This is a genomic window from Klebsiella sp. H-Nf2 (assembly GCF_002806645.1).
GTDB lineage: Bacteria > Pseudomonadota > Gammaproteobacteria > Enterobacterales > Enterobacteriaceae > Klebsiella > Klebsiella variicola.
This window is the reverse complement of record NZ_PIBL01000003.1, coordinates 1-387235: the sequence shown is the minus strand read 5'-3', so window position 1 is coordinate 387235 and position 387235 is coordinate 1. Positions and strand designations below refer to the sequence as shown.

Annotated in this window: 345 protein-coding genes, 2 tRNA genes, 2 other RNA genes, 2 pseudogenes and 1 riboswitch; of the genes and pseudogenes, 190 read left to right on the top strand and 161 right to left on the bottom strand. The window is 58.0% G+C overall.

Going from position 1 to position 387235, the window contains the following annotated elements; all coding sequences use genetic code 11:
• The 4 genes from CWM58_RS12205 to CWM58_RS12190 all read right to left on the bottom strand — a co-directional run.
• Positions 1 to 577: carbohydrate porin (locus CWM58_RS12205; protein WP_165785774.1), on the bottom strand; the 577-nt coding region annotated here is incomplete at its 3' end.
• Positions 578 to 721: 144 nt separating this feature from the next.
• Positions 722 to 1024: a PTS lactose/cellobiose transporter subunit IIA gene (locus CWM58_RS12200; RefSeq protein WP_004205145.1), complete on the bottom strand. Its 303-nt coding sequence runs from the start codon at positions 1022 to 1024 to the stop codon at positions 722 to 724.
• A gap of 97 nt (positions 1025 to 1121) precedes the next feature.
• Positions 1122 to 2444 (bottom strand): PTS cellobiose transporter subunit IIC, encoded by a 1323-nt coding sequence (locus tag CWM58_RS12195; RefSeq protein ID WP_008806769.1) that lies wholly within the window; start codon positions 2442 to 2444, stop codon positions 1122 to 1124.
• 11 nt (positions 2445 to 2455) lie between these two features.
• Complete coding sequence (locus tag CWM58_RS12190; protein ID WP_004145041.1) at positions 2456 to 2770, bottom strand: PTS sugar transporter subunit IIB; 315 nt, start codon at positions 2768 to 2770, stop codon at positions 2456 to 2458.
• 293 nt (positions 2771 to 3063) lie between these two features.
• Here CWM58_RS12190 and CWM58_RS12185 point away from each other — a divergent pair, with 293 nt between their 5' ends.
• Positions 3064 to 4005 carry a LacI family DNA-binding transcriptional regulator gene (locus CWM58_RS12185; protein WP_020324162.1) on the top strand — a complete coding sequence of 314 codons (942 nt, stop codon included), beginning with the start codon at positions 3064 to 3066 and terminating at the stop codon, positions 4003 to 4005.
• 64 nt (positions 4006 to 4069) lie between these two features.
• Here the strand turns inward: CWM58_RS12185 and CWM58_RS12180 are convergent, their stop codons facing one another.
• From CWM58_RS12180 to eefA, 8 genes are all read right to left on the bottom strand, one after another.
• Positions 4070 to 4360, bottom strand: a complete 291-nt coding sequence (locus CWM58_RS12180) for a YicS family protein (protein WP_023298372.1) — start codon at positions 4358 to 4360, stop codon at positions 4070 to 4072.
• Between the two features lie 106 nt (positions 4361 to 4466).
• Positions 4467 to 5369, bottom strand: a complete 903-nt coding sequence (locus CWM58_RS12175) for a DMT family transporter (RefSeq protein WP_002923118.1) — start codon at positions 5367 to 5369, stop codon at positions 4467 to 4469.
• A gap of 155 nt (positions 5370 to 5524) precedes the next feature.
• Positions 5525 to 6955, bottom strand: coding sequence for a PTS N-acetylmuramic acid transporter subunit IIBC (gene murP / locus CWM58_RS12170; RefSeq protein WP_100681008.1), 1431 nt, complete (start codon positions 6953 to 6955; stop codon positions 5525 to 5527).
• A gap of 24 nt (positions 6956 to 6979) precedes the next feature.
• A complete protein-coding gene (gene murQ / locus CWM58_RS12165; protein ID WP_012967024.1) occupies positions 6980 to 7882 on the bottom strand; it encodes an N-acetylmuramic acid 6-phosphate etherase in 903 nt (300 codons plus the stop codon).
• Between the two features lie 162 nt (positions 7883 to 8044).
• Complete coding sequence (locus tag CWM58_RS12160) at positions 8045 to 9208, bottom strand: multidrug effflux MFS transporter (protein ID WP_100681007.1); 1164 nt, start codon at positions 9206 to 9208, stop codon at positions 8045 to 8047.
• A 45-nt stretch (positions 9209 to 9253) separates the two neighbouring features.
• A complete protein-coding gene (gene eefC, locus CWM58_RS12155; RefSeq protein WP_012967026.1) occupies positions 9254 to 10618 on the bottom strand; it encodes a multidrug efflux RND transporter outer membrane subunit EefC in 1365 nt (454 codons plus the stop codon).
• Between the two features lie 3 nt (positions 10619 to 10621).
• Positions 10622 to 13729 (bottom strand): multidrug efflux RND transporter permease subunit EefB, encoded by a 3108-nt coding sequence (eefB, locus tag CWM58_RS12150; RefSeq protein ID WP_100681006.1) that lies wholly within the window; start codon positions 13727 to 13729, stop codon positions 10622 to 10624.
• Positions 13729 to 14853: a multidrug efflux RND transporter periplasmic adaptor subunit EefA gene (eefA, locus tag CWM58_RS12145; protein WP_100681005.1), complete on the bottom strand. Its 1125-nt coding sequence runs from the start codon at positions 14851 to 14853 to the stop codon at positions 13729 to 13731. The genes eefB and eefA overlap by 1 nt, the downstream gene beginning before the upstream one ends.
• Before the next feature lie 206 nt (positions 14854 to 15059).
• Here eefA and CWM58_RS28555 point away from each other — a divergent pair, with 206 nt between their 5' ends.
• The gene (locus tag CWM58_RS28555; RefSeq protein ID WP_046620780.1) at positions 15060 to 15182 is read left to right on the top strand and encodes a hypothetical protein; all 123 of its coding nucleotides are present in this window, start codon (positions 15060 to 15062) and stop codon (positions 15180 to 15182) included.
• Here CWM58_RS28555 and CWM58_RS28550 read toward each other — a convergent pair.
• Positions 15142 to 15258: a hypothetical protein gene (locus CWM58_RS28550; protein ID WP_046620779.1), complete on the bottom strand. Its 117-nt coding sequence runs from the start codon at positions 15256 to 15258 to the stop codon at positions 15142 to 15144. The two genes, CWM58_RS28555 and CWM58_RS28550, sit on opposite strands and share 41 nt — an antisense overlap.
• Here CWM58_RS28550 and CWM58_RS12135 point away from each other — a divergent pair.
• Positions 15233 to 15649, top strand: coding sequence for a GNAT family N-acetyltransferase (locus tag CWM58_RS12135; protein ID WP_046620763.1), 417 nt, complete (start codon positions 15233 to 15235; stop codon positions 15647 to 15649). The genes CWM58_RS28550 and CWM58_RS12135 overlap by 26 nt on opposite strands.
• A gap of 699 nt (positions 15650 to 16348) precedes the next feature.
• Here the strand turns inward: CWM58_RS12135 and CWM58_RS12125 are convergent.
• The gene (locus CWM58_RS12125) at positions 16349 to 16996 is read right to left on the bottom strand and encodes a TetR/AcrR family transcriptional regulator (RefSeq protein ID WP_061152911.1); all 648 of its coding nucleotides are present in this window, start codon (positions 16994 to 16996) and stop codon (positions 16349 to 16351) included.
• A gap of 80 nt (positions 16997 to 17076) precedes the next feature.
• On the opposite strand from CWM58_RS12125, the gene CWM58_RS12120 reads away from it, so the two are divergent.
• Entirely contained in the window at positions 17077 to 18570 is a 1494-nt protein-coding gene (locus CWM58_RS12120) for an MDR family MFS transporter (protein ID WP_061152912.1), read from the top strand.
• Here the strand turns inward: CWM58_RS12120 and CWM58_RS12115 are convergent.
• A complete protein-coding gene (locus tag CWM58_RS12115; RefSeq protein WP_100681003.1) occupies positions 18567 to 19481 on the bottom strand; it encodes a LysR family transcriptional regulator in 915 nt (304 codons plus the stop codon). The two genes, CWM58_RS12120 and CWM58_RS12115, sit on opposite strands and share 4 nt — an antisense overlap.
• A 95-nt stretch (positions 19482 to 19576) precedes the next feature.
• Here CWM58_RS12115 and CWM58_RS12110 point away from each other — a divergent pair, with 95 nt between their 5' ends.
• Both CWM58_RS12110 and CWM58_RS12105 read left to right on the top strand, forming a co-directional pair.
• Positions 19577 to 20206, top strand: coding sequence for a pyridoxamine 5'-phosphate oxidase family protein (locus CWM58_RS12110; RefSeq protein ID WP_100681002.1), 630 nt, complete (start codon positions 19577 to 19579; stop codon positions 20204 to 20206).
• Positions 20206 to 20676: a DUF1348 family protein gene (locus tag CWM58_RS12105; RefSeq protein ID WP_016946126.1), complete on the top strand. Its 471-nt coding sequence runs from the start codon at positions 20206 to 20208 to the stop codon at positions 20674 to 20676. Before CWM58_RS12110 ends, CWM58_RS12105 begins: the two co-directional genes overlap by 1 nt.
• A 20-nt stretch (positions 20677 to 20696) precedes the next feature.
• Here the strand turns inward: CWM58_RS12105 and CWM58_RS12100 are convergent, their stop codons facing one another.
• Positions 20697 to 21233 carry a carboxymuconolactone decarboxylase family protein gene (locus CWM58_RS12100; protein WP_100681001.1) on the bottom strand — a complete coding sequence of 179 codons (537 nt, stop codon included), beginning with the start codon at positions 21231 to 21233 and terminating at the stop codon, positions 20697 to 20699.
• Positions 21234 to 21349: 116 nt separating this feature from the next.
• Between CWM58_RS12100 and CWM58_RS12095 the strand changes: the two genes are divergently transcribed.
• The 3 genes from CWM58_RS12095 to CWM58_RS12085 all read left to right on the top strand — a co-directional run bounded on the left by CWM58_RS12095 (position 21350) and on the right by CWM58_RS12085 (position 24072).
• On the top strand, positions 21350 to 22255 hold the full coding sequence (locus CWM58_RS12095) for an AraC family transcriptional regulator (protein ID WP_100681000.1): 906 nt from the start codon (positions 21350 to 21352) through the stop codon (positions 22253 to 22255).
• A 127-nt stretch (positions 22256 to 22382) separates the two neighbouring features.
• Positions 22383 to 23192: a lipoprotein NlpA gene (gene nlpA / locus CWM58_RS12090; protein WP_100680999.1), complete on the top strand. Its 810-nt coding sequence runs from the start codon at positions 22383 to 22385 to the stop codon at positions 23190 to 23192.
• Between the two features lie 25 nt (positions 23193 to 23217).
• The gene (locus tag CWM58_RS12085) at positions 23218 to 24072 is read left to right on the top strand and encodes a DMT family transporter (protein WP_002922972.1); all 855 of its coding nucleotides are present in this window, start codon (positions 23218 to 23220) and stop codon (positions 24070 to 24072) included.
• Here CWM58_RS12085 and CWM58_RS12080 read toward each other — a convergent pair.
• The gene (locus tag CWM58_RS12080) at positions 24062 to 24622 is read right to left on the bottom strand and encodes an NUDIX hydrolase (protein WP_100680998.1); all 561 of its coding nucleotides are present in this window, start codon (positions 24620 to 24622) and stop codon (positions 24062 to 24064) included. The genes CWM58_RS12085 and CWM58_RS12080 overlap by 11 nt on opposite strands.
• A gap of 167 nt (positions 24623 to 24789) precedes the next feature.
• Between CWM58_RS12080 and CWM58_RS12075 the strand changes: the two genes are divergently transcribed.
• Positions 24790 to 25569, top strand: a complete 780-nt coding sequence (locus CWM58_RS12075; protein WP_100680997.1) for an MBL fold metallo-hydrolase — start codon at positions 24790 to 24792, stop codon at positions 25567 to 25569.
• Between the two features lie 21 nt (positions 25570 to 25590).
• Positions 25591 to 26544 (top strand): GlxA family transcriptional regulator, encoded by a 954-nt coding sequence (locus tag CWM58_RS12070; RefSeq protein WP_061152920.1) that lies wholly within the window; start codon positions 25591 to 25593, stop codon positions 26542 to 26544.
• On the opposite strand, the gene CWM58_RS12065 is transcribed toward CWM58_RS12070, so the two are convergent.
• A complete protein-coding gene (locus CWM58_RS12065; RefSeq protein WP_100680996.1) occupies positions 26541 to 27590 on the bottom strand; it encodes an NAD(P)-dependent alcohol dehydrogenase in 1050 nt (349 codons plus the stop codon). The two genes, CWM58_RS12070 and CWM58_RS12065, sit on opposite strands and share 4 nt — an antisense overlap.
• 382 nt (positions 27591 to 27972) lie before the next feature.
• Between CWM58_RS12065 and CWM58_RS12060 the strand changes: the two genes are divergently transcribed.
• Positions 27973 to 28671: a winged helix-turn-helix transcriptional regulator gene (locus CWM58_RS12060; RefSeq protein ID WP_100680995.1), complete on the top strand. Its 699-nt coding sequence runs from the start codon at positions 27973 to 27975 to the stop codon at positions 28669 to 28671.
• A 49-nt stretch (positions 28672 to 28720) separates the two neighbouring features.
• On the opposite strand, the gene CWM58_RS12055 is transcribed toward CWM58_RS12060, so the two are convergent.
• The 4 genes from CWM58_RS12055 to CWM58_RS12040 all read right to left on the bottom strand — a co-directional run bounded on the left by CWM58_RS12055 (position 28721) and on the right by CWM58_RS12040 (position 30862).
• Positions 28721 to 29011, bottom strand: coding sequence for a putative quinol monooxygenase (locus CWM58_RS12055; protein ID WP_100680994.1), 291 nt, complete (start codon positions 29009 to 29011; stop codon positions 28721 to 28723).
• Position 29012: 1 nt separating this feature from the next.
• Positions 29013 to 30020: a zinc-binding alcohol dehydrogenase family protein gene (locus tag CWM58_RS12050; protein ID WP_100680993.1), complete on the bottom strand. Its 1008-nt coding sequence runs from the start codon at positions 30018 to 30020 to the stop codon at positions 29013 to 29015.
• 112 nt (positions 30021 to 30132) lie between these two features.
• Positions 30133 to 30600: a DUF3237 domain-containing protein gene (locus tag CWM58_RS12045; RefSeq protein WP_100680992.1), complete on the bottom strand. Its 468-nt coding sequence runs from the start codon at positions 30598 to 30600 to the stop codon at positions 30133 to 30135.
• 167 nt (positions 30601 to 30767) lie between these two features.
• Positions 30768 to 30862: transfer RNA gene (locus CWM58_RS12040), tRNA-Sec, on the bottom strand.
• A gap of 292 nt (positions 30863 to 31154) precedes the next feature.
• On the opposite strand from CWM58_RS12040, the gene CWM58_RS12035 reads away from it, so the two are divergent.
• The 3 genes from CWM58_RS12035 (at position 31155) to CWM58_RS12025 (ending at position 35762) form a co-directional block, all read left to right on the top strand.
• Complete coding sequence (locus CWM58_RS12035; RefSeq protein WP_061152926.1) at positions 31155 to 32549, top strand: glycoside-pentoside-hexuronide family transporter; 1395 nt, start codon at positions 31155 to 31157, stop codon at positions 32547 to 32549.
• A 12-nt stretch (positions 32550 to 32561) separates the two neighbouring features.
• Positions 32562 to 34880: an alpha-xylosidase gene (yicI, locus tag CWM58_RS12030; RefSeq protein ID WP_100680991.1), complete on the top strand. Its 2319-nt coding sequence runs from the start codon at positions 32562 to 32564 to the stop codon at positions 34878 to 34880.
• A gap of 159 nt (positions 34881 to 35039) precedes the next feature.
• On the top strand, positions 35040 to 35762 hold the full coding sequence (locus CWM58_RS12025) for a MurR/RpiR family transcriptional regulator (protein ID WP_061152928.1): 723 nt from the start codon (positions 35040 to 35042) through the stop codon (positions 35760 to 35762).
• Between the two features lie 336 nt (positions 35763 to 36098).
• On the opposite strand, the gene CWM58_RS12020 is transcribed toward CWM58_RS12025, so the two are convergent.
• The 4 genes from CWM58_RS12020 to CWM58_RS12005 all read right to left on the bottom strand — a co-directional run bounded on the left by CWM58_RS12020 (position 36099) and on the right by CWM58_RS12005 (position 42533).
• The gene (locus CWM58_RS12020) at positions 36099 to 37478 is read right to left on the bottom strand and encodes a glycoside hydrolase (protein ID WP_100680990.1); all 1380 of its coding nucleotides are present in this window, start codon (positions 37476 to 37478) and stop codon (positions 36099 to 36101) included.
• 12 nt (positions 37479 to 37490) lie between these two features.
• Positions 37491 to 39050, bottom strand: coding sequence for a PTS transporter subunit EIIC (locus CWM58_RS12015; protein ID WP_100680989.1), 1560 nt, complete (start codon positions 39048 to 39050; stop codon positions 37491 to 37493).
• A gap of 253 nt (positions 39051 to 39303) precedes the next feature.
• Positions 39304 to 41001 (bottom strand): AsmA family protein, encoded by a 1698-nt coding sequence (locus CWM58_RS12010; protein WP_100680988.1) that lies wholly within the window; start codon positions 40999 to 41001, stop codon positions 39304 to 39306.
• A gap of 140 nt (positions 41002 to 41141) precedes the next feature.
• Entirely contained in the window at positions 41142 to 42533 is a 1392-nt protein-coding gene (locus CWM58_RS12005) for a nucleobase:cation symporter-2 family protein (RefSeq protein WP_008806808.1), read from the bottom strand.
• A gap of 284 nt (positions 42534 to 42817) precedes the next feature.
• On the opposite strand from CWM58_RS12005, the gene gltS reads away from it, so the two are divergent.
• Entirely contained in the window at positions 42818 to 44020 is a 1203-nt protein-coding gene (gene gltS, locus CWM58_RS12000) for a sodium/glutamate symporter (protein WP_100680987.1), read from the top strand.
• Positions 44021 to 44134: 114 nt separating this feature from the next.
• Here gltS and glpK read toward each other — a convergent pair whose 3' ends face one another.
• Entirely contained in the window at positions 44135 to 45646 is a 1512-nt protein-coding gene (glpK, locus tag CWM58_RS11995) for a glycerol kinase GlpK (protein WP_061152933.1), read from the bottom strand.
• Positions 45647 to 45667: 21 nt separating this feature from the next.
• On the bottom strand, positions 45668 to 46519 hold the full coding sequence (locus tag CWM58_RS11990; protein WP_100680986.1) for an MIP/aquaporin family protein: 852 nt from the start codon (positions 46517 to 46519) through the stop codon (positions 45668 to 45670).
• Between the two features lie 442 nt (positions 46520 to 46961).
• On the opposite strand from CWM58_RS11990, the gene zapB reads away from it, so the two are divergent.
• The 4 genes from zapB (at position 46962) to CWM58_RS11970 (ending at position 50731) form a co-directional block, all read left to right on the top strand.
• A complete protein-coding gene (zapB, locus tag CWM58_RS11985; RefSeq protein WP_008806812.1) occupies positions 46962 to 47207 on the top strand; it encodes a septal ring assembly protein ZapB in 246 nt (81 codons plus the stop codon).
• A 151-nt stretch (positions 47208 to 47358) separates the two neighbouring features.
• Positions 47359 to 48348 (top strand): sulfate ABC transporter substrate-binding protein, encoded by a 990-nt coding sequence (locus CWM58_RS11980; RefSeq protein ID WP_061152934.1) that lies wholly within the window; start codon positions 47359 to 47361, stop codon positions 48346 to 48348.
• 249 nt (positions 48349 to 48597) lie between these two features.
• On the top strand, positions 48598 to 49362 hold the full coding sequence (locus CWM58_RS11975) for a CDP-diacylglycerol diphosphatase (RefSeq protein WP_061152935.1): 765 nt from the start codon (positions 48598 to 48600) through the stop codon (positions 49360 to 49362).
• Between the two features lie 64 nt (positions 49363 to 49426).
• Positions 49427 to 50731, top strand: a complete 1305-nt coding sequence (locus tag CWM58_RS11970; RefSeq protein WP_100680985.1) for an SLC13 family permease — start codon at positions 49427 to 49429, stop codon at positions 50729 to 50731.
• A 92-nt stretch (positions 50732 to 50823) separates the two neighbouring features.
• Here the strand turns inward: CWM58_RS11970 and tpiA are convergent, their stop codons facing one another.
• A complete protein-coding gene (tpiA, locus tag CWM58_RS11965) occupies positions 50824 to 51591 on the bottom strand; it encodes a triose-phosphate isomerase (protein WP_002922909.1) in 768 nt (255 codons plus the stop codon).
• A 109-nt stretch (positions 51592 to 51700) separates the two neighbouring features.
• A complete protein-coding gene (locus CWM58_RS11960; protein ID WP_100680984.1) occupies positions 51701 to 52300 on the bottom strand; it encodes a YiiQ family protein in 600 nt (199 codons plus the stop codon).
• 112 nt (positions 52301 to 52412) lie between these two features.
• Here CWM58_RS11960 and CWM58_RS11955 point away from each other — a divergent pair, with 112 nt between their 5' ends.
• Positions 52413 to 52841 (top strand): DUF805 domain-containing protein, encoded by a 429-nt coding sequence (locus tag CWM58_RS11955; protein WP_061152937.1) that lies wholly within the window; start codon positions 52413 to 52415, stop codon positions 52839 to 52841.
• On the opposite strand, the gene fpr is transcribed toward CWM58_RS11955, so the two are convergent.
• From fpr to gmk, 7 genes are all read right to left on the bottom strand, one after another.
• On the bottom strand, positions 52842 to 53588 hold the full coding sequence (gene fpr, locus CWM58_RS11950; protein WP_100680983.1) for a ferredoxin--NADP(+) reductase: 747 nt from the start codon (positions 53586 to 53588) through the stop codon (positions 52842 to 52844).
• A gap of 150 nt (positions 53589 to 53738) precedes the next feature.
• Entirely contained in the window at positions 53739 to 54749 is a 1011-nt protein-coding gene (gene glpX, locus CWM58_RS11945) for a class II fructose-bisphosphatase (protein ID WP_002922903.1), read from the bottom strand.
• A gap of 50 nt (positions 54750 to 54799) precedes the next feature.
• The gene (gene recG / locus CWM58_RS11940) at positions 54800 to 56881 is read right to left on the bottom strand and encodes an ATP-dependent DNA helicase RecG (protein ID WP_100680982.1); all 2082 of its coding nucleotides are present in this window, start codon (positions 56879 to 56881) and stop codon (positions 54800 to 54802) included.
• A 5-nt stretch (positions 56882 to 56886) separates the two neighbouring features.
• A complete protein-coding gene (trmH, locus tag CWM58_RS11935) occupies positions 56887 to 57576 on the bottom strand; it encodes a tRNA (guanosine(18)-2'-O)-methyltransferase TrmH (protein WP_100680981.1) in 690 nt (229 codons plus the stop codon).
• 4 nt (positions 57577 to 57580) lie between these two features.
• Positions 57581 to 59701, bottom strand: a complete 2121-nt coding sequence (gene spoT, locus CWM58_RS11930) for a bifunctional GTP diphosphokinase/guanosine-3',5'-bis pyrophosphate 3'-pyrophosphohydrolase (protein ID WP_100680980.1) — start codon at positions 59699 to 59701, stop codon at positions 57581 to 57583.
• An 18-nt stretch (positions 59702 to 59719) separates the two neighbouring features.
• Positions 59720 to 59995 carry a DNA-directed RNA polymerase subunit omega gene (rpoZ, locus tag CWM58_RS11925; RefSeq protein ID WP_000135058.1) on the bottom strand — a complete coding sequence of 92 codons (276 nt, stop codon included), beginning with the start codon at positions 59993 to 59995 and terminating at the stop codon, positions 59720 to 59722.
• A gap of 54 nt (positions 59996 to 60049) precedes the next feature.
• Positions 60050 to 60673 (bottom strand): guanylate kinase, encoded by a 624-nt coding sequence (gene gmk / locus CWM58_RS11920; protein ID WP_002922664.1) that lies wholly within the window; start codon positions 60671 to 60673, stop codon positions 60050 to 60052.
• Positions 60674 to 60930: 257 nt separating this feature from the next.
• Between gmk and ligB the strand changes: the two genes are divergently transcribed.
• Positions 60931 to 62607, top strand: coding sequence for an NAD-dependent DNA ligase LigB (gene ligB, locus CWM58_RS11915; RefSeq protein ID WP_100680979.1), 1677 nt, complete (start codon positions 60931 to 60933; stop codon positions 62605 to 62607).
• A gap of 5 nt (positions 62608 to 62612) precedes the next feature.
• On the opposite strand, the gene CWM58_RS11910 is transcribed toward ligB, so the two are convergent.
• Positions 62613 to 63230, bottom strand: a complete 618-nt coding sequence (locus tag CWM58_RS11910; RefSeq protein ID WP_012540300.1) for a trimeric intracellular cation channel family protein — start codon at positions 63228 to 63230, stop codon at positions 62613 to 62615.
• Positions 63231 to 63504: 274 nt separating this feature from the next.
• On the opposite strand from CWM58_RS11910, the gene CWM58_RS11905 reads away from it, so the two are divergent.
• Positions 63505 to 64764 carry a chloride channel protein gene (locus tag CWM58_RS11905; RefSeq protein ID WP_061152942.1) on the top strand — a complete coding sequence of 420 codons (1260 nt, stop codon included), beginning with the start codon at positions 63505 to 63507 and terminating at the stop codon, positions 64762 to 64764.
• Between the two features lie 49 nt (positions 64765 to 64813).
• Here CWM58_RS11905 and CWM58_RS11900 read toward each other — a convergent pair whose 3' ends face one another.
• Positions 64814 to 65677 carry a YicC/YloC family endoribonuclease gene (locus tag CWM58_RS11900; protein WP_061152943.1) on the bottom strand — a complete coding sequence of 288 codons (864 nt, stop codon included), beginning with the start codon at positions 65675 to 65677 and terminating at the stop codon, positions 64814 to 64816.
• A gap of 643 nt (positions 65678 to 66320) precedes the next feature.
• Here CWM58_RS11900 and CWM58_RS11895 point away from each other — a divergent pair.
• From CWM58_RS11895 to pyrE, 6 genes are all read left to right on the top strand, one after another.
• Entirely contained in the window at positions 66321 to 68021 is a 1701-nt protein-coding gene (locus tag CWM58_RS11895; RefSeq protein ID WP_100680978.1) for a lysophospholipid acyltransferase family protein, read from the top strand.
• A gap of 86 nt (positions 68022 to 68107) precedes the next feature.
• Positions 68108 to 69073, top strand: a complete 966-nt coding sequence (locus tag CWM58_RS11890) for an HlyD family secretion protein (RefSeq protein ID WP_100680977.1) — start codon at positions 68108 to 68110, stop codon at positions 69071 to 69073.
• Entirely contained in the window at positions 69066 to 69983 is a 918-nt protein-coding gene (locus CWM58_RS11885; RefSeq protein WP_100680976.1) for an ABC transporter ATP-binding protein, read from the top strand. Before CWM58_RS11890 ends, CWM58_RS11885 begins: the two co-directional genes overlap by 8 nt.
• Positions 69970 to 71109, top strand: a complete 1140-nt coding sequence (locus tag CWM58_RS11880; RefSeq protein WP_061152947.1) for an ABC transporter permease — start codon at positions 69970 to 69972, stop codon at positions 71107 to 71109. Before CWM58_RS11885 ends, CWM58_RS11880 begins: the two co-directional genes overlap by 14 nt.
• A 95-nt stretch (positions 71110 to 71204) precedes the next feature.
• Positions 71205 to 71921 carry a ribonuclease PH gene (gene rph, locus CWM58_RS11875; RefSeq protein WP_002922602.1) on the top strand — a complete coding sequence of 239 codons (717 nt, stop codon included), beginning with the start codon at positions 71205 to 71207 and terminating at the stop codon, positions 71919 to 71921.
• A gap of 111 nt (positions 71922 to 72032) precedes the next feature.
• Positions 72033 to 72674, top strand: a complete 642-nt coding sequence (gene pyrE / locus CWM58_RS11870; RefSeq protein WP_008806829.1) for an orotate phosphoribosyltransferase — start codon at positions 72033 to 72035, stop codon at positions 72672 to 72674.
• Positions 72675 to 72721: 47 nt separating this feature from the next.
• Here the strand turns inward: pyrE and slmA are convergent, their stop codons facing one another.
• The 3 genes from slmA to coaBC form a co-directional block, all read right to left on the bottom strand.
• The gene (gene slmA / locus CWM58_RS11865) at positions 72722 to 73318 is read right to left on the bottom strand and encodes a nucleoid occlusion factor SlmA (RefSeq protein WP_008806831.1); all 597 of its coding nucleotides are present in this window, start codon (positions 73316 to 73318) and stop codon (positions 72722 to 72724) included.
• Positions 73319 to 73442: 124 nt separating this feature from the next.
• Complete coding sequence (gene dut, locus CWM58_RS11860; protein WP_012540306.1) at positions 73443 to 73901, bottom strand: dUTP diphosphatase; 459 nt, start codon at positions 73899 to 73901, stop codon at positions 73443 to 73445.
• Positions 73879 to 75093, bottom strand: coding sequence for a bifunctional phosphopantothenoylcysteine decarboxylase/phosphopantothenate--cysteine ligase CoaBC (gene coaBC, locus CWM58_RS11855; protein ID WP_074387093.1), 1215 nt, complete (start codon positions 75091 to 75093; stop codon positions 73879 to 73881). The genes dut and coaBC overlap by 23 nt, the downstream gene beginning before the upstream one ends.
• A 172-nt stretch (positions 75094 to 75265) precedes the next feature.
• On the opposite strand from coaBC, the gene radC reads away from it, so the two are divergent.
• The 8 genes from radC (at position 75266) to mutM (ending at position 82756) form a co-directional block, all read left to right on the top strand.
• Positions 75266 to 75931, top strand: a complete 666-nt coding sequence (radC, locus tag CWM58_RS11850; protein WP_061152949.1) for a RadC family protein — start codon at positions 75266 to 75268, stop codon at positions 75929 to 75931.
• Between the two features lie 216 nt (positions 75932 to 76147).
• Positions 76148 to 76384, top strand: a complete 237-nt coding sequence (gene rpmB / locus CWM58_RS11845; RefSeq protein WP_002436699.1) for a 50S ribosomal protein L28 — start codon at positions 76148 to 76150, stop codon at positions 76382 to 76384.
• Positions 76385 to 76404: 20 nt separating this feature from the next.
• Positions 76405 to 76572, top strand: coding sequence for a 50S ribosomal protein L33 (gene rpmG / locus CWM58_RS11840; RefSeq protein WP_002922510.1), 168 nt, complete (start codon positions 76405 to 76407; stop codon positions 76570 to 76572).
• A gap of 206 nt (positions 76573 to 76778) precedes the next feature.
• Positions 76779 to 77456 (top strand): vWA domain-containing protein, encoded by a 678-nt coding sequence (locus CWM58_RS11835; RefSeq protein WP_061152950.1) that lies wholly within the window; start codon positions 76779 to 76781, stop codon positions 77454 to 77456.
• 4 nt (positions 77457 to 77460) lie between these two features.
• Positions 77461 to 78186 carry a PP2C family serine/threonine-protein phosphatase gene (locus tag CWM58_RS11830; protein WP_100680975.1) on the top strand — a complete coding sequence of 242 codons (726 nt, stop codon included), beginning with the start codon at positions 77461 to 77463 and terminating at the stop codon, positions 78184 to 78186.
• Entirely contained in the window at positions 78176 to 79549 is a 1374-nt protein-coding gene (locus tag CWM58_RS11825) for a DNA-binding protein (protein WP_100680974.1), read from the top strand. The genes CWM58_RS11830 and CWM58_RS11825 overlap by 11 nt, the downstream gene beginning before the upstream one ends.
• Positions 79550 to 81883 (top strand): TonB family protein, encoded by a 2334-nt coding sequence (locus CWM58_RS11820; RefSeq protein WP_100680973.1) that lies wholly within the window; start codon positions 79550 to 79552, stop codon positions 81881 to 81883.
• A 63-nt stretch (positions 81884 to 81946) separates the two neighbouring features.
• The gene (gene mutM / locus CWM58_RS11815; protein WP_039102646.1) at positions 81947 to 82756 is read left to right on the top strand and encodes a bifunctional DNA-formamidopyrimidine glycosylase/DNA-(apurinic or apyrimidinic site) lyase; all 810 of its coding nucleotides are present in this window, start codon (positions 81947 to 81949) and stop codon (positions 82754 to 82756) included.
• Positions 82757 to 82937: 181 nt separating this feature from the next.
• Here the strand turns inward: mutM and coaD are convergent, their stop codons facing one another.
• The 7 genes from coaD to rfaQ form a co-directional block, all read right to left on the bottom strand.
• Positions 82938 to 83417 (bottom strand): pantetheine-phosphate adenylyltransferase, encoded by a 480-nt coding sequence (gene coaD, locus CWM58_RS11810; RefSeq protein ID WP_008806836.1) that lies wholly within the window; start codon positions 83415 to 83417, stop codon positions 82938 to 82940.
• Between the two features lie 2 nt (positions 83418 to 83419).
• Positions 83420 to 84190: a glycosyltransferase family 2 protein gene (locus CWM58_RS11805; RefSeq protein ID WP_008806837.1), complete on the bottom strand. Its 771-nt coding sequence runs from the start codon at positions 84188 to 84190 to the stop codon at positions 83420 to 83422.
• The gene (gene waaA / locus CWM58_RS11800; RefSeq protein ID WP_008806838.1) at positions 84190 to 85464 is read right to left on the bottom strand and encodes a lipid IV(A) 3-deoxy-D-manno-octulosonic acid transferase; all 1275 of its coding nucleotides are present in this window, start codon (positions 85462 to 85464) and stop codon (positions 84190 to 84192) included. Before waaA ends, CWM58_RS11805 begins: the two co-directional genes overlap by 1 nt.
• 91 nt (positions 85465 to 85555) lie before the next feature.
• A complete protein-coding gene (locus tag CWM58_RS11795; protein WP_008806839.1) occupies positions 85556 to 86545 on the bottom strand; it encodes a glycosyltransferase in 990 nt (329 codons plus the stop codon).
• Positions 86546 to 86574: 29 nt separating this feature from the next.
• A complete protein-coding gene (locus CWM58_RS11790) occupies positions 86575 to 87669 on the bottom strand; it encodes a glycosyltransferase (RefSeq protein ID WP_012967059.1) in 1095 nt (364 codons plus the stop codon).
• Positions 87670 to 87671: 2 nt separating this feature from the next.
• Complete coding sequence (locus tag CWM58_RS11785) at positions 87672 to 88799, bottom strand: glycosyltransferase family 4 protein (protein WP_100680972.1); 1128 nt, start codon at positions 88797 to 88799, stop codon at positions 87672 to 87674.
• Positions 88796 to 89872: a putative lipopolysaccharide heptosyltransferase III gene (rfaQ, locus tag CWM58_RS11780; RefSeq protein WP_080929110.1), complete on the bottom strand. Its 1077-nt coding sequence runs from the start codon at positions 89870 to 89872 to the stop codon at positions 88796 to 88798. The genes CWM58_RS11785 and rfaQ overlap by 4 nt, the downstream gene beginning before the upstream one ends.
• A gap of 111 nt (positions 89873 to 89983) precedes the next feature.
• On the opposite strand from rfaQ, the gene CWM58_RS11775 reads away from it, so the two are divergent.
• Both CWM58_RS11775 and CWM58_RS11770 read left to right on the top strand, forming a co-directional pair.
• Positions 89984 to 90946, top strand: a complete 963-nt coding sequence (locus tag CWM58_RS11775; protein WP_012540311.1) for a polysaccharide deacetylase family protein — start codon at positions 89984 to 89986, stop codon at positions 90944 to 90946.
• A gap of 18 nt (positions 90947 to 90964) precedes the next feature.
• Positions 90965 to 92044 carry a glycosyltransferase family 9 protein gene (locus CWM58_RS11770; protein WP_061152958.1) on the top strand — a complete coding sequence of 360 codons (1080 nt, stop codon included), beginning with the start codon at positions 90965 to 90967 and terminating at the stop codon, positions 92042 to 92044.
• A 44-nt stretch (positions 92045 to 92088) separates the two neighbouring features.
• On the opposite strand, the gene CWM58_RS11765 is transcribed toward CWM58_RS11770, so the two are convergent.
• Genes CWM58_RS11765 through rfaD form a run of 5 tightly spaced genes read right to left on the bottom strand, consistent with a single transcriptional unit; the run spans position 92089 to position 97119 of the window.
• On the bottom strand, positions 92089 to 93258 hold the full coding sequence (locus tag CWM58_RS11765) for an O-antigen ligase family protein (protein ID WP_165785772.1): 1170 nt from the start codon (positions 93256 to 93258) through the stop codon (positions 92089 to 92091).
• Positions 93236 to 94144, bottom strand: coding sequence for a sugar glycosyltransferase (locus CWM58_RS11760; RefSeq protein ID WP_100680971.1), 909 nt, complete (start codon positions 94142 to 94144; stop codon positions 93236 to 93238). Before CWM58_RS11760 ends, CWM58_RS11765 begins: the two co-directional genes overlap by 23 nt.
• Positions 94144 to 95115, bottom strand: a complete 972-nt coding sequence (rfaC, locus tag CWM58_RS11755; RefSeq protein ID WP_100680970.1) for a lipopolysaccharide heptosyltransferase RfaC — start codon at positions 95113 to 95115, stop codon at positions 94144 to 94146. The genes CWM58_RS11760 and rfaC overlap by 1 nt, the downstream gene beginning before the upstream one ends.
• 3 nt (positions 95116 to 95118) lie before the next feature.
• Complete coding sequence (gene rfaF, locus CWM58_RS11750; RefSeq protein WP_061152962.1) at positions 95119 to 96177, bottom strand: ADP-heptose--LPS heptosyltransferase RfaF; 1059 nt, start codon at positions 96175 to 96177, stop codon at positions 95119 to 95121.
• Between the two features lie 9 nt (positions 96178 to 96186).
• A complete protein-coding gene (gene rfaD / locus CWM58_RS11745) occupies positions 96187 to 97119 on the bottom strand; it encodes an ADP-glyceromanno-heptose 6-epimerase (RefSeq protein ID WP_061152963.1) in 933 nt (310 codons plus the stop codon).
• A gap of 213 nt (positions 97120 to 97332) precedes the next feature.
• Between rfaD and kbl the strand changes: the two genes are divergently transcribed.
• The 3 genes from kbl to CWM58_RS11730 all read left to right on the top strand — a co-directional run bounded on the left by kbl (position 97333) and on the right by CWM58_RS11730 (position 100522).
• Positions 97333 to 98526, top strand: coding sequence for a glycine C-acetyltransferase (gene kbl, locus CWM58_RS11740; RefSeq protein WP_100680969.1), 1194 nt, complete (start codon positions 97333 to 97335; stop codon positions 98524 to 98526).
• Positions 98527 to 98538: 12 nt separating this feature from the next.
• Complete coding sequence (tdh, locus tag CWM58_RS11735) at positions 98539 to 99564, top strand: L-threonine 3-dehydrogenase (protein ID WP_004205051.1); 1026 nt, start codon at positions 98539 to 98541, stop codon at positions 99562 to 99564.
• 169 nt (positions 99565 to 99733) lie between these two features.
• A complete protein-coding gene (locus CWM58_RS11730) occupies positions 99734 to 100522 on the top strand; it encodes a glycosyltransferase family 2 protein (RefSeq protein ID WP_061152965.1) in 789 nt (262 codons plus the stop codon).
• Positions 100523 to 100527: 5 nt separating this feature from the next.
• Here CWM58_RS11730 and CWM58_RS11725 read toward each other — a convergent pair whose 3' ends face one another.
• Genes CWM58_RS11725 through gpmM form a run of 3 tightly spaced genes read right to left on the bottom strand, consistent with a single transcriptional unit; the run spans position 100528 to position 104313 of the window.
• Positions 100528 to 101484 (bottom strand): divergent polysaccharide deacetylase family protein, encoded by a 957-nt coding sequence (locus CWM58_RS11725; protein WP_061152966.1) that lies wholly within the window; start codon positions 101482 to 101484, stop codon positions 100528 to 100530.
• A gap of 3 nt (positions 101485 to 101487) precedes the next feature.
• Positions 101488 to 102759, bottom strand: a complete 1272-nt coding sequence (envC, locus tag CWM58_RS11720; protein WP_061152967.1) for a murein hydrolase activator EnvC — start codon at positions 102757 to 102759, stop codon at positions 101488 to 101490.
• A gap of 9 nt (positions 102760 to 102768) precedes the next feature.
• Positions 102769 to 104313: a 2,3-bisphosphoglycerate-independent phosphoglycerate mutase gene (gene gpmM / locus CWM58_RS11715; RefSeq protein ID WP_100680968.1), complete on the bottom strand. Its 1545-nt coding sequence runs from the start codon at positions 104311 to 104313 to the stop codon at positions 102769 to 102771.
• 245 nt (positions 104314 to 104558) lie between these two features.
• On the opposite strand from gpmM, the gene CWM58_RS11710 reads away from it, so the two are divergent.
• The 5 genes from CWM58_RS11710 to cysE all read left to right on the top strand — a co-directional run bounded on the left by CWM58_RS11710 (position 104559) and on the right by cysE (position 107789).
• Positions 104559 to 104990 carry a rhodanese-like domain-containing protein gene (locus CWM58_RS11710; RefSeq protein ID WP_008806855.1) on the top strand — a complete coding sequence of 144 codons (432 nt, stop codon included), beginning with the start codon at positions 104559 to 104561 and terminating at the stop codon, positions 104988 to 104990.
• Between the two features lie 105 nt (positions 104991 to 105095).
• Positions 105096 to 105347 carry a glutaredoxin 3 gene (gene grxC / locus CWM58_RS11705; RefSeq protein ID WP_008806856.1) on the top strand — a complete coding sequence of 84 codons (252 nt, stop codon included), beginning with the start codon at positions 105096 to 105098 and terminating at the stop codon, positions 105345 to 105347.
• 60 nt (positions 105348 to 105407) lie between these two features.
• The gene (gene secB / locus CWM58_RS11700; protein ID WP_040226392.1) at positions 105408 to 105875 is read left to right on the top strand and encodes a protein-export chaperone SecB; all 468 of its coding nucleotides are present in this window, start codon (positions 105408 to 105410) and stop codon (positions 105873 to 105875) included.
• Positions 105875 to 106894 carry an NAD(P)H-dependent glycerol-3-phosphate dehydrogenase gene (gene gpsA / locus CWM58_RS11695; protein ID WP_008806857.1) on the top strand — a complete coding sequence of 340 codons (1020 nt, stop codon included), beginning with the start codon at positions 105875 to 105877 and terminating at the stop codon, positions 106892 to 106894. Before secB ends, gpsA begins: the two co-directional genes overlap by 1 nt.
• A 73-nt stretch (positions 106895 to 106967) precedes the next feature.
• The gene (cysE, locus tag CWM58_RS11690) at positions 106968 to 107789 is read left to right on the top strand and encodes a serine O-acetyltransferase (protein WP_061152969.1); all 822 of its coding nucleotides are present in this window, start codon (positions 106968 to 106970) and stop codon (positions 107787 to 107789) included.
• A gap of 81 nt (positions 107790 to 107870) precedes the next feature.
• On the opposite strand, the gene trmL is transcribed toward cysE, so the two are convergent.
• The 5 genes from trmL to CWM58_RS11665 form a co-directional block, all read right to left on the bottom strand.
• Positions 107871 to 108344 (bottom strand): tRNA (uridine(34)/cytosine(34)/5-carboxymethylaminomethyluridine(34)-2'-O)-methyltransferase TrmL, encoded by a 474-nt coding sequence (gene trmL / locus CWM58_RS11685; protein WP_100680967.1) that lies wholly within the window; start codon positions 108342 to 108344, stop codon positions 107871 to 107873.
• 252 nt (positions 108345 to 108596) lie between these two features.
• Positions 108597 to 109781 (bottom strand): FMN-dependent L-lactate dehydrogenase LldD, encoded by a 1185-nt coding sequence (lldD, locus tag CWM58_RS11680; protein WP_008806858.1) that lies wholly within the window; start codon positions 109779 to 109781, stop codon positions 108597 to 108599.
• Positions 109781 to 110554, bottom strand: coding sequence for a transcriptional regulator LldR (gene lldR, locus CWM58_RS11675; protein WP_100680966.1), 774 nt, complete (start codon positions 110552 to 110554; stop codon positions 109781 to 109783). Before lldR ends, lldD begins: the two co-directional genes overlap by 1 nt.
• The gene (lldP, locus tag CWM58_RS11670; protein ID WP_061152972.1) at positions 110551 to 112206 is read right to left on the bottom strand and encodes an L-lactate permease; all 1656 of its coding nucleotides are present in this window, start codon (positions 112204 to 112206) and stop codon (positions 110551 to 110553) included. Before lldP ends, lldR begins: the two co-directional genes overlap by 4 nt.
• Positions 112207 to 112490: 284 nt before the next feature.
• Positions 112491 to 112853 (bottom strand): YibL family ribosome-associated protein, encoded by a 363-nt coding sequence (locus CWM58_RS11665; protein WP_100680965.1) that lies wholly within the window; start codon positions 112851 to 112853, stop codon positions 112491 to 112493.
• Positions 112854 to 113125: 272 nt separating this feature from the next.
• Between CWM58_RS11665 and CWM58_RS11660 the strand changes: the two genes are divergently transcribed.
• The gene (locus CWM58_RS11660) at positions 113126 to 113350 is read left to right on the top strand and encodes a hypothetical protein (RefSeq protein ID WP_012540317.1); all 225 of its coding nucleotides are present in this window, start codon (positions 113126 to 113128) and stop codon (positions 113348 to 113350) included.
• Here the strand turns inward: CWM58_RS11660 and mtlR are convergent.
• The 3 genes from mtlR to mtlA all read right to left on the bottom strand — a co-directional run bounded on the left by mtlR (position 113339) and on the right by mtlA (position 117093).
• Positions 113339 to 113935, bottom strand: coding sequence for a mannitol operon repressor MtlR (gene mtlR, locus CWM58_RS11655; RefSeq protein ID WP_002922401.1), 597 nt, complete (start codon positions 113933 to 113935; stop codon positions 113339 to 113341). The genes CWM58_RS11660 and mtlR overlap by 12 nt on opposite strands.
• Positions 113935 to 115083 (bottom strand): mannitol-1-phosphate 5-dehydrogenase, encoded by a 1149-nt coding sequence (gene mtlD, locus CWM58_RS11650; RefSeq protein ID WP_100680964.1) that lies wholly within the window; start codon positions 115081 to 115083, stop codon positions 113935 to 113937. The genes mtlR and mtlD overlap by 1 nt, the downstream gene beginning before the upstream one ends.
• Positions 115084 to 115185: 102 nt before the next feature.
• Complete coding sequence (mtlA, locus tag CWM58_RS11645) at positions 115186 to 117093, bottom strand: PTS mannitol transporter subunit IICBA (RefSeq protein WP_061152975.1); 1908 nt, start codon at positions 117091 to 117093, stop codon at positions 115186 to 115188.
• 538 nt (positions 117094 to 117631) lie between these two features.
• Here mtlA and CWM58_RS11640 point away from each other — a divergent pair.
• The 5 genes from CWM58_RS11640 (at position 117632) to selB (ending at position 123187) form a co-directional block, all read left to right on the top strand.
• Positions 117632 to 118000 carry a DUF3302 domain-containing protein gene (locus CWM58_RS11640; protein WP_004152044.1) on the top strand — a complete coding sequence of 123 codons (369 nt, stop codon included), beginning with the start codon at positions 117632 to 117634 and terminating at the stop codon, positions 117998 to 118000.
• Positions 118001 to 118003: 3 nt separating this feature from the next.
• Positions 118004 to 119140: an HlyD family secretion protein gene (locus tag CWM58_RS11635; protein ID WP_100676484.1), complete on the top strand. Its 1137-nt coding sequence runs from the start codon at positions 118004 to 118006 to the stop codon at positions 119138 to 119140.
• A 106-nt stretch (positions 119141 to 119246) separates the two neighbouring features.
• A complete protein-coding gene (locus CWM58_RS11630) occupies positions 119247 to 119855 on the top strand; it encodes a glutathione S-transferase (protein WP_004145238.1) in 609 nt (202 codons plus the stop codon).
• A 105-nt stretch (positions 119856 to 119960) separates the two neighbouring features.
• Positions 119961 to 121349, top strand: a complete 1389-nt coding sequence (gene selA / locus CWM58_RS11625; RefSeq protein WP_100680963.1) for an L-seryl-tRNA(Sec) selenium transferase — start codon at positions 119961 to 119963, stop codon at positions 121347 to 121349.
• A complete protein-coding gene (gene selB, locus CWM58_RS11620) occupies positions 121346 to 123187 on the top strand; it encodes a selenocysteine-specific translation elongation factor (protein ID WP_100680962.1) in 1842 nt (613 codons plus the stop codon). Before selA ends, selB begins: the two co-directional genes overlap by 4 nt.
• A gap of 51 nt (positions 123188 to 123238) precedes the next feature.
• Here the strand turns inward: selB and araD are convergent, their stop codons facing one another.
• The 8 genes from araD to yiaK form a co-directional block, all read right to left on the bottom strand.
• Positions 123239 to 123937 carry an L-ribulose-5-phosphate 4-epimerase gene (gene araD, locus CWM58_RS11615; RefSeq protein WP_100680961.1) on the bottom strand — a complete coding sequence of 233 codons (699 nt, stop codon included), beginning with the start codon at positions 123935 to 123937 and terminating at the stop codon, positions 123239 to 123241.
• Positions 123931 to 124791, bottom strand: a complete 861-nt coding sequence (locus tag CWM58_RS11610) for an L-ribulose-5-phosphate 3-epimerase (protein ID WP_100680960.1) — start codon at positions 124789 to 124791, stop codon at positions 123931 to 123933. Before CWM58_RS11610 ends, araD begins: the two co-directional genes overlap by 7 nt.
• Positions 124784 to 125446, bottom strand: coding sequence for a 3-keto-L-gulonate-6-phosphate decarboxylase UlaD (gene ulaD / locus CWM58_RS11605; RefSeq protein WP_100680959.1), 663 nt, complete (start codon positions 125444 to 125446; stop codon positions 124784 to 124786). Before ulaD ends, CWM58_RS11610 begins: the two co-directional genes overlap by 8 nt.
• Positions 125443 to 126948 carry an FGGY-family carbohydrate kinase gene (locus CWM58_RS11600; protein ID WP_100680958.1) on the bottom strand — a complete coding sequence of 502 codons (1506 nt, stop codon included), beginning with the start codon at positions 126946 to 126948 and terminating at the stop codon, positions 125443 to 125445. The genes ulaD and CWM58_RS11600 overlap by 4 nt, the downstream gene beginning before the upstream one ends.
• A 78-nt stretch (positions 126949 to 127026) precedes the next feature.
• The gene (locus CWM58_RS11595; protein ID WP_039102638.1) at positions 127027 to 128346 is read right to left on the bottom strand and encodes an MFS transporter; all 1320 of its coding nucleotides are present in this window, start codon (positions 128344 to 128346) and stop codon (positions 127027 to 127029) included.
• A gap of 36 nt (positions 128347 to 128382) precedes the next feature.
• Entirely contained in the window at positions 128383 to 129312 is a 930-nt protein-coding gene (locus CWM58_RS11590) for a DUF4862 family protein (RefSeq protein ID WP_061152983.1), read from the bottom strand.
• A 24-nt stretch (positions 129313 to 129336) separates the two neighbouring features.
• Positions 129337 to 129801, bottom strand: a complete 465-nt coding sequence (locus CWM58_RS11585) for a YhcH/YjgK/YiaL family protein (protein WP_100680957.1) — start codon at positions 129799 to 129801, stop codon at positions 129337 to 129339.
• A gap of 11 nt (positions 129802 to 129812) precedes the next feature.
• Entirely contained in the window at positions 129813 to 130811 is a 999-nt protein-coding gene (gene yiaK / locus CWM58_RS11580) for a 3-dehydro-L-gulonate 2-dehydrogenase (RefSeq protein ID WP_100680956.1), read from the bottom strand.
• Positions 130812 to 131027: 216 nt separating this feature from the next.
• Between yiaK and yiaJ the strand changes: the two genes are divergently transcribed.
• Both yiaJ and CWM58_RS11570 read left to right on the top strand, forming a co-directional pair.
• On the top strand, positions 131028 to 131855 hold the full coding sequence (yiaJ, locus tag CWM58_RS11575; RefSeq protein WP_012540327.1) for an IclR family transcriptional regulator YiaJ: 828 nt from the start codon (positions 131028 to 131030) through the stop codon (positions 131853 to 131855).
• A gap of 109 nt (positions 131856 to 131964) precedes the next feature.
• Positions 131965 to 132450, top strand: a complete 486-nt coding sequence (locus tag CWM58_RS11570; RefSeq protein ID WP_100680955.1) for a 4Fe-4S dicluster domain-containing protein — start codon at positions 131965 to 131967, stop codon at positions 132448 to 132450.
• A gap of 42 nt (positions 132451 to 132492) precedes the next feature.
• Here CWM58_RS11570 and avtA read toward each other — a convergent pair whose 3' ends face one another.
• Positions 132493 to 133749, bottom strand: a complete 1257-nt coding sequence (gene avtA, locus CWM58_RS11565; RefSeq protein ID WP_100680954.1) for a valine--pyruvate transaminase — start codon at positions 133747 to 133749, stop codon at positions 132493 to 132495.
• A gap of 168 nt (positions 133750 to 133917) precedes the next feature.
• Positions 133918 to 135951, bottom strand: a complete 2034-nt coding sequence (locus CWM58_RS11560; protein ID WP_100680953.1) for an alpha-amylase — start codon at positions 135949 to 135951, stop codon at positions 133918 to 133920.
• Positions 135952 to 136265: 314 nt separating this feature from the next.
• Here CWM58_RS11560 and CWM58_RS11550 point away from each other — a divergent pair, with 314 nt between their 5' ends.
• Positions 136266 to 137084, top strand: a complete 819-nt coding sequence (locus CWM58_RS11550; protein ID WP_008806871.1) for a protein bax — start codon at positions 136266 to 136268, stop codon at positions 137082 to 137084.
• A gap of 38 nt (positions 137085 to 137122) precedes the next feature.
• On the opposite strand, the gene xylR is transcribed toward CWM58_RS11550, so the two are convergent.
• The 4 genes from xylR to xylF all read right to left on the bottom strand — a co-directional run bounded on the left by xylR (position 137123) and on the right by xylF (position 142283).
• Positions 137123 to 138301 (bottom strand): D-xylose utilization transcriptional activator XylR, encoded by a 1179-nt coding sequence (xylR, locus tag CWM58_RS11545; RefSeq protein WP_004145231.1) that lies wholly within the window; start codon positions 138299 to 138301, stop codon positions 137123 to 137125.
• Positions 138302 to 138522: 221 nt separating this feature from the next.
• Entirely contained in the window at positions 138523 to 139704 is a 1182-nt protein-coding gene (gene xylH, locus CWM58_RS11540) for a xylose ABC transporter permease XylH (protein WP_008806873.1), read from the bottom strand.
• Positions 139682 to 141223, bottom strand: coding sequence for a xylose ABC transporter ATP-binding protein (locus CWM58_RS11535; protein WP_100676491.1), 1542 nt, complete (start codon positions 141221 to 141223; stop codon positions 139682 to 139684). Before CWM58_RS11535 ends, xylH begins: the two co-directional genes overlap by 23 nt.
• Before the next feature lie 64 nt (positions 141224 to 141287).
• On the bottom strand, positions 141288 to 142283 hold the full coding sequence (gene xylF / locus CWM58_RS11530) for a D-xylose ABC transporter substrate-binding protein (protein WP_061152988.1): 996 nt from the start codon (positions 142281 to 142283) through the stop codon (positions 141288 to 141290).
• 506 nt (positions 142284 to 142789) lie between these two features.
• Between xylF and xylA the strand changes: the two genes are divergently transcribed.
• From xylA to yiaA, 4 genes are all read left to right on the top strand, one after another.
• Positions 142790 to 144112, top strand: coding sequence for a xylose isomerase (xylA, locus tag CWM58_RS11520; RefSeq protein ID WP_008806876.1), 1323 nt, complete (start codon positions 142790 to 142792; stop codon positions 144110 to 144112).
• A gap of 92 nt (positions 144113 to 144204) precedes the next feature.
• Positions 144205 to 145659, top strand: a complete 1455-nt coding sequence (xylB, locus tag CWM58_RS11515) for a xylulokinase (protein ID WP_061152989.1) — start codon at positions 144205 to 144207, stop codon at positions 145657 to 145659.
• 168 nt (positions 145660 to 145827) lie between these two features.
• Positions 145828 to 146199 (top strand): inner membrane protein YiaB, encoded by a 372-nt coding sequence (gene yiaB / locus CWM58_RS11510; protein ID WP_008806878.1) that lies wholly within the window; start codon positions 145828 to 145830, stop codon positions 146197 to 146199.
• A gap of 34 nt (positions 146200 to 146233) precedes the next feature.
• Positions 146234 to 146677: an inner membrane protein YiaA gene (gene yiaA / locus CWM58_RS11505; RefSeq protein WP_012540331.1), complete on the top strand. Its 444-nt coding sequence runs from the start codon at positions 146234 to 146236 to the stop codon at positions 146675 to 146677.
• A gap of 26 nt (positions 146678 to 146703) precedes the next feature.
• Here the strand turns inward: yiaA and CWM58_RS11500 are convergent, their stop codons facing one another.
• Positions 146704 to 147699 carry an acyltransferase gene (locus CWM58_RS11500; RefSeq protein WP_074386976.1) on the bottom strand — a complete coding sequence of 332 codons (996 nt, stop codon included), beginning with the start codon at positions 147697 to 147699 and terminating at the stop codon, positions 146704 to 146706.
• 179 nt (positions 147700 to 147878) lie between these two features.
• On the opposite strand from CWM58_RS11500, the gene CWM58_RS11495 reads away from it, so the two are divergent.
• The 5 genes from CWM58_RS11495 (at position 147879) to CWM58_RS11470 (ending at position 153696) form a co-directional block, all read left to right on the top strand.
• Positions 147879 to 148178, top strand: a complete 300-nt coding sequence (locus tag CWM58_RS11495; protein WP_077598891.1) for a YsaB family lipoprotein — start codon at positions 147879 to 147881, stop codon at positions 148176 to 148178.
• A 127-nt stretch (positions 148179 to 148305) separates the two neighbouring features.
• Positions 148306 to 149217 (top strand): glycine--tRNA ligase subunit alpha, encoded by a 912-nt coding sequence (glyQ, locus tag CWM58_RS11485; protein WP_004205014.1) that lies wholly within the window; start codon positions 148306 to 148308, stop codon positions 149215 to 149217.
• A gap of 9 nt (positions 149218 to 149226) precedes the next feature.
• Positions 149227 to 151296, top strand: a complete 2070-nt coding sequence (glyS, locus tag CWM58_RS11480; RefSeq protein ID WP_074386978.1) for a glycine--tRNA ligase subunit beta — start codon at positions 149227 to 149229, stop codon at positions 151294 to 151296.
• Between the two features lie 326 nt (positions 151297 to 151622).
• Positions 151623 to 151775: a type I toxin-antitoxin system toxin HokA gene (hokA, locus tag CWM58_RS11475; protein WP_012967075.1), complete on the top strand. Its 153-nt coding sequence runs from the start codon at positions 151623 to 151625 to the stop codon at positions 151773 to 151775.
• Between the two features lie 301 nt (positions 151776 to 152076).
• Entirely contained in the window at positions 152077 to 153696 is a 1620-nt protein-coding gene (locus CWM58_RS11470) for an ATP-binding cassette domain-containing protein (protein WP_100680952.1), read from the top strand.
• Between the two features lie 98 nt (positions 153697 to 153794).
• Here CWM58_RS11470 and cspA read toward each other — a convergent pair whose 3' ends face one another.
• The 3 genes from cspA to CWM58_RS11455 form a co-directional block, all read right to left on the bottom strand.
• On the bottom strand, positions 153795 to 154007 hold the full coding sequence (gene cspA / locus CWM58_RS11465) for an RNA chaperone/antiterminator CspA (protein WP_004126446.1): 213 nt from the start codon (positions 154005 to 154007) through the stop codon (positions 153795 to 153797).
• Positions 154008 to 154259: 252 nt separating this feature from the next.
• Entirely contained in the window at positions 154260 to 154550 is a 291-nt protein-coding gene (locus tag CWM58_RS11460) for an HTH-type transcriptional regulator (protein ID WP_061152993.1), read from the bottom strand.
• Positions 154551 to 154795: 245 nt separating this feature from the next.
• Positions 154796 to 156151, bottom strand: a complete 1356-nt coding sequence (locus CWM58_RS11455) for an MFS transporter (protein ID WP_061152994.1) — start codon at positions 156149 to 156151, stop codon at positions 154796 to 154798.
• A gap of 441 nt (positions 156152 to 156592) precedes the next feature.
• On the opposite strand from CWM58_RS11455, the gene CWM58_RS11445 reads away from it, so the two are divergent.
• Positions 156593 to 157303: a DUF3053 domain-containing protein gene (locus CWM58_RS11445; RefSeq protein WP_061152995.1), complete on the top strand. Its 711-nt coding sequence runs from the start codon at positions 156593 to 156595 to the stop codon at positions 157301 to 157303.
• A gap of 108 nt (positions 157304 to 157411) precedes the next feature.
• Here CWM58_RS11445 and ghrB read toward each other — a convergent pair whose 3' ends face one another.
• The 6 genes from ghrB to CWM58_RS11415 all read right to left on the bottom strand — a co-directional run bounded on the left by ghrB (position 157412) and on the right by CWM58_RS11415 (position 163375).
• The gene (gene ghrB / locus CWM58_RS11440) at positions 157412 to 158383 is read right to left on the bottom strand and encodes a glyoxylate/hydroxypyruvate reductase GhrB (protein WP_061152996.1); all 972 of its coding nucleotides are present in this window, start codon (positions 158381 to 158383) and stop codon (positions 157412 to 157414) included.
• 24 nt (positions 158384 to 158407) lie between these two features.
• On the bottom strand, positions 158408 to 159688 hold the full coding sequence (locus tag CWM58_RS11435) for an MFS transporter (RefSeq protein WP_061152997.1): 1281 nt from the start codon (positions 159686 to 159688) through the stop codon (positions 158408 to 158410).
• A gap of 104 nt (positions 159689 to 159792) precedes the next feature.
• Positions 159793 to 160728 carry a sugar kinase gene (locus CWM58_RS11430; protein WP_002921921.1) on the bottom strand — a complete coding sequence of 312 codons (936 nt, stop codon included), beginning with the start codon at positions 160726 to 160728 and terminating at the stop codon, positions 159793 to 159795.
• Between the two features lie 3 nt (positions 160729 to 160731).
• Complete coding sequence (locus tag CWM58_RS11425; RefSeq protein ID WP_100680951.1) at positions 160732 to 161481, bottom strand: sugar phosphate isomerase/epimerase family protein; 750 nt, start codon at positions 161479 to 161481, stop codon at positions 160732 to 160734.
• A 111-nt stretch (positions 161482 to 161592) separates the two neighbouring features.
• Positions 161593 to 162609, bottom strand: coding sequence for a LacI family DNA-binding transcriptional regulator (locus tag CWM58_RS11420; protein ID WP_100680950.1), 1017 nt, complete (start codon positions 162607 to 162609; stop codon positions 161593 to 161595).
• Between the two features lie 103 nt (positions 162610 to 162712).
• Positions 162713 to 163375: an OmpA family lipoprotein gene (locus tag CWM58_RS11415; protein WP_100680949.1), complete on the bottom strand. Its 663-nt coding sequence runs from the start codon at positions 163373 to 163375 to the stop codon at positions 162713 to 162715.
• A gap of 167 nt (positions 163376 to 163542) precedes the next feature.
• On the opposite strand from CWM58_RS11415, the gene CWM58_RS11410 reads away from it, so the two are divergent.
• Positions 163543 to 165873: a molybdopterin guanine dinucleotide-containing S/N-oxide reductase gene (locus tag CWM58_RS11410; RefSeq protein WP_061153001.1), complete on the top strand. Its 2331-nt coding sequence runs from the start codon at positions 163543 to 163545 to the stop codon at positions 165871 to 165873.
• Here the strand turns inward: CWM58_RS11410 and CWM58_RS11405 are convergent.
• Positions 165842 to 166282: an N-acetyltransferase gene (locus CWM58_RS11405; protein WP_061153002.1), complete on the bottom strand. Its 441-nt coding sequence runs from the start codon at positions 166280 to 166282 to the stop codon at positions 165842 to 165844. The genes CWM58_RS11410 and CWM58_RS11405 overlap by 32 nt on opposite strands.
• Entirely contained in the window at positions 166260 to 166841 is a 582-nt protein-coding gene (gene tag, locus CWM58_RS11400; protein ID WP_061153003.1) for a DNA-3-methyladenine glycosylase I, read from the bottom strand. Before tag ends, CWM58_RS11405 begins: the two co-directional genes overlap by 23 nt.
• A gap of 205 nt (positions 166842 to 167046) precedes the next feature.
• Between tag and CWM58_RS11395 the strand changes: the two genes are divergently transcribed.
• The 19 genes and pseudogenes from CWM58_RS11395 to CWM58_RS11295 all read left to right on the top strand — a co-directional run bounded on the left by CWM58_RS11395 (position 167047) and on the right by CWM58_RS11295 (position 191580).
• Entirely contained in the window at positions 167047 to 167628 is a 582-nt protein-coding gene (locus CWM58_RS11395) for an autotransporter outer membrane beta-barrel domain-containing protein (protein ID WP_162678233.1), read from the top strand.
• 241 nt (positions 167629 to 167869) lie between these two features.
• Positions 167870 to 169075 (top strand): MFS transporter, encoded by a 1206-nt coding sequence (locus CWM58_RS11385; RefSeq protein WP_100676319.1) that lies wholly within the window; start codon positions 167870 to 167872, stop codon positions 169073 to 169075.
• A gap of 242 nt (positions 169076 to 169317) precedes the next feature.
• A complete protein-coding gene (gene eptB, locus CWM58_RS11380; RefSeq protein ID WP_061153006.1) occupies positions 169318 to 170991 on the top strand; it encodes a kdo(2)-lipid A phosphoethanolamine 7''-transferase in 1674 nt (557 codons plus the stop codon).
• A gap of 196 nt (positions 170992 to 171187) precedes the next feature.
• On the top strand, positions 171188 to 172582 hold the full coding sequence (locus CWM58_RS11375; protein ID WP_100680948.1) for an ankyrin repeat domain-containing protein: 1395 nt from the start codon (positions 171188 to 171190) through the stop codon (positions 172580 to 172582).
• A 119-nt stretch (positions 172583 to 172701) separates the two neighbouring features.
• A tRNA-Pro gene (locus CWM58_RS11370) sits at positions 172702 to 172778 on the top strand.
• Between the two features lie 34 nt (positions 172779 to 172812).
• A non-coding RNA gene (locus CWM58_RS11365) (RtT sRNA) lies at positions 172813 to 172944 on the top strand.
• A 34-nt stretch (positions 172945 to 172978) separates the two neighbouring features.
• Positions 172979 to 173109: non-coding RNA, RtT sRNA (locus tag CWM58_RS11360), on the top strand.
• An 837-nt stretch (positions 173110 to 173946) separates the two neighbouring features.
• A complete protein-coding gene (dppA, locus tag CWM58_RS11350; RefSeq protein WP_061153008.1) occupies positions 173947 to 175554 on the top strand; it encodes a dipeptide ABC transporter periplasmic-binding protein DppA in 1608 nt (535 codons plus the stop codon).
• Between the two features lie 134 nt (positions 175555 to 175688).
• Positions 175689 to 176708, top strand: a complete 1020-nt coding sequence (dppB, locus tag CWM58_RS11345) for a dipeptide ABC transporter permease DppB (RefSeq protein WP_008806900.1) — start codon at positions 175689 to 175691, stop codon at positions 176706 to 176708.
• A 9-nt stretch (positions 176709 to 176717) separates the two neighbouring features.
• Positions 176718 to 177620 carry a dipeptide ABC transporter permease DppC gene (dppC, locus tag CWM58_RS11340; protein ID WP_061153009.1) on the top strand — a complete coding sequence of 301 codons (903 nt, stop codon included), beginning with the start codon at positions 176718 to 176720 and terminating at the stop codon, positions 177618 to 177620.
• A 10-nt stretch (positions 177621 to 177630) separates the two neighbouring features.
• Entirely contained in the window at positions 177631 to 178614 is a 984-nt protein-coding gene (gene dppD / locus CWM58_RS11335; protein ID WP_061153010.1) for a dipeptide ABC transporter ATP-binding protein, read from the top strand.
• Positions 178611 to 179624, top strand: coding sequence for a dipeptide ABC transporter ATP-binding subunit DppF (gene dppF / locus CWM58_RS11330; protein WP_061153011.1), 1014 nt, complete (start codon positions 178611 to 178613; stop codon positions 179622 to 179624). Before dppD ends, dppF begins: the two co-directional genes overlap by 4 nt.
• A 524-nt stretch (positions 179625 to 180148) precedes the next feature.
• Complete coding sequence (bcsO, locus tag CWM58_RS11325) at positions 180149 to 180685, top strand: cellulose biosynthesis protein BcsO (protein ID WP_061153012.1); 537 nt, start codon at positions 180149 to 180151, stop codon at positions 180683 to 180685.
• 1 nt (position 180686) lies between these two features.
• Positions 180687 to 181479, top strand: a pseudogene (locus CWM58_RS11320) (cellulose synthase operon protein YhjQ/BcsQ).
• Between the two features lie 19 nt (positions 181480 to 181498).
• The gene (gene bcsA, locus CWM58_RS11315) at positions 181499 to 183610 is read left to right on the top strand and encodes a UDP-forming cellulose synthase catalytic subunit (protein WP_100680947.1); all 2112 of its coding nucleotides are present in this window, start codon (positions 181499 to 181501) and stop codon (positions 183608 to 183610) included.
• Positions 183607 to 186039 (top strand): cellulose biosynthesis cyclic di-GMP-binding regulatory protein BcsB, encoded by a 2433-nt coding sequence (bcsB, locus tag CWM58_RS11310; RefSeq protein WP_100680946.1) that lies wholly within the window; start codon positions 183607 to 183609, stop codon positions 186037 to 186039. The genes bcsA (CWM58_RS11315) and bcsB (CWM58_RS11310) overlap by 4 nt, the downstream gene beginning before the upstream one ends.
• Positions 186039 to 190091 carry a cellulose biosynthesis protein BcsC gene (locus CWM58_RS11305; RefSeq protein WP_100680945.1) on the top strand — a complete coding sequence of 1351 codons (4053 nt, stop codon included), beginning with the start codon at positions 186039 to 186041 and terminating at the stop codon, positions 190089 to 190091. Before bcsB (CWM58_RS11310) ends, CWM58_RS11305 begins: the two co-directional genes overlap by 1 nt.
• On the top strand, positions 190091 to 190567 hold the full coding sequence (bcsD, locus tag CWM58_RS11300) for a cellulose biosynthesis protein BcsD (protein WP_061153017.1): 477 nt from the start codon (positions 190091 to 190093) through the stop codon (positions 190565 to 190567). Before CWM58_RS11305 ends, bcsD begins: the two co-directional genes overlap by 1 nt.
• A gap of 11 nt (positions 190568 to 190578) precedes the next feature.
• The gene (locus CWM58_RS11295; protein ID WP_100680944.1) at positions 190579 to 191580 is read left to right on the top strand and encodes a glycosyl hydrolase family 8; all 1002 of its coding nucleotides are present in this window, start codon (positions 190579 to 190581) and stop codon (positions 191578 to 191580) included.
• A 106-nt stretch (positions 191581 to 191686) separates the two neighbouring features.
• Here the strand turns inward: CWM58_RS11295 and bcsG are convergent, their stop codons facing one another.
• The 3 genes from bcsG to bcsE are packed head-to-tail and all read right to left on the bottom strand — an operon-like array spanning position 191687 to position 195113.
• Complete coding sequence (gene bcsG, locus CWM58_RS11290) at positions 191687 to 193366, bottom strand: cellulose biosynthesis protein BcsG (protein WP_074386996.1); 1680 nt, start codon at positions 193364 to 193366, stop codon at positions 191687 to 191689.
• Positions 193363 to 193560: a cellulose biosynthesis protein BcsF gene (bcsF, locus tag CWM58_RS11285; protein WP_004204976.1), complete on the bottom strand. Its 198-nt coding sequence runs from the start codon at positions 193558 to 193560 to the stop codon at positions 193363 to 193365. The genes bcsG and bcsF overlap by 4 nt, the downstream gene beginning before the upstream one ends.
• A complete protein-coding gene (bcsE, locus tag CWM58_RS11280) occupies positions 193560 to 195113 on the bottom strand; it encodes a cellulose biosynthesis protein BcsE (protein ID WP_100680943.1) in 1554 nt (517 codons plus the stop codon). Before bcsE ends, bcsF begins: the two co-directional genes overlap by 1 nt.
• Before the next feature lie 168 nt (positions 195114 to 195281).
• On the opposite strand from bcsE, the gene bcsR reads away from it, so the two are divergent.
• The 9 genes from bcsR (at position 195282) to CWM58_RS11230 (ending at position 211173) form a co-directional block, all read left to right on the top strand.
• Positions 195282 to 195470 carry a cellulose biosynthesis protein BcsR gene (gene bcsR, locus CWM58_RS11275; protein ID WP_002921513.1) on the top strand — a complete coding sequence of 63 codons (189 nt, stop codon included), beginning with the start codon at positions 195282 to 195284 and terminating at the stop codon, positions 195468 to 195470.
• Between the two features lie 11 nt (positions 195471 to 195481).
• Positions 195482 to 196213, top strand: coding sequence for a cellulose biosynthesis protein BcsQ (gene bcsQ, locus CWM58_RS11270; RefSeq protein ID WP_100680942.1), 732 nt, complete (start codon positions 195482 to 195484; stop codon positions 196211 to 196213).
• Positions 196210 to 198828: a UDP-forming cellulose synthase catalytic subunit gene (gene bcsA / locus CWM58_RS11265; protein ID WP_100680941.1), complete on the top strand. Its 2619-nt coding sequence runs from the start codon at positions 196210 to 196212 to the stop codon at positions 198826 to 198828. The genes bcsQ and bcsA (CWM58_RS11265) overlap by 4 nt, the downstream gene beginning before the upstream one ends.
• A 10-nt stretch (positions 198829 to 198838) precedes the next feature.
• Positions 198839 to 201184: a cellulose biosynthesis cyclic di-GMP-binding regulatory protein BcsB gene (gene bcsB / locus CWM58_RS11260; protein ID WP_100681010.1), complete on the top strand. Its 2346-nt coding sequence runs from the start codon at positions 198839 to 198841 to the stop codon at positions 201182 to 201184.
• A gap of 3 nt (positions 201185 to 201187) precedes the next feature.
• Positions 201188 to 202297: a cellulose synthase complex periplasmic endoglucanase BcsZ gene (gene bcsZ / locus CWM58_RS11255; RefSeq protein WP_100631004.1), complete on the top strand. Its 1110-nt coding sequence runs from the start codon at positions 201188 to 201190 to the stop codon at positions 202295 to 202297.
• A complete protein-coding gene (bcsC, locus tag CWM58_RS11250) occupies positions 202279 to 205758 on the top strand; it encodes a cellulose synthase complex outer membrane protein BcsC (RefSeq protein ID WP_100680940.1) in 3480 nt (1159 codons plus the stop codon). The genes bcsZ and bcsC overlap by 19 nt, the downstream gene beginning before the upstream one ends.
• Positions 205759 to 206001: 243 nt before the next feature.
• The gene (gene hmsP / locus CWM58_RS11245) at positions 206002 to 208008 is read left to right on the top strand and encodes a biofilm formation regulator HmsP (protein WP_206053090.1); all 2007 of its coding nucleotides are present in this window, start codon (positions 206002 to 206004) and stop codon (positions 208006 to 208008) included.
• A 156-nt stretch (positions 208009 to 208164) separates the two neighbouring features.
• Complete coding sequence (locus CWM58_RS11235; protein ID WP_061153027.1) at positions 208165 to 209451, top strand: dicarboxylate/amino acid:cation symporter; 1287 nt, start codon at positions 208165 to 208167, stop codon at positions 209449 to 209451.
• Between the two features lie 219 nt (positions 209452 to 209670).
• Entirely contained in the window at positions 209671 to 211173 is a 1503-nt protein-coding gene (locus tag CWM58_RS11230) for a M16 family metallopeptidase (RefSeq protein WP_061153028.1), read from the top strand.
• A gap of 54 nt (positions 211174 to 211227) precedes the next feature.
• On the opposite strand, the gene CWM58_RS11225 is transcribed toward CWM58_RS11230, so the two are convergent.
• The gene (locus CWM58_RS11225) at positions 211228 to 212157 is read right to left on the bottom strand and encodes a sugar kinase (RefSeq protein WP_100680939.1); all 930 of its coding nucleotides are present in this window, start codon (positions 212155 to 212157) and stop codon (positions 211228 to 211230) included.
• Between the two features lie 194 nt (positions 212158 to 212351).
• Between CWM58_RS11225 and CWM58_RS11220 the strand changes: the two genes are divergently transcribed.
• Positions 212352 to 214403 (top strand): AsmA family protein, encoded by a 2052-nt coding sequence (locus CWM58_RS11220; RefSeq protein WP_100680938.1) that lies wholly within the window; start codon positions 212352 to 212354, stop codon positions 214401 to 214403.
• A gap of 37 nt (positions 214404 to 214440) precedes the next feature.
• On the opposite strand, the gene CWM58_RS11215 is transcribed toward CWM58_RS11220, so the two are convergent.
• The 3 genes from CWM58_RS11215 to CWM58_RS11205 all read right to left on the bottom strand — a co-directional run bounded on the left by CWM58_RS11215 (position 214441) and on the right by CWM58_RS11205 (position 218072).
• Positions 214441 to 215763 carry an MFS transporter gene (locus CWM58_RS11215; RefSeq protein WP_100631007.1) on the bottom strand — a complete coding sequence of 441 codons (1323 nt, stop codon included), beginning with the start codon at positions 215761 to 215763 and terminating at the stop codon, positions 214441 to 214443.
• Between the two features lie 271 nt (positions 215764 to 216034).
• Complete coding sequence (gene yhjD, locus CWM58_RS11210; RefSeq protein WP_100680937.1) at positions 216035 to 217066, bottom strand: inner membrane protein YhjD; 1032 nt, start codon at positions 217064 to 217066, stop codon at positions 216035 to 216037.
• 106 nt (positions 217067 to 217172) lie between these two features.
• The gene (locus CWM58_RS11205) at positions 217173 to 218072 is read right to left on the bottom strand and encodes a LysR family transcriptional regulator (RefSeq protein WP_061153033.1); all 900 of its coding nucleotides are present in this window, start codon (positions 218070 to 218072) and stop codon (positions 217173 to 217175) included.
• Positions 218073 to 218191: 119 nt separating this feature from the next.
• On the opposite strand from CWM58_RS11205, the gene CWM58_RS11200 reads away from it, so the two are divergent.
• The gene (locus CWM58_RS11200; RefSeq protein WP_100680936.1) at positions 218192 to 218950 is read left to right on the top strand and encodes an SDR family NAD(P)-dependent oxidoreductase; all 759 of its coding nucleotides are present in this window, start codon (positions 218192 to 218194) and stop codon (positions 218948 to 218950) included.
• 34 nt (positions 218951 to 218984) lie between these two features.
• Here the strand turns inward: CWM58_RS11200 and CWM58_RS11195 are convergent, their stop codons facing one another.
• From CWM58_RS11195 to CWM58_RS11185, 3 genes are all read right to left on the bottom strand, one after another.
• The gene (locus CWM58_RS11195; protein ID WP_100680935.1) at positions 218985 to 219518 is read right to left on the bottom strand and encodes a GNAT family N-acetyltransferase; all 534 of its coding nucleotides are present in this window, start codon (positions 219516 to 219518) and stop codon (positions 218985 to 218987) included.
• A gap of 66 nt (positions 219519 to 219584) precedes the next feature.
• Positions 219585 to 221237 carry an alpha,alpha-trehalase gene (locus tag CWM58_RS11190; RefSeq protein ID WP_100680934.1) on the bottom strand — a complete coding sequence of 551 codons (1653 nt, stop codon included), beginning with the start codon at positions 221235 to 221237 and terminating at the stop codon, positions 219585 to 219587.
• A 239-nt stretch (positions 221238 to 221476) separates the two neighbouring features.
• Entirely contained in the window at positions 221477 to 222625 is a 1149-nt protein-coding gene (locus tag CWM58_RS11185; RefSeq protein ID WP_100680933.1) for an iron-containing alcohol dehydrogenase, read from the bottom strand.
• Positions 222626 to 222760: 135 nt separating this feature from the next.
• Between CWM58_RS11185 and CWM58_RS11180 the strand changes: the two genes are divergently transcribed.
• Positions 222761 to 223384 carry a glutathione S-transferase family protein gene (locus tag CWM58_RS11180; protein ID WP_074387008.1) on the top strand — a complete coding sequence of 208 codons (624 nt, stop codon included), beginning with the start codon at positions 222761 to 222763 and terminating at the stop codon, positions 223382 to 223384.
• Between the two features lie 52 nt (positions 223385 to 223436).
• Here the strand turns inward: CWM58_RS11180 and gorA are convergent, their stop codons facing one another.
• Positions 223437 to 224789: a glutathione-disulfide reductase gene (gorA, locus tag CWM58_RS11175; protein ID WP_100680932.1), complete on the bottom strand. Its 1353-nt coding sequence runs from the start codon at positions 224787 to 224789 to the stop codon at positions 223437 to 223439.
• 72 nt (positions 224790 to 224861) lie between these two features.
• Positions 224862 to 225704, bottom strand: a complete 843-nt coding sequence (locus tag CWM58_RS11170) for a 23S rRNA (adenine(2030)-N(6))-methyltransferase RlmJ (RefSeq protein ID WP_008806933.1) — start codon at positions 225702 to 225704, stop codon at positions 224862 to 224864.
• 193 nt (positions 225705 to 225897) lie between these two features.
• Here CWM58_RS11170 and CWM58_RS11165 point away from each other — a divergent pair, with 193 nt between their 5' ends.
• From CWM58_RS11165 to rsmJ, 3 genes are all read left to right on the top strand, one after another.
• Positions 225898 to 227169: an acid phosphatase gene (locus CWM58_RS11165; protein ID WP_100680931.1), complete on the top strand. Its 1272-nt coding sequence runs from the start codon at positions 225898 to 225900 to the stop codon at positions 227167 to 227169.
• Positions 227170 to 227351: 182 nt separating this feature from the next.
• Positions 227352 to 229394: an oligopeptidase A gene (gene prlC, locus CWM58_RS11160; RefSeq protein WP_044612950.1), complete on the top strand. Its 2043-nt coding sequence runs from the start codon at positions 227352 to 227354 to the stop codon at positions 229392 to 229394.
• Between the two features lie 7 nt (positions 229395 to 229401).
• The gene (gene rsmJ, locus CWM58_RS11155; RefSeq protein WP_100680930.1) at positions 229402 to 230154 is read left to right on the top strand and encodes a 16S rRNA (guanine(1516)-N(2))-methyltransferase RsmJ; all 753 of its coding nucleotides are present in this window, start codon (positions 229402 to 229404) and stop codon (positions 230152 to 230154) included.
• 145 nt (positions 230155 to 230299) lie between these two features.
• Here rsmJ and dtpB read toward each other — a convergent pair whose 3' ends face one another.
• Both dtpB and uspA read right to left on the bottom strand, forming a co-directional pair.
• Entirely contained in the window at positions 230300 to 231772 is a 1473-nt protein-coding gene (dtpB, locus tag CWM58_RS11150; RefSeq protein WP_100680929.1) for a dipeptide/tripeptide permease DtpB, read from the bottom strand.
• A gap of 255 nt (positions 231773 to 232027) precedes the next feature.
• Complete coding sequence (gene uspA / locus CWM58_RS11145) at positions 232028 to 232465, bottom strand: universal stress protein UspA (RefSeq protein WP_004145166.1); 438 nt, start codon at positions 232463 to 232465, stop codon at positions 232028 to 232030.
• Between the two features lie 382 nt (positions 232466 to 232847).
• Between uspA and uspB the strand changes: the two genes are divergently transcribed.
• The gene (gene uspB, locus CWM58_RS11140) at positions 232848 to 233183 is read left to right on the top strand and encodes a universal stress protein UspB (RefSeq protein WP_061153044.1); all 336 of its coding nucleotides are present in this window, start codon (positions 232848 to 232850) and stop codon (positions 233181 to 233183) included.
• A gap of 60 nt (positions 233184 to 233243) precedes the next feature.
• Here the strand turns inward: uspB and pitA are convergent, their stop codons facing one another.
• Positions 233244 to 234740 carry an inorganic phosphate transporter PitA gene (pitA, locus tag CWM58_RS11135; RefSeq protein ID WP_061153045.1) on the bottom strand — a complete coding sequence of 499 codons (1497 nt, stop codon included), beginning with the start codon at positions 234738 to 234740 and terminating at the stop codon, positions 233244 to 233246.
• A 230-nt stretch (positions 234741 to 234970) separates the two neighbouring features.
• Between pitA and CWM58_RS11130 the strand changes: the two genes are divergently transcribed.
• The gene (locus tag CWM58_RS11130; RefSeq protein ID WP_100680928.1) at positions 234971 to 236164 is read left to right on the top strand and encodes an NAD(P)/FAD-dependent oxidoreductase; all 1194 of its coding nucleotides are present in this window, start codon (positions 234971 to 234973) and stop codon (positions 236162 to 236164) included.
• A 32-nt stretch (positions 236165 to 236196) separates the two neighbouring features.
• On the opposite strand, the gene CWM58_RS11125 is transcribed toward CWM58_RS11130, so the two are convergent.
• From CWM58_RS11125 to CWM58_RS11105, 5 genes are all read right to left on the bottom strand, one after another.
• The gene (locus CWM58_RS11125; RefSeq protein WP_100680927.1) at positions 236197 to 238080 is read right to left on the bottom strand and encodes a sigma 54-interacting transcriptional regulator; all 1884 of its coding nucleotides are present in this window, start codon (positions 238078 to 238080) and stop codon (positions 236197 to 236199) included.
• Between the two features lie 141 nt (positions 238081 to 238221).
• Positions 238222 to 239385, bottom strand: coding sequence for a metallo-dependent hydrolase (locus tag CWM58_RS11120; protein WP_100680926.1), 1164 nt, complete (start codon positions 239383 to 239385; stop codon positions 238222 to 238224).
• 12 nt (positions 239386 to 239397) lie between these two features.
• A complete protein-coding gene (locus CWM58_RS11115) occupies positions 239398 to 240792 on the bottom strand; it encodes a DASS family sodium-coupled anion symporter (protein WP_100680925.1) in 1395 nt (464 codons plus the stop codon).
• Between the two features lie 64 nt (positions 240793 to 240856).
• A complete protein-coding gene (locus CWM58_RS11110; RefSeq protein WP_100680924.1) occupies positions 240857 to 241555 on the bottom strand; it encodes a methyltransferase in 699 nt (232 codons plus the stop codon).
• 10 nt (positions 241556 to 241565) lie between these two features.
• Complete coding sequence (locus tag CWM58_RS11105; protein WP_004204934.1) at positions 241566 to 242519, bottom strand: hydroxyacid dehydrogenase; 954 nt, start codon at positions 242517 to 242519, stop codon at positions 241566 to 241568.
• A gap of 336 nt (positions 242520 to 242855) precedes the next feature.
• Here CWM58_RS11105 and CWM58_RS11100 point away from each other — a divergent pair, with 336 nt between their 5' ends.
• On the top strand, positions 242856 to 243131 hold the full coding sequence (locus tag CWM58_RS11100) for a LysR family transcriptional regulator (RefSeq protein WP_100680923.1): 276 nt from the start codon (positions 242856 to 242858) through the stop codon (positions 243129 to 243131).
• A 34-nt stretch (positions 243132 to 243165) separates the two neighbouring features.
• On the opposite strand, the gene CWM58_RS11095 is transcribed toward CWM58_RS11100, so the two are convergent.
• Positions 243166 to 244179, bottom strand: coding sequence for a magnesium transporter (locus tag CWM58_RS11095; RefSeq protein ID WP_100680922.1), 1014 nt, complete (start codon positions 244177 to 244179; stop codon positions 243166 to 243168).
• Between the two features lie 55 nt (positions 244180 to 244234).
• A riboswitch (M-box (ykoK) riboswitch) is annotated at positions 244235 to 244416 on the bottom strand.
• Positions 244417 to 244574: 158 nt separating this feature from the next.
• Between CWM58_RS11095 and CWM58_RS11090 the strand changes: the two genes are divergently transcribed.
• Positions 244575 to 244850 (top strand): type II toxin-antitoxin system HicA family toxin, encoded by a 276-nt coding sequence (locus CWM58_RS11090; protein ID WP_061153048.1) that lies wholly within the window; start codon positions 244575 to 244577, stop codon positions 244848 to 244850.
• On the top strand, positions 244847 to 245206 hold the full coding sequence (locus CWM58_RS11085; protein ID WP_022066422.1) for a type II toxin-antitoxin system HicB family antitoxin: 360 nt from the start codon (positions 244847 to 244849) through the stop codon (positions 245204 to 245206). The genes CWM58_RS11090 and CWM58_RS11085 overlap by 4 nt, the downstream gene beginning before the upstream one ends.
• Positions 245207 to 245233: 27 nt before the next feature.
• Here the strand turns inward: CWM58_RS11085 and nikR are convergent, their stop codons facing one another.
• The 7 genes from nikR to CWM58_RS11050 form a co-directional block, all read right to left on the bottom strand.
• On the bottom strand, positions 245234 to 245635 hold the full coding sequence (gene nikR / locus CWM58_RS11080) for a nickel-responsive transcriptional regulator NikR (RefSeq protein ID WP_048330886.1): 402 nt from the start codon (positions 245633 to 245635) through the stop codon (positions 245234 to 245236).
• Positions 245623 to 246414, bottom strand: coding sequence for a nickel import ATP-binding protein NikE (gene nikE / locus CWM58_RS11075; RefSeq protein WP_100680921.1), 792 nt, complete (start codon positions 246412 to 246414; stop codon positions 245623 to 245625). Before nikE ends, nikR begins: the two co-directional genes overlap by 13 nt.
• The gene (locus tag CWM58_RS11070) at positions 246411 to 247175 is read right to left on the bottom strand and encodes a nickel import ATP-binding protein NikD (protein WP_100680920.1); all 765 of its coding nucleotides are present in this window, start codon (positions 247173 to 247175) and stop codon (positions 246411 to 246413) included. The genes nikE and CWM58_RS11070 overlap by 4 nt, the downstream gene beginning before the upstream one ends.
• A complete protein-coding gene (gene nikC, locus CWM58_RS11065) occupies positions 247175 to 248008 on the bottom strand; it encodes a nickel ABC transporter permease subunit NikC (protein WP_061153051.1) in 834 nt (277 codons plus the stop codon). The genes CWM58_RS11070 and nikC overlap by 1 nt, the downstream gene beginning before the upstream one ends.
• Complete coding sequence (nikB, locus tag CWM58_RS11060) at positions 248005 to 248949, bottom strand: nickel ABC transporter permease subunit NikB (protein WP_100680919.1); 945 nt, start codon at positions 248947 to 248949, stop codon at positions 248005 to 248007. Before nikB ends, nikC begins: the two co-directional genes overlap by 4 nt.
• Positions 248949 to 250517, bottom strand: a complete 1569-nt coding sequence (nikA, locus tag CWM58_RS11055; RefSeq protein ID WP_100680918.1) for a nickel ABC transporter substrate-binding protein — start codon at positions 250515 to 250517, stop codon at positions 248949 to 248951. The genes nikB and nikA overlap by 1 nt, the downstream gene beginning before the upstream one ends.
• 139 nt (positions 250518 to 250656) lie before the next feature.
• A complete protein-coding gene (locus CWM58_RS11050) occupies positions 250657 to 251517 on the bottom strand; it encodes a LysR family transcriptional regulator (RefSeq protein ID WP_100680917.1) in 861 nt (286 codons plus the stop codon).
• A gap of 97 nt (positions 251518 to 251614) precedes the next feature.
• On the opposite strand from CWM58_RS11050, the gene CWM58_RS11045 reads away from it, so the two are divergent.
• The 8 genes from CWM58_RS11045 (at position 251615) to arnF (ending at position 259892) form a co-directional block, all read left to right on the top strand.
• Positions 251615 to 252121, top strand: coding sequence for a phenolic acid decarboxylase (locus CWM58_RS11045; protein ID WP_012540376.1), 507 nt, complete (start codon positions 251615 to 251617; stop codon positions 252119 to 252121).
• Positions 252122 to 252516: 395 nt separating this feature from the next.
• Positions 252517 to 253656, top strand: a complete 1140-nt coding sequence (gene arnB, locus CWM58_RS11040) for a UDP-4-amino-4-deoxy-L-arabinose aminotransferase (RefSeq protein ID WP_100680916.1) — start codon at positions 252517 to 252519, stop codon at positions 253654 to 253656.
• A 1-nt stretch (position 253657) separates the two neighbouring features.
• Positions 253658 to 254641 (top strand): undecaprenyl-phosphate 4-deoxy-4-formamido-L-arabinose transferase, encoded by a 984-nt coding sequence (gene arnC, locus CWM58_RS11035; RefSeq protein WP_008806952.1) that lies wholly within the window; start codon positions 253658 to 253660, stop codon positions 254639 to 254641.
• On the top strand, positions 254638 to 256623 hold the full coding sequence (gene arnA / locus CWM58_RS11030; protein ID WP_074387020.1) for a bifunctional UDP-4-amino-4-deoxy-L-arabinose formyltransferase/UDP-glucuronic acid oxidase ArnA: 1986 nt from the start codon (positions 254638 to 254640) through the stop codon (positions 256621 to 256623). The genes arnC and arnA overlap by 4 nt, the downstream gene beginning before the upstream one ends.
• Positions 256620 to 257522, top strand: coding sequence for a 4-deoxy-4-formamido-L-arabinose-phosphoundecaprenol deformylase (gene arnD / locus CWM58_RS11025; RefSeq protein WP_061153057.1), 903 nt, complete (start codon positions 256620 to 256622; stop codon positions 257520 to 257522). Before arnA ends, arnD begins: the two co-directional genes overlap by 4 nt.
• A complete protein-coding gene (gene arnT / locus CWM58_RS11020) occupies positions 257522 to 259177 on the top strand; it encodes a lipid IV(A) 4-amino-4-deoxy-L-arabinosyltransferase (protein WP_100680915.1) in 1656 nt (551 codons plus the stop codon). Before arnD ends, arnT begins: the two co-directional genes overlap by 1 nt.
• Positions 259174 to 259512: a 4-amino-4-deoxy-L-arabinose-phosphoundecaprenol flippase subunit ArnE gene (gene arnE, locus CWM58_RS11015; protein WP_004202083.1), complete on the top strand. Its 339-nt coding sequence runs from the start codon at positions 259174 to 259176 to the stop codon at positions 259510 to 259512. The genes arnT and arnE overlap by 4 nt, the downstream gene beginning before the upstream one ends.
• A complete protein-coding gene (gene arnF / locus CWM58_RS11010) occupies positions 259512 to 259892 on the top strand; it encodes a 4-amino-4-deoxy-L-arabinose-phosphoundecaprenol flippase subunit ArnF (RefSeq protein ID WP_061153059.1) in 381 nt (126 codons plus the stop codon). Before arnE ends, arnF begins: the two co-directional genes overlap by 1 nt.
• Here the strand turns inward: arnF and CWM58_RS11005 are convergent.
• Positions 259889 to 260938 carry an AI-2E family transporter gene (locus CWM58_RS11005; protein WP_061153060.1) on the bottom strand — a complete coding sequence of 350 codons (1050 nt, stop codon included), beginning with the start codon at positions 260936 to 260938 and terminating at the stop codon, positions 259889 to 259891. The genes arnF and CWM58_RS11005 overlap by 4 nt on opposite strands.
• A gap of 133 nt (positions 260939 to 261071) precedes the next feature.
• Between CWM58_RS11005 and CWM58_RS11000 the strand changes: the two genes are divergently transcribed.
• On the top strand, positions 261072 to 262292 hold the full coding sequence (locus CWM58_RS11000; protein WP_100631019.1) for an MFS transporter: 1221 nt from the start codon (positions 261072 to 261074) through the stop codon (positions 262290 to 262292).
• Here the strand turns inward: CWM58_RS11000 and CWM58_RS10995 are convergent, their stop codons facing one another.
• Positions 262293 to 262850, bottom strand: coding sequence for a DcrB family lipoprotein (locus tag CWM58_RS10995; protein WP_100680914.1), 558 nt, complete (start codon positions 262848 to 262850; stop codon positions 262293 to 262295).
• Between the two features lie 73 nt (positions 262851 to 262923).
• Positions 262924 to 263589, bottom strand: coding sequence for a 7-cyano-7-deazaguanine/7-aminomethyl-7-deazaguanine transporter (locus tag CWM58_RS10990; RefSeq protein ID WP_025710747.1), 666 nt, complete (start codon positions 263587 to 263589; stop codon positions 262924 to 262926).
• A gap of 206 nt (positions 263590 to 263795) precedes the next feature.
• On the opposite strand from CWM58_RS10990, the gene tusA reads away from it, so the two are divergent.
• Entirely contained in the window at positions 263796 to 264041 is a 246-nt protein-coding gene (gene tusA / locus CWM58_RS10985) for a sulfurtransferase TusA (protein WP_002920858.1), read from the top strand.
• Between the two features lie 277 nt (positions 264042 to 264318).
• On the opposite strand, the gene zntA is transcribed toward tusA, so the two are convergent.
• Both zntA and CWM58_RS10970 read right to left on the bottom strand, forming a co-directional pair.
• On the bottom strand, positions 264319 to 266529 hold the full coding sequence (gene zntA, locus CWM58_RS10975) for a Zn(II)/Cd(II)/Pb(II) translocating P-type ATPase ZntA (RefSeq protein WP_100680912.1): 2211 nt from the start codon (positions 266527 to 266529) through the stop codon (positions 264319 to 264321).
• A 78-nt stretch (positions 266530 to 266607) separates the two neighbouring features.
• Positions 266608 to 267234, bottom strand: coding sequence for a lysoplasmalogenase (locus tag CWM58_RS10970; RefSeq protein WP_004173987.1), 627 nt, complete (start codon positions 267232 to 267234; stop codon positions 266608 to 266610).
• 150 nt (positions 267235 to 267384) lie between these two features.
• Here CWM58_RS10970 and CWM58_RS10965 point away from each other — a divergent pair, with 150 nt between their 5' ends.
• Entirely contained in the window at positions 267385 to 267735 is a 351-nt protein-coding gene (locus tag CWM58_RS10965) for a DUF2500 domain-containing protein (protein WP_165784227.1), read from the top strand.
• 13 nt (positions 267736 to 267748) lie between these two features.
• Here CWM58_RS10965 and CWM58_RS10960 read toward each other — a convergent pair whose 3' ends face one another.
• Positions 267749 to 268024, bottom strand: coding sequence for a DUF1145 family protein (locus tag CWM58_RS10960; protein ID WP_002920822.1), 276 nt, complete (start codon positions 268022 to 268024; stop codon positions 267749 to 267751).
• A complete protein-coding gene (rsmD, locus tag CWM58_RS10955; RefSeq protein WP_002920820.1) occupies positions 268014 to 268610 on the bottom strand; it encodes a 16S rRNA (guanine(966)-N(2))-methyltransferase in 597 nt (198 codons plus the stop codon). The genes CWM58_RS10960 and rsmD overlap by 11 nt, the downstream gene beginning before the upstream one ends.
• Positions 268611 to 268793: 183 nt before the next feature.
• Between rsmD and ftsY the strand changes: the two genes are divergently transcribed.
• From ftsY to rpoH, 4 genes are all read left to right on the top strand, one after another.
• Entirely contained in the window at positions 268794 to 270317 is a 1524-nt protein-coding gene (gene ftsY / locus CWM58_RS10950) for a signal recognition particle-docking protein FtsY (RefSeq protein ID WP_100680911.1), read from the top strand.
• Positions 270318 to 270319: 2 nt separating this feature from the next.
• Positions 270320 to 270988 carry a cell division ATP-binding protein FtsE gene (gene ftsE, locus CWM58_RS10945; protein ID WP_008806964.1) on the top strand — a complete coding sequence of 223 codons (669 nt, stop codon included), beginning with the start codon at positions 270320 to 270322 and terminating at the stop codon, positions 270986 to 270988.
• Positions 270981 to 272036, top strand: a complete 1056-nt coding sequence (gene ftsX / locus CWM58_RS10940) for a permease-like cell division protein FtsX (protein WP_008806965.1) — start codon at positions 270981 to 270983, stop codon at positions 272034 to 272036. Before ftsE ends, ftsX begins: the two co-directional genes overlap by 8 nt.
• Positions 272037 to 272305: 269 nt before the next feature.
• Complete coding sequence (rpoH, locus tag CWM58_RS10935; protein WP_002920815.1) at positions 272306 to 273160, top strand: RNA polymerase sigma factor RpoH; 855 nt, start codon at positions 272306 to 272308, stop codon at positions 273158 to 273160.
• A 52-nt stretch (positions 273161 to 273212) separates the two neighbouring features.
• Here rpoH and CWM58_RS10930 read toward each other — a convergent pair whose 3' ends face one another.
• On the bottom strand, positions 273213 to 274736 hold the full coding sequence (locus CWM58_RS10930) for a PLP-dependent aminotransferase family protein (protein WP_100680910.1): 1524 nt from the start codon (positions 274734 to 274736) through the stop codon (positions 273213 to 273215).
• A gap of 118 nt (positions 274737 to 274854) precedes the next feature.
• On the opposite strand from CWM58_RS10930, the gene CWM58_RS10925 reads away from it, so the two are divergent.
• From CWM58_RS10925 to livJ, 3 genes are all read left to right on the top strand, one after another.
• Positions 274855 to 276120, top strand: a complete 1266-nt coding sequence (locus tag CWM58_RS10925; protein WP_100680909.1) for a 4-aminobutyrate--2-oxoglutarate transaminase — start codon at positions 274855 to 274857, stop codon at positions 276118 to 276120.
• A 147-nt stretch (positions 276121 to 276267) separates the two neighbouring features.
• Positions 276268 to 277512: an aromatic amino acid transport family protein gene (locus tag CWM58_RS10920; RefSeq protein ID WP_100680908.1), complete on the top strand. Its 1245-nt coding sequence runs from the start codon at positions 276268 to 276270 to the stop codon at positions 277510 to 277512.
• Between the two features lie 278 nt (positions 277513 to 277790).
• A complete protein-coding gene (livJ, locus tag CWM58_RS10915; RefSeq protein WP_074387034.1) occupies positions 277791 to 278894 on the top strand; it encodes a branched chain amino acid ABC transporter substrate-binding protein LivJ in 1104 nt (367 codons plus the stop codon).
• Positions 278895 to 279166: 272 nt separating this feature from the next.
• Here the strand turns inward: livJ and CWM58_RS10910 are convergent, their stop codons facing one another.
• The 3 genes from CWM58_RS10910 to panM form a co-directional block, all read right to left on the bottom strand.
• Entirely contained in the window at positions 279167 to 281212 is a 2046-nt protein-coding gene (locus tag CWM58_RS10910) for a DUF2207 domain-containing protein (protein WP_100680907.1), read from the bottom strand.
• A gap of 3 nt (positions 281213 to 281215) precedes the next feature.
• Entirely contained in the window at positions 281216 to 281758 is a 543-nt protein-coding gene (locus CWM58_RS10905) for a LemA family protein (RefSeq protein ID WP_100680906.1), read from the bottom strand.
• Between the two features lie 312 nt (positions 281759 to 282070).
• Entirely contained in the window at positions 282071 to 282454 is a 384-nt protein-coding gene (gene panM, locus CWM58_RS10900) for an aspartate 1-decarboxylase autocleavage activator PanM (protein WP_100680905.1), read from the bottom strand.
• A gap of 423 nt (positions 282455 to 282877) precedes the next feature.
• Between panM and livK the strand changes: the two genes are divergently transcribed.
• From livK to ugpQ, 10 genes are all read left to right on the top strand, one after another.
• Complete coding sequence (gene livK, locus CWM58_RS10885; RefSeq protein ID WP_002920808.1) at positions 282878 to 283987, top strand: high-affinity branched-chain amino acid ABC transporter substrate-binding protein LivK; 1110 nt, start codon at positions 282878 to 282880, stop codon at positions 283985 to 283987.
• A gap of 61 nt (positions 283988 to 284048) precedes the next feature.
• Entirely contained in the window at positions 284049 to 284975 is a 927-nt protein-coding gene (gene livH, locus CWM58_RS10880; protein ID WP_002920807.1) for a high-affinity branched-chain amino acid ABC transporter permease LivH, read from the top strand.
• Entirely contained in the window at positions 284972 to 286249 is a 1278-nt protein-coding gene (livM, locus tag CWM58_RS10875; RefSeq protein WP_008806971.1) for a branched chain amino acid ABC transporter permease LivM, read from the top strand. The genes livH and livM overlap by 4 nt, the downstream gene beginning before the upstream one ends.
• The gene (gene livG / locus CWM58_RS10870; RefSeq protein WP_008806972.1) at positions 286246 to 287013 is read left to right on the top strand and encodes a high-affinity branched-chain amino acid ABC transporter ATP-binding protein LivG; all 768 of its coding nucleotides are present in this window, start codon (positions 286246 to 286248) and stop codon (positions 287011 to 287013) included. The genes livM and livG overlap by 4 nt, the downstream gene beginning before the upstream one ends.
• Before the next feature lies 1 nt (position 287014).
• A complete protein-coding gene (gene livF / locus CWM58_RS10865; protein WP_100631027.1) occupies positions 287015 to 287728 on the top strand; it encodes a high-affinity branched-chain amino acid ABC transporter ATP-binding protein LivF in 714 nt (237 codons plus the stop codon).
• 284 nt (positions 287729 to 288012) lie between these two features.
• On the top strand, positions 288013 to 289329 hold the full coding sequence (gene ugpB, locus CWM58_RS10860) for a sn-glycerol-3-phosphate ABC transporter substrate-binding protein UgpB (RefSeq protein WP_061153075.1): 1317 nt from the start codon (positions 288013 to 288015) through the stop codon (positions 289327 to 289329).
• Between the two features lie 106 nt (positions 289330 to 289435).
• Entirely contained in the window at positions 289436 to 290323 is an 888-nt protein-coding gene (gene ugpA / locus CWM58_RS10855) for a sn-glycerol-3-phosphate ABC transporter permease UgpA (protein WP_074387038.1), read from the top strand.
• Positions 290320 to 291165 (top strand): sn-glycerol-3-phosphate ABC transporter permease UgpE, encoded by an 846-nt coding sequence (ugpE, locus tag CWM58_RS10850; protein WP_064323935.1) that lies wholly within the window; start codon positions 290320 to 290322, stop codon positions 291163 to 291165. The genes ugpA and ugpE overlap by 4 nt, the downstream gene beginning before the upstream one ends.
• Before the next feature lies 1 nt (position 291166).
• On the top strand, positions 291167 to 292237 hold the full coding sequence (locus tag CWM58_RS10845; RefSeq protein WP_100680904.1) for a sn-glycerol-3-phosphate import ATP-binding protein UgpC: 1071 nt from the start codon (positions 291167 to 291169) through the stop codon (positions 292235 to 292237).
• The gene (ugpQ, locus tag CWM58_RS10840) at positions 292234 to 292974 is read left to right on the top strand and encodes a glycerophosphodiester phosphodiesterase (protein ID WP_100680903.1); all 741 of its coding nucleotides are present in this window, start codon (positions 292234 to 292236) and stop codon (positions 292972 to 292974) included. The genes CWM58_RS10845 and ugpQ overlap by 4 nt, the downstream gene beginning before the upstream one ends.
• 23 nt (positions 292975 to 292997) lie before the next feature.
• On the opposite strand, the gene CWM58_RS10835 is transcribed toward ugpQ, so the two are convergent.
• The gene (locus CWM58_RS10835) at positions 292998 to 293318 is read right to left on the bottom strand and encodes a DUF2756 family protein (protein WP_061153080.1); all 321 of its coding nucleotides are present in this window, start codon (positions 293316 to 293318) and stop codon (positions 292998 to 293000) included.
• Between the two features lie 123 nt (positions 293319 to 293441).
• Here CWM58_RS10835 and ggt point away from each other — a divergent pair, with 123 nt between their 5' ends.
• A complete protein-coding gene (gene ggt / locus CWM58_RS10830; RefSeq protein WP_061153081.1) occupies positions 293442 to 295187 on the top strand; it encodes a gamma-glutamyltransferase in 1746 nt (581 codons plus the stop codon).
• A gap of 93 nt (positions 295188 to 295280) precedes the next feature.
• On the opposite strand, the gene yhhY is transcribed toward ggt, so the two are convergent.
• On the bottom strand, positions 295281 to 295769 hold the full coding sequence (gene yhhY / locus CWM58_RS10825) for an N-acetyltransferase (RefSeq protein ID WP_100680902.1): 489 nt from the start codon (positions 295767 to 295769) through the stop codon (positions 295281 to 295283).
• Positions 295770 to 295996: 227 nt separating this feature from the next.
• Entirely contained in the window at positions 295997 to 296650 is a 654-nt protein-coding gene (locus tag CWM58_RS10820; protein ID WP_100680901.1) for a bactofilin family protein, read from the bottom strand.
• A gap of 264 nt (positions 296651 to 296914) precedes the next feature.
• Here CWM58_RS10820 and CWM58_RS10815 point away from each other — a divergent pair, with 264 nt between their 5' ends.
• The 5 genes from CWM58_RS10815 (at position 296915) to gntU (ending at position 301930) form a co-directional block, all read left to right on the top strand.
• Positions 296915 to 297952, top strand: a complete 1038-nt coding sequence (locus CWM58_RS10815; RefSeq protein ID WP_074387041.1) for an oxidoreductase — start codon at positions 296915 to 296917, stop codon at positions 297950 to 297952.
• 121 nt (positions 297953 to 298073) lie between these two features.
• On the top strand, positions 298074 to 298769 hold the full coding sequence (locus CWM58_RS10810; protein WP_061153085.1) for a pirin family protein: 696 nt from the start codon (positions 298074 to 298076) through the stop codon (positions 298767 to 298769).
• Positions 298770 to 298883: 114 nt separating this feature from the next.
• A complete protein-coding gene (gntR, locus tag CWM58_RS10805) occupies positions 298884 to 299879 on the top strand; it encodes a gluconate operon transcriptional repressor GntR (RefSeq protein ID WP_100680900.1) in 996 nt (331 codons plus the stop codon).
• Positions 299880 to 300059: 180 nt separating this feature from the next.
• On the top strand, positions 300060 to 300590 hold the full coding sequence (gene gntK / locus CWM58_RS10800) for a gluconokinase (protein ID WP_012540395.1): 531 nt from the start codon (positions 300060 to 300062) through the stop codon (positions 300588 to 300590).
• Positions 300590 to 301930 carry a gluconate transporter gene (gene gntU, locus CWM58_RS10795; RefSeq protein WP_061153086.1) on the top strand — a complete coding sequence of 447 codons (1341 nt, stop codon included), beginning with the start codon at positions 300590 to 300592 and terminating at the stop codon, positions 301928 to 301930. Before gntK ends, gntU begins: the two co-directional genes overlap by 1 nt.
• On the opposite strand, the pseudogene CWM58_RS29255 reads toward gntU, so the two are convergent.
• A pseudogene (locus CWM58_RS29255) lies at positions 301927 to 302288 on the bottom strand (hypothetical protein). The gene gntU and the pseudogene CWM58_RS29255 overlap by 4 nt on opposite strands.
• Before the next feature lie 103 nt (positions 302289 to 302391).
• Between CWM58_RS29255 and asd the strand changes: the two are divergent.
• From asd to CWM58_RS10750, 8 genes are all read left to right on the top strand, one after another.
• Entirely contained in the window at positions 302392 to 303498 is a 1107-nt protein-coding gene (asd, locus tag CWM58_RS10785) for an aspartate-semialdehyde dehydrogenase (RefSeq protein ID WP_100680899.1), read from the top strand.
• A gap of 237 nt (positions 303499 to 303735) precedes the next feature.
• The gene (gene glgB, locus CWM58_RS10780; RefSeq protein ID WP_100680898.1) at positions 303736 to 305922 is read left to right on the top strand and encodes a 1,4-alpha-glucan branching enzyme; all 2187 of its coding nucleotides are present in this window, start codon (positions 303736 to 303738) and stop codon (positions 305920 to 305922) included.
• Positions 305919 to 307895, top strand: a complete 1977-nt coding sequence (gene glgX, locus CWM58_RS10775; RefSeq protein ID WP_100680897.1) for a glycogen debranching protein GlgX — start codon at positions 305919 to 305921, stop codon at positions 307893 to 307895. Before glgB ends, glgX begins: the two co-directional genes overlap by 4 nt.
• 80 nt (positions 307896 to 307975) lie before the next feature.
• Complete coding sequence (gene glgC, locus CWM58_RS10770; RefSeq protein ID WP_008806989.1) at positions 307976 to 309271, top strand: glucose-1-phosphate adenylyltransferase; 1296 nt, start codon at positions 307976 to 307978, stop codon at positions 309269 to 309271.
• Positions 309271 to 310704 (top strand): glycogen synthase GlgA, encoded by a 1434-nt coding sequence (gene glgA / locus CWM58_RS10765; protein ID WP_061153091.1) that lies wholly within the window; start codon positions 309271 to 309273, stop codon positions 310702 to 310704. The genes glgC and glgA overlap by 1 nt, the downstream gene beginning before the upstream one ends.
• 17 nt (positions 310705 to 310721) lie before the next feature.
• On the top strand, positions 310722 to 313169 hold the full coding sequence (glgP, locus tag CWM58_RS10760; protein WP_100680896.1) for a glycogen phosphorylase: 2448 nt from the start codon (positions 310722 to 310724) through the stop codon (positions 313167 to 313169).
• A gap of 214 nt (positions 313170 to 313383) precedes the next feature.
• The gene (locus CWM58_RS10755; RefSeq protein ID WP_008806991.1) at positions 313384 to 313731 is read left to right on the top strand and encodes a type II toxin-antitoxin system RelE/ParE family toxin; all 348 of its coding nucleotides are present in this window, start codon (positions 313384 to 313386) and stop codon (positions 313729 to 313731) included.
• On the top strand, positions 313731 to 314030 hold the full coding sequence (locus tag CWM58_RS10750) for a helix-turn-helix domain-containing protein (protein WP_004174017.1): 300 nt from the start codon (positions 313731 to 313733) through the stop codon (positions 314028 to 314030). Before CWM58_RS10755 ends, CWM58_RS10750 begins: the two co-directional genes overlap by 1 nt.
• Before the next feature lie 62 nt (positions 314031 to 314092).
• On the opposite strand, the gene glpD is transcribed toward CWM58_RS10750, so the two are convergent.
• Entirely contained in the window at positions 314093 to 315601 is a 1509-nt protein-coding gene (gene glpD, locus CWM58_RS10745) for a glycerol-3-phosphate dehydrogenase (RefSeq protein ID WP_100680895.1), read from the bottom strand.
• Between the two features lie 203 nt (positions 315602 to 315804).
• Here glpD and glpE point away from each other — a divergent pair, with 203 nt between their 5' ends.
• From glpE to CWM58_RS10730, 3 genes are read left to right on the top strand one after another with little or no spacing between them, the layout of a single operon-like run.
• A complete protein-coding gene (glpE, locus tag CWM58_RS10740) occupies positions 315805 to 316134 on the top strand; it encodes a thiosulfate sulfurtransferase GlpE (RefSeq protein ID WP_032733885.1) in 330 nt (109 codons plus the stop codon).
• 50 nt (positions 316135 to 316184) lie between these two features.
• Positions 316185 to 317015, top strand: a complete 831-nt coding sequence (glpG, locus tag CWM58_RS10735; RefSeq protein WP_008806994.1) for a rhomboid family intramembrane serine protease GlpG — start codon at positions 316185 to 316187, stop codon at positions 317013 to 317015.
• Positions 317016 to 317064: 49 nt separating this feature from the next.
• Positions 317065 to 317823, top strand: coding sequence for a DeoR/GlpR family transcriptional regulator (locus tag CWM58_RS10730; protein WP_002920548.1), 759 nt, complete (start codon positions 317065 to 317067; stop codon positions 317821 to 317823).
• A 15-nt stretch (positions 317824 to 317838) separates the two neighbouring features.
• Here CWM58_RS10730 and malT read toward each other — a convergent pair whose 3' ends face one another.
• The gene (malT, locus tag CWM58_RS10725; protein WP_061153094.1) at positions 317839 to 320544 is read right to left on the bottom strand and encodes an HTH-type transcriptional regulator MalT; all 2706 of its coding nucleotides are present in this window, start codon (positions 320542 to 320544) and stop codon (positions 317839 to 317841) included.
• A gap of 624 nt (positions 320545 to 321168) precedes the next feature.
• Between malT and malP the strand changes: the two genes are divergently transcribed.
• Both malP and malQ read left to right on the top strand, forming a co-directional pair.
• Positions 321169 to 323559, top strand: coding sequence for a maltodextrin phosphorylase (gene malP / locus CWM58_RS10720; protein WP_061153095.1), 2391 nt, complete (start codon positions 321169 to 321171; stop codon positions 323557 to 323559).
• 10 nt (positions 323560 to 323569) lie between these two features.
• On the top strand, positions 323570 to 325663 hold the full coding sequence (gene malQ / locus CWM58_RS10715; RefSeq protein WP_100680894.1) for a 4-alpha-glucanotransferase: 2094 nt from the start codon (positions 323570 to 323572) through the stop codon (positions 325661 to 325663).
• Between the two features lie 101 nt (positions 325664 to 325764).
• Here malQ and gntT read toward each other — a convergent pair whose 3' ends face one another.
• The 3 genes from gntT to gntX form a co-directional block, all read right to left on the bottom strand.
• Positions 325765 to 327081 carry a gluconate transporter gene (gntT, locus tag CWM58_RS10710; protein WP_008806999.1) on the bottom strand — a complete coding sequence of 439 codons (1317 nt, stop codon included), beginning with the start codon at positions 327079 to 327081 and terminating at the stop codon, positions 325765 to 325767.
• A 336-nt stretch (positions 327082 to 327417) separates the two neighbouring features.
• Positions 327418 to 327993, bottom strand: a complete 576-nt coding sequence (gene nfuA / locus CWM58_RS10705) for a Fe-S biogenesis protein NfuA (RefSeq protein WP_061153097.1) — start codon at positions 327991 to 327993, stop codon at positions 327418 to 327420.
• A 58-nt stretch (positions 327994 to 328051) separates the two neighbouring features.
• Positions 328052 to 328726 carry a DNA utilization protein GntX gene (gene gntX, locus CWM58_RS10700; protein ID WP_100680893.1) on the bottom strand — a complete coding sequence of 225 codons (675 nt, stop codon included), beginning with the start codon at positions 328724 to 328726 and terminating at the stop codon, positions 328052 to 328054.
• A 39-nt stretch (positions 328727 to 328765) separates the two neighbouring features.
• On the opposite strand from gntX, the gene bioH reads away from it, so the two are divergent.
• On the top strand, positions 328766 to 329539 hold the full coding sequence (gene bioH / locus CWM58_RS10695) for a pimeloyl-ACP methyl ester esterase BioH (RefSeq protein ID WP_100680892.1): 774 nt from the start codon (positions 328766 to 328768) through the stop codon (positions 329537 to 329539).
• 120 nt (positions 329540 to 329659) lie between these two features.
• On the top strand, positions 329660 to 329929 hold the full coding sequence (locus CWM58_RS10690) for a YdgH/BhsA/McbA-like domain containing protein (protein WP_002920510.1): 270 nt from the start codon (positions 329660 to 329662) through the stop codon (positions 329927 to 329929).
• A gap of 86 nt (positions 329930 to 330015) precedes the next feature.
• Here CWM58_RS10690 and feoC read toward each other — a convergent pair whose 3' ends face one another.
• The 5 genes from feoC to greB form a co-directional block, all read right to left on the bottom strand.
• The gene (feoC, locus tag CWM58_RS10685) at positions 330016 to 330255 is read right to left on the bottom strand and encodes a [Fe-S]-dependent transcriptional repressor FeoC (RefSeq protein ID WP_061153100.1); all 240 of its coding nucleotides are present in this window, start codon (positions 330253 to 330255) and stop codon (positions 330016 to 330018) included.
• Positions 330256 to 330264: 9 nt separating this feature from the next.
• Positions 330265 to 332583 carry a Fe(2+) transporter permease subunit FeoB gene (gene feoB, locus CWM58_RS10680; RefSeq protein ID WP_100680891.1) on the bottom strand — a complete coding sequence of 773 codons (2319 nt, stop codon included), beginning with the start codon at positions 332581 to 332583 and terminating at the stop codon, positions 330265 to 330267.
• A gap of 27 nt (positions 332584 to 332610) precedes the next feature.
• Entirely contained in the window at positions 332611 to 332838 is a 228-nt protein-coding gene (feoA, locus tag CWM58_RS10675) for a ferrous iron transporter A (protein WP_002920506.1), read from the bottom strand.
• A gap of 418 nt (positions 332839 to 333256) precedes the next feature.
• Complete coding sequence (locus CWM58_RS10670) at positions 333257 to 335587, bottom strand: Tex family protein (protein WP_100680890.1); 2331 nt, start codon at positions 335585 to 335587, stop codon at positions 333257 to 333259.
• 100 nt (positions 335588 to 335687) lie between these two features.
• A complete protein-coding gene (gene greB / locus CWM58_RS10665; RefSeq protein WP_008807004.1) occupies positions 335688 to 336161 on the bottom strand; it encodes a transcription elongation factor GreB in 474 nt (157 codons plus the stop codon).
• A 227-nt stretch (positions 336162 to 336388) separates the two neighbouring features.
• Between greB and ompR the strand changes: the two genes are divergently transcribed.
• Together ompR and envZ are read left to right on the top strand one after the other, a co-directional pair.
• A complete protein-coding gene (gene ompR, locus CWM58_RS10660) occupies positions 336389 to 337108 on the top strand; it encodes a two-component system response regulator OmpR (RefSeq protein ID WP_001157751.1) in 720 nt (239 codons plus the stop codon).
• Complete coding sequence (gene envZ / locus CWM58_RS10655) at positions 337105 to 338460, top strand: two-component system sensor histidine kinase EnvZ (RefSeq protein WP_008807005.1); 1356 nt, start codon at positions 337105 to 337107, stop codon at positions 338458 to 338460. Before ompR ends, envZ begins: the two co-directional genes overlap by 4 nt.
• A gap of 77 nt (positions 338461 to 338537) precedes the next feature.
• Here the strand turns inward: envZ and pckA are convergent, their stop codons facing one another.
• From pckA to CWM58_RS10630, 5 genes are all read right to left on the bottom strand, one after another.
• Positions 338538 to 340160 carry a phosphoenolpyruvate carboxykinase (ATP) gene (gene pckA, locus CWM58_RS10650; RefSeq protein ID WP_061153104.1) on the bottom strand — a complete coding sequence of 541 codons (1623 nt, stop codon included), beginning with the start codon at positions 340158 to 340160 and terminating at the stop codon, positions 338538 to 338540.
• Between the two features lie 359 nt (positions 340161 to 340519).
• On the bottom strand, positions 340520 to 341404 hold the full coding sequence (gene hslO, locus CWM58_RS10645) for an Hsp33 family molecular chaperone HslO (protein WP_165785768.1): 885 nt from the start codon (positions 341402 to 341404) through the stop codon (positions 340520 to 340522).
• Between the two features lie 18 nt (positions 341405 to 341422).
• Positions 341423 to 341824 (bottom strand): ribosome-associated heat shock protein Hsp15, encoded by a 402-nt coding sequence (hslR, locus tag CWM58_RS10640; protein WP_008807008.1) that lies wholly within the window; start codon positions 341822 to 341824, stop codon positions 341423 to 341425.
• Positions 341821 to 342504: a GMP/IMP nucleotidase gene (gene yrfG, locus CWM58_RS10635; RefSeq protein WP_074387058.1), complete on the bottom strand. Its 684-nt coding sequence runs from the start codon at positions 342502 to 342504 to the stop codon at positions 341821 to 341823. Before yrfG ends, hslR begins: the two co-directional genes overlap by 4 nt.
• A gap of 60 nt (positions 342505 to 342564) precedes the next feature.
• Positions 342565 to 344694: an intracellular growth attenuator family protein gene (locus CWM58_RS10630; RefSeq protein WP_061153106.1), complete on the bottom strand. Its 2130-nt coding sequence runs from the start codon at positions 344692 to 344694 to the stop codon at positions 342565 to 342567.
• 320 nt (positions 344695 to 345014) lie between these two features.
• Here CWM58_RS10630 and nudE point away from each other — a divergent pair, with 320 nt between their 5' ends.
• On the top strand, positions 345015 to 345575 hold the full coding sequence (nudE, locus tag CWM58_RS10625) for an ADP compounds hydrolase NudE (RefSeq protein WP_012967138.1): 561 nt from the start codon (positions 345015 to 345017) through the stop codon (positions 345573 to 345575).
• Positions 345576 to 345628: 53 nt separating this feature from the next.
• Here the strand turns inward: nudE and mrcA are convergent, their stop codons facing one another.
• Positions 345629 to 348187, bottom strand: coding sequence for a peptidoglycan glycosyltransferase/peptidoglycan DD-transpeptidase MrcA (gene mrcA / locus CWM58_RS10620; protein ID WP_100676291.1), 2559 nt, complete (start codon positions 348185 to 348187; stop codon positions 345629 to 345631).
• A 118-nt stretch (positions 348188 to 348305) separates the two neighbouring features.
• Here mrcA and CWM58_RS10615 point away from each other — a divergent pair, with 118 nt between their 5' ends.
• From CWM58_RS10615 to trpS, 12 genes are all read left to right on the top strand, one after another.
• Positions 348306 to 349106 carry a hypothetical protein gene (locus tag CWM58_RS10615; RefSeq protein ID WP_061153108.1) on the top strand — a complete coding sequence of 267 codons (801 nt, stop codon included), beginning with the start codon at positions 348306 to 348308 and terminating at the stop codon, positions 349104 to 349106.
• Complete coding sequence (locus CWM58_RS10610; protein ID WP_100680889.1) at positions 349090 to 349623, top strand: PilN domain-containing protein; 534 nt, start codon at positions 349090 to 349092, stop codon at positions 349621 to 349623. Before CWM58_RS10615 ends, CWM58_RS10610 begins: the two co-directional genes overlap by 17 nt.
• Positions 349613 to 350041, top strand: coding sequence for a pilus assembly protein PilO (locus CWM58_RS10605; RefSeq protein ID WP_100680888.1), 429 nt, complete (start codon positions 349613 to 349615; stop codon positions 350039 to 350041). The genes CWM58_RS10610 and CWM58_RS10605 overlap by 11 nt, the downstream gene beginning before the upstream one ends.
• The gene (locus tag CWM58_RS10600) at positions 350031 to 350411 is read left to right on the top strand and encodes a HofP DNA utilization family protein (RefSeq protein ID WP_100680887.1); all 381 of its coding nucleotides are present in this window, start codon (positions 350031 to 350033) and stop codon (positions 350409 to 350411) included. The genes CWM58_RS10605 and CWM58_RS10600 overlap by 11 nt, the downstream gene beginning before the upstream one ends.
• Positions 350347 to 351588 (top strand): DNA uptake porin HofQ, encoded by a 1242-nt coding sequence (hofQ, locus tag CWM58_RS10595; RefSeq protein ID WP_100680886.1) that lies wholly within the window; start codon positions 350347 to 350349, stop codon positions 351586 to 351588. The genes CWM58_RS10600 and hofQ overlap by 65 nt, the downstream gene beginning before the upstream one ends.
• Positions 351589 to 351858: 270 nt before the next feature.
• Complete coding sequence (gene aroK, locus CWM58_RS10585) at positions 351859 to 352380, top strand: shikimate kinase AroK (protein ID WP_004106441.1); 522 nt, start codon at positions 351859 to 351861, stop codon at positions 352378 to 352380.
• Positions 352381 to 352435: 55 nt separating this feature from the next.
• Positions 352436 to 353530 carry a 3-dehydroquinate synthase gene (aroB, locus tag CWM58_RS10580; protein WP_061153111.1) on the top strand — a complete coding sequence of 365 codons (1095 nt, stop codon included), beginning with the start codon at positions 352436 to 352438 and terminating at the stop codon, positions 353528 to 353530.
• 84 nt (positions 353531 to 353614) lie between these two features.
• Positions 353615 to 354916 (top strand): cell division protein DamX, encoded by a 1302-nt coding sequence (gene damX / locus CWM58_RS10575; protein ID WP_100680885.1) that lies wholly within the window; start codon positions 353615 to 353617, stop codon positions 354914 to 354916.
• 78 nt (positions 354917 to 354994) lie between these two features.
• Positions 354995 to 355822, top strand: coding sequence for an adenine-specific DNA-methyltransferase (dam, locus tag CWM58_RS10570; protein ID WP_074387066.1), 828 nt, complete (start codon positions 354995 to 354997; stop codon positions 355820 to 355822).
• A gap of 17 nt (positions 355823 to 355839) precedes the next feature.
• Complete coding sequence (gene rpe, locus CWM58_RS10565; protein ID WP_004202179.1) at positions 355840 to 356517, top strand: ribulose-phosphate 3-epimerase; 678 nt, start codon at positions 355840 to 355842, stop codon at positions 356515 to 356517.
• Positions 356510 to 357271, top strand: a complete 762-nt coding sequence (gene gph / locus CWM58_RS10560; RefSeq protein WP_012540418.1) for a phosphoglycolate phosphatase — start codon at positions 356510 to 356512, stop codon at positions 357269 to 357271. Before rpe ends, gph begins: the two co-directional genes overlap by 8 nt.
• Positions 357264 to 358268: a tryptophan--tRNA ligase gene (trpS, locus tag CWM58_RS10555; protein ID WP_008807022.1), complete on the top strand. Its 1005-nt coding sequence runs from the start codon at positions 357264 to 357266 to the stop codon at positions 358266 to 358268. Before gph ends, trpS begins: the two co-directional genes overlap by 8 nt.
• Before the next feature lie 74 nt (positions 358269 to 358342).
• Here the strand turns inward: trpS and cysG are convergent, their stop codons facing one another.
• The 3 genes from cysG to nirB all read right to left on the bottom strand — a co-directional run bounded on the left by cysG (position 358343) and on the right by nirB (position 362735).
• Positions 358343 to 359716: a siroheme synthase CysG gene (gene cysG / locus CWM58_RS10550; protein WP_012967144.1), complete on the bottom strand. Its 1374-nt coding sequence runs from the start codon at positions 359714 to 359716 to the stop codon at positions 358343 to 358345.
• Between the two features lie 152 nt (positions 359717 to 359868).
• A complete protein-coding gene (nirD, locus tag CWM58_RS10545) occupies positions 359869 to 360195 on the bottom strand; it encodes a nitrite reductase small subunit NirD (protein ID WP_012540420.1) in 327 nt (108 codons plus the stop codon).
• Positions 360192 to 362735, bottom strand: a complete 2544-nt coding sequence (nirB, locus tag CWM58_RS10540; RefSeq protein WP_100680884.1) for a nitrite reductase large subunit NirB — start codon at positions 362733 to 362735, stop codon at positions 360192 to 360194. Before nirB ends, nirD begins: the two co-directional genes overlap by 4 nt.
• A gap of 238 nt (positions 362736 to 362973) precedes the next feature.
• Between nirB and CWM58_RS10535 the strand changes: the two genes are divergently transcribed.
• Complete coding sequence (locus CWM58_RS10535; RefSeq protein WP_061153117.1) at positions 362974 to 364296, top strand: cytosine deaminase; 1323 nt, start codon at positions 362974 to 362976, stop codon at positions 364294 to 364296.
• On the opposite strand, the gene tsgA is transcribed toward CWM58_RS10535, so the two are convergent.
• Entirely contained in the window at positions 364293 to 365480 is a 1188-nt protein-coding gene (gene tsgA, locus CWM58_RS10530) for an MFS transporter TsgA (RefSeq protein WP_061153118.1), read from the bottom strand. The two genes, CWM58_RS10535 and tsgA, sit on opposite strands and share 4 nt — an antisense overlap.
• A 277-nt stretch (positions 365481 to 365757) precedes the next feature.
• Between tsgA and ppiA the strand changes: the two genes are divergently transcribed.
• The 5 genes from ppiA to argD all read left to right on the top strand — a co-directional run bounded on the left by ppiA (position 365758) and on the right by argD (position 369100).
• Positions 365758 to 366327 carry a peptidylprolyl isomerase A gene (ppiA, locus tag CWM58_RS10525; RefSeq protein WP_002920238.1) on the top strand — a complete coding sequence of 190 codons (570 nt, stop codon included), beginning with the start codon at positions 365758 to 365760 and terminating at the stop codon, positions 366325 to 366327.
• Positions 366328 to 366433: 106 nt separating this feature from the next.
• Complete coding sequence (locus CWM58_RS10520) at positions 366434 to 366601, top strand: YhfG family protein (RefSeq protein ID WP_012540423.1); 168 nt, start codon at positions 366434 to 366436, stop codon at positions 366599 to 366601.
• Complete coding sequence (locus CWM58_RS10515; protein ID WP_008807028.1) at positions 366591 to 367193, top strand: putative adenosine monophosphate-protein transferase Fic; 603 nt, start codon at positions 366591 to 366593, stop codon at positions 367191 to 367193. Before CWM58_RS10520 ends, CWM58_RS10515 begins: the two co-directional genes overlap by 11 nt.
• Positions 367194 to 367225: 32 nt before the next feature.
• On the top strand, positions 367226 to 367789 hold the full coding sequence (gene pabA / locus CWM58_RS10510; protein ID WP_100680883.1) for an aminodeoxychorismate synthase component 2: 564 nt from the start codon (positions 367226 to 367228) through the stop codon (positions 367787 to 367789).
• A gap of 90 nt (positions 367790 to 367879) precedes the next feature.
• Positions 367880 to 369100 (top strand): bifunctional acetylornithine/succinyldiaminopimelate transaminase, encoded by a 1221-nt coding sequence (argD, locus tag CWM58_RS10505; protein WP_100680882.1) that lies wholly within the window; start codon positions 367880 to 367882, stop codon positions 369098 to 369100.
• Here the strand turns inward: argD and CWM58_RS10500 are convergent.
• Positions 369090 to 371168 carry a YccS/YhfK family putative transporter gene (locus tag CWM58_RS10500; protein WP_012540426.1) on the bottom strand — a complete coding sequence of 693 codons (2079 nt, stop codon included), beginning with the start codon at positions 371166 to 371168 and terminating at the stop codon, positions 369090 to 369092. The two genes, argD and CWM58_RS10500, sit on opposite strands and share 11 nt — an antisense overlap.
• Positions 371169 to 371219: 51 nt before the next feature.
• Positions 371220 to 371852, bottom strand: a complete 633-nt coding sequence (gene crp / locus CWM58_RS10495; protein ID WP_000242758.1) for a cAMP-activated global transcriptional regulator CRP — start codon at positions 371850 to 371852, stop codon at positions 371220 to 371222.
• Between the two features lie 306 nt (positions 371853 to 372158).
• Between crp and CWM58_RS10485 the strand changes: the two genes are divergently transcribed.
• A complete protein-coding gene (locus CWM58_RS10485) occupies positions 372159 to 372563 on the top strand; it encodes an OsmC family protein (RefSeq protein ID WP_004202200.1) in 405 nt (134 codons plus the stop codon).
• Positions 372564 to 372618: 55 nt separating this feature from the next.
• Here the strand turns inward: CWM58_RS10485 and CWM58_RS10480 are convergent, their stop codons facing one another.
• From CWM58_RS10480 to CWM58_RS10460, 4 genes are all read right to left on the bottom strand, one after another.
• Positions 372619 to 373488 carry a phosphoribulokinase gene (locus tag CWM58_RS10480; protein ID WP_100680881.1) on the bottom strand — a complete coding sequence of 290 codons (870 nt, stop codon included), beginning with the start codon at positions 373486 to 373488 and terminating at the stop codon, positions 372619 to 372621.
• Between the two features lie 36 nt (positions 373489 to 373524).
• Entirely contained in the window at positions 373525 to 373743 is a 219-nt protein-coding gene (locus CWM58_RS10475) for a YheU family protein (protein WP_061153124.1), read from the bottom strand.
• Positions 373740 to 374738: a hydrolase gene (locus tag CWM58_RS10470; RefSeq protein WP_162493231.1), complete on the bottom strand. Its 999-nt coding sequence runs from the start codon at positions 374736 to 374738 to the stop codon at positions 373740 to 373742. Before CWM58_RS10470 ends, CWM58_RS10475 begins: the two co-directional genes overlap by 4 nt.
• Before the next feature lie 225 nt (positions 374739 to 374963).
• A complete protein-coding gene (locus CWM58_RS10460) occupies positions 374964 to 376868 on the bottom strand; it encodes an ABC transporter ATP-binding protein (RefSeq protein ID WP_074387075.1) in 1905 nt (634 codons plus the stop codon).
• 173 nt (positions 376869 to 377041) lie between these two features.
• Between CWM58_RS10460 and kefG the strand changes: the two genes are divergently transcribed.
• The 4 genes from kefG to slyD all read left to right on the top strand — a co-directional run bounded on the left by kefG (position 377042) and on the right by slyD (position 380293).
• Positions 377042 to 377605: a glutathione-regulated potassium-efflux system ancillary protein KefG gene (kefG, locus tag CWM58_RS10450; RefSeq protein ID WP_100680880.1), complete on the top strand. Its 564-nt coding sequence runs from the start codon at positions 377042 to 377044 to the stop codon at positions 377603 to 377605.
• The gene (gene kefB / locus CWM58_RS10445) at positions 377592 to 379397 is read left to right on the top strand and encodes a glutathione-regulated potassium-efflux system protein KefB (protein WP_074387077.1); all 1806 of its coding nucleotides are present in this window, start codon (positions 377592 to 377594) and stop codon (positions 379395 to 379397) included. The genes kefG and kefB overlap by 14 nt, the downstream gene beginning before the upstream one ends.
• An 11-nt stretch (positions 379398 to 379408) precedes the next feature.
• Positions 379409 to 379609: a YheV family putative zinc ribbon protein gene (locus CWM58_RS10440; RefSeq protein ID WP_002920143.1), complete on the top strand. Its 201-nt coding sequence runs from the start codon at positions 379409 to 379411 to the stop codon at positions 379607 to 379609.
• Positions 379610 to 379702: 93 nt separating this feature from the next.
• On the top strand, positions 379703 to 380293 hold the full coding sequence (slyD, locus tag CWM58_RS10435; protein ID WP_008807039.1) for a peptidylprolyl isomerase: 591 nt from the start codon (positions 379703 to 379705) through the stop codon (positions 380291 to 380293).
• A 58-nt stretch (positions 380294 to 380351) separates the two neighbouring features.
• On the opposite strand, the gene CWM58_RS10430 is transcribed toward slyD, so the two are convergent.
• Positions 380352 to 380570, bottom strand: a complete 219-nt coding sequence (locus tag CWM58_RS10430; protein ID WP_002920136.1) for a protein SlyX — start codon at positions 380568 to 380570, stop codon at positions 380352 to 380354.
• Positions 380571 to 380792: 222 nt separating this feature from the next.
• On the opposite strand from CWM58_RS10430, the gene fkpA reads away from it, so the two are divergent.
• The 9 genes from fkpA to CWM58_RS10380 all read left to right on the top strand — a co-directional run.
• On the top strand, positions 380793 to 381623 hold the full coding sequence (fkpA, locus tag CWM58_RS10425) for an FKBP-type peptidyl-prolyl cis-trans isomerase (protein ID WP_008807040.1): 831 nt from the start codon (positions 380793 to 380795) through the stop codon (positions 381621 to 381623).
• Positions 381624 to 381791: 168 nt separating this feature from the next.
• Entirely contained in the window at positions 381792 to 382514 is a 723-nt protein-coding gene (locus CWM58_RS10415) for a transcriptional regulator (RefSeq protein ID WP_002920130.1), read from the top strand.
• On the top strand, positions 382514 to 382900 hold the full coding sequence (gene tusD, locus CWM58_RS10410; RefSeq protein ID WP_074387078.1) for a sulfurtransferase complex subunit TusD: 387 nt from the start codon (positions 382514 to 382516) through the stop codon (positions 382898 to 382900). The genes CWM58_RS10415 and tusD overlap by 1 nt, the downstream gene beginning before the upstream one ends.
• Positions 382900 to 383259 (top strand): sulfurtransferase complex subunit TusC, encoded by a 360-nt coding sequence (gene tusC, locus CWM58_RS10405; protein WP_100680879.1) that lies wholly within the window; start codon positions 382900 to 382902, stop codon positions 383257 to 383259. Before tusD ends, tusC begins: the two co-directional genes overlap by 1 nt.
• Positions 383260 to 383266: 7 nt before the next feature.
• A complete protein-coding gene (tusB, locus tag CWM58_RS10400) occupies positions 383267 to 383554 on the top strand; it encodes a sulfurtransferase complex subunit TusB (protein WP_061153131.1) in 288 nt (95 codons plus the stop codon).
• 124 nt (positions 383555 to 383678) lie between these two features.
• Complete coding sequence (gene rpsL, locus CWM58_RS10395) at positions 383679 to 384053, top strand: 30S ribosomal protein S12 (protein WP_002920115.1); 375 nt, start codon at positions 383679 to 383681, stop codon at positions 384051 to 384053.
• 96 nt (positions 384054 to 384149) lie between these two features.
• Complete coding sequence (rpsG, locus tag CWM58_RS10390; RefSeq protein ID WP_008807044.1) at positions 384150 to 384620, top strand: 30S ribosomal protein S7; 471 nt, start codon at positions 384150 to 384152, stop codon at positions 384618 to 384620.
• A gap of 96 nt (positions 384621 to 384716) precedes the next feature.
• A complete protein-coding gene (gene fusA / locus CWM58_RS10385) occupies positions 384717 to 386831 on the top strand; it encodes an elongation factor G (RefSeq protein ID WP_061153132.1) in 2115 nt (704 codons plus the stop codon).
• Between the two features lie 67 nt (positions 386832 to 386898).
• Positions 386899 to 387235: GTP-binding protein (locus CWM58_RS10380; RefSeq protein WP_000031698.1), on the top strand; the 337-nt coding region annotated here is incomplete at its 3' end.

The following is a 387235-nucleotide window of genomic DNA, read 5'->3' as shown; positions in this document are numbered from 1 at the left end:
TCATCCAGAAGTAGTCGTTGATCCCCTGTTGCGGACGCTGGTGGAAGTCGCGCCCGGCCCAGATATAGGCGTTGGGGTTGGAGTCGAGGACGTTGGTGACGCCGACGTAGGCCTTCTTCAGGTTAACTTCGTCGCTCCAGTGGTCGAACATCACGTTGAGATCCCAGATGGCCCCCTGCGCGCTTTTGAAGGCCTTGCTGATCTGGAATTCGCCGCCGTTGCTTTCGTTGCCCAGACGGCCGATCGCCGAGGCGCCGTTATAGGAGCCGTCGACGCCGACATATTTCTGGTCGCCGGTCTGGAAGTGGGCGCCATAGCGGGCATAGCCGCTGAACTTGAGGCCGAACGGAATGGCCATATCCGGCGAGGCGGCGGTGGTCTGCGGGTTGGTGATCACGTCGACCTTTTTGTTGGCCGCGGCGTCGATTTTCGCCTGGCGGTCGGCCAGCGCTTTATCAACGGCTTTGGCGACGATGGCGTCGATCTGTTCCTGCGTAAATTCTTGCGCCATGACAGAAATTGGGCACAGCGCGGCGACAACCGCCATGGCTAAAGGCAGTTTTTTCACAGTATTCATGGTTATCTCGCTTTAATAATTAATATATTTCAGATAATAACCATCCCATTCTGGCTAAAATAAATAACCAAAATAAGCTGATTTGTTTTTTAGGGTACAGCGACGCCGGAGAATAATATTCTCGCTGACGTTATTCCATATTAATTAACGCTGGTACAGATGGATTAATTCTTCTGAGAACTCGCGGGCCAGCAGCGAGTTCATCAGATGATCCTGGGCATGTACCATAATCAGCGTCATGGGTTGACGCGCTTCACCGGCGTCCTGCTCGATGAGCTGGGTCTGCATCTGATGCGCCCGACGGGCGTAGCCGTCGGCCTCATTTAAGAGTAAGCGCGCTTCGTCGATATTTCCGGTTCGGGCCGCATGCAACGCTTCAAAACATAATGAGCGTGACTGTCCCGCATTAACGATAATTTCCATTACCGCATCTTCTAATTCAATCATGTGTATTCCTGAGGTATTTATTATTTAATAATGCAGTGAAAGTCCTTTTTCTGCATTATTACGCTGTCATCTTATTATCGCTCCAGGCGGAGAGGTATTAGCTAACGGTTTCTGCCACCGGAACGCTATTTTTGGCTTTCTCAACTTCGGTTTTCATTAAGGAACGTTCATAGGCGCGCAGGAACGGCAGGTAAATGACCGCCGACATCACCATGCAGATAACGCACATCACCACCGGACTCAGGGTCCAGTTAGCCGCCCACGACGCGCCAATCGGTGCCGGCGTGGTCCACGGCGTCAGCGACACCACCTGGCTCAGCCAGCCAAGACGCGTCGCGCCGTAAGCCAGCACCGCGTTGACCATCGGCACGCAGACGAAGGGGATAAACATCATCGGGTTCATGATGATTGGCGCCCCGAACAGAATCGGCTCGTTGATATTAAAGAAGCTCGGCACAATGCCCATCTTGCCGATGGTGCGCAGATGCGTGGCCCGGCTACGCAGCAGCAGGAAGGCCAGCGGCAGGGTCGAACCGACGCCGCCAATCAGCAGATAGTGATCCCAGAAGCCCTGCAGATAGACGTGCGGCAGCACCGTACCCGCCGCCAGCGCCGCCTGGTTTGCCGACAGGTTGGCCATCCAGAACGGGTTCATAATGCCGGTAACAATCAGTGAGCCGTGGATCCCAGCGAACCAGAAAATCTGGCACATCAGAACGGAGAGCAAAATCGCCGGCAGCGAGTCGGAGGCGGAAACCAGCGGCTCCAGCAGATGCATGATCGCCTGCGGCAGGATCATCCCGGTCTGCGCTTCGATAAACAGGTTCAGCGGATGCAGAGTCGCAATGACCACCAGCACCGGGATCAGGATTTCAAACGAACGGGCGACGCCGGTGGGGACCTCTTTCGGCAGACGAATAGTAATGTTGTTTTGCTTCAGCCACGCATAAACGCGGGTGGAGTAGATGGCGGTGATCAGCGCGGTGAAAATGCCCTGACCGGACAGATACTGAGTGGAAATTTTGCCATCGGCATAGGGCGCGGCGACCAGCAGGAAGGCCATAAACGCCAGCAGACCGGACATCACCGGATCGAGCTGAAACTGACGACCGAGGCTGGCGCCAATGCCGACCGAGATAAAGAAGGTCATCACGCCCATGCTGAGGTTAAACGGCAGCATCAGCTGTTCGCGGTAGTGCTGGGAGAAATCAAGCCAGCCGCGGGCAAAGCCGTTGGTGGTATCGGGTGAAAACGGCGGAAAGATAAATACCAGCATGAAAGAGCCGATGATCATAAACGGCAAGGCGGCAGTGAAGCCATCGCGGATAGCGATAACATATTTCTGCTGCCCAAGGCGTCCTGCCAGCGGAGTAATAGATTGCTCGATCACGGCAATCATGGACTGATACAGAGAACTCATTTCAACACCTCTCAGTGCGCCGCTGGGATCAGCGACAGAGCATAATTCAGGACGTTGTCTCCCCGCTGCATACCGTAGTCCATCGTATCGATGGGCTGAACGGGAATGTTCAGGGAAGCCGCTTTGTCAGACAGGGTTTTCAACATGTATTTCACCTGGGGGCCAAGCAACACCACCTGATACTGCGGAAACTGCATGTCAAATTCGGAAACACCATAGGCATCAATCTGCACCGGCAGATCACGTTCATTCGCCGCCTCCACCATCTTTCTGACCAGCAGACTGGTGGACATCCCGGCAGAGCAGCACAGCATAATCTTGTACATCGACGACCATCCTCAAAATGTAAAAAGTTATTGCGTGGATGATTTGATATCAGACGGAAACCGGTTTCCATTCATAAAAAGCAGAACTGTGATAGTGGTCAAGATCTCCTGCTTATGGGGCGGATTTATTGGATTTCGCTCACATTATTCTGTCGATTTGGCGATGTTTTGCGCTGAAATGGAAAATCGGTTTCCAAACAAATGACGAAATGGATATACTGCGCTGGTCACAATTGAAGCGATTCAGGTTTACAAGATTTTGGCGGGACGCGGCGCCCGCGCAGGGGAAAATGATGTCGACAATCAATGATGTTTCACGACTTGCCGGGGTTTCCAAAGCCACGGTGTCGCGAGTGTTGAGCGGCTCACGTGGCGTGAAGGAAGCCAGTCGTCAGGCGGTGCTGCAGGCGGCGGAAGCGCTCAATTACCGGCCAAACATGATAGCCCAGTCGTTGCTCAGCCAGTCCACCGGCTGCATCGGCGTCATCTGCGCCCAGGACAACATCAATCAAACCACCAGCTATCTCTACGCCCTGGAAAAACAGCTCAGCCAGCACCAGAAGCACCTGCTGCTGCGCTTCGCCAACACCAGCAACGGCGTGATGAACTCGCTGGAGGAGTTGACCTGCGGGCTGTGCGATAACGTGCTGATCATCGGCGCGCGTTTTCCCCTGAATATTAACCGCCCGGACGTGGTGCTGGTGGACTGCCTCGACAGCGAGGGCGACAACAGCATTCAGTTCGATCATGCTTTCGCTGCCGAAACCGCCTGTCACTATCTGATTAGCCAGGGCAGACGGCAGATTGCGCTGATTCATCCGCAGAGCAGCGGCTTTGCCGATCAGGTGCTGCTGGGCTACAAGCACGCGCTGGAAAAAAACTTTTTGCCGTTTAATCGCAACCTGGTGTTTCTGGATAACACCTCGCCGTCGGTGGCGGTGCAGGAGCTGGTCAATAACGCCACGACGCTGAACTTTAACGCGCTGCTGGTGAGCGATGAACAGCAGGCGCAGCGCGTGGTGCCGCAGCTGCAGGCGTTTAACCGCGCCGTTCCGCAAAATGTGATGGTGTTTAGCCTCGCCGGATCGTTACAGCTGCCCGGTATCCCTACCATTCCGGCCATTGAATATTCCATGGACGCGATGGCGTCGCGGATCGTCAACTGGCTGACCGAGAAAACGGACAACCCGGGCGGCAGCCCGCTGCGCGGCGATTTAATTATTCCGAAGCACTGAACACCGCTCTTGCCCTGACCCGCCGCCGTCTGTTCACCACGGGACGGCGGTTATTCAGCGGTCGCTATTTGGCCGGACAGACGATTTTGTCGATTGCGGCCTGGTAGCTTTTCTGGTTATTGCGCTCTTTCGCCAGCGTTGCTTCGCGGACCGCGTTCTTGTTACCGTCGGTCGCCAGCACTTTATTGGCAAAATCGTTATCGCTGAGGTGGCTTGCTGGCGCGCATTTTTCCTTCACCGCTTTGAGCACCAGCTGTTTTTGCTGTTCGAACTGCAGGCTTTGCAGCGGTGATTCGGCCCACGCCGACGTGGCGCTCAGGGCGGTGACCAGGCATACCATCCAACATGCTTTCATCAGGTTTCTCCTTCCGTAATCGCTTCCGTCAACTATATGCGCAGGCGTGAAAACACGCAAATAGTGGTCAGTTTAACTTGTTGAAAATGCGCTTTTTATCGCCTTCTCAGGCGGCTCTCACCCGCCGCCGCGAGTCGATGGCGATCAGCACCACCGACGCGAGGATCAGCAGAGTGCCCAGCCAGTCCGGCAGCGTGAAGGTGATCCCCAGCAGCAGGAGCGACAGCAGGGCGCTGCTCAGCGGTTCGGCGCAGCTGAGGATCCCGGCCTTCGCGCCGCCAATTTTCTGCGCGCCGTTGAGATAAAGGCTGAAGGTCAGCGAGGTACCGATCACCACCAGATAGAAAAAAGCTAACAGCAGGCTGCCGTTAACCACAAAATCGGTGCCCTGGCCGCCGTAAAACGGCAACAGCATCGCGCCGCCGAACAGCATACTCCAGCCGACGATCGGCAGCGTCCCGTAGCGGGCAATCAGCGTCGAGGGATAGGTGGTATAAAAGGCGGCGGCAAATGCCGAGGCGATCCCCCAGAACAGCGCCGCCGGCGAAATCGACAGCGTCGTTGGGTTGCCGTGGGTCACCAGCAGAAAGGTGCCCGCCAGCGAGGTGCAGATAGCTCCCAGCACCAGCGGAGTGGGACGCGCTTTGCGGGCGAGGGCGAACCAGGCGACGATGATCGTCGGGGACAGGAACTGCAGCACCGTGGCCGTGGCGGCATTGGATTTTTCAATGGTCATCAGAAAGGTGAACTGCACGGTTAGCGCGCCAAACAGCGAGAAAAACAGCAGGCTGAGGGCGTCGCGGCGGTTTTGCAGCACGCGGAAAATGCGGTCGCCGTGAACAAAGCCGAGCATCAGCAGGATCAGCCCGGCGAACAGCAGACGCGTCATGGTCAGAAACGGCGACGACATCTGGCTTTCCTGCATAATAAACTGCGCGCATACCCCGGAACTGCCCCACAGCACGGCGGCAATCAGTACGTTCAGCATCCCTTTTTTGCTGGAGCCCATCTTTTCCTCAAGCGAAATATGACAAAGGGGAATCATAGCATGCGCGCGCCCGGGCGGCGGGGCAGGAAATGGTAGTCGGGCGCGGCGGCGGGTCCGGCAGACGTGTAGGCCCGATAAGGCGAAGCCGCCACCGGGCACTACCCGACAGTCGCGTTCTAGCTTAAATCGACATTTTTACTGCCGAACAGCCAGGTGAGAACAAAGCCGCACAGGTAGGAGACCACCAGTCCGCCGGCATAGACCGCCATCCCGGCGTAAATTCCGCTGCCGGAGGTCATCAGCGGCAGCGCCACCAGCCCCGACGGTCCGAACACCGTGTTCAGGCCGACCGGCAGTCCCAGCCAGGCGATCAGTCCGACGAAGAACCCGCCGCAGGCGCCGCCGAGGCAGGCGGTGACAAACGGTTTCATCCGCGGCAGGGTGACGCCGTAGATCAGCGGCTCGCCAATCCCGAGGAAGCCCGGAATAATCGCCCCTTTAATCTGGGTTCGCAGCAGCGAATCGCGCTTCGCCCGCCAGAACAGCGCCAGCGCCGCCCCCACCTGCCCGGCCCCGGCCATCGCCAGGATCGGGAACAGCGAGTTGAAGCCCTGGGCGTCCACCAGCGCAAAATAGACCGGCACAAACCCCTGATGGACGCCAAACATCACTGCCAGCAGGAACAGGCCGGCCAGCACCGCCGAGCCAAACGGGTTGCCGTTAAGATGCAGGAACAGCCACGACATGCCGGTAAACAACCAGCCGCCAATCGGCATGATCACCGTAAAGGTCACCGCGCCCATGATCAGCAGCGTCACCGCCGAAGTGAGGATCATATCGAGGTTGGCCGGCATTACCCGCCGCACCTGGCGTTCAACCCACGCCCCAAGGATAGCGGCGATCAATACGCCGATGATATTGCCGCGCGGATCGATGCCGTGGCCGAAGAAGGTGGAAATGCCAGCGTAGAAGCCGCTGGTTGCCTCCGGGTTGTAGCCCAGCACGAACAGCGAGGCGATAATCGCGCCGTTCACGCCGGAGCCGCCGAACGCCTTCTGCGCGTTATAGCCAATCAGGATACTCAGGAAGGTGAACATCCCTTTGCTGAAGACCTTCATATAGCCAATCAGCGCTACCAGGCTGGCGTTCGGATGGGCGTTCTCCAGCACGAAGACCTGTTCCGCCAGGGTAGCAAAGCCCAGCAGCAGCCCGACGGCGATAAAGCCGGGGATCAGCGGCGTAAAGATGGTGGCGAATTTGGCGAGAAACTTCTGCACCGCGCTGGTCTGCTTGCCCTTCAGCGCCTGCTTTTTCTCCGCTGCGACGTCGGCCAGCGTCGGCGCGGCGGGCGCCTCCTCCAGCAGGACGTTCATCATCTCGGCGGCGGTTTGCGCCTTGCCGGGGCCGAGCACCACCTGGAACTGCTCGTCGCTGACGATCACCCCCATTACGCCGTCAATCTGGCGGATGGCGGCGCTGTCGGCCAGACTTTCATCGCGCAGGGTCAAGCGCAGGCGCGTCATGCAGTTGCCCGCCTGCGCGACGTTTGCGGCGCCGCCTACGTGGGCGAGGATCCGCGCTATCATTTCTTTCGTTATTTTTGCCATTGCCCGTTACCTGTCTGTCGGTGCTCAGGTGTTGCTGAGCGCCTTGCGGATATAGCCGTTGTTTTTTGCCAGCAGCGACTGCGCGTCTTCGGCACTTAAGTCCGCCAGCACCATCACGATCGCCGTTTTACAGTGGCGGCCGCAGGCCTCCAGCGCCTTCCGGGCAGTGGGACGATCGCAGTCGGTCGCCTCCATCACGATAGAGACCTGGCGCTCAATCAGCTTGGCGTTGGTCGCTTCGACGTCGACCATCAGGTTGCTGTACACCTTGCCGACGCGGATCATCGCCCCGGTGGAGATCATGTTCAGCACCAGCTTCTGCGCGGTACCGGCTTTCAGACGGGTAGAGCCAGTGACCACTTCCGGGCCGACCACCGGGGTGATCGCCACATCCGCCAGCTGGGCCATTTCGCCATGCGGGTTACAGCTGACGATGGCGACAAAGGCATTCTGACTATGGGCGTATTCCATGGCGCCAATGACGTACGGCGTGCGTCCGCTGGCCGCCAGTCCCACCAGCACATCGCGGTGGCTGAAGTTCAGGTTCTGCAGATCCATCGCCCCCTGCGCTTTGTTGTCTTCCACGTTTTCCACGGCGCTGAGAATCGCTTTATGTCCGCCGGCGATGATCCCCACCACCTGCTCCGGGCGGGTGCCGAAGGTTGGCGGGCATTCGCTGGCATCGAGGATCCCCAGACGCCCTGAGGTACCCGCGCCGATATAAATCAAGCGGCCACCGGCCTGCAGCGCCGTCGCGACCTTATCCACCACCTCGGCAATCTGCGGCAGATAGGGCGTAATCGCCTGGGCTACCTGCTGGTCTTCCTGGTTTATCACCGTCAGCATGTCGAGGGTGGAGAGGGTGTCAATGTTGGCGCTGTTGGCGTTGCGTCGCTCGGTCAGCAGTTTGCTCAGGTCGATACTCATAGAAACCTCGTTATTCTCAGTGGCGCGCAGTATAAGGAATTATTTATTCCTTGCCTGTGAAGAGTATCACGATTAGTACGCGGAGAATAATAGGAGAATGGTAGGTATGGCGGGAAATAGTGCGGTAATAAATCTGGAATATTTTATTACCGCACCTGGCGTTTAGCGCGCGCTGCGCGGTTTGCTGAGGCCCAGCAGCAGCGCCAGCAGGTAGCAGATGGCCATTGCGAGGCTCATTTTCAGCATCGTTTCACCGCCGAGGCCCGCCAGCGGCGCGGCGATGCCGCCGAAGACAAACATCAGGGTGCCCATCAGCGCGGACGCGGTCCCGGACTGCGCGGCGTCGACGGCGCTCATCGCCTCCGCGCCGGCGACGGTGCTGATGCCGCTCATCAACGACACGGTAAAGAACAGGCCGACCAGCGCCAGCACCGGCAGCTGCAGCCAGGCAAACAGCAGCATGATCGCCGCACAGCTTACGGCCAGCGTCAGGCCGCCGCGCAGCAGGCTTTCGGCGCTAAAGCGGCGCGCCAGGCGGGAAAAGATCATCGCCGCGATAATCAGCCCGATACCGTTCAGACCGAACAGCAGGCTGAACTGCATGGCGCTCATGCCGTATTCGCTTTGCATCACGAAGGAAGAGGAGCCGATGTAAGAGAACAGCCCGGCCATCATAAAGGCCTGAATCAGGCAGAAGCGCAGAAAGCGGCGATTTTTCAACACCGGCTGGCCGGGCTGTTGGCGGGCGGCATGCGTTGCTGTGGCCGGGCGCGTTTCCCGCAGGATCGTCAGGCTCATCACCAGCAGCACGCCGCCGATGGCGGCCATCGTCCAGAAGAGAATTCGCCAGTCGAAGGCGGTGATAACGTAGCCGCCCAGCACCGGGGACAGCACCGGCGCAATGCCGTTCACGGTCATCAGCAAGGCGAAAAACTGGGTCAGCAGGGTGCCCTGGTATTTATCGCGGGCGATGGATCGCGACTGCACCGAGCCGCCGGCGCCGGCGAAGCCCTGTAAAAAGCGCCAGACAATCAGCATGTTGATATCCCGGGTCAGGGCGCACATCGCCGAAGCAAAGATAAACAGCAGCAGAGACAGCGCCAGCGGTTTCAGGCGGCCAATGCGATCGCTCAGCGGGCCGAAAAACAGCTGACCCAGGCCGAGGCCAATCAGCGCGGCGGTCAGCGACAGCTGGGTCTGGGTGCTGGTGGCCTGCAGCTGCTGAGTGATCTCCGGCAGCGCCGGCAGATAAAAATCCGTGCACAGCGGGCCGATACCCGACAGCAGGCCGAGGATCAGCGCCCAGGAGAGGGAAACACGTGGCATAACGATTCCTTACAGAAGCCGGGCGCGGCCGCCCGGCGGGTGAAATTAACTGGCGCCGCCGCCCAGCGACTGCCAGAGGGTGATCCGGTTATTGAGGTCGGTCTGCTGCAGCGACAGCAGCGTCGTCTTCGCCGACCACAGCGTGCGCTGAGCGGTGAGCACCGACAGATAATCGCCGACCCCGGCCTGATAGCTCTTCATGGCGATATCCAGCGATGTCTGCTCGGCGGCGACGTACTGCCGCTGGGCATCGAGCTCTTCGCTCAGCGTTTCCCGGCGCGCCAGCGCATCGGCAACGTCCTTAAAGGCGCTCTGAATCGATTTCTCGTAGGTGGCGATCAGCCCCTTTTTCTCCGCTTCCGCATAGCGCAGCTGCGCCAGGTTGCTGCCGCCGGTGAACAGCGGCAGGCTGATGGAGGGGGCGAACGACCACACCTGCATCCCGTGGCTGAACAGCGACGACAGCGAGTCGCTGCCGACCCCGGCGCTGGCGGTCAGAGAAATCGACGGGAAGAAGTTCGCCCGCGCCGCGCCGATATCGGCATTGGCGCTCTTCAGATTGTGCTCCGCTTCCTGAATGTCCGGCCGGCGCAGCAGCACCGACGATGACACGCCCGCCGGCACCAGCGCAATACTATTATCCCCGAGGCTCTCGAGGGTGCCGGGCAGCAGGCTCTCCGGCACGGTTTCCCCCGCCAGCAGGTTAATGGCGTTTTTATCCTGCGCCACCAGCGTGCGATAGCTGGCGACGCTGGCGCGGGCCTGCTGATAGACGCTTTCCGCCGAGCTTACATCGCCGGCGGAAGCGGTACCCACCGCCATCTGGCGGGCGACGATGTTGCGCGAGTTTGCTGCGCTGTCCATGGTCTGCTGCGCCAGCGCCAGATTGCTGTTATCCGTCGCCAGCGTTACCCAGGCGGTGGTCAAATCGGCAATCATCGTCAGCCGGGTATTCTGCGCGGTGAATTCGCTGGCAAGCCAGGTTTCGCGCGCCGCGCGCGACAGGCTCTGGTTCTTGCCGAACAAGTCCAGTTCGAAGCTGGAGACCGCGCCGTCGGCCTGTGAAGCGGAGCTCAGGCCGCTGGCTACCGTTTTGCTGCGGGTATGGCTCAGCTCGGCATCAACGGTGGGAAACAGCGACGCCCGCGTCTCGCCGTACTGGGCGCGCGCGGCCTCGATATCAGCCAGCGCCTTTTGCACATCGCGGTTGCTGTTCAGCGCGAGACTGACCACTTTTTTCAGCCGCGCGTCATTGACCACTTTCTGCCAGTCGCCGACCACCGCCGTCGATTCGCCGTGCGCCCCGGGCAGGGTGGCTGGCACCGGCGCGGCCGGGCGATCATAATGCGGGTCAAGCGAGACGCAGCCCGCGGTCAGGAGCGCGATAAACATAAAACTCAAACGAAACATACCTTACTCCTGAGAAGGACGTTGGCGGGTGAAGAGACGTTTCACCAGCACGAAGAACAGCGGTACGAAGAACACCGCCAGCAGGGTGGCTGTCAGGGTGCCGCCGATGATGCCGGTGCCGATCGCCACGCGGCTGTTGGCTCCGGCGCCGGTGGCGATGGCCAGCGGCAGCACCCCGGCGATAAACGCCAGCGAGGTCATAACAATCGGGCGCAGACGAGTCTGCGCGGCGCGGATCGCCGCCCGGGAGAGCGAATACCCCTCATCCACGGCGGATTCAGCGAACTCCACGATCAGGATGGCGTTTTTCGACGACAGGCCGATGGTGGTCAGCAGCGCCACCTGGAAGTAGACGTCGTTGCTTAAACTGCGCAGTGTCGCCGCCAGCGCCGCGCCGAGCAGGCCGAGCGGGATGACCATGATCACCGAGAACGGCACCGACCAGCTCTCATACAGCGCCGCCAGGCACAGGAACACCACCAGAATCGAGATGGCGTACAGGCTCATCGCCTGGCCGCTGGCGAGCTTTTCCTGCAGCGAAATGCCGCTCCACGCCCAGGCGGAGCCCGCCGGCAGGCTGTCGGCCAGCTTTTCCATCTTGTCCATCGCCGCGCCGGAGCTGAAGCCGGCGGCGTTTTCGCCCTGGATCTCAAAGGCGGCGGAGCCGTTGTAGCGCACCAGGCTTTCCGGGCCGTATTGCCAGTGGGTGGTGGCGAAGGCGGAGAACGGCGTCATGCTGTTATCGCTGCCGCGAACGAACCATTTGCCGAGGTCCGACGGCACCGCGCGCGCGTCGCTTTCGCCCTGGATATAGACCTTTTTCACCCGGCCGCGATCGATAAAGTCATTCACGTAGGTACCGCCCCAGGCGCTGGAGAGCGTATCGGTCACGTCGCTCAGCGACAGCCCCAGCGAGACGGCTTTGTTGTTATCGATATCCACCTGCAGCTGCGGCATCTGCGGCAGATCGTTAGCGCGCACCGACTGCAGCTCGCTGCTCTGGTTGGCCGCCGCCAGCAGCTGGCTGCGCAGCTTCATCAGGCTGTCGCGGTCGGTACCGCCGCTGGCCATCAGCTCGAAGGTGAAGCCGTTGCTCTGCCCGAGACCGTCCACCGACGGCGGGGTCATGGCGAACAGGGTGGCGTCGCGGATTGTCCCCAGCGCTTTGGTGGCCCGCAGGGCGATGGCCTGTGCGGTATTGTCGTCCCCTTTGCGTTGCGACCAGTTTTTCAGCGATACGAAGGCCATCCCGGCGTTTTGGCCGCTACCGCTAAAGCTGAAGCCGTCGACGGTGAAAATGACGTCGGTATTGGCTTTCTCTTTGGTGAGGAACCAGTCGGTCACCTGGCGGCGCACCTCGGCGGTACGCACCGCGGTGGCCCCGGCGGGCAGAGTGTACTGGACCATGATCTCCCCCTGGTCCTCCACCGGCAGGAAGCTGCCCGGCAGCTTCCACATCGCCAGCGCCATCGCCCCGCAAATCAGCGCGTAAGCGCCCATCATCACTACGCCCCGGCGCAGGCCGCCGAGCACCCGACGCTGATAGCCCTCCTCCGTGCGTCCCCACAGGCGGTTAAAGGCGCCAAAGAACCCTTTGGTGTGCGGTTTGGAGTGGCTGAGCAGCGCGCCGCACAGCGCCGGGGTGAGGGTCAGCGCCACCACCACCGACAGCATCATCGCCGAGATAATGGTTACCGAGAACTGGCGATAGATGACCCCGGTCGAACCGCCGAAGAAAGCCATCGGCAGGAACACCGCCGACAGCACCAGGGCGATCGCCACCAGCGCGCCGGAGATTTCGCCCATCGATTTTTCGGTGGCTTCGCGGGCGGGTAGCCCTTCGTCGCGCATAATGCGCTCGACGTTCTCCACCACCACAATGGCGTCATCCACTAGCAGGCCGATCGCCAGCACCATGGCGAACAGCGTCAGGGTGTTAATCGAGTAGCCGAACAGTGCCAGCACGCCGAAGGTGCCAAGCAGCACCACCGGCACAGCCACCGCTGGAATGAGCGTCGCGCGGAAGTTCTGCAGGAACAGATACATCACGCAGACTACGAGAATGATCGCTTCGAACAGGGTCTGAATCACATCCTCGACCGAGATTTTGATGAACTCGGTGCTGTCCTTCGGATAGGCGATATCATAGCCCTGCGGCATCTGACGCTGGAATTCGGCGATTTTGCTTTTCACCAGGGTCGCGGTATCCAGCGCGTTGGCGCCGGGGGCCATCATCACCGCGATCCCGGCGGCCGGATGGCCGTTCAGATTGGCGGTAGCGGTGTAATCCTCGCTGCCCATCTCCACCCGCGCGACATCGCTCAGGCGCACTACCGAGCCGTCGGCCTGGCTTTTCACGATGATCGCTTTGAACTGGTCAGGGGTTTGCAGCCGGGATTGCGCCCGCACGGTGGCGGTCAGCTGCTGGGTGTTAGATGACGGCAGGGCGCCGATTTTACCGGCGGAAACCTGCACGTTCTGCGCCTCAATCGCCGACTGGACATCGGAAGGCATCAGCGAGTAGGAGGCGAGTTTGGTCGGGTCCATCCAGACGCGCATCGCGTATTCGGCGCCGAACACCCGCAGGCTGCCGACGCCCTCCACGCGCGCCAGCGGGTCCTGCATATTGCTGACCAGCCAGTCGGAGATATCGGAGCTGGTGGCGCGGTTGGTTTTGTCATACACCGCAAGGATCAGCAGGAAGCTGCTCTGCGATTTTTCCACCGTTACGCCGGACTGCTGGACTTCGCTTGGCAGCCGCGATTCCGCCTGCTGGACTTTGTTTTGCACCTGCACCTGGGCGGTGTCCGGGTCGGTCCCTTGCTCAAAGGTGACGGTGATGCTGACCGAGCCGTCGGAGCTGCTGGTGGAGCTGAAGTAGAGCAGATGGTCGAGGCCGGTAAGCTGCTGCTCGATCACCTGGGTGACGCTGTTCTCCAGGGTTTCGGCGGACGCGCCGGTATAGGTGGCGGAGATTTTTACCGCCGGCGGGGCGACGTCCGGGTACTGGCCTACCGGCAGGGTGCGGATCGCCAGCACCCCAGCGAGCATAATCAGAATGGCGATCACCCAGGCAAAGACCGGGCGACGCACGAAGAAACGGGAGAACATCAGGCATTGCCTCCGTTATTGTTGACGGCAACGGCCTTCACTGTCTGTCCGGGGGCCACTTTACTGGTGCCTTCGACAATCAGCTTATCGCCTGCTTTCAGGCCGCTCAGCACCAGCCATTTATCGCCAAAGGTGTCGCCGGTTTCCACGGTACGCTGCTCAACTTTGTTGGCGGCATCGACCACCAGCGCCGTGGCGTCGCCTTTGGCATCGCGGGTGATCCCCTGCTGTGGGGCGAGGATCGCGTCGTTCATGATGCCTTCATCGATGCGCGCGCGGACGAACATCCCCGGCAGCAGGACGTGCTGCGGGTTGGGGAAGATAGCGCGCAGGGTCACCGAGCCGGTGGATTCATCGACGGCGACTTCGGTGAGCGCCAGACGCCCTTTTTCCTGGTAGGTACTGCCATCTTCCAGGGTTAATGTCACGCTGAGAGTGTCGCTGTTGCTGGCCAGGCTTTGTTTGCGTAAACGCAGGAGATCGACGCTGGATCGCGTCAGATCAACATACATGGTGTCGAGCCCGCGGATCGTCGCCAGCGCGGTATCCTGATCGGCGGAGACCAGCGCCCCCGGCGTAACCGACGAGATGCCGATGCGCCCGGCAATCGGCGCGGTGACGGTGGTCCAGTTCAGGTTGATGCGCGCGCTCTCCAGCGCCGCTTTTTTCGATTCCACGCTGGCCTTGTCCTGGGCGCAGGTGGAGGCGGCGTCGTCGGCATCCTGGCGGGAAACGCCGTTATCCCTGACCAGCGACGCGTAGCGCTGGGCCTTCTGGCAATCGGAGACCACCAGCGCCTGGGCCTGTTTCAGCGCGGCCGCCGCTTCGTTCCAGGTCGCGCGATAGCTGGAGGGATCGATCTGGTAAAGGGCCTGCCCGGCCTTCACCATATCGCCTTCGGTAAACAGGCGCTTCTGGATGATGCCACCCACCTGCGGGCGTACTTCGGCGCTGAGCGAGGCGGTGGTGCGGCCGGTGAGCTGGCTGACTACCTGCACCGGCTGGCTTTGCAGGGTGACCACGCCCACTTCCGGCGTGGGTTGCTGCGGGGCAGATGTCTGCGCATTATCGCATCCGCTAAGGAGAAATAATGCTGTCGCGATGGGAGCTATGATGTATTTCATTATATTTTCTCAAGATATAAGACGTCCGCCCCGTTTATTAAAAAACGAGGGAATAGGTTGGGCGCTGAGGCATTTTCGGGTGAGCGAAAATGATAAAAAAGGAACACAGATGTTCCTGAACCTGATTGTTATTGTGTCTCCGTTGAAGCCAACCTCTTCGGTCTTCAGGAGGTGAAAAGCGCATCTCCTCTGGTTTTGTGGTGAGAATGATCATTCTCATTTTTCTCCATTATACGATCCGCCGCGATAATGGAAAGGTTTTTTTGCTTACTTTTAGAACGCAAAAAATTAAGGCAAATAATCATGGAGAAAATAAGAATATTTTGTGAAAGTGGAGAGGGAAAATAACCATTCGGCATCGCAATACTGGAGATAGTTAATGACACTAATCATTACAAAAAGCATTAATCCCGACGATCAACAAGAATTGCTTGCCGGTCTGCGGCACTATAATCAGCAGTATCTCGATGCGGCACAGTTTGGCGATCTGGGGGTTTACTCCCGCGATGCGCAAGGGGTGATGCAGGGCGGGCTGATTGCCAAACGCAAGGGCAACTGGCTGTGCATTGAGTATCTGTGGGTCAGCGAGACGACGCGCGGGCGCGGGCTGGGGAGCGAGCTGATGCAGGAGGCGGAACAGCAGGCGCAGGCGCTAGGCTGCAGCCATCTGCTGGTGGATACCTTTAGCTTCCAGGCGCTGCCGTTTTATCAGAAATTAGGCTATCAGCTGCAGATGTCGCTGCCCGACTTCCCCCACGCAGGCATGCAGCGCCACTATTTGTCGAAGGCGCTGTAACGGTAGTGGTATCCCCGGGCGGGCAGGTACCGTACCTGTGGTTGTGCCGGATGGCGGCATAAATGCCTTATCCGGCCTACACAGTCCTCCCGTCGTTTCGTCCCACCCAGGACCGGCAAGCGCAGCGCCGCCGGGCAGGATATCAGGCACGGCACCTGTATTCTTGCCGGGTGGCGGCTGTCGCCTTACCCGGCCTACGGTTCGTGCTGTGCCCGCCATGATGCCGAGCGGCCTGTTGTTGATATACCCACTTGCGCGACTGAAACTGCCGGTGCTGGCGGCCTCAACATCGCTGAGACGTTCCCGGAAGGCCGGGGCAGCCCGCATGGATGCGGGCTGAGGGCCGTGTTTTGCATGGACGCTGCCTCGGCCCGACCCGAAGCCTGCAGGGATAAGTCGAAGGGACCGCGTAGCGGCGATTTTGCTGGCCGGAGCCCGGGGGTACAGGGGGCGGCGGCGACTGGCCGCCCCCTGTGCGCTCCCTGCGCCATAAGAGACATAGCGCAGAAGAAATATCGGGAGCGCAATCTGCCCGGACATAACACGGGAGTGGTAGCCCTGCTAAGCGCAGTGCGAGCAGGGAAATTTACGGTTGTGCCGTTATTTCTGTAGCCCTGCTAAGCGTAGCGCGAGCAGGGAAAATCCCGGATGGCGGCGCGTGGCGCCTTATCCGGGCTACAAAAGCGTCAAAACCACGCCTTAACCCCCGATGCCGTGGCCCATTAACGCCAGCGCGTGGCTGATGATGGTCTGGCGGTTGACCGCCTGTAAACGCGGATCGCTGTGAATGCGTGAAAATGGCACCAGCACCAGGCTAATCACCGTGGTAAACAGCAGCTCCGGCGACAGCGCCGGATTGATCTTGCCCTCCAGCTGCCAGCGATGCACCGTCTCCAGCATCACTTGAAAACGCTCCTCGCCGAAGCGGGCATCCATATGCTGACGCAGGATCGGCATCTCGCCGATGATCTCCTGCATCCACAGCGGCGCGAACCAGGCGTTTTTCTCCGCCATATGCGCCAGCGTCTCGACCATCATCGTCAGCGCCAACACCGGGTCCTGCGGATGATCGACAAAAATGCGGCTGATGTGATTGCGTAGCGGCATAAAGCGCTCCTCAATCAGCTGGGTCACCAGCGCTTCCCGGGAGCTGAAATAGTAATGCAGCATCGCCGGCGTCACCCCGGCTTCTTTGGCGATGGCGTTCAACGACACGCGAGCCGTCCCGTCGCGGGCAAACAGCGTCAGGGCAATGTCCATCAGCTGTTCGCGGTTGGCGGTACCCGGTTTTTTACCGCGCGGCCGACCCGGGCGGCGGGGTGCATCCTGATCCTTTTGTGCTGTCATGGTATGGCGATCTCTTGACCCGACTCATTCTTTCACTAAATATTAATTATGCATTTAATTAATTTCAAGCGAGCGTTGTAATGACTTCTGAAGTCGCTAACCCACCGGTGCAGTCGATACGCCTGCTGTTCAGCGCATTGCTGTTGGTGATGTTGCTCTCGGCGTTGGATCAGACCATTGTCTCCACCGCGCTGCCGACGATTGTCGGCGAACTGGGCGGGCTGGACAAGCTTTCCTGGGTGGTCACGGCCTATATTCTCAGCTCCACCATCGCGGTGCCGCTGTACGGGAAATTCGGCGATCTGTTCGGTCGCAAAATTGTGCTGCAGGTGGCGATTGGGCTGTTTCTCGTCGGCTCCGCGCTCTGCGGGCTGGCGCAGAATATGACCCAACTGGTGCTGATGCGCGGCCTGCAGGGGCTCGGCGGCGGCGGCCTGATGGTGATCAGTATGGCGGCGGTCGCCGACGTCATCCCGCCCGCCAACCGTGGCCGCTATCAGGGGCTGTTCGGCGGCGTCTTCGGCCTCGCGACGGTGATCGGCCCGCTGATCGGCGGTTTTCTGGTACAGCATGCCTCCTGGCGCTGGATCTTCTATATCAACCTGCCGCTCGGCCTGTTCGCGCTGCTGGTGATCGGCGCGGTATTCCACAGCAGCAATAAACGCAGCCAGCATCAGATTGACTGGCTGGGGGCGATTTACCTCAGCATGGCGCTGTTGTGCATCATCCTGTTTACCTCGGAAGGGGGCAGCGTCCATGCGTGGAATGACCCGCAGCTGTGGTGCATTCTGGCCTTCGGCATCGTGGGGATCATCGGCTTTATTTACGAAGAGCGGATCGCCATCGAACCGATTATTCCGCTGGCGCTGTTCCGCAACCGCAGCTTCCTGCTGTGCAGCTTGATTGGCTTCGTCATCGGCATGTCGCTGTTCGGGTCAGTCACCTTCCTGCCGCTCTATCTGCAGGTGGTGAAGGAGGCGACGCCCACCGAGGCCGGGCTGCAGCTGATCCCCCTGATGGGCGGCCTGCTGCTGACCTCGATTATCAGCGGGCGGATTATCAGCCGTACCGGTAAATATCGCCTGTTTCCGATCCTCGGCACCCTGCTCGGCGTGACCGGCATGGTACTGCTGACCCGCATCACCATTCATTCGCCGATGTGGCAGCTGTACCTGTTTACCGGTGTGCTGGGGGCGGGTCTGGGACTGGTGATGCAGGTGCTGGTGCTGGCGGTGCAGAATGCGATGCCGGCGCAGATGTACGGCGTCGCCACCTCCGGTGTGACCCTGTTCCGCTCGATTGGCGGCTCCATCGGCGTGGCGCTGTTTGGCGCGGTGTTCACGCACGTGCTGCAGAGCAACCTGCAAAAGCTGTTGCCGGAAGGCGCGGTGCTGCCGCCGGGAATGAATCCAGTGGCGGTTCAGCACCTGCCCGCGGATATCCGCCTCGACTATCTCGACGCCTTCGGCGCGGCGATCCACGCGGCGTTCCTGATGGCGGCCGGCATTATGGCGGTGGCGTTTGTCCTCTCCTGGCTGTTAAAGGAGGCACCGCTGAAGACCGCGGTGCATTAAGCGGCGCCGGCGATGCGCAGCAGTGCCTGACGCAGCGCCGGTGCGGCAAAATCGATAAATGTCCTCAGCTTAAGTGGCGCCAGATCCCGTGCGGTATACAGCAAATGGACCGGCGCGGGGGCGGGCTCGACGCTTTCCAGCAGCAGACGGAGCTCCCCGTGGCGCAGACCATCCAGCGCCTGATAGTGCAGTAAGCGGGCCACCCCCACCCCCAGCCGCGCAGCATCGGCGGCGCTCTCCGGCGTGGTGACGGATAGCACCGGCGGCAGGTTAATCAGCTGGTCCTCGCGCTCAGCGGCGCGAAAGCGCCAGCCGCGATAGGGCATCGGCGATTCAATGCGGATGATCGGCAGCGCCGCCAGATCGCGCGGCCGCTGCGGCTCGCCGTATTTCGCCAGCAGCGCCGGATGGGCGCAGGCCACAATCCGCATGGTGCCAAGGCGGGTGGCCACCATGCTGCTGTCCGCCAGTTCGCCAATCCGCACCGCCAGATCGACATGGTCGCTCACCAGGTCAGCATTGCGATCGCTGAGCAGCAAACGGACGCGAATTTGCGGGTAGCGGGCGATAAATTCACCGATCACCGGGAGAACGTGCTGACGGCCAAACATCGTTGGCGCGGAGATCACCAGCTCGCCCTTCGGTTCCTGATATTCGCCCGTCGCCTGGCGTTCGGCGTTTTCCACCTCCTCAAGGATCCGCCGCGCGGCGGCGACATAATCGACCCCGGCGTCGGTGAGCGTCAGTTTGCGGGTGGTTCGCGCCAGCAGGCGCACGCCCAGCGCGCTCTCCAGCTCACCGATATGGCGGCTGACGGTGGTCAACGGCATATTCAGCGCCCGCGCCGCCGCCGACATGCTCCCCAGCTCGGTCACTTTCACCAGCAGCGCCATCGCGCTTAATCGATCCATTATTCTCCCGTTTTCCGGAAAGATGATTGCCACTTAGCCCGTATTATCATTCTTCACAGTACAGTCCATGATGGCGCCAGACAACAGGAGGCGCTATGGCAGCAACCTTTCTCGATATCGCCATCACCCCGGACGTGATGGATGTGCAGCATGAAATGGGCAGCGACACGCTGTGGCAAACGCCGCACAGTCGCCGCCAGGCCGACCGCTTCGGCGACAGCGAAGCGGGGATGATCGCCACCCGCGACAGCTTTTATCTGGCGACGGTGTCACAGAGCGGCTGGCCCTACATTCAGCATCGCGGCGGCCCGGTGGGGTTTCTGCATCTGCTGGATGACACCACCCTGGCGATGGCCGATTTCGGCGGCAACCGCCAGTACATCACCACCGGCAACCTGCGCGGCAGCGACCGGGCCTGCCTGTTTTTGATGGATTATCCGCGCCGTGCCAGGCTGAAAATCTACGCCACCGTCGAGGTCCTGGCGGCAGAGGACCATCCGCAGCTGCTGGCGCAGGTGGCGCCGGCCAACTATCGCGCCCGCATTGAACGTCTGTTTCTTTTTCATTTGCAGGCGTTTGACTGGAACTGCCCGCAGCACATTACGCCGCGCTACAGCGCGCAGCAGGTGGCGGAGTACAGCCAGAACCTGCAGCAACGTATTCATGACCTGGAGCAGGAGAATCAGCGCCTGCAGCAGCAATTAGCCTCAAAAGGAGACTCCTGATGAATGAGCAACGTCCCCCGTTACCGCCGTTTACCCGCGACAGCGCTATCCAGAAGGTCCGCGCCGCGGAAGATGGCTGGAACAGTCGCGATGCCGAAAAAGTCGCTCTGGCCTACACCGTGGATAGCGAATGGCGCAACCGCAGCGAATTTGTCCACGGCAGGGGGCAAATTGTTGAGTTCCTGCAGCGAAAATGGCGCAAGGAGCAGCAATACCGGCTGATTAAGGAGCTGTGGGCATGGCAGGAGAATCGCATTGCCGTGCGCTTCGCCTACGAGTGGTGCGACGACAGCGGCAACTGGTTTCGCTCGTATGGCAATGAGAACTGGGAGTTTGATAAGCACGGACTGATGCAGACGCGCTACGCCTGCATCAACGATCTGCCGATCGCCGAAAGCGAGCGCCTGTTCCACTGGCCCCAGGGGCGCCGCCCGGACGATCATCCGGGGCTCAGCGATCTGGGGCTATAAAACCGACGCGGCGCGACGGATTAATCGGCTTTCGGGAAGTCGACGACCGTGTCGTTAACCCGGTTCACCATGTTGGTGAACAGGATCGCGCTGATGGCGCTGATAATCTCAATCACCTGCTGGTCGCTAAAACCGGCGTTGCGCAGCGCGGCGACGTCGGTTGCCGGCAGGGTACCGGTGGTGGTCACCAGAGTCTGCGCAAATTTCACCAGCGCATCAAGCTGCACCTCTGCCGCATACTCCCCGCGGCGCAGGGCGTGGATCTGCTCGCTGCTGAAGCCGGCTTTTTTCGCCATCAGGCTGTGCGCGGCCAGGCAGTAGTCACAGCCGGTGGCTTCGCTGACCGACAAATTAATCGCTTCCAGCTGTTGGGCGCTGAGGCTGCCTTTATGGAGCATCGCATTGTGCGCCAGCGCCTGCTGCAGCGCCGCCGGCGAGTGGCCGCCGATGGTGAGATAGGCGTTCGGCACTTTGCCCATCGCTTTTTTGATCCCGGCGAAAATATCGGCGGCTTTGCCGGTGGCGTCTTGTTCACGGATATCTGTTAAACGGCTCATGGTTAACTCCTGTTGTTATCGAGGGTGTGTTGGCAATGGGGTCATCTTAGGCGCTTGCCGCATGCTAGACTGGCGGTCTTCGTCTCACCTTTTTGTCTTATCGTCTCAGGAGAAGCATGGACAGTCTCAGTCATCTGCTGGCGCTGCTGGCGCCGCGCTGCGAAGTGAACCTGCACTGTCGCTTCGGCGGCCGCTGGCAGGCCGGGCACCAGCAAATGCGCAGCGGTGTGGTGCCCTGGCACGTGGTGCTGCGCGGCGAGGGGCAGCTCAACGTCGGCGGCCAGACCCACCACCTGCGCGCGGGAGATGTCGTCCTCCTGCCCCACGGTTCGCCACACCTGATGGAGAGCCTGGTGGAGTGGGGCCAGGTGCTGCCGGTGGCGCACCGGTTTAACGGCACGGTGACGGAAATGCGCGCCGGCCCGACGGAGGGGGCGCTGGAGATGCTGTGCGGCGAATTCTATTTTGGTCCGCACGTCAGCTGGCTGTTCAGTGAAGCATCGACGCTGATCCATCTCCATACCGATGCGCGTGAAGACTGCCCGGAGCTGGACGCGCTGCTTAATATACTGGTGCGCGAGAGCCTGGCGCAGCGTCCCGGCGGGAGCGCTATCGTGCGCAGCCTCGGCGATACGCTGTTGGTGCTCCTGCTGCGCATGCTGCTTGGCGAGCAACAGCCGCCCGGCGGACTGCTGCGCTTGATGAGCGATGAACGCCTGATGCCGGCGGTGCTGGCGGTGATGGCGACCCCGGAGCAGCCGTGGACGCTGGAAACCATGGCCGCCCGTGCGTTTCTGTCGCGGGCCACCTTTGCCCGTCATTTTGCCCGCGTCTATCACCTGACGCCGCAGGCGTGGCTGTCGCAGTTGCGAATGGCGCTGGCCGCCCGGCTGCTGCGCCTGGAGCGTCAGACCAACCTCGAGGTCATTGCCGAACGCTGCGGCTTTCAGTCGCTGGCGTCATTCTCGAAGCGCTTCAAAATGCGCTATGGCGTGACGCCGGGCGAGTGGCGACGGGGCTAGCGCGTCGCGTTCCGTGAAGATGATTTTATTTCCAGTTGCGTGGTTTGCTGTTTATTACCCGACCCGAAAGTCGCTATAGTTTTGCACGAAAAAAACAATGACAGTCAGGACAGACAGGGTGAAGAGGATGAGATTACGTTTACGGGCCGCCGCCGCAGTGATGCTGGCGGGTCTGGTACTGGTCGGCTGCGACCAAAAGGGGAATGACGCAAAACACATTAAGGTCGGTGTGATTAACGGCGCCGAGCAGGATGTGGCGGAAGTGGCGAAGAAGGTGGCCAAAGAGAAGTACGGTCTGGACGTCGAGCTGGTGGGATTCAGCGGCTCGCTGCTGCCTAACGAATCGACCAACGCCGGCGATCTGGACGCCAACGTCTTCCAGCATCGGCCTTTCCTTGAGCAGGACAACAAAGCGCATAACTATCATCTGGTGGCGGTCGGTAATACCTTCGTCTTCCCGATGGCCGGCTATTCCCGCAAGATCAAGTCAGTCGCCGAACTGAAAGACGGCGCGACGATCGCCATCCCCAACGACCCGACCAATCTCGGGCGGGCGCTGCTGCTGCTGCAAAAAGAGAAGTTGATTACCCTCAAAGCCGGCACCGGCCTGCTGCCGACGGCGGTGGATATCACCGACAACCCGCATAACCTGAAAATTATGGAGCTGGAAGGGGCGCAACTGCCGCGCGTGCTCGACGATCCCAAAGTCGACGTGGCTATCATCAGCACCACCTACCTGCAGCAAACCGGGCTGTCGCCGGTTCGCGATGGCATCTTTATCGAAGATAAAAACTCGCCCTACGTGAACATCATCGTGACCCGGGAAGACAATAAAGACGCGGAAAACGTGAAGGAGTTTATGCAGTCGTATCAGTCGCCGGAGGTGGCGAAGGCGGCAGAGACTATCTTCAACGGCGGCGCGGTGCCGGGCTGGTAAGCCAATCTCACAGGGAGAGGCGCGTATGGTACGCCAACGGCAGGCTGATCTGCTGCTGATTGCCGCGACGGTGATTGCCGCCTGCGGCTGGATATTTTCCCGTGAAGCGATCGCCGGCATGCCGGTATTCGCGTTTCTTGGGCTGCGCTTTTTCTTCGCCGCGCTGCTGCTGCTGCCGTTCTGCCGCGGTTTTCGCCCGCAAAAGCAGCACTGGCCAAAGCTCATCATCAGCGGACTCTGGTTTGCCCTCAACCTCTGCCTGTGGATCTATTCGGTTTCCACGACGGCGTCGCTCGGCGAAGGGGCGTTTATCATGAGCCTGTCGATGATGTTCGTCCCGCTGACCGCGTGGGTGATGATGAAGGTACGCCCGCCGCGCGCCTGGTGGGAGTGCCTGCCGATCGCGGTGGTGGGCCTGGGGCTGCTCAGTCTGCATATGCCGATAGCCTTCCACCCCAGCCAGGGCTGGTTTTTGCTGACGGCGCTGGTGCAGTCGATCTGGTTCTGTTACACCAGCCGCTGCGCGCGTGAAGTACCGCTGATCCCCCTGACCACCGTGCAGCTGGCGATCACTGGTATCGTCGGGTTGACCATCTCCGCTGCCGTTGAACGCTGGGACCAGCCGATGACCCTGCCGACTCTCGGCTGGCTGGTGGCCAGCATTGTCATCGCCACCAGCCTGCGCTTCGGTCTGCAGATGAAGGGGCAGAAGTACGCGGCGGTGGCCAGCGCGGCGATCATCATGGTGCTCGAACCGCTGCTGACGGTCATTGCCGCCGCGCTGTGGTACGGCGAACAGCTGCCGCTGCAGAAGATTATCGGCGGCGTGCTGATCCTGGTGGCCCAGCTGTGGTTCCGCTGGCGGATGCTTAAGCCGTAAGCGGGCCGCTTCGCTGCTGCGCCATCAGCTGCAGCAGCGGCACCAGCGACAACCCGTCCGGCATTTCGCCGCGGGCGATCAGCTGGTTTATCTCCTCAAAGGTAAACCAGCCGGTTTCCATCACCTCATCCTGATCCGCGTCCATGCCGACCCAGCGTAAATCGGTAGCCAGCCAGGTAATAAACAGCTGATCGCTGCTGCCGTAGGAGGGGTTGAAGCGAATGATCTCCTCGACGTGTTGCGCCTGCCAGCCGGTCTCTTCCCGCAGTTCGCGCAGCGCGGCGACCGCCGGGTCTTCCCCTTCATCGACGCCGCCAGAGGGGATCGCCCACACCACCTTATCGATCAGGTAGCGGTAGTGGCGAATCAGCAGTACTTTCTCATCCTGAATGGCCACAATCCCCACTGCCGGGCGCGGATAGTGAATGGCGTAAAAGTCGCGGCGCTCGCCGGGGGCGACATCAATACCCACCTTACGCATGCTGAACCACGGCGTCTCGGCGATGACCTGCGGGTCGTGCATATCGGCGGCGGTCAGTTTCTTTTTCATCGTGCCACTCCTGTCAAAAATTGAGCCTTAAGAACAACATAGCCGGAGGCGGATGGCAACTGCCGCAGGTTGGCCCGATTTCATCGATCATTGCCCAAATGCCCCTGTTGAGCCAGGCTGGTACTCAGTACGATGTTCGTCAGATGACCCCACAGAGGAACGCCAACATGAACATCACCCATATCCGGAATGCGACCCAGATGATTGACTACGCCGGGAAAAGATTTCTCATCGACCCGATGCTGGCGGACAAGGGCGCCTGGCCAGGTTTTCCCGGCACCGCGCGTAGCGAGCTGCGCAATCCGCTGGTTGAGCTGCCTTTTTCCCGCGATAAAATTATCGATGTTGATGCGGTGATCGTCACCCATACCCATGACGATCACTGGGACGCGGCGGCGATCGCCGCGATCCCGAAAACCCTGCCGGTGTTCGTCCAGCATGAGGTCGACGCCGCGCTGCTGCGCAGCCAGGGATTTCAGGATCTGCGCCTGCTGTCGGCAGACAGCGAATTTGCCGGCGTGCGCCTGCAGAAAACCACCTCCGGCCAACACGGCAGCGACCGGACCTACGCGGTGCCGGCGATGGCTGAACGCCTGGGCGAGGCCTGCGGCGTGGTGTTTCGCCATCCGCAGGAGAAGACGCTGTGGCTGATGGGGGATACCATCTGGCGTGATGAAATTGAAGCTGACCTGCTGAAGCTGCGCCCGGACGTGGTGGTGCTGAACGCCGGCTACGCCCACGTCATCGGCTTTGGCCCGATAATCATGGGCAAGGAAGATCTCCTGAACGTGCACTTCACCCTGCCGGAAGCGAAAATCATGGCTATCCACCTCGAGGCGGTCAACCACTGTCTGGTGAGCCGGGAAGAGATGCGCCAGTATGCGGTGGATAATCAGATTGCCGATGTGGTGAGTATCCCGCAGGATGGGGAAACCGTCGTTTATTAACATGCGCAAGGGGAAAGGACGATGAAACTCACCGACGTGGCGATTGTCGCTGTAGAGGGCTTTAGCCCGTTTCACTACGCCGTCCCCTGCATGCTGTTTGGCGATTCGGTCTCTGAAATCAAACGCTTTAACCTGCACATTTGCGCCGAGCGGCCGGGGCTGCTGCGCGCCCGCGATGGTTTTGCGCTGTACGCCACCGGCGATTTCGCCGCGCTGGAACAGGCGGATATCGTGGTGGTGCCTTACTGGGGTGAGGTCGATCGGCGTCCGCCGCAGGCGCTGCTTGATAGCCTGGTGCGGGCGCGGGATAACGGCGCGGAAATCGTCGGCCTGTGTCTCGGCGCGTTCGTCCTCGGCTACGCCGGGCTGCTGGACGGCAGGCGAGCGGCGACTCACTGGGAGTTCGAGCAGGATTTTCAGCGCCTGTTTCCGCAGGTGCAGCTGGATATCAACGCCTTGTATGTGGATGACCAGCGGGTGATCACCTCGGCGGGCACCGCAGCGGCGCTGGACTGCTGCCTGTATCTCATCCGCCAGCGTTTCGGCAGCCTCGCGGCCAATCAGATCGCCCGGCGGATGATTGTTTCGCCGCACCGCGAAGGCGGCCAGGCGCAGTTTATCGCCCAGCCGGTGCCGAAAAATACCCGCGATGCGCGGATTAACTGCCTGCTGGATTATCTGCAGCAGCATATTGCCGAGCCGCATAGTCTCGATTCGCTGGCCCGGGTGGTGGCGATGAGCCGCCGTACCCTGACCCGCCACTTCGCCCGGGCGACCGGGATGAGCATTACCGACTGGCTGACCGCCGAACGTCTGCGCCGCAGCCAGAGTCTGCTTGAGGCGGGCGATCTGCCGGTCGAACAGGTGGCGGAGGCGGTGGGTTATCTTTCAGCGGTCACCTGGCGCCAGCAGTTTAAAGCGCGCTTTGGCGTCAGCCCGGCGGAGTGGCGGCGTACCTTTCGCCGCGGCGCTTAGCCGGCGAGGGTCGCACTGTCGATCACGAAGCGGTATTTTACGTCACCCTTGACCATTCTTTCCCAGGCTTCGTTGATCTCATCGCCGCGAATAAGCTCGATATCGGCGACGATACCGTGTTCGGCGCAGAAGTCGAGCATCTCCTGAGTTTCCGGAATACCGCCGATCATCGAGCCGGCAATTGACCGGCGGCGGAAGATCAGATTGAACACTTCTGGCGACGGATGCGGCGTGGCCGGAGCGCCCACGAGGGTCATGGTGCCATCACGTTTCAGCAGCGTGGTGAAGGCATCGAGATTGTGCGGCGCCGCCACGGTATTAAGGATGAAGTCGAAGCTTTTGACGTGGGCCGCCATTTCGTCGTCGTTGCGCGACACCACCACGTCATCAGCACCCAGCGCTCTGGCCGCCTCGCGTTTGGATTCGGAGGTGGTAAAGGCCACCACGTGGGCCCCCATGGCGTGGGCCAACTTGATCCCCATATGCCCGAGGCCGCCAATGCCGACCACACCGACTTTTTTACCCGGTCCGGCGTGCCAGTGGCGCAGCGGCGAGTAAGTGGTGATCCCGGCGCACAGCAGCGGCGCGACGGCGGCCAGCTGCGCTTCGGGATGGGTTATCCGCAGCACGTAGTGTTCTTTGACCACAATCTGCTGGGAATAGCCGCCCAGCGTGTGGCCCGGTGCATCCTGGGTCGGGCCGTTATAGGTCAGCACCATGTGGTCGCAGTAGTTTTCCAGCCCCTCAGCGCACTCTTCGCACTGTTGACAGCTATCGACCATACAGCCGACGCCGACCAGATCGCCGACGGCGTAGCGCGAGACGGCGTTGCCGACCGCGGTCACCCGGCCCACAATTTCATGCCCCGGCACGCAGGGATAGTGCGTTCCCGCCCACTCCGATCGCGCCTGGTGGAGATCGGAGTGGCAGACGCCGCAGTAGGCGATGGCGATCTGTACATCCTGTGGCCCCGGCTCGCGGCGGGTGATGGCCATTGATTCCAGCGGCTGGCTGGCGGAGTAGGTACCAATAGCGTTGATCTGCATAGCGAAACCTCTACTTGATGAATTGTTTGCGTGGAACGGAAGATGGACGCGGCTGGTGAGTGGCATCGATAAGCGTAGCCTGGAGTGGGCGAGATGCGAGAAGAGAACGTACCGCGGGAAATATCAGGCACGCTGTTTGCGGGCAACGATCAGGCCTGTAAATAATGCCGTGGAGTAAGCATTAAATCGACTAAGCTTTATTAGTATTTACGAAAATATTATTGTTTTATCGTATATGATAGCGAAGAGACGCTATTGCTGATAATGATGTTTACACTCTTTTTATTATGGTAACGACTTGTTTTTCATTGATTGTCGCGCCCGTTGATACTATGCGTGACTGAAAATGATCTTCTTCAACCTGACTTGATGACTCAACACGATGTCGAAACCTGATGCCAACAGCCAGAATTCTCCGTCATTACCTTCTTTTTTTTATGGACGACGGACAAAACCCTTATTCGCCGTGGAATCCTTAGTATCTGCGTTTCGGCCTGCCAGCATTCCTTTTGAACTGGCGCAGTCGACCTATTACCATTTCCCCACAACCCAGGGCGAAGCCGGATTAATTCTCCTCGAAGAAGGGGTGGCTTCACTTTGTTATGCGGAAAAAAAAATGGTGATATCGACGATCCTTCCGCCTTCAATATTGGGATTAATTGATGGTTATGGCGTGTTTAACGGTCTTCCGAATAAGCGCCACTGTTCCCTGTTTGCCGAGACGGATTTGCGCGGGCGCTGGATAAGACACCAGGCGGCGGTCGATATTCTGAATGAGAAAAACCTGTGGCAGGACCTTGCCCATATTCTGGCACAGCGGTTGATGGTATTAAGCATGCGTGAGCAGGAACTACTGGGCGTGGACTCTTACCAGATGGTGCGAACCCTATTAATGGAGCTGGCGGTCTATCCGGACACGTATCGTAGCCCAATCAATGTGTTAAGTTTTATACAACGCCGTACCAACCTGTCGCGTAGCCGCATTATGTCGATTCTGTCGGAGCTGCGCAAAGGCGATTATATTATCATCCACCGTGGAGTGCTGGAGACCATCGCCCACCCGCTTCCCGCCAATTTTTGAGCCTGGCAGGCGAAGAACGTCATTTCTCGCCCCTCGCCTGCAGGTCCGCTTAGGGCTCAATCGGCGTCAGATAGTCCAGCCGCAGCGGCTCAGCCAGCAGACTCTCCATCCGGGCGATGAATCCCTGAAAATAGGGCATCGCGACATGCGCATCGAGGGCGTCCTGTCCCTGCCACGCCTCGCGCATATAGAAGGTGTCCGGCGCGTCGCGCAGCTGATACAGGGCGTAGTCGAGGTTGCCCGGCTCCTGTCTCGTCGGCAGGAGCAGCGCCTGCAAAGCCTGGCGCAGCGCCGCCGTCTGGCCTGGTTTCGCCCTGAGCACGGCGATAAGCGAGATCATCTTAAAATCCCTCCAGCACAATCTTGCCGACGGCGCGTCCGGTTTCCAGCTGACGATGCGCTTTCTGCAGATTGGCGGCGGTAATGGCGCCGTAGTGTTCACCGAGCGTGGTTTTGATGGTGTGGCTGTCAATCAGCGCCGCCACACGGGTGAGCAGCTGATGCTGGGCGATCATATCATCCGTCTCAAACATTGAACGGGTGAACATAAATTCCCAGTGCAGGGACAGGCTTTTCGCTTTCAGCGGCACCACGTCCAGGGTCTCCGGGTCATCAATCAGCGCCAGCTTGCCCTGCGGGGCGAGGGCGTCGATCAGCGCGTTGAAGTGCTGCTCGGTGTTGGTCAGGCTGGCGACATGGGTCACCGAGGTGATGCCAATGCGCGCCAGCTCGTTGGCGAGCGGCTTGCTGTGATCGATCACATGGTGCGCGCCCGCCTCGCGGACCCACTGCTGGCTCTCCGGACGCGAGGCGGTGCCGATCACCGTCATGGCGGTCAGTTTGCTGGCCAGCTGGGTCAGGATAGACCCCACGCCGCCCGCCGCGCCGACGATCAGCAGCGTGTCGCCCGCATTGCCGCCTTCCTTAACGCCGAGACGGTGAAACAGCAGCTCCCAGGCGGTGATCGCCGTCAGCGGCAGCGCGGCGGCAGCGGCGTTATCGAGGGTGCGCGGTTTGTGCGCCACCAGGCGCTCGTCCACCAGCTGATATTCACTGTTGCTGCCGGCCCGGCCCAGCGCGCCGGCGTACCAGACCTCATCGCCCGGGGCGAATAACGTCACCTCCTCACCAACGGACTGCACCACGCCAACGGCGTCCCAGCCCAGCACCCGCGGCGTGTCGCCCTGGAAGCCGGCGCGCACTTTGGTGTCTACCGGGTTGACCGAGATGGCTTTCACGGCGACCAGCAGGTCACGCCCGTGGGCGGTGGGGACCGGCAGGTCGATCTCGGTTAAAGAAGGGATGTTGTTGCCGTCAGCGGCGGCTTGAGTAATAGCGATAGCTTTCATAACTGCTCCGGTCTGCGATTCGGGTAAAGGAAGAGAGGACGCCATCGTAGACCGCTGCCGGAAGGGGAAAAACGGGCTAACGGCAATAACAGTTATACACAGAAAGTGAAAATCAGCCCACCTGATAGAAATCGAGCATCACCCCATCCTGGGTTCGTCCGCCGGAGCAGATAAACAGCGAGGTGGTTAGCCAGCTGAGCGCGGGGGTATCCACCTCGAAGGAGGGAACGGTGCGAAAATAGATGGTTTCTGGCGGAATATCGCTAAAAAAGCGCATATCGTCGGCGAACAGCTGGTCATAATACTGGGCCGGCACCCGGCGGATGCCGTTGTTTTCCACATAGACTGTCCCTTCCGCCACCTGCAGGGCATAGCGGGCGGACAGCCTGCAGGTGCCGTCGGGTTCGATTATCTGGCTGTCGACGCCGCCCGGTAATACGTGGCCGCGAAGTTGACCCGAGACGCTGCCGCCGATAATCGGGATCAGCTGGCGCTTACCGGTCTGCGGGCTGCGGGAGACAATTATCGGTTTATCAACCTGGATGGTAATGGAAAAACAGTGTCTGAGTTCGGGGGTCATTATGGCTCTCCTGTTTCGGTTGGCAACGGCACGCGGCCACCGCGCCAGTGTAACGGGTTTGCGAGAGACAAAATAACGCAGGGTTTGGATGAAAATGATTGGCTGGGATGATGAGTTTGGGGGGGCTCAGGTTGGTATAGCGTGGCTGTGGGGGAGCAGAGGCAAACTGGCGGAAGATCACAGGAGTTGAACCTGCCCGGGACCGCTGGCGGCCCCAACTGGATTTGAAGTCCAGCCACCTCACCGGAGATGACGATCTTCCGCGCCTCGATTGCTACATGGAGGCGGGGCGCATTATAGCTACTTTCAGCCGTTTACCACATACCTAAACGCACTTTTTTACTGTTAAAACTGGACTTTACAGAACAGTCCTGGACAAATCCTCACAAAATCCGTGAGTTACACTTTTTCACTCCCTGAATCCCTACCACGATCACAGAAAACAAGAAACGTAATCTGATAACGAGATATCGCAATTCCTCTTACTGCGGCAAAGGTTTACAAAAATCGTAACCGGTACCAATCCGCGGTGCCGCTAAGGGAATAGTGTGCATATGAAAGATCACATTTTGTCCGTCAAAGAGAAAATTGGCTACGGCATGGGTGACGCCGCCAGCCACATCATTTTTGATAACGTCATGTTGTACATGATGTTTTTCTACACCGATATTTTTGGTATCCCCGCCGGCTTTGTCGGCACCATGTTCCTGCTGGCGCGCGCGCTGGACGCGATTTCCGACCCGTGCATGGGCCTTCTTGCCGACCGCACCCGTAGCCGCTGGGGTAAGTTCCGCCCATGGATCCTCTTCGGCGCCATCCCGTTCGGCCTCGTCTGCGTGCTGGCCTACAGCTCACCGGATTTAAGCCACAACGGTAAGCTGATCTACGCCGCCGTGACCTACACGCTGCTGACCCTGCTCTACACTGTGGTGAATATCCCCTACTGCGCGCTGGGCGGCGTGATCACCGACAACCCGACGCAGCGCATCTCGCTGCAGTCCTGGCGCTTCGTGCTGGCGACGGCGGGGGGCATGCTCTCCACCGTGCTGATGATGCCGCTGGTCAACTTTATCGGCGGCGAAGACAAAGCGCTCGGCTTCCAGGGGGGCATCGCGGTGCTGTCGGTGATTGCCTTCCTGATGCTGGCTTTCTGTTTTTTCACCACCAAAGAGCGTGTCGAAGCGCCGCCGAGCAGCACCTCGATGCGTGAAGACTTGCGCGATATCTGGCGCAATGACCAGTGGCGGGTGGTTGGCGTGCTCACCATCCTCAATATCCTCGCGGTCTGCGTTCGCGGCGGCGCGATGATGTACTACACCACCTGGATCATGGGTTCGGCGGCGCTGTTCACCGTCTTCCTCACCACCTACTGCGTCGGCAACCTGATTGGCTCGGCGCTGGCGAAACCGCTGACCGACTGGAAATGCAAAGTCAGCGTCTTCTGGTGGACCAACGCCCTCCTGGCGGTGCTTAGCGTGGCGATGTTCTTCATACCGATGGACGCCGAAATCACCATGTTCGCCTTTATCTTCGTCATTGGCGTACTGCACCAGCTGGTGACGCCAATCCAGTGGGTGATGATGTCCGATACCGTCGACTACGGCGAATGGTGCAACGGCAAACGCCTGACCGGCATCAGCTTTGCCGGCACCCTGTTTGTGCTCAAGCTGGGGCTGGCGCTGGGCGGCGCGCTGATCGGCTGGATGCTGGCCGGCGGCGGCTATGACGCCGCCGCTAAAACCCAGAACAGCGCCACCCTCACCATCATTATCGCCTTGTTCACCCTCGTTCCGGCGGTGTGCTACCTGCTGAGCGCGGTAATCGCCAAACGCTACTACACGCTGAAAACGCCGTTCCTGAAAAAAATGATGGCCGAGCTGGCCGAGGGCGCGCGTCGCAACGAACAAGAATTCACGGCAGCCCCGATCGACAAAGAATGGCAAAACTAAGAGGACGTTTTAATGAAAATCAGTGATGGAAACTGGCTCATTCAACCAGGGCTCAACCTGATCCAACCCGTACAGGTTTACGAGGTGGAGCAGCAGGGGAATGAAATGGTGGTCTATGCCGCGCCGCGCGATGTCCGCGAACGCGCCTGGCAGCTGGATACGCCATTGTTCACCCTGCGCTTTTTCTCGCCTCAGGAAGGGATAATCGGCGTGCGCATGGAGCACTTCCAGGGCGCGCTGGATAACGGCCCGCACTATCCGCTGAACGTGCAGAAAGACGTCCATGTCGAAATAGAAAATACGGCCGAGTTCGCCGAGCTGAAAAGCGGCAGCCTCAGCGTGCGCGTGACTAAAGGTGAATTCTGGGCGCTGGATTTTCTGCGCGACGGCGTGCGTATCACCGGTAGCCAGCTGAAAAACAACGGCTACGTGCAGGATAGTAAGACCCAGCGCAACTATATGTTTGAGCGCCTCGACCTCGGCGTCGGCGAAACCGTCTATGGCCTCGGCGAGCGCTTTACCGCGCTGGTGCGCAACGGCCAGACCGTAGAAACCTGGAACGAAGACGGCGGCACCAGCACTGAGCAATCCTACAAAAATATTCCGTTCTACCTGACCAACCGCGGCTACGGCGTGCTGGTGAATCATCCGCAGCGCGTCTCTTTCGAGGTGGGCTCGGAGAAAGTCTCTAAAGTCCAGTTCAGCGTTGAAGGCGAACACCTCGAGTACTTCGTGATCGACGGCCCGACGCCGAAAGCGGTGCTTAACCGCTATACGCAATTCACCGGCCGCCCGGCGCTGCCGCCGGCATGGTCGTTCGGTCTGTGGCTGACGACCTCGTTCACCACCAACTATGACGAAGCGACGGTGAATAGCTTTATCGACGGTATGGCCGAGCGCCATCTGCCGCTGCACGTCTTCCACTTCGACTGCTTCTGGATGAAGGCCTTCCAGTGGTGCGATTTTGAATGGGATCCGCTAACTTTCCCGGACCCGGAAGGGATGATCAAGCGTCTGAAGGCGAAAGGGCTGAAGGTCTGCGTGTGGATCAACCCGTACATCGGCCAGCGCTCGCCGGTGTTCAAGGAGCTGAAAGAGAAGGGCTATCTGCTGAAGCGCCCGGACGGTTCGCTGTGGCAGTGGGATAAGTGGCAGCCGGGGCTGGCGATTTATGACTTCACCAACCCGGAAGCCTGCCAGTGGTACGCTGACAAACTAAAAGGCCTGGTGGCGATGGGGGTCGATTGCTTCAAGACTGACTTCGGCGAGCGTATCCCGACCGATGTGCAGTGGTTTGACGGTTCCGATCCGCAGAAAATGCACAACCACTACGCCTTCATTTATAACGAACTGGTGTGGAAGGTGCTGAAAGAGACCGTCGGCGAGCAGGAGGCGGTGCTGTTCGCCCGCTCCGCTTCGGTGGGCGCGCAGCAGTTCCCGGTGCACTGGGGCGGCGACTGCTACGCCAACTACGAATCGATGGCGGAAAGCCTGCGCGGCGGGCTGTCGATCGGCATGTCCGGCTTTGGTTTCTGGAGTCACGATATCGGCGGTTTCGAAAACACCGCGCCGGCCCACGTCTACAAGCGCTGGTGCGCCTTCGGCCTGCTCTCCAGCCACAGCCGGCTGCACGGCAGCAAATCCTATCGGGTGCCATGGGCCTACGACGAAGAGTCCTGTGACGTGGTGCGCCACTTCACGCAGTTGAAATGCCGCATGATGCCGTATCTCTATCGTCAGGCGGCGCTGGCCAACGAGTTCGGTACGCCGATGCTGCGCGCGATGATGCTCGAGTTCCCGGACGATCCGGCCTGCGACTATCTCGACCGTCAGTATATGCTCGGCGATTCTGTCCTGGTGGCGCCGGTGTTCTCCGAAGCGGGCGAGGTGCAGTTTTATCTGCCGGAAGGGCGCTGGACGCACCTGTGGCATAACGATGAATTGCCGGGTAGCCGCTGGTATAAGCAGCATCACGATGCGCTGAGCCTGCCGGTCTACGTTCGCGACAACACCCTGCTGGCGCTGGGCAACAACGACCTGAAACCCGATTATGCCTGGCATGAGGGCACCGCCTTCCAGCTGTTCCACCTCGAGGATGGACGTGAGGCACGCTGTGACGTTCCGGCGGCAGACGGATCGACGATCTTCACCCTGAAGGCCAGGCGACAGGGCAACACCATCGCCGTGAGCGGCGAAGGCGAGGCCCTCGGCTGGACGTTGTGCCTGCGTAATATCCCGCAGGTCGCGGGCGTGCAGGGCGGGACTCAGGCCGGCAGCGAATGGGGTGTGGTAGTGAGCGCCGAGGGCAATACGCTGACGATTACCCTGTAAAACACCATCTTAACGGCTGCAGCCCTCTTCGCCCGGCGGAGAGGGTTTTTTTATTCCATTTTTGTACAAAAAGTAACGTTCATTTCATAGTGGTGACTCAGGCCGCAGACGCTGTCGCCCAACGGTGTTAGCGTATTCTGCCGTTGAGAGGAGCCCGCCATGGACTTAGAAAATATCTTTCGTGACGTGAAGCTAAGCAAAACGGAAATGACCGTGCTGCGCTTTATTCAGAACGACCCGGAGCAGTGTATCCGCCAGGGAGTCCGCGCTGTGGCCGAACAGTGCTACAGCAATCCCTCTTCGCTGGTCCGGCTGGCGAAGAAACTGAAGTTCAGCGGCTGGCTGGAGCTGGTCTATTTCATCAAGTTCAATATCACCATGCCGAAGCTCGATGTCACCAACGATATCGACTACATGAGCGTTCAGCCGGAAGAAGCACTGACGCCGCTGCTGGCAAGCCTTGCGCAGCAGCGCGTCCTGATCCACGGCAGCGGCTTTTCGCAGCTCATTGCCCAGTATATTTATAACAAGTTCCTCGTCACCGGCGTCAACGCCAGCCTGGCGCTGTGGCCCGATTACGAAATCCTCGAACAGAAAAACGCCGCCCGCTTCGACTCCATCTGGATAATTTCTAAATCCGGGCGCAGCAGCTCGGCGCTCAACTGGGTGAAGGCCCTGGAGGGGAAAGAGATTAATCTGGTCTGTTTTACCGGCGATTATCAAAGCCCGCTGGCGCAGGCTGCGGATACGGCGTTTATTATTCACGACCCGCAGAAGTTCGATGATGATATTTACTGGAGCAATCCGTTTTTCGGCTACTGCATCTTAGGCTTTGAGCGACTATTGAAGATGTGGTTTACCAGCGTACGCAGCAATAGTTAGCCCCCGCTAAGCGCGGCGCGAGCGGGGGGAGTTCCCGGATGGCGGCTGGCGCCTTATCCGGGCTACCGGGTGATGCGGCTATTTTGTCGGGTGGCGGCTTACGCCTGACCCGACCTACATAAAACACAAACCGCTCCGTTCGTAGCCCCGCTAAGCGCGGCGCGAGCGGGGGGAGTTCCCGGATGGCGGCTTGCGCCTTATCCGGGCTACCGGGTGATGCGGCTATTTTGTCGGGTGGCGGCTTACGCCTGACCCGACCTACATAAAATAAAAACCGCTCCGTTCGTAGCCCCGCTAAGCGCAGCGCGAGCGGGGGGATCCCATCGACAATGCGGGTTACTGCCAGGCGGCGAATTGCTCATCGTCGAGGTAGGCCTCGACCAGGGTTTTCGCCAGCGAATATGAACCGATCAGCGGGTGCGCCATCAGCGCCCGCACCGCCAGCGATTTATCCTGCTGCAGGATTGCCGCCACCGCCAGCCGCTCATACTCCTTCACGCAGGAAATCATATTCTTCTGCGCCGCCGGCACCTTCACCGGCGTCACCGGCTTGAGGCCATCCCGGCTCAGGTCGCAGCTGATCTCAATCACGTCGTCAGGGCGCAAAAAGTCGAGCGTGTCGTTATTCTGGATCGATACCACGATACGCTTGGTGGTGGTGCTGTTCACCGCTTCCAGAATATCCAGCGCCACCCCGGCATAGCCGCCGGTGTCCGGCTCTTCGATAAACTGGCGCAGCGTCAGCGGTTCGCGGGTGTGGAATTTTTCCTGTTGCGACTCATTCTGCATATAGCTGTTTTCCCGGCGCAGGTAATGCTGCATCCAGATGGTGAAAGCGGCTTCCGGTTGCGTTCTGGCATCCACGGTGCGCAGCGCTTCGCGCATCTCATGATTGATACGGGCGATCTGCTCTCCGCGCGTCTCGCCGGCCTCCTGAATCGCCTTCAGCGCCACCTCTCGATAGTAGTAATAATAGAGATATTCATTGAGTAGCTGATTATCGCAAAGCCGCACCAGCTCCGGGGAGAAGTACTGCATCGCCGTCTTCTGGTACAGTTCCGGGCTGGCGATCAGCCGTTCGGTCACCTCTTCCCCGCGTACGGTGAAGTGGGTAAACCATGAGAAATGGTTCAGCCCATAGCATTCCACGCTGAGGTCGCGTTCCTCACAGCCAAGGATCGCTGGCAGTTCACGAATCAGCTCGGAGGGAGCATCGCAGATCCCATAGACCCGGCGCTTAAAACCGGACTTGATGATCGCTTCCGTCACCAGGCCTGACGGGTTGGTAAAGTTAAACAGAATGGCGTCTTCGGCGGCATGTTCTTCGATCAGCCGGCAATAGCGAAGGATCGCCGGGATCGAGCGCATGGCCATCGCGAAGCCGCCGGCGCCGGTGGTCTCCTGGCCGAGGGTGTTATGCTGTAGCGCAATGCGTTCGTCGCGAATGCGGCTTTCGTCACCGCCAACCCGCAGGGTGGTAATGATATAGTTGGCATCCTGCAGCGCCGCGACCGGGTCGGTAGTGGTACTAAACTGAATATCCGGGCGAATAGTATTAAATACATAGCGGGCAATTTCGCCAAATATCGCCAGATTATCAGCAGAGTTATCGAGAAAAACCACTTCTGTTAAACCAATGCGGTGAGCGTTATAGGCCAGAGATTTCGCTAAAAATGCAGAGCGAACGCCGCCCCCGCCTAATACGGTTAATTTCATACAAACTCCTCATTAATTTTCTGCTAACCAGTTATCAACCCGGGAACGTACCTGTCCCACTTTGACGCCATAAATAACCTGAACTTCATTTCGATTTCGTACGACGCCGTTGGCGCCAGTATTTTTTAATTGCGTGTCATCAACCCGCGCCATATCGCGCACGGCCACGCGCAGGCGAGTAAAACAATTATCGACGGAGAGAATATTCGCCTTGCCCCCGAGGCCGCGGATAATGTCATCGGTGACCGACTGTGGTTGCGCGACTTTCTGGCGGTACTCTGCTTTGCTGTAAAGCTTCACGTTCTCGTCATCTTCCCGGCCCGGCGTTTTCAGGTTCAGCTTCACCACCAGGGTGCGGAAAATCACGTAGTAAACGGCGAACTGGCCGATACCAATAAGGACATAGCCCGGCCAGCGCGTTAAGGAGACCGGCAGCGGCAGGTTATAGATCAGAAACTCGATCAGGCCCGATGCTCCCCAGGGACGTACGGTGAAGATGTCGCAAATGGCCTGCGAGGCGGCGGTTAACGTCGCGTGGATCACCCACAGCAGCGGCGAGACAAATAAGAAGGTGAACTCAATCGGTTCGGTGATACCGGTCAGCATCGAGGTGATAATCGCTGGCAGCAGAATCGCCTTCGCCATCACTTTCTTCTCCGGCTTCGCGGTGTGGTAGAACGCCAGCGAGGCGCCCGCCAGGCCAAAGATAGTGGTCATCCCTTGCTGCGAAAAACGTAATGCGTCGTTCATGACCGGCGTCAGGTCGGGATGGCGCATATAAGCGAGGAAAATGGCCTGGGTCCCGGAGACCACCTGACCGTCCACGTTCAGGGTGCCGCCAATCTGGGTGAGCTGGAAGGGGGACCAGACGAAATGATGCAGGCCGGTCGGGATAAGAAATTTTTCAAAGAAACCATAGACGAAGACCCCGGCGACCCCGGCATTTTTCATAAAACCGGTGAGGGCGGAGATGCCGTGGGTCATAAAGGGCCAAATCCAGGTAAAGGCGATGGCGTAGAAGATAACCACCGGCGTCATCGCCACCAGCGTCAGCTTAGCGCCGCCGTACATCGACAGCGCGCCAGGCAGCTCAATGGCAGAGACTTTATTGTGCACCCACGCAATCGTGCAGCCGAGAATAATGCCCAGGAAAACGCCCATATCCACCACCACAAAGCCCAGCAGCTGGGTTTGTCCGGTGCCATAATATTCACCGTTAATTTTTTCGGCGAGTCCGTGGGTGTGTTCCAGCCAGGAGTGGTTGGCGCCAAGGAACATAATGAAGCACATCACTGAAACCAGCGCGACTTCGGTTTTTTTATCTTTTGCCAGACCATAGCTAATGCCGACGCAAAATAATAAGCCGAGGTTGCCAAATAAAGGCCAAAAGGTGTCGCCGAGCATTTGCCCAAGCTGGTGTAAGAAACTGGTTTCAGCAATTAATGTCGGATTAGTTAATACTGAACTGAGGGCCAGAATTAAGCCAATGACCGGCAAGAACAATACGGCGCCGATCATGGCCCGGGAGAATTTTTGCATATTCTCCAGAATACGCTGACGTATTTCAGGCATGATTGATCCTTTTATATTTTTGTAGGTACAGGGAGCGGTTTTTTATCGACTTCCAGTGATTTGGTTATAGCAATTCTGATATTTGAAAGGAACCTGTTGCGCTAAATAGGTACAGATAGCCGCTTATTGCACACAGGTTTCAGGACCCTCACCCCAACCCTCTCCCTGAAAGGGAAAGGGAGTGGCCAGAGCTGAGTTTTGCCGGGAAGTGTTCCCTCTCCCCGTGGGGGAGAGGGCCAGGGTGAGGAGGAGTTTACTGCGGCGCGGCGGGCGCGGTGTTGACCTCGCCGTTGCGCATCGTTTGCGCCACCTGCTGTTTCTCCATATTTACCGCACTGAGCTGCCCGTTAACCGTCGGTTTGAGCGGGACATCGGCCCGCACGCTGCCGCTGGCGGTCAGCTGGAGATTGCCGTCCCCGTTAATGGGAAGCGAAGGCCAGCCCCAGGCCTGCAGAATACCCAGCGGTACGCCGCGGCCTTTCAGGCTGAGATTAACCTGGCGCTGGGGTAGCTGCGATACCGCGGCGGTGGCCTGCAGAATGCCGCGCTCGGTGAAGGCGCTAAGCTCAGTGATATTGACCGTCGACGCCGTTGCGCTCAGCTTGAGTGACGGGCGGCGCACGTCTATCCGGTTAAAAGTCGCGGCCGCGGCGTTCAGCGTCGCGCTGCCGTTCCATACCCCCCAGCTGCCGTTTTTCACCAGCTGTAGCTCGCCGCCATAGCCATCGAGGGCGGTAATTTGCCACGGGAAGGCAGGGTCCACATCAATGATCAGGTTACGGCTGGCGCTGAATTTTTTCAGCGTCAGGCTTTGCAGCCAGGCCGGCATTGGCTCCATCCACAGCTGTTTCCAGTTCGCCGGCAGCGTGTACTCCAGTCCGGCGAAGGCGGTGTCGTCGAGCACCAGGGCGTTACCGGCGCGCAGCCAGTTGCCAGAGGTGCGCACCATGCCGCCCTCCCAGCGTGAGGTAAACTGGCGCAGCGCAATGCCCTGGGGAGAAAATTCAGCATTCAGGATCGGGTCGAAGAAGTGTAGCGAGCCGTAGATAAATTCGCTGGCGTTCATCGACAGCGTGCCGTCCTCGCTCTGCCAGCCGCCGTGGCTGAGCGTCAGGTTGCGCAGGCTCAGGTCGAGGTCGGTTACCGCCCAGTCCGGCCCCTGCAGGCGGGCGTCGGTGATATCCAGGCGGCCAATCTGCAGGGAGGGGACGGTGGTCAGCGGGGCGAAAAAGTCGGCCAGCGATGAGGCGCTTTGCAGTCGAATCTCATTGAGCTGGAGGTTATCCACCAGCCAGCTGCCGTCAGCACTGCGTTTTGCATTGCCGGTTAAGGTGCCGCGGGCGACATCGGCGCCGAGGGTGGAGAGGGTGACCTCGCCATGATCAATCTTACCCTGAATCAGGACGTTGCTGGCTTCGACGCCATTGAGGGTCATCGAGCCCGCACTCATCTGGATCTGCGCTGTGTTCCCCAGCACATTGCCTGCCTCCGGCGCCCATGGGCTGACGCCGCCGGTGACGCGCTGCGCGCTAAGCGCCCAGCCGGTTTCCGGACTGTTGAAGGCCATATTGCGCAACATCAGCCGGTCGGCAGCGAACGGCAGGGCCGCGGAGTGGGGAGACAGATTCAGGGTGCCGTCGTTAAGGACTATCTCATCCGCATGCAGCGGATCGCTAAACTGGCGGGTGCTGAAGCCAATATCGACCGTTTTTGCCACCAGGGTGGCCGGCTTGCCTTCACGGCCAAAGGTGACGTTTTGCAACTGCACATGAAGAGGGGAGGAGAAATCGTGTTCCATCGCATCGAAGGAGACCTGCCAGCCGGTGCCATTGCTGAGCCAGGCGCTGGCCTGGCGGGCGCCCCAGTGGGTTTGCAGCAGGAACCATGCGCCAACAATGACGAGCAGCAGAGCGACTAGCAGCCAGAGAATCAGCTTTCCAAGAAATTTCATGGTCTTCCATTCTGTGAGATGCACATAACCGTGTTATGCCCGATTTAGGCGCACTTCTCAAGGCGGGCGTGGTTTATTTCCGTGATGAGGCAGGTCGTGGAGAGCGTCCCGGCCGATAGTACGACCGGGAGCGCGTCAGATCAGGCTTTTTCTGGCGGGAAAATTAAATTCAGAACAATCGCTGTGATACCACCGGCGGCAATCCCCGAAGAGAGCAGGTTTTTCAGCCAGTCCGGAGCGAACTGCAGGATCAACGGCTGCTGCGACACGCCGAGGCCCACCGCCAGCGACAGGGCGATAATCAGGATCGCCCGACGGTTCAGCGGCTCACGGGAGACGATGCGCACGCCGGACGCGGCAATGGTGCCGAACATCACCAGCGTAGCGCCGCCGAGCACCGGCTCAGGGATGTGTTGCACGAAGCCGCTCACCGCCGGGAACAGGCCGAGGACGATCAGCATCAGGGCGACCACAAAGCCGACGTAGCGGCTGGCAACGCCGGTCAGCTGGATCACGCCGTTGTTCTGGCCGAAGCAGGAGTTCGGGAAGGTGTTGAAGACCGCGGAAACAAAGGAGTTGAGGCCGTTAGCCAGCACACCGCCTTTCAGGCGTTTCATATACAGCGGACCGGAAACCGGCTGTTCGGAGACATCGGAGGTGGCGGTGATATCGCCGATGGTTTCCAGGGAGGTGATCATAAACACCAGCATCAGGGGCAGCAGCAGGCTCCAGTCGATGCCGAGACCATAGTAGAGCGGCGTCGGAACGGTGATGAGGCTGCTGTTGGTCGGGGCGGTATTGGCTGGCAGCATATCGAGGAACCATGCCGCCAGATAACCGGCAGCCATGGCAATCACCAGCGAAGCGATGCGCAAATAGGGATTACGCTGGCGGTTGAGAATAATGATCAGCGCCAGCACGATGCCCGCCAACAGCAGGTTCTTCGGCGCGCCGAAGGTGTGGTCGGCCATCGCCGCGTAGCCGCCGCCGATGGAAGTCAGTCCGACCTGAATCAGCGACAGGCCGATAATCATCACCACCACGCCGGAGACCAGCGGGGTAATGATGCGGCGCGCCAGGTGCAGGACGCGGGAGAGGACCATTTCCGTGCAGCTGGCCAGCATCAGGGTACCGAACAGAGCGGCCATCATGGTGGGGACGTCGGCGCCGCCGGTTTTCAGCGCGGTACCGCCCATGATCAGCGGGGCGACAAAGTTGAAGCTGGTGCCCTGAATGGAAAGCAATCCGGAGCCGACGGGGCCCCAGGCTTTAATCTGAATAATGGAAGCGACGCCGGAGGCGAACAGCGACATGCTGATGATATGTTGGGTATCTTGTGCCGGGAGACCGAGAGCCTGGCAGATTAACAGCGCTGGAGTGATCACCGCGACAAACATCGCCAGCAGGTGCTGGAAGGCGGCGAACAGGGTTTGCGGTAGCGGTGGGCGATCTTCGAGGCGGTAGATTAATTCGCTAGCTGATTTATGCGCAACCGGTTGCGCATTTTCTGACTCTGCGGTGTTAACGGACATCACAAGCAATCCCAAGGTGGCAAAGCGGGAATTTTATCGGACTGTAGACCAAAAGCAAACGTTTGCCAGCATTTGGTCATAAAAATTTATGCCGTGAATATGCGCAACGAGGTTATTAACATTTTGTATGCTAAATCGCATCATTGGTGATACAAAATATCTTTTTCTGTCATTTTTTCCGCCGTTCTGCGTAAAATCCCCCTCTGACTCCTCATGATGAGAAGCTAAAGACACCAGGAATATCGTCGCGTGTGAATGGATCATGCGCCCATAAGGAGCTTTTTATGTTTCACCTCGATACCTTATCGACGCTCGTTGCCGCAACGCTTGTGCTATTGCTCGGCAGAAAACTCGTGCAAACCGTTCCCTTCCTCAAGAAATACACCATTCCTGAACCTGTTGCCGGCGGTTTGCTGGTGGCGCTGGCGCTGCTGGTGCTGAAGAAAAGCATGGATATCGAAATTGATTTCGATATGAGTTTGAAAGACCCGCTCATGCTGGCGTTCTTCGCCACCATCGGTCTTAACGCCAACCTCGCCAGCCTGCGGGCCGGCGGCAAGGTGCTGGGCACTTTTCTGATCGTGGTGGTTGGCCTGCTGCTGCTGCAGAATGCCCTCGGTATCGGCATGGCGACGCTGCTGGGGCTGGATCCGTTGATGGGCCTGCTGGCCGGGTCGATTACCTTATCCGGCGGCCACGGCACCGGGGCGGCGTGGAGCAAGCTGTTCGTTGAGCGCTACGGTTTTGCCAACGCCACCGAAGTGGCGATGGCCTGCGCGACTTTCGGCCTGGTGCTGGGCGGCCTGATCGGCGGTCCGGTGGCACGCTATCTGGTGAAGCACTCTTCCTCTCCGGACGGCACACCGGACGATCAGGTGGCGCCAACCGCCTTTGAAAAACCGGACGTGGGGCGGGTGATCACCTCGCTGGTGCTGATCGAAAGTATCGCCCTGATCGCCATCTGTCTGACGGTGGGCAAGGTGGTTGCGCAACTGCTGGCGGGCAGCATCTTCGAGCTGCCGACTTTCGTCTGCGTGCTGTTTATCGGTGTGATCCTTAGCAACAGCCTGGCGCTGGCGGGGTTGTATCGGGTGTTCGATAGGGCGGTATCGGTGCTGGGCAACGTCAGCCTGTCGCTGTTCCTCGCCATGGCCCTGATGAGCCTCAAGCTGTGGGAACTGGCCTCGCTGGCGCTGCCGATGATTATTATCCTGGCGGTGCAATCGCTGGCGATGGCGCTGTATGCGGTGTTCGTCACCTATCGGATGATGGGTAAGAATTACGATGCCGCGGTGCTGGCGGCGGGCCACTGTGGCTTCGGTCTGGGCGCAACGCCGACGGCGATTGCTAATATGCAGGCGATCACCGACCGTTTTGGCCCGTCACATATGGCCTTCCTGGTGGTGCCGATGGTGGGAGCGTTCTTTATCGACATCGTTAACGCGCTGGTGATTAAGCTATACCTGCTGCTGCCGATGTTTGGCTGATAAAAAACCCGGAGGCGGTGCTGCGCACCTGTCCGGGCTACAAGATCGTGCTGTTTGGGGTTTTGTAGCCCGGCTAAGGCGTTTACGCCGCAAGCCGGGAATACCTCCACAATCTTACGCTTCGTCGTGCTCTTCCCACGCTAACGCGCGTTTCACCGCTTTCTTCCAGCCGCTGTAGCGGAAGTTGCGCTCGGTGGTTTCAATACCCGGGCGGAACTCGCGCTCAATGACCGCTTTTTCCTGCAGCTCATCCAGATTTTGCCAGAAGCCCACCGCCAGACCCGCCAGATAGGCCGCGCCCAGCGCCGTCACTTCGCGTACTTCCGGACGCTCCACGCGGGTGCCGAGGATATCGGACTGGAACTGCATCAGGAAGTTGTTGGCCACCGCGCCCCCGTCCACGCGCAGGGCGTGCAGACGAATACCGGAGTCAGCCTGCATCGCCTCCAGCACATCGCGGGTCTGATAGGCGATGGACTCCAGCGTCGCACGGATAATGTGGTTCGAGTTCACGCCGCGGGTGAGGCCGAAAATCGCGCCGCGGGCATACGGGTCCCAGTATGGTGCGCCAAGACCAGTGAACGCGGGTACCACGTATACGCCGTTGGTATCCTTCACTTTGGTGGCGAAGTACTCGGAGTCGAACGCATCGCTGATGAGCTTCATCTCGTCACGCAGCCACTGAATAGACGCGCCGGCCATAAACACCGCCCCTTCCAGGGCATAGTTCACCTCGCCGCGCGGGCCGCAGGCAATGGTAGTCAGCAGGCCATGTGTTGAGGCTACCGCTTTTTCACCGGTGTTCATCAGCATAAAGCAGCCGGTGCCATAGGTGTTTTTCGCCATCCCTTCTTTGACGCACAGCTGGCCGAACAGGGCCGCCTGCTGGTCACCGGCGATCCCGGCGATAGGGATACGGGTCCCGCCTTTACCACCGATGTTGGTCTGGCCGTACACTTCGGATGACTTACGCACTTCCGGCAGCATCGCGCGCGGAATGTCCAGCGCGTCGAGCATTTTGTCGTCCCAGTCCAGTTCGTGGATGTTGAACAGCATGGTACGTGAGGCGTTGGTGTAGTCGGTAACGTGCACGCGGCCCTGGGTCATCTTCCAGATAAGCCAGGTGTCAACGGTGCCGAACAGCAGCTCGCCGCGTTTCGCACGTTCACGGGAACCTTCGACATGGTCGAGGATCCATTTCACCTTGGTGCCGGAGAAGTAGGGGTCCACCACCAGGCCTGTGGCCTTGCGGATATACTCTTCCATCCCGTCACGCTTGAGCTGCTCGCAGATCTCCGCGGTACGGCGGCACTGCCAGACGATGGCGTTGTAGATTGGCTTACCGGTCTCACGCTCCCATACGATGGCGGTTTCACGCTGGTTAGTGATGCCGATGGCGGCAATTTCGTCGGAGTTGATGTCAGCTTTCGCCAGCACTTCTACCAGCGTAGAGCTTTGCGAAGCCCAAATCTCCATCGGGTCGTGCTCAACCCAGCCTGGCTTAGGATAAATTTGTTCAAATTCTCGCTGGGAGACGCTGACGATATTGGCATCATGATCCATCACAACGGCCCGGGAGCTGGTAGTGCCCTGGTCAAGCGCAACGATATATTTTTTGTCGGTCATAGTCGGTGTCCCGTAGTCAGATTACAGCGAAGCTTTATGTTGAGTGGTCGAAGAGGAAGGGCTCTGTTGCTCTTCGTCCACGCAGGTGTCGCAAGGCAGATGGCGGCCAATCAGCTTACGATAGCTGAACGCGCCCAGTGCCGCGCCGACCACCGGTGCGCACAGCGGCACCAGGAAATAAGGAATATCTTTGCCGCCGGTGAAGGCGACGTCACCCCAGCCAGCCAGCCAGGCGAAGGCTTTCGGGCCGATATCACGCGCCGGGTTCATGGCGAAGCCGGTCAGCGGTCCCATGGAGGCGCCAATCACCGCAATCAGCAGGCCGATCAGCAGCGGAGCAAGCGGGCCGCGCGGTACGCCATTGCCATCGTCGGTCAGCGCCAGGATGACGCCCATCAGGATAGCGGTAATCACCATCTCTACCGCGAAGGCCTGCACAAAATTGATATGCGGGTTCGGATAGGTGGAGAAGATGCCGGCCAGATCGAGGCTTTCTACGCTGCCGCGGACTATATGGTGGGTGGTTTCATAATCGAGGAAAAGATTGTAATAAAGCCCGTAAACTAATGCCGCAGCGCAAAAGGCGCCAGCGAATTGCGAAATAATAAAAGGGACCACTTTGCGGCCATCGAAGCAGGCGAACAGCCAGAGTGCGATAGTCACCGCAGGGTTAAGGTGCGCACCGGAGACCCCAGCGGTCAGGTAGATCGCCATGGCGACGCCCAGACCCCAGATGATGCTGATTTCCCATTGCCCGAAGCTGGCTCCCGCGACCTTGAGCGCAGCCACGCACCCAACGCCGAAAAAGATCAACAACCCGGTACCGAGGAACTCTGCGATGCACTGGCCTTTTAAGGTTGATGTTTGGCTCATAATCGAATCCTGAAGCGTTGTGATGATTATTGTATGTAGGGTGGTCACAGACGACCATATTGCCATGTAGGCATAGTGTTAATTTATCGTTAACGAGCAAAAACGAGAAATATCGAACTTCAAATGTGTGTACCACGTCAAGAAAATGAGCGTTTTCGCGCCATCTGCGCGCATTGAGACCGGTGCCGGAGCGTTTCACCTCGCATTTTGTTAACCATAAAATTAACAATGACCCATGAAGTACGAGCGAACTGCGCTGAAAGCACCAGGTAAAGGCTGAAAAGTGTTGCAAACCGCAATCTGCGCGGCTTGCCGCTGGACAGGGGCGGCGGGGATTCATACAATCGACGATAACACCGCTATGTGCGCTAATTTTCGTTAAGGCGGGACCGCGTATACGAAACACGAGTTTCTATCAACGCCTTGCAAGTTCAGGAGAGGTATGACGATGTCATTAGAAGTGTTTGAGAAATTAGAATCTAAAGTGCAGCAGGCGATTGATACCATCACTCTGTTGCAGATGGAAATCGAAGAGCTGAAAGAAAAGAACAACACCCTGGTTCAGGAAGTTCAAAGCGCGCAGCATGGTCGTGAAGAGCTGGAGCGCGAAAACAGCCAGCTGAAAGAGCAACAGCAGGGCTGGCAGGATCGCCTGCAGGCGCTGCTGGGCCGCATGGAAGAAGTCTAATCGCTTCGCGCCCTCTCCCGTCCGGGAGGGGGCTATCCTTACTCATTTCTTTATATCCGCAAGTTATAGCCAATCTTTTTTTATTCTTTAATCATTGAATCGCTTTCTGGCACGCTTAGCCCATCACAACACACATAAAGAGAGCGGTGCGATGAATAAGTGGGGCGTAGGGTTAACTCTGTTGCTGGCATCCGCCAGCGTTCTGGCAAAAGACATTCAACTATTAAACGTATCTTATGATCCAACGCGCGAGCTGTACGAACAGTACAACAAAGCGTTTAGCGCGCACTGGAAGCAGGAGACCGGCGACAACGTGGTGATCCGCCAGTCGCACGGTGGCTCTGGCAAACAGGCGACCTCGGTGATTAACGGTATTGAAGCGGATGTGGTCACTCTGGCGCTGGCCTACGATGTAGACGCCATTGCTGAACGCGGCCGTATCGATAAAAACTGGCTGAAACGCCTGCCGGATAACTCCGCACCGTATACCTCAACCATCGTGTTCCTCGTCCGCAAGGGCAACCCGAAACAGATCCATGACTGGAACGACCTGATCAAACCGGGCGTGTCGGTCATTACCCCGAACCCGAAAAGCTCCGGTGGCGCCCGCTGGAACTACCTGGCTGCCTGGGGCTATGCCCTGCATCAGAATCACGGCGACCAGGCCAAAGCCCAGGAATTCGTCAAGGCACTGTATAAAAACGTTGAAGTGCTGGACTCCGGCGCGCGCGGTTCGACCAATACCTTCGTAGAACGCGGCATCGGCGACGTGCTGATCGCCTGGGAAAACGAAGCGCTGCTGGCGACCAACGAACTGGGCAAAGACAAGTTTGAAATCGTGACCCCGAGTGAGTCGATTCTGGCTGAGCCGACCGTCTCTGTGGTCGATAAAGTGGTGGATAAGAAAGGCACGCGCCAGGTGGCGGAAGCGTACCTGAAGTATCTCTACTCGCCGGAAGGCCAGGAGATTGCGGCGAAGAATTTCTACCGTCCTCGCGATCCTGATGTAGCGAAAAAATACGCCAATGAGTTCCCGAAACTGAAGCTGTTTACCATCGATCAGGAGTTTGGTGGTTGGACGAAAGCGCAGAAAGAGCACTTCTCTAACGGCGGCACCTTCGACCAGATTAGCCAGCGTTAATCCTCTTGGCCCTGCTTGCGCTACGCTTAGCAGGGCTACGGTTTTGCGCCGTGCGTAGCCCGGGTAAGGCGTCAGCCGCTACCCGGGGATCCCTGCTTGCGCTACGCTTAGCAGGGCTACAGTTCTGCGCCGTCCGTAGCCCGGGTAAGGCGTCAGCCGCTGCCCGGGATAACTCCCCGCCCACCATCTGTTTTCATTTAGTCATCAAATTACGTTACTCTTCCGCTTCAGGCTTAACAGGGAACGATAATGAGAAGAGTAAGATATTTTTTGCTGGCGCTGCTGGTGGCGATCCTCGCGGCACTAGCGGGCGGCTACTACTGGCTGCACTCCGGCAACCCGGACGCATTACGCAAGATTGTTCTGCAGCAGTGCGTACCCCATCAGCAACAGCAGCAAAACCCGTCGCCGTGTGCGGAAGTGAACCTCAAGGGCGGCTATGTGCTGTTTAAAGACCGCAATGGCCCGCTGCAATATCTGCTGATGCCGACCTACCGCATTAACGGCACCGAAAGCCCGCTGCTGCTGGACCCGCTGACGCCGAACTTCTTCTGGCAGGCCTGGCAGGGACGAGAAATCATGAGTCAGCGTCACGGCGCGCCGGTTCCTGATAACGCGGTATCGCTGGCGATCAACTCGCGCAGCGGACGCACGCAAAACCATTTCCATATTCATATCTCCTGCCTGCGCCCCGATGTACGCGCGCAGTTAGATAAGGATGCGGCCGCGGTCAGTAGCCGTTGGCTGCCGCTGCCGGGCGGGCTTCAGGGTCATGAATACCTGGCGCGCCGGGTGACGGAGGCCGAACTGGCCCAGCGCAGCCCGTTCCTGATGCTGGCGGAAGAGGTGCCGGAAGCGCGCGAACATATGGGACGCTTCGCGCTGGCGATGGCACAGCAGAGCGACGGCTCGCTGGTGCTGCTGGCGACGGAGCGTAACCTGCTGACCCTGAACCGGGCTTCAGCGGAAGAAATTCAGGATCATCGCTGCACCATTCTTAACGCAAGCCACTAGTTCTGGCGTTTACCTGTCTTACCTGTCGTCGTATTCTTGCTGAAAAAAACGACAGGAGACAGGCATGTCGCTCTGGCTTACCCACCCGCTGTTCCTTCCTTCATTGATTGTCGGCGTCACCATTGTGCTCTGGGCGACGTCGCTATTGCCGGAATTTATCACCGCGCTGCTGTTCTTCGCTGCGGCGATGATGGCGAAAATCGCTCCGCCGGAGGTGATCTTCGGCGGCTTTGCCTCTTCGGCGTTCTGGCTGGTGTTCAGCGGCTTTGTGCTCGGTATCGCGATCCGTAAAACCGGGCTGGCGGACCGGGCGGCGCAGGCGCTGTCTGCGCGGCTCACTGACTCCTGGCCGCGGATGGTCGGCAGCGTGGTGTTGCTGAGCTACGCGCTGGCGTTTGTGATGCCTTCCAACATGGGACGTATCGCGCTGCTGATGCCGATCGTGGCGGCGATGGCCCGCCGCGCGGGCATTGTCGATGGCAGCCGCGGCTGGTTCGGCCTGGCGCTGGCGGTGGGGTTCGGCACCTTTCAGCTTTCGGCGACGATTTTGCCCGCTAACGTGCCAAATCTGGTGATGAGCGGGGCGGCGGAAGGCTCGTACGGTATCCATCTGAATTATGTTCCCTATTTACTGCTGCATACGCCGGTGCTTGGCTGGCTGAAAGGGGCGGTGCTGGTGGCGCTGATCTGCTGGCTGTTTCCCGGTAAGCCGCATCCACCGCGTGACCTGGCGCCGCTGCCGCCGATGAGCCGCGACGAGAAACGTCTGGCGTGGCTGCTGGCGGTCGTCCTCACGCTATGGGTGACCGAGAGCTGGCACGGCGTCGGCCCGGCGTGGACCGGCCTGGCGGCAGCAGTGGTTACGCTGCTGCCGCGGGTGGGCTTTATCAACGGCGAGGAGTTCGCCAGCGGGGTGAATATGCGTACCTGTATTTACGTCGCCGGGATTCTGGGACTGGCGATCACCGTTACCCAAACCGGAATTGGCGGCGCGGTGGGCAATGCGCTGCTGCAGGTGATGCCGCTGGATAAAGACAATCCGTTCACCAGCTTCCTCGCCCTGACCGGGATTACCAGCGCGCTGAACTTTATGATGACCGCCAACGGCGTGCCGGCGCTGTATACCACTTTTGCGCAGAGTTTTGCCGACGCGACCGGTTTCCCGCTGCTCAGCGTGATCATGATTCAGGTGCTGGGGTATTCCACGCCGCTGCTGCCCTATCAGGCGTCGCCGATCGTGGTGGCGATGGGGTTAGGCAAGGTCCCGGCGAGGGCGGGGATGCAACTGTGTCTGGCGCTGGCGGCGGTGAGTTATCTGATTTTGCTGCCGCTGGACTACGCGTGGTATCAGTTGTTGGGGAAACTGTAACGGCAAAAGAAAGCCCGGCTTGCGCTGTGCTAAGCCGGGCTCCCGAGTTTTGTCAGTCACCCTGGTCGCGTGTCGCCACCGAGAAAAGCGAATTACGCTTTTTTCGCTGCTTCTGCTGCTTTAACGATCACCGCGAAAGCGTCAGCTTTCAGGGAGGCGCCGCCAACCAGCGCGCCGTCGATGTCCGGCTGGGTGAACAGCTCTGCTGCGTTGCCAGCGTTAACGGAACCGCCGTACTGGATGATCACTTGCTCAGCGATTTTCGCATCAGCTTTAGCAATGTGGTCACGGATGAATTTGTGCACCGCCTGAGCCTGAGCCGGGGTCGCGGATTTGCCGGTACCGATAGCCCATACGGGTTCGTAAGCGATAACCACGCCTTCGAAAGCGGCAGCGCCCTGCGTTTTCAGCACGGCGTCGATCTGACGTGCGCAAACTTCTTCGGTTTTGCCCGCTTCGTTTTCCGCTTCGGTTTCACCGATGCACAGTACCGGAGTCAGACCCTGCTCTTTCAGCACAGCGAATTTCTTCGCGATCAGCTCGTCGGATTCTTTGTGGTAGGTACGGCGCTCGGAGTGGCCGATGATGATGTACTGTGCGCCGATATCTTTCAGCATTTCAGCGGAGGTTTCGCCGGTGAAAGCGCCAGACAGGTTCACGTCAACGTTCTGCGCGCCCAGGTGAATGTGGCTGCCTTCTGCCGCACGTTTAGCCAGGTCCAGATACATTTCCGGCGGGGCGATGGCAACTGCACAGCCGCTTACGCCAGCCAGCTCGGTACGCAGGTTCGCAACCAGTTCGTTTACCATGTGGCGGCTGCCGTTCAGTTTCCAGTTACCCATCACTAAAGGATGTCGCATTTTAATTCTCCACGCTACTTAAGCGAATTAAGGAATATAGCCGCCCCAGAGGGCAGCATGGTCTGTGAAACAGTATAGAGACTCGTCACTGGAAAGGCTTTGCTTTTTGTCATTTATTGTTACCTTCCAGCGTTTCAGATAACGCCAGCTTAATCGGTTCAATAGCGAAGGTCAGACCCTTTTCGCCATGATCTGCCACCACATAGCGAACGGCGCCTTCGGTATCGGCGAAATAGCGTTTGCCCTTGCCGGCAGTCAGCAGTTTTTGCAGCTTTTGCTGGCTTTGCGCTGGGCTAAGGGTGGGCACGAAGGCGCGGATCATGGCGCTCATATACTCCAGCGCTTTGGCCTTCGCCGCTTTTTGCTCCGGCCCCTGGATCGGCAGCCAGGTGATCTGCATGGATTTGATCTTCAGCGTGCCGCGCTCCAGCGCGGTCGAGGCATAAAGATTTTCGTTAATTTTGCTGGCGGCGCGGGTCAGGTTAGCCTGATCCCGGCTGGTGGTGATGGAACGGAATTCGTTCAGGGGCAGCTTCGGGTTATCGGCGTTAAATTTTTCCCGGAACTGGCTGATCGACAGGTCAAAACTCGGTGCGCCAGAGAGCAGATAGGGTGCCGCGGTCGCCGATTCGCTTTCTGCGGACAACGCGTGCGGGCTGACGGTCAGGCCCATCAGCCCACTTAAACACAAGATTGTCCACTTCTTCATGCCCGTCGTTCCTTTTTTTGCCTGCTGACGATTAAATCGGGAAGCGCGGCGCTTGTCAAAAAGTCACGACGCCAGGGTAAACTACGCAGACGATGATGATAAGGAAAAACGCATGACCCTACAGCAGTGGTTATTCTCAATTAAAGGGCGCATTGGCCGCCGCGATTTCTGGATCTGGATTGCCATCTGGCTGGTGACCATGAGCGCCCTGTTTACCCTGGCAGGCAGCAATCTGCTCAACCTGCAGACGGCAGCGTTTATTATCGTCTGCCTGCTGTGGCCGACGGCGGCGGTGGTGGTGAAACGGCTGCACGATCGCGGCAAATCCGGGCTGTGGGCGCTGCTGATGATTCTGGCGTGGATGCTGCTGGCGGGGAACTGGGCAATGCTGCCGCAGGTCTGGCAGTGGGGCGTTGGGCGCTTTGTGCCGACGCTGATTATCGTCATGCTGCTGATCGACCTGGGGGCGTTTGTCGGCACCCAGGGCGAGAATAAGTTCGGCAAAGAGACCCAGGACGTACGCTGGAAAGCGGACGCCTGATTACCAGTAGTGCTCTGCCGTCATATGGCCCGGCCGGCGACGCAGATGTTTGGTCATCTGCCGGGTCTCTTTTAACAGCTGTTGGGTATCGCGCACCATTTGCGGGTTGCCGCACAGCATTATATGGCTGGTGTCGGTGTTCATCGCCAGCCCGACCGCCTCTTCCAGCGCGCCGGTTTCAATCAGGAACGGTACCCGGCCGGTCAGCGAGCCTTCCACAGTTTCACGGCTGACCACGGTCTGGATGCGTAGTTTACCGGCATAGCGCTGCTCAAGCTCGCGCATCAGCGGCAGATAGCTCAGGTCCGCGGCGTAGCGGACGGCGTGGACCAGCACCAGGTTGTTAAAGCGTTCAAGATCTTTGCCTTCCTGCAAAATTGACAGGTATGGCCCGAGGGCAGTGCCGGTCGCCAGCATCCACAGCGTATCGCAATCCGGTACTTCCTCGAGGACGAAGAAACCTGCCGCTTCACTCACCACCAGGACTTCATCGCCCGGCTTCAGCGCCGCCAGACGCGGGCTCAGCTTGCCTTCCGGGACGGTGACCAGGTAGAACTCGAGATCGGGATTGCCGGGGGCATTGACGTAGGAGTAGGCGCGCTGCACGCGTTCTCCGTCGATTTCCAGCCCGAGCTTGGTAAATTGCCCGGCGGTAAACGGATGAACAGGCGCCCGCACGTACAAACTGAACAAGGCATCCGTCCAGTACTCCACTTTTGTCACTTTGCCGCTAACCCAGTCCGCCATCGTCTTCTCCTGTTGCCAAGCGATGCCTTATCTTCGGTCCAGACGAGCAAGATTTCCACCCCGAAGGCACAAGAAAGCTCTATTGATCAAATATAAACGAAGAACAGGGCAACCGCCTGCGGACGGTTGCCTGGAGGAGAAAAAGCGGTATTACAGGATGTGCTGCTGGATGTCCGGATCTTTACGGTCGAGGTAATGAATCGACTGAATACGGCGGATAGTGCGCGACTTGCCGCGGATCAGCAGCGTCTCGGTGGTGGCCATGTTGCCCTTGCGGGTGATGCCGTCCAGCAGATCGCCTTTGGTGATCCCGGTGGCGGAGAAGACGACGTTATCGCTGCGCGCCATTTCATCCAGACGTAGCACTTTGCCCGCTTCAATGCCCATGGTTTTGCAGCGCGCCAGCTCGTTTTCACCGATGCGGCGGTTTTCTTCGTTGTCGCCCTTCACGTGGTGGCGAGCCAGCAGACGCCCCTGCATATCACCGTCCAGGGCGCGGATCACCGCGGCGGAAACCACCCCTTCCGGCGCACCGCCGATGCCGTACAGCACGTCGACTTCGCTATCTGGCATGCAGGTGAGAATAGAGGCCGCGACGTCGCCATCGGGAATCGCGAATACGCGTACTCCCAACTGCTGCAGCTGGGCAATGACCGCGTCATGGCGCGGTTTTGCCAGCACGGTGACGGTCAGCTCGCCCAACGGCTTGTTCAGGGCGCGGGCGATATTGTGCAGGTTCTCTTCCAGCGGCAGATTGAGGTCGATAGCGCCTTTAGCGCCCGGGCCGACGATCAGCTTTTCCATGTACATATCCGGCGCGTTGAGGAAGCAGCCCTTATCGCCGACTGCCATCACCGCCAGGGCGTTGGCCTGACCCATCGCCGTCATGCGGGTGCCTTCGATGGGATCGACGGCGATATCTACCGCATCGCCCTTGCCGGTACCCACTTTTTCGCCGATATAGAGCATCGGCGCTTCATCGATTTCGCCCTCGCCGATGACGATGGTGCCGTCGATATTGACGAGGTTAAGCATAATGCGCATGGCGTTAACCGCTGCGCCGTCGGCGGTATTCTTATCGCCGCGGCCCAGCCATTTATAGCCCGCCAGCGCGGCGGCTTCGGTGACACGCGAAAATTCGATGGCCAGTTCTCGTTTCATAATCCACTCGTTGTGTAGAAAAATTGCCCGTAGCGCGGCAAAAGCGCGCACTACGCGTTGGAATAGCGTTCGGTTTCTGGCATCCAGCGCTCGATAAGCGCCTGGGCCTGCAGCGGATAGCGTTCATGAATATGGCGAGCAATGCGCTGAACGTCGGGGATCATCGCCTGATCGCGCAGCAAGTCCGCTACTTTAAACTCGGCGTTGCCGGTCTGGCGGGTGCCGAGCAGCTCGCCGGGACCGCGGATTTCGAGGTCTTTCTGGGCGATGACGAAACCGTCGTTGCTGTCGCGCAGGACCTGCAGGCGTTTCTGCGCCGTTTTGGAGAGCGGCGATTTATAGAGTAGCACGCAGTGGGAAGCGACCGCGCCGCGCCCGACGCGCCCTCTGAGCTGGTGCAGCTGCGCCAGACCCAGACGTTCCGGGTTTTCGATAATCATCAGGCTTGAGTTAGGCACGTCAACGCCGACTTCAATCACCGTGGTGGCCACCAGCAGGTGCATCTCGCCCTGTTTGAAGGCCTGCATCACGGCCTGTTTCTCCGCCGGTTTCATCCGCCCGTGGACGAGGCCGATATTCAGTTCCGGCAGCGCCAGTTTGAGCTCTTCCCAGGTCGCTTCCGCCGCCTGGGCTTCCAGCAGATCGGACTCTTCAATCAGCGTACAGACCCAATAGGCCTGGCGGCCTTCGTGGGTGCAGGCGTTGCGTACGCGGTCGATAATATCGCTGCGCCGGGTGTCCGGAATGGCGACGGTGGTCACCGGGGTTCGGCCTGGCGGCAGCTCGTCGATAACTGAGGTATCGAGATCGGCATAGGCGGTCATCGCCAGGGTGCGCGGGATTGGCGTCGCGGTCATGATCAGCTGATGCGGGTGGAACCCCTGCTGCTGACCTTTTTCCCACAGTGCCAGCCGCTGATGCACGCCGAAGCGGTGCTGTTCGTCGATAATCACCAGCGCCAGGCCGTTAAACTGCACTTGCTCCTGGAAGATGGCGTGAGTGCCGACAATCATCTGCACTTCGCCGCTGGCGATAGCGTCCTGCTGTGCCTGACGGGCTTTGCCTTTCTGCTTGCCCGCCAGCCAGCCGACTTCTATGCCCAGCGGCTCAAACCAGCTGCGGAAGTTATTGGCATGCTGCTCGGCGAGCAGTTCGGTGGGCGCCATCAGCGCCACCTGTTTGCCGTGGGCAATAGCGCGCACGGCGGCCAGCGCGGCGACCAGCGTTTTGCCGGAGCCAACGTCGCCTTGCACCAGGCGCATCATCGGCACGTCCAGCGCCATATCGCGCTCTATCTCGGCGGTGACTCGCGCCTGCGCGCCGGTGGGTTTAAAGGGCAGGGAAGCCAGCAGCTGGTTTTTCAGGGTATCGTTGGCGCCGAGCGGCAGGGCGTGATAGCGCTGGGCGCCTGCCCGCAGCGCCAGCATGCTGAGGTTATGCGCCAGCAGCTCTTCCAGAATCAGACGCTGCTGCGCCGGGTGCTTGCCGCTTTCCAGCTCGCTAAGTTGCAGGGAGGGCGGCGGACGGTGCAGTGTGCGCAGCGCCTCCGGCAGGCTCATCATCCCCTGCGCCAGCTCTGGTGGCAGGAGTTCGCTAATCGCGCAGGTTTCCAGTAGCTCAAGCGCCTGATCGGTGAGCTTGCGCAGGGTCGCCTGCTTGATGCCTTCGGTGGTCGGATAGACCGGAGTTAACGTTTCCTGCAGCTCCGGGGTGCTCATATCGCCCTGGACGCGGTATTCCGGGTGGATCATCTCGGCGCCGTACTTCCCGCGTTTGGCTTCACCGTAGGCCAGCACCCGACGACCAGTCGCGAGGCTGTTTTTCATCGCCGCGTTGAAGTTGAAAAAGCGCATGGTGAGGATGCCGGTGCCGTCGCTGATCTGGCAGGTCATCATCCGCCGGCCGCCGAAGGTGATATTGCTGTTGAGCACTTCACCTTCTACGGTGGCATAAACCCCGGGAAGCAACTCGGCTATCGGGTAAAGATGGGTGCGATCTTCGTAACGCAGTGGCAGGTGCAGCAGCAGGTCCTGAACCGTATGCAGGCCTATTTTCGCCAGTTTGCTGCTCTGTGCAGCGCCCACACCGGTGAGTGAACTGAGCGGAACGGCATCGAGCAGGCGGGCTGACATCGGATTTACCTCGTTGCCTGCATGGTAGCCCACCACGCGGCATCGGCTTCCACTTCGCCCTGCTCGTTGACGTGGGGGTAAGGCAGACCTTTTTGCCTGGCAACGCGGGCCAGCACCGGATAACCGCCTTCGAACAGCAGTCGCTGCTGCTCTTCCGGTGGCAGCATGCTGTTAGCGCGTTGGTACATCCCGGCGTTTTGCCGCTGGCGCTGCGCCTCGTAGAGGATCAACGCCGAGGCAACGGAGACGTTCAGCGACTGCACCATGCCGATCATTGGGATAATGATGTCCTGGTCTGCCAGCGCCAGCGCTTCCTGAGTGATGCCGGTTTTCTCCTGACCCATCAGGATGCAGGTTGGGCGCGTATAGTCGATTTCACGAAAATCGATGGCTTTGTCGGAAAGGTGGGTCGCGAGGATTTGCATGCCCTGGCCTTTCAGGTGGCCGACGGCATCTGCGATGGTGCGGTGGGTTTTCACCTGCACCCAGCTGTTGCTGCCGGCGGCGGCGGAGGCCATGGTACGCATCCGGCTGCTTGGCCAGACGGCATGCACTTCGTGTACGCCAACGGCATCTGCGGTCCGAATGACCGCAGAGACGTTATGAGGCTTATGGACCTGCTCCATACAGACCGTCAGGTCAGGCTGACGCCTGGCGAGCATCTCGCAGATACGCTCGTAGCGCTTTGAGTTCATAAAGCTAGTTTCGGTTACGGGTGACTTTAATCACGTCCGGCATGACGCGGATTTTGCGCATGATATTCGCCAGATGCACGCGGTCGCGCGCGGTCAGGCGGATAAAGGCGCTGTATACGCGGCCATCTTTCTCTTCCGTATTCAGGCTCTGGATATTGGAAGACGCGGTGTTGATCGCCGCCGTCAGGTTAGCCAGCGCGCCCTGGTGGTTAAACATGTCCACCTTGATTTCGGTGATGAACTCCTGAGCGGTCTCTTTATCCCACTCAACCGCCATAAATTTCTCCGGCTCTTTCTGATAGCCGCGAATGTTACGACAGGATTCATGGTGGATAACCAGCCCCTTACCCGGACTGACGTGGGCGATGATCGGGTCACCTGGAATCGGACGACAGCACTTGGCGAAGGTAATCAGCACGCCATCGGCGCCTTTGATCGGCAGATGTCCGTGGTTCGAGGCGTTAGCCGGTACCGGTGCGGCAGAGGTTTCGCCCTGCTGCAGATTTTTGGCGACCACGACGCTCATGGCGTTGCCAAGACCGATTTCCGCCAGCAGATCGTCAAGCGAGGCCAGCTTCATGCGGTCAAGTTCGCGCTGGATATTTTCCGGCGGGATCTCGGCGAGTTTGCGGCTACCACCCAGCGCGTGATTGAGCAGACGACGGCCAAGGCTGACCGAATCGTCGCGCTTAAGGTTTTTCAGCAGCTGACGGATCTTGGCGCGCGCTTTCGAGCTGACGACAAAGTTCAGCCAGGCGGCATTCGGGCGTGCGCCCGGCGCGGTGATAATTTCGACAGTCTGGCCGCTGGAGAGCGGCTGCGACAGCGGATAAGGCTGGCGGTCGACGCGTGCGCCAACGCAGGCATGGCCGATATCAGTATGCACCGCGTAGGCGAAGTCCACCGGCGTGGCACCAGCGGGCAGTTCGACAATGCGACCTTCCGGGGTGAAAACGTAAATCTCATCCGGGAACAGATCGGATTTTACGCTCTCGATAAATTCAAACGAGCTACCGGCGCTCTGCTGCAGCTCCAGCAGGCTTTGCATCCAGCGCTGAGCGCGGATTTGCGCGGTGGTGCTGCTTTCGCCGCCGTGCTCTTTATAAGCCCAGTGCGCCGCAACCCCCATCTCCGCCATCTGGTCCATGTCTTCGGTACGAATTTGTACCTCGACCGGGACACCGTGGGGGCCGATCATCGAGGTGTGCAAAGACTGATAGCCGTTCGCTTTCGGAATGGCAATGTAGTCTTTGAAACGACCTGGACGCGGTTTGTAGAGGCTGTGCATCTGGCCGAGCACGCGGTAGCAGACATCAGCATCATGGACGATGACGCGGAAGGCGTAGATATCCATGATCGAGTGAAAACGCTGCTCTTTGAGCACCATTTTGCAGTAGATGGAGTACAGATGCTTTTCGCGACCGCTGACGCGGCAGGGGATGCCCGCTTCCTGCAACCGTCCTTCGATTTCGGAGAGGATCTTTTGGATCATCTCTTTACGGTTGCCGCGCGCCGCTTTGACCACCTCTTTAATGACGCGGTAGCGGTTAGGGTACAGCGCTTCAAAGCCCAGCTCTTCGAGCTCGGTCTTGATGTGATGGATACCTAAACGGTGCGCCAGCGGGCTGTAAATTTCCAGCGTTTCGCGGGCGATGCGGCGGCGTTTATCCGGGCGTAACGAGCCCAGAGTACGCATGTTGTGGGTGCGGTCGGCAAGCTTGATGAGGATGACGCGGATGTCCTGCACCATCGCCATGATCATTTTGCGAAAGTTTTCGGCCTGCGCCTCTTTCTTATCGCGGAACTTGAGCTTATCAAGTTTCGACACCCCCTCTACCAGTTCGGCGACGCTTTTACCAAAAAGCTGTTCCATGTCCTGGTAGGTGGCGGGAGTATCTTCAATCACATCATGCAGCAGCGCGGCCATCAGCGTTTCATAGTCGAGCTTCATCTCGGCCAGAATGCAGGCTACCGCGACCGGGTGCGTGATATAGGGTTCACCGCTTGAACGTGTCTGACCCTCGTGAGCGTCACGTGCAACGAGATACGCCTGCCGAAGGCGCTTGATTTGCTCTTCCGGCAGGTAGTTTTGAATCAGCTGATTCAGGCTTTCAAACAGATACAAGGGCGACCCGCTGTGTGATTAACGACGACCTTCAGCAATCGCGGTAACGGCTTGTAATTCAGCGGCTTCCTGCTCTTGCTGTTCCTGGCGCTCACGTACGTCGAGGATCTGGTTGTTGATCAGACCTTCTTCGATTTCGCGCAGTGCGATAACGGTGGTTTTATCGTTTTCTTCCGGTACCAGCGGATCCTTTCCGCCTACCTGCATCTGACGAGCGCGACGCGCGGCGACCAGTACCAGGTCAAAACGGTTACCAATTTTCTCTACAGCGTCCTGAACAGTTACGCGTGCCATACTTAAAATGCTCCACAGGTGAAGAAATGACTGGGCATGATACTGAATGTGGGTTCAGTCTGCCAATAGTTTGGTGATTAAAGCGCCATGTCGCTGCTTTTGGCGGCTCATGCGCAGACGTTCAGCGCGGATGATATTTTTCAGGTCGCTCAGGGCGGTGTCAAAATCATCGTTCACAATCAGGTAATCATATTCCGCGTAATGGCTCATTTCCGCAACGGCCTGGGCCATCCGTTTCGCGATCACCTCTTCGCTGTCCTGGCCGCGGCCGCGCAGGCGACGGTCCAGTTCATCTTTTGACGGCGGCAGAATAAAAATGCTGCGTGCGCCGGGCATGCTTTTACGGATCTGCTGCGCACCTTGCCAGTCGATATCGAGGAAGACATCGACGCCGGTCGCCAGCACCTGCTCGATCGCTTTACGCGACGTGCCGTAATAGTTGCCAAAGACCTCTGCATGTTCCAGAAACGCGTTTTCGCCAATCATCGAGCGGAATTCGTCGTGATTCACGAAGAAATAGTGTTCGCCGTGCACTTCACCCGGACGCGGCGCCCGCGTGGTATGGGAAACCGATACCTGGGTGTCATACAACGGTTGGGTTTTTAATAAAGCCTGAATCAGGCTGGATTTACCCGCGCCGCTAGGGGCGGAAACAATATAAAGCGTGCCTTGAGCCATGAGTGTCTTTTGTATGTGGTTATCGAAAGAGGTCCTACATACGAGCCTATTATACACGTCGCCGCGGCGTGACGCAGTCATTGTCACACTTTTTGCCGCTGTTTCTTTCATTTTGCCTGCCGTTTTCCTGAATTCGCCAGCCGTTGCTGCAATGAGGCGTAAATCCTGGAAGGCGCTTCGCAAGGCGAAAAAGTACCCGTCGCGGCTCGCGGTGTTCTACAGCAGACTCTCCGCCAGGTGATGAAGGAGGGACTGCAATGCGTAAAGGAGGGTGGTGGCTGGCGCTAGGGATGTTCTCTGCCAGCGCGCTGGCGACGTGTCCGGACTGGCCGCCGGCCAGAGGAAGGCAGGAGATTTCACGCCTTCATCAGCAAATTGTCGCCTGGAAAGAGGCCTACTGGCGACAAGGCTCCAGTGAGGTAAGCGATGACGTTTATGACCAGCTCACTCTGCGGCTGGCGCAGTGGCGGCAATGTTTTCCGGACGAGACGCCTGAGGATGACGATCTGCCTCCGCCGACGGGCGATACGCGTCATCCGGTGGCGCATACCGGCGTGCGCAAACTGGCCGATGGCGCCAGCGTTGCCCGCTGGATGAAAAATAAAAGCGACCTGTGGGTACAACCTAAAGTGGACGGTGTGGCGGTGACCCTGGTCTATCGCCAGGGGAGTTTGGTTCAGGCCATTAGCCGCGGCGATGGTCTGCGCGGTGAGGCATGGACCGCCCGAGCGCGGCAGATCCCGGCGCTGGTAAAAGTGACGACCGGAGAACTGGCCAACAGCGTGCTGCAGGGGGAGCTGTTTCTGCGCCGGGACGACCATGTTCAGCAGCAGGCTGGGGGGATGAACGCGCGGGCGAAAGTCGCCGGGTTGATGATGCGAGCCGACGCGGCGGCTGCGCTCAGTCAACTGGACGTTTTTATCTGGGCCTGGCCAGACGGCCCGTCGGATATGCGCCGTCGACAGCAGCTGCTGACGCAGGCGGGGTTTAAGTACAGCAGGCAATATACCCACCCGGTGACACGCGTCGAACAGGTGGCGCAATGGCGTCAGCGTTGGTATCGCTCGCCGCTTCCCTTCGTAAGTGATGGTGTGATTGTACGTGAAGGTCGTGAGCCTCCTGGGCGTGACTGGTCGCCCGGAAAGGGAGAGTGGCTGGCGGCCTGGAAGTATCCTCCGGCCTCGCAGGTGATGGAGGTACGGGCGATCCATTTCAGCACCGGCCGCAGCGGCAGGCTCAACGTCGTGGTCCAGCTTGAGCCCCAGCGGCTGGATGATAAACGCGTGCAGCGGGTTAACGTTGGCTCTGTGGCCCGCTGGCAGATGCTGGATATTGGGGTTGGCGATCAGCTGCAGATCAGTCTGGCAGGGCAGGGTATTCCTCGGATCGACGCCGTCGTCTGGCGGACGGCCGAGCGCCATAAACCGACGCCGCCGCCGGCGAAATTCAATGCGCTAAGCTGCTATTTCGCCACCCCTGAGTGCAGCGAGCAGTTTCTTTCCCGGCTGATCTGGCTGTCATCAAAGTCCGCGCTGGATATCGATGGCGTGGGGGAAAATTTATGGCGCGCCATTCAGCAGCAAAACCCGATGACGCATATTTTTTCCTGGCTGGCGCTTACGGTGGAGCAGCTGCAGGCGGTGCCAGGGATCTCCGCCGCCCGCGGGCAGCACCTCTGGCATCAATTTGATCTCGTTCGCAAACGGCCTTTTATCCGCTGGGTGCTGGCGATGGGACTCCCGGTGCCTCAGGGGGCGCTGGCGCAGCTTGAAAGCGAGAACTGGCATCTGCTGGCGGCAAAAAGTGAAGCGCAATGGCGCACGCTGCCAGGCGTGGGGGAGATCAGAGCCCGCCAGATGGTGGCCTTCCTGCACCATCCGGATGTGGTGGCGCTGGCGCAATGGCTTAGCGGGCAGCGCATCTCCGGGTTTTGAGGCGGTTAGTGGCTATCATGGGTGTAGTGGAAGACCGGTAGCCCCAGTTTCCAGCGCAGCGCCAGCATGCGGGCGGTAAAGCCGAACAGCAGCGTAGCCAGCACCACCACATCGTGGCTGCTGACGTAATGTTGCAGGGCAATATAGAGTACGGCTGCGGCAAACGAGATCCCGGCATACAGCTCTTTCTGGAAGACCAGCGGAATGCGTTTGCAGAACATATCGCGCAGTACGCCGCCAAAAACGCCGGTGATGACCGCGGCGATAGAGGCGATGATCGGACCTTCGCCCATATCCAGGGCGATCTGCGCGCCGATGATGGAAAACACGATCAGTCCCAGGGCGTCCAGCACCAGAAACAGCCGACGAAGGTGCGGCATCACCGGAGCGGCAATGGTGGTAAGGACGGCGGCGACAGCGACAATAATGACATATTCCGGATGTTTCACCCAGCCGAGAGGATAATGTCCCAGCAGGATATCGCGAACGGAACCCCCGCCCAGCGCGGTCGCGGTGGCGATAATAATGACGCCAAACGTATCCATTCGCCGGCGCCCGGCAGCCAGCGCGCCGGTCATGGCTTCAGCGGTAATACCGATTAAATACAGAACATGAAGCAGCATAGATCCCCCCAGGTAATGGCGGGCAGGTTAACGATTTGTGCGCAGGATCACGATTGAGATTTTCTAAAGCGAATCATTTACGCCAGGAAAAATTAATGACAACACTGCCTGTGATGGCTTTATTTAAAGGTTTGTTGATTTTTTATCAATTTTTATTAATTAGAAAAAGTAATGATAAATGGAAAGATAGGCATCTATATTGAAAACACTATGAATACCTAATGTTTAAGTCTCGACCTTTATTCTTTTATTTTTCTTCTTCAAGGCCTGAGAAATGAGTGTAGCCGCCGGGAATAAAAATTATCTGACTCGCCTGATAGCCGTGGTATTAACCGGGATTCTGGCTGGCCTGTCCGGCATGGTGCTGGCGCTGATTTTACATGCGATACAGCACCTGGCTTTTGGCTACAGTGCCGGGCGGATCGTCGGCTCGGTGTCATTTTTACAGGGCGTCACGGAGTCGTCCTGGCCACGTCGCATCGCGGCAATTGTGGCTGGCGGCGTCGTCGCCGGATTTGGCTGGTGGCTGCTTGGTCGCTATGGGCAGAAGCGGGTTTCCATTGCGGCGGCGGTGGCCAACCCTTCCGCACCCATGCCTGCGGGCACCACAACGATCCATGCCCTGCTGCAGATCGTCACCGTGGCGCTGGGTTCCCCGCTTGGCCGCGAAGTGGCACCCCGGGAAATGGGCGCGCTGGGAGCCGGGATGGTGGCGCGTAAGCTGGGCCTGCTGGAAGATGAAACCCGGACACTGATTGCCTGTGGGGCGGGCGCGGGTCTGGCGGCGGTGTATAACGTCCCGCTGGCAGGGGCGTTGTTCAGCCTTGAGGTCATGCTGCTGTCGTTTAGCTGGGAAAAAACGCTGGCGGCGATGGTCACCTCGGCGATTGCCGCCTGGACGGCCACCCTGGGGTTAGGGGATGAATCGCAATACCATTTTGTTTCCAGCGCACTCCCGTACACCTTTCTCTGGTGGGCGATTCTGGCGGGCCCGATTCTTGGCACCGGCGCCTGGCTTTTTCGCAAAGCGACCAGCGCGGCGCGTTCACGCGTCCGAAGTCACTGGCAGATGCCGGTGTTCTGTCTGCTGGGTTTTTCCCTTCTTGCCATCCTGAGCCTTTATTTCCCCGAGCTTCCGGGCAATGGCAAGGGACCAATGCAGCTGGCGCTCAGCGACGGGCTGCCTCTTTATACCGTCGCTATCCTGTTAGTGTTGAAGATGGTGGTGATCCTGGCGGTGCTGCGCGGCGGCGCGGAAGGCGGATTGCTAACCCCGGGGCTGGCGGTAGGCGGAATGGTTAGTCTGCTGCTCTGCGCACTCTGGCAGCTCGGCTTCCCTGGCGGAGATAAAAGCAGCTTCGCCCTGGTGGGGGCGGCCGCGTTTCTCGCCGCCTCAATGCAGATGCCGCTCACGGCTGTGGCGCTGGTGATGGAGTTCACCCACATGGATCACAGCTATCTGGCCCCGATGCTGCTGTGCGCGGCAGGGGCGTTTTTAACCTGCAGGATCCTGGATAAAAAATATTTCTTCTGAAATAAATGAAAAAAGGCCGGAAAACCGGCCTTTATTAGTGTGTCTGAGCTTACTCGATATTCTGGATTTGCTCGCGCATTTGCTCGATCAGTACCTTCAGCTCAATCGCGGAGTTGGTGACCTCGGCGTTAATCGATTTTGACGCCAGGGTGTTCGACTCACGGTTGAACTCCTGCATCATAAAGTCGAGACGGCGACCCACAGCCTCTTTCTTTTTCAGAATGTTGTAGGTCTCTTTAACGTGCGCTTCGAGGCGGTCCAGCTCTTCGGCAACGTCGATACGCTGCGCCATCAGCACCAGCTCTTGCTCAAGACGGTTATTTTCCAGCTGCACTTCCGCGTCTTCCAGTTTGGCAACCAGACGCTCGCGCTGCCACTGAAGAATTTCCGGCATATGAGCGCGAACTTTGGTCACTTCGCCGCTCACGCCTTCAAGCCGCTGCTCGATAAGCGCTTTCAGGGCCTGGCCTTCCGTTTCGCGGGCGACGATGAAGTCGTCCAGCGCGCCGTCCAGGGCTGACAGAATATCGGCTGCGATGGCGTCGAGATCCTGCTCTTTGGCAGCCATCACGCCCGGCCAGCGCAGGATATCAACCGGATTGATTTCCCCTTCATCGCTCTGCATTTTCACCCAGTTGGCAGCGTTGACCAGCTGCTTCGCCAGGTTTTCGTTGAGGATGAGTTCACCCTGCGCGCTGGGATCTTGTTCAAAACGCAGGGTGCATTCGACTTTACCGCGAGTCAGGCGGGCGCGAATGCGCTCGCGTACCACGGGCTCCAGACTACGGAACTGCTCCGGCAGGCGGAAGTACGTTTCCAGATAGCGCTGGTTTACCGAGCGCAGCTCCCATGCGGCGCTACCCCAGTCACCCTTGATTTCACGGCGGGCATAGGCGGTCATACTGCGGATCATAGACGTTCCTGTTTTCGTAATAATGAATGCAAGGATTATAGCTATGCGGGCGGTGACTTAACAGGAATAGTGATGAAATACCTGGATGGCGATTGTTTTGAGGGGCATAACCGCAATGTATTTCATACAATTACTAAGTTAAGTGAACGGTATGCTTCTGTTGTAGGTAAAAATAAGACGTTTTGTATTAGCAACTTTACGTCAATTATGTTGTTAAGTTTTATGTGGTTAATTATTTAGGTTTTTTGAATAAATAGTTTTTGCGAGCTGCGCTGACAGCGGTGGCATATTACGTTTTTCTGTAGTTAATGGTTTTGTATTATTTGGTATGAGCATCAAACCCAGGTGGTATTATACGGGTTAGTTTCCTGCCATAAAATCTTCTCAGAGTGATGATTTTGTTCCAAATATAACTACGCGAAATACTATGGTGCATTACCTGTAAGCACTATGTATGTTTTTTTTGAATTTGTTACGGCAAATATATTAACCCTGGCATTGTTTGCATTGTCGCTATGAATATTATCACTTCAACTATATCCATTAATTTTGTATTAGTGGTTTTTCATTTTGGACGGTATTGTCCGATAGAAAGATCACGAGTATAGTCGTTTTAGATTAGTTCTATAAAAAGGATTTTAATATGAACGCTATCTTTGACAGAGTCATTAGAGAGTTTTTCCCGGATACCAATATTCCACATTGGAAAAAATGGCTTTTCAGCGCCGCATTTGACAATAAGGTATTATCTCGTTTAATAAACGACGAACGGTTAATTAATAAAAATGGCGTGGACTGGGTTAGTTCTGTCATTGAGTTTTTTAAAGTACGTTGTGAAACGGAAACCGCTGGCTTTAATAATATACCCCGACACGGTGCTACGGTTGTTATTTCAAATCATCCGACGGTGATGGATGGCCTTGCTTTAATACATACTGTTTCTCAGGTCAGAAAAGATATAAAAATAGTGGCTAACCACATTTTGCCAATGATATTCCCACAGGTAGCAGAACTTACCATTGGTATTGAGAATATGGCTGGTAAAATGAGCCATAAGAAATTCAGGGAAATGAACGATCACCTGAAGAACGGTGGTGTGTTGATTATTTGTCCTGCGGGTAAGCTGGCTAGCTGGTCTCTTTCAGGTTTACAGGAACATCAATGGAATCCCGGTTTTTTACAACTGGCGATGAGAAACAACGCGGCGCTGGTGCCTGTTCATATTACGGGATCAAACAGCAAAACTTATTATTTAGCTGCGACGGTTTGGCGGCAACTGTCAAATATAATGATTGTTCGTGAAGCGCTACGCCATCGTGGTAAGACTATGAAAATCAAAGTAGGGCAGCAAATATCTTTATCTTCGTTTGATCGATTTAATAAAGATCTGTCTGCCGCGTCAAGTGTATGCTTGATGCATCTCCAGAGCATCGGAGAGAATGGCCCGGCGCTTGTAGATACGATTTCGCCACAAGAATTAACAGGCAGTCGAGAGAGTTTAATAAATGCAATAGAAGAGTGTGAAGTATTAAGACAATTTGATGATGGTAGAAACCTATTGATATATCGCTGCAATACTCACGGAGCCTCACCCATTATCGATGAGTTAGGGCGCTTACGCGAACGCTGTTATCGCGATATTGGCGCAGGATCTGGTAAAGACAGAGATAACGATATTTTTGATGAAACCTATTACCATGTCATTTTATGGGATCCATCTGATGAAGAAATACTGGGCGCCTATCGTCTAATACACGTTGGTGAGCAGTTAGCGCAACATGGAATAACAGGCCTCTACAGCAACAGCCTGTTTAAATACCATAATAATGCCTATTCCTGTTTAAGTCAGTGTATGGAAATCGGTCGTGGCTTTATCCAGAAGCCTTATCAAAAAAGTAATGTGCTTGATTATTTATGGCGGGGGATATTTGATTTTATAAAAAGATATCCAGACTATAAATATTTGTTAGGTGTGTTGACTATTCCCGGCTCTTTTCCTGAAGAGGTGCAGAAACTCATTGTGAGTTTTTATAATATGTACTTTTCCAGCTCGGTTAACTTTTGTACGCCAATACAGTTATTCACTGCAGAAGATGCGCAACGTGATAGTCCTTTTTCTGGAAAAGATTTTAGAGACGACTGGTGTGCGCTTAACCGTCTGCTGAGAGAAAAAGGCTATGAACTGCCATGGCCTTTTAAACAGAGCGCTAAATGGTTTTCTCCGGGTGGATCATCGATTCTTGCATTCACAAAAGATGATGCTTTTAACTCGATAGCTGGGTTAAACCTGAGTGCTCTCGATAAATTGAATGAAATATACTTTAAGCATTATTTAAAGGATTAAACTGAGGATGCCGTTAGGGTTTGGAATGAGAATAATTCAATCCAGACATCAGTAATGAAAAACTCTATGCGTACGGATGCGTTTTAATGCAAAAGCCAGTAAACATAATTATTGTTGTGATAGCGATGCTAATGATAACTGGGTGTGATAACAAACCGGAGAACAGGTTATCTGGTTATTCACATGGCGAATTTGTCTACCTTTCTTATTCTTCCACTGCAAAAATTGAACAGCTATTAATTAAGAAGGGAGATAATGTCACACCTGGACAAGAGTTAGTGAAGATTGAGTCCTTTGATGCGCAAAATATTTTCCTGCGAGCTGAGGAAAAACTTTCAGCAGAGAGCGCATTATTGCGAAATTTAGAGTCGGGAGAACGGCCTGAAGAACTGGATATTATACGTGCCCAGATTAAAAAAGCACGATCGGCGGAATCCCAGGTAAAGCGTCAGCTTGAGCGGTATCGTAATCTTTACGCCAGTCATGCCATATCGCTAGCGGAATGGGAGGATATCAGGGATGAGTTAACGCAAAAAGGCGCGCAGGTAGAAGAGTTAATTAATCAACTCAAAGCGCGGCAACTGCCTGCCCGTCAGGATGAGATTAGCAAACAGCTCTCGATGGTGGCCGCGGCAAAACTCGAACGTGACAAGGCGCTTTGGGATGTCCAGCAAACGACGATTGTTTCTCCGGTCAATGCTAAAGTCTTCGATATTATTTATCGCGCTGGGGAACGGCCCACTGCCGGCAGACCAATAATTAGTCTGTTACCTCCTGAGAATATAAAAGTACGCTTTTTTATACCCGAGTCGATGCTTGGTAAATTTAAAATCGGAACTAAGGTAAAACTGATATGCGATGGTTGCGCTGAGCCCATTGCTGGCGTGATTAATTACATCAGTCCTGAAGCAGAATTTACGCCTCCGGTTATTTATAGTACGAAGCGCCGGGAGAAACTCATTTTTATGGCTGAGGCTATCCCTGCTCTGAAGCAGGCCGGCCTGATGAAAATCGGCCAGCCGTTTGATGTGGAGATTATTGGTAATGAATAACCTTTGTATTGATGTAACAAATCTCAATAAGCATTTTGGTGAACATCATGTCGTAAAGGATTTCTCTCTACAGGTGGCAAAAGGCGAAATTTATGGTTTTCTCGGCCCAAACGGTAGCGGCAAGACGACATCGATTCGGATGATGTGTGGTTTGATTACGCCGGATTCAGGTGAAGGCTCTTGTCTGGGCATGGACATCTTTACGCAGCGGGAAAAAATAAAAAAAAAGATAGGTTATATGACCCAGTATTTCTCAATGTGGGGAAATTTAACCATCCGGGAAAACTTACTTTTTATCGCGCGGTTGTATAGCCTCGATCAGCGTAAGACCCGGGTTGAACGCGCGCTTTCAGAGTTAGGTCTCACAACCCGACAGCACCAGCTGGCTAAGGAACTTTCTGGCGGCTGGAAGCAAAGAATGGCCCTTGCCGCCTGCATGTTGCATGAACCTGTTTTGCTGTTTCTGGACGAACCAACCGCTGGCGTGGATCCAAAAGCGCGGCGCGAGTTCTGGCAAATGCTGCACCAGCTATCGGACAGAGGTATTTCGATACTGGTGAGCACGCATTATATGGATGAGGCCGAGCGTTGCCATAAGGTTGCCTATCTGTCTTATGGCCGCCTGTTGGCAAATGGCACTATTGCGTCGATTATCGCGTCCCAGAATCTGATCACCATGCGAACGAGCGGCGCCGGTCTGACGATGCTTGAAAACCAGCTACAGCGCTTGCCGGATATTGAGCAAACGGTCATTTTTGGCAATCAGCTTTATATTACTTCCAGAGATGAAACGAAGTTAAAGTCCACGCTTTTTGCATTTACACAGCAGGGCTATGAGTTCTGCCAGGTGGATACCAATCTGGAAGATGCATTTACCTATTTGATGAAAAACGATTGTGAAAAAAATTAATTTAAGCTTCTCCTTTACTCGCTGGATCGGTGTGGTTATTAAGGAAATCCATGAATTACGTCGTGATAAAGTCAGCATCAGTATGGTGCTCCTGACACCTATTTTTCAGCTGATCATTCTTGGCTATGCCATCAATATGGATCCTCATAATCTTCCTACCGCTTTATTAAATTATGATACCGAACGCATGAGTCAGATTTTTGTGACGGAAGCGCAAAATACAGGGTATTTTTCGATGATTCCTGTCGATTCAGAAGAAGCAGCTCAGAAAGCGTTTGTTCGAGGAGATGTCACTTTTATCGTGACGATTCCTGAGGGATTCACGCGCAAGATGTTGCGTGGAGAAAAGCCTCAGCTGTTAATTCAGGGGGATGCCATCGATCCGATAACCACGGGGAATGCGCTCAGCGCCCTTGTGCAGGTTGCGAAATCGATGTTTCAACACGATTTGCCGGGCGACATGCGTGTAGAGCAAAAAGAGGATGATTTTGAGCTTATTATCCATCGCATGTTTAACCCGGAGGGGATAACCCAGTTTAATACTATTCCAGGTATTATGGGGTCGATACTCAGTACAACCTTGATCCTGATGACCGCCCTGTCTATTACCCGTGAGCGAGAAAACGGGGCGTTAGAAAATTTACTGGTCTCTCCGTTGTCCGGACTTGAGGTCATCATTGGGAAAATAACACCTTTTGTTATCATTGGTTTGTTTCAGGCGACCTTGATTCTGATTGCCGCCGTTCTGTTGTTCGATATTCCCCTTCACGGTAGCGTTTTCCTGCTATTTTTTGTGTTGTTAATTTATGTCTTTCTTTGCCTGTCAATCGGTATTGGTATTTCTGGCATGGCACAAAACCAACTGCAGGCGCTGCAAATGTCGTCATTTTACTTTATTCCTTCCATTATGCTTTCCGGTTTTATTAGCCCCTTTATTAGTATGCCTGACTGGGCGAAAGCCATTGGCTCCTGTTTACCGCTAACCTATTTCATCCGACTGGTTAAGGGCATCATGTTGAAAGGATATTCTGCGATGGCATTATTACCCGATCTTTTGCCGTTGATCGGCCTGGCAGTGATTGTGATTGGCGTGGGGTTGAAATCTTATCGTAAAACGCTGGACTGACATTATGTGCGCGCCCGGCACGTGTTGGCATAGGCTTTTCGCCATGAAATTCGTATAATGCGCCCCACATTCGTTTCAAGCCGGAGATTTCTATCATGCGTCCAGCAGGTCGTAGCGCTAATCAGGTGCGTCCCGTCACCCTGACCCGTAATTACACAAAACACGCTGAAGGCTCCGTGCTGGTCGAATTCGGTGATACCAAAGTGCTGTGCACCGCTTCCATTGACGAAGGCGTTCCGCGTTTTCTGAAAGGGCAGGGGCAGGGTTGGATCACTGCCGAATATGGCATGCTGCCGCGCTCAACGCACACGCGTAACGCGCGTGAAGCGGCAAAAGGCAAGCAGGGCGGCCGGACGATGGAAATTCAGCGTCTGATCGCTCGTGCGCTGCGCGCTGCGGTTGACCTGAAAGCGCTGGGCGAATTCACCATCACCCTCGACTGCGATGTGCTGCAGGCAGACGGCGGCACCCGGACCGCGTCTATTACCGGTGCCTGCGTGGCGCTGGCCGATGCGCTGAACAAGCTGGTGGCAGCCGGCAAGCTGAAAACCAACCCGATGAAGGGGATGGTGGCCGCGGTGTCCGTTGGTATCGTTAATGGCGAAGCCATTTGCGATCTGGAGTACATCGAAGATTCCGCCGCGGAAACCGACATGAACGTGGTGATGACCGAAGATGGCCGCATTATCGAGGTGCAGGGCACGGCAGAAGGCGAGCCGTTCACCCATGAAGAGCTCCTCACTCTCCTGGCGTTAGCCCGAGGGGGGATCGAATCCATTATCACGACGCAGAAGGCGGCGTTAGAAAATTAATGATTAAGGCGACTGAGAAGTCGCCTTTTTTTTGCGCTTCATCCTTCATTACACCTGCGAAGGATGAACGCGTAGTCTGACAATGATGAAAGTACCAAAAGGAGCGAATCCATGAAGCCGTATCAGCGCCAGTTTATTGAGTTTGCGCTTAGCAAGCAGGTTCTTAAGTTTGGCGAGTTCACGCTGAAATCCGGGCGCAAGAGTCCCTATTTCTTCAACGCCGGCCTGTTTAACACCGGGCGCGATCTGGCACTGCTGGGGCGTTTTTATGCCGAGGCGCTGGTGGATTCCGGGATTGAGTTCGACCTGCTGTTTGGCCCGGCCTATAAAGGTATTCCGATCGCCACTACCACCGCGGTGGCGTTAGCCGAGCATCATGACCGCGATCTGCCCTACTGCTTTAACCGCAAAGAGGCAAAAACCCACGGTGAAGGTGGCAATCTGGTTGGTAGCCCGCTGCAGGGGCGTGTGATGCTGGTGGATGACGTGATCACCGCCGGTACGGCGATCCGCGAATCCATGGAGATTATCCAGGCCCAGGGCGCGCAGCTGGCGGGTGTACTGATCTCCCTGGATCGTCAGGAGCGCGGCCGCGGCGAGATCTCCGCCATTCAGGAAGTGGAGCGGGATTACGGCTGCCAGGTGATCTCAATCATCACCCTGAAAGAGCTGATCGCTTATCTGGAAGAGAAACCAGAGATGGCGGAATATCTGGCGTCAGTTCGCGCCTATCGTGAAGCCTACGGCATCTAAGACATACGCCCGGTAAGCGTCACGCTACCGGGCATCTCAGCAGCAGATTACTGCAGCTGTGCGGCGACCAGCGGCCAGCGGGCCTCGAAGTCATCCGTCGGACGATATTTGAACTCGCTGCGCACAAAGCGCGACAGCATGCCCTCGCAGAAGGCCAGCAGCTGGCTGGCCAGCAGGGTTTCGTCGAGGGTGTAGCCTTCGCCTTCACGCATTTTTTTCTCGCGCATCACCTGACGCAGCTGTACTTCGATGCGTTCAAAAAGCTGGTTGATGCGGCCCTGTAGCCGGTCCTGTTCGAACATCAGCGCGTGCCCGGTGAGGATACGCGTCAGCCCAGGATTACGCTCGCCAAAACCAAGAATCAACAGAACGATCAGGCGCAGGCGCGCGGTCGTGTCCTTTTCATCTTTCAAAATCAAATTGATGCGCGTAATCAGACTGTCTTCAATGAACTCGATCAGACTGTCAAACATGCGGGTTTTGCTGGGAAAATGGCGATACAGCGCGGCTTCAGAGACGCCGACGGAAGCCGCCAGTTTCGCGGTGGTAATACGTTGACTACCATCGCTGGATTCCAGCATCAGCGCCAGAGATTGAAGTATTTCTTCGCGACGATTCCGTTTCGCAGTTTGCTTTTCTGCCATGTTTTAAAATACCCCTGAAAATAAGCACTTGTCAGGCAGACATCCACAACGCGACCGCAAACCTGAGTTTGCGGTGATGTTATTGCATTATGCGCGTTGGGATGCAGGTTCCGTGTTGCTGGGCTTATTTACGCCCTGAGTGACCGAAGCCGCCTTCGCCGCGGTCGGTGGCGTCAAACTCTTCCACCAGGTTAAATTCCGCCTGCACGACCGGCACAAAGACCATCTGTGCGATACGTTCGCCCGGCTCGATGATGAAGCTCTGCTGACCGCGGTTCCAGACGGACACCATCAGTTGCCCCTGGTAATCGGAGTCGATGAGCCCCACCAGGTTGCCCAGCACCACGCCATGCTTATGACCCAGGCCGGAGCGCGGCAGGATCACCGCCGCCAGAGAGGGATCGGCGATATGAATCGCAAGGCCCGTCGGCAACAGCGTGGTTGCACCCGGCGCCAGCTCTACGGCGTCGTCGAGACAGGCTCGCAGGTCAAGTCCGGCGGAGCCGGAGGTGGCATAGGTCGGCAGCGGAAATTGCTGCCCGACACGCGGGTCCAGAATCTTAACGTCGATTTTTTTCATCATAACGGGTCACGATCTCGTCGAGTAATAATTGGCCCAGGAGTTCCTTGCGCTCAAGTGGTAAGCGCTTTTCCCCATCCTGCCAGAAAAGGTGTAATGCGTTGCTATCGCTATTAAAGCCCTGATTAGGCTGAGAAACATCGTTGGCGCAAATCAGGTCGAGGTTTTTGCGGGCACGTTTTTGCCGCGCATATTCTTCCACATTATTCGTTTCGGCGGCAAACCCAACGACGTAAGGGCGATGCGCTTTTAGCGCCGCAACCCCAGCGACAATATCGGGGTTTTTAATCATTTTTATTGTTAATTCATCACCTTGTTTTTTAATTTTATCTTCGGCGATGGCGGCAGCGCGGTAATCCGCCACCGCGGCGCAGCCAATAAAAATATGCTGCTGTTGGGCGCTGGCCTGGACGGCCGCTTCCATTTCCAGTGCGGTAGTGACATCAATGCGCTGCACAAACGGCGGTGTCGGTAGCGATACCGGGCCGCTGACGAGAGTGACCTTCGCACCACGCTGCGCGGCAGCGGCGGCAATCGCGAAGCCCATCTTGCCTGAGCTGTGGTTGCTGATGTAACGCACCGGATCCAACGGCTCACGGGTCGGGCCCGCGGTAATCATGAGGTTGAGATGTTGCAAATCTTTGACAGGGGAGGCGAAATGCTGCGCGGCCATCTCCACGATGGTTAACGGATCGAGCATTCTCCCCGGGCCGACGTCGCCGCAGGCCTGGCTGCCGCTGTCCGGTCCCCACAGCAGCAGGCCGCGGGAAGCGAGCGTCTGCAGATTGTGCTGGGTGGCCTGCGCGCGATACATCTGCTGGTTCATGGCGGGCACCACGGCAACCGGGGAAGGGGTGGCGAGGCAGATCGTCGACACCAGATCGTTGGCCATGCCGGCCGCCACGCGGGCAATTAAATCGGCGGTTGCCGGGGCGAGGATCACCAGGTCGGCCCATTTTCCGAGCTCAATATGGCCCATGGCCGCTTCCGCCGCCGGATCGAGCAGGCTGTCGGAAACCGGATAGCCGGATACCGCCTGCAGGCTGAGTGGGGTGATGAATGCTTTTGCCGCCTCCGTCATTGCGACGCGCACCTCCGCGCCGCGTTCACGCAGTCGGCGCACCAGTTCCGGGGTTTTATACGCCGCGATACCGCCGCTGACGCCCAGGACGATTTTTTTACCCGCCAGAGTCATCATGATGTATTCCTGTTGCCGTAGACCAGAATCCGCGCATCTTATCACAATCCTGTCGCCGTCGTGCCTCTGGTGGGCATTCACTTTGCGAGCGGCTACGCAGGGTGAAAAGCCGCGGGTCGGCAGCGCCGTCAGGCTGTGCCAGGATAGCCTGATTAACGCAGGAGGGCGCATGGACGGAACGGAAAATCTGATGCCACGGGAGAAGATGCTGCAATACGGCATCGAAGCGCTAACGGATGTTGAGCTGCTGGCGCTGTTTCTGCGTGTCGGCACGCGTCGTCAGGATGTGCTCAGCTATGCGCAGGCGTTACTGCAGCGTTTTGGCTCGCTCTACGCTCTGCTTTCCGCGGATAAAGCGCAACTGATAGCCGTGGATGGACTGGGGCTGGCGAAATATGCGCAACTGAAGGGCATTGCCGAGCTGGCGCGACGCTATTTTAGCTCGCAGCTGGTCGAGGAGGCTGCGCTAGTCAGCCCCTCGATGACGCGGGAATTTTTACAAAGCCAGCTCACGGAAGAGGAGCGCGAGATCTTTATGGTGATCTTTTTAGATAATCAGAACCGCGTGTTGAAACATAGTCGCCTTTTTTCTGGTACTCTTAGCCACGTTGAGGTGCATCCGCGAGAAATTGTACGCGAAGCCATCAAAGTGAACGCTGCCGCCGTGATCCTTGCGCATAATCATCCCTCCGGTAGTCCGGAGCCGAGCCAGGCTGACAGGCTGATTACCGAAAGGGTGGTAAAATGTTGTCGATTCATGGAGATACGCGTGCTTGACCATCTGGTTATCGGCCGCGGTGCGTATGTATCTTTTGCCGAGCGTGGCTGGATTTAGCCCCGAACTGGCGATCCTTCGGGATCTTTGTCTGTTCGGGACTTGAGCACATCGCCGAGTCAGCGTATACTACGCCACCTTTGAGAATCTCGGGTTTGGCATTTGGGCCTGGCAGTCGAGAGTTCACATTGAACTGCGATGACCAGGCTGTAAAGCCTGACGAGGCGCCAATACCCCATACGAAGCTCGAGCTAATTTGATTTTTGGAGAATAGACATGTCCCGAGTCTGCCAAGTTACTGGCAAGCGTCCGGTGACCGGTAACAACCGTTCCCACGCACTGAACGCGACTAAACGCCGTTTCCTGCCGAACCTGCACTCTCACCGTTTCTGGGTTGAGAGCGAGAAGCGTTTTGTCACCCTGCGCGTATCTGCTAAAGGTATGCGTGTAATCGATAAGAAAGGCATCGATACAGTTCTGTCTGAACTGCGTGCCCGTGGCGAAAAGTACTAAGTACTTAGAGGAAATAAATCATGGCTAAAGGTATTCGTGAGAAAATCAAGCTGGTTTCTTCCGCTGGTACTGGTCACTTCTACACCACCACGAAGAACAAGCGTACCAAACCGGAAAAAATGGAACTGAAAAAGTACGATCCGGTTGTACGTCAGCACGTTATCTACAAAGAAGCTAAAATCAAATAATTTTCGCTTTCTTGTAATGAAAACCCCGCCCCGGCGGGGTTTTTTATTGCCATTATTCAGGCAAAACACCTTCAAAACTTATCATATATCCCTCTTTTAATTATTAACTCAAAATCAATTAACTTAATGAATATAAAGGTTTTTCTTGTCTTGCTTGTATAGTCTGTCTATTCTTCCGGTACAGAAAACCAGCGACAGGGATTGTTATGGCCTCTTTTATTCCAGATGTTTCATTTATCGATAACAGCGAACAGCGTACACCGTTAATTTTGGTCCTCGATTGTTCAGGCAGCATGCAGGGCCAGCCCATCGCCCAACTGAATCAGGGGCTACAGCTGCTGGAGGAAGAGCTTAAGCAGGATGTCATCGCCGCTAAGCGCGTTCGCCTGCTGGTGATTAAATACGGCGGCTATGATGAATGCGAGCTGTATGGCGACTGGTGTGATGCGATGGACTTCATCGCCCCCGAGCTTGAGGCCAGTGGCCTGACGCCCACCGGGCAGGCTGTTAGCCTGGCGCTGGGCGAAATTGAAGCGGAAAAACAGCGCCTGAAAGCGGCTGGCGTCCCCTATACCCGACCATGGCTGTTTTTAATGTCGGATGGCGAGCCCACCGACAACTGGCAGGCGGCAGCGCAGGCGTGCCGTGATGCGCAGGCGGCAAATAAAGTCGCTGTGTTTCCGATTAGCGTAGGACACGAAGCAACTGAGTCGATGGGGCAGTTCAGTCGTAGCGGCATTAACGGCGTGAAGCAGCTGAAGGGATTGCAGTTCCGCGAGCTGTTCCTCTGGCTCAGCGCCAGTATGCAGGTGGTGTCGCAGTCGACACCGGGCGGTAAAGCACAGCTACCGCCGACGGATAGCTGGTCCGAAATTTCGGTCTGATACGATGAACTGGCGCGTATACGCAGCGTCGGTCATGGGTAGCAGCCACCGACAAAATCAACTTCCCTGCCAGGATGCCTTTTGCTATCGCCAGCTGGGCGAACGGCTTGTCGCCGTCGTATGCGATGGTGCAGGCTCTGCCGCTTATAGCGAACAGGGCGCAGCGTTGGTCGCGCATGCGCTGGCCGATCGCCTGGCGACATTCATCACGGCGCCGGATGAAAATCAGCTGGCGACGTTGCTCGGTAGTGTGCGCGAGACCGTGCTGCTACAGGCGCAGGCGCGGGAAATTTCCGCGGGCGATTTTGCCTGTACCGTTCTGGCTGCCTGGCTGGGAGAGGCCGCCTCTGTGATAGTGCATATTGGCGATGGCGCTGCGGCGTTAAGCCTGGATGCCGAACAGCACTTCTCCCTGCCTGAAAACGGCGAATACGCTAACCAGACCTGGTTCCTGACCAGCGACGACTGGCGGGAGCATTTACATATCAGCCAGTTTTCTGGCAGAGCCACGAGACTGGTGATGATGACTGACGGCGTGCAGCCGTTCGCGCTCAATCGGCGTGGGGATGCGCTGTTCTCTCCGTTTATCGATCCGGTTTTGCGTTATGTGCAGCAGGTCTCAGAAGCTGAAGGAAGCGAAGCGCTGCGCGCCACGCTGGACGACCCGCGCACCTGGGCGATAACCGGTGATGACAAGACGCTTCTGGTAGCCCTGCGTCATGAAGCATAAAAAGCTGCCAGCCTGCTATGACGGACAGCGCCGCACGGTACGTCTGGGGAAACTGATCAAGAGCGGCGGCGCGGGGAGTGTTTATTTCCTGGAGGATGACCCTTCCCGCGTTGCTAAACTTTACCATCCGCAGACCGATACCGCTTACTACCAGCGCAAGCTCAACGCCATGCTGTCGCAGCGGCCTGAGATCCCCGCCCCCGCGGAAGGTGAGTCGATTGTCCAGCTGGCATGGCCCGACTATTTGCTCTACGACGAGCGCAAGCGCGTAGTGGGCTTTGTCATGCCGGTTCTCGACACCCAGCGCACCATTGAGCTGGAGTATATTTTACAGGCACGGCAGGCGAAGGCGCACCATCTGCCGGAAGGGATAGGCGCAAAAGTCAGTCTGGCCAGCAACCTTGCCACCCTGGTATCGGCGCTGCATGCCCGACAGCACCGGGTTATCGATATGAAGCCGGTCAACCTGCGTTTCTATCGCGACAGCCTTTATATCGCGCTGCTGGACTGCGATGGCTTTAGCATTCAGGGCGAGGGAGAGCGTTTCCCTGCCGGGCAGTTCACGCCGGATTATCTGGCGCCTGAGTTTCAACGCATCGGCCAGGTCCCCGGCGAGCAAGAGGAGGCGCAGGACCGCTTTTCGCTGGCGGTGATTATTTTCCAGCTACTCAATCACGGAATTCATCCCTACAGCGGTCGCTCGATATCGGCGAAGGTACCTGATGATTTACCCGGTCGTATCGCCGCTCGTTGTTACGCCTACGGTATCAATGCCGCAAAAAGTAGTGTTCCGGTGCCGGGCAGTACCCACCATTTGCTGCCAGTTGAGCTGCGTAAGCTTTTCGATCGCGCATTTAGCGATTCGCCCGCCCGACGACCTTCCGCCGATGAATGGGCGCAGGTGCTGCGTCCTTATGCGCTACGCAGCACGCAAAAAATTACGCTTTGTCACCAAAAACACCAGCATTTTGCCGGGATGCCGTGCCTGGTCTGCGCGCGGAAAAAACAGGTTGTTGCGGGAATAAAACAGGCAAAGCAGCGTAAGCAAGCGGAAACCGATCGCCCGCGGGTCGCGCCGGTAGTGAGGCAGCCTCGCAGGGCGCCAGCCGCTGCCGTACCTCGTCAACCTACCGGGCCGGGGCCGTTAACCCTGTTGTGGCGCAGTATTCGCAGCAGCGTTCCTTCGTTTGCCTGGCATGGCGCGCTGGCGCTGATGAGTACGCTGATTATGGGGGGGCTGGCGCGCAGTTTTGCCCGGCTCAACGGTTCTGGTCCAGCATGGTTTGATATTGCGGCGTTACTGATTATTTTTATCTGGGTGGCGGCGCTGATATTCCGGTCCATTATTCGGAGTAAGCCATAAATGACGCTGAAATTAAGATATCTCATTCTCTTTTTCGCGTTGTTGATGGCTTTTGTGGCGCCGGATTTAGTCTCCTTGCTGTGGTCCGCACCGTTCCGCTTAATGGATACACTGCCGCTGTTACCTGCCGCGCTCAATGATCCTCAGCGTTTATATCTCTATGGCCTGTGGTTGGGGGGAACGATCTATTTTTCTGCCCTGATGTGGGTGGCGGTTACCCGACGCAATAAAGGCTATCTTGCCGTCGCCGTGGCGCAGATTGTTTTTGTCATCGGTATTACGCTATGCAAGGTGCCTTTTGGCGAACAAAACCAGCGGCGCTGGCAGAGTATGAATCAGCTGGAAATGCCCGCCTGGACCGATTTTCTCTATGACCGCCATGCCCGTTTTATTCAGATAGCGCTGCGTGGGGGGCCGTTGAATCAGCACAACATCATCGAGCAATTTCTCGCGCAGAAAAAACCGCTGGCGGCGCTGCCGCTTGGCTGGAATGAAGAAGATGCCGCCACCGCGGATACGCTCTGGCAGCAGGCGCTGGGCTATCGTGAACGGGAAGCGAAAGCATTACCCAAAATGATGGATTATCTGGCCTGGATGCCGGACCGTGGCGATCTGACGCTGGCCACGGCCATCCTGACGCTGACGAGCGAGGCGGATAAAGCGCAGGCGGAAACGGCGTTTCGCCGGGCCATCGCCATCGCGCCGGAAAACCCGGATGCCTGGCTGGGCTGGGCAGTCGCGCTGATCCAGGCCCGCGACATTGCGCGGGTGCGAAATACGCAGTTTCAGGCGCTCACGCAAAGCATTACAACCGGATTGTTGATGGCGGAGGGTCTGAAGGATAGCCCGCGGCAGCCTGCGCTACAGCAGCGGCTGGCAGCATACATCGCGCAAATGCCAGCGGAAGATCGGCAAATCCTGCTCATTTTGCAGGCGCGGATGCAGACGCGCTCCTGCGACTTGCCGTTGGATAAGTATGCAACAGAACAGGGTGAAGCGAGCAAGGTGCTGCCTTTGGCAAAATCAATCGTGTTTAAAACTGCTCCCGTGCGTAGCGTCAGCCCGATTAACGAACGCTTTCCTGGCCACGTCAGCATTGATACGGCGCGCTATGGCATCAGGAAAGAGAGTTTGCAGGCGATGCTGTATCCGGCGATACACAAATATATCAAGTCAGCGACGACCATACTCTCGCTGGATACCGACGCCAGCGGCGAGCTGTTAAACGTGGTCGTTGAGTGCAGCAGCGGCGTTCCCGAGTTCGACCAGGCGGCGTTGCACTATGCGCAGGAGTGGCGTTTTGGTTCTCACCGGCAGGGAAAACGCGTATTGATGCCGGTGAGCTTTATCAGCGATCGCGTACCGCCGGAAGAATACTATGGGGAGATGGAGGCGCGGGCGATGCGCATTTCCCGGCTGGCCGCTCGTCATGATAAAACGGCGATGGAAAGCGCCGCGAAGGAAATGGTTGCGCGATTTACGCGAATGAAAACGCTGTTTCCGCAACAGAGACTGAGCGCGGAAGAGGCGCATCAGTTACAGCTTATCTACCTCAAAAAGCGGGATAAAACGACCAAAGGCAGAATGGAAAGCTTTACTGAAATGACGGAGGCGATGGAGGCTCTGGTGGATACGCACCCGTACTACGCGCCCTTATTGAAGGATCTGGCGTTCAGAAAAAGTTACGCTTCCTTTGAGGAGAAGCGGGCAGCATGGTCGCAGCTGCTGGCGCTGGCGCCAGAGGATCCGCAGGTGTGGATGGCCTGGGGGAGCGTGTGGGCTGAGCGCGATCCTGAGCTGTATATGGGCGCGATGATCGCTTCCATGCTGCTACAGCCGCTCACCGAGGATACCGAGCAGAAAATAGAGAATATCAAGACGAAGCTGCTGATGCGGGTTGGCATGGGGCCACGTAAGGCGATTCTTTCGGCAAAGGTCTACGCCGACTATGGCGATATCCTTGGGGAAAGAACGAAAGGGGAGGATACGGCGAAGGCCGCGGCGATCTTACCCGCCAGTAAAAAACTGGATCGTCAGGAAACCGTCGCCCCCCTGGATCCAGCGCAGCGCATGACGGTTGATATCGATCAGGATGAGGTGTTGAACGCCGCTCTCTTCAACGTGGAGTGGAAGGCGCCGCAGAGGCCGGACGAACGGCGGGCGGAACTGACCGTTGATATCGATGACACTGGCATGCCGACGCTGGTTCTCATCAGCAAAAGCAGCGAAGTGGAACAGTATGATGCGCAGGCGGTCAATATGCTGTGGCGCTGGAACTTTAAACCGCAGCCTGATGGCAGGCGGATGACCGTTGGTGTGAATTTTCTCCACTAATCGCGTCGCTGCCTCCTGAACGAGGTAAAATAGTGACGCCTGCCTATGTAGATGAGGAAAATCATGCCTGAATTACCAGAGGTTGAAACCAGTCGCCGCGGCATCGAGCCGCACCTGGTTGGCGCAACCATTCTGCACGCCGTCGTGCGCAACGGACGGCTGCGCTGGCCGGTTTCCGAAGAGATTTATCGCCTGAGCGATGTACCCGTGCTCAGCGTGCGGCGTCGTGCCAAATACCTGCTTCTGGAACTGCCGGACGGCTGGATCATCGTCCATCTCGGGATGTCGGGGAGTTTGCGCATCCTGAGCGAAGAACTGCCGGCCGAAAAACACGATCACGTTGACCTGGTCATGAGTAATGGCAAGGTGCTGCGCTATACCGATCCGCGCCGCTTTGGCGCCTGGCTGTGGACAAAAACGCTGGAAGACCATCCGGTACTGGCGCATCTTGGCCCGGAGCCGCTCAGCGATGAATTTAACGCCGACTATCTTCAGCAGAAATGCGCGAAGAAAAAAACTGCGATCAAACCCTGGCTAATGGATAACAAGCTGGTGGTAGGGGTCGGCAATATCTACGCCAGCGAGTCGCTGTTCTCGGCCGGGATCCATCCCGACAGGTTGGCTTCTTCACTGTCGCGGGAAGAGTGTGAGCAGCTGGTGAAAGTGATTAAGCTGGTCCTGCTGCGTTCGATAGAGCAGGGCGGCACCACACTGAAGGATTTCCTGCAAAGCGATGGCAAGCCGGGCTATTTTGCCCAGGAGCTGCAGGTCTATGGCCGCAAGGGCGAACCGTGCCGGATCTGCGGCACGCCGGTTGTCGGGACCAAACATGCCCAGCGGGCGACCTTTTATTGCCGTCAGTGCCAGAAGTAGTTCTCAGGAACGGCCAGGTCAGCGAGCCTGCGGGTGCGCATCTGGTGGGCCGGGGATGTTTGTAGGCCAGGTCAGCGTAGCGCCACCTGGCACAAAGACCGGGACAGAGCCGGTGTGGATGGGCCTGCGGTGCGCAGTGCAGCGCCAGCCTGCGTGGCTCATGCCCCAGCAGATAGATGCGTTACTTCAGCTTATTCAACAGCGCCTGGTGGACGTTAGCTGGCAGGAAATGAGAAACGTCGCCCTGATGACGCGCCACTTCCTTCACCAGTGAGGAAGAGATAAACGACCACTCTTTGCACGGCATCAGGAACACGCTCTCGAGGGTGGGCATCAGGTGGCGGTTCATGTGGGCCAGCTGCATCTCATACTCGAAATCCGCCACTGCCCGCAGGCCGCGGATCAGGATATTGGCCTGCTGTGCGCGCGCGAAACTGGCCATCAGGTCGCTAAAGCCGATAACCTCCACGTTAACCAGATGCGCTGTAGCCTGGGTGGCCAGCGCGATACGCTCGTCGAGGGTAAACATCGGCTTTTTGCTCGGGCTCGCGGCGATAGCCAGCACCACTTTATCGAACATGCTCGCCGCGCGGGTGACAATGTCGATATGACCGTTGGTGATGGGATCAAAGGTACCCGGATAGATCGCTTTTGTGCTCATGATTACCCTTTCTCCGAGTAGCCGTGGCTCAGCGCCCACAGCTCGGTATATTTCGTAAACGTATACTGCGCGTTGACCATCGCCAGCAACCAGCCCTGCTTACCGTCCAGCACCCCACCGCGCAGCAGCAGCGTTTTCAGGAACGCGCCCAGGGTATGGCTGAAAATCCCCGCCATCGAGGTCTTCTTGCCCTTGCGGTGGCGCTCAAGCGCCCACGCGGCAGCATACGCCAGCTGTTTTTGCTGGAAGCCAGCGAAGTCGCGGCAGGTCAGATGCAGGAGATCGCCGGTTAGCGGAATGACCTCTGCGCCCAGGCTATCCAGCGATTCATGGACCAGATTATCGTTATAGCGGTAACGGGCGCGTTCGTACAGGCGCAGCACGCGATCGGGATACCAACCGCTGTGGCGCATAAAGCGTCCGAGAAAGTAGTTGCGACGAGCGATACTGTAGATGGCGCCGCGCTGCGGCGCTGCCAGCACCTTAAGAATAGCCTGCCTGAGTTCTGGCGTGACGCGCTCATCGGTATCGATCATCAACACCCAGTCGCCGGTGGCATAGTCCTGCGCGCGCTGGCGCTGAATGCCATAGCCTCGCCAGTCGGTATGGGTATAGACCTGGGCGCCGAGGCGGCGGGCCAGCTCGACGGTGTTGTCGGTACTGCCAGAGTCGAGGACGATGATTTCATCTGCCCAGCTAACGGAGTCCAGACAATCCGGCAGCAGGTCCGCTGCATCTTTGGCGATCATCACCACGGAAAGCCGGTTCGACATTAATGACTCCGTTGCGGCATGTAAGGTTGCAGTAACTTGAGCAGACGCGACAGCGCGCCCTGGTTCTGGTGCAGCACTTCCACTGCGTGACGGCCATACCACAGGCGGTAGTCTTCATCGGTCAGGAGCGTGGACACTTCCCTGACCAGCGAGTCGGCGTCGGTGACCGTGATCAGGCCATCATCCTGCTGCAGCTTGGCGCAGATATCTTTGAAGTTGAAGGTATGCGGCCCCATCAGCACCGGAATGGCATGCGCCGCCGGCTCGAGCGGGTTATGGCCGCCGCGCTCCACCAGGCTGCCGCCAACGAAGGCGAGGTCGGCAATCCCGTAGAGCAGCATCAGTTCACCCATGGTATCGCCAATCACCACCTGGGTACTGGAGGAGGGGATCTCGCCGGTACTGCGCAGAGTAAAGCTCATTCCGGCCTTTTGCACCATCTCACGCGCGTCGGGGAAGCGCTCCGGATGCCGAGGAACGAGGATCAGCAGCAGGTTCGGGAAGGTCTCCAGCAGTTTTTTATGCGCCTGCAGGATGATTTGTTCTTCGCCGTCGTGAGTGCTGGTGGCAATCCAGACCTTGCGGTGCGGCGCCCATTGGCGGCGCAGCGTAATCGCGCGGGCCGCCAGCTCCGGGGTGACGGAGATATCGAATTTCAGACTACCGGTGACCGCCAGCTGGTTGCGCTTCAGCCCCAGAGCGAGGAAGCGGTTGCCATCTTCTTCATTCTGCGCGGCGATAAGCGTAATACGGCTTAACAGACGGCGCATAAAACCGCCCAGTTTGGCATAGCCTTTAGCGGAACGTTCAGAGAGGCGGGCGTTGGCGATCACCAGCGGGATCTTACGCTTATGCAGCGCGGCCACCATATTCGGCCACAGCTCGGTTTCCATAACGATAACCAGCTTCGGCTGAACGGTATTCAGGAAGCGGTTCATGGCGCCGGGCAGATCGTAGGGCAGATAGACGTGATGGACATCTTTGCCGAACGCCGACATGGCGCGCTCGGAGCCGGTCGGCGTCATGGTGGTGACGGTGATCGGCATCGAAGGGTAGCGGTGGCGCAGAGCGCGAACCAGCGGAATGGCGGCCAGGGTTTCTCCGACGGAAACGGAGTGCAGCAGAATGCCATCCGGCTCTACCTTGTTCTGACAGAAGCCATAGCGTTCCGCCCAGCGTTTACGATAGGCAGGAGCCTTACGACTGCGCAGCAGCAGCCGCAGCCACACCAGCGGCTGAATAAGGTAAAGTAGGGTGGTATAAAGCAATTCCAAACTATTTATCCGTTCTCTGTTTTGGCGGGCAAATTCTAAGCATTTAGCCCGCGTAAAGCTATCTCTTTGGCGGAAACAGCGGGTTTTTGGTCTATACCGCGTGGCGATAACGCTTAATACGCAGATAACGGCGTCCCAGGCGCCAGCGTAAACGGAAAGTACAGGCGTTTTTCCAGATTAACCGCCAGATACCGCGGTCGAAGAATTCTTTAATAATAACATGCTTTTTCGACTCATCTTTCATGCTGTCGAAGGTGTGGATGATCCCCAGTCCTTCTTTGGCGATCTGCCAGCGACAGGCGGCGATATGGCGCACTTTATCCGGGTAGCGCTGGTTGATCGCCTCCAGCATCTCCAGAATCTTCATATAGTGGCGCGCCGAACGCATCAGCGTGTCGTCGTTGTCCGGCTTATGCGACACCGACTCAGAGTGGATGTAGTAATCATAGAACTGCTGGCTGGTGTACTGCACGCGCTCCGCGGCCAGCAGCGCCTCTGTCGTCCACGGGATATCCTGATGGCGCAGGCCGGGCTCGAAATGGAAGTGGTGCTGGCGGATAAAGTCGTGGCGATAGATGTTGAGCCAGGTGACGTGCAGAAACTTCCGCGAGTCCAGGGCCTGCTTGAGCCAGACATGGCCCGGCAGCACACCGGTCGAGGGCAGGCGATCCAGCGGGAAGATCGGGTGGCTCTCGCGGCGCTTTTCATACACGTAGGTGCCGTTGCAGGTCGCGATATCGAGATGTTCTTTCTCGGCCATCTCCAGCAGCGTGCGATACATGCCCGGATAGAGTTTGTCGTCGATATCCGGAAACGCCAGATATTTGCCGCTGGCGGCGGCGAGGCCGGTATTGCGCGCGACCGAGACGCCCTGGTTTTCCTGCTCCAGTACCTGGACGTTCTGCAGCCGATCCCGCCATTCGGCGATCACCGCCAGGCTGTTGTCTGTCGAACCATCGTTCACCAGGATCAGTTCATAGCTTTCCAGCTGCTGCTGTTCAAGGCACTCAAAGAACTGCGCAAGAAATTTCTCACCGTTGTAGACGGCAGCCACGATGCTCAATAAAGGCGTTTGACTCATAAATCTTCGATCCTGGTTAACTAACGGCGTCAGGTGCGCTGCAGCTGACGGTACTGCTGACAAATGGACACGACGCTGAATTTTTCCAGCGCGGCGTCGTCGATAGTCGGCGGGTTATGGTAAATGCTTTGCATCGTCTGAGCCAGCGCCGGACTGGTCAGATCCGCCAGACCGCGGGCAAGTTCGCCGGTGAGGATCTCGGTGACGCCGCCGGGGCAGCGGGTGCTGGCAACCGGCGTATGCAACAGCAGCGCTTCCACCACCACATTGCCGAATCCTTCGCTATCGGAGCTTAAAACCAGCATCCGTGCGCCTTTGATCCACGGTAAGGGGTTTTTCTGAAAACCCTTGAACCACACCCGATCGTCAACCTGCAGCGTTTTGGCCAGCTGGCGCAGGCGCTGCTCTTGCTCCGGTTTTCCCTGGCCTAACAGCACCAGCGGCGCGTCAATGCCGCTTTGTGCATAGGCTTCGAGCAGGCGGTCGTGGCGTTTGCCCGGATGGAAGCGGCCGACGTGAATCAGATAGTCACCGGCCGGTCGCTCACTGTCGGCTTCCGCCTCGGCGCGCAGAGTGGCGATATCGAAGGGGTTGTAGATAGTTTTCAGCTGTGCCGGACGCAGGGCGAAGGCTTCCACCAGATCGCGTCCCACGGCGTCGGAAACCGCCACCACGTTGCGACCCTGGTAAATTCGCTTAATTTTCTGCTGCTTCATCCAGCGGTCAAAGCCGGTGCGGTGCCCGAGATAGGAGGCAGAGAATACGCCGTGCAGGCAGAACCAGACGTTACGCTCGCGCAGCGCCCGGCTGCGGGCGACGATGCGGTCGGTTTTGTGCAGGTTGGAAAGCACGAGGTCAAATTGCCCCTGCTGTTCGGCCCGGATGACCGCGGCGTCCAGTTGGCGGGCGCGGCGGGACAGCTCGGTCAGCTTGCGCCACGGTTTGCGGCAACGATCGGCCACCACCTGGTAGTCGAGCCCCTCGGGTAACGGGTACTCGCAGACATCGCGCAGCGAAATGAGCGACACCCGATCGCCGTCGCGCAGGAACTGTGCCGCCAGGGTCAGGACCACTTTTTCCGCGCCGCCGCCAGGTAAACCGTCAATCACAAATAAGATGCGCATCGTTATTTCACCAGATCCTGATAAAGAGAAAGCAGCTGGGTTGAGAGGCGCTCGCTGGTGCAGTCCATAATGCGCTCGCGGGCGCGGCCGCCTTGCGCAGAGCCCAGCGCGCGCGGCGGCAGAGCCATCACCGCCTGCTGCAGTGCCGGGATATCCAGGGCGTCGCAGACGTAACCGTTGTGGCCGTCGACGATAAACTCCGCTCCGCCGCAGCCGGTGGTGGTGATCACCGGCAGACCGCAGGCCATTGCCTCGAGAATGACGTTGGGGAACGGATCGTAGAGGGTGGGCAGCAGCAGACCATCGGCCATTTGATAGAAGGGCAGCGTCTCCGATTGCATGCCGAAGAAGCGCACCCGCGCTTCGCAGCCGAGACTCTTCGCCAGCGCCTGATAGCGCGGCTGATCCTTATCTTTGCCAACCACCAGCAGATAGCGATCGGTCGGGGCGATGGCGCGGATTGCCGCCGCCAGTCCTTTGCGCTCAAAGCCGGAGCCGACGTAAATCAGGCAGGTCGCCTGCAGCGGCAGCTGCCATTTGGCGCGTAAGGCGGCAAAGGTGTCTTCGCCCGGTGGCAGGAAGCGCTGGTTGTCAATGGCGTTGTAAATAACGTGGATCTTCTCCGCCGGCAGGCCAAAGTCTTCGATGATCTCGCGCTTGATCATCTCGGCGTTGCAGATCACCCCGCGCAGGTGTGAGTCTTCATACATCTCGCGCTCCGCCTGCATGACGTAGCGGTGGTAACGGTCGGCGAACAGCAGGCGGCTTTTCCAGGCCGGTAAAATGCGCGAGCGCTGCTGCAGCCAGCGGCGATGAACGCCATCGCCAGCGCGGTAGAGATCGCAGCCGGGAATACGTTCATGGCTCTGCACCAGGTCGAAGGACTCACGCTGCCAGAGCGCGCGCGCGGCGTTGGCAAAGCCGCGTTCGCGGCTGATGCGCCCCCATTTACGTGGGTTACAGATATGGATCTGCCAGTCCGGTTTCACCGGCCCCTGCCATTCGCGGGTGATAACGTTCAGCTGCAGATTACTGCTGTCGAGGGCTTCCAGCGCGCGGGAGACAAACCGTTCTGCGCCGCCGTCCGGGCGGTACTTCTGCCGCACCAGGGCCAGCCTGAATTTACTCATGCCAGTACCTTTTTCGCCGCCGCGATCACGGCGTCGGTAGGAATTAAATCGAGATAACGTTCTTCGGTGTTGGTGTTGATGGCGTCCGGATCGGGCAGCGGACCGAAGTCGCCGGCCCAGATCACTTCGCCTTTCGCCTGCCACGGACGCCAGAAGGTCAGCTTCGAGGGGCCGAACAGGGCGACCAGCGGAGTGCCGAGCGCCGCAGCCATATGCATCGGCACTGAGTCGACGCCGATAAACAGGCGGGCGTGATCGATTACCGCCGCCAGCTGGCGCAGCGTTAACTGGCCGGCTAGAGAGTGCAGACGCGCCTGCGGGCAGCCGGCGATGATGGTGTCCACCATCTTCTTCTCTCTATCGTCGGGGCCGGAGGTGAGCACGACCGCGTACCCCTCGGCGGACAGCGCGTTGATCAGCGCACTCATACGATCTTCGCGCCAGCATTTAAAGAACCAGCGCGACGTTGGCTGGATGACGATGTAGTTTTCCCGGAACTCCTCCGGCAGCAGGGCGCGGCTGGTGGCCCAGTCTGCTTCGCTGTAGCCCATCCGCGCCGGCGCGTCGTTCAACGGGAGACCGAGCGGAGCGAGAATAGAGAGATTCTGCTGTACCGTATGCAGCTGGTTGTGCTGTTGGGTGGGGGCCAGCGCGGTGTGGCAATAGCGCCAGACCGGGTGGCGGCGCTTCGGAAAATCAAAACCAATCCGCGTCGCAGCGCCGGTCAGTTTGCTGATAATCGCGCTCGGCCACTGGTCAGCAAGGTTAAGCACCATATCGTATCGCTGCTGACGCAGCGTCTGAATGAGCTGCCATTGCATCTTCAACTGATGCCTTTTTCCCTGCTTTTTCCAGCGGCGATCGAGACCATAAATATGATGGATATCGGGGTTGGCGGCGAGCATATCCCGGGTCTCTTCATACAGCAGCACATCCACGCTGGCGGCGGGATACTGCTGTTTCAGCGCGTGAATAAGCGGCGTGATCAGCAGCATGTCGCCATGATGGCGCAGCTTAATGACCAGGATCCGCGCCGGGTTCAACGGGCCGCGGGAGAGGGTTTCAGGCGTCATACTCTGTTCTTCATCCAGGATAAGGGTTCCGATTCTAGGGGATCAGACAGATTGAGAGAAGCGTTGTATTGCTCTACCATGACCCGATACGTATGGCCTGAGGACGTTTTCGTGCACAATCCCGCATTTCTCATCACGATTGATACAGAGGGCGATAACCTCTGGCAAAAACATGACAGCATCACCACCGAGAATGCGCGTTATCTCCCGCGTTTTCAGCAGCTTTGCGAAAAGTATGGCTTTAAACCGGTCTATTTGACCAACTATGAAATGGCTATCGACCCCTTTTATATCGAATTCGCCAGAGACGTGATCGCCCGCGGCACCGCGGAAGTCGGCATGCATCTGCATGCGTGGAACAGCCCGCCGACCGAGCCACTGACCGCCGATGACTGGCGGCATAAGCCTTATCTCATTGAATACAGCGATGCCATGATGCGTGAGAAAGTCGACTATATGACGCATCTGCTGGAGGATACTTTCCAGACCAAAATGGTCAGCCATCGCGCCGGGCGCTGGGCCTTCGACGAGCGCTATGCGCGTCTGCTGGTGGAGCACGGTTATCAGGTGGATTGCTCGGTGACCCCGCGGGTGAACTGGAAGACCGCCAAGGGAGCGCCGCAGGGCGATGGCGGGACCGATTATCGCCGCTTCCCGCAGCATGCCTATTTTCTCGATGAAAATGATATCAGCCGCGAAGGCCACTCTCCGCTGCTGGAAGTGCCGATGAGCATCCAGTACAAGCACTCAGCGTGGATGAACAGCGTGAAGCAGGGCTACGATAGGCTGCGTGGCAAGGTGCGTTCCCCCTCCGTACACTGGTTGCGTCCGATGGGCGGCAACGTGGAGACGATGAAAAAAGTCGTCGAACAAACGTTGACGCAGGGCAATGACTACGTGGAATATATGCTCCACTCTTCAGAGTATATGCCCGGCGGCAGCCCCACGTTCCAGAATGAACGGGATATTGAGCGTTTATACGCTGACCTTGAAGCCTTTTTTAGCTGGCTGGCGCCGCAGGTGAAGGGCATGACGTTGGCAGAATATTACCAGCGGAAAATTACACAGCGCTAACACAGCTCAAGGTACCGTATGCGTATCCTTAAACAATTAACGCGGAAAAAGAATGCTTTTTTCCGCGGCATTAAATTTAATTTAATTAACTATCGATACAGAAATAAGCCAGCGCGTAAAGCCTTTGACCCAGCGGCTGTCCGTCGCGTGCTGTTATTGCGCCTGGACGATAAAGTCGGCGATATGGTGGTCACGACCGGCTGCGCCAGAATACTGGCCGAACGGGGATATCAGGTTTCGGTGTTAACCGGACCAATATGTTGCGAAATATTAGCAGGCTCAGAATTCATTCAGCAAGTATATTTATATCGGCCGCGCATGTCCTTAAATACGTTGCGGGCGGTAGGTTTTGATGCAGTTATCGATTTTGATGACGTGACCAGCTATGAACGCTTTAAATTACTCGCCGATTTACGGGCGGCCAGCGTGATTGGTTTTAATAAAGAGCCCTATAAACTTTACGATCATTCGATCGCTTTTTTTGACAGCAACAGCCATATTTCCCTGCGCTATAAGCAGGTAGTGAAGCTGTTTGGCATCGTTGACGACCACCCATACCACTATCATCTCCCCGGCTGTCGCCATGAGCGGGAGAAAGTGGCTCGCTTGCTTTCCCAGGCCGGAGAGGTCGAACTGCGCATCGCCATTAACCCTTTTACCGCCTCCGAGGATAAAGACTTCTGTCGTCATCAGGTGGCGGCCCTGGTCGAGCGGCTACATGCTCTGCCTTACCGGGTCTGTATCGTGATGGTGGGGCGCAGTGAGAAAATTCGGCAGCTTGGGCTGAATTTGGCGCTGTACATCGCCGACAGCACCATCAACTCCGCCGTCGAAGTGATCCGCAGTTGTGATTTAGTCATTACGCCGGACACCTCAATTGTGCATATCGCCCGGGCCTTCGATAAACCGATGGTGGCGGTCTATAACAAACGCAAACTCAAGGATACCGGCCTGCCCGGCTATCACATCTGGGCGCCGGGCTATGACAAGGCGAAGCAGATCGTTTGTGAAGAAGCGAATGTCGCCGATGTGGCGATTGAGTCGGTGTGGCCCGTGATTAAAGAGCAGGCCGACCGGCTGGTCGCCGCCCGCGGTTGATTTAAAAGTGAATATAAAAAAAGGGCCGCTGACGGCCCTTTTTGTTAGCGTTTTTCCGCCAGCCCTTTGCTGAGCGCAATGCCCATCGGCAGCCAGAACAGCACCCAGGTCTCCCGTGGGTTGCTAATGATAAACATCCCCTGCGAGGCCATAAAAACCAGCGCGTAGAACAGGATCGCCAGGCTGTAGCGGCTGTCGGTGCGGCGCTTGCGCCACGCCTGCCATAGCCCACAGGCAATGACCGCCAGCAGCAGCAGTAACCCCACGATGCCGCCTTTCAGCAGGGCACCCATATACACGCTGTGGGTGGTAGTGATGTGCTCACCGCTGTAGTTGATGAAATCCAGTTCATAGCTGAAGCCGCGCCCCAGCCACGGCTGGCTGGCCATCTCCGACAGCGTATGGTGCCAGATGCTCAGGCGCAGCCCGCTTTGGGTGCCAAGCTCTTCAAAACGGGCGAGCAGCATGTCACCCACCGGCGTCATGACCAAAAGCAGCGCTACCAGTACGGCCAGCGCCGCGGCGATCAGCAGGTTGCGGCGGGTGAAGACGTGCAGGTGCAGCGTACAGCCGACCGCCAGTACCAGGGCGATGATCGGCCCACGGCTTTGGGTGAGCAGCAGCATCACCAGCATGATGGCGACCGGCAGATAGAGCCAGTGGCTGGCTTTTTCTTTCAGTAGCATGCCGCAGATTAAAATGCCGATGCCGCAGTAACCGGCAAGGTCGATAACGTTCGTTGGCCCGGGGTTCTCGGGGGAGACCGCTCGTGCAGTGAGGACCAGCGTGTGGTCGATAATCAGCGTCCACAGGGAGAGCACGGTGATCCCGCCAACCACCGCCAGCATGGCCAGACGGCGGGTTTGTCCGTCGCTGAGCAGCATCGCCATCAGCAACAGATACCCCGTCAGATACACGCCGTGGGTGATCGGCGAGTCAATATGCTGCGGCGTATGCCCCCACAGGTTACTGAGGGCGTAATAGATAAAGAAAGCCGCCAGCAGCGTCCAGGTCTGCCACTGCTCGCGTAACACCCCGGCCAGCGCCTGGCGATTTTCCTGGCGTACCAGCGACAGCAACAGCAACAGGAGCGATAAATGCAGCAGATTATTGGTCCGGGTGGACATGCAAAAAATCGCGCTGAAAAATAAAAATAAAGGAAAGACAATCGAGTAACCCTGTCTGGCGTAGTTACTCATTTTTAAAGTACTCATTAAACGCAACCTTTTCGAAGATAGTATCCGGCACAGCGCTTTCTGGAGAAAAATTAATCACCCGGACCTGACGTTGCTGCAGTACCTGAGCGGCATGCGCAAAGGAGGGCATGACGAGGGTATCCACTTTTGTTGCCAGGTACGAAGGCAATTTTTCTTGTTGTGTTTCATAGAATCGCGGCTGGTTAAAGTTGGTCATATCCAGGCCGCTCACCAGGATAGTATTGAAGCCCAGCCAGGCGAGAATTTGCAGCGCCCAGTAGACCACCGTGCCGGCATCGAAGATGCCCTGGCGAATATCGGTGCTAAAGCAGATATCCGGGCGCTGGGGATGAAAGCACATCGCCGCATTCTGCTGGTAAGTGCGCTTTATCGCTTCGCTGGCGACTTTCGGCTGGTAAATCTTATAGCAACCGTCCTCAATCAACGCCAAACGGCAGCGTAGTGCGTCCCCATAGCGATCGAGGATCTTGGCAATTCCGTGCATGGTAGTGAACAGCAGAATCTCCGGCTGGCTGACAATGGCGCGGATAATGTCAGGCTTCTTATCGAAAAATTCCATGTCGACGATGGTATAGAGCGAAAAGTGCAGCCTGTCGGCAAGATGCCAGGCGCCATTGACGCCCATCACCGGGATCGTTTCCGATAACAGGGAAAAGTCGATATTACGGGTTGAGGGGCCGGTGGCGGTCAGCAGGACTTCGCCCTGCATGCTGTTTTTCAGCGCGCTCAGGCTGACCAGCGGCACCGTTTTCCCTTTATAGCGTAACGCGCTGATTTCGCCGCTCGGCGCGCGCGTAATGCGGGTAAAAGGCCACAGATTTTCATTGTGACGATAAGCGCGAGGGCGTGTATAGCGGTAGATCTGTTTAAACAGGGATCCCATCAGAGCAGCCCCTGATTTTGCAGGAGAAGATGAACCCGACTGGCCGGAATATCGCTGGTGCTGGTGCTGTTTTCCGGCCTGACGATATGCTGGTTTTTACCGTATCCGCCAATCAACCCCGGATCGGTCGGGCCGTAGAGCGTGAAGTTCGGTTTATCCAGCGCAGCGGTCAAATGGCTCAGTCCGGTATCGACCGAGACGACGGCCCGGGCGCTGGCCAGGACCTGCGCCACCTGCTCAAGGCTCATACGCGGCAGCACTTCAACATACTCACGTCCTTCCGCCAGTCGTTTTGCCCGCGCCTCTTCGTGCGGGGCGCCCCACGGCAGCTTAATGCGGACGCCACTGTCGGCCAGCAGATCGAGAAGCTCCTGCCAGCGGGTTTCTGGCCAGTGTTTATCGTCGCGGGTGGTGGCGTGCAGGAACACCAGATAGGGCGCGGTAGCGCTAGCCTCGTGCTGCAGGAAATGGCGCGCAATGGCGTAATCCCCCTGCGTCTGGGGTTTCGCGTAGCCGAGGCTTTTGGCGAACAGCTCACGGGTACGCTCCACCGCGTGCTGCTGTTTCGCGATATGATGGCGGCGATTGTAAAACAGGCTCGCCAGCGGCTCGCGGGCCGTTTGCCAGTCCATACCGTGCTTCACGCCGTGTGCCAGGCGAGTGACCAGCGCGGCGCTTTTCACCAGCCCCTGGGCGTCGATGATGGCGTCATACTTTACCGCCTGAACAGCCTCGCGGAAGGCTTGACGCTCCGCTTTAATCGGCGCGGAAAACCAGGCTTTACGCCAGCGGCGAATCGCCACTGGAATCACCCGGTCGACGTTTTCATGCCAGGAGGGGATCTGCGCGAAACCCTCTTCAACCACCCAGTCGAAGCGAATGCCGGAGATGGCCTGCGCAGCGTCGGTTAGCGCGGGCAGCGTGTGTAGCACGTCGCCCATGGACGAGGTTTTTACGATCAATACCCGCATCCGTTACGCTTCCTCGTGCTCGGTTTTTTCCGTCAACAATTCGTTCAGCTCTTGCAGGACGCGTTCTGGCGTGATGTCGATCAGGCTTTGATGATAGCCTTCCGCGGCATCGCCTTTGCGCACTTTGTGGTAGCCGCTAATCAGGCGGATCACGCGCGCTTTATGCGACAGCGGCGGGGTGAAGTCCGGGCTGCTCGGACCGTACAGTGCCACCAGCGGGCGGTCCAGCGCGGCGGCGACGTGCATCAGCCCCGAATCGTTAGTCACTACAGCTTTACAGGCGGCAATCAGGATCACGGCCTGTTCCAGCTGGGTTTCACCCGCCAGATTACGGCACCAGGCCTGCTGCTCGCTGCTGAGGGCGGCGATGATCTCTTTGCCGGCATCGTTATCTTTCGCCGAGCCGAAAAGCGCAATCTGATAGCCATCGTCGATAAGCTTTTTCGCCAGCGCAGCATAGTGATAGTGCGGCCAGCGCTTTGCCGGTCCGAATTCCGCGCCGGGGCAGAAGCCGATGATCGGCCGCTCGTTTGAGAGATTAAAGGCGTTGCAGGCCTGTGATTTTTCGCCATCGTTGACCTGCAGCTGCGGCCACAGCAGTGGCTGCGGCAGATCTTTGGCGCAGCGCATCACGCCGTTGTCGTAGGCCAGTGCCACGTAGCGTTCCACCATCAGCGGCCAGGCGTCTTTATCCAGCACCCGGGCGTCGTTGAGCAGGCCGTAGCGCATCTCGCCGCGCCAGCCGGTGCGCAGCGGGATGTTGGCAAAGAAAGGGACTAATGCCGATTTAAACGAGTTTGGCAGCACGTAGGCACGATCGTAGCGACGCTCGCGCAGGCTGTGGCCGAGCTTGCGGCGTTCGCCGATAGCCAGCGCGCCGTGGCCCAGCGGCATCGGGATCGCTTCGTTCACTTCCGGCATGCGCGATAGCAACGGACGGCACCAGGCTGGCGCCATCACGTCGATAATCGCCTGGGGATAGCGCGCCCTGAGCGTACGATAAAGACTTTGCGACATCATCATGTCGCCCACCCAAGACGGGCCTATCACCAATATTTTCATGCTTGTTTCTTACGCGTCGCGATTCAGCCAGGCCATATATTCCGTTACGCCTTCGGCAACGGTTTTGAACGGTTTGTCATAGCCCGCTTTGCGCAGGTTAGTCAGATCCGCCTGGGTGAACGCCTGGTAGCGGCCTTTCAGTTTGTCCGGGAACGGGATGTACTCGATGCTGCCTTTCTTGTGGTACGCCAGGGTCGCATCGGCGACGGCCTGGAAGGATTCCGCGCGGCCAGTGCCGAGGTTGAAGATCCCGGAAACGCCGTTTTCCCAGAACCACAGGTTAACGGCGGCAACGTCGCCCACGTAGACGAAGTCGCGCTTGAAGCCGTCGCTGCCTTCAAACAGTTTCGGACTTTCGCCATTATTCAGCTGGGTGTTGAGGTGGAAAGCCACGCTCGCCATGCTGCCTTTGTGGCCTTCGCGTGGCCCGTAGACGTTGAAGTAGCGGAAGCCGACGATCTGCGAATTGGCTTCCGGCAGGATCTGGCGGACGTATTCGTCGAACAGGAATTTGGAGTAGCCGTAGACGTTCAGCGGCTGTTCGTACTCGCGGGACTCGATGAAGTCGCTGGTGCGCCCGCCGTAGGTGGCCGCGGAAGAGGCGTACAGGAACGGAATCTCGCGCTCCAGGCAGTAGTGCAGCACTTCTTTAGAGTACTGATAGTTGTTGTCCATCATGTACTTGCCATCCCACTCTGTGGTGGAAGAGCACGCGCCTTCGTGGAAGATCGCTTCGATTTCACCGAACTCTTCACCCGCCATAATCTGGATCAGAAAGTCTTCTTTATCCATGTAGTCAGCGATGTTCAGGTCAACCAGGTTCACAAACTTGGTGCCGTCTTTCAGATTGTCGACAACCAGAATGTCGGTGATGCCTTTGTCATTCAGCGCTTTAACGATGTTGCTGCCGATAAAGCCTGCGCCGCCGGTAACGATGATCATAACTGTACCTTTGAAGTTGGGAGCCCGAAGACAATCCGGGCATGAATGCTCATATCATATCACCACATGAGCAAGCCTACAGCCATTCGCAGAATAAGGTGCTGGGCTGACGTGATTTATGCTGCAAATAATTCATTCAGGCCTGCATCATCTCGTATCAGCGTATAGCTTTGGGTAATATGTGCCAAATTTTGCCGAATCTGGAGAGTTGCAATGCGTGGTGATTTCTACAAACAGTTAACGAGTAATCTGGAAACCGCTCGGGCCGAAGGCCTGTTCAAAGAAGAGCGGATCATCACCTCGGCGCAGCAGGCGGACATTACCGTCGGCGACAGCCACGTGATTAACTTCTGCGCCAATAACTATCTGGGTCTGGCGAACCACCCGGAACTGATTGCCGCGGCGAAATCCGGCATGGACAGCCACGGCTTCGGGATGGCCTCGGTGCGCTTCATCTGCGGTACCCAGGACACGCATAAGCAGCTGGAGAAGAAGCTGGCCGATTTCCTCGGGATGGAAGACGCGATCCTCTACTCCTCCTGCTTTGACGCCAACGGCGGCCTGTTTGAAACGCTGCTCGGGCCGGAAGACGCCATTATCTCCGACGCCCTGAACCATGCCTCGATCATCGACGGCGTGCGTCTGTGTAAAGCGAAGCGCTTCCGCTATGCCAACAACGATATGCAGGAGCTGGAAGCGCGTCTGAAAGAAGCGCGCGAGGCCGGTGCGCGTCATGTGCTGATCGCCACCGACGGCGTCTTCTCGATGGATGGCGTGATCGCCAACCTGAAAGGCGTTTGCGACCTGGCGGATAAATACGATGCGCTGGTGATGGTCGATGACTCCCACGCCGTCGGCTTCGTCGGCGAAAACGGCCGCGGCTCTCATGAATATTGCGACGTGATGGGTCGCGTCGACATCATCACCGGCACGCTGGGTAAAGCGCTGGGCGGCGCCTCCGGCGGCTACACCGCCGCGCGTAAAGAGGTGGTTGAGTGGCTGCGCCAGCGTTCCCGTCCGTATCTGTTCTCCAACTCTCTGGCGCCGGCCATCGTGGCCGCCTCCATCAAAGTGCTGGAGATGGTTGAAGAGGGGGCAGACCTGCGCGATCGCCTGTGGGCTAACGCGCGTCTGTTCCGCGAACAAATGACCGCGGCGGGCTTCACGCTGGCGGGCGCCGACCACGCCATCATTCCGGTGATGCTGGGTGAAGCGGTGGTGGCGCAGAACTTTGCCCGCGAGCTGCAGAAAGAAGGGATCTATGTCACCGGCTTCTTCTATCCGGTGGTACCGAAAGGCCAGGCGCGTATTCGCACCCAGATGTCGGCGGCGCATACCCCTGAACAAATTGAGCGTGCGGTGGAAGCCTTTACCCGCATCGGCAAACAACTGGGCGTCATCGCCTAATAAGGGTGTGAGATGAAAGCGTTATCCAAACTAAAAGCGGAAGAAGGCATCTGGATGACCGACGTACCGGAACCGGAAGTCGGCCATAACGATCTGCTGATTAAAATCCGCAAGACCGCCATTTGCGGGACCGACGTGCACATCTACAACTGGGATGAGTGGTCGCAGAAGACCATTCCGGTGCCGATGGTGGTCGGTCACGAATACGTCGGCGAAGTGGTGGGGATTGGTCAGGAAGTGCGCGGCTTTAAGATTGGCGACCGCGTCTCCGGCGAAGGGCATATCACCTGCGGCCACTGCCGCAACTGCCGCGCGGGCCGCACCCATTTGTGCCGCAACACCATCGGCGTGGGCGTCAACCGCCCGGGCTGCTTTGCCGAGTATCTGGTGATCCCGGCTTTTAACGCCTTTAAAATCCCGGACAATATTTCTGATGACCTGGCGTCTATCTTCGACCCGTTCGGCAACGCGGTACACACCGCGCTCTCCTTCGATCTGGTCGGGGAAGATGTACTGGTTTCCGGCGCCGGTCCGATCGGCGTGATGGCGGCGGCGGTGGCGAAACACGTCGGCGCGCGTAACGTGGTGATCACCGACGTCAACGAGTACCGTCTTGAGCTGGCGCGCAAAATGGGCGTGACCCGCGCGGTGAACGTGGCGAAAGAGAACCTCAATGACGTGATGGCCGAACTGGGCATGACCGAAGGTTTTGACGTGGGTCTGGAGATGTCCGGCGCGCCGCCGGCGTTTCGCAGCATGCTCGATACCATGAACCACGGCGGCCGCATCGCGATGCTGGGTATCCCGCCGTCGGATATGTCCATCGACTGGACCAAGGTCATCTTCAAGGGGCTGTTTATCAAAGGTATCTATGGTCGCGAAATGTTCGAGACCTGGTACAAGATGGCGGCGCTGATCCAGTCTGGTCTGGATCTTTCACCGATCATCACCCACCGCTTCGGCATTGATGACTTCCAGAAAGGTTTTGACGCGATGCGCTCCGGCCAGTCCGGTAAAGTGGTTCTGAGCTGGGAATAACGCCTCCGGTCTGTTGTAAAAATCAGCAAAAAAGGCGCCTGCGGGCGCCTTAATTTAGATTTGGATAACATTTTTAGCCTGCTTAATATTAAGCGCACAATTTCTACATCGATTTTACGGTTATTCGCTTATACAGTGTGTTTAGTCGCGGTTTAACTTTGTAACTATCATGCTTAAACTCTCCGTATGCTTACTGACCTGTAACTCTGCGCGCCTGCTGATGGAGGTGCTGCCGCCGCTGCTGAAGGTGGCCGATGAATGTATCGTCGTCGACTCCGGCAGCACCGACGAAACGGTCTCTATTTGTCAGCAGTTTGGTCTCACCGTCCATCACCATGCCTATAAAGCCCACGGCGCCCAGATGAACTATGCCATCGGGCTGGCCAGCCATGACTGGGTGCTGTGCATGGACAGCGATGAGATTCTTGATAACGACGTGGTGGCGGCCATTCAGGCGTTAAAAGCGGGCGAGGAGCCAGACCCAACCTGCGCCTGGCGTTTGCCGCGCTACTGGTTTGTGCTCGGCACGCAGGTGCGGACGATCTACCCCATTTCCTCGCCGGATTACCCGGTGCGCCTCTTTAACCGCCAGCAGGCGCGGTTTAACGATCGGCCGGTGGATGACCAGGTGGTCGGACACGCACGCTCCGTCAGGCTGCCGGGCTTCGTTCGCCATGACACCTTTTATTCGCTGCATGAAGTGTTTAATAAGCTGAACAGCTATACCACCCGGCTGGTGAAGCACCAGCCGGTCAAACCTTCGCTGACGCGGGGGATCGTCAGCGCCATTGGCGCTTTCTTTAAGTGGTATCTGTTTAGCGGGGCATGGCGCTATGGCAAGGTCGGCGTAGTCACTGGCCTGTACGCCACGTTTTACAGCTTTCTGAAATATTTTAAGGCGTGGTACGCCCACGAAGATAACCAGGCGCCCGTCGCGCAAAAGCGAACGGACCCCTGAGTGGTCTAGTTGCCTGGATTGTCCCAGCCCTGCCATTTGAGGCGATAGTACTGGACCAGCGCGCTCTGGCTGATGCTGTCGCTGAGGATAGTGAAGAAGCGGCTGGCGTTCACGGGCTCCAGCGGCTGCTTCGGCTTGCAATACTTCACGCCGTGGAACGGATTACGCGGTTTCTGCTGCGTTGGCAGTGTTTGTTGCGCAGGCGGCTGAGCATAGTTTGGCGTCGAGTTGTCGACCTGTGGCTCGTTCAGCAGGCTGCTCGGGCGCACCAGCGTGATATCCGGCGGCAGGTTATAGACCATCTGCTGCAGCACCCTCACCGTCGTCGGATGCGGATGGCCAATGGCTATCGCCGAACCGTTGCGCCGCGCCAGGGCGATGGCGCGATTGAACTGGGTGCGGATATCGGCTTCATTCTGCGTATCGTCAAGAAACACCTTGCGCTTGATCACCTTCACCCCAGTGCCCTGCGCGGCGCGCATGGCCTGGGTATTGCCGATGGTGACGCTGTCGAGAAAATAGAGATTGTAGCGCTCCAGGGCCTGCATCACCTTCTGCATGCCAAACAGGTTGGAGGTCATCGCACTGCCCATATGGTTATTCAGCCCGACGGCGTAGGGGACTTTGCCGTAAGCCTCGCGAATGATGCGCTCGATCTCCTCGCTGCTCATCTCGGGGCGCAGGGTGTCTTTTTCCAGCGGCTGTTTGCTGAGCGGCGCCATCGGCAGGTGGATGAGCACTTCATGGCCCAGATTATGCGCTTTAGTGGCCATTTCCCGGGCGTGCGGCGCGTTCGGCAGCACGGCGACGGAGATAGTTGACGGCAGCGCCAGCACCTGATTCTCGGTCTGCGGGCGGTAGCCAAAATCGTCAATAACGATGGAGAGTTTGCCAGCGAACGCTGGCGCCGCCAGAGCCAGCGAACCGGCTACGGCAAGAGCAATTGCGCGAAATTGAAGCAAAACTTATCTTCCCAACCACGGCTGTGGATTGACCGCCTGACCCTGGCGGCGAATTTCGAAATAGAGCGACGGACGGCCCTGACCGCCGCTGCTGCCTACGAGCGCGATAGGCTGGCCGGCACGCACCTGCGTACCGACGCTGACCAGCGCGCTTTGGTTATAGCCATACAGGCTCATGTCGCCTTTGCCATGTTCGACCACCACCACCAGACCATAGCCCTGCAGCCAGTCGGCCAGAATGACCCGACCATCGGCAATGGCTCTGACTTCGGTACCTTCAGACGCGGCGATAACCATCCCTTTCCAACGTAGTTCACCTTGCAGCTGTTCGCCATATCGATGAAGGAGCGGACCGCGAACCGGCCAGAACGCCTGACCGCGCGGCGAGCCCAGCCCGCCGGTGCGTGACATCAGCGAACGCTCGCTTTCCGTTGGTTTATAGGTGGTGCCTTTGCGCGACGCTTCCTGCTGGCGGTCGCGCACCGCCTGTGCATCGCGTGCTTCCCGATCGGCTCGGGCTTTGGCGGCAGCCTCCGCCTGGGCGATACGACCGCGTAGGCGCGATTCGTTAGCCCGCATTTCACTTAGCTGTTGCTGACCCTGCTGAATGGAAGACTCCAGCCCGGAAAGGGTCTTTTTCCGTTCGTTACGCGCCTGCTCCAGCTTCGCCTGCTGGGCTTTTTGCTCGTAGACCAGCGTCTGCTGCTGGCTCTGCTTCTCTTCGAGCATCGATTTTTGCACCGCCATCTCTTCGCGCGTTTTCTTCAGTTCCGCGATAGTCTCCTGGCGAGCCTGGTTGAAATAGCTGAAATAGACCTGCATCCGCTGGTTGCGCTGACCCTCTTCACCGCTCAGCACCATCTGGATGCCGGTATGCGGCCCCTGACGGAACGCGGCATCAAGCTGCGCGGCGAGGTTACGCTCCTGAGACGCGCGCTGGCGCTCCAGCTTCGCGAGAGAAGCGTTCATCTCGTCAATTTGCTTATTGAGCTGGTTCAGGCTGTCCTGGGTTTCGCGGAGTTTGCGGGTCGCGGCGGCGATCGCCTCTTCCTGCGCCCTGAGCTGGGCGAGCAGGGTTTCGCGCTGCTGCTGCTGTTGCTTAATCGCCCGCTGTTTGGCGGCGATGTCGGCCTGAATAGATTTTAGCTGATCGCGATCGTCGGCGTGAGCAGATGACGCGCACAGCAATACGCCAGCGCTGAGCGCGCTGGCGTAAAGGACGGATCGAACTGCCGTTGCGATCCATGTAGTTGAATACGTCGCCTTTCCCCTCATGGGGAAGGATTATTCCACGATGAACAGCGGCTTGCCAGTCATCTCTTGCGGGATTTCCATTCCCATCAGCGACAGCATGGTCGGGGCGATGTCGGAAAGTTTACCGCCATTGACCGCTTTGACCGCTTTGTTACCGACGTAGATCAGCGGAACCGGCAGGTTGGTATGGGCGGTGTGCGCCTGACCAGTGGCCGGGTCGCGCATCTGCTCGGCGTTGCCGTGGTCGGCGGTGATCAGCAACTGGCCGCCAACGGATTCCACTGCCTGAGTCACCTGGTCGATGCAGTGATCCAGCGCTTCAACCGCTTTCACTGCCGCTTCCATCACCCCGGTATGGCCAACCATATCGCCGTTCGGGTAGTTACAGATGATGGTGTCGTATTTGCCACCTTTGATGGCGGCGACCAGTTTCTCGGTCAGCTCGGCAGAGCTCATTTCCGGCTGCAGATCGTAGGTCGCCACTTTTGGCGAGTTAATCAGAATACGCTCTTCGCCTTTAAACGGCTCTTCTACGCCGCCGTTGAAGAAGAAGGTGACGTGAGCGTATTTCTCAGTTTCGGAGATGCGCAGCTGGGTTTTATCGTGCTTCGCCATCCACTCGCCGAAGGTGTTAGCCAGCGAGGCGGGCGGATAAGCGCAGGCGACTTTGATGTCGGCGGCGTATTCGGTGAGCATCACGAAGTCGAGGTTAACCACTTTCTTACGCGCGAAGCCGTCGAAGTCGGCGTTGACGAAGGCGCGGGTGATTTCACGCGCGCGGTCAGCACGGAAGTTCATGAAGATCAGCGCGTCGCCGTCTTCCATCGCGGCATCGGCCTGGCCGGCGGCGCGGATAACGGTCGCTTTGACGAATTCGTCGTTTTCATCACGGGCGTAGGCAGCCTGCAGACCTGCGACGGCGGTATCCGCCTGGAATTCGCCTTTCGCCAGGGTCATCAGGTCATAAGCTTGTTCCACGCGATCCCAACGGTTGTCGCGGTCCATGGCGTAGTAGCGGCCAATGATAGATGCGATGCGGCCTTTGCCCAGCGCGGCAAATTTGGCTTCGAATTTTGCCAGCGTTTTTTCCGCACTGCGCGGCGGCGTATCACGGCCATCAAGGAAGGCGTGCAGGTAGATTTTCTCAGCGCCGCGCTCTGCTGCCAGCTCCACCATCGCCATGATGTGATCTTCGTGGCTGTGGACGCCGCCCGGAGACATCAGGCCCATGATATGCACCGCTTTACCGGCGGCGACCGCTTTGTCGACCGCGGCGGTGAGTACCGGGTTGGCGAAGAAGGTGCGTTCTTTAATTTCAACATCGAGACGGGTCAGGTCCTGGTAGACGATACGACCGGCGCCCAGGTTGACGTGGCCTACTTCAGAGTTCCCCATCTGACGGTCCGGCAGGCCGACTTCCAGGCCGGATGCATCGATCAGGGTATGCGGACGTTTGGCCCACAGGGCATCCATTACCGGCGTTTTAGCGCTGTAAATGGCGTTATCCTGTTGGTCTTCGCGATAGCCGTAGCCATCCAGAATCACCAGTACCATAGGTTTTTTAGAAACCGACATTGCGACAACCTCATGCTCAAAGACAGAAATTTTGCGTAATTTTACTACAGCTGAATCGTTTAAATCCCCGTGAAAGATCAAAGAAAGGGAAGGGGCGGTGCCAGAGGCGATGGCGAAGGCGGTTTTTTTTTCGTGACCGGCCGCAGAAAATACATTACATCGCGCTCACTGGCTGTATTTGCCGCAATGCACAGGTATACTCCTTCCCTGGTTTTTTATCACTTAGTCGGGAGTTGTAACCCCCCATGCAAGAAATTATGCAATTCATCGGCCGTCACCCGGTCCTGAGCATCGCGTGGATCGCGCTGCTGGGTGCGGTACTGTTCACCACCTTTAAAGGGTTGATGTCGAAAGTTAAAGTCATCACTCGTGGTGAAGCGACGCGTCTTATCAATAAAGAAGATGCGGTGGTGGTCGACCTGCGTCAGCGTGACGATTTCCGTAAAGGCCATATTGCCGGCGCCATCAACCTGCTGCCTGCCGATATCAAAGCCAATAACGTCGGCGAGTTGGAAAAACACAAATCGCAACCCATTATTGTGGTAGACGGTTCCGGTATGCAGGCGCAAGAGCCAGCCAGCGCGCTGAACAAAGCCGGGTTTGAAAAAGTCTTTGTACTGAAAGAGGGCATCGCTGGCTGGAGCGGCGAAAACCTTCCTCTGGTACGCGGCAAATAACTTACCTCGCGTGGTAATGCCGCCGCGCTTTCCCCTTCATGCCTGACGTGAGGGGAAGCTCAGGCTGCGGCGTAAAACCCCCAGGGTAAAAACAGGAGTAAAGTCATGGCCAATATTGAGATCTACACCAAAGCGACCTGCCCGTTCTGCGTACGCGCGAAAGCGCTGTTGAACAGCAAAGGCGTAACGTTCCATGAGTTGCCGATCGATGGCGATGCCGCGAAGCGTGAGGAGATGATCCAGCGCAGCGGACGGACGACGGTTCCGCAGATTTTTATTGATGCGCAGCACATTGGCGGCTGTGACGACTTGTATGCGCTTGATTCACGTGGTGGACTTGATCCCCTCTTGCGCTAATTTTTGCGCGCTTTCCCTGGCGGAAGCGCGTATTTAAGGACAACACGAAAGGGTTTTACTATGTCAGAACAAAACAGCACCGAAATGACCTTCCAGATCCAGCGTATCTATACCAAAGATATCTCTTTTGAAGCGCCGAACGCGCCGCAAGTTTTCCAGAAAGACTGGCAGCCGGAAGTTAAACTTGATCTGGATACCGCCTCCACCCAGCTGGCTGAAGGCGTTTATGAAGTGGTGCTGCGTGTGACCGTGACCGCCGCGCTGGGCGAAGAAACCGCGTTCCTCTGTGAAGTACAGCAGGGCGGTATTTTCTCCATCGACGGCATCGACGGCACCCAGATGGCGCACTGCCTCGGCGCATACTGCCCGAACATTCTGTTCCCGTACGCGCGCGAGTGCATCACCAGCCTGGTTTCCCGCGGTACCTTCCCGCAACTTAACCTTGCGCCAGTGAACTTCGACGCGCTGTTTATGAACTATCTGCAGCAGCAGGCTGGCGAAGGTGCTGAACAACATCAGGATGCCTGATGAACGCACTTAATGCTGCAATGACTGTGATCGGTGCCGGCTCTTACGGCACCGCTCTTGCCATCACCCTGGCAAGAAATGGCCACCACGTTGTGCTCTGGGGCCACGACCCGAAACATATCGCGACGCTGCAACACGATCGCTGCAACGCCGCGTTCCTTCCCGATGTGCCTTTCCCGGATACGCTGCATCTTGAGAGCGACCTGGCTACGGCGCTGGCTGCCAGCCGCGACATTCTGGTCGTGGTGCCAAGCCATGTGTTCGGCCAGGTATTACGTCAGATTAAACCGCTGATGCGTCCCGACGCACGTCTGGTGTGGGCGACTAAAGGCCTGGAGGCTGAAACCGGCCGCCTGCTGCAGGACGTGGCGCGTGAAGCGCTGGGCGATGATATCCCGCTGGCGGTGATCTCGGGGCCAACCTTCGCCAAAGAGCTGGCCGCCGGCCTGCCGACGGCGATTTCTCTGGCAGCGACGGATCCGCAGTTTGCCGAGGATCTGCAGCACCTGCTGCACTGCGGCAAGAGCTTCCGCGTCTACATCAACCCGGACTTTATCGGCGTGCAGCTCGGCGGTGCGGTGAAAAACGTCATCGCCATCGGGGCAGGTATGTCGGACGGCATCGGCTTCGGCGCCAATGCGCGTACGGCGCTGATCACCCGCGGGCTGGTGGAAATGTCCCGTCTTGGGGCGGCGCTGGGCGCCGATCCAGAAACCTTTATGGGCATGGCCGGCCTGGGTGACCTGGTGCTCACCTGCACCGACAACCAGTCCCGTAACCGTCGCTTCGGCATGATGCTCGGCCAGGGTATGGACGTGCAGAGCGCCCAGGACAAGATTGGCCAGGTGGTCGAAGGCTACCGCAATACCAAGGAAGTTCGCGTTCTGGCACAGCGTTTAGGTGTCGAAATGCCAATAACCGAGGAAATTTATCAGGTATTGTATTGCGGAAAAATTGCGCGCGAGGCAGCATTGACCTTATTGGGTCGCGCCCGCAAGGACGAGCGCAGCAGTAATTAGCTTTCCTTTGTCACCTGAATGACCCTGCCAGCGCAGAACTGGCAGGTCATTATCATATCGTCTGGAGTATGCAATGCCGTGTGAAGAACTGGATATCGTCTGGAATAATATTAAAGCCGAAGCCCGGGCTCTGGCTGACTGTGAGCCGATGCTCGCCAGTTTTTACCACGCTACGCTACTCAAGCATGAAAATCTGGGCAGTGCGCTGAGCTATATGCTGGCCAACAAGCTGGCCTCGCCGATTATGCCGGCGATCGCCATTCGCGAAGTGGTGGAAGAGGCCTATGCCGCCGATCCGGAAATGATCGCCGCCGCCGCCTGCGATATTCAGGCGGTGCGCACGCGCGACCCGGCGGTGGATAAATACTCCACGCCGCTGCTCTACCTGAAGGGTTTTCATGCGCTGCAGGCCTATCGTATCGGCCACTGGCTGTGGACTCAGGGCCGACGCGCGCTGGCGATTTTCCTGCAAAATCAGGTCTCCGTCTCGTTCCAGGTGGATATTCACCCGGCGGCGAAAATCGGCCGTGGGATCATGCTCGACCACGCCACCGGCATTGTGGTCGGCGAAACGGCGGTGATTGAAGATGACGTCTCTATTCTGCAGTCGGTTACCCTCGGCGGTACCGGTAAAACCAGCGGCGACCGTCACCCGAAAATTCGCGAAGGCGTGATGATTGGCGCCGGGGCGAAGATCCTCGGTAATATCGAAGTGGGACGTGGGGCGAAGATTGGCGCCGGTTCGGTGGTATTGCAGCCGGTTCCGCCGCACACCACCGCGGCGGGCGTACCGGCACGCATCGTCGGCAAGCCGGAGAGCGACAAGCCGGCGATGGATATGGATCAGCATTTCAACGGCATCCACCACACCTTCGAGTACGGCGACGGGATTTGATGTATTGCTATTTGCCGGCGTTAAGCTCAGATATGTAACCCGGATAAGGCGCGGCGCGCCGCCATCCGGGAATGGCTCAGGTTAGCTGCGCAACACGGCGCCCGGATACCCCAGCTGGCGCCAGGCCTCATACACCACCACCGACACCGCGTTTGACAGGTTCATGCTGCGGCTGTCCGGCATCATCGGAATACGGATTTTCTGCTCTGGCGGCAGGGCATCGAGGATGCTGGCCGGCAGACCGCGGGTTTCCGGGCCAAACATCAAGAAATCGCCATCCTGATAGCTCACTGCGCTGTGCGCCGGCGTGCCTTTGGTGGTCAGAGCGAACAGACGCTGCGGCTGCGCGCTGGCAGTAAACGCCGCGTAATCCGTATGGCGCTGCACGGCAGTGAACTCGTGATAGTCCAGCCCGGCGCGTCTCAGGCGCTTATCGTCCCAGGTGAAGCCCATTGGCTCAATGATATGCAGACTGAAGCCCGTGTTGGCGCACAGGCGGATAATATTCCCGGTGTTCGGCGGGATCTCTGGTTCGAATAACACGATGTTCAGCATACTGCCCCCTTAATTGCGGGGGGCAGAATAGCAGATATTTGGCGAACCCTCACCCCGGCCCTCTCCCTGAGGGAGAGGGGGAAAACCGGCGCCGGTCGGTGAGCCGGAGGGGGGCTGGTAAAGGACTCACCCATCAGTCGATACTTCTCGTGGACAGAGGCTCAGGGAAACGCCGCCGCTAACCTGTCTGCCGGACAGTCCCCTCTCCCTTTGGGAGAGGATTAGGGTGAGGGGAGAGAATGACGCCGCCGCCTACGCGGCGTTATTCTGCTTCAGCGCATCGAAGGTCTGCAGCGCTTCGGCATTCTGCACCAGCGAATCACGGCTGATTTCACGGATGGTTTTCGCCCCGGTCAGGGTCATCGCCACTTTCATTTCTTTCTCGATCAGGTTCAGCAGATTCGCCACTCCCTGCTTACCGTGGGTCGCCAGGGCGTACAGATACGCGCGGCCCAGCAGTACGCTGTCGGCGCCCAGGGCGATCATCCGCACCACGTCGAGACCGTTGCGGATGCCGCTGTCGGCGAGAATAGTAATGTCGCCTTTCACCGCGTCGGCAATCGCCGGCAGGGCGCGGGCCGAGGAGAGCACGCCATCGAGCTGGCGGCCGCCGTGGTTGGAGACCACAATGCCGTCAGCGCCGAAGCGCACCGCGTCGCGGGCGTCTTCCGGATCGAGGATCCCTTTGATCACCATCGGGCCGTCCCAGAAATCGCGGATCCACTCGAGGTCTTTCCATGAAATCGACGGATCGAAGTTATTCGCCAGCCAGCCGATGTAATCCTCCAGACCGGTTGGTTGGCCGAGATAGGCGGAGATATTGCCCAGATCGTGCGGGCGACCGTTAAGGCCGACGTCCCACGCCCACTGCGGATGAGTCACCGCCTGCCAGTAGCGGCGCAGGGCGGCGTTCGGGCCGCTCATGCCGGAATGGGCGTCGCGGTAGCGGGCGCCAGGGGTCGGCATATCGACGGTAAAGACCAGCGTCGAGCAGCCTGCGGCTTTAGCGCGCTCCAGCGCATTGCGCATAAAGCCGCGGTCGCGCAGAACGTACAGCTGGAACCACATCGGGCGCTTGATGGTCGGGGCGACCTCTTCAATCGGGCAAACGGAAACGGTAGAGAGGGTGAACGGAATGCCTTTGTCGTCTGCTGCACCCGCCGCTTGCACTTCGCCGCGGCGGGCGTACATGCCGCACAGCCCGACCGGCGCCAGCGCCGTCGGCATCGCCAGCTTCTCGTTGAACAGAGTGGTCTCGAGACTCAGGTCCGACATATTGCGCAAAATACGCTGGCGCAAGGCCACATCGGAAAGGTCCTCGACGTTGCGGCGCAGGGTATGTTCGGCGTAGGCGCCGCCGTCGATATAGTGGAACAGAAACGGCGGCAGGATACGCTGTGCGGCGGCGCGATAGTCGCTGGCGGCGGAAATAATCATCACGAGTTCTCCCTGGAATTTTCATTGTGGTCACCGGGCAGGCGGGTAATTCGCGCCTGGCGGGCCTGGTCTTCATCAAAACGTTTAATCGTGGCGTGGACAAAACCTAAGTGGCCCATCATCGCCTGGCGCGCCGCCTCGGCGTCACCGGCAACAATAGCCTCCATCACGGCCTGGTGCTGTTCGGTCAGGCGGGCAAACACCGGCGGCACCTGATACATGCGCTGGCGGCTCTGCTTAACGGAGGAGTGCAGCAGGTCGAAAAAGCCGCGCATGGTTTGCAGGAGCACCACGTTATGCGAGGCTTCGGCGATCGCCAGATGGAAGCGGACATCCGCCTGCGAGGCGATATCCGGATCTTCACTCTGGGTCGCTTCAAAGCACAGACGAATTTTTTCTTTATCGGCGTCGGTCGCCCGCATCGCTGCGTGCCACGCGGTGCTGGCCTCAATGGCGTGGCGGGCTTCGAGGATGTCAAAACTGTAGTCGGGGTCGTCAGCCAGCAGCGTCTTCAGCGGCTGGACGATGTTTTGCTCAGACCAAGGCTCATGCTGCCAGCGGACGAAGGTGCCGCCGCCGCGACGGCTCAGCAGCAGCCCTTCGTTGACCAGCATCGCCAGCGCTTCGCGCAGGGAATTGCGCGAGACGCCGAGCTGGGCGGCGAGCTGGCGTTCAGCGGGCAGTCGCATGCCCGCCTCCAGCTGTTGTTCTTCAATCAGCGCCCGGACGCGACGCGCCACATCGTCGGCCAGGCGTTTAGGCATCACTATCACGGGATCATCCAGGTTAAAACGTAGGCCTGCAGCGTGGTGATCAGGCCTACCATGCAGGTGAAGATCAGGCTGTGTTTGACGGTAAAACGGAACAGATCCGACTCTTTACCCACCAGGCCTACCGCGGCGCAGGCGATGGCGATCGACTGCGGGGAAATCATCTTGCCGGTGACGCCGCCGGTGGTGTTGGCCGCGACCAGCAGAATATCGGAGACGCCAATCTGCTGCGCCGCCGTTGCCTGCAGCGCAGCAAACAGGGCGTTAGACGAGGTGTCCGAACCGGTCAGGAATACCCCCAGCCAGCCAAGGAACGGCGAGAAGAAGGTAAATGCGTGGCCGGTATGGGCCAGCGCCAGTGCCAGGGTCGACGACAGCCCGGAGTAGTTGGAGATAAAGGCGAACGCCAGCACCATACCGATAGAGTAGATTGGCAACGCCAGATCCTTCAGTGTCCCGGCGAAGGTGGTCAGCGCGTCTTTCGGCTTCATGCGCAGCCAGACGATGGACAGCAGGGCGGCGAACAGAATGGCGGTGCCAGTTGCCGACAGCCAGTCGAATTTATACACCGCGGCGTATGGCGTCGCGGCGCTAACCACCGGCGGCATACGGGCAACCATTTTGTCGAGGAACGGCACCGAAATATTGATGACGAAGTCATACATTGCGCCGCCCGGTGCGAACAGCGCTTTAAACGGCGGTACGCTCCACAGGGTCACGGTGGCGGTCAGGAACAGGAACGGCGACCAGGCGCGGATCACTTGTCCCGCGGTGTAGCGGGTGCGAGCCAGCGTCATATCCACCTGCGAGGCGCCGATATCGCCGAAGCGGAAGATGCGCACCGGCTGCCAGCGTTTGAGGAACAAGGTCAGACAGACCAGGGAGACCAGCGACGAGATGATGTCCGGCAGCTCCGGGCCAAGGAAGTTAGAGCTGAGGTACTGGGCGATGGCGAACGAACCGCCTGCAACCATCACCGCCGGCCAGGTCTCTTTGATGCCCCGCCAGCCGTCCATAATGGCCATGATCCAGAACAGGACGATAATGGTCAGGAACGGCAGCTGGCGGCCCACCATCTGGCCGATGGCGAAGCTGTCGATACCGGTCACCTGGCCGGCGACCAGGATCGGGATGCCCATCGCGCCAAAGGCCACCGGCGCGGTGTTGACGATCAGGCACAGGCCAGCCGCATACAGCGGGTTAAACCCAAGACCGACCAGCAGCGCGGCGGTAATCGCGACCGGCGCGCCGAAACCCGCTGCCCCTTCGAGAAAGGCGCCGAACGAGAAGCCGACGATCAGCATCTGCAGGCGCTGGTCCGGTGTAATCGACAGGATCGATGAGCGGATGATGTCGAACTGCCCGGTCTTCACCGAGATTTTATAGACGAAGACCGCGGCGATAATAATCCACGCGATAGGCCACAAGCCATAGAAGAAGCCGTAGACCACCGAGGCTAAGGCGCGATCCACCGGCATTTTATAGAACAGCAAGGCGACGGTCAGTGCGATAGCGACGGTCCAGGTGGCAGCGATATAGCCTTTCAGTTTGAGCTTAATCAGCGCAAAAAAGAAAAACAGTATCGGTAGCGATGCGATAAGACTGGATAACCAGATATTACCGGCGGGATCGTAGTTTTGTTGCCAGAGATTCATGCAGGGTCTCCATCGGGCCGCCAGGAGAGGAGGGCTGAGTCTGCGCTCATTGCCGATCCCATCGTAGGTAAAATTGGCCCGGCCAATTAAGGGTATCAGGGTTGATGACAACGAATGGTTAATCAGATGTTGCTCTTAAGCAACGTGTTTGTGATGTATTTTGATGGATTTGTGAACTGCTGGGGGGTGGATGAAATTATTGGTTGGACCAATCGGCCTGGCTGGGGATAAAAACAGGGAGCGTGGAGACAGAATGACCCTCTCCGGGCGGAGAGGGCAGGGGATCAGAATTCGCTGCGGGCGAAACCGGTCATCTCTTGCAGATCCATTTCCCGGCCCAGGGCGGTCATTGGATGGACGACCACCAGACCACGGACGCTTTTCTTCAGTTTGCCCATATCGGCCTGCTCTTTTTTGGTAATCGCGCGGCGGAACGGCAGACTCATCAGCTTCTGCGCCTCTTTGCTCAGCTTCTGGCTCTGGACGGAACGCAGACGTTCAATCTCCGCTTCCAGGGTGGCTTTTTCTTTTTCCAGCTCGGCGTATTTGTCGGCGGCTTCCACCAGCGACAGCTCGGCCTGCTGATGGCGGATGGCGTCGAGACGGTCGCTCAGACGCTTGATTTCATTCTTTTCGACTTCTTTCATGGTGACTTAATCTGTTAATAAAGGGGCTTCATTCGCCTATAGTATGTGCCGTGACCGCCATTGTTGATAGTTATTTATCAAAAATTCGCCGTTTATCGCCGTCAGAATGGGATACTCATACTAGCTAATAATTTGAATTTTATTAATATTCTGCCTAACACCTGGTCTAATTTCATTTCTGTGAAGCCTGTCGGCGGATAAGCACGTTTTCCTTAACCCGCGCCGGTGATTTGACTAATGCTTATTAAGATTATTCCCAAAAGGAGGACGTGATGGCAAAGATCGGCGACGGCGTACCACGTTTAATCGATAAAGCGGTTGATTTTATGGCTTCCAGTCAGGCGTTTATGGAGTATTTGAAAAAATCTCCGCGTCTGCAGCATATACCCCGAGATATTCCCCAGGATAAGGAAGCGTTGTTTCTGCAGCGTCTGGAATATTATCGTCAGCTTTACCGGCCGACCTGCGACCAGACGGAGCCGGAATCAGAGCGTTGATTTCTGGAAGGCTTTTTTTAAGCTGATTCGCGAAATCAGCTCAGTCAGGGACAACACCATTGTTGAGCGCACCATCTGCTGGTAACGCAGCTTCTGCATTGCCAGCAGTTCGGCATCGCTGTCATCAAACTGCGGCGTTGGCGGCAGGGCGGCGACGCAGTGCAGCTCGCCGAACGGACCGATAATTTCGTCGTCGGTAAAGCTGTACTCATTGCCGTCGTGGTTAAGCTCTTCGCGCAGGGCCATCAGCAGTTCGGCGTCTTCATATTCGGCACGACTTATCACCCCAAGGCCATAAATCAGCTTCAGGCGTACAGAGAGATCGCCGAGCGGCCCGCTGCCCTCCAGCAAGGGCTCGACGGCGTATTTCACCGCGTAGTCGTCTTTACGGAACACCTGAAGCACCAGAATATTGACCGCTTCCGTTAACAGCTCGACGGTGGCGATCAGGAAGCTTCGTACGGTTTTGCCAGCATTCAGACGCTCAAGCACACGGTTTTCAAATGCTTGTGTTTCTTCCATCATTGCCTGCATATCTGACAGGAGTCGTAATGGGCGCGACGTTGGTCGCGCCAGGTTGTGCATCATTTTTCCGCGTTGTAGTCGTTAACGGCCTCCGCGACGACATCACTTGCGGTATCCAGGCCGGAAATCTGCGCCAGCGCGGCCTGCGGCCCCTTGTCGGCGATCAGTGCCGCCAGCTCCTGCGCCTGCGGATCGTCTTCGCTACGGAAATGCATCGCCGCCGCAATCCCTTTCACCAGGTTGCGGTGCGGCAGACCGTATTCCAGTGTACCCAGCAGCGGCTTAATTAAACGGTCGCCAGCACTCAGTTTGCGCAGCGGCTGACGGCCAACGCGCTCGACATCGTCTTTCAGGTACGGGTTCTCGAAACGTCCAAGAATTTTCTGGATATAAGCCGCGTGTTTCTGCGGGTCAAAGGCGTAACGTTTGATCAGCACCGCGCCGCTCTCTTCCATCGCGCCCTGCACGACGGCACGAATTTTCTCGTCGAGGATCGCGTCGCGAATCGTCTGGTGGCCCGCCAGTTTTCCGAGGTAGGCGGTTATAGCATGCCCGGTGTTCAAGGTGAAGAGCTTGCGTTCGACAAATGCCATCAGGTTATCAGTTAATTCCATTCCCGGGATAGTCGGCAGCGCGCCCTTGAACTGGGTCTCATCGACAATCCACTCGCTGAAGGTTTCCACGGTGACTTCCAGCGGGTCATGGGTGGCGGAAGCCGATGGCGGCACAATACGGTCAACGGCAGAGTCGACAAAGCCGATATGGGCTTCAACCCACGCTTTATCTTCTTCGGCCAGCGCGTTAAATACGTGGCCTTTTAACTGCGTGGTGCCGCGCACCATATTTTCGCAGGCGATAATGTTCAGCGGGCGTTCGGTGCCCTGCGCTTTGCGCTTCGCCAGCCCTTTGGCGATGGCCGGGGCGATGCGCTCGAGTACGACGGGACCGACGGCGGTGGTGACCAGATCCACCTCAGCGATCAGGTCCACAACCTCATCGCCGATGCTGCTGACGGCATTGACGCCGGAGACAGTATCCACCTGCTCATTCTCACCGACGACGTGAACCTGATAGCTATGACGGGCATTCAGGGCATCAAGTACGGTCTGATTGACATCGGCGAACGTCAGTTCGATGCCCGCGTCGGCCAGCAATTTACCGATAAAGCCACGTCCGATATTACCTGCGCCAAAATGTAATGCTTTCATAGTATTAACCTTCAATTAATGTTTTTACCTGAGAGGGCTGGGGTGAGGCTTTTCCCCTCACCCAAACCCTCTCCCAAAGGGAGAGGGAATGGACCGCTTTGGTTATTTATTCAACAGTGCCAGAACTTCGTCGACGCTGGTGGTTTTCGCCAGGCGCTCAATCACGGTTTCGTCATCCAGGGCGTTAGTCAGGCTGGTGATAACCTGAATATGCTCGTTGTTGCGGGCCGCGATGCCGATCACCAGACGGGCGACATCGTCTTCATCTTCCCCAAAGCGCACGCCTTCCGGGTACTGGCAGAAGACGACGCCGGTTTTCAGCACACGGTCTTTCGCTTCGATGGTGCCGTGCGGTACCGCGATGGACTCGCCGAGATAGGTTGAGGTCAGTTTTTCGCGGTCCAGCATTGCCTGCACATATTCCGGCTCGACGTAGCCCCCTTTCACCAACTGCTCGCCGGCGAAGCGAATGGCTTCTTCTTTGGTGGCCGCTTTGCGACCGAGGAAGATGTTATCCGCGCCCAGCTGGAACAGATTTTTGTCGCCATCATCAAAGCTGTCTTTCAGGCTATCGGTGACTTTGACTTCGTTGTCGATGTGACGCTGGGCCGCGACCAGACGCTCGGTCAGGCTGGTGTACAGACCGCTGTCGAGGAAGTTGGTCAGCGAAATATGCTGCGCCTGCGGTACCTGGCGCATGGCGCGCTCGGTCAGGTCGCGGTGGGTAATGACCAGGTCAACATCCGGCGGCAGGTTATTGATTGCGCTGTTGGTGACCGAGATGTTGCTCAGTCCGGCATCCTGCACTTTCTTGCGCAGTACCCCGGCACCCATGGCGCTGGAGCCCATCCCGGCGTCGCAAGCGACGATGATTTTACGCACATGGCTCAGGTCGTTGGTCACATTACCGGCCGCCAGCGGGCTACCGCCTTTGGATTCCGCTTTCATGTCGTGCATACGACGTGTCGCGGCTTCGATATCGTCTTCTTCTTTTACCTTGCTGGTCTTCAGCAGAACCGCAGAGACCACGAAGGAGACCGCCATCGCTGCGATAATCGCGGCGATGTTAGCGAAGTAGGCGCCTTTCGGCGTCATCGCCAGCACTGCCAGGATAGAGCCCGGGGAAGCCGGAGAGACCAGACCGCCGTTGAGGATGGTCAGGGTGAAGACACCGGTCATCCCGCCGAGGATAACGGCCAGGATCAGACGCGGGTTCATCAGCACGTACGGGAAGTAGATTTCATGGATACCCCCCAGGAAGTGGATGATAGCCGCCCCGCCTGCAGACTGTTTTGCGCTGCCGCGGCCAAAGAACATGTACGCCAGCAGAACGCCCATCCCCGGACCCGGGTTAGCTTCAATCAGGAAGAAGATGGATTTACCCAGCTCGTGGGACTGCTGAATACCCAGCGGCGAGAAGATACCGTGGTTGATGGCGTTATTGAGGAACAGGATTTTTGCCGGTTCAACGAAGATAGACGCCAGCGGCAGCATGTCGTGCGCCACCATAAAGTTAACGCCAGCCGCCAGAATTTTCGACAGAACTTCAACCGCCGGGCCGATGCCGAGGAAGGCCAGGATGGCAAGGATCATCCCGATGATGCCAGCGGAGAAGTTATTCACCAGCATTTCAAAACCGGATTTGATCTTACCGTCTACCCAGTTATCGAACTTCTTGATGCAGTAGCCGCCCAGCGGGCCGGCAATCATTGAGCCGAGGAACATCGGCATATCCGCGCCGACGATAACGCCCATGGTGGTGATCGCCCCGACCACGCCACCACGTTCGCCGCCGACTAATTTACCGCCGGTGTAACCGATCAGCAGCGGCAGCAGGTAGGTGATCATCGGACCGACCAGCTTCGCCAGCGTTTCGTTTGGCAACCACCCTGTCGGAATGAAAAGCGCGGTGATGATACCCCACGCGATAAACGCGCCGATATTCGGCATCACCATATTGCTGAGGAAACGACCAAAGCTTTGCACCTTGATCTTGATATCGGATGACATAAAACACCCCTTCTTCTGTTTTGCGTATCGCGCAGGCTAAAAGCCCGAGGTTTGTTGTTAATGTGGCGGCAGAGGTAGCCGGACCCTGATTGATAGTGCGAAATCTGGCACTGAATCGTTAAGCTGTCCAGCCAGCGCCCTTTTGTGTGATACGGATCACATGAATATAGGGGGCAAAGCGGTTTTTGTAGTGATGTTGATCACATAACGCCTGTGTAAAAAAACAACACAGCGCCTTTTTAGCCGCTGATCTGCCTTTTTGTGTGATATTTGTCACAATTTTGTTTCGTGGTTTTGTTGTTTGTTTGTGATTTTGATCACAAAGAATTTCGCGGGGGATTTTCGCCGCTGTGATCTCGGCCCGGTTTTGCTTCCACGTCGGGATGACTCTGTAACTAAGCAACCTTAACTGCCGAATAACTTTTTTACGCCGGATGGCAAAAATGAAAGGCGTGAATTATGCTCAAAATAGCGGCCCGAATGTCAGTGGGTCGTGAATAAAATTCATATAAATTATTAGCGTAAAGCCGAGGGAATTATGTTTCTCAATTATTTTGCGCTGGGCGTTCTGATCTTCGTTTTTCTGGTCATTTTTTATGGAATTATCATTATTCACGATATTCCTTATTTGATCGCCAAAAAACGCAACCACCCTCATTCCGATGCTATTCATGTCGCCGGATGGGTCAGTCTTTTTACTCTCCACGTCATCTGGCCGTTTTTATGGATTTGGGCCACGCTGTACCAGCCTGAGCGCGGCTGGGGCATGCAGCATAAGGCGAATACGGCCCCTGACGAACCTGAAAAAGAGACGGATATACAACAGCTTCGCCAACGACTGAGCGACCTTGAACACCAGGTGGCGGCCATCCAGCGGCCACAGTCCACCTCTGCGGCGGAGAAATAATCTATGGATCTGTTGATAATTTTGACCTACGTGGCCATCGCCTGGTCGATATTTAAAATCTTCAAAATACCGGTAAATAAATGGACGGTACCTACCGCGGCGCTGGGGGGGGTATTTATTGTTAGCGCGCTTATTTTATTAATGAACTATAACCACCCGTACACCTTTCTGGCGCAAAAGGCAGTGATATCTATTCCTATTACGCCGCAGGTTACCGGAGTGGTTGACAGCGTCACCGACAAAGCGAATCAGCGCGTCAAAAAGGGCGAGGTGCTTTTTACTATTGACCCAGCGCGCTATCAGGCGCGGGTCGACCGCCTGCAGGCCGACCTGGTGACGGCGCTGCACAGTATTAACACCCTCAAGGCGCAGCTCTCTGAAGCCCAGGCCAACACCACCCGCGTGTCGGCGGAGCGCGATCGCTTATACAAGGACTATCAGCGCTACCTGAAAGGGAGCCAGGCGCGGGTGAACCCGTTCTCGGAAAGTGACATCGATAACGCCAGGCAGAATTACCTTGCCCAGGACGCGCTGGTCAAGGCGTCGGTGGCGGAGCAGGCGCAGATCCAGAGCCAGCTGGACAGCATGATCAACGGCGAGCAGTCGCAAGTGGCCAGCCTGCGCGCCCAGCTGGCGGAGGCGAAATACAATCTTGACCAGACCACTGTGCGGGCGCCCAGCGATGGGTATATCACCCAGGTGCTGATCCGCCCGGGGACCTATGCCGCCTCGCTGCCGCTGCGCCCGGTAATGGTATTTATCCCGGAGCAAAAACGGCTGATCGTCGCCCAGTTTAGGCAAAACTCCCTGTTAAGGCTGGAGAAAGGAGACGATGCGGAAGCGGTGTTTAATGCTCTGCCCGGGCAGGTGTTCCACGGCAAACTGGTGAGCATTTTACCGGTGGTGCCGGGGGGAAGTTATCAGGCGCAAGGGGCGTTGCAGTCGCTGACCGTGACGCCGGGCAGTGATGGCGTGCTGGCGACCATTGAGCTCGACCCCAATGCCGAAATTGATGCGCTACCCGATGGCATCTACGCGCAGGTGGCAGTCTACTCCGACCATTTCACCCACGTCTCGGTAATGCGTAAAGTGCTGCTGCGCATGACCAGCTGGATGCACTACCTCTATCTCGATCATTAATGCGATCGGCGGCAGGTTGAGCGGGATGCTCACCTGCCTTTTGCCCCGCCCTGAGCCATACTCATATCTTTGTTGGCGATAATTTGTTGGCGATAAGGAGCAGGCTATGAAACTGATCGGCAGCTACACCAGTCCCTTTGTGCGCAAAATCTCCGTGATCCTGCTGGAAAAGCGCATCCCTTTTGAGTTTGTCAACGAATCCCCCTACAGCGAAAGCAACGGTGTGGCGCGCTATAATCCGCTGGGCAAAGTGCCGGCGCTGGTGACGGACGACGGTGAGTGCTGGTTTGACTCCCCGGTCATTGCCCAGTATCTGGAGCTGCTGGGCGTGGCGCCGCCGATGATCCCCGCCGACCCCAGAGCCGCTCTCAGGATGCGTCAGCTTGAAGCGCTGGCGGATGGGGTCATGGAGGCCGCCCAGGCGCTGGTGCGCGAAAAAGCCCGCCCTGGCGCGCAGCAGTCAGAACAAGAGCTGCTCCGCCAGCGGGAGAAAGTGGCTCGTGGCCTCGACAGGCTGGAAGCCTGCGCGGCAGACGGAACGCTGCGCGGCGACGAGGTCAATCTGGCGACCATTTCCACGGCCTGCGCCATTGCTTATCTGAACTTTCGCCGGGTAGCGCCCGGCTGGTGCGCCACCCGGCCCCAGCTGGTGAAGCTGGTGGATGCGTTGTTCCAGCGCGCCAGCTTTGCGCGTACCGAACCGCCGCGGACTTGACCCAGGCAGGTAACAGTTTGCGCAGGGAGGCGTTACAATCGCCACTGATTGTTGACTCCCTCTCCCGTCGGGAGGGGGGAAAATAACTTACCGCCAGGCCCATTCATGACTACCGATATTCGTGCGCTTTATACCCGGCTTCCGGCCATTGACCGCTTACTACGCGACCCCACTTTTTCTCCCTTGCTGGCGCAGCACGGCCATTCGCAGGTGGTGGCGCAGCTGCGCCAGATGCTGGATGAGGCGCGGGAACAGATTAGCCAACGGCAGACGCTTCCTGACTGGAGCCATGACTGGCTGAACGCCTGCGCGCAGCGGCTCACCGCCGGCCAGCAGAGCGCTCTGCGTCCGGTGTTTAATCTCACTGGTACGGTGTTGCATACCAATCTCGGGCGCGCCATTCAGGCGGAGTCGGCCGTGGAGGCGGTTGCCAGCGCGATGCGCGCGCCGGTGACGCTCGAATATGATCTCGACGACGCCGGGCGCGGCCATCGCGATCGCGCCATTGCCGATCTGCTGTGCCAGATCACCGGCGCGGAAGATGCCTGTATCGTGAACAACAACGCGGCGGCCGTTCTGTTGATGCTGGCGGCCACCGCCAGCGGCCGCGAAGTGGTGGTCTCCCGCGGCGAACTGGTGGAGATCGGCGGGGCATTTCGCATTCCCGACGTGATGCGCCAGGCGGGTTGTCAGCTGCACGAAGTGGGTACCACCAACCGCACCCATGCCAAAGACTATCGCCAGGCAGTGAATGACAATACCGCGCTGCTGATGAAGGTCCACACCAGCAACTACAGTATTGAGGGCTTTACCAAAGCCGTCGACGAGGCGGAGCTGGCGGCCATTGGCCGCGAACTGGACGTCCCGGTGGTGGCCGACCTGGGCAGCGGGTCGCTGGTGGATCTCAGCCAGTATGGCCTGCCGAAGGAGCCGATGCCGCAGGAGATGATCGCCGCCGGGGTGAGCCTGGTTAGTTTCTCTGGCGACAAGCTGCTCGGCGGCCCGCAGGCCGGAATTATCGTCGGCAAACGCGCGCTGATTGCCCGGCTGCAAAGCCATCCGCTGAAGCGGGCCCTGCGCGCGGATAAAATGACCCTCGCGGCGCTGGAAGCCACGCTGCGCCTCTATCAGCACCCGGAGGTGCTGACGGAGAGATTACCGACGCTGCGCTTGCTCACCCGTCCGGCGGAAGAGATCCGTCGGCTGGCTGAACGCCTGCAGCCTGACCTGGCGGCACACTATGCTGATTTTGCCGTCAGCGTGGCAGCCTGCCAGTCGCAGATTGGCAGCGGTTCGTTACCCGTTGACCGCCTGCCCAGCGCGGCGTTGACCTTTACCCCACATGACGGCCGCGGCAGCCGGCTGGAGGCACTGGCGGCCCGCTGGCGCGCACTGCCGTTCCCGGTGATTGGCCGCATTGATGACGGTCGGCTCTGGCTGGACCTGCGCTGTCTGGAAGATGAAACCCGGTTTATGGAGATGTTGTTACGATGATTATTGCCACCGCTGGACATGTTGACCACGGCAAAACGACGCTGCTGCAGGCGATAACCGGCGTGAATGCCGATCGTCTGCCGGAAGAGAAAGCGCGGGGAATGACGATCGATCTCGGCTATGCCTACTGGCCGCAGCCGGACGGGCGGGTGCTGGGATTTATTGACGTTCCCGGGCACGAAAAGTTTTTGTCCAACATGCTGGCGGGGGTGGGGGGTATTGACCATGCGCTGCTGGTGGTGGCCTGCGATGACGGGGTGATGGCGCAAACTCGCGAACACCTGGCGATCCTGCAACTGACCGGAAAGCCGACGCTGACCGTGGCGCTGACCAAAACGGACCGCGTAGCGGCCGACAGGGTGGCGGAGGTGCAGGCGGAGGTCGAGCAGACTCTGCGCGAGCTGGGCTTTGACGCCGTCGCTTTCTTTCCCACCGCGGCGGCGGAAAACATCGGTATTGCCGAACTGCGCAGCCATCTGCTGCAGCTTGCGGAGCGCCCCCACCCGCAGCAGCAGCGGTTTCGCCTGGCGCTGGACCGTGCTTTTACCGTCAAAGGCGCGGGGCTGGTGGTCACCGGGACGGCGCTCTCCGGCGAAGTACGGGTCGGGGATACTCTGTGGCTCACCGGCGTGAATACGCCGATGCGCGTGCGTGGTCTGCATGCCCAGAATCAAGCGGTTGAGCAGGCGCACGCCGGGCAGCGCATTGCGCTGAATATTGTCGGCGATGCACAGAAAGAGGCATTGCACCGCGGCGACTGGCTGTTGTCCTCACCGCCGCCGGAGCCTGCTGAACGGGTGATTGTCGAGCTGCAGTGCCATACGCCGCTCAGCCAGTGGCAGCCGCTGCATATTCACCACGCTGCCAGCCACATTACCGGCCGGGTGTCGCTCCTTGAGGACAACCTGGCGGAGCTGGTGCTGGATACCCCGCTGTGGCTGGCGGATAACGACCGGCTGGTGCTCCGCGATATCTCTGCTCGCTTGACGCTGGCCGGCGCACGGGTGGTGACGCTGGATCCCCCGCGCCGCGGCAAACGTAAACCGGAATATCTGCAGTGGCTGCACGCTCTGGCGGCGGTCGGCGCTGACGATGCGCAGGCGCTTGAGCTGCATCTGCAGCGGGATGCCGTCCGGCTTGAGCGCTTCGCCTGGGCGCGGCAGCTCAGCGAAGCCGGAATGGCCGCCATGATCCAGCGACCAGACTATCTGCAGGCCGGACAGCGCCTGCTCAGTGCCCCGCTTGCCGCCCGCTGGCAGCGAAAATTGCTGGATGCTCTGGCGCGTTACCATGAGCAGCATCGCGATGAGCCCGGGCCGGGCCGGGAGCGCCTGCGTCGCATCGCGCTGCCGATGGAAGATGAAGCGCTGGTGCTGCTGCTGATTGAGCAGATGCGCGAGAGCGGCATAGTCCACAGCCATCACGGCTGGCTGCATTTGCCGGAGCATAAAGCCGGGTTTACCGACGAGCAGCAGGCGGTCTGGCAGAAGGTGGAAACCCTGTTCGGCGATGACCCCTGGTGGGTGCGCGATCTTGCGCGCGAAGTCCATGTTGAAGAGTCCCTGATGCGCGCGGTGCTGCGCCAGGCGGCGCAGCAGGGGATGATTACCGCGATCGTCAAGGATCGTTACTACCGCAACGATCGCATTGTGCAGTTCGCCCAGCGGGTGCGCGAGCTGGATCAGCTGCGCGGATCCACCTGCGCCGCGGATTTCCGCGATACCTTAAACGTCGGGCGGAAGCTGGCGATCCAGATCCTGGAGTATTTTGATCGGATTGGCTTCACCCGCCGTCGCGGTAACGATCATATCCTGCGCGATAAGGCGTTGTTTCTGTAATCATTAGCGCCAGCTCCCCGGCGTCCTGCCGGGGAAGAGAGGCGGTTGGCGTCAGTTTTGCCCGTAATAGGCGTTCGCGCCGTGCTTGCGCAAATAGTGTTTATCCAGCAATACCGTCTGCATCTCCGGCAACTGAGGCGAGAGCTGGCGCGAGAACAGCCCCATATACGCGCACTCCTCAAGCACCACGGCGTTATGTACGGCGTCTGCGGCGTCTTTTCCCCAGGCGAACGGACCGTGTGAATGGACAAGTACCGCCGGAACCTGTGCCGGATCGAGGCGTCGTTCTTCAAAGGTCTGAATAATCACTTCGCCGGTCTGATACTCATATTCTCCGTTAATTTCCTCTTCGGTCATCAGGCGGGTACAGGGGATCGCGCCATAGAAGTAGTCGGCGTGGGTGGTGCCCCAGGCGGGCAGATCGAGACCCGCCTGTGACCAGATCGTCGCGTGGCGGGAGTGGGTATGCACGATCCCGCCGATCTGCGGATAACGGCGATAGAGTGCCAGATGGGTCGGCGTGTCCGATGAAGGCTTTTTGCCGCCGGCCACTACTTTGCCGCTGGCGATCTCGACCACCACCATATCCTCGGCGGTCATCACGTCGTATTCCACGCCGGAAGGTTTGATCACCATCAGCGTGCGTGTTTCATCGACCGCGCTGACGTTGCCCCAGGTAAACGTCACCAGCTGGTGTGCCGGGAGCGCCAGATTGGCCGCCAGCACGTCGGCTTTGAGCTGTTCTAACATGCGAATCCTCCTTCCTGCATCCGCGCTTCTATCCAGCGTCGGGCCTGAATAATTTCCAGTACCGGCTCTTTGGCTTTTTCCGTCCACATCTCAATCAGAAATGCGCCGCGATAGTTCAGCTCATGCAGTGTTTTGAAGATGCCGACGAAATCCACACAGCCTTCGCCAAACGGTACGTCGCGGAACTGACCGGGGCTCTGCGCGGTCACCGGCTGGGTATCTTTTAAATGAATGGCGGCGATGCGATCGATACCCAGCTTCAGCTCGGCGGTGACGTCGTTTCCCCAGGCGCTAAGGTTGCCCACGTCCGGGTAGACCGAGAACCACGGCGAGGCGAGCATCTCATCCCACTTTTTCCATTTGCTGATGGAGTTCATAAAAGCGGTATCCATGATCTCCACCGCCAGCATCACCTGCGCCGCTGCGGCCTGTTCCACTGCCCACGCCAGCCCTTCGGCAAAGCGCTGTTGGGTACCTTCATCATGCGCTTCGTAATAGACGTCATACCCTGCCAGCTGAATGGTGCGGATGCCGAGATCGCGCGCCAGACGGATGGCTTTGGTCATGATCTCTCGTGCCTGCTGGCGCACGGCCGCATCGCGGCTGCCAAAAGGGAAACGGCGATGCGCGGAGAGGCACATCGACGGGACCGCCACGCCGGTTTCCAGCATAGCGGTGACCAGCGAGGCGCGCTGTGTTGCGCTCCAGTCGAGACGCGACAGCCGCTCGTCGGTCTCATCCACCGACATCTCGACGAAATCGAAACCGCAGCTTTTCGCCAGCACCAGCCGTTCCGGCCAGCTGAGATCTTTCGCCAGTGCTTTCTCATAGATCCCTAACGGATGGTTACGCATGCTTATCTCCCCAGATAGCGTCGATCTGCGCATGGAACGCCGCGGCGACCTGCGCCGGTTGCGTTGCTCCGGCTAGCGCGCGTCCGGCAATAAACGCTTTCACCTGAATATCTTTGAACAACGGCAGATCGGCCGGGGTGATGCCGCCGGTGATTGACAGCTGAAGGCCGATATCAGAGAGCGCTTTCATCCGCGCCAGATCGGCGTCACTCCACTGCTGTCCGCTGGCCTGGGCGTCGCGGCCGCGATGGTAAATCGCCTGGCGGACGCCGGTGCGGTACCAGGCGCGAGCGTCATCCAGCGTCCAGTTGCCAAACAACTCCATCTGTATTTCACCGCCGCAGCTTTGCGCGACGGCGTGGCCCTTTTCCACCGTGGCGAGGGGCGCGGCGCAGATGATGGTCATCCAGTTGGCGCCAGCGGCAAAGGCCTGCTGAGCCAGCGTTTCTCCCGCATCGGCAACCTTCCAGTCGGCGACGATGATTTTATCCGGACACTGGGCGCGCAGGGCTTTCACCGCGCTAAGGCCTTCTGTTAAGCAGAGGATGGTGCCGGCTTCAACGATATCGACGTGGTCCCGTAACAGGGCGACATCGCGGCTGGCCGCTTCAAGGCTGGTATGGTCGAGCGCCAGTTGCAGTAATGGTCGGCTCATAATGCATGCTCCTTAATACGGGCGTGGTAGCCCTGTAGTGCTTCAATCAAATGTTGGTAATGGCAATATTTTTGCTGGTAGCGCGCGTGGACGGCCATGTCAGGCAGCAGCGTGCGCACCGGGTGCTGAAGGTGGCGGCAGGCATCGTTGAAATCGCGATAAACGCCAGTGCCGACCCGGGCGGCGAGCGCGGCGCCAAAGCAGCCGGTCTCCTCTACCTGCGGCAGCTCGACGCGCAGGCCGCTGACGTCCGCCAGCATCTGCATCCAGACGTCGGAGTGCGCCGGGCCGCCGGTGACGCGCAGGGCCTGCACGTGGGTAAAGCGCTCGCGCATGCGGTTGAGGTGGGTCATGTGGCTGAACACCACGCCCTCATAGACCGCCTGCAGCAGATGCGCGCGGGTGTGGAGCGCCTGCATGCCATAGAAGCCGCAGGTCATCTCCAGCCCGGCGTTGCTGCCGTAGAGAAACGGCAGAAAAAAGAGGTCGCTACCGGCCTTTGGCAGGCCGGCGACGGCCTGATTGATATCGTCAAAAGAGAGTTCGCCCCACTGGGCGGTGAACCATTCGAGGTTGCCTGACGAGGTGGGGCTGGCTTCGTGAACAATGTACTGCCCGTCGTTGACGTAGCGGCCGTAGACGTAAGGGTGCGCTTCATGGTCGCGCAGGCCGCGGGTGATCCCGCTAGTGACGGCCCAGGTGCCCATCACCGCGTTGAGCGTGAATTCATCTTCGATACCGGCGCAGAGTGCGGTGGAGACCACATCAAACAGACCGCCGACGACGGGGGTTCCCGCCGCCAGACCGGTGATGGCGGCTGCCTGAGCGGTGATCTCCCCGCCTTTTTCTGCAGAACCAACGAGGGGCGGCAGCGCACCGTCAATTTCGCTGATGCCCAACCATTGGGTCAGACGCGGGTCGTACTGGCCGCTGGTCATGTTGTAGAGATTGGATTCAGAGATGTTGCTCTCTTCGCACCCTTTCACGCCGGTCAGGCGCCAGCGCAGATAGTCATGGCCCATCATCACGCAGCCAATTTGCGCGTAGCGCTGTGGTTCATGTTCTTTCACCCAGCGCAGCAGCGAGGCGGGATGTCCGGTCCATAGGGTCTGGCGGGTGACGGGATAGAGCTTTTCCGGGATCCCATCCTGTTGCCAGCGCTGGACGATCGCCAGCGCCCGGCGGTCGGAAGAGAGCATGGCATGGCCCAGCGGGCGATCCTGTTTATCAAGCAGGAACAGCCCCTTGCCCTGCGCGGAGATGCCCACGCCTTTAATTTGTTCACCGCAGATACCGGTACGTCGTAACAGCCCGGCGATGGTGGCGGCGCACTGCTGCCAGAGCTGGTCCATGTCGCGTTCGGCATAACCTGGCAAAGGCGACAGCGTCTGCAGTGATTGTCGGTTAATGCCATGTTCACGGCCTTGCGCGTCATATAATCCGGCTTTCAGATAGGTACCACCGCAATCAATGCCCAGCCAGAAGCGTGCTTTCTCACTCATTTTTTATCTCTCAATGTTGCCGGATGGCGCTGCGCTTAGCCGGCCTGCGGGAAGATGACCCACAGGCCTGGCGATTTTTTAGGCGGCGTGCTTCCGCGAGTTCACTGTATTGACGGGCGTGGCGCCGGCATCGCATTTCGCCGGCAGCAGCACAGCCATCAGCGCGGCCAGAGCCAGGGAGATAGCCAGGCAATACACCCCCGCGTCTTTGCTGTAGAGAGTGATCAGTACGCCCACCGCGTAGGGACCGCAGAAGCCGCCGAGGTTACCGAGGGCGTTGATAACCCCGCGCGCGCCGCCGGCCATTTCAGCGCTGAACAGCCGTGCCGGAATGGTCCAGAACACGCCAGCCGCCGATTGCAGGAAGAACCCGCAGCCGACCAGCGCGGCGTAGGACAGCCAGATCTGATTCTTCAGCGCCACCGACAGGAACATGCACAGGGCAAAGCCAATCAGCGGCAGGCAGACGAACAGTTTGCGTTTGCCGGTACGGTCAGAGAGGGAAGAGAACAGGAACATGCCGGCAATGGCGCCGACGTAGGGCAGAATGGCGAGCACCCCGACCTGGCCCATGCTGCTGTGGGTCAGCTCTTTGAGGATGGTGGGCAGCCACAAGGTGTAGCCGTAAATCCCGGTCTGATAGAAGAAGTTCAGCGCGATAAGCTGCCACATGGTTTTATCGGAAAGCACTGCGCTGAGCGAAGCGTTTTTCACCTCGGTTCCGGCAATCGCCTTTTGTTCTGCGGCCAGCGTTTCCACCAGATAGTGCTTCTCGGCATCAGAGATCCAGCGCGCTTCCTGTGGGCGGTCATAGACGGTATAGGCCCAGAGCAACAGAACGGCCACTGAGAGCAAACCTTCGATAATGAACAGCCAGCGCCAGTCGAGTACGGTGATGATCCATCCCGAAAGCGGGGCGGTGATAATCCCGGCGATGGGGACAAACATAATGACAATGGCGTTAGCGCGCCCGCGTTCGGCGTCCGGGAACCAGTTGCTGATCATGGTCAGCACCACCGGGAGCATACCGCCTTCTGCTACCCCCAGCAGGAAGCGCAGCACCAGCAGCTGATACTGGTTGGTGATTAATCCCGTCAGGACGGAGATCACCGCCCAGGCGACCAGCGACCAGCCAATAAACTTCTTGCCGCTTCCGTGAACGGCAATTTTGCCGCCGGGAACCTGTAAGAACAGATAACCAATAAAGAAAATACCACCTGCCAGTCCCGCCATGGTGGCGGAAATACCCAGTTCTGCATCCATGCCGCCCGGCATCGCAAAGGCGATATTGACGCGATCCATATAAGAGATAATACAGGCGATCAGAATGGGTGGAATAATTCGCAGCCAACGCTGACGAGGGATATCTTTTAGTCCTGGTCGAGAGGTCATATTCATAGTTGTAGCCTCGTAGAGTAAGTGTTCTGTTTTTTATTATTGTTGTGCTTTATTTAAGGCAGTAATGCCGTCGCGTAATATCGCTATGCGATGATTGACGTCCGCATCAGGATTAATTTCCAGTAATTTAATACCGAGAAATTGCAAGGGCTTGCTGTCAGTACAGGCTAATAATTCACGCACATGTGTGTGGGTCATTAAACTTTCTGCACAGAAGGGGGAGAACGGTGCGTGTAAATCCTGCCATTCACCGTATTCGCCATGTTGCGTGGTACCGGAGAACATCAGTGCGCCAAGCTTACCGGCCTGGCTGGCCTGCCGGGTATGGGCCAGCGGCAGGGTGGTGTCCTGGCCTTCAATGGCAGAGCGTGCCCAGTTAATGCCAACGCTGATCTCATAACCGGCAAGGGTTTCCAGCACATTATCTAAAGGCAGAAATCCCTTGCGCGGCGCGGGGCCGGTCATCGCATCGCAATGTTCCAGCACCAGGTCGCACGACCAGTCCCAGCTGGCGACTTCCTTCAGCGAACGGGCAAAGGCGTCGGTAGCCTGGGCGACGTTAGGGTTGCTGGCGCAAGGGGCGGCATGGAGTTCAAGCGCCACGATTTTCCCGGCGTTTGCCGCATTGATCGTGTTGATTTTCTGGTAAAGGTGGCGATAGTACGCCACGCAGGCTTTACGTTGTTCTTCGTCGCTGGACGCCAGCCCAAAGCCGCCGTGACCTCCGCGGCGGCGCATGGTTTCCATAATCGCCGTGACGACGATTTGCCAGTCGGCAGGAGTATGGCGCAATAACCACTCATCGCCCAGTGGGTGGAGATGTTCAAGACAGGGCTGCTCCAGCCCCCGAATATCCGGGGTGTCGGCCAGTTGCCGCCAGAATGCTTTTTCTTCGTCTTCACTTTTCTGGTGAAAAGAGGGTGCACAGGGATACGCACCGATAATATAACCGGTATTATTTTTCATAATGTGCTCCTGAATATAATGCTTTTATAAAGCGTCGATGGCCACTTTAACCACGATTTTTCTGATCGGCGTGGCGACCGACTTATGGCATCCGGGGCGATGAACATCCTGTGGGAAAAATATGACGTAGCTTCCCGGGATCATTTCAAGGAACGATTCATGTTCGCAACCGTGAAAGAAAATAATATCGCGCTGTGCTAATAGCGATTCGCTAATGGCGTTATTACCGTTATCAATAGCGAAACCTATTTTCTCTTCGCCCCAGGCCAGAAATTGGATATCCAGATAGCGGCGATGCACTTCCGGGCGATTTTCGGCAACTTCGCGAGTGGTTAAGTCGATAATCTGCGCGAAGATATTTTTGCCGTCGATCTCCACGACGCCGGGGACCAGTTTGCTGAAATCGGTGCTGCGCAGGAAATCCAGGGCTCGCTCAATTGCCGCAGGCAACCGACACGGATTAGGCTGCGTGATATGTCCAAAGATCATGGCTTAACTCCTTACAGCGCCTGAATTTTCGCCCAGACGCTGTCATCGACGGTGATACCGTCGCGACGATTCTCTTCCAGCAGGCGGGTAAACTCATGGCCGGGTAAACGGACGGCCACGTTTTCATCGGCCCGTTCGGCGGTGGTGATGAAATCCATAATCCGTTGCAGCTTGGCATCGCGGGTTGCGCCGTCGATAAGCTTATCGACCTCAATGGCGATGAAAATCTGCGAAACGCCATATTCATCGCTGTTTTCCTGGGTCACTTCGGCAACAGAAGATCCATTGGAAAGCAGGGTAGCGATCATATCCAGCACGATCGACAGGCCGGATCCTTTCCAGTAGCCCATGGGCAAAATGCGGCGATTTTTCTCGATGACGCCCGGTTCTTTGGTCAGATTGCCCTCATCGTCGAATCCGCCGTCTACCGGCAGTTCACGGCCCGCCAGGCGGTTCACCTCCAGCATGCCGTAGGAGAACATCGACATCGACATATCCACCATGGTGATTGGTGTGGAAGGAATGGCGACGATCAGCGGGTTGGTACCGATACGGCACTCTTTGGCGCCCCACGGCGGCATCACGGCGATGGAGTTGGTCCAGCAGATGCCGATGTAGCCTTTTTCCGCCGCCTGCCAGCCGTAGCTCCCCCCGCGCATCCAGTGGTTGGCGTTCCGCAGCGCCACCAGCCCAATGCCGTGATCGGATGCCAGCTCAATGGCCCGGTCCATCATCTTTTTTGCCGTCAGGTTGCCGATGGACCGCCGGGCGTCCCACTGCTCAATCGCGCCGAGGCTGGTAATACGCTGCGGTTTGGCTTCAGGGATGATATCGCCATTGTCCAGTTGCTGGATAAAGCGGGGAAAGCGGTTCACGCCGTGTGAATAGACGCCGGATTCCGTGGTGCGGGCGAACATGTCCGCGCAGGCATCGGCGGTTTCCGCCGCCACGCCGCGTTTAAGCAGTACCTGATTGAAGGCCTCTTTTAACTGCGAAAAAGTTACTTTCATACGTGTTTCCCTGGTGAGTTTTGATCGCTTTTTTATCATTAAATTTCACAATGCGAAATCTGATTTCAAATATAACGATCAAAATTTGTCAGATCAACGGCAGGGGTGTTTTTTAAAAACAATAAAAATCAATTGGTTATGTTTTTTGATCTCAGATCGTGAACTGACACACACTTTGCGCTACCATCAGAACGCAACGAAAGGGGAGCGGAAGCGATGGTGATGAAAGAGAGCGAGACAGGGCAAGACAAAGAGAGGCCGGCGGGAAGTCAGAGCCTGTTCCGTGGACTGATGTTGATTGAAATCCTGAGCAACTATCCAAACGGTTGCCCGCTGGCGCATCTGTCAGAGCTGGCGGGGCTGAATAAAAGCACGGTCCATCGATTGCTGCAGGGCTTGCAGTCCTGCGGGTATGTCACGCCAGCGCCGGCGGCGGGTAGCTATCGGCTCACCACCAAGTTCATCGCGGTCGGACAGAAGGCGCTGTCCTCGCTGAATATCATTCATGTGGCGGCCCCCCATCTTGAAACGCTTAATCTGGCGACGGGCGAGACGGTGAACTTTTCCAGTCGGGAAGACGATCATGCGATCCTGATTTACAAGCTCGAGCCGACAACCGGAATGCTGCGTACCCGTGCTTACATTGGCCAGCATATGCCGCTCTACTGTTCCGCGATGGGGAAGATTTACATGGCGTTCGGCCATCCTGATTATGTTGAGCATTACTGGAATACTCATCAGGATGTTATTCAGCCGCTGACCCGCAACACCATCACCGGCTTACCGGCCATGCATGATGAGCTGGCGCAGATCCGTGAACGTAACATGGCCATGGATCGGGAAGAGAATGAGCTGGGGGTGTCCTGTCTGGCGGTGCCGGTTTTTGATATTCACCAGCGCGTGCCCTACGCCATCTCTATTTCCCTGTCGACGTCGCGCCTCAAGCAGATAGGCGAAAAGAACTTGTTAAAACCGCTGCGTGAGACCGCGGAGGCGATCTCGCGTGAACTGGGTTTCACGGTGCGTGAAGCGTCAGGCAAATGACCACATCCTGCAGGCCATCTGACAAAAAACAGCGCTGATTCCATTCAGGATCAAAGCGCGGGCAGGGGATATTCTGGCACGCTGCGTTTTTATCCCCAGGGAGCAGAGGATGAACCAGTTTCTTATTGCCAATGCCCAGCGGTGCATTGGCTGTCGTACCTGTGAAGTGGCTTGTGCGGTGGCGCACCAGCAGGCGCAGGATGTCGCCGCCCTGTCGACGAACCATTTCGCGCCGCGTATCCGGGTAGTGAAAAGCGGTGACATATCGACGGCGACGGCGTGCCGGCAATGCGAGGATGCTCCCTGCGCCAGCGTTTGCCCGCAAGGGGCGATTCAGCGCGACAATGACGTCTGGTGGGTCGACCAGCGGCGCTGCATCGGCTGCAAAAGTTGCATGGTGGCCTGCCCGTACGGCGCGATGACCGTTACGGTAGTGAATCAGCAGGCGCGGGCGCTGAAATGCGATTTATGCCATCATCGCGCCGAAGGACCGGCCTGCGTGGCCGCCTGCCCGACGCAGGCGCTGCGGGTCATGGTTCCCGCGGAGCTGGAAGCGCTATGCGCGCAAAAACGCCAGCGGCTGGCGCTGGCGTGAGTGGGGTCGCTGACGGGCGTTACCCGCCCGCGGCGTCAGAGGCTATGCTTCCTGTTCGCGCCAGGCGAATTCAATCTCTTCGGCGAGAATTTTCACCCCGGCCTCAATTTTTTGCGGGTCTGGCACATAGTTCATGCGCATGCACTGGTGGGTGTGCGGCCACGGCTTATCCAGACCCGGGAAGAAGTAATCCCCTGGCACCATCAGCACGCCGCGCTTTTTCAGCCGCTGATACAGCAGCTCGGTGGAGACCGGCAGGTCCTTAAACCACAGCCAGAGGAAAATGGCCCCCTCCGGTTTGTGGATCAGGCAGCGCTCCTCCGGCAGATATCGGCGAATAATGGCGATGGTTTCCTGCACCCGCTGGTAATAGAAGGGCTTGATCACCGTCTCTGACAGACGCAGCAGATCCTGTCGTTTAATCATTTCGCACATCATTGCCGACCCGATGCCGCCAGGGGCGAGGCTGATAATGCCGTTCATGTTGCTGATGGCGGTGATGATTTTCTCGTTGGCGATGATAATCCCGCAGCGGCTGCCCGGCAGGCCCAGTTTGGACAGGCTCATACACAGCACGATGTTTGGATTCCACAGCGGTCGGGCGTCGCTAAAGATAATGCCCGGGAATGGCACGCCGTAGGCGTTATCAATCACCAGCGGGACCCCGTGCTGATTCGCCAGCGCATCCAGTTTGATCAGCTCTTCATCAGTGATGACGTTGCCAGTCGGGTTGGTGGGGCGCGAGACGCAGATCATCCCGGTCTCTTCCGTCACCTGCAGATGTTCAAAATCAACATGGTACTTAAACTGGCCTTCCGGCAGCAGTTCGATGTTCGGCCGGGTGGCAACGAACAGATCCTCTTCCAGACCGGCATCGGCGTAACCGATATATTCCGGCGTCAGTGGGAACAGTACCTTACGCGTGGTGCCATCTGCCCGACGGCCTGCAAACAGATTAAATAAGTAGAAAAATGCGCTCTGACTGCCGTTTGTTAGCGCAATATTCTGTGGTTCGATCTCCCAGCCCAGCTCGTCGCGCAGCATGTTCGCCAGCAGGTTCAGTAGCTCACTTTTGCCCTGCGGACCATCATAATTACAAAGCGCATCAAGGGCTTTGCCATTATCCAGCATGTCGGACAGCAGCTGCTGGAAGTAGTCATTCATTTCCGGGATCTGAGCGGGGTTGCCGCCGCCCAGCATAATAGCGCCCGGCGTGCGCAGACCGTCATTAAGGTCTTCCATCAAGCGGGTGATGCCTGAATGACGGGTGAATTTGTCGCCGAAAAGGGAAAATGTCATCGCGAATAGTCTATCGGTGGTTCTGGAAAGTGGCTAACCATAACGCCAGCGCTAGCGTGGTGCAAATCGGCGGGAGGAGGAAGCTTTTTATCTTTATCCTGTGAATTTCTATTTTGTTAGCGTTTTGTTCTGAATGGCTCCCCGCCAGGGCGGAGAGCCACCTGTGGATTACTGCTGCTGCCCAGCCCAGATGACCATCACTTTGTCTTCACCGCTCTCACGCGCGAACCCGTAACCACGCGGCATCGACAGCGTTGTCTGTCTGCCCATGCCGATAGCCGGATGGCGAGCGCGGAACTGACCGATCTTCTGCCAGTGAGTGACGCTGCGGGCCGCCTTGCCATTAACATCCTGCCAGTTCATCTCCGAACGGGTGCCCTGCAGCGGGTCCGAGCCGGTGGGGCCGAACGGACGTGATGATTCGTCACCATAGAAAATCTGCACGGCGCCAGGGGCCAGCAGCAACAGCTCCGCCGCGGTGGTGCCGCCTTCGCGGAACAGGCGCGTATCGTGCGAGGAGAGGTAACTCAGGACGTTAAAGCTCTGCAGCTTGTCCGCCATTTGCTGCCAGGTGAGGTCAATATTAGCCATACAGGTAGCCGCTTTCGCCGCCTGGTCCTGGTAGTCGAAATTGATCATCGCATCAAAACCGTGGCGATAATAATCGCTCTGCATCACCCCATGTCCCCAGGCTTCGCCGGTCATCCAGAACGGCGCCGCATCCAGTGCTTTATCCGGATTGGCTTTCTTCCACTCCGCCAGCGCGGCGGTGGCCTGGGTTTTTAACTGCTGCCAGGTGTCCATCTCCACATGTTTGGCGGTATCGACGCGGAAGCCATCGATGCCATAGTCGCGTACCCACTGGCTCAGCCAGTGCGTCAGGTAGTCGCGCGGCGTATAGCCCGGGATCGCTTTCGCTGCGGTGTCTGGTTTATGGCTATAGAAGTTCGGCAGGCCTGAGGCTTCCTTCGATTCGGTTTTCAGGTCCGGCAGGAAGGCCAGCGACATGGTGAGATCGTCATAGCCTGGGTTGTCATAATCGCCGATATCGGTGCGGATCCACTTCTTGCCCCACCATTTCTCCCAGCCGGCTTTGTCGCTGAAGTTGATGTAGTCGTTAAAGCTATGCCAGGTCTGGCCCGCGCCCGGTTTCCAGTCCGTCCAGCGCTCGCCGAGGGTTTTTTTCAGCTCATCGCCTTGCAGATACAGGGCGCCGAACTGGAACTCCTGCATGTCGGCCAGGGTGGCGTAACCGGTATGGTTCATCACCACGTCAAACAGGATGCGTATGCCGCGCTTATGCGCTTCATCCACCAGCCGGCGGAGATCCGCTTCGGTCCCCATGTTGGCGTCCAGTTTCGACCAGTCCTGGGTGTAATAGCCGTGGTAGGCGTAGTGAGGAAAATCGCCCTTCGTGCCGCCGCCGACCCAGCCGTGGATCTGCTCAAGCGGGGAGCTGATCCACAGGGCGTTAACCCCCATCTGCTGCAGATAATCCAGCTTGCTGGTTAATCCCTGCAGGTCGCCGCCGTGGAAGGTGCCGATCTCCTGCATGCCATCTTTATGACGGCCATAGCTGTTGTCGTTGGCCGGGTTGCCGTTTACAAAGCGATCGGTCAGGACGAAGTAGACAGTGGCGTTGTGCCAGTCAAACGGCGCCGGGGCGGCGGTCTCGGCACGCTCGAGCAGCAGCAGGCCATTGCTGCCGAAGGCGGGTTGCAGGGTGATTTTGCCGCCGCTGACGGTCGCGACATTGCCGCTGTAGAAATCGCGGACCTTGCTGCCCTCGGCGAAGGTTTTGCTGACGTCGATGGTCAGCGGTTTTCCATCCCACTTCGGACACTGACGGATCTGCGGCGCGGCGGCGCTGGCCTCTTTTTCCTCCAGCGAAATCATCATTGTCGGTGTGCCGGAGCGGGTATCCACCTCCAGGGTATACAACCCCTGGCGGAAGATGCGCCATTGCGGCGGGGTGCCACGGCAGGGCTCCATGGACAGCATCTGGTTGAGCTTAATGCCGCCGGAAGGCTGCCAGCACTGCTGGTCAAAATTTAGCTGCAGAGGACGTGTACCCTTCTCAACCACTTTCTGGCTGATGAATCGGCCCGTCCCTTCTTCGGTAAAGGCAGGGAAGTCGGTGGTAGTCCAGGCGGCAAAGGCCATCCCAGGCACGAATAACGTGGCAAGCGCAGCGAGTTTCATTGCGGGATCCTGTGAGCGGTTTTTATCTAGTGTGCCTTGTTGCCGCACGGGTGAACTCCTCCTGGCGGGCGTTTTACCAGGAGGATGAAAAGGGGTGAGTGACACCGCTCAAAAAATAGGCTAAAAATGAGACGAAGCTAGCATTTTCGCACTGGCGATGCGGCGCAGAAACCGATTTCAGATGACACCAATTCGGAATTGGACTATTTCTGTTGATGCTCTCATTGCGTATTTTTGATACTATTAGCGATTCAGCTATCGTTTTTTTGTGAAACACAAGGTGTTGGAATGCATATATCCGACCAGGAGACCTGATGATATCGAATCCCATACGACGATATGGGGCCGCCATACTTATGTTACTAACCTGTGTATTTTCAGGTAGTGTGTTGGCAACAACGCACACAGCAACAAAGAGTCATAAAGCCCCAACGGTTAAGAAGATCAGTAGTACTAAGGTAAGCAGTAAACAAGAGTATTCTCGCAATAGTGTAAAGAGCAGTTCACTTCCTGACTTGCGAAAATACCCTTCCGGAACACCAAGGAAAAAAGCGTTTCTCCGGACGGTCATGCCTTATATTACCAAGCAGAATCAGGCGATTACTGCGGATCGTAACTGGCTTGTTTCCAAGCAGTACGATGCTCGCTGGTCGCCGACTGAGAAGGCGCGCCTGAAAGATATCGCTGCCCGTTATAAGGTGAAGTGGTCAGGCAATACGCGTCATGTGCCCTGGAACGCGCTGCTTGAGCGTGTCGACATTATTCCGAACAGCATGGTAGCAACCATGGCGGCGGCGGAAAGTGGCTGGGGTACCTCCAAGCTGGCGCGTGAGAACAACAACCTGTTTGGCATGAAGTGCGGCGCCGGTCGCTGCCGCGGGGCGATGAAAGGCTACTCGCAGTTCGAATCGGTGGAGCAGTCGGTGCAGGCTTATGTCACCAACCTGAACACCCACCCGGCCTATTCTTCATTCCGCAAATCGCGCCTGCAGCTGCGCAAGGCGGATCAGGAAGTGACGGCCAGCACCATGATTCATAAGCTGAAGGGTTATTCGACCAAAGGGTCGAGCTACAACAACTATCTCTTCGCGATGTATCAGGACAATCAGCGGCTCATCGCCGCCCATCTGTAATCCGGATGCCCGGCCTTGTCGCCGGGCATTTTTTTGCCCTACAGCATGACCTCGCTGTGCCGGTCACGGTACTCCTTCGGCGTTACGTCGTACTCCTTCTTAAACACCGAATAAAAATATTGCAGCGATGGGTAGCCGCACATTTGTGAAATCTCATTGATCGACAGGCTGGTGGACACCAACAGGCTGCGCGCCTTTTCCAGTTTCTCGCTGTGGATCACCGTGTGGATGGTCTCCCCGACCTCCTCTTTGAAGCGTTTCTCCAGATTGGAGCGAGAGATGCCCACGGCGTCGAGCACCTGTTCCACTTTAATGCCTTTGCAGGCGTTGTTGCGAATGTAATGCATCGCCTGAATCACGGAAGGATCGTTTAAGGACCGGTAGTCGGTGGAGCGTCGCTCAACGACGCGCATCGGCGGGATCAGCTGGCGCTGCAGCGGGAGCGCCTCGTTATTCAGCAGCCGGTGGAGTAATTTTGCCGCCTGATAACCCATCTGGCGGGTGCCCTGGGCGACGGAGGAGAGGGCGACGCGAGAGAGGTAGCGGGTCAACTCCTCGTTATCAATGCCAATAACGCAGAGTTTCTCTGGCACCGGGATATGCAGCAGCTCGCAGGCCTGCAGGACGTGGCGGGCGCGGGCGTCGGTGACGGCGATGATGCCAGTTTGCGGCGGCAGGGTTTGCAGCCAGTCGGCGAGCCGGTTTTGCGCGTGCTGCCAATTTTCCGGCGCCGTCTCCAGCCCCTGGTAGACTACGCCGCGATACTTCTCCTTCGCGACCAGCTGGCAGAAGGCATACTCGCGCTCTACCGCCCAGCGTTTACCGCTGGAGGTGGGGAGTCCGTAAAACGCGAAGCGGTGCACCCCTTTTTCCTTCAAATGGAGAAAGGCGCTTTCCACCAGCGCGGCGTTGTCCGTGGCAATATAGTGGACCGGCGGGTACTGCTCTGGCTGATGATAAGAGCCGCCGACGCCGACGATGGGCACGTGGACATCGGCCAGCAGCTTTTCAATTTCGGGATCGTCATAGTCGGCGATAACGCCATCGCCCAACCACTCTTTGATGTTTTCGATTCGTGCCCGAAAATCCTCTTCAATAAAGATATCCCACTCCAGCTGGGAGGCTTGCAGATACTCGCCGACGCCCTCAACCACCTGGCGGTCATAAGCTTTGTTGGCATTGAATAACAGCGTAATACGGTGACGCTTTTCAAACATAGATAATGTTCCTGCTCTAACCCCGGTCATACCCCTTCATTCTTGATGTTGCTGCGCACTCACCCCGGCCACGTACGCTGGTACGCGGGCCGGGTGCGCCGTCTGCAACCCGAATGATGTTGGGTATACACTACCGGCTAATGCCCGAGATATTTCAAGCGCCTTGTGGCGAAGTTTGGCGGTAGCGCAAAGAATTCAGACATTCTTAAGAGAGTCTCTCCTTAAGCGCGCCGCTTGGTGGCGGAATCCATCCACACCGCCAGCAGTAAAATGGCGCCTTTGACGATATATTGCCAGAAAGTGGCGACGTCCATCATGCTCATGCCGTTATCCAGGGCTGACATAATAAACGCCCCCATTACCGCTCCGGCGACGCTGCCGATGCCGCCCGCCAGGCTGGTGCCGCCGATGACGCAGGCGGCGATGGCGTCCAGTTCGGCGATATTGCCCGCCGAGGGCGACCCGGCGCCGAGGCGCGAGCTGAGGATCAGCCCGGCAATGGCGACCATCAAGCCGTTAATGGCAAACACCGCCAGCTTGGTACGCTCAACGTTAATTCCGGACAGGCGGGCCGCCTCCAGGTTGCCGCCGATGGCATAGATGCGACGACCAAAAGCGGTGCGGGTGGCCATAAACAGGCCTGCCAGCAGCAGGGCAGCGAGGATCAGCACCGGGGTCGGCACGCCACGATAGTCATTGAGCAGCCAGATTGCGCCCAGCACAATCACCGCGGTAATGGCCTGACGGCCAACGGCGGCGGTGGAGGATGAGGTCGCCAGACCTAACGCCTGACGGCGCATCCGCCCGCGCCACTGCCAGACGATAAACGCCGCCATGCCGACCACGCCGATGCCAAATCCAATACCGTCTGGCAGATAGCTTTGGCCGATCTGCGCCATCGCCGGGCTGGTGGGCGAGACGGTGGTCCCGTTGGTGATGCCGATCAGAATGCCGCGAAACGCCAGCATCCCGGCGAGGGTGACGATAAACGAGGGAACCTTGCGATAGGCCACCCACCATCCGTTCCACGCACCGAGCAGCAGGCCCATCACCAGCGTCACCAGGATGGTGAGCGGCAGCGGCCAGCCGAGCCAGACGTCAAAGATTGCCGCGGCGCCGCCCAGCAGCCCCATCATCGAGCCGACGGACAGGTCGATTTCTGCCGAAATAATCACAAACACCATGCCAACGGCGAGGATGCCGGTGATGGCCGTCTGGCGCAGCAGGTTGGAGATATTGCGTGCGCTCAGGTAGGCGCCATCGGTAACCCAGGTGAAAAACAGCATAATGACGACGATGGCGGCGATCATCACAAAGACCTGGAGATTCAGCCCCTTCAGCGCCGGCAAGGCGGCGGGGGCAGTTGGGGTGAGTTTGATTTCAGACGACGTGTTCTTCGACATGGCGTTCGCTCCTCAGCGCGGCTTCCATCACCTGTTCCTGGGTCAGATGTTGATTAACCAAATTGGCTTTTAGTCTGCCTTCGTGCATGACCAGCACCCGATCGCTGAGACCGAGCACCTCGGGCAGTTCTGATGAAATGACAATGACCGCGATGCCCTGCTGCACCAGCTGGTTAATCAGTTTATAAATTTCATACTTCGCCCCGATATCGATACCACGGGTGGGTTCGTCGAGGATCAGAATGCGCGGATTGAGCAGCAGACAGCGCGCCAGAATCGCCTTTTGCTGGTTGCCGCCGCTCAGGCGGCCAATCGCCAGCTCCGGCGAGGAGGTTTTAATTTTCAAACGCTGAATGGACTGCTGAATGCAGTGTTGCTCGGCGGCGTCGTCCAGGCTGCTCATCGCGCCGGTGAACTGGTTGAGCGCCGCCAGGGTAATATTTTTGCCCACCGCCATCACCGGCACGATGCCGTCTTTTTTGCGGTCTTCCGGCACCATGGCGATGCCGTGGGCAATGGCCTGCTGGCAGTGAGTGATGCTCACCGGCTGGCCATCAATAAAGATCTCCCCTTGCCAGCGCCCCGGCCAGACGCCGAACAGGCACTGTACCGCCTCGGTACGCCCGGCGCCGACCAGCCCGGCGATGCCGAGGATTTCCCCGCGACGCAGGGAAAACGAGACGTCATTGACGCGTTTAATATGGCGGTTAACCGGGTGCCAGGCGGTTAAATGTTCGACCCGCAGGATCTCCTCGCCGTGGGCGTGCGGCTCGCTGGGATAGAGCGCGGTGAGCTCGCGGCCGACCATCATGGTGATGATATCGTCTTCGCTCATGCCGCTGGCGTCGCGGGTGCCGATGTGCTGGCCATCGCGGATCACGCAGATCGTGTCGGAGATCGCTTTGACCTCATTGAGCTTGTGAGAAATATAAATGCAGGCGATACCGTGGTTTTGCAGATCGCGAATGATCGTCAGCAGCGTCGCGGTCTCTTGTTCGGTTAAGGAAGCGGTCGGTTCGTCGAGGATCAGCAGACGAACCTGTTTATTCAGCGCCTTGGCGATCTCCACGAGCTGCTGCTGACCAAGGCCGAGGTCGCCGACGCGGGTGTCGGGCGATATGGGCAGATTGACCTGCGCCAACAGCTTCTGACAGCGCAGCGTCATGGTTTCATAATCCAGCAGACCGTGGCGGGAGATCTCGGCGCCGAGGAAAATATTCTCCAGCACGGTGAGATGTTTCACCAGCGCCAGCTCCTGGTGAATAATGGCGATGCCTTTGCGTTCGGTATCGCGAATATGGTTTGCCTGCAGCGTTTCGCCGGCAAAAATAATCTCGCCCTCATAGCTTCCGTGCGGATAGATACCGCACAGCACCTTCATCAGCGTCGATTTCCCCGACCCATTTTCACCGCATAACGAGACCACTTCGCCAGCGTTAAGACGCAGGCTGACGTTATCCACGGCTTTAACGGCGCCGAAGGTTTTGGTGATGTTCTTCATTTCGAGTAGCCAGGCCATAAAGACTCCGCAAAAGTGATATCCGGCGGGATGAAAATGACGCCCCGCAGCGGGGCGTCAGCCATTACAGTTCACTCTTTTTATGGAAACCGTCTTTAATAACCGTGGCGTCGATATTCTCTTTATTCACCTCAATTGGCGTTAACAGGCGCGAAGGGACATCTTTTAAGCCGTTATTCAGCGTGGTATCGGCCTTCGGCTGTTTATCGTTACCCAGCTCAACGGCGATTTCAGCGGCGCTGGTGGCCAGGGTGGTAATCGGTTTATAGACGGTCATTGTCTGGGTACCGGAAATAATGCGCTTCACGCCCGCCAGATCAGCATCCTGACCGGAGATCGCCACTTTGCCGGCCAGCCCCTGGGCGGTTAAGGCCTGGATAGCGCCGCCGGCCGTAGCGTCATTGGAGGCGACCACGGCATCGATCTTGTTATTATTCGCCGTCAGCGCGTTTTCCATTATTTTCAGCGCGTTCTCCGGCAGCCAGCCGTCAACCCACTGATCGCCGACAATCTTAATTTTGCCTTCATCCACATACGGCTTGAGGACCTTCATTTGCCCGGCGCGGAAAAGTTTGGCGTTATTATCCACCGGCGAGCCGCCCATCAGGAAATAATTACCCTGCGGCACTTTGTCGACCAGACTTTGCGCCTGCATTTCACCAACTTTTTCATTGTCGAAAGAAATATAAAAATCAATGTCAGCATTATTAATCATACGGTCATAGGCCAGGACTTTAATACCTTCCTGCTTGGCTTCTTTAATAACATTGCTGAGCACCTGACCGTTATAAGGAATAATGACTAACACATCGACGCCGCGGTTGATCATATTTTCAATTTGCGACATCTGCGTTTCTTCATTGCCATTGGCGGACTGGACAAAAACTTTGGCGCCTAAGGATTCTGCTTTATTGACGAAAATATCACGGTCTTTCTGCCAGCGCTCCAGACGCAGATCGTCGATGGCCATGCCAATCTTCACTTCTTTCGCCATCCCCGCCATGCTGGCGAGGAGGAGGGAGCTGGCGCAAAGTGTAAGGCAAAGGTTCTTTATCTTCATAATAACGATACCTTTTTTGTAAGGGTAGGTAAGACGAACGGAAAAATAATGTTTGATACATGAGGTTGCGGATACGTTACAGATTCTTAACGCGGAAAGCAGGGCTGGCAATTACCGGTTCTTATTTTGCCGTTATGAAATTTCGTTTAATGTGCAAATTATGACGGCGATCGTATTTTATTCATGCACACTCTTATTATTGCACTGGACTTGTCCGGCAAGGCGCGGAGAAGGCGGAAGTATATTATTTTTTGCGAGCTGGCGCACGTTTGTGGATTCTCTCAATGGCGGTGTGAAATAACGTAATTGAGGAGATGGAAAGTGAAATTCTATATTGGCTTAAACCCGTCATACTTCAAGTTGTAGGTGGGTTGGTGACATTCGTTGCTCCGACCTCTTGCTGGCGCCAGCGCCTGGAGGTTCACGCTCTTGCCGCCTTCCTGCAACTCGAATTATTTAGGGTATCTGATTGGTTATTCGCCGCATCTCTGAATATGGAGTTCTCTATGCAGACCTATTTCGATCAACTCGATCGCGTTCGTTACGAAGGCCCGAAATCCACTAACCCGCTGGCTTTCCGTCACTACAACCCGGATGAACTGGTGCTGGGCAAACGGATGGAAGATCATCTGCGTTTTGCGGCCTGTTACTGGCATACCTTCTGCTGGAATGGCGCCGATATGTTTGGCGTGGGCTCCTTTGACCGTCCATGGCAGCAGCCTGGCGACGCCCTGGAGATGGCCAAACGTAAAGCCGATGTGGCGTTTGAATTCTTCCACAAACTCAACGTGCCTTACTACTGCTTCCACGATGTCGATGTCTCGCCGGAAGGCGCCTCGCTGCAGGAGTACAGCAATAACTTCGCCCGGATGGTCGAGGTGCTGGCAGAGAAACAGCAGCAGAGCGGCGTGAAGCTTCTGTGGGGTACCGCAAACTGCTTTACCAACCCGCGCTACGGCGCCGGCGCGGCCACCAACCCGGATCCGGAAGTGTTTAGCTGGGCGGCCACCCAGGTGGTCACCGCGATGAATGCTACTCATCAGTTGGGAGGCGAAAACTATGTGCTGTGGGGCGGTCGCGAGGGCTATGAAACCCTGCTGAATACCGACCTGCGCCAGGAGCGTGAACAGATTGGCCGCTTCATGCAGCTGGTGGTGGAGCATAAGCATAAAATTGGCTTTAAAGGCACGCTGCTGATTGAGCCCAAACCGCAGGAACCGACCAAGCATCAGTATGACTATGATGCCTCTACCGTTTACGGCTTCCTCAAACAGTTTGGTCTGGAAAAAGAGATTAAACTGAATATTGAGGCTAACCACGCGACGCTCGCTGGCCACTCGTTCCATCATGAAATCGCGACGGCCATTGCGCTGGGGCTGTTCGGCTCCGTCGACGCCAACCGCGGCGATCCGCAGCTGGGCTGGGATACCGATCAGTTCCCGAACAGCGTCGAAGAGAACGCGCTGGTGATGTATGAAATTCTCAAAGCGGGCGGCTTCACCACCGGCGGTCTCAACTTTGATGCGAAAGTGCGCCGGCAGAGCACCGATAAATACGATCTGTTCTATGGCCATATCGGCGCGATGGATACCATGGCGCTGTCGCTGAAAGTTGCGGCGCGGATGATTGAGGACGGTGAGCTGGATAAACGCGTGGCCAGACGCTACGCCGGCTGGAACGGTGAGCTGGGGCAGCAGATCCTTAACGGGCAGATGACCCTGAGCGACATTGCCCAGTATGCCACTCAGCATCAGCTGGCGCCGCAGCATCGCAGCGGCCAGCAGGAACAACTGGAAAACCTGGTCAACCATTATCTGTTTGATAAGTAATCATGCGGCGGCGCCCGGCGTGACCGGCGTCGCAACCAGGATGCTCTGTTCGCGCCACGCTCAGCCGTGGCGCGCGTTTAAGGAGAGGTAGTATGTATATCGGCATCGATCTGGGAACATCGGGCGTCAAAGCCATTCTGCTCAATGAGCAGGGTGAGGTAGTGGCATCGCATACCGAAAAACTCACCGTCTCGCGTCCGCATCCGCTGTGGTCGGAGCAAGATCCCGAACAGTGGTGGCTGGCGACAGACACGGCGATGAAAGCCCTGGGCGCGCAGCATAGCCTGCGCGACGTGAAGGCGCTGGGGATCGCCGGGCAGATGCACGGCGCCACGTTGCTGGATAAATCGTTACAGGTGCTGCGTCCGGCCATTTTATGGAATGACGGCCGCTGCGCCGAAGAGTGCCAGCTGCTGGAGGAAAAAGTCAGCGCTTCCCGGCAGATCACCGGCAACCTGATGATGCCGGGCTTTACGGCGCCGAAGTTACTATGGGTGCAGCGCCACGAGGCGGCGGTGTTCAACCAGGTCGATAAAGTGCTGCTGCCGAAGGATTATCTGCGCCTGCGCATGACCGGCGAGCTCGCCAGCGACATGTCTGACGCCGCCGGTACGATGTGGCTGGACGTCGCCCGGCGTGACTGGAGCGATGAGATGCTCGCCGCCTGCGATCTCAGCCGGGACGCGATGCCGGCGCTGTTTGAAGGCAGCGATGTCACCGGGCAACTGCGTCCTGAGGTGGCGCAGGCGTGGAATATGCCGCAGGCGCTGGTGGTGGGCGGCGGTGGCGACAATGCCGCGGGCGCGGTTGGGGTCGGAATGGCCGACGCCGGCCAGGCAATGCTGTCGCTGGGTACCTCAGGCGTATATTTCGCGGTCAGCGAAGGGTTCCTCAGCAAACCCGAAAGCGCGGTGCACAGTTTCTGCCATGCGCTGCCGGGCCGCTGGCATCTGATGTCGGTGATGCTCAGCGCGGCCTCCTGTCTGGACTGGGCGGCGAAATTAACCGGCCTGGCCAGCGTGCCGGCACTGATCGCGGCGGCACAGACGGCGGATGAAAGCGCCGGTCCGGTGTGGTTCCTGCCCTATCTGTCGGGCGAACGCACGCCGCACAACAACCCACAGGCTAAGGGCGTCTTTTTTGGCCTGACGCATCAGCATGGGCCGGCAGAGCTGGCGCGGGCGGTGCTGGAAGGGGTGGGCTATGCGCTGGCGGATGGCATGGACGTGGTACACGCCTGCGGCATCAAGCCGCAGAGCATCACGCTTATCGGCGGCGGGGCGCGCAGCGCTTACTGGCGGCAAATGCTGGCGGATATTAGCGGCCTGCAGCTCGATTACCGTACCGGGGGCGATGTCGGCCCGGCGCTGGGGGCGGCCCGGCTGGCGCAACTGGCGGTTCACGACGAGGCAGACCGCGCCGGGCTGCTGAAGCCGCTACCGCTTGAACAAGCCCATCACCCGGACGATCGCCGTGTGGCCCACTATGCGCCACAGCGGGAAACCTTCCGCCAGATTTATCAGCAACTGAAACCGCTGATGTCTTAGCCTCAGTCCGTCCGGCAGCGCCGGGCGGATTCCCTCCCTGAATGTCCCGGCTACATCCATCCAAAAAAGCGTATTTGTTTATTCCGAAATCACCGCTTTGCCGTGCATAACCTGCGGCATCGTCGGGTGACTCGGTCATAATCAGCCCGTGTCGACCAGGGAGGTGAGATGAACACAAAACGTAATATTGCCAGGGTGATGATGGCAGCAGGATCGCTGGTTTATCTACTCGGTATCTGGCGAACCTGCCCGTTGTTTAGCGGTAAAGGTTATTTTCTCGGCGTACTGGTGATGGGGATGTTTGCCGTCCTCGCCCATCAGCGCGCCAGCCAGTGGCAGGAACAGGACGACGGCTTTATTGCCTTATGTCGGCTGGTGCTGCTGCTATCGGTCGGCCTGCTGCTGGTCGGCGCCTGGTATGTGCCGGCAGACTGGCATGAAAAAGCCGTCTATATCGCGGCATGGTTTGTCTGCTTATATGGCGCATCGGCAACCCCCGAACGGACCCGCGTCGCCCGCGCGATGCAAAAAACGGAATAAGCGCCGCCCCGAGGCGCGTAAAAGGTAAAAAGTAATGGAAAACAAGCACGCGACGTATTCTCCTGCGTTTCATTTGATCTCCTGGATTGCCCTGATCGGCGGCATCGTCACCTATCTGGTGGGACTGTGGAATGCCGATATGCAGTTGAATGAGAAAGGCTATTATTTTGCCGTCCTGGTTCTGGGGCTGTTTGCCGCGGCATCTTATCAAAAGACGGTGCGCGATAAGTATGAAGCCATTCCGACCACCGCGCTGTACTACACCACCTGTCTGGTGGTCTTCGTTATCGCTGTAGGTCTGCTGGTTATCGGGCTGTGGAATGCCACTCTGCTGCTCAGCGAGAAAGGGTTCTATGGGCTGGCGTATTTTTTGAGCCTGTTTGGCGCTGTTGCGGTGCAGAAAAACGTGCGTGATGCCTGGGACCCGACGCGCTTACGGGAACCTCTCAGCGTGACGGAAGAGGGGCCTGAGTCGTAAGTCGGGCCCCTCTGGACGGCGGGCCGTTAGCTGACCAGCCGGCGGCTATCAACCCGCTGCACCAGGCCTGACAGCAGCAGGCTGCCAAGCAGAGCGGCGCTAAAGATCCACACAATGTCCAGCAGCGGCCAGCGGGTCAGTTCCAGATGGCTGGCGCGCAGCGCATGCACTATCAGGGCATGGAACCCGTAGATCCCCAGCGAATGTCGCGCAATGCAGGCGATACCGGGCAGGGGACGCGCGTTAAGCCAGTTTTTAGCGAGCGTCAGCAGGGTGACCGCGCAAACGAACACCGCCGGTCCGCAGTAGAGATACCAGGTGTCGCCGAAGTCTCCGCGCCAGCGCAGCTCATGCAACGTTCCGCGTGAAATGGCCCACACGGCGGCGATGAACAGCGCGGCGCAGAGCGGGGTCAGCCATTTTTTATCGGTGTCCAGGGTGCCAATGGCTCTGCCCAGCACGCCGTAGAGCACGTAGTAGAAGGTGTCGCCGTTGATATAGAGGTTGACTGGCAGCCACTCAATCCCGGCGGCTTTGACGCTGACCATATTGGGGTTGGCCAGAATACCGAGGATCGCCATCAGCGCCAGCAGCATTTTGCCGCTGACGGATTTGACCTGAATCAGCGGCGAGAGCAGGTAGATGACGGTGATAGCAAAGAAAAACCACAGGTGGTAGAAGACGGGCTTCTGCAGCAAATTCTTTAACGATAGCTCGACGTTGATATGGGTAAACAGCGCGATATACAGCAGAGACAGCGCGCTATAGAACGCAATGCACAGGCCGATCCGCCAGAAATGGCGCGGCTGGGCGCTACGTTCCCCAAAAAACAGGTATCCCGAGATCATAAAAAACAGCGGCACACTGACGCGGGAGGCGGAATTGAGCAGATTGGCGATGTCCCATTCCATAAGGGTAATTGCATGCGGATGAGTAATATACCAGCTGGTACTGTGGATCATCACCACCATCATGCAGGCGATACCGCGCAGGTTGGTGATCCAGTGTATCTTTTCTTGCATCAGTCCCTCAAAGTCTGCTGGCGAAATAAGGTCTGACCCGCCTTATGCCCCGGTGTCGCAATAGATTAGTCTGAGTTTTCGATCACAGACTTGTCGTGGTTTCATGATATTCGCAAAATACCTGTAATACTGAATCTTTACGATAACAACTTGCTAACAAGGCGGTGGAGGAGTACGTGGTGAAAGGTGTTGTTTCCGTTATGCTGGTGCTACTCCTCGCGGGTTGTAGCGAGACCATATCTCCGCCGGCGCAAAAAGCGCAGCGTGCGCGCATTACGCCGCAGACTACGCTCAATATGGCGCAGCTTTGCAAGGATCAGGCCGCTATCCGCTACAACACGCAAACGCAGCTCGTTGACGTGAACCATTTTGAACAATTCCAGGCGAGCTACGAGCTTTCGGGGCGGACCGGCAAGAATGAGCGTTTCATCTGTTCCTTTGACCCGGACGGCCAGTTTATGCATCTTTCGATGCGCTGAATCGACCCCGGCTGGCGTAAATTTCGTCCGTTTTCCTGAAACAACGCCGTTTCGTACTGTATATCTCGCAGCCAGCGGGTATACTGACTCCTTCCTTTAAATCCACACGTATCCAGCACGAAATCATATGCAAAAGTTTGATACCAGGACCTTCCAGGGCCTGATCCTGACCTTACAGGATTACTGGGCTCGTCAGGGCTGCACCATTGTTCAACCACTGGACATGGAAGTCGGCGCCGGCACCTCTCACCCGATGACCTGCCTGCGCGCGTTAGGGCCGGAGCCAATGGCGACCGCCTACGTGCAGCCTTCCCGTCGTCCAACCGATGGCCGCTATGGCGAAAACCCGAACCGTTTACAGCACTACTATCAGTTCCAGGTGGTGATTAAGCCCTCTCCGGACAACATTCAGGAGCTGTACCTCGGATCGCTGAAAGAGCTGGGTATGGACCCGACCATTCACGATATTCGTTTTGTCGAAGACAACTGGGAAAACCCGACGCTGGGTGCCTGGGGTCTGGGCTGGGAAGTGTGGCTCAACGGCATGGAAGTGACGCAGTTCACCTACTTCCAGCAGGTGGGCGGCCTTGAGTGTAAGCCGGTGACTGGCGAGATCACCTACGGTCTGGAGCGTCTGGCGATGTACATCCAGGGCGTGGACAGCGTTTATGACCTGGTCTGGAGTGACGGCCCGCTGGGTAAAACCACTTACGGCGACGTGTTCCACCAGAATGAAGTGGAGCAGTCCACCTACAACTTCGAATACGCCGACGTCGACTTCCTGTTCTCCTGCTTCGAGCAGTATGAGAAAGAGGCCCAGCAGCTGCTGGCGCTGGAGACCCCGCTGCCGCTGCCGGCCTATGAACGTATTCTGAAAGCGGCTCACAGCTTTAACCTGCTGGATGCGCGTAAAGCCATCTCCGTCACCGAGCGTCAGCGCTATATTCTGCGCATTCGCACCCTGACTAAAGCAGTGGCGGAAGCGTACTACGCTTCCCGTGAAGCGCTCGGCTTCCCGATGTGCAACAAGAATAAATAAGAGGCGGCCATGTCTGAGAATACTTTTCTGGTGGAAATCGGCACTGAAGAGCTGCCACCAAAAGCGCTGCGCAGCCTGGCGGAATCTTTTGCTGCGAACGTGACCGCGGAGCTGGATAACGCCGGCCTCGCACACGGTAAAGTGGAATGGTTTGCCGCCCCGCGTCGTCTGGCGCTGAAGGTAGCCAACCTGGCGGCGGCGCAAGCCGATCGCGAAGTAGAAAAACGCGGCCCGGCTATTGCCCAGGCGTTCGATGCCGAAGGCAAGCCAAGCAAAGCGGCCGAAGGCTGGGCGCGCGGCTGCGGCATCACCGTTGATCAGGCCGAACGTCTGACCACCGATAAAGGCGAGTGGCTGCTCTATCGCGCCCATGTGAAGGGCGAAAGCACCGAAGCCCTGCTGCCGAACATGATTGCCAGCTCGCTGGCGAAGCTGCCGATCCCGAAACTGATGCGCTGGGGCGCGTCTGACGTCCACTTCGTGCGTCCGGTTCACACCGTCACCCTGCTGTTGGGCGATCGGGTTATTCCGGCGACCATTTTGGGTATCGCTTCTGATCGTATTATCCGCGGCCATCGCTTTATGGGTGAGCCGGAGTTCACTATCGACCATGCCGACCAGTATCCGCAGATCCTGCTGGAGCGCGGTAAAGTCATCGCCGATTACGAACAGCGTAAAGCCAAAATCAAAGCCGATGCGGAAGAGGCGGCACGTAAGATTGGCGGTCAAGCCGATCTGAGCGAAAGCCTGCTGGAAGAAGTCACCTCGCTGGTGGAATGGCCGGTGGTGCTGACGGCGAAGTTCGAAGAAAAATTCCTCGCGGTGCCGTCCGAAGCGCTGGTTTACACCATGAAGGGCGACCAGAAGTACTTCCCGGTCTACGACAACGCCGGCAAACTGCTGCCGAACTTTATCTTCGTGGCCAACATCGAGTCCAAAGATCCGCAGCAGATCATCTCCGGTAACGAGAAGGTGGTTCGTCCGCGTCTGGCCGATGCTGAATTCTTCTTCAACACCGACCGTAAAAAACGTCTGGAAGATAACCTGCCGCGTCTGGAAACCGTGCTGTTCCAACAGCAACTTGGGACCCTGCGCGACAAGACCGATCGCATCCAGGCACTGGCGGGTTGGATTGCCGAGCAGATTGGCGCTGACGTGAACCACGCGACCCGCGCGGGCCTGCTGTCCAAGTGCGACCTGATGACCAACATGGTCTTCGAGTTCACCGACACCCAGGGCGTGATGGGGATGCACTACGCGCGCCATGACGGCGAAGCGGAAGATGTGGCCGTGGCGCTGAACGAGCAGTATCAGCCGCGCTTTGCCGGCGACGCGCTGCCGTCTAACCCGGTGGCCTGCGCGGTGGCGATTGCCGATAAGATGGACACCCTGGCGGGTATCTTTGGTATTGGTCAGCATCCGAAAGGCGATAAAGACCCGTTCGCGCTGCGTCGTGCCGCGCTGGGCGTGCTGCGTATCATCGTTGAGAAGAACCTGAATCTCGATCTGCAAACGCTGACCGAAGAAGCGGTGCGTCTGTACGGTGAGAAGCTGACCAACGCCAACGTGGTTGATGAGGTGATCGACTTCATGCTGGGCCGCTTCCGCGCCTGGTATCAGGATGAAGGCTATAGCGTGGACACCATCCAGGCCGTACTGGCGCGTCGTCCAACTCGCCCGGCGGATTTCGATGCACGCATGAAGGCGGTATCGCACTTCCGTACCCTGGAAGAGTCCTCCGCGCTGGCGGCGGCGAACAAACGTGTCTCCAACATCCTGGCGAAATCCGACGAGACGCTGAACGATATCGTTCACGCTTCGGTGCTGAAAGAAGCGGCGGAAATCAAGCTGGCCGGCAATCTGGTGGTGCTGCGCGACAAACTGCAGCCGTATTTCGCCGCAGGCCGTTATCAGGATGCGCTGATCGAGCTGGCTGCGCTGCGCGAGCCGGTGGATGAGTTCTTCGAGAACGTGATGGTTAACGCTGAAGACAAAGATGTTCGCATCAACCGTCTGACGCTGCTGTCCAAACTACGTGAACTGTTCCTGCAGGTAGCGGATATTTCTCTGCTGCAGTAAGCGTATCGGAAATAATAAAAGACCTGCCTCAGGGCAGGTCTTTTTATACGTGAAATATAAATAGGTGAACCGTTAATAATTCTGCCATTGATATCTTCATTATTTGCATTCATCGAGAAGAAATGTTTTAGGAATATATAAACATAATTCCGTGAAGTATTTACGCTAGAATGGCGGCGGGTGCTTGAGACTGTGTGTCTCAGGTATTCAGCGGGAGACAGACAGAGAAAAGCCCCACCTGATAGTAATCAAAGTGAGGCTCCCCTATGCATGAACACCATAAGAGTAGCCTCTTACTTGTTGAAAATCAACACTGGAGGCGAGGAATGCCGCAAAAGTATCTGTTGTTTGGCTTAGTAGTGATTTGCTTCACTATTTTATTATTGACCTGGATGGTTCGTGATTCGCTATGTGAATTACAGCTCAGGCAGGGAAATATTGAGCTGGTGGCATTCTTAGCCTGTGATATTAAACAGTAAGAGCATCTGGTGGGGATTTATCCCCACCATGCTTGCAGTGTCAGGCATTCTCAATGCACCCTTTCATTGTTCACCAAATAAATCATTTGCCTCCTGATATCAGGAGGCCTTTTTATTTTTACACGATCGTTGAATAAAACAGGCTTGCAACGCATACCGGAGTGTGGCTATCCTATGCCCCGACGAATTCCTCGTCTCACTGGAGCGCGCCCCACAAATGAACAAACACGACTGATGAATTTCACGCCTTACCTCGCAGACGTTGCGGGTAGGGGAGTATTGATTTCATTCAGGAGTGCTTATGGCTCATTGCGCCCACATCCCCGCTTTTGTTTTACATCAGGTCACCTGTCAGTTTGCGACGGGAGATACGCTTTTTGGTCCGCTGAATTTATCGCTGGAATCGTCGCTTTGCGGCCTGGTTGGCCGTAACGGCGTTGGTAAGACGCGTCTGCTACGTCTGTTGGCCGGTCTGGATTCCCCCGCCGACGGCTATATCGAGCGCGCGGCTTCTATTGCCTGGGTGGCGCAGCAGCCGAACGTCACGCCAGAGATGACCCTCGCGGCGCTGCTGGGCTATGCGCCGATATTTGATGCCTTGTCTCGCCTTGAGCGAGGTAACGGACTGGCGGATGATTTCGAGTTGTTGGATGGCCACTGGGATCTATCCGATCGCCTGAGTTTAGCTTTCCGTGAAGCCCATCTCCCGCCGTTCTCTGCCGATCGCCCCGCTTTTTCACTCAGCGGCGGCGAGCGGATGAAGGCCCTGCTGTGCGGCGCCTTTGTCTCGGGTGCCGATTACCTGCTGCTGGATGAGCCCACTAACCATCTGGACCGCCAGGGGCGGGAGTGGCTCTATCACCAGCTGGAAAGCTGGCAAGGCGGAGCCCTGATCGCCAGCCACGATCGCGAGTTGCTGACCCTGATGCCTGAGATTATTGAGCTGACACCGACGGCGCTGCGCAGCTACGCCGGCAACTATGATGAATATCAGCAACAGCGCGAGGCGGCGCAGCAGGCTGCGCGCGCGGCGCTGGAACATGCGGCGACCGAGCGACGGCGGACCCGTGCACGGATGCAAAAGGAGCATGACGCCGCCCAGCGGCGATCGGCTCAGACGCTGCGGACCGTTGATACACTGAATATCGCCTCGTTTGAACGCGTGAAGTACAAAGGCGCGGCAAAAGAGCGCCCGGGAACGCTGCGCCGTCAGCATCGTGAACAGAACAGCAGTCTGAATGCCGCTGTGCAGCAGGCACGGGAGCGGGTAGAAGACGACAATCCGGTGATGTTCACGCTGCCGGGTAGCGAAGTGGCCGCCGGCAAGCAGGTTCTGGTGGTGGAGTCATTACAGCTCGCCCATTCACCGGCTGCACCGCTGAACTGGCGCATGGATGGTCCCATGCGCGTCGCGCTAAAGGGGCCGAACGGCTGCGGTAAAACCACCTTGCTAAAAACGCTATTGAGGCTGGAGCAGGCCGTCTCCGGCGATGTCCGGTTGTCGGTGAGCGCGGCTTATCTGGATCAACATCTGACGCAGCTGGATCTGTCGTTATCGGTCATGGCGCACCTGAGCCTGGACGATACCCCGCTGGATGAGGGCCTTCTGCGTACCCGTCTGGCGCAGCTCCAGCTGGGTGCGGATAAGGTCACTCTGCCGCTGGCGGCGCTCAGCGGCGGTGAGCGCCTGAAAGCGGCCCTGGCATGCGTGCTCTGGAGGCGCGATCCCGCCCAGCTGCTTTTGCTGGATGAGCCGACCAATCATCTCGATTTAGCGTCGACACAGGCTATTGAAAGCGCGCTGGCGGCGTTTCCCGGCGCGATGCTGGTGGTGTCACATGACGAGGCATTTTTACACGGTCTGAAGCTGACCCATAGTCTGGCGTGGCGGGAGACGGGCTGGCACTTTTCCCGGCTCTGAATGCCCAACAGCCGCCATTGTATGCTGGCGGCTATTGGCGACAGATAAAAAAAATCCCCGCCATCAGGCAGGGATTCTTGATTCTTAGCGGCTTGAACTTACAGAGAAGTTACGTTGCCAGCTGCCGGGCCTTTAGCGCCGCTTTCGATGGTGAAGGAAACTTTCTGACCTTCGTCCAGGGATTTGTAGCCTTCGTTCTGGATAGCAGAGAAGTGTACGAACACGTCTTTAGAACCATCGTCAGGAGTGATGAAGCCGAAGCCTTTGTCAGCGTTGAACCATTTTACGATACCAGTCATTTTACCGGACATAGTGAATTACCTTTAAAAAAAATAAGTGAGCCTTGCGGCGTAGCGGTCTGGACTACAGATTTAAACCGATAAAGGGAAAGTTCACTACGGGGGTATCTTTGGATAACCTTTGAAGGACTGCTCTATTCGACTGCTCTGTGGTCTGTACATCAAACCTGCGAGCATTAACGCACGTTCAGCACCTGATAGCAAACTTTTTTTACGGTGCAGCGGCAAAAGCCCCCTTACTGACCCATGCCGCTGCGCGCTGGATTAATCGAGTAACTGTCGTGAAAGCTGTGGATTGGCCTGAATCAGGCGCATCAATTTCAGCTCGGTAGGGGACGGTCTAACCCGTCTCGACTCCCACTCTCTTACCATGGCGACGCTCACGCCCATGGCGTTGGCGAAGTCGTCAATCTTAAGTCCAGTGCCTTTACGCAGTTGTTCAAATTCACTAAACACAGTGGACTTACGGTTTGAGGTAATTATCTGATTATCATCCTTAAAAACGATGTGTTCCAGGCTGCTCAGCAGTTCAAACACAGGATCTTTATATTCCATTGAGAACTCCTTTTATCACACAGCGGAAGAGATTTTTCTAAAGCTCTTTAAGAATAGTCAGAAAAAGGCACCCGCGATGGTAACGTCCGTGATTATTTGCCAACAGGCTATCGAATCGGGCCCGGCAGCCAAACGGCAGTAGGGCCTAATAGGATGATTATTAACGGTATCAAATGGCTTCGAAAATTTTTGTAAACGGATAAGAAAAAAGCAGATAAGCCGGCGCAGTGCCGCCGGCTTAGCGATCAGGCTTTCTGCAGGCCTCTCGCGTCGTCCGCGTTGGCCGGTGCGGGTTTACTGAACCGGTATTTGATCAACAGCGCGATGGCTGACAGGAACGCCGGGATGGCCAGCAGGGTGAATATGGTCTCAAAGGAGAGCTGCGCCTGCATGAGGAAGGCCCCGCTGAACGCGCCAAGGATCCCGCCGAAGCGGCCGATACCCAGCATCCAGGCGACGCCGGTGGCACGCCCCTGCGTCGGGTAGAAGCCTGCCGCCAGCGCGGGCATCGACGACTGCGCGCCATTCATAATACTACCGGCGATAAACACCATCACCCCCATCAGCGCCAGGCTGCTGGTGGAGAAACCGACCAGGCAGACGCAAACGCCAGTCAGCAGCCAGCCAACGGCCACCACCTTGTTGGGATTGATCTTGTCCATCAACGCGCCGAGGATCAGCACGCCAATTCCGCCGCCCAGCGGGAACAGGGCGGTGATAATGGAAGCCTGACTCATCGAGGCGCCGGTTTCGCGGATCAGCAGCGGTAGCCAGCTGGTCAGAAGATAAAAAATCAACAGCCCCATAAAGTAGGTCAGACACAGCATCACGGTACCTACCGCGTAGCGAGGGGAGAAAATGACGCCGATAGACGATTTCTCTTTTACCTGGCCTGCTTCGCGCAGCTCAAAGTCGACGACGTCCGGTAACGGCGCGATGCGCTTCAGGATGGCGGCAATGCGCTGCGCTGGCTGCTGCTTCACCACCAGATAGCGGGCAGACTCCGGCAGCAGAAAAATTAACGCCACGGCCAGCAGGAGAGGCATCACGCCACCCAGCACCAGCACGCTCTGCCAGCCATAGTGCGGGATCATCCAGGCGGATAAAAAGCCGCCCAGCGACGACCCCATCGGAAAGCCGACGAACATCAGGTTCACCAGCAGCGCCCGACGGCGCTCTGGCGCATATTCGCTCATCAGGGTGGCCGCATTCGGCATCGCCGCGCCGAGCCCCAGACCGGTCAGGAAACGCAGCAGCGTCAGCTGGTTAAGACTGGTAGCGAAGGCGGTGAGCAGGCTGAATCCGCCGAACACCACGATCGACATAATCAGCACTTTTTTGCGGCCGATACGGTCAGCCAGCGGTCCCGCGGTTAAGGCGCCGACCGCCAGACCCACCAGCGCGGCGCTCATCACCGGGCCGAGCGCCGATTTCTCCACGCCCCATTCTTGTACCAGGTCGGAGGCGATAAATCCGATGATCGCGGTGTCGAATCCGTCCATCGCGACGGTGATAAAGCAGAGCGCAAGGATCATCCACTGGTAGCGGGTGAAGGGGTGCTCGTTGATAAAGGCCTGAATGTCGATGGTTGTCTTAGTCATACGGCTTTCCTGGCAGACTGAGCGAGGGACAGAGGTCTGTTGTTATCGTCGTCCTCGCGTCGTTGAGTTTGATTTGTGCGATAATCGAACGTATCGCCGTTAATCGCTCATTTATCAAATCATCGAAGTGGGGGGGCAGGCAATCCAGGCGCGCGCCAAAGCGTGCGATTATCGTCCGCTTTAGCGCACCACGTTGCGTAGATGCTTTTTAGTGTCATTAAAATCAAATAGTTACGTGACATTCGCTTGCGGAATGTGAAGACCATATTTGTGATGTGCATAACAGACGCTCTACACCGTGACGATGGCGTGCGGAATGGCGTTTTTCCTGCGTAAGATTAGCAGTAAAGGGTATCCTGCGAGGCCGAGCTGGACTATCCTTGTCAGCGTCTGGCACGTGTGTGTCGTTGTGCGCTTTTTTTGGCTGAAAGGAGTAAAAAAATGGCGACAGGAAAGTCCTGCTCTCGCTGGTTTGCGGCTATGGCGGCCTTATTGATGGTGGTTAGCCTGAGTGGGTGTTTTGATAAAGAAGGCGATCAGCGCAAAGCGTTTATCGACTTCCTGCAGAATACGGCGATGCGTAGCGGTGAACGTCTGCCGACGCTGACCGCCGATCAGAAAAAACAGTTTGGGCCTTTTGTCTCTGACTACGCGGTAATTTACGGCTACTCGCAGCAGGTGAGCCAGGCGATGGATGCTGGTCTGCGCCCGGTGGTGGACAGCGTCAATGCTATCCGTGTCCCACAGGACTATATGACCCAGCGTGAGCCGCTGCGTCAGGCGAACGGCGCGCTGGGCGTGCTCAGCCAGCAGCTGCAGAATGCGAAAATGCAGGCCGATGCCGCGCATAGCGCTCTGAAGCAGGCTGACGATCTCAAGCCGGTCTTCGATCAGGTCTACGCCAAGGTCGTAACGGCGCCAGCCGACGCGCTGCAGCCGCTGATCCCGGCCGCGCAAATCTTTACCCAGCAGCTGGTTCAGGTGGGGGATTTCGTCGCTCAGCAGGGGACTCAGGTGAGCTTTGTGGCCAACGGCATTCAGTTCCCAACCTCGCAGCAGGCCAGCCAGTACAATACGCTGATTGGGCCGCTGGCGGCGCAGCATCAGGCGTTTAATCAGGCATGGACGGCGGCGGTGAACGCCACGCGTTAATGCCTCATCTGGCTGACGTTGGCTGCGGCGAACGATCAGGCTGACGGAAAAGATGCAAAAAGAACCCGGGGAGGGCGGTTGCCGCCGTTACCCGGGTTTTTTTATGGCTTATTTTACCTGCGGATTAACGCAGTTTTTCTCTACATTACCGTTCAGGGCATCGATCAGGTTGTCCACCGCGCAGGCCGCCATGTTGTAGCGCGTCTCATGGGTGGCGGAGCCGATATGCGGCAGCGCGACGACGTTCGGCAGCCTCAGCAGCGGCGAGTCTTTTGCCAGCGGTTCGTGTTCGAACACATCGAGACCGGCAGCATGAATTTCACCCGCCTGCAGGGCGGCGATCAGCGCCTGCTCGTCCACTACCGGGCCACGCCCGGCGTTAATGAAGATGGCGGAAGATTTCATTTTGGCAAACTGCGCCTGACCGAACAGATGGTGGGTCTCTTCGCTCAGAGGCAGGATCAGGCAGACAAAATCGGCTTCCTGCAGCAGGGTATCGAGATCGCAATAGCGGGCGTTGAAGCGTTCTTCTGCCTGCGGATGCTGGCGGCGCGCGTTATACAGAATCGGCATGCCGAATCCATAGTGGGCGCGCTGCGCCAGCGCCATACCAATGCGGCCCATGCCGACGATACCTAAGGTTTTATGGTGCACGTCGCTGCCGAACCAGTCTGGCCCAATGCTCTTCGTCCACTCGCCCGCTTTGACGCGCTCCGCCACTTCCACCACCCGGCGCGCGGTGCTCAGCACCAGCGCCATGACCGTATCGGCGACGGTCTCGGTCAGCACGGTCGGAGTATGCATCAGCAGCACCCGGCGGGCGTTCAGCGCATCGACGTCGAAGTTGTCATAGCCAACGGAAACGGTGGAGGTCGCACGCAGCTTCGGCATCTTCTCCAGCAGCGCGGCGTCAACCTTTTCACTGGAGCCCAGGAGGCCTTCAGCCTGGGCGAAGGCCTCTGCGTGCTGCGAAACGGTCTCCGGCTGCAGGTTTTTCACCTGGGTGACGGAAAAGTGTTCCTCCAGACGCTGTAACAGGTCGTCGGGAAGCGTTTTATAGAGAATGACAGACGGCTTCATGCGAATCTCCGTAGTAGAAATAGTTCAGGCGTGATGAGCGCCAAGCGGAAGGTTTTGATTATTAGCAGGCTTAACAATCAAAGTCAGCAATACTGAGGCGAAAAGCGCCACCCCCATAAAAATATAGGAGGCTGCGGGGCTGCCGGTGGCACCGTTCAGGTAGCCGACAAACCACGAGCCGCAGAAGGAGCCCAGAGCGCCCATACTGTTGATCAGCGCCATGGCGCCTCCGGCGACGTTGCGCGGCAGCATTTCCGGAATAATGGCGAAGAAGGGACCGTAAGGCGCATACATTGCCGCACCGGCCACCACCAGCAGGGTGTAAGAGACCCAGAAATGATTGGCGCCGACCGCCCAGGAGCCGATGAAGGCCAGTCCGCCAATCAACAGCAGCGGCCAGACGAACAGTTTACGGTTCTGCATTTTATCGGACGCCCAGGAGACGACGATCATGGCGATAGTGGCCGCCAGATAAGGAACAGAAGAGAGCCAACCCACTTCCACCATCCCCATATTTTCACCACCGCTACGGATAATCGACGGCAGCCACAGTACAAAACCGTACACCCCGATACTCCAGGCAAAGTACTGTGCGCAGAGCAGGACCACGTTGCGGGAGCGGAAAGCCTCGCTATAGTTACGCACCGCCTTGATGCCTTGCTGCTCACGATCCAGTTGTTCCTGCAACGCGGCTTTTTCACTCTCCGCCAGCCAGTTAACCTGCGACGGTTTGTCTTTCACCAGCACCCACCAGCAGAAGGCCCAGATCACCGCCGGCACCCCTTCGATGATGAACATTTCCCGCCAGCCGAAGGCCTGAATCAGGTAGCCAGAGACCACCGACATCCACAGGACCGTCACCGGGTTACCGAGGATCAGGAAGGTGTTGGCGCGAGAGCGTTCTGATTTGGTGAACCAGTTGCTGATATAGATCAGCATCGCCGGCATCACCGCGGCTTCAACGACGCCGAGGATGAAGCGGATAGCCGCCAGCGCCGGGATATTATGCACAATACCGGTCAGCGAGGCGCAACCGCCCCACAGGATCAGGCAGATAAAGATCAGTTTGCGAACGCTGCGGCGCTCCGCATAGATAGCGCCGGGGATCTGGAAGAAGAAGTAGCCAAGGAAGAACAGGGCTCCCAGCAGGGAGGAGATCCCCTTGGTGATGCCCAGGTCTTCGGTAATGCCTGCCGCGGAGGCGAAGCTGAAGTTGGCACGGTCGAGGTACGCCAGGCTATACGTGATAAACACGATAGGCATGATATACCACCAGCGTTTCGTTGCATTTGTTGAGCTATTCATAGGCTTGCCTCTGTCAATGAGGTGACATCCGTCCGTCGAAACGGACGCTGCTGTGCCGCGCTGCAGGTAGGGTACAGGACGGCTGTTATTGTTGCGTATAAATGTTATTCGCCCAGCGCGTCGCGGGTGGGCAGCCCCTCGCTGTCGCCCTGGACCTGAATCGCCAGCGAACCGATTTTATTGCCGCGGTTCACCGCCTGAAGCAGGGTTTTGCCTTCCAGCAGGGCGCTAATCACCCCGACGGCAAAGCCGTCGCCGGCGCCGACGGTATCGACGACGTTATCGACTTTAATGGCATCAACCGTTCCCTGTTCGCCGCTGGCGCTCTTGAACCAGGCGCCGTCGCAGCCGGTTTTAATGACTACCGCCTTGACGCCGCGGGAGAGATAAAAATCGGCGATCCCTTCCGGGGTCTGCTGGCCGGTGAGAATCACGCCCTCTTTTAAGCCTGGCAAAACCCAGTCAGCCTGGAAGGCGAGACGGTTGAGTTTCTCCACCATCTCGGCTTCGCTTTTCCACAGCACCGGGCGCAGATTGGGGTCGAAAGAGAGGGTTTTTCCCTCGGCTTTCATGACCTTCGCCGCATGCTCCAGCAGCGCATATGAGCTTTCAGAGAGCGCGGCGGCCACGCCGCTCAGGTGCAGATGGCGGGCGCTGGTGAAGTAGTCGGCGCGAAAATCGTCCGGCGACAGATGGCTGGCGGCAGAGCCTTTGCGGAAATATTCCACAATGGGATCGGTTCCATTTTCGACTTTCGATTTCATCTGGAAACCGGTAGCGAAGCGGTTGTCGATGGCGACAGCATGGCTATCGATCCCCTCTTTCGCCAGCGATTGCAGTACGAAGCGGCCAAAGCTGTCGTTGCCGACGCGGCTGACCCAGCCGACCTTCAGACCCAGGCGCGCCAGGCCGGTGGCGACGTTCAGTTCGGCGCCGGCAACGCGTTTCATGAAATGCTCCACCTCGGCCAGATCGCCGGTTTCGGTGGCGACAAACATGGCCATAGCTTCGCCGATGGTGATGACATCTAAATTTTCCACGGCTTAATCCTCGCGTAACAGGTTGACGTAGCGGCGGGTCACGGCCGTCAGGTCATGGCCAGTCAGCGGAAACTCGATTCCACGCGGCGCGTCGGCGGGAAGATTATCGAGCAGGGCCAGCCAGCGATCGGCGGCCTGATCCGGCGGTACCGCGCGGAATTTCTCATGATGGGGCTCCGCGGCTTTCACATGAATATAGCTGACCGCCGGCGCAAGGTGACGTGCCGCCTCTTCCGGCGAGTCGCCGACCCACAGCCAGTTGCCCATATCAAACGTTAAGGTGATCGGCAGCTGATTGACCCGGCAGGCGGCTTTGAAGCGCTGCATCGGCGCCAGCTGGCCGCAGTCGGTCTGGTCATTCTCTACCACCAACGCCATGCCGCTGTCGCTGAGGATATCGCGCAACTCATCCAACTGCTGATTGTGGAGGAAATGGCCAAGGGAGAGCTTCAGCCACAGGGCATTCAGGGTTTGCGCTTCCGCGAGCAGCGCCGGGAGTTCCGGGTTGAGCTCGCCGTTATCGGCGAACAGCGCCTGCGGCACGGAGTAGCAGGCCAGCAGGCCGTGGCGCTCAATGGTGGCCGCCAGCGACGGCAGAGCGTTGAGCTCTTCCGAGCTGCACAGCTCACGGCGGATTTCGACGCCGTCCGCACCGGCGTCGGCGATAAACGGCAGGACGGCGGCCTGGCCGCCTAAGGATTTAACATGGTCATTACCATACGCAGCGGTAACGACAATAATTTTTCTGGCCATCGCGCTCTTACTCCCGGCGTTTGTTGCTTAATCTCCTTAATACGCTAGATGGTATCGGTTCCATAAGAAAGGGCGAGATGTTTAATTTATGATCGGCATCACGAAGGATCGTTAACGGGAGGTTGATCCGCGGACGATAAGCTCGCCGGAGAAGACCCGCTCGCGGATGGGGTCGTTAGTGCCGGCAATGCGCCGAATCACCTGTTCGACCGCGGCGTAGCCGATCTGCCACGTCGGCTGTTTGAGGGTGGTAATACCGACGCCAGCCAGCTCCGCCCACTCCAGTTCGTCGAAGCCCAGCAGGCCGATATCGCTCCCCCAGATCAGGCCGACGCGCTTCAGAGCGCGGGCCACCTGCAGCGTCAGGGCGCCGTTGGCGGAGATGACCGCTTTGCGCATCCCGCGGTGGCGAGCATGGAACTGGCGCAGGACGTTGTCCATCATCGCGCCGTCGTTGAGCTGCACTTCGGCGTTTTCAGCCACCACGCCGTGGTGACGAGTGAGGGTAGTGCGAAAAGCGCTCAGACGCTCGCGGCGGGTATTCACCGAGCCCAGCGGTTCGCTGAGAAACAGGATGGCCTCAAACCCTTTCTCCACCAGGTGTTCGGTGGCGGTGGTGGCGGCCTGGGCGTTATCAAGCCCGACCACATCGCAGGCGAAATCGGGAATTTTACGGTCAATCAGCACCATCGGCAGGGCTGACTGCTGCAGGCGGTTCAGGCCATCCTCACGCATACCGACCGCGTTGACCACGATGCCTTCCACCTGGTAGCTGCGCAGCAGGTCGAGGTAGTGCAGTTCCTGATCCAGCTCGTTATTGGTATTACACACCAGAAGGGTGAAGCCTTTTTCCCGGCAGGCCGCTTCAATGCCGCTCAGAACATTGACCGAGTAGGGGTTGGTGATATCGGCGATGATCAGGCCAATAAGGCGGGTTCGGCCGTGCTTGAGGCCGCGGGCCATCAGGCTGGGGCGGTAGTCGAGTTCGGCAATGGCTTTTTCAATACGTGATAACAGATCGTCGGAAAGCAGATGCTTCTCGCCGTTGAGATAACGTGAAATGCTGGTTTTGCCGGTCTTTGCGGCTTTCGCCACATCGCTGATAGTTGCACGCGCCGCTTTCGCCATGGTGGCTTCCTTTGCTGAAAATCTGCCAACACATTAGCGCGAAAAATAGCGATATCAAGCATTTTGCCCGGCAGAGCGGCTGCCGGGCGACATGAGGATGCGCTTACTGTAGCGGGCTGAGGGTAATTTCCACGCGACGGTTCTGCGCTTTGCCTTCCGCCGTATTGTTGCTGGCGATAGGATTCGCCGGCCCCATGCCGGTGGTGCGAATGCGGTTGGCCGCCACGCCCTGCGTGATCAGCGCGCTGGCGACGCTGTCTGCACGCTGTTGCGACAGACGCATATTCAGATCCTTGCTGCCGGTGCTGTCGGTGTAGCCGACGACGTTAACAGCGGTTTTCTCGTACTCTTTCAGCACCATGGCCACGCCGGTCAGGGTGTTGGCGCCGGCCGGCTTCAGGTTGGCGCTGTTGCTGTCGAAGGTGACGTTATTCGGCATGTTCAGCACGATATTGTCGCCATTTCGCGTCACGCTAACCCCGGTTCCCTGCATCTTGTCGCGCAGCTTCGCTTCCTGCACGTCCATGTAGTAACCAATGCCGCCGCCGAGCGCCGCGCCTGCCGCTGCGCCAATCAGCGCGCCTTTGCCGCGGTCATGTTTGGAAGAGGAGAGCGCGCCGACGCCAGCGCCCACTAAGGAGCCAATACCTGCGCCAATACCGGATTTACCTGCTTCACGTTCACCGGTATAGGGGTTGGTGGTGCAGCCAGAAATGGCCAGAGTGCCGCTGACCAGCGCCGCAATCATAAGTACGCGTTTTTTCATTTAATGTCCTTAATCCTTTTTATTCTTTGTCACAGCGAACGTGACGGTTGATTATGACGCGTGATTACGTAGAAAATTCCCCGGATACCATCTCATTTTGTAAATAACATTGAACGGTTGCCCATCACGCCGTCATGACACCTGCATTCGCTGACCAGGAGCCACCCTTGCCAACCTCATCTGCAACCAAAACCATCTTAACCGCCGCCCACTGGGGACCGATGCTGGTGGAAACGGACGGTGAAAACGTCCTCTCCTCCCGGGGCGCGCTGGCGACACCGTTTGCCAACTCGCTGCAAACGGCGGTGCGCGATCAGGTCCACAGCAAAACCCGCGTGCGCTATCCGATGGTGCGCAAAGGCTTCCTTGCTTCACCGGAAACGCCGCAGGGGGTCCGCGGTCAGGATGAATTCGTGCGGGTGAGCTGGGATCAGGCGCTGGATTTGATTGATGCCCAGCATCGGCGGATCCGCGAAAGCTACGGTCCGCAGTCGATTTTCGCCGGCTCCTACGGCTGGCGTTCTAACGGCGTGTTGCATAAGGCGGCGACACTGCTGCAGCGCTACATGAGCCTGGCAGGCGGCTATACCGGCCATCTTGGCGATTACTCCACCGGCGCGGCGCAGGCGATCATGCCTTACGTCGTGGGCGGCAATGAGGTGTATCAGCAGCAGACCAGCTGGCCGCTGGTGCTCGAGCATAGCGAGGTGGTGGTGCTGTGGAGCGCCAATCCGCTGAACACGCTGAAAATTGCCTGGAACGCCTCCGACGAGCAGGGGATCCCGTGGTTCGACCGGCTGCGCCAGAGCGGCAAGCGCCTGATCTGCATCGATCCGATGCGATCGGAAACCGTCGATTTCTTTGGCGATTCGATGGAATGGATCGCCCCGCATATGGGCACCGATGTCGCGCTGATGCTGGGGATCGCCCATACGCTGGTGGAAAATAGCTGGCAGGATGATGCGTTTCTTACCCGCTGCACCAGCGGCTACGATATTTTTGCCCGCTATCTGACCGGCGAAAGCGACGGCGTAGCGAAAACCGCTGACTGGGCGGCGGCGATCTGCGGCGTGGAAGCGGATAAGATCCGCGAACTGGCGAAACTTTTCCATGAAAACACCACCATGCTGATGTCTGGCTGGGGCATGCAGCGCCAGCAGTATGGCGAGCAGAAGCACTGGATGTTGGTCACCCTGGCCGCCATGCTGGGGCAGATTGGCACCCCGGGAGGCGGGTTTGGTCTTTCCTACCATTTCGCCAACGGCGGCAACCCGACGCGCCGCGCGGCGGTGCTGGGCTCAATGCAGGGAAGCGTCGCCGGGGGCGTAGACGCGGTGGAGAAGATCCCGGTCGCGCGGATCGTCGAGGCGCTGGAGAATCCGGGGGCGGACTATCAGCACAACGGCATGGCGCGTCGCTTCCCCGATATTCGCTTTATCTGGTGGGCCGGCGGGGCCAACTTTACTCATCATCAGGACACCAACCGATTGATTCAGGCCTGGCAGAAACCGGAGCTGATCGTCATCTCCGAATGCTTCTGGACCGCCGCCGCGCGCCATGCCGATATCGTCCTGCCGGCGACCACCTCGTTTGAGCGCAACGATCTGACCATGACCGGGGATTACAGCAATCAGCATCTGGTGCCGATGAAGCAGGTGGTCGCCCCGCGAGATGAAGCGCGCGACGATTTCGCAGTCTTTGCCGACCTCAGCGAACGCTGGGAAGCGGGCGGCCGCGAGCGCTTCACTGAAGGGAAGAGTGATTTGCAGTGGCTGGAGACCTTCTATCAGATGGCCGCCCGGCGCGGCGCCCAGCAGCAGGTGACGCTGCCGCCGTTTGCCGAATTCTGGCAGGCTAACCAGCTGATTGAGATGCCGGAGGAGCCGGAGAATGCCCGTTTTGCCCGCTTCGCCGCCTTCCGCGACGATCCGCAGGCCAACCCGCTGAAAACGGCGAGCGGTAAAATTGAGATCCACTCACCAACCATCGCCGCCTTTGGCTACGCCGATTGCCCGCCGCACCCGATGTGGCTGGAGCCCGACGAGTGGCACGGCAACGCCGAGGCAGGGCAGCTGCAGCTGCTGTCGGCCCATCCGGCACACCGTCTGCACAGCCAGCTGAACTATACCGCGCTGCGCGAACGCTATGCCGTCGCCGGACGCGAACCGTTGACCATCCATCCGCAGGATGCGCAGGCGCGCGGGATTGCCGATGGCGATTTGGTGCGGGTGTGGAACGCCCGCGGTCAGGTGCTGGCCGGCGCCGTGGTGACGGAGGGGATCCGCCCGGGAGTGATTTGCCTGCATGAAGGGGCATGGCCCGACCTGGATCCGCTGGTGGGCATCTGCAAAAACGGGGCGGTGAACGTCTTAACCAAAGATATCCCGACATCCCGGCTCGGCAACGGCTGTGCCGGGAACACCGCCCTGGCGTGGCTGGAGAAATATACCGGCCCGGCGCTGCCGCTTACAGCATTTGATCCGCCGGCCAACGCATAATCCACGTCGGGTGCTGAGTATCGTCCTGCCATGCGCAGTCTTCAATCCGGAAGCCCTGCGCATGGTAGAAACTGACCGCCGATTCGTTCTTCTGGTAAACCTCAAGGCTAAGCCAGGCGTAGTGCTGTTTGACTTCATCCAACAGCGCCTGGCCAATGCCCTGGCGGATGGCGTCCGGCGCGACAAACAATGCGCCGACGAAGCGGGAGTCCAGCACGCTAACAAAGCCTTTTAATACTCCGTCGCGCTCCCAGACCCAGGTGCTGGCGGCGGGAAGATAGACATCCCGTACCACCGCGATGCTGTCGCGCCAGTAACTTTCGCTGATAAAGGGATGAGCATGAATCGTGCTGTCCAGCCACAGCGCCAGCAGCGGAGCGGTATCTTTAGTGTCCCACTTGCGGATCATCCTGACCTCCAGGGTGACAGAAGCAGCCGGTGACATGGTCGTTGACCAGCCCACAGGCCTGCATAAAGGAATAACAGATTGTCGAGCCGACAAATTTAAAGCCGCGTTTTTTCAATGCCTTCGATAGCGCATCTGAGGCCGGCGTCGTGGTGGGGATTTCCGCCAGCGTCGCGGCGCACGTTACCTGCGGCTCATTGTTGACGAAGGACCAGACAAAATCAGTGAACGACTCGCCATTTTCTTCCATCGCCAGGTAAGCGCGGGCGTTGCCGATAATGGCCTGAATTTTTCCCCGATGGCGAATGATGCCGGCATTCTGTAGCAACTGCTCGACATCATCTTCCCCCATCGCTGCCACGCGTACCGGGTCGAACTGGTGAAAAGCCTGGCGGTAGTTCTGCCGTTTTTTTAACACGGTGATCCAGGACAAACCGGCCTGCTGGCCCTCAAGGCAGATCATTTCAAACAGCTGACGGCCCTCTTTTTGCGCCACACCCCATTCGGTATCGTGATACTCGATATATAACGGATCCTGGCTCACCCATCCGCAACGTTGCATTGATATTTCTCCCTCTACGCTAAAAAAGTGAACGCCCGGCTTGACGGCTGAAAGATAAAGATAATAGTTAATACAGGGAAATCGTATCCCCAAAAAAAACACAGCAATATTGCCGATTCGGCTCTTTTCTGGAGTCGCATTAATGATAATAAAGAAATGCAATGGCCTCCGGGGCTTCTTGATCCCGGCGAGCATATCCGTCTGGGTGTTGTGTGTCTCTGGAGCGAATGCCTGGCAACAGGAATATATCGCTATCGATACAAAAAGTAATACGCCGGAACGCTATACATGGGATAGCGATCACCAACCACGTTACGAAGATATTCTTGCTGAGCGGATGAAGTCCTCAGAGACGCCCGGCGGGCTGGCATTAAACCAGGCGCTGGCACCACCGGACAGCAGTCGTGGTCAGAGCGTCGGCTGGAATTATCTGCTGGCAAATGGCATGACCTCCGGGCCGGTGGCCAGCCTGCGCAGCGATGTCACCGCGCCGGTGACGAGAAGCGCGGGCGAGACGGGGTATGTCAACACGCTCGGCTGGCGCATGGATTATCAGTCGCTGTGGGGCGTACATCCCTGGGCTCAGGTGAGCTATAACCAGTCGCTCGCCAGCGATGCCTGGTCGCCGACGACCCGCGCCAGAGAAGGCGGCTGGAGTGATGTCACCCTGGGGGCCGATATGCAGTTGGGATCCCACGTGGCAGCATGGGCGACGCTGTCGCAGGCGGACAATGTCCCATCGGGGGAAAATACGCTCTATCTGATGGGCGTCAGCGCCAACTTTTAACCCGACATTGTTACGCGTTTGAAACGACACGGTTATTGTTAAATCTCAGTAATGGCGCATTTCTGTGAGATAGCGCACACTAACTTTTTGCCTGAAATTCGCGGAATGAATGTTTTGCAATGTCATTCGTTCCGCCATTAATGCATTTCATTCCCTGCTGATGGCAGTTCATGCCTTTTTTCCCCACAGGATGAGGGGCCTTCGCTATTGTGGCGGCAGTTAATTTATCAGGACAACTGCTATGAACGCTGCAAACCGTCAATCGACCCGCTGGCTTACGCTAATCGGCACTATCATCACCCAATTTGCTCTCGGTTCGGTCTATACCTGGAGCCTGTTTAATAGTTCGCTGTCTGACAAACTGGGCGAGCCGGTTAGCCGGGTGGCTTTCTCCTTTGGCCTGCTGAGCCTCGGGCTGGCGCTCTCCTCGTCGGTTGCCGGGAAACTGCAGGAGCGCTTTGGCGTTAAGCGCGTCACGATGGCCTCCGGGATCCTGCTCGGTCTGGGCTTCTTCCTGACCGCGCACTCCAGCAGCCTGATGATGCTGTGGCTGAGCGCGGGCGTGCTGGTGGGGCTGGCGGACGGTGCCGGTTATCTGCTGACGCTGTCGAACTGCGTGAAGTGGTTCCCTGAACGTAAAGGGCTGATCTCCGCTTTCTCCATCGGTTCCTATGGTCTCGGCAGCCTGGGGTTCAAATTCATTGACTCCCATCTGCTGGCCACCGTCGGTCTGGAAAAAACCTTCGTCATCTGGGGCGCTATCGTGCTGGTGATGATTGTGTTTGGCGCGACCCTGATGAAAGATGCGCCGAATCATACGGCGACCACCGCGGCCAATGGCGTGGTAGAAAACGACTTCAGCCTGGCGGAATCAATGCGCAAACCGCAGTACTGGATGTTGGCGGTGATGTTCCTGACGGCCTGCATGAGCGGTCTGTACGTGATTGGCGTGGCGAAAGATATTGCCCAGGGGATGGTCCACCTGGATGTCGCCACGGCGGCAAACGCGGTCACGGTTATCTCGATTGCTAACCTCAGCGGCCGCCTGGTGTTAGGCATCCTGTCCGACAAAATCTCCCGCATTCGTGTGATTACCATCGGCCAGGTGGTGTCGCTGGTGGGGATGGCCGCGCTGCTGTTCGCCCCGCTGAATGCCATGACTTTCTTCGCCGCCATCGCCTGCGTCGCCTTTAACTTCGGCGGCACCATCACCGTCTTCCCGTCACTGGTGAGTGAGTTCTTTGGCCTGAACAATCTGGCGAAAAACTATGGCGTGATTTATCTGGGCTTTGGTATCGGCAGCATCTGCGGCTCTCTCATCGCTTCACTGTTCGGCGGCTTCTACGTGACTTTCTGCGTGATCTTCGCCCTGCTGATTCTGTCGCTGGCGCTGTCCACCACCATTCGTCAGCCGAAAGGCAGAGTCTATAGCGAGGCGCATGCCTGAAACCTGCAGCGTGAAACGCGCCCCTGGTTAATCCCCTAAGCAAATAGTGCCAATCCAGCCAAATGTTTTGTAAATGTTTGGCTGGATCACATTCCCTCCTGATACTTTTCCCGTTCCCTGTGGTCTACTTATCGCGCTTTGTAGAGGTTTCTGATAACCAACCCTAACGCACCCTATTAGCCTACTGACTCGTGCCACAGCGTCAGGCGGTGTTTTATTCTTCTTTTTCCAGGTTTGCTTGCATGAAATATATTAGAACGATGACGCAGCAGAAGCTTAGTTTTTGGCTGGCGCTGTACATCGGCTGGTTTATGAACGTCGCCGTTTTTTTCCGGCGTTTCGATGGCTATGCTCAAGAGTTCACTTTCTGGAAAGGGCTTTCCGGTGTCGTTGAACTGGTTGCCACGGTCTTTGTCACCTTCTTCCTGTTACGTCTGCTGTCACTGTTTGGCCGCCGCATCTGGCGCATTCTGGCGACGCTGATTGTCCTGTTTTCCGCCGCCGCCAGTTACTACATGACGTTCCTCAATGTGGTGATTGGCTACGGAATTATCGCCTCGGTGATGACCACCGATATCGACCTGTCGAAAGAGGTTATCGGCTGGCACCTGATCCTCTGGCTGGTGGTGGTGAGTGCGCCGCCGCTGCTGTTTATCTGGAGTAACCGCTGCCGCCATACGCTGCTGCGCCAATTGCGCACCCCAGGCCAGCGGGTTAAAAACGTGCTGATCGTGGTGCTGGCCGGACTTATTGTCTGGGGCCCCATCCGCCTGCTTGAGCTGCGTCAGCACGATGTGGAGCGCCATTCGGAAGTGGATATGCCCAGCTACGGCGGGGTGATCGCCAACTCCTACCTGCCATCAAACTGGCTGTCGGCGCTGGGGCTGTACGCCTGGGCGCAGGTGGATGAATCCTCGGATAATAAATCGCTAATTAACCCGGCGAAGAAGTTTACCTACGTCGCCCCTGAGGGACTTGATGACACCTACGTGGTATTCATCATTGGCGAAACGACCCGCTGGGACCATATGGGCATCCTCGGCTATAGCCGCAACACCACGCCAGAGCTGGAGAAAGAGAAGAATCTCGTCGCCTTCCGCGGCTACTCCTGCGATACCGCCACCAAGCTGTCGTTGCGCTGCATGTTTGTGCGTCAGGGCGGGGCGGAGGATAACCCGCAGCGGACGCTCAAAGAGCAGAACGTCTTTGCCGTGCTTCATCAGTTGGGCTTCAACGGCAATCTCTATGCCATGCAGAGCGAGATGTGGTTCTACAGCAACACGATGGCCAACAATATCGCCTACCGCGAGCAAATTGGCGCCGAGCCGCGCAACCGCGGCAAGAGCGTTGACGATATGCTGCTGGTGGAGGAGATGAAGCGCGGTATGGCGCAGGACAATGCGTCAGGTAAGCATCTGATCATCATCCACACCAAAGGCTCTCATTTTAACTATACCCAACGCTACCCGCGCAGCTTTGCCCAGTGGAAGCCGGAGTGCGTCGGCGTTGACAACAAGTGCTCGAAAGCGGAGCTGATTAACTCCTACGATAACAGCGTGACCTACGTCGATCACTTTATCGTCAGCGTCCTCGACCAGCTGCGGGATAAGAAAGCGATTGTGTTCTATGCCGCCGATCATGGGGAGTCGATTAACGAGCGTGAACACCTGCACGGAACGCCGCGCAAGATGGCGCCGCCGGAGCAGTTCCGCGTGCCGATGATGGTGTGGATGTCGGATAAATACCTGGAGAACCCCGATCACGCCGCCGCGTTTGCCCATCTGCAGCAGCAGGCCGCGATGAAGGTGCCGCGCCGTCACGTTGAGCTGTATGACACCATTATGGGCTGCCTCGGCTATACCTCGCCGGATGGCGGGATCAATGAGAATAACAACTGGTGCCGCTGGAAAAAGTAAGGCACAGATTTTATTTTCAGATTCTCGGGTCTGTTTTCCCTTCCTGAGCCCAGGATAAGCTAATCCCTCGCCGGCTGACGTCGCGCGAGGGATTTTTTTCGCACAGTGGACGTGTCTGGCAGGTTGCCTCTTCTTCTTTGATTACCCTCCAGTTTCCTTGCTTCCCCTGTGCTCGAACTTTTCATGGAGAGAAAGGATGAAGGTGATAAAGGGGTTGGCCTTGCTGTGCCTGTTGATGCTCGTGGGCTGCCAGTCTGAGGAAGAGACCAGCCAGTTCCTGCTGGCCTGTAAATACGATGCGCCGGCGACGATCGAAGCCATGCTGAATAACGGCATTGATGTGGATGGTCAGGATAAAACCGGCTTAAGTGGCCTGATGGTCGCTGCCGCGGAAAATCGTCGCGATGTAGTGGCGTTACTGCTTAAGCGTCAGGCGAAGCCGAATCTCCAGACGCGCCAGGGCGTGACGGCGCTGATGTTGGCGGCGGCGCGAGGCAGCGATACCGCGATTATCGGCGATCTTCTCCAGGCGGGAGCGGCGGTGAATCAGACCACCATCGAGAAGAGCACGCCATTGATGTCCGCCATTGCCGACGGCGGTGACGTCAGAAACGACTATCAGCATATTCTGGCGATGAAAAAGCCCGATGCGCCTGTCGAGGAGGAGAGCACGCTGGATAAAATCGTCGGCGCAACGGCGGCGAAATCGCTGGCGACGGGTAACCGCGCGCTGATGACCGAAGACATGGCGTTACAACTGGCACCCGGCGCGTTTAAGAAGAACGTCGACGAAATTGTGGCGCTGCTTATCAGGCACGGGGCGGACGTGAAGGCCGTCAATGCTTCAGGGGAATCGGCCTTTTTCCTCGCGGTCGATCACGCGCGTTCGGCGGAAACCATCACGGCGCTGGCCAACGCCGGGGCGGACACCAGCCTGGCGGATAAATCCGGCACCACTCCGCTGATTCTGGCGGCGGCGGGGGATGATCCCAATCTGGTGCTGGCGCTGTCGGCCTCCGGTGTGGAGGTGGATAAGCCGAACCGTGAAGGGCTCACGGCGCTGCAGGTGGCGGCGGGTCAGGGGTCGCCTGCGGTGATCGCGGCGCTGGTGCAGCGCGGGGCAAAGGTGGACCAGCTCTCCGCCAACGACCTCAGCCCGCTGATGCTGGCGGTCAAAATGAATAATAAAGCCAGTGTCGAGGCGCTGCTTGAGGCTGGCGCCAGCGTCAATCTGAGCAATAAGGCCGGCTATACGGCGATTGGCTACAGCCGGGCCGACGAGGTTCGCCAGCTGCTGCTGGCGCAGCATGCTGAGCTGAAGGGGCAGGCCGCGCATATGGCGCAAAGCGAACTCCAGTTTTGTGCCAATGCCTTTGCCGACAAGCTGGCATACAGCGACATCGCCCGCGCGGTAAATAACGATACCCGCCCGGACATCATGCGCCATCAGCAATCCTGTCCGGAGCTGGGGGAACTGACGATGCTGCTGGGGGAATTTAAATTCAACCCGGCGGGCTCGACCTATCTCGGTGAGCCGGTGACCTGTAAGGTATCCGAGTATCGCAAAGCGTTTGAGGTGAGCTGCCGCTGAAAACAATGACCAACCGGCGATTCGCTGCTCAGGCTGCTGAGTTTCTCGCCGGTTGAGCGATTTTTTGAAAATAAGGCATTGACGGGTAGGCATCCCAGCAGTAAGATGCGCCCCGCATTCGGTGATTGGCGCAGCCTGGTAGCGCACTTCGTTCGGGACGAAGGGGTCGGAGGTTCGAATCCTCTATCACCGACCAAATTCGAAAAGCCTGCTCAACGAGCAGGCTTTTTTGCATCCGTAGCCTGTGAGGATGAGAACCTCCGGGGGCAGAGGTTCGACTCGAGCGAAGCGAGAGAACGTTGCGACAGCAACGGCCCGCAGGGCGAGCCACGAAGTGGCGAGTCATCCTCTATCACCGACCAAATTCGAAAAGCCTGCTCAACGAGCAGGCTTTTTTGCATCTGTAGCCTGTGAGGATGAGAACCTCCGGGGGCAGAGGTTCGACTCGAGCGAAGCGAGAGAACGTTGCGTCAGCAACGGCCCGCAGGCGAGCCACGAAGTGGCGAGTTATCCTCTATCACCGACCAAATTCGAAAAGCCTGCTCAACGAGCAGGCTTTTTTGCATCTGTAGCCTGTGAGGATGAGAACCTCCGGGGGTAGAGGTTCGACTTGTGTTCCGTAGGCCCGCGCAAGCGCAGCGCCGCCGGGCATTATCCGTGTGCTACCGGCCAAAAATTCCACCAGAATCACAATTAACGTCTTTACCCACGTTTCCAGCCAGCTATTCGCTATTTTGTGACATCTTCCATTGCATTTTTTTATCGATGAACAGATCTTTTTTCGCGAAGCTTATGGCTAAATGTAGCATTTTCCGCTGTGCGCTTTAACGTTCGCGCTATTAATCGCTCACATATTGGTCACACAGCAAGAAATTTTTCTCATTTGTTGGAATTGTTTCCCTCTGCGTGTTGCAAATTATTAAGGTCTTTATTCTGCTTATCGGCCCGTAGCATAAATTTCTCTGCTGAAAATAGCGCCTTGAAGTTTTTTTAATCTTTGCCTGCCGTTTCTCACGCTGGATGTAAAACCCGGCTGGCTGTATTGACGTTTCCCCATTCTGTTGACAGATTGTAGGGCATGAGGGGCATTTCATGGAGAATCCGTACTGCAACTCAGTCGTTTTTGCGAAAGGAATCCCCATCTCTCTCTACGCCTTCGGGCACCACCGACTGGACCGGGTATATTCTAAATAGTTCGAGCTGCGGAAAGGCGGCAAGTGTACGAGCTCCCCTGAGCATAGATAACGATGTGACTGGGATGATCGAGCGCAGCCAACGCATCCGTCGTTTGAAATAGGACGAATAAAAATAAATAAAGGTCCGGCGGATATATGCAAACAACATCACAGTTTTGGAGCAGAATAATGAGTATTTCCTTGAAGAAATCAGGGATGCTGAAGCTTGGTCTGAGCCTGGTCGCCATGACCGTCGCCGCCAGCGTGCAAGCGAAAACCCTGGTTTATTGTTCTGAAGGCTCGCCGGAAGGCTTTAACCCACAGCTCTTCACCTCTGGCACCACCTATGACGCCAGTTCCGTACCGATCTATAACCGCCTGGTCGAATTTAAAACCGGTACGACGGAAGTTATTCCAGGGCTTGCTGAGAAATGGGAAGTCAGTCCTGATGGCAAAACCTATACTTTCCATCTGCGTCAGGGCGTGAAGTGGCAAGATAATAAAGACTTCAAACCAACCCGTGACCTGAACGCCGATGACATCGTGTTCTCCTTCGATCGCCAGAAGAATACCAATAACCCGTACCATAAAGTTTCTGGCGGCAGCTATGAATACTTTGAAGGGATGGGTCTGCAGGACCTGATTAGCGAAGTGAAGAAAGTGGACGATAAAACCGTCCAGTTCGTCCTGACTCGCCCGGAAGCGCCGTTCCTCGCTGACCTGGCCATGGACTTCGCCTCTATCCTCTCGAAAGAGTATGCCGATAACATGCTGAAAGCCGGCACGCCGGAAAAAGTGGACCTCAATCCTATCGGTACCGGCCCATTCCAGCTGCTGCAGTACCAGAAAGATTCCCGCATTCTGTATAAAGCCTTCCCGGGCTATTGGGGTACCAAGCCGAAGATCGATCGTCTGGTCTTCTCTATCACCCCGGATGCTTCCGTGCGCTATGCCAAGCTGCAGAAAAATGAGTGCCAGGTGATGCCGTACCCGAACCCGGCGGACATCGCGCGCATGAAGGAAGATAAGAACATTACCCTGCTGGAACAGCCGGGCCTGAACGTCGGTTATCTCTCCTTCAACACTGAGAAGAAACCGCTGGACGACGTCAAAGTTCGTCAGGCGCTGACCTACGCGGTTAACAAAGAAGCGATCATCAAAGCCGTTTACCAGGGCGCAGGCCAGGCGGCGAAGAACCTGATCCCGCCGACCATGTGGGGCTATAACGACGACGTTAAAGACTACACCTACGACCCGGAGAAGGCGAAGCAGTTGCTGAAAGAAGCGGGCCTGGAAAAAGGTTTCACCATCGACCTGTGGGCGATGCCGGTACAGCGTCCGTACAACCCGAATGCCCGCCGTATGGCTGAAATGATCCAGGCGGACTGGGCGAAAGTCGGCGTCCAGGCCAAGATTGTCACCTATGAGTGGGGTGAGTATCTGAAGCGGGCGAAAGCGGGCGAGCACCAGACCGTAATGATGGGCTGGACCGGTGACAACGGGGATCCGGATAACTTCTTCGCGACCCTGTTCAGCTGCGCCGCGGCGAAAGACGGCTCCAACTACTCGCGCTGGTGCTATAAGCCGTTTGAAGATCTGATTCAGCCGGCCCGCGCTACCGACGACCACAACAAGCGTATTGAACTGTACAAACAGGCTCAGGTAGTGATGCATGACCAGGCTCCGGCGCTGATCATCGCCCACTCCACCGTCTATGAGCCGGTGCGTAAAGAAGTCAAAGGCTATGTGGTGGATCCGCTGGGCAAACACCACTTCGATAACGTCTCCGTCGAATAATAAGCACGATGCCTGACCCCCTCTCCCCGCGCGGGAGAGGAAGGGGGCGTATTCCCGCTATTCCGGGGAATGCTTTTGTGAGCAATACAGACGCCCTGTCGCCAGGCGGGGCGTCACTAGAGAGAATCCGGGTTATGTTGCAGTTTATTCTCCGACGTCTGGGACTAGTCATCCCGACATTTATCGGTATCACCCTTCTCACCTTTGCCTTCGTCCATATGATCCCCGGCGATCCGGTGATGATTATGGCGGGCGAACGTGGTATTTCCCCCGAGCGTCACGCGCAGCTGCTGGCCGAAATGGGCCTTGATAAGCCGCTGTGGCAGCAATATGCCCATTACATTTGGGGCGTACTGCACGGTGATTTAGGCATCTCGCTGAAAAGCCGCATTCCCGTGTGGCAAGAGTTTGTCCCGCGCTTTAAAGCCACTCTTGAACTGGGCGTTTGCGCGATGATTTTCGCCGTCGCCGTCGGTATTCCTGTGGGCGTGCTGGCTGCGGTAAAACGCGGCTCCATCTTTGACCATACCGCCGTGGGTCTGGCGCTGACTGGCTACTCCATGCCTATCTTCTGGTGGGGCATGATGCTGATTATGCTGGTTTCGGTGCAACTGAACCTGACCCCGGTCTCCGGGCGTATCAGCGATACGGTGTTCCTTGACGATACCTTGCCGCTGACCGGCTTTATGCTGATCGACACCGCCATCTGGGGTGAGCAGGGCGACTTTATCGATGCCTTAATGCATATGATCCTGCCGGCTATCGTGCTGGGCACTATCCCACTGGCGGTGATTGTGCGTATGACCCGCTCGTCGATGCTGGAAGTGCTCGGCGAAGACTACATTCGTACCGCGCGCGCCAAAGGGCTGACCCGGATGCGGGTGATTGTGGTCCATGCCCTGCGCAACGCGATGCTGCCGGTGGTCACGGTCATTGGCCTGCAGGTGGGCACGCTGCTGGCGGGCGCGATCCTGACGGAAACCATTTTCTCATGGCCTGGTTTAGGCCGCTGGCTGATTGACGCGCTGCAGCGTCGCGATTACCCGGTGGTGCAGGGCGGGGTACTGCTGGTGGCGACGATGATTATCCTCGTCAACCTGCTGGTCGACCTGCTGTATGGCGTGGTGAACCCGCGTATCCGGCATAAGAAGTAAGGGGCCATCATGTCACAAGTTACTGAGAATAAAGCTATTGCTGCACCGGTGCCGATGACGCCGCTGCAGGAGTTCTGGCACTATTTCAAACGCAACAAAGGCGCGGTCGTTGGTCTGGTATACGTGGCGGTGATGATTATCATCGCGGTGTTCGCCAACTTCCTCTCCCCGTATAACCCGGCGGATCAGTTCCGTGATTCGCTGCTGGCGCCGCCGTTCTGGCAGGACGGCGGTAGCCTGACGCATCTGCTCGGCACCGATGACGTGGGCCGCGATATTCTGTCGCGTTTGATGTATGGCGCGCGCCTGTCGCTGCTGGTGGGCTGTCTGGTGGTGGTGCTGTCGCTGATCCTTGGCGTGGTGCTCGGTCTGGTGGCGGGCTATTTCGGCGGAGTGGTGGATTCCATCATCATGCGCGTCGTCGATATTATGCTGGCGCTGCCGAGCCTGCTGCTGGCGCTGGTGCTGGTGGCAATCTTCGGGCCGTCTATCGTCAACGCGTCGCTGGCGCTGACCTTCGTGGCGCTCCCACACTATGTGCGTCTGACGCGTGCGGCGGTGCTGGTCGAGGTCAACCGCGACTACGTGACCGCTTCCCGCGTGGCGGGCGCCGGCGCGATGCGCCAGATGTTCGTCAATATTCTTCCCAACTGTCTCGCGCCGCTGATCGTTCAGGCGTCGCTGGGCTTTTCTAACGCCATTCTCGACATGGCAGCGCTGGGGTTCCTCGGCATGGGCGCACAGCCGCCGACGCCTGAGTGGGGCACCATGCTCTCCGACGTATTGCAGTTCGCGCAAAGCGCCTGGTGGGTGGTGACCTTCCCGGGTGTGGCGATCCTGCTGACGGTGCTGGCATTTAACCTGATGGGTGACGGTCTGCGTGACGCGCTCGATCCCAAACTGAAGCAGTAAGAGGTTCGAGATGGCGTTATTGAATGTAGATAAATTATCGGTGCATTTCGGCGATGAGAACGCGCCGTTCCGCGCCGTAGACCGCATCAGCTATAGCGTGAAGCAGGGCGAAGTGGTTGGCATCGTCGGTGAATCCGGCTCCGGTAAATCCGTCAGCTCGCTGGCGATTATGGGTCTGATTGACTATCCCGGCCGGGTGATGGCGGACAAACTGGAGTTCAACGGCCGCGACCTGCAGCGCATCTCTGAAAAAGAGCGGCGTCAGCTGGTGGGGGCGGAAGTGGCGATGATCTTCCAGGATCCTATGACCAGCCTCAATCCGTGCTATACCGTCGGCTACCAGATTATGGAAGCGATCAAAGTTCATCAGGGCGGCAATAAGCAAACACGCCGCCAGCGGGCCATCGACCTGCTGAACCTGGTGGGCATTCCCGATCCGGCGTCGCGGCTCGACGTTTACCCGCACCAGCTTTCCGGCGGGATGAGTCAGCGCGTGATGATCGCGATGGCGATTGCCTGTCGGCCAAAACTGCTGATTGCCGATGAACCTACCACCGCGCTGGACGTGACCATTCAGGCGCAGATCATCGAGCTGCTGCTGGAGTTGCAGCAGCAGGAAAATATGGCGCTGGTGCTGATCACCCACGACCTGGCGCTGGTGGCCGAGGCGGCGCATAAAATTATCGTCATGTATGCGGGTCAGGTGGTGGAGACCGGTGACGCGAAAGATATCTTCCGCGCGCCGCGCCATCCGTACACCCAGGCGCTGCTGCGCGCGCTGCCGGAGTTCGCTCAGGATAAGGCGCGTCTGGCGTCGTTACCGGGCGTGGTGCCGGGGAAATATGACCGTCCTGTCGGCTGCCTGCTGAACCCGCGCTGTCCCTATGCCACGGATAAATGCCGTAGCGAAGAGCCCGTACTGGCGGATCTCAATGGCGGCCGTCAGTCTAAATGTCACTACCCACTCGATGATGCCGGGAGGCCTGGATTATGAGTACGCAAAAGGCCACCACGCAACAACCGCTGTTGCAGGCCATTGATCTGAAAAAACACTATCCGGTGAAGAAGGGGATATTCGCCCCGGAACGGCTGGTGAAAGCGCTGGACGGCGTCTCCTTTACCCTTGAACGCGGTAAAACGCTGGCGGTGGTGGGGGAGTCGGGCTGTGGTAAATCGACTCTGGGCCGTCTGCTGACAATGATTGAGGTCCCGACCGGCGGTGAGCTGTACTATCAGGGTCAGGATCTGCTTAAGCACGACCCGCAGGCGCAGAAGCTGCGGCGGCAGAAAATCCAGATTGTGTTCCAGAACCCGTACGGTTCGCTGAACCCGCGTAAAAAAGTGGGACAGATTCTGGAAGAGCCGCTGCTGATTAACAGCAGCCTGAGTAAAGATCAGCGCCGTGAAAAAGCGCTGGCGATGATGGCGAAGGTCGGTCTGAAAACCGAACATTACGATCGCTACCCGCATATGTTTTCCGGCGGTCAGCGCCAGCGTATCGCCATTGCCCGCGGGCTGATGCTGGATCCGGACGTGGTGATTGCCGATGAGCCGGTTTCTGCGCTGGACGTTTCGGTACGTGCCCAGGTGCTGAACCTGATGATGGATCTGCAGCAGGATTTAGGGCTGTCCTACGTGTTTATCTCCCACGACCTGTCAGTTGTCGAGCATATCGCTGATGAAGTGATGGTGATGTATCTCGGCCGCTGCGTGGAGAAGGGCACCAAAGACCAGATCTTCAACAATCCGCGCCATCCGTATACCCAGGCGCTGTTGTCGGCGACCCCGCGTCTGAACCCGGACGACCGTCGCGAGCGGATCAAGCTGACCGGCGAACTGCCGAGCCCGCTGAACCCGCCGCCGGGTTGCGCCTTTAACGCACGCTGCCGTCGACGCTTTGGTCCATGCACCCAGCTCCAGCCGCAGCTTAAGGATTACGGCGGCCAACTGGTGGCCTGCTTTGCCGTCGATCAGGATGAGAATCCGCAAAAACCCCACGCCTGATGGTGCGCTCCCGGTCCCCGGACCGGGAGTTTCTCTTCCGCCTGAGAGGAAACCTGGCAACACCGTTCATTGTTGCAATTTCTGCCATACTCTCGGAGCATTCTTCGTAGATTATCCGAAAAAATAAGCCTTTCAGTCCATTTTTATAGAATTAAAGAGAAATTAAAATGGTTCAGGTTTATTATTTCATTTATCCAATGCCATGATTTTTTCATGGTTTAATATATTTATATGAAAACGGCCGGGAAGCGCGGTGGTACGCGGTGGTACGCGGAGGTTGAGGATGTACGCATACCTAAAAAATGGGGCTATCATTCTGAAAGGGAAGTGTTAGTGTAGTGATACTTCTGCCGTGGAATCACACCGAAAATCAAATTCTAAACTATTATATCCCTGTCAATCGTGTTGTATTGGTACGACTAAGCTGGCATTAATCTGCCATACAAGAAACGTCACGATGTTTTCTAATACCAAGAAAATAACAACAAACTTAATATGAAATTTTTAAAATCATGAGGTTATCAATGAACCATTATGATGATCTGCAGCGCTTTCAAGAAAAAACGCGGACCCAAAACCTCAAATTTCAGGATCTTTCTTCGCAAGCCGCCACGCGGGAACACGGCGACTGGGCGATCCTTAATCAGCTGAATCCCGACGCTGGGAAATCTTCCACTCTGGCGCTGGGAGGGTCGGTCTCCGCGCCGCTGCCGCAGCCCGTGCCCGCGGATCTCTTCCAGCGTGTCGACCCCGTGGTCGCGGCGCCAGCCTCACCTCCGGTTGCGCCAGTCCCCCCAGTTATTGCCCCGATCCCATTGCCGGTCGCAGAACCTGCTGTGCCGGAATCTGTCGCTCCGGCGCCAACAATGACGACTGCGCCATTGGCCGCGGCGCCGGTACCTGAGCCGGTGGTGACCTCGCCGCCGAGAATGGCCCCGCGGCCTGCGCCGGGCGCCGACAACTATGCCCACCTGTTCGCGGCAAAAACCGCAGAGCCGGTGGCGAAAAATAAAGACCAGCCTTTGAAATCTCTTCTGGAAAGGATCGCAACATGCCGTTGATTTGCGTCTGTTCACCGAAAGGTGGCGTGGGGAAAACGACCCTTGCGGCCAATTTAGCTTATTCGCTGGCGCGAACGGGCAGCAAAGTCCTGGCGCTGGATTTTGACGTCCAGAATGCCCTGCGTTTGCATTTTGGCGTGCCGCTGAGCGATGAGCGGGGCTACGTGGCGAAGGCGCTGGAACTGCATGACTGGAGCCAGTGCGTGCTGAGCGCCGGCAGCAATATTTTCGTCCTGCCTTACGGCGAAGTGAGCGAAGCGCAGCGTCAGGCGTTTGATGAGCAACTGACCCACAATGACCATTTTCTCCAGCGCGGTCTGTCGGCGCTGCTCAACTATCCCGGGCTTATCACCATCGCCGATATGCCGCCGGGGCCTTCACCGGCGCTGAAGGCGTTGACGGGGCTGGCGGACCTGCATCTGATCCCACTGCTGGCAGATACCGCCTCGATGTCGACGCTGGTGCACGTGGAAAAACAGCGCCTGACCGGCGCGGCGCTGAATCATAAGCACGGGCACTATTTCGTCATTAACCAAAGCGATAGCCGTCGCCAGGTCAGCCGGGACGTCACCAGCCTGATGGAAGAGAAACTGGGCGAGCGACTGCTTGGGGTGATCCATCGTGATGAAAGCGTGGTGGAGGCCAATGCCTCGCAGAAGTCGGTCCTTGACTTTAACGCCTCCTCCGCAGCGGCCTTTGATATTGAAATTATTGCTAAAAAAATATCTTCGCTGTTGGGTATCCATATTGGCGATGGCACGGTGCACAGCCAGCCACGCATGTCAGGGCTTTAACTTATTGCAGGGCTGCTGAATGAAAAAATCTCTTTTTTGGTTGCTGGTGCTGGTGCTGTCTCCCGTTGCCGTGCTGGTGGTGATCACGCCGATGGACAGCCAAAAGCAGTATATTTTTGGTCTGCTAAGTATCGGTATTCTCTTTCTGATGGGCTTCAGTAAGCGCCGCAGCATATCGGTCATTATGGTCGTCACATCGCTGCTGATGTCCACGCGTTACATGTATTTTCGTCTCACGCAGACCCTGCACTTCAACTCGTCCATTGAAACCATTCTTGGAATGGGACTCTTTCTGGCGGAAGTCTATATCTGGGTGATGCTGTTACTTAACTATCTGCAGACGGTCTGGCCGCTGAAGCGCGGCATTGTTCCGCTGCCGGATGATATGAGTAAGTGGCCGACGGTCGATATCTATATTCCGAGCTATAACGAACCGCTGGAGGTGGTGCGCGATACCGTGCTGGCGGCACAATGCATTGATTATCCAAAAGATAAAATGAAGATTTATCTTCTGGATGACGGCAAACGCAGTGAGTTTGCCGTGTTCGCCGCCGACGTCGGCGTGGGCTATATCACCCGTAACGACAACAAGCACGCCAAAGCGGGGAACCTTAACCATGCGCTGACCCTGACCCACGGGGAGCTTATCTGCGTTTTCGACTGCGACCACGTCGCCACGCGCGTCTTCCTGCAGGCCACCGTCGGCGGTTTCCTGAAAGATCCGATGCTGGCTCTGGTGCAGACGCCGCACTACTTCTATTCCCCGGACCCGTTTGAACGTAACCTCTCCGTCGGGCGTAACATCCCGAACGAAGGGATGTTGTTCTATGGCCCGATTCAGCAGGGGAACGACAACTGGAACGCCACTTTTTTCTGCGGCTCCTGCGCAGTGATCCGCCGCGAGGCGCTGGCGCAGATTGGCGGTTTCGCCGTCGAAACGGTGACCGAAGATGCCCATACGGCGCTGAAGTTCCAGCGGCTGGGATGGAAATCGGCCTTTCTCGATATTCCGCTGGCGGCTGGTCTCGCCACTGAACGCCTGGTGGTGCACGTCATCCAGCGTACCCGCTGGGCGCGCGGGATGACGCAGATCTTTCGCCTCGATAACCCGCTGTTTGGCCGCGGCCTGACCTTACAGCAGCGCTTGTGCTACCTGAGCGCCATGCTCTATTACCAGTTCGCGCTCCCGAGGGTGGTGTTTGTCACCGCCCCGCTGGCTTATCTGTTGTTTAACCTCAATATTATTTACTCTTCAGCGAGCCTGATTGTCTCCTATGCCCTGCCGCATCTGTTCCTCGCTATTTACGTTGGTTCGCGAATGAACGGCCGCTATCGCTACAGCTTCTGGGGGGAGATCTACGATATTGTGCTGGCCTTCCACTTGGTGCTGCCGACCCTGGTGACGATGATTTTCCCCAAACGCGGCAAATTCAACGTTACCGATAAGGGCGGGCTGCTTGACGTCGGTTACTTCGATTTCACCGTGGTGCGCCCGCATCTGGTGGTGGCCTGCCTGCTGGCCCTGGGGGTGGTCGTCGGCATCGTCCGGGCGATAGGCCATGACTACTTTGGCTCGGATCCCAACGTTATCGCCCTGAACGTCGGGTGGGGGATCTACAGCCTGATCTTCCTGCTGGCGGCTATCGCCGTGGCGCGCGAGACGCGGCAGGTGCGAAAAACGATTCGTATCGATGTCGATATTCCGGTGGTGATCCATTACGCCAGCGGTATCGTTTCCCGCAGCCATACCGCGGACCTGTCGATGGGCGGCTGCCGCGTGGCCGCGCCGGATATGCGCCATCTGGAGGATGATATCGAAGAGATTGAGCTGATCCTGCAGTCCGGGGCTATCTCCATTCCGGCTCAGCTGGTCACCTCAGACGAGCGCTTCCTGCGCCTCAAGTTTGATGAAGATATTCCTCTCTCGCGCCGCCGTGAACTGGTGCGGGTGGTGCTGGCCCGCGCGGATGCCTGGATTAATCCGCCGCGTCCGCAGGATAACCCGTTCCGCTCCTTCTTCACCATTTTGCGCTGCGTGTTCGAACTGTTCTGGTTGACGTGGAAAACCCGTCGCAGCCAGCGCAGCCGGACGGCTGTGGCGAAAACGGCGCAGGAGGATGGGACGTTATGAAGCGATTAACGACGCTGGCGCTGCTGGCAGGGATGTTCTCTGCGCCTGCGCTGCACAGTGAAGAGCCGGCTACTGGCGCTTCAGCCCCGCTGAGTTTTCCGCAGCTCAACGGCGCGGCGGACAATGAGCCGGGTGACGAACCTCCGGCGGCCTCTCCGGAAGAGGGGACTCCCCCGGCAGCGCCCGCCACCGCAGGCGATGCGGCGGTGACGGCCCCTGCGCCAGAGATGCCCGCAGTAACCCCGCCGGTGAGTGAGGTGGCTACGCCCGATGTCATCCCGGTTGCCCCGGTCTGGGGAGGCGATCTGAATCTGGCGCAAATGGGGATGCCGGATGGCATTATCCTCAGCGGCGGCCAGCGGCAGGGGGGCGTTAGCTTTACGCTGCCTTCCGACCAGGTGGTGATCCATTCCCAGCTCAGCCTTGCCGTCCGCGTATCGCCGGAAATGGCGAGCCGCAACGCCACCCTGCAACTGATGCTCAACGGTCAGCCCCTCGGCACCCTGCCGCTGGGTGCCGATGGCGAGGATGTCTCCCATTACCAGCTGGATATTCCGCCCGCGCTGATGGTCTCCAGCAATAACCTGAGCGTGAAGATCAACGATGGCGATACCCTGCAGTGCCAGCGTGACATTCATGATTCGTCGCGGGTGACGGTGCTGCCCACGTCGCATTTCAGTTGGGAAAGCCAGCAACTGAACATCAGCGACGACCTGAGCCATTTCCCGCGTCCCTTCTTTGACAGCATGCAGATGACGCCGGCGGACATCGCGGTCGCCTATGGGGCGAAGCCGTCGGCTGACGTCTTCAGCGCCGCGGCGCTGGTCTCTTCATGGCTGGGTATCCAGGCGGACTATCGCGGCATCGCCTTCAGCGCCCTGCGCGATCGCCTGCCGGAACGCCATGGTATTGTGATTGGCCATCCGGGCGAGCAGGTGGGCGGCATGACGCTGCCGGAAACCGATAAACCGCTGCTACGCATCATCGCCAACCCCGCCAATCCGGCCTATAAGCTACTGTTGATTGTCGGCAAAAACGATACCGCGCTGCGCATGGCCGCCTGGCGGTTGACCCGCGGCAACTTCGCCCCGCAAACCGCGACGCAGGATGTCGAACCACAGGCCATCCCGGTTGGCAAAGCGTACGATGCGCCGCGCTGGATCCCCACCGATCGTCCGGTCAAGCTCAGCGAATTGCTGCGTAAGGATCAAAGCCCGACCGTCAGCGGCGTCTGGCATGAGCCTTTACGTATCGCCTTTCGCGCCGCGCCCGACCTCTATCTCTGGGATGGCGAGACGATCCCGCTGCAGGTTGGCTACCGCTTCCCGTCGGAAAGCTGGATTAATGAGGACAAGTCCCTGCTGAGCGTCACGCTCAACGGCACCTTCCTCAATAACCTGGCGATGAACAAGCAGGGACCACTGGAGAAAGTCTGGCGCCACCTCGGGGGCGATGCGCGCCAGGAGCGCTTTACCATACCGCTGGCACCTTACCTGATCTACGGCGATAACCAGCTGTCGATGTACTTCAATGTGGTGCCGAAGGATGATGTTCCGTGCTCGGTGCTGCTGAATAACAATATCAAGAGCCGGATCACTGACGATTCCTGGATTGATTTGAGCAAAACGCGACACTTCTCGCTGCTGCCAAACCTCTCCTATTTCGTTGGCGCCTCATTCCCTTTCTCGCGACTGGCGGACTATTCGCAAACGACGCTTATGCTGCCGGCGGACCCGTCTGAGACCCAGGTGGCCACCCTGCTGAATCTGGCGGCGCGCTCCGGAAATGCGACCGGCACTGCGCTGGCGAATAACCGCGTCGTGCTCGGGATGCCGACCGGCGGCGCGGATCTGCAGTCGCTGCGCGAACGTGATGTGCTGGCGGTCACCGCTCTCGATCAGCAGGCCTTTAACCAGAGCCTGCTGGCTGATTCACCCTATCGTCCGGTGGATAACACGCTGAGCGTCCGCGAGCCTGACCTGTGGCAAAAAGTTCAACGTCGGCTGACCGGCGACTGGACCTCGGCCAGCCTCGATGCCGATCGCTACTTCTCATCCAGCAGCGCCTGGCGCGGGTTCATCAGCTATCGTTCGCCGTGGAACGCGACTCGCCTGGTGGTGGTGGCGATGGCCAGCAATGATGACCAGCTGGCGCGACTGAAGACCGATCTGGACTCGCCGCGCATCAACGCCGGGATCCGTGGCGATACCGCGGTGATCACCAGCGATAACGGGGTGCGCAGCTTCCAGGTCAGCACCCCGTTCCCCAGCGGTCAGATGCCGTGGTACATGATGGCCGTCTGGTATGCCAGCCAGCACTCTGGTTTCCTGGCCCTGCTGGGGCTGATTGCCACCTCGATAATGGGACTGGCGCTGACCGCGATGTTTAAACGTCACGCCCGTAAGCGTCTGGGTTCGGGGGATAACTAATGAAAAGAAAGATAACAATAACGATGAAAACCTCCCGCCGGCTCACGACGTTCTGCCTCACCGGCGCCTTAGCGCTTGGCGCTTCTGGCGGCGTGCTGGCGGCAGGTAACGATGCGGCGCTGCAGGCGCTGTTCGCCCAGGCCAACTACTGGCATGAGAAATCGCATGACGAACTGGCGATGGAGTCGCTGCAGAAGGTGCTTTCGGTGGATGCCAATAACACCCAGGCGCTGTATCTGATGGCGCTCTGGTCGCAGCAGGGTGGCGATATGCAGGCGGCGGCGCAGTGGCGCGCCCGGCTGGCGAAAGCGGCGCCGGACAGCCCTGGGCTGCAGGATTTAGACAACGCTAAAAAGATGTCGCAGGTGCCGCAGGGGCAGCTCAGCCTGGCCCGCCAGCAGGCGCGCGGCGGCAATATTCCCGGGGCGCTGGCGACCTGGCGCAGCATGTTTAATGGCAACACGCCGCCTGCCGGGCTGGCGGCGGAATATTACCTGACCATGGCCAGCGACAAATCGCTCTATCCACAGGCTATCAGCGAACTGCGCCAGTATGTGGCCCAGCATCCGCAGGAGAACGCCCCGCGGGTGGCGCTGGGGAAAGCCTTAACCTGGCGGGAAGAGACCCGCCGGGAAGGGATCGCCCTGCTGGAGCCGATGGCCAGCGGCAATAAAGAGGCGGACAGCGGCTTGCGCCAGGCGCTGCTCTGGCTGGGCCCGCAGGCCGGCGATGAACAGTATTACGATACCTGGATGCAGCGGCATCCGCAGGATAGCGAAGTCCAGAATTACTTTCGCGAACGGCGCAGCGGTCAGGCGCGTGGCCAGGGCTACGCCAATCTGAACAGCGGCAATACCACCGCCGCGAAGCAGCAATTTGAAGAGGTGCTGCAGACCAACCCGCAGGATGCCGATGCGCTGGCGGGCATGGGCTATATCGCGCAACGCAGCGGCGACTACCAGGCCGCGTCGCAGTATCTGAGCCGGGCGGCAGATCTCGGTGGCGACGCCTCGGCGACTCGTCGCCAGCAGGCGGCCGATGCGCTGTTCTACGGCCAGCTGGCGCAAGCTCAACAGGCCTATAAGCAGGGCAATATTAGCCAGGCGCTGGCGCTCTCCGCGCCGCTGGCGCAGCAGAGCGGGGCGCGGGGCGCCTCGGCGAAGCTGTTCCGTGCCGATGTGCTACGGCATAACAAAGATTTACCCCAGGCGGAGCAAACGCTGCGCTCGCTGTTAAGCGACGATCCGCAGAACGCGGCGGCGCGGGAAAACCTCTATTACGTGCTGCGCGAGCAGAATAAATCCGCCGAGGCGCAGGCGATGCTGCAGACGCTCCCGCAGAGCCTGCAGCAAAAACTGCAGCCGCGGGTGGTGGCCGGTATGCCGGGCGATACCGTGCGCCGTCAGGCCCAGGCGCAGGTCAGCAGCGGTAACCCAGGCGGCGCGATTGCCACTCTGCGCGAAGGCGTCGCCCGCTATCCGGACGATCCCTGGCTGCGCCTTGATCTGGCCCGGCTGTTGCAAAAATCGGGTAACGGCAGCGAGGCCTCTTCGCTGATGTCGGCGGCCTATCGCCCCGGCGCCAGCAACAATGCACTATATGCCGCCGCCCTGTTTGCCAGCGAAAACGGTGCCTGGCAGCAGGCGCAGACGCTGCTGGCGCGCATCCCCGGCGGCAGCCAGACCAGCGACATGCGCGATTTACGCCAGCGGGTGAACTACAACCTGCAGCTGGTGACCGCCGAAAACTATCTGGCGCAGGGCAACAGCACCGCCGCCAGCAATACCTTGCGGGCGATGGCCTCCACGCCGCCGAAAGCCCCGGCGGACGCCGGCAAGCTGGCGCGGCTGCTGGCCGAGAGCGGCGACCTGACCACCGCGGTCTCGCTGGTGCGCAACAATATCAGCAGCGGCGTGTCCGGCAACGCCGGTGATTACGCCGATCAGATTGCGGTGCTGAACCAGGCCGGACTGACCGGCGAGGCGCAGAACCTGCTCAGCAATCCGCAGCTGCAGGCCAGCAGTACGCCGACGCAGCTGGCGAGTATTCGCAATGGCTATGTGATTAACGAAGCCGATCGCCTGCGTGAGCAGGGCAACTACGCCGCGGCGTATGACAAGCTGATCCGCGCCATGCAGAGCGATCCGCAGAATACCGATCTGATGTTCGCGATGGCGCGGTTGTACCAGAGCGGCAAAATGAACAAAGAGGCCGGGGTGGTCTATGACTACCTGATGACGCGCGATACGCCGAACCAGGATGCGCGCGCCGGGGCCATTGACGTGGCGCTGTCGGCGGGGAACAACGATCGCGCCGAGCAGTTGGCCGGTGGCTTACGTCAGGATAACTCCCCGGACCGCTTACTGCTGCTGGCGCGAGTCGCAGAGGCGCAGGGCCATCATCAGCAGGCGATGACCTACCTGCGTAGCGCCCGCGGCAAACTGCTGGGTATGCAAAGCACCAACAGCAGCGAAACGCCAACCGTCGGCGGGGTGCTGGCGGCGGATAACCCCTTCATCGGCGTGTCGCAAACGTCGGCGCCGACGCGGACCGCTTCCACCTACGGGCAGTATATGCCGTGGCAGGTCGCCCAGTCGGCCGCCGCACCCGGTTCTTCGCTGCCGGGCATCCAGCGGCCCGATCTGCCGGTCGATACCGCCGAGACGCGCATGCTGCGCCAGGTGGACACCATGATGGAGTCGCTGCAGGAGAAAACCGGCAGCTGGCTGCAGGGCGGAATGGACGTGCGTGGACGCGACGGCGAATCGGGGACCAGCAAGCTGACGGAGATCCGGACGCCGCTGACCTGGTCCTCTTCGCCGTTTGGCGATTCGCGCTTTGATTTTACGGTCACCCCGGTGTCGTTGAACGCCGGCACCGCCAGCGGCGACGCCTGGCGTCGCTACGGCGCCAACCCGCTGGCTAACGCGGTCTCCAATATGGTGAGTACCGCTACCAGCGAGCAGGCGGCGATCGCCTCGATGACCGAGGCGGAGCGGACGGCCTATTTTGCCAGCAATCCGGGGGCCGAGGCGTTAAGCGGCCTGGGCACCCTGAATGCGGCAGATTTCAATCCGACCACCAGCAGCGGGATGGAAAACCTGGCGAAGCTCGGGAGCTATGATTCGGGACAGGTCGCCAGCTATCTGGCCTCTTCCAGCCTTAAGCCGAACGTTGACCAGACCAGCGGCTCAACCGATTCGCAGAAGGCCAACGGCGTCGAGCTGGCGCTGGCGTTAAGCGGTGACGATTATCGCGTCGATATTGGCAGCACGCCGCTGGGCCAGGATCTCAATACCGTTGTCGGTGGGGTGAAATGGTCGCCTAAGCTGAGCAACTACCTGTCGCTGATCCTGACCGGCGAACGCCGCTCACTGACCGACAGCCTGCTTTCTTACGTTGGTCTGAAGGACACCTATTCCGGTAAAACCTGGGGGCAGGTGACGAAAAATGGCGGCACCCTGCAGCTGAGCTATGACGACGGCGACGCGGGCTTCTATGTCGGCGGCGGCGGTTACAGCTACCTGGGGCAGAACGTCGCCAGCAACACCAGCATTAACGCCAATGCCGGGGTCTATCTGCGGCCCTATCATGACGAATACCGCCAGTTGCAGACCGGGTTGAGCATGAGCTATATGGATTATTCCAAGAACCTCAGCTACTTCACCTATGGCCAGGGGGGCTACTTTAGCCCGCAAAACTATGTCAGCGTGTCGCTGCCGGTCAGTCTGACGGAGAAATATGATAACTGGACCATGAAGCTTGGCGGCTCGGTGGGCTACCAGTCTTACAGTCAGGATAAGAGCGCCTATTTCCCGACCAATTCGGAGTGGCAGCAGACCCTGGAGACGGCGGTGAGCAATGGGTTTGCCAAGGAAGCCTACTATTCCGCGACCTCGAAGAGCGGCATCGGCTATACCCTGCGCGCCGGGGCGGACTACAAGGTTAACAAACAGATGACGCTGGGGGGCCAGATTGGCTATGACACCTTCGGGGATTATAACGAAAGCACCGCCGGGCTCTATATCCGCTATATGTTGGGAGATCATTGATGATGACGGAGAACAATAACCCGGTAGTCACGACCTGGTTCCAGCAGCAGCAGACGCCTGCCGGATGGTTCGATCTGTTGGTGATTATGGTCGAAGGTATGTTAAATAATGCCGGCGAGCTGGAAAGCCAGCCCTTCCTGCGTCAGATGGGCGCCTCGCTGGCGGAGACCCATCCGCTGCCGGCGTCGGAGACAGTGGGGGAGCTGGAGGCGAATATCAACCGGCTGCTGACCCATTTCCACTGGGGCGTGGTGACGATTGATGTCGGTGAGGATGGCCTGCGCCTGCGCCATCAGGCGTTGCCGGTCAGCCGGGACGACGGGGGACGCGTGCGCTGGTGCAACGCGTTCTGTGCCATACTCGAGGGGTTATATTCTCGCTGGCTGCAGAGTCAGGGAGGCAGTGCTCACGTCGTTTTACAACGCGAGCGGGTGTTCTCCGTCTCTGACGTTCAGTTTCTTTACTACCATCCATAATGAGTGAATTTATGCCCCTGCGTGCTTTAGTGGCGGTGATAGTGACAACGGCAGTGATGCTGGTGCCCCGGGCGTGGGCGGATACGGCCTGGGAGCGCTATAAGGCCCGTTTTATGATGCCGGACGGCCGTATCATTGATACCGCCAATGGCAATGTGTCGCATACGGAAGGTCAGGGCTTTGCCATGCTCCTGGCGGTGGCGAATAACGATCGCCCGGCGTTCGACAAGCTGTGGCAGTGGACGGACAGTACCCTGCGCGATAAGTCTAACGGGCTGTTTTACTGGCGCTATAACCCGGTGGCGCCGGACCCTATCGCCGATAAAAACAACGCCACCGATGGCGATACCCTGATCGCCTGGGCGCTGTTGCGCGCGCAAAAGCAGTGGCAGGACAAGCGCTACGCGACGGCCTCGGACGCCATCACTGCCTCCCTGTTGAAGTACACGGTGGTGACTTTCGCCGGTCGCCAGGTGATGCTCCCGGGCGTGAAAGGGTTCAATCTCAACGACCATCTGAACCTTAATCCCTCCTATTTCATCTTCCCGGCCTGGCGCGCCTTCGCGGAGCGGACGCATCTGACCGCCTGGCGGACATTGCAGACCGACGGGCAGGCGCTGCTGGGGCAGATGGGCTGGGGGAAATCACACCTGCCCAGCGACTGGGTGGCGCTGCGAGCGGATGGCAAGATGCTGCCAGCCAAAGAGTGGCCGCCGCGGATGAGTTTCGATGCGATTCGTATCCCGCTGTATCTCTCGTGGGCCGATTCGCAAAGCGTTTTGCTCGCGCCGTGGAAGGCCTGGATGCAGAGTTACCCGCGCCTGCAAACCCCGGCGTGGATCAACGTCAGCACCAACGAGGTGGCCCCCTGGTATATGGCTGGTGGCCTGCTGGCGGTGCGCGATCTGACGCTGGGTGAACCGCAGGAGGCGCCGCAGATTGACGACAAGGATGATTATTACTCTGCCAGCCTCAAGCTGTTGGTCTGGCTGGCGAAACAGGATCAGCGTTAGAGACGGTGATTGATTTGCCGCCTTCCCCGTCCGTATGCATGCGGGTGGGGAAGGGAGAATGGGAACGTCTGACGATGTAAGGCCGCCAACATGGCGGCCTTTTCACTTATTGCGGATAAGGCACCCAGCTACCGCCATTCAGCTGGACATAAGGCTTGCCCTGATACTGGATGACGATGGCGTTGGCGTTTTCGGACACCGCCGCGCTCTGCGGCAGGTTCGCGACATACTGCTGCCAGTTGACGCTGTCCTCGCTGAACATTTTGCCGTCGAGGGCGCGCACCACCAGCTCCGACACCGCCAGGTAACTGCTGGGCTGATCGATGATAATCGGCGCCCCTTCATGCGGCGCTTTCATGCCGAAGAATTTTACCGCCGTCGGGACGTTCGTGATCGACGGGCTCGGGATATCCCGCAGGCCAGAGACCTGCATCTTATCGCCCTTCAGCGCGCCACCGTGTTCCGGCACCACCACCACCATCACTTTCCGCCCCGATTTCTCGAGCTCGGTGAAGAAGTTATCCAGGTCATCAAACAGCTTTTGCGCCCGCACTTTGTAGTCTGCGGTTTTGCTTTGCCCCGGGAAGTGGTTGCCGTCATGCAGCGGCAGGGTGTTATAGAAGGTGGCGCTCCGCGGATTGCCGCTGGCCTCTTCGGTCTTCAGCCAGCGGTTGAGGACCGCCAGATCCTCATACACCGGAGAGCCGTCAAACGCCTGCAGGCTGACCGGCAATCCGGTCTGGTCCATCAGGGGGCTCTGCATGCCGCCCAGCGAACGCAGCTCTTTCAGGAAGTCGCCGAACAGACCGTTATGGCCGAGCATCAGCTGCTGGTTAAAGCCGAGTTTCGCCAGATTTTCAAACAGGTAGCAATCGGCGCCGGACGGCTGATACAGGTTGGTATGCGACAACTGACCGCAGCTGGCGCGCAGCAGGCGTACCGCCGCCGGGCCGCTGTAGGAGGTCGCGGAGTTAAAGTTCTTGAAGACAATATCGAAATGCTTCCACAGCGGATGATCCATCAGCCCGGCGGCTTCAATATCCGACCAGGAGAGCGAGCAGATATTGATCACCAGCAGGTCAAACGGCTGCGCATCCGCCGGCAGCTGGTCCGGGAACGGTGTCTTGCGCTTCTGCTCGGCGGCATAGAAACCGTTCAGCCAGTTGGTGAGATTGGCCGATGTCGGCGGCTCAGTCTGCGGCGGAATATCGCTGCTGGCGGGGCTGGTCGCGGCGCCAGCGGCGGCGTTGGCCCCGGTATTGGCCGGCGCGGTCGTGGCGGCGGCCGTGGTCGGCTGACCGGCGGGCCACAGGGTAAAGGCCGGCAGCAGCGGGCTGACCGCCAGCCAGACGATGATCGCGGAGACAAACACAGTGACGCGCAGCCACTGGCTGATAAATAGCCACAGCACCAGTAAAACAAAGAAGGCGCCGACCATGCTCCAGTTGATAAAGCGGACGATCAGATCCCAGACATAGCTGGCGCTGAAGCCGGCGATTTGCGAGCCCTGACTAAAAAGCGTCTCCGGACCGGGCAGCCAGGTATCGTGCCAGAACAGCGCGAAGCCGAGCGGAATAGCGATCCAGTGGCGGATACGGTGCAGTTTTTCGCGCGGGATCGGCACCAGCAGAAAGGCGAGAAACACCAGATTCAACATCGGGTGGAAATTGAGATACCCGGCCCACAGCAGGGCAAACTTGACCAGAAAGTAGAAGTTCCAGCCGCCAAGTCCGCGCCAGTACTGCCAGAGCGGAAGCGGTGTCGCGGTCGGTTTAGTGTTTGTCATTTGTTCGCTTTGCCTTGCTTAACCGTGGTTCCCCGGCGTAATACGCCCGCCGGTTTCACGTAACGGGGTTTAAAGAACATCAATCTTAACGTCGTGCGAATACGGCGCTGGTAGTGGCGCGTCAGGTAGCCCAGCGGAAAAAACAGCAGGGCGCAGAGCACCACCAGTTGCAGAATATCGGCGATAGACATCATCAGGCTTGTTCCTCACGGGTGGTTAACCGGTGTGGTTCGGGGTAGCGTCGCCAGTGGCGTCCATCGTGGGTGGCGTTGATGGTTTCGTTTTTATCTATCGACAAGGGCAGCGGCGTGTTCCAGTGCGCGGGCTCGACGCCGCGCATGATCACGATTTCCGAGAGGATCTGCTTGTCTTCAAACCACACCATGCGGTTAGAAAAAATATCGCCGGTCGGCAGCGGGAAAATGTGGTTTAGCGCGGTATCGAGGTCATTGATCCGGCAAAACGACAAAAACAGCACCAGCCGGTTATTGCCGATAGTCATGATATCGCCCATCCGGTTGGGTTTGCATAACGTCAGCGCCTGCTCAACGCGTAATCCTGGCGCCGGGCGCAGGGCCACCATTACGCCTTTGCTGTCGGCGGGCAGCAGGGTATTGGCCATCACGTTCTGTACTGCTTCGCAGAAGGCATCCCACTTCTGGTAGCCGCGCAGCTTTAACGGCTGGCTCCAGGCCAACAGCGTGGCGAAATCCTCCGGAATATGGCGGGAGAATTTTTGGTTCTGCACGCTTTCGATCAGCGTCAGGCAGCGGGAGAGCGACGCGCTGCTGGGGATCACCAGACTGGCGCCGCTGCTGAGCAGCAGGCGTTCATCGGTCGCGCGCAGGCTGGGCGTTTGTTCACGGACAATAATTTTCAGCGCCGTACCGCGCTGACGACGCAGGGTATGAATATAGCGTCCCAGCTGTTCAATTTGCGTATTCTGGGTAATGGAAAAGAGTAACGTGGCCGCTTGTGCGGTACGCCCGGCGTTGAAGACGTCGTCGTTAGTATCAAACAGTCTCCAGTATTCCGACAGCGGCGGGGCGCCTTCCAGCACGCGCATATTGCTGAGGATCACCTTCTCATCGCTACGTGGCTGAACGCTGGTTTCAGCCTCCTGCGCCAGCCGCCAGCCGGCATCATCGCGTTGTACCATCAGTTGCTGCTGGGCGCTGATGCCTTTCTCGCTTCCCCACCAGGCAATATCAAAGAGATGTCGGTCACCCTGGTAACGAATACTTGCCAGGCCGGAAAGGGAACGGTACTCGCGTAATAATGGGGTGAGCTGCCGATCGATATCCTGGGCGGAATTGATCGCTAAGAAAGCGCAATGGTGATATTGCGCCCAGCGGCTGGTCTTTTCCACCCAGGCGCATAGCTTATCCTTATTTATATTTTGCCAGGTATTTTCAGCGCATAGCAGAATAAACAAGTAATTGCCAGGTTCGAGGGTGCAGACTAAATCACGATGTATTTCTTCCAGGGCTTCCGGACGATTCGGTAGGGTGAACAGCGCGATATTATCCGGGCCACCTTCATTATCTAATGAAATGATATTATTAGGTTTGTTTCCCATTACCAGCGCGGCGATCTTGCTGTTTTTCGCCTGCGCGGCCAGCGTCTGATTAAACAGACTGACGGCATCGGCATAACGGTCAACATTGAGCCACCATACCCCACCGACCGGCATATGGCACACTTCATCCCATAATGATGAAATACCCAAAGTAAATACACTATCCACGGCATCCCTCGTGCGCCCTGATTGACACTGGATAAGTTTACTAGCGAAACCGGCAGAGTAAACCTAACATTGAAATTAAAGGTCATCAGTTTTAGCATGTACACCTGCTTTTAAGGATGCGCTGTATTCGTCCTCTGGTTTAATAATAAATTTCGAACGGACAGAGATATGCCAGCAAAAGATCCTGCAGTACCCACGGACGCCACGCTGGGGTACACCTTTCAAAATGATTTTCTGGCGCTAAGCCGGGCATTTTCCCTGCCGGATATTGATTATCATGATATTTCCCGGCGCGAGCAGCTGAATGCGGCGCTGAAGCGCTGGCCGCTACTGGCAGAGTTTGCAGAGAAAAAATAAGGAAGCCGGAGATGGCTATTCTGGGATTACAGGGCGTGCGCGGGGGGACTGGCGTCACGTCCATTACGGCTGCACTCGCCTGGGCGCTGCAATTGCTCGGTGAGACGGTGCTGGCGATCGACGCCAGCCCGGATAATATGCTGCGCTTTTTTTTCAATACCGACGTCCATCATCAGGACGGCTGGGCGCGGGCGCTGCTCGACGGTCGGGACTGGCGCGACGCAGGACTGCGCTATACGCAACATATCGATCTGCTGCCGTTTGGCCAGCTCAGCGCCGGCGAAAGAGAAAATGCTGACCAGCTGCAGCCCGCGCTGGGGGCGATGGCGGAGGCTGTGCAGCAGCTGCAGAGCCAGTACCACTGGCTGCTGCTGGATCTGCCGAGCGGCTATTCGCCGTTGACCCGCGAGCTGCTGACGCTGTGCGATCGCACGCTGGTGGTGGTCCATCCCGACGCCAATAGCCATATCCGTCTACACCAGCAGCCCCTTCCGGCCAACAGCGACATTCTGATTAACGACCTGCGGGTCGGCAGCCAACTGCAGGAAGATCTCTATCAGCTGTGGCTGGAGAGCCAGCCGCGCATCCTGCCGGTGACGATTCACCGCGACGAGGCGATGGCTGAATGCCTGGCGGCGAAACAACCTCTCGGCGAGTATCGCCAGGACTCTCTGGCGGCGGAAGAGGTGCTGACCCTGGCGAACTGGTGCCTGATCCACTATACCGGCGGGAGGGCGGGATGATCCGCCTTAGCACGCTGCTGCTGGCTCCGCCGGTAGGGGAACGGCTGCGCGCACGCTATGATGACTATCGGCAGCACGGGGCCTCCTGGCTCTCGGCGTCGCTTGGCTGTTTGTGGGCGTCGCTGGTCTGGGCGCTGATGCCGCTGGAGACGCCGCGCTGGCAGGCGATTCTGGCCCACCATGAAACCTATTTTCCCCATATTAATCCGCATCGCCCGCGTCCGCTGGATCCGCTGCGCTACCTGCTGCAATCCCTGTGGCTGCTGGCGACGCGCGTGCCGGAGCCGGAAAAAAAGGTCAACTGGCGCTCGCTGGCGGCTCTGGAAGGGGTGCACGGTCGCTATACGCAATGGCTGGAGAAACTGCCTGATCAGGTGAACGCCCGCACCGGCCATCTGGATAAACAGAAAGAGCTGGCGCACCTTAATCCGAAGCTGCGCCGGGCGATCCTTGGGGGGGTGACCTTCTGCTCGCTGGTGCTGGCGCTAATGTGTATTACGCAGCCCTTTAACCCGTTGTCGCAGTTTATCTTCCTGATGCTGCTGTGGGGCGTGGCGCTACTGGTGCGCCGCATCCCGGGGCGTTTCTCGGCGCTGATGCTTATCGTGCTGTCGCTGACGGTGTCGTGCCGCTATATCTGGTGGCGCTATACCTCGACGCTGAACTGGAACGACCCGGTAAGCCTGGTGTGCGGGATCATTCTGCTGTTCGCAGAGACCTACGCCTGGGTGGTGCTGGTGCTGGGCTACTTCCAGGTGGTCTGGCCGCTGAACCGCCAGCCGGTGCCGCTGCCGGAGGACATGGATCTGTGGCCAACCGTGGACATCTTCGTCCCTACCTACAACGAAGATCTCAACGTGGTGAAAAACACCATTTACGCCTCGCAGGGCATCGACTGGCCGAAGGATAAGCTGAACATCTGGATCCTCGACGATGGCGGACGGGAAGCGTTTCGCCAGTTTGCCAAAGATGTCGGGGTGCACTATATCGCCCGTACCAGCCACGAGCACGCCAAGGCCGGCAACATCAACAATGCGCTGAAATACGCCAAAGGGGAGTTCGTCTCGATCTTTGACTGCGACCACGTGCCGACGCGCTCGTTTCTGCAGATGACCATGGGCTGGTTCCTGAAAGAGAAAGAGCTGGCGATGATGCAGACCCCGCACCACTTCTTCTCGCCCGATCCCTTTGAGCGCAACCTTGGCCGCTTTCGCAAAACGCCGAACGAAGGGACGCTGTTCTACGGCCTGGTGCAGGACGGGAACGACATGTGGGACGCCACCTTCTTCTGCGGCTCCTGCGCCGTTATCCGTCGCGGCCCGCTGGATGAGATTGGCGGGATAGCCGTCGAAACGGTAACCGAAGATGCCCATACCTCCCTGCGTCTGCACCGGCGGGGACACACCTCAGCCTATATGCGGATCCCGCAGGCGGCGGGGCTGGCGACGGAGAGTTTATCCGCGCATATCGGCCAGCGCATCCGCTGGGCGCGCGGAATGGTGCAGATTTTCCGGCTCGATAACCCGCTGTTTGGCAAAGGCCTGAAGCTGGCGCAGCGCGTCTGCTACGCCAACGCCATGCTCCACTTCCTCTCCGGTATTCCGCGCCTCATTTTCCTCACGGCGCCGCTGGCCTTTTTGCTGCTCCATGCCTATATCATTTATGCGCCCGCGCTGATGATCGCGCTGTTCGTGTTGCCGCACATGATCCACGCCAGCCTGACCAACTCGAAGATTCAGGGCAAATACCGCCATTCGTTCTGGAGTGAAATCTACGAGACGGTGCTGGCCTGGTATATCGCGCCACCCACCTTTGTCGCGCTCATTAACCCGCATAAAGGCAAATTCAACGTCACCGCGAAGGGCGGGCTGGTGGAAGAAGAGTATGTCGACTGGGTGATCTCCCGGCCCTATATCTACCTCGTACTGCTCAATCTGGTCGGCGTCGCGGTGGGGATCTGGCGATTTATGTACGGCCCGGAAAACGAAATCCTCACCGTCTGGGTGAGTATTGTCTGGGTGTTCTACAACCTGATTATTCTTGGCGGTGCGGTGGCGGTCTCGGTCGAAAGCAAACAGGTCCGCCGTTCGCATCGTGTCGAAATGAGCATGCCGGCGGCCATTGCCCGCGAAGATGGCCATCTGTTCTCCTGCACGGTTCACGACTATTCCGACGGCGGGCTGGGGATCAAAATTCACGGCGACGCGCAGGTGCTGGAAGGCCAGAACGCCAGGCTGCTGCTCAAACGGGGACAGCAGGAGTATGCCTTCCCGGTAAGAGTCGCGCGGGTCAATGGCAGCGAAGTGGGACTCCAGCTGTTGCCGTTGACCAACCAACAGCATATCGATTTTGTGCAGTGTACGTTTGCCCGCGCTGATACGTGGGCGCTTTGGCAGGATAGCTTCCCGGAAGACAAGCCGATGGAAAGCCTGCTGGATATCCTCAAGCTGGGCTTCCGCGGCTATCGTCACCTGGCGGAGTTTTCACCGCCGTCGGTGAAGGTGGTTTTCCGCGCGCTCACTTCGCTGGTGGCCTGGATAGTGTCGTTTGTACCCCGACGCCCTGAACGCGCCGCGCCGACGCTCTCCGCAGACCCGGCAATGGCTCAACAATGATGATAATGCGATGAAAAGAAAACTTTCCTGGATGTGTGCAGTAGCGGTGGGCATGTGCAGCTGGTATCCGCTGGCCTCTTATGCGGCGCCGGCCGCCGTGGCGAACGCCGCCCCTGGCGTTCAGCCGCAGGTAGCGACCCCGGGTGCGCCGATCGTGGTGGGCGAGCCGACGGCGACCCTCGCCGAACCGACCGCTCCGGCGGTAGTGGCCGAGAACGTCCCGCAGCGGGAGGTGAAGCTAACTTTTGCCACCATCGCGCCGCCGCCCGGCAGCATTGTGCTGCGTGGCTCACGGCCTGACGCGTCGGTCGAATTCGGCATGCGCAGCGATGAGCTGGTCGCCAACGCGCTGCTCAATCTGGAATACACCCCATCGCCCTCGCTGCTGCCCGTGCAGTCGCAGCTGAAAGTCTATCTCAACGATGAGCTGATGGGCGTCCTGCCCGTGACTAAAGAGCAACTGGGGAAAAAGATCCGCGCGCAGTTGCCGATTGACCCGCTGTACATCACCGACTTCAACCGCGTACGGCTGGAGTTTGTCGGCCACTACCGCGACGTCTGTGAAAACCCCGCCAGCAGCACGCTGTGGCTGGACGTCGGGCGCGAAAGCTATCTGGATCTCACCTATCAGTCGCTGAAGGTGCGTAACGATCTGTCGCACTTCCCGGTGCCGTTCTACGATCCGCGTGATAACCGCCCGCTGACGCTACCGATGATTTTCCCGGCCTCGCCGGCGGTCGCCCAGCAGCAGGCGGCGGCGATTGTCGCCTCCTGGTTCGGCAGCAAGGCTGGCTGGCGCGGCCAGCAGTTCCCGGTCTATTTCAACGAACTGCCGGATCGTAACGCCATTGTGTTCGCCACTAACGACAAGCGCCCGGACTTCCTGCGCGATCATCCGCCGGTCAAGGCACCGACCATCGAAATGATCGACAACCCGAACGATCCTTACGTCAAGCTGCTGGTGATTTTCGGCCGCGATGATAACGACCTGCTGCTGGCGGCGAAGGGGATTGCCCAGGGCAATATTTTATTCCGCGGCAGCAGCGTCACCGTGGACGGCATCAAAACCCTGCAGCCGCGTCAGCCTTACGACGCGCCGAACTGGGTGCGCACCGACCGCTCGGTCACCTTTGCTGAGCTGAAAACCTATGAGCAACAGCTGCAGTCCAGCGGTCTGGTGCCGGATGCCATCACCGTGGCGCTTAACCTGCCGCCGGATCTCTATTTGCTGCGGGCCAACGGCATCGATATGGATCTGAAATATCGCTACACCATGCCGCCGGTGAAGGACAGCTCGCGGATGGATATCAGCCTCAACGACCAGTTCCTGCAGTCATTCAGCCTGAACAGTGCTCAGGACGTGAATAAACTGATCCTGCGTCTGCCGGTGCTGCAGGGCCTGCTGGACGGCAAATCAGAGGTCACCATCCCCGCGCTGCGTCTCGGGGCGGTCAACCAGCTGCGCTTTGACTTCCAGTACATGAACCCGATGCCGGGCGGCTCCATCGACAACTGTATTACCTTCCAGCCGGTGCAGAACCATGTGGTGATCGGTGACGATTCGACCATCGACTTCTCAAAGTATTATCACTTTATCGCCCTGCCGGACCTGCGCGTCTTCGCCAACGCGGGCTTCCCATATAGCCGTATGGCGGATCTCGCCGACACGCTGGTGGTGGTGCCGAAGGCGCCGACCCAGGGTCAGGTGGCGACGCTGCTGCAGGCGCTGGGCGGCATCGGTTCGCAGACCGGTCTGGCGGCGATTAATCTGCAGATGACCGACGATGGCACCCAGATCAAGGATAAAGACGCGGATCTGCTGCTGATCGGCGCGATCCCGTCGGCCCTCAAGGACGACACCAAAATCAACCTGCTGGTTGAGGCGACCAAAAGCTGGGTGAAAATGCCGATGCGCCACTATGACCTGGCGAGCATTTATCCCGACGATGAGGCCCGCACGCCCAACACGCGTACCGACATTACCTCCACCGGACCGATGGCGTCGGTGATTGGCTTCCAGTCGCCGTATAACGATCAGCGCAGCGTGGTGGCCCTGCTGGCCGACAGCCCGCGCGGTAATGAACTGCTGACCAACGCCCTCAACGACAGCGGTAAGCGGGCAGCAATGTTTGGGTCGGTGGCAGTGATCCGTGAGTCCGGCGTCAACAGCCTGCGAGTGGGCGACGTTTACTATGTCGGCCATCTGCCCTGGTTCGAGCGTATCTGGTTCGCGCTCTCTAACCACCCGATCCTGCTGGCGATCTTCGCTGCCATCAGTATCGTGCTGCTGGCGTGGGTGCTGTGGCGCATGCTGCGCATCATCAGCCGCCGCCGTCTTAGCCTGGATGATGAATAAATCATGATGAAAGTACTTTGTGGCGCGGTGCTCTCCGCGCTGCTGCTGGCGGCGGCCCCGGTGGGCGCCGCCTGCCAGTGGCCCGCCTGGGAGCAGTTTAAAAAAGCGTACGTCAGCCCTGAGGGTCGGGTGATTGACCCCAGCGATGCGCGCAAAATCTCCACCTCAGAAGGACAGAGCTATGGCCTGTTCTTCGCCCTGGCAGCCAACGATCGCGCAGGGTTCGACAAACTGCTGACCTGGACGCAGAACAACCTGGCGGAAGGTGACTTGCGACAACATCTGCCGGGCTGGCTGTGGGGGAAAAAGGACGACAAGCAGTGGACCCTGCTGGACAGCAACTCGGCATCCGACTCGGATCTGTGGATAGCCTGGGCGCTGCTGGAGGCGGGCCGCCTGTGGCAGCAGCCGCAGTATACCGAGACCGGAAAAGCGCTGCTGGCGCGGATTGTCGATGAAGAGACAGTGGCGGTGCCGGGCCTTGGCACGATGCTGCTGCCGGGAAAAGTCGGTTTTGCCGATGACAGCGGCTGGCGGTTTAACCCCAGCTATCTTCCGCCGCAGCTGGCCACCTACTTTGTGCGTTTTGGCGCGCCGTGGCCTGCCCTGCGCGACAGTAACCTGCGCCTGCTGCTGGAGACCGCGCCGAAAGGCTTTACCCCGGACTGGGTGCGCTATGAGAAAGGGAAAGGCTGGCAGCTGAAAACCGAAAAGCCGCTGATCGGCAGCTATGACGCGATTCGCGTCTACCTGTGGGTGGGCATGCTCCATGATGGCGATAAGCAGAAAGCGCGCCTGCTGCAACGCTTTGCGCCGATGGCGGCGCAGACCACGGAGCAGGGTGTGCCCCCGGAGAAAGTGAATATTGCCACCGGCAAGACCAGCGGCCAGGGACCCGTGGGCTTCTCCGCGGTGATGCTACCATTTTTACAGGACGACGAGGCCCGGTCGGTGCAACGCCAGCGCGTCGCCGATAACTATCCCGGCGCGGATGCCTACTATAGCGCGGTCCTGACGCTGTTCGGCCAGGGGTGGGATCAACACCGTTTTCGTTTCACTGCGGGTGGCGAATTACAACCTGACTGGAACCAGGAATGCGCAAGCTCTCACTAAGTTTACTCACGCTGTCCCTCGGCGTTGCGCTGCTGCCGTTAGCGCAGGCGGCGACGACGCCTGCCCAGGAACATCTGCTGGAGCAGGTGCGCCTCGGCGAGGCCAGCCACCGTGAAGACCTGGTGCGCCAGTCGCTGTACCGCCTGGAGCTGATTGACCCCAACAACCCGGACCTGATTGCCGCGCGGATGCGCTACCTGCTGCGTCAGGGGGATGCCGCCGGGGCGCAAAAAGAGCTGGAACGACTAACGAAGCTGGCGCCGGACTCTCCGGAACTGAAAGCATCGCGCAATGAGATGAAAAGCAACACCGGCGAGGGCCGGCAGGCGCTGCAGCAGGCGCGACTGCTGGGCGTGGCCGGGAAGGTCGATGAAGCCATCGCCGCCTATGAAAAACTGTACGGCGGCGTGCCGGATGACGTTGACGTCGCCATTGAATACTGGACGCTGGTGGCGCGCCTGCCGGCCCGCCATAGCGAAGGCGTCAGCCAGTTGAAAAAACTGAACGCCAGCACGCCGGGCAACGTCAGCCTGCTGACTTCGCTGGCGAAGCAGATGTTTGCCGATAACAAACCGCAGGAAGGGTTCGCCTATCTGGCGGAGATGGCCCGCTCGGCCTCAGGGCGTGGTATCGCCGCCGATATGTGGTTCAGTGAGGTGAAAAGCATGCCGGTGAGCAAGGCCAGCGTGCAGGCGTTGCAGCAATTTCTCCTGCAGTTCCCCACCGGCTCGGTGGCGGCCAACGCCCGCGTTCTGCTCGACCAGCAGCAGGCGCAGCTGCAGGATCCGACCTTCCGCGCCCGCTCGGAAGGGCTGGCGGCGGTCAAGTCCGGGAATGCCTCGCAGGCGGTCGCGGATCTGCAGAAAGCCGTTCAGGCCGACAGCCGCGACAGCGATGCGGTGGGTGCCCTCGGCCAGGCCTATTCTCAGCGCGGTGACCGCGCGCGAGCTGTGTCGCAGCTCAATAAAGCGATTGCCATGGACCCCGACAGCCCGAACCGCGGCAAATGGGACAGCCTGCTGCAAACCAACCGTTACTGGCTACTGATCAAGCAGGGGGATAACGCCCTGAAGGCCGGCCAGCTTTCGCAGGCGCAGAACTATTATGCCCAGGCGCAGCGGGTCGATCGGACCGACAGCTATGCCGTGCTGGGGCTGGGGGACGTTGCGGCGGCGCGCAAAGAGGCGGCGGCGGCGGAGCGCTATTACCAGCAGGCGTTGCGCCTGGATCGCGGCAATAACCTGGCGGTGCGCGGTCTGGCCAACCTCTATCGCGCCGAATCGCCGGAGAAAGCCAGCGCCTGGATCGCCGGCCTCCCTCCCGCTCAGCGGCGGAGCATCGATGATATTGAGCGCAGCCTGACCAACGACCGGCTGGAGAAACAGGCGCAGGCCCTGGAGAGCCAGGGCAACTGGGCGCAGGCGGCGGAAGTTCAGCGTCGGCGCCTGGCGCTGGATCCGGACAGCGTGTGGATAACCTACCGTCTGGCGCGCGATCTGGTCAGCGCCGGTGAGCGCCAGGAGGCCGATGCACTGATGCGGGCGATGGTCAACCGCCAGCCGCAGGATGCTGAACGGGTCTACGCCTCGGGGCTCTACCTGTCGGGGAACGACCAGGACGATCTGGCCCTGGCGCAAATCGCCGCTCTGCCGCGCAGCGCGTGGACGGATAACATTCGTGAACTTGAGGCGCGTCTGCAAAGCGACCGGGTGCTGCGCCAGGCCAACCAGCTGCGCGACAGCGGTGACGAAGCGCAGGCGATCGCCCTTATCCAACAGCAGCCCGCCTCGGTGCGCTATGACCTGACGCTGGCCGACTGGGCGCAGCAGCGCGGCGACAGCCAGACGGCGATTGCCGACTATCAGCGGGTGCTGCGCCAGGAGGCTGATAACGGCGATGCGCGCCTCGGCCTTGCGGAAGTCTACCTGGCCGAGGGCGATAAACAGGCCGCCCGGGCGCAGGTCATGCAGCTGAAAGGCGCAGAGACCGAATCCATGAATATGCAGCGTCGGGTCGCCCTGGCGCGAGCCGGCCTTGGTGATACCGCTGATGCCCAACAGATTTTTAACCAGATTGTGCCGCAGGCGAAGGCGCAGCCGCCCTCTATGGAGAGCGCGCTGGTGCTGCGCGATGCCGCGCGCTTTGCCACCCAGACCGGGGCGCCGCAGCAGGCGCTGACGCACTACCGGGAGGCGATGGTGGCCTCCGGGATCACCCCCGCGCAGCCGCAGGACAACGATACCTTTACGCGGCTGACGCGCAACGACAGCCGGGATGACTGGCTGAAGCGCGGGATCCGCAGCGACGCCGCCGACCTTTATCGCCAGCAGGATCTGAACGTCACCCTGGAACACGACTTCTGGGGTTCCAGCGGCACCGGCGGCTATTCCGACCTGAAGGCGCATACCACCATGCTGCAGGTGGATGCTCCGCTGGCGGATGGCCGGATGTTCTTCCGCACCGATCTGGTCAATATGGATGCCGGCAGCTTTTCCACCCACAGCGACGGGAGCTACTCGCCCAGCTGGGGTACCTGCGGGGAGATCGCCTGTACCAGCGGCAGTAAAAACCAGACCGACAGCGGGGCCAGCGTGGCGGTCGGCTGGAAGAATGACACCTGGAGCGGCGATATCGGCACCACGCCGATGGGCTTCAATGTCGTCGATGTGGTGGGGGGGCTGAGCTACAGCAGCGATGTCGGGCCGGTGGGGTACACGGTCAACGTCCACCGGCGCCCCATCTCCAGCTCGCTGCTCTCCTTTGGCGGGCAGAAAGACAGCAGCAGCCATACCGGCACCACCTGGGGCGGCGTCCGCGCCGACGGCGGCGGCCTGAGCCTCAGCTATGACCGGGGCGAAGCGCACGGTATCTGGTCCTCACTGGGGGCCGACTCGCTGACCGGTAAAAACGTGGCGGATAACTGGCGCGTGCGCTGGATGACCGGGTACTACTACAAGGTCATCAACGAGAATAATCGTCGCGTCACCGTCGGCCTCAACAATATGATCTGGCACTACGACAAAGATCTCAGCGGCTACACCCTCGGCCAGGGCGGCTACTACAGCCCGCAGGAATATCTCTCATTCGCCGTGCCGGTGACCTGGCGTCAGCGTACCGAGAACTGGTCCTGGGAGCTCGGCGGGTCGGTGTCATGGTCCCATTCGCGCACCCAGACGCAAGCCCGTTATCCGCTGCTGAACCTGATCCCGTCCGACTACCGCCAGCGCGCCAGCGAGCTGACGGAGCAGGGAAGCAGCAGCCAGGGATTTGGTTACACCGCCAGAGCGCTGGTGGAGCGGCGGGTGACCAGCAACTGGTTCGTCGGCGCCGCGGTCGATATTCAGCAGGCGAAGGATTACACCCCGAGCCATGCGCTGCTTTACGTCCGCTACTCGGCGGCCGGTTGGCAGGGGGATCTGGATATGCCGCCCCAGCCGCTGGTGCCCTACGCCGACTGGTAGCAGAATAGGCTGAATTACGTCACAGAGCGCCACTCCACGGCGCGCTTCGCGTATACTCGTGTGTCATTGCCCACCGTCGGCCGCCGGGGAGGCTTTCCCGGCGTCTGCGCTAGCGCGCGGAAATATCCCGCCACTTCATCCCTCGCGGGCGTGGGCGAAGGATTTAAGTATATAATCAGCCTGAAACGACCGGGATTGAAGGATTGATGCCGGGTATGCATTCAGTATCAGTGGAGAACACCGTTGCGCGTCAGCCGTTCACTTACAATCAAACAGATGGCGATGGTCGCGAGCGTGTCCATGGCATTTGTATTGGTTTTTTGCACTATTTTGCTGTTTCACTTTGTGCAACAGAGTCGCTTTACCACGGCCACGCAGTTAGAAAGTATCGCGCGATCCGTTCGCGAACCGTTATCTGCGGCTATTCTGAAAGCCGATATTCCGGAAGCGGAAGCCATTTTGAGCCGTATCCAGCCTGCTGGCATCGTCAGCCGGGCGGATGTGGTATTGCCGAACCAGTTCCAGGCGCTGCGGATGCGATTTATCCCCGAGCGGCCGGTGCCGGTGACCGTCACCCGGCTGTTTGAGCTGCCGGTGCAGATTTCGTTACCTATTTATTCACTGGAGCGGCCAGCCAACCCGCAGCCGCTGGCCTATCTGGTGCTGCAGGCCGACTCCTATCGCATGTATAAGTTTGTCATGAGCGCCCTTGCTACGTTAGTGACGGCTTACTTACTTTTGGTGCTAATGCTGACGGTGGCGCTGACCTGGTGTATCAACCGGCTGATGGTGCGCCCGTTGCGGCGTATCGCCCGTGAGCTGAACGATCTCTCTCAGCAGGAGCGTCTCGGCCATCAGCTAACGCTCCCGCGCCTGCATCACGACGACGAGATCGGCATGCTGGTGCGCAGCTATAACCGCAACCAGCAGAGCCTGGTGCGCCAGCATGATGAGCTGTCCATCCAGTCGACCCGCTTCCCGGTCTCCGAGCTGCCGAATAAAGCCTTTCTGCTGGCGATGCTGGAGCAGACGGTGGCCCGCCCGCAGAGCGCCGCGCTGATCGTCGTCGCCTGCGAAACCCTGCAGGACGCCGCCGGCGTCCTCAAGGAGAGCCAGCGCGAAATGCTGCTCCTGACGCTGGTGGAGAAGCTGCGAGCCGCCATTCCGCCGCAAATGGTGCTGGCTCAGGTGAGCGGGTATGACTTCGCGATTCTCGCCGATGGCCTTGCTGAACCGTGGCAGGCGGTGACGTTAAGTAAGCAAGTGCTCACTATTATTAATGAGCGTTTGCCGCTGCATGGGCTGCAGCTGCGCCCCTACGCCAGCGTCGGGATCGCCATGTTCCACGCCGGGCTCAGTGCCGAACAGTTTTACCGGCGCGCGGTGTCGGCTGCCGTCACCGCACGACGTAAAGGCAAAAACCAGATTGAGTTCTTCGATCCCGAGCAGATGGAAAAGGCTCAGCGCCGTCTGATGGAAGAGCACGACATTATGACCGCCCTCGACAACCAGCAGTTCGCTATCTGGCTGCAACCGCAGGTGGCCTGCGCCAGCGGCGAGATCTGCGGCGCCGAGGTGCTGCTGCGCCAGCGGCAGGCGGATGGCAGCTGGTCGCTACCGCCGTCGCTGATTGAGCGTATTGAGTCCTGCGGGCTGATTATCCCGGTCGGCTACTGGGTGATGGAAGAGGCCTGCCGCCAGCTGGCGGCCTGGCAAAGCCAGGGGATTATGCTGCCGCTGTCGGTCAATGTTTCCCTGCTCCAGCTGCTGGAACACGATCGTGGTGAGGAGATGCTGAAGCTGATCGCCCGCTACCGCATTGCCCCGGGCACCCTCATCCTCGAGGTGACGGAGAGCTGTCGGATGGACGATCCGCAGGATGTGATGGCGCGGTTGCGACCGCTGCGCGAGGCCGGGGTGCAGATTGCGCTGGATGACTTTGGCATGGGTTATGCCGGGTTGCACCAGCTGCAGCAGATGAAGGCCCTGCCGGTGGATATTCTGAAAATCGATAAGGTATTCATCGATATGCTGCCGGAGGATGTCAGCATGGTGCCGGCGATGATCCAGCTTGCGCGCGGCCTGTCGCTGCGTATCGTGGCGGAAGGAGTGGAGAGCGACGCCCAGTACCGCTGGTTGCAAACCGCTGGCGTCGAGGTGCTCCAGGGCCATCTGTTCGGTTGCGCTTTGCCGCAGGAGGCATTCAGCGCGCGCTATTTATCTCCGGTCCAGGAGGATGCAAATTTGTAAATATTTTGTTGACTTGTGCGAGTCAGCTCAAAGATTTTAACAATTGCGTTGCACTTTCGGCGTTAGTTATTTCTGAAATGTTTCCAGGGTGTTATTTTTAAGCCACAGACGTCAAATATCCCTTCTTGCTCTGTGGTTATTCCCAAAGGACACCCTATGAAAACCTCTATCTTTAAAAGCCTCTATGTCCAGGTTCTGACGGCCATAGCGATCGGTATTCTGCTGGGCCATTTTTACCCGGAACTGGGCGCGCAAATGAAACCCCTCGGCGACGCCTTCGTTAAGCTGATTAAAATGGTGATTGCTCCGGTTATCTTCTGTACCGTCGTGACGGGGATCGCCGGGATGGAGAGTATGAAAGCCGTCGGCCGTACCGGTGCGGTGGCGCTGCTCTATTTCGAAGTGGTCAGCACAATCGCGCTGATTATCGGTCTGATTATTGTCAACGTGGTGCAGCCGGGCGCCGGCATGAACGTTGACCCGTCGACGCTCGATGCGAAAGCGGTGGCGATGTACGCTGAGCAGGCGAAAGACCAGGGGGTGGTGGCCTTTTTACTGGATGTGATCCCGGGCAGCGTCATTGGCGCCTTCGCCAGCGGCAACATTCTGCAGGTTCTGCTGTTCGCTGTCCTGTTTGGTTTTGCTCTGCACCGTCTGGGCAGCAAAGGTCAGCTGATTTTCAACGTCATTGAAAGCTTCTCACAGGTCATCTTCGGCATCATCAATATGATCATGCGCCTGGCGCCGATCGGTGCCTTCGGGGCCATGGCCTTTACCATTGGTAAATATGGCGTCGGCACCCTGGTGCAGCTGGGGCAGCTGATTATCTGCTTCTATATCACCTGTATCCTGTTTGTGGTAGTCGTGCTGGGCAGCATCGCCCGGGCCACCGGCTTTAGCATCTTCAAATTTATCCGCTATATCCGTGAGGAGCTGCTGATTGTGCTGGGGACCTCCTCGTCAGAATCGGCGCTGCCGAGAATGCTCGACAAAATGGAGAAGCTGGGCTGCCGCAAATCGGTGGTGGGCCTGGTGATCCCGACCGGCTATTCATTCAACCTCGATGGCACCTCTATCTATCTGACGATGGCCGCGGTCTTTATCGCCCAGGCGACCAACAGCCATATGGATATTTTCCACCAGATCACCCTGCTGGTGGTGCTGCTGCTCTCCTCGAAAGGGGCGGCAGGGGTGACCGGCAGCGGCTTCATCGTGCTGGCGGCGACCATCTCCGCCGTCGGGCATTTGCCGGTGGCCGGCCTGGCGCTGATCCTCGGTATTGACCGCTTTATGTCCGAAGCCCGTGCGCTGACCAACCTGGTGGGTAACGGCGTCGCTACGGTGGTGGTGGCCAAATGGGTCAAAGAACTCGATGCCAAACAGATGGATGATGTTCTGAATAACCGTGTTCCAGCGAACAAATCGCACGAATTATCCTCTTAAATCCTCCTCTTAGGCCCGTACTCCCTTGCTGGAGTACGGGCTCCTGCGCATAATTAGAGGTCATTTCCGCCCGGCGGAAATGACACGAAATGATTATTTTGCGTTGTCATGCGACATTTTCGTCTCCGTGTGGTCTAACCGACGTATTTCACTCTCACTTTTTTCGGCAGCCCGTCAGTGGGGTGCTGTTGTAACCAGGAATGTTCATCAGGGGTTCACATGCAGGGCACAACAATTAAACTCTTAACGGGCGGTTTGCTGATGGTAGCGGCGGCCGGTTATGTGCAGGCAGAAGCGCTCCAGCCTGATCCGGCCTGGCAACAAGGGACCTTAGCGAATGGTTTGACGTGGCAGGTGCTGGCCACGCCGCAGCGTCCCAGCGACCGTATTGAAGTCCGTCTGTCCGTGAATATTGGTTCGCTGAGCGAAAGCACTCAGCAGAGCGGTTTCAGCCGCTTTATTCCCCGCCTGGCGTTGACGCAAAGCGGTAGCCTGCCAACGATGCAGGCGCGCTCTTTATGGCAGCAGAGTATTGACCCGAAGCGTCCTCTGCCGCCGGCCATCGTCTCTTACGATTACACGATGTTTAATCTCAGTCTGCCCAATAACCGCAACGATCTGCTGAAAGAGGCGCTGAGCTGGCTGGCGGACGCCAGCGGTAAGCTGACCATTACGCCTGAATCGATCAATCATGCGCTGCAGGGCAGCGACATGGTGGCGACCTGGCCGCTGGATACCAAAGAGGGCTGGTGGCGCTACCGCCTGAAAGGGTCCACTATGCTGGGCCATGATCCCGCAGCGCCGCTGAAGCAGCCGATTGACGTGGCGCACCTGAAAGACTTTTATCATAAATGGTACACCCCCGACGCTATGACGCTGATTGTGGTCGGTAACGTCGACAGCCGCAGCGTCGCCGAGCAAATCAGTAAAACCTTCGGCGATCTGAAGGGCAAGCGGGAAACACCCGCGGCGGTGCCGACCTTATCACCACTGCCTACCGTGCCGGTCAGCATCATGACCAGCGCGGTGCGGCAGGACAAACTGTCCATCATGTGGGATGCGCCATGGCAGCCAATCCGTGATTCCGCGGCGCTGCAGCGCTACTGGCGCGACGACCTCGCCCGCGAAGCGCTGTTCTGGCACGTGCAGCAGAGCCTGAGCAAAAATAACGTGAAGGATATTGGTCTTGGCTTTGACTGCCGGGTGCTCTATCAGCGCGCGCAGTGCGCCATCAATATCGAATCGCCGGGCGAGCGTCTGAACAACAACCTGAGCGTGGTCTCGCGCGAGCTGGCGAAAGTGCGGGACAACGGCCTGCCGCAGGAGGAGTTTGACGCGCTTATCGCCCAGAAAAGCCTTGAGCTGCAGAAGCTGTTTGCCACCTATGCGCGCACGGACACCGACATTCTGATGAGCCAGCGCATGCGCTCTCTGCAGAATCAGGTGGTGGATATCGCGCCGGAGCAGTACCAGAAGCTGCGCCAGGAGTTCCTCAACTCCCTGACGGTCGACATGCTGAACCAGTACCTGCGTCAGCAGCTGTCTCAGGATATGGCGCTGGTGCTGCAGCAGCCGAAAGGCGAACCGGAATATAACATGAAGGAACTGCAGGCTACGTGGGAAAAACTGATGGCGCCGAATCCGGCGGCCGCGGCGGTCAGCGGTAGCGCTGATACGGTTGACGCTCACAGCGAGGCCAGCGACATCCCGCCAGGGCAGTAACCTAACGCCTCTCCGGCGCGCCAGCGGCGGCCGGAGAGCGCTTCCTGCGGAGAATTACTGCGGCATCGCTTCCCGTGGGATGATCGCCCCACGATACTGGATCACCGTGCTGGCGGTCAGGTGTCCGCGTTTGGCGGCGGATTCAGCATCGCCACCGGTCAGGCGAACAGCCAGATAACCGGCGCTGAAGGAGTCTCCGGCGGCGGTGGTATCCACCACCTTCTCTTTGGCCAGCCTGACAGCCGGCACTTCCTGTAGCGGTTGCCCGCTAACCGAGACCAGGCAGGCATCCGCCCCGCGCTTCACCACCACCTCTTCCACTCCGGCGGCATGCGTGCGGGCGATCACCTCAGCAACCGGTTTTTCCCCCCACAGCGCGTCTTCATCATCGAGGGTCAGAAACGCGATATCGGTGCAGGCGAGCATCTCCTGATAGACCTGCTGCGTCTCCGCCTGGCTGGCCCACAGGCGTGGACGATAGTTGTTGTCGAAGATCACCTTGCCGCCGTTGGCGCGGCACTCACGCAGCAGCGTGAACAGCTTGTCGCGGCTGGCCGGGCTGAGAATGGCGAGGCTGATGCCGCTCAGATAGAGATAGTCGAAAGTGGCCAGCTCTTCACAAATCGCCGCCGCGCGATCGCTCTCCAGCCAGAACTTTGCCGCCGCCTCGTTGCGCCAGTAGTAGAAGGTGCGCTCGCCGGTATCATCAGTTTCAATGTAATACAGCCCCGGCAGGCGGTCGGCCATCCGCTGGATAAGATCGGTGTTGACGTTTTCCTGCTGCCAGCTGTCGAGCATCTGCTGGCTGAAGGCATCGGTTCCCAGCGCGGTGACATAGTGGACGTTCAGCGCACTGGCATCGGTCTGCCTTGCGATATAGACCGAGGTGTTTAAGGTATCGCCGCCAAAGCCGCGGTTAACGGCCCCGTTCTTCTCTGACAGCTCAATCATGCATTCGCCAATGACGGCAATTTTTTTAGACATAGCCAGAACCTGCAATGGAATCGATATGAGCGCTAGTGTGCGCTGCGCTGTTTTACTGGTCAATCATATTAAAACATCGTTCCATTATTTTTTTGACCTGACGCGCGTAATGTGACGAAAAGCGCATTTCCAGGAGAAACGCCGCTTTTTGACTATATTCAGGACTGACGTGATGCAAAAGGAGCGGAGTAGGGATGAGCAGAACCCGTAAAACGTTGGTTATCATCACAGGAACGATACTGTTGCTGATCGTTCTTTTCTTTATCGTGCTGGCCACCTTTGACTGGAACCGGCTGAAGCCGACGATCAATCAGAAAGTGTCCGCTGAGCTTAACCGCCCGTTCGCCATCCGCGGCGATCTCGGTGTGGTCTGGGAGCGGCAGCCGGACGAGCGCGGCTGGCGCAGCTGGGTTCCGTGGCCGCATGTGCACGCGGAAGATATCGTGCTGGGCAACCCGCCGGCCATTCCCCAGGTGACCATGATCCACCTGCCGCGGGTGGAGGCGACCCTCGCCCCGCTGGCGCTGCTGAGCAAAACGGTGTACCTGCCGTGGATCAAGCTGGAACAGCCCGACGTGCGGCTGATCCGCCTGGCGGAAGACAACAATAACTGGACCTTTCAGCTGGCAGGCGATCAGCGTACGTCGGGCGATAGCGCCCCCTCCAGCTGGTCCTTCCGCCTTGATAACATTCTCTTTGATCGCGGGACTATCGCCATTGATGACAAGATCACCCGCAGCGATATCACCATCCTCGTCGATCCCCTCGGCAAACCGCTGCCGTTCAGCGAAGTGACCGGCACGAAGGATCGGCATAGCGCGGCAAAAGTGGGCGACTACGTCTTTGGCCTGTCGCTGAAGGGCCGCTACAAGGACCAGCCGGTCACCGGCAACGGTAAAATCGGCGGTATGCTGGCCCTGCGCAGCGCAAGCACCCCTTTCCCGCTGCAGGGCGACTTCCACTCCGGCAACACGCGGGTGGCGTTCAGCGGTACGGTCAGCGACCCGCTCAACGTCGGCGGCATCGACCTGCGGCTGAAATTCGCCGGCGACTCGCTGCGCGATCTCTACGACCTGACCGGCGTGCTGCTGCCGGAGACGCCATCGTTCTCTACCGACGGCCGCTTGCGCGCCGACTTTAAGCACAAAAACAGCATGCGCTTTGACTATCAGGATTTTAATGGTCGGATCGGCGATAGCGACATTCATGGCTCCCTGACCTACACCACCGGCAAACCGCGGCCGAAACTCAGCGGCGATATGGAGTCGAAGCAGCTGCGGCTGGCGGACCTCGGGCCGTTAATCGGTGTCGACTCTGGCAAAGGGACGAAGAAAAGCGCTTCGCGCCAGGCGAGCGACCGGCCGCAGCCGGCGGGTAAAGTGCTGCCGGCAGACCGCTTTGAAACCGATAAATGGCAGGTGATGGATGCCGATGTACGTTTTAAGGGCCGGAGAATTGAGCACGGTGGCACCCTGCCGATCAGCGATCTGTCGACCCACGTGATCCTGGAAGATGGCGACCTGCGCCTGCAGCCGGTGCGCTTTGGCCTGGCCAATGGTTCGATTGCCGGCAGCGTACACCTGCAGGGCGATAAAAAGCCGCTGCAGGGTGAGGCCAATCTGCAGGCGCGACGCCTGAAGCTGAAGGCGCTGATGCCGAACGTCGAGATGATGCAGAAAACCCTCGGCGAGATGAATGGCGATGTCCAGCTGCGCGGCAGCGGTAACTCGGTGGCAGCCCTGCTCGGCAACAGTAATGGCAATCTGAAGCTGCTGATGAACGACGGCCTGATCAGTCGCAACCTGATGGAAATTCTCGGTCTTAACGTCGGCAACTACCTGATAGGCCAGATTTTTGGCGATGAGGAGGTCCGGGTGAACTGTGCGGCGGCCAATATCGACGTGACCAACGGTGTCGCCCGGCCGCAGATTTTTGCCTTTGATACGGAAAATGCGCTGATCAATGTGACCGGGACCGCCAGCTTCGCCTCCGAGCAGCTGGACCTGACCATCGATCCGGAAAGTAAAGGCTTCCGGGTGATCACCCTGCGTTCACCGCTGTATGTTCGGGGCACTTTTAAATCGCCGCAGGCGGGGGTGAAGGCCGGGCCGCTGATTGTCCGCGGTGCGGTAGCGGCCGCGCTGGCAACCCTGGTGACGCCGGCCGCCGCGCTGTTGGCGCTGGTCTCCCCGGCGGAGGGCGATAGCAACCAGTGCCGGACCATTTTGTCGCAGATGAAAAAGTAGGGGAGAGCCCTGACGCCAGCGGCGTCAGGGCGAAGGATCACAACGACTGGTGGCGGGTCTCGTGGGTCAGCAGCAGGGCGATCAGTGTCAGCGCCGCCATCGCTGCCAGATAGGTGCCGACCGCCGCCAGGCCGTAGTTGCCCTGCAGCCAGGCGGCAATGTACGGTGCGACCGAGGCGCCGAGGATCGACGACACGTTATAGGAGAATGACGCGCCGGTGTAGCGCACTTCCGTCGGGAACAGCTCCGGGAGCAGCGCGCCCATCGGGCCAAAAGTCAGTCCCATCAGGCTTAAACCCAGCAGCAGGAAGGCGAACACCAGCAGCGGGTTACCGGAGCCCAGCAGCGGTTTAAAAGCGAACAGGGCGAACAAAATAATCATCGTGGTGATGACAATCATGCTCTTACGACGGCCAAAGGCGTCCGCCAGCAGGCCGGCGACAGGTACCATCACGCCAAAGCCAATCACCGCCATCATCAACATCCACAGCACTTCGTTACGCGGCAGGCCCAGGCCATTCGGCGCGGCGCCGGTGCTGAAGGTCATCGAGTAGACGGTCATGATGTAGAACAGGGTATAGGTTGCCAGCATGATGAAGGTGCCCAGCACCGTCACGCGGACGTGTTTGGTCAACAGGGTACCCAGCGGGATTTTGACCTGTTTTTTCGCCGCCGCCACTTTGGCGAAGACCGGCGTTTCGTGCAGCGAGACGCGAACGTACAGACCGATGATCACCAGCACGGCGGAGAAGATAAACGGCACGCGCCAGCCCCACTCCATAAACTGCTGGTCGGTCAGCAGCCAGGAGAGCAGCAGGAAGGTGCCGTTGGCGAAGAAGAAGCCGATCGGCGCGCCCAACTGCGGGAAGGAGCCGTACAGGGCCCGCTTGCGCGGCGGGGCGTTTTCCGTAGCCAGCAGCGCTGCGCCGCCCCATTCCCCTCCGAGGCCAAGGCCTTGACCGAAACGCGCCAGCGCCAGCAGCATCGGCGCGACAATACCAATGCTTTCATAGCCGGGCAACAGGCCGATCACCACGGTGGAGATCCCCATGGTTAACAGTGAAGCCACGAGGGTAACCTTGCGGCCGACGCGATCGCCGAAGTGGCCAAACAGCGCGGAGCCGATCGGCCGGGCGACGAAGGCGATGGCGAAGGTGGCCAGCGACTGCAGGGTGGCCGCGGCGGGATCACCCTGCGGGAAAAAGATATGCGGGAAGACGATGACCGCGGCAGTGGCATAGATGTAGAAGTCGAAAAACTCAATGGCGGTGCCAATGAGCGAGGCGACAACGACTTTGTTGCGTGAGTTGACCGGGGCGGTTTCCTGCGAGTTTTCGAGTGTGGTGGCTGTGGCTTGCATAGATCTTTCTTATTTTTGCGCGAACGAAAAGCCATATAGCCACAGCCACAGGGACATTTCAATCTGTAACAAACGCCGGGAATGGGCAAAAAACAGGCAAAAAGCGGATAATTTTTACACCAGTGAAAATAGTTCTATGAAATGCTTCACACAATTAAAAAGATAGAGGATAAAACCAGTTTTGAGTTAAATAAAAGTTAATGGGTGGATTTATCTACTGAAATAAAGCGCGAGGATGAATTTTGCCTCTTCAATTCATCCTCGCAATGCGTTAACGGTGGGTTTTGCCCGGCATCCGCCGGTCGTCTTTATACTCCGCGGTGGCGATCCACGCGGCGCAGAATAGCGTCAGGCGGGCAAAGAAATAGAAAAAGGCCATCAGCCCCAGCACCGAACCGAATGCCGCCCCGGAGGGGGATTTCACCAGCGCCGGCAGCGTCCAGGTCATGACGATTTTGATGATTTCAAAGCCAATCGCTGCGATAAGCGTGCCGCGAAACAGGGCTTTGCGCCGCGGACGATGGCGCGGCAGACGCCAGAAGATCCAGAAAAAGAGCAGATAGTTGGCAAAAATCGAGATGGCGAGGCCGATCAGCCGCCAGGCGGGTTTCAGCCATTCAATGTTGTCGAGATACAGCGCGGAGATAATCAACTGCTGGGCGGAACCGGCGACAGAGGTGATCGACAGCGTAATGATCAGCGCCACCAGCAGACCGATTAGCGAGATAAGATCGCGGAAGTATTTTATCCAGATTTTCTCCTCGTCCTGCGGCCGGCGTTCCCAGACGTCGCGCGACTGGGCGCGGATCGCTTCCCGCAGATTGCCCATCCAGTTAATACCGGAATAGAGCGCGACCAGCAGGCCGACCAGACCGACGGCGGTACGCTGTTGCACCGCGGTGTTGATGGTGTTTTTCAAGGTCGCCGCCAGCGTCGGGTCGCTGACGTTTTGCAGAATTTTATCGAAAATGTCCTGCAGCAGGGTCGGGTGCCAGGCCAGCACGAAGCCGGCGGCGGCAAAGGAGACCATCAGGATCGGGATCATCGACAGGAACGAGAAGTAGGTGATGGCCGCGCCGAACTGATTGCCCAGTCGGTCATTGAAACGTTCTGCGGCGCGTAACAGATGGGCAATCACCGGGTTGCGTTGTACCTTGGCCGCCGTTCCGGTGACGGTCTTCAGCGCCTGGCTGGCCTTTTGCCCGACGGCCGTGTCATTGAGGGCCTCGAGCGTACTTTTGTTTTTCTCCGGCTGTGTGTCCGGTTCCTGTGGTGGGCGTCGATCGTCGTTTTCCGGCGTCATACGTGATTTCTTCCTTTTTTACAGCGAGATTCAGCAAAAAGTATACCTTAAATGCCGTATCTTGCAGGAACCCATCTGCCCGCCACCCGTTCACCATCCGCGGGGATCAATCGACATAATCTTTCATCAACCCGCCCAGCCACTCCATAAACAAGTGCACGCGGCGGGAGAGATTGCGCCGATGGGGGTAGATAAGCGAGACCGGCAGCGGCTCGGCGCGGTACTGGGGCAGGATCTCAATCAGGTCGCCAGCGCGTAACGCCTCGCGCACGCCGGTGCGCGGAACCTGAATGATCCCCAGCCCGGCGATACAGGCTGCCTGATAGGTTTCCGTACTGTTGACCGTCAATATGCCGCCGGTTTTTACCCAGCGGACGGCGCCATCCAGCATGACCTCAAAGCCGGAAGGCCGGACCCCGAGGGTGCTGGCGTAGTGGATCAGGGCATGATCCGCCAGATCCTCCAGGGATTGCGGATAGCCAAATCGCGCAAGGTAGTCCGGGCTGGCGCAGTTAATTTGCGTCAGTTTGCCCAGTGGGCGGGCGATAAGCCCCGAGTCTTTGAGCGCGCCGACGCGGACCACGCAGTCAAACCCCTCGCGGATCACGTCCACCAGCCGATCGCTGCTGCTCAGCTCCAGTTCGATGCCCGGATACTGCTGTAAAAAAGTCGGCAGATGAGGGATCACCAGTTTTTTAGCAAAACCGACCGGCATATCCACCCGCAGCCGGCCGCTGATGCTCGCCGGATCGTGCTGGAACATACCGTCCAGTTCATCGAGGTTGCTCAGCAGATCCTTTGCCCGTTCATAGTAAACCATCCCATCCTGGGTGAGCTGAACCCGACGAGTAGTGCGGTGCAGGAGCCGCACGCCAAGATGGCTTTCCAGGGCCTGAATCTGCCGCGAGACGCTGCCTTTCGGCAGCGCCAGGGTCTCGGCGGCGCGGGAAAAACTCTCCAGATCCGCTACGCGAATGAATAACTGCATTGCATGAATTTTATCCATGCCGATCGCCTATTGTTGTTATGGATGAAACAGTAAAACGTAATGTAGCATATTTATTGTTTCACTGGCAGTTAATAAGCTAGAACACAATCACAACGCAACCTGAAAGGGGTCTTCTGATGACACAACGTATCGCTTTAGTGACCGGCGGCAGCCGCGGTCTGGGTAAAAACGCCGCGTTGAAGCTGGCGGCGAAGGGAACCGATATTCTTCTGACTTACCACAGCAACCGCCAGGCGGCCCTCGATGTGGTAGCAGAAATAGAGCAAAAAGGGGTCAAAGCGGCAGCATTAGCGCTGAACGTCGGGGATACCTCAAGTTTTGACGCTTTCGCCAGCGAGGTGGTGCAGGTGCTGGCGCAGAAGTGGGGGCGCACCACCTTTGATTATTTACTGAACAACGCCGGGATTGGCCTCAACGTGCCCTTCGCCGAGACCAGCGAAGCGCAGTTTGACGAGCTGATGAACATCCAGTTCAAAGGACCGTTTTTCCTGACCCAGCGGCTGCTGCCTCTCCTGCAGGACGGGGGGCGGATCCTCAATGTTTCCAGCGGCCTGGCGCGCTTTGCCCTGCCGGGTTATGCGGCCTACGCTGCGATGAAGGGAGCGATGGAGGTCCTGACCCGCTATCAGGCGAAAGAGCTGGGTGGGCGCGGTATTTCGGTGAATATCATCGCGCCGGGGGCCATCGAGACCGACTTTGGCGGCGGCGTGGTGCGCGATAACGCCGAGGTGAATCAGCATATTGCCGCCCAGACCGCGCTGGGGCGGGTTGGGCTACCGGATGATATAGGCGATGCCATCGCCGCCCTGCTCAGCGATGAGCTGGCGTGGATGAACGCGCAGCGCGTGGAAGTCTCGGGCGGGATGTTCCTCTGATCCTGACTGCCCCCAGCCTGTGACCGGCGGTGCGCTACGGCGCATCGCCCTCCCCACGTAGCCGACCGAACAGCCAGTCGTTGTGCCAGCGCCCGTTCAGCCAGTAGTTCTCCCGCAGCTCCCCTTCCAGCCTGAACCTGGCTTTGAGCAGTAACTGCTTAGACGCCTCGTTGCCGGCGGTGACGCTGGCGGTCAGGCGGCGGACGCCGCCGGTGGTAAAGGCGTAGTCGCACAGCGCGCGCAGCGATTCGTAGCCGTAGCCCCGACCCTGCGCCGACGGAGCGAAGAGAAAGCCAACCTCGGCAATGTCGCGGTGATGATGTTGGTAACCGGTCAGGCCGAGCGGGGCATGGGTGAGCCTGTCGCGCACCACCAGACACAGCCAGTGCTCATCCCCCGGCGCCCACGGCGGCAGCCGCGAGTCGAACGCCTCGCGGATGGCCGCCTGCGGCCGGGGATCGGCGACGTAAAGCATGACCTGTGGATCCTGCTGCAGGGAAAGAAAAAACGACCAGTCGTCAAGCTGCAGCGGTGAGCAGCGCAGGCGCGGCGTCAGGAGTTCAGGCATAAGCGTCATTCCGGGCAGGGCGAATCCTCTGAACATAGCAGGAGAAAGCCGCCGGGAACAGCCCGACTAGGTTGGCTCACCGTACAGGCCAATCAGTCGGCGCACCACGCCGTTGGTCCAGCCAAAGCCATCCTGCAGGGGATACTCACCACCGCCACCCTCATGGGGGACACCGGTGGCAATATGGTATTTCTCAATCAGCTTGTGATGCTGCTTGTAAAAGTGATTGACCGTCTGCAGCCAGCTCCAGGCAATCTCATCCCCCAGCGGATCCTGGCCGTAACGTTTAAATCCCTGGATCGCCATCCACTGCAGCGGCGCCCAGCCGTTAGGTTTATCCCACTGCTCACCGCTTTCATATTCGGTGGCCATGATCCCCCCGGGGGTGAGCAGGCGGGCCCGCACCGCATCGGCAAGGCGTTCTGCCTGCTCGTGAGTCGCCAGGCCGACGTAAAGGGTGACGATGCTGGCGGCGGAAAACAGCGCCAGCTGTTCGCGGCGCCAGTCATAATCGCGGAAACAGCCGTTCTCATCGTCCCACAGATAGCGGTTGACCGCCGCCCGCCGATCCTGAGCCTTCTGGCGGAAGGCCGCCTCCGTCTCGCGATCGCCCTTCAGGCCGGAGAGGTTGGCGATGGTCGTCTCCAGCTTGAACAGGAAGGCGTTCAGGTCGATGGGGATAAACTGCGTCGTGCGGATACTGGCCAGCCGCGTGATATCCCGCAGCCAGCGGCTGGAGTAGTCCCAGCCGGACGCGGCGCCCGCCCGCAGGTCGCGGTACACTTCATTGGCGGGCCGCCCGGAGTGTCGGGCGGTCTCCACGTCCTCGCGCCAGGACTCATCCCGCGGCGTGTCCCGGTCGTCCCAGTAACGATTGAGCAGGGAGCCATCCGGCATGCGCACCACGTGGCGATACGCCTGGTGCGGGATCAACGACTCGGCGCCGTCCATCCAGAAGGCGTGCTCCATCTTCAGATGGTCCAGATAGCGCTTCGCGCCGCGCACGCCGTCCTCTTCAAAGAGTTCGACCATCAGGGCAAACACCGGCGGCTGCGAACGGCTGAGGTAGTAGGTGCGGTTGCCGTTCGGAATGTGGCCGTAGGTTTCAATCAGCCAGGCAAAGTTATCGGCCATGCATTTCAGCAGATCTTCCCGGCCGCTCTCCGCCAGCCCCAGCATGGTGAAATAAGAGTCCCAGTAATAGGTTTCGCTAAACCGACCGCCGGGCACAATATAGGCCTGCGGCAGCGCCAGCAGTGAAGACCAGGGGATATGATCCTGAGGCTCGCGGGTCAGCACCGGCCACAGCTTATCGATGTGCTCTTTCAGCGTCAGGCTGGGGTCCGAGGTGTAGACGTCGGTCTGGTTCTCCGGCAGCCAGAAGTTGTCTTCAACGAACTGGCGCAGGTCGAAGTCGGGTTGACGCTTGGCCTTCCGGTAGTGCCGCAGGATGTCCAGCGGATCGTGTTTCGGCGCGCAGTCGGGGAAGGTTTTGCTGTCGGCAAAGATGCGTGATTTCTGCACGTTGGTAAACAGCTCAAGATAGCGATCCGCCGGGGTAAGGGCATCGGACGCCGGCAGACCTTCGATCACCTCAGGCTCCGGTTCAGCGTCAATCATTTCATCCAGCTTTAATTCGTACGGATCGGCTTCGTAGCAGGGATCGATGTCGATCCTTAACTCGTCGTCTTCAACGTGGCGTAATTTCTGGCTGAACATAGCGATACGGACCTCCGGATAGCGTGAGTTCGGGGCCGGGCATACCCGGCCTTGTCTATTAAGCGTAGACAGTCGCTTCGGTGAGTGTGAAGTAAACTGTGCGTTAGATCACGCTTTCCCGCCGAGAAGAAAAGCCGTTATCTTAAAGTAATAAATTGATAAATAAGTAAAATTTATCTATTCGGGCACAGATGAAATTCGGAGCATTCATTATGCAACAAAATTTTATCCCGGCGCGCTCACTCCCACGCCGCCTCCAGCATCTCCAGCAGTTGTTCGCCGCTCAGGCTGACCGGGTTGGCCTTCATCGACGAGGAAGTGCTGGCCGCCAGCGCCGCCGGTTCCAGCGCATCGCGCGCCACGCCGAGGTCGCGCAGGGTGCCAAGGCCGGCGCGATGGCTCCATTCCCGCAGACTGTCCCAGACCTGTTCCACAGGGACGTCCAGCCCGTCGGCCAGCCAGCGGCGAACGTCGTTGAAGCGCTGGCGCAGGGCAGGGTCGCTTATCTGCGACTCATTGAGCGCCAGGCCAAACGGCAGCAGGCTGCCGCATAAAGCACCGTGCGAGGCGCGGCTCAGGCCGCCCAGCGGGCCGGCGAGGCCGTGGATCACCCCCAGCCCGGCGTTCGCCAGCGCCAGTCCACCGCACAGGCTGACCCAGGCCATCTCGTCGCGGCTGGCCGGACACTCTTGTTCCATCAGGATTTTCAGCGCGCGGATGCCCCGCGGGATCGCCTGCTGGCAGAGGGCATCGGTGAAGGGAGTGGCCCGGCTGCAGAGCCAGGGCTCGATCACCTGGGTCAGGGCATCGAGGCCGGAGCTCAGGGTGATGCTCCGCGGCGCGTTGTCGGTCAGCGCCGGGTCGACAATCGCCAGGCCAGGCAGCATTCGGTCGTCGCGCAGGCTCACTTTTCGCTGTTGTTCCGGGACGTTGATCACCGCATTTTTGGTGACTTCCGCGCCCGTCCCGGCGGTGGTCGGGATCGCCACGAACGGCAGCGGACTGGCTTCCAGCTGACGACCCGTTCCCACCACCTCCAGATAGTCGACCAGCGGGCCGGCGGCGGGCACCAGCGCCGCAATCGCCTTACCGGCGTCAATCACCGCGCCGCCGCCGAGGCTGACCACTGCCCGGACGCCTTTCTCGCGCGCCAGCTGGACACCCTGCTCGATATCGATAAGCCAGGGTTCGCGGCTTATCGCTAGCGTCGTGACCTCCAGCTGCAGCGCCTCCAGCTGATGGCGCAGAAACGCCGCCCGCTGCGGGCTGGCGCCATGCACCAGCAGAATGGGGCCGCCCTGCTGCGCCAGCCAGGGGGCAGCGCTCAGGGCCTGACCACGGCCAAAACGAATATTTGCGGGCATCAAAACGGTAAAAGGGGTCAACATGTCGGGTTCCTTTTCGGCAAACAGGCTGGAATCAACTATACACATTATCCACTACTCTGCCTTGTTGCTGGCTGGCAAGGCTGACAATAGAGTAGAGTGAAAGATCTCTCTTTTATGGCTGAGGAATCGCTGACAATGCTAACAATTCTGGGCAAACGCTCTTCAATCAATGTACGAAAAGTGTTGTGGACCTGCGAGGAAGCCGGGCTGGCGTACCAGCAGGAGGATTACGGCAGCGGATTTAAGCCTCTGGATACGCCTGAGTTTCAGCGCCTGAATCCTAACAGCCTGGTGCCGGTGCTGCTGGACGGCGACTTTGTGCTCTGGGAGTCGAACAGTATCTGCCGCTATCTGGCGCGGAAAGCGGAGCGCTGGGATCTGCTACCCACCGAGCCACAGCCCGCCGCCGAGGTGGAGCACTGGATGGACTGGCAGGCGACCGAGTTCAACACTGCCTGGCGCCATGCCTTTATGGGGCTGGTGCGCAAAGATCCGCGCTTTCAGGATCCGGCGGCAATTAAAGAGAGTATTGCCACCTGGACCCAGTGCGTGCGCATTGTCGAAGCACAACTGCAGCGTACCGGGGCGTGGATAGCCGGCGAGCGCTTCACCCTCGCCGATATCGTGCTGGGGCTGTCGGTGCATCGCTGGAAGATGACCCCTTTTGCCCATCCGGAGATGCCGGCCGTGGAGCGCTGGTATATGGCGCTCAATCAGCGCCCGGCGTTTATGCGCCATGGCAATAACGGCGTGGCCTGAGCATAAAAAAAGAAGCCCCTGGGGCTTCTTTTTATCATCCGGCGATCGCGTCTTAGCGCATGGTGACGAACTCTTCTGCCGCCGTCGGGTGAATGGCGACGGTGTTGTCGAAGTCTTTTTTGGTGGCGCCCATCTTCAGGGCCACCGCAAAGCCCTGCAGCATCTCATCCATCCCGAAGCCGATGCCGTGGATCCCGACAATCTTCTCTTCCGGGCCGACGCACACCAGCTTCATGCGGCACGGCTGGCGGTGAGAGGTGACGGCGGTGTACATCGCGGTGAAAGAAGATTTGTAGACCTTCACGGCGTCGTCGCCGTACTGCTCGCGCGCCTGCGGCTCGGTTAAGCCGACGGTGCCGATAGGCGGGTGGCTGAAGACCACGGTCGGGATGTTGCTGTAGTCCAGGTGCTCTTCCGGCTTGTTGTTAAACAGGCGCTCGGAGAGGCGACGGCCTGCGGCAACCGCTACCGGGGTCAGCTCGACGGCGCCGGTATTATCGCCCACCGCGTAGATGCCCGGCACGTTGGTGTTCTGGAATTTATCAACGATGATGTAGCCTTTATCGTTGGTTTTCACGCCGGTAGCCGCCAGATTGAAGTTATCGGTCGCCGGTTCGCGGCCAATCGCCCAAATCAGGCAATCTACGGTCTGGCTGCGGCCATCTTCCAGCTCCAGCGTCAGGCTGCCGTCGGCATGCTTCACCACCGCTTTCGGGATGGCGTTGGTATGCAGTTGCGGGCCTTCGGCGTTCATCACTTCCACCAGCGTCTCCACGATCAGCGGATCGAAGCTGCGCAGCGGCGCGTGTTTACGCACGAACAGGTGGGTTTCGGCGCCGAGGCCGTTAATCACCCCCGCCAGCTCAACGGCGATATAGCCAGCACCCACTACCGCCACGCGCTTCGGCAGCGCCGGCAGTTCAAAGAAACCGTCGGAATCAATACCGTATTCGACGCCCGGAATATTCGGGTGGCTTGGACGGCCGCCGGTGGCGATCAGGATATGGTCAGCGGTGATCGTCTCGCCGTTCACTTCCACGGTGTGGGCATCGACAAAGCGCGCGAAGCCTTTGATGACGTCGACGTTGTTCTTACCCAGTACGTTGTCGTAGGAGGTATGGATGCGGTCGATGTAGGCGCTACGGCTGGCGACCAGCTTGTCCCAGTCGAAATGGTTGATGGTGGTATCGAAACCGTAGTCCGGGCCGTAAAGATGAATCGCTTCGCGGATCTGCGCCGCATGCCACATCACTTTTTTCGGCACGCAGCCGACGTTGACGCAGGTGCCGCCCAGCGCTTTGGCTTCAATCAGCGCGCACTTCTGGCCGTACATGGCCGCGCGGTTAATCGAGGCGATACCGCCGCTACCGCCGCCGATGGCGAGGTAATCATAATGTTTGCTCATGCCCATATGTCCTTAATCGTTGATTGCCGCGATTGTAGCGCGAGGCTTAAAAGGTTCCACCGATGGTTGCGATTACTCCGGTACGATCCAGCTGACCGTGGCGTGGCCGGTGCCGGCCGGAACCAGCTTGCTGTGCAGCCACGGCAGCACATTGTTCATCTGCTGCTCCAGCTTCCACGGCGGGTTGATGACGATCATCCCGGAGGCGGTCATACCGCGCTGGTCGCTGTCCGGACGCACCGCCAGCTCAATCTGCAGAATTTTGCGAATGCCGGTGGCTTCTAACTCTTTGATCATGCGCTTGATCTGTGCGCGCAGCACCACCGGATACCACAGGGCGTAGGTGCCGGTGGCGAAGCGTTTGTAGCCTTCGTGGATCCCGGTCACCACCGCCTGATAGTCGGTTTTAATTTCATACGGCGGGTCGATCAGAATCAGACCACGGCGTGATACCGGCGGCAGCTTGGCTTTCAGCTGCTGGTAGCCATCGGCTTTATCAACGCGCGCGCGGCTGTCTTTCTGGAACTCGGCGCGCAGCAGCGGGAAGTCGCTCGGGTGCAGCTCGGTCATCTGCAGGCTGTCCTGCTCGCGCAGCAGCTGGCGGGCGATCAGCGGGGAGCCCGGGTAGTAGCGCAGCTGGCCGTTACGGTTGAAGTGTTCGACCACGGAAATATACGGCTCCAGCTCTGCCGGCAGGTCGTCCTGTTGCCAGATGCGGGCGATGCCTTCGAGATACTCGCCGGTACGCTCGGCGTGCTCGCCGCTCAGCTGATAGCGGCCCGCGCCAGCGTGGGTGTCCAGGTAGAGAAACGGTTTTTCTTTCTCTTTCAGCGCTTCGATGATCAGGCTCTGAACGGTGTGTTTGAGGACGTCGGCGTGGTTGCCTGCGTGAAAGCTGTGGCGATAACTGAGCATGGATACAGAGATTCCGGGAAGTAAACAAGTTAACCGATAGTTTACCGCAGATCGGCCGAGATTACCGCTGCGCCGCCGCGCTGTTTCATTTGTGCCAAAAGCGTTGCAAAACATAACGCTGTCATAAAAACGTCAAACGGCCGCGCTAGCGTCGGGTGCAGGCAAGGTAATTATTTGAATAAAAGGAAAAATAATGAAAAGGCAACTCTCACTGCTGGCCGTCGCGCTGCTGCTGGCGCAACCGGTTCTGGCCAAAGACATCCCGCTGGACAGGGCGGCGGCCCTCGCCAATAGCGTGACGCCGGCTGCCTCCAGCCAGGCGTATGACGATCTTGAGCAACAGGCGCTGACGCAGCTACGTCACGCTCTGCAGGGGGATGCCGCCACGCTGACCCGCGATCGGTTAGCGCACACGAAACAAAATAAAACCCAGGCCGATACCGCCTGGCTGAAGGCCAGCGGCTATGACTTCCAGACCCGGGCCAACCAGCAGGCGGGTATTGCGCTGTTGTCGGCGTTCAGCACCCTGCCGGAGACCGTCGTGAAGCAGAATCTGGCGACGGTGACCGCCATCAATCGCGATGCCGTGCAGACGACACGCCGTCAGGCACTGGCCGATGCGGAAGGGATTAGCTACCTCTACTTCCTCAGCGATGCGCTGGGGCCGCGGCTTGGCAAAGCGTTTCTGACCGCCTATGACCAGGGCGGGCTGGGGAAAGCGGCAGCATTGATCAAAGCCTCGGAAGTCAGCACCGGCGAGGCGAAAAAGCACTTCAACAATCCGCGGCCGTTTCTGGTTCAGGGCAACACCATTCACCTGGTGCCTGACGATGTGGTGGTGAAGGATAATCAGCCCTACACCGCCGACGGCGGCTCGTTCCCCAGCGGCCACACCAACACCGGCTATACCGATGCGCTGCTGCTGGCGGCGATGATCCCGGAGCGCTACGACGCGCTGGTAACCCGCGGCGCCCGCTATGGCTACTCGCGCATCGTGCTGGGCGTCCACTATCCGCTGGACGTGATCGGCTCGCGGATGGTGGCCGAGCGCAACGTGGCCCATTATCTTAACGATCCGCACTACCGGGTATTATTTAACGAAGCCCGCGATCAGCTGCGCGCCGCGCTGGCGAAAGCCTGCGGCACGTCGCTTGCCGAGTGCGCAAAGAGCAGCGTGAAAGACGATCCCTGGCGCGATCCGGCGATGCGTGATTTCTCTCGTTTCACCATGACCTACGACCTGCCGCAGCAGAAGGGGCCGCAGCCGCGTCTGCAGGTGCCTGAGGGGGCGGAAGTGCTGCTGGAAGATGCCCTGCCGCAGCTGTCAGCGGCCCAGCGTCGGGCGTTGATGGTCAACACCGCGCTGCCGGCGGGTTACCCCCTTTCTGGCGCTACCCCCGAACAGCAGTTCTGGCAGCGTCTGAATCTGTCGGCGGCCTGGGAGATGGCGCAAAAAAGGCATTAATGCGGTTTCCGGCACGCTGCACCGCGTGTCGGCCTTTTCCTGCAACGGGCGGACTTATCGCAGCAATACCCAGGATGACGCACCGCCCGTCATTGAAATTCCCCCAACTATCCCCCATTCTAGATCTCATGCATAAGCGCCGGACGCGCGCTTCATTCACCCTTTTCAACAGGACAGCGCATATGACCAATCCATTACTGACGCCTTTTTCCCTGCCGCCTTTTTCTGCGATTAAACCGGAGCACGTGGTCCCTGCGGTCACCAAAGCGCTGGATGATTGCCGGGCCGCGGTGGAAAGCGCGGTGGCGCACGGCGCGCCGTATAGCTGGGAAAATCTTTGCCAGCCGCTGGCGGAAGTGGACGATGTGCTGGGACGCATCTTCTCGCCAGTCAGCCATCTGAATTCGGTAAAAAACAGCCCGGAACTGCGTGAAGCTTACGAACAGACCCTGCCGCTGCTCTCCGAGTACAGCACCTGGGTCGGCCAGCATGAAGGCCTGTATAAAGCCTACCGCGACCTGCGCGATGGCGATAACTACGCCACGCTGAATACCGCGCAGAAAAAAGCGGTCGACAATGCGCTGCGCGATTTTGAATTATCCGGTATTGGCCTGCCGCCTGAGGCGCAGAAACGCTACGGTGAAATCGCCGCGCGCCTCTCTGAGCTGGGCAACCAGTACAGTAACAACGTCCTCGACGCCACCATGGGCTGGAACAAGCTGGTGACCGACGTCGCCGATCTGGCCGGTATGCCGGAAAGCGCGCTGGCCGCCGCTCAGGCTCAGGCCCAGGCGAAAGAGCAGGAAGGGTATCTGCTGACCCTGGATATCCCGAGCTACCTGCCGGTGATGACCTACTGCGACAACCAGGCGCTGCGCGAAGAGATGTACCGTGCTTACTCCACGCGTGCCTCCGATCAGGGCCCGAACGCCGGTAAATGGGATAACAGCCCGGTGATGGCGGAGATCCTCGCCCTGCGCCACGAGCTGGCGCAACTGCTGGGCTTTGACAGCTATGCGTTTAAATCCCTCGCCACCAAAATGGCGGAGGATCCCCAGCAGGTGCTCGACTTCCTCACCGACCTGGCCAAACGCGCCCGTCCGCAGGGCGAAAAAGAGCTGGCCCAGCTGCGCGCCTTCGCCAAAGCCGAGTTTGGCATTGATGAACTGCAGCCGTGGGACATCGCCTACTACAGCGAAAAACAGAAGCAGCACCTTTACAGCATCAGCGATGAGCAGCTGCGCCCCTATTTCCCGGAAAACAAAGCCGTTAACGGCCTGTTCGAAGTGGTTAAGCGTATTTACGGCATTACCGCCAAAGAGCGTACCGATGTCGATGTGTGGCATCCGGAAGTGCGTTTCTTCGAGCTGTATGACGAAAATAACGAGCTGCGCGGCAGCTTCTATCTTGACCTGTATGCCCGTGAACATAAACGCGGCGGGGCGTGGATGGACGATTGCGTCGGCCAGATGCGTAAACTGGATGGTTCCCTGCAGAAACCGGTCGCTTACCTGACCTGTAACTTCAACCGCCCGGTCAACGGCAAACCGGCGCTGTTCACCCACGATGAAGTGATCACCCTGTTCCACGAGTTTGGCCATGGTCTGCACCACATGCTGACCCGCATTGATACCGCCGGCGTTTCCGGCATCAGCGGGGTGCCATGGGATGCAGTCGAGCTGCCGAGCCAGTTTATGGAAAACTGGTGCTGGGAGCCGGAAGCGCTGGCGTTCATCTCCGGCCATTATGAAACCGGTGAACCGCTGCCGCAGGAGCTGCTGGAGAAAATGCTGGCGGCGAAAAACTACCAGGCGGCGATGTTTATTCTGCGCCAGCTGGAGTTCGGCCTGTTCGATTTCCGCCTGCACGCGGAGTACAAGCCGGAGCAGGGGGCGAAAATCCTTGAGACCCTGGCCGAGATTAAAAAGCAGGTCGCTGTGGTGCCGGGCCCAACCTGGGGCCGCTTCCCGCACGCCTTCAGCCACATCTTCGCGGGCGGTTACGCGGCGGGCTACTACAGCTACCTGTGGGCCGACGTGCTGGCGGCGGACGCCTTCTCACGCTTCGAAGAAGAGGGGATTTTCAACCGCGAAACCGGTCAGTCGTTCCTCGACAATATCCTGAGCCGTGGCGGTTCCGAAGAGCCGATGGTGCTGTTCAAACGCTTCCGCGGGCGTGAGCCGCAGCTGGACGCGATGCTGGAGCACTACGGGATCAAGGGTTAAGTCTGCGGTGAAGATCTGCTTAATTGATGAAACAGGCGCCGGAGACGGCGCCTTATCTGTTTTAGCCGCCCGCTGGGGGCTGGAGCAGGATGACGATAACCTGATGGCGCTGGTGCTGACGACGGAGCATCTGGAGCTGCGTAAGCGCGATGAGCCCAAACTTGGCGGCATCTTCGTCGACTTTGTCGGCGGGGCGATGGCCCACCGGCGCAAGTTTGGCGGCGGCCGCGGTGAAGCGGTCGCCAAAGCGGTGGGCATTAAAGGCGATTACCTGCCGGATGTCGTCGACGCCACCGCCGGACTGGGACGCGATGCCTTCGTGCTGGCGTCGGTCGGCTGTCGCGTGCGGATGCTTGAGCGTAATCCGGTGGTCGCCGCGCTGCTCGACGATGGCCTGACGCGCGGCTATGCCGATGCGGAAATTGGCGGCTGGCTGCAGGAGCGCTTGCAGCTGATCCACGCCTCCAGCCTCAATGCACTGACCGATATTACCCCGCGTCCGCAGGTGGTGTATCTCGATCCAATGTTCCCGCATAAGCAGAAAAGCGCGCTGGTAAAAAAAGAGATGCGCGTCTTTCAGTCGCTGGTGGGGCCCGATTTAGACGCCGATGGCCTGCTGGCCCCGGCGCGCCAGCTGGCGACCAAACGGGTGGTGGTAAAGCGCCCGGATTATGCGCCGCCGCTGGCGGAGGTCGCCACGCCGAACGCGGTAGTGACCAAAGGGCATCGGTTTGATATTTACACCGGTACGCCGGAGTAATATTACGCCGTGGTGGTATCTCCCGGATAGCGGCGCAATGCGCCTTATCCGGGCTACCGAATCGTAGCCCGGCTCAGCGTAGCGCAAGCCGGGAACCGCAATATCTGAACAAACGGCGCCAGTGCGGACCGGCCATCCTAAGCGGTTACTCGGCGCCAGCCGGGGTATTAATCATCCGGTTCAGCCACGGCACCATCAACGCCATCACCACCGTGACGCCCAGCGTCACGAGGCCAATTTTACTGAACACATCGGTATAGACCGGCAGCGTCTGCAGCGGGTCGGTGATGTTTTCCGGCACCGCGGTAAAGGTCGCCACATAGCCGCCCAGCAGGAACGCGGCGGCCTGGGTCAGGAACCACATCCCCAGAATAAAGCCCATCAGATGCTGCGGCACCAGCGCGGCAACCATCGCCAGCCCCAGGGCGCTGATCAGCAGTTCGCCCAGGCTCTGGAACAGATAGACCAGCACAATAAACCACGGCGAGGTTAATCCCTGGGCGTCGGCGAACCACATCCCGGCGGCCGCGGCGGTCAGGAAGCCCAGCGCGCAGAGCAACATCCCGAGGGTAAACTTCACCGGCATGGTCAGGTCTTTCCCTTTGTGACCGAGATGGGTGTAGATCGCCGCCAGCACCGGACTGGCAACCACCACCCAGAAGGGATTGAGCGCCTGGAAGCTGACGGGGTTGATGGTAAAGCCCAGGATCTCATGATGGACGTTGTTGATGGCGAAGAAGTTCAGCGAGGTCGGCATCTGGGCATACAGAATGTAGAACAGTACCGCCTCGATCATCAGGATAAAGGCGACGAACATTTTGTTGCGTCCGGTTTTATCGAGGCGAAACGCTTCGCGGAAAAAGAACACTATGACCACGATCGACAGGACAATCAGCACCAGGTTGGCGACCATCACGTTATGCATCAGCCAGGCGCAGAGAAAAATCATCACTACGGTACCGGCCAGCACCAGCGCCAGATTGCGCAGGCTGAGGGGACGGTGATCCGGCTCAGAGCCGATATCTTTCACCATCCTGCGGCAGGCGACGTAGACCAGCAGCGCGATAATCAGTCCCGCGCCGCACAGGTTATAGGTCACGGCATAGCCAAACTTTTCCGCGATCACTGGCGCCAGTGAGAGCGACAGCAGTGAACCGATGTTTATCGACATATAAAACAGGGTGAATGCCCCGTCGAGACGGGCGTCCTTCGGTGGATAGCATTTTGACAACAGGCTCGCCGGGTTGGCTTTAAACAAGCCGTTACCGACGGCGATGGTGCCGAGGGCGATAAAGATCAGCTGCGGTTTCAGCAGCGACATCCCAGTCATAAAGTAGCCGATCGCCAGCACAATCGCGCCGAGCACCAGCGTGCGTTTGGTCCCCAGCAGATGGTCGCCCACGTAGCCGCCGATGGAGATCAGCCCGTAAACCAGCGCCGCGAAGGCGCCGAAGGTGATAAAGGCCTGTTCCTGAGAGAAGCCCAGCTGTTTGACAAAGAAGACCGCCAGGATCCCCTGAACGCCGTAATAGCCAAAACGTTCCCAGAGCTCCACAAAGAAGATCATGAAGAACGGACGAGGTTGCTGCAGCAAGCCCGTAGGTGCAGTTGTATTCATATTCCTTCGCCTTGTTTTACTTTCCCAAAAAGTATGAACGCGTATGCCAGAACGCGCTGAAAATGTCTGATAACTCGCCATGCTGCGGTTATTGGCTTAATGGATAGATTATTATATAGATGTTTTGGCGAATAACTGGTTGATCACACTAATTGAATGGCTTTTTTATGGATTGAAGTTCTATTGTGGGCGGCGGGGGACTGAAATAAAAAACGCCCGCATCGGCGGGCGTCTTGGGTGTGGAAAAAGCGAAGGTTATTCGTCTTCTTCGTCGCGCAGCGGAACGATCAGCATGTCGACATGGACGGTGTTGATCAACTGGCGGGCAGAGGACATCAGCTTGCTCCAGAAGTCCTGATGGTGGCCGCAGACCACCAGATCCATATCATATTTTTTGATCGCATCGACCAGCACCTGACCCAGGTCGCCGCTGCCGCTCAGGGTCTCGGTGATCGGGTAGCCCGCGTTGGTCGAGAGCTCGGTCAGCGCGTGATGGGTCTCTTCGGAGATGCGTTTTTGCATGTCGCCGAGGTTAACGTCAATCAGCCCGGTGTAGAGGTCGGAGTAATTCACATCCACGTGGATCAGGGACACTTTTGCGTTATACGGGCGGGCCATAGAAACGGCTTTTTCAACCAGTACTTTACTCTCCGGGGACAGGTCTACTGCAATAAGAATATGTTTGTAAGCCATAGTGTTACTCCTTCCATAAGTTTGTCGATGACCATTGGACCTGGCAGCTGGCGCTGCCGTTTCGCCCGCGTCCTGCGTGCTACATTCGCGGGAGGGTAGCCTTTAAGGACTTCATTGTAGAAGATATTTCCTACCTTATAGCGCCCCCCGCACTCCGTCAATGCACTGGGTTCACCTAAAAGTTAAACAAATTTATCCGTCTTACGTATTGATAACGAATAACCTTGTGGTAAAAAAATTAATGGATCTCCTACACTATTTAATGAGCCGGTCGGAAAAATAAATGTGATCGGAATCGCACTCTTTACGGTATCGTCGTGGGTTATTTGGGGAGCGGTAGCCGCGGAGGATTTCTCCGTGGGCGGGTCGCCGGGGAGGAGGTATGATCAGCACTATTGCGCTGTTTTGGGCCCTGTGTGTCGTTTGTGTGGTGAATATGGCACGCTACTTCTCATCGTTGCGTGCATTATTGGTGGTGCTACGTGGTTGCGATCCCTTGCTCTATCAGTATGTTGATGGCGGTGGTTTTTTTACCTCGCATGGGCAGCCCAGTAAACAAATGCGGCTGGTCTGGTATATCTATGCCCAGCGTTACCGTGACCATCACGATGATGAATTTATTCGTCGCTGTGAACGTGTTCGCCGGCAGTTTATCCTGACCAGCGCGCTGTGTGGTCTGGTGCTGGTGAGTATGATTGCGCTGATAATCTGGCACTAACGACATCTTCGGGATAAAAAAAACGGGCCAGCAAGCTGACCCGTTTTGATCGAATGCCGTTTAAATCAGTTTCAGGGAGAGCCAGTAAAGGACACCTGAAAGGATAATGGCTGCCGGAAGGGTCAACACCCAGGCCATCAGGATGCTGGTCACGGTCTTTTTCTGCAGACCACCGCCATCCACCAGCATTGTCCCCGCCACCGAGGAGGAGAGCACGTGGGTGGTGGAAACCGGCATTCCGGTGTAGCTCGCCAGACCGATAGAAACCGCTGCGGTCATCTGTGCCGACATCCCCTGAGCGTAGGTCATGCCCTTCTTACCAATCTTCTCGCCGATGGTGGTCGCCACGCGGCGCCAGCCGATCATGGTGCCGATACCTAACGCCAGCGCGACCGCCATAATAATCCAGATTGGCGCGTACTCGATGGTGCTCAGCATATCGGTTTTCAGTTTCTTCAGCAGACGCTGGTCGTCATTGCTGACGTCCGGCAGCTTCGCCACTTTATCGGTGGTGTCGGAGATGCAGAGCATAATGCGACGCAGCTGACCGCGCTGATCCGGTGACAGTGAATCGTAGGTTTCAACGCCGGTCAGCATAGTCTTCACGCGGTCAAGCGCGTTGATGGTATTTGCTGGATGGCAATGAAACTCACCGTTGGCCGCGGTATTGGTATCCGGAGATGGAACCAACTGGTCAACGCCGGTGGCTTTCTTCAGCAGGTCAGGGCGCTGCTGGAAGAAGGTTTCCACGTTGTTGACCGCATCGCGGGTACGGGTGATTTCGTAACCGGAGGCGTTCATATTCACCACGAAGCCCGCCGGGGCGACGCCAATCAGCACCAGCATCACCAGACCAATGCCTTTCTGCCCATCGTTGGCGCCATGGGAGAACGACACGCCGATAGCGGACAGAATCAGGGCGATACGGGTCCAGAACGGCGGTTTTTTCTTACCGTCTTTCTTTTCACGCTCTGCGGGGGTCAGGTGAATACGCGCGCGTTTCTTGGTACCGCTCCAGTAGCGACGGAGAATGAAAATCAGGCCGCCCGCAATCACCAGACCGACGATCGGCGAGATGATAAGCGAAGCAAAAATACCAATCACTTTCGGGATATTCAGCGCATCAACCACTGAAGTACCGGTCATCAGCGCATTGGTTAAACCAATACCGATGATGGCGCCAATCAGGGTGTGAGAACTGGAGGCCGGGAGGCCGAAATACCAGGTGCCGAGGTTCCAGATGATCGCCGCCAGCAGCATTGAAAACACCATGGCGAGGCCATGCGCGGAACCCATGTTAAGCAGCAGATCGGTCGGCAGCATATGCACAATGGCATAGGCTACGCTGAGACCGCCCAGCAGAACGCCGAAAAAGTTGAAGAGCGCCGCCATCGCCACAGCAAGCTGCGACCGCATTGCGCGAGTGTAGATAACCGTAGCCACCGCGTTTGCGGTATCATGGAAACCGTTAATCGCTTCGTAAAACAGTACAAAAGCTAAAGCAAGCAATAATAATAGTCCGGTATGTAAATCCAGACCGGCAAATAAATGTAGCATAGGACGTTACGCCATTTTGAGGACATGAACGCGGCGCATTATCAGTGACTTTAGCGGCGCGGGCAAAGTGAAATATAGACTTTTTTTGATTTTCTTCCTGTCTGGTTTCTACCCTGTTGAGAGTAATCCTATATCTTTCAAAGACGTAACTGAATGCTGTTTTTATCGTGCTGGTGCGACCAGAGTGAAATATTTACAATTCCCGACAATTGGGGAATGAGGAAAGTTGAGTGGAAAGGTTTGATGCCATTGTGATCGGCGCCGGTGCGGCGGGAATGTTTTGTGCAGCGCAGGCAGGGCAGTTGGGCTGCCGCGTCCTGCTGCTCGATAATGGCAAAAAGCCGGGGCGCAAAATCCTGATGTCCGGCGGCGGCCGCTGCAACTTTACCAACATGTATGTTGAGCCGGCGGCCTATTTGAGCCAAAACCCGCATTTTTGCAAATCTGCGCTGGCGCGCTATACCCAGTGGGATTTTATCGAGCTGGTCGGCAAATATGGCATCGCCTGGCATGAGAAGACCCTCGGCCAGCTGTTTTGCGATGATTCGGCGGAGCAGATCGTCAATCTACTGCTTGCGGAATGCGAAAAGGGCGGCGTGCAGATCCGCCTGCGCAGCGAAATCCTCAGCGTGGAGCGGGACGAACAAGGTTACCGGCTACAGGTGAACGGCGAAACGCTGGCGGCGAAGAAACTAGTGATCGCCTCCGGCGGCCTGTCGATGCCGGGGCTCGGCGCCTCGCCGTTTGGCTACAAGGTGGCCGAGCAGTTTGGCCTGAAGGTGCTGCCGACCCGCGCCGGGCTGGTGCCGTTTACCCTGCATAAGCCGCTGCTCGAGCAGCTGCAGGTGCTCTCCGGCGTCTCAGTACCTTCTACCATTACCGCCCAGGATGGCACCCTGTTCCGCGAAAATCTGCTGTTTACCCATCGCGGCCTTTCCGGGCCGGCGGTGCTGCAGATTTCCAGCTACTGGCAGCCCGGCGAGTTCGTCACCGTCAATCTGCTGCCGGACTGTCATCTTGACGAATTCCTGAACGAGCAGCGCAGCGCGCATCCTAACCAAAGCCTGAAAAATACCCTGGCGATGCAGCTGCCGAAGCGGCTGGTCGAATGTTTACAACAGCTTGGGCAGATACCTGATGTGACACTGAAGCAACTGAACGTTCGCGATCAGCAGTCGCTGGTGGAGACGTTAACCGCCTGGCGCGTGCAGCCGAACGGCACCGAAGGCTATCGGACGGCGGAAGTGACGCTCGGCGGCGTCGACACTAACGAACTCTCGTCACGTACCATGGAGGCGCGTAAGGCGTCGGGTCTCTACTTTATCGGCGAAGTGATGGACGTCACCGGCTGGCTCGGCGGCTATAACTTCCAGTGGGCTTGGTCAAGCGCCTGGGCCTGCGCGCAGGCGCTGGTGGAAGGGTAACGGCGGTTTTATTCCGGCGGACAGGCGTCGGTTTATCCGCTGATGTTATGTTGCTTCAGTTTACGCCACAGGGTGGTAGGACTGATGCCGAGGATGGCCGAGGCTTTGGTTCTGTCGCCATCCGTTTTTTCAATCACGCTCGCGATCAGCTTTTTCTCCTGTTTTTTTAGCAGATCGCTCTCATCCGCGACCACCGCGAGGTCAGTAACAAGAGACACGCCCTGGTGACAGGGCGGTGAGAGGTGACTGATCTGCTGCAATACCGCTTTATCCACCGTATCACCCTCCAGCAAGACGATGAGGCGATAAATGACCGCCTGCAGCTCACGGATATTGCCTGGCCAGTCATAGTTCTGTAAGCAGTTCACGGCATCCGGGGTAAAGGTGAGGTGCTTGTTCTGTTGCTGCAGAAGATGGTGAATCAGCACCATAATATCTTCGGGTCTTTCGCGTAATGGCGGGAGCTGCAGTTCAAGGATATTGATTCGGTAATAGAGATCCTGGCGGAACTCCCCGCTGGCGACGAGCTGACCCAGATCTTTATTGCTGGCGGTGATCAGGCGGAAATCGGCTGAAAGCAGGGCGTCGCCACCAAGACGGGAAAACTGCTTCTCCTGCAATACGCGCAGCAGTTTGACCTGAACCGACAGCGGGGCTTCGCTGATTTCATCAATAAATACCGTTCCGTTAGTGGCCATTTCAAAGACCCCTGGTTTGCCTCCCTTCCGCGCGTTGGTAAATGCGCCTTCGGCATAACCGAAAAGTTCACTTTCCAGCAGGCTCTCCGGAATAGCCGCGCAGTTGAGGGCGATAAAAGGACCATGGCTGCGGGCGCTGACGTGATGAATACTCTGAGCAAACAGTTCTTTCCCCGTGCCGGTATCCCCTAAGAGATGGACCGGAAGATCATGCTGAGCGCACAGCCTGGCTTTTTGTATCACCTGATGCATGATCGGCGATTGAGCAATAATATTGTCAAAAGAATAGCTGGTGGCATAGCCGCGTAATTTACTTTTTTTACTGTTAGTCTGCTGCCAGAGCGTACTTTCCTGGCTTAAGCCAGTGATAATGGCATAGGTGTTTTGGCGATTGGAAAAATGACGGACTGAGATACAAACAAGTGTGCCATTAATTTCGATAGTTTGCTCTTTGATGTTGGACTCATTAATCATGCTGGCATAGATATCTTTAAAAGCTTCTTTTTTAAAGATTTTGTCACCCACCTGACATTGAAATAAGGTCATGCCGATAGCATTGATATTAATGATTTCACCCAGTTGATCAACACACATAATGCCTTCGCGTGATTGATTCAATGCCGCATGGCTCATGACTAACTTTAAATTTTCCCGATTAATATACTTTAGTAAGCCATGAGCTTCATTAATAGCTTGTTCAATGGAATTGTTGTCGGCGTCGCCTTCAATGACGTTGAGATTGTATTTCTTGGCCATTTCGGCGACAGTCAAACCACCAATGACCATATGATAACCATTTTCTGACAGATTTTTTATAACATTTTCAATATCATGGTGATTGTAGACCTGGCAGATTTTAAACTCGTCGTTGGTCATGCTTTGGTAATGCCGCAGCGCCCGGCAAAACTGAGGGAAACCAATGGCAGCAATTTTCTGTGATTTATTCTTGGCTTCCTGCAGGATGCGGTATACGCCATGAAAATCATGGGCAATTTCGATAACCGGAATAGGGATGTTATTGCGAAGCAGGGCCGCGGTGCCGCCCCGGCTAATAATGATTCTGGTGCCGGACTGGATCATTTCATTAGCTTTATTGAGAACGTCAGAATAACGAAATTCATAGACGGGGATTTCCAGTTTACGCTCAATAAGAACATTCATTATCCGTTGGGTAATGGTGCTGGAAACTGAGAAGATGACAATTTCATTATTCTTCATACATTATTCACTTATCGGCTCAGGATTGGCTAAAATCATTATAATTTTAAGGCGCAGATAAATAATGACGAAGGTCATAGAAGAGGGGTTTTATCATACCAGCCATACGCCTGGAAAGGCGTATGGCTGGTGGCTTGCGAATTAGAAACGCAGACGGCGATAAACAATCTGTCCGTTACAGATAGTGGCGCAGTTATCGAGGTAGCAATCACCCTCCAGGGTTTTTCCCCGGGTATCTTCAAAGGTGATCTTATCTTTGCGTAATTTCACAATGGAAATATCGGCAATCGCGTTTGCCGCCAGGGTACCAATCTGCCCCTGCATTCTCATCAGGCGAGCCGGCGTGGCGGTCACGGCGCGGATAACGTCAAAGAACGGCATGCCCATATTGAGATATTTCGACATCACATGCAGCAGGCTATAGACCTTATCAGTACGCAAGCTATTGCGCAGGGTTAAATCGGTACTGATGATATCAGGGTAGAATCCCTGCTCCATCGCCGATTGCGCCACCTTGAAATCAAAGTGGGCGACACCGTTTGAACAATCGAAGATCACCCCCCGGGACTGTGCTTCTTTGATGGCGGCATACACCTGCCCTTGTTCGTTGAGAATGGAATGACCGGTACCGTGGAAACAGTGCGCATAGATGTCGCCCTCTTCAAAATAGCGGATCAGTTCATCGGCGCACAACAGGGAGTCGGTGACATGCACGCAAATCGAGGTTTCCAGTTTGCGTGCGAGGGCGACCGTGGCTAACAGCGGATCGCTGGCATACTGTTTGCCTCGGGCGATATCCTGGCTATAGCGTAATTTCAAACCCAATATGTTGTCTCTATTGTCACTCAGCGTTTGGGCAATTTTTTCCTCGTTGTAATTTGCCGGATTGGTATTTTCAAGGTAGCCGGTGGGCCCGCCGCCGAGGGTGGAGAGACCAACGTTGACCACGTTTAAATAGCTCTTAATTTTCACCATCGCTGGATGAATAACGCTATTGCGAAAGAGCGGATAGTTTACCCATCCACTGCTCCCGGCATCGACCATGCTGGTGACGCCATTTGGTAAACAGACGATATCAGGGTTAACGCTAATCGCCGTTCCGCCATGGAAAACATGGCCATGAAAGTCGATGAGGCCGGGAAGAACAATACAGCCCGCGGCATCAATAACGGTTTCTGCCTGCAGGTCGCTATGATGAGAAATATCAACGATGCGGTTACCCTTAATACCAATATCGCCGTTAAGATACGTACGGTTTTCACTATCGGCGATCTGGCCGTTTTTAATCACTATATCCAGTTTCATTTTATGCTCCTGTCAGATGCCGATAAGCTTCCAGTAAGGAATACCTATTAAGAAGAAGATTAACACGTTAACCACAACCATAATGGTGCCGAGCATCCAGAAGGTTTTCTGTGGCACGTAGCCGCTGGAGAATGTAAATACGCCAGCCCCATTGCCATAGTGGGTCAATAACGCGCCATAGCCTGCGGAGAAGGCCAGGGAGAGCGCTACGTACATCGGATGTGCCTGCGTGGTCATACCCAGGGTAAAAAGTACCGGATAGAAAGAGACGACAAAGGCGCTGTTTGAGACGAAGAAATAGCGGACCGCCAGGCTGATAAACACCAGCACGGCAATCGCGCTGATTTCACTCAAATGCGAGAGATCGAGATAATTTTTAATCACGTCGACCAGGTAAACATAGAAGCCCCCTTTTGACAGCGCCACCGCGCAACCGTAGAAGGCGCCGTACCAGACAAAGGTCTGCCAGGCTGATTTTTCGCTGACCACGTCATTCCAGCTCAGAACGCCGAAAAGCAGCAGACAGGCGAGGAAGGCGAGCCCTACCGGAATAAAGGCAATACCGGTGATAGACCCGGTCATCCAGCCTAACACGCCGAGAATAAAGAACACGATTAACAGCTTCTCTTCGCGTTTTACCGGGCCTAATTCATTGAGGCCTTTTTCCGCAATTTCGTTCACGTTCTCAATAACTTTGAGTTCCGGGGCATAGATTTTATACAGGATCCAGGGCGCCAGAATGAGCACCAGTCCCGCCGGGACAACGGCGGCTTTAAACCAGGTCATCCACTCAAGATTGACCTTCATAATTTCATTGGCTAATGAAACGGTGATCGAGTTGGTGGCCATCCCGGTCAGGAACAGGCTGGAGGTCCCCATCGAGACGACGTACATCAGGATAGTCAGATAGGCACCGATTTTGCGACTCCCCTCGTCGGGTTTCGAACCCAACGCTTCAGCGATATTCCTGAAAATAGGGTAGGTAATGCCTCCCGAACGCGACATGTTTGAACCGGTCGCCGGGGCCAGCACCGTGTCGGTGACCATCATCAGATAGCCGAGCGTCAGGGTATTTTTGCCGTAGCGTTTGAGTAACAGATAAGCAATGCGTTTACCTAACCCGGTAATGACAAACGCTTTGCAAATAATAAAGGCGCTGATAATAAACCATACCATCGGGCTACCAAATCCAGCGAATAGCGGACCGGGGTCGAGTACCAGAGAGGCGAATCCCAGAATAATCAGCATAATCACCGCGTCGGTAAACGGGCGTAAAACCAGGCCACAGAGCATGGCCAGATAAATACCAACCATATGCCAGGTCGGGGCGGCAACGCCTTCCGGATGCGGTATTATCCAAAATAAAACAGGGAAAAAGATAATCGGCAAGAGTTTTAAATAAAGCATTTTTGTTACCTTTGCTTTAAGGCCACGGCAGATAAACCACCGTGGCTTATATTATTTAATCGAATTAACGATACGTGTCGTCGATAAATTCGACGCCGGTTGCATCCAGCGATTTTCTAACCCATTGGCGGTTGGCGGTGCCGTTTTTGGCGGCGTCCACTTTGCTGGCATCGAATTTGGCGTACTCTTTTGCTTTATCCAGCACCGTTTCTGCATCGCTCAGTGGGATGACAATGACGCCATCCGCATCGCCGACAATCAGATCGCCGGGACAGACCGCGACGCCGCCGACGGCAATGGGGGTATTCACTTCCCCGGGTCCCATTTTGAAAGGGCCTGCCGGATTCGAGCCTGTGGCATAGAGCGGAAAATCAAGCACCGATAGGGCATCGATATCGCGAATCGGCCCGTCCAGCACGATACCGGCAATTTTCTTCATGTGGTGGGCATACGCCACCATGATTTCGCCCATCAATGCCCGCGAGCGATCCCCTTCGTTGGAGACCACGATGACGTCATTTTCCCCCGCCATATCCAGGGCGGCATGGAGCATCAAATTATCGCCGGCGCGAACTTTTACCGTAATGGCAAAGCCGGCTATAATCGGTTTTTTGGGTGAGGAAATACGCTTGATGCCGTTGCCTAATACCGCGATACGGTTCATGGTGTCAGCAATATTTGCCGCCGGCAGGTGCTCATATTCTTTCAGCAGGGCAATATTTCCTGCCGGACGTTTTAAAAATACACGGTTACCAATAGTCATCTCTTGCTCCTTAAAAACCTGGGACCGGCCAGGACGGTTTTTTACCCGATAACACTTCGTCAATGCCGATGGCGGAATGTAGAGACGCCCTGTCGGTTGCTTCGATAGTGGCGGCGCCGATATGGGGGCCGATGACGATATTGCTCAGCGCGAAAATAGGATCGTTGGCATCGAAGGGTTCTTTCTTCAAAACATCAACACCGGCGCCGGCGATAATTTGCTGGCTTAAGGCGTGATAAAGTGCGCGCTCATCGACGAGTTTGCCGCGGGCGGTATTAATGAAATAGGCGCTGGGCTTCATCATCGAGAACTGTTTTTCGCCGACGAAGTCGGTGGTTTCCGCTGTTGTTGGGCAGTGCAGCGAAACGAAATCACTCTCTTTGAAAATTCGGTCGAAATCGTCAGTCAGTTCGACACCCTCGGGGATCTGCTGCTGCGTTTTATAGGGATCATAGGCAATGACTTTCATATTAAAGCCGTGCAATGCTTTTAACGCGACGCGCGAGCCGATATTTCCTACGCCAATTAAACCTAGGGTTTTACCATCAAGTTCAACTTTCGGGGTGCGCAGTTTTGCCCAGTAATAATCTTCAAGCATTTTTTCTTCGACCAGCTTGAAATTACGTGAGCAGTGCAGCATATAAAATATGGTCAGTTCCGCAACTGACATGCTGTTGGCTATCGGGGCATTTAATACCACAACGCCATGACGTTTGGCGGACTCCAGATCTACGGTATCGTAACCTGCGCCATGGCGGGCCACCACTTTGAGCTTTTTAGCCGCTTCAAAAACGCGGTCGGACATTTTTGAAAGGCGCACGATGATACCGTCGCAGTCGCCGATATCGCGGATGATATCTTCCTCTTCCATCCCGGAACCATTAATTAGCTGATAACCCCGGCTTTCCAGATACTCTCTCCCTTCGGCCATGATCTCTTGCGGGAGTAGAATTTTATACGTCATGTCAATTTCTCCAGTGTTGTTTACGTGGAGATAAGTGCATGCCCTATGCCACAAATTATTTATAGTGTGGTGAATTTTATAATTCATTGAAATTAAAGTGATTTTTATTTTGTTAATTATTGGTAAATTGTTTTTATGTTGATGGGTATCACAAATTTATATTAGGGGTTATCGTCTTATTTTTTCATTATGAAATGGCTGGATTGCAAAATTAAATAACGGTGTTATGCATTTCACATTGTTGCGCGACAGGGCATTGGCAGTGAGTGATTGACATTTTGTTTGCGGTTAAATAAAACGATGGCGGAATGAATAAATAAAAAGGGGGTATTGACTATGAATAATGCCCAGATTGAAATGTTCAGTGCTATGGTACAAACGGGGAATATTCATCATACAGCTCAACATTTTGGTATCGATGCCGCTTCCATTACCACCAGTATTTGTGCGCTGGAAAACGAGATTGGTTTTAATCTCATCGTGCGAGGGAAAAATATCAGGAAGGTGATATTAACGGAAAAGGGAAGGGCTTTTTACAAACTCACGCCGGAGATCCTTTGTATACTGAATGCTATCGCCACGATTCGTTGCGCCCAGAACCTGGTTGAATAAGCCCGGCGCAAATCGGCCGGGCTGTTACGTGATGTTAGTTCAACCCAAGAAAATACTGGGCGATTTTGAAATAGATAATCAGCCCGGTGCCATCAATCAGCGTAGCGATAAACGGCGCGGAAACCACCGCCGGGTCGATGCCGATCCGCTTAAGCACCATCGGAATGATCGACGAGACAATCGCGCTCCACAGGGTAATACATACCAGCGTCAGGCTGACGATCAGCGTGATTTCCATGCCAATCCCCATCATCCAGGCGCGCAGGCAGCCCGCCAGACCCAGGGTCACGGCAATCAGAAATGAGGTCGACACCTCTTTGCGGATCACCCGCCCCATATCGCGCAGCCGCACTTCCCCCAGCGCCATCGAGCGTACCAGCGTCGAGGTGATTTGCGTTCCGCTGTTGCCGCCGGTGCCGATCAAGAGTGGTATAAAGAAGGCCAGCGCGATGGCCGATTCCAGCGCCTCTTCGAAATGCTGCAGCACGCTGCTGGTGTAGGCTTCGGCCACGAACAGCAGCAGCAGCCACACCGAGCGCTTCTTCCACAGCGTCCAGGGGCTGATCTCGAGGTACGGTTTTTCCAGCGGCAGCGTCGCCCCCTGCAGCTGGGCGTCTTCGGTGACGTCATCCTCCAGCAGATGGGCGATCTCCTTTTCCATCAGGCAGCCGACCAGCTCGCCTTTATCGACAACCGGTACCAGGTCGAGGCCGCGCTCGCTGAGCTCGGCAATCACCTGCGGGCGCTCGTCGTCAGGTTTGACGCGAAACAGGCAGCTGTCCATCAGGTAGCGGATAGACTGCCCGACATCCCCTTCCTGCAGGAGCTTTTTGACCGACAGGCTGCCGCGCAGTTTCCTGCCGGCGACGACAAACACCTGGCCGGGAATATCATCGCTGTCCAGCTGGGAGATAAAGTGTTCGCGCGCCTCATGGATGCTGAGATGTTCCTGCAGCGTAATAAAATCGGTACGCATGTACTGGGCGATCGCATCGCCGTCGAAGCCAGAGGTTGCCTGATGGGCGGCGCAGAGTTGAATGGAAGACATGATTAAAATCCCTATAAAAATCACTCATAGGGGCGAACAAGACAGGGTTAGCGCAGGCAGATCCCTACGTCCTGGTTTTAGCACTGCATAACGTATCTGAACGGTTAATACCGCCAGAAGTTACCTTGGCAACACCTTGATTCGATGGAAGCCTGTATTTCCCTGAGTGGTCTCTCTCGATACCAACAGGGCGGTAACTTGTATTTATGCAGGAGCCTCGCCATAACGAGATCGTTAAATGAGGCGCCATTATTGGCGAAGCGGGATAATTTACAAAGCGTATAATTTATGTGGTTTATCAACTGTTGATAAACAAACTTCATCAGGATTTGGCTTGACTTCATCTTGTGCTATCATTAGGTTGACTTCAATGGATGAAGTCATGGGGCAGGGCGATGGACCAGCAGGTTTTATCTTTACGTAATAAACAGCGCCACACGCTGGAGCAACTGTTTAAAATCCCTGTCCCGCAGGGCATTAAATGGGCCGACATTGAATCGCTAATGAAAGCGTTAGGCGGGGAGATTAAAGAAGGACGCGGCTCGCGCTGTAAATTTTTGTTGAACCACAGCATTGCCAGCTTTCACAGACCTCATCCTTCGCCGGATACCGACAAAGGCGCCGTGGAGAGCGTGCGCGATTGGTTAATCACTATAGGGGTAAAACCATGATCAAACCTAAAACGCCAAACTCAATGGAGATTGCCGGGCAACCCGCCGTTATCAATTACGTGCCTGAGCTCAATGCATTCCGCGGTAAGTTCCTTGGATTATCAGGATATTGCGATTTTGTTTCCGATAGCATTCAAGGGTTACAACAGGAGGGTGAGATATCATTACAGGAATACCTCGCAGATTGTCATGAAGCGGGGATTGAGCCTTATGCTCACCCGGAAAAGCTGAAAACCTTCACGCTGCGCTATCCTGAGTCATTTGGTGAGCGTCTTAGCTCCGCCGCTGCGGAGGAACAGGTTTCCGTAAATACCTGGATCCTCGAGACGCTCAATGAACGTCTCAAACAGGCTTAAAACAGTCTGCAGCAGATCGCCATCGTTTTAATTTTCATCCGCTAAACACTGCAAATGCCCATGGCGCACGCCGCGCTGGGCAATCACGTCGTCGGCAAAATGCTGTACTTCGGCCATGTCTCCTTTCAGCACCGCAATCTCCAGGCAGTCGTCATGACTGATATGTACATGCAGCGTGGCGACGGAGAGATCGTGATGATGATGCTGGGTGGCCACCAGCCGGCTCGCCAGTTCGCGTTTCTCATGTTCATACACGTACGACAGGACGGCATACCCGCGCCGTGATTCCGGCGACGCAGGATCCTGGTTGAGGGCATCGCGCAGAATATCGCGTACCGCCTCCGAGCGATTGTGGTAGCCACGGCGGGCGCTGAGCGCATCGAGGGCGGCCAGCAGATCATCATCAAGGGTCAGGGTTACGCGCTGCATGGCATGGCCTCGTTTAGCAGAGTGGCAGGAAAAGGTGGCAGCACCGCGCGCTGCAGCGCCTGACCTGCAGGGGAGTGCAGGCGCAGCGGTAAGCTGACCGTCGCGGTTTCGACGATGCGCCCGTGCTCCATCACCAGCACTCGCTGGCAAAAGCGCTCGACCAGCCGCAGGTCGTGGGTGATAAACAGGCAGGCGGTGTCAAACTGCGCCTGCAGGCGCTTCAGCAGGGCGATAATTTCCGCCTGCAGCAGCAGATCAAGATTCGAAACCGCTTCATCCAGGATCAACAGCTGCGGCCGCACCGCCAGGGCGCGTGCCAGGCAGACGCGCTGCAGTTGTCCGCCGCTGAGCTGCGCCGGGCGCTTATCGAGCAGCGACGGCGCGAGGTCGACGGCCAGCAGCATCTCTTCCACCCGCCGCGCACGCGCCTCACGCGACAAGCGTAACAGATGTCGTAGCGGCTCGCTGACGATCTCGCGCACCGTTTTACGCGGATTCACCGCGCTGAAGGCATCCTGAAACACCAGCTGAATGTCACGGCGGAAGGCGCCGACGGCCTCGCCCTTGAGGGCGGACAGCGGCGTGCCGCGCCAGGCAATATCGCCGTGCTGCGGCGTTTCCAGACCCACCAGCATCCGCGCCAGGGTGCTTTTCCCACAGCCGCTGCGTCCGAGCAGGGCCACCGTTTCGCCGGGGGCGATGGCGAGTTGGATCTCGTGCAGGACCCTGCCGTGGTGGGGGTAATCGTGACTCACCCCGGTAGCGCTGAGTAAATTCATGGTGTTTTCTCCAGCCCGTACAGCGCCAGATGCGCCGCCAGCAGGCGCTGGCTGAGCCGGTGCCGCGGGGCGCTGAATAGCGTATTCACATCGCAGTGTTCAACGAGGCGACCGTTCTCCATGACCGTCACGTGATGCGCCAGCCGCGCTACGACGCCCATGTCATGCGTCACCAGCAGCAGCCCCAGACCGCGCCTGGCGACGATATCCGCCAGCAGATCGAGGATGCGCGCCTGGGCGATGGCATCGAGATCGGTCGTCGGCTCGTCGGCGATGATAAAGGGCGCGCGGCTGAGCAGGGCGAGAGCGACCATCATCCGCTGCAGCATGCCGCCGCTCATCTCAAAGGGGTAGCGCTTCAGCAGCGCCCGCGGATTGTCCAGACCCACTTCCTCCATCGCTGCCAGCACCACGGCGTCATTTGTTTCACGACCCGCTGCCCGGCAGGTTTCCCGGGCGTGCGCGGCCATGGTCTGCAGTGGATTAAAGGCGCTGCGTGGGTTTTGCATGATGGTGGCGATGGTCGTGCCGCGCAGTTGTTCGCCGTGCACCGGAATGCCGTCAAGCAGCACCCGGCCGGCGGTTTGCCTGACGCCAGGCGGCAACATGCCCAGCGCGGCGGCGCAGGTTAGCGATTTTCCGCAACCACTGCTGCCGAGCAGCGCCAGCACCTGCCCGCGGCGCAGGGTGAAGGAAACGTCGCTGACCAGCGGTCGGTCAGCGGCAAGCGAGATCTGTTCCAGTTGGATCTTCTGCGGCATCAGTGGCTATGCTCCGCGATCAGGTGGGGATCGAGACGATCGCGCAGCGCGTCGCCCAGCAGGTTAAAAGCCATCACGCTCATGAACAGCGCCAGTCCCGGCCAGACCATTTGCAGCGGCTGCGTCCAGATATACTGCCGGGCGTCGTTGATCATCACCCCCCATTCCGCCGTCGGCGCGCTGACGCCGAGACCGAGGAACGACATGCCGGCCACGTGAAGCATCATATGGCCGATATCCAGCGAGGCGAGCACCAGCAGCGAGGGGATCACCGCCCCGGCCAGATGGTCGCTGAACAACCGCCACTGGCTGGCGCCGCTCAGACGGGCGGCGAGGATAAATTCGCGCTGGCGCAGGGAAACCACCAGGTTACGCACCATTCTGGCATACCAGGCCCAGTGCGACAGCGCAATGGCGAGGATCACGTTGGTCAACCCGGTACCCAGCACCCCCACCATAAAGAAAGACAGGATCGAGGTCGGAAAGGTCATAAACAGTTCGGCGAGGCGCATCAGGCCGCGGTCGGCACGGCCGCCCAGCAGCCCGGCGCTGCCGCCGACCGCCAGACCGATCAGCAGCACCAGCAGCAGACAAGCCATCACCGCCCCCAGCGAAACGCGGGTGGCGGCCAGCAGGCGTGAGAAAATATCCCGGCCGAGATGATCGGTGCCAAGCCAGTGCGCTTCACCCGGCGGCAGCAGCCGCTGCTGAAGGTCAATCGCCGCTGGATCCCAGGGCAGCCACCAGCCGCTGCCGATAGCGATGACTGCCAACAGCGCGATAACCAGCATGGCCAGTTTTACCGGCCAGCGAAAACTTCGTAGCCATCTCATGCGCTCACCTCCTCGTGGCGGCGCAGGCGCGGGTCGAGCGCCGCGTTAAGCACATCCACCGCCAGATTGGCCAGCACGAACACCGTCACCATCATCAGGGTAAAGCACTGGATCACCGGGTAATCGCGATTGAAAATGGCGGAAACCGCGTAGCGGCCAACACCGGGCCAGGCAAAGATATTTTCGATAATCATGGTGCCGCCGATCAGCTCGCCAATGTGCATGCCCATGGCGGTCACCACCGGCAGGGTGGCGTTGCGCAGGATATGCCGCCGTTCCACCTGGCGATCGCTTAATCCGCGCAGGCGCGCCCACATCACGTGACGCTGGCTGGCGGCGTCCAGCATGCTGGCGCGCAGCAGGCGGGCGTTGATCGCCAGCGACATAAAGGCGATGGAGACGGCGGGCAAAATCAGGTGCTGCCAGTCGCCATACCCCATCGCCGGGAGCCACTGCAGATGCACGGAAAAGAGCATCACCAGCAGAAAGGCCAGCCAGAAGTTCGGCATTGAGACGCCGAGAAAGGCAATCAACCGTACGACATAGTCCGGCAGGCGATCGCGATGGCGCGCCGCCCAGATGCCCAGCGGCAGGGAAGTGACGAGGATCAGCGCCAGCGCCGCGCCGGTGAGCAGCAGGGTGGCGGGCAGGAAGTGCAGCAGGTCATCCAGGACCGGGCGCTGGGTGGCATAGGAGAGACCGAAATCCAGGTGCAGCGCCCGCCACAGCCAGTGCAGATATTGCATAGCGAGCGGCTGGTTGAGCCCCAGCAGCTCGCGGGTCGAGGCAACCATCTCTTCAGTGGGCGGCAGGTTCGACAGGCGTAAATAATCCAGCGCCGGGTCGCCGGTGCCGAGCCGAAGCAGCAGAAAGATGATGGCGGAGGCGGCGAGCAGCAGCGGGATCAGCAGCAGCAGGCGGCGTAAAATATAGCGTAGCATTATGGCGTTACCGGGTTAATCTGATCGAAAGGGATCTCGGTGGTCACCGGGGCGAACGGGATCTCCCCGACCTTCTGGTGCGCAACCGACATCAGCGAGACATAGCTGATGGGCAGATACACCGCGTCCTGATGCAGGCGGGTCAGCACATCGTGGTACAGTTTTCTCCGCTGTGCTTCGTCCCCCGTGGTCAGCACCTCGCTAATCTCTTTATCAATCAGCGCCTTGTCCGGCAGCCCTCGCTGGGCCTGGTAATCCGCATGCGACGGCACGCGCATCGAGCTTAAAAAGGCATGCGGATCGTAGGGCGCGCCCCAGGTGCGATTGAAGATCATGCCGAAGCGGCCTTCGCGCTGGCGCGCGTAGATGCTGCTCTCTTCCTCACCCACCAAGGTAACCTGGACGCCAACCTGCCGCAGATTGGCCTGAATAATTTCGGCCATCGATTTGGCCAGCGCGTCGGTGCCGATAAACGCCAGCTCAATCGCCAGCGGTTGCCCGGCTTTTTGTCGCCAGGGCTGGCCATCCGGCTGCTGCCAGCCAGCCTGCTCCAGCAGGGCGCGGGCTTTTGCCGGGTCGTAACGGCGCGGCGTCAGATCCTGCGGCGCGTAGGGGACCGAGGGGGCAAACAGAGTGTCGGCAACCTGCTGGGTGCCATACAACACGCTATCGACGAGGGTCTGTTTATCGACGGCGTAGTTGAGCGCCTCGCGAACCGCCTGCTCGCGGGTCGGGCCCTGGCTGGCGTTCAGCGCCAGCATCACCGTTTCCACCGGGGCGGACAGACGAGCCACGTAGCCGGGGTGATGACGAAAGCGTTCGAAGGTATCCAGCGGCAGCAGCCCTTCGTCACCGTAGAGCATGTCGATTTCCCCGGTTTCGAACGCCACCGCCCGGCTGGTGGCATCGGGGATCACCTTGATGGTGATTTGCTGCAGTGCCGGTTTGCTACCCCAGTAGCGCTCATTGCGTACCAGCACATCGCGCTGATTGAGCTGCGAGCTTGCCAGCCGCCACGGGCCGGTGCCGATCGGGGCTTTTATGCCCCTGGCCGTGCCGCCATCGATAAACTGCGAGGGGGCGATAAAGCGGAACGGACGGGGCAGGGCCAGCTCTTGGAGTAAGGGCGCGTAGGCGCTTTTCAGGGTGATCTGCAACTCAGTGGCGCTGAGCGCCCGTACGTCGGTGATCTGGTTGGCGAGCTCAAGCCAGGCGTGGCGTTGGCGGTTGGCCAGCACCGCCTGGAAATTGGCCGCCGCGGCCTGGGCGTTAAACGGTTCGCCATTGGAGAACGTCACATCGTCGCGCAGGGTGAACCACCAGGTTTTGCCATCGGCGGAGTGATGCCAGCGGGTCGCCAGCCAGGGCTGTACGCTGCCGTCAGCCTGATACTTCACCAGCGGTTCATAGACCATGCTTTGGGCAAACATCTGGTTGGGCGTATAGAGATGCGGATTCAGCGGACCGACGTTAACCGGCCAGGCGGTGGTGAGCTGGTGCGGCGTGGCCTGAGCCAGCAGAGGGACGCAGGCGACCAGCGCCAGCAGGGTGAGGCGGATAATAGACAAGACAGCGATCTCAGCGACAGGAAAGTATGACGATTTTAGTGATTCATCATACTTTGGGAGTAACCTGGATCAATATTGCGCTGGAAAGTATAAGAAAATCGTATCATTACGCGCAGGCGGTAAACGCCGCCTGCGCCTCTCAGGGCGCTCTGAATAATCCCAGCAGCGTGGCCACCTGTTCGTCGATCGGCGCCAGGTCCCGCTTGACGATCAGATGCAGCGGCGTCGCGCGGCGCGCGCCGTGGCTGAGGGGCAGCCGCTTCAGCACGCCCTGGTCGAGATGGGAACGAATGCGCTCCTCCGGCAGCCAGCCGAACCCGACCTGATACATCACCGCATCAATGGCGGCGTCAATGGTGGAGAAGGTCCAGGCGTCACGCGTCGCCAGGCCATCGCCGGTCTGATCGGCAATGCGCACCAGCGGCCACGGCGCCAGCGCGCTATCCTCCAGCGGCCCATCGAGCGCGGCAAGAGGGTGGTCGCGGTGGGCGACGGCAATGAAATCAATATTCATCAGCCACTCTCCGCGGCCGGTAATATCCTGGCGGCGGGTCAGCACCATCACATCGGCTTCCGTCCGCGCCGCGCGCTCGTCATCAAGGTTTTCCAGCACTTCGGTGAGTCTGACCTGGGTCTGCGGATAGCGCTGCTGAAACTGGCGCAGAATGGCGAACAGTCGCTGGCGAGGGAAAATGCTGTCGACCACCAGATCCAGGCGGGTGCGCGCCCCGTTGCGCAGAGTGGCGGCGTGCGTCTCGACGTAGGCAAAGGCCTGCAGGAGCGGTTTGACCTGATTCAGCAGTAGTTCACCCGCGGGGGTGAGTACCGCCCGCCGGCCGGACGGCGCCAGTAGCGCCACGCCTAAGCGCTCCTGCAGCAGCGCGAGATTATAGCTCACCGAAGACTGACTGCGGTTGGTCTCCTCCGCCGCTCTGGCAAAGCTCCCCAATTCCACTACCTTTTCGAGTAACGCCCACTGCTCCAGGGTTGTCTTGTGCATAATCAATCTAAAATTTGGATGTATTTAATCCAAACATAGCGTTATTCATTCATTTTTTAAAGACGTATGCTGTCCTCAACGAAACAGAGGAGAATAAATGATGAGCACTTTCGACAAACATGACCTCAGCGGCTTTATCGGTAAACATCTGGTCTACACCTACGACAACGGCTGGAACTACGAGATTTACGTCAAAAATGGCCACACCCTCGACTACCGTATTCACAGCGGCATCGTCGGCAATCGTTGGGTGAAAGATCAGGAAGCGTACATTGTGCGGGTGGGGGAAAGTATCTACAAAATCTCCTGGACCGAACCGACCGGCACCGACGTCAGCCTGATCGTCAACCTGGGCGACAAACTGTTCCACGGCACCATTTTCTTCCCGCGCTGGATCATGAATAATCCGGAAAAAACCGTCTGCTTCCAGAACGACCATATTCCGCTGATGAATTCGTACCGTGATGCCGGCCCGGCCTATCCGACGGAAGTGATTGACGAGTTCGCCACCATCACCTTCATTCGCGACTGTGGCGCCGATAATGACGAGGTCATTAATTGCCCGGCGAGCGAATTGCCAGCTGATTTCCCTGCAAATTTGTAATACAGCAGAAATAAATTTGTGATCTGCGCTAACTTTTTGTCATTAAGCGTGACGATCGCTAATTAAAGTATTGTGTATTGGTTTAATCTCCGTTTACTTTCTGCTATTGCGTTCCTGTTTGTCCCCGCTAACAGGAACGCTTTTCTGTCATACCCCTGCCATAAAAAAATCCTATCATACTGTTTAATAATGAGTTATTACTTGTGTTGGGAAAATATTAATTTCTTAATATTATCCTAAGCAAGGTCGACTACATTAATAGTGGTCGAAATACCCTGAAATGGAATGCCGCGCTGAACTCACTTCATTTTAATTTCGTTTAAGTCCGCAGGCGCAGGATATTTTATTCTAACGACCCTGATTTGTGCGTGGGTCATCTACAGAACAGGATGATGATGAGCGATTTTTTGCCGTTTTCGCGCCCGTCGATGGGCGACGCAGAGCTGGCTGCGCTGCGTGAAGTTTTAGCGTCGGGCTGGATCACTACCGGACCGAAGAATCAGGCACTCGAAGCGGCATTCTGCCAGCTGACCGGCAACCGCCACGCGATTGCCGTCAGTTCAGCGACCGGCGGGATGCATGTGACCCTGATGGCGCTGGGTATTGGCCCCGGCGATGAAGTCATTACCCCTTCCCAGACCTGGGTCTCTACTCTCAATATGATCTGCCTGCTGGGCGCCACGCCGGTGATGATCGATGTCGATAACGACAATCTGATGATTACCCCGCAGGCGGTGGAAGCGGCGATCACCTCGCGTACCAAAGCGATAATTCCTGTGCACTACGCGGGCGCGCCAGCCGACATCGACGCCATTCGCGCGGTGGGTGAGCGCCACGGCATTCCGGTGATCGAAGATGCCGCCCATGCGGCGGGTACCCATTATAAAGGCCGCCACATTGGCTGGCAGGGGACCGCCATTTTCTCGTTCCACGCGATCAAAAACATGACCTGCGCCGAAGGCGGGCTGATTGTCACCGACGACGACGAGCTGGCCTCCCGCATCCGCAGCCTGAAATTTCATGGCCTGGGCGTGGACGCTTATGACCGCCAGACCCACGGCCGCGCGCCGCAGGCGGAGGTGATCACCCCGGGCTTTAAGTACAACCTTGCCGATATCAACGCCGCTCTGGCGCTGGTACAGCTGGAAAAACTGAGCCACGCCAATCAGCGCCGGACGGAGATTGCCCAGCGCTACCTGCGCGAGCTGGCGGACACGCCGTTTAAACCGCTGACCGTCCCGGCATGGGATCACCAGCACGCCTGGCACTTGTTTATCATCCGCGTCGATGAGGCCGCATGCGGCATCAGCCGCGACGCGCTGATGGAAAAACTGAAGGCGATGGGTATCGGTACGGGTCTGCATTTCCGTGCGGCTCATACGCAAAAATATTACCGCGAGCGCTTCCCTGAGGTTTCCCTGCCGAATACCGAATGGAACAGCGCCCGCATCTGTTCTCTCCCGTTGTTCCCGGACATGACCGATGACGATGTCACTCGCGTTATTTCCGCACTGCGCCAGCTGTCAGGACGTTGATATGCTTACATACCCTCCCGTGAAGAAGGTTTCGGTGGTTATCCCGGTTTATAACGAACAGGATAGCCTGCCGGAACTGCTTCGTCGTACGGATACTGCTTGCGCCACGCTGGGGCGGCAATATGAAATTCTGCTGATCGACGATGGCAGCAGCGACGATTCCGCGCGCATGCTGACCGAAGCCGCTGAGGCGGAAGGCAGTCACGTCGTCGCTGTACTGTTAAACCGTAACTACGGCCAGCACTCGGCGATCATGGCCGGCTTCAGCCATGTGACGGGCGATCTGATTATTACCCTTGATGCCGATCTGCAAAACCCGCCGGAGGAAATTCCGCGGTTGGTAGAGAAGGCTGATGAAGGCTACGACGTGGTGGGCACCGTCCGCCAGAACCGTCAGGACAGCATCTTCCGCAAAAGCGCCTCGAAGATGATTAACCGCCTGATCCAGCGCACCACCGGCAAAGCGATGGGCGACTACGGCTGCATGCTGCGCGCTTACCGTCGCCATATTATCGACGCGATGCTCAACTGCCACGAGCGCAGCACCTTTATCCCGATCCTGGCGAATACCTTCGCCCGGCGCGCGGTCGAGATCCCGGTGATGCATGCCGAGCGCGAATTTGGCGACTCCAAATACAGCTTCATGCGCCTGATCAACCTGATGTACGACCTGGTGACCTGTCTGACCACCACGCCGCTGCGTCTGCTCAGCATTTTCGGCAGCGTCATTGCCCTGCTGGGCTTCGCCTTCGGCCTGCTGCTGGTGGTGCTGCGTCTGGCCTTTGGCCCGCAGTGGGCGGCGGAAGGGGTGTTCATGCTCTTCGCCGTGCTGTTTATGTTCATCGGCGCCCAGTTTATCGGTATGGGCCTGCTCGGGGAGTATATCGGACGCATCTATAACGACGTTCGCGCTCGTCCCCGCTACTTTATTCAACGTGTTGTTCGCCAGCCGGAAACGGCATCTAAAGAGGAAGATCGTTCATGAAAGCCGTAGTCTTCGCTTATCACGATATGGGTTGCACAGGTATCCAGTCCCTGCTGGACGCTGGGTATGATATCGCTGCTATTTTCACCCACCCGGATAACCCTGGCGAAAACCATTTCTTTGGCTCCGTGGCGCGCCTTGCTGCCGAGCAGGGCATTCCGGTGTGGGCGCCGGAAGACGTGAACCATCCGCTGTGGATTGAGCGTATCCGCGAGATGAAGCCGGACGTGCTGTTCTCGTTCTACTACCGCAACCTGTTGGGCGATGAGATCCTCAATCTGGCGCCGAAAGGGGCATTTAACCTGCACGGTTCGCTGCTGCCGAAATATCGTGGCCGTGCGCCGCTGAACTGGGTGCTGGTCAATGGCGAAAGCGAAACCGGCGTGACCCTGCACCGCATGGTGAACCGCGCGGATGCCGGCGATATCGTCGCCCAGCAAACCGTGGCGATTGGCCCGGATGACGCCGCCCTGGCGCTGCATCGTAAGCTGTGCACCGCTGCCACTGAGCTGCTGGGCCAGGCGCTGCCGGCTATCCTTGAAGGAAAAACCACAGAGCGCCCGCAGGATCACAGCCAGGCGACCTACGTGGGGCGTCGTACCCCTGAAGATGGCCGCCTCGACTGGGAGCAGCCGGCGCAGACGCTGCACAATCTGGTGCGTGCCGTCTCTGACCCGTGGCCGGGCGCGTTCGGCTACGCCGGCGCAAACAAATTTATTGTCTGGAAATCCCGTGTACGCCGCGATCTGCCGGCAGCCAAACCGGGCACCGTTATCTCCGTTGCGCCGCTGATCGTGGCGTGTCAGGACGGGGCGCTGGAAATTGTCACCGGCCAGACCGAACGCGGTGTGTACATGCAGGGCACTCAGCTGGCGCAGGCGCTTGGCCTGGTGTCCGGGGCAGTGATCAGCAGCAAACCGGTGGTGGCGATTAAGCGTCGCACCCGCGTGCTGATCCTCGGCGTCAATGGCTTTATCGGTAACCATTTGACCGAGCGCCTGCTGCAGGACGACAACTATGAAATTTACGGCCTGGATATCGGCTCCGACGCCATCAGCCGTTTCCTTGAGAGCCCACGTTTCCACTTCGTGGAAGGTGATATCAGCATTCACTCCGAGTGGATCGAATATCACATTAAGAAATGCGACGTGGTGCTGCCGCTGGTGGCCATCGCGACCCCGATCGAATACACCCGTAACCCGCTGCGCGTGTTCGAGCTGGATTTCGAAGAGAACCTGAAGATCATCCGCGATTGCGTGAAATACAATAAGCGCATCATCTTCCCGTCGACCTCTGAAGTGTACGGCATGTGCACCGACAAAAACTTCGACGAAGATACCTCCAACCTGGTGGTCGGGCCGATCAACAAACAGCGCTGGATCTACTCGGTTTCCAAGCAGCTGCTGGATCGCGTGATCTGGGCCTACGGCGATAAGTACGATCTCAAGTTCACCCTGTTCCGTCCGTTCAACTGGATGGGTCCGCGCCTGGATAACCTCAACGCCGCGCGTATCGGTAGTTCCCGCGCCATCACCCAGCTGATCCTCAACCTGGTGGAAGGGTCGCCGATCAAGCTCATCGAAGGCGGCAAGCAGAAGCGCTGCTTTACCGATATCAGCGATGGTATCGAAGCGTTGTTCCGCATCATCGAGAACAAAGACGGCCGCTGCGACGGGCAGATCATCAACATCGGTAACCCGGAAAACGAAGCGAGTATCAAAGAGCTGGCCGAAATGCTGCTCGCCTGCTTCGAACGCCATCCGCTGCGCGATCGCTTCCCGCCGTTTGCCGGCTTCCGTGAAGTGGAAAGCAGCGATTACTACGGGAAGGGCTACCAGGACGTTGAGCATCGTAAGCCGAGCATTCGCAACGCCAAACGCTGCCTGAACTGGGAACCGACCGTCGAGATGGAAGAGACCGTTGAGCATACGCTGGACTTCTTCCTGCGCACGGTTGAACTGGTGGACGATAAAAATCCATGAAACAGGTCGGCTTACGCATAGATGTCGATACCTTTCGCGGAACGCGGGACGGCGTTCCGCGGCTGCTGGACCTGCTGGGCCAACACGGGATTCAGGCAAGCTTCTTCTTCAGCGTCGGGCCGGACAATATGGGGCGCCATCTGTGGCGCCTGATAAAACCGAAGTTTCTGTGGAAGATGCTGCGTTCCAGAGCGGCTTCGCTGTACGGCTGGGATATTCTGCTGGCCGGCACCGCCTGGCCGGGACGCCGCATCGGCGCGGGTAACGAAGCGGTGATCCGCGCGACCGCCGAGTCTCATGAAGTCGGGCTGCATGCCTGGGATCATTACAGCTGGCAGGCATGGAGCGGCGTCTGGCCGCCCGAGCGGTTAACGCTGGAGGTTGAGCGCGGTCTGCTGGAGCTCGAGCGCATTATCGGCCGTCCGGTCACCTGCTCGGCTGTCGCGGGCTGGCGCGCCGATCAGCGGGTAGTCAAAGCCAAAGAATCCTTCGATTTTCTCTACAACAGCGACTGTCGCGGCACGCGGCCGTTTCTGCCCCAGCTCGGTAGCGGCACGTCCGGTACGGTGCAGATCCCGGTCACGCTGCCGACCTGGGACGAGGCGGTGGGCACGGCGGTCGATATCGCTGGCTTTAACCGCTACCTGCTGGATTGCATCCATCGCGACCCGGGCGTGCCGGTCTATACCATTCACGCCGAAGTGGAAGGTATTGCCTACGCCGATCAGTTCGATGAACTGCTGACCATGGCGGCGGAAGAAGAAATTCAGTTTTGCCCACTGAGCCAGCTGCTGCCCGCTGACTTTAGCGAGCTGCCGTCTGGCAAAGTGGTTCGGGGTGAACTGGCTGGCCGGGAAGGCTGGCTCGGACGTGAACAATTACTGACTTCGGGTGTTTGATGAAAAGCATTCGCTATGGCGTCTCTCTGATTGCGCTGTTTGCGCTGTATTACCTGCTGCCGCTCAATTTCCGTTTGCTCTGGCAACCCGATGAAACCCGCTACGCGGAGATCAGTCGTGAAATGCTGGCCACCGGCGACTGGGTGGTGCCGCATTTTCTCGGACTGCGCTACTTCGAAAAGCCGATTGCCGGTTACTGGATCAACAGTATCGGTCAGTGGCTGTTTGGTCATAATAACTTCGGCGTACGCTTTGGGTCGGTCTTCGCCATCACCATGACCGCTGTGCTGGTGGCCTGGCTGGCGTGGCGGATCTTTCGCGACAAGCGGGTAGCCGTCCTGTCGCCGGTTATTTTCCTCACTGCGATGCTGGTGTATGCGATTGGCACCTATGCGGTGTTGGACCCGATGATCACCCTGTGGCTGGCGCTGGCGATGTGCAGCTTCTGGGGCGCGGCGCAGGCGCAGACCCGCAGCGGCAAAATACTGGGCTACGTGCTGCTGGGCGTCGCCTGCGGTATGGGGGTGATGACCAAGGGCTTCCTTGCGCTGGCGGTGCCGGTGGTGGGCGTGTTGCCGTGGGTGATCGCCCGTAAACGCTGGCGTGAAGTGCTGACCTACGGTTGGCTGGCGGTGGTCGTTTGTACGCTGGTGGTGCTGCCCTGGGGGCTGGCTATCGCCCAGCGTGAGCCGGACTTCTGGCGCTACTTCTTCTGGGTCGAGCATATTCAGCGTTTTGCCGAAAAAGATGCCCAGCACAAAGCGCCGTTCTGGTACTACATCCCGTTCCTGATTGCCGGCAGCCTGCCGTGGCTGGCCCTGCTGCCGGGGGCACTGAAGCGCGGCTGGCGCGAGCGCGATGAGGCGCGAGGGGCGCTATACCTGCTGGGCTGGGTGGCAATGCCGTTCCTGTTCTTCAGTATCGCCAAAGGCAAACTGCCGACCTATATCTTGCCGTGCTTTGCGCCGCTGTCGATTCTGATGGCCCGCTACGCGCTGGAGGCGGCGAAAACCGGCGCGAAAGCGCTGCGCATCAACGGTATGATCAACCTGGGATTTGGCCTGCTGGGGCTGGTCGCCGTGCTGGTAGTCTCTCCCTGGGGCGTGATGCACAAGCCGGTGTGGACCAAGATTGAGCTGTATAAATGTCTGCTGGCGGCGATCGCCTTCGCCGTCTGGGCGCTGATGGGTTGGCTGGCGATGAAAAACCCTGGCCGCCGCTGGAGCCTCGCCGCGCTCTGTCCGCTCGGACTGGCGCTGCTGGTAGGCTTCGCTATCCCGGACCGGGTTATCGACAGCAAACAGCCGCAGTTCCTCGTGGATATTGTGAGCGAGTCCCTGCAGCCCAGCCGTTACGTCCTGACCAACAACGTTGGGATCGCCGGCGGCCTGGCCTGGGAGCTGAAGCGCAGCGATATTATTATGTTCGACAAACAGGGTGAGCTGAAGTACGGTCTCGACTGGCCGGACGCTCAGGGAAGCTTTGTCAGCCAGGCCGGGTTTACCGACTGGTTGGCCACGCATCGTCAGCAGGGGCCGGTCTCGCTGGTGCTGTTGATGGATAAAGGAGAGAGTATGGTCGACTTACCGTTACCGAAACCGGATAACGCCTACGAGCTGGGTCGGGTGGTCTTCCTTCAGTACCTGCCGCAATGAGTGTCTGGATCTGTCTGGTGTTCGCCAGCCTGCTGAGCTGCGCCGGACAACTCTGCCAGAAACAGGCGACCCGCCCGTCCCGTCGCGGACGGCGGAGTCGCCATATACTCTTCTGGCTGGGGATGGCGCTGTTATGCCTGGGCTGCGGCATGCTGCTGTGGCTGAGCGTCCTGCAGTCTATTCCGGTCAGCATCGCCTACCCAATGCTGAGCCTGAACTTCGTTTGGGTTACCCTGGCGGGCTGGGGTATCTGGCATGAGCCGGTCGCCCGTCGTCACTGGTTTGGCGTCGGGTTGATCGTCGTGGGCATCGTCATTCTGGGGACCAGCGTCTGATGGGCTTTCTCTGGGCATTATTGAGCGTCGGCCTCGTCAGCGCCGCGCAGCTCCTGCTGCGCAGCGCCATGGTGGCCCTGCCGCCGCTGACCGATATTCTGGTATTTCTCCAACACCTGCTGCATTTCCAGCCAGGTACCTTCGGCCTGTTTTTCGGCCTGCTGGGCTACCTGCTGTCGATGGTCTGCTGGTACTTTGCCCTGCATCGCCTGCCGCTGTCGAAAGCGTATGCGCTGCTGAGCCTGAGCTATATCCTCGTGTGGGCCGCCGCCATCTGGCTGCCCGGCTGGCATGAGCCGTTCTACTGGCAATCGCTGCTGGGCGTGGCGATCATCGTCGCCGGCGTATTAACGATCTTCTGGCCGGTCAAACGCCGCTAGCCAGGGAGCCGGCTTTTGGGACGCCCCGGGCCGAGCAGGAGCGCCAGCTTGCTGCCCCCGACGGTGGTCTCCATCCAGATTTTACAGACGCTGGTTAACGGCACCGAGAGTAGCATCCCCACCGGCCCCAGCAGCCAGCCCCAGACCAGCAACGACAGGAACACCACCAGGGTCGACATCCCCAGCCGATGGCCCATCATGCGCGGCTCCACCATGTTGCCCAGCACCATATGCACCACCAGAAACAGCGCCCCGACCAACAGGCACTCATAAATGCCGCTAAACAGCAGCGCCTGCAGCATGGGGGGGATAGCGGAGATGGCGGAGCCAATGTTCGGCACATAGTTCAGCAGAAACGCCAGCACCCCCCACATCAGGGCGAACTGTACCCCCATCGCCAGCAGCCCCAGCCAGACAATCAGCCCGGTCCACAGGCTAATCAGCGTCTTCAGCGCCAGATAATGGGTGACGCCTTTCAGCGCCCGGTGCAATCCGGCGATATGCAGGCGAGGGTTATTGAGGGCAAAACGCAGTTTGTAGGGCAGGTGGCGAACCTCAAACAGCATAAAGATCACCGTCATCACCAGCAGCACGATGCTGGCCATCGCCCCGGAAAGCTGGGTCATTAGCGTCGTGGCCCAGGTCATCAGCCGTTCTGAATCCATGCGCCGCAGCATGCGCTCCGGATTGATATGCAGGTTAAGGAAGGGGAGATACTCCTGGAGCTGGAGGATCTTGCGCGTCAGCGCGCGGTTGAAATCGGGCAGCATGGCGACGAAGTCATTGAGCGACGCCGCCAGTACGCCAAGCAGCGCGGTGAGCATCACCAGCATCGCCGTTACCACCAGGGTAATGGCGAACGGACGCCGCACCCCGCGGCGAATGAACCAGGTAACCAACGGGTTGAGGACAATAGCGAAAAACAGCGCCAGCAGGAGCTGCACCAGAATATCGGCGGCGGCGTGGATCCCGGCGAGGATAATCACCAGCGCTGCCAGCTTAAGTAGAATATGGAGCCCGGCTTTATCAGCCTGCGGAGAGGACATAGGGATTCCTTTTATGAGTCGCGCCAGATAAGTGTAGCGGTTCGCCGACTGCCAATATTCCGAAAGGAGGGCTGCTTTTCCGCCGACAGCGTGGTAATAGTGAAAGCTGGTTGTCGAAATCTGGTGGAACCTGATGCCCGAACCCGTCGCCGAACCGGCGCTCAATGGACTGCGCCTCAATCTGCGGATTGTCTCTGTCGTAATCTTTAACTTTGCCAGCTATCTCACCATCGGCCTGCCGCTGGCGGTGCTGCCCGGCTATGTTCATGATGTCATGGGCTTTAGCGCTTTCTGGGCCGGGCTGGTGATTAGTCTGCAATATTTCGCCACGCTGCTCAGCCGCCCGCACGCCGGGCGCTACGCCGACCTGCTGGGGCCCAAAAAGATTGTTGTCTTCGGTCTCTGCGGCTGTTTTTTGAGCGGTCTGAGCTATCTGCTGGCGGCCTGCAGCAGCGGTTGGCCACTGATTAGCCTGCTGCTGTTATGCCTCGGGCGGGTGATCCTTGGAATCGGTCAGAGCTTTGCCGGCACCGGGTCGACGCTGTGGGGCGTCGGCGTGGTCGGTTCGCTGCATATCGGGCGGGTGATTTCGTGGAACGGGATTGTGACCTACGGGGCGATGGCGATGGGCGCGCCGCTCGGCGTGCTGTGCTATTCGCATATTGGCCTCAGCGGCCTGGCGGTGGTCATTATGGCGGTGGCGCTGGTGGCGATCCTCTGTGCGCTGCCCCGCGCGGCGGTGAAGGCAGCCAAAGGTAAAGCGATGTCGTTTCGCGCGGTGCTTGGCCGGGTCTGGCCCTACGGCATGGCGCTGGCGCTGGCCTCCGCCGGCTTCGGGGTGATCGCCACCTTTATCACGCTGTTTTATGACGCCAAAGGCTGGGACGGAGCGGCTTTCGCTCTGACGTTATTCAGCTGCGCGTTCGTTGGCACGCGGCTGCTGTTTCCTAACGGCATTCATCGCCTCGGTGGACTGAACGTGGCGATGCTCTGCTTTAGCGTGGAGATTATCGGACTGCTGCTGGTTGGCATTGCCGATACGCCGCTGTTGGCGAAAATCGGTACCTTCCTTACCGGGGCGGGGTTCTCGCTGGTCTTCCCGGCGCTGGGGGTGGTGGCGGTCAAAGCGGTGCCGCAGCACAATCAGGGGTCGGCACTGGCGACCTATACTGTGTTTATGGATTTGTCGTTGGGCGTCACCGGGCCGCTGGCCGGATTGCTGATGGCGTGGACCGGGATCTCGATGATTTATCTCGCCGCGGCGGGGCTGGTGATGGCGGCGCTGCTGTTGGGCTGGCGGCTAAAAAAACGGCCCCCGGTTAGCGAACCGGAGGCCATCGCACCAGGTCAGTAATTACTGAATGGTGAGGGTATTGATGATGCTTTCTGCTTCGGTCTGTGCCTGCTGCTGGTTGTCCGCCGGCAGGGTCACCTGCAGGGTCAGCAGTTTGTCATCCACTTTGCCAAGCAGTACGGAAGACCACGCGGTCTGCCCCTTGGCGGAGATGATGCTGTCCAGCTGCTGCAGGGTATGGTCTTTGATCTCCAGCGATTTATTGCTCACCACCTGCAGCTGCGGGTCGCGGCTACGCTGCTGATCTTCCAGACGTTTCGCCAGCACCGCCAGATCTTCATTGGTGCTGTCGCCGACGATGACGATGACCGCTTTCTGGCCGGTAGCGTCAGAGTAGACGTGCATGTTGTTCGCCTGGGTACCCAGTTTGCCGCTCTGGTCGGCCATGCCCGCAGGCAGGGTGAAGCTCAGCTTGCCATCCAGCAGGCTGATTGCCTGGCCGCTGGCATTGCTCTCCGCTGCTGCGCCAACGGTTGGCGCTTTTGAATCGCTGTTATCGCAGGCGGCAAGCCCCATCACCAGCAGGCCAATACCGACATATTTAACCAAATTGCGCATTGACATCTTCCTTTCGATAAACGGCCACTAATGGCTCATCCGGCTATCTTAACACATCAGCCCGCGAGTACCTTTAACTCGGCTGCAATGCCGACAAATCAGATTTATCCGCCAGTCTTTTCAACAGCATATTTAACAACACGCCATACATCGGCAGGAAGAAAATGATGCTGATAAGCACTTTAAAGCTGTAGTCGACGAGGGCGATTTCCCCCCAGTGGGCGGCCATAAATGGGTCCGGGCTGCGCCAGAAAGCGATAAAGAAGAATGCGACGGTATCGCTAATGTTGCCGAATAGCGTTGAGGCGGTGGGGGCCAGCCACCAGTGGCGGCTCTGCCGCAGGCGGTTAAAGACGTGGACGTCGAGGATCTGCCCCAGCGCATAGGCCATAAAGCTGGCGATGGCGATACGCGCGACGAAGAGATTAAAAGTGCCCAGCGCGGCAAAGCCCTGCCACTCGCCCATGTAAAACAGGGCGGAGACACCGTACGAAATGACCAGCGCCGGGACCATCACCGCGAAAATGATGCGTCGCGCCAGCGGTGCGCCAAAAATGCGTACCGTCAGATCGGTGGCGAGGAAGATAAACGGAAAACTAAACGCGCCCCAGGTGGTATGGAAACCAAAAATGGAGATCGGCAGCTGAACCAGATAGTTGCTGGAGGTGATCACCAGCAGATGAAATAGCGAAAGCCAGACGAGCGCTTTTTTGCGCTGTACGGTAGTAAAGGGATTCATATTGTGACCTTTTTATGCCCGTCATGCTTCAGGTTAAGGAGCAATCGGCAGCGAAACGTTGGGGTGAGGGAACCCAATAAAAAACGGCTGCATGATACTGCGTTACCGGCGTAATGCAATGGTTGTTTTTCGCGCAAACGTTAACCTGGCTTGCGTACTGGCGAACTGGGGGTAAACTAGGGCCGTTTTGTTGACGTGAGACTAAAATGAGCGAACTTTTCTCCACTCCTGACCACACCCTGGATGCCCTGGGGCTCCGCTGCCCGGAGCCGGTCATGATGGTGCGTAAAACCGTGCGGACGATGCCGGTCGGCGAGACACTGCTGATTATTGCTGACGATCCGGCCACCACCCGCGATATCCCGGGATTCTGCCGCTTTATGGAGCATGAGCTGGTGGCCCAGGAAACCGAAGCCCTGCCGTACCGCTATCTGATCCGCAAAAGCCACTGAGTTTTTCCCGGATGGCGGCGCGTAGCGCCTTATCCGGGCTACCCGACGGTCCGGAATCGTAGCCCTGCTAAGCGCAGCGCGAGCAGGGAATACCCCGGATGGCGGCGCGTTGCGTCTTATCCGGGCTACCCGACGGTCCGGAACCGTAGCCCTGCTAAGCGTAGCGCGAGCAGGGAATATCCCGGATGGCGGCGCGTTGCGTCTTATCCGGGCTACCCGACGGTCTGGAACTGTAGCCCTGCTAAGCGTAGCGCGAGCAGGGAAGTCGGTATCTATGCTACAACTTCTTACGCAATAACCGCAGCGCGTTAGCCGTTACCAGCACGGTGGCGCCGGTATCCGCCAGCACCGCCAGCCACAGGCCAGTCAGGCCGAGCAAGGTGGTGACGAGGAAAATCCCCTTCAGCCCTAAGGCAATCGCGATGTTCTGGCGAATATTGGCATGGGTGGCGCGCGCCAGGGAAATCATCTGCGCCAGGCCGGTCAGACGATTATGGGTCAGCGCGGCGTCGGCGGTTTCCAGTGCCACGTCGGTGCCGCTGCCCATGGCGATGCCGATGGTGGCCGCTTTCATCGCCGGAGCATCGTTGATGCCGTCCCCAACCATCGCCAGCGGCGCATCGGCATTCAGCGTCATGACGGCTTTCACTTTGTCCTCCGGCAGCAGACCTGCGCGGAATTCCAGCCCCAGTTCGCTGGCGATGGCCGCCGCGGCGCGCGGGTTATCTCCGGTGAGGATCACCCCCTGCACCCCCAACTGGTGTAAGGCATCCACCGCCTGACGCGCGTCATCGCGCAGGGTGTCGCGCAGCGCCAGGATGCCGAGCAGCGTCTCGCCGCGCATCACCAGCACCACCGTTTGCCCGGCGCTCTCCAGCTGCTGGATCTGTGCCTCATGCTCTGCCGGGGAGGCTTTGCTGGCGGCGCAGATCAAGATGTGGCTGCCGTTCACCTCGGCTTCGATACCGGAGCCCGCCAGCGCCCGCTGGCCGCTGGCAAGCGGAATACTCAGCTGACGCCGCTGTGCTTCACGGACGATGGCCTGCGCCAGTGGGTGGCTGGAGCCTTGCTCCACCGCCGCCGCCAGCGCCAGCAGCGCGTTGGCGTCAACCTCAGCTGTGGCGATAACCGAAGTCACCTGCGGCTGGCCGACGGTCAGGGTGCCGGTTTTATCGAACGCCACCTGCCGCACCTGGCCCAGCTGTTCCAGCGCCGCACCGCCTTTGATTAGCGCTCCGCGTCGGGCGGCGACCGCCAGGCCGGAGGTGATGGCCGCCGGTGTGGAGATGACCAGCGCGCACGGACAGCCGATCAGCAGCAGCGTCAGTCCTTTATAAATCCACGGCAGCCAGGCGCTGGCAAAGAACAGCGGCGGGACAATGGCGACCAACAAGGCTACGACCATAATGGCCGGGGTGTAGATCCGGCTGAAGCGGTCGATGAAGCGCTCGATCGGCGCCCGACGCTCCTCTGCCTCTTCAATCAGCTTCAGGATGCGGTCGATGGCGCTGTCGCCCGGTTCGGATATCACGGTAAGCTGCACCAGGCGATCGACGCTGGTGGCGCCCGCCGCTACCCGTTCCCCGGCCTGACGCTCCACCGGCACCGACTCGCCGGTCAGGGCGCTTTCATCAAAGCTGGCAAACGGCGACAGCAGCTGGCCATCCGCCGGCAGACGCCCGCCGGCGGCCACTTCAATCACATCTCCGGGACGCAGGTCGCGCTGGGCGACGGTTTCCCGCACACCGTTGCGCAGACGGATGGCGGTGTCGGGCTTCAGCGCCATCAGCGCGCTCACCCCCTGCCGTGCGCGGCTGGCGGCCCAGCCTTCGAGACGCTCGCCGATCAGGAACAGCAGCAGGACCATCGCCGCTTCCGCAGTGGCGCCGATAAACAGCGCCCCGATGGCGGCGACGCTCATCAGCGTTTCAATGGCAAACCAGCTCCCGCTCTTGATCAGGCGCAGCGCCTGGCGAGCAACCGGCCACAGGCCAACCAGGGTGGTGGCAATAAAGGCCAACTGACCGGCAGGGTGGTTGGCCTGCTCCAGCCCCCAGCTCAGGGCCATCATGATAAACAGCGTCAGTAACGGCAGATTGTCGCGCAGCAGCGACCCTCGGGTTTTCTCTGCTGCGGGAGCATCGGCATCGCGCAGCGTATAGCCCGCCTGGCGGACCGCGTTCTCAACCTGAGCGCGGATATCGCCCTCGGCGTTAACCAGCAACTTTTCTGTGGCGAACAGCACCTGGACCTGACTGACGCCGGGTACCTGGCGAACCGCGGTTTCCACCTTGCGGGCGCAGGCGGCGCAGTCCATGCCATCAACCTGCCAGCTATAGCGGGCGTCGTCGAGCGCTTCGGCGGCAGGGGCGGATTCTGTGGCGCAGGCGTGATCTGTACAGCAGCTCTCCGCCGGCGCGGTCGCTGGCCGCATGGTGAATGACGAGAATTGTGGGACTTTTTTATCCTGCGCGTCTGGAGTCGACATGGCACCCTCCGGGAAATGATAATTTTCTCATTAGCCGTAGGATACACTCTGGAGTCGACTCCAGAGTCAAGGACTAAATTACAGGTATAACGCGCGCACGATCAGGAAGTGGCCGGCAAAGTAGAACGCGGCGGCAATGGCGTTATCGGCGCGGAAGCGGCGACGATAGTGGCTCACCAGCCATACGGCATTGCTCAGCAGCAGCAGGGCCGCGCCAGCGAAACCGGACAGCGCGGTGTTGGTGGGGCGGGCAAACCACAGCTCACCGGCCAGCCAGACCATCACCAGCGTCATTCCAATAAAGGTCAGCACCGGCATTTTCATCTCTTCCAGCCGACTCCAGATCACCGCCATTAGCAGGGCGCCGAATACCAGCAGCACCAGCGGCAGGGGCCAGAAGAACGACAGCGTCAGCTGGCTGGCGAACCAGATGGTATACAGCAGATGTGACAGGAAGAAAGCGCCCACCGCGTACATCACCCGCTGGCGCGGCAGCAGGGTCAGGGCGTCGCCGAGCAGCGAGGCGCACAGGCCAGCCAGCACCAGATAGCTGATGGCATTGAACATCGGCGCCTGCCAGGCCAGTAACAGCAACAGAATCAGGGTGACTGGTTTAAATACCCAGCGTCGCCAGGCCGGCCCACGATAAGATGCATCGACATAAAGCCATGCGGAGAAACAGACAGCAATAAATGACCAAAGCATAGTAAGTCCCTGTATCTGTTATCATAAAGAAAGTTACGGATGCGTGATGCTACAACTCAGTGTAGTGGTTTGGCGTAGCAGATGACAATGTTATTCCCGACGCAGTATGCTGATTCCTGATATTTTTTATGGGTAACCTTAATGAGTAAAATGCCCCTCTTTTTTGTTTTGGTTGTCGCGGTGATTGTGGTGGCGGCTTCGTTTCGCTATGTACAGCAGCGTCGTGAGAAACAGGCGAATGACGCCGCGCCGTTGCTGCAAAAGCGGGTTATCGTCAGCAATAAACGGGAAAAAGTGATTAACGATCGGCGCTCGCGGCAGCAGACGGTGACGCCTGCAGGCAGTGAGATGCGCTATGAAGCGAGCTTTCGCCCCGAAAACGGTGGGCTGGAGGTGGTGTTTCGCCTTGAAGCGCCGCAATATCATGCGCTGAGCGTGGGCGATCGCGGGATGTTGAGTTATAAGGGCACAGCGTTCGTGGCGTTTACGCCCGATCACTGAGCCCTTTTCAGGACTACTTTTTCAGCGTCGCCTTCAGTTTTTTCTGCCAGGCGACGAGCTCAAACACGCCGAAGATAAAAATGCGAATTTGCTCAAAGCGGCTCAGCGGCGGCGCCTCTTTCGGCTGCGTCGCCTTCAGCAGCGTCAACTGCAGCCCGTGCATCAGGATCATGAAAATCAGCGCGACGTTGACGAAGATATTCAGCGGCTTCGGGAAGGGCTGAAACAGATTCAATAACAGAAAGGCCCAGACGCACAGCATCAGCAGGCGGCCTAAATTAATCAGCATGGTGCTCTCCTTGGGCCTCACGTTGGTAAAGACGGTAGGCGACCTGTCCGGCCACTTTTTCACGATACAGCTGCCAGTTAGCTGGCACCGGCGGTAAGCCGTTTTCGACTTCGCTTTCGACATACACCAGGGCCTCATCGGCCAGCCAGCCTTGTGTCTCCAGCAGACGTAGCGTCTCCTCCAGCAGCCCCTGACGGAACGGCGGGTCGACGAACACAATCTGGTGCGGTGTCCCCGGCTGGCTCAGGAAGCTGAGGGTGTTGGTGGTGATCACCTTGCCGCGATCCGCTTTCAGGGTGGCGAGATTTTTTTGCAACTGCTGGGCTACGCCGCGCTCCATCTCCAGTAGCGTGGTGCTGGCCGCATAGCGGGACAGCGCCTCCAGCCCCAGCGCGCCGCTGCCGGCAAAGCAGTCGAGGCAGTGCGCGTCAACGATGGACGGCGCCAGCCAGTTAAAAAGGGTTTCGCGAACCCGGTCGGTGGTCGGCCGCAGGCCCGGGCTCTCCGGCACCGGTAATTTACGGCCGCGCCATTGCCCACCGATAATGCGGATCTGGCCGCTGCCCGCGTGGTTTGGTTTTTTCATCTCTCTGCTCAAGTCTCAACTTCCGGCCTGCTATTCTAGCGATCGACGGCGGTTGACGAAACCTTAATCCGGGGGCGGTGCTGCGAGTTAAGTTAAGTGATAGACTATCCGACTAATTTCATCATTTTTTCAGCTTCTGATGAAGCTGCGCCATGAATAAAACAGCGAGGAGTGTGGTCGCAAATGGCAAAAGAGAAAAAACGTGGCTTCTTTTCCTGGCTGGGCTTTGGACAGAAAGAACAGGCACAGGAAACCGAGACTGAACAAAAAGTAGAAGAACAACAAGCGGTTGCCGATGAGACGCCGGTAGCGGAAACCCCTGCTGAGCCGAGCGCGCCGAAAGCAGACCCGGAAGCGTTTGCCGAAGACGTCGTCGAAGTGACCGAGACGGTAGTCGAAAGCGAAAAAGCGCACCTCGCGGAGCCTGCCAGCGTGCAGGAAGAAGAGGGGGTGGAAACGCCTGCTCTGGCCGAAGACGCGCCTGTTGTTGAACCGGAGCCCGCGGTCAGCGAACCGCTTGAACAGCCTGCGGTGGTTGAGCCGCTGGCGGAAGAGGTGATCGCCGAAGCGGTGGTGGCGGAAGCCGTAGCAGAGCAGCCTGTGGCAGACGTTATCGCCGAGCCGCAGGAGACGGATGTCCCTGAAGAGGACGCCCCGTTAAGCGATGAAGAGCTGGAAGCACTGGCGCTGGCGGCCGAGGCGGCAGAAGAGGCGGCGGTCGTGGTGCCGGAGCCCGAGGACGAGGCGCCGGTGGAAGCGCTGGCCCAGGAGCAGGAAAAGCCGACGAAAGAAGGCTTTTTCGCCCGCCTCAAGCGTAGCCTGCTGAAAACCAAAGAGAACCTCGGTTCCGGATTTATCAGCCTGTTCCGCGGTAAGAAGATCGACGATGATCTGTTTGAAGAGCTGGAAGAGCAACTGCTGATCGCCGACGTCGGGGTGGAAACGACCCGCAAGATCATTACCAACCTGACAGAAGGTGCCAGCCGTAAGCAACTGCGCGATGCGGAAGCGCTGTACGGCCTGCTGAAAGAAGAGATGGGCGAGATTCTCGCCAAAGTGGATGAGCCGCTGAACGTTGAAGGCAAAACGCCGTTTGTTATTCTGATGGTCGGCGTAAACGGGGTGGGGAAAACCACCACCATCGGCAAGCTGGCGCGTCAGTTTGAGCAGCAGGGTAAATCGGTGATGCTGGCGGCGGGGGATACCTTCCGCGCGGCGGCGGTGGAACAGTTGCAGGTCTGGGGTCAGCGTAACAATATCCCGGTGATCGCCCAGCATACCGGCGCGGACTCCGCCTCGGTGATTTTCGACGCCATTCAGGCGGCGAAGGCGCGCCATGTTGACGTACTGATTGCCGACACCGCCGGGCGTCTGCAGAATAAATCGCACCTGATGGAAGAGCTGAAGAAGATTGTCCGGGTGATGAAAAAACTGGACGTCGACGCGCCGCATGAGGTGATGTTAACTATTGACGCCAGCACCGGGCAGAATGCCATTAGCCAGGCCAAACTGTTCCATGAAGCGGTAGGATTGACCGGGATCACCCTGACCAAGCTGGACGGCACCGCCAAAGGCGGCGTGATCTTCTCGGTAGCCGATCAGTTCGGCATTCCGATTCGCTATATTGGCGTCGGCGAGCGTATTGAGGATCTGCGTCCGTTTAATGCGGGCGACTTTATTGAGGCACTTTTTGCCCGAGAGGATTAAGAATGATTCGCTTTGAACAAGTCAGCAAAGCCTATCTCGGTGGGAGACAAGCGCTGCAGGGGGTGACCTTCCACCTGCAGCCGGGCGAGATGGCGTTTCTGACCGGCCATTCCGGCGCAGGGAAGAGTACCCTGCTGAAGCTTATCTGTGGTATCGAACGGCCCAGCGCCGGGAAAATCTTCTTCAGCGGTCATGAAATCAGCCGTCTGAAGAGCCGTGAGGTGCCGTTCCTGCGCCGCCAGATCGGCATGATTTTCCAGGACCACCATTTGCTGATGGATCGAACCGTGTATGACAACGTGGCGATCCCGCTGATTATCGCCGGTGCCAGCGGCGATGACATTCGTCGTCGCGTCTCGGCGGCGCTGGACAAGGTCGGCCTGCTGGACAAAGCGAAGAACTTTCCGATTCAGCTCTCCGGCGGTGAGCAGCAGCGCGTGGGTATTGCCCGCGCGGTGGTCAACAAGCCGGCGGTGCTGCTGGCGGATGAACCGACCGGTAACCTCGACGAGGCGCTCTCGGAGGGGATTTTACGTCTGTTTGAAGAGTTTAACCGCGTTGGGGTGACGGTACTGATGGCGACACACGATCTGGGACTTATCTCCAGTCGTCCGTACCGCGTGCTGTCGCTCAGCGACGGCCATCTGCATGGAGGCATTCGGGGTGAATAAGCGCGACGCAATGAACCAGATTCGCCAGTTCGGCAGTAAGTTCGATCGCCTGCGCAACGCGGCGGGCGGCAGTGGCGGCGGGCGCAATGCGCCAAAACGGCCGAAAGCGGCGCCTAACCCGGCCTCGCGTAAGAGTAACGTGTTCAACGAACAGGTGCGCTATGCCTGGCACGGCGCGTTGCAGGATCTAAAAAGCACGCCGCTGGCGACCTTCCTGACGGTGATGGTCATCGCCATTTCGTTGACCCTGCCAAGCGTCTGCTACATGGTCTACAAAAACGTCAGCAGCGCGGCGTCACAGTACTATCCATCGCCGCAGATCACCGTTTATCTGGAAAAAACGCTGGATGACGACGCCGCGGCGCGGGTGGTGGGCCAACTGCAGGCGGAGCAGGGCGTTGACAAGGTAAACTATTTGTCCCGTGACGAGGCGCTGGGTGAATTCCGTAACTGGTCAGGCTTTGGCGGCGCACTGGATATGCTGGAAGAGAACCCGCTGCCGGCGGTCGCCATCGTAGTGCCGAAGCTGGATTTCCAGAGTACGGAAGCGCTGAATACCCTGCGCGAACGGGTTTCGCGGATCCAGGGGGTGGATGAGGTGAGGATGGACGACAGCTGGTTTGCCCGTCTCTCCTCGCTTACCGGGCTGGTGGGCCGCGTGTCGGCGATGATCGGCGTGCTGATGGTGGCGGCGGTGTTCCTGGTGATCGGCAACAGCGTGCGTCTGAGCATCTTCGCCCGCCGCGATACCATTAACGTGCAGAAGCTAATCGGCGCCACCGACGGCTTTATCCTGCGTCCGTTCCTCTATGGTGGGGCGATGCTGGGCTTCTCCGGCGCGTTTTTATCGCTGATCCTGTCGGAGATTCTGGTGATGCGCCTCTCGTCGGCGGTGACCGAAGTGGCGAAAGTGTTCGGTACCCAGTTTGAGCTGAGCGGCCTGGGCTTCGACGAGTGCCTGTTGATGCTGATTGTCTGCTCGATGATCGGTTGGGTCGCCGCCTGGCTGGCGACAGTGCAACATTTACGTCACTTTACTCCCGATTAAAAAAAGCGTGATATAATCTTTCCCTGCTGCAATGAGTTCCTGTTCGCAGGGAAAGATACCGCAAGCTTGTTCTCCTTTTCCTGCCCTCACTTGTTCATCGTGGTGTCACATTTTGTGCGTAATTTATTCACACCGTTGCATGGAACTTGTGGATAAAATCACTGTCTGATACTAATGTGAGTGATATTCTCGTTGCTCATGAATGCTGGCATGCTTGTTGCCTGATGGGGACAAGAACGCGTCAGAAGATATCAATTGAGAGGATTTGAATGACCAAAGAAATGCAAACTTTAGCTTTAGCCCCCGTTGGTAACCTGGAATCGTACATCCGGGCCGCTAACACTTGGCCGATGCTGTCGGCTGATGAAGAGCGGGAGCTTGCTGAAAAGCTGCATTACCAGGGCGATCTGGAAGCAGCGAAAAAGCTGATTCTGTCTCACCTGCGCTTTGTTGTTCACATTGCTCGTAACTACTCGGGCTATGGCCTGCCGCAGGCGGATCTGATCCAGGAAGGCAATATCGGCCTGATGAAAGCCGTGCGTCGCTTCAACCCGGAAGTGGGTGTGCGCCTGGTCTCCTTCGCCGTGCACTGGATTAAAGCCGAAATTCACGAATACGTGCTGCGTAACTGGCGTATTGTGAAGGTCGCTACCACCAAAGCACAGCGTAAACTGTTCTTTAACCTGCGTAAAACCAAACAGCGTCTGGGTTGGTTCAACCAGGATGAAGTGGAAATGGTGGCCCGTGAGCTGGGCGTGTCGAGCAAAGACGTCCGCGAGATGGAATCCCGCATGGCGGCCCAGGACATGACCTTCGACATGTCTTCCGACGATGAGTCCGACAGCCAGCCGATGGCGCCGGTCCTGTATCTGCAGGACAAAACGTCTAACTTTGCCGACGGCATCGAAGACGACAACTGGGAAGAGCAGGCGGCGAATAAGCTGACTGACGCGATGCAGGGCCTGGACGAGCGTAGCCAGGACATCATCCGCGCCCGCTGGCTGGACGAAGACAACAAGTCCACGCTGCAGGAACTGGCCGACCGCTACGGCGTCTCCGCAGAGCGCGTGCGTCAGCTGGAAAAGAACGCTATGAAAAAACTGCGTGCCGCTATCGAAGCCTGATACGCCACGCCTGCCTGATACCTGATATCAGGCTCCCCGATAACGCCCCGCCTCAGGTTGGGGCGTTTTGTTTTTCTGCGTCCTCCCTGGGCAGGAGCATCTGCGGGCAGTGCGTCTGCAGGCAGCCGAGTAAGACGCTGAACGCCGGCGCCATCTGCTCTTCGGGCTGGCTGGCGAATCCCATCAGTAATCCTTTCTTCCGCGCCGTCGTCAGGTAGTAACGCGACAGTGGCCGCACCAGAATGTGGCGCGCATTAGCCTCTTTGGCGATCGCCACATCGTCAGCCTCTGCGGGCAAATTGAGGATCAAATGCAGCCCGGCATTATCGCTGAAGTCAGACAGGGCGTACGGCATACAGTGCCGCTGGATAAGCTCAGTTAAAAAGGCGCGGCGACGGCTGTAGAGCAATCGCATACGGCGGATATGGGCCGAATAGTGGCCGGCGGTAATAAACTCCGCCAGCGCCATCTGGATCAACGAATGGCCGCCGCGGTAAAGCTCGGCATGGGCGTGCTTCAGGTCGCTGACCAGCGGACGGGGGATCACCACGTAGCCCAGGCGCAGGCCGGGATAGAGCGTCTTGCTGAAGGTGCCGATATAGACCACCGGGGCATCGGGGACCAGCCCCTGCAGGGCGGGGATCGGCTGACCGGAAAAGCGAAACTCGCTGTCATAATCATCTTCGACGATCCAGCTCCCCTGCTGACGGGCGAGCGCCAGCAGTCGCTGGCGGCGCTCAAGGCTCATCACCGCGCCCAGCGGGTACTGGTGGGAAGGCGTAACGAAGATGAGCCTCGGCGCGTCGTCAACCGTTTCCGGCGGGCACAGGCCGTTGGCATCGACGGTCAGGGGTTCCACCCGAACGTCGTTCATCGCCAGCACGTGGCGGATCCCCCAATAGGAAGGCTCCTCCACCCACGCCAGATCGCCGTTATCACACAGCATGCGGGTGACCAGATCGATCGCCTGGTGGATCCCCTCGGTGATAAGAATTTGATCTGCCTGACAGTGGACGCCGCGCGACACGCGCAGATAATCCACCAGCGCCTGCTGCAGTTCCGGGGTGCCACCGTTGCAGCTATAGCTGAGCCGCTCCGGTTTGGGCCGACGGCTGATACGGGCCTGGATCTTACTGAACAGCGGGTGGGGAAAGGCGTTAACGTCCGGCACGCCGGGTATAAACGCCCCCCACTGGCGCGGGCTGGCGCTGACCTGGCCGAGCAGGTGCTGGCCACGGCGTGAAAGATGTGCTGTCGGCACCGCGATACTGCTGCTTTCTTGCTGACCTTTAGCCGTCAATGAGCTCTCAGGTGCGGTTTGGGCAACGAATGTTCCGCTTCCCCGACGAGAAACCACATATCCTTCCGCCAGCAATTGTTCATAAGTTGTTAATATGGTGTTTCTTGATACGCCGAGTTCACCCGCCAGATCGCGCGACGGCGGCAGGCGGCTTTGTGGCGCCAGCGAACCGTCGAGGATCGCGCGGCGCAGCGCGTTATATAAGCGTTTGTGCAGAAGAGGATCCCGCTCTTCCTGCAGACGGACCAGCACCAGGTCACCCACCAGCGAACGCAATTGGATCCCTCAGATATTCTAAATTGGTACTCGATTATAGGGCCAACTCCTGTGTAAATAAACGACATCGTTTCTAATTTGTTGCGATAACGTGACATACACGACAGGAGATTCGCAGGTGAAAAGCTCAGAACTGAATCAACGTCGCCAGCAGGCGACGCCGCGCGGCGTAGGCGTAATGTGTAACTACTTTGTCGAGAAGGCGGAAAACGCCACGCTGTGGGATATCGAAGGCAATGAGGTGATCGATTTCGCCGCCGGGATCGCCGTGTTAAATACCGGTCACCGTCATCCGAAAGTGGTCGCCGCAGTCTCCGACCAGCTGCAGGCGTTCACCCACACCGCCTATCAGATTGTGCCGTACGAAAGCTATGTTTCGCTGGCGGAGCGTATCAACGATCTGGCGCCAATTGACGGGCCGGCAAAAACGGCCTTCTTCACTACCGGCGCGGAAGCGGTCGAGAACGCGGTGAAAATTGCCCGCGCTTACACCGGCCGCCCGGGGCTGATTACTTTCGGCGGCGGCTTCCACGGCCGTACTTTTATGACCATGGCCCTCACCGGTAAGGTTGCTCCTTACAAAATCGGCTTCGGGCCGTTCCCGGGATCGGTCTATCACGGCGTTTATCCCAATGAGGCGCACGGCGTGACCACCGCGGATGCGCTGAAAAGCCTGGAGCGCATTTTCAAAGCAGATATTGCGCCGGACCAGGTAGCGGCCATCATCCTCGAGCCGATCCAGGGGGAAGGCGGCTTTAACGTCGCGCCGGCCGATTTTATGCAGGCGCTGCGCGACCTGTGCGATACCCACGGCATTCTGCTGATCGCTGATGAAGTGCAGACCGGTTTCGCCCGCACCGGCAAGCTGTTCGCTATGCAGCACTATGAGGTGAAACCGGATCTGATGACGATGGCGAAAAGCCTCGCTGGCGGCTTCCCGCTGTCGGGCGTTGTCGGTCGCGCTGAGGTGATGGATGCGCCAGCGCCTGGCGGGCTGGGCGGAACCTATGCCGGTAACCCGCTGGCGGTGGCCGCGGCGCACGCGGTGCTGGATGTCATTGCCGAAGAGCAGCTGTGTCAGCGGGCTGAACAGCTGGGTAGCCATCTGCAGGAGGTGCTCAACCAGGCGCGCGCCACCTGCCCGGCGATCGTTGATGTCCGTGGCCGGGGGTCGATGGTGGCGGTGGAATTTAACGATCCGCAAACTGGCGAGCCGTCGCCGGAGTTCACCCGCCAGGTGCAACAGAAAGCGCAGGAAAATGGCCTGCTGCTGCTGAGCTGTGGCGTCTACGGCAACGTGATCCGCTTCCTGTATCCGTTGACTATCCCCGACGCCCAATTCTCGAAAGCGCTGGATATTCTGGCGCGCATCCTGAAGAGCTAACGTCTCCCCGGCGGGCTGCGGCGGCACGGAAGCCGAACAGAAACAGGACGCCGCAGCCGGCTGTTCATGCTCAGCGTGAGTGGTTTATCACCCTGATATCACCTTTTTTCCGGCGGTAACAACCGTCGGAGTAAAACGGAAAGTATTATGTCTGAAAACTCCACCTTTTCTCCCGTCCTCACCGGCCGGGAACGTACGGCTGTCCCTACAAAATCTCTGAGCTTCGTCGAAGGCGTATCGATGATTGTCGGTACCAATATCGGTGCGGGTGTCCTCTCTATCGCCTATGCGTCGAGCAAAGCGGGCTTCTTACCGCTGCTGTTCTGGCTGGTGCTGGTGGGCAGCCTGACGACGGTGACCATGCTCTATGTCGCGGAATCCACGCTCCGCACGCGGAAACATCTGCAGCTCAGCGGTTTATCGAAGCGCTACGTCGGCAGCTTTGGCGCGCTGATGATGTTCCTCTCCGTTTGCGTCAACAGCGTCGGCGCATTGACGGCTTATATGACCGGCAGCGGCAAGCTGCTGCACTCGTTGTTTGGCATCTCGCCGGCGCTGGGCAGCGTGCTGTTTTTCGTCCCGGCGGCAGGGGTGCTCTACCTGGGCCTGAAGGCGATCGGCCGCGGCGAGAAATTTATCAGCATCGGCATGGTTGTGATGATCTCGGTGCTGGTGATTGCCACGCTATTGAAAGAGACCACCCGCGTCGGCTATCTGCTGGACGGCAACTGGCTGTATATGGTTCCGGTCTTCAACGTTGTGGCATTCTGCTTCTCGGCACAGTATATCGTGCCGGAGATGGCGCGGGGCTTCGCCGACAAACCGGAAAAATTGCCCAGGGCCATTATGGTCGGTATGGCTTTGACCTTTGCCCTGCTGGTGCTGGTGCCGCTGTCGGTTATCTCGCTTAATGGCCTGGACAATATCTCGGATGTGGCCACCATCTCCTGGGGCCGGGCGCTTGGCGAATGGGCGTTCTTCTCAGCCAACCTGTTTGCGCTGTGCGCCATGCTGACCTCTTACTGGGGGCTGGGCGGTAGCTTTCTGACTAACATTTTCGATCAGTTCCGCCTGGGGAATGACGAACAGCCCGCCCGTCGCCTGATGGTGCTGTTGGTGGTGGCGATCCCGCCGTTCGTGCTGGCCTATAGCGGCATGGTTTCTTTCGTCAACGCGCTCTATTTTGCCGGGGTGTTCAGCGGCGTTATTTTATCGATTATGCCGATCCTGATGCTGAAGGGCGCCCGCCAGCGTGGCGACCTGACCCCTGGCTGGACCTGTCCGGCCTGGATGACCCATCCGCTTATCCAATGTTTCATTGTGTTGTTGTATCTTTGCAGCGCCGTCTATGCGATAGCGTCCGCGGTAGGCTACCTGCCCGCTGGCTGGTAATCAGGCCCTGTTTTGCACCGCGTCCGGTTCATGCTGGCGCGGTTTTTTTATTTGTCACTTATCTGTTACATAGCCCGCAATTTAGGTTACATAGCCCGCAATTTAGTCGTTTCAAATTCCTCAGAATGACGGTATGTTTAGCATAGTGTGCTGCAAAAGCGCGAGCAGCCCCCGGTGGATTAGCTATCATATGCTTTTCCTATCGATATAAACAAAATAATGCGCTAACAAACAACATCACAACAAATGCAAAAACCATAATAATGGGGAGCCTCAGGATGAATATGAAGGGTAAAGCGTTACTGGCAGGATGTATTGCCTTAGTTATGAGCAGCGCGGCGCTGGCCGAAGATATCAAAATCGCGGTCGTCGGGGCGATGTCCGGCCCGGTGGCCCAGTACGGCGACCAGGAATTTACCGGCGCTGAGCAGGCGGTAGCAGATATCAACGCCAAGGGCGGCATCAAGGGCAATAAGCTGCAGATCGTCAAATATGATGACGCTTGCGACCCGAAACAGGCGGTAGCGGTCGCCAACAAAGTGGTCAACGACGGCATTAAATACGTCATCGGCCACCTGTGCTCCTCTTCCACTCAGCCGGCGTCTGACATCTATGAAGACGAAGGCATTCTGATGATCACGCCGGCAGCGACCGCCCCGGAGCTGACTGCGCGCGGCTATAAGCTGATCCTGCGCACCACCGGTCTGGACTCCGACCAGGGACCCACCGCAGCGAAATACATTCTCGACAAAGTGAAGCCGCAGCGTATCGCTGTGGTACATGACAAACAGCAGTACGGTGAAGGTTTGGCCCGTGCGGTGCAGGATGGCCTGAAAAAAGGCGGGGCGAACGTGGTCTTCTTCGACGGCATCACCGCCGGTGAGAAAGATTTCTCCACCCTGGTGGCGCGCCTGAAGAAAGAGAATATCGATTTCGTTTACTACGGCGGTTATCACCCGGAAATGGGCCAGATCCTGCGTCAGGCCCGTGCCGCCGGTTTGAAAACCCAGTTTATGGGCCCGGAAGGGGTAGCGAACGTCTCCCTGTCTAACATCGCCGGCGAGTCGGCGGAAGGCCTGCTGGTGACCAAGCCGAAGAACTACGACCAGGTGCCGGCGAACAAACCGATCGTGGATGCGATCAAGGCGAAGAAACAGGATCCGAGCGGCGCCTTCGTCTGGACCACCTACGCGGCGCTGCAGTCGCTGCAGGCGGGCCTGAACCAGTCTGACGATCCGGCGGAAATCGCCAAATACCTGAAAGGCGCGACCGTGGACACCGTGATGGGCCCGCTGTCGTGGGATCAGAAAGGCGACCTGAAAGGGTTTGAATTCGGTATCTTTACCTGGCATGCGAATGGTACGGCGACCGACGCCAAATAATTTAACCGGCGCCTTTCACGCTGCAAATGCGTTGTCTGCGGCCCTCAACCCCGGTCACTTACTGATGTAAGCTCCCGGGGATTTCGGGTCTTGACGCCTTTTTGCAACGCGAAATGCTAGGTTAAATGGGTGGGGCGCCTTTCACGCTGTAAATGCGTTGTCTGCGGTTCTCAACCCCGGTCACTGACTGATGTAAGCTCCCGGGGATTTCGGGTCTTGACGCCTTTCACGCCCCAGATGTGTTGGCCGGATAAATACTATCCGGCCTTCTCTTACCAGCCACCGCCGCCGCCGCCACCGGAACCGCCGCCTGACGATCCGCCACCGGAAGAGCCGGAACCGCTATAGTCCGACCCTGAAGAGCCACCTTCTGAACGCTGCACCGGCTTCTCGCTTGCGGCGGAATGACAGCTCTGGTAGAAATGATGCATGTCCTGCCAGTCCGTCTGCTGTAACACTTCCGACATCGCGCCGGTGCTGCTTAAGTATCGGGCAAAAGTGTTCGCCAGGGTCTTTCCTACGCCGAGCGCCAGAGCGACCGGCAGCAGGCTTTCAAAGTGCGCGACCATCTGGTCAGGTGGATAAAGTGTCTGATAACGCTTCTCTTCGGCCGTTTTAATATACAGTTTCAACCCTTTGGCGACGGCCAGATCGTTTAACCCCTTCTGCGTATAGCGTGGTGTTTTCCAGGCGACGAGCGCACACAGCGCGATGGCGGTTAACAAGGCGCCCAGGTACCCGGCAGGAAGTTGGGTGATGGGTAACATGCCGAGCAGGAAAACGCCTCCCGCCACGGTGGCGAAAGGGCTAAATACCAGCGCCATCAGGATCATAACTGGTCCCAAACTACGCAATGTTTTCATCGGGTTGCGTAAAAACTTCAGGCACAAGTACGTCATCACACCGCCGACCGATACAAACAGCAGACTGGGAACGGTGAGCGCCGCTGCCGCCGGGCTAAATCCGATGCCGCAAACGATCGGAACCAGCAGAGCAATATAAATACAATGACGCAGCGGTTTACCCCATGTCCGGCACAGCTGCGGTTTCTGCTCTTCACAACATTTTTCCAGCCACCGGCGCGCGTTTTGCATCAACGTTTGATGGGGCGTACTGAGATTGATGTTCTTACGTTTCGCGCTGAAAAGCAGGCTCATCAGCTGCTTCTCTATGGGATTCAGCGGTTTATGCTTTTCGTCTGGCTGGCGGGAAAGCCACTGCTCATCAACAGGGGATGAGGACCATGCGCCTTTGGTTTGGCTTTTTTTCCTCGTCAATGTGATGGCTCGTTTGGCTACCAGCCCCAGTAAATCGCTACTGAATGCCACATCGTCATACTTACGTTGCGTAATAAAGCGCAGATAGCCTGGCGACATCGCGGCGGGCAGCGAAAATTGCGGCGTCACCGGCGGCATTTTTAAACCCGTCGCCGTGACGTTTTTGCGCCACCACAGCCAGTAGTAGCCAACAAGCAGTAGCAGGGGAAGCCAGATAACGCTGGTGGCCAGCGTCGGCACCAGTAAATGAACCAACGGCCAAACCGCTTCGGGGGCGGCGGCATTTGCCAGAATGGCGCGGGGCCAGGTATAGACCACGGTCAGCCCTTCGCCGGCGGCAAGGGGGCGCGACGTTTGTATGCTGCCATCAGGCAGGATGGTCGCATGGTGATCTTTCGCCCCCTGACGACCGGTGTAAACATCAATGGTGCGCAACCTTGCATCTCTGCCATCCGCATTCAACTGCCCGGCGGCGTCAGGCAGTGCAAGCTGGAAACGGGCTTTCCCGATTGGCCAGCTCCAGTCGTTGCCTGTCACGTTCCAGTAAAGCTCATCCCAGTCGGTGAAGCGGCTGAAATGGTGGCTAACCTGATAGCGAATTTCATAGTTATAAATACCTGGCTTCAGGGTGCGATCGGCGCTGCCAATGCGCACGGTCAGCGTTTTTGTCGTGCGATCGAGGCTGTAGGGTTCCGGGAGTCCATTGCGCGAGACCGATTTGATGGCGTAATCAACGCTAAAAATTTTGCCGTCCTGACGGTGCCAGTTGAGAGGCAGCGTGCGGAAAATCCCCCGACGGATCTCCTTTCCCAGGGCCAGCACGGTGATATTTTCCCGCATCTCCATGCTGCCATTTGGCTGAAAACGCGCCAGGGAATCGAAAAAGAGAATATGTTCATACGCGGGGACCCGGCGGGCATTAGCCGGGGGGGGCGAGGCATCGGTGATAGCTTTATCGTCGCTGACGGCTGAACCAGGGCTGCTCAACAGCAGCAGCAACAGGCCAATACTGCGCAGTATCCGCATGGACCAGGTGGACATGGGTCACTCCATCCGTGGCAATTTGGCTTCTTCAGGGGACTCCAGTTCAAAGAAAAGTTCCGCCCTGAAGCTAAACAGGCGGGCCAGCAGCAGGCTGGGAAAAGACTCCACCAGAATATTAAACTCGCGGACCGTGGCGTTGAAGTAACGGCGGGCCATCTGCAGTTGTTCTTCTATTTCGCTAAGGGATTGCTGCAGCGAGAGGAAGTTTTCACTGGCTTTGAGTTCGGGATAGGCTTCCGCCAGGGCGAATATACGGCTCAACGTTCTGGCATATTGCTGCTCGCTGTCGGCCACCTGCCGGGGATTACCGGTCAGGACGCTGCGCTGGCGGCCGATCTCTTCCAGCAGATCTTTTTCGTGCTGCGCATAGCGTTTGACCAGACTGAACAGGTTGGGCGCCAGATCGTGACGGCGCTTGAGCTGGACGGCAATGCCACTCCAGGCTTCATCTTTGAAACGGCGTAGAGAGATAAAACGGTTATAAGTGAAGATCGCCCAGATAAGGATCACGGCGACAATAGCCAGCCCGATAGACATTTCCATATGTTTGTTCCATGTTGACTGCTGATGATCGCGTTGCGCTGAATACTTTCTGCGCAATTTTACGCGTCAGCGAATCTTACCTCACGTGAGGCGCAGGGGAAACGTGCACTCGCGCGTTAAATTCTGAAATGTCACACGCGCCTTTACCCTGGCGGATATCTGACAGGGCAATCCTCAGCTTCACGTCCGGGGAACCATGGCATTATCGTCGCAGCATGAAATAAACAAGCCCAGCCGTTTACCCGCGGCTGGGCTTTATTCCGTTGCCGGCAGGCAACAAACAAGCGCTGTGTTACCCAACGAACGCTTTTCTTAATGCTTTTCCCAACCGGTCTGCTGGGCGCTAAAGCCGAGTGCCTGCATAAATGCGGCCATCACGCCACGGTCTTCCACCCCTTGGTCGGCGACGCGCCAGCTATTGATGGCCGGGTTATCACGCAACGTCTCTTCCACTAAGTATTGCCCGACGCCGCGGCGGCGGGTCACTTCACGCACGCACAGATCGCTGAGCTCTGCTTCGACGCCGTGCAGGGTGACGCGCACGGCACCCAGCAGGCGTTCGTTAAAGCGGGCGGCGTAGAGACGATGATTCTCGTCCAGGGTTAACGTCGACAGATCCTGCGACGGCCAGATTTTCCCCAGGTCGATGCGATCCTGATCGCTGAAGTGCTGTAAACGGATAATGGTCAGTTTCATGGGCGGCAAATCCAGTGCAAAACAGAGGCGCCAGTGTACCCAAAATTGCTGTCTGGCGGAGCGCTGTTTTTTGCGCGTACATCAGGGGATTCGTTTTCCGGATGTAGTCAGGGTAGCGCAATCCGTCATGGATCGAAAAATAAGCAGAATTTTAACCTAATGTGCAGCGTTTTATTCCGCCTTATGTATCGTTATTTTATGCTGCAGGATGGACTTTTTTTTGTTTATCTTCACCAAAATACAGAATATTATCTTTGCTTAATCGACTGAAAAATAGAGATTTTAATCTGTTTTTTAGTGAAAAGCTGCGCTAAACCATTAAACTCAATGGTAAAAATGGCGTTGTTTAATAAAAGCACAGAATGCTTTTTAACCATAAAAATACAAAACATTTACACCACATCACGAACGGGGTTCTGCAGCATGAAAAGGAACGCGAAAACCATCGTCGCGGGCATTGTCGCATTAGCGATGTCGCACGCGGCGATGGCCAAGGATATTAAGGTCGCCGTCGTCGGCGCGATGTCGGGTCCGGTGGCCCAGTGGGGCGACATGGAGTTCAATGGCGCGCGTCAGGCGATTAAAGACATCAACGCCAGCGGCGGCATTAAGGGTGATAAGCTGGTGGCCGTCGAATATGACGACGCCTGCGATCCGAAGCAAGCGGTCGCGGTGGCCAACAAAATCGTCAACGACGGCATTCAGTACGTTATCGGCCACCTGTGCTCCTCTTCCACCCAGCCGGCTTCCGACATCTATGAGGATGAAGGCATCCTGATGATCTCCCCCGGGGCGACCAATCCGGAGCTGACCCAGCGCGGCTACCAGTACATCATGCGTACCGCCGGCCTCGACTCCTCGCAGGGGCCGACCGCGGCGAAATATATCGTCGAGAAAGTGAAACCGCAGCGTATCGCCATCATTCATGACAAGCAGCAGTACGGCGAAGGGCTGGCGCGTTCGGTGCAGGACAACCTGAAAAAAGCCGGGGCCAACATCGTCTTCTTCGATGGCATCACCGCGGGGGAAAAAGATTTCTCCGCCCTGCTGGCGCGCCTGAAGAAAGAGAACATCGACTTCGTCTACTACGGCGGCTACTACCCGGAAATGGGCCAGATGCTGCGCCAGGCGCGCTCCGTTGGGCTGAAAACCGTGTTTATGGGGCCGGAAGGGGTAGGCAACGCCTCGCTGTCCAATATCGCGGGCGCCGCAGCAGAAGGGATGCTGGTGACGATGCCAAAACGCTACGATCAGGATCCTGCCAACAGCGCCATCGTCAACGCGCTGAAAGCGGAGAAGAAGGATCCGAGTGGGCCGTACGTCTGGATCACCTATGCCGCCGTTCAGTCGCTGGCGCAGGCAATGGACAGAACTGGCAGCCAGCAGCCGCTGGATTTAATCAAAGATTTGAAAGCGCACGGGGCGAAAACCGTGATTGGGCCGCTGACCTGGGATGAAAAAGGCGATCTGAAGGGATTTGAGTTTGGTGTCTTCCAGTGGCACGCCGACGGCTCTTCGAGCGCGGCGAAATAAGCGCTGAAGACGAGTTATCCCTCCGCCCGCGATCCGCGGGCGGTTTGAAAAAGGTTACCTTATGTCCGAGCAGTTTCTCTATTTTCTGCAGCAGATGTTTAACGGCGTCACGCTGGGCAGTACCTACGCGCTGATCGCCATCGGCTATACGATGGTGTACGGCATTATCGGCATGATCAACTTCGCCCACGGCGAGGTCTACATGATTGGCAGCTATGTCTCCTTCATGATCATCGCCGCGCTGATGATGATGGGCATCGACACCAGCTGGCTGCTGGTCGCCGCCGGATTCGTGGGCGCCATTGTGATTGCCAGCGCCTACGGCTGGAGTATCGAGCGCGTGGCCTATCGGCCGGTGCGTAACTCTAAGCGTCTGATTGCGCTGATCTCCGCTATCGGGATGTCTATCTTCCTGCAGAACTACGTCAGCCTGACTCAGGGGTCGCGCGACGTGGCGCTGCCGAGCCTGTTTAACGGCCAGTGGGTCGTTGGCCACAGCGACAGTTTCTCCGCGACGATCACCACCATGCAACTGGTGATCTGGGTGGTGACCTTTATCGCCATGCTGGCCCTGACGCTGTTTATTCGCTACTCGCGGATGGGGCGCGCCTGCCGCGCCTGTGCGGAAGACCTGAAAATGGCGAGCCTGCTCGGCATTAACACCGACCGCGTCATTGCCCTGACTTTTGTCATTGGTGCAGCGATGGCGGCGGTGGCGGGCGTGCTGCTCGGCCAGTTCTACGGCGTAATTAATCCCTACATCGGCTTTATGGCCGGGATGAAGGCCTTCACCGCCGCCGTGCTTGGCGGTATCGGCAGTATCCCTGGCGCGATGATCGGCGGCCTGATCCTGGGTATTGCCGAGGCGCTCTCTTCTGCCTATCTCAGCACCGAATATAAGGACGTCGTTTCCTTCGCGCTGCTGATTCTGGTGCTGTTAGTGATGCCGACCGGCATTCTGGGCCGCCCGGAGGTAGAAAAAGTATGAAACCGATGCAAATTGCAATGGCGCTGCTGTCTGCCGTGATGTTCTTCATTCTGGCGGGCGTCTTTATGGGCGTGCAGCTGGAGCTGGACGGCACCAAACTGGTGGTCGATACCGCCGCCGATATTCGCTGGCAGTGGATCTTTATTGGCACCGCGGTGGTCTTTTTCTTCCAGTTGCTGCGGCCGCTGTTCCAGAAAGCGGTTAAGAACGTCTCCGGGCCGAAGTTTATTATGCCGGCGATTGACGGCTCGACGGTGAAGCAGAAGCTGTTCCTGATAGCCCTGCTGGTGATTGCCGTGGCATGGCCGTTTATGGTGTCGCGCGGCACGGTGGATATCGCCACGCTGACGATGATCTATATCATCCTCGGCCTCGGGCTGAACGTGGTGGTCGGCCTTTCCGGCTTGCTGGTGCTGGGCTACGGTGGGTTCTACGCCATCGGCGCGTATACCTTCGCGCTGCTGAACCACTATTACGGTCTCGGCTTCTGGACCTGTCTGCCGCTGGCCGGCCTGGTCTCCGCGGCGGCCGGCTTCCTGCTGGGCTTCCCGGTGCTGCGTCTGCGCGGCGACTACCTGGCGATTGTGACCTTAGGTTTCGGTGAAATTGTGCGTATTCTGCTGCTCAACAATACCGAGATCACCGGCGGGCCGAACGGCATCAGCCAGATCCCGAAACCGACCTTCTTTGGCCTCGAATTTAGCCGTACCGCCCGCGAAGGCGGCTGGGATACCTTCAGCAATTTCTTCGGCGTCAAATACGATCCCTCCGACCGGGTGATTTTCCTCTACCTGGTGGCGCTGCTGCTGGTCGTGCTCAGCCTGTTCGTCATCAACCGCCTGCTGCGAATGCCGCTGGGGCGGGCGTGGGAAGCGCTGCGTGAAGATGAGATCGCCTGTCGTTCGCTGGGCCTGAGCCCGACGCGCATCAAGCTGACCGCCTTTACCATCAGCGCCGCGTTTGCTGGCTTCGCCGGGACGCTGTTCGCTGCGCGCCAGGGCTTTGTCAGCCCGGAATCCTTCACCTTCGCCGAGTCGGCCTTCGTGTTGGCGATCGTTGTGCTGGGCGGGATGGGCTCGCAGTTCGCGGTGATCCTCGCGGCTATTCTGCTGGTGGTCTCGCGCGAGCTGATGCGTGACTTCAACGAATACAGCATGTTAATGCTCGGCGGCCTGATGGTGCTGATGATGATCTGGCGCCCGCAGGGGCTGCTGCCAATGACGCGCGTGCAGTTGAAGCTGAAAAACGGTCAGGCGAAAGGAGAGCAGGCATGAGTCAGCCATTATTATCCGTCAGCGGCCTGATGATGCGTTTCGGCGGTCTGCTGGCCGTCAACAATGTGTCGCTGGAGCTCAGAGAGCGCGAGATTGTCTCGCTGATCGGCCCTAACGGCGCCGGGAAGACCACTGTCTTTAACTGCCTGACCGGTTTCTACAAGCCCACTGGCGGCACCATTATGCTGCGTGACCAGCACCTGGAAGGGCTGCCGGGTCAGCAGATTGCGCGGATGGGCGTGGTGAGGACCTTCCAGCACGTGCGTCTGTTCCGCGAAATGACGGTGATTGAAAACCTGCTGGTGGCGCAGCATCAGCAGCTGAAAACCGGGCTCTTCTCCGGCCTGCTGAAAACGCCGGCCTTCCGCCGGGCGCAGAGCGAAGCGCTGGACCGGGCCGCCACCTGGCTGGAGCGTATCGGCCTGCTGGAGCACGCCAACCGTCAGGCCAGCAACCTGGCCTACGGCGACCAGCGCCGGCTGGAGATTGCCCGCTGCATGGTGACCCAGCCGGAAATTCTGATGCTCGATGAACCGGCGGCGGGGCTGAACCCGAAAGAGACCAAAGAGCTGGACGAGCTTATCGCCGAGCTGCGTAACCATCACAACACCACCATCCTGCTTATCGAACACGATATGAAGCTGGTGATGGGCATTTCCGATCGCATCTACGTCGTGAACCAGGGGACACCGCTGGCCAACGGGACGCCGGAAGAGATTCGTAATAACCCGGACGTGATCCGCGCATACCTTGGTGAGGCATAAGATGGAAAACGCGATGTTAACTTTTGACAACGTCAGCGCCCACTACGGCAAGATTCAGGCGCTGCACAACGTCAGCCTGCAAATCAAGCAGGGCGAGATCGTGACGCTTATCGGCGCCAACGGCGCGGGGAAAACCACGTTGCTCGGTACGCTGTGCGGCGACCCGCGTGCGTCAAGCGGACGCATTGTCTTTGACGGTAAGGATATTACCGACTGGCAGACGGCGAAAATCATGCGTGAAGCGGTGGCGATCGTCCCGGAAGGGCGGCGCGTCTTTTCACGCATGACGGTGGAAGAGAACCTGGCGATGGGCGGTTTCTTTGCCGACCGCGATCAGTTCCAGACCCGTATCAAATGGGTGTATGAACTGTTCCCGCGTCTGCTCGAACGCCGCATCCAGCGCGCCGGGACCATGTCCGGTGGCGAGCAGCAGATGCTGGCGATCGGGCGCGCCCTGATGAGCCAACCGCGCCTGCTGCTGCTGGATGAACCGTCGCTGGGGCTGGCGCCGATCATCATTCAGCAGATTTTCGACACCATCGAGCAGCTGCGCGAGCAGGGAATGACTATCTTCCTGGTTGAGCAGAACGCCAACCAGGCGCTGAAGCTGGCCGACCGCGGCTACGTGCTGGAGAACGGCCACGTGGTGCTGGAGGATACCGGCGACGCGCTGTTGGCCAACGAGGCGGTGCGCAGCGCCTATCTCGGCGGTTAATTCATCGTAACCCGGCGGCGCTTCGCTTGGCCGGGCTACCCAAGCTGTTGTAGCCCGGGCGAGGCGCTTGCGCCGACCCCGGGAGCCAATCGCACGAATATTATCCGTGTCTCAGCTCCCACTTTACCTCCCCCGTCCTTTCATCGGCTTGTCATCTCTCTGACCCGTTACTATCTTTTTTTTGTAATAAAAAAGTTATTTTTCTGTAATTCGAACATGTCATGTTACCCCGCGAGCATAAAACGCGTGAAATCGCGCATCCGGCACAACAAGAGAGATAACCGATGATATCGTTACGACATACAGCTTTAGGACTGGCGCTGAGCCTGGCTTTTGCCGGTCAGGCCCTGGCGGTTACCACCATCCCATTCTGGCACTCAATGGAAGGCGAGCTGGGTAAAGAAGTGGATTCTCTGGCGCAACGCTTTAACGCGGCCAATCCTGATTACAAAATCGTTCCGGTATACAAAGGCAACTATGAACAGAGCCTGAGTGCCGGTATCGCCGCTTTCCGTACCGGCAACGCCCCGGCGATCCTGCAGGTGTATGAAGTCGGCACCGCGACCATGATGGCGTCAAAAGCCATTAAGCCGGTGTACCAGGTGTTTAGCGAGGCGGGCATCAAGTTTGATGAATCGCAGTTCGTGCCGACGGTGGCCGGGTATTACACCGATTCAAAAACCGGCCATCTGCTCTCCCAGCCGTTTAACAGTTCTACCCCGGTGCTGTACTACAACAAAGACGCCTTCAAAAAAGCCGGTTTAGATCCGGAGCAGCCGCCGAAAACCTGGCAGGATCTGGCGGCCTATACCGCGAAGCTGAAAGCCGCCGGGATGAAGTGCGGGTACGCCAGCGGCTGGCAGGGCTGGATCCAGATTGAGAACTTCAGCGCCTGGCACGGTCTGCCGGTGGCCACGAAGAATAACGGCTTCGACGGTACCGACGCGGTACTGGAGTTCAACAAGCCGGAGCAGGTGAAGCATATCGCGCTGCTCGAAGAGATGAACAAGAAGGGTGATTTCAGCTACTTCGGGCGCAAAGACGAGTCCACCGAGAAGTTCTATAACGGTGACTGCGGGATTACTACCGCGTCATCCGGCTCGCTGGCCGATATTCGTCAGTACGCCAAATTCAACTACGGCGTCGGCATGATGCCATACGATGCCGACGTGAAAGGCGCGCCGCAGAATGCCATCATCGGCGGGGCCAGCCTGTGGGTGATGCAGGGTAAAGACAAAGAGACTTACACCGGCGTGGCGAAGTTCCTCGACTTCCTGACCAAACCGGAAATCGCCGCCGAATGGCACCAGAAAACCGGCTATCTGCCGATCACCACTGCGGCCTACGATCTGACGCGCCAGCAGGGCTTCTATGATAAGAACCCGGGCGCCGATATCGCCACCCGCCAGATGCTGAACAAGCCGCCGTTGCCGTTCACCAAAGGCCTGCGTCTGGGCAACATGCCGCAAATCCGCACTATCGTCGATGAAGAGCTGGAGAGCGTGTGGACCGGCAAGAAAACCCCGCAACAGGCGCTGGATTCCGCCGTTCAGCGTGGGAATCAACTGCTGCGCCGCTTCGAGCAAGCGACCAAATCGTAATCTGTAACTTGCCCGGTGACGCTGCGCTTACCGGGCCTACGATGTGCCCTATGTAGGCCGGGTAAGGCGTAGCCGCCACCCGGCATTGTTCAGGAACCCAATCTCAATGTCATCAACCCGTCCGGTATTCCGCTCGCGTTGGCTGCCCTATGTGCTGGTCGCGCCGCAGCTGATTATCACGCTGATTTTCTTTATCTGGCCCGCGGGCGAAGCGCTGTGGTACTCGCTGCAGAGTGTCGATCCGTTTGGCCTTTCCAGCCAGTTTGTCGGCCTGGATAACTTCGTCACCCTGTTCCACGACCCGTACTATTTGGACTCGTTCTGGACGACCATAAAATTCAGCACCCTGGTAACCGTCAGCGGCCTGCTTATTTCGCTGTTTTTTGCCGCGCTGGTCGACTACGTGGTGCGCGGCAGCCGCTTCTATCAGACGTTGATGCTGCTGCCGTATGCTGTGGCCCCCGCCGTCGCGGCAGTGCTGTGGATCTTCCTCTTCAACCCCGGGCGCGGGCTGATCACCCATTTCCTCGGCGAGCTGGGCTACGACTGGAACCACGCGCAGAACAGCGGCCAGGCGATGTTCCTGGTGGTCTTCGCCTCGGTATGGAAGCAGATAAGCTACAACTTCCTGTTCTTCTTCGCCGCGCTGCAGTCGATCCCGCGTTCGCTGGTTGAGGCCGCCGCCATCGACGGCGCCGGGCCGATTCGTCGCTTCTTTAAGCTGGCGCTGCCATTGATTGCGCCGGTGAGCTTCTTCCTGCTGGTGGTCAACCTGGTTTACGCCTTCTTCGACACCTTCCCGGTGATCGATGCCGCCACCGCCGGCGGCCCGGTGCAGGCCACCACCACCTTGATCTACAAAATCTATCGCGAAGGTTTTGCCGGGCTCGATCTTTCCGCTTCCGCCGCGCAGTCGGTGGTGCTGATGTTCCTCGTCATTATCCTGACGGTGGTGCAGTTCCGTTACGTTGAAAGTAAGGTGCGTTACCAATGATTGAGAACCGTCGCGGGCTGACGATTTTCAGCCACACCATGCTCATTCTGGGTATTGCCGTCATTTTATTTCCGCTGTACGTCGCCTTCGTGGCGGCGACGCTGGATAACCAATCGGTGTTCGAAACGCCGATGACTCTGATCCCCGGCGGCCATCTGCTGGAGAACATGAAGACCATCTGGGTGAACGGCGTCGGCGTCAACAGCGCGCCGTTCTGGTTGATGATGCTCAACAGTTTCATCATGGCGTTTGGCATTACGCTGGGCAAAATCGTGGTGTCGATGCTTTCGGCTTTCGCCATCGTCTGGTTCCGCTTTCCGCTGCGTAACCTGTTCTTCTGGATGATTTTTATCACCCTGATGCTGCCGGTCGAGGTGCGAATTTTCCCGACGGTGGAGGTCATCGCCAACCTCAAAATGCTCGACAGCTACGCCGGGTTAACGCTGCCGTTGATGGCTTCGGCCACCGCCACTTTCCTGTTCCGCCAGTTCTTTATGACCCTGCCGGACGAACTGATAGAAGCGGCGCGTATTGATGGCGCTTCGCCGATGCGCTTCTTTCGCGACATCGTGCTGCCGCTGTCGAAAACCAATCTTGCGGCGCTGTTCGTGATCACCTTTATCTACGGCTGGAACCAATATCTGTGGCCGCTGCTGATTATTCAGGATGTGAATCTTGGCACCGCCGTCGCCGGTATCAAAGGCATGATCGCCACCGGCGAAGGCACCACCCAGTGGAATCAGGTGATGGCGGCGATGCTGCTCACTCTGATCCCGCCGGTTGTCATCGTTTTAGCCATGCAGCGCGCGTTTGTGCGTGGCCTGGTCGATAGTGAGAAATAAAATGGCTGGTTTAAAACTACAGGCAGTAAGCAAAAGCTGGGATGGCAAAACCCAGGTGATTCAACCGCTGACGCTGGACGTGGCGGACGGGGAATTTATCGTCATGGTCGGCCCGTCGGGCTGCGGGAAATCAACGCTGCTGCGGATGGTCGCCGGACTGGAGCGAGTGACCAGCGGCGATATCTGGATCGATCGCAAACGGGTGACTGAGATGGAACCGAAGGATCGCGGCATCGCGATGGTGTTCCAGAACTATGCGCTATATCCGCATATGAGCGTGGAAGAGAACATGGCGTGGGGGCTGAAGATCCGCGGCATGGGGAAGGGACTGATCGCCGAGCGCGTGCAGGAAGCGGCGCGTATTCTGGAGCTGGACGGCCTGCTTAAGCGCCGCCCGCGTGAGCTCTCCGGCGGCCAGCGCCAGCGCGTGGCGATGGGCCGCGCCATCGTGCGTGACCCTGCGGTATTCCTGTTCGACGAACCGCTGTCAAACCTCGACGCCAAACTGCGCGTGCAGATGCGTCTTGAGCTGCAGCAGTTGCATCGCCGCCTGAAAACCACTTCGCTGTATGTCACCCACGATCAGGTGGAGGCGATGACCCTCGCCCAGCGGGTGATGGTGATGAATAAAGGTATTGCCGAGCAGATCGGCACCCCGGTGGACGTGTATGAAAAGCCCGCCAGCCGCTTTGTGGCGAGCTTTATCGGCAGCCCGGCCATGAACCTGCTGGAAGGGCGGGTCAGCGATGACGGCGGCCGCTTCGAGCTGGCCGGAGGCATGGCGTTGCCGATGAATCACGAGCATCGGCGCTACGCCGGGCGTAAAATGACGCTCGGTATCCGCCCGGAGCACTTTATTTTAAGTTCGCAGGCGCAAGGTGGCATTCCGCTGCTGATGGATACCCTGGAAATCTTAGGTGCCGATAACCTCGCCCACGGGCGCTGGGGCGAGCAGAAACTGGTGGTCAGACTGCCGCATCAGCAGCGCCCGGCGAGCGGCAGCACGCTATGGCTGCATCTGCCCCTCGAACATCTGCACCTCTTTGATGGTGAAACAGGACAACGCGCATGAGTAACTGGCCTTATCCCCGCATCGTCGCCCATCGCGGCGGCGGTAAACTGGCGCCGGAGAACACCCTGGCGGCTATCGACGTCGGCGCTCGCTACGGGCACACGATGATTGAATTTGACGCCAAGCTGTCGAAGGACGGGCAGATCTTTCTGCTGCATGACGATAATCTTGAGCGAACCAGCAACGGCTGGGGCGTGGCGGGCGAGCTAGCGTGGGACGATCTGCTGAAGGTCGATGCCGGCAGCTGGTACAGCCGTGAATTTAAGGGCGAGCCGCTGCCGTTGCTCTCTCAGGTGGCTGAGCGCTGCCGCCGTCACGGCATGATGGCGAATATCGAAATTAAGCCGACCACCGGACTGGGGCCGCAGACCGGCAACGTGGTGGCCCTGGCCGCGCGCGATCTGTGGCAAGGCATGACCGCGCCGCTGCTCTCCTCTTTTGAAATCGATGCCCTGGAGGCGGCGCAGGAAGCCGCGCCCGAGCTGCCGCGCGGGCTGCTGCTGGATGAGTGGCGCGATGACTGGCGCGAATTGACCACCCGGCTGGGCTGCGTGTCGATTCACCTCAATCACAAGCTGTTGGATGCGGCGCGGGTGGCGAGCCTGAAACAGGCCGGCCTGCACATTCTGGTGTATACGGTCAATAAACCCCAGCGCGCCGCCGAGCTGCTGCGCTGGGGCGTAGACTGCATCTGCACCGATGCCATTGACGTCATCGGGCCGAATTTCCAGCCTTAAGACGGATTTGCTGCGGCTGACCTTTACGGGTTGGTCTGCCGCAGCATTCCACCGTTGTTGTTCGGTAGCACCTGCTGCGGCGGATTGAGATTGCCGCCCTGAGCCGCGCGCTGCTGATTAGTCTGCAACTGGTTTTGCAAATGCTGCTGCTGCGAGCGGGTCTGATTGTTCAGATCCTGCTTCAGCATGCTCTGCTGCTGCTGTTGTTGCACCTTCATCTCATTTTGCATGCGCTGCTGGCTGGGGACCACGTAACCCGGCTGGTTAGGGTTGTTATTAACATTGATCGGCTGGGCTAATACGCCAAGCGGCATCAGCGCCGCCAGAAACAGAATCGCTTTCATGGTTTTCTCCTCCCGTGCGTGGGATCACTTAAGTGTACCTCGAATCCGCCATAACAATGATTTTTTAGGCGTTATCAACCAGGCTTAAGCGGGGAATGAAACCTACCTTTCAGGAGTAAGACAATGATAAAAACAACAATATGGCGCCAGGTGGTCATCGCTGCATTGCTGGTGGGCGGTAGTTTCACCGTCGCCGCCAATCCGCCACCGCCGCCACCGGTCTCTTATGGCGTAGAGGAAGATGTGTTCCACCCGGTACGCGCCCGGCAGGGGATGGTGGCGTCGGTGGACGCGCTGGCGACCCGCGTCGGCGTGGATATTCTGCGCCAGGGCGGCAACGCTGTCGATGCGGCAGTCGCGGTTGGCTACGCGCTGGCGGTCACCCATCCGCAGGCCGGGAATATCGGCGGCGGCGGTTTTATGCTGCTGCGGACTAAAGACGGCCAGACCACGGCGATCGATTTCCGCGAAATGGCGCCGGAACAGGCCACCCGCGACATGTTCCTTGACGACCAGGGCAACCCGGACAGTAAAAAATCGCTGACTTCGCATCTGGCCTCCGGCACGCCAGGCAGCGTCGCGGGCTTCTCCCTCGCCCTGGAAAAGTACGGCACCATGCCGCTGAACAAAGTGATCCGCCCGGCGATTAAGCTGGCGGAAGAGGGCTTTATTGTTAACGATGCACTGGCGGACGATCTGAAGACCTACGGCAGCGAAGTGATCCCGCAGCATGAAAACAGTAAAGCGATCTTCTGGAAGAACGGCGAGCCGCTGAAAAAGGGCGACCGGTTGGTGCAAAAGAATCTCGGTAAGAGCCTGGAGCTGATTGCTGAGCACGGCCCGGACGCCTTCTATAAAGGGGCCATCGCCGACCAGATCGCTGACGAGATGAAAAAGCACGGCGGGCTTATCACCAAAGCCGATCTCGCCAGCTATAAGGCCGTCGAGCGTACGCCGATTAGCGGCGACTATCGCGGGTATGAAGTTTACTCCATGCCGCCGCCGTCTTCCGGCGGGATCCACATCGTGCAGATCCTCAATATCCTCGAAAATTTTGATATGCAGAAATATGGCTTTGGCAGCGCCGACGCCATGCAGGTAATGGCGGAGGCGGAGAAACACGCCTATGCCGACCGTTCTGAATATCTCGGCGACCCTGACTTCGTCAAAGTGCCGTGGCAGGCGCTGACCAGCAAAGCTTACGCCAAAGCAATTGCCGCCGAGATTGATGTCAACAAGGCCAAACCTTCCAGTCAGATCCGCCCGGGCAAGCTGGCGCCCTATGAAAGTAACCAGACCACCCACTTCTCGGTGGTCGATAAAGAGGGTAATGCGGTGGCGGTGACCTATACGCTGAATACCACCTTTGGCACCGGCATCGTGGCGGGGGACTCCGGCATTCTGCTGAATAACCAGATGGATGACTTCTCGGCGAAGCCCGGCGTGCCTAACGTTTATGGTCTGGTGGGCGGCGACGCCAATGCGGTGGAGCCGAAAAAACGCCCGCTGTCGTCGATGTCGCCGACCATTGTGGTGAAAGACGGCAAAACCTGGCTGGTGACCGGCAGCCCGGGCGGCAGCCGGATCATCACGACCGTGCTGCAGATGGTGGTCAATACCATCGATTTTGGGATGAACGTCGCGGAAGCCACCAACGCGCCGCGCTTCCACCATCAATGGCTGCCGGATGAGCTGCGGGTGGAGAAAGGCTTTAGCCCGGATACCTTGAAGCTACTGGAGGCGAAGGGGCAGAAAGTGGCACTGAAAGAGGCGATGGGCAGTACCCAGAGCATCATGGTAGGGCCGGACGGCATGCTGTATGGCGCCTCCGATCCGCGTTCGCCGGATGATTTAACGGCGGGGTATTGATGTGTTGCCCGGTGGCGCTGCGCTTACCGGGCCTACAACTGCACGAACGTAGAACGTAGGCCGGGTAAGGCGAAGCCGCCACCCGGCAACACGCTACTTCATTCTCGCCATATAATACGCATCCACATACTCACCGTTACGCAGCGCGTAACGCCTGCCGGTGCCTTCGATCTCAAAGCCGTACTTCTTATACACCGCAATCGCCGGGGCGTTATCGGCGAACACCGTCAGCTCAATACGCTCGACGCGCAGCCAGTTGTCGCACATATCAATCATGGTACGCATCAGCGCGCTGGCGACGCCGCGGTTGCGCCAGCGCGAATCCACGCTGACACCAAAATCGGCGACGTGGCTACGGCGGGGACGTTGGACGACGGCAATGCTTAAATGGCCGACGACTTGCTCATCGATACAGGCCACCAGCTGCTTCACGCCGGGCGTATCGGTTAGCCGCTCCCGCCACATATGTTCGGATGGATGAGGGACCTGTAGCGTGTTGTGATACACCTCCGGCTGGGCGTGAATTTGACGAATCGCGTCAATATCTTTCGGTTCAGCATGGCGTATCACGATGTCACTCATTCCTTGTTCCTCATTCAGGTGAAAAGTCCCTTTAAACATCACTGACTACGGCGTTCGAGTCAACACGCATTATTTGCAAAAAAAAGTAGACAACTGCGAATGAGAATGATTATTATTGCTCTGCATTCAGGAAGACCCCTGCGGAAAGCCTGAAAGCACGACATTGCTCACATTGCTTCCAGTATTACTTTAGCCAGCCGGGTGCTGGCTTTTTTTTTGCGACAACCTCAGGCGCTCTGCGGCCTGGCGGGCTCCGCGTCGGCTTTGGATGGCGTGTCTGCTACCAAACCGACAATATGACTTTTGTTCTCCGCTGCAGCCAGCATTTCAGCGCGACCGGTAAAAACCCCGCCTTTCTTGATCGCCAGCGCGCGATAGGCGAGGGTACCATCCAGATGGCCATGCTCCTCGATGGTGATGCTGTCGCCATGACACTGGCCCTGCACCTTGCCGTCGATTATCAGCTCCCGGCAGCTGACGTTGCCCTCCACCTTTCCTTCACGCATCACCTTAATCAGATGTTCTTTGGCCTCAATGTTACCGGTCAACTGGCCGTGAATATAGACATGGCCGCTGGCGACAATATTGCCGACAAAATGCACCCCGTTGGCGATAACCGTGGTCTCTTGTTTTTTGCTGGTGGCCGCTTCGGGTTCTGGGGTCATTGCGGCAGGAGTGGCCACTTCGGCCATCTGAGGTTCAGTTTTATTTTTCTTAATAAACATCGCGTTAATCTTGTTCCGTTGGCTATGGAGGAGGAAGGCGACAAGCGCGCAGGCGGCCGTCAGGCGCACCAGCGCGATCGCATCGACAGACCAGGCGATCAGCGCGAGAAGCCAGAAAAAAAGGGCGCCGTTTATGGCGAGATATTGTTTGTCCATCAGCAGCGGCTGGCTACTCCGTTAGTCATCAGCAACGTCCTGGTTTGCCCTCCACTTATCCGTAGTTTCGCCGTTGCGATCAAGTTTTTTAGCCGCAAAATGATGAATTAATCACTGGTTAATCAATCGGTTATTAATATTTTCGTATAGGTAGTACTCGAACTATTTTGCTGGCGAATCTTCGCGGAAAGCGGACAGAGAGGATGAAGTCTTGCCCCGGCTTGCGCTATGGTTGAAGGTAGCTCATCAACTAAGGACAGCGTTATGACTCTGCACTGCGCATTTATTGGCTTCGGCAAAAGTACCACCCGCTACCATCTTCCTTACGTTTTGCACCGCAAAGACCGTTGGCATGTGGCGCATATCTACCGCCGCCGGGCGAAGCCTGAGGAGCAGGCGCCGCAGTATTCCCATATCCATTTCACCAGCGATCTTGATGACGTGTTAAACGACCCACAGGTCAATCTGGTGGTGGTTTGCACTCACGCCGACAGCCATTTTGAATATGCGAAAAAGGCGCTGGAGGCGGGGAAAAACGTGCTGGTGGAAAAGCCGTTCACCCCGACGCTGGAGGAGGCCAAAACCCTGTTTGCCCTGGCAAACAGCAAGGGCCTCACGGTGACGCCCTACCAGAATCGTCGCTTCGACTCCTGCTTCCTGACCACCAAAAAGGTGATTGAGAGCGGGAAACTCGGCGAACTGGTGGAGATCGAAAGCCATTTCGATAACTACCGCCCTGTGGCGGAGACCAACCCCGGCGGCCCGCAAAACGGCGAGTTCTATGGTCTCGGCGTGCATACCCTGGATCAGGTAATTTCGCTGTTCGGCCGCCCGGACCATGTCTCTTACGATCTGCGTTCGCTGCGCAATAAAGCCAACCCGGATGACACCTTTGAGGCCCAGCTGTTCTTCGGCGATCTGAAGGCCATCGTTAAGACCAGCCATCTGGTGCAGATCGACTACCCGAAATTTATCGTTCACGGCCATAAAGGTTCGTTTGTGAAATACGGCATTGACCAGCAGGAGACCAGCCTGAAGGCCAATATCATGCCGGGCGAGCCGGGTTTTGGTGCGGACGACAGCGTCGGCGAGCTGGTGTACGTCAACGAGGCGGGGGAGACGGTGCGTGAAGCAGTGCCGCTGGAGACCGGCGACTACGGTCGGGTGTACGACGCGCTGTATGACACCCTCGTCAACGGCCAGCCGAATTACGTCAAGGAATCTGACGTTCTCACCAATATGGAGATCCTGCAGCGCGGCTTTGAGCAGCCTTCTCCGGCCACCATCACCCTGGCAAAATAAGCAAAACGGGCTCCTCGGCACTTGTTCATATTTTTTGAACAGAGGAGTCAATTTTCACCCTCTATGATCGCCGGCGGAATGGGTCCACACTGACTCCATCGAAAACATACGGGGGTGCAACATGATCTACTTACGCAAAGCGAACGAACGTGGCCACGCTAACCATGGTTGGCTGGATTCCTGGCATACTTTCTCTTTCGCCAACTATTATGACCCGAATTTTATGGGCTTCTCTGCCCTGCGGGTGATTAACGACGACGTCATCGACGCTGGTCAGGGCTTCGGTACCCATCCGCACAAAGACATGGAAATCCTGACTTATGTGCTGGAAGGGGCGGTGGAGCACCAGGACAGCATGGGCAACAAAGAGCAGGTGCCGGCGGGTGAGTTCCAGATCATGAGTGCGGGTACCGGGGTGCGCCACTCTGAGTACAACCCGAGTAAAACCGATCGTCTGCGTCTGTATCAGATCTGGATTATTCCGGAAGAAACCGGCATTACCCCGCGCTACGAGCAACGCCGCTTCGACGCCACGCAGGGTAAACAGCTGGTGTTGTCGCCAGATGCGCGAGATGGCTCGCTGAAAGTGTACCAGGATATGGAGCTGTATCGCTGGGCGCTGCTGAAAGATGAGCAGTCGGTTCATCAGATTGCCGCGGAACGCCGCGTGTGGATCCAGGTCGTCAAAGGTGAAGTGACCATCAACGGTACCAAAGCCACCACCAGCGACGGTTTGGCGATTTGGGACGAGCAGGCGATTTCGGTTCACGCCGACAGCGATAGCGAGATCCTGCTGTTCGATCTGCCGCCGGTTTGATAGTTATCTGAGCCAGGTTAAATAAATTGCGCAGCCTTTTCCGATGTTGGGGAAGGTTGCGCTTTGTCCGTGATAAACTGAGAAAATGTTTCCCCGTTGATCACAGTCAGGACGATGAAAAAGAAAAGACCCGTACTTCAGGATGTAGCCGATCTTGTCGGCGTGACCAAAATGACGGTCAGTCGCTATTTACGCAACCCGGAGCAGGTCTCCGAAGCGCTGCGTGGCAAGATTGCCGTTGCCCTCGATGAACTGGGTTATATTCCCAATCGCGCCCCTGACATTCTCTCCAACGCGACCAGCCGCGCCATCGGCGTGCTGCTGCCGTCGTTAACCAACCAGGTTTTCTCGGAAGTGCTGCGCGGTATCGAAAGCGTCACCGACGCCTTCGGCTATCAAACCATGCTGGCGCACTACGGCTATAAGCCGGAAATGGAAGAGAAACGCCTCGAATCGATGCTCTCCTGGAACATTGACGGCCTGATCCTTACCGAACGCACCCATACGCCTCGCACCCTGAAGATGATTGAAGTCGCCGGCATTCCGGTGGTGGAGCTGATGGACAGCCGGTCGCCGTGCCTCGATATCGCCGTCGGGTTTGATAACTTTGAAGCCGCCCGGCAGATGACCGCGGCGATTATCGCCCGCGGCCATCGCCACGTCGCCTATCTGGGGGCGCGTCTCGATGAACGTACTATCATCAAACAGAAGGGGTACGAGCAGGCGATGCTCGACGCCGGGATGACGCCCTATAGCGTGATGGTGGAGCAATCTTCGTCCTACTCGTCGGGGATTGAGCTGATGCGTCAGGCGCGCCGCGAATATCCGCAGCTTGACGGTATCTTCTGTACCAACGATGACCTTGCGGTCGGCGCGGCGTTCGAATGCCAGCGCCTGGGGCTGAAGATCCCCGATGATATGGCGATTGCCGGGTTCCACGGCCACGATATCGGCCAGGTGATGGAGCCGCGGCTGGCCAGCGTCCTGACCCCGCGCGAGCGGATGGGGCGCATCGGCGCCGAACGGCTGCTGGCGCGTATTCGTGGTGAAGTGATTACCCCTAAGATGTTAGATTTAGGTTTCACATTGTCACCGGGCGGATCAATTTAAACTGACAAGTTTGAAGTAGATCACACATATTCACATCTGGCACGAATGGATATTGCTTCTCCACAGGTCCGGCATGACAATGTTACCGATAACAGTTACCCGTAACAATCAACCGATACGCCGCCTTCGCGCTGGATGAGTCAGCCACGGTGCGGCGTACCTGTCCGGTGGGAGGATGCTTTGAGCACGACTAATCATGATCACCACGTCTATGTTCTGATGGGCGTTTCCGGCAGCGGGAAATCCGCTGTCGCCAGCGAAGTGGCGCATCAACTGCATGCCGCGTTTCTTGACGGCGACTTTCTGCATCCGCGCAGCAACATCACCAAGATGGCCTCCGGTGAGCCGCTGAACGATGATGACCGCACGCCGTGGCTGCAGGCGCTGAATGACGCCGCGTTTGCCATGCAGCGTACCAACAAGGTGTCGCTGATTGTTTGCTCGGCGCTGAAGAAGAGCTATCGCGACATTCTGCGCAAGGGCAACCCGAACCTCTCCTTCATCTATCTGAAAGGCGATTTCGACGTGATCGAAAACCGTCTGAAGGCACGCAAAGGACACTTCTTCAAAACCCAAATGTTGGTGACGCAGTTTGAAACGCTGCAGGAACCAGGCGCCGACGAGAGCGATGTGCTTATCGTCGATATCGACCAGCCGCTGGAAGGCGTGGTGGCCAGCACCATCGAGGTGATCAACAAAGGCAGTCACTAGTGAGTACTTTAACGCTTGTTTTAACAGCAGTCGGCTCGGTATTGCTGCTGCTGTTTTTAGTCATGAAAGCGCGGATGCACGCCTTCGTGGCTTTGATGGTGGTTTCTATTGGTGCAGGTCTCTTCTCCGGCATGCCGCTGGATAAAATCGCGGCGACGATGGAGAAAGGGATGGGTGGTACGCTGGGCTTCCTGGCGATCGTCGTCGCGCTCGGCGCGATGTTCGGTAAGATCCTGCATGAAACGGGGGCGGTCGATCAGATTGCCGTCAAGATGCTCAAATCCTTCGGCCACAGCCGCGCGCACTATGCGATTGGCCTCGCTGGTCTTATCTGCGCGCTGCCGTTGTTCTTCGAAGTGGCGATCGTGCTGCTGATTAGCGTCGCCTTCTCGATGGCGCGCCATACCGGCACTAACCTTGTGAAGTTGGTGATCCCGTTGTTTGCAGGCGTTGCCGCCGCCGCGGCGTTCCTGCTGCCGGGGCCGGCGCCGATGCTGCTGGCGTCGCAGATGCACGCCGACTTTGGCTGGATGATCCTGATTGGCCTGTGTGCGGCGATCCCGGGGATGATTATCGCCGGTCCGTTATGGGGGAATTTCATTAGCCGCTACGTTGAGCTGCACATTCCTGACGATATCAGCGAACCGCATCTCGGCGAAGGCAAAATGCCGTCCTTCGGCTTTAGCCTGTCGTTGATCCTGCTGCCGCTGGTGCTGGTGGGTCTGAAAACCATCGCCGCGCGCTTTGTGCCGGTGGGATCTACCGCCTACGAATGGTTCGAGTTTATCGGCCATCCGTTCACCGCGATCCTGGTTGCCTGCCTGGTTGCGATCTACGGCCTGGCGATGCGCCAGGGGATGGCGAAAGACCGCGTGATGGAGATCTGTGGCCACGCGCTGCAGCCGGCGGGGATTATCCTGCTGGTGATCGGCGCCGGCGGCGTCTTCAAGCAGGTGCTGGTTGACTCCGGCGTCGGCCCGGCGCTCGGCGAAGCGCTGACAGGCCTGGGTCTGCCGATTGCGATTACCTGCTTCGTGTTGGCGGCTGCCGTCCGTATCATTCAGGGGTCCGCGACCGTTGCTTGTCTGACGGCGGTCGGCCTGGTGATGCCGGTCATTGAGCAACTGAACTACAGCGGCGCGCAGATGGCAGCGTTGTCTATCTGTATCGCCGGCGGCTCGATTGTGGTGAGCCACGTGAACGATGCCGGTTTCTGGCTGTTCGGTAAATTTACCGGTGCGACGGAAGCCCAGACGCTGAAAACCTGGACCATGATGGAAACCATCCTGGGTACTACCGGGGCGATTGTCGGTATGATCGCCTTCCAGCTGCTGAGCTAAGCCCGCTCACCTCCCGCTCGCGGGGATAAAAAGCCAGGGTAACGCTGCTTACCCTGGCTTCTTTGTCATAAGCCGCCCTTTTTCCCTCTTTTCCTTGCCTGCTATTCGCCCTTATTAGCGCTACGACGATGCTCGTATCCCTCGTCAGCCCTTGCTGTGCCTGGGTTTGATGCGTTTATTTGGCAAGCGGTAAATCACCTGATTTCGCGCTCAATCCATAATCAGGATCAATAAAATAGCGACGGAAAATATTCCATTGCGCAGGGGATTTCCCCGATAATCGTTGCGTTTTTGACGACGACCAGCGACGGTGGACAATGTGCAGGATAAGTTGCTTTTCTGATTGTTCAGCAATCATTGATTAATTTCACTTGCGACTTTAGCTGCATTTTGTAAGGTGAGGGATAATCCAGTTGGAAACTGGCCAGGCACAAACAGCACACACCTCGCAGGAATACGTTATGAAAAATGTTGGTTTTATCGGCTGGCGCGGAATGGTCGGCTCTGTTCTCATGCAACGCATGGTTGAAGAGCGCGATTTCGACGCCATTCGCCCGGTGTTCTTCTCTACCTCCCAGCTGGGACAGCCAGCGCCGTCATTCGGCGGTAGCACCGGTGGCACGCTTCAGGATGCGTTCGATCTGGACGCGCTGAAGGCTCTGGACATTATTGTCACGTGCCAGGGCGGCGATTACACCAACGATATTTATCCGAAGCTGCGCGAAAGCGGCTGGCAGGGTTACTGGATTGACGCCGCGTCGTCGCTGCGCATGAAGGACGATGCGATCATTATCCTCGACCCGGTTAACCAGGACGTGATTACCGCCGGCCTGAACAACGGCGTCAAAACCTTTGTCGGCGGCAACTGTACCGTCAGCCTGATGCTGATGTCCCTCGGCGGCCTGTTTGCCCAGGATCTGGTGGAGTGGGTCAGCGTGGCGACGTACCAGGCGGCTTCCGGCGGCGGTGCGCGTCATATGCGCGAGCTGCTGAGCCAGATGGGTGAGCTGCACAACCATGTTGCGGCAGAGCTGGCGAACCCGGCTTCCGCCATTCTGGATATCGAGCGCAAAGTGACGTCGCTGACCCGCAGCGGCGAACTGCCGGTCGATAACTTCGGCGTGCCGCTGGCGGGCAGCCTGATCCCGTGGATCGACAAACAGCTGGATAACGGCCAGAGCCGCGAAGAGTGGAAAGGCCAGGCGGAGACCAACAAGATCCTCGCCACCTCGTCCGTTATCCCGGTAGACGGCCTGTGCGTACGTGTTGGCGCACTGCGCTGCCACAGCCAGGCGTTCACCATCAAGCTGAAAAAAGATGTGTCTATCCCGACCGTTGAGGAACTGCTGGCCGCGCACAACCCGTGGGCCAAAGTGGTCCCGAACGATCGTGAGATTACCATGCGCGAGCTGACCCCAGCCGCGGTGACTGGCACCCTGACCACCCCGGTAGGGCGCCTGCGTAAACTGAATATGGGGCCGGAGTATCTGTCGGCCTTTACCGTTGGCGACCAGCTGTTGTGGGGCGCCGCGGAGCCGCTGCGCCGGATGCTTCGGCAGCTGGCGTAAGCGCAGGATGAACATAAAGGGGGTCTTCAAGCCCCCTTTTTTTTTGCGTAATACAAGGAGTAAACGCGGATGTTAGATTTTTCCCCACGGAGGTAACCCAGCCTTGGCTATGCTTTAAGTAAGGAATTCCTTACCTGAAGGTGGGACGGAGCAGGAGGATGCTGAGAGCACTGCGCCGTTCAGGTCAAAAAAGTCGCCAGTTACAGGAATGAGCGACACTTACAACAGGATGAAAGCATGTCTAATCATATCGATAGAGACGTGATTAATGCGCTAATCGCCGGTCATTTCGCGGACCCTTTTTCCGTGCTCGGCATGCACCGTACTGACGCCGGGCTGGAAGTGCGCGCATTATTACCCGATGCCACCGAAGTGTGGGTTATTGAACCGAAAACCGGACGCAAAGTCGGCAAGCTCGAATGCCTCGACTCGCGTGGTTTCTTCAGCGGCGTTCTGCCACGTCGCAAAAACGCCTTTCGCTATCAGCTGGCCGTCACCTGGCACGGGCAGCAGAACCTGATTGATGACCCTTATCGCTTTGGTCCGCTATTGCAGGATCTTGACGTCTGGCTGCTGTCGGAAGGGACCCACCTGCGCCCTTACGAAACGCTGGGCGCACACGCTGCCACCATGGACGGCGTCACCGGTACCCGTTTCTCGGTGTGGGCGCCGAACGCCCGCCGCGTCTCGGTGGTGGGGCAGTTTAACTACTGGGATGGCCGACGCCACCCGATGCGATTCCGCAAAGAGTCGGGGATCTGGGAGCTGTTCGTCCCCGGTGCGCATAACGGCCAACTGTACAAATTCGAACTGATTGATGCCCACGGCCATCTGCGGGTCAAAGCCGACCCTTACGCCTTTGAATCGCAAATGCGTCCTGACACCGCTTCGCTTATCTGCGACCTGCCGCCAAAAGTAGAACAGCCCGCGGATCGCAAGGTGGCGAACCAGTTCGATGCGCCGATCTCTATCTATGAAGTGCATCTCGGCTCCTGGCGCCGTCATACTGACAATAATTTCTGGCTGAGCTACCGCGAGCTGGCCGACCAGCTGGTGCCCTATGCGAAATGGATGGGCTTCACCCATCTCGAACTGTTGCCGGTTAACGAGCACCCGTTCGACGGCAGCTGGGGCTATCAACCCACCGGGCTTTATGCACCGACCCGCCGTTTCGGCACCCGCGACGATTTCCGTTATTTTATTAACGCCGCGCATGCCGCCGGGCTGAACGTCATTCTTGACTGGGTGCCGGGACACTTCCCGGAGGATGATTTTGCGCTGGCCTCGTTTGATGGCACTTCGCTGTATGAGCACAGCGATCCGCGCGAGGGGTATCACCAGGACTGGAATACCCTGATCTACAACTACGGTCGCCGCGAAGTCAGCAACTTCCTCGTCGGTAACGCGTTGTACTGGATCGAGCGCTTCGGGATTGATGCCCTGCGGGTCGACGCGGTGGCCTCGATGATCTATCGCGATTACAGCCGCAAGGCAGGTGAGTGGATCCCCAACGAATACGGCGGCCGGGAAAATCTGGAAGCCATTGAGTTTCTGCGCAGCACCAACCGCATCCTCGGCGAACAGACGCCGGGCGCGGTGACGATGGCGGAAGAGTCCACCGATTTTGCCGGCGTCACCCGTCCGCCAGCCGGCGGTGGGCTGGGCTTCTGGTTCAAATGGAACCTTGGCTGGATGCACGACACCCTGGATTACATGAAGCTCGATCCGGTGCATCGCCGCTACCATCACGACAAAATGACCTTCGGCATGCTCTACAACTACACCGAGAACTTCGTGCTGCCGCTCTCCCATGATGAGGTCGTACACGGTAAAAAATCGATTCTCGACCGCATGCCGGGAGATGCCTGGCAGAAGTTCGCCAACCTGCGCGCCTACTACGGCTGGTTGTTCGCCTTCCCGGGTAAAAAACTGCTGTTTATGGGCAATGAGTTCGCTCAGGGCCGCGAGTGGAACCACGATGGCAGCCTCGACTGGCATCTGCTGGAAGGCGGCGACAACTGGCACCACGGCGTTCAGCGGCTGGTGCGCGACCTGAACCACACATATCGTCACCATAAGGCGCTGCACGAGCTGGATTTTGACCCCTACGGTTTCGAATGGCTGGTGGTCGACGACCATGAGCGTTCGGTGTTTGTCTTTGTGCGCCGTGACCGGGCGGGTAATGAGATTATCGTCGCCAGCAACTTTACACCGGTGCCGCGCCACGACTACCGCTTCGGCATTAACCAGCCGGGACGCTGGCGCGAGGCGTTGAATACTGACTCAATGCACTATCACGGCAGCAACCAGGGTAACGGCGGTGTGGTGGAGAGCGACGCGATCGCCAGCCATGGCCGCGAGCATTCGCTGTCGCTGACCCTGCCTCCGCTGGCGACGATCTGGCTGGTTCGGGAGGCGCAATGACCACCCTCGCGGCAGGCAAACCTGCGCCGTTGGGCGCCAGCTATGACGGTAAGGGAGTGAACTTCGCGCTCTTCTCCGCCCATGCGGAGCGGGTGGAGCTGTGCGTGTTCGACGAGCAAGGCAATGAGCAACGCCTCGATCTTCCGGCGCGCAGCGGCGACATCTGGCACGGCTGGCTGGCCGCTGCCGGGCCGGGCCTGCGCTACGGCTACCGGGTGCATGGCCCCTGGGATCCGGCGCAGGGGCACCGCTTTAACCCGGCAAAGCTGCTGCTCGATCCCTGCGCGCATCGGGTCGAGGGCGATCTGCCGGATGACGAACGCCTGCATGGTGGAATGTGGGAGCCGGATCATCGCGACAGCGCCGCAATCGCGCCAAAATCGCAAGTGGTGGATCTGCATTACGACTGGCTTGGCGATAAGCCGCCGCGTACCCCGTGGGGGGAAACGGTGATTTATGAAGCGCACGTGAAAGGACTCACCCTGCTGCACCCGCAGCTGCCGGAAGCCATTCGCGGGACCTATAAAGCGCTGGGCCACCCGGTGATGATCGCTTACTTCAAATCGCTAGGCATCAGCGCCCTCGAGTTGATGCCGGTGGCGCAGTTTGCCAGTGAGCCGCGTCTGCAGCGAATGGGGTTAAGTAACTACTGGGGCTACAACCCGCTGGCATGGTTTGCGCTGGATCCGCGCTATGCCAGCGACCCCGCGCGTGCCCTCGATGAGTTTCGTGATGCGGTTAAGGCGCTTCATGCCGCCGGCATCGAGGTGATTCTGGATGTTGTGCTCAACCATAGCGCGGAAATCGATCTTGAAGGACCCACCGTCTCCCTGCGCGGAATCGACAACCGTAGCTATTATTGGGTAAGGGAGGATGGCGATTATCACAACTGGACCGGCTGCGGTAATACGCTCAATCTCAGCCACCCCGGGGTGGTGGAATGGGCGCGCCAGTGTTTGCGCTTCTGGGTGGACGAGTGCCATGTCGACGGCTTTCGCTTCGACCTTGCCTCGGTGATGGGGCGGACGCCGGAATTCCGCCAGGATGCGCCGCTGTTCGAGGCTATCCGCCGCGACAGCGTGCTGTCGCAGGTGAAACTGATTGCAGAACCCTGGGATATCGGCCCGGGGGGGTATCAGGTGGGCAATTTTCCGCCGCTGTTTACCGAGTGGAACGACCATTTTCGTGATATTGCCCGTCGTTTCTGGCTGCAGCAAAACGTCTCCCTGGGTGACTTTGCGCAACGCTTCGCTGCTTCCAGCGATATTTTTGCTCGCGATGGCAAGCTGCCATCGGCGACGGTCAACCTGGTGACGGCCCATGATGGCTTCACGCTCCGCGACTGCGTCTGTTTCAATCAGAAACACAATGAGGCAAACGGGGAGGAGAATCGCGATGGGACTAACAATAACTACAGCAACAATCATGGTATAGAGGGATTAGACGCCAATCTTGCGGTGATTGAACGGCGGCGCGCCAGCGTGCATGCGCTGCTGACGACGCTGCTGTTGGCTCAGGGGACGCCGATGCTGCTGGCGGGCGATGAGCAGGGCCACAGCCAGCACGGCAACAATAATGCCTACTGCCAGGATAACGCGTTGACCTGGCTGGACTGGCGCCAGGCGAACCTGGGATTAACCGCGTTTACCGCGGCGCTGATCCACCTGCGCCGCCGCATTCCGGCGCTGACCGGCAACCGCTGGTGGCAGGAGGGGGATGGCAACGTCCGCTGGCTTAATCAAAACGCCCAGCCGCTGACTGCCGGGGAGTGGCAGCAGGGCGCAGCGTGTATGCAGATCCAGTTGTCTGATCGCTGGCTGCTTACGCTGAACGCCACCGCAGAGGTGGTCGATATGGTTTTACCTGAGGGGGAATGGCGCGCCGTTCCTCCCTTCGCCGGAGAGGATAATCCGGTCATCATGGCTGTCTGGCATGGGCCCGCGCACGGAGTGTGCGTATTTCAAAGGTCGTAATCCCTGAAGCTTCCGGTTGAACTCGTGGCGGCGGCGCGGCGGGATGAGAAGGAAAGCTGGGGTGTAAAAAGGAGTTAATCATGGTTAGGCTTGAAAAAAACGATCCGCTGATGCTGGCGCGTCAATTACCCATCAAATCCGTGGCGTTGATCCTCGCGGGCGGGCGTGGCACCCGGCTCAAGGATCTCACCATTAAGCGTGCGAAACCTGCCGTTCACTTCGGCGGCAAGTTCCGTATTATCGATTTCGCATTATCTAACTGCATTAACTCAGGGATCCGCCGTATCGGCGTCATTACCCAGTATCAGTCGCACACGCTGGTGCAGCACATCCAGCGCGGCTGGTCGTTCTTCAGCGAAGAGATGAATGAGTTTGTCGATCTGCTGCCAGCCCAGCAGCGCGTGCACGGCGAAAACTGGTATCGCGGCACGGCGGACGCCGTGACGCAGAACCTGGATATCATCCGCCGCTACAAAGCGGAGTACGTGGTGATCCTCGCGGGCGATCATATTTATAAGCAGGATTACTCGCGCATGCTGATCGACCATGTCGAAAAAGGGGCGCGTTGCACCGTGGCCTGCATGCCGGTGCCCATTGAAGAGGCATCCGCCTTCGGCGTTATGGCGGTCGATGAAAACGAAAAAATCATTGAGTTCGTCGAGAAACCCGCTAATCCGCCGGCGATGCCAACCGATCCGACCAAATCACTGGCCAGTATGGGCATTTATATCTTTGACGCCGCCTATCTTTATGAGCTGCTGGAAGAAGACGATCGCAACGAAAATTCCAGCCACGATTTCGGCAAAGATATCATTCCGAAGATCACCGAAGCTGGCATGGCTTATGCACATCCTTTCCCGCTCTCCTGCGTGCAGTCTGACCCGAACGCTGAGCCGTACTGGCGCGATGTGGGGACGCTGGAGGCTTACTGGAAGGCCAACCTCGATCTGGCGTCAGTCACGCCGGAGCTGGATATGTACGACCAGAACTGGCCGATCCGCACCCATATGGAATCGCTGCCGCCGGCGAAGTTCGTGCAGGACCGCTCCGGTAGTCACGGCATGACCCTGAACTCGCTGGTTTCCGGCGGCTGCATTATCTCCGGGTCGGTGGTGGTGCAGTCGGTGCTGTTCCCGCGCGTGCGGGTGAACTCCTTCTGTAACATTGATTCGGCAGTCTTGTTGCCAGATGTCTGGGTAGGGCGCTCATGCCGCCTGCGTCGCTGCGTGATTGACCGCGCCTGCGTCATCCCGGAAGGTATGGTGATTGGTGAGAACGCGGAAGAGGATGCACGCCGCTTCTATCGCTCAGAGGAAGGTATCGTGCTGGTGACCCGCGACATGCTGCGGAAATTGGGGCACAAACAGGAGCGCTAATGCAGGTCTTACATGTATGTTCTGAGATGTTCCCGCTGTTAAAGACGGGCGGTCTGGCGGACGTCATCGGCGCACTGCCGGCGGCGCAAATTGCGGAGGGTATCGACACCCGCGTGCTGTTGCCGGCGTTTCCCGATATCCGCCGCGGCGTGGTGGATGCCCAGGTGGTGACCCGCCGCGATACCTTCGCCGGGCGGATCACGCTGCTGTACGGCCACTTTAACGGCGTGGGGATCTACCTGATAGATGCCCCACATCTCTATGACCGGCCGGGGAGCCCATACCACGATACCAACCAGCACGCTTATACCGACAACGTCCTGCGCTTTGCGCTGCTGGGCTGGGTGGGAAGCGAAATGGCCAGCGGACTGGATCCATTCTGGCGCCCGGATGTCGTGCATGCCCATGACTGGCACGCTGGCCTGACGCCAGCCTATCTGGCAGCGCGTGGGCATCCGGCTAAATCGGTCTTTACCGTGCACAATCTGGCGTACCAGGGGATGTTTTACTCCTGGCATATGAATGATATCGAGCTGCCCTGGTCGTTTTACAACATGCATGGCCTCGAATTTAACGGTCAGATCTCGTTTCTGAAGGCCGGAATTTACTACGCCGACCATATTACGGCAGTGAGCCCGACCTACGCGCGCGAGATCACCGAACCGCAATACGCCTACGGCATGGAGGGGCTGCTGCGCCAGCGCCATCATGAGGGGCGGCTGTCGGGGATCCTCAACGGCGTTGACGACGGTATCTGGAGTCCGCAAAACGATCTGCTGCTGCCGATGCGCTACGATCGCGACACGCTGGAGGAGAAGGCGGAGAACAAGCGTCAGCTGCAGATCGCCATGGGCCTGAAGGTCGATGATAAAGCGCCGCTGTTTGCCGTGGTTAGCCGCCTGACCAGTCAGAAAGGGCTGGATCTGGTGCTTGAAGCGCTGCCGGGTTTGCTTGAGCAGGGCGGCCAGCTGGCCCTGTTGGGCGCCGGCGACCCGGTGCTGCAGGAAGGTTTCCTCGCCGCTGCCGCCGAACATCCGGGCAAGGTGGGGGTGCAGATTGGCTACCATGAGGCCTTCTCCCACCGCATTATGGGCGGCGCCGACGTCATTCTGGTGCCGAGCCGCTTTGAACCGTGCGGCTTAACTCAGCTGTATGGTCTGAAGTACGGCACGCTGCCGCTGGTGCGCCGCACCGGGGGGCTGGCGGATACGGTGTCTGACAGTTCGCTGGAGAACCTTGCCGATGGTCTGGCGACAGGGTTTGTCTTTGAGGACAGCAATGCGCTGTCATTGCTGCGTGCTATTCGTCGCGCCTTTGTTCTCTGGTCGCGCCCGTCGCTCTGGCGCTATGTGCAGCGTCAGGCGATGAATATGGATTTTAGCTGGCAGGTTGCCGCGAACTCCTATCGCGAACTTTATCAACGCTTGATGTAACCACTGGAGTCATTGTTATGAATGTACCCTTTAGCTATGCATCACCGACGCTGAGCGTTGAGGCGTTAAAGCACTCTATTGCCTATAAGCTGATGTTTATCATCGGTAAAGATCCGGCCATCGCCAACAAGCATGAATGGCTTAACGCCACGCTGTTTGCTGTTCGCGATCGCATGGTAGAGCGCTGGCTGCGCTCCAACCGCGCGCAGCTTTCGCAGGAAGTGCGCCAGGTTTACTATCTGTCGATGGAGTTCCTGATTGGCCGTACCCTCTCTAACGCGCTGTTGTCGCTGGGCATTTATGACGATGTGAGCAGCGCGCTGGCGGAGATGGGGCTCGATCTGGAAGAGTTGATCGATGAAGAAAATGACCCCGGACTGGGCAACGGCGGTCTGGGCCGTCTGGCGGCCTGCTTCCTTGATTCCCTGGCGGCGCTGGGCCTGCCGGGACGCGGTTACGGGATCCGCTACGACTACGGGATGTTTAAACAGAATATCGTCGATGGCCGGCAAAAAGAGTCCCCTGACTACTGGCTGGAATACGGTAACCCGTGGGAGTTTGAGCGCCACAACACCCGCTATAAAGTACGCTTCGGCGGCCGCATTCAGCAGGAAGGGAAGAAAACCCGCTGGATTGAGACGGAAGAGATTATTGCGGAAGCCTACGATCAGATCATCCCCGGCTTTGACACCGACGCCACCAACACGCTGCGTCTGTGGAGCGCGCAGGCCAGTAGCGAGATTAACCTTGGTAAATTCAACCAGGGCGACTACTTCGCTGCGGTAGAGGATAAAAACCACTCCGAGAACGTCTCTCGCGTGCTGTATCCGGACGACTCGACCTACTCCGGACGCGAGCTGCGTCTGCGCCAGGAGTATTTCCTCGTGTCGGCCACGGTACAGGATATCTTGAGCCGTCATTACATGTTGCATAAGACCTTTGACAACCTGGCGGACAAGATTGCCATTCACCTGAATGACACCCACCCGGTGCTGTCGATACCGGAGCTGATGCACCTGCTGATCGATGAACATAAATTCAGTTGGGACGAGGCGTTCGAGGTGACCTGTCAGGTCTTCTCCTATACCAACCATACGCTGATGAGCGAGGCGCTCGAGACCTGGCCGGTGGATATGCTGGGCAAAATTCTGCCGCGTCATCTGCAGATTATCTTTGAGATTAACGACTACTTCCTCAAGACGCTGCAGGAGCAGTATCCCAACGATACCGCGCTGCTTAGCCGTACCTCGATTATCGACGAGTCCAACGGACGTCGCGTGCGGATGGCCTGGTTGGCGGTGGTAGTCAGCCACAAGGTCAACGGGGTGTCTGAGCTGCATTCGCGGCTGATGGTGGAGTCGCTGTTTGCCGAATTCGCCAAAATCTTCCCGATGCGCTTTACCAACGTCACCAACGGCGTCACGCCGCGCCGCTGGCTGGCGCTGGCCAACCCGCCGTTGTCGAAAGTGCTGGATGAGCATATCGGCCGCACCTGGCGGACCGATCTGAGCCAGCTTGAAGAACTGAAGCAGCATATCGACTATCCGACGGTCAATCAGGCGGTGCGTCAGGCTAAGCTGGAGAACAAACAGCGGCTCGCCAGCTATATTGCTCAGCAGCTCAATGTGGTGGTGAATCCGAAGGCGCTGTTTGATGTGCAGATCAAACGTATCCACGAGTACAAACGCCAGCTGATGAATGTACTGCACGTCATTACCCGCTATAACCGGATCAAAGCCGATCCGCAGGCGGAGTGGGTGCCTCGGGTGAATATTTTCGCCGGTAAAGCGGCCTCGGCCTACTATATGGCCAAGCATATTATCCACCTGATCAATGATGTGGCGGCGGTGATCAATAACGATCCGCAGATTGGCGACAAGCTGAAGGTCGTCTTTATCCCCAACTACAGTGTAAGCCTGGCGCAGCTGATCATTCCGGCGGCAGACCTGTCGGAACAGATTTCTCTGGCCGGCACCGAAGCCTCCGGCACCAGCAATATGAAATTTGGCCTTAACGGGGCGTTGACTATCGGCACCCTCGATGGGGCAAACGTCGAGATGCAGGAGCACGTGGGCGAAGAGAATATCTTTATCTTCGGTAACACCGCGGAAGAGGTGGAGGAGCTGCGTCGCAGCGGCTATAAACCGCGCGAATACTACGAGCAGGATGAAGAGCTACACCAGGTGCTGACGCAGATCGGTACCGGTGTATTCAGCCCGACGGAACCGGGACGCTACCGCGACCTGCTGGATTCCCTGATTAACTTTGGCGACCATTATCAGGTGCTGGCGGACTATCGCAGCTATGTGGACTGCCAGGATCGCGTCGACGACCTGTATCAACATCCGGAAGAGTGGGCCTATAAGGCGATGCTGAATATTGCCAATATGGGTTACTTCTCTTCCGACCGGACGATCCAGGAGTACGCGAAATATATCTGGCATATCGATCCGGTAAGGCTGTAAGCCAGTCAATGCAACACAACGGGGCCATTTGGCCCCGTTTCTGTCTGTGCGGAGAACGTTTTATTCGGAAAAGTGCCGGGGAGGATTCAGGCTATTGCGGGAATATACTATTGACGTGAATTCGCCAGCAGTACGATAAATGCTCAATAAGTTTACGTTCATAGCCTAATGGCTATAATATGGATGATAGCCTTTAGGCTATGAGGGATCGCCTATGTGGGATGTAGAAACGACGGATACGTTTGATGCCTGGTTCGAATTACAAAGTAGAGCTTTAAAAGAGGATATGTTGGCCACGATGCTCATCCTGTCTGAATTTGGTCCGCAGCTTGGGCGCCCGTATGTTGATACGGTGAAAGATTCAACGTTTCAGAATATGAAAGAACTTCGGGTTCAGCATCATGGGCTCCCCATCCGCGCCTTTTTTGCTTTTGATCCTCTGCGGAAAGCTATCGTTTTATGTGCGGGCAATAAGGATGGCATGAATGAGAAACGTTTTTACAAAGAGATGATTACTCTGGCTGATAGAGAATTCAGCCAACACCTGACTAAGGAGCGATAATGGCCACGCTAAAAGAACTCATGGCGAAACAGAGTCCTGAAAGCCAGCAGCGTATTGCAGCGAAAGCGGCAGAGATACGCCAGTCTGTCGCTTTAAACTTGCTTCGAGAAGAGTTGCAAATGTCGCAAACAGAGATGGCTGCGGCTATGGGGGTAAAGCAGCCAACGATCGCTAAAATGGAACAGACTGATAACGACCCTCGGCTTTCGACCCTAAAACGCTACATTGCGGCATTGGGTGGAGAACTCAGTATAAATGTCACATTGCCGACTGGAAAAAAAGTCTCGTTTAATTTGTGAACAGGTATCCGGGCCAAGCGCAAGCCATAGCCCGGGTATTTCTCTCCTGGCGCCACGCGATGTCAGGACGCTAACGACAGCTCAGACTTTCCCGTATGTTGCGCCAGCCATTCGCTGATGCGCGCTTGCTGCTCGGCATTCAGCCACATGCCCTGTTTGGTACGACGCCAGATGGCGTCATCCAGGCTGCGCACCCATTCGTGCTCAACCAGATATTTCAGTTCGGCTTCATAAAACTCGTGACCGAAATCTTCCCCCAGATCGCTCAAGGCACTGGTTTCCTTCAGGATCCACTCGCTGTTGCTCCCGTAGGTGCGGGCATAATGGCGGGCCAGTGATTCGCTGATGAACGGGAAGCGACGGCGCAGTTTTGCCGCGTAGTCGTCGCGGTCGCCGCCGATATCGCCGCCCGGCAGCACCGCGGTTTTGGTCCATGCCGGACCGATCCCTTTGTAATAGGGGGTCAGTTTTTCCAGCGCGTGCTCGGCCAGTTTGCGATAGGTGGTCAGCTTCCCGCCGAAGACGGAGAGCAGCGGCGCCTGGCCGTTCTCATCGTGAATATCCAGCGTGTAGTCGCGGGTGATCGCCTGCGGCGAATCCGACTCGTCGTCGCACAGCGGACGGACGCCGGAATAGGTCCAGACGATATCGTCCCGGCTGAGGGTCTTTTTAAAGTGCGCGTTATAGACGTTCAGCAGGTAATTAATCTCTTTATCATCAATGGCTACCGCTTTCGGATCGCCCTTATATTCCACGTCCGTCGTGCCGATGATGGAGAACTCATCCATCCACGGGATAACAAACACAATACGTTTATCTTCGTTTTGCAGAATGTAGGCCTGCTTCTGAGTATGCACTCGCGGCACCACGATGTGGCTGCCCTTGATCAGGCGGATACCGTAAGGCGAGCGCAGATGCATCCCTTCGTCGAAAAACTGTTTGACCCATGGACCGGTGGCATTGACCAGACCGCGCGCCTTCCAGGTAAACTTCTCGCCGCTATCGATATCTTCCGCTTCCACCACCCACAGGCCGTTTTCACGTTTTGCCGAGATGGCGCGAGTGCGAGTGCGCACTTCGCCGCCTTTGCGGACGACCATCTGCGCGTTGGCCAGCACCAGGCGGGCATCGTCGACCCAGCAGTCGGAATATTCGAAACCGCGCACAATTTCCGGCTTCAGCACCGACTCTGCGCCAAAACGCAACCCGGTGGAGCCCGGCAGGCTGGTGCGTTTGCCCAGATGATCGTACATAAACAAGCCGATACGGATCATCCATGCCGGACGCAGATGTGGACGATGCGGTAGGCGAAAGCGCATCGGGAAGGCGATATGCGGAGCCATTTTTAACAGCACTTCACGCTCGGCCAGCGCTTCGCTGACCAGGCGGAACTCATAGTGTTCGAGGTAGCGTAGCCCGCCGTGGATCAGTTTGGAACTGGCGCTGGAGGTAGCGCAGGCGAGATCGCGCGCTTCCAGCATCAGTACGGATAAACCCCGCCCGGCGGCATCTGCCGCGATACCGGCACCGTTGATGCCTCCGCCTATCACAATCAGATCTTTGGTTTCCACGTTCTTACCCTCTCACACTTTCGTTTAAGCTCACAAATGCTCGATATCGCTCACTATAGCAAACAAACGCGCTTTTGGTAACATCAAAAAAACATTTTGGAGTGATGGGTGTAACATATTGGCGTTTCTTTACCGCCTGACGGTACACTACAGGGTAAAATTGGGCCGCCATCGCCCGTCATGACGAGAAAGAGAAGAGAACCATGGAACAGTTTGAATGTATCAATGTTGAAGAAGCGCACCAGAAACTGCATCAGCAGAAGGCAGTGCTGGTCGATATCCGCGATCCGCAAAGCTATGCGATGGGCCATACGCCGGGCGCGTTTCACCTGACCAACGATACGCTGGGCGCGTTTATGCGTGATAACGACTTTGACACGGCGGTGATGGTGATGTGCTATCACGGCAACAGCAGTAAGGGCGCCGCGCAATATCTGCTGCAGCAGGGATTTGATAAGGTCTACAGCGTTGATGGCGGGTTCGACGCCTGGCATCGCCATTTCCCGGCGGAAGTGGCGCACGGGACGTTTTAACGGCTGGCAGGTATACTATCCCCCTTTGTGTGGAATAAGCGATTCGCTGCATGTTAATGATTACCTCTTTTGCCAATCCGCGGGTGGCCCAGGCGTTTGTCGATTATATGGCGACGCAGGGGATTATCCTGACCATTCAGCAGCACGCCCAGAGCGACGTCTGGCTGGCTGATGAGAGTCAGGCCGGTCGCGTCAGGGCTGAGCTGGCCCGCTTCCTTGAGAATCCTGCGGACCCGCGTTATCTGGCCGCGAGCTGGCAGTCCGGACAGACCAATAGCGGGTTGCGTTATCAGCGCTTTCCTTTCTTTGCCACGCTGCGGCATAACGCCGGCCCGTTCACCTGGGCGATTCTGCTCATCTGCATCGCGGTGTTTATCCTGCAAAATCTGCTTGGCGATCAGCCGGTGATGATTTGGCTGGCCTGGCCCTACGATCCTTCGCTGCAGTTCGAAGCCTGGCGCTATTTCAGCCATGCTTTCATGCATTTCTCGCTGATGCATATTCTCTTCAACCTGCTATGGTGGTGGTATCTCGGCGGCGCGGTGGAAAAGCGCATCGGCAGTGGCAAACTGGTGGTGATCACCGTTATCAGCGCCCTGTTAAGCGGCTTCGTGCAGCATCAGTTTAGCGGCCCGTGGTTTGGCGGCTTATCGGGCGTGGTATACGCGCTGATGGGCTACGTCTGGCTGCGGGGCGAGCGCGATCCGCAGAGCGGTATTTATCTGCAGCGCGGGTTGATACTCTTCTCTTTAGTATGGTTAATTGCTGGCTGGTTTGACGTTTTCGGCATGGCGATCGCTAACGGCGCGCACGTGGCTGGTCTGGCGACCGGCCTGGCGATGGCGTTTGTTGATACCTTGCATGGGCGAAAACGCGCATAAAGACTTACCGACAGGGGTCGGGTAGGCGACATTTTTCCAGGGATATTTCATGAAACAAACACAACGTCATGACGCGATTATCGAGCTGGTAAAAAAACAGGGTTACGTCAGCACGGAAGAGCTGGTTGAGCAGTTCGCGGTCAGCCCGCAGACCATCCGCCGTGACCTGAACGATTTAGCCGAACAGAAAATGATCCTCCGCCATCACGGCGGCGCGGCGCTGCCCTCCAGCTCGGTGAACACCTCCTGGCACGATCGCAAAGCGACCCAGACGGCGGAAAAAGAGCGTATCGCCCGGCGGGTGGCCAGCGAGATCCCGGACGGCGCGACGCTGTTTATTGATATCGGCACCACACCGGAAGCGGTGGCGCATGCCCTGCTCGATCACAACGATCTGCGCATTGTGACCAACAACCTGAACGTGGCCAATACGCTGATGGTCAAAGAGGACTTCCGCATTATTCTCGCCGGCGGTGAACTGCGTAGTCGCGACGGCGGGATCATCGGGGAAGCGACCCTGGACTTTATCTCGCAGTTCCGCCTCGACTTCGGCATTCTTGGCATCAGCGGCGTCGACAGCGATGGCTCGCTGCTGGAGTTTGATTATCATGAAGTGCGCACCAAGCGCGCGATCATTGAGAATTCACGCCACGTGATGCTGGTGGTGGATCATACCAAGTTTGGCCGCAATGCGATGGTCAACATGGGCAGCATCAGTATGGTCGATGCGGTCTATACCGACGTGTTACCGCCGGCGGGTGTGCTGAAGGTGATTACCGATAACAACCTCCAGCTGGAGCTGTGCTAAACGGCAACGGCGTCGTCAGACGCCGTATCCCATCATCTTGAGTAACTGTTGGGCATGCTGCACCGCGTCCTGCCGGTGGGCGACGCCCAGTTTCTGATACAGGTTGCGAATGTGGGTCTTGATGGTGGTGGCCGCCACGTCAAGTTCGCCGGCAATCTGCTCGTTGCTGTAACCGGAATAGATTAAGCCAAGCACCTGCCATTCGCGCTGGGTCAGCGGGCTGGTGCGGATAAGCTCCGGCACCTCCGGATGATTCAGCAGCCGCTCGACGAACCCTTCGTCAAAGTGGGCGAATTTGTGGCGATGATGCTGGTTGATGTCGCGCAGAATACGCTGGGCTCGGTGTTGCTCCAGCTCCGGCAGAGTGTTCAGCTGGATCAGCTGGCGTAGCTGCTGAGCCATCGCCTCGCCTTCAATCACAAAGTGGTTGATAAAACCGGTGCGGTTGGCGAGCGTCAGGGCTTCGAGCAGGGCTTTCTGCGCTTCGCTCTTGCGTCCCGCCTGCCAGTACAGCTGGTTGAGCAGCAGCAGGTTGCGGTTGAGATCGCTCATCAAACGCAGCGAACGCGCATTTTCGTTCAGCTCTTCCAGCACCATTTCCGCCGGTTCGAAATCGCCCAGCAGGATCTGCGCCCGGGCAATGTTGCGCCACTGGCTTTGCAGGAAGTGGTTGTTGGCGAACTCCGGCTTCGGCGTCTGGCGCAGCCAGTTGGCCGCCGCGGTTTTATCGCCGGTCATCTGCCAGTAGATCACCCGCACCTTATCGGCGTTGGAGACCCAGTCGCTGTGATAGTGACCGTTACCGAGCAGGTTTTCCAGCCGGTTCAGGTGGCTGCGGGCATTATCCAGATCGCCGCGCGCCAGCGAGCACTGGACCATCAGCGCCAGACACTGCAGCTGCTGCTGCGGCTGATACGTTGAGAGAACGTCCATCCCCTGGCGGGCGCAAGCTTCTGCCTCGTCGAGGCGCGCCCATGCCCACAGTAGCTGAGAGCGGATGCGCAGCAGGAACTCGTGCATCGGCAACTGCTCAAGGTGCTGTTCGCGTACCAGCTGGAAGGCTTTCTCCTGGCTCTCCCAGGCGGCCTGCAGGAAGCCCTGGGCAAAGAGGATTTCGCTTTGCTGAATGATGCTCCACAGCGCGTAATGCCACACGTCGTGGCGGCGGGCCATCTGTTCGGTCTGCTGCATCACCGCGAGGGATTTGGTCAGTTTCCCCTTACAATGGAGGACTTCACCATGCACCGAGGTGGCGACGATGCGGCTGTAATAGTTGGCCAGCGGCAGCTCTTCCAGGGCCACCATCGACAGACGTTCCGCTTCGTCCTGGTCGCCGTCGTTAATCGCTACCTGTGCGCGCAGAGCGTTGAAATCGCCATGCATCGCGGTGTCCATTTCCACACTCATCTCCTGCTCGGCGCGCGCCAGCAGGGTGTTGACTTCGCTGTAACGATGCTGGCTCTGCATCAGCCAGGCCTGCAGCAGGATCAGGCGCGGATTTTCCAGCAGATTTGACCAGGGCAGTGCCGACAGCGACTGCTCCAGCAGCCCCAGTTCGCTATGGTTAAACATGCCCCAGGCGTGGTTGAGTAAGATATCGCGCAGCATTTTGGCATCGCCAGCCGCCAGCGCATGATGAATGGCCTCGCTGGGGAACCCTTGCGCCATCCAGCTTTCCGCCGCAGCGCGGTGGATCTCCGGCAGTTCAACCGCCAGCTCCCACTGACAGCGCTGGCGCAGGAAGCTGCCAAACAGCGGGTGATAGCGGAACCATTCGCCGGAATCATCCATCCGCTGCAGGAACAGCCCCTGACGTTCGATCTCCTCCAGCTGCATCTGGCCATTCTCTTCGCCGGTGACGCGCACGATTAACGCGTCGTTCATCGAGCGCAGCAGAGAACTCTTCAGCAAAAAGCTACGCGTGCGGGCGTCGACGTTATCCAGTACTTCATCCACCAGATAATCCGACAGATGGCTGGCGTTAATCCCGGCGAGGCGGCGGGCGGAGTGTTGGGCGGAAGAGTTATTCTGGCGGGCGGAGAGGGCGATGAGCTGCAGCGCGGTGGCCCACCCGGCGACATCGTCGCACAGCCGGCTGCTGTCGTCGGCTTCGATTGGCGACGTCAGACGGCAGTCGAAAAATTGTTTCGCTTCCTGGTGGGTAAAGGCCAGCTGCTGGCTGCCAATCTCCAGCAGCTGATCGCGGACGCGCAGGTTGGCAATGCCCAGCTGCGGCAGGTTACGCGACAGCACCACCAGAGTCATATTCTCCGGCTGATGGCGCAGGAAAAAGCGCATCGCGTCATGGATCACCGGATTATTGATCAGATGATAATCATCAATGACGAGGTACAGCGGGCGCTGCCAGTCGGCGAGTTCAATAAACAGCTGCGCAAAAAGGGAGGAGAGACTGGCGTACTGGCGCTTTTGCACCATCGCTTCACTGGCCGCGCAGTGGTTGCCGGTGGCCTGCTGAATCGCCGCGATCAGATAGCTGGCAAAACGCTCCTGCTGGTTGTCACCTTCGTCCAGCGAGAACCACCCGAGATCGTTTTTACCTGCGGCCCACTGAGAAATGAGCGTTGTTTTACCGTACCCGGCAGGGCTGGTGATCAGCACGAGACGATAATTGTTCGCGCCGGAAAGTTTCGCCAGTAAACGCTCACGAACCACAGTGTGTTCAAGGCGGACCGGACGACTTAATTTGGACGGAATCAACATAGTTCTACATTTCGCTGTGCAAGAGAGAGGTTGCGATTTTTTTTGCGCTTCGTAATTAATATCTAATAAGGTCGGTGATTATGAAATTTATTGCAAGTTATGTCCGAACTTTATGCTCTTGAATTTGCTCTATGTCACAAATTTTGACATTGGTTGAGAATGGGGAAAAATCGCAGACAGGACTCGCCGTCAGCGGTTTTTAGACGGCGGCTGGCGGAGCGGGGAGAGATTTATTTTATGTGAAGAGTAGTCGTTTGTTTTTATTAAATTATTGTCAGTGATTTCTTAGAAGTAATCTTTTTTGCGGGGCAATGTGATGAAATGTGCTTATTTCTCCAGAGCGCTCTATTTATTTTTTTAATAACCTGGCGAGAGGCGGGAAGATTTTTAGCGCGTATTGGCCTGTAACAAATTTTTACCCTGCGGACGTCACTTCTTGATTGTCATACGGCGGTGATTTTTACAGCATATTTTTGCCTTCTCACCCACACTATAGTGTCCAGGATCACACTTTTCGCTCATCCCCGCCACTCCTCCCTGTCTAATCCCCGTCGGGATGAGGACGATGAATCGGGAGGTCGGCACACTAGCGCCATCGTTTTAGTAAAGGACCCGGATCTCATTATGTCACAGACTTCATTTAACAAAGCTCAGTTTCAAGCTGCACTGACGCGTCAGTGGCAGCATTTTGGTTTACAGTCCGCTTCCGAGATGACGCAGCGTCAATGGTGGCGCGCGGTCAGCGGAGCGCTGGCGGAACTTCTGTCGGCGCAGCCGGTGGCAAAACCAGCGCAAGGACAGCGTCACGTTAACTACATCTCGATGGAGTTTCTGATTGGTCGTCTGACTGGCAACAACCTGCTCAACCTGGGCTGGTACGAGGGCGTGAGCGATGCGCTGAAAGGTTATGACGTCAACCTCACCGATCTGCTGGAAGAAGAAACCGACCCGGCGCTGGGTAACGGTGGCCTGGGACGTCTGGCTGCCTGCTTCCTCGACTCCATGGCGACCGTAGGCCAGTCGGCCACCGGTTACGGCCTCAACTACCAGTATGGTCTGTTCCGCCAGTCTTTTGACGATGGCCAGCAGATGGAAGCCCCGGATGACTGGGGTCGTAACAACTACCCCTGGTTCCGCCATAACGACGCGCTGGATGTCCAGGTTGGCATCGGCGGTAAAGTCAGCAAAAACGGCGAATGGCAGCCGGCGTTCGTCATTACCGGCGAAGCCTGGGATCTGCCGGTGCTCGGCTATCGCAACAATGTCGCCCAGCCGCTGCGTCTGTGGCAGGCCAAACACGCTCATCCGTTCAACCTGACCAAATTCAACGATGGCGATTTCCTGCGCGCCGAGCAGCAGGGCATCGACGCGGAAAAACTGACTAAGGTGCTGTACCCGAACGACAACCATCAGGCCGGTAAAAAACTGCGCCTGATGCAGCAGTACTTCCAGTGCGCCTGCTCGGTGGCCGATATCCTGCGCCGCCATCATCTGGCAGGTCGCAAGCTGTCCGAACTGGCGGACTACGAAGTGATCCAATTGAACGATACGCACCCGACCATTGCTATCCCGGAACTGCTGCGCGTGCTGATTGATGAGCACCAGCTGAGCTGGGACGACGCCTGGGCGATCACCAGCAAAACCTTTGCTTACACCAACCACACCCTGATGCCGGAAGCGCTGGAGTGCTGGGATGAGAAGCTGGTGAAAGCGCTGCTGCCGCGCCATATGCAGATCATTAAAGAGATTAACGACCGCTTTAAACTGCTGGTGGATAAAACCTGGCCTGGCGATAAGCAGGTCTGGGCGAAGCTGGCGGTGGTGCATGACAAGCAGGTTCGGATGGCCAACATGTGCGTGGTGAGCGGTTTTGCCGTCAACGGCGTGGCGGCGCTGCACTCTGACCTGGTGGTGAAAGATCTGTTCCCGGAATATAACCAGCTGTGGCCGAACAAATTCCATAACGTGACCAACGGCATCACGCCGCGCCGCTGGATCAAGCAGTGCAACCCGGCGCTGGCCTCGCTGCTGGATGAGACGCTGAAAAAAGAGTGGGCCAATGACCTTGACCAGCTGATCAACCTGGAAAAATACGCTGACGATGCGGCATTCCGTCAGACCTATCGTGATATTAAACAGGCCAACAAAGTCCATCTGGCCGAGTTTGTGAAGCAGCGCACCGGGATTGAGATTAACCCGCAGGCGATTTTCGATATCCAGATCAAACGTCTGCACGAGTACAAGCGTCAGCATCTCAACCTGCTGCATATTCTCGCGCTGTACAAAGAGATCCGCGAAAATCCGCAGGCCGATCGCGTACCGCGCGTCTTCCTGTTCGGCGCGAAAGCAGCGCCGGGCTACTATCTGGCGAAAAACATTATTTTTGCCATCAATAAGGTAGCGGAAGCGATCAACAACGACCCGAAAGTCGGCGATAAGCTGAAAGTGGTCTTCCTGCCGGACTATTGTGTATCGGCAGCGGAAAAACTGATCCCGGCGGCGGATATCTCCGAGCAGATCTCCACCGCGGGTAAAGAAGCCTCTGGCACCGGCAACATGAAGCTGGCGCTGAACGGCGCGCTGACCGTCGGGACGCTGGATGGCGCTAACGTGGAAATCGCCGAGCAGGTGGGCGAGGAGAACATCTTTATCTTCGGTCACACGGTAGAAGAAGTAAAAGCGCTGAAAGCGAAAGGCTACGATCCGCTGAAATGGCGTAAAAAAGACAAACTGCTCGATGCAGTGCTTAAGGAACTGGAGAACGGTACCTACAGCAACGGCGACAAGCATGCCTTCGACCAGATGCTGCACAGCCTGCTGCAGGGTGGTGACCCGTACCTGGTGCTGGCCGATTTCGCAGCCTACGTGGCGGCGCAAAAACGGGTAGATGAGCTGTACCGCGACCAGGAGGCCTGGACTCGCGCGACTATCCTCAACACCGCGCGCTGCGGCATGTTCAGCTCTGACCGCTCGATCCGCGATTATCAGCAACGTATCTGGCAGGCGAAACGCTAAAGGAAGGCCTATGGAGAGTAAACGCCTCGATAATGCCGCGCTGGCGGCGGGCATCAGCCCCAGCTATATCAACGCGCACGGCAAGCCGCAGTCTATCGCGGCTGTCACCAAACAGCGCCTGCTGGATGCGATGCATCGCTCTACCGCCGCCACGAAAGTGGCGGTTAACCCGCTGCCGAACGTGAAAATTTTCACCCACGGCAAAAAAATGTCGCTGCCGGTGGCAGGACGCGGTGAGTATCAGTGGATCCTGACCACTGAGGACGGTAAGCAGTATCAAGGGAAAACCCGCGGCGGCGAAGCACTGCCGCTGCCGGCCAAATTGCCGGAGGGGTACCACTCCCTGACCCTCACTCAGGAGGGGGAGCGTTGGCATTGCCGGACCATCGTCGCGCCAGCCCGCTGCTACGAGCCGCAGCCGCTAAAAGAGGGGAAAAAGCTGTGGGGCACCTGCGTGCAGCTTTATACCCTGCGCTCGGAGAAAAACTGGGGGATCGGCGATTTTGGCGATCTGCGGGCCATGTTGCCGGAAATCGCCCGCCGCGGCGGGTCGTTTATTGGCCTTAACCCGATACATGCTCTCTATCCGGCGAACCCGGAGAGCGCCAGTCCGTATAGCCCGTCTTCACGTCGCTGGCTGAACGTCATCTATATCGACGTCAACGCGGTTGAAGATTTCCAGCGTAGCGAAGAGGCGCAGGCGTGGTGGCAGTCCGCAGCGACCCAGCAGGCCTTGCAGGCGGCGCGGCAAACGGATGATGTCGACTATACCGCGGTCACCACGCTGAAAATGACCGCGCTGCGTATGGCGTGGAAACGATTCTCTCGTCGTGAAGATGAGCAGATGACGGCGTTCCGCGAGTTTGTTCTGCGCGAAGGGGAAAGCCTCTACTGGCAGGCCGCTTTCGATGCGCTTCACGCCTGGCAGGTACAACAGGACCCGCTGCGCTGGGGCTGGCCGGCATGGCCGAAGGCCTGGCAGGATATTGACAGTCCGGAGGTGAAAGCCTTCTGCATTGAGCATGAGGACGACGTTAGTTTCTATCTCTGGTTGCAGTGGCTGGCCTGGAGCCAGTTTGCCGCCTGCTGGGAAACCAGCCAGCGCGATAGCATGCCGATCGGTCTTTACCGCGATCTGGCGGTGGGCGTCGCCGAAGGCGGGTCGGAGACCTGGTGCGACCGTGAGCTGTACTGCCTGAAAGCGTCCGTGGGCGCGCCGCCGGATATTCTGGGCCCGCTGGGCCAGAACTGGGGCTTGCCGCCGATGGATCCGCATATTATTGCCGCCCGCGCCTATGAGCCGTTTATCGAACTGCTGCGCGCCAATATGCAAAACTGCGGCGCGCTGCGCATCGATCACGTGATGTCGGTGCTGCGTCTGTGGTGGATCCCTTATGGTGAGACCGCCGACCATGGCGCTTACGTTCAGTATCCCGTCGACGATCTGCTGTCGCTCCTGGCCCTGGAAAGCCAGCGTCATCGCTGCATGGTGATCGGTGAAGATCTGGGCACGGTACCGGTGGAGATTGTCAGCAAGTTACGCAATAGCGGCGTCTATTCTTATAAGGTGCTCTATTTTGAGAGTGATGCAGAGAAAACGTTCCGCGCGCCGGCGCTGTACCCGGAGCAATCAATGGCTGTGGCGACAACGCACGACCTGCCCACCCTCCGCGGCTACTGGGAAAGCGGCGATCTGACGTTAGGTAAAGCGCTGGGGCTCTATCCCGACGAGGTGGTGCTGCGCGGACTGTACCAGGACCGTGAGCTGGCGAAGCAAGGGCTACTGGATGCGCTGCATAAGTACGGTTGTCTGCCCAAGCGTGCCGGACATAAGGCCTCGCTGATGAGCATGACGGGGATCCTCAATCGGGGGATGCAGCGTTACATTGCCGACAGCAATAGTGCCCTGTTAGGCCTGCAGCCGGAAGACTGGCTGGAGATGGCGTCGCCGGTTAACATTCCGGGTACCAGCACCGAATACCCGAACTGGCGCCGGAAGCTGTCCGTCACCCTGGAGCAGATGTTTGCCGATGAACAGGTCAATAAGCTGATTAAGGATCTGGATAAACGGCGTAAGGCGGCGAGCAAGAAAGCCGCCTCCTGATGACTTCTCGCCGCGTCGTTCGCTGCGCGGCGAAGAGCATGTCTGAAAAAAAGGCCGGCCCGCATAATGCGGACCGGCCTTTTTCTATGGCGGGAGTTACCTTACACCACCATCCCCAGCAGCAGACAGCCTACCAGGCCGCACACTGAGATAATGGTTTCCAGCACCGACCAGGACCTGATGGTCTCGCCGATGGTCAGGTTAAAGTACTCTTTGAACAGCCAGAAGCCCGGATCGTTGACGTGAGAGAAGATAACGCTGCCGGAGCCAACGGCGATAACCATCAGTTCCGGGCTGACGCCGGTGGTGGCGATCAGCGGCGCGGCAATCCCGCCCGCGGTGATGGCGGCAACGGTCGCTGAACCCAGCGCGATACGCAGTACTGCGGCGATAGACCACGCCATAAACAGCGGAGACATGTTCGATTCGTGCATGATAGAGGCGATGTATTTATCCATGCCGCTATCCACCAGCACCTGTTTGAAGGCGCCGCCGCCGCCGATGATCAACAGCATCATCGCGATGATTTTAATAGAAGAAGTCAGGGTATCGTTGATCTGCTCCATGGAGCGGCCGCGGTTCAAACCGAAGGTGAACAGGGCGATCAGTACCGCAATCAGGGTGGCCATCACCGGGTCGCCGAAGAACTCAGCAATCGGCAGGAAGGCGTGGCCCTTCGGCAGGATCATCTCGGCCACGGCGCGCATCGCCATCAGGATCACCGGTACCAGCGAGGTCCAGACGCTGACGCCAAAGCCAGGCATCTCTTCTTCAGTGAACACTTTCGGGTTATGCAGGCCTTCCGGGATCGGCTTATCAATGCCTTTCAGGAAGCGCGCAAACACCGGCCCTGCCAGGATAACCGTCGGGATAGCCAGAATGGTACCGTAGAGCAGCGTTTTGCCCATATCGGCATGGAAGATGGTGGCAATCGCGGTCGGACCCGGGTGCGGCGGCAGGAAGCCGTGGGTGACGGAGAGCGCGGCGGCCATCGGGACACCGACGTACAGCAGTGGGATGCGGGCCGAGGCGGCGATGGTAAACACCAGCGGCAGCATCAGCACGAAGCCCACTTCATAGAACAGCGCGAAGCCGACGGTGAAGCCGGTTAGCACAACCGCCCACTGAATATGCTTCTTACCGAACTTATTGATAAGGGTGGTGGCGATACGCTGGGCGCCGCCGCAGTCTGCCAGCAGTTTACCGAGCATAGCGCCGAAGCCCATGATCAGCGCGAGGCTGCCGAGGGTGCCGCCAACGCCGTTCTTGATGGAGACGATCACTTTATCCAGCGGCATACCCTGCATTAATCCGACGGCGAGCGCCACCAGAACCAGCGCAATGAAGCCGTTCATTTTGAAACGGATCATTAACAGCAATAACAGGGCAACCCCGATAGCAACGATGATTAATGGCATGATTTACCTGGCCTTAATTTGTTATGGGTAACGTCAAAGTTTCAACCTGTAAGACATCTGCTCCATCAGGGAGCAAAATAGTCTGGCACCGTAAACACTTGCATTATCCTTACCCAGAGAAAGGATAGCTGGCTATTTTTTTGCCGGTGGTGCCTGAAGGGGATGATACGGGTAACATGTGAGGGTTGAGAATCACCTGACGGGGGAAAATGTTAAATATGAGACTTAAGTCATACTCTTTCCCCGGTTTTTGCCGGGCATTTAGCGGGAGATGTTGCGCGGTAACACAGAAAGGACCAGGGAGAGCCGGCGGCAGGTTGCCGCCGGCGAGAAAACTTAGTAGTAGGAGTGCTCGCCGCGCTGATGCTCGGTCAAATCGCGAACCCCTTTCAGCTCCGGAAACTCATTCAGCAGCTGTTTTTCAATGCCTTCTTTCAGGGTCACGTCGACCATCGAGCAGCCGTTGCATCCGCCGCCGAACTGCAGAATAGCCAGACCGTCGTCGGTGATTTCCATCAGCGACACGCGGCCGCCGTGGCCCGCCAGCTGCGGGTTAATCTGCGACTGCAGCAGGTATTCGACGCGCTCCATCAGCGGGGCATCGTCAGAGACTTTACGCATTTTAGCGTTCGGCGCTTTCAGCGTCAGCTGAGAGCCAAGCTGGTCAGTGACGAAATCGATTTCAGCGTCATCCAGATACGGCGCGCTGAGTTCATCGACATAGGCGGTCAGCTGTTCAAATTTCAGCGCCGTGTCGGTGTCTTCCACCGCATCCGGTGGGCAGTAAGATACGCCGCACTCAGCGTTTGGGGTGCCGGGATTAATCACAAATACGCGAATTTGCGTCCCTTCTTCCTGATTTGCCAGCAGTTTGGCAAAGTGCGCTTGTGCAGCATCGGAAATACGGATCATAGCGTTGGCCTAATAGTTGACTATTTTACTGGGTTATAATACGCCCATCAGCGGGGGTCTACAAGGTACGGCACAAACACCATACCTGAACCGTCGCGGCGCCGTTTCGCAAAAGCAGGCGGGATATCTCGGCGACGGTGCTGCCGGTCGTGACGACATCATCCACGATAGCGATATGGAGTCCCTGCACGGCAAATTCAAGCTGAAAGGCATTTTTCAGGTTCTGCCTGCGTAAACGGGCATTAAGCGAATGCTGAACGGCGCCGGCTCGCTGGCGCGTCAGACCATCGCGATGCCAAAGACATCCTCGCCAGCGGGCTAGCGGCCGGCACAGCTCGTCACACTGATTATAACCTCGATGCCAGCGACGACGGCGCCACAGCGGTACGCCGACCATACCGTCCACCGGCGGCAAATCGTGCCGCTGCTTAAGGCGCAGCTGCAGCAGACGCGCCAGGGCGGGCCCCAGCTCCGGACGATGGTGAAACTTCAACTGCTGGACCAGACCGCTCAGCGGTGGGCGATAGTCGTTGACCGCCACCAGCCGATGCCAGGGAGGCGGCTTTTGCAGGCAGCGGCCGCAGGGGTGATGGGATGTCGCCGCCGGCAGGCCACACTGCGGGCAGAGCGGGGGGCAGGCGAGCAGGGCGCGGCTGCAACGAGAGCAGAACCCCCAGTGGGCGAGCGCCAGCGGCATTTGGCATAGCCAGCATAAGCTGTGTGCTGTTAGCATATTTGGCCTTCTGTCCAGTAAAAAAGAGAACGGTAACGGATGAACGACATCTGGTGGCAAACAATCGGCGAAGGTGATTGTCATCTTGTGCTGCTGCACGGCTGGGGGCTGAACGCTCAGGTATGGGATTGCATCACGCCGCAGCTGGCTTCGCATTTTACCCTCCACCTGGTGGACCTGCCGGGCTATGGCCGCAGCGGCGGATATGGGACGATGTCGCTCGAGGCGATGGCGCAGCGGGTGCTGGAGCAGGCACCGCCTCAGGCGGTGTGGCTGGGCTGGAGCCTGGGCGGGCTGGTGGCAAGCCAGGTCGCGATGATGTATCCGGAACGCGTGCAGGCGCTGGTGACGGTCGCGTCTTCCCCCTGTTTCGCGGCCCGTGACGACTGGCCCGGCATCAAGCCCGAGGTGCTGGCCGGGTTTCAGCAGCAGCTGAGCGAAGATTTCCAGCGCACCGTCGAGCGATTCCTCGCTCTGCAAACCATGGGCACAGAGAGCGCGCGTCAGGATGCGCGGGCGTTAAAGCAGGCGGTGCTCTCGCTGCCGATGCCTTCCGCCGAGGCGTTGAACGGCGGACTGGAGATCCTCAGAACGGTCGATCTGCGCCAGGCGCTGGTCGGGCTGCCGATGCCGTTGCTGCGGTTGTATGGTCGGCTGGACGGACTGGTGCCGCGCAAGATTGTTCCGCTGCTGGATAAGCTGTGGCCGGAAAGCGAGTCGATCCTTTTTGATAAGGCAGCGCATGCGCCGTTTGTTTCTCATCCCGAGGCGTTCTGCGAGCCGCTGCTGGCGTTGAAAAAGCGGCTGGGGTAATTTTTTTTGCCGCGCGATGGTAAAAGGGCCATTCCTAGCAATACTTAGGTTGTTACGGTGGTTGATTATTTCATTCCGCCACCGTGACCTACAATAACAACCTTATGGAGAGTAGAGGCTATGAAACTTGTTACAGGAATGGTTGCATCTCTGGTGATTGGCACCCTGTCGTTTGGCGCATTCGCTGCGAAAGAGATCCAAAAAGAAGACGTGGCGAAGATGAATTTGACCAAGGTCGGCAGCATTACGACCTCCAGGACGACGTCACCGATGGACGCTCGACGCGATCTGTCTAAAAAAGCGGATGAGCTGGGTGGGAAATACTTTGTGGTGATTGCCGGGCAGAAAAACGAAAAAACCGTTCACGCTAACGCTGACGTTTATAAATAATCCAGTCATAAAAAACGGGCCTGCAGGCCCGTTTTTCACTGATGTCTCACTCATTTACCTTGTTGCATGACCTGGCCTGACTCCTTTCATCGCAGCGCCCACCACTCCTGCTGGCACGCCGCTTTCCCTTCAGGACAGCTTTTACAGCTGCCTGAGAGACAGCCCTCGCTCGTTTCGCTGATCCGTACCACCTTACCCATGGCTTCCATCCGTTCCAGCATCGCGTCAATCAGTGGCTGAGGCGTCCGCAGGCGGGTGCTGAGCTGTTTCGCCTCCATGCGGCCCTGCAGGGCCAGCATATCGCGGACTTCCATTAACGACGCCACAGACCCTCCTTAGTGGCAATCGCCAGCCGGGCTGGAACAGCAGGAGGCCGGCGTTTTTCGGGTGGCCAGCAGCGAGACATCCACCCGGCTGCGCGCCCGGCGCAGCAGGCCGAAGAGCACCACGTTGAACAACACCACCGCCAGGATACACACCAGGCTGTAGCGCGGGTGGTCGCTAAAGCTGACGGTCTGGTAGTAGAGCGTCGAGAGCGAATAGGCGATATTCAGCCCCCACAGGATGGAGAAGGTCATCCAGCCACGGCTCGATTCGCGGGCGATGGCGCCCATCACCGAGATGCAGGGGATATAGAGCAGGACGAAGATCAGGTAGCTGTATGCCGCCGCCGCGCTGCCAAATTTACTGCCCATCACGCCCATGGCGCCGGTGGCCATTTCGCCATCGCCTTTGCTGGCTTCGATGGGGTTGGCCAGGACGCTGAGGCTGAAGGTGTCTTTCAGTCCCTGCCATGTCTCGTCGACGGCGGCGAGCAGTTCTTCGCCGAGGCTGAAGGTCTGCGGATTGAATTCCTCATTCTGGATATCTTCGGCGGTATAGAGCGTGTTCAGCGTACCGACCACCACCTCCTTCGCCATCGCGCCGGTAAACAGGCCGACGGTGGCCTGCCAGTTATCTTCATGCACGCCGATCGGTTTAAACACCGGCGTAATGACCCGGCTCACCGAGGCCAGCGCGGAGTCGTTGATGTTGTCGACGACCTTACCGCTCAGCGAGAAGCTGTTCAGCGCGCTGAGGAAAATGCTGACAATGACGATCACCTTCCCGGCGCGCAGCACAAAGCCTTTCAGGCGCTGCCAGGTCTGGATAATCAGGCTCTTGATGTGCGGGACGTGGTACACCGGCAGCTCCATCACGAACGGCGAGGCTTCACCGCGCATAATGGTGTGCTTCAGCATCAGGCCGGTGAGAATGGCCATCACAATGCCCAGTACGTAGAGCGAGAAGACCGCCAGCGCACCGTTCTGACCAAAGAACGCGGCCGCGAAGACAGCGAAGATCGCCAGCCGCGCGCCGCAGGACATAAACGGCGCCATCATAATGGTCATCAGACGCTCGCGCGGCGCGTCAAGGGTGCGGGCACCCATCACCGACGGCACGTTGCAGCCGAAACCGACAATCAACGGGACAAAGGATTTCCCCGGCAGGCCGAGGGCTTGCATCAGGCGGTCCATCACAAAGGCGGCGCGCGCCATGTAACCGGAGTCCTCAAGGAAGGAGAGGAACAGATACATCATGCCGATCTGCGGCACCAGCGGCAGCACGGTGTTGATACCACCGCCGATCCCCTGGGCGAGGAAGACGGTCAGCCAGTCCGGGAAGTGCAGGGTGTAGCCCAGCCATTGAATACCGTGAATAAAGACCGCGACTGAGCCGGCATCGAAAATCGGCTGCAGCGCGCCGCCGATGTTGATCGCCAGCAGGAACATCAGGTACATGACAAAGAGAAAAATCGGCAACCCGAGGAAGCGGTTGAGGATCACTTTGTCCATTGCCGCGGTGAAGCGGCTTGGCTCGGCGGTCAGGGTGTTGCTGACGGCGTCGCAAACGGCGGCGATGGTCTGATAGCGCGCGTCTGCGATATGCAACGCCGGGTCGTCGATCTCGTCGCTGAGATTCGCCAGAGCAATATCCAGTTTATCGGCGGCGTCGCCGGCATAGGCCCGGCTGTAGATATCGCCCTCCAGCATCTGCAGACCCAGCCAGCGCCGCTGCCGGGTCGGGATCTGCTCTGACATTTGCTGCGCCAGCAGGTCAGCTTCGCGCAGCAGCGGCTGCGGATAGTGAACCAGCTCAATATCGCTGTTTGCCTGATGACGGTCGAGGGCAATCTTCAGCGCTTCGATCCCGCGTCCGCGGGTTGAGACCAGCGGAATGACCGGGCAGCCGAGACGGGCGGCGAGGGCGTCGATATCAATTCGCACCTGCTGCTTTTCGGCGATATCCAGCATGTTCAGCGCGACGACGCAGGGGATCCCCAGCTCGAGCAGCTGCAGCGTCAGATAGAGGTTTCGCTCGAGGTTGGAGGCATCGACCACGTTAATCAGCACGTCGGCATCGCCGCTCAGGATGTAGTGGCAGGCAATCTGCTCGTCCAGCGAGGTCTGCGAGGAGATAGTGGTCAGGGAGTAGGTCCCCGGGAGGTCGACCAGCGTGACCTGGTGGTCAGTGGTGGCGAAAACCCCCTCTTTACGCTCAACGGTGACCCCGGCCCAGTTGCCTACGCGCTGGCGGGCGCCGGTCAGCTGATTAAATAAGGTGGTCTTGCCGGAATTAGGATTACCAATTAAACCAACGGTTAATTTTTTCATATTTCACACTCTTGTGCCGGCCAGCCGTTATTGTGCAACCGCTTCCAGTTCGATTAAGGCGAGATCTTTTTTGCGTAATACCAGACTGACGCGTCGGGTTTCAATATGAACAGGATCGCCGAGCGGCGCTACGCGAACCACATGAAAAGAGGAACCGGGCAGCATGCCGAGGGAAAGCAATTTCTGACGGTATGCTGGGCTAATATCGCGGGAGAATCCGGTAATTTTCCACGCACTATCAGGTGTGAATTGCATAGGGCCTACTTGTGTATCGCTAACCGAAGAAGAATTGACCGGGCGTCTGGGACAGCCGCGCCGGGGACCGTAGCCAACGAAAAAGGAAAAAGCGTACTGAAAATGATGATAATGAGAATGGTTTTTATCATCAATACATATGATGCGCTAAACGCTATTTTTATAGCGAAAATCACCTTTTCTTTGATATGCCGCAAAGTCCGGCTGTAATCAAAAATGCGCGAAATATTATTTCGTCGGTTTAATGTTTAATTAAGGTTTCTTAAGTTAACGAAATGAAAATAATAATTTCGCTGTCTTTTCTGAACGGAATTAATGCAGGCTATCAGAAATGACTGAACCCGTTTTGCGCGTAATGGCGGCCGTATCGCCAGGGTATGAAAAATGAAAACTGCCCCTGAACAGGGGCAGGGAGAGATTAGCGTTTTTTACCCATTGCCGCGGCCAGGGCATCCATCATCGCGCTGTTACCCGTAGGCTGTGCCTCGCGACCGCGGGGTTTGGCGGCTTTCGCGGCCGGGCGGTTACCCTGCGGGCGATCCTGACCGCCGCCGCGGCGGACGTTGCTGTCGCCTGGCTGCTCGTCGAGACGCATGGTCAGGGCGATACGTTTACGTGGCAGATCGACTTCCATGACCTTCACCTTCACGATGTCGCCCGCTTTCACCACGGTGTGTGGATCTTCAACAAACCGGTCAGAAAGCGACGAAATGTGAACCAGTCCGTCCTGATGGACACCGATATCGACAAACGCGCCGAAGTTGGTGACGTTGGTGACGGCGCCTTCCAGGATCATCCCCGGCAGCAGATCGTTCATGGTCTCTACGCCATCAGCGAATTTCGCCGTCTTAAACTCCGGACGCGGATCGCGGCCCGGTTTTTCCAGCTCTTTGATAATGTCGGTGACGGTCGGAACACCGAACTTCTCATCGGTGAAATCCACGGCCTTCAGATGACGCAGTTCGCTGCTGTTGCCCATCAGATCTTTCAGCGCCTGCTGGGTGGCGGCCAGAATGCGTTCGACCACCGGATAGGCTTCCGGGTGCACGGTGGAGGCGTCCAGCGGGTTATCGCCATGGTTGATACGCAGGAAGCCCGCACACTGTTCAAAGGCTTTCGGCCCCAGACGGCTGACTTTCAGCAACTGCTGGCGATTCTGGAACTGGCCGTTCTCGTCGCGCCAGGCGACGATATTCTGCGCCATCATGCGGGTCAGGCCGGCGACGCGAGTCAGCAGCGGAACGGAGGCGGTATTCAGGTCAACGCCGACGGCGTTCACGCAGTCTTCTACCACCGCGTCCAGCTTACGCGCCAGCTGGGTCTGGCTAACATCGTGCTGATACTGGCCGACGCCAATCGATTTCGGGTCGATTTTCACCAGCTCGGCCAGAGGATCCTGCAGACGACGGGCGATGGAGACCGCGCCACGCAGCGACACGTCGAGGTCCGGGAACTCCAGCGCCGCCAGTTCGGAGGCGGAGTAAACGGAAGCGCCCGCTTCGCTGACAATCACCTTCTGGGCGGTGACTTTCGGGAACCGTTTCTGCACGTCGAGGAAGAAACGCTCGGTTTCACGCGAAGCGGTACCGTTGCCGATAGCCACCAGCTGAACGTTGTACTTTTCACACAGCGCGGCAACCGCCACCGCCGCTTTAGCGGCCTGCCCGGTATGCGGGTAGATGGTATCGGTAGCCACCAGCTTGCCGGTACCGTCAACGACGGCGACTTTAACGCCGGTGCGCAGGCCTGGATCGAGTCCCATGGTGGCGCGTAGCCCGGCGGGCGCCGCCATCAGCAGGTCGTGCAGGTTACGGGCGAAGACATTGATGGCTTCATCCTCCGCGCGTTCGCGCACGGTGCCCATCAGCTCGGTTTCGAGATGCATCAGGACTTTGATGCGCCAGGTCCAGCTGACGACGCCTTTACGCCAGCTGTCCGCCGGGGCGTTATTCAGGCGCAGGCCAAGGTGGTCGATAATAATTTGCTCGCCGTGGCTCTCTTTCGGCGGCTCGTCAAACTGCGGATCGGCGTTTAAAGAGAGCTGCAGCACGCCTTCGTTGCGACCGCGGAACATCGCCAGCGCGCGGTGCGATGGCACGGTGGCGATCGGTTCATGGTGATCGAAGTAGTCGCGGAATTTGGCGCCTTCCTCTTCTTTGCCGCTGACGACGGTGGAAACCAGGTGCGCGTTTTTCCACAGATAGTCACGGACCTTAGCCAGCAGCGCGGCGTCTTCGGCAAACCGCTCCATCAGAATATAGCGCGCGCCGTCCAGCGCCGCTTTGCTGTCGGCGATGCCGTTGTCAGCGTTGATGTATTTTGCCGCCTCGGCTTCCGGCTCGTGAGCCGGTTCGTTCCACAGCAGCTCAGCCAGCGGCTCCAGCCCGGCTTCGATGGCAATCTGTCCGCGGGTACGACGCTTCGGCTTGTACGGCAGGTAGAGGTCTTCCAGTTCAGTTTTGCTGAGCGTGGTGGTGATGGCTTTTTCCAGCGCGTCGGTCAGTTTGCCCTGTTCACCGATGGATTTGAGGATCGCCTGACGACGGTCTTCGAGTTCGCGCAGATAGCCGAGGCGGGTTTCCAGATTACGCAGCTGCGTGTCATCCAGACCGCCGGTGACTTCTTTACGATAACGTGCAATAAACGGCACGGTGTTCCCTTCATCAAGCAGGCGAACGGCAGCTTCTACCTGTTCGGCTCTGGCCTGAAGTTCACCCGCAATAATGCGGCAGAGCGAATCATTCATCATGGCTTTTAATTCATCTTTAGGGTCAAAAATCAGGGACTAGTTATACGGACTGACGGCTGAAAATGCCAGCTGCGCCCGGTGTCTCTCGGAAAGTTCTTGTCTATTTTACGTATTCGATCTCGTTGACATACCAGCTGGCTTCGCCCGCCGGCGTGTTAACGATAGCCAGATCGCCGACCTCTTTTTTCAATAAGGCGCGCGCCATTGGCGAGTCGATGGAGATGTAGTCTTTGCGGCCAAAAATCTCATCGTAGCCGACGATGCGAAAGCGTTTGGTGTCACCCTCGTCGTTTTCGATCTCTACCCAGGCGCCGAAGAAGACTTTGCCTTCCTGCTGCGGGGAATAATCGACTATCTTTAACTGCTCCAGACATTTGGTCAGATAGCGGACCCGGCGATCGATCTCCCGCAGGCGCTTTTTGTTGTACTGGTAGTCCGCGTTCTCGCTGCGGTCGCCAAGGCTGGCGGCCCAGGTCACCTTTTTGGTCACTTCCGGGCGCTCCTGGCGCCACAGATAGTCCATTTCCTGCTTCAGTTTTTCATATCCCTCGCGGGTGATCAGCGGCGTTTTCATCGTGAGTTCAACCTTCTGACAGTCTGTCGTTGCGCACAATTTGTAGCGCGTAATAATACCGACAGGATAAATACTGTGTCTTATGATTAAATGTATACTTAACCTGCTGTTAAATATGCTTTGTAACAATTTAGCCTGGAATGTATACCAGATTTAGCTGGTGAGCGCGCCGGGCTTTTTTGAGAATACGCACTGACTATTGCAGTGAACCTTTGGGAGTACAAACAATGCAAGAGAATTATAAGATTCTGGTTGTGGATGACGACATGCGCCTGCGTGCGCTGCTCGAACGTTATCTGACCGAGCAGGGCTTCCAGGTTCGTAGCGTGGCTAACGCCGAACAAATGGATCGTCTGTTAACCCGTGAATCCTTCCACCTGATGGTGCTGGATCTGATGCTGCCTGGGGAAGATGGTCTCTCGATTTGCCGCCGTCTGCGCAGTCAGAGCAACCCGATGCCGATCATTATGGTGACGGCGAAAGGTGAAGAGGTCGATCGGATCGTTGGCCTGGAGATCGGTGCCGACGACTACATTCCAAAGCCGTTCAACCCGCGTGAACTGTTGGCCCGCATCCGGGCGGTACTGCGCCGTCAGGCGAACGAACTGCCGGGCGCGCCATCGCAGGAAGAGGCGGTTATCGCCTTTGGTAAATTCAAGCTGAACCTGGGCACCCGCGAGATGTTCCGTGAAGACGAGCCGATGCCATTGACCAGTGGCGAATTCGCGGTCCTGAAAGCATTGGTCAGCCATCCTCGCGAACCGCTGTCGCGCGATAAGCTGATGAACCTCGCCCGTGGGCGTGAATATTCAGCGATGGAGCGCTCCATCGACGTACAGATCTCCCGCCTGCGCCGCATGGTGGAAGAGGACCCGGCGCATCCGCGCTATATCCAGACCGTCTGGGGTCTGGGCTACGTCTTCGTCCCGGACGGCTCTAAGGCATGAAACGCGTGCGCTTTTCGCCGCGCAGCTCCTTTGCTCGCACGCTGCTCCTGATCGTCACCTTGCTGTTCGTCAGCCTGGTGACGACCTATCTGGTGGTACTGAATTTCGCGATCCTGCCGAGTCTCCAGCAGTTTAATAAAGTGTTGGCCTACGAAGTGCGTATGCTGATGACCGACAAACTGCAACTGGAGGATGGCACCCAGCTGGTGGTACCCCCGGCGTTTCGTCGTGAAATTTATCGTGAGCTGGGAATTTCGCTCTATTCCAATGAAGCGGCGGAAGACGCAGGCCTGCGCTGGGCGCAGCATTATGAATTCTTAAGCCAACAGATGGCTCATCAGCTTGGCGGCCCCACTGAGGTGCGGGTGGAGGTCAATAAAAGCTCCCCCGTGGTGTGGCTGAAGACCTGGCTGTCGCCCAATATCTGGGTGCGGGTACCGCTGACCGAGATCCATCAGGGCGACTTCTCGCCGCTGTTCCGCTATACCCTGGCGATCATGCTGCTGGCGATAGGCGGCGCCTGGCTGTTTATCCGCATTCAGAACCGCCCGCTGGTGGATCTCGAACACGCGGCGCTGCAGGTTGGGCGCGGCATTATCCCGCCGCCGCTGCGTGAGTACGGCGCCTCTGAGGTGCGCTCTGTGACCCGCGCCTTTAACCATATGGCCGCGGGTGTGAAGCAACTGGCTGACGACCGTACGCTGCTGATGGCCGGGGTCAGCCACGATTTACGTACTCCGCTGACGCGCATTCGTCTGGCCACCGAGATGATGGGCGAGCAGGACGGCTATCTCGCGGAGTCGATTAATAAAGATATCGAAGAGTGCAACGCCATCATCGAGCAGTTTATCGACTATCTGCGCACCGGGCAGGAGATGCCGATGGAGCTGGCGGACCTCAATGCCGTGCTGGGTGAAGTTATCGCTGCAGAGAGCGGCTATGAACGTGAGATCGCCACCGCCCTGCAGGCCGGTGAAATCCCGGTACGCATGCATCCGCTTTCTATCAAGCGCGCGCTGGCGAATATGGTGGTGAATGCGGCTCGCTATGGCAATGGCTGGATCAAGGTCAGTAGCGGCAGCGAAGCGAGCCGTGCCTGGTTCCAGGTGGAAGATGACGGGCCGGGGATCAAACCTGAGCAGCGCGAACATCTGTTCCAGCCGTTTGTGCGCGGCGATAGCGCCCGCAGTACCAGCGGCACCGGGCTGGGACTGGCGATTGTTCAGCGTATTATCGACAATCACAATGGCCGGCTGGAGATTGGCTCCAGCGAACGCGGCGGATTACTGATCCGCGCCTGGCTGCCGGTGCACCGGATGCTGGCGCCGATGAAACCCACCAAAGAGAGCTGAGCGCGGCCGAGGTTGGCCAATCAGGACGTTGCACAACAAAAAGCCGGGCAAGCCCGGCTTTTTCACCTCTGCGCCCGTTAGCGCTGCGGTCCTGCAGCTACCAGCGCGGCGCCCGCTGGCGTATCGGTATATTTCTCAAAGTTCTCAATGAACAGCTTCGCCAGCTGGTCGGCTTTTTCCTGCCACTGCTGCGGGGAACCATAGGTGCTGCGCGGATCGAGGATCTGGGTATCCACGCCCGGGAGCGTCGTTGGGATCTGCAGGTTAAACATCGGCAGGGTAAAGGTCTCCGCGTTGTCCAGCGAGCCATTGAGGATGGCATCGATGATGGCGCGGGTATCTTTAATCGAGATGCGTTTGCCGGTGCCGTTCCAGCCGGTATTGACCAGATAAGCCTGCGCGCCAGCCGCCTGCATGCGTTTGACCAGCACTTCGGCGTATTGCGTCGGGTGCAGCGACAGGAAGGCTGCGCCAAAGCAGGCGGAGAAGGTTGGCGTGGGCTCGGTCACACCGCGCTCGGTACCGGCTAGCTTGGCGGTAAATCCGGACAGGAAATGGTACTGCGTCTGATCGGCGGTCAGGCGGGAGACCGGCGGCAGGACGCCGAACGCATCGGCCGTCAGGAAGATCACTTTGGTGGCATGGCCGGCTTTGGAAACCGGTTTAACAATGTTGTCGATATGGTCGATGGGGTAGGAGACGCGGGTGTTTTCGGTCTTCGAACCGTCATCGAAATCGATCGTGCCATCGGCGCGCACCACCACGTTTTCCAGCAGGGCATTGCGGCGGATGGCGTGATAGATATCCGGCTCGGCCGCTTCAGAGAGCTTGATGGTCTTGGCGTAGCAGCCCCCTTCGAAGTTAAACACGCCGTCGTCATCCCAGCCATGTTCGTCATCGCCAATCAGGCGGCGTTTCGGATCGGTGGAGAGGGTGGTTTTGCCGGTGCCTGAGAGGCCGAAGAAAATGGCGACATCGCCTTTCTCGCCGACGTTAGCAGAACAATGCATAGAGGCGATGCCCTTCAGCGGCAGCAGGTAGTTCATGATCGAGAACATCCCTTTCTTCATTTCGCCGCCGTACCAGGTGCCGCCGATCAGCTGGATGCGCTCGGTGAGGTTGAAGGCAATGAAGTTTTCCGAGTTCAGACCTTGCTCTTTCCACTGCGGGTTGGTGCACTTCGCGCCGTTCATCACGATGAAGTCGGGCTTGAAGGCTGCCAGCTCTTCGTCGCTCGGGCGGATGAACATGTTTTTAACGAAGTGCGCCTGCCAGGCCACTTCGGTAATAAAGCGCACGCTGAGACGGGTATCGGCGTTGGCGCCACAGAAGGCGTCGACGATAAACAGGCGTTTACCAGACAACTGCTGAGTGACCAGTCCTTTCAGATGCTGCCAGGTTTCCTGTGAAAGCGGCTTGTTGTCGTTTTTCCCTTTGCCTTTATCAGACCACCAAACGGTATCGCGGGTGGTGTCGTCGCGAACAAGGTACTTATCTTTCGGAGAACGACCGGTAAAAATGCCCGTGTCGACGGCGATAGCACCCAGACTGGTTAATACGCCACGTTCGTAACCTTCCAGGCTGGGGTCGAGCTCTTCCTGAAACAACATATCATAGCTGGGGTTGTGGACGATATCCTGAACGTCATTGATACCATAAGCCTTGAGATCCTGCGGGGTTAAACCATGATTAACGCGCATGTCACTGCTCCTTAGCCAAGATGTACTGCTGTAAATTGTAGGGTTTATTACCGGGTATTGACCGCGACCAGGCTCATAGATTTACGTATCTCGACATTCCTCAGAATGACGAAAAAAACGGTGACTCCTGTCACGAAGTGAAGTGGATTATCTCAGGAAATGGTCGGATATTGGGGGTAGATGTTTATTAATGGTTAAAAAGTAATTAAAAAAACTGCTGAAATGTGAATGTAATCGCTTTCCTGGAATAAAATTACGTAACTCTTTCAGCGAAAATCGATTCAACTCGTGAATAAATGGAAGTCAGGCACAGCGCGATGAACAACATCGCCGCCCTGTGCCTGTGGAAGACGCGGGGATTAATGGACCTGCGGGTCGGCCGGAGAGGCGTTATTACGGATCTCGGCAATATCCATGGCATTGAAGATATAGTGGCTACCGCAGTAGTCGCAGTGCATATCAATCTCGCCCTCATCAGCGAGGATGCTATCTATCTCTTCATCCGGCAGAGTCTTCAGCGCGCCAGCGCAGCGTTCACGAGAGCAGGTGCACTTGAATTCGACGCTCTGAGGCTCGTAGACCGTGACCTCTTCCTCATGGTACAGACGCCACAGCACATCGTTCGCCGGCAGGGTGAACAGCTCTTCCGCCTTGATGGTCTCGGTGAGCGTCGCCAGGTGTTCGAAGTCGGCAGTCTGGGCATCCTGCGCCGGCATCACCTGCAGCAGCATCCCGCCGGCCATCGGCTGGCCTTCATGTTCCCCGGTGCGAATGATTAGGCGCGTCGGCAGCTGCTCTGAACGCTGGAAGTAATCTTCCAGGCAGGCGGCCAGCGTATCGCCTTCGAGACCGACCACACCCTGATAACGCTCACCCTCTTGCGGGGAGATGGTAATGACCAGATAGCCGTTGCCAACCATCGTTTTTAGATCTGCATCGTCCGCAATATCACCCTGCACGCGCGCGACGCCGCGCAGCTGCTGCTGGTTATTGCCGTTGATCACCGCCAGCTGTAAAGGACCATCGCCCTGCAGCTGAACGGTAATATCGCCAGCAAACTTCAGCGTTGCGGTCAGCAGGCTGGTGGCGACCAGCAGTTCCGCCAGCACCGTTTTCACCGGCTGCGGATAGGTGTGATTCGCCAGAATCTGTTCCAGGGTTTCCGACACCGTCACCAGCTCGCCGCGTACGGCATAGTTTTCAAACAGATAACGATGTAATTGATCGTGTTGAGTCATAATCATCTCTCTTTCTGGCGCGAGTTACTCACTCTCGCCGTGTTTAAATCTCATCAGGTCGCGGCGTTCTTTCTTGTCCGGACGTCTGTCAGGGTGCGGCATGGTCAGGGCGTTCATTTTGCGCGCCAGGGCCACTTTTTCACGCTTTTCGATACTTTCCGCCGTCTCTTCATACAGGGCGACAGCTTCACTTGCCGGGCGGCGCTGCTCGGTGATACCGACGATTCGTACCGTACGCTCGTCGTTGCCCTGTCGCAGCGTCAGCATGGCGTCCAGTTCGACAATTTTCCCGGGCTTGCTGCGTTGTCCGTTGTAATGCACCTTGCCGCCTTCAATCATCTCCCGCGCCAGCGCGCGGGTTTTGTAAAAGCGAGCGGCCCAAAGCCATTTGTCCAGTCTGACGGTTTCGCTGGGCTTCTCTTTCATCGCCTCTCCTTCGGGGTAAGCGAAGGGATCAGTCGCCGGTAATCATTCAGCCCCGGATGGCGCAGATACTGCTTTTCCGCCAGCCCGGAGTCGGGATTGGTAATGCCCAGGCAGTAACGAATGCCAAATTCCCTCGCGGCATCCAGAATCGCCTCGCTGTCGTCGACAAACAGCGTTTTACGCGCCTCAAGACCGGTCTCCTCCGCTACGGCGCGCCACAGGCGCTGATCCTCTTTCGGATAACCAAATGTGTGGGTGGAAAGTAATAAATCAAGGTGCGCATCCAGGCCGGTATGTTTGAGCTTCACCGCCAGATTGTGGGGATGGGCATTGGTCAACAGAATGCGTCGCTTACCGCAGGCCTTGAGCGCATCAAGGAACGGCACCGTATCTTCGCGCAGCGTGGCGCGCGGACCCTGTTCACTGGTCATCGCACAAATATCCAAACCCAGGCGCTCGCTCCAGTAATCCAGACAATACCAGTTTAGCGTATGCTGCACGGCGTGATACTCCTGGCGCATGGCGTCTTTCGCCTCCTGCAGATTGAGGCCGCGGGCGGCTCCCCAGGTTTCAGGCACCAGCGTTTGCCAGAAATAGTTGTCGAAAGCGAGGTCCAGGAGCGTGCCGTCCATATCCAGCAGAACGGTATCAACCTCCTGCCAGGCGATATCAAAATGCATGATGACTCTCCAGCGAGCAGAAAATGGGCGACAGGGTATCATACCCCGTCGCCGGGGAAATTAATCTTGCGGGTCAGACGCGGGGAGCAGCACCGGGTTCAGGCAGCTTTCGTAATATTTCTGAATCTCTTCCATACGCTGGCGATGGCGTTGATAACGACGCAGCGCCTGTACGCCGTGGTAAGCCATGCATCCCAGCATCGACAACAGCAGCAGCGTAATGCCCAGATAGCGCCACAACCCGCTGCGATCAGGGATGCGATGCAGGTTGATATGCTGGGTGCCGTTGGCGTCGGTGAACAGGTTGGTGACGATCCCTTCGGCGTGGAAAGGGGTATGCATGAGCATACCGGCCAGCCGCCGCAGCTCGCTCCACTGCTCGTGTGCCGGATAATCATACAGGCTCACCGCCGGCCACGGCTGATTGACCAGCACGTTGCCCTCATCGCTGGCGATTAAGAAACCGCCGGGCGCCGGGCTGTTTAGCGCCTGCGCGGCTCGCGAGGTTTCACGCATCACAAAGGGGGCGGTGGAGGTGGTCACCAGATTCTCCAGCGACTCCGCGCTGACCGGGCGCAGCAGCACGTTCACGCCATCCAGTTTCCCGGCGGTGGCGCGCTTGGTCAGCGCCTCCCAGTTACGGGTATTTCCGAGGTTGACCAGCGCATTCTTCAGGCGCAGGCAGTCATCCTTTGCCGAGCAGAGATCGTTGGTTTTCAGGACGATATCGCCGAAATCATCCAGCAGCACCATGCCTGATTTCTGTATAGCGGAACGCAACGCCGGGCTGACGCGGGAGTCATCGTCGGTTTCCGGATGCAGCTGCCGCTGGACGGATTGCATCAGGGCGGTCGCTTTGCTGACAATATCAGACTCCGGCAGCGGCAGAGGAGGGGCATCGTTCCATACAATCTGTGAACAATCGAAAGGCAGGAACGGCGAATCCTCTTTGGCCGACCAGCTACCCGGCGTGCGGATATTACACATCCCGGTGCCTGTCAGACGCAGCGTATCACCAATGCGCACATGGGCTTTCGCCAGCTGGTCGACGGTAGTCGCTTCAATCGTCTGGGCGCCCTTCAACCACGACAGGGTGAACTTAAACGGCATATTCAGCGGTACGCTGGCCCACAGCATGACCACCACCACCAGCGCGCCGGCGGCGATAATCGCGCTGCGCAGCCAGTACTGTAGCGGGAAGTTTTTCACTTCATCATGGAGCGACAGGTAGCGTCCCTGGCGGGCCACGTGGCGGTTGAGATAGATATCAATATCGGTCTGCTGCCCCAGGTCCTGCGCGATCCATGGCTGCCAGTGGCGCGGATAGATGAGATCGATAATGCCCAGTGAGATGTTATTGATATGCTCTTGATCGTTTTCGCCAAACAGTCCCCAGCGCTTGGGGACGCCGCGCAGGCAGTGAATTTCGCGCAGCGCGGCGCGGCGCGGTGGGGCATAGATCCCCCAGATGCCGGCGGCGAGAAGCAATACACCCGCGGCCACCAGCCAGGGGGTAAAGACGGCTGGCCCAATCAGGCTGAAATAAAAGAACAGGAAGGAGGCGACGATCAGGATCGCTTCGCGCAGCCCATCCGGCCGGTTCAGCGCGTGTTCTTCCGGGCTTTCCCGACGGATCTGCCGCAGCTCTACCTGCTCACTTTCTTCGCCGCGAATGGAGGCCTGGGTGGCCGATGCGCGTTCCAGGGCGTAGCTTTGCGCTTCCTGGCGATAGTCGCTCAGGGTATGGCCGTTGAGCGTGATGACCAGCGGCAGGCTGTCGGTGGGGATCAGCTCGACGCTGTTTTCGTCGTTAATATGCTGTTCCCAGAATGGCGGCAGATGAACTTCCACCGAATCGAGGAAGTAGCGCCATTTGTTCGGCGCGTCGGTGGTGATCCCGTAGCGAGTAATGGCTCGCGTCACGGCGTAGACAGTATCACTCTGTTCGTTCAGCGCCAGAACAATGGGCGCCGTCGTTGCGCCGGACGCCGGGACCTGCAGGGCGCGGCTGAGCTCCGCAAGATACTTTTCGATAGCCTGACGCTCATCGGCAGGAAGCGGCCGCGTGGTCGCGTCGCTAAAGGCGTGCAGGAGAGGAAGGCGTCGACGTCTGGCGTGAGAGCGATACCACCATCCGATGAGCAATACGCAGATTAGCAGAGCTGTAAGGAAAATCAGAAAGGTGCCCATGCCCATCCCATCATAGTTATTTTTTTCTTACGATATCGTCGGTGAACGTCAATACTAACGTCAAGCTGCAGTGTTAGCGGCGCACCTGGTTACAGGGTAGTGAATATGTCATGCAGCAGCGTATAAGCTTACCAAAAACGTTAATGCGCAGAAATCGGTAAATTCTCAAACAGAATTCAAGCTATTGACTTTTTTATCTTTATTACTTTCCCCTTTGCCGGTAAAAGGTTACAACTCTGTAAATAAGTAGCGATTTGGATTGCCGAAAGCGTGTTGCGTATCGCACAATGACTGCTTAATCACAGCATAGACCGATGACAATGAGCAAATCATTACAAAAACCCACCATTCTCAATGTTGAAACCGTCGCCCGTTCGCGCCTCTTTAATGTCGAAAGCGTCGATCTGGAATTCAGCAACGGTGTGCGTCGCGTTTATGAACGTATGCGGCCGTCTACCCGTGAAGCGGTGATGATTGTACCGATTGTTGATGATCACATTATTTTGATTCGCGAGTATGCCGTCGGCACGGAATCCTACGAGCTGGGTTTCTCTAAAGGGCTGATTGACCCGGGTGAAACGGTGGATGAAGCAGCCAACCGCGAGTTGAAAGAAGAGGTTGGCTTTGGCGCCAATAAGCTGACGTTTCTGAAGAAGCTCAGTATGGCCCCCTCCTACTTCTCCAGCAAAATGAATATCCTGGTGGCGGAAGACCTTTATCCTGAGTCGCTGCCGGGCGATGAGCCCGAACCGCTGCCGCAGGTGCGCTGGCCGCTGGCGCAGCTGATGTCGCTGCTGGATGAAGAAGATTTTAACGAGGCTCGTAACGTCAGCGCGCTGTTTTTAGTGCGCGAATGGCTGCTGGCTCAGGGCCGACTCTGAGAGAAAGCGCGCCGTTAGCAGCAATAAAAAAGCGCCCGCAGGCGCTTTTTTTGTCAGAACAGTTCGTGGGTTTCACCGCCGCCGTCAGTCAGGGTAGTGCCCACCTCATGGACCGCCTGCTGCGTGGGTTGGGTTCCTTCAATGAAGTATTCCGCACGACTGTTGCCTCCGTTCGCCAGCTGACCGGTGCTGCGGTCAATATTCACCGTGACGATACCTGGCGGCGGGGTTAATGGTTCTTCCGGCACCCCCTCCAGCACGCTTTTCATAAAGCTGTCCCAGGCCGGCTGGGCACTTTTAGCACCGCCCTCATAGCCGGAGATCTGATCTTTAATCGCCCCGGAGGCGGTGGTGCGGCCAAGATCGCGACGATGATCGTCAAAGCCGATCCATACCGAGGTCACCACACCCGGCCCGTAGCCTGAGAACCAGGCATCCTTCGAGCTGTTGGTGGTCCCGGTCTTCCCGCCGATGTCATGCCGCTGCAGATCGCGTCCGGCGCGCCAGCCGGTTCCCATCCAGCCCGGCTCGCCAAAGATGTTGCTGTTCAGCGCGCTTTTGATCAGGAACGACAGGGGCGTATTAATCACATGCGGCGCGTATTCCTGGGCGCCGCTCTGCGCGATCAGCGACTGGTTGGCCTGTTCCAGCTGCGGCTGCGGCGGCACGTTGCCATTCTGCGGTTCCGTCGAGGTGGCAACATCTTCCACATCTTTGTTTTCCAGCACGTTGGATTTTGGCGTATCGCCGTAAATCACCGGTAAGTCGCACTGCGGGCAGGCGATCTTCGGACGCTCCTCGAAGAGAACGCCGCCCTGATCATTCTCAATCTTACTGATAAAGAACGGATTGACCAGGAAGCCGCCATTGGCCATCACCGAATATCCGCGGGCAACCTGCATGGGGGTAAAGGAGGCAGAACCCAGGGCCAGCGACTCGGTATGGACAATGTTTTGCGCCGGGAAGCCAAAGCGCTGCAGATACTCGGCGGCATAGTCGACGCCCATGGCACGCATAGCGCGCACCATCACCACGTTTTTCGACTGTCCAAGCCCCTGACGTAAACGAATCGGACCGGCATACTGCGGCGGCGAGTTCTTCGGTCGCCAGTCGGAGCCTGCGCCCGCATCCCAGCGCGAGATCGGCACATCGTTAAGCATGCTTGCCAGCGTTAAGCCTTTATCCATCGCGGCGGTATAGAGGAACGGCTTAATGTTGGAGCCGACCTGACGCAGCGCCTGAGTGGCACGGTTGAACTTGCTCTGGTTAAAGTCAAACCCGCCGACGAGAGCAATAATCGCGCCGTTTTGCGGATTAATGGAGACCAGCGCTGAGTTGACGTCCGGGACCTGCGACAGCCACCAACTGTCACCCACTTTACGAACCCAGATCTGCTGCCCGGCCTGCAGTACGTCGTTGACCTTACGCGGCGTCGCTCCCTGCTGTGTGTCAGAGATAAAGCGACGGGCCCAGCGTACGCCATCCATCGTCAGAGAAACCGAGTCGCCGTTAGCCAATAGCGCGACGGCCTCCTGGGCATTCGCGGCAGTGACCACTGCGGGCGAAAGCGGGCCGAAGCCAGGCTGGCGCTTCAGCGAGTCGACGATCTTCTTCGTCTCCCACGGCGTTTCACCGACTTTCCACAGCACGCTGGCCGGGCCGCGGTAGCCGTGACGCATATCGTAATCCAGCACGTTATTGCGTACCGCCTGCTGGGCTGCCTGCTGGTTCTTGCGGGTAATGGTGGTGTAAACCCGGTAGCCATCTTCATAGGCTTGTTCGCCGTAGCGATTCACCATCTCCTGGCGCACCATTTCGCTCAGGTAAGGGGCGGAAAAGGCGATTTTCGGGGCATGATAGCTGGCGTCGATCGCTTCGCTGCGTGCCTGATCGTATTGTGCCTGGGTGATATACCCCTCGCTTAGCATACGTGACAGCACCACGTTGCGGCGGGCTGTCGCGCGATCCATCGAGTAGAGCGGGTTAAAGGTGGAAGGGGCTTTCGGCAGGCCGGCAATCACCGCCATCTCACTCAGGGTCAGCTGGTCGATAGGCTTGCCAAAATAGACCTGCGCCGCGGCGCCGACGCCATAGGCGCGGTAGCCGAGGTAGATCTTGTTCAGATACAGCTCAAGGATTTCATCTTTGTTCAGCAACTGCTCGATGCGGATGGCCAGAAAGGCCTCTTTAATCTTACGCATCAACGTCTTCTCGGGGCTGAGGAAGAAGTTACGTGCTAACTGCTGGGTGATAGTGCTGGCGCCCTGGGAGGCGTGGCCTGAAAACATCGCCACGCTGGCAGCGCGGAAAATACCCACCGGATCGACACCGTGATGCTCATAGAAACGGCTGTCTTCGGTAGCGATAAACGCTTTTACCAGCTCGGGGGGAATTTGCTGCAACGTCACAGGGATACGGCGTTTTTCGCCATATTGCGCAATAAGCTCACCGTCGGCGCTATAGACCTGCATCGGGATCTGCAAACGCACATCCTTCAAGGTTGCGACATCAGGGAGTTGCGGCTCTATGTATTTGTAGAGGCCAAAAATCGAGCCTGCTCCCAGCAGTACGCAACAGACTGCAAGGATCAATAGATACTTTACGAACTTCACCGGTGTTTTCCCATTTAGTTTTATTTGGGCAGTTTATAAACAAACGCGCGGTAGTATAAAGGCAAGCCAGGAGCATTGATATAGCCGGACAGTTTTGCCGGATAAGGAGATCGTAAGCATGGCTTTCAGAAACTGGCGGATCGGGATGCATATCCAACAGGATAGCATTGCTATTGTCGCACTACTGCATGAACGCTCACACTGGGCGCTGCGCCGCTGGTGGCGTATCCCGCTGCCGTCAGGCCTGGTACGGCAGGGGATGGTGGTGGACGTCAGCGCCCTTGGCGCACGGCTTGCCGCCTGGCGGCGGGAGCTACCGGTGCAGCATCAGGTCAGTATCGCTTTCCCCGCCGTTCGCACGCTGCAAAAGCGCCTGCCGTATCCCCAGTTTGCCCTGCGGGATCGTGAACAGGCGACGTGGATAGCCAGCGCGATGACCCAGCAGCTGGCGATGCCCGCCGCCTCCTTAAGCATTGATTATGCCCCCACCTCGCGAGATGACGGCTGGCAGGTCACGGCGGCGCAGCGACTGGACATCAATGTCCTGCGGGAGCTGGCAGGACGGCTGCGACTGCGAGTAGCGGCCATCGTGCCGGATGCCAGCGCGCTCGGCGCGTTTGTCCCCTGGCTGAACGCGCAGTCGCAGGGCCTCGCGTGGCGGGATGAAAATCACTGGCTATGGGCAACGCAGGAGGCCTGGGGTTGTGTCACCTGCGATGAGGTGAAGTCGTTAAGCCAGCTGGCGGAGCAGCTTCAGGTTCCTTTGCGTCTGTGCGCTGACGCTGGCGACGAAGCCAACAGCTTAGATGTCTGGCAGGTCATTCACCGCCGGCAGCCTCCTCTGCCGGCCGATGGCGATCGCTACGCTATCGCCCTTGGGCTGGCGCTGGGGAGTGAACACCATGACGCATGCCGTTAATCTTCTCCCCTGGCGTGACCTGCGGCGGCGCCAGCGCCTGCGCTTCCTCCTGCTGATTGCTACCGGCATTATGCTGCTGGGGTTGATGATCCTGCAGGTATGGCGCACGGTCCGTCTGCAGCATCTCAACCTGACAACACTCCACGCGACGGCCGACACGCAGCTGCTCGCCTCGCTTAAACAGCGCGAGCTTCCAATGCGCGAGGCGTGGCAGCAGCACCAGCGTCATCGTCAGCAGCAACGGCGTAGAGCGGCGATCGCCGCCTGGCAACCCAGGCTGCTGGCGCTGGCGGCAGATCTGCCCGCGCAGGCGTGGCTGACGCGGCTGGATTACCAGGGCGCAGTTCTGACCGTGAACGGCCTGGCCCTGAATCTGCGGGCGCTGGCCGGACTGGAGCGCGTTCTGACTAACGTGGAGGGATTCGCGCCGGCAAAAGCGGGCGGAACGCAGCGCGACGCCGAGGGGCGCTGGCAGTTCAGCTTTACCCTCACAGGAGAGCGCACCGATGCGGATTAGCACCCGGCGCAGCAAGACGGTGCTGCTGATCCTGCTCATGATGGGGCTGCTGGGTTTCGGCGTTACGCTCTGGCGCGCTGCCGGACCGCCGCTGGCGGCAGTGTCCCGCGACACCGTCCTGCAGATGCAATGGCGTCGGGTGATGGCATTGCGCATACCCGCCGGTGAAATCCCAGTGGAGGGCATCGATAAACAGCCGTTTTCGCCGATAGCCATTCCGCTTGCCGGGGTGAAGCTTATCGCCTGGCGACCCCAGGGGAACGGGGGCGAGATGGAGCTGACCCTACCCTGGCAGACGCTGCCCGCGCTTTTTTCCTGGTTGGCGCGCTGTGGAATGACCCCGCGATCGTTCTCACTGGAGCGCGAGGCGCAGGCACTCCGTCTGCGTTTGCAACTGGAGGCGGAAGATGGGGCGTAAATGCTGGGCATTACTGTGGTTGCCGCTGTCGCTGCTGGCAGCAGAGCGTGACCCTTTCCAGCCGGTTGAGGATCCCTGCCGCACGGCGCAGCTATCGCAATGGCGCTATGGCGGCGCGGCCGGGGATGACGCTGGCTGGATGGGGTTTCTGCAGGACGGGAGCGGCAAGTGGCGGCGGGTGCGCATGGATGATCAATTGCCCACGGGCTGGCGGGTGAGCCGGCTGACGGCCGGTGAGCTGGTGATCGCTACGCCTCCTGGGTGTGAACCGCCAGCGTGGCGCTGGCAACGTGAAGGGAAACAATATGATGCGATGGATAAGCCTGCTGCTTCTGCTGCTGCCGCTGGCGGCGGGCGCCGCCCGAAATGAAAAGACAATTTCGCTGGTGGTCGATGACGCGCCGGTGGCTCATGTGCTGCAAGCGCTAGCCGAAATGAACCACAAGAACCTTGTTGTGGCGCCGGACGTTAGCGGTACGCTCTCCCTGCGTCTGCAAAAGGTTCCCTGGACCCAGGCGTTGCGGGCGGTGGCGGATAGCGCAGGCCTCTCTTTGCAACAGCAGGGGACGGTCATCTACGCGCATACTCAGGCCTGGCAAAAGGCAAATCAGGTGCAGCGTGAAGCCGAACAGGAGAAACGCCTGCAGAACCTGCCCCTGCAGGCCGAGAACGTGACCCTGCACTATGCCGATGCCGAGGAGCTGGCTAAAACGGGCGGTAAGTTGCTCAGCGCCAGGGGGCACCTGATGGCGGACAAGCGGACCAACCGGCTGCTGATCCGCGATGATGCCCGGCACCTGCCGGCGTTGAAAGCCTGGGCGCAGGAGATGGATTTGCCCGTCGGGCAGGTTGAGCTGGCTGCCCATATCGTGTCGATGAGCGAAACCAGCCTTCGCGAGCTGGGGGTGAAGTGGCGGCTTGCTGAGGTCGGCGGCACGCCGGGCTCCGGTAAAATGACCACCCTGAGCAGCGATTTAGCGGTGAACGATGCCAGCACCCGCGCGGGTTTTAACATCGGCAAGATCAACGGTCGCTTGCTTGAACTCGAGCTTTCCGCGCTGGAGCGCAAGCAGCAGGTCGATATTATCGCCAGCCCTCGTTTGCTGGCCTCGCATATGCAGCCCGCCAGCATCAAGCAGGGGAGCGAGATCCCCTATCAGGTTTCCAGCGGTGAAAGCGGCGCCACGTCGGTGGAGTTTAAAGAAGCCGTGCTGGGGATGGAGGTGACGCCGACGGTGCTGCAGCAGGGGAGAGTGCGGCTGAAGCTGCGGATCAGCGAAAATACGCCGGGCCAGGTGCTGAAGCAGGATAATGGCGAGGCGCTGGCCATCGATAAACAGGAGATAGAGACTCTGGTGGAAGTTCGCAGCGGCGAGACCTTAGCGTTGGGCGGCATCTTTTCGCAGAAAAACAAAACCGCCCGCGACAGCGTCCCGCTGCTTGGCGATATCCCGGTGCTGGGGCGTCTGTTTCGGCGCGACGGGAAAGATAATGAACGCCGTGAACTGGTTGTCTTTATTACGCCACGGATTCTGGCAGTACGTTAAGCAGGTTTTTCATGCTAAACACGTTTCAGGTGTTTGACGTGAGGACGGATTTAGCATACAAGGGGTACCGATTTGAGAGTCGGGTACGACATCAATCCTCCCTTTATTGTCCGGCGATTTTATTCAGTTGCCAAACCAGCCGGAGTATTGAGATAATTTTTAGTCTGACTCTCGCTCTATTGCATATGAGGTTTCAGTTCATGCCCTGCGGCGCTGGGTGTCTGCGAAGCGGGTTTATCATTAACGAATAGTCTTAGTAGTACCGAAAAAATGGCAGAGAAACGCAATATCTTTCTGGTTGGGCCTATGGGTGCCGGCAAAAGCACTATTGGGCGCCAGTTAGCCCAACAGCTCAACATGGAATTTTACGATTCCGATCAAGAAATTGAGAAACGCACTGGCGCTGATGTGGGCTGGGTCTTCGATGTTGAAGGCGAAGACGGCTTCCGCGACCGTGAAGAAAAAATTATCAATGAGTTGACGGAAAAACAGGGGATTGTGCTGGCGACTGGCGGCGGCTCTGTAAAATCCCGTGAAACGCGTAACCGTCTCTCCGCCCGCGGCGTGGTGGTCTACCTGGAAACGACAATCGAGAAGCAGTTGGCCCGTACGCAGCGCGATAAAAAGCGTCCTTTGCTACAAGTCGATGCGCCGCCTCGTGAAGTGCTGGAAGCGCTGGCTGACGAGCGTAACCCGCTGTATGAAGAGATCGCCGATGTGACTATCCGTACAGACGATCAGAGTGCGAAAGTCGTCGCGAACCAGATTATTCATATGCTGGAAAGCAATTGATTCTGGCTTAATAAAAGTGCGTCAGAGTAAAAGTCACTGAGGTGGACGTCGCGTTATGGAGAGGCTTACTGTTACCCTCGGGGAACGTAGTTACCCGATTACCATCGCGGCTGGTTTGTTTAACGATCCAGCTTCCTTCCTGCCACTCAAGTCGGGCGACCAGGCTATGCTGGTCACCAACGAAACGCTGGCGCCGCTTTATCTGGATACCGTCCGCTCTGTGCTGGAGCAGGCAGGGGTCAACGTTGACAGCGTGATCCTGCCCGATGGCGAGCAGTATAAAAGCCTGGCGGTGATGGATACCGTTTTTACCGCTCTGTTGCAAAAACCGCATGGTCGCGACACCACACTGGTGGCGCTTGGCGGCGGCGTAATTGGTGATTTAACCGGTTTCGCCGCGGCAAGCTATCAGCGCGGCGTGCGTTTTATCCAGGTCCCCACCACTCTGTTGTCGCAGGTCGATTCGTCGGTCGGCGGCAAAACCGCAGTGAACCATCCTCTCGGCAAAAACATGATTGGCGCCTTCTGGCAGCCGGTTTCCGTGGTGGTTGATCTTAACTGTCTGAAGACCCTGCCGACGCGCGAGCTCGCTTCCGGACTGGCTGAAGTTATCAAGTACGGGGTGATCCTCGACGGCGAATTCTTCAGCTGGCTGGAAAACAACATTGATGCGCTGCTGGCGCTGGATGAAAAAGCGATGGCGTACTGTATTCGCCGTTGCTGTGAGCTGAAAGCGGAAGTTGTCGCTGCCGACGAGCGTGAAACTGGGTTACGTGCTTTACTCAATCTTGGACATACCTTCGGCCATGCTATCGAGGCGGAAATGGGCTACGGTAACTGGCTGCACGGCGAAGCGGTGGCGGCAGGAATGGTGATGGCGGCGCATACGTCCGAACGGCTGGGGCAGTTCCGCACGCAGGATACTCAGCGCATTATCGCTCTGCTCAAGCGTGCAGGCTTACCGGTACGCGGCCCGCAGGAGATGAGTGCGCAGGCGTATTTGCCCCATATGATGCGCGATAAAAAAGTACTGGCGGGCGACATGCGGCTGGTGCTTCCGCTCGCAATAGGAAGCAGCGAGCTGCGCGGCGGAGTGCCGCACGATGTGGTTCTTGGCGCGATTGCTGATACTCAGCAGGCGCAACAATAAGAAGGTCTGGCCGCGTTCGCGCGGCGTTATCATTTCGGGTGATGTGCAATAATCGTGAGCATAAGCCTTTTAGTGGGGTGTTAAATGGATGATTTCAAACCAGAAGACGATATGAAAGCCGATCGCAACGATCGTCGTGCTGGTCGTTCCCGTCAGTCTTCCGAGCGTGATGCCGATCCGCAGATCAATTTTGACGACGTCGATCTTGATGCCGATGAAGGCCGTCCGACGCGCGCCGGTAAGGCCCGTCGCGAGCGTGAAGAGGAAGAGTTCGAAGAAGAACTGGATGCGGAAGACGAGGAACTGCTCGAAGAGCAGCCTGTAGAGCGTCGTCCGCGCAAGCGTAAAAAAGCGCCAGCCAAACCTGCTTCCCGTCAGTACATCATGATGGGCGTGGGGATTCTGGTGCTGCTGCTGTTAATCGTGGGTATCGGTTCTGCGCTGAAATCGCCATCATCGTCCAGCCAGCAGACCGCTTCCGGCGAGAAGAGCATTAATCTGTCTGACGACCAGTCCACCAGCACGCCTACGCCTGCTGCCGGCCAGGAACAGACCTCCGCCAATACCGCCCCACAGCAGGACGTAACGGTTCCGCCTATTGCCGCGAACCCGACGCAGGGCCAGGCCGCGGCAGAACCGCAGGGCCAGCAGCGTGTTGAAGTTCAGGGCGATCTGAACAATGCGCTGACCCAGCAGCAGGGCCAGCTGGACGGCGCTGTGGCTAACTCGACGCTGCCAACTGAACCGGCAACCGTCGCGCAGATCCGTAATGGTGCCAATGGCACTGCGGCTCCGCGCCAGGCGACCGAGCGTCAGACGGCTGCAACGCCGCGTCCGGCTGAGCGTAAGCACACCGTTATCGAAGCGAAGCCACAGACGAAGCCTCAGGCCGTGGCAAAAGCGCCGGTAGAAACGAAGCCGGTTCAGCCGAAGCATGTTGAAAGCGCGGCGACTACCGCCCCGGCGAAAACCACCGTAACCGAAAGCAAACCGGTGGCAACAGCGCAGAGCAAACCGGCAGCAACAGCAACCACCACCACTGCCGCGCCAGCCGCAACGGCAGCCACGGCAGCGCCAGCCGCGAAGAGCGGTAAAACGGCAGGTGACGTGAGTTCAATGAAATCTGCGCCGTCGGGTAACTATACCCTGCAGCTCAGCAGCTCCTCTAACTACGACAACCTGAACAACTGGGCGAAGAAAGAGAAGCTGGATCGATATGTTGTCTATGAAACGTCGCGTAACGGCCAACCGTGGTACGTGCTGGTGAGCGGTATCTATGCTTCGAAAGAAGAAGCGAAACGCGCTGTCACCTCGCTGCCGGCGGACGTGCAGGCGAAAAATCCATGGGCAAAACCACTGCATCAGGTTCAGGCTGACCTGAAATAATGCCGTGGGGTAGTCTTAAGCGCAGGATGCTGTCGGAGCTTTCTCCACAGCCGGAGAATGTGTAATTAGTTAGGCAGCATGAAAAAGAATCGCGCTTTTCTGAAGTGGGCAGGGGGGAAGTACCCCCTGCTTGACGATATTAAAAAGCATTTGCCGGAAGGCGAGTGCTTAATCGAGCCCTTTGTGGGCGCCGGGTCGGTATTTCTCAATACCGACTTTTCTCGTTATATCCTCGCGGATATCAACAGTGACTTAATTGGCCTGTACAACATCGTTAAATTGCGTACCGACGAATACGTCGCCGCTGCGCGTGAGATGTTTGTCCCGGAAAACAACATCGCTGAGCGCTACTACCAGTATCGTGATGAATTCAACCAAAGCCAGGATCCGCTGCGTCGCGCGGTGCTGTTCCTGTATCTGAATCGCCACGGCTACAACGGCCTGTGTCGCTACAATCTGCGCGGCGAGTTTAATGTGCCGTTTGGCCGCTATAAAAAGCCCTATTTCCCCGAGGCAGAGCTCTATCATTTCGCCGAGAAAGCGCAAAACGCCGAGTTTTACTGCGAATCTTATGAAGAGTGCATGCAACGTGCCGATAGCCGCGCGGTGGTTTATTGCGATCCACCCTATGCGCCGCTGACGGCGACGGCGAACTTTACCGCCTACCACACCAACAGCTTCAATCTGGAACAACAGGTACTGCTGGCGCAAAAGGCGGAATCGCTGATGAAAAAGCGGATCCCGGTGTTGATTTCCAACCACCGTACACCGTTGACGCAGGAATGGTATAAAAACGCGGCAGAAACACATATTGTGAAGGTTCGGCGCAGCATCAGCAGCAACGGTGGTACGCGTAAAAAGGTGGATGAGCTATTAGCGCTCTACCGTCCGCCTAAGACCAAATAAATTTCAAGGAGATGCGGATGAAGCAGTATTTGATTGCCCCTTCGATTCTGTCAGCTGATTTTGCCCGTCTGGGTGAGGATACCGCGAAGGCGCTGGCGGCAGGTGCGGATGTCGTGCACTTCGACGTCATGGACAACCACTACGTGCCGAATCTGACGATTGGCCCGATGGTGCTGAAATCGCTGCGTAACTACGGTATTACCGCGCCGATCGACGTCCACCTGATGGTGAAGCCGGTCGACCGCATCATTCCTGATTTTGCCGAAGCCGGCGCCAGCATCATCACCTTCCATCCTGAAGCCTCCGAACACGTCGATCGTAGCCTGCAGCTGATTAAAGAGCACGGCTGTAAAGCGGGCCTGGTGTTTAACCCGGCGACGCCGCTGAGTTATCTCGATTATGTGATGGATAAGCTGGACGTGATCCTGCTGATGTCGGTTAACCCCGGTTTTGGCGGCCAGTCTTTTATTCCCCAGACGCTGGATAAACTGCGTGAAGTACGCCAGCGCATCGATGCTTCTGGCTACGATATTCGCCTGGAAGTGGATGGCGGCGTGAAAGCCAGCAACATTGGCGAAATCGCCGCGGCGGGTGCGGATATGTTTGTTGCCGGTTCGGCGATCTTCGGTCAGCCGGACTACAAGAAAGTGATTGATCAAATGCGTAGTGAATTAGCGAAGGTGAGTCATGGATAAATTACAGGCGATCCGCGGCATCGCGTTTGATCTCGACGGCACGCTGGTGGACAGCGCGCCGGGTCTAACCTCGGCGGTTGATAACGCCCTCTACGCCCTTGAGCTGCCGGTGGCGGGAGAAGAACGCGTTGTCACCTGGATCGGCAACGGCGCCGATGTCCTGATGGAGCGGGCGCTGACCTGGGCTCGTCAGGAGCGTGCGACATTACGGGCGGCGATGGGTAAGCCTTCCGTCGACGATCATGATATTCCGCAAGACGAACAGCTGCGCATTTTGCGTAAGCTGTTTGACCGCTATTACGCCGAAACGGCGGAAGAGGGTAGCTTCCTGTTCCCGGCGGTGGCCGATACGCTCGGCGCGCTGCATGCCAAAGGCCTGCCGCTGGCGCTGGTCACCAATAAGCCGACGCCGTTTGTCGCCCCGCTGCTGGACGCGCTCGATATCGCGAAATATTTTACCGTGGTGATTGGCGGCGATGACGTGCAGAACAAAAAGCCGCATCCGGAACCGCTGCTGCTGGTGGCGGAAAAGCTCTCTCTGGCTCCTGCCGAGCTGCTGTTCGTCGGCGATTCGCGCAATGATATTCAGGCGGCCAAAGCGGCAGGCTGCTGCTCTGTCGGCCTGACCTACGGTTATAACTATGGCGAACCGCTTGCGCTGAGCGAGCCGGACTATCTCTTCGACCAGTTTAATGAACTCTTACCCGCTCTCGGGTTACCGCACAGTGAAACTCAGGAATTGAAACATGACTAAGCCCATCGTTTTTAGTGGCGCACAGCCCTCAGGTGAACTGACCATTGGCAACTACATGGGTGCGCTGCGTCAGTGGGTAAACATGCAGGACGATTACCACTGCATCTATTGCATCGTGGACCAGCACGCCATTACCGTGCGCCAGGATCCGCAGCAGCTGCGCAAGGCGACGCTGGATACCCTGGCGCTGTATCTGGCCTGCGGTATCGATCCGCAGAAAAGCACCATCTTCGTTCAGTCGCACGTGCCGGAACACGCCCAGTTAGGCTGGGCGCTGAACTGCTACACCTATTTCGGCGAACTGAGCCGCATGACCCAGTTTAAAGACAAGTCCGCGCGCTACGCGGAGAACATCAATGCCGGTCTGTTTGATTACCCGGTACTGATGGCCGCTGACATTCTGCTGTATCAGACCAACCAGGTTCCGGTAGGGGAAGATCAGAAACAGCACCTGGAACTGAGCCGCGATATCGCCCAGCGTTTTAACGCCATCTATGGCGATGTCTTTAAAGTGCCTGAGCCGTTTATTCCGAAGTCCGGCGCACGCGTGATGTCGCTGCTGGAGCCGACCAGGAAGATGTCCAAGTCCGACGACAACCGCAACAACGTCATCGGCCTGCTGGAAGATCCGAAATCGGTGGTCAAGAAGATCAAACGCGCGGTGACCGACTCCGACGAGCCGCCGGTGGTACGCTACGACCTGAAAGAAAAAGCGGGTGTCTCCAACCTGCTGGATATCCTCTCCGCGGTCACCGGGAAAACCATTCCTGAGCTGGAGCAGCATTTTGAAGGCAAAATGTATGGCCACCTGAAAGGCGAAGTCGCTGAAGCGGTGTCGGGCATGCTGACTGAGCTGCAGGAGCGCTATCACCGTTTCCGTAACGACGAAGCGTTTCTCAATCAGGTAATGAAAGACGGCGCAGAGAAAGCCAGCGCGCGCGCTTCTCAGACCCTGAAAGCGGTATACGAAGCGATTGGTTTTGTCGCCAGGCCGTAAGCGACGCAACAGCTAAAAAGGCGGGATATTATCCCGCCTTTTTTATGTCTGTCGTCCACGTGGGGAGGCGAAGGTTAGTGGTTCGAGAACCAGTTCAGTTTATCCCGCAGGCCAACCACGCGACCGACGATGATCAGTGCCGGGCTGGCCATCTGCTGCGCCAGGATATCCAGTTGCCCTAAGGTGCCGCTGACCACTTTTTGCGACACGGCGGTGCCGTTCTCGACGATGGCGGCGGGCATATCTTCCGCCATGCCGTGAGCAATGAGCTTCTCACGGATCGCCGGCGCCTGGTTCAGACCCATGTAGAACACCAGGGTTTGCTTCTCCACCGCCAGGTTCGCCCAGTCCAGCTCGCCGCCGGTTTTCAGGTGGCCGGTGACCAGGCGGACGCCCTGGGCGAAATCGCGGTGTGTTAACGGGATCCCCGAGTAGGCGGAGCAGCCGGAGGCGGCGGTGATGCCTGGAACAACGGAGAAGGGGATGCCCGCCTCACAAAGGGTTTCCAGCTCTTCCCCTCCGCGGCCAAAGATAAAGGGATCGCCGCCTTTCAGCCGGACCACGCGTTTTCCTTTTTGCGCTTCACGCAGCAGGATCTGGTTGATCTCCTCCTGCGGGACGCAGTGGTAGCCAGAACGTTTGCCGACGAACACCCGGTCGGCATCGCGACGCACCAGATTCATGATGTCGTCGGAAACCAGCCGGTCATAAACCACCACGTCGGCCTGCTGGATCTGCTGCAGGCCTTTGAGCGTAAGCAGCCCGGCGTCACCGGGACCGGCGCCAACCAGGACGACCTCGCCGCGATGCTCCAATGGCTCCGTCAGTAGCTGCTCGGTGGTATCCGCCACTGCCTGCCGATCGTCATTGGCCAGCGACTGCGCCAGCCGGTCGTTCACAAACAGCTTCTCCCAGAAGCGGCGACGTTCGCCCACGCTGGCAAACTGCTGCTTAACGCGCGCGCGCAGATGGCCGGCATAGCGGGCCAGCTGGCCGAGATGCAGGGGTAAGACTGACTCCAGCTTCTCGCGCAGCAGGCGCGCCAGTACCGGCGATGTCCCGCCCGAAGAGACGGCGACCATCAGCGGCGAGCGGTCAATGATGGATGGCATAATAAAGCTGGCCTGACGCGGGGCATCCACCACGTTACAGAAGATACGCCGCGCTTCGGCCGCATCGCTGACCTGCTGGTTCACCGTCTCATTATCGGTAGCGGCAATGGCCAGCCAGCAGGTGTCCAGCAGCGAGGGGATAAACTCCCCCTGCACCAGGGTTAGCATCTGTGAATCGGCCCACACCTGAAACTGCGGGGTGAAGTCGAGCGCATTGACCGTGACGTTTGCGCCAGCATCCAGTAGCAGACGGGCCTTGCGTTCGGCGACATCCCCGCCGCCAACCAGTAAACAATCCCGCTGGCGCAACTGGCAGAATATGGGTAAGTGATCCACAGAATAACCTCATGAAAATAAGGGGTAGAAAATGCGTGGTCGTAGAATAGCAGCAAAGGTAATACAAAACATGCGACTTATCCCGCACTCATGCGTTGTCGGTCAGAAGTGTTGCTTATGTCTCCCCCCGTAGCCGGGGGGAGGAAGAGGACTTACGCTTTAAGCTGCACCTGGCCGTCTTTCACCCGGGCGTCGAAGCGGGCGATGGAGTGGCTGGCATCTTCCATGCACAGGCCGTCGCTCAGGCGGAAGCGCTGCTTTTTCAGCGGGCTGGCAACCCATAGCGCGCCGTCATGTTCGGCGATAATCCCGCGAGACAGCACGCTGGCGTTGAAGAACGGGTCAATGTTGCTGATGGCGAATACCCTGTCGTCCTGGTAGGGACGGAAGACTGCCACCTGCTGCTGGCCGAGCAGCGCGCAGACGCCGGTGGCCGGCAGGATGTCGTCAATTTTGCAGATGTTTACCCACTGGCTCATACGTTTTCCTCCACCAGCGTGACCGGGATGCGCTCATAGGGCGTGGCCGGGCGGTGCTGGTCACGTTCCGGCACCACCTGTACGTTCGGGTCGCGCTGGTCGCTGTTGATAAAGTGTTTGAAGCGGGTCTGCGCCGCCGGGTTGTTGACGGTTTCGGTCCACTCGCAGGCGAAGGCGGCGCGCAGGCGAGCCAGCTCCTCTTCCAGATGGTCGTTCAGGCCCAGCTTGTCATCGATGATGACGCTGCGCAGATAGTCGATGCCGCCTTCCATGTTGTCCAGCCACGGCGCGGTGCGGGTCAGCTTATCGGCGGTGCGGATGTAGAACATCATAAAGCGGTCGAGATACTTAATCAGCGTCTCGCGATCAAGGTCCGCGGCCAGCAGATCGGCGTGGCGCGGCTTCATCCCGCCATTACCGCACACGTACAGGTTCCAGCCTTTCTCGGTGGCGATGATCCCCACGTCTTTGCCCTGGGCCTCCGCACATTCGCGGGTGCAGCCGGAGACGCCGAACTTCATTTTGTGCGGGGTGCGGATGCCTTTGTAGCGGTTTTCCAGTTCCACGCCGAAGCCGACGCTGTCGCCGACCCCGTAGCGGCACCAGGTGCTACCGACGCAGGTTTTCGCCATCCGCAGCGCTTTGGCGTAGGCGTGGCCGGTTTCGAAGCCCGCTTCAATCAGCTGACGCCAGATCTCCGGCAGGTCGTCTTTCTGCGCGCCAAACAGGCCGATGCGCTGGGAGCCGGTGATTTTGGTGTACAGATTGAATTCACGCGCGATACGGCCCACGGCGACCAGCCCTTCCGGCGTGATTTCGCCGCCAGCGGAGCGCGGGATCACCGAGTAGGTGCCATCTTTCTGAATGTTGGCAAGGAAGTTGTCGTTGGTGTCCTGCAGCGGCGTGTGCTGCGGTTTGAGGATGTACTCATTCCAGCAGGAGGCCAGCAGAGAGCCGACGGTCGGCTTACAGATCTCGCAGCCGTAGCCCTGGCCGTGTTTGGCCAGCAGTTCGTCGAAGGTTTTAATGCCTTCCACGCGGATCAGGTGGAACAGCTCCTGGCGGGAGTAAGCGAAGTGTTCGCACAGGTTGTTGTTGACCTCGATGCCCTGTTTCGCCAGTTCGGCATTGAGCACCTGCGTCACCAGAGGGATACAACCCCCGCAGCCGGTTCCGGCTTTGGTTTCCGCTTTCAGCGCCGCGACGGTGTGGCAGCCTTTGTTGATGGCGGCGATCAGGTCGCCTTTACTGACGTCAAAGCAGGAGCAGATCTGCGCGCTGTCCGGCAGTTTATCGACGCCGATCGACGGCTTGCCGCTGCCGGCGTGGGCCGGAAGGATCAGCGAATCCGGATTTTCCGGCAGCTCGATAGCGTTGAGCACCAGTTGCAGCAGATTGCCATAGTCGCTGGTGTCACCGACCAGCACCGCGCCGAGCAGCGTTTTATTGTCGGCGCTGACGATCAGGCGCTTATAAACTTCTTTGCTTTCGTCGAGATAGACGTAGCTGCGGGCGCCCGGCGTACGGCCGTGGGCATCGCCGATCCCACCCACGTCCACACCCAGCAGCTTCAGCTTGGCGCTGAGGTCGGCGCCGGTGAAGCTGTTTTCACTGCCGAGGAGATGGTCGACGGCCACCTGGGCCATTTTATAACCCGGGGCGACGAGGCCATACACGCGGTTGTTCCAGCTGGCGCATTCCCCGATGGCGTAGATGTCCGGGTCGGAGGTCTGGCAGCTATCGTTGACCATGATGCCGCCGCGCTGGGCGACCGCCAGCCCGCACTGGGTGGCCAGCTTATCGCGCGGGCGGATCCCGGTTGAGAAGACGATGAAATCGACCTGCAGCTCGCTACCGTCGGCGAAGTGCATGGTTTTACGCGCCTCGGTGCCCTGCTGGACGATCTCTTTGGTATTTTTACTGGTGTGAACTTTCACGCCCATGCTTTCAATTTTGCGCCGCAGTTGCTCGCCGCCCATCTGGTCGAGCTGCTCGGCCATCAGCATCGGCGCGAACTCGATCACGTGGGTTTCCACGCCGAGGTTTTTCAGGGCGCCTGCGGCTTCCAGGCCAAGGAGGCCGCCACCGACCACCGCGCCGCGTTTGCTGCGACGGGCGCAGGATTCAATCGCGTTAAGATCTTCAATGGTGCGATAGACGAAGCAATCCTGAGTTTCCGCGCCTTTAATCGGCGGGATCCAGGGGTATGAGCCGGTCGCCATAATCAGCTTGTCGTAGAACACGGTGCGCCCGGCGCTGGAGTGGATCACCTTCTCCTGGCGGTTGATGGTGATCGCCCGTTCGCCGACCAGCACCTTGACGCCGTGTTTCTCATAGAAACCTTCGCGCACCAGCGACAGCTCTTCTGCGGTATGGTGGGAGAAATAAGACGACAGGTGGACACGGTCGTAGGCGATACGCGGTTCTTCACAGAACACGGTAATGTCGAACTGTCCGGCAGGCGCCTTATCGAGAAGCTCTTCGATAAAGCGATGGCCAACCATGCCGTTACCGATGATAGCGATTCTGACTTTGCTCATTTTTGCCTCGATTTCTTTTCTATTACCGCCTACCTTAACGATTCAGCCATCAGGCTTATTGATGCAAATCAATGACAACTTCACCTACCACTTAATGGGTATATAATTGATTTGTCTGTATTTTTCTAAGTTATGGAAAACGCTGGCTTTTCCTTTTTGCTGATTTTGTGTACAAGAATTGGATGGGTCGCGATTGGGGTTGGGCAGAAAACTAGCCATATTGAATGGAGAAGGTGATATGACAGCAGCGCCGCTTTGGTTAATTCAGAACGTACGCCTGGCAGACCGCGACGGCCTGTGGCAAATAGCGATTGATAAGGGCCGCTTTGGCGAGATCACGCCGATGGGCGAGGCGAGCGACGAAAGCTACGAGGTGTTGAACGCTCGCGGCGGGCTGGCGATCCCGCCTTTTATTGAGCCGCATATCCACCTGGATACCACCCAGACGGCCGGTGAGCCGCACTGGAACCAGTCCGGTACCCTGTTCGAGGGGATTGAGCGCTGGGCGGAGCGAAAAGCGCTGCTCAGCCATGAGGACGTCAAAGCCCGGGCGTGGAAAACCCTGAAGTGGCAGATCGCCAATGGCGTGCAGTTTGTCCGCACTCATGTCGACGTCTCCGATCCCACGTTAACAGCGCTGAAGGCGATGCTGGAGGTCAAACGGGAGGTAGCGCCATGGGTCGAGTTGCAGATTGTCGCTTTTCCGCAGGAGGGGATCCTCTCTTACCCCAACGGCGAGGCGCTGCTGGAGGAGGCCCTCAAGCTGGGGGCGGACGTCGTTGGGGCCATCCCGCATTTTGAGTTCACCCGTGAATATGGTGTGGAGTCGCTGCATATCGCCTTCCGGCTGGCGCAGAAATATGACCGCCCGCTGGATATTCACTGCGATGAAATTGACGATGAACAGTCGCGCTTTGTTGAAACCGTTGCCGCGCTGGCGTTAAAGGCGGGAATAGGGGCGCGGGTGACGGCCAGCCATACCACCGCCATGCACTCCTATAATGGCGCTTATACCTCGCGCCTGTTCCGCCTGCTTAAGCTCTCTGGTATCAACTTTGTCGCCAATCCGCTGGTGAATATTCATCTGCAGGGCCGGTTTGATGACTACCCGAAGCGACGGGGGATTACCCGAGTGAAGGAGTTGATGGCGGCGGGGATCAACGTGTGCTTTGGTCATGATGACGTCTTTGACCCATGGTACCCGCTGGGGACCGGCAATATGCTGCAGGTCCTGCATATGGGGCTGCACGTCTGCCAGCTGATGGGCTACCAGCAGATCAACGATGGCCTGAAGCTTATCACCGACAACAGCGCCCGCACGTTTGGCCTGGAGGATTACGGCATTGTCAGCGGCAACCCGGCTAACCTGATCATTCTCCCGGCGGAGAATGGCTTTGAGGCCGTCCGCTGCCAGGTGCCTGTGCGCTGGTCAATTCGCCAGGGAAGGGTGATCGCGACCACCCAGCTGGCGCAAACCTGGATCCAGACCGACCGCGGTGGCGAGGAGCTCTCTTTTATGAGGAACAGCCCCCTTGCGGACGCAAAGGGGCCGAAGGCTTAGTGAGACGCCGCCTGAGCGTTGTTCTGGCGGTGACGGGAGACGAAGCCGAGGATAAAGCACATCACGAACACCACGGCATAGAGGCCGTTAGCGGTGTGCAGCGCTGCCAGTGGACCGCTGGCAGCCACAATCGGGCCGGTGACGACGAAAGTGAGCATGGTGCCGATGGTGCCGCAGGTGAGGATAAAGTTCACCAGCTTCGGCGAAGCGACCCGCGTCTGCTGCGAGCCGAGCGTAATGATCGAGGTGTAGATGGCGCTGGAGAAGAAGCCCAGGGTCAGAATAAACCACGGCATGTGCTCTGGCGAACCATTGATAAACAGGTACATCAGCACCGTCGCGAGCCCGGCGAGGACGGTTAAGATACGCTGCAGGTCGAAGAAGCGCAGGATAAAGCTGAATGACCACATGCCGATCATGTAGGACATCCAGAAATCGCTCACCAGTTTACCGGCGTCCCCGAGGCTCATGCCCAGGCTTTTCGCATATTCCGGTACCCAGGAGATAAAGCCCAACTGACCGAGGATGTAGCACAGCGCCGCAACGGAGAGGAACAGCACGCCGATGCCCCACTTCTCTTTCACTACCGGCTGGCTGTTTTCGCTCTGCGCTTTTTTGCCCAGCACCGGGAAATCACAGCCAAAAGTCAGGACGAAAATGGCGACATACACCAGACCGATACTGGCGTAAACCCAGTACCACTCGATGCTGCGCGCCAGCAGGACGGCGGCGACCATCGGGAAAATCATTCCCGCCATACTAAAGAAGGAGTCGGTAAACAGCAGACGCGCCCCGCGCTGACGGCCTTCATACATATGGGTGATCAGGAAGGTCCCGATCGACATGGTGATCCCGCTCACCAGGCCGAGAACAAACATCGATGCGGAGAACAGCGCCAGGCTGTGGCTGAGCATCAGGCCGGCCACCGCCAGCACCATCAAAATAAAGCCAAAGCGCAGCTGAGTTTTCAGCGGCACGATTTCCATCAGCCAGGCATTGAGGAAGATGGAGATCAGAATACCGGCGTTCAGAAAGGTAAAGGTGTTGCTCATACTGGAAACGGGCAGATGGAAATAATCCGCAATGTTACCCATCACCATCCCGGTGACGATCACCAACGCGCCGGTCAGGGCGTAGGAGAAGAAGCTGATCCATGTGAGCTTAATACGGTTGCTGTTAGTCATGACTGGCCTGTGAATAGAAAGGTAAAGCGCGTTGACGCTGCGCCGGGCGGACAGATTTTATTCGTTCAGGTGATGTAATCAAATGTTTATTGTGAAAGTGGTTATCTTTTGCATAGGTTAATGTGACTTTCATCACACTTTATCCGTCGTACAGGATAACGTTTGCGCGGTTACAATTATTACAGCTAAGTAAAATTTGGTAAAAGGCTGGCCCAGGATGCAAAGGCTCTTTAGAATCAAGGCACTCGCTTTTATTCTGCTCCGTTAAGGAATTTCCATGCTCAAATCAACACTGGCGGCGATGGCTGCCGTTTTCGCCATTTCAGCGTTCTCCCCGGCCATGGCGGCAAAGGGCGATCCGCATGTGCTGCTGACCACCTCGGCAGGGAACATTGAGCTTGAGTTAAACAGTCAGAAAGCCCCGATTTCCGTGGATAACTTCCTGAAGTACGTCAACAGCGGCTTCTACAACAACACCACCTTCCACCGCGTGATCCCGGGTTTCATGGTGCAGGGCGGCGGCTTTAACGAGCAGATGCAGCAGAAACAGCCTAACCCGCCGATTAAGAATGAAGCAGACAACGGTCTGCGCAACACCCGCGGTACCATCGCGATGGCGCGTACCGCCGACCAGGATAGCGCCACCAGCCAGTTCTTCATCAACGTGGCGGATAACGCCTTCCTTGACCATGGTCAGCGCGACTTTGGCTATGCGGTGTTTGGCAAGGTAGTGAAAGGTATGGACGTCGCGGATAAGATCTCCCAGGTCCAGACCCATAACGTCGGCCCATACCAGAATGTGCCGACCAAACCGGTCGTTATCCTCTCTGCGAAAGTGCTGCCCTAATCCTTCCACGGCGCGGTGTGCTATCGCCGCGCCCGGTTGCCTCCCGGCATAACCTGAAATTGCTGCTTATACTTGTGGCACACAGGGGACGATAAGGGGGGCGACGATGCGTCCACTCACCGAAAAGCAAAAATCCCGACTCTGGGAACAGACACGCAATACCAATTTTCAGGCCAGTCGTCGCCTTGAAGGCGTGACGGTGCCGCTGGTTACGTTGACTGCCGAAGAGGCGCTGGCGCGTCTGGCGACGCTGCGGAGGGAGTATGAGCGATAAATTCGGCGATGAACGCGATCCTTACCTCTACCCGGCGCTGAATGTCCTGCGCAACCGCCTCGGCATCCGGCAGGCTAAAAATCTGCAACAGGCCGCCTTTGAGATGACGGCGTTGCGGGCGGCAACCTTGCCGCTGGGGCCGCGGGTGCGCGGCTTACCCTATCTGTGCGCGATTCATCATCAGCTGTATCAGGATCTGTTTGACTGGGCCGGCCGGTTACGTGAAGTGAACCTCTACCTGGGCGATACGCCGTTCTGCCACTTTGCCCGGATCGAGGAGGAGGGGAACGCCCTGATGCAGGCCCTTGAGCAGGAGGATTATCTCAATGGCCTGCCGCGCGAGACCTTTATTGAACGCCTGAGCTGGTTCTATGGCGAAATTAATGTGCTGCACCCTTTTCGTCTTGGCAATGGCCTGACCCAGCGCATTTTCTTTGAACAGCTGGCAATACATGCCGGCTACCTGCTTGACTGGCGTGACGTCGACCCTGCCGGCTGGAGCGCGGCCTGCCAGCAGAGCGCGATGGGCGATCCGGCTCCGCTGGTGGCGATCTTTCGCAAAGTGGTAAGCGAAGCGCGGGAATCTGAGTAGAATAGCCCGGTTTTGATTGTTCCGGAGCCGCTATGATCCTGCTTATCGATAACTATGACTCTTTCACCTGGAATCTGTATCAGTACTTCTGCGAACTGGGTGCGGAAGTACTGGTCAGGCGCAATGATGCGTTGACGCTGGAGGAGATAGCGGTGCTGGCGCCGGAGAAAATCGTGATCTCGCCAGGCCCCTGCACGCCGAATGAGGCGGGGATTTCCCTCGCGGTTATCCGCCACTATGCGGGGAAAACGCCGCTACTGGGCGTCTGTCTCGGGCACCAGGCGATAGCCCAGGCGTTTGGCGCGACCATCGTACGGGCGGCACAGGTGATGCATGGTAAAACCTCGCTTATCGAGCATAACGGCGAAGGGGTGTTTCAGGGGCTGAATAATCCCCTGACGGTGACCCGTTATCACTCGCTGGTGATTGATCCGCCGACGCTCCCGCCCGAGTTTATCGTCACCGCCCGCAGCGCCAGCGCTGAGATTATGGGGATCCGCCACCGCGACTGGGATCTTGAGGGCGTGCAGTTTCATCCGGAAAGCATCCTCAGCGAGCAGGGCCATCAATTGCTGGAAAACTTTCTGAAGCGGTGATTTTCAGTTGCCATTGACTGATTTTTTATGCATATTTTGTGATTATATTTTCATGATTACATCTGCATAACGAAGAGGGATGGGCAAGACATGGCAATTGAACAACCGGCAATCACCCGCGCCACATTCGATGAAGTTATTTTGCCGATTTATGCACCAGCAGAATTCATCCCGGTGAAAGGGAAAGGCAGCCGCGTCTGGGATCAGCAGGGCAAAGAGTATGTTGATTTTGCCGGCGGTATCGCGGTGACGGCGCTCGGCCATTGCCACCCGGCGCTGGTGGCGGCGCTCCACGAGCAGGGCGAAACGCTGTGGCACACCAGCAACGTCTTTACCAATGAGCCAGCGCTGCGTCTGGGACGTAAACTTGTCGAGGCCACCTTCGCCGAGCGCGTGGTGTTTATGAACTCCGGTACGGAAGCCAATGAAACGGCCTTTAAGCTGGCGCGTCACTATGCGGTGACCCGCCATAGCCCGTATAAAACCAAAATCATTGCCTTCCATAATGCCTTCCATGGCCGCTCCCTGTTTACCGTTTCCGTCGGTGGGCAGCCGAAGTACTCCGATGGTTTCGGCCCGAAACCGGCGGATATTGTCCATGTTCCCTTCAACGACCTGCAGGCGGTAAAAGCGGTGATGGATGACCACACTTGCGCAGTGGTGGTGGAGCCGATTCAGGGCGAAGGCGGCGTGACGGCAGCGACGCCGGCCTTCCTGCAGGGGCTGCGTGAGCTGTGCGATCAGCACCAGGCGCTGTTAGTCTTTGATGAAGTGCAGTGCGGTATGGGGCGTACCGGATCGCTGTTCGCCTATATGCATTACGGTGTGACGCCGGATATTCTGACCAGCGCCAAAGCGCTCGGCGGCGGCTTCCCGGTCAGCGCCATGCTGACCACCCATGAGATCGCCAGCGCCTTCCATGCGGGTTCCCATGGCTCAACCTACGGCGGCAACCCGCTGGCCTGCGCGGTCGCCAACGCCGCCTTCGACCTGATCAATACCCCGGCGGTGCTGGATGGCGTGAGCGCGAAGCGCGAACTGTTCGTCAAACACCTGCAGCAGTTGGATGCTGAATTTGATCTGTTCAGTGATATTCGCGGGATGGGCCTGCTGATTGGCGCCGAACTCAAGCCGCAGCACAAGGGCCGCGCGCGTGATTTCCTCTATGCCGCTGCGCAAGCCGGCGTCATGGTGCTCAACGCCGGGCCGGACGTGATGCGTTTTGTTCCCTCGCTGATCATCGACGAGCAGGATATTGCTGAGGGGATGGCGCGTTTTGCCCAGGCAGTGGCAAAGGTGATTAACGGCTGATTTTCCGCAGCCAGATGCCATGATGTGGCCGCTGACGCCATGCTACTGACGATATGGTATGCATGGTGTTCAGATGGCCCAGAATGCGTTGCAGGTGCTGCTCCAGGGTACTTAACGGACCGTTCGGCACCTCTGTTTCCGGCGACTCCAGAATATTGGCATCCCCTGCGCTGCCGGGACCATCGCTGTCCAGCCGCTGCTGGCAGCGTTGCAAGGCAATCTCACAAGATTCGAGATAGCGCTGGGCAAGATCCGGGGTGAGCATCGTATGCTCCCGGGCCAGGGTGGTCATAGCGTTGATGTGTTCGACGATAAACTGACTGTGCGTCACCCACAGCTTCATATCTTCCAGGTAGTGGGTATTAAAACCGGGCTCCTGCATCGCCTGATTCAGGGAGTTGTAGAGCGCGTTATGCGCCTGGTTGACGCGCATGCGTTGGTAGGCCAGCGCGGGGGCTTTTGGATCGGCGCTGAGGATCAGGCGAATCGCCTGCTGGTCGGCCTCCAGCGCATCGTGGGCGTTTTTTTTCAGCAGGCCGCTCTGCCACTGCGGCCACAGCCAGACCATCCCGCCGAAGGCGATCAGGCAGCCGATAAGCGTGTCGATAAGCCGGGCGACAATAAACTGTTCGCCGTTGAGCGTCAGCAGTTGCAGGGTATACACCGCCGTCACCGTAAAGCCTACCATCGCCCAGCCATAGTGTTTACGGATGATCAGATAGCTGAGCAGGGTAATCAGCAGCATCCCGCTCAGGGTATAGCTCTCCGGAACGTGAAAGTGCAAGGTTAGCCCGGCGATGACCAGGCCGGCGAGCGTTCCCGCCGCCCGGTGAACAATTCGCACCCGCGTGGCGCCATAGCCATTTTGCGTGACGAAGAGCACCGTCATCAGGATCCAGTAGGGCTTCGGCAAATGCAGGGCGTTGCCCATCAGGCTGGCGACGCTCAGCATCACGCTGATGCGCGCGGCATTGCGCAGTGCGGGTGATTTCAGCGACAGATAGTTCTTTAGCGCGGGAAACAGCGGTAAACGACGCTCTTTGTCGGCCATCAGATCCCGGGCATACAGGGGGCGCTGGGTATGCAGCACCCGGGCGATACGGCTAAAGTGCCAGGCGCAGAACTGACCGACCGGGTTGTCCGGATGCTGGCGGGCGATCTTTTCCAGAGCCTCAATCTGTTTATCCATCTGAAAGCGCTGCGGAAAGCGATGATAGAGAATATCATCCGCCAGCACGCGCAGGCGGGCAGCGACGGTTTGCGCATTCCAGCGGATCACCGCTTCGGCATGGCTGCGTTCCACCAGCTTTTGCACCTCTTCTGGCTGATGCAGGCTAACCGAAATATGTTCCTGTAGATCCAGCCCAACCTGGAACGCCCGCAGCAGACGCTTGTGATCGTTGCGTTGGTTGGCTGCCAGCATATGCATCTGCTGATAGCACTGGGTAATCAGGTCGACTACCTTCTGCTGGCGGGTGAGCAGCGGCGGCAGGGCGGTCGACGGATCGGTATGCTGGGTCAACAGACTGTATTTGGCTTCACAATAGTCAGCCAGTTCCCGGTAAAGCAGGCTGAGCGACTCCCGCAGCGGCTGTTCGCGCCACAGCCAGAACCAGAGCCAGTTAAACACGCCGTACCACAGCGTACCGAAAGCGTAGATCAGCAGTGGCTCCCAGATGGGCATATTGCCTGCCAGGCTCAGGGTAAAGATAGCGGCGATCAGCGACGCGGGCAGCAGGCGCGCGTGCAGCGAACTGATCTCCGCGGTGACGCCGAGCAATAGCGCCAGACCGCTGAGAATAAGCGGCAAAGGAATGGCCTGGGCGAGCAGCAACTGCACCACCAGACTGCATCCGGCAAACAGACAGCCGCCGATAATCAGGCGTTTGAAAAAGCGCTTATGCGGGGTATCAAGACCGGCAATGTTGCAGCAGGCGGGCACTAAGGAAAACAACAGCCCCTGCTGGAGATGGCCGAGCAGAAGACCGATGGCCACAGGCAGACACAGCACCAGCGTTTGCCGCAGTGCATAGTTGACTTCCGGGTGGTAAATCAGCCTGCGCCACATGAGGGAAAAACAAAAACGGCGTACTGCAGGAGCAATACGCCGCTTAGCAACTTAACGGGTGCCGTAGACGACGATAGTTTTACCGTGTGCGGAAATCAGGTTCTGATCTTCCAGCATTTTCAAAATACGGCCAACCGTTTCACGAGAGCAGCCGACGATCTGACCAATTTCCTGACGGGTAATTTTAATTTGCATACCGTCCGGGTGGGTCATGGCATCGGGTTGCTTCGCCAGGTTCAGCAGCGTCTGGGCGATACGGCCCGTCACGTCGAGGAAGGCGAGGTTGCCCACTTTCTCAGACGTGACCTGCAGACGGCGAGCCATTTGCGAAGAGAGGCGCATCAGAATGTCCGGGTTAACCTGGATCAACTGACGGAATTTCTTATAAGAGATTTCGGCCACTTCACATGCGGTTTTCGCCCGTACCCAGGCGCTACGCTCCTGACCCTCTTCAAACAGGCCTAATTCACCGATGAAATCGCCCTGGTTGAGGTAGGAGAGGATCATCTCTTTACCTTCTTCATCCTTGATGAGTACAGCCACGGAGCCTTTAACGATGTAGTACAGCGTTTCTGCTTTTTCACCCTGGTGGATCAGCGTGCTCTTTGATGGGTACTTATGAATGTGGCAATGAGACAAGAACCATTCAAGGGTAGGGTCTGTTTGCGGTTTGCCAAGCACCATGCGCGGTTATCCTCTGTTATAAGCTATCTCCGGGCGCCGACACTACACGGCGTCCGGGCATGCAATCGTATTGTTTCCCTATACCTGGGAAGCTGGCTGATGATTTTTCGACAGCCCGTAATGTGAACTCCTCTGCATACATGCAGTACATCAATGTAATACTGTAGCATCCAGACTGTTTTAGCATAGCTTTCGCCGCATGTCTCCTGGTGTCTCGCTTCAGCATGACGCAGGTCGCCTTCCGTTGCGAGAATTGTTATGTGCGCGTAATCTGACAGGAAAATTGCGATACTGGAGTTAAATTTTATGCAAGCGCGTGTGAAATGGGTTGAAGGGTTAACCTTTATCGGGGAGTCCGCGTCAGGACACCAGATTCTGATGGATGGCAACTCCGGGGATAAGGCACCCAGCCCGATGGAGATGGTGCTGATGGCGGCGGGCGGTTGCAGTGCGATCGATGTCGTCTCCATTCTGCAAAAAGGTCGCCATGAGGTGACCAACTGTGAAGTGAAGCTGACGTCTGAGCGCCGCGAAGAGGCGCCGCGTCTGTTTACGCATATTAATCTGCACTTTATCGTCACCGGTAAGGCGCTGAAAGATGCCGCGGTCTCCCGTGCGGTGGATCTGTCGGCAGAGAAATACTGCTCGGTGGCGCTGATGCTGGAAAAAGCGGTGAAGATCACCCACTCCTATGAAGTGATCGAGGCGTAGTCTTCACCTGCCATAGTGAAGCATCTCAACCCCGGCCTGGCCGGGGTTTTTTCTGTTAGCCGATCTTGCGGCCTTCCATCAGGCGCTCGACCAGCGGCGCCATGATAAGCTCCATCGCCAGCCCCATTTTACCGCCCGGCACCACCAGCGTGTTCATGTGCGAGATAAACGACCCCTGCAGCATCGCCAGCAGCCAGGGGAAGTCGATATTCTGCAGGTTACGGAAATGGATCACCACAAAGCTCTCGTCCAGCGAGGGAATAGTTTTCGCGGCAAACGGGTTGGAAGTGTCTACCGTCGGCACGCGCTGAAAGTTGATATGGGTGCGGGAAAATTGCGGGGTAATGAAGTTGATGTAGTCTTCCATTGAGCGAACGACCGAGTCCATCACTGCTTCACGTGAATGGCCGCGCTCGCTGGTGTCGCGAACGAGCTTCTGGATCCACTCGAGGTTAACGATAGGCACTACGCCGACCAGCAGGTCGACATGGCTGGCGACATCATGATGTGGCGTGACAACCCCGCCGTGCAGCCCTTCATAGAACAGCACATCTGTCGGCTCCGGCAGCGGCTGCCAGGGGGTAAAGGTCCCTGGCACCTGATTCCACGGCACGGCTTCGTCATAGGTGTGAAGATATTTCCGCGACTGGCCTTTTCCGTGGCGACCATAGTCGACAAAGGTCTGCTCCAGCAGGCCAAAGTCGTTCGCCTCCGGGCCAAAGTAGCTGATATGTTTGCCCTGATCCCGCGCCTTGCGGATCGCCATGTCCATTTCCGGGCGGGTGTAGCGATGAAAGCTATCGCCTTCCACCTCCGCGGCGTGCAGGTTTAGCTGCGCGAAGATTTTGCGAAAGGCAAGGCTGGTGGTGGTAGTGCCCGCGCCGCTGGAGCCCGTGACGGCGATCACCGGATGTTTGGCAGACATAACAACTCCCTGGTTAAACGATGTAGTGGCGTCGCCTTAGCCGTTAAACAGGCCGCGCGGCATAATATTGACCGTCTCATGCAGTTCAGACCACACGAGGACCGCCTCTCCGCGTTTCAGCTGCTGTTTAACATCGGCGACTTTATCGGCAAGTGAACGTTCATGTTCACCATAATCGGTGCCTTCACGTAACACAAAGCTTTCAATCAGGTTATCCAGCGTTTCGGGATCCAGATCCTGCCAGGGAATAATCATACGGGGACCTCCAGCCAACGGTTTAACCAGTCCGGGATGCGTCGTTCCAGCCACATCTCCGGTTTACGCAGGGTGCCGCCGACGAAGCCAACGTGACCGCCTTGCTCGGTTAATTGATACTCAACGTTCGCGGGCAGTTGCTCCTGCGGTGGTATGGAGTGGTGATCCATAAATGGGTCGTCTTTCGCGTGAATGATGAGCGTCGGCTTAGTGATATCGCTGAGCCGCGGCATGGCGCTGCATTGCCGGTAATAATCCAGCGCATCGGCGAAGCCATGGATTTTGGCGGTGATCATATCGTCAAATTCCCGGATGCGGCGCATCCCTTTAAGCTGGCGTAAATCGACAGGCAGTGAGCCCGGATACGCTTTCAGCTTGCGTGAGGCATTGGCTTTTAACAGATTGAGCAGATAGCGCTGATAAACCCGCGAGAAGCCCTTATCCATATGATAGCTGCAGGCTTCGAGCATGAAAGGCGCGGAGACGATCACCGCCGCATCCAGCGGGCAGCGGTCGCCTTCTTCTGCCAGCAGGCAGCCCAGCATATTGCCGCCCAGTGAATAGCCGACGGCCGCGGTCGGCGCGGGGCCAAACTCGCGCTGTAGCCAGTGCAGAAACCAGGTGCCATCTTCTGTTTCGCCGGAGTGATAGATGCGGTTATTGCGGTTAGGTTCGCCGCTGCAGCCGCGGAAATGCATAACCACGCCCAGCCAGCCGCGCTGCATCGCCGCATGGATCAGACCATGGGCGTACGGGCTGTGCAGGCTTCCTTCCAGACCATGAAAGACGACGAGGCGCGGCTTATGGCGCGCCTGATGCGGGTCTTCGCTCCAGGCCAGATCGACAAAATCGCCGTCCGGCAGCTCAAGGCGCTGCCAGTGCGGGGTAAAGCGCAATTTACGGCGGATCAGCCGCGGCAGCATGGTTTGCAGATGACGATTGCCCACGCCGCGCATCGGATGGAACTCACGCGAATCGTTTTCGGGGGGCGTCATGTCTGTGGGGATGATTTCAACCATAGCACCAGAACAATTAATAAACGTGATGATGACTATACCGCGCAGGGCGCACAGGGGTTAGCCAATATGTGGTCTTGTGGCCAGTGACTCCAGGTTACAGCAAAAACAAATCATTGATGTCACTGATGGCAGGCCATGGAGAGGGCAGAAACCCACCCTGCCAGCGGCATCGTACGCGCAGGCAGGATGAGGAAGTCAATATTAGCCTTCCTGAAGCATCTGCTCCAGCTGCTCCTGGGCCTCCAGCCAGGCCATTTCGCACTCCTCCAGCCCGGACTTCGCACTGGCCTGCTGCTGCAGGCATTCGGTCAGCTCGGCTTTGCGTGAGGCGTCATAAAGCTCACTGTCGCCAAGTTTTTCTTCCGCACTGGCCAACTGCGCGTTGAGCTTGTCCATCTCTTTTTCCAGGCGGGCGATCTCTTTGCGCAGCGGTTGGGTCTGGCTGCGCAGTTCCGCTTCCCGACGCTTCTGGTCCTTGCGTGCCTGTGCGCTGTTGCCGCTCTCTTTTGGCGCCTCGCCGCTCTGGGATTCCTGTTTTTGCGAGTCGCTGAGCCACTGCTGATAATCTTCCAGATCGCCGTCGAACGGCTCAACTTTACCGTCATGGACGAGGTACAGATCGTCGGTGGTGGAGCGGATCAGGTGACGATCGTGCGACACGACAACCAGCGCTCCCTCAAAGTCAATCAGCGCTTCGGTTAAGGCCTGACGCATATCGAGGTCAAGGTGGTTGGTCGGTTCATCGAGCAGCAGCAGGTTAGGGCGCTGCCAGACGATCAGGGCCAGTACCAGGCGCGCTTTTTCTCCACCGGAGAAGCGGCGGGTCTCTTCGCTGACTTTATCGCCCTGGAAACCAAAGCCGCCCAGATAATCACGCAGCTTTTGTTCCAGCTCCTGCGGCGCCAGGCGCGCCAGGTGCTGTATCGGTGATTCATCGGCACGCAGGAACTCAAGCTGATGCTGGGCGAAGTAGCCGAGCTTGATACCTTTTGCGAGGCCGATCTCGCCGCTCACCGGCTGGAGTTCACCTGCCAGCAGCTTAATCAGCGTCGACTTCCCGGCGCCGTTGCGGCCCAGCAGGCCGATGCGCGAGCCCGGCACCAGATTGAGCTTGATGGAGTCGAGGATAATACGCTCGCCGTAACCGGCGCTGACTTTCTCCATTTTCAGTAACGGGTTAGGCAGACTCTCCGGCTGGCGGAAGCTGAAGTGGAACGGGTTATCCACGTGCGCCGGGGCGATAAGCTCCATCCGTTCGAGCATTTTGATACGGCTTTGCGCCTGCTTGGCCTTGGTGGCTTTGGCGCGGAAGCGATCGATATAGCTTTGCAGATGCGCAACGCGCTGCTGTTGGCTTTCGTACATCGCCTGCTGCTGAGAAAGTCGGGTAGCGCGCTGCACTTCGAACGAGCTGTAGTTACCCGTGTACTCAAACATCGTCTGCTGTTCGATATGGATAATTTTGTCGACGATAGGATCGAGAAAATCGCGATCGTGTGAGATCAGGATCAGCGTGCCCGTGTAACCCTTAAGCCATTTCTCGAGCCAGATGACGGCATCGAGGTCGAGGTGGTTAGTCGGTTCATCGAGCAGCAGCAGATCAGAACGGCAAATCAGCGCCTGGGCAAGGTTAAGGCGCATACGCCAGCCGCCGGAAAAATCGCTGACCGGCCGCTCCAGCTGTTCGTTGCTGAATCCCAGACCGTGCAGCAGGCTGGCAGCGCGCGAACGGATAGTCCAGGCGTCGATGGCGTCCAGCTTGCCGTGGACCGTGGCGATGGCATGGCCGTCGTTGCGCTCGTTAGCCTGCTGGAGTGCGGCTTCCAGCTGGCGGTATTCACGATCGCCATCAATAACATAATCGATAGCCGGCTGAGGAAGCGCCGGGGTTTCCTGATTCACCCATGCCAGCTGCCAGCTGCCTGGAAAGGTCATACTGCCGCCGTCAGCGCTTATCTCGTTTTTCAAAAGCGATAGCAGCGTCGATTTCCCGCAGCCGTTTTTCCCCACCAGTCCGACCTTCTGACCTGGGTTGATGGTAGCGGTGGCGTTGTCCAGCAGGACGCGTACGCCGCGACGAATTTGTAACGAGGAGAAAACAATCATAAGGCGCCGTATGTTCAGACTATGTTAATTTGTCATTATGATAATGTAGTGTGGAAGCGAATCGCTTCACCGGGCCGCCATGGTAGCCCAAAACGAAGACGATACACAAAGTCATTCTGGCGGTGTTAAAACGCCGGGGCTGCGCAGGCCGCCAGAAGACCTACGGGAGGGGAATGATGTCTCAGACAGCGAAAGTGTTGCTGCTGTATGCCCACCCAGAATCTCATGATTCCGTGGCCAACCGGGTTTTATTAGAGCCGGCCTTACAGTTGCCGAACGTCACCGTGCACGATCTTTACGCGCACTATCCGGATTTTTTTATCGATATCGCTCATGAACAGGACCTGCTGCGCCAGCATGAGGTGATTGTTTTCCAGCATCCTTTATATACCTGGAGCTGTCCGGCGCTGCTCAAGGAGTGGCTGGATCGTGTGTTAAGCCGCGGCTTCGCCAGCGGTGCCGGGGGGAACGAACTGGCGGGAAAGTACTGGCGTAGTGTGATCACCACCGGCGAACCTGAGAGCGCCTACCGTCGCGATGCCAATCGCTATCCGATGAACGATATTTTACGTCCTTTTGAACTGACCGCCGGCATGTGCCGTATGCACTGGATGAGTCCTATTATTGTCTACTGGGCCCGGCGGCAACAGCCAGAGGAGTTGCGTAGCCGCGCCCGGGCCTACCGGGACTGGCTGGCTAACCCCATCGCCGCCGGAGGTATACATGGCGGGATCTGATTTGCTGCTGGCGGGCGTTCTGTTTTTGTTCGCCGCCGTTATTGCCGTCCCTCTGGCCTCAAGACTGGGTATTGGCGCGGTGCTGGGCTATCTGCTGGCCGGGATTGCGATTGGTCCGTGGGGACTTGGGTTTATCAGCGATGTGGATGAGATTCTCCATTTCTCTGAGCTCGGCGTAGTGTTTCTGATGTTTATCATCGGCCTGGAGCTTAATCCGGCCAAGTTATGGCGGCTGCGGAGCTCCATCTTCGGCGTTGGCGCGGCGCAGGTGATGCTCAGCGCGGCGATCCTCGGCGGTCTGCTGATGACGACCGGGTTTTCATGGCAGGCGGCGGTGGTCGGCGGGATCGGCCTGGCGATGTCTTCCACCGCCATGGCGCTGCAGCTGATGCGTGAGAAGGGAATGAGCCGCAGTGAGTCGGGGCAATTAGGCTTTTCGGTGCTGCTGTTTCAGGATCTGGCGGTGATCCCGGCGCTGGCGCTGGTTCCCCTGCTGGCCGGTTCCGCGGATGAGCATGTTAACTGGCTGACGGTCGGTATGAAGGTCCTGGCCTTTGCCGGGATGCTGATTGGCGGACGCTATCTGCTGCGGCCGGTGTTCCGTTTCATCGCCAGCTCAGGGGTCAGGGAAGTGTTTACTGCCGCCACGCTACTGCTGGTCCTTGGGTCGGCGCTGTTTATGGAGGCGCTGGGGTTGTCGATGGCGCTTGGTACCTTTATCGCCGGCGTGCTGCTGGCGGAAAGCGAGTATCGCCACGAACTGGAAATCGCTATCGATCCGTTCAAGGGGCTGCTGCTTGGGCTGTTCTTTATCTCCGTCGGCATGGCGCTGAACCTTGGCGTGCTGTATACCCATCTGCTGTGGGTGGCGGTGAGCGTGGCGGTGCTGGTGGCGGTAAAAATGCTGGTGCTCTATCTCCTGGCCCGCCTCTATGGCCTGCGAAGTTCAGAGCGGATGCAGTTTGCGGGCGTATTAAGCCAGGGCGGTGAGTTCGCGTTTGTCCTCTTTTCGCTGCCCGCCTCTCAGCGGTTGTTCCAGCATGACCAGATGGCGCTGCTGCTGGTGGCCGTGACGTTGTCGATGATGACGACGCCGCTGCTGATGAAGGGGATAGATAAGCTATTGTCGCGACGGCTGAATCCAGCGGACGATACCGATGAGGCGCCGTGGGTGGAGGATGACAAGCCGCAGGTAATTATTGTCGGGTTTGGTCGCTTTGGTCAGGTCATCGGCCGCCTGCTGATGGCCAATAAGATGCGTATTACGGTGCTGGAGCGGGACATCAGCGCGGTGAATCTGATGCGCAACTATGGCTATAAAGTCTATTTTGGCGACGCTACCCAGCTGGAGCTGCTGCGCTCGGCAGGTGCGGAAGAGGCGCAGTCGATCGTCATCACCTGTAATGAGCCGGAAGACACCATGCGGCTGGTGGAAATGTGTCAACAACACTTTCCACATCTGCATATTCTGGCCCGCGCACGTGGTCGCGTTGAGGCGCATGAGCTGCTGCAGGCCGGCGTGACGCAGTTTTCTCGTGAAACCTTCTCCAGTGCGCTGGAGCTGGGGCGGAAAGCGCTTATCACCCTGGGCATGCATCCTCACCAGGCGCAGCGCGCGCAGCTGCACTTCCGACGGCTCGATATGCGAATGCTGCGTGAGTTAATGCCGGTGCATACTGATACGGTACAGATATCTCGCGTGCGGGAAGCCCGACGCGAACTGGAAGAGATTTTTCAGCGTGAAATGCAGAAAGAAAGCCGGCAGCTGGACGGCTGGGACGAGTTTGAATAAAGGTAAATCATATGGCAGTACGTAAACGTTTTATTGCCGGGGCGAAATGTCCGGCGTGCCAGGCGCAGGATTCGCTGGCGATGTGGCGTGAGAATAATGTCGATGTCGTTGAATGCGTTAAGTGCGGTCACCAAATGCGTGAGGCGGATAAAGAGGCCCGCGAGCATGTACGCAAAGAGGAGCAGGTGATTGGCATTTTTCATCCCGACTAGCGTTATCCGTCGGCTTTTTTTAAGCTAGAGGGTACACGGCAGCAGAATTCCGCTACAATCTGCGCCACTATTCTTCCCATCTCAGGAGATATCATGAAAGTAGCAAAAGACCTGGTGGTCAGCCTGGCCTATCAGGTACGTACAGAAGACGGTGTGTTGGTTGATGAGTCTCCGGTAAGCGCGCCGCTGGATTACCTGCACGGTCACGGCTCCCTGATTTCCGGCCTGGAAAACGCGCTGGATGGCCACGAAGTGGGCGACAAATTTGACGTAGCTGTCGGCGCTAACGACGCTTACGGCCAGTATGACGAAAACCTGGTGCAGCGTGTACCGAAAGACGTCTTTATGGGCGTTGATGAACTGCAGGTTGGCATGCGCTTCCTGGCGGAAACCGATCAGGGTCCAGTACCGGTAGAAATCACTGAAGTTGAAGACGACCACGTTGTGGTTGATGGCAACCACATGCTGGCTGGCCAGAACCTGAAGTTCAATGTGGAAGTTGTCGCTATTCGTGAAGCAACGGCTGAAGAGCTGGAGCATGGTCACGTGCATGGCGCTCATGGCCACGATCACGATCATGACCACGGTCATGACGGTTGCTGCGGCGGCCACGGCCACGATCATGGTCACGACCATGAACACGGCAAAGGTGGTTGCGGTAACGGCGGTTGCGGTTGCCACTAATGGCGTCGCGTTCGCGCGGATAGCCAAAAAAAGCGGGGAAACCCGCTTTTTTTACGTCTCAATAATGTGGCGGCGGCGTCTCTTCTGCCTGAGAGGCGATATGGGACGGTTGAGTCGCCTTCAGTTTCTCGATCATCAGACGCATATGCTCCCGCATCTTCGCCATCTCTATCTCGTGGGCGGTCACGGTTTTATTGAGGTCTTCGATGGTGATTTCCTGAAACGCCAGCCGGCTTTCCAGCTCTGCAAGGCGCGTTTCTAATGTGCTATCGTGCATGGGTAACCTCTTTAGTCTGATCCTGCGAGCGGATTCTACTTAAGTTTCTCTTTTCGCGCAGCATCGCTGCGTCTGACAGGAAACTTATTCATACAAAAATAGTCCTAAAAGAGGCGATATTCAGGAACGTCCGTATGTAGATTTTAACGGCAACGTTCTATAGTACGTTTTTTGCTTTTTACGATAACCCTGGGGTGAGAGGCCCCGGCCCTGGAGAAATGGATGAAATCACTGTTTAAAGTAACGCTGCTGGCGACCACAATGGCCGTCGCCCTGAACGCACCGCTGACCTTTGCTGCAGATACGGCGGCGAAGGCAGCCCCAGCGGCTGAGAGTAAATCGGCATTTAAAAATGACGATCAGAAATCCGCCTATGCGCTGGGCGCGTCCCTGGGGCGTTACATGGAAAACTCCCTGAAAGAACAAGAAAAGCTGGGCATTAAGCTGGACAAAGCCCAGCTGATCGCCGGCGTACAGGACGCGTTTGCCGACAAGAGCAAGCTGTCCGACCAGGAGATCGAACAGACTCTGCAGGCCTTTGAAACGCGCGTGAAGACCGCGGCTCAGCAGAAAATGGAAAAAGACGCAACTGAGAACGAAGCCAAAGGCAAAACCTTCCGCGATAGCTTTGCTAAAGAGAAGGGCGTGAAAACCTCGAAAACTGGCCTGCTGTATAAAGTCGAGAAAGAAGGCACTGGTGATGCGCCGAAAGACAGCGACACTGTGGTCGTTAACTACAAAGGCACCCTGATCGATGGTAAAGAGTTTGATAACTCTTATACCCGCGGTGAGCCGCTCTCTTTCCGCCTGGACGGCGTGATCCCGGGCTGGACGGAAGGCCTGAAAAACATCAAGAAAGGCGGTAAAATCAAGCTGGTCATTCCACCGGATCTGGCGTACGGCAAAACCGGCGTTCCGGGGATCCCGGCCAACTCTACGCTGGTCTTTGACGTAGAACTGCTGGATATCAAACCGGCGCCGAAGGCGGATGCACAGCCGGAAGCCGCTGGCGAAGCGAAAGCCGCAGACGCGAACGCTGACGCTAAGAAGTAATCGAGTTCAGGCCGCCGTCTCGTCAGAGGCGGCGGCTTTTTTATTGAGCGCAGATATAATTAAAACTGGAAAGATCCTCAGGCGCTGTATTACTTTAGATAGCTTAATAATGATGATGAGCCTGCCCTGACAATAACGACAGGCTCCTGAAAAGGAGTGCTTTTTTTCATGTCCAGGTCGCTTTTAACCAACGAAACCAGCGAGCTTGACCTGCTGGATCAACGTCCCTTTGACCAGACCGATTTCGATATTCTTAAATCTTATGAAGCGGTGGTGGACGGGTTGGCGATGCTCATCGGTTCGCACTGTGAAATCGTGCTGCATTCTTTGCAGGATCTTAAATGCTCTGCCATTCGTATCGCCAATGGTGAACATACCGGCCGCCAAATCGGTTCACCGATTACCGATCTTGCGCTGCGCATGCTGCACGATATGACTGGCGCCGATAGCAGCGTTTCCAAATGCTACTTCACCCGCGCCAAAAGTGGCGTACTGATGAAGTCGGTGACGATTGCCATTCGCAACCGCGATCATCGGGTGATTGGTCTGCTATGCATCAACATGAATCTGGATGTGCCGTTTTCCCAGATCATGAGCACCTTTATTCCGCCAGAAACGCCCGAGGTTAACTCGCCGGTGAACTTTGCTTCCTCGGTTGACGATCTGGTCGCTCAGACGCTGGAGTTCACCATTGAAGAGGTGAATGCCGATCGCAGCGTGTCTAATAATGCGAAAAACCGTCAAATCGTGCTGAATCTCTACGAAAAAGGGATCTTCGATATCAAAGATGCCATTAACCAGGTGGCCGATCGTCTGAACATCTCCAAGCACACCGTCTACCTCTATATCCGCCAGTTCAAGAGCGGCGATTTCCAGGGGCTGGATAAGTAATGCGTTTTGCCATTACGGTGACTGGCCCTGCCTATGGGACGCAGCAGGCAAGCAGCGCCTGGCAGTTTGCCCAGGCCGTTTTGCAGGAAGGTCATGAACTGGCATGTGTTTTTTTCTATCGCGAAGGCGTACTCAACGCTAATCAGCTGACGGCGCCCGCCAGCGATGAGTTCGATCTGGTGCGCGCATGGCAGTCACTGCACGATGAACAAGGTGTGGCATTGCACATCTGCGTGGCGGCTGCCTTACGTCGAGGCGTAACGGACGAACGTGAAGCGCAACAGCTCGCGCTAGCCAGCCACAATTTGCAGCCGGGTTTCACGCTTAGCGGGCTCGGTGCGCTGGCGGAAGCCGCGCTCACTTGCGATCGGATGGTACAGTTCTGATGAAACGTGTGGCTTTTGTTTTTTCCTCCGCGCCGCACGGCAGCACCGCCGGCAGGGAAGGCCTCGATGCCTTACTCGCCACCTCCGCGCTTACCGACGAGATTGGCGTATTTTTTGTCGGCGACGGCGTTTTTCAACTGCTGCCCGATCAGCGGCCTGGTGTAGTGCTGGCTCGCGACTACATTGCCACCTTTAAACTGCTGTCACTGTATGATATCGATCAGTGCTGGCTGTGTGCCGATTCCGCACGGGAGCGCGGTCTGGACCCCACTACCGCGTGGGTGGTGGATGTCGAATGCCTGGCGTCGGATGCCCTGCGCGCCCGTCTGCATGAATTTGATGTGATTTTGCGTTTCTGAGGCCCCCATGCTCCATACGCTCAGTGTTTCTCCCTGGCATGCCGATATCGCAGCAATACTTCGCCTGATGGATCACGGTGACGATCTGTTACTGCTGTCTGATGGCGTCACGGCGGCCATCGCCGGTGGCCGTTTCCTTGAGATCCTGCAATCCGCCCCCATAACCCTTTATGTGCTGCAAGACGACGTTGACGCCCGCGGGCTGGCTGGTCAAATTGCGGACAGTGTCGGTAGGGTTAGCTATACTGATTTCGTCAGACTCACGGTAAAACATGCCGGTCAGCTGGCCTGGTGATGGCGGGATCGTTGTATATTTCTTGACACCTTTTCGGCACCGCCCTAAAATTCTGCGTCCTCATATTATATGAGGCGATTTATTACGTGTTTACGAAGCAAAAGCTAAAACCAGGAGCTATTTAATGGCAACAATTAACCAGCTGGTACGCAAACCACGCGCACGCAAAGTTGCAAAGAGCAACGTGCCTGCGCTGGAAGCCTGCCCGCAGAAACGTGGCGTATGTACTCGCGTATATACCACCACTCCTAAGAAACCGAACTCCGCACTGCGTAAAGTTTGCCGTGTGCGTCTGACTAACGGTTTCGAAGTCACCTCCTACATCGGTGGTGAAGGTCACAACCTGCAGGAGCACTCCGTGATCCTGATCCGTGGCGGTCGTGTTAAAGACCTTCCGGGTGTTCGTTACCACACCGTTCGTGGTGCGCTTGACTGCTCCGGCGTTAAAGACCGTAAGCAGGCTCGCTCCAAGTACGGCGTGAAGCGTCCTAAGGCTTAATGGTTCTCCGTTAAGTAAGGCCAAACTGATTTACCTTAATGTCATACTAAACTCTTAGAGTTTTGGACAATCCTGAATTAACAACGGAGTATTTCCATGCCACGTCGTCGCGTCATTGGTCAGCGTAAAATTCTGCCGGATCCGAAGTTCGGATCAGAACTGCTGGCTAAATTTGTCAATATCCTGATGGTAGATGGTAAAAAATCTACTGCAGAAGCAATCGTATACAGCGCGCTGGAGACCCTGGCTCAGCGCTCTGGTAAAAATGAACTGGAAGCTTTCGAAGTCGCTCTCGACAACGTGCGCCCGACTGTAGAAGTTAAGTCTCGCCGCGTTGGTGGTTCTACTTATCAGGTTCCAGTTGAAGTTCGTCCGGTTCGTCGTAATGCTCTGGCAATGCGTTGGATCGTTGAAGCTGCTCGTAAACGCGGTGATAAATCCATGGCTCTGCGCCTGGCGAACGAACTCACTGATGCTGCAGACAACAAAGGTACTGCAGTTAAGAAACGTGAAGACGTTCACCGTATGGCCGAAGCCAACAAGGCGTTCGCACACTACCGTTGGTAATCCCTTCGGAGTCATAGTCACCAGGCGGGAGCTTCAGATGAGTCGCCCGCTCTGGATAACTTAACTGAACGCCTAAAGAAATAAACGAGGAATCAAATGGCTCGTACAACACCCATCGCACGCTACCGTAACATCGGTATCAGTGCGCACATCGACGCCGGTAAAACCACTACTACCGAACGTATTCTGTTCTACACCGGTGTAAACCACAAAATCGGTGAAGTTCATGACGGCGCCGCTACCATGGACTGGATGGAGCAGGAGCAGGAACGTGGTATCACCATCACTTCCGCTGCGACTACTGCATTCTGGTCTGGTATGGCTAAGCAGTATGAACCGCACCGTGTAAACATCATCGACACCCCGGGGCACGTTGACTTCACTATCGAAGTAGAACGTTCCATGCGTGTTCTTGATGGTGCGGTAATGGTTTACTGCGCAGTTGGTGGTGTTCAGCCGCAGTCTGAAACCGTATGGCGTCAGGCAAACAAATATAAAGTTCCGCGCATTGCGTTCGTTAACAAAATGGACCGCATGGGTGCGAACTTCCTGAAAGTTGTTGGTCAGATCAAATCCCGTCTGGGCGCGAACCCGGTTCCGCTGCAGCTGGCGATTGGTGCTGAAGAAGGTTTCACCGGTGTTGTTGACCTGGTGAAAATGAAAGCCATCAACTGGAACGATGCCGACCAGGGCGTTACCTTCGAATACGAAGATATCCCGGCTGAAATGCAGGACCTGGCTGACGAATGGCACCAGAACCTGATCGAGTCCGCTGCGGAAGCTTCCGAAGAGCTGATGGAAAAATACCTGGGTGGTGAAGAACTGACTGAAGAAGAGATCAAAAAAGCTCTGCGTCAGCGCGTTCTGAACAACGAAATCATCCTGGTAACCTGCGGTTCTGCGTTCAAGAACAAAGGTGTTCAGGCGATGCTGGATGCGGTAATTGATTACCTGCCATCCCCGGTCGATGTTCCGGCAATCAACGGTATTCTGGACGACGGTAAAGATACTCCGGCTGAGCGTCACGCAAGCGACGAAGAGCCGTTCTCTGCACTGGCGTTTAAAATCGCTACCGACCCGTTCGTGGGTAACCTGACCTTCTTCCGTGTGTACTCCGGTGTGGTTAACTCTGGTGATACCGTACTGAACTCCGTGAAAACTGCACGTGAGCGTTTCGGTCGTATCGTTCAGATGCACGCTAACAAACGTGAAGAGATCAAAGAAGTTCGCGCGGGCGATATCGCTGCTGCTATCGGTCTGAAAGACGTGACCACCGGTGACACTCTGTGTGACCCGGACGCGCCGATCATTCTGGAGCGTATGGAATTCCCTGAGCCGGTAATCTCCATCGCCGTTGAGCCGAAAACCAAAGCTGACCAGGAAAAAATGGGTCTGGCTCTGGGTCGTCTGGCTAAAGAAGACCCGTCATTCCGTGTATGGACTGACGAAGAGTCTAACCAGACCATCATCGCTGGTATGGGTGAGCTGCACCTCGACATCATCGTTGACCGTATGAAGCGTGAATTCAACGTTGAAGCGAACGTTGGTAAACCTCAGGTTGCTTACCGCGAAGCGATTCGCCAGAAAGTTACCGATGTTGAAGGTAAACACGCCAAACAGTCTGGTGGTCGTGGTCAGTACGGTCACGTTGTGATCGACATGTACCCGCTGGAGCCGGGCTCTAACCCGAAAGGTTACGAGTTCGTCAACGACATCAAAGGTGGTGTAATCCCTGGCGAATACATCCCGGCCGTTGATAAAGGCATCCAGGAACAGCTGAAAGCTGGCCCGCTGGCAGGTTACCCGGTAGTTGATATGGGTGTCCGTCTGCACTTCGGTTCTTACCACGACGTTGACTCCTCTGAGCTGGCGTTTAAACTGGCTGCGTCTATTGCCTTTAAAGAAGGCTTTAAGAAAGCAAAACCAGTTCTGCTTGAGCCGATCATGAAGGTTGAAGTAGAAACTCCGGAAGAGAACACGGGTGATGTTATCGGTGACTTGAGCCGTCGTCGCGGTATGCTGCGCGGTCAGGAATCCGAAGTAACCGGCGTTAAGATCCACGCTGAAGTTCCGCTGTCCGAAATGTTCGGTTATGCAACTCAGCTGCGTTCTCTGACCAAAGGTCGTGCATCATACACCATGGAATTCCTGAAGTATGATGATGCGCCGAACAACGTTGCTCAGGCCGTTATTGAAGCCCGTGGTAAATAATCCACTGGATTAAACTAAGTCCCGTGCTCTCTCCGAAGGGGAGAGCACTATAGTAAGGAATATAGCCGTGTCTAAAGAAAAATTTGAACGTACAAAACCGCACGTCAACGTTGGTACTATCGGCCACGTCGACCATGGTAAAACTACCCTGACCGCTGCAATCACTACCGTACTGGCTAAAACCTACGGCGGTGCTGCTCGTGCATTCGACCAGATCGATAACGCACCGGAAGAAAAAGCTCGTGGTATCACCATCAACACTTCCCACGTTGAATATGACACCCCGACTCGCCACTACGCGCACGTAGACTGCCCGGGCCACGCCGACTATGTTAAAAACATGATCACCGGTGCTGCGCAGATGGACGGCGCGATCCTGGTTGTTGCTGCGACTGACGGCCCGA

Bases quoted from the DNA above. Each gene is read 5' to 3' on its own strand.
- CWM58_RS12200 (WP_004205145.1), bottom strand. From the start codon at position 1,024: ATGATTGAATTAGAAGATGCGGTAATGGAAATTATCGTTAATGCGGGA.
- CWM58_RS12195 (WP_008806769.1), bottom strand. From the start codon at position 2,444: ATGAGTTCTCTGTATCAGTCCATGATTGCCGTGATCGAGCAATCTATT.
- CWM58_RS12190 (WP_004145041.1), bottom strand. From the start codon at position 2,770: ATGTACAAGATTATGCTGTGCTGCTCTGCCGGGATGTCCACCAGTCTG.
- CWM58_RS12185 (WP_020324162.1), top strand. From the start codon at position 3,064: ATGTCGACAATCAATGATGTTTCACGACTTGCCGGGGTTTCCAAAGCC.
- CWM58_RS12180 (WP_023298372.1), bottom strand. From the start codon at position 4,360: ATGAAAGCATGTTGGATGGTATGCCTGGTCACCGCCCTGAGCGCCACG.
- CWM58_RS12175 (WP_002923118.1), bottom strand. From the start codon at position 5,369: ATGGGCTCCAGCAAAAAAGGGATGCTGAACGTACTGATTGCCGCCGTG.
- murP (WP_100681008.1), bottom strand. From the start codon at position 6,955: ATGGCAAAAATAACGAAAGAAATGATAGCGCGGATCCTCGCCCACGTA.
- murQ (WP_012967024.1), bottom strand. From the start codon at position 7,882: ATGAGTATCGACCTGAGCAAACTGCTGACCGAGCGACGCAACGCCAAC.
- CWM58_RS12160 (WP_100681007.1), bottom strand. From the start codon at position 9,208: ATGCCACGTGTTTCCCTCTCCTGGGCGCTGATCCTCGGCCTGCTGTCG.
- eefC (WP_012967026.1), bottom strand. From the start codon at position 10,618: ATGTTTCGTTTGAGTTTTATGTTTATCGCGCTCCTGACCGCGGGCTGC.
- eefB (WP_100681006.1), bottom strand. From the start codon at position 13,729: ATGTTCTCCCGTTTCTTCGTGCGTCGCCCGGTCTTTGCCTGGGTGATC.
- eefA (WP_100681005.1), bottom strand. From the start codon at position 14,853: ATGAAATACATCATAGCTCCCATCGCGACAGCATTATTTCTCCTTAGC.
- CWM58_RS28555 (WP_046620780.1), top strand. From the start codon at position 15,060: ATGATCATTCTCATTTTTCTCCATTATACGATCCGCCGCGATAATGGA.
- CWM58_RS12135 (WP_046620763.1), top strand. From the start codon at position 15,233: ATGACACTAATCATTACAAAAAGCATTAATCCCGACGATCAACAAGAA.
- CWM58_RS28550 (WP_046620779.1), bottom strand. From the start codon at position 15,258: ATGCTTTTTGTAATGATTAGTGTCATTAACTATCTCCAGTATTGCGAT.
- CWM58_RS12125 (WP_061152911.1), bottom strand. From the start codon at position 16,996: ATGACAGCACAAAAGGATCAGGATGCACCCCGCCGCCCGGGTCGGCCG.
- CWM58_RS12120 (WP_061152912.1), top strand. From the start codon at position 17,077: ATGACTTCTGAAGTCGCTAACCCACCGGTGCAGTCGATACGCCTGCTG.
- CWM58_RS12115 (WP_100681003.1), bottom strand. From the start codon at position 19,481: ATGGATCGATTAAGCGCGATGGCGCTGCTGGTGAAAGTGACCGAGCTG.
- CWM58_RS12110 (WP_100681002.1), top strand. From the start codon at position 19,577: ATGGCAGCAACCTTTCTCGATATCGCCATCACCCCGGACGTGATGGAT.
- CWM58_RS12105 (WP_016946126.1), top strand. From the start codon at position 20,206: ATGAATGAGCAACGTCCCCCGTTACCGCCGTTTACCCGCGACAGCGCT.
- CWM58_RS12100 (WP_100681001.1), bottom strand. From the start codon at position 21,233: ATGAGCCGTTTAACAGATATCCGTGAACAAGACGCCACCGGCAAAGCC.
- CWM58_RS12095 (WP_100681000.1), top strand. From the start codon at position 21,350: ATGGACAGTCTCAGTCATCTGCTGGCGCTGCTGGCGCCGCGCTGCGAA.
- nlpA (WP_100680999.1), top strand. From the start codon at position 22,383: ATGAGATTACGTTTACGGGCCGCCGCCGCAGTGATGCTGGCGGGTCTG.
- CWM58_RS12085 (WP_002922972.1), top strand. From the start codon at position 23,218: ATGGTACGCCAACGGCAGGCTGATCTGCTGCTGATTGCCGCGACGGTG.
- CWM58_RS12080 (WP_100680998.1), bottom strand. From the start codon at position 24,622: ATGAAAAAGAAACTGACCGCCGCCGATATGCACGACCCGCAGGTCATC.
- CWM58_RS12075 (WP_100680997.1), top strand. From the start codon at position 24,790: ATGAACATCACCCATATCCGGAATGCGACCCAGATGATTGACTACGCC.
- CWM58_RS12070 (WP_061152920.1), top strand. From the start codon at position 25,591: ATGAAACTCACCGACGTGGCGATTGTCGCTGTAGAGGGCTTTAGCCCG.
- CWM58_RS12065 (WP_100680996.1), bottom strand. From the start codon at position 27,590: ATGCAGATCAACGCTATTGGTACCTACTCCGCCAGCCAGCCGCTGGAA.
- CWM58_RS12060 (WP_100680995.1), top strand. From the start codon at position 27,973: ATGTCGAAACCTGATGCCAACAGCCAGAATTCTCCGTCATTACCTTCT.
- CWM58_RS12055 (WP_100680994.1), bottom strand. From the start codon at position 29,011: ATGATCTCGCTTATCGCCGTGCTCAGGGCGAAACCAGGCCAGACGGCG.
- CWM58_RS12050 (WP_100680993.1), bottom strand. From the start codon at position 30,020: ATGAAAGCTATCGCTATTACTCAAGCCGCCGCTGACGGCAACAACATC.
- CWM58_RS12045 (WP_100680992.1), bottom strand. From the start codon at position 30,600: ATGACCCCCGAACTCAGACACTGTTTTTCCATTACCATCCAGGTTGAT.
- CWM58_RS12035 (WP_061152926.1), top strand. From the start codon at position 31,155: ATGAAAGATCACATTTTGTCCGTCAAAGAGAAAATTGGCTACGGCATG.
- yicI (WP_100680991.1), top strand. From the start codon at position 32,562: ATGAAAATCAGTGATGGAAACTGGCTCATTCAACCAGGGCTCAACCTG.
- CWM58_RS12025 (WP_061152928.1), top strand. From the start codon at position 35,040: ATGGACTTAGAAAATATCTTTCGTGACGTGAAGCTAAGCAAAACGGAA.
- CWM58_RS12020 (WP_100680990.1), bottom strand. From the start codon at position 37,478: ATGAAATTAACCGTATTAGGCGGGGGCGGCGTTCGCTCTGCATTTTTA.
- CWM58_RS12015 (WP_100680989.1), bottom strand. From the start codon at position 39,050: ATGCCTGAAATACGTCAGCGTATTCTGGAGAATATGCAAAAATTCTCC.
- CWM58_RS12010 (WP_100680988.1), bottom strand. From the start codon at position 41,001: ATGAAATTTCTTGGAAAGCTGATTCTCTGGCTGCTAGTCGCTCTGCTG.
- CWM58_RS12005 (WP_008806808.1), bottom strand. From the start codon at position 42,533: ATGTCCGTTAACACCGCAGAGTCAGAAAATGCGCAACCGGTTGCGCAT.
- gltS (WP_100680987.1), top strand. From the start codon at position 42,818: ATGTTTCACCTCGATACCTTATCGACGCTCGTTGCCGCAACGCTTGTG.
- glpK (WP_061152933.1), bottom strand. From the start codon at position 45,646: ATGACCGACAAAAAATATATCGTTGCGCTTGACCAGGGCACTACCAGC.
- CWM58_RS11990 (WP_100680986.1), bottom strand. From the start codon at position 46,519: ATGAGCCAAACATCAACCTTAAAAGGCCAGTGCATCGCAGAGTTCCTC.
- zapB (WP_008806812.1), top strand. From the start codon at position 46,962: ATGACGATGTCATTAGAAGTGTTTGAGAAATTAGAATCTAAAGTGCAG.
- CWM58_RS11980 (WP_061152934.1), top strand. From the start codon at position 47,359: ATGAATAAGTGGGGCGTAGGGTTAACTCTGTTGCTGGCATCCGCCAGC.
- CWM58_RS11975 (WP_061152935.1), top strand. From the start codon at position 48,598: ATGAGAAGAGTAAGATATTTTTTGCTGGCGCTGCTGGTGGCGATCCTC.
- CWM58_RS11970 (WP_100680985.1), top strand. From the start codon at position 49,427: ATGTCGCTCTGGCTTACCCACCCGCTGTTCCTTCCTTCATTGATTGTC.
- tpiA (WP_002922909.1), bottom strand. From the start codon at position 51,591: ATGCGACATCCTTTAGTGATGGGTAACTGGAAACTGAACGGCAGCCGC.
- CWM58_RS11960 (WP_100680984.1), bottom strand. From the start codon at position 52,300: ATGAAGAAGTGGACAATCTTGTGTTTAAGTGGGCTGATGGGCCTGACC.
- CWM58_RS11955 (WP_061152937.1), top strand. From the start codon at position 52,413: ATGACCCTACAGCAGTGGTTATTCTCAATTAAAGGGCGCATTGGCCGC.
- fpr (WP_100680983.1), bottom strand. From the start codon at position 53,588: ATGGCGGACTGGGTTAGCGGCAAAGTGACAAAAGTGGAGTACTGGACG.
- glpX (WP_002922903.1), bottom strand. From the start codon at position 54,749: ATGAAACGAGAACTGGCCATCGAATTTTCGCGTGTCACCGAAGCCGCC.
- recG (WP_100680982.1), bottom strand. From the start codon at position 56,881: ATGTCAGCCCGCCTGCTCGATGCCGTTCCGCTCAGTTCACTCACCGGT.
- trmH (WP_100680981.1), bottom strand. From the start codon at position 57,576: ATGAACTCAAAGCGCTACGAGCGTATCTGCGAGATGCTCGCCAGGCGT.
- rpoZ (WP_000135058.1), bottom strand. From the start codon at position 59,995: ATGGCACGCGTAACTGTTCAGGACGCTGTAGAGAAAATTGGTAACCGT.
- gmk (WP_002922664.1), bottom strand. From the start codon at position 60,673: ATGGCTCAAGGCACGCTTTATATTGTTTCCGCCCCTAGCGGCGCGGGT.
- ligB (WP_100680979.1), top strand. From the start codon at position 60,931: ATGCGTAAAGGAGGGTGGTGGCTGGCGCTAGGGATGTTCTCTGCCAGC.
- CWM58_RS11910 (WP_012540300.1), bottom strand. From the start codon at position 63,230: ATGCTGCTTCATGTTCTGTATTTAATCGGTATTACCGCTGAAGCCATG.
- CWM58_RS11905 (WP_061152942.1), top strand. From the start codon at position 63,505: ATGAGTGTAGCCGCCGGGAATAAAAATTATCTGACTCGCCTGATAGCC.
- CWM58_RS11900 (WP_061152943.1), bottom strand. From the start codon at position 65,677: ATGATCCGCAGTATGACCGCCTATGCCCGCCGTGAAATCAAGGGTGAC.
- CWM58_RS11895 (WP_100680978.1), top strand. From the start codon at position 66,321: ATGAACGCTATCTTTGACAGAGTCATTAGAGAGTTTTTCCCGGATACC.
- CWM58_RS11890 (WP_100680977.1), top strand. From the start codon at position 68,108: ATGCAAAAGCCAGTAAACATAATTATTGTTGTGATAGCGATGCTAATG.
- CWM58_RS11885 (WP_100680976.1), top strand. From the start codon at position 69,066: ATGAATAACCTTTGTATTGATGTAACAAATCTCAATAAGCATTTTGGT.
- rph (WP_002922602.1), top strand. From the start codon at position 71,205: ATGCGTCCAGCAGGTCGTAGCGCTAATCAGGTGCGTCCCGTCACCCTG.
- pyrE (WP_008806829.1), top strand. From the start codon at position 72,033: ATGAAGCCGTATCAGCGCCAGTTTATTGAGTTTGCGCTTAGCAAGCAG.
- slmA (WP_008806831.1), bottom strand. From the start codon at position 73,318: ATGGCAGAAAAGCAAACTGCGAAACGGAATCGTCGCGAAGAAATACTT.
- dut (WP_012540306.1), bottom strand. From the start codon at position 73,901: ATGATGAAAAAAATCGACGTTAAGATTCTGGACCCGCGTGTCGGGCAG.
- coaBC (WP_074387093.1), bottom strand. From the start codon at position 75,093: ATGACTCTGGCGGGTAAAAAAATCGTCCTGGGCGTCAGCGGCGGTATC.
- radC (WP_061152949.1), top strand. From the start codon at position 75,266: ATGGACGGAACGGAAAATCTGATGCCACGGGAGAAGATGCTGCAATAC.
- rpmB (WP_002436699.1), top strand. From the start codon at position 76,148: ATGTCCCGAGTCTGCCAAGTTACTGGCAAGCGTCCGGTGACCGGTAAC.
- rpmG (WP_002922510.1), top strand. From the start codon at position 76,405: ATGGCTAAAGGTATTCGTGAGAAAATCAAGCTGGTTTCTTCCGCTGGT.
- CWM58_RS11835 (WP_061152950.1), top strand. From the start codon at position 76,779: ATGGCCTCTTTTATTCCAGATGTTTCATTTATCGATAACAGCGAACAG.
- CWM58_RS11830 (WP_100680975.1), top strand. From the start codon at position 77,461: ATGAACTGGCGCGTATACGCAGCGTCGGTCATGGGTAGCAGCCACCGA.
- CWM58_RS11825 (WP_100680974.1), top strand. From the start codon at position 78,176: ATGAAGCATAAAAAGCTGCCAGCCTGCTATGACGGACAGCGCCGCACG.
- CWM58_RS11820 (WP_100680973.1), top strand. From the start codon at position 79,550: ATGACGCTGAAATTAAGATATCTCATTCTCTTTTTCGCGTTGTTGATG.
- mutM (WP_039102646.1), top strand. From the start codon at position 81,947: ATGCCTGAATTACCAGAGGTTGAAACCAGTCGCCGCGGCATCGAGCCG.
- coaD (WP_008806836.1), bottom strand. From the start codon at position 83,417: ATGAGCACAAAAGCGATCTATCCGGGTACCTTTGATCCCATCACCAAC.
- CWM58_RS11805 (WP_008806837.1), bottom strand. From the start codon at position 84,190: ATGTCGAACCGGCTTTCCGTGGTGATGATCGCCAAAGATGCAGCGGAC.
- CWM58_RS11795 (WP_008806839.1), bottom strand. From the start codon at position 86,545: ATGAGTCAAACGCCTTTATTGAGCATCGTGGCTGCCGTCTACAACGGT.
- CWM58_RS11790 (WP_012967059.1), bottom strand. From the start codon at position 87,669: ATGCGCATCTTATTTGTGATTGACGGTTTACCTGGCGGCGGCGCGGAA.
- CWM58_RS11785 (WP_100680972.1), bottom strand. From the start codon at position 88,799: ATGAGTAAATTCAGGCTGGCCCTGGTGCGGCAGAAGTACCGCCCGGAC.
- rfaQ (WP_080929110.1), bottom strand. From the start codon at position 89,872: ATGACGCCTGAAACCCTCTCCCGCGGCCCGTTGAACCCGGCGCGGATC.
- CWM58_RS11770 (WP_061152958.1), top strand. From the start codon at position 90,965: ATGCGTATCCTTAAACAATTAACGCGGAAAAAGAATGCTTTTTTCCGC.
- CWM58_RS11765 (WP_165785772.1), bottom strand. From the start codon at position 93,258: ATGAGTACTTTAAAAATGAGTAACTACGCCAGACAGGGTTACTCGATT.
- CWM58_RS11760 (WP_100680971.1), bottom strand. From the start codon at position 94,144: ATGGGATCCCTGTTTAAACAGATCTACCGCTATACACGCCCTCGCGCT.
- rfaC (WP_100680970.1), bottom strand. From the start codon at position 95,115: ATGCGGGTATTGATCGTAAAAACCTCGTCCATGGGCGACGTGCTACAC.
- rfaF (WP_061152962.1), bottom strand. From the start codon at position 96,177: ATGAAAATATTGGTGATAGGCCCGTCTTGGGTGGGCGACATGATGATG.
- rfaD (WP_061152963.1), bottom strand. From the start codon at position 97,119: ATGATCATCGTTACCGGCGGCGCAGGCTTTATCGGCAGCAACATCGTT.
- kbl (WP_100680969.1), top strand. From the start codon at position 97,333: ATGCGTGGTGATTTCTACAAACAGTTAACGAGTAATCTGGAAACCGCT.
- tdh (WP_004205051.1), top strand. From the start codon at position 98,539: ATGAAAGCGTTATCCAAACTAAAAGCGGAAGAAGGCATCTGGATGACC.
- CWM58_RS11730 (WP_061152965.1), top strand. From the start codon at position 99,734: ATGCTTAAACTCTCCGTATGCTTACTGACCTGTAACTCTGCGCGCCTG.
- envC (WP_061152967.1), bottom strand. From the start codon at position 102,759: ATGAGGGGAAAGGCGACGTATTCAACTACATGGATCGCAACGGCAGTT.
- gpmM (WP_100680968.1), bottom strand. From the start codon at position 104,313: ATGTCGGTTTCTAAAAAACCTATGGTACTGGTGATTCTGGATGGCTAC.
- CWM58_RS11710 (WP_008806855.1), top strand. From the start codon at position 104,559: ATGCAAGAAATTATGCAATTCATCGGCCGTCACCCGGTCCTGAGCATC.
- grxC (WP_008806856.1), top strand. From the start codon at position 105,096: ATGGCCAATATTGAGATCTACACCAAAGCGACCTGCCCGTTCTGCGTA.
- secB (WP_040226392.1), top strand. From the start codon at position 105,408: ATGTCAGAACAAAACAGCACCGAAATGACCTTCCAGATCCAGCGTATC.
- gpsA (WP_008806857.1), top strand. From the start codon at position 105,875: ATGAACGCACTTAATGCTGCAATGACTGTGATCGGTGCCGGCTCTTAC.
- cysE (WP_061152969.1), top strand. From the start codon at position 106,968: ATGCCGTGTGAAGAACTGGATATCGTCTGGAATAATATTAAAGCCGAA.
- trmL (WP_100680967.1), bottom strand. From the start codon at position 108,344: ATGCTGAACATCGTGTTATTCGAACCAGAGATCCCGCCGAACACCGGG.
- lldD (WP_008806858.1), bottom strand. From the start codon at position 109,781: ATGATTATTTCCGCCGCCAGCGACTATCGCGCCGCCGCACAGCGTATC.
- lldP (WP_061152972.1), bottom strand. From the start codon at position 112,206: ATGAATCTCTGGCAACAAAACTACGATCCCGCCGGTAATATCTGGTTA.
- CWM58_RS11665 (WP_100680965.1), bottom strand. From the start codon at position 112,853: ATGAAAGAAGTCGAAAAGAATGAAATCAAGCGTCTGAGCGACCGTCTC.
- CWM58_RS11660 (WP_012540317.1), top strand. From the start codon at position 113,126: ATGGCAAAGATCGGCGACGGCGTACCACGTTTAATCGATAAAGCGGTT.
- mtlR (WP_002922401.1), bottom strand. From the start codon at position 113,935: ATGCACAACCTGGCGCGACCAACGTCGCGCCCATTACGACTCCTGTCA.
- mtlD (WP_100680964.1), bottom strand. From the start codon at position 115,083: ATGAAAGCATTACATTTTGGCGCAGGTAATATCGGACGTGGCTTTATC.
- mtlA (WP_061152975.1), bottom strand. From the start codon at position 117,093: ATGTCATCCGATATCAAGATCAAGGTGCAAAGCTTTGGTCGTTTCCTC.
- CWM58_RS11640 (WP_004152044.1), top strand. From the start codon at position 117,632: ATGTTTCTCAATTATTTTGCGCTGGGCGTTCTGATCTTCGTTTTTCTG.
- CWM58_RS11635 (WP_100676484.1), top strand. From the start codon at position 118,004: ATGGATCTGTTGATAATTTTGACCTACGTGGCCATCGCCTGGTCGATA.
- CWM58_RS11630 (WP_004145238.1), top strand. From the start codon at position 119,247: ATGAAACTGATCGGCAGCTACACCAGTCCCTTTGTGCGCAAAATCTCC.
- selA (WP_100680963.1), top strand. From the start codon at position 119,961: ATGACTACCGATATTCGTGCGCTTTATACCCGGCTTCCGGCCATTGAC.
- selB (WP_100680962.1), top strand. From the start codon at position 121,346: ATGATTATTGCCACCGCTGGACATGTTGACCACGGCAAAACGACGCTG.
- araD (WP_100680961.1), bottom strand. From the start codon at position 123,937: ATGTTAGAACAGCTCAAAGCCGACGTGCTGGCGGCCAATCTGGCGCTC.
- CWM58_RS11610 (WP_100680960.1), bottom strand. From the start codon at position 124,791: ATGCGTAACCATCCGTTAGGGATCTATGAGAAAGCACTGGCGAAAGAT.
- ulaD (WP_100680959.1), bottom strand. From the start codon at position 125,446: ATGAGCCGACCATTACTGCAACTGGCGCTCGACCATACCAGCCTTGAA.
- CWM58_RS11600 (WP_100680958.1), bottom strand. From the start codon at position 126,948: ATGAGTGAGAAAGCACGCTTCTGGCTGGGCATTGATTGCGGTGGTACC.
- CWM58_RS11595 (WP_039102638.1), bottom strand. From the start codon at position 128,346: ATGAATATGACCTCTCGACCAGGACTAAAAGATATCCCTCGTCAGCGT.
- CWM58_RS11590 (WP_061152983.1), bottom strand. From the start codon at position 129,312: ATGAAAAATAATACCGGTTATATTATCGGTGCGTATCCCTGTGCACCC.
- CWM58_RS11585 (WP_100680957.1), bottom strand. From the start codon at position 129,801: ATGATCTTTGGACATATCACGCAGCCTAATCCGTGTCGGTTGCCTGCG.
- yiaK (WP_100680956.1), bottom strand. From the start codon at position 130,811: ATGAAAGTAACTTTTTCGCAGTTAAAAGAGGCCTTCAATCAGGTACTG.
- yiaJ (WP_012540327.1), top strand. From the start codon at position 131,028: ATGGTGATGAAAGAGAGCGAGACAGGGCAAGACAAAGAGAGGCCGGCG.
- CWM58_RS11570 (WP_100680955.1), top strand. From the start codon at position 131,965: ATGAACCAGTTTCTTATTGCCAATGCCCAGCGGTGCATTGGCTGTCGT.
- avtA (WP_100680954.1), bottom strand. From the start codon at position 133,749: ATGACATTTTCCCTTTTCGGCGACAAATTCACCCGTCATTCAGGCATC.
- CWM58_RS11560 (WP_100680953.1), bottom strand. From the start codon at position 135,951: ATGAAACTCGCTGCGCTTGCCACGTTATTCGTGCCTGGGATGGCCTTT.
- CWM58_RS11550 (WP_008806871.1), top strand. From the start codon at position 136,266: ATGATATCGAATCCCATACGACGATATGGGGCCGCCATACTTATGTTA.
- xylR (WP_004145231.1), bottom strand. From the start codon at position 138,301: ATGTTTGAAAAGCGTCACCGTATTACGCTGTTATTCAATGCCAACAAA.
- xylH (WP_008806873.1), bottom strand. From the start codon at position 139,704: ATGTCGAAGAACACGTCGTCTGAAATCAAACTCACCCCAACTGCCCCC.
- CWM58_RS11535 (WP_100676491.1), bottom strand. From the start codon at position 141,223: ATGGCCTGGCTACTCGAAATGAAGAACATCACCAAAACCTTCGGCGCC.
- xylF (WP_061152988.1), bottom strand. From the start codon at position 142,283: ATGAAGATAAAGAACCTTTGCCTTACACTTTGCGCCAGCTCCCTCCTC.
- xylA (WP_008806876.1), top strand. From the start codon at position 142,790: ATGCAGACCTATTTCGATCAACTCGATCGCGTTCGTTACGAAGGCCCG.
- xylB (WP_061152989.1), top strand. From the start codon at position 144,205: ATGTATATCGGCATCGATCTGGGAACATCGGGCGTCAAAGCCATTCTG.
- yiaB (WP_008806878.1), top strand. From the start codon at position 145,828: ATGAACACAAAACGTAATATTGCCAGGGTGATGATGGCAGCAGGATCG.
- yiaA (WP_012540331.1), top strand. From the start codon at position 146,234: ATGGAAAACAAGCACGCGACGTATTCTCCTGCGTTTCATTTGATCTCC.
- CWM58_RS11500 (WP_074386976.1), bottom strand. From the start codon at position 147,699: ATGCAAGAAAAGATACACTGGATCACCAACCTGCGCGGTATCGCCTGC.
- glyQ (WP_004205014.1), top strand. From the start codon at position 148,306: ATGCAAAAGTTTGATACCAGGACCTTCCAGGGCCTGATCCTGACCTTA.
- glyS (WP_074386978.1), top strand. From the start codon at position 149,227: ATGTCTGAGAATACTTTTCTGGTGGAAATCGGCACTGAAGAGCTGCCA.
- hokA (WP_012967075.1), top strand. From the start codon at position 151,623: ATGCCGCAAAAGTATCTGTTGTTTGGCTTAGTAGTGATTTGCTTCACT.
- CWM58_RS11470 (WP_100680952.1), top strand. From the start codon at position 152,077: ATGGCTCATTGCGCCCACATCCCCGCTTTTGTTTTACATCAGGTCACC.
- cspA (WP_004126446.1), bottom strand. From the start codon at position 154,007: ATGTCCGGTAAAATGACTGGTATCGTAAAATGGTTCAACGCTGACAAA.
- CWM58_RS11460 (WP_061152993.1), bottom strand. From the start codon at position 154,550: ATGGAATATAAAGATCCTGTGTTTGAACTGCTGAGCAGCCTGGAACAC.
- CWM58_RS11455 (WP_061152994.1), bottom strand. From the start codon at position 156,151: ATGACTAAGACAACCATCGACATTCAGGCCTTTATCAACGAGCACCCC.
- CWM58_RS11445 (WP_061152995.1), top strand. From the start codon at position 156,593: ATGGCGACAGGAAAGTCCTGCTCTCGCTGGTTTGCGGCTATGGCGGCC.
- ghrB (WP_061152996.1), bottom strand. From the start codon at position 158,383: ATGAAGCCGTCTGTCATTCTCTATAAAACGCTTCCCGACGACCTGTTA.
- CWM58_RS11435 (WP_061152997.1), bottom strand. From the start codon at position 159,688: ATGAATAGCTCAACAAATGCAACGAAACGCTGGTGGTATATCATGCCT.
- CWM58_RS11425 (WP_100680951.1), bottom strand. From the start codon at position 161,481: ATGGCCAGAAAAATTATTGTCGTTACCGCTGCGTATGGTAATGACCAT.
- CWM58_RS11420 (WP_100680950.1), bottom strand. From the start codon at position 162,609: ATGGCGAAAGCGGCGCGTGCAACTATCAGCGATGTGGCGAAAGCCGCA.
- CWM58_RS11415 (WP_100680949.1), bottom strand. From the start codon at position 163,375: ATGAAAAAACGCGTACTTATGATTGCGGCGCTGGTCAGCGGCACTCTG.
- CWM58_RS11405 (WP_061153002.1), bottom strand. From the start codon at position 166,282: ATGATCCGCAAGTGGGACACTAAAGATACCGCTCCGCTGCTGGCGCTG.
- tag (WP_061153003.1), bottom strand. From the start codon at position 166,841: ATGCAACGTTGCGGATGGGTGAGCCAGGATCCGTTATATATCGAGTAT.
- CWM58_RS11385 (WP_100676319.1), top strand. From the start codon at position 167,870: ATGAACGCTGCAAACCGTCAATCGACCCGCTGGCTTACGCTAATCGGC.
- eptB (WP_061153006.1), top strand. From the start codon at position 169,318: ATGAAATATATTAGAACGATGACGCAGCAGAAGCTTAGTTTTTGGCTG.
- CWM58_RS11375 (WP_100680948.1), top strand. From the start codon at position 171,188: ATGAAGGTGATAAAGGGGTTGGCCTTGCTGTGCCTGTTGATGCTCGTG.
- dppA (WP_061153008.1), top strand. From the start codon at position 173,947: ATGAGTATTTCCTTGAAGAAATCAGGGATGCTGAAGCTTGGTCTGAGC.
- dppB (WP_008806900.1), top strand. From the start codon at position 175,689: ATGTTGCAGTTTATTCTCCGACGTCTGGGACTAGTCATCCCGACATTT.
- dppC (WP_061153009.1), top strand. From the start codon at position 176,718: ATGTCACAAGTTACTGAGAATAAAGCTATTGCTGCACCGGTGCCGATG.
- dppD (WP_061153010.1), top strand. From the start codon at position 177,631: ATGGCGTTATTGAATGTAGATAAATTATCGGTGCATTTCGGCGATGAG.
- dppF (WP_061153011.1), top strand. From the start codon at position 178,611: ATGAGTACGCAAAAGGCCACCACGCAACAACCGCTGTTGCAGGCCATT.
- bcsO (WP_061153012.1), top strand. From the start codon at position 180,149: ATGAACCATTATGATGATCTGCAGCGCTTTCAAGAAAAAACGCGGACC.
- bcsA (WP_100680947.1), top strand. From the start codon at position 181,499: ATGAAAAAATCTCTTTTTTGGTTGCTGGTGCTGGTGCTGTCTCCCGTT.
- bcsB (WP_100680946.1), top strand. From the start codon at position 183,607: ATGAAGCGATTAACGACGCTGGCGCTGCTGGCAGGGATGTTCTCTGCG.
- CWM58_RS11305 (WP_100680945.1), top strand. From the start codon at position 186,039: ATGAAAAGAAAGATAACAATAACGATGAAAACCTCCCGCCGGCTCACG.
- bcsD (WP_061153017.1), top strand. From the start codon at position 190,091: ATGATGACGGAGAACAATAACCCGGTAGTCACGACCTGGTTCCAGCAG.
- CWM58_RS11295 (WP_100680944.1), top strand. From the start codon at position 190,579: ATGCCCCTGCGTGCTTTAGTGGCGGTGATAGTGACAACGGCAGTGATG.
- bcsG (WP_074386996.1), bottom strand. From the start codon at position 193,366: ATGACAAACACTAAACCGACCGCGACACCGCTTCCGCTCTGGCAGTAC.
- bcsF (WP_004204976.1), bottom strand. From the start codon at position 193,560: ATGATGTCTATCGCCGATATTCTGCAACTGGTGGTGCTCTGCGCCCTG.
- bcsR (WP_002921513.1), top strand. From the start codon at position 195,282: ATGCCAGCAAAAGATCCTGCAGTACCCACGGACGCCACGCTGGGGTAC.
- bcsQ (WP_100680942.1), top strand. From the start codon at position 195,482: ATGGCTATTCTGGGATTACAGGGCGTGCGCGGGGGGACTGGCGTCACG.
- bcsA (WP_100680941.1), top strand. From the start codon at position 196,210: ATGATCCGCCTTAGCACGCTGCTGCTGGCTCCGCCGGTAGGGGAACGG.
- bcsB (WP_100681010.1), top strand. From the start codon at position 198,839: ATGAAAAGAAAACTTTCCTGGATGTGTGCAGTAGCGGTGGGCATGTGC.
- bcsZ (WP_100631004.1), top strand. From the start codon at position 201,188: ATGATGAAAGTACTTTGTGGCGCGGTGCTCTCCGCGCTGCTGCTGGCG.
- bcsC (WP_100680940.1), top strand. From the start codon at position 202,279: ATGCGCAAGCTCTCACTAAGTTTACTCACGCTGTCCCTCGGCGTTGCG.
- CWM58_RS11235 (WP_061153027.1), top strand. From the start codon at position 208,165: ATGAAAACCTCTATCTTTAAAAGCCTCTATGTCCAGGTTCTGACGGCC.
- CWM58_RS11230 (WP_061153028.1), top strand. From the start codon at position 209,671: ATGCAGGGCACAACAATTAAACTCTTAACGGGCGGTTTGCTGATGGTA.
- CWM58_RS11225 (WP_100680939.1), bottom strand. From the start codon at position 212,157: ATGTCTAAAAAAATTGCCGTCATTGGCGAATGCATGATTGAGCTGTCA.
- CWM58_RS11220 (WP_100680938.1), top strand. From the start codon at position 212,352: ATGAGCAGAACCCGTAAAACGTTGGTTATCATCACAGGAACGATACTG.
- CWM58_RS11215 (WP_100631007.1), bottom strand. From the start codon at position 215,763: ATGCAAGCCACAGCCACCACACTCGAAAACTCGCAGGAAACCGCCCCG.
- yhjD (WP_100680937.1), bottom strand. From the start codon at position 217,066: ATGACGCCGGAAAACGACGATCGACGCCCACCACAGGAACCGGACACA.
- CWM58_RS11205 (WP_061153033.1), bottom strand. From the start codon at position 218,072: ATGGATAAAATTCATGCAATGCAGTTATTCATTCGCGTAGCGGATCTG.
- CWM58_RS11200 (WP_100680936.1), top strand. From the start codon at position 218,192: ATGACACAACGTATCGCTTTAGTGACCGGCGGCAGCCGCGGTCTGGGT.
- CWM58_RS11195 (WP_100680935.1), bottom strand. From the start codon at position 219,518: ATGCCTGAACTCCTGACGCCGCGCCTGCGCTGCTCACCGCTGCAGCTT.
- CWM58_RS11190 (WP_100680934.1), bottom strand. From the start codon at position 221,237: ATGTTCAGCCAGAAATTACGCCACGTTGAAGACGACGAGTTAAGGATC.
- CWM58_RS11185 (WP_100680933.1), bottom strand. From the start codon at position 222,625: ATGTTGACCCCTTTTACCGTTTTGATGCCCGCAAATATTCGTTTTGGC.
- CWM58_RS11180 (WP_074387008.1), top strand. From the start codon at position 222,761: ATGCTAACAATTCTGGGCAAACGCTCTTCAATCAATGTACGAAAAGTG.
- gorA (WP_100680932.1), bottom strand. From the start codon at position 224,789: ATGAGCAAACATTATGATTACCTCGCCATCGGCGGCGGTAGCGGCGGT.
- CWM58_RS11170 (WP_008806933.1), bottom strand. From the start codon at position 225,704: ATGCTCAGTTATCGCCACAGCTTTCACGCAGGCAACCACGCCGACGTC.
- CWM58_RS11165 (WP_100680931.1), top strand. From the start codon at position 225,898: ATGAAAAGGCAACTCTCACTGCTGGCCGTCGCGCTGCTGCTGGCGCAA.
- prlC (WP_044612950.1), top strand. From the start codon at position 227,352: ATGACCAATCCATTACTGACGCCTTTTTCCCTGCCGCCTTTTTCTGCG.
- dtpB (WP_100680929.1), bottom strand. From the start codon at position 231,772: ATGAATACAACTGCACCTACGGGCTTGCTGCAGCAACCTCGTCCGTTC.
- uspA (WP_004145166.1), bottom strand. From the start codon at position 232,465: ATGGCTTACAAACATATTCTTATTGCAGTAGACCTGTCCCCGGAGAGT.
- uspB (WP_061153044.1), top strand. From the start codon at position 232,848: ATGATCAGCACTATTGCGCTGTTTTGGGCCCTGTGTGTCGTTTGTGTG.
- pitA (WP_061153045.1), bottom strand. From the start codon at position 234,740: ATGCTACATTTATTTGCCGGTCTGGATTTACATACCGGACTATTATTA.
- CWM58_RS11125 (WP_100680927.1), bottom strand. From the start codon at position 238,080: ATGAAGAATAATGAAATTGTCATCTTCTCAGTTTCCAGCACCATTACC.
- CWM58_RS11120 (WP_100680926.1), bottom strand. From the start codon at position 239,385: ATGAAACTGGATATAGTGATTAAAAACGGCCAGATCGCCGATAGTGAA.
- CWM58_RS11115 (WP_100680925.1), bottom strand. From the start codon at position 240,792: ATGCTTTATTTAAAACTCTTGCCGATTATCTTTTTCCCTGTTTTATTT.
- CWM58_RS11110 (WP_100680924.1), bottom strand. From the start codon at position 241,555: ATGACTATTGGTAACCGTGTATTTTTAAAACGTCCGGCAGGAAATATT.
- CWM58_RS11105 (WP_004204934.1), bottom strand. From the start codon at position 242,519: ATGACGTATAAAATTCTACTCCCGCAAGAGATCATGGCCGAAGGGAGA.
- CWM58_RS11100 (WP_100680923.1), top strand. From the start codon at position 242,856: ATGAATAATGCCCAGATTGAAATGTTCAGTGCTATGGTACAAACGGGG.
- CWM58_RS11095 (WP_100680922.1), bottom strand. From the start codon at position 244,179: ATGTCTTCCATTCAACTCTGCGCCGCCCATCAGGCAACCTCTGGCTTC.
- CWM58_RS11090 (WP_061153048.1), top strand. From the start codon at position 244,575: ATGGACCAGCAGGTTTTATCTTTACGTAATAAACAGCGCCACACGCTG.
- CWM58_RS11085 (WP_022066422.1), top strand. From the start codon at position 244,847: ATGATCAAACCTAAAACGCCAAACTCAATGGAGATTGCCGGGCAACCC.
- nikR (WP_048330886.1), bottom strand. From the start codon at position 245,635: ATGCAGCGCGTAACCCTGACCCTTGATGATGATCTGCTGGCCGCCCTC.
- nikE (WP_100680921.1), bottom strand. From the start codon at position 246,414: ATGAATTTACTCAGCGCTACCGGGGTGAGTCACGATTACCCCCACCAC.
- CWM58_RS11070 (WP_100680920.1), bottom strand. From the start codon at position 247,175: ATGCCGCAGAAGATCCAACTGGAACAGATCTCGCTTGCCGCTGACCGA.
- nikC (WP_061153051.1), bottom strand. From the start codon at position 248,008: ATGAGATGGCTACGAAGTTTTCGCTGGCCGGTAAAACTGGCCATGCTG.
- nikB (WP_100680919.1), bottom strand. From the start codon at position 248,949: ATGCTACGCTATATTTTACGCCGCCTGCTGCTGCTGATCCCGCTGCTG.
- CWM58_RS11050 (WP_100680917.1), bottom strand. From the start codon at position 251,517: ATGCACAAGACAACCCTGGAGCAGTGGGCGTTACTCGAAAAGGTAGTG.
- CWM58_RS11045 (WP_012540376.1), top strand. From the start codon at position 251,615: ATGATGAGCACTTTCGACAAACATGACCTCAGCGGCTTTATCGGTAAA.
- arnB (WP_100680916.1), top strand. From the start codon at position 252,517: ATGAGCGATTTTTTGCCGTTTTCGCGCCCGTCGATGGGCGACGCAGAG.
- arnC (WP_008806952.1), top strand. From the start codon at position 253,658: ATGCTTACATACCCTCCCGTGAAGAAGGTTTCGGTGGTTATCCCGGTT.
- arnA (WP_074387020.1), top strand. From the start codon at position 254,638: ATGAAAGCCGTAGTCTTCGCTTATCACGATATGGGTTGCACAGGTATC.
- arnD (WP_061153057.1), top strand. From the start codon at position 256,620: ATGAAACAGGTCGGCTTACGCATAGATGTCGATACCTTTCGCGGAACG.
- arnT (WP_100680915.1), top strand. From the start codon at position 257,522: ATGAAAAGCATTCGCTATGGCGTCTCTCTGATTGCGCTGTTTGCGCTG.
- arnE (WP_004202083.1), top strand. From the start codon at position 259,174: ATGAGTGTCTGGATCTGTCTGGTGTTCGCCAGCCTGCTGAGCTGCGCC.
- arnF (WP_061153059.1), top strand. From the start codon at position 259,512: ATGGGCTTTCTCTGGGCATTATTGAGCGTCGGCCTCGTCAGCGCCGCG.
- CWM58_RS11005 (WP_061153060.1), bottom strand. From the start codon at position 260,938: ATGTCCTCTCCGCAGGCTGATAAAGCCGGGCTCCATATTCTACTTAAG.
- CWM58_RS11000 (WP_100631019.1), top strand. From the start codon at position 261,072: ATGCCCGAACCCGTCGCCGAACCGGCGCTCAATGGACTGCGCCTCAAT.
- CWM58_RS10995 (WP_100680914.1), bottom strand. From the start codon at position 262,850: ATGCGCAATTTGGTTAAATATGTCGGTATTGGCCTGCTGGTGATGGGG.
- CWM58_RS10990 (WP_025710747.1), bottom strand. From the start codon at position 263,589: ATGAATCCCTTTACTACCGTACAGCGCAAAAAAGCGCTCGTCTGGCTT.
- tusA (WP_002920858.1), top strand. From the start codon at position 263,796: ATGAGCGAACTTTTCTCCACTCCTGACCACACCCTGGATGCCCTGGGG.
- zntA (WP_100680912.1), bottom strand. From the start codon at position 266,529: ATGTCGACTCCAGACGCGCAGGATAAAAAAGTCCCACAATTCTCGTCA.
- CWM58_RS10970 (WP_004173987.1), bottom strand. From the start codon at position 267,234: ATGCTTTGGTCATTTATTGCTGTCTGTTTCTCCGCATGGCTTTATGTC.
- CWM58_RS10965 (WP_165784227.1), top strand. From the start codon at position 267,385: ATGCCCCTCTTTTTTGTTTTGGTTGTCGCGGTGATTGTGGTGGCGGCT.
- CWM58_RS10960 (WP_002920822.1), bottom strand. From the start codon at position 268,024: ATGCTGATTAATTTAGGCCGCCTGCTGATGCTGTGCGTCTGGGCCTTT.
- rsmD (WP_002920820.1), bottom strand. From the start codon at position 268,610: ATGAAAAAACCAAACCACGCGGGCAGCGGCCAGATCCGCATTATCGGT.
- ftsY (WP_100680911.1), top strand. From the start codon at position 268,794: ATGGCAAAAGAGAAAAAACGTGGCTTCTTTTCCTGGCTGGGCTTTGGA.
- ftsE (WP_008806964.1), top strand. From the start codon at position 270,320: ATGATTCGCTTTGAACAAGTCAGCAAAGCCTATCTCGGTGGGAGACAA.
- rpoH (WP_002920815.1), top strand. From the start codon at position 272,306: ATGACCAAAGAAATGCAAACTTTAGCTTTAGCCCCCGTTGGTAACCTG.
- CWM58_RS10920 (WP_100680908.1), top strand. From the start codon at position 276,268: ATGTCTGAAAACTCCACCTTTTCTCCCGTCCTCACCGGCCGGGAACGT.
- livJ (WP_074387034.1), top strand. From the start codon at position 277,791: ATGAATATGAAGGGTAAAGCGTTACTGGCAGGATGTATTGCCTTAGTT.
- CWM58_RS10910 (WP_100680907.1), bottom strand. From the start codon at position 281,212: ATGTCCACCTGGTCCATGCGGATACTGCGCAGTATTGGCCTGTTGCTG.
- CWM58_RS10905 (WP_100680906.1), bottom strand. From the start codon at position 281,758: ATGGAAATGTCTATCGGGCTGGCTATTGTCGCCGTGATCCTTATCTGG.
- panM (WP_100680905.1), bottom strand. From the start codon at position 282,454: ATGAAACTGACCATTATCCGTTTACAGCACTTCAGCGATCAGGATCGC.
- livK (WP_002920808.1), top strand. From the start codon at position 282,878: ATGAAAAGGAACGCGAAAACCATCGTCGCGGGCATTGTCGCATTAGCG.
- livH (WP_002920807.1), top strand. From the start codon at position 284,049: ATGTCCGAGCAGTTTCTCTATTTTCTGCAGCAGATGTTTAACGGCGTC.
- livM (WP_008806971.1), top strand. From the start codon at position 284,972: ATGAAACCGATGCAAATTGCAATGGCGCTGCTGTCTGCCGTGATGTTC.
- livG (WP_008806972.1), top strand. From the start codon at position 286,246: ATGAGTCAGCCATTATTATCCGTCAGCGGCCTGATGATGCGTTTCGGC.
- livF (WP_100631027.1), top strand. From the start codon at position 287,015: ATGGAAAACGCGATGTTAACTTTTGACAACGTCAGCGCCCACTACGGC.
- ugpB (WP_061153075.1), top strand. From the start codon at position 288,013: ATGATATCGTTACGACATACAGCTTTAGGACTGGCGCTGAGCCTGGCT.
- ugpA (WP_074387038.1), top strand. From the start codon at position 289,436: ATGTCATCAACCCGTCCGGTATTCCGCTCGCGTTGGCTGCCCTATGTG.
- ugpE (WP_064323935.1), top strand. From the start codon at position 290,320: ATGATTGAGAACCGTCGCGGGCTGACGATTTTCAGCCACACCATGCTC.
- CWM58_RS10845 (WP_100680904.1), top strand. From the start codon at position 291,167: ATGGCTGGTTTAAAACTACAGGCAGTAAGCAAAAGCTGGGATGGCAAA.
- ugpQ (WP_100680903.1), top strand. From the start codon at position 292,234: ATGAGTAACTGGCCTTATCCCCGCATCGTCGCCCATCGCGGCGGCGGT.
- CWM58_RS10835 (WP_061153080.1), bottom strand. From the start codon at position 293,318: ATGAAAGCGATTCTGTTTCTGGCGGCGCTGATGCCGCTTGGCGTATTA.
- ggt (WP_061153081.1), top strand. From the start codon at position 293,442: ATGATAAAAACAACAATATGGCGCCAGGTGGTCATCGCTGCATTGCTG.
- yhhY (WP_100680902.1), bottom strand. From the start codon at position 295,769: ATGAGTGACATCGTGATACGCCATGCTGAACCGAAAGATATTGACGCG.
- CWM58_RS10820 (WP_100680901.1), bottom strand. From the start codon at position 296,650: ATGGACAAACAATATCTCGCCATAAACGGCGCCCTTTTTTTCTGGCTT.
- CWM58_RS10815 (WP_074387041.1), top strand. From the start codon at position 296,915: ATGACTCTGCACTGCGCATTTATTGGCTTCGGCAAAAGTACCACCCGC.
- CWM58_RS10810 (WP_061153085.1), top strand. From the start codon at position 298,074: ATGATCTACTTACGCAAAGCGAACGAACGTGGCCACGCTAACCATGGT.
- gntR (WP_100680900.1), top strand. From the start codon at position 298,884: ATGAAAAAGAAAAGACCCGTACTTCAGGATGTAGCCGATCTTGTCGGC.
- asd (WP_100680899.1), top strand. From the start codon at position 302,392: ATGAAAAATGTTGGTTTTATCGGCTGGCGCGGAATGGTCGGCTCTGTT.
- glgB (WP_100680898.1), top strand. From the start codon at position 303,736: ATGTCTAATCATATCGATAGAGACGTGATTAATGCGCTAATCGCCGGT.
- glgX (WP_100680897.1), top strand. From the start codon at position 305,919: ATGACCACCCTCGCGGCAGGCAAACCTGCGCCGTTGGGCGCCAGCTAT.
- glgC (WP_008806989.1), top strand. From the start codon at position 307,976: ATGGTTAGGCTTGAAAAAAACGATCCGCTGATGCTGGCGCGTCAATTA.
- glgA (WP_061153091.1), top strand. From the start codon at position 309,271: ATGCAGGTCTTACATGTATGTTCTGAGATGTTCCCGCTGTTAAAGACG.
- glgP (WP_100680896.1), top strand. From the start codon at position 310,722: ATGAATGTACCCTTTAGCTATGCATCACCGACGCTGAGCGTTGAGGCG.
- CWM58_RS10755 (WP_008806991.1), top strand. From the start codon at position 313,384: ATGTGGGATGTAGAAACGACGGATACGTTTGATGCCTGGTTCGAATTA.
- CWM58_RS10750 (WP_004174017.1), top strand. From the start codon at position 313,731: ATGGCCACGCTAAAAGAACTCATGGCGAAACAGAGTCCTGAAAGCCAG.
- glpE (WP_032733885.1), top strand. From the start codon at position 315,805: ATGGAACAGTTTGAATGTATCAATGTTGAAGAAGCGCACCAGAAACTG.
- glpG (WP_008806994.1), top strand. From the start codon at position 316,185: ATGTTAATGATTACCTCTTTTGCCAATCCGCGGGTGGCCCAGGCGTTT.
- CWM58_RS10730 (WP_002920548.1), top strand. From the start codon at position 317,065: ATGAAACAAACACAACGTCATGACGCGATTATCGAGCTGGTAAAAAAA.
- malT (WP_061153094.1), bottom strand. From the start codon at position 320,544: ATGTTGATTCCGTCCAAATTAAGTCGTCCGGTCCGCCTTGAACACACT.
- malP (WP_061153095.1), top strand. From the start codon at position 321,169: ATGTCACAGACTTCATTTAACAAAGCTCAGTTTCAAGCTGCACTGACG.
- malQ (WP_100680894.1), top strand. From the start codon at position 323,570: ATGGAGAGTAAACGCCTCGATAATGCCGCGCTGGCGGCGGGCATCAGC.
- gntT (WP_008806999.1), bottom strand. From the start codon at position 327,081: ATGCCATTAATCATCGTTGCTATCGGGGTTGCCCTGTTATTGCTGTTA.
- nfuA (WP_061153097.1), bottom strand. From the start codon at position 327,993: ATGATCCGTATTTCCGATGCTGCACAAGCGCACTTTGCCAAACTGCTG.
- gntX (WP_100680893.1), bottom strand. From the start codon at position 328,726: ATGCTAACAGCACACAGCTTATGCTGGCTATGCCAAATGCCGCTGGCG.
- bioH (WP_100680892.1), top strand. From the start codon at position 328,766: ATGAACGACATCTGGTGGCAAACAATCGGCGAAGGTGATTGTCATCTT.
- CWM58_RS10690 (WP_002920510.1), top strand. From the start codon at position 329,660: ATGAAACTTGTTACAGGAATGGTTGCATCTCTGGTGATTGGCACCCTG.
- feoB (WP_100680891.1), bottom strand. From the start codon at position 332,583: ATGAAAAAATTAACCGTTGGTTTAATTGGTAATCCTAATTCCGGCAAG.
- feoA (WP_002920506.1), bottom strand. From the start codon at position 332,838: ATGCAATTCACACCTGATAGTGCGTGGAAAATTACCGGATTCTCCCGC.
- CWM58_RS10670 (WP_100680890.1), bottom strand. From the start codon at position 335,587: ATGATGAATGATTCGCTCTGCCGCATTATTGCGGGTGAACTTCAGGCC.
- greB (WP_008807004.1), bottom strand. From the start codon at position 336,161: ATGAAAACGCCGCTGATCACCCGCGAGGGATATGAAAAACTGAAGCAG.
- ompR (WP_001157751.1), top strand. From the start codon at position 336,389: ATGCAAGAGAATTATAAGATTCTGGTTGTGGATGACGACATGCGCCTG.
- envZ (WP_008807005.1), top strand. From the start codon at position 337,105: ATGAAACGCGTGCGCTTTTCGCCGCGCAGCTCCTTTGCTCGCACGCTG.
- pckA (WP_061153104.1), bottom strand. From the start codon at position 340,160: ATGCGCGTTAATCATGGTTTAACCCCGCAGGATCTCAAGGCTTATGGT.
- hslO (WP_165785768.1), bottom strand. From the start codon at position 341,404: ATGATTATGACTCAACACGATCAATTACATCGTTATCTGTTTGAAAAC.
- hslR (WP_008807008.1), bottom strand. From the start codon at position 341,824: ATGAAAGAGAAGCCCAGCGAAACCGTCAGACTGGACAAATGGCTTTGG.
- yrfG (WP_074387058.1), bottom strand. From the start codon at position 342,504: ATGCATTTTGATATCGCCTGGCAGGAGGTTGATACCGTTCTGCTGGAT.
- CWM58_RS10630 (WP_061153106.1), bottom strand. From the start codon at position 344,694: ATGGGCACCTTTCTGATTTTCCTTACAGCTCTGCTAATCTGCGTATTG.
- nudE (WP_012967138.1), top strand. From the start codon at position 345,015: ATGAGCAAATCATTACAAAAACCCACCATTCTCAATGTTGAAACCGTC.
- CWM58_RS10615 (WP_061153108.1), top strand. From the start codon at position 348,306: ATGGCTTTCAGAAACTGGCGGATCGGGATGCATATCCAACAGGATAGC.
- CWM58_RS10610 (WP_100680889.1), top strand. From the start codon at position 349,090: ATGACGCATGCCGTTAATCTTCTCCCCTGGCGTGACCTGCGGCGGCGC.
- CWM58_RS10605 (WP_100680888.1), top strand. From the start codon at position 349,613: ATGCGGATTAGCACCCGGCGCAGCAAGACGGTGCTGCTGATCCTGCTC.
- CWM58_RS10600 (WP_100680887.1), top strand. From the start codon at position 350,031: ATGGGGCGTAAATGCTGGGCATTACTGTGGTTGCCGCTGTCGCTGCTG.
- hofQ (WP_100680886.1), top strand. From the start codon at position 350,347: ATGATGCGATGGATAAGCCTGCTGCTTCTGCTGCTGCCGCTGGCGGCG.
- aroK (WP_004106441.1), top strand. From the start codon at position 351,859: ATGGCAGAGAAACGCAATATCTTTCTGGTTGGGCCTATGGGTGCCGGC.
- aroB (WP_061153111.1), top strand. From the start codon at position 352,436: ATGGAGAGGCTTACTGTTACCCTCGGGGAACGTAGTTACCCGATTACC.
- damX (WP_100680885.1), top strand. From the start codon at position 353,615: ATGGATGATTTCAAACCAGAAGACGATATGAAAGCCGATCGCAACGAT.
- dam (WP_074387066.1), top strand. From the start codon at position 354,995: ATGAAAAAGAATCGCGCTTTTCTGAAGTGGGCAGGGGGGAAGTACCCC.
- rpe (WP_004202179.1), top strand. From the start codon at position 355,840: ATGAAGCAGTATTTGATTGCCCCTTCGATTCTGTCAGCTGATTTTGCC.
- gph (WP_012540418.1), top strand. From the start codon at position 356,510: ATGGATAAATTACAGGCGATCCGCGGCATCGCGTTTGATCTCGACGGC.
- trpS (WP_008807022.1), top strand. From the start codon at position 357,264: ATGACTAAGCCCATCGTTTTTAGTGGCGCACAGCCCTCAGGTGAACTG.
- nirD (WP_012540420.1), bottom strand. From the start codon at position 360,195: ATGAGCCAGTGGGTAAACATCTGCAAAATTGACGACATCCTGCCGGCC.
- nirB (WP_100680884.1), bottom strand. From the start codon at position 362,735: ATGAGCAAAGTCAGAATCGCTATCATCGGTAACGGCATGGTTGGCCAT.
- CWM58_RS10535 (WP_061153117.1), top strand. From the start codon at position 362,974: ATGACAGCAGCGCCGCTTTGGTTAATTCAGAACGTACGCCTGGCAGAC.
- tsgA (WP_061153118.1), bottom strand. From the start codon at position 365,480: ATGACTAACAGCAACCGTATTAAGCTCACATGGATCAGCTTCTTCTCC.
- ppiA (WP_002920238.1), top strand. From the start codon at position 365,758: ATGCTCAAATCAACACTGGCGGCGATGGCTGCCGTTTTCGCCATTTCA.
- CWM58_RS10520 (WP_012540423.1), top strand. From the start codon at position 366,434: ATGCGTCCACTCACCGAAAAGCAAAAATCCCGACTCTGGGAACAGACA.
- CWM58_RS10515 (WP_008807028.1), top strand. From the start codon at position 366,591: ATGAGCGATAAATTCGGCGATGAACGCGATCCTTACCTCTACCCGGCG.
- pabA (WP_100680883.1), top strand. From the start codon at position 367,226: ATGATCCTGCTTATCGATAACTATGACTCTTTCACCTGGAATCTGTAT.
- argD (WP_100680882.1), top strand. From the start codon at position 367,880: ATGGCAATTGAACAACCGGCAATCACCCGCGCCACATTCGATGAAGTT.
- CWM58_RS10500 (WP_012540426.1), bottom strand. From the start codon at position 371,168: ATGTGGCGCAGGCTGATTTACCACCCGGAAGTCAACTATGCACTGCGG.
- crp (WP_000242758.1), bottom strand. From the start codon at position 371,852: ATGGTGCTTGGCAAACCGCAAACAGACCCTACCCTTGAATGGTTCTTG.
- CWM58_RS10485 (WP_004202200.1), top strand. From the start codon at position 372,159: ATGCAAGCGCGTGTGAAATGGGTTGAAGGGTTAACCTTTATCGGGGAG.
- CWM58_RS10480 (WP_100680881.1), bottom strand. From the start codon at position 373,488: ATGTCTGCCAAACATCCGGTGATCGCCGTCACGGGCTCCAGCGGCGCG.
- CWM58_RS10475 (WP_061153124.1), bottom strand. From the start codon at position 373,743: ATGATTATTCCCTGGCAGGATCTGGATCCCGAAACGCTGGATAACCTG.
- CWM58_RS10470 (WP_162493231.1), bottom strand. From the start codon at position 374,738: ATGACGCCCCCCGAAAACGATTCGCGTGAGTTCCATCCGATGCGCGGC.
- CWM58_RS10460 (WP_074387075.1), bottom strand. From the start codon at position 376,868: ATGATTGTTTTCTCCTCGTTACAAATTCGTCGCGGCGTACGCGTCCTG.
- kefG (WP_100680880.1), top strand. From the start codon at position 377,042: ATGATGTCTCAGACAGCGAAAGTGTTGCTGCTGTATGCCCACCCAGAA.
- kefB (WP_074387077.1), top strand. From the start codon at position 377,592: ATGGCGGGATCTGATTTGCTGCTGGCGGGCGTTCTGTTTTTGTTCGCC.
- CWM58_RS10440 (WP_002920143.1), top strand. From the start codon at position 379,409: ATGGCAGTACGTAAACGTTTTATTGCCGGGGCGAAATGTCCGGCGTGC.
- slyD (WP_008807039.1), top strand. From the start codon at position 379,703: ATGAAAGTAGCAAAAGACCTGGTGGTCAGCCTGGCCTATCAGGTACGT.
- CWM58_RS10430 (WP_002920136.1), bottom strand. From the start codon at position 380,570: ATGCACGATAGCACATTAGAAACGCGCCTTGCAGAGCTGGAAAGCCGG.
- fkpA (WP_008807040.1), top strand. From the start codon at position 380,793: ATGAAATCACTGTTTAAAGTAACGCTGCTGGCGACCACAATGGCCGTC.
- CWM58_RS10415 (WP_002920130.1), top strand. From the start codon at position 381,792: ATGTCCAGGTCGCTTTTAACCAACGAAACCAGCGAGCTTGACCTGCTG.
- tusD (WP_074387078.1), top strand. From the start codon at position 382,514: ATGCGTTTTGCCATTACGGTGACTGGCCCTGCCTATGGGACGCAGCAG.
- tusC (WP_100680879.1), top strand. From the start codon at position 382,900: ATGAAACGTGTGGCTTTTGTTTTTTCCTCCGCGCCGCACGGCAGCACC.
- tusB (WP_061153131.1), top strand. From the start codon at position 383,267: ATGCTCCATACGCTCAGTGTTTCTCCCTGGCATGCCGATATCGCAGCA.
- rpsL (WP_002920115.1), top strand. From the start codon at position 383,679: ATGGCAACAATTAACCAGCTGGTACGCAAACCACGCGCACGCAAAGTT.
- rpsG (WP_008807044.1), top strand. From the start codon at position 384,150: ATGCCACGTCGTCGCGTCATTGGTCAGCGTAAAATTCTGCCGGATCCG.
- fusA (WP_061153132.1), top strand. From the start codon at position 384,717: ATGGCTCGTACAACACCCATCGCACGCTACCGTAACATCGGTATCAGT.